The following is a 461,373-nucleotide window of genomic DNA, read 5'->3' as shown; positions in this document are numbered from 1 at the left end:
TTTCTGTGAAACAGGTGTGTTCTCTGTAGAAGAATCAAAAGAATTTTTATTAAAAGCGAAAGAGCTTGGCTTTGATGTGAAAATTCATGCAGATGAAATCGACCCTCTTGGTGGTGCGGAAGCAGCGGCTGAAATTGGTGCAGCATCAGCGGACCATTTAGTTGGCGCTTCTGATAAAGGAATTGAAATGCTTGCAAACTCTAATACAGTAGCGACTTTATTACCAGGAACAACTTTCTATTTAAATAAAGAAAGTTTCGCACGCGGCCGCAAAATGATTGATGAAGGTGTTGCAGTTGCTTTAGCTACAGACTTTAACCCAGGTAGCTGTCCAACTGAAAACATTCAGCTTATTATGAGCATTGCGATGCTGAAACTGAAAATGACACCAGAAGAAGTTTGGAATGCGGTAACAGTGAACTCATCTTATGCCATTAATCGAGGCGATGTAGCTGGGAAAATTAGAGTTGGTCGTAAGGCGGATTTAGTTTTATGGGATGCTTATAATTACGCTTACGTACCGTACCATTACGGCGTAAGTCATGTAAATACAGTATGGAAGAATGGGAATATCGCATATACAAGAGGTGAACAATCGTGGAGCACGGCCACTATTTAAAGAAAAATGCAAAGTTTATCGATCGGGAAGTGACGAAATGGAGCGAAATGATTAAAGATTGGGAGGAAGGCGTAGAAATATTCGGTGCTGCCTTAATTGGAGCACCCCTTTCTAAACCATCTATTAGTCATTCAGGAGCATGTTTTGCACCAAAAACAATTCGTTCAATGTTGGATGCATATAGCACGTACGCAATTACAGAAGAACACGATATGAAAGAAAGTGTTCTTCATGATTGTGGTGATATTACGATGCATGTGACAGATATAAAAGAGAGTCATAACCGAATTGCGAAAACAGTTGGTCACTTGACGAAAGTAAATCCGAAAATGATACCAATCGTTCTTGGTGGTGACCACTCGATTAGTTTTCCGAGTATAACTGGTTTTGCAAATAGTAAAGGGAAGGTCGGTATTATTCAATTTGATGCCCATCATGATTTACGTAATTTAGATGATGGTGGTCCATCAAATGGTACACCGTTCCGTAGTTTGCTAGAAAATGATGTGATTACAGGAAAACAACTCGTTCAAATTGGGATTCGTAATTTTTCAAATGCACGAGCGTACCATGAATATGCAAAAGAGCATGGCGTGACAGTGTATACAATGAAAGATGTAAGAGAGCGAAAAATAAAAGATCTTATTTCAGAAAGTATTGAAGTATTAAGAAAACAAGATGTGACTTCTATTTATATTTCTCTTGATATGGACGTACTAGACCAAGCGTTTGCGCCGGGCTGTCCAGCAATTGGCCCTGGTGGGATGGATAGTACAACTTTACTTGATGCAATTGAATTCCTTGGTAAAGAGCCACTCGTTCAAGGGATGGATATAGTAGAAATTGATCCAACTCTTGATTTTAGGGATATGACGAGTAGAGTAGCTGCGCAAGTGATTATGAGTTTTCTTTTAGCGCGAGAAACGATTAGTAAACAGGTTAGTATATAAGCGAAGGATCGTGTGTGAAGTTTTGAAGCAACCGTTTTTGTCATTATATAAAAATACATCGCTACTTATATGTAGTGATGTGTTTTTTTTGTTTTACAAGGTATATAAAATTAGAGAAAATGGGTGTAGAAATGTAACAAAATCGCGGGTTTTTTAGTGTTTCTGTACAGCTTGAATTTTTATGTGTAAATAAATTGACATAGAAAATAATTTTGTGATATTATAAAAATTTTGCTAAAAAAATAAATGTATGTTAAGATTGAGAAGGTTACCATATATGGAGGTGGATTATTTGTTTCAAATTGGCGATAACATCGTTTATCCAATGCACGGAGCAGGTATAATTAAAGCCATAGAAGAAAAGGAAATCTCAGGAGAAAAAAGACAGTATTATGTTATAAAAATGTCGGCTAGTAATATGGAAGTAATGATTCCTATGGGGAAAATATTGAGTTCAAATATACGACCAGTTACAGATATAAAGGCACTAACAAACATAATAGATATTTTTCAGCATGGGGAATCAGATAGATTACTTACGTGGAAACAAAGGTATAAATTGAACACTGATAAAATAAAAACGGGTAAAATACAAGAAGGTGCTGAAGTTGTACGTGATTTATTACGTATGCAGAAAGAAAAAGCACTTAATGCAAGCGAAAAGAAAATGTTAGATAACGCACATGAATTTTTGGTTAGTGAGCTGGGATTAATTGAAGGTATCACAGAAAATCAAATAAAAAGCTTTTGTTAAGATTCATTGTAGATAATGTATTACATCCCAAAAAAGATCTTGAATTTTTTGGGAATATAATTATAGAAAATCAATCATTTCAAAGACATTCAACTCTTTCAAACCACTTTTAGAGCATTAACCTCTTTTGTTATTACTACAATTTAATCCATTTTTATTTTTTAATTTCTTTTACGAATGTTCGAAGTTTAATTAAATAACTCGATAAAATAGTTACTTGATTTTTGCAATCCTGATTCACACTGGCACGGACGAGGAGCCGTAAGGATGAAAGAGAGGTAGGGCTTTCATTGTTTTAGGTATATAAGTTATTATTTTTAGAAGAATACTGAACCACTCCCACTTCTATTGTTAAGAGATTTTCCATATGTGAGGAGATAATAATTGTTTATTTTCTTTATTTAAAAGAGATAAACGAATTGTTAGCCTTATATGGTCAACTAAAAAAGGTTTCCTACTTAGGAAACCTTTTTAATTTTTGTTTTTATCATTCTATTTGTTTAATATTCGAATCTTTAATGGTAAAGACGTATAAATTGACGTTACTATCTAAAAGTAAGTATGATGCGATTATAGTTAGATTTTTTTAGGGGGAAGAAAAATGACAAGTTCAAATAATAAAGCGGCAAGTATTTATGAAGGAACAAATATAAACGCTTGGGGGTCTTTTGAAAATATTGAAGAAACGAAGTTATTTCATCCGATTCAAATTGGATCTTGGTCTCTTCGTAATCGCATAGCGATGGCACCGATGACGAGATGTTTTGCAAATAATGAGACTGGGGTAGTTGGTACTGATGTAGTAGAGTATTATCAAAAACGTGCTGCTGATGGGATTGGATTAATTATTACAGAAGGAATTGTCATTAGCCCGAGAGCAAAAGGGAATCCGGGAGTACCAGGTATTTATACACAAGTGCAAATTGATTCTTGGAAACCTGTTACAGAGGCAGTACATAAAGAAGGCGGAACGATTATTGCTCAAATATGGCATGTTGGACGTATGAGTCATCACGAAATAATTGGTGGTCAAATGCCGCAAGCACCGTCTGCTATTGCTGCGGAGGGTAATGTTCCGCGTTTTCGTAAACCATTTGATACACCAGAAGCAATGACAATAGAAGAAATAAAAGAAGTTGTCAATCAATATGCACAGGCTGCAAAAAACGCAATCGAAGCTGGATTTGATGGTGTAGAAATTCACGGTGCACACGGATATTTAATTGACCAATTTACTTATGAATTTGCGAATAAGCGTACTGATAAATACGGCGGGGACTTAAAACAAAGGTTAACGTTTATGAAAGAAGTTGTTCAGGCTGTAATTGAAGCAGTTGGAGCTGATAAAACGCTTCTTCGCTTCTCTGCCTTTAAAGGTGATAATCCTACTTATATGTGGGAACATCCTGAACTTGCAATTGAAACGTTTGTAAATATGTTTAAAGAAGTTGGATTAACGATGATTCACCCTTCAACGATGAATTATACGCAAGTTATTGCTGACGGTAAGAATTTTCATCAATTAGTAAGAAAGTATTGGGATAGTACTATCGTAGGAGTAGGTAATTTGAATCCGAAAGAGGCAGAAGAAGCACTGCAAGAAGGAACAATTGATGTAGCGGCGTTCGGAAGACCATTAATCGCTAATCCAGATTTTGTGCAGCGAATTAAAAATGCTGAAAGTTTGGTTGAATATGACGCGAAAGGGCATCTTGCTACATTAATTTGAATAAAGATAAAAGGAGAACACATCAGGTGTTCTCCTTTTATTATGGATTTTCATAGGAGGAAGCGGGATGAGTGAAACGCTACTCGTTATTATTAGTATATTGCTCTTATTGATGTTACTATTAATCATTTTTTTTATTATTACATTTTTTATTAAAAAACGGACGCATCATTCTATATTAAAGTTACATCCATACTTAGGAAGGATGCGTTATTTACTTGAAAAGATAGGACCGGAATTTAGGCAATATTGGTTTGATCATGATACGGATGGAAAGCCCTTTTCACGTTATGATTTTCAAAGTGTAATGTTTCTAGCAAAATACCGTTCAGAAATACTCGGTTTTGGATCAAAACGAGATTTTGATGCATCTGGATATTATATCGCTAATACATTATTTCCGAAATTAACAGATGAATTAAGTGTGAATGTAACGAAAGAACGTGAAGGGAAAAAGTATGTGATTCATAAAGAAGGGTTATTTTCACGAAGAGAAAAATTGACAGCGGATACAACGAATCTTTGGTTATATGAAGAAGACGATGCAATTATCGTCGGTGAAAACCGCAAATATCCGTGGAAACTGTATGGCATGTTTGGCGCATCAGCAACTTCTTACGGTGCGATTGGAGAAAATTATATTTTATCAGCTGGGTTTGGTGCAAAAATGGCAGGTGGTTCGTGGATTAATACTGGGGAAGGGGGCGTCATTCCAGAACATTTACATACGGGTGCAAATATCGTTGCCCAAATTGGTCCGGGATTATTTGGATACCGTGACGAGGACGGGAATTTTTCGATGAAGGAATTTATGGAGAAGGCGAAAGAAAGTAATATTAAAGCGTTTGAATTGAAATTTGGGCAAGGAGCAAAAATACGTGGTGGTCATTTAGAAGGACAGAAGGTAAATGAGAAAATCGCTTCCGTTCGGAAAGTACGAGAAGGAGAAACGATTAATTCGCCAAATCGTTTTTCATTTATTAGTAGTGCCGCAGAGGCTTTATATTTTATTCAAGATTTACAAGAAAACGGTGGTAAACCAGTGGGCATGAAAATTGTAATTGGTCAACAGAAGCCTTTGGAAGATTTATTAAAAGCAATGAAAGAATTAAACATCTATCCAGATTTTATTACAATCGACGGTTCAGAAGGTGGATCAGGGGCAACATATAAATCGATGGCAGATAGTATGGGGCTTCCGCTTATACCGGCATTACTTACATTTATTGATACAGCAAATCATTACGGTGTCAGGGATAAATTAAAGGTGTTTGCCTCCGGAAAATTAATCACGCCAGATAAAGTGGCGATTGCTTTAGCTATCGGTGCAGATGCCGTAAATTCAGCACGCGGATTTATGATGGCAAGCGGTTGTATTATGGCACTTCAATGTAATTCAGGGCAATGCCCATCTGGGGTTGCAACCACGAATCCACACTACCAAAAAGCATTAGATCCGTATGAGAAAAAATGGCGAGTAATGAACTATGTTATTAGTATGAGATATAGTTTGTTTTCATTAGCGGCAGCAGCGGGGGTAAAGAGCCCGCGTCATTTAACGAGAGAGCATATTGTGTTTAAAGATGAGATGGGGAAAGTAGTTCCACTTTCGGAATTGTTTCCTTCCGTAATTGGGAAGTAAATATGTAGCTGAACAAAAAATAATCAAAAAAGTCATACATTTGTATGGCTTTTTTGGTTATGGGAAAAGTAGAAATTTATTACATGAATGTTCCCGCTTTTCGGTTGCTCTTTTTCAAACAAATTATTTGATGGAGATGAGTTATCAGAATATTGTTTTTGATGAAAAAATGAAACGATATCTGCATTGACAATAAAAACTAATTAGACTATAATAAATCTCGAATTCAAGATATTTTTTGAAGGATAGTCAAAATCATAAAATCAATATTTAAAATATAATCATAAGAACTGTAGTTTTTTTGTCGATTATCTCGAATTCGAGATAATTTTTGAACTAAATGAAATGTGTTAGTTTTTTAGAGAGATACCTCAATTTTGTAAAAGATAGTATTGCGGATTGAACTTTATCATATGGACAAAATGAATAATGAATTTTAGCGTATAAACGTTTTTTGTAATGAAATAAAAAAAGGGGTGGAGAAAGTGGAAAAGAAAACGATGGGAATTCATCACATTACAGCAATCGTAGGTCACCCACAAGAAAATGTAGATTTTTATGCAGGTGTATTAGGATTGCGTTTAGTAAAACAAACAGTGAATTTTGATGATCCAGGTACGTATCATCTTTATTTTGGTAATACAGGAGGAAAGCCTGGAACAATTATTACGTTTTTTCCATGGGCAGGTGCTCGTCAAGGTATTATTGGGGACGGTCAAGTAGGCATTACGTCTTATGTCGTACCAAAAGGTACAATGGAGTTTTGGGAAAATAGATTAGAAAAATTCGACGTACCGTATACAAAAATGACTCGGTTTGGAGAACAGTATATAGAATTTGATGATCCACATGGTTTGCATATAGAATTAGTTGAAAGAGAAGAGGGCGAATTAAATAATTGGACTTTTGGGGAAGTTACGCCAGAAGTAGCAATTAAAGGATTTGGCGGTGCTGTTCTTTTATCTGCACAACCTCAAAAAACTGCTGAATTGTTAGAGCATGTTATGGGTCTTGAGAAAGTAGGAGAAGAGGGAGAGTTTATGCGGTTCCGTTCTTCTGCTGATATTGGAAATATTATCGATTTGAGATTATCAACAATTGGACGTGGGCAAATGGGTGTTGGTACAGTTCATCATATTGCTTGGAGAGCGAGTGATGATGCTGATCAATTAGACTGGAAAGAGCATGTGTCTCGCTTTGGATATGGTGTAACCCCTGTACAAGACCGAAACTATTTTAACGCAATTTATTTTAGAGAACACGGCGAAATCTTATTTGAAATTGCAACAGACCCTCCTGGTTTTGCCCATGACGAATCTTTAGAGACGATGGGTGAGGAGTTAAAATTACCGGACCGATACGAACAACATAGAAAACAAATTGAACAGACACTCTTACCATTTGAAGTGAGAAATCTAGATTAAAGTGATTGAAAGGGGAAAAGGAATATGATGAAACATGTTTTTCAAAAAGGAAAAGATACATCAAAACCAGTATTGTTATTGCTTCATGGTACAGGAGGAAATGAATTAGATTTATTACCGCTTGCAGAAAGAATTGATCGGGAAGCTTCTGTATTAAGTGTTCGTGGAAATGTATTAGAAAATGGGATGCCTCGTTTCTTCCGCCGATTAGCAGAAGGTATTTTTGATGAAGAGGATCTTGTTTTCCGTACGAAGGAATTAAATGAATTTTTAAATGAAGCAGCAAAAACATATGAATTTGATAGAGATAATATCGTAGCTGTTGGGTATTCAAATGGAGCAAATATTGCGGCGAGCTTATTATTCCATTACGAAAATGCATTAAAAGGTGCAGTCCTTCATCACCCAATGGTGCCTAGAAGAGGAATAGAGTTACCTAATTTAGCAGAGAAATTCGTATTTATCGCTGCTGGAACAAATGATCCAATTTGTTCACCTTCTGAGTCAGAGGAATTGAAGATGCTATTAGAAAATGTAGATGTTAATGTAACAATGCATTGGGAAAATAGAGGACATCAATTAACGATGAATGAAGTAGAGAAGGCAACAGAATGGTATGAAAAAATATTTTCACATGCATAAATAGTAGACTAAATCGAGTGTAAAATCATAAAGATTTTATACTCGATTTTTTTGTTGCAATTTAAGGGGTTAAAAGAGAATAGGAAAGTTATGTTAAAATATAAAGAAAATGTAGAATAATGGAGGGGAACTATTAGATGTCAAACTACGAAAATGAAGAAATGCTAACGGGAGGGAATGTCTCAAACGTATATCGTTCGGAAGATACTGTTCGACGAGAATTAAAGCAAGGCAGTACCAAAATTCATAAGCTATTAAATCATTTGGAAAACAAAGGTTTTAGTTATGCACCAAAGTTTTTAGGTATTGATGATAAAGATAGAGAGATATTATCATTTATTGAAGGAGAAGCTGGTAATTACCCTTTAAAAGAGTACATGTGGTCTAATGAGGTTTTAAAAGAAATAGCGAAGATGCTCCGTCTTTATCATGATGCTGTGAGTGATTTCCCGTTATCAGATGATTGGAAACCGATGGATAATACTCCAAATACAATAGAGGTTGTATGCCACAATGATTTTGCAATATACAACATTATTTTTAATAACGAAAAACCAGTAGGTATTATTGATTTTGATGTTGCTGGTCCTGGACCCAGACTTTGGGACATAGCCTATACTCTTTACACTTGTGTCCCATTAAGTAGAGTTTATTATAAGGAAACAGGTGCGGCGGTTTATTATAATTCATTACAGCATGCAGACCGCATAAAACAAAGAGTTAAATTGTTTTTTGAGTCCTATAAAAGTGATGGCATCGCCGAGGATTATTTGGAGATGGTACTTCTACGATTAGAAGGATTATGTAAATACATGAAAAGAAAAGCACTAGAAGGCGATATGAACTTCCAAAAGATGATAGATGAAGGGCATCTTGAACATTATGAAAATGATATTCAGTTTATTCGTAAACATGGAAAAGAGTGGATTTAATAAAATAAATCGTATACAAAAATAAAGCTCAGAGTCATATAGGGACTTTGAGCTTTTTAACGTATTAGTGTAGATGTTTTCCACAATAACTCGACTACTTATAACAGATGTCTTTTACTATATTAATGTAGCATAGTTAAGAGTTTGTTACAGGCTGAGCTGTAGCAATCGGTAATTGGATATCGACAGTTGTTCCTATGTTTAATTCACTGGAAATGAATAATTTTCCGTGGTGCTCTTGAATGATTTTATAGCACATCATTAAGCCGAGGCCAGTTCCTTTTTCTTTCAAGCTATAAAAAGGTTCGCCAAGACGAGCCATGCGCTCTTCAGGAATCCCACAACCTTCATCCATAATGCGTATTGAAACAAAATCATTTTCTAACGAAGTTGTTTGAATGAATATGTTACCACCATCAGGCATCGCCTCGATTGCATTTTTTAATATGTTAATCAAAACTTGTTTTAATTGATTACTATCACATTGAATGTCAGAAATATAATCGAAATGATCCATGATGATATGAACGCTATGCATAATTGCTGTTGGTAAAATAAAAGTTACAACTTCTTCAATTAATGTTTGTACGTTGCATGTATGAATAGATAACACTTGTGGTTTAGACATCGCCATAAATTGGCTTGTTATAGATTCCATTTGTGAAATTTCACTCAACATAACGTCCACATACCATTTATTTTCCTCATTTATTTCTGGATGTAATAACGTTAAAAATCCTTTTAATGAAGTGAGCGGGTTTCTAATTTCATGGGCAATTCCAGCTGTCAGTTGTCCTACTACTGCAAGTTTTTCGGATTTCCGTAATAACTTTTCAGTTTCTTTTAGTTCGGTAACGTCTCTTCCCATCACTATAAGACCTTTGCGTGAGCCATCAGGATGGAAGAGTGGGACTTTTGAAATGCTTAAAACTAGGTCGAAATCATTTCTATGTATAATAAATTCCTCTCCGTGAAGAATTTGTCCTTTTTGCCATGTTAGTTCATCGACTTCTTCACAATGCAAAAAAGATTCGCGGTATGCTTCGTTATATTGAATGAGTTCATTATCTCTTTTTCCATGATAAGGAACGTTATGGAAATTGAAACAAGAAAGCGCATAGTCATTCGCTTCAAGCCAGCGTCCTTCATGATCCTTAAAAATAACAAATGCAGGCATTGAATTCATTAATGTGCGTAATCGTTTCTCACTCTCTTGTAATACTTTCTCAATTCTTTCTGATTTTTCAAGGGGTTTCATAATGGCGTATACACCTGTTAAACGGTTTTTAACAAAAATAGGAACTAATTTTGTTACGGCATCTAGTAAATATCCGTCTTTATGATAAATAGAGACGATATACTCTTTTTGATTGTCAGCTGCAGCATTTTTTATGTATTGTAGCACTTGATCAGAAATATGTGCTTCTAAAATAGAAGTGATTGTTTTTCGCTCTAATTCGTTAGAAGTATAACCTAATATTCTTTCCGCAGAGGGGTTAATATGTAAAATAACTCCTTCTAAATTCAATGAAATAATACTATCAGGGTTATGTTCAAAAAGAGATGCATACATTTCTGCTAAAGAACGATTTTGTATATGGTTTCGCAAGCGCTCCGATACGTTTGGGTGACGCTTTTTTTGAGTAGATGAATGTTTTTTACGACTCATAATATTTCCTCCGTACAACTAGCATCTAAAAAAGATGAATCTAGTACTAACTATAATATAGGTGCAATGTGTATTTCTATAAAAAATGGAAATTATATAATAAATTTTCTTTTTTATTTTTAGTGGAAGGTAAAAAAGGGTAGTAATAAGAGAATCTTATATTGCTTTATTAATATTTTCTAAGTTACATGAATGTATTTTCGTTATAACATTAGAATAGAAGAGGGGGAAGGAATATGAAAAATTATATTCAAGGAATTGATCATGTACAAGTAGCGGCGCCAGTAGGATGTGAAGAAGAAGCACGAGAATTTTATGGTAATAAAATTGGTATGGTGGAAATCCCAAAGCCAGAGGAATTAAAGAAGCGTGGTGGGTGTTGGTTTAAGTGTGGAAATCAAGAGATTCATATCGGAGTTGAGCAAAATTTTAATCCAGCTAAAAAAGCGCATCCAGCTTTTTATGTTTTGAAAATTAATGAATTTAAACAAAGGTTAATAAAGCAAGGTATTGAAGTAATAGATGATCATGCGCGACCAGATGTAATCAGATTTTACGTGTCAGATCCGTTTGGAAATCGAATTGAATTTATGGAAAATAAAAACTAGGTGAAGGTCCACCTAGTTTTTTACACTTTTCTAAACAATCCTAATACTTCAACAGTCTCCGTAATATTAACGAATGCATGAGGATCAATTTCCGAAATCGTTAGTTTCATACTTGCTAATTCTTCACGTGAAACGACTGTCATAAGTACACGTTTTTTCTCGTTTGAATAAGCACCTTCACCATCAAGTAACGTAATTCCACGTACTACAGTTGAAAGAAGCTTTTTTTTCATTTCTTCTGCTTGATTTGTTACAATCATAAGTGTAACTTTACGATGTTTCGTATGAACGGCATCAATTACTTTACCAGTTACATAAATTGAAAGTAAGCTTGTAAGGGCAACATCCCAAGTGAAGAAAAATCCTGCAATGACAACAACAACAGTATTTAATGCGATAAGGAATCCACCAAGTTTAATATCTCGCTTACGAGATAACAACATACCGATAATATCAAATCCACCAGTTGAACCATGGCAGTTAAAGACAAGACCAATACCAGCTCCGGCGATGACACCGCCAAATACAGATGATAAAAGTGGATCTGTTGCTACGACTTTTACTGGAACATAGTATAATGCAACAGATAATACAATTACAGAAACAACCGTGTTAAAAATTACTTTTTTTCCAAGACCTATGTATCCTAAAATAAGGATAGGTAAGTTCAATACAAAGTTAATAATACCTGTGTTTACAGGGGTTACAATCCCTAAAATAATAGCAATTCCGCCAATTCCACTACTTAAAATTTTATGGGGGATAAGGAAAAGATTAAAGGCAATTGCGATAATAATAGAACCAAAAATAACACCAAGAAATCTGACCATCTCTTTCCCGTCCTTCACTAAATAATCATATTATTTCAAGATTATATATGAAATTGAAAGTTTTTGGGGAAAACAGTTTATTTTGGAAAATTAGATTAATCTAAATAGTTCGAGTGTTTGATAAATTGGGAGGGGATACAGATATGAAGATAACAACATATCAACAGAAAAGTCCTTTAAAACAAGAGTGTGAGGATTCATTTTTTTGTAATGAAGATAAAATGATTTACGGTGTATGTGATGGAGCAACTCCGCTCGTCCCGTTTTGTGATGAAGAAGGACATAATGGAGCATACATCGCTTCGCATTTATTTGCAAGTCATTTTACTTCGTTACGGGAGATTAATAGTTTACAAGGTGAAGTTGCAAAGGCGAATGAATTATTGCAAAACAAGATGCTAGAGTACAAGGTTGATACGAGAAAAAAAGACCATCTTTGGTGTACATGTATTGCAGCAGTTCAAATAGAAGGCGAAAAACTTGAATATGCACAGTTAGGTGATTGTATGATCGTTGCAATACTTCAAAATGGAGCGATGAGAGTATTAACGAAAGATACGGTTCAAGGAATTAGTAAACGTGCAAAAAAGAAGAGAGAGGAAGATAGAGAAAAGGGATTACCTATACCTGAGGAACACGTTTTTCAAGATGTTCGGGAGCAGTTAAAATACAATCGCTATCTTGCAAATATGCCAAACGGCTACTCAGTTGCAAATGGGATGAAAGAAGCTATGGATTATTTACAATATGGTGAATTACAGGTAGCTGAAGTAAGTGGGCTTTTTATTTGTTCAGACGGATTGTTTCACCCTGAGTGGTCGTTAGAACAAACTGTAGCATATATAAGAAAAAATAGTATAAAAGAATATGTAGCAATCATTGAAAGGTTAGAAGGAGAAAATAGAATAAGACCAGATGATAAAACAGTTATTATGATCGATTTGTAAGAGGAGGATGTTCATATGGAAATTAAATGTGCAAATTTAACATTTCAAAATGAGTTAGTTCCTTTAGAAAAAGTAAATAAACTGATCATCCACCATACGTCAGAAGATGGCTGGGATGTGTATAAAACTCACGAATTTCATCAAAAGGTAAGAGGATGGAGCGGGATTGGTTACAATTATTTTATTGAAGAAGATGGAACTGTAGTCGAAGGGCGAGGTTTACATATTGGAGCACATGCGAAAGATAATAATAGTGATACAATTGGAATATGTATGACGGGGAATTTTGATAAATATGATCCAACTACTGCACAAATGAATTCATTATATTCTTTATGTAAAATGTTTATGAAGCAGTTTGCCATAGAGAAAGGAAATATACTCGGCCATAGGGAGTTAGAAGGGGTTACAAAAACTTGTCCAGGAAATCGCTTTTCTATGGTAGAGTTAAGAAAAGTATTATCTTAAATATAGAGGAGTAACGAATGATGATGAACATAAAAATACCGACTGATAAAAAAGAAGAGCTTGTAGCACAAATTCAGCAATTTTTCGTTGAAGAAGATTTAGATGAGATTGGACGTTTCCAAGCAGAACGTTTAATAGAAGAAATGATAAAGTTAGTAGGACCATTTGCATACAATCAAGCAATTGGAGATGCAAGAAAACTTGTAAGTGAGAAATTAACGAATATTGAAGAAGATTTGTATGTGTTAGAGAAGAATGAGGGTAAATAAAAAGAGCTATTTTGGTCGTCTTCCGTCAATTATAAAATAAGTATATGCCACGGCTTTTTTCCGATGTTTTGTTTGGAAAAGGCCGTGAAATTGTTTTTGGACATATAAAATAAACCTCTTTTTTTCCAAAAGGGACCCTAGAATTAAAAAAACGTTATTCTTTCTTAACAAGCTACATGAGAAAGAATAACGTTTTTTTGATTGAGATTAAAAATATATTATCTTAATTTTATCTTTTTTTAATAATTTATTTATGGGCAATTTATAGTTGCTATTTATAATTTCTATATATAACAGCTATGGATACTACGAAAAAGAACTTTGGAGGTGTAACCAATTAGCTGTAATCAAAATTTAAAACATGAATTGCTCACATAGAATCTTCTTTTGGAAGATAAGGGGGTGTAATTCTTTGTTAAATGAAGGAAGGGATTGGGAAGCTATGAATAAAACAATTTTAAAAACATGTATCATATCAGCAGTTTTAGGTGGAAGCCTATTAAGTGAAAAAAATGGAGAGGTGAAAGCAGAGGAGGTTACACCACAAACGAATCATACTGTTGTATTCAAAGATGTTCCAAAGGGGCACTGGTCATATGAGGCGATTCATCAATTAACAGGTGAGAAAATTATTTTCGGCTATGATGATGGAAGATTTGGTTTTGGAGATAACGTAACACGCGAACAAGTTGCAGCTTTAATGTATCGTTATTTTAATATGGCAGAAAACAAAAATTATCAGAACCTATATGGGGACGTAAGCGAAGATTCGACAAGCTATATAAAGGAAATCTTGTCTTTAACAGAAATGGGTGTTTTTAAGGGTGATGAGTATGGGAACTTTAGACCGAAGGCATCCTTAACACGTGCAGAAATGGCACAGGTTCTTACAAATGCTTTTCATTTAAAGGCAAAGAGTGATCATACTTTTAATGACGTTTCAACGAACTCATGGGCAAGAAATGCAATTAGTGCTGTTCAAACAAATAATATTGCAAAAGGAGTAGGAGGAGGGGAATTCGCTCCAAGTATGGATGTGACGCGTGAACAGTATGCACAATTTTTATACAATGCAATACAAGAAACTCAACAAACGAAAGGGCAGCTACTAGCTAGTATACTTGGTGAAACAAACTGGAAAGGGACAAAAGTCTATGACAAAGATCATAATGATTTAACGAAAGAAAATCAAAATTTCATCGGGCTTGCAAAATATGATGCTAAAACTGCAAGGTATGAATTTTTTAATGCAAATACAGGAGAGAGTCGTAATGATAGCGGTACCTTTTTTATAACCAACGATGGAAAGAAAAGAGTGTTAATTTCTGAAACGCAAAATTATCAAGCAGTTGTTGAATTAACGCAATTAGACAAGGAGAAATTTACATATAAAAGAATGGGGAAAGATGCAAAAGGGAACGATGTAGAAGTATTTGTTGAGCATGTTCCTTATCAAGAAAAAGAGCTTTCTTTTACCCGACCTGATAAAAATTTAGAAAGCTCGACGGGGAAAATAGTTACAGACGTTGATGGAGATGAAATCTTATCTAGTACTCTATGGAACGGAACAGTGGTATTAGATGAACAGGGTAATAATGTAACAAACTACAACTCTAACTTAATCAGTCTAGCAAAATATGATAAAAATACAAATAAATATGAGTTTTTCAATATGAATACAGGGATAAGTCGTGGGGATTATGGTTTCTTCGATGTTGTACATGACAATAAAATAAGAGCTCACGTTTCGTTAGGAAATAATAAATATGGTGCGGTCCTTGAACTTACAGAGTTAAATAAAGATAAATTTACGTATACAAGAATAGGGAAAGATGCGAATGGAAAAGATATAAAAATCTTTGTTGAGCATGAACCGTATACAGGTGACCTAAAACCAAATTTCACAAAGTAAGATGTAAAAGTAATCTTATACTCTAGCAAAGGCATTATGTTAGAAAATGTTAGTAAGGAAAAACCTGAGTGATTAGGATTAGGTAATTATACAATAGAAGTAAAATAGTTCTTTATAGACAAATAGATGCCTTGAGGCATCTATTTGTCATTTTAAAATGATCTTATGGGTAAATGTAAAATACAAACTCTCTTACTTTCTCGGTTGTATTTTCATTTTTGAGTAGCTGACAATCTTCTCAGATCTAGTAACTTACTACTTGCACGACCATACATCGTGGCTCTTTTTTATTTGTTCTCTTTATATTCATGTATTTTCTCTTTTACATTACCGACAGTATCTTTAGCAGTGCCTTTCACCTTATCCCATTTTCCCTCGGCTTGTAATTTTTTATTGTCAGTTACTTTCCCGACAACTTCCTTTACTTCACCCTTTACCTTATCAATGACACCTTCTACTTTTTCTTTTAAACCATGATCATGTTTAGTCATACATTTCTCCTCCTTGTAGTTTGAGTAGAATTCTCTTTTCATATTGCAAGTTGAATGATGTATCTAGTAATAGCGTAACAAATTTAGTTTGAATATTCAAATGAGTAACAGGATAGAAAGGTAATTGTCATAAAATGTATACATTCGTAATGGAAAGAAAAAGAAAGTTAATTATATGTCTTTCGCAGTCCATATTGATTTTGTATAAGCAATTTTCATATGGGCACGTTCCATATTATTTTGACTGCCGCTACCGAATCTTGCTTGTCCAACTATTAAATTGCAATTGGATGCAACAGCGGTCTCGATTCGTTTTTGAATTAATGCGGTATGACAACCTTTACGTTGAAATTCTGGCAAAGTAGCAGAAGCAGCTAATGAAGCAACACCTTTATTTATATAAAGTACCCCTATACTAGCAGGTGTGTTTTGAACTTCGGCTATGAAAAAATGCCAGCCGGATTTATTGTAGAGAATTTCGTTATTTTGGTGCACACCATATTTTGTAAAGGATGGCATGTTAAATCCACGTACATATATGTCTGCAAAAATATCAAATTCATTTTCTTTTAGTTGGCGTACTGAAATGTTAGAAGGCAGCAGCGATGAGTCTTCTCTTGGTAAACTATATAAAGCGGTATGGAAGTTAGATTGATAAAAATCTTTTTGAGATAAGTATTGAAATAATTCAGTTGCACCTTGCGCTGGTGTAATTTCAAAACGGCAAGGGATTTGTAGTGATTGATAATAAGCGATGATTTCATCTATCTCATCTGTATTTGTAAAGGTAACGCCTTTTACTGTGTTAAAAGCAGGACCAGCAATTATTTTTGATGAAAAGGCAGTGGCACTCCCGAACTTTTTCGTTTGTACTTGCATTGGGTTGCCGCTTATTGTTTGTAGTGCCTCTAATCTAGAAGAAAGCATCTGTATTTCTGCGTTTTCAATTTCTTGTGCTGTATTGACTGTCATAATTGTACTCATACGATTCCTCCGTCAATTAATATAGTTCATAGTACATATACGATTTTTCTTCTGAAATTCCTGTTGAAATGTAAGAGAATAAGAGGTTTTTTGGAAGGGAAATGGAAGCGAACTGTCGAAGGGAGTGGAAACAGATTAAAGGTGGTGCTCTCATGAAACAGAAAGACGTGCAGACATGCTCTCATTGCGGTTCTCAAAACATAGGAGAAGGTGAGTTTATCGGTTATGCACAAATACGGAAAAAGGAAACGATGTTCACATCTTCACCAGTGGATGCTTATATTTGTACAGATTGCGGGAATATCCTTTCATTAAAGGTACGGAATTATGAAAGGTTTAAGCAGAAGCCGTTATGATTGTTAAGAAGTGGTAATATAAAACGTCGTATACGAAAGATCTTACATTAAGTTAATTTAATATAAGTGACATTTTACATATATATGAGTACGCCTTAAAAAAGAGATAAAAACATATACTGTATGAGATGCTCATCATTCATTACATGAAACAGAAAAATATATAGAAGAAAAAGTAGTCATCTTAGAATGGTTCATAACGAAAACTCCTTTAAATGAATATAGGAGTTTTTTTGGTTTTTTTATAACAATAATTCCCTTTAATTGTTATAATTGGTCATTGAGAGTAATTATTTTATTAACGCCATAATTATAGAAGAAAAACAGCTAAATCGTATACAAAACCGCTATATAACACAATCGCAACCGTAAGTTGACAAAGTGCAACCGTAGGAAGATAGAGATAGGAGCAATGTTTTACGTATAATTTAGTTAAGAAAACAAAGGGGGACACACATATGGGATTTGGTGAGAAACTTTTTAAATTAAGAAAAGAAAAAGGCCTTTCTCAAGAAGCGTTAGCTGAGAAATTAAACACAACAAGACAAGCGGTTAGTAAATGGGAAAATGGTCAAGGTTTTCCTGAAACCGAAAAACTAATAATGATTGGAAATGTATTTGAAGTATCTCTTGATTACTTATTAAAAGAAACTGCTGAGCAAAGTAATGAAAAGGAACATGGTTATTATGTAAGTAAGGAAATGGCAGAAGGGTATATAGTATATGGGCAAAAAATTTCTAAATATATCGCATTAGGGTTTAGTTTGCTTATTTTATCTACAATACCGTATTTATTATTTAAAGAAAATGCAACAATGTCTACATTCCTTGTCATTATCATTGCTGTCCTTGGAATTGGAGCGATGATGGTACCTGTAACGATAGAAGAGAGTCGATACAATGTATTAAAAAAAGAAGAATTACTATTTGATCAAAACTTTCTAAAAGAATTGACAAAAAGATATGAAGTAATTAAGAAGAAGTATGCTGCAGTAATGATCGTTGGATTTTGTTTTATAGCAGCAGGAGCCATACCATTTTTATTTGAGAAAAAGCATATCACTTCAGGAGAATTAGTGCAGTATTATCCGTACTGTGTTGTACTTATTGCTATTGGAGTCTATCTTTTTGTTCGTGTTGTAGGAGTGTGGGAGATGTATCGAATTTTAGTAGAAAATAAGGAATACAGTAATCGTTTTATTTTTAAAATGAAAAAGAAAGTAAGAAAAAAGGTAGATAGTTTATAAAAAATAAAAAACATGTTTCGAATCAATGTATTCAAAACATGTTTTTTATCGTTCTGAATTATTTCCAAAGAAATAATTCAGAAAATACAGAAAAATATCGTAATTATTTGTAGGAGTCTGTTATAATATACAGAAATGAAAACGCTTTAAAGGGAGGCTATAAACAATATGATGATGAATGTACCGCTAACAATTAGTTCTATGATGGAAAGAGCAGAGAAACTGTTTTCGAAGAAAGAAATTGTTTCACGGACACATGATACAGTTACGACGTTAACGTATAAGCAGTTAGGTGAAAGGACGAGAAGACTTTCAAGTGCGCTAAAAAAATTAGGAATTAAAGAAGGCGAGCGTATAGGAACGTTAGCGTGGAATCATCATCGACATGTGGAGGCGTATTTTGCTATTCCAGGTATTGCTTCCGTTTTACACACAATTAATATTCGTTTATCTCCTCAACATATTTCATACATTATTCAGCACGCAGAAGATCGAATTCTACTTATAGATGAAGATCTCGTACCACTTGTTGAAAATATTCAATCACAATTATCAACTGTACAAGCCTACATTATTATGACTGATAAAGATGAACTTCCCAATACTACGCTAGAACCTGTATATCATTATGAAAAGCTATTAGAAGAAGGCGATCCAACTTTCCAATTTGTAAAAGATATTGATGAAAATACACCTGCTGGTATGTGTTATACGTCAGCGACTACAGGAAACCCAAAAGGTGTTGTATATACGCATCGTAGTACTGTATTGCATTGTATGGCACTCGGTTTAGCGGATACAGCTGCTTTATCGGAAAGTGATGCGGCGATGGCAATTGTACCGATGTTCCATGTGAACGCTTGGGGGCTTCCTTTTGCAGCTACTTGGTTTGGAACTAAACAAGTTCTGCCAGGACCAATGTTTACTCCAAAAATTTTATTAGAGATGATTCAAGCTGAAAAAGTAACGATAGCAGCAGGTGTGCCGACAATTTGGCTCGGTGTATTACAAGAGTTAGAAAATAATAGTTACGATTTATCTAGTATAACGAGAATATTATGCGGTGGTGCAGCTGCACCGAAAAGCGTTATTAAAGCATTTGAGCAAAAATATAATGTTCCTTTCGTACATGCATATGGTATGACTGAAACAAGCCCACTCGTAACACTTGCACGTTTAAAAAGTTATGAAATAGAATTATCATATGAAGAGCAATTAGAAATCCGCTCAAAACAAGGATATCTTGTCCCTGGTGTAGAGATGAAAGTAGTCGGTACAAATGGTGAAGTGAAGTGGGATGGTACTGAGATGGGAGAGTTATGTTTACGAGCACCTTGGATCGCTGAAAGCTATTATAACGATGATCGTACTGTCGAAGGATTCCGAGACGGTTGGTTATATACTGGTGATGTTGTTACAGTTGATGAGGAAGGCTGCGTGAAAATTGTTGATCGTACGAAAGATGTTATTAAAAGCGGGGGAGAATGGATTTCTTCAGTGGATCTTGAAAATGCTTTAATGGCACATGATGCTATATTTGAAGCGGCTGTCGTTGCAATTCCTCATCCGCAGTGGCAAGAACGCCCAGTTGCCTGCGTTGTTCAAAAGAAAAATAGTACGGTTACAAAAGAAGAAATATATGAGTTTTTAAAACCGCAGTTTGCGAAGTGGTGGTTACCAGATGATATTGTATTTATGGAAGAAATACCGAAAACATCTGTTGGGAAGTTTTTAAAACAGGCACTTCGAAAAGAACTTGAGCATTTGCATAAAGAGAAATAATTGAATTTATATTTGTAAACCAATGTTAAAAATAAGTTGACAAAAAGCTAGTGAAAAGATAATATAACTCCTATAATATGTTACCTAAAAATCATTTTAAGTTTACAAATAGGAGAAGCAAATATGAATACAAAAAACTTAGTTTTCGTCGCTTTATTTAGTTCTATTATGGGAGTGTTAGGGTTAATACCTCCAATTGCTCTTGCTATTACACCAGTTCCGATTACATTACAATCACTTGGTGTTATGCTTGCTGGCGGGTTGTTAGGCTCACGCCTTGGCGCATTAAGTCAGCTTATTTTCTTACTAATAGTTGGAGTTGGAGCACCATTACTTGCTGGTGGACGCGGTGGTCCAGGCGTATTTGTTGGACCGAGTGCAGGATATTTACTTGGTTATATCGTTGGAGCGTTTGTCATTGGTTATTTAATTGAGCGTTTACGTGAAGTTTCTATTATAAAGGTATTATGTATTAATATAATTGGTGGTATTTTCGTAGTTTATGTATTTGGTATTATTGTACAAGCTTTCTTTATGGATGTTTCTATATGGCAGACGATGAAAGTAAGTGTTGTATTTTTACCAGGTGATTGCATAAAGGCGATTATAGCAGCATTTCTTGTAACGAAATTACATCGTTCATTGAAACATATTATTACGCCTGCTTTGAAGAATAAAAAAATTACAAATGCAGGGTAAGAAAAAGGAGAAACACGTTACTTGCGTGTTTCTTTTTATTATTTTGTAAAGAAAGGACGTCTCATATGGGGATTACAAAAGAATATAAAAAGTATGCCTCTTTACAACCAAATAAAATAGCGATTAAAGAAAATGATAGAGTATTAACATATAAAGGTTGGTTTGAGTCAGTATGTAAAGTAGAAAACTGGTTGAATGAAAAAGAATCGCAGAATAAAACGATAGCAATTGTATTAGAAAATAGTATGGAGTTTTTACAACTATTTGCGGGTTCCGCGATGGCTGGATGGGTTTGTGTGCCGTTAGATATAAAGTGGAAAGAGGATGAGCTCAAAGAAAGAATTGCAATTAGTAATCCGGATGTGATTGTGACAGAGCGATATAAGGTAAATGATCTACCGGATGAAGAAGGAAGAGTAATTGAAATTGATGAGTGGAAAAGAATGATAGAGAACTATCTTCCTACATATAATCCTGTAGAAAGTGTACAAAACGCTCCTTTTTATATGGGATTCACATCAGGATCGACTGGAAAAGCAAAAGCGTTTTTACGTGCTCAACAGTCGTGGGTACATAGTTTTGATTGTAATGTACATGACTTTCATATGAAAAAGGAAAATTCTATTTTAATAGCTGGGACGCTCGTTCATTCTCTTTTCTTATACGGGGCAGTAAGTGCATTGTTTTTAGGGCAAACGGTACACATAATGAGAAAGTTTGTACCAGTTCAAGTGCTATCTAGTATAAGGATAGAGAATATTTCTGTAATGTATACAGTTCCTACAATGCTTGAGTCTTTGTATAAAGAAAATAAAGTAATTGAAAGTGAAATGAAAATTATTTCGTCAGGAGCCAAATGGGAAGCTGAAGCAAAAGAGAAGATGAAGAATGTGTTTCCTTATGCAAAAAGATATGAGTTTTATGGTGCGTCTGAGCTAAGCTTTGTAACGGCATTGGTTGATGAAGAGAGTGAAAGAAAACCGAATTCAGTAGGGAAACCTTGTCATAATGTACAAGTTCGAATATGTAATGAAGCAGGAGAAGAAGTACAGACAGGTGAGATAGGAACTGTGTATGTGAAAAGTGATCAATTTTTTATGGGCTATGTATCGGATGGAGCTATAATCCCGCAATTGTCCGAAGGTGGCTGGATGACAGTGCAGGATGTGGGCTACCAAGATGAAGAAGGCTTTATATATATAGTGGGTAGAGAGAAGAATATGATTTTATTTGGAGGAATTAATATTTTCCCAGAAGAAATAGAAAGTGTATTACATGAACATACAGCTGTTGATGAAATAGTTGTAGTTGGTGTGAAAGATAGTTATTGGGGTGAAAAACCTGTCGCCATCGTAAAAGGAAGTGCTACGAAGCAACAATTAAAAAGTTTTTGCTTACAACGATTATCCTCGTTTAAAATACCGAAAGAATGGCATTTTGTAAATGAAATACCGTATACAAATAGCGGGAAAATCGCTCGTATTGCAGCAAAAAATATGATTGAAAACCTGGAGGGAATATATGAATAGAGCGGTTATTGTAGAAGCGAAAAGGACACCTATTGGTAAGAAGAATGGGATGTTGAAAGATTATGAAGTTCAGCAATTAGTAACGCCGCTTCTTACGTTTTTAAGTAAAGGAATTGAGAGAGAAATAGACGATGTTATATTAGGGAATGTTGTTGGACCGGGAGGTAATGTTGCAAGATTATCTGCTTTAGAAGCTGGGCTTGGTTATCATATACCTGGTGTAACGATTGAACGGCAATGCGGAGCTGGATTGGAAGCAATTCGTACTGCGTGTCATTTTATTCAAGGGGATGCAGGTAATTGTTATATTGCTGGGGGCGTAGAGAGTACAAGTACGTCACCTTTTCAAAATAGAGCGCGGTTTTCACCTGAAACAATTGGGGATCCAGATATGGGATTGGCGGCTGAGTATGTTGCAGAGCAATATAACATAACAAAAGAGATGCAAGATGAATATGCTTGTCTTAGCTATAAAAGAACGCTGCAAGCATTAGAAAAAGGATATATACAAGAAGAGATATTACCTCATTATTTTAATGGATTATTAGATGAATCTATAAAACGAGAAATGAATTATGAAAGAATGATTAAAAGAACAAAGCCCGCATTTTTGAAAAATGGTACAGTAACGGCAGGTAATTCGTGCGGTGTAAATGATGGAGCATGTGCTGTTCTTGTAATGGAAGAGGGGCAAGCCCGAAAATTAGGATACAAGCCTGTACTTCGTTTCGTTCGTAGTGCTGTAGTTGGCGTGGATCCCAATCTTCCAGGGACTGGTCCGATATTTGCGGTGAACAAATTATTAAACGAAATGAATATGAAAGTAGAGGACATCGATTATTTTGAAATAAATGAAGCATTTGCTTCAAAAATTGTTGCTTGTGCAAAGGAGTTACAAATTCCTTTTGGAAAATTAAATGTAAATGGTGGAGCAATTGCGCTCGGTCATCCGTACGGTGCATCTGGAGCTATGCTTGTGACACGTTTGTTTTATCAAGCACAAAGAGAGCATATGAAATATGGAATTACGACGTTAGGAATTGGTGGTGGAATAGGGCTTGCGCTATTATTTGAGAAAGTAGAAAACTAGAAAGGGACTAGTTTTCTACTTTTTGAGGAATATAAGCATTACTACCAGGTTTTGCTTTTATTTCATTCCAAGCAGCGATAGCATCAGCTTTTGATTTCCCTTTGTTATTTGGATCTTCGAAAAAGTCGCGAGTGAAACGATTGTATTCAAACTGCGCGCTGATAGTTGTTTTGTATGTAGGATCTTTTTTTCGTTCGTTTTCTTCATACCAAAACGTTATCGCGTCTTCATATGTTTTTCCAACATTCTCTTTAAAAAATTTTTGAAGAGCTACTGTAAAGCGGAAGTTTGCTCCGATTTTTTCTTTGAAAAAAGAACGAACATCTTCGCTACAGCGGTGATTGTTAGTAATAATCGTTTGAAGAGAAAGTTCTTTATAAGAGAGGGAAGCTTTACTCACCTTTTGACTAGAGCTGTTTTTTAATATTTTACCAGTATGTAAATAATGTGAGATACGCTCGGTTATTTCAATCTTAGAGCCACTAGCTGACAAACCATGCTCACGACAAAATGTTTGGAGTTCTGCTTTTAACCAATAAAAGTTTTGGAAATCTTCAAGTGATATAGACTTTGTTAAAGGTGGACGCATAGATGTAACAACTTCTTTCTTCCATAATTTTCTTTAATTATAAAACATATGTTCTTTTTGTGGAAGGATTAATTTGTAAATATAACGGGAAGAGGAGATTACATATGGAAAGTGTAATGCAAGTTCGTGTTACGGGAATTTTAATTGAAGATGAAAAAGTATTGCTAGTAAAGCAAAAAGTTGCTAATCGCAATTGGTCTTTACCTGGGGGAAGGGTAGAGAATGGTGAAACGTTAGAAGCAGCGATGATTCGAGAAATGAGAGAAGAAACCGGATTAGAAGTTAAAATTAAGAGACTACTCTATGTTTGTGATAAACCAGATGCTAGTCCATCTTTATTACATATTACGTAAAGAATTGAGTAGATATGGTTTTTCTGAGAAGTTCATTAAACTTGCATCTGAAAAGTTCTTGAACGCAGGAAGTTATCAAGGGTTAAAACAAAATATTGGTTTGTAAACATAAGAGGAGGCTGTTATTTTAGAACAGCCTCCTCTTACTCTATAAGTTGTGTTTATTGTCGTATTTTGTTGGGAAATCGATATTTTTTATAGAATCGTTCATATAATTTCATTTACTGTACTACTGTACTACTGTACTACTGTACTACTGTGCACGAAGCAGAAAAGAGAAGTGGATGTCACACAGTTCAATGACATCCACTTTATAAAATAATCTACACTTCTGACTGTAAAGAAGAAACAAGTTGATTTAAAAATTCGTTCCCACTCATAATTGCTTTCCCACCACCACGAGCACTCTTTTTATTGCCTCCGCCTTTGCCTTCAATTGTAGGAAGGGAATCTTTTAAAAGTGTATTCATATCGAGTGTCACTGCTTTACCACAAGCGAGAATACATTGTAATTTCTCCTCATTTTCAATAACGAAATATGTAATTGCGTGTTCTTGTTGTTCCGTAATAATAGCAGCTAGTTTTGCGACTTCTTGCATAGAGCGATTTGTAAATGCTCGAGAGATAAGTGTTCCAGCATATATTTCTGCAGGTTGTTGTAATAGTTCATTTGCTTCTACAAATAATAGTTTTTCATTCATTGCTTGTACTGCCTTTTCGTTTTCTTTTTGAGAGGTAAGAAGTTGTGCTACTTTTGCTGGAATATCAGTGTCGCTACTGTTCAATTGTTTAGAAACATCTTTCATAATTTGTTGATGTTGTCCCATTAATTTAAGAGAGCGCCAACCAGCGATAAATGTTAAGCGTATACCACCTTTATTGCGCTCCCATCCTAGTACTTGAATAGGGCCTACTTCACCTGTATGTTTCGGGTGTGTTCCACCACAACCGTTGTAGTCATAGTTTTCGATGATAACAACCCGTATATTTTCTGTCATAGTTGGCTCTTTGCGAAGGGGTAATGCTTTGGCCTCTTCTAAGTTCATCCATTTAATACGAATAGGGTGGTTTTCAAAAACAATTTGATTAGCAATTTGTGCGGCCTTCTCAACAGTTTCTGTAGAAAGATTGGCAGTTTCTAAATCAATGGTTATAGTTTCTTTTCCAAGATGGAACCCGATTGTCGGTATGTTAAAGTGATCCCAAAAAGCAGCGGATAAAATGTGCTGAGCTGTATGTTGTTGCATATGGTCAAAACGGCGCTCCCAATCTATTTTACCTTCTACTTCTTCTGTATGTAATTGTTCTATTATGAAATGACGAATTTCTCCATTTACTTCTTCAACGTTAATTACCGGAATACCATTTAAAGTTCCAGTGTCATGTGGTTGTCCGCCGCCTGTTGGATAAAATGCAGTTTCATTTAAGACAACATATAAGTTTCCTTCTGTATCATGCTCTTGTTTTATAACTTTAGTAGTAAAGTCTTTCTTATAAGCGTCGATGTAATATAATTTTTTCTCCAATTTTCTTTCCCCTTTCGTGTTAGCTAGTTTCATTGTAAAGCAATTGAAATTAGTTTCCTAATATTTCAGAAGAAAGAAACTTTTTTTAGAATTTTCTTGCTATAATAAGAAGAAAATGCGGGGGGAATGAAAATGCCATATGAAAACGGCGTAGATAAGTTGCTTAGTTTAAGCAGAAATATTTCCGAATTATATCGAGAATTAAATGAGATGACCCGGATTTTAACGGATTGTAATCGAGAAAGTGTGAAATTTGATCGGTTATATGTAAAGGAGTTACTTTGGAAAAAAGAAGATGTCATAGAGAAGTATGAACAATTACTCGTCCAGCTTTGTATTAATGAATGCTTTGATTTAAAAAGTGTAATTACTGGCGAATATAAGTATACATATGAAGAAGTAGAAAGCATTGTTTTAGAATTTAATGAAAAGTATAATGTAGCTATTTTAATTAAAGATGTTTGTAAAGAACTACAGTTTACATACGGAATTGATATGGAAATAACGAGAACAGCTCGGGTATAAACATCTCAAGTGTAGAAAAAGGAAAAAGAAAGCAGATCCTTTGCTTTCTTTTTTTATGTAAGAAAAGGGAGAGTAGGTTTAAAGATGAAGGGGAAGTTACAAAATATTCATCCACTTGGAATGAGTATCATTATAGGGACATTATTTGCTAGGTTTGCAACTTCAATGAGCATTCCTTTTTTAGCGATTTATTTAACGACTGTTAAAGACGTATCGGCTGGAATGACCGGTGCTATCATTGGAACGAGTGCGCTTGTTGGAGTGTTTGCTAGTTTTATTGGAGGCAATTTATCGGATCGATTTGGTCGAAAGATGATTATAATATGGTCCATGATTGTTTGGGTGTTTGTATTTATAGGATTTTCAGTTGCAGATCATGTTTTGAGTTTCTTTCTATTAAACGCTTTGAATGGATTATGTCGTTCTTTTTTTGAACCGACATCAAGAGCTTTATTATCAGATTTAACGAAACCAGAGTATCGTTTACTCGTATATAATTTGCGTTACGGTGCAATAAATGTTGGAGTAGCGATGGGTCCACTTGTTGGATTACAGATTGGAAGTGCAAAATCAACGATTCCTTTTTTAGTAGCCGCTGGAGTGTACATTTTATATACAGTTATATTAGCGTTTCAATTTAAGAAATATCCACTTGATAAAAAGAAAGTAACTACAGAAAATCCGGTCACAATGTTAAGTGCGGTTCGGATTTTGCGAAAAGACATAGTATTTTTAGTTGCTTTAGTCGGAATCATTTTGAGTAATAGTGGTTTTTCACATTTAACGACGACACTATCTCAATATTTTGCAAACGCACATATATTTCAAGATGGAGTAAAGTTGTTCTCATATATGCTAACTTTAAATGCGGTTACAGTAGTAGTTATTCAATACCCTGTTATTCAAATGTGTAAAAAGTATACGCCGTTAGCATCTATTATGGTTGGAACGTTATTTGTGAGCGGGGGATTGTTTGGATTTGGACTAGTAGAATCTATGTTAGGGGCTGCTATATGTACAATTATTTTTACATTCGGAGAAGTATTAATGTTTTCAATGACAGATGTATTTATTGATGAGATAGCTGTTTCACATTTGAAAGGGACATATTTTGGAGCTATGGGCTTTTCAGGAATTGGAGTAGTAATTGGTCCTTGGTTTGGCGGGATACTTCTCGATCATTATGGATATCAAAATGGCTTTATAGTATTTTTAACATTAGCTATATTTTCAAGCATAGCGTTCCCAGTTCTTTTAGTGACAAAAGGTTTAATGAAAAAAAGATATATTAGAAATTCTAAAATAGAAATACATGCGAAATAACATGAGCCCGAGCAAACTAAAATGTTGCTCGGGCTTATATTTATATCAATCGTTAATTCGAAAAAAGACTTTCTCTTCATGCTTATTGGCAACTTCGTTTTTGGAAATATGAATGGCTAAATATCCATTCTCTAAACAGGCTAGCATCTTGTTATAAATGATATTAGTAGGTAAAGGAACAATCCGCTGTAAAGAAGTGTTTTTATAAAGTATACAAATGTTTAGGCCTGTCTCCATCTTTTTAATGAGTACATTTTGTGCAGTTGCATTTGGTACATCTGTTTCCAAAATGTATTCTTGCTCTGTTTCACAAAGGTCAATATGAATTTGATTTGGAAAACTAAAGTTACTACAAGAATCAGAACAAAATTGATCCATCCATTCTTCGAAACCATCAACATGAAAAAGACAATCCTTCTTTTTCTTGCCCATGAAAGACACCCTCCGTAAAATCTCAATTCATACTATGTTATGCATGAATGAAATGGAGGTGAAGAACAAATAGAAAAATATAAACATTTTATGTGAAAGATACAGTGTGTGTGAATACTTTTGCTTTACATATCATGATGTGCATGATTTTTTTGACGTGAATGATTACGATTTTTAACTTTGTGAGATCCACTTAAAGGTTCGGGCTGTCCAGAAGATTGCCCTTTTTTCTCGTTTTGACGATTAGATTGATTATTGTTTTTACCCATTGTATTTTACACCTCCTCTCCCTATTTAGAATGAGAGAAGTTTGCGAATTTATACGAGAATGTTTTTTGAGAAACGGGTAAAGATAAGTAGGACTAACTCATATAGGAAGGGGAAAGTGTTATGCCATATCATAAAGATAAGCAACAGGCTTTTCAGGCTGCGCAGCAAGGGGTTGTTCAAGCGGAAAATATATTCAATAATATTGTGAAAAATGACCCGAATTACGGCCATGATTTAAAAGAGTTACGCCAAGAAGTGCAAGAGGCGTACGAACAGATTCAAAATGCACTTGAAGTAGCATCAGAAACGCAGCGTCCACAACTTGAGCAATATGAAAGTAATCTCCAAAATATTATGCGAAATGTAGATCAAATAGAAAAGTGAAAAAGGTTGTTGTGAATTCAACAACCTCATTACTTTTAGTGCTACTATGCTGAAACGAAAAATTATTCTATCAATTTTTTCTTTAATTTGTGCAGTACATATATTTCAAGTGGACAAAGTGGAAGCTAAAATGTTGTTAAGAAAAGAGCTAGAGCCAACTGGCTATGTAACATGGGAAGTGCCAAATAATGAAAAAATTATCGCAATTACATTTGATGATGGACCGGACCCAACTTATACACCGCAAGTATTAGAGTTATTACGTCAATATAAAGCGGAAGCGACTTTTTTTATGATTGGCTTTCGAGTTCAGCGTAATCCGTACTTAGTAAAGCAAGTGTTGAAAGAAGGGCATGAAATCGGAAATCATACGATGAATCATTTGTATGCGAGTAATTCATCAGATGAAAAGTTAGAACATGATATTTTAAATGGAAAGCAATATTTTGAAAAATGGGTGAAAGAACCTTTATTGTTCCGTCCACCAGGTGGATATATTAATGATGCTGTATTTACTACGGCAAAAAGAGCTGGGTATCAAATTGTTCTATGGTCATGGCATCAAGACCCTCGTGATTGGGCGAATCCAGGTACAGAATCCATAGTCAATCATGTTGTGAAAAATGCTAAAAGTGGAGATATTGTACTGTTGCACGATGGAGGAAGTGATCGTAGTCAAACAGTGGCGGCATTAGCAAAAATTTTACCTGAGCTGAAAAAGCAGGGTTATCGATTTGTAACAGTTTCGGATTTGTTACGTTATAAACATTAGAGAAAATCCCAAAAGGTATACCTTTTGGGATTTTTCGTTACTGATTCTTTTTTCGTTTTTTATTATTTTGTCGCTCTGCCGGAGTTAAAGGTTCATTTGCGAACTCTTCATTATAGCCAGTTCCTTGCCCTTGGGCGGATGCAGCATTCATTCCTGAAATAATATGATTGGCTTTTCTTTTACCCATTTTTCTCACCTCTATAATGTTTTTTATAGACGAACCATGAGTCGTTCATAGCATATATGAACGTAAAGTAAAACGCTGAAAGAGTGCTTTACTTTATAGTAATAGTATTAATAAAGAGCATGGACACTATTCAAATTTAGAAAGATAAAGAAAACTTATGATAATCCATAAGTTTCTTATTATTTACTTATTTAGAAAGTTGTAATAAGATATTATCGTAAGGTATTGAAAAGTTTGTCTACATTTTATATTCAGACAAATTAGTCACGTTTAACAGGGGGGAAACATAATGGTCAAACATAATCCATTTCAATCACGTGCAACTTTTGAACTAGATGGAAAGACGTATCATTATTATCAATTGAAAGCGCTTGAAAACGCAGGGGTTGGCAACGTATCTCAATTACCATATTCCGTGAAAGTTTTACTTGAATCTGTACTTCGTCAAGTAGACGGACGCGTAATTACAGAAGAACATGTTACAAATTTAGCGAAATGGGGAACGAAAGATGTTCAAGATATCGATGTTCCGTTTAAACCATCTCGCGTAATCTTACAAGACTTCACAGGTGTTCCAGCTGTTGTAGATTTGGCTTCGCTTCGTAAAGCAATGGCAGATATGGGCGGAGATCCTGATAAAATTAATCCAGAAATTACTGTAGACCTTGTAATTGACCACTCTGTACAGGTTGATAGAGCGGGTACAGCGGACTCGCTTGCATTCAACATGGACTTAGAGTTTAAACGTAATGAAGAACGTTATAAATTTTTAAGCTGGGCACAGAAATCATTTGATAACTACCGTGCAGTTCCACCAGCAACAGGTATTGTACACCAAGTAAATCTTGAATATTTAGCACCGGTTGTTCATGCGGTGAAAAATGCTGAAGGTGACTTAGTTGCATACCCAGATTCATTAGTTGGAACTGATTCACATACAACAATGATTAATGGTATTGGTGTTCTTGGATGGGGCGTTGGTGGTATTGAAGCAGAAGCAGGAATGCTTGGACAGCCTTCATATTTCCCAGTACCTGAAGTAATCGGTGTGAAATTAACTGGTACACTTCCAAGTGGTACAACAGCAACCGATGTTGCATTAAAAGTAACACAAGTGTTACGTCAAAAAGGTGTAGTTGGTAAATTTGTTGAGTTCTTCGGTAGTGGACTAAAGAGCATGCCTTTAGCTGACCGTGCAACAATTTCAAATATGGCACCAGAATACGGTGCAACTTGTGGATTCTTCCCAATCGACGATATTTCATTAGAATACTTACGTTTAACAGGTAGAGATGAAGAGCAAATTCGCATTGTTGAAGAATATTGTAAAGCAAACGGTTTATTCTATACAGCAGATAGTAAAGATCCAATCTATACTGATCTTGTTGAAATTGATTTAAATACAATCGAATCTAACCTTTCTGGACCGAAACGTCCGCAAGATTTAATCCCGCTTTCAAATATGAAAGAGGAGTTCCATAAAGCTGTTGTAGCACCAGTTGGAACACAAGGACTTGGATTCAATGAGCAAGAGTTTGATAAAGAAGTGAAAGTTACATTGAAAGATCAAGAAGTAACGATGAAAACAGGTGGAATTGCAATCGCTGCAATTACAAGCTGTACAAATACGTCAAATCCGTACGTGTTAATTGGAGCAGGGTTAGTTGCGAAGAAAGCAATTGAAAAAGGACTTAAAGTACCTGGTTACGTAAAAACATCGTTAGCACCAGGATCTAAAGTTGTTACAGAGTACTTAGATAAGTCTGGTTTAACAACGTATTTAGATCAATTAGGTTTCCAAACAGTTGGTTACGGCTGTACGACTTGTATCGGTAACTCTGGTCCATTAGCAGAGGAATTAGAAGAAGCAATCGCAGCAAATGATTTATTAGTAACATCTGTTTTATCTGGTAACCGTAACTTTGAAGGTCGTATTCATCCACTTGTAAAAGCAAACTACTTAGCATCACCACCACTTGTTGTGGCATATGCACTTGCAGGTACTGTTGATATTGACCTGAAAAATGATGAAATCGGTAAAGATGTAAATGGTAATGCTGTTTACTTTAATGATATTTGGCCAGCAGCTAAAGAAATTGAAGATGTAGTTCAAAGTGTTGTTACATCTGAATTGTTCAAAAAAGAATATGCGCAAGTATTTAACAGCAATGAGCGCTGGAATGAAATCCAAACTTCAAATGAAGCTTTATATACTTGGGATAATGATTCAACATACATTCAAAACCCACCGTTCTTCGAAGGATTATCTAAAGAGCCGGGTGAAGTTGAAACGTTATCAGGTTTACGCATAGTTGGTAAATTTGGTGATTCTGTAACGACAGACCACATTTCACCAGCAGGTTCAATTGGTAAGCACACGCCAGCTGGACGTTATTTACTAGAAAACGGCGTACAACCAGTCGACTTTAACTCTTACGGTTCTCGTCGTGGTAACCATGAAGTTATGATGCGTGGTACATTTGCAAACATCCGTATTAAAAACCAAATCGCACCAGGAACAGAAGGCGGATATACAACATATTGGCCAACTGGTGAAGTAACATCTATCTATGATGCTGCTATGAAGTATAAAGAAGATGGCACAGGCCTTCTAGTTATTGCTGGTAAAGACTACGGTATGGGAAGTTCTCGTGACTGGGCTGCGAAAGGTACAAACTTATTAGGTATTAAAGCAGTAATCGCAGAAAGCTTCGAGCGTATTCACCGCAGTAACTTAGTATTAATGGGCGTATTACCATTACAATTTAAAGATGGCGACAGTGCTGAAACATTAGGTCTTGTTGGTGACGAGTCATTTGAAATTCAAATTGACAAAACGGTTAGACCACGCGATCTTGTAAAAGTAGTTGCAATCGATGCAGAAGGAAAAGAGAAGCAATTTGAAGTAGTAGCTCGTTTCGATAGTGAAGTTGAAATTGACTACTACCGTCACGGTGGTATCTTGCAAATGGTTCTTCGTTCGAAAATCGAAGAGTCTAAAGTGTCAAACTAAAAGGATTCAACAATATTTGTTGAATGTATATTTTAAAGAGGGATGAGATTTTCTCATCCCTCTTTAGTATGAAAAAACATCGGCATATTTAAAGACCTCTAAGTGGAAAACTTATTGTCAGTTAATGTGGGATGGATTAAAGTGTTTTGTAAAATTAAGGGAGAATTAAAGTTGCATATCCTATGTTAATGGTAAAATTAAATGAAAGAAATATTCAGATGATAAAAAAATTAAAATGCTAGTTACTGTAAAAGAGGTGGAATATGCCAAAAAGATATTGGGGAGTCATAATTACTTACATACTGTTTTACTTGTCCATTTATTTATTCGAACCGATTTTTATAACTTTATTTAATTTAACAACGGAAGCGGCCAATGCCTATGGTAGAATCTTAGGTTATTTTTTAGCTTTCATAGTAATTTTAATATTAATGAAACCAGATATTGAAAGAGGTTCTTCTGATGCTTATCCGCCAAAAAAACTGTATTATGGTGTATCTATGGTGTTCTTATTTATTTTTTAGTTCAAGCTATTTATGGATTAATAGCTATTGTTGTATTTAATATGGATCCTAACTCAGAACACTCAGAAATGATAAAAAATAATGTTATATCTTTCCCATTTAGAATAGTGAATATTGCAATTTTGGGACCTATAATGGAAGAGATTCTAACAAAAAAATCATTCTTGATACGTTACGTAAACGAACAAATATCTACATTGCTTGCTTAATTACGTCTCTTGTATTTGCATTACTTCATATGGAGTTAGCAAGTGTTATTCCTTATACTTTAGCGGGATTGGTGTATGCTTTTTTATATGTAAAAACGAATAGATTAATTGTTCCTATCGTTGTTCATATGACAATAAATACACTTGCTATTTTAATGAAACTTATATAGTAATACATATCGGCATTTAATAGGTCGTTGGCAGAAGAATATCCCTAGATAAAGTAGTGATTTTTATTTTATGTTTTGGAACTTAGGTTTTTAAAAGAACATGAGTAAACAAAGAGGAAAGGGATGAAACCATTTGGTTTCATCCCTTTCAGAGTGTTGGGAAACCCTTTAGGGTTCCCAACACTCTGGAATCTTTTTTGATTTTAGCGAAAGAAAACAACAAAAAATAGTAGAATTTAGAAAAATAGCCCTCCACCAACCCCTTTTTGGTTAGATGGAGGGCTATTTTTTTCATGTTTTGACAAGCGGCGGTGAGGTAAGCCTGCATTTGGACAGATTTCAGCCCTCGAAACCGAGCATATCGATAGCCATGTAGTTCTTTTGCATCCGCAAAGCTTCGCTCTATAGTTGAACATCGTACTTTATACAACTTTTTCCCTGTAGCTGTTAGTTTGTTTTTTCTAGCGATATCTTTATATTTCTCCCATATATGATGGGTGATAACTTTTTGTTTTTGTTTCTTTGAAAAGCATACCTCACGTAGCGGACAAACAGCGCAGTCTTCTGGATTCGATTTATATTGACGATATCCTTCGCGATCCGTTGTCGCATATTCTAAAATACATCCCATCGGACAAGCAAATGCATTCATTTCTTCTACATATTTAAATTGGCTTTTCGGTACTTCTTTATTTCTCTTTCCAAATCGGCGATACCCCATCACCATAAATATATTTCTTTCTGATAACTTCTTACAGATATATCCTGTAAAATAGCCTGCATCAAGAGCTACAGCTTCCACTTCAAATCCGAATTTATCAACTTGAGCTTGTAGACGTGCTAAATACGGCTCGGAATCTGCCATATTTCCAGCCGTTATATAGGTATCTGTAATAATATTGTACTTCGCATCAGTCGTACGATGATCTAAAAAATGAAAACCGTTCGGTTTTCCATCTCTCATTAAAAATCCACTATCTGGATCCGTTGTACTTATCCGAGTTTTTTTAGTAGGGGTATCACTTTCCTTTCTAGGTTTTAATTCTTTTTTCCGTGCGCCTCACGATCTTCGATTACCGCAGCTTCTAGTTCATCTATATAGAACTTTGCCTTTTCTTTTTTATATTTATGTACAAATTTATTTTTATTGGCATTGGCCTTAATGTGTGTGGAATCTGTCATCAACGCACGTCCTCCTACCATACGGCGCTCCGTCGCTTGTCTCACAATCTCATCAAAAATTTCTTCGAAAATATTTGTATGAACGAAACGAGTACGGCGATTCCAACTGATTGTAGAATGATCTGGAATTGTATCTGATAGAGAGAACCCTAAAAACCAACGGTAGGCAATGTTCGTTTTAATCTCCTTTTCCAATTGACGCTCAGAACGAATACCATAAAAATATCCAATAAACATCATCTTAAATAAAACGATAGGATGGATTGACGGACGGCCATTGTTTTCACAATAATAAGGGCGTAACTTCTCCTCAATAAAATCAAAACTAATTGTCGCTTCAATCGCACGAAGGAAATGATCTTGTGGAACCAATTCTTCTACAGAAACAGATACACGCTCGTCGCGATGATTTTTTAAAGCACCCATCATAAGAAATCTCTCCTTTTCCTCTTTTTTATCAGTGTTGACACATAAAAAGAGGTTCAGACACAAAAATAGGCTGTGGAGAAGGCTTTCTCCACAGCCTGAAAGGGATGAAACCATTTGGTTTCATCCCTTTCCTTTTATTATGCAAAATTGGGGGAATGACAATGAATGAGTATAGAAGAATAATGTTGCCGCTGTTGCAAGAAAAGCTATTGCTAATTAGTGCGATTTGTAGCGGAATAGTAGCTGCCATTTTAAATTTATCCCGTCCGCTATTTATGGGGCTAATTGTAGATAACCTTATTCAGCGGGAGTTAAAAGGTACGTATGTATATATTGCTTTGTTTGCGCCATGGCTTTGCTTGGCATATTGGTACAACTCTGGATTGAACTTACCGTTCCTCGCCACCGTTGTACGTGCTGCGGCTTTACATTTACATATGATTATGGACTTGGGTTAATTCGTTCTTCCACGGCTTCATTTCGCCGTGAAATTGTGTGTCGTTGTCATTGGCGCACCTTGTCAGATGTGGCACGAGAATATGGTGTTCCTTATACGACATTAGAACGCTGGTTTTATTTCTATGCGCCCGAACAACTTGTTGAAGAAGAGGCGCAACACATTTGTGTAGATGAGTTTGCGATACGTAAAGGGCATTCTTATGCGACAAGCGTGTTAAATGCAGAAACTGGACGTATTTTGGCGATTGCCTCGGTCTTATCGAAGGTAACAGGAAACATCAAAGCGGTGGTTAGTGATTTTGCACCAGCCGTGGCGAATGCAATTCAATCCGTTTTTCAAAAAGCGGTTCACGTACTGGATCGCTTGCATTTAATCCAGTTTTTCACTGAAGCATTACGTAGACGCAGACGTTATTTAAATGAAGCGAAAAAGCATCACAAAGTACGTTTTATCGATCGTTGCCTTGCACGTCGTCCGCGTAATTTAACCGAGGAAGAAAGAGGATTTATCGTGCAATGTGGTGTTGTTTCAAAAATCGTTAAAACCTTGATTGCACGTGAAAAAGCATTACTTGATACGATTCTTTCACCACTTTCAAATGGCATTATGGAAGGCACAAATAATGAAATTAAACTAATCAAAAGACGTGGTTTTGGTTATAGAAATGATAGTCATTTCTTCCTACGTCTTCGCTTGGAAACGGGCGTTGATTTTGTCACCCACAACTTTCGGTGATGAACTAATTATGTGATAAAAAGGGAAATATTTCATCTGCACTATAAATATTCTAACTATTTCGACTGTGAATATTTCCAAGCTTGTCCGTATAAGCTAAAATAAGGTATATAGCATTTTGGTGATTATGTAATAAAAAGATAAACACGTAAGGGTGATATAATATGTGGCGGAAGCTTACCATTATTGTAGTGTTACTTTGTTTAGCGGGATATGCAGCTTATGAACAGTTTGGTAAAGAGGATCAAGTAATGCAAGAAAAGCCTGCCAAAAGTGAAGCTGCTATGAAAGAGATTTTCGCAAGGAACGGTATTGAAATTGGAAAGAGCGCACCAGATTTTGAATTAGCAAAGATAGATGGAACGAATGTAAAGTTATCCGATTTAAAAGGAAAGAAAGTTATTTTAAACTTTTGGGCAACGTGGTGTGGGCCTTGTCAGCAAGAAATGCCTGATATGGAGGCCTTTTATAAAGAACATAAAGAAAACGTAGAAATTTTAGCTATAAACTATACTCCTTCAGAAAAAGGAGGGGGAGAAGAAAAGGTAAGGAACTTCGCTAAAGAAAAAGGAATTACTTTTCCTATTTTATTGGACAAGAACATTGATGTGACAACAGCGTATAAAGTAATTACCATTCCAACTTCTTATTTTATTGATACAGAAGGCGTTATTCAAGATAAGTTTATTGGACCGATGACGCAAAAAGAGATGGAGAAACGGATTGCTAAATTAAAATAACGGTGAAAAGGTGGAGATGGAATATAATCATTTCTGCCTTTTCTTTTTCAAGTAGTGAAAGCTTCGTGATATGATAAAAGAAATATAAATGTTTAGAGATAAAGGAGTGTCTGGAGTGGGGAATGTATCCTTACCGTTAGATTATGTTGTAATTGATTTTGAAACAACAGGATTTAACCCTTATAATGATAAAATTATTCAAGTTGCAGCAGTGAAATATCATAATCATGAACTAGTAGATCAATTTGTTTCCTATGTGAATCCGGAGCGTTCAATTCCGGACCGAATTACGAGTTTAACAGGTATTACGAATTATCGTGTTTCAGACGCACCAACAATTGCAGAAGTATTGCCTTTGTTTTTGGCATTTCTAGATACAAATATTATCGTGGCACATAATGCTTCTTTTGATATGCGTTTTTTAAAGAGTAATGTAAATATGCTTGGACTACCTGAGCCTAAAAATAACGTTATTGATACTGTGTTTTTAGCGAAAAAATATATGAAGCATGCGCCTAATCACAAACTTGAAACGTTAAAACGAATGCTTGGAATTCGCTTAAGTTCTCATAATGCATTTGACGACTGTATTACGTGTGCGGCTGTTTATCAAAAATGTGCAGCCGTTGAAGAAGAAGGAAAAAGAAAAGCGAATAAGGAAGTACTTGATGAAACAGCGGTATTTGAAGCGGTAAAAGAAATGCTTGTACGAAATAAACGTGATATTGAGTGGATTCGTTGTATGAATGTTGGGAGTTATTTAGATATAAAAGCTTTTTACCCAATTATAAGGTTAAAGGTCAAAGGGCGAAAGAAATATGTGTTAACAGAAAAAATGGAAGACGATGTAAGAGAAATTTGTACGAGCTTAACATACGAGGCAGCATTGAAAAGTGAGATTGGCAACACGAGAATTATGATTGACAGTGTAGAAGACATTTTGAAGCTAGAGAGCTACATTGTAGCAGAATACGATTCTGTATTACGAACGTTGGATGAATATAGAGCAAATAAAGTAAATGCGGATGAAGAAATTAAAAAATATTTAAATACGATGGTGTAAAAAATCCCATGTGCAATATATGCGCATGGGATTTTTTATCAAAACATAAAATTTTCTTGCAAATCTGATTAAAGAGTTTTTCATTTGCTCATACTATGTAATAAGAAAGCGTAGAAGAAAGGGTGAGCAACATGAGAAGAAGTCGCCGTAGATCGTTTGAAGAACTTGTAAATGAAAATAAACAACAATTATTAAGCGATCGTGATGCAATGGATCGAATTGAAAAACGAATTGAAAAACGTTATGAAATGAAACTTTTTAAGCAGGCTGAATAATTCTTAACACTAGTACGATACTAGTGTTAAGGAGGCGATAGTAATGGGTAATCCGAAAAAGAATTCAAAAGACTTTGCACCAAATCAAATTGGAACACAATCGAAAAAAGCTGGTGGCAATAAAGGGAAGCAAATGCAAGACCAAACTGGCAAACAACCAATTGTTGATAACGGTTAAAAAAAGGAGAATGTCATCATTCTCCTTTTTGTGTGTTTGGATAATATTATAAAAATATTTAAAAAGCTGACTTTCGTCAGCCTTTTTTCGTAATTGTAAAGTTTTCAACGAGTAAACGCCAATTTTGTGGGAATGGTAGACCAATCTTCCAGTAACTAATACCACCAATGCCTTGTTCTTTCATTAAATTGAATTTACTTTGAATAGACCTCGAATCTTCAAACCAAACCTCGTGTTGTACGCCGTTTTCATCAAAGTAATTAAAATGTGGAGCTTGGGCTGTGAAATCATAGCGGATAGGAACATTGTATTTACGAGCAAGTGCAACAGCTGCGACAGAGCTAACTGCTTTTGCGGGTGGATTCCCTTGTTTGAAAGGAAGTTTCCAATCAAATCCATATAAATTTTGCCCCATCATAATTTTTTGTGGGGGCATTTGAGATTTTGCATATTGAAGTACTTCTTTTACAGGACCAATAGGGGAAATCGCCATCGGTGGTCCACCTTGCCAACCCCAGTCGTATGTCATAATGACGACGAAATCAACAATTTGTCCTTGTGCTTTATAATCGTGAGCCTCAAAAAATTTCCCTTTTTGATTTGAGCTCGTTTTCGGTACAAGTGTTGTACTTAATGTGTACCCGCTAGGTAAGCGTGTTTTCACATTTCGTAAAAACCGATTATACGCTTCGCGATCTTCAGGTGCCACACTCTCGAAATCGAAATGAATGTCTCGCATGCCATATTTTTCAGCTGTTTGCAAAATGTTAGTAATAAACTTGTTTTGAATTGTTGCATCGCGTAAAATAGCCGAGGTCAGATCGGCACTGAAATTTCCATTTTCAATATTTGTAATAACGAGCATAGGGATGGTGTTACCTTGCGTTGCAATATTAGCGATTTTCGCTGTTTCCGTCGGTTCTTTTAAAGTGCCGTCTCTTTTTGCTTCAAAGCTGAAGTAGGCTAAATATGTTAAAAATGGATTAATAGCACGTGTAGCATTTACTAAACTTTCTTTTATCGGTATTGTTGAAGGCTGTAAATAAGCAATGGATTCTACTGCTCGTTTTGTTCCTTTCGGTATATATAATTGCTGTCCGACATGGAGAATAGATTTTAATGAAAGGTTATTAACTTTAGCTAAACTGGCGAGAGGGACGTTATACGTTTGAGAAATTCGATAAAGGCTGTCACCTGGCTGTACATAATAATTATTGCCTTTTGTATTAACGATAAGTGCCTGACCAACAACGAGTGTTTCAGCTGGATTTAGTCCATTGTCTTTTACAATTTCTTCAGGTGTAGATCCGTACTTTGATGCTAAACCATAAACACTATCACCGCTACGAACAGTTACAATTTGGATCATGTGCTTGCCCCTTTCGGTAAAAGATTCACTGTTTTTATTTTATTTTTGATTCCACTGTATTATGATTAAATGTATGCAAGGTAGCAGAAGTGAAAGAAGGCGAATAGAAATGTTTGTAGCAGAACATGAAGTTGAAATCCGCTATGCGGAAACAGACCAGATGGGTGTTGTTTACCATTCAAACTATTTAGTGTGGCTGGAACTTGGGCGCACTAAACTTATACAAGAATTAGGATTTTCATATGTTGAAATGGAGAAAGAGGGAATTATTTCTCCTGTATTAGACTTGCAAATTTCATATCGTAAAGCGATGCGTTACGGAGAAAAAGCTATTGTGAAAACGTGGGTTGATACTGTGAGCCCGCTCCGCGTTGTATATGGATATGAAATTTATAATGGTGATGGCGAACTTTGTATTACTGCAAGCACGACGAATATTTGTGCGAAAAAAGAAGGGTTCCGCCCTGTATCATTTAAAAAATTATATCCTGAGTGGTATGCGAAATATGAGGAAATTAAAAAGAAATAAAGTGAAACTTTAATCAGTGGGGGTCTTACTACCCGCAAATAGCGGGATAAAAAAAGCGTGGCAGAAGCCACGCTTTTTTATTTTTCATAATTAAATTGAGGGAAATCATCACCGTCGTTAAGTGTAACTAATAAATTATGTCCATCGAAGAACCACTCATCATCGCCTTCAATAAAGAAGTTAATACCTTCTTCTTGAGTTTGAACAGCAGGGTGCGCAGGGTCATCTTTACGAATACCTAAAGAAAGTCCTTTTTGCACAGTACTGCAACCGCCGTATTGTACGAAAAGACGTATTGTTTCACCCGATTGTAAGTTTAATTCGTTTTTATACCATTGTGCTGCTTCTTTTGTTACGGAAAGATTCATGTATAGTTCCTCCAAGTTATGTTGCTTTTTCTTTTAGTATAAAAAATAACGCAAAAAGACGCTATTAATATGCTTCACGTTTTCTTTTTGCGTTATGTGGGTTACGATCTTATTTTTGCTTTTTTGAAAAGTTTGCTTTTGGTTCAGTTTTATTTATAATTCGTCCGATATTTGCACGGTGTTTATAAATAACCATACCTGCTAATAAACACATCGCAATAATGAAGATTTTATCCCCGCTAACAATGGATGCAATAACAGCAACGACAGCTGTTATCATAGAAGAAAGTGATACGTATCTTGTTGTAAATAAAAGGCTGAAAAAGACAACAGCTAATATTGCAAAAACAACTGGTGAATAGCATAATAGCACCCCAGCAGAAGTTGCAACTGCTTTCCCCCCGCGGAATTTTGCGAAGATCGGATAGACATGTCCAAGAACAGCGGCTAATCCAAACCATAGTGGGTGAATATCTGACCCGAAAATAATCGGTAGACCTGTTGCTAATGTACCTTTTAAAATGTCAGCAATTGTTACGATAAAACCTGCTTTTTTCCCTAATGTACGGAATGTATTTGTTCCGCCTAGATTACCGCTTCCATGCTCACGAATGTCGATTCCATAACCAATTTTTCCAACGACTAATGCAAATGGAATCGAACCGAGTAGATAGGCAACGATAAATAAAAGATATGTAATAACCATGAGTTCAGTCTCCTTTATACAAATGTGTTGATAAAGGGTAAAAAGAGTTTTTCCCATTTATTGTACCATACATTTGTAAAGAGCACATTTCTTTTTTATAAATGAAAAAGTCATTAATTTTTAAAAAAACTTTCACAGGAATGTTACATTTTTCACAGGAACAGAAGAACTATATGTTGTATGATTTTAATCAAAAGACAACAACATGTTGGTGGAGGGTTATGAATGTTGAAACAAAATGTACGTGGAGAAGAATTAATGAAAGTATTTGAGACAATTATCCACGGTAATGAACAAGATTTAATGCAGGAAAATGCAAATGTAGATGGTCGATCTCCAATGGGAGTAATGGGAACGTTCGCATCTGAGAGCGCAAAGTATTATGCAGTAGAAAAATTATTATCAGATCAAGTGAAAAAAGCGATAGATCAAAATATATTATATCCACATGATTTAGATTTTTATGCAACAGGAACGACGACTTGTTCGCAAATTCCGTTAGCGCAAATGCTAGCTAACGGTTTTCATACTGGACATGGACATATGAGACAACCGCAAGACATTAAAAGTGCGTTGGCGCTTTCTTCAATTATTTTTCAGGCGAATCAAAATATGCAGCACGGTGGTCAATCGTTTGCACTCTTTGATATTGATTTAGCTCCATATGTGAGAAAAACAGTAAAGAGACATAAAAAACGACTACAGTCATATCCGCTTACGAAAGAACAAATAGAGGAATTTGCATGGAAAGAGACAGAAAATGATACGTATCAGGCGTGTGAGGCTTTCGTTCATAATTCAAATAGTATGCATAGTAGGGGCGGGGGACAAGTACCATTTATTTCTATTAACTACGGAACAGACACATCGAAAGAGGGAAGACTTTTAATTAAGCAACTTTTAAAAGCGACGCAAGCTGGACTTGGTAAAGGGGAAACACCGATTTTTCCTATTCAAATTTTCAAAATGAAAAAAGGCGTGAACTTTGAAGAGTGTGATCCGAACTATGATTTATTTGAATTAGCGTTAGAAACGACCGCTGAGCGATTATTCCCTAACTTTTCGTTTTTAGATGCTCCGTTTAATGCTGTGCATTATGATGGTCGACCGGAAAGTGAAGTATGTTATATGGGGTGCCGTACTCGTGTTATGTCTAATATACATGGGGAAGAAACAGCAATTGGAAGAGGGAATTTATCGTTTACTTCTATTAATTTAGTGAAATTAGCGCTAATTAGTGGTTCAAAAGAAGCGTTTTTTGAAGCGCTAAGTTATTATTTAGATTTAGGCGTTAAGCAATTATTAGAGAGATTTGCTTATCAATGTACAAAGAGAGCAAGAGATTTTCAGTTCTTATATTCACAAGGTGTATGGCGTGGTGGAGAGACGTTACAACCTGAAGATGCTGTGGAACCGATTTTAAAACAAGGGACGTTAAGTCTTGGTTTTATCGGTCTTGCAGAATGTTTAGTAGCGTTAACTGGAAAGCATCATGGAGAAAATGAAGAATCGTGGAAGCTTGGATATGAAATTATTTCCTTTATGAGAGAGAGCATGGATAAGGCGATGGAAGAACATCAACTCAATTTCTCTGTAATTGCAACGCCTGCAGAAGGTTTATCAGGTAAGTTTGTGAAAAAAGATAGAGAAAAATTTGGTGAGATTAGCGGTATAACGAACCATAATTACTATACGAATTCATTCCATATTCCAGTTTATTATAACATTCAAGCGATAAATAAAATTCGTTTAGAAGGACCTTTCCATGCCCTATGTAACGGGGGACATATTACGTATATTGAACTAGACGGAGCAGCTATGCATAACAAAAAGGCATTAAAGCAAATTGTGCAAGCGATGGCAGAGAATGGCGTTGGGTACGGTTCAATAAATCATCCTGTTGATCGTTGTAAGTGCTGTAGTTATCACGGAGTTATTGGGAATGAATGTCCAAGCTGTGGAAATGAAGATGAGACTAATATAGAAAGAATTCGCCGTATAACGGGCTATCTTGTAGGAGATATGTCGAAGTGGAATAGTGCGAAACGTAGTGAAGAGATGGATCGGGTGAAGCATAAATGAAAGTTATGAATATCATTCATGATAGTGTAGTGGATGGAGAAGGGTTGCGGACAGTCGTGTTTTTTGCGGGCTGTCCGCATCGTTGTTTCGGGTGCCATAACCCGAAATCTTGGAATGTTTGCAATGGAACTGAAATGACGGTAGAAGAAATTGTGAAAGAGATTGAAAGTAATTCATTAACAGATGTAACATTTTCAGGTGGAGATCCATTCTTCCAAGCTGCTGAAGTGAAAAAAGTAGCAAAAGCTGTGAAAGATTTGAAAAAAAATCTATGGATGTATACAGGTTATACGTTAGAAGAGATACAGAGTTCTCGAAATAATGATATGATAGAGTTGTTACAGTATGGGGATGTTTTAGTCGATGGAAGATTTGAAATCGAGAAAAAAGATTTAACACTTCCATTTCGCGGAAGCTCCAATCAACGTATTATTCGATTGAAAGAGTAAAAAGGCGGGATAGATTATATGAATAAAACAGTATTACTTGTTGAAGATGAAAGAAGATTACGTGAAATTGTTAGTGATTATTTTCGTAATGAAGGCTTTGAAGTAATCGAAGCAGAAGACGGGAAAAAAGCGTTAGAATTATTTGCAGAGCATGAAATTGATTTAATTATGTTAGATATTATGTTACCAGAAATAGATGGATGGTCTGTTTGTAGACGAATTAGAAAAGAATCAGCAGTACCAATTATTATGCTGACAGCACGTTCGGATGAGGATGATACATTACTAGGTTTTGAATTAGGTGCAGATGAGTATGTAACGAAACCATTTAGCCCGAAAGTGTTAGTAGCTCGCGCGAAGACGTTATTGAAACGTGCGGATGGAGCGGTAGGAGTATCAGAAGAAAATACTATGTCTTTAGCTGGAATAGAAGTGAATCGACTATCTAGAACAGTTTTAGTAGATGGTGAAGAAATTATATTGACACATAAGGAGTTTGAACTTCTTGTTTATTTAATGGAGAACAAAGGAATTGTGTTGTCACGTCAACATTTATTAGATCAGTTATGGGGATATGATTACTACGGTGATGACCGAACGGTTGATACACATATTAAAAAACTGCGAAATAAGCTAGGAGATAAGGCGAAGCATATCGGCACTGTTATTCGAGTAGGTTACAAATTCGAAGAATAACCTTTAAGTTACTATGCATCTCGGCTTTGGGATATAGCAAATTTACACTCTCCTTTGTAGGTGGAATGTACAAAAAATACTTTTCTTGTCTACAATGGTAGATAGGAGTATTTTTTTAATTGGATTTCACGATGAGTTCACAAGAAGGACACAAAATGTGACTATACTGAAAGTACGAATTCACCAGGGAGGGGAAATAAAACATGGGATATTACGACGGACCGAATTTGAATGAAGAGCATAGTGAAACGAGAGAAGTGAAAAAATCAGGTAGTAAAAAAGGATATTTTTTCACAGGTTTAGTTGGAGCTGTAGTCGGGGCGGTTTCGATTAGTTTTGCAGCACCGTACATGCCATGGGTGCAAAATAATGATGCAGCTGTTTCGTCATTCAATTCTAATAAACAAGTAGAAGGAACTGTAGTTCCAGTTGTAAATAAAGCGAAAAATGAAACTGATTTACCGGGAATGATCGAAGGCGCGAAGGATGTTGTTGTAGGTGTTATTAATATGCAACAAAGTGTTGATCCATTTGCGATGCAACCGACAGGCCAAGAGCAACAAGCTGGCTCAGGATCAGGTGTTATTTATAAAAAAGCAGGAAATAAAGCGTATATTGTAACGAACAACCATGTAGTAGATGGAGCAAATAAACTTGCTGTAAAACTAAGTGATGGTAAAAAGGTAGATGCAAAGCTTGTAGGGAAAGACCCTTGGTTAGATTTAGCGGTTGTAGAAATTGATGGATCTAATGTAAATAAAGTTGCCACTTTAGGTGATTCAAGTAAACTTCGTGCGGGTGAAAAAGCGATTGCAATCGGTAACCCACTAGGGTTTGATGGAAGTGTAACAGAAGGTATTATTAGTAGCAAAGAACGTGAAATTCCAGTAGATATTGATGGCGATAAGCGTGCAGATTGGAATGCTCAAGTTATTCAAACAGATGCAGCGATTAACCCAGGTAATAGTGGTGGTGCGTTATTTAATCAAAACGGTGAAATAATTGGGATTAATTCAAGTAAAATTGCACAACAAGAAGTTGAAGGAATTGGATTTGCTATTCCAATTAATATTGCAAAGCCAGTTATTGAATCCCTTGAAAAAGAAGGAGTGGTGAAACGTCCAGCACTAGGAGTAGGTGTCGTTTCATTAGAAGATGTGCAAGCTTATGCAGTAAATCAATTGAAAGTACCGAAAGAAGTAACAAACGGCGTTGTATTAGGTAAAATTTATCCAATATCACCTGCAGAAAAAGCTGGTTTAGAGCAATATGATATAGTAGTAGCGTTAGATGATCAAAAAGTAGAGAATTCACTTCAATTCCGTAAATATTTATATGAAAAGAAAAAAGTAGGCGAGAAAGTAGAAGTTACATTCTATCGCAATGGCCAAAAAATGACGAAAACAGCTACATTAGCAGATAATTCAGCTACAAAGAATCAATAATCGGAATAAAAGAAAGTCTCTTTCATGTTGAAAGAGACTTTCTTTATCGGATATACTAAAGGAATAGGAGGGATAAATTATGATAATTGAAAACCCAACTCGTACGGAAATTGGTGAAGTATTAAAGAAAAGTAAAACGATTGCAGTTGTTGGATTATCAGATAAGCCAGAACGCACATCGTATATGGTTTCAAAAGCAATGCAAGATGCTGGGTACCGCATTATTCCAGTAAATCCAACAGTAGATGAAGTACTCGGGGAAAAGGCGGTTTCTTCACTGACGGATATTAAAGAACATGTTGATATTGTAAATGTGTTTCGTCGCTCAGAATTTTTAAAGGATGTTGCGAAAGAGTTTGTAGAGATTGATGCAGATGTTTTCTGGGCACAATTAGGAGTACAAGATGAAGATACATATAAACTTTTACAAGAAAAAGGGTACACAGTAATAATGGATCGTTGCATTAAAGTAGAGCATGTAATGACAAAATAGTATAGATTTTAAAGATAGAAAGATTGATTCAGCCCTCGCTTTTTACATAAGTAGGGCGGATGAACGAGGTGTTCATCATGAGATTTTTTAAAGGCTGTTTTTGGGGATTGTTACTTGTTATCCCATTTTGGATATTGATCATTTGGATCATGATAAAGGTTTGGAATGTATAATGTTGGAATACATATCCATTTCTCGTTGACAAACGATTATTTTTCTGAAATAGTAGCCTAGAGGAATCCTTGTGAAAAAAACAAGGATTTTTCTATTGAAAATAGTATATAAAAGAGATAAGATAACTTGCCAAAACTATAGTCGAGGCGTTATTCTATAATAGAAACATATGTTCTGATTTGATTAGGAAAGGGGCAAGGAGTTTGGCGAAGCATCAGTTCCAATATAATGAAGATGCAATTCAAGTGTTAGAAGGACTTGAAGCCGTTCGAAAACGCCCGGGTATGTATATCGGGAGTACGGATAGCCGTGGATTGCATCATTTAGTATATGAAATAGTAGATAACTCCGTTGATGAAGCATTAGCGGGATTTGGCGACGAAATTTCTGTCGTAATACATAAAGATAATAGTATTAGCGTAATTGATAAAGGGCGAGGAATGCCTACGGGAATGCATAAGCTTGGAAAGCCGACACCTGAAGTTATTTTAACAGTACTTCATGCTGGTGGTAAGTTTGGCCAAGGAGGCTATAAAACGAGTGGTGGTTTACACGGTGTTGGGGCATCAGTTGTAAACGCCTTATCAGAATGGCTAGTAGTAACGATTAAGCGAGATGGTAGCATTTATGAACAACGCTTTGAAAATGGTGGTACTCCTGCAACGACGTTAGAGAAAATCGGGAAAACGAAAGAGTCTGGTACAACGATGCACTTCAAACCAGATACAACTATTTTCAGCACAACAAATTATAATTATGAAACATTATGTGAGAGATTACGTGAATCTGCATTCTTATTAAAAGGAATGAAAATCTCGATAAAAGATGAACGTAATGATTTAGAAGATGTGTTTCATTATGAAACAGGAATTGAGGCTTTCGTTTCATACTTAAACGAAGAGAAAGATTCGATTCATCCAGTTGTATATTTCTCGGGTGAGCAAAATGGAATTGAAGCAGAGTTAGCCTTTCAGTTTAATGATGGTTACTCAGAAAACATTCTTTCGTTTGTAAATAATGTACGTACAAAAGACGGTGGTACACACGAAGCTGGATTTAAAACAGCAATGACACGTGTGTTCAATGAGTATGCTCGTAAAGTTTCTTTATTAAAAGAAAAAGACAAAAATTTAGAGGGTACAGATATTCGAGAAGGATTAGCTTCGATTGTTTCTGTACGTGTACCAGAAGATGTACTCCAGTTTGAAGGGCAAACGAAAGGGAAACTAGGTACAAGTGAAGCTCGTTCTTCAATTGATGCAATTGTATCTGAGCATTTAGCTTACTTTTTAGAAGAAAACCCGGATGTAGCTACACTTCTTGTGAGAAAGGCAATTAAAGCAGCACAAGCACGTGAGGCTGCTCGTAAAGCGAGAGAAGAAGCACGTACTGGTAAGAAGAAGAAAAAATCAGAAGGTACTTTAAGCGGGAAGTTAACACCTGCACAATCACGTAATCCTCAGAAAAACGAATTGTATTTAGTAGAGGGTGACTCGGCTGGTGGTTCAGCAAAGCAAGGGCGAGATCGTCGTTTCCAAGCGGTGCTACCATTACGTGGTAAAGTAATTAACACAGAAAAAGCAAAGCTTGCTGATATTTTTAAGAACGAAGAGATCAATACGATTATTTACGCAATTGGCGGCGGCGTAGGGAATGAGTTCGCTGTTGAAGATATTAACTACGATAAAGTTGTTATTATGACCGATGCAGATACGGATGGAGCACATATTCAAGTGTTACTACTGACGTTCTTCTACCGTTATATGAAACCACTTATTGAAGCTGGTAAAGTATTTATCGCACTTCCACCTTTATATAAAGTAAGTAAAGGAAAAGGGAAAAGTGAAGTAATTGAATATGCATGGTCTGATGAAGAATTAGGTGGTGTAACGAAAAAGGTCGGTAAAGGCTACATGCTGCAGCGCTATAAAGGACTTGGCGAAATGAATGCCGATCAATTATGGGAAACAACGATGAACCCTGAAACACGTACGTTAATCCGTGTGAAAATTGACGATGCATCAAGAGCTGAGCGCCGAGTTACGACATTGATGGGGGATAAAGTAGAACCTCGCCGTAAATGGATTGAGCGTAATGTACAATTTGGTATGCAAGAAGAAGGAAATATTTTAGAAAATGAAATGATTATGGAGACGGAGGTGGAATAACATGCAGGCAGAGAAGTTTCATGACCTCCCGCTTGAAGACGTGTTAGGTGACCGCTTTGCACGTTATAGTAAATATATTATTCAAGACCGCGCGCTTCCAGATGCGCGTGACGGTTTAAAACCGGTACAAAGACGTATTTTATATTCTATGTATGTAGAAGGAAACGTGCATGATAAAGCGTTTCGTAAATCAGCTAAAACAGTAGGTAATGTTATCGGTAATTATCATCCACATGGTGATTCCTCTGTATATGAGGCGATGGTCCGTTTAAGTCAAACTTGGAAAGTACGTAATGTTTTAGTTGAAATGCACGGAAATAACGGTAGTGTTGATGGGGATCCAGCAGCGGCAATGCGTTATACGGAAGCACGTTTATCACCAATCGCATCTGAGTTATTACGTGATCTTGATAAAGAAACAGTAGAATTCGTGTCAAACTTTGATGATACGAGTGAAGAACCTATTGTATTACCGGCAATGTTCCCGAACTTATTAGTGAACGGATCTACAGGGATTTCCGCTGGTTATGCAACAGAAATTCCACCGCATCATCTTGGAGAAGTAATTGATGCTACAATTATGCGTATCGATCAACCGAATAGTTCTGTGGAGGACTTGTTAACAGTTATTAAAGGACCAGATTTCCCTACAGGTGGTATTATACAAGGGATAGATGGCATTAAAAAAGCGTATGAAACAGGTAAAGGTAAAATTATTATTCGCGGAAAAGCAGAGGTTGAAACGATTCGTGGCGGGAAGCAACAAATCGTTATTACAGAAATTCCGTACGAAGTAAATAAAGCGAATCTTGTTAAGAAAATGGATGAATTACGTATAGATAAAAAGCTAGATGGAATTGCTGAAGTACGTGATGAGACAGATCGTACAGGTCTTCGTATCGTTGTAGAATTAAAAAAGAAGCGAATGCTGAAGGTATTTTAAATTATTTATATAAAAATACAGATTTACAAATTCCATACAACTTTAATATGGTAGCGATAAATAATCGTCGTCCGACACTTATGACATTACCTAAGATTTTGGATGCATATATTGGACATCAGAAAGAAGTTGTTACAAGACGCTCACAATATGAATTAAGAAAAGCAGAAAATCGTCAGCATATTGTAGAAGGTTTAAAGAAAGCATTATCAATTTTAGATGAAGTGATTGAAACGATCCGTGGGTCTAAAGATAAGCGTAATGCGAAAGATAATTTAAGTGCGAAATTTGGATTTACAGAGGCGCAGTCAGAAGCAATTGTTTCACTGCAATTATATCGTTTAACAAATACAGATATTACAGCGCTAGAGCAAGAAGCAGCGGAACTTAGTAAGAAAATTATAGAGTTACAGTCAATTTTACAAAGTGAAAAAAGACTTTTTCAAGTTATTAAAACAGATTTGAAGAGAGTAAAGAAAACATATAGTGATAATCGCCGTGCGATAATTGAAGAGGAAATTGAAGAAATTAAAATCGATGTGGAAGTTATGATTCCGCAAGAAGATGTCATCGTTACTGTAACGAAAGAAGGCTATGTGAAACGAACAGGTTGGCGTTCGCATAATGCATCGAACGGGAAATACTTCGGTATGAAAGAGGGTGACATCTTACTTGAGCGTTTCGATACAAACACGACAGAAACCGTTCTTTTATTTACGAACAAAGGAAATTATATTTATCTTCCTGTGTATGAAATGCCAGAAATTCGTTGGAAAGATTTAGGTCAACACGTTGCGAATCTTGTTTCACTCGAGCGAGATGAATCGTTAATTTGGGCAACAGTCGTACCGAATTTTGAAGAAGAAAAACGATTTATCGTATTTGTTACACGAAACGGTATGATTAAGAAAACAGAATTAAACCAATATAAAGTGCAGCGTTATTCACGGGCATTCGTTGCTGTAAACTTGAAAAAAGATGATGAAGTTGTTGATATATTTGCGACAGATGGGACAAGTGATATTGTTCTTGCAACACATGGTGCATATGCACTTGTATTCAATGAAGAAGAAGTAAGTCCAGTTGGTGTCAGAGCAGCTGGTGTGAAAGCAATTAATTTAAAAGAAGATGACTATGTTGCTTCTGGTAAACCGTTAAATGGTGAAAAAGATCAACTTATTCTCGTTACGCAGCGAGGTGCTGTGAAACGTATAAAGGCATCGGAAATTGAGAAATCAACGAGGGCGAAGCGAGGCCTTGTAATTTTTAAAGAGTTAAAACGTAATCCGTACCGCATTGTCGGTATTGAAATTGTTCGAGATGATGAATTAGTTTACATGAAGACAGAGAAACACATTGTAGAAGAAATTGATCCGAAAGCGTTTCGAAATAAAGACCGGTATAGTAATGGTAGTTTAGTACTAGATGTTAATGATACTGGTGAAGTAATTGAAACGTGGACAAAGAAAAGAACGGAATAAAGTGAAACTTTAATCAGTGGTTTTTTTCCATCTCCCACTGATTATTAGCCTTCACCAATCGGGCTTTTACGGGCAGTTGGTCTCCCGCCTAACTTCCCTCGCATTCGCCGTATTTTGAGGTGGGAGTCTTACTGCGCGTTAATGCGGGATAAAGGGAGCATCTTGCTATGAATGATAGCAAGATGCTTTTTTCTAAGCAAATCATTATGTATATAAAAATAATCTTGTTATAATAATGAAATGAAATCGTTCTCACAAAGTGAAACTTTAATCAGTGGGAATTTTCTTTATCCCCACTGATTATTAGTTGAATCAATCGGGCTTTTACGAGCAGTTGATTCCTCACCTAATTTCTTTGCTTTCGCTGAATTTTGAGTTAGGAATCTTACTGCCCGTTAAAGCGGGACAAATGGAGGGGCAACATGAAAAAAATAGGTGTAGGGATTGTAGGATTTGGATTTTCTAGTACAACATTTCACATCCCGTTATTACAAACGATAGAAGAATACGATATTCGTGCTATTTTATCATCAAAAGAAGAAGTAGTGAAACAAGCATTACCAAATGCTGAAGTTGTTGGTACAATTGATGAATTAGTAAATCGAGCTGATATTGACTTAGTGGTCATTACTTCGCCGAATACAACCCATTTTCCATATGTAAAAGAAGCAATTGTACACGGTAAGCATGTTGTTGTGGAAAAACCATTCGTTGTTTCAATTGAAGAAGGAGAAGAACTTATTTCATTAGCGAACCGACATAATGTCGTTTTAAGTGTGTATCATAATCGCCGTTTGGATAATGATTTCTTAACGATAAAGAAATTATTACAAGAAAAAAGAATAGGGAATGTATACGCATATGAAGCGCATTTCGATCGTTTCCGCCCACATGTACGCGATCGCTGGAGAGAAAAGAACTTACCAGGATCAGGTATATTATATGATTTAGGATCGCATTTAATTGACCAAGCATTATCATTATTTGGGAAACCAGATGCGATAAGCGCAGATGTAATAAAACAACGACCAGGTGCAGAAGTGGATGATTACTTCCATGTTGTACTTCACTATGGAGTGAAGCGCGTTATTTTACATAGTAGCAGTTACGTAAAGCAAGCTGGACCACATTTTACACTGCATGGAGATAAAGGTTCTATCGTGAAGTATGGTATGGATTCACAGGAAGAACAATTAAAGACTGGAATGAAGCCAGGGGATAATGGTTATGGATCAGACTCTGAAGAGAATTTTGCTACTTTAGAAACAGAAGAAAGCTTAGAGCGTATTCCAACAGAAGTCGGCTGCTATGACATGTATTATAAAGGCGTGCGAGATAGCATATTAAATGGTGAAAAACTACCTGTAACTGCTCAAGAAGGTTTAGACGTTATTAAATTGATTCAATTGGCGACTGAGAGTAGTGAAACGGGTAGAGTCATTGCGGTAAAATAAAAAAGACACGAATTTTGTGTCTTTTTTTATTAGGAATATGCGAATATGACTCATTATTTATTTTAGTCGTTTGTCATACATTAATTGGATTTGTATGCCGTAAGGATCTTCAATAATACCATATGCTTCACTAAATATATTTTTTTCTAGTGGAGAGATTATTTTCACATGCTTATCGGAAATTAAATTATTATAAAATCTTTGTATTTCTTCTAAATTAGCACTTTGAATGCAAAGTGACATGTTATTTCCAACGCTATAACGTTCAGTAGGGTTCATTGTATCTTCGGCTATCATTAGCTTTGTATTCCCAATTTGTAAAACAGAGTGGGCAATATGATCTTTATTTTCACTTGTAATTTCAAAAGAACTATCTCTTTTGGCCAGTTCTTCATACGTAACAATCATTAACTTCTTGGCCTCTAAATTACGTGTATAAAAATTAATTGCCTCCTTTGCTTGCCCATTCATTGAAAGAAAAATAGCTATTTCTAATGTCATAAATATATAACTCCTTTATTAGTTAATAATTATAATATAGACTAAAAAGGTTTCAATACATGACACCTTTTATGGAGGGAAATATGAAAAAAACTGAACGAATAAATGATATGCTTATTTTCTTAAATAATAAAAGATATTTTAATTTAAAAGATTTAATGGTTAGATATGATATTTCTAAAAGTACCGCGTTGCGAGATATTCAATCATTAGAAGAAATAGGTGTACCAATATATTCTGAACTAGGTAGAAATGGGAGTTATAAAATTATAGAAAATAGTGTGTTATCACCAATATATTTTAGTGTGGATGAAATGTATGCGTTATACTTTTCGATGCTTACATTAAATGGATACAAAACAAAGCCATTTAATATAGAAAGTATTGCGCTTGAAAATAAATTTAAACATGTATTACCTGATAATGTGAGTAAAAATATTTCAATCATGGAACGAACGCTTTCCTTTGAAGTAACAAATCATAGTAACTTTAGTCCGTTCTTAAAAGAACTTTTACAGGGGATTTTTGCTGAGCGAGTTTATCATTTAACATATTTTAAAAAAGATGAGGAGAAAGTATTGGTCGCCCAATTTATTCGAATAGAATCTAAATTTGGCCAGTGGTATGCTAAAATCTTTAATTTTGAGACAAATCATGTTCAAATAATTAGATGTGATAAAATTCTTTCTATTGTGGAAACAAGCAATACTAATTCAAAAAATCTTGAAGAATTGTTAAGTTATCTTACTAATTTTCATAGAAGGCCTGATGCAACTGATTTTATTGTCGTTGTTAATCAAAAAGGAAAAGACATTTTTGATAAAGAGAATTATCCTTCCATGAAGATACAAAAAGAAAACGAAAATTACATTATAACAGGCTATTTTAATAAACAAGAAGTTGATTTTATCTCGAACTATTTTCTGAATTTCGGAGAAACGATTATCTCAATTCAGCCTGTTATGCTAAAAGAGTTAATCTATAATAAGGTATTATCTATAAAGCAGCATTTAACTTCGTTAAGAGAAAACTAGTATTAATAATTTTTTTAGCACCAAAAAGCCCTTGAGATTTAAATATCCAAAGGGCTTTTTTTGTGATGGTATTTGTTCTTTAGAAACATTATTTTTCTGGGACGGACAGTCCATAAAAGAACATCGTAACGATATCTTGTATATGTTTTTCGCGATCTCCTTCAAGAAGCTGAGCCCCGAAATCATCACCTAGTTTAGTGAACATTTGAATGTATAGTAACATCATTTCTTTAGTAAGGTGAGGGTTAATTTCATTTTTTTGCTGTGCTTGTTCTAGTATTTCTAAATACCAAGGCAAGATTTTTTCGTTTTGATAACTATAAATAAACTTTCGGAGCTCTTCATCTCTTTGCATCATTTGTAGTAACATATCCGGCTGAAATAACCCACCAGTATTCATTTTTCTTACAATCATTTTTTGCATTATCTCATGAAAAGGTAATTTTTCCTCTGCAAGTTTTTTATAATATTGAAATTCAGATGTTATAAATTCTTGTATAAGCTCTCTAAATAATGCTTCTTTACTTCCGAAATGATTATAAATTGTCACTTGAGAAACGTTTGCTTTTTTTGCAATATGTTCTATTTTCACTTCATTAAATCCACGTTCTGAAAATAATGTAAAGGCCGCATCTTTAATGGCACGTTTTTTCTTTTCTTTCACTTTTTCAAAGCCGTTCAATACAATCACCTCATTTAAAATATACAAGAAAAAATAATTGAAAACAATATTTTTGAAATATGGACATATAAATATTTCAAAAAGTTGTTGCGAATATGAAAGATGAGGAGTACAATAATTTTGAAATATCACATGTTAAATATTTCAAAAAATGAGGTGGGTTTATGATTTCAGTTCAAAATGTTACAAAACAGTTTTCAAATGGAAAAGGCTTGTTTGATATTACATTTGAAGTGAAAGAAGGAGAAGTTTTTGGCTACTTAGGACCAAATGGTGCTGGGAAATCAACAACGATTCGTAATTTAATGGGATTTATAAAACCGACGGCTGGTAAAGCGACAATTTTCGGATTAAATTGTTGGGAAGATGCTGCGAAAATTCAAAGAGAAGTTGGCTATTTACCAGGAGAAATTTCTTTTATTGAAGGAATGAATGGATTAGAATTTTTAAATTTGATGCAAGGAATGCGTGGGTTAAAAAATATAAAAAGACGAGATGAATTGATAGAACGTTTGCAGTTCGATGTGAAAACACCAATTCGAAAAATGTCTAAAGGAATGAAACAAAAAGTAGGTATAGTTGCGGCATTTATGCATGATCCAGAAGTGTTAATTTTAGATGAACCGACATCAGGACTCGATCCACTTATGCAACAAGTATTTATAGATTTAATATTAGAGGAAAAGCAAAGAGGAAAAACAATCCTTATGTCATCACATATTTTCACTGAAATTGAGAGAACTTGTGACAGAGTAGCTATTATTAAAGATGGTTGTCTTGTAACCGTTGAAAACATTCATGATTTACAAGGCATGAGAAGACAGGTGATAGATGTAACAGTATCATCTCAAGAAGAAATCGAATCTCTTAAACAATGTGATTTGCAATTTGAAGGAATGAAAGGTAGAGAGGCGTCAATTATTGTGCAAGGAAACTATCAAACTGTTTTACAAATACTTTCAAACTATAATGTAACTGCACTTCAAACGAGAGCGACGGATTTAGAACATTTATTTATGCATTATTACGAGAAGAAAGAAGGGGTAAAGCATGAATAAACAACTATTTTTAGCTAGTTTGAAAGAAACGAAAAAAAGTATATTGAGCTATGCTACTGGTGCAGCTCTTTATTTATGGTTATTAATTTGGATATTCCCATCGATGGTTTCAGCGAAAGGGTTAAATGAATTAATAAGTGCCATGCCTGATAGTGTAAAAAAAATCGTTGGAATGGAAAGCCCAATTCAAAATGTAATGGATTTTTTAGCTGGTGAATATTATAGTCTGTTGTTTATTATCATTTTAACAATTTTTTGCGTCACGGTTGCAACGCATTTAATTGCTCGTCATGTAGATAAAGGGGCGATGGCATATTTATTAGCAACACCTGTATCCAGGGTGCAAATTGCAATTACACAAGCTGCTGTTCTCATATTGGGGCTACTAATAATTGTAATTGTTACTTATGTAGCTGGTATATTAGGTGCAGAATGGTTTTTAAAAGATAATAACTTAAATAAAGAATTATTTTTGAAAATAAATGTAGTTGGAGGGCTTATATTTTTAGTAGTTAGTGCCTATTCATTTTTCTTTTCTTGTATATGTAATGATGAAAGAAAAGCACTTAGCTACTCAGCCAGTTTAACAATCTTATTTTTCGTATTAGATATGGTAGGGAAATTAAGTGATAAGTTAGAGTGGATGAGAAATATATCTTTATTTACATTGTTTCGTCCGAAAGAAATTGCTGAAGGAACATATAATATATGGCCAGTAAGTATAGGGTTAACTGCTGGAGCGCTTTGTATCTTCATAGTAGCAATTGTAGTGTTTAGGAAGAGGGATTTACCGTTGTAAATTAGAAAGTCCACTGAGAAAGTGGGCTTTTTTTGTTTTTGTAGGAAAGAAGTTTCTGAAAATATACATTATTTATTAACAATAATCTACAGTCTATTTATTGGGAAGTATCATTAACACTATTAAATTAGTGTATATGTAACGATAAAAAACGATGTTAAAAAAACTATATGGAATTTTTATGAATATTACTGTAAGAAAATAATTTTTTAATAATTTTCAATAATAACACTTTACAAATTTAAAAAAATTAGTAGAATAAGAAGTAGTAAGAATCGTCTGATAAATATATAAAGAAAAACAGAATTATCAGAAAATTCTTAAATAGCTATCGTTTAGAATTAGGGAGGGTACAAAAATGAAAAAGAAAAAAATGAAAAAACTAACAGCAGTTGTAGTACCGGTTTTAGCAATGAGCATGGCATTAACAGCATGTTCTACATCAGGCGGAGATAAGAAGACAAGTACAAACTCAAGTGGAGATAGCAAGTCAGAGGGGAAATTAGCGGCAAAACAAGTGTTAAATAGAACAGAAACAAATGAAATTCCAACGATGGATACTTCGAAAAATACGGATACACTTGGTTCGCAAATTTTAGGAAATACAATGGAAGGTTTATATCGCCTAGATAAAGATAATAAGCCAACTCCAGCTGCCGCGGAATCTAGTACGAAAAGTGAAGATGGTAAAAAATATACATTTAAACTACGTAAAGATGCAAAATGGTCAAATGGTGACCCAGTAACTGCGAAAGATTTCGTATATGCATGGCAACGTCTATTAGATCCGAAAACAACTGCTGAGTATGCGTTTATCGCATTCCCACTAAAAAATGCAGAAGCGGTTAATAAAGGAGAAAAACCTGTAACTGAATTAGGAGCGAAAGCGGTAGATGATTATACGCTTGAAGTTGAATTAGAGCAAGCAGTGCCGTACTTCTTAAACTTAGTAGCATTTCCATCGTATTATCCACTAAATGAAAAATTCGTAAAAGAAAAAGGGGATAAATACGGTTTAGAATCTGATACAGTAGTTTATAATGGACCGTTCGTTCTTACTGACTGGAAACATGAGCAAGGTTGGAAGTTGAAGAAAAATGATCAATATTGGGATAAAAAGACTGTAAAATTAGATGAAATTAACTATAGCGTTGTAAAAGAGCAAGCAACTCGTGTGAATTTATATGATAGCGGTCAAGTTGACTTTGCTTTACTAAATGGTGAGTTTGTTGATAAATATAGAAATAAGAAAGATGAGTTTGGAACATATTCACAAGTGAGTACGTATTTCATCCGTCTGAACCAAAAACGTGGTGGACAAGATACACCATTAAAGAGCAAAAAATTACGTGAAGCAATTGCGTTATCAATTGATAAAAAGAATTTATCAACTGTTATTTTAAATGATGGCTCACAGCCAGCTGATTTCTTAGTACCAAAAGGTTTAGCGACTGGACCGGATGGAAAAGACTTTCAGGAAACATTTAAAAATGGTTTGAAACAAGACCCTAAAAAGGCAGCGGCAGCATGGGAAGAAGCGAAAAAAGAGCTTGGCAAAGATCAAGTTACGATTGAATTTTTAAACTATGATACTGGTAATGCGAAAAAAGTTGGAGAATATATAAAAGATCAAATTGAGAAAAATTTAAAAGGTGTAACAGTAAATATTAAACTTCAGCCATTCAAGCAAAAACTAAAATTAGAAACTGAGCAAGATTATGATATTTCGTTTGCTGGCTGGGGACCTGACTATGCAGATCCAATGACATTCTTAGATATGTTTGATTCTAAGCATTCTCATAACCAAATGAGCTTCTCTGATCCGAAATATGATGAAATGATCAAAAAAGCGGGCGGTGAATTAACGAATGATGCGAAAAAACGTTGGGAAGAACTAGGAAAAGCAGAGAAATTATTACTTGAAGAGGATGTAGCGCTTGTACCTATATACCAACGTGGAGATGCTTACGTTTTACAACCGAATATAAAAGGCATTGTTCACCATAATATTAGTCCAGAGTATAGCTTTAAATGGGCTTATGTAACTGAGAAAGACGGAAAATAATAGCTTTTAAAAAAGCATTACAAAAGTAGCTAATCTACTTTTGTAATGCTTTTTTTATTGTAATTAAATAGAGAAGAATAAGGCGTATAGTACGTACATATAGTAGATGGGGGATAAATCATACTAAATTATGAAGATTAAAATCAGAATATTTAAAATAAAACTATTTACAAATGCGAAAAAAAGAGTAGAATAATATTAGTTGTAATTTTCAGAAAATTAATTGTTAGCAAGGGGTCTCTCAAGGGTTGGTAATGTACATATAATTAGGGAGGGTACAAAAATGAAGAGAAAAAAGATGAAAAAGTTAACAGCGGTTGTAGTACCAGTTTTAGCGATGAGTGTTGCATTGACAGGGTGCTCTGGATCAGGTGGGGAGAAGAAAACGACTACTACATCTAATAGTGGGGAAGAAAAAAAATCTGATATTAAATATGCAGCGAAGCAAGTATTAAATCGTACAGAAAATCAAGAAATTCCGACGATGGACACTTCTAAATCTACTGATACGTTAGGCGCACAAATTTTAGGGAACACGATGGAAGGATTATATCGTCTTGATAAAGATAATAAGCCTATTCCAGCTGCTGCAGAATCAAGTAAGAAAAGCGAAGATGGTAAAAAATATACGTTTAAACTGCGTAAAGATGCGAAATGGTCAAATGGAGAGCCTGTAACAGCGAAAGATTTCGTATATGGATGGCAGCGCTTACTTGATAAAAACACAGCGGCAGAATATGCGTTTATTGCCTACTATATTAAAAATGCAGAGGCAATTAATAAAGGTGAAAAACCTGCAACGGAATTAGGTGCAAAAGCGGTAGATGATTATACACTTGAAGTAGAATTAGACAAACCAGTACCATATTTCTTAAACTTATTAGCATTCCCGTCATACTATCCATTAAATGAAAAGTTTGTAAAAGAAAAAGGAGAGAAATTCGGTTTAGAAGCAGATACAACATTGTATAACGGGCCATTTGTAATGGCATCGTGGAAACATGAACAAGGTTGGCAGCTGAAGAAAAATGATAAATATTGGGATAATAAGACTGTGAAATTAGAAGAAATTAATTATAGTGTAGTAAAAGAAGTTGCTACGAAAGTAAATTTATATGATACAGGATCAATTGATTTCACACTACTATCAGGAGAATTCGTAGATAAATATAAATCGAACAAAGATGAATATGGTGAGTATTCAGAAGCAAGTACGTACTTCTTACGTTTAAATCAAAAGCGTAACGGACAAGATACACCGTTAAAGAGTAAAAAGCTTCGTGAAGCAATCGCATTATCCATTGATAAAAAAGGTTTAGCAAACGTTATATTAAATAATGGATCAAAAGCAACGGATCAATTGGTTCCAAAAGGGCTTGCGACGGGACCGGATGGTAAAGATTATCAAGATACATTTAAAAATGGTCTGAAATATGATGTGAAAAAAGGCGCAGCAGCTTGGGAAGAGGCGAAAAAGGAACTCGGAAAAGATCAAGTTACAATTGAATTACTAAGCTATGATGATGGAACTGCGAAAAAGATTGCCGATTATTTTAAAGATCAAATTGAGAAAAACTTAAAAGGTGTAACAGTTAACACGAAAATTCAGCCATTTAAACAAAAATTAAAATTAGAGTCAGCGCAAGATTATGAAGTTTCGTTTGCAGGTTGGAGCCCGGATTATTCGGATCCAATGACATTTATTGATATGTTTGAATCGAAGAGTCCATATAACCAAATGAGTTATTCAAATCCGAAATACGATGAAATGGTACAAAAAGCAGGTAATGAATTATTGTCTGATCCGAAGAAGCGCTGGGAAACATTAGGGAAAGCAGAAAAAATATTCCTTGAAGAAGATGCAGGATTAGTTCCTTTATATCAAACAGGAAGATCATATGTAATGAAACCGAATGTAAAAGGAATTGTGAAACACAACATTAGTCCAGAATATAGCTTTAAGTGGGCGTATGTAACTGAGGATGGCGGAAAGAAATAATATGAAAGCATTTCAAAAGCGGCTAATCTGCTTTTGAAATGCTTTTTTGTATGGATAGGAGAATAAGGAGCATGGAAATTTTGAGTTCACTTTTAAAATTTTACTGTAGGAATAGTAGAAGGGATTCAATAAGATAGTTAGAGATTTCATTTTTATAAGAAAAATATAGAACTTAGCAATAGAGAAGAATAAGAGGGGATATGTTTACATATAGTAGACGGGGGATAATTCATATAGTAATTAAAACAACAAGTTACTATAATAAAAAAATAAATATTTAGAAAATTTACAAAAATACTTTACAAAACTCGAAAAGATAGTAGAATATTAATTAATAAGAATTTTCTGATAACGAAAGTTAATAGAGAATCTCTAAATGTTAATATCGTACATATAATTGGGGAGGGTACAAAAAAATGAAGAGAAAAAAGATGACAAAATTAACAGCGGTTGTAGCACCAGTTCTAGTAATGAGTATGGCATTAACAGCTTGCTCTGGATCAGGGGAAAAAGATAAGGCAAGCACAACACCAAAAAGCGGTGAAAAAGAAGGTGGAAAATTAGCAGCGAAGCAAGTGTTGAATTTAACAGAGAGCCAAGAGATTCCATCTATGGATTCTGCTAAAGCGACAGACCAAGTATCGTTTCTTGCTTTAAACAACGTAATGGAAGGTTTATATCGACTGGATAAAGATAATAAAGCAACACCAGGGGTTGCTGAATCATATAAAAAGAGTGATGATGGTAAAAAATATACATTTACATTAAATAAAAATGCAAAATGGTCAAATGGAGAGCCTGTAACAGCGAAAGATTTCGTATTCTCTTGGAAACGTGCGGTAGATAAAAATACAGCAGCGGAATATGCATACATTATGTTTGATGTGAAAAATGCAAAAGCAATTAATGAAGGAAAAGCAGAGCTTGATACGCTAGGCGTAAAAGCTGTAGATGACTACACATTAGAAGTAGAATTAGAAAATCCAGTTCCTTACTTTGTTGAATTAACTTCATTCGGAACATTCTATCCGTTAAATGAAAAATTCGTAAAAGAAAAAGGGGAAAAGTATGGTTTGGAATCAGATACAACGTTATACAACGGACCATTTACATTAACAGACTGGAAACATGAAGAAGGTTGGAAATTAAAGAAAAATGCACAATACTGGGATAATAAAACAGTTAAGTTAGAAGAAATCAACTTTAACGTAGTAAAAGATAGCGGTACACGTGTAAACTTATATGAAAGTGGACAAATTGATCGTTCAGGACTTACATCTGAATTTGTTGACAAATATAAATCAAATCCTGATTTCTTTACACAAAAAACACCGTCAACTTACTTCTTACGTTTAAACCAAAAACGTGGTGGGCAAGATACAGTGTTAAAGAGTAAAGATTTACGTTTAGCGATTGCAAAGGCGTATGATAAAAAAGGTTTAACGAATGTTATTTTAAATGACGGGTCTACACCGGCAGATTACTTAGTACCAAAAGAATTTGCGAAGAGTCCAGATGGAAAAGACTTCCGTAAAGAAAATGGAGATATTTTAAAAACAGATTTGAAAAAGGCCAAAGAGCATTGGGAAAAAGCGAAAAAAGAGCTTGGAAAAGATCAAGTAACAGTAGAATTATTAAATTATGATGGTGATGGTGCGAAAAAAGTAGGAGAATTCTTAAAAGGAGAACTTGAGAAGAATTTACCAGGATTAACAGTGAATTTGAAAAATCAGCCGTTTAAACAAAAATTAAAATTAGAATCAGATCTAGATTATGATTTATCTTACGCTGGTTGGGGGCCTGACTACTTAGATCCAATGACATTCATTGATATGTTCGTTACAAACGGACCTCATAACCAAACTGGATATTCAAATCCGAAATATGATGAAATTGTAGAAAAAGGTAAAGGCGAGCTATTAACGAAAACGAAAGAGCGTTGGGATAGCTTACTGAAAGCTGAGAAAATGTTACTTGAAGATGCAGCAATTGCACCATTATATCAACGTGGTGATGCTATCGTTCAAAGAGCAAAAGTAAAAGGTATTGTTCACCACCCAGTTGGTGGAGATTATAGCTACAAATGGGCATATATTGGTGAAGATAAGTAAGAGAGAGGGCGCGCGATGCGCCCTTTTTTTATGCACTTTTCTTCCTTCCTGGAATATATAAAATAAAAAAGGGAGAATCGTATGAAACGGAATACTTACATCGACTTCTTAGCTTATTACGGAATAGGGAGTGCTCATCCTGGGGGTTTTACGTTAACGAAGCAATTGCTATCTCAATTGCCACTTAGACACGGAGCGAATGTTCTTGAGATAGGTTGCGGCACTGGGAAAACAGCGGCGTATATGACAAGAGAATTGGGTTATAAAGTGACAGCGGTTGAAAAGAATGAAATTATGATTCAAAAAGCGAAAGATAGATGGTTGTTTGATGGCTTAAATATACAATTGATTCAAGGCGATGTAGAAGGGTTACCGTGTTTAAATGATTCTTTTGAGCTTGTACTTGGAGAATCTATACTCGCTTTTACAAATAAAGAAAAGGTTATTTCGGAATGTTATCGTGTATTACAAAAGGATGGAAAGCTTGTTGTCATTGAAATGATTACCGAAAAACATATTGAGAAGAAAGAGGAGGAAAAGATTGGACAGTTATACGGTATGAAAGAATTATTAACTGAGAATGAGTGGATTCATTTATTTCAAGCAGCAAATTTTAAAAGAATTACAATTGCGGGTGGCGGAACTATTGCAGAAACAGTTGCAGGACATGTGGAAGAGCCAGAGTGGAATGTATCACCGTTTATTCCAGAAGAATTGTATGAGGCGTGGGTGAAACACGAACAAGTACTGCTTATGTATCAACATATTTTAGGGCATCGGATTTTTATATGTGAAAAATAGAAAAAGAGTTGGCTAAAGATAGTCAACTCTTTACCATGTTAGATGAAAAATAATGCAGCCAAAGTAATTCCAAAAATAAAGCCAAATCCGAGTTCAAGGCCCCAGCCACCGCCAAAGCCACAACCGCCGCAACCACGACGGCCACATCCGCAGCCACCGAATCCACCACCGAATCCACCACCACATCCAAATCCACAGTTATCACATCTGCTAAGACCGCCGCAAATATCACATCCGCCGTTTGAATATGCGCCATGGTATCCAAATCCTGTATCAAAAGATGAGCGCTGTTGCATTGGTTCAATCCAAACAGAATCGTTTGTTACATCGATTATTTTGCCTAAGTGAATGCGACCATCCCGATCTTCAATTCGAACAACTTTACCGAAATAACGTTGGCATGTATCATAACATCTTTTTCTATGCATGTTCTTTCCTCCTTCCGTATTACCGTAATACGATATGTAAGCAGGACAAGTGCGGCTTGTACGAATGACCTATCTCTCATAATTGTTATACGAAAGGGGAAATATACGAACAGGATACATAACGAGGAGGAAGAGAAATGAAATTTACAGACCAATTTCAGACGTATGAAGTCCCTTGGGAAGAATTTATTGAAGCATTGCGAGGGGAAATGAAGAAACAAGTAGGGGCGGATATTATTGATACGGTCGTATGTAATTTGAAAGATGGTTTTGAAGTGTATACATATGTGCAGGGTGATTTGGATTTCGAGTATACAGAAGCTCTTGAACGAAAATATGGGAGTGACGGAAAAATCCCTAATTTGTTAACAGTTATGCTGGTAGCTAGCATTTATAATACGGGTGAAGAGAATATACGTTTACATGCAGATCAAAAGGAAAATCCGATTGTCGAAGTGTATGTGAAGAAGTAAAGAGTGCGCTAATTATAGCGTGCTCTTTATTTTTTGTATTGAAAAGAAAATCAAACTTTAATGGTGGAATTTATAGCGGGAAAAGTATGAAAGCTATGCGTTATTTCAGATATATAATAAGGAAAAAACTCGAAATAAAATATGAGAGTAGTTCATTTTTGTTTACATAATGTAATTGTTGTGAACTGTTGTCCTAAAATACAAGTCATATATCTTGTTTCCCCTCATAAATTTAAACATAGGAATTTGTCTACAAAGGTGGCGAAGCCTCATCATGAAAATTCGAATTTGTGCCACGTTCATGTTGTTTCTATTTATATGTTTACCTTTTTCAGTTTTTGCAAAAGGAGAGGAGGCAAAGGAAAGGGTCGTTTCACTTGTATATGATGATTCGGGCAGCATGAGAAATAACGATCGCTGGAAGTATGCCAATTACGCCTTGCAAAGTTTAGTTGCGCTATTAGATGAGAAAGATAAATTTTCTTACGTTCCAATGAGTAAGCCGAATGCTCCATTAAACATTTCGTTAACAAAGGATCAAAGGCAAACAGAAATTAATGGAATCGGCGCGTGGAAAACATATTTAAATACTCCATTTAGCGCAGTAGAAACGGCGATGCAATCTATAAAGAAGGAAGCAGATATAGATGGGAAACGTGAATTTTGGCTTATTGTATTAACTGACGGGGCATTTAATGATTTGGAGAAAGATAAGGTTGGCGGAAAAGAACAAATTACACAGAAGTTAGCACAGTTTAAGAAAGAGATGGATTCTAAAAAGATCTCTTTGCACCCAGTCTTAATCACGATGGAAGAGGATTTAGGGCAGCAAGAAAAAGAGCAGTTAAATACGTTTAAAGAGATTTGGAAAACAGAAATGAATGGAGTTGTCATGCCGTCTAGCGGTGAGGATGGTATTGTACAAAGTGTGAATCAAGTGGCAGCATTAGTTGCAAATCGTGATCCATTTTCTTCTGTTGAATCGATTGTCAAAACGAAAATAGTAGGGAAAAAAGTAGAGATTACAACACCGTTTCCATTAAAGCGTATGACGCTTGTACGACAATCACCTTCTTTGTCTAATTATAAAGTTATGCAACTTTCCAAACCGTTACAATTGCAGTCTTCTTTTTCCATACATGCACCAGGAGAAGCTAAATTATTCGGAAATATAGTGCATGTAAGTACAGCGAATCAGGAAGTGATTAAGCCAGGGACATATACGATAGAAGTGGATCAGGACATTGAGAAAGAGGGATTGCAAGTACTTGTTGAACCAGCGCTTAACTATACTGTTTCTACGTATGACAAAGATGATAAAGATAGAAAAAATGTTGAGAAAATGTATGAAGGTGTGACAGCTGTTATTGAAGCGAAACCTACTGAATTACCAATTCAAACTTCTTATTTTGAAGCAGAAGTAGAAATAGACGGAAAGCAGTATCCGATGAAGTGGGATGATAAAAGACATGTGTTTTATTACGAGACAAAAGTTGGTAAAGAGTTAGTACGCGGGAAAGTCCATATGAATATAAAGGGATTTTATAGACAGACGAAAGAATTCAAGATTGAAGCAGCTGAAAAACCAAAATTAACACTTCAAGCTGTTACGAAAGATTATGAAGAAAAGGTAACAAATTTAGAAAATAGTAAACCATTTATTTTACAGCCACAGTTAAATGGTAAACCGATGACAGAAGAGGCTGTAAAGAAACTATTAAAATCTACTGGTGTCACATCGAATCAATCGATCAACTATGAATTAAAACAGCATGGTAGTCAAGTTTATGTTTATCCTCGACCTTATTACTCCGACACATTCAATTTTACAGATACCGGCACCGTAGAGGCTACCATCACGATCAATGATTCAACATTACAAGAAGTAAAGGAAAAGATCGTACTGCACATTGAAAATGCGCCTTTTTTTGAGAAGTATGCGCTCGTTTTTAAATTTGTAATTCCTATCACTTTATTACTTTTAATAGTAGGAATTATTATTTTAGGATGGATTGTTCGTCCGAGATTTCATAGGAAAGCATTACTATATTACGAATGGGATCAAGAAGTAGCGAAAGATTGGCTTTATCAATCTGAACCAGAGTTACTTAAAAATAAATGGTGGAAGCACTATTTTGGCATTCCATTCCGAGCAGAAAGAAAGACTGTGCAATCTGTAACATTAATAGCGAAAAAGGGATCGAAATCTATATTTGTAGCAAAAGAATCGCAAGTGGTTGGGATGATTATTGATGGGATGTTTATAACAGAGGAAGAGGTAGGAATGGAGCATAAGACGTTGTATCCAAATGAACTTTTAGTAATTGATAGAGGATATGGTAAGGAGATTTACCGGTACGAATGTGAATAGTAGATAGGGTGTAAGAGGGGCGGAGGAGGCCCGGCTCTCTTTATTCTTCTTTTCAAACAAGCAAGAATAGGAAGGTGGTTCACATGACATTACAAGTTCCAACAATTTTAATTGGCTTAGGTGGAATCGGTAGTACTGTCACACATCAAATATATGAAAGATTACCTGAGGAGCGTCGTAAAAAGGTAGCGATGCATGTATTTGATACAGATGTGAATACATTGAGTAAATTTGATCATATTCGGAAGTTTAAGACGCAAACGAGCTCGAGTAAAACACCGAGAGAGTATATTGCGGGAGATCCAACGATTCCAGAGTGGTTTCCGATGGACCCGACTATACTTGATAAACCGTTAACAGAAGGGGCCGGACAGTTACGCGTCATTTCACGGTTAGCGTTACGTGCTGCGATGAAAGAAGATAAACTCACATCGTTTTGGCAAGAAATCGAGAAGATTTTTCCAGTTACAAGTGATCAGACCGAATATGGTGTACGTGTCATTATTGTAACATCACTAGCTGGCGGAACAGGCTCAGGGATGTTTTTACAAATCGCATTATATTTGCGTGAAATGCTCCGGAAAAAATTGCAGCATCATAACATTTTAATTCGCGGTGCGTTTTTAATGCCAGATGTTTTAGTTAAGACGAGAACGGTTAGTGCGAAAGAGTTTGAAACTGTGCAAGCGAATGGTTATGCATCGTTAAAAGAGTTGCACGCTATTACGCTTGGGTCGACTGGGGAATTATCAAAACGAGGCGGCGTAACGATTGAATTAGAATATCGTCCTGATCAAGTGGATGAAGATGGAAGAACAAATCATACGATAAAGCAGCATCATTTACCGTACAATTATTGTTTCTTATATGATTATGAAAATTTACATGGGCACCATTTGCACAATTTATCGGATTATATGGAGCAAATGGCAAATACGATTTATTTACAGTTATTTAGTCCAATGTCTGCAAATCATTTTGCCCAAGAAGATAATCAAATTCAGCAATTGGCAGAATCGAGTGGGAAAGGGAGATATTGCGGAGCAGGGACGGCAAAACTTATTTATCCGTATGAGCACGTTTTGAAATACTGTGCTTTAAAATGGGCGGTGCAAGGTTTAGATGAATCTTGGCTTCATTTAGATCAACTGTTTCAAGAAAAAAAGCAAAGATACGACCAAGATGTCAAACGTGGTATGCAGCGTGAAAAGCCAGAGCGCGGGAAAAGTTATTTAGAAGACTTAGAGCATCTTGCTACTCGGCCAGAACAAGCTCATATTTTTTATAGACAAATGTACCATGAAACACGTGAAGGGGCAGAGGGTGGTAAGCTCGGTGTTGCAAAATCAAAATTGTTTTTAGATGCTGTAGAGAGTTACGTACACCGTACAGTGCAAAAAGATGAGGAATTAAACCGCCTGCAGCATGAGTGCAAAATATCGGCTGCGAAGCTTAAAATGATGGAACAAATGAAGGGGGAAGTAGCGAGAGTTGATCATGCGGTTCGTTTATATGCTTATGCCATTCCGAGCCGTGTACATGAGCATGTTACTACCCTTTTATATGACATGATCGAATCAGACCGCTTTACACCGAGTGGCTCAGAAGGACAGTCTTACCAATTAAATACATGGTTTTTAAAGAAAACGGATCCAGTTCATCCAGTTGCAGCACGTTTTATGCTGTATGAAATTCGTAAGCAGTTAGTAGAGAAGATGAATCGACTACATGAAAATAATGAACAAAAGCGTAATTTAATTCAAAACTATGATAAGAAATTTAATGTGAGTAATATTGATGGAACTGTAACGGCTGTTCGCCGCGTTGAAATTGCGCAGCAACAAGGCTGGTTTGGAAAAATGATTAATAATCAGCAGCGTTTGTTTAAAAAAGAATTTGAAGATATTGTAACGCAGTACGTACACAAATTAAGTGAGTATCGTAAAGAAATGTTGTTAGAACTCGTGTATCAATCGCTATACCAAGCAGTTGATAAAATGATTCAATATTGGGAAAGATTCTTTGATAATTTATACGAAACACGTGAAAATTTATTGTTTGAAATCCAAAAGCGAAGCAAGGAATTTGAGGGGAAAACGAACCCGACGAATGTATACGTATTAGCTGAAGAGAAATTGCAAGAAAAGATTTGGCAAGATATGCAGCAACATTTAAATTTAGGTGTATTACCGAAAGATATATCGTCCGAAATTTATATGAGCTTGTACGGGGAATATTGTCGTGATGCGAAAGCCGAAGAAATTCAGTCGAAAAAGGTGGAAGACTTCTATCGTGAACATATATTGAGTTATTGTTATGACGAACTTCAAGTGCGCTATCGTGACAAATTAGAGCTTAATATCGTTGAAGCATTGCGAAAAGAAGCAGATTTCAAGAAGCGTGATCGTGATGAATACGTTCGTGAAAAAATTGAAGATCTTTTCCATTTAGCAAGTCCGTTCGTTCCGAAAGTTTCTCATCATAGAGAATTACAATATTGGGGCGTACATCCTTCTTTAAAACAAGAATTGCAAGAAGAGTTATTGCAAGAAATGTTTAAAGAAAAAGATACGGTAAACGAGGCGTTTTCACCATTTGAAGTGATTTGTTATCGTGCTCATTACGGATTATCGCTACAAGATTTTCCTAAGCTTTCATCTGGACATATTGCGAATGGTTTTATGAACGATAAAGGTGATTATTTTCAATCGTATTATCGCCGCGTGAACAAATTAAATAGTAAAAAATCTAGTTTGACGCCGCATTTAGATAAATATTGGCACTTACCAGCCTTTATGCCAGACTTGAATGCAACGCAAACGAAGTTAGATTACGACAAATGTAATCGTGCTCTTCTATACGCGTATATGTATCGCTGGATTAGCTTAGTTGCTGTTGATGGACAATTCGTGTATCAATATAATGGTGTTGGCCGTAGCTTTTTAATTCAGTCGATGGGGAAAAATATTTCAAGTGAAAGTTATAAGTTGCACAGAGCATTGCTTCATAATCCGTTTATTTATGAAAACATCTTGTCACGATTTGAAGAAGAACAAGAAAAGGCAATGATACAAGGTGGACATTTATATACACATGCATTTGTATTAGGCGCTCAAGATATAAGATGGCTCCGTAAAGAGCATGTTCATAATATTTTAGATATGATTTTAATGTATGACCGTGAGGCAAAATATGACCCGACGTTAGAAGAAACATCTGACGATTTGTTAAGGCTATTCCTTGATGAAATTGAGCTGTATTTCCAAAACTATTACGGAACAGGTGCAGATATGGTTGCGAAGAAAGAGAAAGAGATGTTTATGAAACAATTGTGGGATCGTTCATATGCGAAAGGGTATGTGGATCCAAATAGTGCGCCTTATAAAAAATGGCAAAATATATTACATGTTCCCGATGAAGAAGAAGTGCCAAAAACGAATGTATAATGAGTGAAAAGGGAATCCTTAAGAATGACAATACAACTTTAGAAATGAGGGATTCCGATGCCATTTTTAGGAAGTGTATATCAAATATTTGGATTATATCCAGAAATTTATTATGGAATGATTTCAGCGGAAATCGCTGAACAACAAATGGAAGAACAGAAAGAACAAGAAAATCAAGAGACTGAATTATAAAACCATGCAGGCTACTCGCCTGCGTGGTTTTTTCGTGTTACAATAAAGCGAATTTTTTAAGGGAGAAAATAAGATGAAATGGATATACTTTATTATTATTAACGTTATAGCATTTAGTATGATGGGGCTTGATAAGCGAAAAGCAAAGAAAAAGCAGTGGAGAACGCCAGAAAGTACGTTGTTTTTATCAGCTGCAGCTGGAGGAGCGGTTGGCGCTTGGATTGGTATGTATATGTTTCATCATAAGACACATAAAAGTAAATTTGTCTTCGGTATTCCAGTGCTCGTTATTATAACAGTAGGAGTGTTTTTATACATATAAAGGATTTGCAAGAGGAATGTCGAAAGAAATGCAGATTGAATATTGGTAAAGTAAGCATGTGAGACTTTATAATGAAGAAAAAAAGAGAAGAGGAGAAAAAGGAAGATGGGGAGTCAAACAGCAGAGCAAAAGCAGGGGATTATATATGCAGCAGGTGCGTATACGATGTGGGGAGTCCTTCCGATTTATTGGAAATGGGTGGAGGAAGTACCGGCAGATGAAATATTAGCGCATCGCATCGTTTGGGCATTTGTTTTTATGTTGTTAGTTTTAGGAGTAACGAAGAGGTTTCGTCAGTTTGGTGGGGAGTTAGTGGCCCTTTTTAAACGACCTAAATTATTAATGTCATTAACAATCGCTTCGGTACTTATTAGTGGAAACTGGTTTGTATACATATGGGCCGTAAATCATAACCATGTAATCGAAGCAAGTCTTGGGTATTATATTAATCCACTTATAAGTATTTTACTTGGTACAGTTGTTTTAAAAGAGAAGCTTAATTTTTGGCAATATATTGCGGTTGGTTTAGCTGGATTGGGCGTTGTTATTTTAACGATACGTTTCGGATCAATTCCATGGGTTTCTCTTTCACTTGCTTTTTCATTTGGATTATATGGATTAACGAAAAAATTATTAAATTATGATGCAACAATTGGGCTTACGATGGAAACGATGTTAGTGACGCCATTTGCACTTATATATTTGTTTATGACAGGAGTTCATGGCTTTGGTTCGTTCGGTTCTATTTCGGCAATATCAACGTTTCTTTTAATAGGGGCAGGTATTGTTACAGCGTTACCACTCTTTTATTTTGCTAAAGGGGCACAACTTATTCCGCTTTATATGATAGGATTTTTACAATACATCGCGCCGACTATTAGTTTAATTTTAGGTGTGTTCGTTTTTGGTGAACATTTCACATCTACTCATATGATTGCGTTTTTCTGTATATGGATTGCTTTATTTGTCTTTTCAATGGCGAAAACAAAGTTTCTACTACAGAAGCAACCAAAATTTATTAAAAATAAATCAGCAAAAGTATCATAATGCGTAGTATTTTCTACGCATTTTTCTTTATACTTATATTATATAGAAATTCCATTATAGTCAGTGAGGAGCTGAAAAACATGGAAACAATTTTACATAATGATCCACTTATAGCAGCTATAATTTCTTGGTTTTTAGCACAGTTAACGAAAGTCGTTTTTAAATTAATAAAAACAGGCGAGTTTGATTTTGCTAAGTTCTTTGCTTCAGGTGGAATGCCAAGTTCGCATGCTTCGACTGTTACTGCACTTGCTACAGGTGTCGGAGTGGTGGAAGGTGTCGAGAGTCCAATATTTGCGGTTGCCGCTATTTTTGCCATTATTGTTATGTACGATGCTTCAGGAGTAAGGCTTGCGGTAAGTAAGCAAGCGAAAATATTGAATGATTTTTTTCATGGTAGACAAACAGAATATAAAAAGTTAAATGAGCTCGTTGGACATACACCGTATCAAGTTGTTGTTGGTGCACTATTAGGAATTGTTGTCGGGGTTGGGTATTGTTTGTAAGCAGAATGTGTGTAATACACGTTCTGCTTTTCTTTGTTTTCATACATATTTAGATGAGTTTTCGAATATCGTATACGGACTTAGAAAGGGTGGGTGAGCGGTGTGCTACTATATGACAAAGTGCATGAGGAGATAGAGCGGAGAACGACTGCACTTCAAACGATGCAAAGGCAAGACGGAACGTGGCAATTTTGTTTTGAAGGAGCTTTGCTAACGGATTGTCACATGATTTTTTTACTCAAATTATTAGGGCGAAATGACGAAATAGAACCGTTTGTGAAAAGGTTAGTATCTCTTCAAACAAATGAAGGGACTTGGAAATTATACGAAGATGAAAAGGGAGGGAATTTATCCGCGACGATTCAAGCATATGCTGCTTTACTTGCTTCGGAAAGATATTCGAAAGAAGCTATGAATATGAGGCGAGCTGAAATGTTTATTAAGGAACACGGGGGAGTTTCTCGTGCCCATTTTATGACGAAATTTTTACTAGCAATTCATGGAGAATATGAATTTCCTGCGCTTTTTCACTTTCCAACACCAATATTATTTTTACAAGATGACTCCCCCCTCAGTATATTTGGGCTAAGCAGCTCAGCGCGTATACATTTAATTCCGATGATGATTTGTATGAATAAGAGATTCCGTGTAGAGAAAAAGTTATTGCCAAATTTAAATCATATTGCAGGCAGGGGTGGGCAATGGTTTCGAGAGGAGCGGTCTCCGCTGTTTCAATCGTTTTTAGGTGATGTGAAAAAGGTAATATCTTATCCATTATCGTTACATCATAAAGGATACGAAGAAGTAGAGCGCTTTATGAAGGAGCGTATAGATGAAAATGGAACATTATATAGTTACGCGAGTGCTACGTTTTATATGATTTATGCTTTGCTTGCATTAGGGCACTCTATTCAGTCTCCAATTATTGAGAAAGCTGTGACAGGATTAAAATCTTATATATGGAAGATGGACAGAGGAAGTCATTTGCAAAATTCTCCTTCTACCGTATGGGATACCGCTTTACTTAGCTATTCATTGCAAGAAGCTAAAGTTACAAATGAAAATAAGATGATTCAAAGGGCGACGGAGTATTTATTGCAAAAACAACAAACTAAAAAGGTAGATTGGAGCGTACATGCATCATCACTTGTAGCTGGCGGTTGGGGATTTTCAGATGTTAATACGACGATCCCTGATATAGACGATACTACAGCTGCCCTTAGAGCGTTAGCGCGAAGTAGAGGGAATGATAGAGTAGATGATGCGTGGGGAAGAGGCGTGGAATGGGTGAAAGGATTGCAAAACAATGATGGAGGCTGGGGAGCTTTTGAACGAGGGGTAACGAGCAAGTTACTATCGAATTTGCCGATTGAAAATGCGAGTGATATGATAACCGATCCGTCCACACCAGATATTACAGGTAGGGTGTTAGAATTATTTGGAACGTATGCACCGAATGAATTGCTTGAAGAGCAAAAAAAGAAAGCTATCAAATGGTTAATGGATGTACAGGAACAGAATGGATCATGGTATGGAAAATGGGGGATATGTTATATATATGGGACATGGGCAACGATGACAGGCTTACGTGCATTAGGAGTGCCTTCTACTCATCCATCGTTGAAAAAAGCAGCTTCATGGCTCGAACATTTGCAGCATGAAGACGGAGGGTGGGGAGAATCCTGTCAAAGTAGTGTAGAGAAAAAATTTATTTCTTTACCTTTTAGTACGCCGTCACAAACAGCGTGGGCACTTGATGCACTCATTTCTTACTACGATCAAGAAACACCGATTATTCGAAAAGGAATTTCATATTTGCTCGCGCAGTCTACTATGAATGAAAAATATCCTACTGGTACAGGGTTACCGGGGGGCTTTTATATTCGCTATCATAGTTATGGGCATATATATCCGTTACTTGCTTTAGCGCACTACGTAAAGAAATATAGAAAATAAACCGAGAGATACTCTCGGTTTATTTTGATGGGTAGTAGGTCCCTGTTGAAAAGAATAAGGAACGTTGTAGTTCCTTATTTTTCTGTTGATTGGCGTTTTTGACGTGCATCAGCGGCATTTGCACGTGCGTTTGCTTCTAAGTCATTGTGGTCAGCGAGTTCGCGAGCGAACTCAACATCAATGCCATCGGCAGCTTTGTTTCGATTTACATTCTTTTTTTTCATTCGACACAATCTCCTTGTGTTTTATGCGGCGTTGCAAAGTTAGTTTGACACAAATAGACTTTTTTATACAAAGAGGATTTGGAAAGCATAGAGCCGAAATATACAATATAACTAATAGAAATGGGGGATAGAGATGGAGTTGTTGAATGGGAAAACAGCTGTTGTAACGGGTGCTGCGCAGGGGATTGGAAAAGAAATCGCACGAGTTTTTGCAAAACTAGGGGCTAAAGTATTAATTAGTGATGTAAATGAAGAGAAGCTACAAGAAACGACACGTGAATTATCAGATGAAGGGTATGATGTGAGTTTATATCGATGTGATGTGAGTAATCAAAATGAAGCGAAGTCGTTAATTGAATATGCGGTGCAAAAATTTGGTACATTACATATTTTAGTGAATAACGCTGGGATTACAAAAGATGCAATGTTACATAAGATGGAGAAATCAGCTTGGGAACAAGTATTACAAGTGAACTTAACTGGCGTTTTTTACTGTATGCAGCCAGCGCTTCTTTATATGAGGCAACAAGGGTATGGGCGGATTATTAATATTTCTTCTATTAGTAGGGAAGGAAATATTGGACAAGCAAATTATGCGGCTACAAAAGCAGGGGTTGTAGGCTTAACAAAAACAGCAGCGAAAGAGGTTGGAAGTTTTGGTATTACGTGTAATGCGATTTGTCCAGGATTTATGGATACTGATATGACAAAAACAATACCGGATAAAGTAAAAGAGAAAATGGTTGGAGCGATTCCAGTTGGAAGAATCGGAACGCCGGAAGATATTGCAAACGCAGCTGCCTTTTTAGCATCAGAGTATGCGTCTTACATTACAGGAGAGGTATTAAATGTGAGCGGTGGGTTGCAAGTGTAAATGAATACATAATGAAAAGAACCTGACCGAGTAGGTCAGGTTCTTTCTCGTTAATTTAAGTTAATCCAAACGCTCTTCACTTCTGTATAGTTGTTCAGCGCGTAAGATCCCATTTCGCGGCCAAGACCGGATTGTTTAAATCCTCCAAATGGAGATGCTGCATCAAAGACGTTATAACAGTTTACCCATACAGTACCAGCACGTACTTTACTTGCAACATAGTGTGCTGTTTTAACATTTTCTGTCCACACACCAGCCGCTAAGCCGAATTGTGATTTATTTGCACGTTCAATCACTTCATCAATATCGTTAAAAGGTATTGCAGAAATAACTGGACCGAAAATTTCTTCTTTTGCGATCGTCATTTCGTCATTTACGTCAGCGAATACTGTAGGAGAAACGAAGTAGCCTTGATCGAATGGATTACTTCCTCCGCAAAGTACTTCAGCGCCTTCTTCAATCCCTTTTTCAATGTAGCTCATTACACGTTTTTGTTGTTCTTCGGAAACGAGAGGACCGATTGTTGTTTCAGGGTTAAGACCGGCACCTTGATTTAGTTTTTTAGAATAGAGGACGAGATCAGCCATGACATTATCATACATTTTCTTTGGGATAAATAGGCGTGATCCAGCAGAGCATACTTGTCCTTGGTTAAACATAACACCAGAAAGTGCACCAGGAATCGCGCGAGATAAGTCGGCGTCTGGTAAAATAATGTTCGGTGATTTACCGCCAAGCTCTAAAGTAACACGTTTCAATGATTCAGATGCTTGTCGCATAATTTGTTTACCGACTGGAGTAGAACCAGTAAATGCAATTTTATCAACGAGTGGATGATTAACAAGTGCTTGTCCAGCTGATTCACCGAATCCAGGAACGATATTAATAACACCTTTCGGGAATCCAGCTTCTTCAATTAATTCAGCTAAATATAGAGCGGATAGTGGAGTTTGTTCTGCAGGTTTTAAAACGATTGTACATCCTGTAGCAAGCGCAGCTCCCATTTTCCACATTGCCATAAGAAGTGGGAAGTTCCAAGGGATAATTTGACCGACGACACCAACAGCCTCATGGCGTGTATAGTTAAAGTAATCACCGGAAACAGGAATTGTTTGACCAACAATTTTCGTCGCCCAGCCAGCATAATAGCGCATATGCTCAATTGCAAGTGGTATGTCTGCCGCCATTGTTTCACGGATTGGCTTTCCATTATCTAACGTTTCGAGCTGTGCGAGCTCTTCTTTATGCTCTTCCATTAAATCAGCGAGCTTGTACATAAGACGGCTGCGTTCAGCGGTGCTCATGCGTGACCAAGGACCTTCATCGAAAGCCATTCGAGCAGCTACCACAGCTTTATGAATGTCTTCGCGACCAGCTTCAGCAACGATAGCGAGTGTTTCACCAGTTGCTGGGTTAGGCGTTTTAAATGTTTTTCCGGAAGCGCTTTCAATGAACGCTCCGTTCACATATAGTTTCTTTGTTCCTTGAAGAAATTTCTCTACCTTTTCATGAAGATTTACAGCTAGTTGACTCATTGTATAACCCCCTTGAAAATATAATTTAAACGCAGTACGAGACGGCGTTTATTCTGAAATCAAGGATGTGGGAACTAGATGAAAAGCCTCTACTTAAAATCATAAATAAAAAACGCTGAAAATTCAAATTTCATTTTTGTTACAATTGTAAAAAATATGTAATGAAACATTGTATTCTATATAATTACAAAAAATCCTGCGCGTTTTTATTTTCTAGTAGGAAAAACTAGAAAAACAGTGGTACAATTATACATCGTGAGAGGAGGGGGAAAATGAAGAATTATCATGATGATCCGCGCTTTCGAGTTGCCCATAGAGAAGCGTTAATTGGTCTTGGATTAGCTATTATTAATTTTATAATATGGTATGGATTTGCCTATGGGCTTGGAAGTAAGGATCCGAGTGAATATACATATGTATTAGGTTTTCCAGCATGGTTTTTTTATAGCTGTATTGTTGGATTTATCGTAATGGTTATTTTGCTTATTTTAGTTGTTCGTTTTTTATTTCAAGATATTTCACTCGATGAGGAAGAAAAAAGTGAGGAATGATAGATGAATTGGTATGTAATAATCCCAATGATAATTTCTTTTATCGTTGTGTTTTTAATTGGTGTATATGCATCAAGACGTGTACAAGCAACCGCTAATAATAAATTTTTACAAGAATATTTTCTTGGTGGGCGTGAACTTGGTGGCTTATTATTAGCTATGACGATGATTGCTACGTACGGTAGTGCAAGTAGCTTTATCGGCGGGCCTGGTATTGCTTACAATATGGGTCTTGGATGGGTGCTGTTATCAGCGATTCAAGTTGTAACAGGATATATCGTTTTAACGGTTATTGGTAAAAAGTTTGCTATTATCGCTAGAAAGATGGAAGCAATTACGCTTATTGATTATTTAAAGGGCAGATACAATAATAAAGCGGTAGTTGTTCTTTCTGCGTTATGTATTATAATCTTTTTGTTCTCAGCAACAGTAGCCCAGTGGGTTGGCGGTGGACGATTAATTGAGTCGCTAACAGGACTTTCCTACACAACGGCACTATTTTTATTTACATTTTCTGTACTTGTGTATGTGTTAATTGGTGGATTTCGTGCAGTCGCTTTATCAGATACGTTATTAGGAATCATTATGTTAGTCGGAACAACAATCATTTTAATTGCTACTGTCATTGCTGGTGGCGGAGTTGAAAAGATTATGCAGGAACTTATTCAAATTAATCCGAATCTAATAACACCGTTCGGAGCGGATGGAAGTTTAACGAAATCATATGTCACATCATTTTGGATTTTAATTGGGATTGGTGTCGTTGGATTACCGCAAATTAGTGTGCGTGCTATGTCTTATAAAAATTCAAAAGCTATGCACCAAGCATTAATCATTGGAACGGTTGTCGTCGGTACAATTATGATTGGTATGCATTTAACAGGTGTGTTTGCAAGAGTAGTCCTTCCAGGCATAACGGTACCAGATAAAGTAATGCCGCTACTCGCGATGGAAGTGTTGCCACCTTGGTTAGCTGGAGTTTTCTTAGCTGCACCAATGGCAGCGATAATGTCTACTGTGAACTCATTATTATTACTTGTAAGTTCGTCAATTATTAAAGATATATATGTGAACTACATAAATAAAGATGCCGCGGATAGTACGATAAAGAAAGGTAGCCTATTGATTACTGGTATCGTAGGATTACTCGTATATGCTGCCGCTATTAAGCCACCAGACTTTTTAATTTGGTTAAATTTATTTTCTTTCGGTGGTTTAGAAGCAGCGTTCATTTGGCCGATTGTGTTAGGTTTATATTGGAAAAAAGGAAATGCAACTGGAGCTCTCGCATCTATTTTAGTTGGAGTAGGTTCCTATATGTTTATTCACCTTTGCTACCCTAATCCATTCGGTATACATACAGTTGTTTTCCCGATTTGCTTTGCATTTATCTCTTATATAATTGGTAGTATGGTTACGATGAAAAAGGTAGCATAAAAATATAGAAAAACGTAGGAACTTCTAATATGAAGTTCCTACGTTTTTTGTTTATACAAAATTTATCTTTTTCATTCTGTATTCCGTCATGTATTCATAAAGTAATAACAATTGATGGGATGGAGTTGAGGTCTATGAAAAAAATATTATTTTTAGGAGACCCAGGAATTGATGACTCTTTAGCAATTATGTATGGATTATTGCATCCTGATATTGATATTGTTGGAGTAGTAACAGGATATGGGAATGTAACGCAGGAAAAGGCGACGAGTAATGCGGCGTATTTATTGCAAATGGCGGGCCGGGAAGATATACCTGTTATTAATGGAGCGAAAATTCCTTTATCTGGGGAGTTTGTAACATATTATCCGGAAATTCATGGGGTAGACGGTTTGGGACCTATTAAGCCTCCTAAAACTTTTTCTCCCAATATTAAACCTTTTTGTGCATTTTTCGATATCATTGAAAAATATAAAGGAGAACTAATCATTGTTGATGCCGGCAGATCAACAACATTAGCGACGGCATTTATTTTAGAAAAACCAATGATGAAGTATGTGAAAGAATATTATATAATGGGCGGAGCTTTTTTAATGCCCGGAAATGTTACACCAGTCGCGGAAGCCAATTTTCATGGTGACCCAATTGCATCACAATTAGTTATGCAAAATGCAAAAAATGTGACATTAATACCGCTTAACGTTACATCAGAAGCGATTATTACAACGGAGATGGTGAAATACATTACGAAAAACTCTAAAACAAGTTTTAATAAGTTAATCGAACCGATATTTACGTATTATTATAAAGCTTATAAAAAGTTAAATCCCAAAATAACAGGTAGTCCAGTACATGACGTTGTTACAATGATGGTAGCGGCAAATCCATCTCTTTTAGATTACGTGTATCGTCGTGTTGATGTAGATACGGTTGGAGTTGCGAAAGGGGAAAGTATCGCTGATTTTCGCCCGCAACCTGAAGCAAAAGCGTTGAAAAATTGGGTTAAAATTGGCTGGTCTTTACATTATAAAAAGTTTCTAGAGGATTTTGTGAAAATTATGACGTAGACATAATAGTAGCATACAAGTTAAAATAATGGAGATGATTATTTAAACAATCATCTCCATTATTTTGTTTTTAAGAGATAAATAGAGAAGAGTTACACAATAGGAGAGGAATTTTACTTGAAAAAAACTATAGTATGCGCAGTGATTGTGGGTATTTTTGTTTTGCTGATATCAGGTAACTTTTTAGTGAAAAAAGTGTGGAGTTCAAATAATGATGATGCGCAGTACATAGCATCCTTTATTGAAGAACATAAAGATGAAAAGAATAGTGCACTTTTAATAAAAAGAAATGATAAAGTCGTGTATTCTGTAAATCCGGATGTTGTATTGCCAGTTGCTAGTACGATGAAGTTAATTGTGGCGCTTGAATATACGAAACAAGTTACAGAGGGGAAAATCGATCGGTCTAGTTTCGTTTCAATTAATGATGTGAATCGTTATTATGTGCCGGGTACAGATGGTGGTGCACAAGATAGATGGCAAAATTATTTGCAAAAAAAAGAAAAGATAACTGAAGGAGCGGTTTCTTTAGAAGAAGTTGCAAAAGGAATGGTTAAGTTTAGTTCTAATGCAAATACTGAATATTTAATGGGGGTATTAGGATTAGACAATATTAATCGGAATTTACAAAGTTTAGCACTTCCTGCACATCAACCGCTATTTCCGATTGTTTCATCTTTATACATTCCGGGATATTTGCATAAAGAATTACATGTTCCAAAATATAAAATAGAGAAAAAGTTAAAAGAAATGTCTCAAGAGCAATATCGTGAATATGCTATGATTATTCATGAACGCTTAAAAAAGAAGGGACCATTATTACAGAAGGAAATTCCTCTGTATTTAGAGGAACGTTACGACAAAATTTGGTCGGATAGATTGCCGGCTGCTTCCGCTAACGATTATATGGTACTGCTTCAAAAGGCAAATCATCAAGGTGGTCTTACAGAAGCGGAAGAAAAAGTGTGGGCGAATATCGTTGAAACAGATATGAGCGCAAAGAAATATCGTAAAACATTCAGGCATGCTGGACAAAAGAATGGTTATACACCATGGACGGTAACAAAAGCAGTTTATGCAATGGATAAACGCGGAAACTGTACAGAAATTGTTTTCTTGGCAAATAATTTAAATGAAGATGACAGTGCTGAAATACGTAAACATTTAGCAAATCTACACTTTCAAGTGTTGCAAAGTGATAAGTATGATGCGACTTTTATTAAATAAACTCGGTGCTATGAGCGCCGAGTTTATTTTTATGTACAAGCACTTTTTCACCATCCTTGGGTATGATGGGTAGTAACACTTAGGCGAAAGGGGAAAAGGTGATGAAACAGAGTAAAGAAGAGTTTATTAAGAATGAAGGCGCTGATTTCCCTGGGAAAACATATGTAGATTGTGTATTACAGCACGTATTTAATTTTCAGCGTAATTATTTATTAAAAGATATGTTTCAAGTGCATAGGGCACATATTGCTATGTTAACTGAAGAGAAGTTAATGAAAAGAGAAGAAGCGAAAGTTATATTAATCGCACTTAAAAAAGTAGAGGGGATTCCAAAGGAGAAGTTGCTATATACAGAGCAACATGAAGATCTTTTTTTCTTAGTTGAACATTTGCTTTCTCAAGAAGCAAAGTGTGAATTTGTAAGTAATATGCATATCGGTAGAAGTAGAAATGATATGGGTGTAACGATGTATCGCATGAGTTTACGGCAATTTGTATTGCGGTTAATGGAACATCATTTATTGCTGCAAGAAAGTATGCTGGAGCTCGCCGGTGAACATATGGAAACAATTATGCCCGCGTATACACATACACAACCGGCGCAGCCGACAACATTTGGTCATTATATTTTGGCAATTTATGATACGATGCAACGAGATTTAGAAAGAATGAAAAAAGCGTATCATCTTTTAAATCATTCTCCAATGGGGGCAGCTGCCCTTTCTACAACAAGCTTCCCAATTAAGAGAAAACGAGTGGCACAGTTACTTGGGTTTACAAATGTAATTGAGAACTCATATGATGCTGTTGCTGGAGCAGATTATTTATTAGAAGTTAGCTCGTTACTAATGGTTATTATGACGAATACGAGTAGATGGATTCATGATTTTTTACTATTAGCGACGAAAGAATATGATGGGATTACTGTAGCGAAGCCATATGTGCAAATAAGTAGTATTATGCCGCAAAAACGAAATCCTGTTTCAATAGAACATGCCCGTGCTATTACGAGTAGTGCTTTAGGGGAAGCATTTACTGTATTTCAAATGATTCATAATACACCATTTGGCGATATTGTCGATACGGAGGATGACTTGCAGCCGTATTTATATAAAGGAATCGAAAAGGCGATTCGTGTTTTTTGTATGATGAACGCAGTTATTCGAACGATGAAAGTAGAAGAGGAAACGTTAAAAAGTCGTTCATATAAACACGCGATTACGATTACAGATTTCGCAGATGTTTTAACAAAAAACTATGAAATACCATTTCGGCATGCACATCATGCAGCAAGTGCGATTGCAAATATGTCATTGGAGCAGAAAAAGGAGTTACATGAATTAAATTTCAAAGACATAAATGTATACTTACAAGAAAATTTGAAAGTAAATTTATTAGAAGAAGAGTGGAAAGAAATTATATCACCAGAAGCTTTTATTCAAAAAAGAAATGTATATGGTGGACCGAGTAAAAAAGAGATGGAGCGTATGATTAAAAATCGAAAAGAGTCATTTCAAAAAGAAGAAGAGGTATTTGAAAAGGAAAAACAAAGAATTTTACAAGCTGAAAATGATTTGAATACGTTAGCTTCGAACATTATTGAATCGTAAAAGAAGGATTTAATGAATTAATCGCCAATACTTAATTTAAATATAAATCGAGGGAAGAGATTGTCGATGATTCAATTACATGTATATGAAGAGATTCTTAATTTTACAGAAGAGGTTACACCATTTTTAGAGAAGAATGAGCAGGAAAATAATCTCATATTAGGTGTATTACAAATGGTCCAAGAACCGATATTTATAGGAGTAGCAAAACAAGAGGAAGAAATTGCAGCTGTATTTCTTCAAACAGAAGAAAAGAAACAAATAATTGTTGCTACGTTTGAGATTTCGGCAGTAGCTATTAAGGAACTTGCAAAAGAGTTAACGAAAGTATATCCAAATATTCCTGGATTGATTGGTAATAAAAAAATCGTACAGAAATTAGCGGAAGAGATTGCAGTGTTAGAGAATAAGAAAACTAATGTTGCAATGGAGCAAGGTATATATGAATTAAAACAAGTAAAGAAAAAATGGAACGGAGATGGAATCTTTCGAGAAGTAAGTAGTGATGAGCTAACATTAATAGAGCAGTGGATATATCAATTTTGCGAAGATGTGAAGCTTCCTACTACGAAAGAAGAAGCGAAACAAACTGCTCATACATTAATTACTAATCATCGTCTATTTGGTTTAGAAGTAGACGGGAAGATTGTTTCTGTAGCTGCAAAAACGAGACCGACTACAAACAATATAACAGTTAATTTCGTATATACACCGAAAGAAGCTCGGAAAAAAGGGTACGCATCTAGTTGTGTCGCTGCACTTAGTCAACGTATGTTAGATGAAGGCTACAAAACAACGACATTATATACGGACCTGGCAAATCCAACATCAAATAAAATTTATCAAGAGATTGGTTATGAGAAGATGATGGAGTCTGTACTCATATTTTTAGAGAAATAGAATGAAAAGGCACGCTATTATAGCGTGCCTCTTTGTTATTCATCAATTCGAATTACTTCACCCTGCGGGAAGTCCTCCGTTTCTAGTAAGTTACGAATAGCTTTCGCAACATATTCAGGTGATAATAGCTTTCCTTCTTCTTTTAATGAGATGAAGCGGTCTAAATTTGTGAAGTCTTCTTTATTTGTTTCACGAATTTGTGTTTGCATATTTGTATCAACAACACCTGGTGCAAAAGAAACGATTTTTACAGGGTATTCTTTTTCTACTTCTTCAGTAGCTACGCACTGCGTAAACATATTTACACCGGCTTTCGTTGTACAATAAGCGCCCCATCCAAAATAAGGGTTTTTCCCTGCTCCAGACGAAATATTTATAACTCGTTTATCTATTTTCCAGTTTTTCGTATGTTTCATGAAAGTAGATGTAAGAATTATAGGTGCAAGTAAATTAATGTGAACGTTCGTAATGAATTGTTCGCTTTCTGCTTTTTCAATTGGCATCATTGGTGCGACTGTGCCTGCATTATTAATTAAATGAATAGATGAAACTTTGTCTTCTTCTATAGATGAAACGACTTCGCTAAAACGAGTTTCTAAATTATGTACATCTTGAAGATCTACGGAATGGAAAATACAAGTACTGTTTTTTTGCTCTGCGAGTTTAGTAAGCTCTTTATTTTCTCTTCTAGAAATAGAGATGATGGTTGTGTTTTCTTCTAACAATTGTGCGGCGATTGCCTCACCTAAACCTTGTGAAGTTCCTGTTACGATAACGTAGCGCATAGTTTTATAAACTCCTCTCGTATGTGCGGAATTTTTTTGGACAACGTACACTCTATAGTTTGTCTACATTTTATAGTATAGAGCACTTTTTACTATAAATGAAATGAGATGATTACGTGCCTTTTTTGAATCGCTTTACAACAACAGTAACTGGTGCCGTCACGTTCACTGGGAATACGTTGGGACTTAGTCCTACATCGCCTGCGCCAGGTAATATTTTTGGTACACTTGCTGTATTTACGACAGTAAATACGTCGTTACAAGTACCAGGATTCCCAGCAGGAACAACGGATGACTGGCAATTGAATTCTTCAAGTGCAATTTTAAACCTTCCGGCAGGGAGTAGTATTTTGTATGCAGAGTTGGTTTGGGCTGGTACTTTCCGGACTGATACGGAAGATGTATTACCATTTTTAAATGATAATATTACATTTACAACACCAGCAGGAACATTTTCAGTTACGCCAGACCCTGCTACCGCGCAGCAAGGTTCGGTAGGAAACCAGTTTTATTATGCTCGCTCTGCTAATGTAACGAATCTTGTAAGTGCAGGTGGGGCAGGCACATATACAACAGGTGCCGTGCCAGCTGCAAGAACTTCAGCTGATCCAACAATCAGTCGTTCAGCTGGCTGGACGCTTGAGGTAGTTTATCAAAATGCAAGTTTACCACTTCGGAATTTGTCAGTATATGCAGGTCAAGAAATTATCGATGCTTCATCCCCGCCAGTTGATGCTACTATTTCAGGATTTGCTACTCCAGCAACAGGAGCTGTTACAGGAAGAGTGCTCGTAACTGCTCAAGAAGGTGATTCTAACATTGTTGGAGATCAGCTTCGCTTTGGACCGAATGCAAATGCTACAGTCGCATTATTCGGACCGAGAAACCCCGCGAATAATTTCTTTCAATCACAAATTTGTAATGATAGTGGCAATCTAGATACGAGCGGCACATTTGGAGATTTGAATCAGCCGTTAGGAATCGCTTTAGCAGTCCGAAGACAAGGGTGGGATATTACGAATGTAGACGCCTCATCTTCTTTAGTAAACAATCAGACGTCAGCAACTGTTCGCTTTGTCACAAATGGAGATGGATACGCTGCAGCTGGTTTTGGTGTTCAAATTGATGCGACAGGTCCAATCATTAATCCTGTTAAATCGGTTAATAGAACAGTTGCAGGGGTAGGGGATACTCTCACCTATACGATTACGTTCCCGAACACAGGAACAGGAAGTGCAGAAAACGTTGTATTACAAGATAGTATTCCGAACGGAACGACATTTGTAGTAGGTAGTGTAACGGTAGGTGGAGTAACACAACCGAGTGCGAATCCAGCGAATGGAATTAATTTAGGTACAATCCCAAATAACACGCAAAGAATTGTTACATTTCAAGTTCGAATAACATCGTTCCCGAACCCAAACCCTATTCCAAATCGTGCAATGGTGTCATATCAATTCCGTCCTTTTGTCGGTAGTCCCCCTATTACAAGTACGTCTTCTTCAAATACAGTACAAACGACAGTGAATCAAGCAACTATAAGTATGCAAAAATCTGTAGACCTACAGACGGCAACGCTTAATGACGTATTAACGTACACAGTTAATGTCACGAATAATGGGAATGTTGCTGCAAACAATGTTATTTTTGTTGATAGTATCCCTGCAGGAACAACATTTGTCGCAAATAGTGTTACGGTAAATGGAGTAGCACGTCCAGGAGCGAATCCATCAAGTAGTATTAATCTTGGAAGTATTAATGCTTCACAAACGACTGTAGTGCGCTTTCAAGTTCGAGTAACATCTAATCCTCTTGTAAATCCAATTCCGAACCGTGCAAGTGTAACATTTAACTTTACTCCAGTGCCTGGCCAACAACCAATTTCAGGTCAAGCGACAAGTAATACTGTATTTACTACTATTAATATAGCTGATATAAGAACGAGAAAAACAGTGGATAGAGCTTTTGCGACAGTTAATGACGTTCTTACGTACACCGTTACAATTGAAAATACAGGAAATGTACTTGCGACAAATGTTATTTTTCAAGATCCGATTCCAACTGGAACGACTTTTATTCCAAATAGTGTGACTGTAGATGGGGTTTCACAGCCTGGAGCAAATCCTGCGACTGGGTTTACGGTAGCGAATATATCTCCAGGTGGAAGTAGGACAGTGACTTTTCAAGTACAAGTCACATCTACGCCATCAGGAGGGACGATTGCGAATCGTGGAAATGTATCGGCTAATTTCGTCGTTATTCCGAATCAGCCGCCAGTAACGATTAATAGACAAACGAATACAGTTGTAACACAAGTTAATACAGGTGGTTTAAATGTAATAAAGGAAGTGAATACAACGCAAGCGGCAGTAGGGGACACTTTAACATACACGATTGCCGTCCAAAATACAGGAAACGTTCCGTTAACAAATGTGTTTTTCCAAGACACTATTTCTTCCGCTGTTTCATTTGTTGCGAATACTGTAACGATTAATGGAGTACCGCAAAGTGGATTGAATCCGAATACAGGATTTTCTCTTCCAAATATTCCTGCGGCTCAAACCGTTGTAGTCACATTTGACGTATTAATTGTACAGGATCCAGAAAATGAAGATATTTTAAATCAAGCAAATGTAACAGCAAGTTTTCAAGTGAATCCGAGCGAACCGCCAGTAACAATTAATGTTCCTAGTAACATTGTGAATACAACTGTACAATCAGGGAATTTTGAAGTTGTGAAAGCAGTGAATACGGATGTTGCAACGGTAGGGGATGTTTTAGTATATACAATCGAAGTCATAAATGCAGGTAGTGTACCAGCTACAAATGTATTTTTCCAAGATTCAATTCCACAAGGGACATTATTTATTGAAAACAGTGTATTTGTTAATGGTGTTTTACAAGAAGGGGCAGATCCAGAACTTGGATTCCCATTAAATAATTTGCCTACTGGCGCGAGTGTAATTGTTACGTTTGAAGTATTAATTGATGAAATTCCCCAAGGAAATAATGTCGTAAATAATGCGAATGTAACTGGAGATTTCCTTGTAAATCCAACAGAGCCACCGATTACTGTAACAGTACCAAGTAATACTGTTATGACAGTCGTGAATTCTTCAGGGTTAAATGTAATGAAGAGCGTAAGCGCTACTGAAGCAGGAGTAGGAGATACGTTAACGTATACAGTTCGTATACAAAATAGTGGAACAGTAGCAGCGACAAATGTATCATTCCTTGATCCAATTCCATCTGGAACAACGTTTGTAGCAAATAGTGTAACAATAAACGGGATATCTCAACCCGGTTTAAACCCAACAACTGGATTTCCACTTGCTAATATTCCAGTAGGAGGGATGGTAACAGTTACTTTTCAAGTGACGATCACGAGTGTACCACCAAATAGAGTTCTTCCGAATAATGCGAATGTAACTGCGGATTTCCAAGTAAGTCCTCTCCAGCCACCAATTACAATTGTAACGATTAGTAATATTGTTGTGACGCGAGTGAATGTAGGATCAATTAATGTAATAAAGAGTGTAAACACACCGCAAGCAGGTGTAGGAGATACGTTAACGTATACGATTCTTATTCAAAATACAGGAACTGTTCCTGCAACAAATATTATTTTTCAAGATCCGATTCCTGTTGGAACTGCGTTTGTAGCGAATAGTGTCACGATAAATGGAGTTGTTCAGCAAGGTGCAGACCCTGTGGTAGGTTTTCCAGTTCCGAATATTCCAGTTGGGCAAACCGTTACAGTTACGTTTCAAGTTATAGTGACGAGTGTCCCGAGTGGTGGAAATATTAGAAACCAATCAAACGTTACTGCAAGTTTTCTTATAAATCCAGCTAATCCTCCAATAACGACTGTTACGAATAGCAATTTCGTCGTGACGCAAGTAAACACAGCACAGTTAAATATACAAAAATCTTCATCTGTACAACAAGCGGCACTTGGAGAAATTTACACGTATTCTGTTGTCATTAGAAATAATGGAACGGTAACAGCAACGAATGTCTCTTTCATTGATCCAATTGCTCCAGAAACAACATTTGTAGCAAATAGTGTAACGATAAATGGAACTCCTCAACCTGGATTTGATCCAAATATAGGTTTTACGCTTCCTAATATAGCTGCTGGCACATCATTGACTGTAGCGTTCCAAGTAACAGTAGTTGCGCCATCCACGCGTGGAGCCGTACTAAACACGGCAGCTGCTACGGCCACTTTTTTATTAAATCCTTTACAGCCCCCTGTAACAACGACAAATTCAAGTAATACGACAGTAGTTACGATACCGTTACCTCCTCCTGGTGAAGTAACAGCAACCAAAACAGTTGACGTTGCAACTGGAGCGGTTGGGGATGTATTAACGTATACCGTGCTAATTTCAAACGTAGGAATTATACCTGTTACAGATGTGTTCTTCCAAGATGTCATACCAGAAGGAACGACATTTGTAGAAGATAGTGTAACGATAGGTGGGGTGCAGCAACTTGGTTTAAATCCAGAAATAGGATTTACAGTTACTCCATTATTAATTAATGGTGGAAGTATTGAGGTAACGTTCCGAGTGACGATTACAGAAATTCCAGATAATGAAGTCATATTAAATGATGCAGACGTTACATTTACTTCACAACCAAATCCGCAGGAACCACCGATTACGGAAACGATATTAACAAATTTAGTCGTTACGACAATTAATATAGCGTTTATTTTTCCGTTAAAACTAGTAGATAAAGAAGTAGCGACTGTAGGAGAAATTTTAACGTATGATGTATTGATTTTTAATTTTGGAACAGTGGCAGCGACGAATGTTCAATTTATAGATACTACTTCCGCGGGTGTAGCATTTGTACCAGGAAGTGTGAGCATAAACGGGGTACCAGCACCAGGATTAGATCCTTTTATCGGTTTTACAGTTCCAGATATACCTGTAGATGATTTTGTACTTGTCACATATCAAGAGATGGTAACGAGCATACCAGAAGGTGGAACAGTTGTTAACTTTGTAGATGTTACGGCTACATTTGCTGTAAGTGAAACAGAGCCGCCTATTACTGAAACAACGACAAGTAACACGACATTAACCGAAATAAATGAACCTGGTTTGAATGTTTTAAAATCAGTAAGTGAGCCAATTGTTGCAGTAGGCGATACAATCACATATACGACAGTAGTTCAAAATACAGGGACAGTGACAGCGACGAATATTCAATATAGTGATGTATTACCTTCCTCTATAGCATTCGTGCCGAATAGTGTAACGATAGGTGGTGTGATACAACCTGGGTTCAATCCTAATAATGGATTCCCACTTCCAGATATAAATTCAGGGGGAAGTGTAGAAGTCACGTTCCAAGTAACCGTTGTTAGTGTTCCATCAAACGGAACAATTGCCAATACGGCAAATGTTACTGGAAGCTTTATATTAGTACCAGGAGAACCACCAGTTATAGTAAATCAGCCAAGTAACACAACGCTCACAACTGTAAATAGAGGACGCTTTAATGTTATTAAACAAGTCAATAGAGCTGCTACCTTAGTTGGAGATGTATTAACGTATACAGTGCAAATAACGAATACAGGAACAGTAACAGCTAACGATGTTCAGTTTATTGATACGATTTCAGCAGGAGCGTCATTTGTACCAAATAGTGTAACGGTAAATGGAACTCCGCAACCTGGTTTGAATCCGATTACTGGGTTTGGAATTGGCGATATACTTGTTGGCAATACGACTATAGTGACGTTCCAAGCGATAGTGACAAATATTCCATCTTCAGGAACGATAACGAATGTTGCAAATATAACAGGAAGTTTTACTTTAGTACCAGGAGAACCACCAGTTGTAGTAACAGAGCCGAGTAATACGACAATAACAAGGGTAAATAGAGGGCGATTCAATGTTATAAAAACTGTCAACAAACAGGCGACACGATTAGGAGATACGTTAACGTATAGTGTGCAAGTTACAAATACAGGAACGGTAACAGCGACAAATGTGCAATTTATTGACGTTCCATCACCTAGTTTAGAATTCGTTCCAGGGAGTGTACAGATAAATGGGATTCCACAAGTAGGTTTAGATCCTTTTGTAGGCTTTTCATTACCGGATCTTGCAGTAGGAGATAGCATACTAATCACATTTGAAGTAAATGTAATCGTAATTCCGCCTTCTAGTAGCATTATGAATACAGCGAGAGTAACTGGTGATTTCGAATTGATTCCAGGAGAACCACCGTTTACAATTACGAATTCCAGTAATACGACAGTCACACCAGTAAATAGAGGCAGTTTAGATATGCTGAAAGAAGTAGATCATTCAATTGTTGGAGTAGGAGAAACGGTAACGTACCGTGTTCGCATATTAAATACTGGTACGGCTGATGCAATGAATGTTCAATTTATTGATGTGTTATCTCCGGAAGCGGCTTTTGTACCAAATAGTGTAACGGTAAATGGAGTAGCACGTCCAGGAGTAAATCCGCAGGTTGGATTTACGATTTTAGACATTCCAGTCGGTGAGACGGCGATTGTAACATATGAAGCTACAATTACAAGTTTTCCAGATGGTGGTACAGTGGTGAACGTTGCTGGGGCATCGGCAGAATATATTTTAGTACCAGGGGAACCGCCAGTTACAGTGATGGACACGAGTAATACAGTTATTGTAACGGTAAATACTGCAATCTTATTTGTTGCAAAAGGAGCAAACTTTGAAGTAGCAATGGTAGGAGATGTTGTCACTTACGGAATTGCTGTTATAAATGATAGTACAGTTCCTGTGACGAATATTATTTTAACAGACATCATTGACCCAAATACGTTATTTATAAATGGCACGGTAACGGTAAATGATGTACCTTTTCCATTTGCCAATCCGAATACCGGTATCCTTTTAGGTGATTTTCAGCCGAATGATGCAGCAATTATTAATTTCCAAGTTGTAATAACAGGAGGGCAAATAAATAACTTAGTAACAAATACAGCTATAGCGAATGGGCTTGCAACTGTAAATCCTAATGAGCCGCCAGTAGTAGTTGAAGGCGATAGTAATACAGTTGTTATCCCGTTTATTCCTCAAAATGTTTCAACAACAGTCGTAAAAACGGCAGATCTTCAATCAGCAACGATAGGCGATGTTATTACGTTTACGACAGTTATTACGAATACGGGGGATACAGCGATACAAAATATTCGTTTTCAAGATATGTTAGATAGTAGTTTTCGATTTGTTCCTGGAAGTGTAACTGTTGATAATACGCCAGTGCCAAATGTAAGCCCAGTATCAGGGTTTCTTATAGGAAGTTTAAATCCAGGTGAAGCACGGACAGTTTCGTTCCAAGTAACAGTTCAGAGTGCACCAAGTGGTTCAGGAAATTATATTAATCAAGCGAGTATTCGCTTCGAACATCAAGTAGGCACAGTATTGCCACCTGTTACACAAATAATAGATAGTAACATAGTTGTCATTCCATTTGTTCCAACGATAGAACAAATTTGTGAAACAAACTTTAATTGTTTAGACAAAATTCCATTTCACTGTTCTCCGTGTAATCAGTTGCGAATAAATAAAAAATAAACACAAAAAGAGCATCCTGAAAGAGTAGGATGCTCTTTTTGTTTAGATCAAGTAGCTTCTTCTTCGGGAGAAGTGAAAAATTCGTTGACTTTGTTGGAGAGTAGAAATGGAATAGCTCCTTTTATAACGGAAATGTCCCAGTCCCACCATGCAAGGTTTTCTAGTTTTTCAATGATTTCTTGCGGGAAACGATATCGAACTAGTTTGGCAGGATTACCAGCGACGATTGCATATGGAGGTACGTCTTTTGTAACAACACTCTTGGCCCCGATAATGGCCCCGTTACCAATTGTAACACCAGATAAAATGCAGGATTGATAACCAATCCATACATCATTGCCGACTACGATATCACCTTTTGAAGAAGGATGACCAGTAATGTGTGCTCCTTCTTCGAAGAGGACATTAAATGGATAAGTTGTTATCCAATCAGCACGATGTTCACCGCCAAGTACGAAAACGACTTCTTCTCCTAATGAACAAAACTTACCTATTTTTAATTTTGTTTCATCATTCCAAGAAAAAATAATAGGGCCTACTTTACTGTAAGTATAATCACCGATATCATATTTATTATATTCAGGTTTTTGATTTAAATATAACATACGAATTTTAGCATCCTCTCTAAAGAAAGTAATGGATATGGAACATTATATGCAAGGTGAAGTAAGGCGAACTATGTTGTATGAAATGGTAATGTGCAAAAATGTTAGTAGGTAAGATGAATAAAAGGGAGTGAAATGTATGAGATACGAAATGGGATTATATAATAAACCTTTTCAGTCGATTCAATTAGGAAAAAAAGTATATGAAGTACGCTTATACGATAGAAAACGTCAACTTATAAAACAAGACGATGAAATTGTATTTACGAACCTTACGACAGCAGAAACGATGGTTGTAAAAGTAACGGAGATAAAACGATACGAAAGCTTTAAAGCAATGTACGAACAAATTGATAAAAAATTATTTGATTGTGAAGAACTTAGTATAAAAGAAATGTTAGAAAGTACATACGGAATATATACGAAAGAACAAGAAAAAGAATGGGGAACAGTTGCGATTGGTGTTGAGGTAATAAAGTGAGAAGAAATCGCGGTGCAGCTATAATTATACAAGGTGGTAAAATCGCTCTTATAAAACGTATTCGAGAAGGTGAGCTGTATTTTGTTTTTCCAGGCGGGGGAATTGAAGAAGGAGAAACGCCTGAAGAAGCAACGAAGCGAGAGGTTTATGAAGAATTAGGGGTACATATACAAGTGGAGCATCGGATTGCAAAGGTGGAGTATAAAGGTACGGAGTATTATTATAATGCCCATATTATAGGTGGAGTTTTCGGAAGTGGTAAAGGCGAGGAGTTCGAGCTGAAAGATAGAGGGAGTTATATTCCTTTATGGATGCCGGTAAATGAGTTGCCAAATTTAAATGTAAAACCTTATGATGTGGCCAAATGTGTATTTGATTATTATGGAATATAAGGTCTGACAACATACAAAAAAAACCATTGACATAGCCTTCTGATTTAAGTATTGTATTCGAGTATGTTTATAATCAGGAGGTTTATATGAGCAATCAAACTACTACACATCATGTGAAAATGACAACAGCAGATCCATCTGGAATCGGTCTATTTGGATTAGCGATGGTAACACTTGTAGCATCATCTCAAAAGTTAGGCTTAACAGATGGCGTTTCACTTGTATTACCATGGGCAATCTTTTTAGGAGGATTTGCACAAATCTTTGCATGCATTCACGATGCAAAGCACAACAATACGTTCGGTACAACAGCATTTGGTGCGTACGGCCTATTTTGGTTAGGTGTTGGAATGACTTGGTTAATTCAACTTGGAGTATTTGGTGAAAAATTAGCCCAAACTGCAGATTCAAAACAGCTCGGTGTAGCCTTTATCGGATACTTGATTTTCACGATCTTTATGACAATTGGTGCAATGGAAACACATAAAGTATTATTTATGATTTTCGTCCTTATTGATTTCTTATTTATCGGTCTTTCATTAAGTACTTTAGGTGTTATGCCGCACGCAATGCATAATTTAGCAGCGTATTCTGAACTATGTATTTCATTATTATCTTTCTATGGTTCAGCAGCAGCTGTGTTAAATACACACTTCGGAAAAGTTGTATTACCAGTTGGAAACCCCTTTGGTATTTTTAAAAAGTAATAAAAAAGAACAGATGATTGTATAGTCATCTGTTCTTTTTTTATGGAATAAAATAAAATAGCAAAAAATATAATTGAAATTGATTCTCATTATTAATATAATGAGAATGAGAATCAATTATTGTAAGAGGGGGATGCCGAAGTGGCGAAAATTTTAATAGCGTATGCAAGTATGTCAGGGAATACAGAGAGTATTGCTGATTTAATTAAAGTAAGTTTAGATGCCTTTGATCATGAAGTAGTATTACAAGAGATGGAAGGTATGGATGCTGAAGAATTATTAGCTTATGATGGAATCATTTTAGGATCTTATACGTGGGGTGATGGTGAATTACCATTTGAAGCGGAAGATTTCCATGATGAGTTAGAAAATATAGATTTGACGGGTAAAAAAGTGGCTGTTTTTGGATCAGGTGATACGGCGTATGAACTGTTTTGTGAAGCGGTAACGATATTTGAAGAACGTCTTGTAAAATGTGGGGCAGAACTTGTACAAGAAGGATTGAAAATTGAATTAGCTCCAGAAGATAAAGAAGACGTTGAAAAATGCAGTGATTTTGCAATTGCTTTTGCCGAGAAGTTCTAGGAACGGGAGTGTCAACGTGGAAACAATGTTAAGTGCAACTGCTATTACAAAGTTAAGAGATGGAAAGCTTTTGTTAGCTACTACATATAATGGTTTATTCATTGAAAAAGATGGAGAATGGAAACAGGCTTTAACTGGTTTCCAAAAACGAATTCGAGATTTACATAGTGAAGGTAACGTAGTTTACGGAGTAGGAGACGAAGGAGTTTTTATTCGTAGTATGAATGGTGGAGAAACGTGGACGATCCAGCGCTTTCCAACGAAAGCAACGAGCTGGAATGTATGTAGTAATGAGAATGGAACAGTAATTGCTCATGGAGATAAAACACTGTATCATTCTAATAATTTTGGTTCCACATGGGAGACTATTCAGCCATTTCTTAATTACGGTAGTGAGGCACCATCTATTCGATCATTATTTTTATATAAACATTACTTATTTATCGGTACGAAAATACATACTAAATATGGTGGTGTTTGGCTTTTTGATTTAGAGACACGTAAATTAAAAAGGATTAAAATAGCGATGAATCAGATGATTTCTGCGTTGACTATACATAATTCCTATTTAGTAGCGGCAAGTGGATCGTGTAAGGGGATTAGCGGAAATATTTCTTTTTGCAGAATAAATGAGAGTATCGAAAGTGATAAAATAGGTTGGCATACATGTCAAAGTGAACAAAAAGCGAGTAGTTATTTAGATTTAAGTGTGGATCAACATGTGTTATATACAACGTCAACGCAAAATAAGGCGGGAATTAGCACTGTTTGCCGTGTGCTTCTTGAAGAAGGAATTGTTACAGTATGTGATTCGGTTAAAGGGCATGGTTGGCGCATTGTTAATGAAAAAGAAGGCTATGTTGTAGCTGGATCAGGTGAATTAAAAACGATGCAGTGGAAAAAAAAAGCTGTATAACTTTAAAAAAACTTTACTTTTATTATATTGGTATGATATAGTTACTTTAAACCATTTTACTTTTAATAATATAGAGATTTAAATGAGCTGTAACTTCCGAGGAGGATAGCAATGTTAAATCTCCTCTGGGGTTGCAGTTTTTTAATATATGATGTATTATTGTAAAGTGGTTGAAAATGAATATGTACATATAGGTACATTGTAGGAGGATTTTTTAAATGCAAAACGGTAAAGTAAAATGGTTTAACGCAGAAAAAGGTTTCGGTTTCATCGAGGTTGAAGGCGGAGAAGACGTATTCGTTCATTTCTCAGCTATCCAAGGCGACGGCTTCAAATCTTTAGAAGAAGGTCAAGAAGTTACTTTCGAAGTAGAACAAGGTAACCGTGGACCTCAAGCTACAAACGTAAACAAGAAGTAATTATGAAAAAAAGAAGGGCTTGCCCTTCTTTTTTTTTGCGTTTTTATTGAATATCCTCCTATGTACATGTAATAATAAGACTGAATTTTTGATTTTTATGCGAAGTTTTTCATGCATAAAGTGCATTAATAAATAAATACTGAAAATAAAGTATGTGTGTGAAAAGGAATTTAGAAAGAGGTAAATAAATTGAAAAACGCTACACACTTCATTGTGTTTGATATTGAAAGGAATTTTAGGCCGTATAAATCAGAAGATCCGTCAGAAATAGTTGATATTGGAGCTGCAAAAATAGATGTGAGTACAATGAAAGTTATTGGAGAATTTTCAGAGTTAGTAAAACCAAGTGCCCCATTAACTCGTCATACAACAAAATTAACTGGAATTACAAAGAAAGATTTAATAGGTGTAGGGAATTTCCCTCAAATTATAGAGAAATTTATTCAGTTCATCGGAGAAGATTCAATATTTGTTTCATGGGGAAAAGAAGATTACCGTTTTCTATCTCAAGATTGTACATTATACGGTGTAGAATGCCCATGTATGGAAAAAGAGAGTAGATTTGATGTGCAAAAATTTGTTTTTCAGGCGTATGAAGAATTATTTGAGCATACACCAAGTTTACAATTAGCAGTGGATCAGCTCGGCTTAACGTGGGAAGGGAAGCAGCACCGGGCTTTAGCAGATGCTGAGAATACAGCAAATATCTTTCTGAAAGTATATGGCGAGAGAGATATTAACAAGCGATACAAGAGACATGGTGAGCTTGAACTTGTAAAGAACGGAAAACTAACAGAAAAAGCGAAAAAAAGGATGCGGAAATGGGTATTTAAAGAACTGAGAAAAAATATAGAGCGTCCTTTTGTATGGAGTGCATTTGAAAGTAGTGACACGTGGGAAAGTATAACGGAAAGATATTATATAAGTGAATCAGCAGTAGAACTTCTGAAAAAACACTTTCCTACTGCGGTGAGAAAAGCGGAGCGGCAGCTTAGGTATTTGGCTGAGATGGAGAAAGTAGTAGAAGAAAGTTAGTAATAAAATTTATTTTATTCATATGTACAACTAGACTTCAGGATTAAGTTGCTGAAGTTTAGTTGGAAAATTCACGGCTTGTCCTGTATTGTTAATGGAATATTTTGTTGTTTTTAGTACGGATATACATAGAAAAGAGTGTAGTTTAATGGAAGCAATCTTTAACATTTTAACCGTTTTAGTTTTTTTGATAATATTTACCACACTATTTGCACTAATTACACTTCCTTTCATAGCAAAGAAGAAGAATTGGAAAAAGCTTAATATATCTTTAGCTCGTGGTGTATTAAAGATTAAAATCGAAGAGTAAGGTAAGAGTCTTATACAAGGGAGGTGTGATAGTGATAGACTTGGAAATCAAAGATGTCACCGTACAGATGGAATTAAATGGTATCTTTTGGAATGAGGATGGAATTGCTGAAATGATGGTGACTACAAAAGCGGAGCATTCTCTTATTCTTCGTCTAGTAGTTGACTTAGAAAGTAAAACGATTCGTGCGATGAATGCCGAGATAGTGGGTGGGTTCTGTCCTCTATGTAAACAGAAAAGGAACGAATGTAGTGAACTTAATGACGTGCAAAATAAAATGGGTATTTTAGAAGGAGCCTACGATTGGGTGAGAGAGCATCCGGAATATCGTTTTCAATTATCTTTTTACGAGTACAATAAATTTGAGGTAGTAAAGTGAAATTTTCATTTTAACAACATACATAATGACTAAAAGGAAAAACACCAAAAACTTATAGAAGGACTTGGTCAACTAGGAATATTGAAGTAGATGTCTCTCATGGAAATACGCTTGTACAACAAGGAAGGAATCTGCTTGATGCTACAAGAAATGTCATCTTGGAGCAAAAATATTTTTAAAAATAAGCATATTTGTTATAAAGAAGAAAAACCGATTCTTAGTAGAATCGGTTTTTAGTATAAATGTCAACTATGTCCCAAATAAAAGAGCGCTTGTTAATAGAGCTCAGTAAAAATAGGTATATGGAAGCATTTATTCGATCCCATTCGAATCATAAGAATACTGCTGTTTATTCTCAATCCGCTCAATTACGTCCTGTAATTCATCCGGCTTCAAAAACTCAATGGGAGAGAAGCCTTTCTCAAACGTAAGTGTATCAGCCTCAATCATTAATACATATCGGTCGTTTACCTTTGCAATATGTATTAGGTCTCCGAAATCAGCAAGCAAAGCCTTCACAGAGATATGATCTGCTTTTAGCTTTAATTCCACTTCAGGGGCGTGCTCGACGATTTGAGCGGTAGCTTCCATTACTTCTTCTGTTGAAAATTGTTCCATAATTTCGCGTTTCGGACTGGCAGCCCATACTTCCATCGCTTGGTCGAACTGTTCACGTTCTTCAGTACCTTCTTCAAATACATCTTCAATTTGGTCGTATACCATGTCCATTACTTGTGTTTTCATAATTTCAGGCATAGAGCGTTCGTATTCGACGAATTTTAAGAAGTCTTCAAAGTAGCGGGCGTGTGATGCTTGGTGTATTTTTAGTTCGCCAGGCTCCACCATACCTTCTTCAGGCATGTATGGGTACTGGATAGATTTCATATTCTTTGTTGTGATGGCCATTTCAACGTTACGAATAAGTGTTGATTCATCAGAAATGGAAGCAACCTTTGGTTCGAAGTCACATTTCATTACGAATACGAATGGATCATCAAAGTATTTGCGTAGTTTTGCTTGAGCGATTAAAAACACACCACCACGTACAGCGCTTGTGTCAAGGTATGTATAAACGAGAGGTTCGCTCATATCTTTGAAGTTTTCTTTTGTTTCTGCAAAGCGAATACGATTAAATAAGTTGTAATGAGGGTTTGAATCGAGTTCATGCCCTTCTTCTACAATAAAGCGACCGATCTTCGTTGGGGCTTGTTCTGTTTTTGCGTGACGTTCTACTTTTCGCTTTGAAATTTTTAATAATTCACCATTCAAAAATTCTTTTAAAGAGCTATCTTCATACTCTTCAGCGTCTAATGTTTGAAAATGTTTATAGCGCTTATCAACTGCTTCACCTTTTCCTTCTACTTGTACTACATAAAAAGAAAGAAAATTTATTTCAAAATCCATATTTATCACCTTGTTTCATTTCATTAACTCTTATCAGTATAGAGATGGAAAAAACTTTCGTCAATTTATATAAGGAAGGGGGAGCCCCTTCCTTATATATTTGTTATTTTCGAAATTAAAATCCGTCTTCTAATGCTGAAAATGGAATATTTAGCCTATTTTCTACTGTACGTAAACGCTGATTTAAGCGGTTTAATCTACGCGTATGACGCTCAACTGTGTTTTCTAGTTGACGTACTCTTTGCTCAAGCTCATTTACTCGTCTTTCTAATTGACGGTTTCCAGTACCAGGGAAAGAGATTGGAAGTTGAAATTGTCGATTTTGATCATATGGATTAACTTGTTCTGTTTGATCTATATATTGTTGGTATTGTGCCTGTAAATCATACTGAGGTTGGTAACCATATTGGTTATATGGATCATAAGGATTGTAGGGATACATAAAAACATCCTCCATTTCTTTATAATAGGTTAAATTCATCATAATGTATGTGCAAAAGCGGAGTAGTGGCACGGCAAATACCTATATACCTGAAGTGAATGATTGTTTTTACCGATAAAAGCTCAGTTTAAGTTGTTAATAATGATCACATATGAGAAAGCGGTATTGCGGTTTCTGAAGCATGCAGGTGAATAGAGAGGTGAAATGAAAGGGTGTTACATTTGTATTTCATCTGTTGGATGGTATATACTGGATGGAGATAGGTTGCATAAAAGTTACAATTTTATCAAACTCGAAAATTTATATAAATATGTATAGACATTTACAAAAGAAAAGAGTAATTTTAATAGAGTAAAAAACAAATTGTAACATTTTCTAAATATATTGTAAAATGATTGTAACAAAAGATACATAAAAATGAAATAATACATAAGAAATAATGTTGGGGAAAAGGAGAGAGTATATTGTTCCGAAAAATAAAGGGTATATTAGTAGGGGTGCTATGCGTAGCTGTAGTAAGTGGTTGTGGTACAAAAGTAAGTGATGTGGCATTAGTAAGTGATTTTGGTGGGAATGTTGTAGAGGCTAAGGCTGATGTACAGGATTCAATTAGCTTAGTGGATGGGCGTACTGGTACTGAAGTGAAAAAAATAGACTTATCGAGTTTAGGTTATTTTGAAGATGAGGCGAAATTCAAAAAATCTGTAACGAAGGTTGCAGGTGAAGTCGGGAAAAGTGTTGACAAAAAGATGGTCCCTTCACGTATAGCATCTGATGGATCATGGCAAGAAGGAAAGCCTTCTTATGAATTAATGGAAAAAGAATTAGTAGACAAATTATTAAATGTAGGTATGTGGGATTCTTCTTATCAGTTACCTATCGTTGAGAAAAAGCCTACCGCAACATTAAGTGATGCGCAAGGAAGTGGCACGGTAATTGGTAGATATGAAACGAATTTAGGTGGATCAGCAGGTGGCCGTATTGAGAATATTCGTTTGTCGGCAGCGAGTATAAATGGAGTTGTATTAGCAAAAGGAGACAGTTTCTCTTTCAATGCATTAATCGGTGATACAACGCCAGATAAAGGATATCAATTAGGTAAAGAAATTGTAGATGGTAAATTAGTAGATGGTTATGGTGGTGGCGTTTGTCAAACATCATCAACGCTATACAATGCAGCAGATCAAGCTGGTTTGAAAATGGTAGAGAGAACTACACATTCTAAAACAGTAGGTTATGTCCCTCAGGGAAGAGATGCTACAATTGCTTATCCATATTTAGACTTAGTATTTGAAAATACGAATGATGCTCCTGTTAAGCTTTATATGGGCATTCAAGGCGGAAAGTTAGTTGCTGAAGTACATAAGATGAAATAAATATGTAGTTAAAGGATAAGAAAGTAAAATATTTATAGTTTCTATAATTGAAGCCATCTCTTCTGAATTTCAGAGGAGATGGCTTTTTGTGTACAGTTTATTAAGAATAGTAAATTGATGTATTACTAGTATGTTCGAAAAAGGGTTGAGTTTAATTCTCAGTTTTCCTATTGACATTGTTTAATTTTAACTGTATTCTTCATAATAACAACTAAATAAATGGAAAAATTTATTAGTTTTCTTATCAAGAGAGATGGAGGGACTGGCCCGGTGAAATCTCAGCAACAGGCTAAAAAAGCACTGTGCTAATTCCAGCAAACGTAAAAGGCGTTTGGAAGATGAAGGGAAATGGATTAACATTCAACTCTTCTTATATGTGTAAGAAGAGTTTTTTGTTTAGAGAGGGGGGATAGAGTGAAATTTGATGTAGCGTATTTTTTAGAAAGTTTTCCGCAATTATTTAAGTATGTATACATAACTTTAGGGATTACTGTAGTTTCAATGATTATTTCTTTCTTTATAGGGATTGGCTTGGCGATCATTACAAAAAACAAAACGAAATTTTTATATCCAATTGCAAGGGTGTATATCTCTTTCTTTAGAGGGACACCGTTATTAGTTCAATTGTTTGTGTTGTATTTCGGATTGCCACAAATATCTCCGGCTTTTACAGTACTTACAGCTATGCAAGCAACTTTAATTGGTCTCAGTTTAAATAATGCTGCTTATTTGTCAGAGATAATTCGAGGTTCATTAAATGCTGTGGAATCAGGGCAAATGGATGCTTGTTTATCAGTTGGAATGACAAAAGCACAAGCGATGCGACAAATTATCTTTCCGCAGGCTATTCGTGTAGCGGTGCCGTCACTTGGAAATAATTTTGTTGGATTGTTAAAAGAATCTTCGTTATCTTTTGCACTTGGAGTGGCTGAAATATTGGCACAAGCGAAAATGCTGGCGGCACAATCGTATCGTTATATGGAAAGCTATTTAGCGGTAGCGATTGTGTATTGGATTATTACAATCGTAATCAGCTGGGGACAGAAAAGGTTGGAGAAGAAACTTGATGCACCGTATTTATAAGAGAAATGAGGTGATATATGTGATTGAGTTGAAAAATTTGTATAAATCTTACAAACATAATGAAGTGCTGAAAGGAATCTCACTTACTGTCAAAAAAGGGGAAGTGGTAGTAATTATTGGACCTTCTGGTTCAGGGAAATCGACATTACTACGATGTTTAAATTTATTAGAACAACCGGATGATGGCAGTATTAGAATTGAAGATTTAGAGATTCATACGAAGAAACTTTATCAAAAAGAAATCATAAAATTACGTCAAAAAACAGCTATGGTTTTTCAAAACTATAATTTATTTAAAAATAAAACAGCATTGCAAAATATTACAATAGCATTAACGGTTGTACAGAAAAAAAGTGAAGAAGAGGCAAATGGAATAGCGAGAGAAATATTAAAACAAGTAGGCTTAGCTGATAAAGAAGATTTTTATCCGACGATGTTATCAGGTGGACAACAGCAAAGGGTAGGGATTGCTAGGGCAATGGCTTTAAATCCAGCTGTATTATTGTTTGATGAACCCACTTCAGCACTTGATCCAGAATTAGTTAATGAGGTATTACAAGTTATTAAAGACTTGGCAAGACAACATATAACGATGGTTATTGTTACACATGAAATGAATTTTGCAAAAGAGGTGGCTGATCGCGTTATTTTTATGGCTGATGGAATTATCGTAGAGCAGGGAACGCCAGAAGAGATTTTTCGAAACCCACAAAATGAACGTACGAAAAAGTTTTTACGGCAATTAAATGCATCTGAAGAAGGAAATCATTTCGTTATTTAGGAGGAAGAGTTATGAGAAAATCGTCATTATTACTAACATTAGCATTAACACTATCAGTTGGAGCTTTGTCTGCATGCGGTTCTAATGCAGCAAGTAAAAAGACAGATGAAAAAGTAGTGAAAGTTGGGACTTCTGCAGGTCGTAGCCCATTTATATTTAAAGAAGGTGAGAAAGTAAAAGGTTTTGATGCTGAAATTATTGAAGCGGCTGCTAAAAAAGCTGGATATAAAGTAGAATGGAATGTTTCTGATTTTGAAGGATTATTCGGTTTATTAGATTCAGGCCGTATTGATACGATTGCAAATGAATTATCCGTTTCTCCGGAAAGAAAAAAGAAATATGACTTTTCGATACCGTATGTGTATTCAGGTTCTGTTTTTGCGGTGAAGAAAAATAATAATACAATTAAATCGCTAGAGGATTTAAAAGGAAAGACTGTAGGTGTTGGACTTGGTACAGCAGGAGAGCAAGAGTTAAAAGCTTTAAATAAAAATAATGCTTTTACGATTAAAACGTACTCAGAGGACCCAACGGCGGAATTGAACGAAGTAGGGTTTGGACGCGTCGATGCTTATTATAATGATAAAGTTCAAGTGGAAACAACAATAACAAAGGCGAAACTAGACAATGTCAAAGTTGGATTTGGTCCACTTGAATGGGGAGAGATTGCATTTCCATTTGCAAAAAAGAGTGAAAAGTTAGAAGATATAAACAAGGCGTTAAAAGAATTAGAGCAAGATGGAACATTAAGTGACATATCGAAAAAATGGCTGAAAGTTGATGCTACAAAAAAATAAAATTAAGGTGTATTCGTTGAATGGGCCTATTGCCTATCAACTTACATAAAAAAACTAAAGGGAACTGGAGAGGACGTTATTCATGGTACAAATTCATCCGAAAACACGTATTGGTCATGTTGCATTTAAAGTAAAAGATCTAGAGCGTCAAATTGCTTTTTATGAGAATGTAGTAGGGTTAGAGGTAAGTAAGCAAGAGGGGAATAAAGCATATTTAACAGGAAAAGGTGGTAAGAATACGTTACTTGTTCTTGAGCAGTTGGAAGATGCAGCGCTACAAGAACCGCGTACGACGGGTATATATCACGTAGCCTTTTTAGTTCCGACTCGTGAAGCTTTTGCTTCGGCACTATTTGGTGTTATTCGCAATAAAAAGGTAATTGATAGTCCGGCTGAGCAAGAAGGGCGTTATACATATTCAAATGAAATTTTGCCAATTTCAAGATTTAATAGTGCAAGTGATCATACGTATAGTGAGGCGTTTTATTTACAAGATTTAGAGGGGAATGGTATCGAGATTTATGCAGATCGCCCTCGAGGTCAATGGGGAGAAGGGCCAGGGGGAAGTACGCCACTAGATTTAAAAGAACTGGCAACGCTCGTTAATTATGAGCTTGATGGATTACCTGCTGACACTGTCGTTGGGCACGTCCATTTACGAATAGCTGATGTAGAAAAGTCACATGAGTTTTATGTAGAAACAGTAGGCTTTGAAGTGCAGCAGCGTGAAGATGATTGCTTATTTATTTCGGCAGGAGGGTATCATCACCATATCGGTGCAAATACGTGGAACGGAGTAAATAATCCGTATCCACCAGCACATGCAACTGGACTAAAAGTGTATACGATAGTACTACCGCATAAAGAAGCGTTAGATGAAGTAAAAGAAAGATTAATAGAAAAACAACATGAAATAAATGAAACTAAAAATGGATTTACTGTAGTAGATCCAAGTGGTATTACAGTGCAGTTTGAAATAGAAGCAGTATAAAGTGAAACTTTAATCAGTGGGGGCTTTGTTCATCCCCCACTGATTATTAGCCTTCACCAATCGGGCGTTTATGGGCAGTTAATCTCCCACCTAACTTCTTTGTTCCAGCTGAATTTTGAGGTGGGAGTTGTACTGCCCGTTAACGCGGGATAAAAGGAGCCAGAAAGCGTCTAATCACTTTCTGGCTTGTTTTTGATTATTTAGAGCTCAATCCAATACCTTCTCACAACATTCCCATCTTCTTCAGTGAAATCATCATCACGGAGACCGCCGTTATGTAAAATCGTTTTTTCTGAAGCAGTATTCACTTCGTCGCAAACGACAAGTGCTTTCGTGATGTTTAATTCTTTCGTTTTTTCTAATGATAACTCTAGTAACTTTGTAGCATAACCTTTTCTTCTTTCAGAAGGGCGAATACCATAACCGATATGGCCTCCAGCATTAAATAAATGCTCCGTCAAACTATGACGAATATTAACAACTCCTACAACTCTATTTTCATCTGTCACGAGCCAATAAGTAGAATCTGGTACCCAAGTTTCAGGAATATTTATTCCGTTATGTGCGTCGTGTAATTCTTGAATCATTGCCGTGAAATTAGAAGGATTTTTTGAAATAACCCATGGAATCATCGTTTCACCGCTATCTTTCCATTCGTTATAAAAATCTAAGTATTCTTCTTGTAAATCAGTAGTAGGTGTAAGTAAAGAGACGTTCATTGTTAGTAAGCTCCTTTTATTTATGTTTTATTTCACAAAAATTATGATATAAAATGAAAGCGTTCCCTGACTTTCTCAACCTCATTTCATGCAACTCATATGCCATTTTTAACTGAAAATAAGTTAGACGTTGAACTTTAAAGTTTTTTTGTATGAGAAGTAGGTTGTTTTATTTATGTTAATATTTAAAATATTAACATAAAATCACTGGGATATTAAATGTATTTTAATAAAATGCTTTTATATCGATGGGTAGATGCATGTGATAATTTTTGTTTTATCTCTCTATAATGAATAAAAGGGGGAAGTGCTCGTGAGCTTACATATTGATTTTATTATACGAATCGGTGTTGCTGGTTTGTTAGGGGCGATAATCGGTATTGAAAGGGAAATTCGCTCAAAAGAAGCTGGATTAAAAACACATTTCCTAGTAGCCGTAGGGAGTGCTTTAATAATGGTCGTTTCGAAATATGCTTTTTCGGATATTGTGTTTGAAGAACATATGGCTCTTGATCCGAGCCGGATTGCAGCGCAAGTTGTTAGTGGAGTTGGATTTTTAGGTGCAGGTACAATCATTATTCAAAAGCAGGCAGTGAAAGGATTAACGACAGCGGCTGGTTTATGGGCTACAGCAGGAATAGGGCTAGCAATTGGAGCAGGTATGTATGTTGTAGGGATTGGAGCGATGATTCTCGTTTTGATTGGTTTAGAGATTGTAAGTCGTATTTTTAAGGTGCAATTTTTATTTCCGCAAAATATAACGGTGCAAATGTGTATAAATAAACATGAGGCGGTACAGCAAATATTAGAAATGCTTCAAGTGAAAGGCATTCCAATACTTTCATATGAAGTGGAAACTTCACAGCAAGAAACAGAAATAGTTTATAAGGTAGGGATGCAATTGAAAAATATATCGTCAGAAGAAAAGAATGCATTTATTCAGCATATGCAAACATTGCCGGAAATTACGTTTATAAAGTTAAAATCATAGTGTTGAAATAGAGGATAGATGTAGCAGGAATTTCGCTATTATCTATCCTTTTTTGACATAAATCACATGTGAAGTCAAGTGTTAACTTCATTTTGAATGGATACATGTGTGAACGTTCCCTTCTTTTTTCTCAATACAGAATAAATAGTCAGAATAGTAAAATAATGGAGCGGGACACTAAAAAATGTAAGGTAGGGGAGAGCATGAAAGGCTATTCAAAAAAAGTTTTAGTAGGGGTAAGTTTTGCTAGTTTAATGTTAGGGAGTTTTCAAGGAAGCATATTGGCGGAAGATACTAAGGGAGAGCAAGTTTCATATCGAAATGTGCTAAAAATGGAGCCGGTTGGTGTACAACTGCCCGTGGAAGAATTAGCTCATTCATCGAAAGTATTAGAAAGCAAGTCTTTTGAGAAAAGGCTACAATTTGCTGATTTATCGCAAAGACCGCCTGAAGTAAAAAAGGAAAGTAAGCAATTGGCTGTAGCGAAAACTTATACAATTGCTGAATTAAATCAATTAAGCAATCAACAATTAGTAGATTTACTTGTAACAATCGATTGGGAGCAAATTACGGGGCTATTTCAGTTTAATAAGGACAGCCTTGCATTCTATCAAAATGATAGTAGGATGCAGGCAATTATTGATAAATTGAAGCAGCAAGGACAAGCTTATACGAAGGATGATTCAAAAGGGATTGAGACATTAGTAGAGGTATTGCGCTCTGGATTTTATTTAGGTTTTTATAATGCAGAATTAAGTAAACTTAATGAGCGGAGCTATCATGACAAGTGCTTGCCGGCGTTAAAAACGATTGCGAACAATCCAAATTTCAAACTCGGTACGTTAGAACAAAATAAAGTTGTATCATCATACGGAAAATTAATAGGAAATGCTTCGAGTGATGTGGAAACGATAACATCGGCTGCAAAGATTTTTAAGCAATATAATGATAATTTTTCTACATTGGTAGATAATCTTTCAGCTGGAAATGCGATTTACGATATTATGCAAGGTGTTGATTACGATATTCAATCGTATTTGTACGATACGAGAAAAGCACCGAAAGATACAGTATGGTATCAGAGAATAGATAGTTATATTAATGAGTTAAGTAGATTTGCGTTAATGGGAACGATTACAGAGAAAAACGGATGGCTTATTAATAATGGCATTTATTATACAGGTAGACTCGGCACATTCCATAGTACAGGGACAAAAGGATTACAAGTTGTAACAGATGCGATGAAAATCTATCCTTATTTAGGTGAGCAATATTTCGTAGCAGCTGAGCAAATTACGACGAATTATGGCGGGAAAGATGCAAACGGTAACGTTGTTAATTTAGATCAAATACGAGAAGATGGGAAGAAAAAGTATTTGCCGAAAACGTATACGTTTGATGATGGTGCAATTGTTTTAAAAGCGGGAGATAAAGTGACTGAGGAGAAAGTTAAACGTTTATATTGGGCAGCAAAAGAAGTAAAGGCACAATTCCATCGTACGGTTGAAAGTGACCAACCGTTAGAAAAAGGAAATCCAGATGATGTATTAACGATGGTTATTTATAATAGCCCGGCTGAATATCAATTTAATCGTCAATTGTACGGGTATGAAACGAATAACGGCGGTCTTTATATAGAAGGAACAGGTACGTTCTTTACTTATGAACGTACGCCAGAAGAAAGTATTTATAGTTTAGAAGAATTGTTCCGACATGAGTTCACGCATTATTTACAAGGTAGATATGAAGTGCCAGGACTTTGGGGGCAAGGTAAGATGTATGAGAATGAGAGATTATCTTGGTTTGAAGAAGGGAATGCTGAGTTTTTTGCAGGTGCAACGAGAACGGACAACGTCGTTCCAAGAAAGAGTATTATAGGAGGACTATCTTCGAATCCAGCAGAACGTTATACGGCAGAGCGAACGTTAAATGCAAAGTATGGAACGTGGGATTTCTACAATTATTCCTTTGCTTTACAATCGTATATGTACAATAAGAGATACGATATGTTTGATAAAGTTCATGATCTTATTAGGAAAAATGATGTAACAGCATATAATGCATACCGCTCTGCTTTAAGTAAAGATGCGAATTTAAATAAAGAGTATCAAGACTATATGCAAATGTTAGTAGACAACCGTGAGAAATATAATGTTCCGTTAGTGTCAGATGATTATTTAGCAACTCATGCACCGAAACCAGTTTCAGATATTGCCGCAGAAATTACAGCGGAAGCAAAATTAAGTAATGTATCAGTAAAGAAAAATAAATCACAATTCTTTAATACATTTACACTGCAAGGAACATATACAGGAACTTCTGCAAAAGGAGAATATGAAGACTGGAAAACAATTACGCAAAATGTAAATGATACGTTAAAACGTTTAAGTGCAAAAGAATGGACAGGCTATAAAACAGTAACAGCTTACTTCGTGAATTACCGTGTAAATGCATCAGGGCAATTTGAATATGATGTTGTGTTCCACGGTATTAATACAGAAGAAGGTGCTGTGAATAAAGCGCCGGTCGCGGTTATAAATGGTCCGTATAGCGGACATACGAATGAAGCAATCTCGTTTAAAAGCGATGGATCAAAAGATGAAGATGGGAAAATTGCTTCTTATAACTGGGAGTTCGGTGATGGTGCGGTAAGTAATGAGCAAAATCCAACTCACGTATATACAAAAGAAGGAACGTATACGGCGAAATTAACAGTATCAGACGATAAAGGATTAACTAATACTGCTACAACGAGCGTAACGGTTCAAAAGAAAGAAGATAACAGTGTAGAAAAAGAGCTAAATAATTCATTCCAAACGGCAAATAAACTGCAGTTAAATCAAGTTTTACGTGCTAGTTTAGGAAACGGTGATACGAGTGATTACTTTGAAATAAATATAGAAACTGCGAAAAACCTTCAAATTAATGTAACGAAGGAAAATAATATCGGAGTAAACTGGGTTCTTTATTCAGAAGCAGATTTAAATAATTATGTTACGTATGCACAGCAACAAGGAAATAAATTAGTAGGTAGTTACTATACGTATCCAGGGAAGTACTATTTACATGTATACCAGTATGGTGGTGGAACAGGGAATTATACGGTAGAAGTGAAGTGAAAAAAAGGGTCGCCATGAATGGCGACCCTTTTTTGTTATGCGTTATACCCGAATAATTTTAGATCTTCTCCTGAGTCTGAAATTATTTTTTCGAATCGCAATCCTACTTTTTCTAACAGCGTGCCTGAAGCAACATTATCTATAGAAGTAATTGCTACAATTCGTTTGAGTCCGAGCTTTTGTACACCGTATTCGATTACTGCAGCAGCTGATTCATAGCCGTACCCTTTTGAACGGAATTTTTCTAAAAAAGCAAAGCCGATATCAACATCTTCTAATGAATCTCTTTTAATAAGGCCGCACATACCAAGTGGAGTGAGATCTTCTTTTCGTTCAACTAAGTAAAGACCAAAGCCCATTTTATTGTACATATCGACGGGTCCGTTTAAGATGTATTTTTTTGCATCTTCTAAGTTTTTAATGCCTTTATCACCAATAAATTGAATCCATGCAGGATCATTTACTAATTCAAGAATAAACGGAGCATCTTTTACATCGAGCCAGCGAAGAGTGAGTCTTTCAGTTTCAAGAACTATCAATCTATTGCACCACCTTTAAAAGTTATAACAATTAGTATGGATTGTGCGAAATAAAAGTGCAAGTTATTTTAATTGAGAGTTACTGTTCACATAAAGTTCGATTGTTTTGTATAAAAGGATATTTTATAATTAGGATTGATTGTAAAGAGTGAGATACTTATACAATGACTCCTAGGAAACTAGGAGTTTTTACTATATAACTATCATTATTACTAAATATGACACACTACACATTCTACTTAAGGAGGTACATAATGAAGAAATTATATAATGCATCGTTTACTTATTTGATTATCGGTTTATTGTCAGGAATATTTGCTAGGGAGTATGGGAAATATAAAGGGATTTTAGGCTCTACTTTATTAAATCTTTTGCATACGCATACGTTAGTACTTGGCTTTTTCTTCTTTTTAATTGCTTTAGGATTAGCGAAAGTATTCGCGTTTCATGAAGTGAAAGGATTTAATAACTGGTTTATTTTACATAATATCGCATTAACTTTAATGTTAGGATCGCTAGCAGCGAGAGGACTTCTTCAACTAAATGGAGCGGACTTTAAAGGGTTAACTTATATTGTAGGGTTCTCTCATTCTATGATGGCATTTACTTTAGTTTGGTTTATGATTTTATTGAAAAAATCGTCTAAAATATAGTTTTAAAAAAGAACTTGTAGGGAATACTGCAAGTTCTTTTTTTATATAAAACCTCAGGAATCTAACTATTCTGATTATTATGTATAAAAATGGTATAATTAATGCAGAGTAAATAATATAAAAGGAGAGTGCGTAATGGAAATAACAATTGAGCGATTAGTAAATGAATTAAAGGATGTACTTCCTGAAGATCAAGTAGTGATTAATAAGACAGTAAGAGAGTTACATAGTAAAGATGAATCTTACCATAATAGTAGTTTACCTGATGTAGTTGTTTTTCCAAAAACGATGGAAGAGGTTAGAGCAATAATGAAAGTAGCGAGTGAGCATAAAAAACCTGTCATTCCATTTGGAGTAGGTTCTAGTTTAGAAGGTCATATAATTCCTTATGAAAAGGGGATTACAGTTGATTTTTCATTAATGAACAAAATACTTGAAATAAGAGAGAAAGATTTTCTTGTGAAAGTACAACCAGGAGTGACTCGTTCTCAGCTCAATAAAGAATTGAAAAAGTACGGTTTGTTTTTTAGTGTAGATCCAGGTGCAGATGCAACGTTAGGAGGCATGGCTGCTACGAATGCGAGCGGAACGACAGCGGTTAAGTATGGCGTAATGCGTGATCAAGTTCGTGATTTAGAAGTGGTGCTTGCTGATGGGCAAGTGATACATACTGGCAATTTAGCGGCGAAGTCATCATCAGGTTATCATTTAAATGGTATTTTCGTAGGATCAGAGGGTACGCTTGGATGCTTTACAGAGCTAACATTAAAAGTATACGGCATACCAGAACATGTTATGGCTGCGAGAGCATCGTTTCCAACTATAAATGATGCAGTAGAAGCTGTTATTAACATACTACAAGCTGGTATTCCAATTGCGAGAATAGAACTTGTTGATGAATTATCTATGAAACAAGTAAATCATTACAATGAAACAAATTACAGAGAAGAACCAACACTGTTTTTAGAGTTTCACGGAAATGAAGCAGGGCTAACGCAAGATATCGAGTTTACGAAGGAAATTGTTTTTGATCATAAATGTAAAGAAGTTGCTTTTGAAACTGAAACTGCGGCAAGAAATAAATTATGGGATGCAAGACATAACTTAGCTTATTCTTACGTTCATAGTTATCCTGGTAAAAAGCTAATGAGTACAGATGTTTGTGTGCCAATTTCAGAGTTAACTGGCGCGATTCAAAATGCGAAAGAGACGTTAGATAAGGTGGGCCTTGTTGGTGGTATTCTTGGCCATGTAGGAGACGGGAATTTTCACGTGCTCTTAATGATTGATCCAAATGATAAAGATGAAGTGAAAAAAGCGGACGGAATAAATGAAAGTATTGTACTGTATGCTCTTAAGCGTGGCGGAACTTGTACAGGAGAGCATGGCGTTGGAATAGGAAAGCAGAAGTATCAAGAAGAAGAACATGGTGCGGCATTATTGGTAATGGAGAAAATAAAGAAAGCTCTTGATCCGCAAAATATTTTAAATCCGAATAAAATTTTCAAGCTAACAGATAAGGAATGATGAATTTTGGAGAAACGAATTATACACTTTGAAGGATTGGTCGTCTTATTAGCTGCGATTTATATATATGCATTATGTGGATTTAGTTGGTTATTATTTATCGTATTACTTTTTGTACCTGATTTAGCAATGGTGGCGTACGCTATTAACAAACGTGTTGGTGCACAAATTTATAATCTATTTCACACATATATCATATCAATATTACTTGTTTTAATAGGGGTCTATTTAAAGATGGATACGATTTTAATGATTGGTTTAATATGGACAGCATATATTGGAATGGATCGAATGCTTGGGTATGGATTGAAGTATGAAACTGATTTTAAGGATACGCATATTCAGAGGTTATAGCTTAGGTAAAACGGAATTTATTGAATATGTATTAGAAAAAGCTATGAAGGATAGTTGAATAGAAGAGTTTGTATCAATACGAAAATAGACTAAGGTGGCAGAAATCATATAATGCCACCTATTGTTTTTGAAGAAGAGGTTTTACTATATGAACTGACCTTATAAAACAATTACAATCTGCCCCTGCCAAATAATAAATCTCGTAAATATAATGGGAAATAAGAAGATAAGAAAAGAAAAGAGGGAGCTTATGTACATACCAAAACATTTCACTATACAAGATGAAGAGACGAAGTACGAAATGATTGAACAAAATAGCTTTGCAACTTTATTTTCTCAACATAACGGAGCACCGTACGCAACACATTTGCCTTTATTGTTAAATAAGGCAACACTTACTTTATATGGTCATTTTGCACGTCCAAATGAGCAATGGAAAGATAGTGGAAATCAACAAGTGTTAGCTGTTTTTCAAGGACCACATAGTTACATCTCTCCGTCATGGTATGAAACAAATAAAGCAGTACCAACATGGAACTATGTTGCGGTCCATGTATATGGAGAGTTAGAAATTGTTGAAGATGAACAGGAATTAATAGATTCTCTTCAAGATTTAGTACATAAATATGAAAACTCAAAGAGCACCTACTCACTGAAGGATGTAGATCCGAATTATATGGAAGGATTAAGTAGGGGAATAGTTGGGTTCAAAATAAAGATAAATAATATAGAAGGAAAAGCGAAGTTAAGTCAAAATCATTCTGGGCAAAGACGGAAATTAGTTGTGGAGGAACTTGAGAAAGTTGGTAGTGAGGGGAGTAGGGGGATTGCTGATTTGATGAAAGAAATAGAGTGATTTCATATGAAGTAAAGGGATATTTCTATTTTTGTAGAAATATCTTTTACTTGAAAGAAAAACTGCCTCCGTAGCTCTAGAAGGGAAGAGCGCCGGAAAACAGTGTAGAACCGGGTCGCAAGGCGAAGGTTTCAGAAGCACCGAAAAGCAAATAAGCTGAGACAGGTGAAACTCCTGTCGGTGAAATTCCGTAGGGAAGCGTGTTCCCCTTAGCCTATGCTTACGAAAGGAGTACGGGTTCGAATCCCGTCGGAGGCATATAGAAAACCGTATATTAAGAAATAGTTTGTCTTTGTTATACTCATTTAATGGTAAAATTAAAGTTAGGATATTTTATAGTGGGAAACAAAATGGAAGTGTTTTTAGTAGCCATCTTTTCAGCGACTATCATAATGATGACTGTTTTTGTTATAACAAAGGCTTGTTTTACGGGGTATAAGAGGAATGATATATCATTTCGGAAATTTATTCTTTTATCAAGTGTTTCAATTGTGATAGGCCGTTTATTGTCATTTGTACTACCATTTGGCTATGAAAAAATATTCGATTACATTAACTAAATAAACGTATTTAAAAAGACCTTCTTAATTGAAGGCCTTTCATTTTTTAAAGTGCTTTTTCAGCTGTTGTTGTGTTGTAGTCTTTGCTTACGTCAACGGATTGAACAAAGTCAGGTTTTTGTGGAGCAGGGAAATGCTCATGTCCAGCTTGGTTTGTCAGATTTGCATTTAACCCAAAAGCAGCGATTCCAGCAAAAGCAATACCTAAAGCGATTTTACCAATTGTTTTCCTCATTTTCATAACCTTCTTTCATTCTTTTTGTTTGCTTCAATACTCTTGAGGAAATACTCACTAGCCTTTTCAAACTGTAGCTTCTTGTGATATGTAGTTGCTATTTTCTCACAATACTCTGAAGTGTAACTGAATAAAGATTCTGCATTAAAATAGTGAATTCCTGCTTGTACAATTTTATCTAACTGTTCTAATTCAAATTCATTAATATTAGCTTCTAAAATAGAAAAATGATGTTTATACTCCTCGTTGTCCAGTTGTAAAACAATCTCTTTTCCGGTCTGGATATACTTATTTGCTAATTCTATATTGCCTAATTTTCCATTTTCTTGTGCAAGTAAAAATAATGCTTTGTAGTGCTTTGGCATTTTTTCTATCACTTCTGATAATTGGCGAATGGCTTGTTCTGATAAATCTTGATTTGCGTACAGTGTACCTAGATTATTTCGTACATGAAGAAGTAAAGGTTCTTCGTTTAATTTTTGTAAGATATCAATTGCTTTATAGTATAATTCTTCAGCTTTTTCATAGTGTCCAACTGCTACATAGGCTCCACCAAGCACGCTTAAACATGATGTTACGTTTCGTTCGCAATCGTTTATTGTTTGGAAAATGTCTAATGCTTTAGTTGCATTTACTATAGCTTGGCTTGGTTGTTGCATTTGAAAATGATAAACTGCATATCGATAATAAAAATCAGCTTGCTCCACATTAGTAAGACTAGTTAATGATGATTTTGCTTTCTCAAAATAATCATCAGCTTTATCGAATTTGTTTAATGCAGTGTAGTAAATTGCATTGTAATAGTGATATAAGTAGGATAGTTGTAAATCAGATGGTATAGCATAAGCGTTAATTGATTCAAAACTATCTTTTGTAATTGATAGCCCTTCAGTGAATACTGCATAGCGGAATTTTAATAAATCAAAAAATAATTGGTAGGATGCATTTTCTGTATTTCCTTGTAAAAGCATTTCTTTTTTTTCTTTTGCTGCTGCATGATAGCAGTCGTGGGATACTACGACATTTTGAGTTAAAATTGCGTGATACCACGCTTCTAGATGTTTGGTTGCGTATGTACTACCGGTTAATAAAGTGTTCATAAGGTCCCCCCTCATAATATTCTATTGAGTTGTATCTATAATGGTAACACGAATTATCGGAATATTATGTAAAAATAACTTGATAAATAAAATTCTTGTAAATAAGAAAATTAGATCGTTTTTAGTTGTATATTTGTATATTTTATTCAATATTTGTTATTTTTTAGATGGTAAATGCTATGGGGGGTTCAAAATATGAATATTTTATTTCAAACCAAGAAAAAGTTGAGAAAGTAAATAAAAATAATAAATTTAAAAAATCCCCTTCATAATTGAAGGGGGATTTTTAAATGTGCTCACCATGATTTTCTAATTTAGGAGCAGGGAAATCAGCATGACCTTCTTGCTTAGGGGCAGGGAAATCAGCATGACCTTCTTGCTTAGGAGCAGGGAGATCAGCATGACTGTCTTGCTTAGGAGCAGGGAGATCAGCATGACTGTCTTGCTTAGGAGCAGGGAAATCAGCATGGCTATCCTGTTTAGAAACTGGAGGTCTTCCATGATCATAAGTGGGAGCCAAAGTATCACCTTTATTGAAAGCAGGAGCCCCTCCGTAGTCACCATGATTTTCTAATTTAGGCGCTGGAACATCTCCATGTTCAGCTTTTACAACTCCGCCATCCCCGATGCTTACACCAAAAATACCAAAACCAAGTACTGATAATCCTACAACAACTGTACCAATTTTTCTTTTCAAATCTTATCTCTCCTTATAGTTATTTATTTGTGTTATTCGTTTGTGAAATTAGACAGAATAACACAAATCGTAATAGGGGAATTCCCCCCCTAATTTACGATACTACATAATTCTGTGTAATATTTTGTAAAACCTTCTTGTATTTTGAAAATCAAGAAAAATAAATTCGACAAAAACACCACTCTCTCAAGTGGTGTAAGGAAATAAGTGTATGAATAATAAATTTAAAGGTTAAAGATAAACAATCACGTCCCGCAAAAAGTCCTATAAGGACGATTCGACGGCGCTGGAGGCGTGCAGTAATCCGCTTGTTCTTGAGAATATTCATAAGGATTTGCTAAAGCTTGAAGAAGTTTCTCCATTACGCTATAGTCTCCATTTTTAACAGCTGCTTCTAGTGCTTCTTCTACTCTGTGGTTCCTGGGGATGATTACTGGGTTGTTATTTTTCATTAATTTGTATGCATCATCTTTCGATTCTTTTTGTCTTTCTAACCGAGATTGCCATAGCTCGTACCATTCTTTAAATTCAGGACTTTCAAATAAAGGTGCATTTTCTAATATATTGTCAGTTAATGCACGGAATGTATTTGTATAATCTGCTTTATATTTTTCCATTGCTTTTAAAAGTTTCTCAATAAGTGATTGATCTTGCTCTTCATTGCTAAATAGTCCTAATTTCTTCTTCGTTCCGAGGAACCAATTGTTTTCGTACTGCACACTGAACTTTGAAATTTCATCTTGTGCAATTTTTAGTGCTTCTTTTTCATCTTCATGTAGTATCGGTATTAAAGATTCAGCTAAACGTGCGAGGTCCCATGCAGCCATATATGGTTGATTTCCGTATGCATAACGGCCTTGTGTGTCAATAGAGCTAAATACTGTTCCTTGATTATAACTATCCATAAAGGCACATGGACCGTAATCAATCGTTTCACCGCTAATCGTTATATTGTCAGTGTTCATTACGCCGTGAATGAAGCCAACGAGTTGCCATTTTGCGATAAGGCTTGCTTGTCTCTTAATGACTTCTTGTAGTAGTGCGACATATGGATTTTCAGTAGATTCAACCTCTGGATAATGTCTTTTTATCGTATAATCAGCTAAAGCTTTGAGATCTTCGATTGAGCCTCGAGCTGCGGCGTATTGGAATGTTCCAACGCGTATATGACTGCTTGCAACTCTAGTTAAAATAGCTCCAGGTAACTTCGTTTCGCGATAGATTGGTTCGCCAGTTGAGACTACTGCTAAACTGCGAGTAGTTGGAATATCAAGCGCGTACATCGCTTCACTAATAATATACTCACGTAGCATTGGACCGAGTGCAGCGCGACCATCACCACGGCGCGAATATGGAGTTGGACCGGAACCTTTCAATTGAATATCAAACCGTTCGCCTGAAGGAGTAATTTGTTCTCCAATTAAAAGGGCACGACCATCTCCTAACATGTTGAAATGACCAAATTGGTGCCCAGCATACGCTTGAGCTAGTGGATGAGCTCCTTCTGGAATAGTATTACCAGCTAAAATGGCGATTTCAGCGTCCTTTTTTAGTTCCTCAGGATTAAAGCCAAGAGATATTGCTAAAGAATTATTTAGTTTAATTAACTCCTGTGAGTGTACAGGAGTTGGGGGGATTTCTGTATAAAATGATTGTGGTAAAGTCGTATAACTATTATCTAAATTCCAACCTGCTTCATTATTTTTAGTCATTTTATCTCCTCCTTGTTTATTTTTTTATTATGTATTTGTACGTATGTATTCTTTGTAAAATTAGCTAAAAGTATAATATGATATTTCCCCTTGAAATCTATTGTAAGGACTTCATTACACTATGTCTATTTAACAGCAAATAATAAAACTCCATTTTAAAAAAATGGAGTTTTATTATTATTTGATTTTTACAATTATCTTTCCTTTTGCTCTTCCAGACTCTGAATATTCCATTGCTTTTTGAGTATCTTCAAAAGGGAAAATGCGATCGATTATAGGTTTGATTTGTCCAGATTCAATATACTTTGTAATTATACGTAATTGATCTCCGCTTGGTTTCATAAACAAAAACGAATATTGAGCATTATGCTTTTTTTCAAGTGCAGTAAGTTTTTTGCTTGCTAATGAAAATAAGAGTGTTTTGAAAAATCCTGAACCAAATTCTTTACCGAAGCGAGCATTCGGCATTCCTGAAACGGAAACAATGTTCCCTTCGCTTTTTATAATATCGAATGATTTTTCAAGTGCTGTACCGCCAAGTGTATCAAATACCGCATCATAATTTTTCAGTATATCTTCAAACTTTTCTTTTTTGTAATTAATAATTTCATCTGCGCCAAGAGACTTTACTAAATTTTCACCAGCTTCACTAGCAGTTGTTGCAACAGTGGCACCCATTATTTTTGCTAACTGAATTGCGAAAGTACCAACACCGCCGGATCCAGCGTGAATCAAAATCTTTTGTCCTTTTTGTAATTGCATGATGTCATTTAATGCTTGATATGATGTTAAGCCAACGAGTGGAATCGACGCCGCTTCCTCAAAAGTTAAATTTTTCGGTTTTAAGGCTATATCATCTTCATGAATGGCTATATATTCCGCAAAAGTACCGATCTTATCTTTTCTTGGACGTGCATATATTTCATCACCAACTTTAAATCGAGTCACCTTTGTTCCGACTTTTACAATGACACCAGAAAAGTCATTACCAAGAATAAGGGGCATTTTATATTTAAGTAACAACTTCACTTTTCCATCGCGTATTTTAAAATCAATTGGGTTAATGCTAGCTGCATGAATTTCTGCGAGCACCTCATACTCATTTATTTCAGGGGTGGGCATCTCAGTCATACGCATTGGAACTTTCCCGTACTTATCAATCACCATTGCTCTCATTTCTTATACCTCCAAAGTTCAATAAAAGTTTTGCAGTAGCTTCTCAATATCTAATACAAGATTTTTTAATAATCCTAATTTTGTACGTATGTCAATATAATAAAAGTTCTTTGTACCTTCTTTACGCATCAAAATAATACCAGCTTCTCGTAAAATCTTAAGGTGATGTGATACTGCTGGTCGAGAAAGGTGTGTTTGTTTAGTGATTTCGCCAACACGTAATCCAGTTTGACATTCTGTTTTCATTAGAACTAACAAAATAGCTTGACGTGTTTCGTCACCAATTGCCACTAATACTTTTTGACAATTAATAAAATCTTCTTTAATAACATTTAATTGTTCTTGTTTATTCATTTCAATCACTATACCTCCAATAATTAGTCGAAAGGTTTAAGATGATGAACCATTACATTGATACGGTAATGCTACATGAATGTTGTATGAGCTGCAATATTGAGAAAGAAAATCGAGACGAATCAATTTGTACGTATAGAAAATAATGGAGTTGAACGGTAGGAAATGATTTAACAATGCGTTGTCTGCCGAGGATAAAGGGTAGCCATTTAACAATAAAATAAGCGGTCGTAACCTTGTATAATTTACAAGGTTACGACCGCTTATAATGTTTTTATTATTTTTGATGTCTATATCAGAGAATAGTTCAAAGTAAAGTAGGGCCTTCTTTTTTATTCTTTCATACACACACAAATTAAGTGACTTGTAGATGTATGAAAGGATAAAAGTAATTTGGGTCGTAATCTATCTATATGATAATTCAAAATGAAATATAAGTCTATATTTTTGTTGGTTTTTTGATTATATTTATGTCACTGAGCTCAGAAGAATATATGTGGAGGGAAAATGTATGGAATCGAAACATGTACCAGTTTTAATTGTTGGAGGGGGATTATCAGGATTATCGTCTGCATTATTTCTTGCGAAACATAACATTGATTATGTACTTATTGAAAGGCATCCGTCTACTGCGATTCATCCGAAAGCGGGTGGAATTACATTTCGCACAATGGAATTATTCCGAGAATTGGGTCTAGAAAAAGGAATTAGATTAGCTGGTAAAGCATTAGAGAATTGTCACGGGAGAATTGCAGTTCAAACAATAGCTGAGGTAAAGCATGAAGAGTTGGAACAAATAAGGGCGGCGCAGTATGAAAATAACGAAAATTTATTTCGTAAAGTGGAAGAGATTAGCCCATCAAAACAAACTGCTTGTTATCAAATTACTTTAGAGGAGATGATGTTACAAGAAGCACAGAGATTAGGCGGGAAGCTATCTTTTTATCATGAACTAGTTTCTTATGAGCAAAATGGAAACGGAGTAATAGCAACGATTCGAAATCGTAAAACGAAAGAAGAGAGCATGATTCATTGTGATTATGTAATTGCAGCAGATGGAGCGAAAAGTAAAATACGTGAACAGTTAGGTATTTTAACCGAGGGCCGTGGTACAATCGGTGGTTATTATATGAACATATATTTTGAAGCGGATTTGAGTGAATTTATTAAAGGAGACGCATTCGGTTTTACTATGATACTTCATCCAGAAGTAATTGGTGCGCTTATTCCAGTCGATAACGAAAGTAAATGGATTTATCATGTAGCTTATGATCCAGTAAAAGGGGAGCGACCAGAGGATTTCTCTATAGAACGCTGTAAACAAATTATTCAAACTGCAATTGGAAGTACGGATATTAAGCCAGAAATAGTAAGTGTTTTGCCGTGGGAAGCGAGTGAAAGTACAGCGGTAAAATTTCAGGACAATCGCATCTTTTTAGTTGGTGACTCGGCGCATATTATGCCGCCAACAGGAGGATTCGGTTCAAATACAGGAATACAAGATGCACATAATTTAGCTTGGAAATTAGCGGCTGTTATAAAAGGGAAAGCAAATCCAAAATTGTTAGAAACCTATCATGACGAGAGATATCCTGTTGCAAAATTAACGACGGACTATGCGAGTAGTATATTATTTCGTGCTGCGAATCGAGAGGAAGGTAATTTGAGTAATATGGATAGTTTAGCTGTCACTGCTGGTTATCAGTATTGCTCAGAAGCAATTATAGACGAATGTAACACACCGCATAGAATGAATATAGTTGATTTGAACGGACGCCCGGGAACGCGTGCGCCACATTTTTTGGGAACTTATGAAGGAAAAGAAGTTTCTATACTTGATCTATTTGGTAGCAACTTTGTGTTACTTACTGGAGCAGAGCCTAGTACTTGGACTGAAGCTGCAAATGTTGTTTCATCTGGATTAGGAGTAAAGATAAAAGTGTATCAGGTAGGTTTAACTGGTGATTTTATCCATCAAGGTAACTTTTTTAGAAAACTATACGGGATAGAAAATGGAGGAGCGGTAGTAATAAGACCAGATGGATTTATTGGATGGCGTACGGAAAATGAGGTAGTAAAGCCGGGTATATTACTTGAAGAGATAATGAATCGTTTATTATGTAATTAAATATAAAAACAACGCTTGTATTTCAAAAGCAGAAGAACCACTGAATTATGGTGGCTTTCATATAACAACTATTACTTCTCAAAAGAGTAAGCATCTTTTAAGTTACACGAATATGATGCCAGTATACGCTAATAAACTACCTCATAAGGATGAGGCAGAGAAAATAGCGATGGATGTAATGGAAAAGGTTGATCGACAATATGCAAAGGGCCTAACTTTACTTCGTATAGAAAAACAAACTAGACATTATGTTGACGGGGGACAAACTGTGGAGTTTCCTGTTCTATGGATAAAGATGATGCATAATAACGGAAGTTTTAACTGGGTGACAATTGGTGGTGACGGACAAATCATTGAATTTGAGCGAGAAGTACGCTGGGATTATATGATGAGTCGTCGCCAAACAGAAATGTGGTATTACGATGATTGGGTATTGGCACGCACCGGGGAAGGACCACAATTATTGCCGCCAGCTGCGTTGGCTTAATATGTTAAACAATATGTGTACAATGGTAGGCGTCTATGTGGGGGAATGAAAAAGGAAAAGTAATTTTAGTGTTATTTATGCATCATTAGAATATTCGGGAAGCCTTTATATTGGCTTCCCGATATTTTTTTATGTTGAAAAAATATTATGCAAGATGTTGGTAATATACTACGTATTTTTCTAATCCTTCAATCTCTTTCTCAGGAGGTTCAATTCCACCTTTTCGGCCGTAGCAAACATTTCTCAAGTATTCGCCGAAAATCATAGAGCGACTTTTCTCATTTTCCATCCAATTATATCTATTAATTATAAAATCACCATCAAAACTTGTATCAAATGTATATGGAATACAAGTTATATGTTTTGGTAAATGTTTTTTTAATACTCTATATTGCCGGCCTGCTCCTAAGCTTTTACATACAAATAGTAAACTGTTAATTGTTGTAAAATCAAAGATCTTCTTAGCTTCAATTACATTTGCGATAGAATGGAGAGAGTTTTTCTCGAAAATGATAGCATCTTCCGGTACACCGTGTTCAATTAACTTGTTAACAATTACTTCTGATTCTGATAAATCTCCATAATTCCAGTTTGGATGTTTCATTCCATGTAAACTAGTACCACCTGTGACGATAATTTGTGCACCTAAACCTTGTTGATAAGCATGTAAAGGAGCTTGCCAATTACCAGGATGGGAACCACCGAAAACGAAAATTGCATCACACTGTTGTGGTGTTGATACTTTTAGGAAAGCGATTTCGGTTATTTCTTCAATTTGTTTTTTCATAAGATGTGGGACTTCAGGGTATTTAGGGATTACCATATGAAAACCTCCTATATAGTGAAATGTTAAATTCATTATATAGCGATGTTGTTTAGTGGAAAAAGGGAAGTTTTTCATTTGACAGTTCCCCTTTTATGATAACTCTCCTATAAACAAAAGTTCTCCTTCATCATTAAATCCATCTTCATCCTTGATTATCTCTTGGAAATGCAATGTTTGGACACTGTTAGAAATTGATATTTTCCATTCATGCCCGAAGTCGGAAGCATTGGAGAGGGGAATCCATTTTTGAAATTCGTTATCTCTATTGAAAAAATTTTGAAAGTAGTCATCGTTTTTAAATATGATGATTTGTGAGTTCCATAAGCTTGCTATTTTAATCATAACAACGACTCGATATGTATTTGTATCGTTCGGTTTCATTGTCATTAATTGATTCGCTTGATTTAACAGGGTTTGAATGCACAATCGCTTTACTTTCCTAGGTGTTGTACTAGAATCGATAAAAGCTTGAGAGCCTGGTAAAGGCATATGCCAGTATTCATCGTTATAGAAAGTAGATGGAAATGCTTTAGTGGCGTCTTCAATTCTTTTTATAAGAGTTTTTGTTTTTCGTTTCATTCCGCGTATTTTCTGTTCACGCATTGTTGATCATCTCCATAAATTTTTGCAAGGCAGCTGAGTGAAAAATGTCTTTTCGAGTAATAAAGGTAGTAGGAACCTTTTTAAAGTGATTTGGTAATGTATTTAAAGATACACCATGTTCATAATCTGGAATAATGGATTTCATCATAATAGCCGCGCCCATACCTGATTTTACACATGCAAGTATTGCTTCAATTGTTCCGAACTCTAGTATTCTTTTAGGTGAAATCCCTTCTTCTTGAAGCCAGTTTTCTAATAGTTTTCTGTAATAACAACCTTGACTAAAAGCGAGTAAATTCAGTTCTTCTATTGTTTTAAAGGAAGCTAGAGGAGTCTTGCTAATGAGAACGAGTTCTTCTTCTCGAAATGAAAGTGTATGAAGTTCAGTATGCTGAATATTTCCAGCGATAAGAGCCCCGTCTAGTTTTCGCTCTAAAACGAGCTGAGTTAATTGGTCTGTCGTGTTTGTTTCTAGAATCAATTCAACTTCTGGATACTTTTCATAATAGGTCGTTAATATGGGCGGGAGACGAACGGCTGTTGTCGATTCTGTACATCCGATTTTTAACGTGCCTTTTGGCTCGGTTCCGTTACTTTGGACAGCTTGAATGGATTGATCGATTAAGTGGATGATTTGTTTTGCATATGTTAATAAAATTTCTCCGTTAGAAGTTAAAGTAACGCCTTTTCCATTTCGATAAAATAAAGGCACACCTAACTCAATTTCTAGTTGTTTTATACGCATCGTTACACCTGATTGTACATAGTTTAAGTTTTTAGCAGCATGAGATATATTTCCTACTGTCGCAACTTCGTAAAAAACCGTTAAATCTTTTATATCCATTTATTATCACCCCGAAAAAGGTATCAATTTTTTTGATGGATTCTATTATTAACACTTATTTTACATGATATCAGAACCTTCATACAATGAAAGGGATATGGGGGAGATAACGTTGATAAGTGAAGAAAAAATTGAAAAGTACAGTAGTTCTAATAAATGGATCATGTTAACTTTGGCAACGGTAGCACAGGCAAGTGCAACACTTATAACATATGGAGTAGGGGTACTCGCTTTATTTTGGAAACAGAAATATGTACTTTCGAATATGCAGGTTGGGTTGTTAATAAGTGCTGTAAATATTGGTCCGCTGTTTTGTATGCTTTTTGCCGGAAGGTTACTTGATCGATATAACGAAAGAATATTAATTGGATCGAGCACTGTATTACTTGGCGGGGCACTTTTACTTGCTCATATGGCAAGGGGATTTATTGGGCTATTATTTGTCCTTCTTTTAATAGGAACTTTTTATAGCGTATCCCAGCCAGGGGGAAGTAAAGTAATCTTGAAATGGTTTCCGAAAGAAATGCGCGGATTAGCTATGGGAATACGGCAAGCTGGTATACCTATTGGCGGGGCGTTAGCAGGAGTAACGATCCCTTTGCTTACACTTAAATTTAGTTTATCTTATACGATAAATGTTATTGCAACTATATGTATAGTAGGTGGGTTATTGTTTTTCATATTTTATAAGGAATCGAACGCCCGAGAACACACTAGCCGAGAAGATGTAAGGCTTTCTTTTTGGATGCAATTAAAAGAGGTGATATGTAAAAAAGAGCTGTATCCAATTTTTATTACAGGTATTTGTATGATTTCTTTACAAATGATATTAGTCGGACATTTTATGAAATTTTTAGCTGTTGAAAAATCGATAACACCTATTGTAGCAGGGAAAGTATTTTCAGTTATGCTAGTTGCAGGAATGATTGGGCGAATTATATTAACTACAATAAGTGATACATATTACAAAGGTGATCGTCGTAAACCTTTATTAATAACTGTATGTATATCTTTTTGCTTAATTTTAGTTGTTGTAATGAGTATAAACACAATGACACTTGAGGCATTGTTTGTGATGAGCGGACTGCTAGGGTTCTTTGCGATCGGTTGGTTTAGTCTTTTTATGGTTGAAGTTGCTGAGTCTGCAAGTGAGGAATTGGTAGGCCTAACAGTGAGTTTTGCGCTTACACTTAATCAAATTGCTATTATCTTTGCACCTGCTTTGTTTGGTTATATAGTAGATGGAAAAGGCTACACATATGCATGGATAGGTATAGCTGCATTACTAAGCGTTTCAGCGGTGAATTTATGTAACAGTAAAAGAATATTAAAAATGTAAATCTTTTATGAAGAAAATCTAAAGAAATGTCGTGAGAGTGACATTTCTTTTTTTATATGCTGTATAATCAATTTAGAAATGAGATTCGTTTTCATTAACGCTCATTTCCTCTTTTGAAATTACCTGTAATTTTAGCCATAATAAGCTGTTTTTCTTTTTCGTTACTTGCCCGATTTATTTTGTTTAAAAATTTTTCAGCATCATTTCCTTTTAAAATTATAATCCGTTTTCCGTAATATTCAATTGAAACTATATTGTTTTTTGTTACTCGATAATGAAACATCATATCATCTAAACGATTGCGCTTATCGGTCTTTTTCAAATTAACGCCTCCATTCTTGTTAATGTGTAACGAATGTTACATAAAAAATTTAAATTAAAGTTGGATGTATCCGATTGTAAGGTGGAAATTTTGTAAAAAAGAACTACAATAGAGAGTAGTTAAAATTTGAACGTTAGAAAAAGGAATCTAGTTTGCTATGAGAAATAATAGAGTAGATAGATTATAAGATATTTAAAAACTAAAAGATATAGAATAGAATGGAAAAGTATAAAGTGAAACTAGATAAAAGAGGGTTCCCATATGTTTAAGAAATGGTTAATTGCTTTCTTTGTTTTTGCTATTTTTTGTGGGAGTGTCGCTGCACTCATACATGCAAATAAAGAAAAGAAATACAGTTTGAAGGCATTTTCAAAATTTGAGGATAAAGTTGGAAATGTTCAATCGAAAGTTGATGCGAATCAGCAAAAACGTTATGATATTGCAGCAACGAAACTCGATCAATATTTAAAAGATAAAGGATTTAACGGAACGGTTCTCGTAATGGATAAAAATAATGTGGTTTTACGAAAAGGCTACGGGTATGCGAATATAAAAGATAAAGTTTTAACAACGCCAAGAACAAAATATCGCATCGGTTCCATAACGAAAACAGTAGTTGCAATATCTATATTACAGCTAAGAGAAAAAGGGAAATTGAATATTGAAGACAATGTAAATAAGTATATTCCATCGTTTCCAGCAGATAAAAAAATTACGTTACGAAATTTGTTAACACATACGTCTGGGTTACCAGATCAGGGACAAGGTAGTGTTGATGCGGCATCACGTTTAAAGTTAGTAACGTGGATTGGAGCGCAAAAGTTGCAATTTCCTGCAGGGACAGGATGGAAATATACAGATTATAATTATATGGTACTTGCGTATATTGTAGAAAAGATATCGAATAAACCGCTTGCTGAATATGTGAAAGAAAACATTTTTACTCCTGTTGAAATGAATGAATCTGGTATGGGTGCAACTCTCCCTGAAGATATTTTCTTAGCAGAAGGTTACACGAAAAAAGATAATGAGTTAATAGCTACACCCCGCTTAAAAATGAACTGGCTGTATGGTTGTGGTGAAATGTATACGACCGTTGAAGATATGAAAAGATTAGATGAGGCTATTATGGATGGAAAGCTGATTTCTAAACAAAGCTTATCAGATATGTTTACAGTATCACCTGCGAGAAAATATGGATTTAGCTTCTATATTTACCCAGATTATTATCATAACCACGGTGTATTAGCTGGCTGGAACACTTTTAATAATTTTAACTGGGATAAAAGAACGTTTGTAATATTATTCTCTAACGTACAAAATGGTATGAATGATACATTTAATCAAGAGTTTAGGAAATTAGCGAATGATTTAATAGAAGGAAAATAATTATTTAAAAATCGGTATTGATATAAAATTATCAATACCGATTTTTTTATTTAGTGAACAAGCATGTATGAGAGGGGATTAGTATTAGAATAAATTTATGAAGGAAGTTAAATGATATGGATGTTAAATATAGGAAGTGTATTTTGTGAATGTCATCTATTTGTATTGAAATTATGTGATTATCATGCGGAAGAATAATTGGTAATTTTTACATTGATGAAAAAGCTTGAGCTTCACACTATGTTAAGCCTTACAGTATTGTAGACATGAACAGGAGGTTGAAAAATGAAAAAAATAGTCAAGTTTTGTTTAATAGCTACATTATCTACAACGATTATTAGTGGATGTTCTTTTGAAGGGAATAATGAAAATGCCAAAGGGAAAGAGGATAAAAAAGTAGAGGTACAGAAAAACGCTGGAAAATATACGATGCCGGATGAAAAAGATAAACATGAAGGTACATGGCTACAATGGCCTCATGAATACACATATGGTCAAGAGTATAAACACGAAGTTGAACCTATTTGGATTAAGATGGCAAGTGCTTTAACTGAGGGTGAAAAAGTCCACATTGTTGCATATGATGAGGAAGAGAAAGAGCGAATCAATAAGCTTTTAATAGATAAAGGGCTGAATATGGATAAAGTTGATTTCTTTATCGCTCCTACTGATGATGTGTGGGCAAGAGATAGTGGACCGATTTTTGTTTATGACAATAATAAAAATCTAAAAATATTAGATCCAGCATTTAATGGTTGGGGAAAGAAAACTCCATATAAAAATGATGCCCGTATACGTGAGAATGTTAGTAAACAATTAGGGATTGAAAGAATTGATTGGGGGAAATTTGTCCTTGAAGGTGGCGCAATTGAATTAGACAGCAATGGGACTGCTTTATTAACTCGAAGCGCAGTAACGAATAAAAATAGAAATCCTGATTTATCAGAAGCGGAAATTGAAAAATATATAAGTGACCTTGGGGTGACAAACTTTATTTGGTTAGATGGAGTGCCTAATTTAGATATTACTGATTTTCATATTGATGGATTTGCTAAATTCCATGATAAATCTACAATCGTAACGATGGCAGAAGATGACTTGGCTGAATGGGGCTTGTCAAACAAAGATATGGATAAATTGTTAGATGCAAAAAATGCTTCAGGACAGAAATATAAGTACGAATACTTACCGCTTAGTAAAGATAAAGTTACTTTAGAAGGTGGAAAAACTCTAGATTATAAGGGGTCGTATATCAATTATTATGTTGGGAATACAGTTATATTGGTGCCTAACTATAATGATCCAAATGACAAAATCGCAAACGATACGATTCAGAAATTATACCCGGATCGTAAAGTAGTGGGAATTGATGTGAGAGAGCTTTATAAAAATGGCGGAATGATCCATTGTGTGACACAGCAACAACCGATTCAATTGAAGTAATTGATTATAGTTTTGTTATGCTGCTTTATAGACAAAATAGGTGAAATGCTATCCTTACTTATTTTGTCTTGTTTTAACATCTGTAACAAGAGTGGAATGTATAATTTTAATATAACTATAATCAAATTAAATTATATTGTCATTATTGTTTTATATGGAAAAAGAGAAAAATGTTTGTGTTAAAGAATTTAAAAAGAGTATTTTCGTTTTTCCCTATCGTTCTACAGTACATTATAAATGTAGCTTTGATCTGTTTGGGAATTGTTTTAAGTGTGTTTCTTATGAAAGAAGTTATTCAATTTATACAAGAACTTAAATTAAATAGTGAGGAATCTAGTTATCATTTAATTGATAGCATTGTCGTATTCTTTTTATATTTTGAATTCATCGTAATGATTATAAAGTATTTTCAAATGAACTTTCATTTTCCATTGCGTTATTTTATATATATAGGTATTACGGCTATTGTTCGTCTAATTATTATAGACCATGATAGTCCAATGGATTCATTGATATATGCTTGCGCGATTCTTGTATTAATTAGTGCTTTATTCATTGCAAATTCTAAAATAATGCGTCGTGATTTAGAAGAGTGAACGTTTGTTGTTTAAATCAAAAAAGATGTTTTATCTTTTGGTAAAAAGGAGTAACAGTATTGAAAGAAATAATCTTAACCAGTTTTATAATAATAGGGTTTATGATTCTACTATTTAATTGTATACTTTCATAATTTAAAAGAATAAAAGGTTAATAAGGAAAGAGGTTTTTGTAAATATGGTTCATTACAATAATCAAAATAGTTTACATCAAATATTTACATTAAAGGGAACAGTTATAAGAGATATTTTCCCGCAAATTTTATTATATATATGTATTTCAACGATAGTTACTGTGATTAATTATTATTATGTAGAAATAAAAATTAATCAAACTCCTTGGGTAATTGTTGGAGGAGCTTTAGGTCTACTGTTAGTTTTTCGTACTAACACTGCCTATATAGGTATTGGGAAGGTAGAAAGTTATTTGGCACGGTTGGTGCTTGTACTAGAAATTTGGCAGTTAGTTTTTTATGTTATTGGGAGTCTAAGGGGAAAAAGAAGGATCAGGAAAAATTAAAATTTTTACATTTGTTAATTGCTTTTCCAAAGATAGCGAAAGGACATTTGAGAGACGAAAAAGATTTATCCGAAATAAAAGCATTGTTTGATATTTGTTCTGAGAAGGAAAAAGAAATGTTGGCTGAGTCTATTCATTTACCGATTAGTATAGTGTTTATGTTAAAAACTATACTATCAAAAGGTTTGAAAACGGGTCAAATTCACCCAAATGCAATAATTAATATGGAAGCTGATTTGAATACTCTGCTTACGGCTGTGGGTGGATGTGATCGGATCAAAACAACGCCTATTCCTTTTGCTTATTTTGCTCATATTAAAATTTTACTGCTCATATTTTGCGGGACTTTATCGATTGGTCTTGTTGATAGTCTTGGATGGTTTACAGTACTTGCAACTACGTTTATAAGTTTTGCATTTATAGGGATTGAAGCAATAGGGGTTGAAATTGAGGATCCATTTGGTCAGGATCCAAACGATCTTCCGCTAGAAGGGATTTGCATAGGGGTAGAAACACATTTAGTGAATTTATATAATCAAAACGCCCTGTTAGAAGTAGTGGATTTGAATCTTGATAAAAAAATCATCTAATCCTTCATTGTGTACGACGATTAAAATTTAAAAATCTTGTCAAGAGTCAGTTTACGGCTTAACGACGTCTTTATATTTTTTATATAAATATATAATATTTCTCCGTGCTATAATCCATTCATGAAATGTGCACGTTTCAAAAATTGTAATGAAAAGAGAAATGAATTGGGGAATAGTTGGCTTATTGAAAACAGTTATTCAATCATTATTAAAAAGCGAGGTAAGTAATATGGAACAAAAACATAGTGGCATTATTTTTACTGCAATACCAGATGAATCGAATGAATATTATCGACCATTTTATGAAGACATTATTTATTTTAATGAATACTTAAATGAAAATAAAGCATTTACCGATCAACTTATATCTTTATCTGTTGAAGAGCAAGACTTTCATACAAACTTTTTTGAGTATGATGATATTTGGCTAAGAGATGTTGCACCAGTTGTAACAAATCATCTAGTTAAATTCAAATATCAACCGAATTATTTACCGAAAGATCAAGGACGATATTTAGATCAACAATTTAATAAATGGTTGAAAAAAAACGACTTTGAATATGTGACATCTCCATTGATATTAGACGGTGGAAATCTTATTTGGAATAAAAAAGATACCGTTATATTAACGGAACGCATATTTGATGATAATTATGATTGGACGGAAGAAGAAATTATAGAGCAACTGGAATGGGATTTAGATGTGAGTCGGGTTATTATTATTCCTGCTGAAGAGGGAGATGTACTTGCACACGCAGACGGGATGGTTAAATTTATTGATGAACATACAATGTTTATTAGTGATTTTTTAGGGGATCATGAATTTAGATATAAGGTTCAAGAGATTATTCAAGAGCAAATGCCAGAGGCTGAATTTATAGTTGTTCCCTCGTCATATACAGAGAAGGGTCAATACGATGAAGAGATAGCGTCAGCAAAAGGTTTATATATAAATATGTTAGAAACATGTGATACGCTTTACGTTCCTAAGTTTGGATTAGCTAAAGATGAGGAAGTTTTACGATATATTCAACAGCATACTGAGAAACAAGTTATTCAAAGTCATGTAGGAGAAATATCGACAATGGGAGGCGCGATGAATTGTTTAACGTGGTATTGTCCTAGTCATTTGTTACCTTCAAAAATGAAAAGGGTGAACGATCAGAATGAAGGTTCTTCAATCAGAAAAATATTTGATTGGTTTTAATAAATAAGCTTATATATAAGAAAATGTATTCAAGGGGTATTTATATGTATACAATTACTGAGTTTTCGCGGATTTGTAAAATGAGTACACGGATGCTAAGGCATTATGACAAAGAGGATATATTAAAACCAGCATATGTGAATCCGGTAAATGGATATAGATATTATGAGCAAGGGCAGCTTGAAATAGCGCTGAAAATTAAAAAGCTAAGGGAGTATAAGTTTCCTTTACCGAAAATTAAAATAATTCTTCAATCATCAGATCAAGATTCATTTATTAAACATATGCAAGCACAAATTATAGAGTTGTCTCATGAGGTGAAACAAAATTTACAGGTTATTTCAGAAATGAATGAAATGGTAAATATGAATCATGCTTTAAATACTGCTTGTCATAGAAATTACGATATATTTATTGGAATGAGAAATGAAATAACAGTAATTGCTCAAAGACTGCAAATAAATATAGATGATATGGATGATTATTTTTATGACTTATATGAAAAAGTACAAAAGCATAACTTACAAATGGTCGGTTCGCCCTCTACGGTCTTTTATGATGAAGAGTATATTCCAAATGAAAGTGATGTTGAATTAAGGATTCCGGTCATGCATGGGAACAATAAAGATGTAGTACAAGAATATGAAATAAAAAAATTAAATCCACATCAAATCGTTACTACTATGCATTATGGAAGTTATGACTATATAGGCTACGCTTATATTGCGTTAGAAAAATGGATTGAAAGAAATGGTTATGTAATAGATGGTTCACCATATGAGGTCTACATAAAGGGACCTGAATGTGATTGTTTAGTAGAGGAGTATGTGACACAAATTTGTTTTTTAGTTATGAAAATAGACTGAGAATAAGGATTGACATTAACATTATGTCAATCCTTATTCTATTTATGTAAGTAATTCATCATAATAAAAAGGAGAAAGAATATGAAAAGAACAATCATGATTATTTTTCTGATTCTAAGTATGACATGGTTTTCAGCGTGTACTCCTGGAGTAGGAGAAGGTGAGAATGGTAGCTTCGTTCTACCAAATCAGTTGCCAAAAAATGTAGTGTTTAAAAATGGTACAATCTATACTTCAAATGACAAGCAAGACATTGTAGAGGCTGTAGCCGTTAAAGAAGGGAAAATTACATTTGTTGGTTCAAACAAAGATGTAGAAGGATTTATAAATGAAGATACGAAAGTGGTGGATTTACAAGGGCGTTTTATTCTTCCTGGTTTTGTGGACAATCACAATCATATATTTGAGGCGAAATCACCAGCAGCAGGGAATTGTAGTGTTTCACCGGATGCTGCGCTGCAAGAACAACGCTCGTATTTAAAGGCTTGTAAAAAAGATGTGAAAGATGGCGAATGGATAAGCGGAACAGGATTTAGTTTGGAAGAGCTGTTAAAAGATATGGACGAAAAATCAGAACAACAAACTCCTTTACAAGTTCTTGATGAGTTATTTCCTAGTAATCCAGTGTTAATTATGGAAAGAACCTCTCATTCTGTATGGGTTAATTCGAAAGCATTGGAGTTAGCAGGAATAAATAAAGAGACGAAAGATCCGCAAGGCGGAAGAATAATTCGGGATCCAGAGACAGGAGAACCTTTTGGGCTTCTGTATGATACAGCAGGGGATATCGTGATGGAAAAAGCATGGAATTCCCAGTCAAACCTCTTTGAAAAAAACTATGAAGGTTTGTTAGACGGTTTAGATGAGGTTGCGAAGAATGGTATTACTACAGTCGGCGATGGACGTCTCTATTGGAAACGAGGCTGGTTAGATGTTTGGAATAAAGTAAATGATGAGAAAAAGTTAACATCGCGAGTAGTACTTCGTCCGTGGGTATATCCGAACTTAAATGAAGCAGAACAAATGGAGTATTTCAAAAAAATTAAGCGTGATGATGTATCATCTCGAATGCTTATTAATCAAGTGAAAATGTATAGTGATGGAATTAGTATTAATAGTACAGCTAAAATACTAGAAAAATATAAATTTGAGTGGTTTAAAGGAACCCCGTACGGTTTGAACTATATTCCAGAAGAAAAAATGAAATGGTGGTTAACGGAACTTAATAAACTTGGTTACGGTGCACTCATTCATACAATTGGGGATGGCGGGGTAAGAGAGAGTTTAAATGCAATTGAAGCAGCGAAAAAAGAAGGTGCAAATCAGCCTTATACGCTCACACATGTTGAGATGGTAGAAGATAGTGATATAAATCGTTTTGCTAAGTTAGGTATTAGCGCTGATTTCCAAGTAGGCCATGATTTTGCGGAAGATCCTAAACAAAGCTGGGCAAGTACGTATTTTACAGATCAACAGATGAAACGAATTATGCCGTTAGGGCGAATTTGGAAAACAGGAGCAAATGTATCGCTTAGTAGTGATTGGGATGTAAATGAACTAAATCCACTTGTGACGATTTCGAATGCATTAAGTATTGATGAGAAAGGCTTATCCGATGTACATGCAGCTATTGATGCTTATACAATTAAGCCAGCCAAAGCATTAGGTCTTGATAAAATTACTGGATCGATTGAAGTAGGTAAATCAGCCGATATAGTAGTATTAAACGAAGATATTACTAAAATGAGTGCCGATAAGATTCCGAATGCGAAAGTTTTAATGACAGTTTTACAAGGAGAAGTAGTGTATCACAAGGGAGAATAAAGAATCCGCGTATGAAGTAGTTACAAGTAAATGAAGATATTTCTGTTGACCTTAACACGATGTCAAAGTTTAGACTGAACTTACATTCGACGAAGGGGTGAACATGTATGAGAAATATGGGAAATAGTTTATATTATATGCCTGCTGAGTGGGAAAAACATGAGGGAACATGGCTCCAATGGCCTCATGATAAGGCTCATAGAGGCGAAGGTTACAGATCTAAGCTAGATGATATTTGGGTAACGATGGCAAAGGAGCTTCATTACGGAGAGAATGTTCATATTGTTGTATTTGATGAGGAAGAAAAAGTACATGTACAATCGAAGTTAATTGAAGCGAATGTAGATATGGATAAAATTGATTTTTTAATTGAAGAAACGGATGATGTTTGGATAAGAGATAATGGACCGATCTTTGTAAAAGATAAGGAAGGCAATCTCTGTTTAACACACTGGGTATTTAATGGTTGGGGGGATAAATATCCGTATGAAAATGATGCTGTTATTCCGGAAAAAATAAGTGAAATGTATAGCATTCCAAAAGTTAAATCTAGTGTCTGTATAGAAGGTGGAGGAATAGAGATAAATGGAAATGGCACCTTAATGGCGGCAAAAACTTCTATTATAAATGAAAATCGAAATCCTACACTAAATCAGGAAGAGATTGAAATAGAGTTAACGAAGTATTTGGGAGTAACGAATTTTATATGGATAACTGGTATTCGCGGAGAGGATAATTATGATGAAGATACAGATTACCATATTGATGGGGCAGCGCGTTTTGTAACTGAAAATACAATTCTTTATGAATATGATCCTTTCGGGGAAGGAGAGTCGTACCTTTTGGAGGCGTACGAAAAGCATTATCAAGAATTGAGACAAGCAAGAAATATAGATGGAAAGCCATTTCAGCTCATCCCAGTACCTGTAACAAGAAAAGTGGTAAAAGAGGCAGACTGTAAGGGCTCGTATTTGAACTTTTATATTGGAAATGAAGTTGTATTGGTTCCTATATACGGTGATGAACATGATAAGTTAGGACTTCAAATCATTGAAGGACAGTTTCCAGGAAGAAGAATTGTCGGTGTTTATGTAAATGAACTGTATGCGTATGGTGGTATGATTCACTGTGTGACGCAGCAACAAGTGAATAAATAAAATGTATATTTTATATGAAAAAGCATGCAGATTCTATAATCTGCATGCTTTTTTCTATAATGCTGAAAACTCTTCAACAAGTTGGGTGAATCGATTTAATGCACTTTCAATCGGTTCTGGTGTAGTTAAATCGACGCCAGCTTTTTTCAGTAGGTTTAATGGATAGTCAGAACTTCCGCCTTTAAGGAATTCAATATAGTTTTTCTGAGCATTTGGATCACCGCTTAATAATTTATCGGCGATTTGAATGGCAGAAGCGAATCCAGTTGCGTATTTGTATACGTAAAATGGACGGTAGAAATGAGGGATTCTAGACCAGCCATATTTTACTTCTTCGTCAAATACGATGGAGTCGCCATTATATTCTCTAAATAAGTTTTCGTAAATTTCACTAAAGACTTTGGCATTTAATGGTTTACCTTGTTCGGCCATTTCATGTGTGATTTTTTCAAATTCTGCAAACATGATTTGTGTAAAGAAAGTACCTTTAAAGCTATCGATAAAGTAGTTAATTAAATGATTACGTACGTTCGTTTCTTTTGCTTCTTTTAATAAATAATGAATTAATAACACTTCATTTACTGTAGAAGCGACTTCTGCAACAAAGATAGTATAGTGTGCAGAAATTCTTGGTTGGTATCCGTGTGAGTAATGCGTATGCATACCGTGCCCGCATTCATGAGTAAGGGTGAAAAGGCTATTTAAATCATCATGATGATTTAAAAGAATGAAAGGATGAACACCGTATACACCAAAGTTATAAGCGCCAGAACGTTTTCCTGGTGTTTCTCTCACGTCTATATAGCGTTTATCTTTAAAGTTTTTTAATGTTTCGATATATTCTTTACCTAAAGGAGCTAGTGAAGCGATCATTATATCAAACGCTTCGTCGTATGGAATGTCTTGTTTTACACCTTTTACTAAATCAACACTCAAGTCGTATTGTCGTAGTTCATCTACATTTAATTTTTCTTTTCTAAGTTCATTATACGTATGTAATGATTGAATGTTTTTTTTCGTTGTCTCAATTAAATTTTCATATACTTCTTTCGGAACCATGTCGCCAAATAATGATTTTTCTAAAGCTGATGGATATTTTCGTAGCTTTGAGACAGTAACATTGTTTTTAATAGCTGCGGACAAAGTAGAAGCGATAGAGTTTTTTAACTGAACATATGGCTTGTAATAAGCTTTATAGGCTTCTTCACGATTCTCACGATTCTCATCTTCTATTAGCTTTGAATACATTCCACGTGTTAAGTTTACTTTTTCTCCATCATCAGTAGTCACTTCACCAAAAATTATATCTGCATTATTTAACATGCCAAATGTATGCTGTGGGGAGGAGAGTGCTTCACCCATTTGTGATAAAATCTCTTCTTGGTCTTTATTCAAAACGTGTTTTTTATAACGGTATAACTCAAATAAGTCTTCTTTATAATAGTGTAAGCCTTCGGTTTCTTCTATGTAAGAATGTAATGTGTTTTCATCTACGCTAAGTAAGAATGGAGAAAAGAAAGATTTAGCCGCACTTACTTTCACGTGTAATTGTGATACTTTATCGACAAGGGATTGAGCGTCAGTATCGCGTGTATCAAGATCAGATTGTAATCGTGCATAAGCGAACATTAAAGATATTATGCTAGATATTTCTTCGCTCTTTGTTAAATAAGCTAATAAACTATTGCCATCGTGAATATTTCCATTAAACTTGTGTAATTCATTCGTTAATACTTCAATTTTATGAAAATCGCTTTCCCAATCTTCAATTGTATGATAAATATCCGTTAAATCCCATTTTTCTTTATCAGCTACTTGTAGTCGATCTTTAAGTTCAGTCATAATCATTTCCTTTCTAAATATGTAGTTATATTCCTATATAACTATGAAATACAACAAATTGCAAAAAATCCCTGCTGGAAAATAAAAAGCCTTGCCGAGAATGGCGAGGCTTTAAAAGTTATAATGTAATGCCGAACGTTGAATGAAGGAGGTTTGTATATTGCTCTTTTGTAATGGTTTCTTTTGTTTTATTTCTATTTTTCGTTACTGTAAGGCTATCTTTTGTTAATGATGCGTGCCCGTCATGAGTAAGTTTTACAACAAGAGGTACTTTGTTAAATGGTGAGCCTTCATGTTCAACAATAATTTTTTGTGCTGCATTTGCTTTCGTTTCATCCACTTCTTCCAAGTAAAATGCATAACCTACTGTCCAATCATCAGTAGAAGATTAATCTAGAAACTCATTGCTTTTACGCATTTCTAAAATATAATTACCTTTTTCAGTCGTTTCTTTACGAATACGATAGTCGCCTGTTACAGAATGAACGATCTCACCTGAGAAAGGAACAGGGGAAAGGGGTAAATATGATCCGAAACCTACTTCAATTAAGTAAAGTTCATTATGATGTTGTAAAACAGTTGCGATATGCCCTGAATCTACAGCCCATATAGAATTTGCAGCGTTATAAACTGTTCCTGAAACGAGATGGACATCGAATTTAGAGTCTTTAAGGAAGTAATACATAGCCGGATTCAATTCATAACAAAGGCCGCCACGGTTGTTTATTAAAATTTTTTCTTTTAGATTTTCTTTTGATATTTCTTTAAAGTTGTTTTCGAGAATATTTAAGTTTTCAAAAGGGACAGTTTGTGCCATTGCGTACATAATGTTAGGTAAATCTTCAAATGAAACTTTGTGTTTTTCTTCTATATTTAATCTTGCAAAAAATTGTTTTTGAAAGTCGGTCATAGAAATCCCTCCGTTATGCTTTTATAGATAAATTGTAAACAATTTTGAATCCGATGTGAATTTTAAACTATATGGGGTACTTGTGGAATAGTTGAATTCATATTTTGAAAAATAATGTGAGAGATTAAAAGATTGTTACTTTACTAACTGTAGAACGAATATTATAATAAATTTAACAAATTATGCAAACGTTTTCTTGAAGGGGATGGTGTAAATATGTTGAAAAGGATTACGGTAGTCTGTTTATTGTTTATTTTGCTTTTTCCTAATATATATGAGGGAAATAAGGCAGAAGCAGAAACAGTGAACAATGGAACATTAATGCAGTATTTTGAGTGGTACGCTCCGAATGATGGGAATCATTGGAATCGTTTGCGTTCCGATGCTGAAAGTTTAGCTCATAAAGGAATCACATCTGTATGGATACCACCTGCATATAAAGGGACTTCGCAAAATGATGTAGGGTATGGGGCCTATGATTTATATGATTTAGGGGAGTTCAATCAAAAAGGAACGGTGCGGACGAAATATGGGACAAAAGCACAGTTGAAATCTGCAATTGACGCTTTACATAAGCAAAACATCGACGTATACGGTGATGTAGTTATGAATCATAAAGGTGGGGCTGATTATACTGAAACCGTAACAGCTGTTGAGGTAGACCGTAACAATCGAAATATTGAAGTATCAGGTGATTATCAAATTAGTGCATGGACGGGGTTTAATTTTCCAGGGCGCGGAGATGCTTATTCTAATTTCAAATGGAAATGGTATCATTTTGACGGAACGGATTGGGATGAGGGAAGGAAATTAAGTCGAATTTATAAATTTAGGGGTGTAGATAAAGCGTGGGATTGGGAAGTGTCTAGCGAAAATGGAAATTATGATTATTTGATGTATGCAGATCTTGATTTTGATCATCCTGATGTTGCGAATGAGATGAAAAATTGGGGAACATGGTATGCGAATGAATTAAATTTAGATGGCTTTCGTTTGGACGCTGTTAAACATATTGATCATGAATATTTACGCGATTGGGTAAATCATGCCAGACAGCAAACGGGGAAAGAAATGTTTACAGTAGCTGAATATTGGCAAAATGATGTTCAGGCTTTAAACAATTATTTAGCGAAAGTCAATTATAATCAATCTGTGTTTGATGCACCGCTTCATTACAATTTTCATTATGCTTCAACAGGAAATGGGAATTATGATATGAGAAATATTTTAAATGGAACAGTAATGAAAAATCACCCTGCACTCGCAGTTACTCTCGTTGAGAATCATGATTCTCAGCCTGGGCAGTCATTGGAATCTGTAGTAAGTCCGTGGTTTAAGCCGCTGGCATATGCATTTATTTTAACTCGTGCAGAGGGCTATCCTTCAGTTTTCTATGGTGATTACTATGGGACAAGCGGAAATAGTAGTTATGAAATTCCAGCGTTAAAAGATAAAATTGATCCAATTTTGACGGTACGAAAAAACTTTGCATATGGTACGCAGCGTGATTATTTAGACCATCCAGATGTGATTGGCTGGACAAGAGAAGGCGATGGTGTACATGCTAATTCTGGTTTAGCGACATTACTCTCGGACGGACCAGGAGGATCAAAGTGGATGGATGTTGGAAAGAATAACGCTGGGGAAGTATGGTACGATATTACGGGTAATCAAACAAATACTGTAACAATTAATAAGGACGGGTGGGGGCAGTTCCATGTAAATGGAGGCTCAGTTTCCATATATGTTCAGCAGTAAATTTGTGATGAAAAGAAGAGGTAGACTGAAATATAAGTTTCCTCTTCTTTTTACATTGTTATCATTCCTAAATCTTTATTTTAATAAATGAACTAGTCGACTTTTGAAACAACAAGAGATGCATTGGAATAAATAATGTCACCCGTGGCTTCTCTTATTCGTACTCGAAGGACATCTCCTTGGTTTAAAGGTAATAGATCAATTCTAGCGGATGTAGTTCTTACCCCAGAACCACCACCAACTCGTGTTTCAATGGCGAATTGAATGGAATCATTTATTGTAAGGTTTAATATACTAGACGAAATAGCTTGTATCACAAATACAATTGAAAAGGATACAGAGTACACACCAGTGGTATCAATTGTAATGGAGTTGTCTACTGGGGTTAGAGTAGTTCCACTAACAGGTCCTGGAATTGTCAAATTAACATTTGTATTAACTACTGCTGAAAAACCGATACCTACTTCAGAAGTTATTGTTCCAAATACCGGGAGAATTCCTAAACCGGTCGCTCCAGTGGGACCGGTTATTCCGATTCCTGTCGCGCCGGTAGGTCCAGTTATTCCGATTCCAGTAATTCCTGTAACACCAGTAGGACCAGTTATCCCAATTCCAGTAGGTCCTGTAATCCCAGTGGGACCAGTTATTCCAATTCCAGTAAAACCTGTCGCACCGGTAGGTCCTGTGATTCCAGTAGGTCCAGTTGGGAATGTAAATGGTGGAATTGGTGGGAGTGTGGGGCCAATTAAATTTGGTTCAAGAGCAGGTCCATGTAAAATAATATTTTCTTTGCTCATATAGTAACCTCCTATGATTGCTTGTCATAATTATTAAATGTATTAGGGTAAGTAAATGACATTCGCAATAGCGGAGGCGCTTATTTAATTATTCTACAACGAAATTAAAGTTGCTACTTTAAAATTGGATACGATAAAAACCGTACTGTGATTGCTATAGAACTAAATATTAGTATGTTTTTAACGTGATTTTAATAGATGTTATATTTGCTTTACGATAAAATGATTATAGTGTAAAAATACACTATAAGTGTAAAGTAATAACAAATGGGTGTTTTTACACTTTTGGTTATTAGTTCTTTCTAAAGCAAGATGATGAGTTTTTATTATTCAAGTCAGCGAAGACAATTTGATGTAGCAGTTATTAGAGGAAGTTCTTTATATAAATCGTAATTTAAAATTTTTAAGGGTATTTCTGTATAGGAAGTAGTAGCAAAAGGAGAGGCGATATGAAAAAAACAAAAATGAAATATAGCATATTTTTTAGTTTATTACTATTAACATCATGTGATATATCGGATGAAGAAATTGAACAAAAAGCACAAAATTATACAAAAGCGGAGTATGGTATTTCGGTCAAACTAAACCAAGTTGAAACACTGGATAACGGAAAGGATTTTCTTGGTCCAAAGTGGCGGATAGTTTCTGTGCAGCAAGTCGATGAACCGTATTTGCAATTTCAACTTTCTTTAGATGGACAAATCTCTCCAGAAGTAAATAATGATAACTATAAAATAAAAAAAGAAGCGAATGATTTACAAGAAAAATTTAATACATATTATGGAGAGAAAGGGAATAACACTATACTTACTTTTGATCAAATGCAGACTGGGGATAATGTTTCCGATAAGAATGCTGAGAAAGAAATAGTGAAGAGAAATTTGAAGCAGTATTATACGGCAGTTTTTAGAAGTAATACTGTTTTAGATGTAAACAATCCTGTACATATGGAAACATTAGCGGAGGCTGCTAGAAGTATTCAGGAATTTAATAAAATTATTGAAAATAGTAAGGGTAACGTGGAAGATATAACGATTCAGCTGCCAAATACTAATAAAGATGTATTACAAAATATTGCTGTAGATTATATAGTAACGGCTGAAGATGCGAAAAAGACCCTTGAGAAAAAGGCTAATTATATGAAAGTTTTACAGTCTACAAAATGAAAAAAGCATTATCCGAAAAAATTGACCTTCCTCAGGTGTGAAAGGCAATAGTCTGACACCTTTACTTATTACAAAACATATAGTATGATGATTTCAATAAATTAGATTTCAATGAACATAAAATATAAATTAATGAGAGGTGCTTTTTGTGAGTGCGGTAGGTACTAAATAGGAAAAATTTAATGAAATAAATCGGATAAGACCAGGGGATTTTTATGTATATCATACCCCTAATTTTGTCATGCATTTATTTCGAAACCTATGAAGATACCTACAATACTTTATAAAGCGTGTAATAAGGGGAGTGCCATCTGTTTTTATGGCTTATTTTCTCATATGTTATTACACATGCCTTGTAAATGTAAAAGCTGCGGTATCCCCGCAGCTTTTTTGTATATATTTATGATGTATAAAAATGGTAATTGAATAATGTAGAACTCATTGGAATCTAATGAGTAGGTATCTTCATTTATGATATAAATCAATCATAGTGAGGAGAAACAAAATGAATATGATGACTTTTGAAAAGTTACAATATAACGAATTAAAGGATATAGTGAAATCTTATTGTGTAAGTGGATTAGGTAAGGAATTATTAAATAAATTAGAGCCGAGTACGAGTATAAAAGTAGTGAGAAATCGCTTAAATGAAACGACAGAAGCACGAGCTATAGTAGATGCAGAAGGGCATGTGCCTTTCTTCGGAATTTCTAATATCGCTAGTACAATTCAAAAATTAGAAAAAGGGATGATTTTAGATCCAGCAGAGTTAGTGAGTGTTTCAGACTTTTTACGTGGATGTAGAAAGATTAAAAAATTTATGTTAGATAAAGAATTTTTTGCACCAGTATTAGCTTCTTATGCGAATTCGATGACTGAATTTAAAAGTATTGAAGAGGAAATTAACTTTTCAATTAAAGGAAATAGCATTGATGCAGCGGCTAGTAAAGAGTTAAAACGAATTCGAAATAACATTGATTCTGTAGACGGAAAAATAAAAGAACGTTTAACGAAGTTTTTAAATAGTAGTGCAAATAAGAAATATATTCAGGAATTCTTTATTAGTAAGAAGGACGATAGGTATACGATTCCAATTAAATCTTCTTATAAAAATCAAGTTGCGGGAAGTATAGTTGAAGCTTCCGCTAAAGGTTCAACTGTATTTATAGAACCGCATACGGTTACAAAGTTAAATGCGGAACTCGCAAGTTGGAAAGCAGAAGAAGCGATGGAAGAGTATCAAATTTTAGCGACTTTATCAGGAATGGTATTAGAAAATATTTATCATATAAAAATTAATATGGAACTAATTAGCCAATATGATATGGTATTTGCGAAAGCGAAGTTTAGTAAATCAATCGATGGAATAGAGCCGAAATTAAACGATCATGGCTACATTCATTTAGTAAATTGTAAGCATCCGCTTTTAAGTGGAAAAGTAGTACCATTAAACTTTGAAATCGGTCAAGAATACCGTAGTTTAATTATTACTGGGCCGAATGCAGGCGGGAAAACAATTGTGCTAAAAACAATTGGATTGTTAACATTAGCGACAATGTCAGGCCTTCACATCGCTGGAGATAAAGAAACGGAAATTGCTATTTTCGAAAATATATTTGTAGACATTGGTGATAACCAAAGTATCGAAAATGCACTAAGTACATTTTCATCTCATATGAAAAATCTTTCTGAAATTATGAGGATGTCAAATAATAATACGTTACTGTTATTTGACGAAATAGGAAGCGGTACAGAACCGAATGAAGGTGCGGCGCTTGCGCTATCTATTTTAGAAGAATTTTACCTTGCGGGATGTATTACAATTGCGAGTACGCATTACGGTGAAATTAAACGCTTTTCAGAAATGCACGATGATTTTATGAACGCAGCAATGCAATTTAATAGTGAAACACTAGAGCCACTTTATAAATTAGTGATCGGTAAATCTGGTGAAAGCAATGCACTTTGGATTGCAAATAAAATGAATGTAAAAGAACATGTACTGCAAAGAGCGAAAGAGTATATGGGAAATAAAGAATACGCTATAGAAAAAGTGAATGAAAGTAAAATTAGAAAACCGAAATTCGTGCAAGAAAAAAGAGAAAATGACTATGAATATAAAATTGGCGACCGTGTGAATTTGTTAGATCATAACGATTTCGGGATTGTATATAAGGAAAAAGATAATTTCTATAATGTTGTTGTATATTATAACGGTGAATTCGTTGAAGTGAATGTAAAACGTATTACTTTAGAGGTAGCGGCGAAAGAATTATACCCAGAAGGATATGATTTAAATACACTATTTGTCGATTATAAAGAAAGAAAAATGCAGCATGATATTGAGCGCGGATCGAAAAAAGCGCTTCGTAAAATTGAAAAAGAAATAAGAAAGAATAGAGGATAATATAGAATGGTAACGATTAGACAAGAACAAAAAAATGATTATAGTAAGACAGAAGAAGTTGTACAACAAGCATTTTTAAATGAAGAATTTAGCGATAAAAAGGAACATGAACTTGTAAAACGTATTAGAGAATGTGACGCATTTATTCCAGAGTTATCAATTGTTGCGGTAGATGAGGAAATCGTTGGTCACATTATGTTATCGAAAATTACAATAGAAAAAGATGGGGCTTCTGTAGATTCATTAGCGCTTGCTCCAGTATCAGTTTCTCCAAGCTATCAGAAAAAAGGAATCGGCGGAAAACTAATCGCTTCTGCTTTAGAAAAGGCGGAAGAACTTGGATACGGATCAGTTGTTGTGTTAGGGCATCAAGAGTATTATCCAAAGTTTGGATTTAAGAAAGCAAGTGAGTGGAATATAAAAGCACCATTTGAAGTACCTGAAGAAGTGTTTATGGTAATGGAATTAACAGAAAATGCTCTTGAAGGTGTAGAAGGAATTGTACAATATTCGAGTGCTTTTACTGAGTAGGAGTATCGGTTAAGAAATGTAATCATAAAAGATGCTATCTTTTTGTAGGGATATACAGAAAGATAGCTTTTTTTATTAAGCAGATCTACTTACGTATATTTTGCTCAATGAATAATTGAGATGGTAAAATTGATATAGAAATGTAAAGGGAGAGAATAGAATGAAGAAGCGAGAAACAGATAGCAATGAGAATGTAGTTACGTTATATGTTACAAGACATGGAAAAACAATATTAAATACGAATCAGCGCGCGCAAGGTTGGGCAGATTCTCCGTTAGTAGAAAAAGGTGTGGAAGTTGCCTCTAATTTAGGAACAGGATTAAAAGATGTTCATTTTGCGAATGCGTATAGTAGTGATAGCGGTCGAGCAATTGAAACTGCTAATTTAGTATTAAAATATAGTGAGCAATCAAAATTGAAACTTGAGAAAAGAAAAGATTTACGAGAATTAAATTTTGGTATTTTTGAAGGTGAAAAACTTGAAAATATGTGGGATGTGGTTGGAAAAGCTGCGGGCGTTGCATCACCAGAAGAACTCATGAAGTTTTCTATTCAAGAGGTGATTAATCTTATTAGAGCAGCAGATCCTACGAAACAGGCGGAAGATTGGGAATTATTTTCTACTCGTATAAAAGCAGAGATTGATAAAATTAGTGAAGAAGCTGCTAAAAATGGTGGAGGTAACGTTTTAGTTGTAGTTCATGGGCTTTTGATTACTGCCTTAATAGAAATGTTAGACAGTAGTAAAACAAAACTGGGAGTGGAAAATGCTAGTGTGACGAAAATTGCATATCAAGATGGGAAGTACACAGTCGAATCAGTTGGGGATATGAGTTATGTTGCAAAAGGGAAAGAAAGTGTGGAAATTTAACAGGGTGTATTACGATTCCTTTTAGATTTTCAAAATGGGGGGAATAATGGATTTTCAAGATTTGATGGAATTTAAAGGATATATATATTTAAACAAATTGTTTGAACCTGAAGAAAATTCACTGAGGGTACTTATTGATAGGTGTAAAGTTAACAAAACTAAGGGACCCGCGAAAATTACAGATGAGGTTGAAATAGAAGCATCATCCATTGATGTTGATGACAATCTGCCAATTGTACAATTGGATTTTGAATCGTATGTTGCTTACTCCGTTACTAATGAATCGTTTACTGTAATGGATGACTACGAAATTTCAGAAGGTAGAATTTTTAGAGTTTACTCAAAATCAAGATATTTGGATTTCGTTAAAACAGGAACAATTGCTGAATTTATATTTCCTGAAGAGCAGTTCGTTCACTATCAAATTCCTTGTTTGAACCATATCATCGACATTATTTCATATGATGAGCCGAAAATTACTGGAATAAAAAGAAACTAATAAAATTCCATACTAAAAGAGCATCGGAATCGATGCTCTTTTAGTATGCTTATCTTTCCTTTTTAAAGTGGAACGATTACGGAATTAATAAAATCTTCCCAGTACTTTTATGGCTCTCTAATAATTCATGTGCAAGAGCACCATCTTGTAAAGCGAATGTAGTTGGACTCGCGATATTTAATTCTCCTGCAGTGATCCAATCAAATAATTGAGTAGAGCGTTGCTTGCGTTCTTCATACGTAGTAAGAACGTTCCAAAGGTCTCCACCTGTTAAAGTCTTTGAAGTATCCATAAGCATACGTGGATCTACAGGTATAGGATTACCGCCGGCCATTCCGTAAAATACGACAGTACCGCCAATTTTAGTAGCGTTAAAACTTTCCACGAGTGTAGAACCTACTGATTCATACACAACATTTACTCCGGCACCATTAGTCACCTCAAGTACTTTCGTATGCCACGCTTCAGTATATAAAAATACGTGATCAGCACCAGCTAACGTAGCTACTTGTGCTTTTTCTTTTGATGATGTAAGACCGATTACTGTTCCGCCCAGTAGTTTAATCATTTGAACGAGAAGTTGACCAACGCCACCAGCTGCGGCATGTACTAAAGCCATATCACCCTGTTTTATTTGATAGCTATCTTTCGTTAAATAATGTGCTGTTAATCCTTGTAATAAGACAGAAGCGGCTGTTTCAAAAGAAATAGAATCTGGAAGCGTAATTGCTTTTTCAGATGGAACGGCAACTAATTCTGCATTTGAGAATGGAACGTCAGCAAATGCAATGTGGTCTCCGGGATTGATAGTAGTAACGTTAGCTCCTACTTTTTCAACAATACCAGCGCCTTCATAACCTAATATATAAGGCGGATTGCCAGCGAGATGATAATCACCGCGGCGTCTATAAATATCAGCGAAATTTAAACCGATTGCTTGCATGCGAACAAGAACTTCATTTGGATTTATGATTGGATCATGTATTTCTTTATATTGTAGTACATCTGGACTTCCAAACTGTTCGAAACAAAGTGCTTTCATATGGAATACCTCCATTTTATTGTTTGTCGATGCTATTTATCATACAATACAAATATCAATAGACAAAGAGGATTATTTCGATGAAATCAATCGGAAATACCGATTGGAAAGGGGGATGATAAATGGAGATAAAACAATTAATTACATTTAAAGTAGCAGCGGACACTTTGAACTTTACGCAAACTGCGAAGAAACTGAACTTTGCTCAATCGAGTGTAACGGCGCAAATTAAAACGTTAGAGGCTGAGCTAGGCACGCCATTATTTGAAAGGTTAGGAAAACGTCTTTTCTTAACTGAAGCAGGCAGGAAGTTTCAACTATATGCTGATAAGATGATTGCACTCAGTAACGAAGCGAAAATGGCTGTGAAAGATGATGAGGAAATAGCGGGTACGTTAATAATCGGTGCACAAGAAAGTCAATGTACATATAGGCTTCCATCTATATTAAAGAAATTTAAAGCACAATTTCCCCAAATAAAGCTTATATTTAAACCTGCACATTCCAATAAAGATGCGAAGGAACAATTGATGGAGGGGAAAGTAGATCTTGTATTTATTTTGGACGAATGTAAAACAGAGGATGTTTTACATGTGGAGCCACTTATGAAAGAAGAATTAAAAGTAGTAGCTGCTCCTACGCATCGTTTACTTGAACAACCTTCCGTTTCTACAAAAGATTTAGAAAGCGAAACACTTTTACTAACAGAACTCGGTTGCTCGTATCGAACTTTATTTGAAGAGCTATTTCGTACAGAAGATGTGTATCCAGCAAATAAGATTGAGTTCGTTAGTGTCGAGGCAATTAAACAATGTGTTATTGCAGATTTAGGTATAGCCGTTTTACCCGCGATAGTAGTAGAAAAAGATATACGAGAGGGAACGATAAAAGAGTTACATTTAGAAAATGCAATTTCACCGATTTATACACAAATTGCTTGGCATAAAGATAAATGGATGACTGTACCACTGCAGCAATTTATTGATGTGACGAGGGAGTCATTTAATTAACAGTTGTTATAGGTGAACCAGTAATATAGTAAACGATTAAGTTATTTAAATAGATAAAGAGCATATTTTGAAAAAGATTAATCAAAACGTGCTCTTTATTTTTGTGTGCATTAAGTTCAGTTGTAGTAATTAACTAAGATCTGTATCAGGAGGCGTGTATCCGAGGTGACGAGCCATTGATACAAGTTGACCTTTATGATGAAATTCATGTGTTTCCGCATGAGTTAAAAGCCATAGCGGAGTTGTGCTCCAAGGTTCTTTTTGCCATTTCACTTCATTTGCTATATTTTCGAGCCAACGGTCATTGTATTCATCTAAAAAACGCATTACAACCTCATCGACTAACTTAAATCTAGCACGAACTTTCTCGACATCTGCATGCTCAATTTCATAATCACTAGCGAATGAAAAATCTGCTCGTTTTTGCTTGAATGCGAATGATCCAAGCCAGTATCGGTAGCAATCAGCTACATGAATATGGGTTTTTAAAATGCTGCCACTTCCGAAATTAGGAACTGTGCTGTGCAATTTTTCTAGTGGGATTTCTTCTAAAAACGAAAATAGAGTTTCTCTTGTAGAGCTAATAAGATTATATTGCTGTTTTAAAACATGTAACATGCAACTACACTCCTCTTTTATTTACTAAACTATTTGTGTAGTAAGTAATTCTATATTTACGAGGGGTGAACCTTTTTATTATTTTTACTAAGCATATTAGATGTTTTTCTTAATTGTTTCTGATAGATTAAACAAGGTGAAACTTTAATAAGTTTAACATCCTTAGTTCATAATAAATTGTACATAAAAAAGGAGACGATAAAATGAATAGAATAATTGGTTTAAAACAATTTGAAATAACGCGTGGGGCATTACTTCAATTTATGGAAACGTTAGATGATAAAACTGCGGATACGCAGCCGGAGGGCTTTAACAATACAATTCGCTGGCATATTGGTCACGTGTTAACGGCAGCAGAAGTTTTCATGTTTGGAAAAGAATTTAAACAATTACCAACTGAATATCCAGGTATGTTTGGATATGGTTCAAGACCATCTAAATGGAAAACAGAAGGGCCATCATTAGAAGTGTTAACGGTTCAATTAAAAGAACAAGCGAAGCGCATTCAAGAAATTCCAGCAGAAGCATTTGAAAATAAACTTCCAGAGCCATTTTTAGGGTTGGAAACAGTTGGAGAGCTTTACGGTATGATGCTTTATCATGAAGCAGACCATATTGGGCAAATGAAGGCGATGGAACGTATTATTAAGGCTCTTTAGTTTTGGGTAAAGTTAAATAATATATAGACAAAAAAAGGGTAGATAATTTATTATCTATCCTTTTTTGTTGTTGAACTTCTTGAAGGATTAAGGATTATGAACGCTAATCATCGTGATGCTGATGAAGAAGGAAAGAAAACCAACCAATTAGGATAAAGAAACACCCTAAATTTTATGGTAGTTATTATTTTTTTGTATTACTTAATAGAAAAATATTGAAAATAATACAGAAGAAAGTATAAGGTTGCAAAATCTGTATGAAATAGGGTATTCCTAAATATGGAATATACGTATAATAAAAGAGAGGAACTAGAAAATGGGGGAATACTATGATTACATTGGAACAAAAGTTGGAGCAATACACACATACATATGCACAGTTAAAGGGAGAACTAAAATGGAAAACGAGTGATTCTCGAACAGGTATGATGATTGCTGCTATGTATGCAGGTAGTGATAAACTGTTTGATCTCGGACGTTTTTTAGAAATTAGTAGTTATATTAAGAATCAGGTAGGGATGTTTTCATACTTAAAGTCTTATCATCGCTTTGTGGTGTCCGCAACATTAGATATTCACTTTACAGATTACAAGGAAGCTTTTCAGAGGTTTTTAGATTTATATGAGCAATTGGTCGCTGGTGGCTTTAGCCGGAGTATATTTACTTATCTCGCAGCAGCTGTGCTTTTAACAGAAGAAAATGAACAGCATGGCACGCACATTCAGCGTTCGATACAAGTATATAAACGCATGAAAAAGGATCATCTCTTTCTTACAGGTACAAATGATTATCCACTCGCGGTTTTACTAGCAGGACAATCAGAGAATGTAGAAACACTTATGGACCGAGTAGAACGTCTTTATCAGAAACTAGCGAAAGCTGGTTTGCGTAAAGGGAATGATCTTCAGTTTTTAAGTCATATCCTCTCACTAAAGAAGGATGTCCGTGAAGAAATGTTAGTTGCAAAATGCACAAACATATGGAAGTTGTTAAAACAAGAAAAGGTAAAAGTGAAACAGATGCATTATCCAGCTATCGGGCTACTAGCGTTACTTGAGGATGGAGAAAAAGAGATTCATTCTATTAAAGCGTTGATTGAAAAATTGCAGGGGGAGAAATTTTTCCGTTGGCATACAGATACGAATATTCTTATTGCTATTCAACTGTTTGTAAGTCAGAAAGGTGAGGAGAGTAAAGCTACCAACACAGGTTTACAAACTATGATAGAAGTCCTCATACAAGCACAACAGGCAGCTATGATGGCAACGATTGCCGCTTCATCTGCAGCAACCTCTTCTGCTAGTACTAGTTCATAATGTGCAACTGCTTATGCTCTCGTAAATTATGATGAACCTATAATGCCTTTGATGAGGATGGTTTAAAAAAGGCCCATCACTCTCTAATGAGTGATGGGCTAACTGTTTTTACATAATCAGCATTATCTTTTCGACTGCTTCAAATGTTTGAGTTGTGTAACAATCATAATGCTAATAACAACGAGTAAAAACCATGAGCTAATTTTGCTTAAGTGAACGAGGCTCCATGTTTCCCGTTGATTTGGATATTGCCATGCTCCGAAGAAGGTAGCGATGTTTTCTGCAATCCAAATAAAGAATCCGATAAGGAAAAATGAGAGTACGAGCGGCATTTTATATGTAACGCCTCGTAATGAAAATTCCACAAATGTGCGAAAGAAAACAATGAATAAAATTAAAGTTAATACCCATCTAAAGTCATATAGAAAATGATGTGTAAAAAAATTAAAGTAAATCATTGCTCCTAGAGGTATTGCAAAAATAGCTTTCGGCCAATGATGCATTTGTAAATGCAATCTTCTCCACGCTTGGCATATGTAACTTGCGACACTCGCATACATAAAACCGCTGTAAAGCGGAACTCCGAAAACTTTTGAATACGCCTCTTCAGGATAACTCCATGAACCGAAATGTACTTTATATATTTCTAGTAAAAGGCCGATGAGGTGGAAGACAGTAATTACTTTTAGTTCATCTTTTGTTTCAAGACCTGTTTTGTACATAATCCACTGCATAAGAAGACATACGATGAGTATGAAATCATATCGGTACAGCCCTGGAATCGAAATGATTTTTGAAAGAGCAAGTGTTAAAAAAATAATGACAGGGAACAAACAGGATAATGCTTGTTCATAAGTAAAATAGAGTAGTTGTTTTACATAAAACATGTTTTCACCTTCAGGATTATTATTTGAAAAATCAAAATAATAACTTAGTATACTACAAATTTGAAAATAAAACAGTACGTCATTTTGCATGTATTTGGAAGTTTTAGAAGGGAGTTGTAATAAGTATTTTGATAGTTTAACAAAGTAAAAAAAAGTTTGCTATTTAAAAAAAGTGGGGATATAATATCTAATTGAAAATGATAATTATTATCAATAATGATTATAAATACAAAATAATTATAAAAAAGAACTGAATATAAAGGATGAAATGAAACATGTTACATAAGTCTACTGTACATGCTGGCAATAATCGCTGGATACATATTAAGTTCATATGTTTCATGAGCTTAACAATTATATGTTTAATTGGAGCTATATTTTTAGCCGTTGCATTTGGTGCAAAGGATATCCATTTGCAAACTGTGTGGGCAGCGGTTTTTGATTATAATCCGAAATTAACACAGCATCAAATTATTTATGAATTAAGGCTCCCAAGGGTAATTGGCGCAGCAGTTGTAGGAGCTGCTTTTGCAGTCGCTGGAGCTGTTATGCAAGGGGTAACACGAAATCCTTTAGCTGATGCAGGTGTACTTGGAATAAATACAGGTGCGATGTTTGTAGTAGCACTTAGCTTTGCTTTTTTCCCGCATATGCCGTATTCCTATTTAATGATTGTCTCCTTTATTGGAGCAGTTTTAAGTACAGTACTCATTTTTATTATTGGATCAGCAACATCAGGCGGGCTAACGCCGATGAGGTTAACGATTGCAGGGGCAGTTATGGCCGCGCTTTTACATTCGTTAAGTTCAGGTGTCGCGATTTATTATGACTTAAGCCAAGATTTAGCGTTTTGGTATGCTGGTGGTGTTGCGGGGGTTAAGTGGGAACACTTGAAATTTTTAGTGCCTATTATTCTCATAACAATTGTTTTTGCGACAGCGCTAGGGCGATCTATTTCACTCATATCCATGGGGGATGATGTCGCTACAAATTTAGGTGTAAAAACGAACCGAACGAGAATACTCGGGATGATTACGGTAGTGATTCTAGCAGGTGTTTCTGTTTCAGCTGTTGGTTCCATTGGATTTGTAGGATTGGTCATCCCGCACATTGCTAGAAAATTAGTAGGTGTTAATTATCAACTTATTATTCCTATGTCAGCATTATTAGGAGCTATTTTATTAGTTTTAGCTGATTTAGGAGCAAGAACAGTAAATCCTCCTAAAGAACTTGCGATAGGAATTATGGTAGCTCTTGTTGGAGTTCCGTTCTTCCTTTATATAGCACGTAAAGTTGGGAGGGAGTTATAAGTGAAGGATCTTTTTAGCACGGATAAAAAGAGAGCTATTACTGTAACTACAATTTTCGGATGTATAAGTATCGCTGTAATTTTGATTAGCTTAAATACGGGAACGCTGAGCATCGCACCGCTCAAAGTAATTCAAACGCTTTTTGGCTATGGTGATTTTGAGAGTGCAACCGTGCTATACGATTATCGTATGCCAAGAATTATAATCACAATGTTAGCAGGTATTGGCCTTGGGGTTTCCGGTGCGATTTTGCAAGGATTATCTCGTAATGCACTCGCAGATCCCGGGATTCTTGGATTGCATTCAGGTGCATCTTTCGGGATTATTATATTCGTTACTCTCTTTCATTCTATTAACGAGAGTGCATCGATTTTAATACCGTTATTTACATTTGGCGGAGGAGTGTTAGCTGCATTTCTTATTGTTTTGCTTGCGAGTGATCGGTCAAAAGGTTTACTTCCCATTAGACTTATTCTTGTTGGTATTGCAGTTTCAGCTGGTTTTAGTGCACTTTCGTTATTTTTCTCGCTCAAGTTAAATGATGAGACGTATACATTCGCTTCTAGGTGGTTAGTTGGTAACGTGTGGGGAAGAGATTGGATTCATGTCCTAGCATTATTACCTTGGATTTTGATACTAACTCCGTACGCATGGCTGAAATCCAAAACGTTAAATGCACTGTCACTAGGTGATAGTGTAGCAGCAGGACTTGGTGTATCTGTTCAAAAAGAACGGTTACTGCTTTTAGCTACAGCGGTAGGATTGTCTTGTGCAAGTGTATCAATGGCAGGGGGAATTGGCTTTATCGGCTTAGTTTCTCCGCATATCGCAAGAAAGTTAGTAGGTAGTACATATCAACATTTCCTTCCGTTAGCTGGCATAATTGGAATGATTATTTTAGTACTCGCGGATAGGATAGGGCGATCTTTATTTGAGCCAAACTCTATTCCAGCTGGCGTAGTAGTAGCGGCTTTAGGTGCGCCATATTTTCTTTATTTACTTACAAAAACAAAATAAATACTTCAAAGAGGAGAACATATGAAAAAGAAACTTACTATTTTATTTAGCATTATGTTTATTTTAGTATTATCAGCATGTGGTCAAACGAAATCTAGTGAAGAGGCAACTAAAAAAACTGAAAAAAGTAATGATCCAAAAATTGCTTCTATGTCTATTCATTTAACGAATAACTTACTTGCATTAGGAATTACACCGGTAGGTTCTGTAATTGGTGGAGATTTAAAAGATTTCTTACCTCACGTGAAAGAACAGTTGAAAGATACGAAGAAACTGGGCGTTGTAACAGATCCGAATATGGAAGCATTACTACAATTAAAGCCATCTGAAATTTATGTGGATGAAAAATATGCTGGCAAAGATTTAGCGAAATACGAAAAAATTGCAAAAACACATACTTTTAATTTAGATGAAGGTACGTGGAGAGATCATTTAAAAGAAGTAGGTAAACTTGTAAACCGTGAGAAAGAAGCAGATAAATATATTCAAGACTATGAAGAACAATCAAAACGAGTAAAAAGTTTAATAGATAAAGAGTTAGGTAATAACGAAAAAGTAATGGCAATTCGCGTTACCGCAAAAGAATTACGTGTATTTAGTACGAAAAGACCGATGGGACCAATTCTATTCCAAGACTTAGGATTACAACCTGCAAATGGTGTAGAGAAAATTGATGGAAACCGTCCTTTCGAAGTAATTTCACAAGAAGTATTACCTGACTTTGATGCGGATGCTATTTTCGTTGTCGTAAACAGAGACGATAAAGCAAAAGCAGCATTTAAACAACTGCAAGAAACACCAATTTGGAAAGACTTAAAAGCTGTTAAGGGTAAGCACGTATACATTATTAATGATCAACCATGGCTTGACTATTCTGCTTTAGGTAACAAAATGGCAATGGATGAAGCAGAGAAAATGTTTACGAAATAATACAGTTTTGCTATTAGGAAAGGCCCTCTAAATTTGGAGGGTCTTTTTATTGTTGTTATTGTTAGAATAAATGAAAAATTATACAATGAAGTTAATTCAATGCAAGGGAGATGTGCCAATGTCAGCACTTATTGTAAGTATCCCGTTAAAAAAACAGTTTATGGAACAAGGGGATAAAGTGAAACTTTAATCAGTGGGGGTTTTGTTCATCCCCCACTGATTATTAGCCTTCACCAATCGGGCGTTTACGGGCAGCCCGACTCCCACCTAACTTCTTCGCTCCAGCTGAATTTTGAGGTGGGAGTCTTACTGCCCGTTAATGCGGGATAAATAGGCTAGAATTATTGTCCCCGCTATTTAAAAAAGGGGGAGTTTTAGATGACGATGAATCTTTTTCAAAATAAAACTATTAAATTATCAGCTATTAGAGAAGCGGATGCTGAAGTAATGGCTATGTGGCAAGAGGATAGTGAGTACTTAAGAAATGTAGATACAGACTTGGCATTCCCGCAATCGTTACATGAAATAGCGAGTGATGGGCTATTAAAGGGACGGAGATCGAATAGTGTTTCTTTCATGTTAAGAACAGTTCAAGATGATCGCTTAATTGGTTTTGTTGCAATTCACGGCATAGAGTGGAATAACAGAACAGGTCTATTAGCAATTGGTATAGGAGAGGCAAATGATAGAGGAAAAGGGTTTGGGAGAGAAGCAGTGCATCTTATTTTAAAGTATGCGTTCTATGAAATGAATCTACACCGCGTCGGTCTCGATGTTATTTCTTATAATAAAGCAGCCATTGTACTGTATAAAAAGATGGGATTTCAGATGGAAGGATGTATGAGGGAAGCAGTTCAAAGAGATGGAAAGTGTTTTGATCGTATGATTATGGGGATATTGCGTGATGAATGGATAGAGCTGCAGAACTAGCAAAAACATACAGAATAATTGTGTAGTGTAGAGTGAAAAGTTGTAATATTTGGGTAATGATGAGCGGAGGAGTGTACTAATGGAAGGTTTATCTTCATTAAGAGAGTGTTTATATCAGCTAGAGGAACGATTACTTAAACCAGGGGTTCGCACATCTCAAAAGGAGCTTAAAAAGATACTTGCCGCTGATTTTTTTGAGTTTGGGAGTTCTGGTAAAGTTTTATATAAAAATGAGGATATCGATAAAAATGGAATTGGTGTGGTAAAAATGACTTTGAGTGATTTTGAAGTACATCCATTATCCAAAGATGTAGCATTAACTACTTATCAAATATTCAATGAAATGAATAATCAACACTCTTTACGTAGTTCGATATGGAAATTTAGAGAAGGAAGATGGCAAATGTATTTTCATCAAGGTACACCTGCTAAATTTTAGTGAAGCTTTTTGTATGAAAAAGAAACTATAAAGAATAGAATTGTTGAATATATTAGTCCTTTATATATATAAAGAACTAATGAAAGTTGTCTTTCTAAAATATCTAAATTTATTCTTAAAAGGGTCTTGTTAATAAAGGTACATTCCATATTATATATGTAGTATGCAGGAGATATAACGATAATTGGCGAAATTTTACAGTGAACGGATTGAATTTATAAGGAGTTATGCGAGATGAACTTAGAAAAAAGTAAGCCAGTAAATGAAGAGGTCGCTGAATTAAAAGAACTAATTAAAGAACTACACGGAAGTGTACATCAACTTCAAAGTGAAGTGCAGCAACTAAGGCACGAAAGACCAGTTGTTGAAGTGAGAAAAGGTGTTCAACTATCACCAACAATCATCGGACAAATTGGTGGTATGATTTTAGGTGGATTGGCAATTATAGGTATATTTTGGTGATGAAAAAAGGTTTGTAGCATAGTGCTGCAAACCTTTTTTATTTGACGACATAATTTCATGCAATACAACTTCTACATTAAATAACGTAAATAAATGTAAGCATGTGATAACAATAGCGCAATGATCGTTAAGGGGAAACCGATTTTTAAGAAGTCCATATAAGAGAACCCATGTCCTTCACGTTTTGCAATACCAGCAACGACTACGTTTGCTGATGCTCCAATTAATGTTCCGTTGCCTCCTAGGCAAGCTCCAAGTGATAACGCCCACCATAGTACTTCAATTTGCGGAGAATCGACAGCTAGTCCGAGTCCTGTAGCTAAATCTTGAATAAGTGGAATCATCGTTGCGACAAATGGGATGTTATCAATTGTCGCAGATGCGATGCCAGATACCCATAAGATAAGTATAGCAGCGAAACCGATATCGCCATTTGTTACGTCGAGTACTTCTTTTGCGAGTGAAGAAATAAGTCCGATATCAATTAATCCGCCAACGAGAACGAATAGTCCAGCGAAGAAGAAAATTGTTACCCATTCAACGTGGGCAAATACATCTTCAATATCATGTTCTTTCACACCGATTAACATAAGAAGTGTAGCACCTGTCATCGCAATAAGGGCAGCGTCTACATGAATAATAGAATGAAGTATAAAGCCTAAAATAGTTAGTCCTAAAATCGTAATGGATTTTAAAAGGAGGCTCTGATCTTTAATATAATCTTTTTCATTTAATGCCATTAGCTTTTCGATTTGCTCAGGCGTTGTTTTTAGTTTGTTGCGATACATGAAGTAAATAATGCCAAGTGTAACGATAGAAATAATGATTACGATTGGAGCTAAGTTTAGTAAAAAGGCATTAAAGTCTAAATGCTTATTAGCTGATCCAATCATAATGTTAGGCGGGTCACCAATTAATGTTGCTGTTCCGCCTATATTTGAAAATAGTACTTCTGAAATTAAATAAGGAACAGGATTTACTTTTAAAATACGTGTAATGGATAGTGTAACAGGTACGATTAATAATACGGTTGTTACGTTGTCCAAAAATGCAGAACCGACAGCAGTTAATAGGGATAGTAATAATAAAATGCGGATTGGTTTTCCGCCAGCTGCTTTTGCTGCTTTTATGGCTACAAATTCAAATACGCCTGATTGACTCGTAATATGTACGAGAATCATCATCCCAATTAAAAGGGTAATCGTTTCCCATTGAATATGCGATGTGAAAGCAGTATGTAAATCTACAATTCCAAAAATAATCATAATAGCAGCACCGAATAGTGCGATTACAGCACGATTCAATTTCTCAGAAATAATAAAACCGTACGTGACTAAAAATACGGCAATTGTAAAATAATATTGCCAATTTGCTACTTCATGTGCTGATTGTTCCAATCATGTCACCTTCTTTAAAGTATGTATTCAATTGTCGAAATGTATCTCGCTGTATTAATACGGGATAAAATATATTGTAGCAAATTCAAAAAAGAAAGAAAACTATTTAACAAAGTGAAGGAAAAAATGTGATTTTTACATATCATATAAAGTGAAACTTTAATCAGTGGGGGTTTTTGTTCATCCCCCACTGATTATTAGCCCTCACCAATCGGGCATTTACGGATAGTTGATTTCCCACCTAGCTGACGTGTGTTCGCTGGATTTTGGGGTGGGAATCTTACTATCCGTTAATGCGGGATAAAAAATATAAAAAACACAGTGCAAATTATTAGGAAAAGTGGGCGTTGTCCTCTAATATAGAGATAGCAATTTACATTATTTTTGCGTAAAATGGTTTAAAGAGGTGAATTCCGATGGAAATAGTAAAAGATAGTTCTCTTATTCAAAATGAAATTGAACGTTTTGTAAATAAAGATGTATATATTCATTTAGAAACGACGAATGGAGCGTATGCGTCACACTTTAATGAAAAGATGATGACAGTAGGAGCATTCATTCGAAATGCAATTATTCGCTTTGAGCGTGGGAAAATAACTGGAACAAACCCATACCGAGTTGGTTTGAAAATGGATCATGGCTGGGTATATGCAGAAGGCATTACGCACTGGGAAGTAGACGATAAAGAGCGTTTATTACTAGCAGGGCATGATAACCAAGGCCGCTTAGCGGTAGCGCTTGAGCTAAGCTTAACGCCATTTAAGTAAGAAGGAGGGAAACTTATGGAGAGACATGTACTTGTTGTATTTCCGCATCCAGATGATGAAGCATTTGCTGCGGGAGGAACAATTCGCTTATTAACAGATCAAGGAGTACCTGTAACGTACGCATGTGGTACTCTTGGACAAATGGGACGTAACATGGGGAAAAACGTATTCGCTAACCGTGAAACGATTCCAAATATACGTGAAAAAGAATTAAAAGATGCATGTGAAGCGATGGGGATTCAAGATTTAAGAATGCTCGGTTTCCATGATAAAACGTTAGAATTTGAAGATGTTGATTTTGTTGCCGATAAAATCGAAGCGATTATTCAAGAAGTAAATCCATCTCGAATTATTACATTTTATCCAGAACACGGCGTACATCCGGATCATGATGCATTTGGTCGCGCTGTAGTTCGCGCTGTATCACGTATGCCTAAAGAAGAACGTCCAGCCATTCATGCGGTTGCGATTACGAGAAATCGCGAAGCAGTACTCGGTGAACCGGATGTTGTAAATAATATTAGTGAAGTATTTGAACATAAATTAGCTGCACTAGGCGCGCATCGTTCACAAACGGAAGCGATGCTAGAAGAAACGCATGCAAAAATAAAAAACAAAGACGCAGCAACATTAAAATGGCTGCAACTTGAACAGTTTTGGACTTATAAATGGGAGTAGGCTAGAAGGGTACCTTCTAGTAGCTCTTACATAGAAAAAGCGCCGTCACTTGTGATGGCGCTTTTTGTATTAAAGACTATATATTTCTTAGAGCCGTACTTCAAATTTTAAAATTAGCGTGCAGTATAGCCTCCATCAACAAGAAGTGTTGTACCATTAACAAAGCTAGCATCATCACTTGCTAAAAATAAGACAGCTTTGGCTATTTCTTTTGGTGTTCCAAGTCTGCCTTGTGGATGAAGTGAAGCTAAATATTCTTTCTGTTGAGGATTAACACTACCAAGTAAAGGGGTGTCAATATAGCCAGGGCACACCGCATTAATACGTATTCCATATTTAGCGTAGGCAGTACATAAATTTTGAGTTAATAGTTTCACACCACCTTTTGCAGAGGAGTATGCTGTTGGGGTAGGTAATGAAACAAAACTATGAATCGAACCAGCGTTAACGATGACACCGCCTGTACCTTGTTTAAGAAATTGTTCAATCGAATATTTATCAGAAAGGAATACCCCAGACAAGTTAATATCAATGGTTCTTTTCCATTTTTCATAGGACAGTTCGTTTGCCGGTGCATCATCAGCAACGCCGGCATTGGCATACATAATATCTAATTTACCGTATTTACTTACTGTCTCATGGATTAGCTGTTTAATATCTGCTTCTTTTGTTACATCAGTTTTAATAAATAATGTATTATATCCATGTGCATTCAATTCATCTGATAGGCCTTTTCCACGTTCAGAAAAGTCAGCAATAACTACTTTTGCACCTTCTTCAATAAAAAGGCGAACAGTGGATTCACCAATTCCACTTGCACCACCAGTTATGATTGCTACTTTGTCTTTTAATTTCATATAAACCTCTCCATTCATCAATGAATTTAAGTCAAATTTTTTAGTCTGGTTATATCACTATTAACCTTAAATAATAAGTAGATAGAAGAAAAAATTAGAGTTTACTTAATTGTGAGAGTACTAATTTTTTTCTTTATTTTCTTTATTTACTTTCTTTCTTTCTTTCTTTCTTTTTTGCACTTAATCCTTTTAGAAATGATATTTAGTAATAGTGTATAAGAAGCGTATATTTTGAATTACTTAATAGATTGATATATATTTATATTGATTAAATGATTTTAGTTTGTTAAAAATGGGGAAATCGATATGAAGATTAAATTTGCTGTAATAAAAGATGAAAATTTTGATTTTAGTCTATTAGAAACAAAATTATTGAAAACCTTTAAGGAAGTGGATAGTAAAGCTGATATTGTAAAAGTTGAGGATGAAATTTTTGAAAACAATGCTATTCAAACACATTTAGTGGCAATCAGCATTAATGTTCATGGGAAAAATATCGGATATAGATCTGCTTCAGCTAGTATATTTCTTGTACTAGAGAGTTTATCAATACAGCTAGTTCATATTAATATTAGTATACATTAAGTAGCTAAAAAAGCTGATTTTTAAGAAGAGAATACTGACTATATTGAGTTTTAAATGTGAGAATGGTGATTTAAATAATAGTAATTATCGTAGGTGCTACCGCATGTTGGATTGCATCTTGTTTGTTGTTAAAAAATAAAAAAGGCTTTAAATATGCTACAGGTCTTTATGAAACGGCATATAAAGAGTACTTAGAATACATTATTAAAGTGGAATAATGAGATTTCTTTTTATAGCACATATTATCTAAACGAAGACTTATATATAGGAGAATGGAAACGTGTAAGTAATTCAATTAGATTGTACAAATAATTTGGTGTGCGGATATACGGAATGTATTCACAGGTAAGAGGGTTGTCTCATAATATATATATAGTTTTTTCTATTGAGATGAACAGATGGTGTGAATATATGGAAGATGTTTACGCTAAAATTGACAGTCTCAAGGCGGAGCAAAAAGAAATTATGAGAGACATTCGTAATTTAGAAACGCGTACCACTATTAATGAGAAAGACATAGCAACAATCAATAAGCAATTGGAAAAAATAAGTACAAACATAACTTGGATTTTGCGAATTATTATAAGTGCAATAGTAATGTCAGTTTTGGGGTTGATATTAAAAGGGATGATTTAATCTTGTGAAATAGGACGATATAAAAGAAAGAGGGGAGCGTCCCCTTTCTTTTATGTAAATGAGAAGCTATAAATTTTCCGTTTCTTTTTTATCTGCATATTTTTCCTCTAAGGAAATTAATAGAGGAATTGATATAGTTACAAGAATGATTAAAGTGGTTATAAAAGATTTAGAAAGAGAAAAAGAACCTTCGATTAAAGGTGATAAAAACTTGAATGAAAGTATACTTGTTATTAAGGAAACTACTAAAAAGCTAAAAAGAGACACATTTTTATTTTTGATATATGTTTCTATAAAATCTTTAAGACAGCTTATGACGACAAATATAGTTAATATAATAAGAGAAATAAAATAATGTGTTAAATTTGTCATACTAATAGTAGAGTCGTCTATTATGTAAGCAAGTAACTTAGATACTAACATACCTCCAAACAATAAAATAATAAAAGCAAGTAATCCTTCTGATATATAAGTGCTGAAATTATCTTTCTTGTTAAATAGTTTATAGTTTAGAGTAGATTGGATTATTTGAATTAGGAATAGGGTAATAATCCACACATAATATACAATTGTTAATTCTCCTGAGAATAGAGAAATTAGGAAGTTTACTATGGTCCTTAAAATTTCAATCATTACAAAAGTCCTCCTGTTTGTAAGCTTTGCGACATTAAAAAATGCTAGTCTATCGTTTGATAATTAAATCCATTAATTCAAACCATTCCTAATTATTCCGTAAAAAGGTGATGGTATCAAGTTATCCTTCTAACAAATCCTCCAAGGCTCAACACTAGAAAAAGAAATGTAATATGTAATATAATTGAAAAAGCATATATTAAAATCAATGTTAATATTACCCTCCTATATGTATTAACATGCGTAATTGAGGTGTTTTCTTTGTTGTTTTATGATCGAATTTCTATAATGGCCCCTCCTGTTCCGTAGCTAAGGAAAGTCTATTCATTTCTGAGATTTTCAAAGTTATAGGAGGGTATTAAAAATGAAAAAAGTCTCAGTACCATCACTTTGGTTAATGATTATTCTTGTGGCATTTCCGCAAATTAGTGAAACGATTTACACACCGTCTTTACCGGATATTTCAAAGGCGTTGCACGTAAGTAATAATGAGGTACTGTTAACGCTTAGTGTTTATTTTGCTGGATTTGCTTTAGGTGTATTTTTTATTGGATGGTTATCAGATATAATTGGTCGTCGCCCAGCAATGTTATTTGGAATTGTAGTATATGGCGCTGGAAGTTTCTTATGCTATATTGCAAATTCTATTGAATTTTTATTGTTTAGTCGTTTTATTCAAGCATTTGGAGCAAGTGCTGGTTCAGTTGTGACACAAACGATTCTTCGTGAAAGTGTAGAGGGGCATAAACGTCATGTTATGTTTGCTCAAATTTCGGCAGTCATTGCTTTTACACCAGCGATAGGTCCACTAATTGGGGGCTTTCTTGATCAAATGTTTGGATTTAAAATAGTATTTTTAAGTTTAGTTGTTATGAGTGTTGGGATTTTGTTATATACGTTTGTTTCGCTTCCGGAAACAAAAACGGACGCAATAACGGGTAAAATAAATGTATTTTCTGTATTAAAACGGTTGATTACAAATCCGAAAGTAGTAACGTATGGATTATTAATTGGAGGAGCGAATGGTGTTTTATTTAGCTACTATGCAGAAGCGCCGTTTATCTTTATTGAATACTTTCAGTTATCGCCTAGTATGTACGGATTTCTAGGAATTGTTGTTGCTTCCGCTTCTATTATTGGAGCGAAAGTTTCAAAGCGGTTACTGCCTATTTATAAACCGGAGAAAATCATATATATAGGTTGTATTGTAATGACAGTGGGAGCAGTCATTTTATCTGTTATTACGTTTGTTGGATCAAATCCAAACGTAATATATATGATTGGATTTTTAGTAGCGATGTTTATATTGCTATTAGGAATGGGGGTAGCGTTACCGAATTGTCTTAGCTTAGCATTAGTAAATTTTCAAGATGTCATTGGTACAGCAGGTGCATTGTTTAGCTTAGGCTACTATGTAATTGTAACGATGACAATTTGGGGAATGAGTCAGCTTCATACGGGCTCGTTAATGGTGATGCCGCTTTATTTTCTGGCTATAGTAGTTATCATGTCAGTGTTTACTAGGGTGTTTATTTTTAGTAAGAAAGTTGAAAAAGCAGTTTAATTATGTAATAGGAAAAGAGTCTCATTGGAAAATGAGACTCTTTTGTATTATTTGTTAACTGATTGTTCGGATAATGATAAAATTTAACTAACTCAAAAAAGGAGGTAAGTACAATATGAACGGTCTAAATGTTAAAGTAACTACACAAGAATATTTACAACAAATTTTAAAACTATGTACAATTTATGATCAAGCTATGTACGGTGAAATTGATACAACGGTAGAGGACATTACTAACTCATGGAAAGGTATTGATATTAGTAAAAGTTCTTATGTTGTTATGAATGAAGATGAAATAATCGCTTATGGAATTTTGACAGGGAATGAAGGGCAGTTTCCATCTGCCGTATTTGTAAACCCTGATTATTTGAATCAAGAAATTGAACATGTAATCTGGTCAAAACTTGAAGAGCGTGCTACGGAGCTTGTTAGTAATTCGTCTTGTTTGAATTGCACGATTGTAACACAAGCAAATAATTTCTATGAGGAAAAAGTGTTAGGAGAAGCTGGTTTTATTCCAACTCGTATTTGGTGGGGGATGGGGATTGAATTGCATGGAAATGTTTCATCACCAATATGGCCAAATGGTGTTACGGTGCGCCATTACATACAGGATTTGGATGATGAGAGGTTACATAAAGCTTTTAATGAAGCCTTTGCAGACCACTGGAATTCGCAACCTTCAACTTTAGAAGAGTTTTTGCAGCGTACTGAAAGAGAGGGATTTCATCCTACATTATGGTCACTAGCAATGGTTGAAGATGAAGTAGTGGGTTTTATCTTTAGTAAAAAAGGTACTGATAATAAAGCTGAAATTACTCACCTAGGTGTAAGGTGTTCTAATCGGAAACAAGGCTTGGCATTAGCGCTATTACATCATGCATTTGGCCTACTTTACGAAGAAGGGATTTCAAAAGTGCAATTAAATGTAGACTCCGAGAATATTACAGGTGCACCTCGCGTATATGAAGCAGCTGGAATGGAAGTAAAGAGTAAATTCGTTCGCTTTGATAAGGAAATCCGTGCGAAGGATGTATATGATATGTAATTTTACTGATATATTATATTTCCAGGTGAGATGTTAATAGAGCGTTTAGAAAGCATGAAAATATATTTTTAAAATGGTAGTAGAAATGGAAATGAAATTCTTTTAAAGTACGTTATCAACTATAAATATTGAGGTATATGATATATGAAACCGAGGTAGATAGGATCTCCTCGGTTATTTATATTGTAATAATATTTATACCGGAATCATATTGAATAGATGTATTTTATTGTTAATTTAGTTAAAGATTAATCAAACTAATATATAATAATTTACTGAAAAAATAATTGAACTTTTCAGATAAATGAATTAATATGAAGTGAGCAATTTTAAATTTTATAGAAAATAGGAAGATGAGGGGTTTTGGAAATTTTATAAGAGGCAAAATGAGATTTTAGGATAGCTTTAAAGTTAGTCTAAAATGACGTTTGTTTCATCATTTTCAGGGCCAAACAGGAATTAGGGTACACCATCTTACTTTAAATGCGGCTATGAATCATCTAAGAGGGGGAAATGAAGTGGCAAACAAAGAATTGAAACGAGGTTTAGAAGCACGTCATATTCAAATGATTGCTTTAGGCGGAACAATTGGTGTTGGTTTGTTTATGGGGTCAGCCAGCACGATTAAATGGACAGGTCCGTCAGTAATGCTTGCATATGCAATCGCAGGTGTTTTCATCTTCTTCATTATGCGTGCCATGGGAGAAATGTTGTATATGGAGCCAAGCACAGGTTCATTTGCGACATTTGGTCACAAATATATTCATCCGTTAGCTGGTTATATGACAGCGTGGAGTAACTGGTTCCAGTGGGTTATTGTTGGGATGTCAGAGATTATCGCAGTTGGAGCGTATATGAAATATTGGTTCCCGGATTTACCGGCTTGGATACCTGGTATTATCGCGATGGTTATTCTTGGTGCGGCTAACTTAATTTCGGTTAAGTCATTTGGTGAATTTGAATTTTGGTTTGCGATGATTAAAATCGTTACGATTTTATTAATGATTATTGCCGGATTCGGCCTCATTTTCTTCGGAATTGGGAATGGAGGAGAAGCAATCGGCATATCTAACCTCTGGGTAAATGGCGGTTTCTTTACAGGTGGTTTTTCAGGATTCTTCTTTGCATTATCACTTGTAGTTGGAGCGTATCAAGGTGTGGAATTAATTGGGATTACTGCTGGTGAAGCGAAAAATCCGAAGAAGACACTTACTAGAGCAATTCAAAGTACAATTTGGCGTATTTTAATTTTCTATATTGGTGCTATTTTCGTTATTGTAACTGTTTATCCTTGGGATCAATTAAGTTCAATTGGTAGTCCGTTCGTAGCAACTTTTGCGAAAGTTGGTATTACGGCAGCTGCGGGACTTATTAACTTCGTTGTTATTACAGCCGCAATGTCTGGTTGTAACAGTGGTATTTATAGTGCTGGACGTATGCTTTATACACTAGGTGTAAATGGACAAGCACCGAAATACTTTACGAAGATCTCTAATAACGGTGTACCTTTATTCGGTACAGTTGGTGTAATTATCGGTTTAGCGGTTGGTGTTGTTTTAAGTTATATTGCACCGAAAAACTTATTCGTATATGTATATAGTGCGAGTGTACTTCCTGGTATGGTGCCATGGTTTGTTATTTTAATTAGTCAAATTAATTTTAGAAAAGAAAAAGGAGCAGAGATGAAAGATCATCCATTCAAAATGCCATTTGCTCCTGTTACAAACTATTTAACAATTGCCTTTTTAATTATGGTATTAATCGGAATGTGGTTTAACGATGATACGCGTATTTCATTAGTTGTAGGTATTGTTTTCTTAGCTATCGTCACAATTAGTTTCTATGCTTTCGGAATAGGGAAACGACCTCCGTTAGACGTTCAAAATGATCAAGAGATTTCAAGTAAATAAAGATAGTAAAAAGTCCGATTTCTCGTTTAGAAATCGGACTTTTTATTATTAAAATTTCTCTACAACGATCTTTCCAATTGTACGCCCACTTTCAAGTTGTGCATGTGCTTTCTTTATGTTTTCAGCGTTAATTGGTGTGAATGTTTCATTTAATGTAGTCTTTAAAATGCCTTCATCTAATAGCTCGCTTACTTTATTTAATAGTTCGTGCTGCGTACTCATATCACCAGTTTCATACATCGCTTTTGTAAACATAAACTCCCAAACGAATGTGGCACTTTTATTTTTTAAAATCCCCATCTCAAGAGGGTGCTCATTTTCTACGATAGAGCAAATTTTCCCTTGTGGTTTAATGATGTCACCCATCGCATGCCAATGCTGATCAGTATTGTTTAAGCAGAAGATATAATCTACATCTTTTAGCCCAAATTCTAATATTTGATCTTTTAAAGGTTGGTGATGATTAACTATATAATCGGCACCGAATTTTTCCACCCAGTGTATAGTTTCGTTGCGGGATGCGGTTGTGATTACGTTTAGTCCAGCCCATTTAGCTAACTGAATAGCAATCGAGCCAACGCCACCAGCTCCGCCGATAATTAAAATGTTTTTAAATGAATTTTCATCTTTCTTATTATAATCAATCCCTAAACGTTCAAACAAACCTTCCCATGCGGTAATGGCTGTTAAAGGAAGTGCTGCAGATTCAGCATCACTTAACGTTTTTGGTTTTTTACCAACAATTCTTTCATCAACTAAATGGTATTCACTGTATGTACCTTGCCTTGTAATGCTTCCAGCGTAAAACACTTCATCGCCTTCTTTAAATAACGTACAACCATCGCCAGTTTGCACGACAACACCACTAGCATCCCAGCCAAGTATTTTTGCTATATCTTCTTTTTTATCTTTCGGAGATCGAACTTTTGTATCAACTGGATTAACGGAAATAGCGTTAATCTTTACAAGTATATCTCTTCCTGTGGCAACCGGTCTTTCAACTTCAATATCAATTAAACTGTTTTCTTCTTCAATAGGTAAGTATTCATGTAAACCAATTGCTTTCATTTTTATTCCCTCCATTAAAGTAAGAGTCTTTTTCTCTTTTATTATAGTAGGTAAAGTGTCATTATGTAAAAAAGTTGAGTCCTTTCCATTTTGTTAAAGGCTTGTTTCAGCCTCATTTAGAACTTTGTAAATGGAGAGGAGCCATCGTTTTGATTTTATAAGCGTCGGATGAAAGGTATACTTATTTTTCCAGTGTACCTTGCAATGAACAATACCAAGTGTTATATTATACTTGTAATTACTTATTATAAAACAGTACTAAACAATAAACAATAGTAGATGCCAATTAGAATAGGGTGAATGAATATTGAATGTACAATTTAAAAAAGGAGTTTTAGAACTTTGTGTTCTTGTCTTACTTGATAAGCAAGACCGTTATGGGTATGAATTAGTTCGGAGTATTTCCAATCAAATTGAAATATCAGAAGGGTCTGTTTATCCTCTACTTCGTAGATTAACTAAAGAAGAATATTTTACAACGTATTTACAGGAGTCTTCAGAAGGGCCTTCAAGGAAGTATTATAAACTGACGGATAAAGGTAGAACGTATTTGTATCAACTTTTGGAGGAATGGAATGAGTTTTCACAAGGTGTCAATCAATTAATAAAAGAAGGTGTACGTAATGACGAAAAATAAATTTTTACAACAATTAAATGCATCTCTAAAAAGATTATCTGAAAAAGAGCGTGCAGATATTTTAAAAGATTATGAAGAACATTTTACTTTCGGATTAGAGGAAGGGAAAAGTGAAGAAGAAATTGTAGCTTCATTAGGTTCTCCAGCTCAAATCGCCAAAGAGTTATTAGCAGATTATCATATTGAGAAAGTAACAGCAAGTGCAACAACAGGAAATGTTTTTCGGGCAATTTGGGCAGTAATTGGATTAGGTTTTTTCAATTTGTTAATCGTGCTTGGACCTGCAATTACATTAGCGGCATTGATTTTTTCAGGATGGGTTCTAGGAATCTCATTTTTAGGTTCACCATTACTTGTTCTAGTTGATACTATTATACATCCAAATACATTCTTGCTATTTAATCTTTTCGTTTCTTTAGCACTTTGTGGACTTGGATATTTCATTGTAATTGCTATGTTATTTTTAACGAAGTTAGCAAAGAATGGATTTGTTCGTTATTTAAAGTTCAATATAGCACTAGTAAAAGGTGGTTTTAAGCATGATAAATAAAAAGAAACTTTCAATCATTGCAGGTATTATTTTCATTATTGGGATTGTGGGAAGTCTATTCACTTATCGTTCAATTGCCACAGTACCAATTTCAGAAGAAAAGGTCATTAACAATAATGATGTGTCAAGCGTCATTATCGATACGAATAACGTGCGTGTTAACATCAATCCTACAACAGAAAGTAACATGAAAGTAACATTAGATGGGGAAGTTAATCCTAACATAAAAAGAACATTAGCTACGGATGAAAAAGGTTCAACGCTTCTCATTTCTTACAAAGAAAAACAACAGAGTTGGTTCAACTTCAACATTTCTGAAGTATTGGTCCCATTAACATTAAATGTCTATCTGCCTGAAAAACAATATGATTCATTAAAAATTTCCAATAACAATGGTTACGTTTCTGCAAAACAACAAAATACAACGCATTTTGATATCAATACAAGCAATGGGCGTGTTGAATTAAGAGAGATCAATTCGCAAAAAATTAATGCGGAAACAAATAATGGAAGTATGGACTTTAAAGATATAACGGCGCAAAATATTCATGTGAAATCGAATAATGGACGAATAATGCTAGATCATGTTGAAGGTGAACTAGAAGGGCAATCTAAAAACGGAAGTCTTTCTCTTAAAACAAATGAACTTGATCGAAATCTCAATTTTACGACTCACAATGGCAAGATTAATATTGAAACTGAAAAAGAACCAACTAATGTTCAATTTAATGTCTCTGTCGACAATGGAAAAGCGAATATCCTGAATAAATATAATGGAAATGCCGTTATTGGGAAGGGAGAAAATCAAATTAAATTAAACACACATAACGGAAGTATTTCAGTGAAAAAGCATGGAAACTAAAGTAGCATATTACTCTTGAAAATTTTCGCTCATCACATATAAAGAGCATGCAAATCAATAATAAATAAGCAAAATAGCCGACTCCTTTTTTAAAACATGTAGGTAGTCGGTTATTTTATGTCCAAAATTCGTTTTAACGTCTTGGTTTCGACGACTCGATCAATTCTCTGAAAATATAAAATATATTCTGTTTTCAGGGAATTGTAGTGTTATTATAAGAAAAAGTGATACTTTTATCTTATATACTTAAAGGAGGATTGGATTTCTGCATAGGCTTTCCAGTATCACTGGATTTGGAATGAAAAGTTGTGAACAATTGAAAAGATAATAGTTGAAATAATGAAAGGTGAGAAGGAGTTTATTTCTCATAAGCGAAATATAGTATTGTTTTATCCTAAATTATTTGTAAAGGTGGATACATAATGACAGTAAAGAAGCTTTATTTCGTCCCAGCAGGTCGTTGTATGTTGGATCATTCGTCTGTTAACAGTACATTAACACCAGGGAAATTATTAGACTTACCGGTTTGGTGTTATCTTTTGGAGACTGAAGAAGGACCTATTTTAGTAGATACAGGTATGCCAGAAAGTGCGGTTAATAATGAAGGCCTTTTTAACGGTACATTTGTTGAAGGACAGATTTTACCGAAAATGACTGAAGAAGATAGAATCGTAAATATTTTAAAGCGTGCAGGGTATGAGCCAGAAGACCTTCTGTATATTATTAGTTCTCACTTACATTTTGATCATGCAGGAGGAAATGGTGCTTTTACAAATACACCGATTATTGTGCAGCGTACTGAATATGAGGCGGCACAACATAGTGAAGAATATATGAAAGAATGTATCTTGCTAAATTTAAACTACAAAATCATTGAAGGGGATTATGAAGTCGTACCAGGAGTTCAATTATTGTATACACCAGGACATACTCCGGGGCATCAGTCACTATTCATTGAGACAGAGAACTCTGGCCCAGTGTTATTAACGATAGATGCATCGTATAGGAAAGAAAATTTTGAAGATGAAGTGCCGTTCGCTGGATTTGATTCGGAATTAGCTTTATCTTCAATTAAGCGTTTAAAAGAAGTTGTTAGGAAAGAGAACCCAATTGTTTTCTTTGGACATGATATAGAGCAGGAAAAGAGTTGTAAAGTGTTCCCTGAATATATATAAATAGAAAAAGTCATGGGCCTAGTAGCTCATGACTTTTTCTATTAAATAACCTTTTTAAATAAGTTATATACTTTTTTTGAATTACCTTCATTTAATTGATAATAAGTAAGGTCTACGTCATCAGGAGTGTTTTGATGGGCAATCATAACTTCACTACTGTTGTTATCTACTATCCAAATTAAATATTGTTTATAAGTTCCATCTTGGAAAGTAATCCACATGTTACAATCTACTAAATCAGAACCTTCTTCATCTAGCGTTAAATCGCCTTTTTTTGCTGTATCCATACTGTTAATGAATGTTTTTAATTCATCTGTTTTTGTAAGGAAGATAGATTTTTTTGTCTTAAGCGACTCTACATGTATATCTTTTATTTCCTGCTTTCCTAAAAAAACAGGAGGTGCATTTGGGTCTCTTTGAGTTGAAATAATAGTAGCTTTCTTCTTTGGTTTACTTGCTGTATAGAGATCTTGAATAGATTTTCCAGAGTTTAAAAACCATACGGTTCCAAAAACAATCAATGCGCTACCTATCAATAAAATGATTTTCTTAATAGGGTATTCTCCTCTCTATGGCTTCATGTGAAGAGCTTTTCTATTAATATATGATAGGTAAGCGTAAAGTATTATAGTTGAACGTGGTTATGCTTCACGGTTTTTATAGGGCGATCAACGAGTAAATTGTAAGTGAGCCCTATTAATACGAGAATTCCACCGATAATTTTTCCGGTTGATAGTTCGTGTGACAGGAAGAAATCGATGATAGTCCCCGTAAACAATTGTCCGATAAAGATGAGTAATGTTAAATAAAATGCTGATATTTTAGGAGTAATATAGTTTGATAATGAGATGACGATAACGCCTACTAATCCGCCTAAGTATACAGCGATAGGTATGGATTGTAACGTATGACTAGAAATATACAACGAATCTGAACTGAAAATTAAAAATAACATGGAGAAAAATAATCCAGTAATATAATTGAAAAATGTGCCTTCCCAATTTCCAATTTCCTTTGCTAAATTCGCGTTAATAATTCTAGCAACAACGATAGAAACACCAGCTAAAATAGCGATACAAATATATAACATTTTCTTACCTCCATTAATAAATTGTCATGACTATAATTCCAGAAGAGATGAATACTAATCCAATTAATTTTTTCTTATCAAACTTCGAAACTTTCATTCCTAATAAACCGAAATGATCAATAACTATGGAAGCGATGGATTGACCAAGTAAGCTTAATGCAATCGTAATAGAGGCACCAAGAGCAGAGAAACTTATATTATTAAAAAGAACAGTGAATACTCCAATTGCCCCAGCGCTATATAAAAAAAGTGGAATACCTTTATCAAAATGGATTTTATTTTTGTTAAGGATTAAAACGAAAATAACTGCTATTAAACCGACAAGATGAATGACAACACTCGCTGTATAATTACCGATTATTTCAGATAAAATCCCATTCAATGGGAGCATAATGGCAATAAGCACACCAATAAAGACAGAAAGAAAGTTATACAATGTAATATCCCCTTTTTATATTTCATATTTGTAATGACTGTATCATGCTGAAATTGTGTATTACTATGACATATGTCATAGTGAAAGAAGAAAATTTTGTTTACAATTGGGATGAGTTGTAAAGGTGGGGGACTATGAAGAAAGTATGTAATTCTAATAAATTAGCAGAGTATATGAAACAAAATAATATTGATTCATTTTTTAGTAGTGATATGAAACCATATATGGAACTTATATTTTTTAAAAAGAATGAGTTCATTTGCAGAGAAAACGAAGAGATAGATTATTTATATTTCTTTGTTGAAGGAAAAGCGAAAGCGTTTAACACATTAAGTAACGGGAAATCTGTATTATTATGTTTTTATGACAGTTTGCAGTTGCTAGGAGATGTAGAGTTAATTCACTCTCAAAGAATCACCTCAAACGTACAAGTTATGGCAGACTCATATTGTGTTGGCCTGCCTTTAGGGAAAGTGAGAAACCAATTATTTCATGATGCGAAATTTTTAAGATGTATTTGCGGTTCTTTAGCCCATAAATTAAATCGACTTTCAAAAAATAGTACAATTAATTTACTGTATCCACTTGAAAATCGACTTGCGAGTTACATGTTAGCAGCAGGGGAACGGGCGGTTCAGCACGGAAATAGAATTGTGTTTAGTGGGAATTTAACGGAAATAGCTGAATTGTTAGGGACGAGTTATCGGCATTTATTACGTACATTAAATGTTTTTTGTGATAAAGAAATTATAAAGAAAAATAATGGTTGCTTTGAAGTGATGAATGTAGATGTTTTGCGGGAATTGGCGGCGGATGTTTATAAATAGGAGGGTATTATAAATGATTACACCTATATTTAGAATTTTTGATATTGAAAAGGCTCAGTTATTTTACTTGAATTTTTTAGGGTTTAAACTGGATTGGGAACATCGGTATGAGGAAAATATGCCATTATATATGCAAATTTCGTTAAATGATACTGTAATACATCTATCTGAACATCATGGGGATGCTTCACCAGGCGGTGCAATTCGTGTGAAAATAGAGGATTTAAAAAGTTATTATGCTGTTTTATCAAGTAAAGATTATGCGTATTCGAAACCTGATATAGAGAGAACACCTTGGGATACAATTGAATTAACTGTGATTGATCCGTTCTCAAATAGAATTACATTTTATGAGGAAAGGGTTTAAAAATTGAGGTGTTATAAATAATTTATCAAAGTAGGGGTTACAATGAAGAGAAAAATAGCGATGATTTCAGATATTAATGGGAATAGTCACGCTTTAAAGGCGGTATTAAAAGATATTCGAAATGATAATAAATTTAGGTGATAGTGTGTATGGGCCGTTAGATCCTTTGGGGACAATTGAAATATTAATGAGTAACGAGATGATACATATTAAGGGGAGTTTACTTTATAGTGAACTGCTCTTTTTTATTTTGGATAGATATTGAATTATAAAAAAATAAAATGTTATGATTATGGAAACGTATGAACATATGAACATGTATTCATGTGTTTGTGAGAAGGAGGAATTGGAATGAAAGATATAATTATCGTTGGAGCTGGTCAAGCTGGATTAACAATGGGATACTACTTGAAGCAGGAAGGATATAGTTTCTTATTACTTGAGGCGGGAAACCGAATTGGCGATTCTTGGAGAGACCGCTATGATTCTTTGCAGCTCTTCACACCAAGGGAATATAGTAGTTTACCAGGTATGATATTAAAAGGAGAAGGGAGTGGATTTCCATGTAAAGATGAAATTGCAATTTATTTAGAAGAATATGCAAGGTATTTTCAATTGCCGGTACAATTACAGACTCAAGTTTTAAAAATAAGAAAAGAGAAAGAAATATTTGAATTACACACTCCTACAGAAATTTTACAATCGAAAAAAGTTATTATCGCATCAGGTGGTTTTCAGCAACCATTCATCCCCTCATTTTCACAACATCTTTCATCACATATTTTTCAAATACATTCATCACAATATAAATCACCATTACAAATTCCAAAGGGAAAAGTACTTGTAGTAGGTGGTGGGAATTCAAGCATGCAAATAGCAGTAGAACTTGCAAAAACTCATGAAGTTACAATGGCTATAAGTCATCCGTTAACCTTTTTACCGTTATATCTTTTTAGAAAAAGCATTTTTAATTGGTTAGAAAAAATGGGTTTATTGTATGCCGAAATACATACAAAGAGAGGAAGGTGGTTTCAGAAGCGAAAGGATCCCATTTTTGGTTTTGAAGGTAAGGAACTTATTCGTAGTGGAGCAATAAAACTACAGGGAAAAGTGGTAAGTGCATCAGGAAATAATATTATGTTTCAGAATGGTGGCACGTATAGTGCACAAAGTATTATATGGTCAACTGGTTTTGTTCAAGATTATAAATGGATTGAAATAGAAAAGGCAGTGAGTATGAATGGATTTCCTAATCATACAAAGGGAATGAGTCCAGTAAGAGGATTGTATTATATTGGACTGCCGTGGCAATCTCAAAGGGGTTCTGCGCTTATTTGTGGTGTAGGAAAGGATGCGGTGTATTTGCTTTCTGAAATCAAAAAATAGATCAGTAGCAACAGCTACTGATCATCCATATGTACATGAATTAGGAGAGGTCAAACATTTCAAACGTTTATTAGCTTTAGTATAATAGATTTTCATGAAATAAAAAACTGAAAATTATAATTTTTTTGTTGAGAAAGTTTTTTGTATCGAAATATATAAAAAAACGGGGATTTCTATTGAAAGAAAATATGATATTTATATTTTAGTAAATTATGATATAGTCTATATAAGATTCTTTTCCTTAAATTAGGTTTTTTGTATAGTAATTACATTCGCAGTTGGAAAGGGGAAAAAATTGTGAAGTTTGATGATCAACGTCTACTAGGAATACGATTAGGTTCTGTACTCATAACAGAAGAAAATCAATATTTAGTAATTAAGAAGAAAGATCATTATGCACTATTAAACATACATAATTTAGAATGCACACATGTCGAAGTGCAGTTAGAGCATATTGAAGAACTGCTGCATGAAGATTTCCAAGAAAGTATAACTGAAATTATCGCACCAGAACATATTAAAATTGTGGTGAAAAATGTTATATAAAGAAAGAAGCTGGGAGAATCAGCTTCTTTCTTTGTTTTACTTCGTTAATTATAAGGATAACATTTTTAAAATCTCACCAATAATCCCATCCTTTTGATGAACACCTAAATCCGAGTTCGTCATAATAACAGCGCCATTACCTCGGTATGGATTACATACCATCATACATTGAAATCCAACACCCCAGCCAAGTGAATGAATTTGTAAGTCTTCATTAGAATACTCTAGAAAAACACCTAACCCAGTCCATTTGGTGCATCCTTGAGGAGAAATCATATCTTGTACTGTTTTTTGAGAAAGTTCCAGTTTGCTATTTCCCTGTAAGGACTGAATGATTTCAATAATTAAAGTTGATAAGTCAGTTGGTGTTGTCCAAATGCCTGAAGCTGCTGCGAATGGATAAAATGGATACTTCTCATTTGTAACGGTGCCATCTTTATTATGTCCACAAGCAAATGTATCTAATTTATTTATATCTTCAGTAGGGAATACCGTACTATTCTTCAGTTGAAGTGGCTGAAAAATAAATTCTTCAAGTAAAAGGTTGAACGATTTTCCAGTAATATCTTCAAGTAGTTGTTCGATAATACAAAAATTTGCGTCAGAGTAGTGGAATTGGCTTTCTGGTGCATAAGTTACTTCTATAGGTACTGGGCAATATAATGTTTTACCAGCAAGGAGCTTAGGGATTTTAGGTATTCCTTGCACTAGCTTATAATGTTCAAAACTATTGGGAGGATCAATAATTCCAGATTGGTGACTTAATAAGTTTCGCAGCGTGACTTTTTTCTGTGAAGTAAATAGATTGGTAGGGATGTTCCAAGATGTGAGTCTATCATTTGCGTCTTCATCTAAATGTACGATTCCTTGATCTGATAACGTTAGTACAAGCATTGAAGTGATGAATTTGCTAATAGAACAAGAATTGAATATGGAATCCGTAGTGACAGTTCTAGTTGTTCCAGATTCAAGTGTTCCGAAAGCAGTAGCTTCATCAAGTTTACCGTCACGTATAATGGCAAAGCTTAACCCTGAAACAGAATATTGGTTCATTTTCTCATATATATTGTTACTTTTTAAGTTCATAGTGACTCCTTTCTTTTGAAAATAGAATATTAAATTTATTATACAGTAGTAAATAGAGAGAAAAGGAAAACACTTCATCTTTTATCGATGAAGTGTTTTCATAGTTTAAGTTAATTCGAAGTAAATGCTTTAAAAAATTTATCTCTGTACATGTACATAAGCCATGAGGTTGTTAGTAAGGGAATAATGATTTGTTTGTTTTTAATTGGTGCATTGAAAACAAGCCAGCCAACGATATCAAATAATAAATGTAGTGCAATTGAAAGAACTACAAATTGTAGTAACGTATTTAAAAATCTTTTCATAAAGTATCCCCCTAAAATAAAAGGTTTTATCCCGTATTAACGGGCAGTAAAACTCCCACTGATTAAAGTTTCACTTTTTCAACAGTGTTGTATATTACTATTATACATTAAATGTTTCCTGTGGTAAAATTTACATAAGTTACTTAAATAAAACATATGAAAGCTAGTGAGGAGGAATAGTCATGGAATTTTGGATGATCATACCGATAGCGGTCTTTGGGTTTATTTATATCGTTGAAAAATTAAATAAAATCGAAAAGAAAACGGATGCGCGTTTAAAGCGGATGGAAGATAGATTACAGCTAATTACGAAAGAAATGGGAATTATAGATAGAGAACCCGAAATTAATAAAGAGTTGCGGCAGCTTATGGAAGAAGGAAAAACAGTTACGGCAGTTAAGAGAGTAAGAGAGGCTTTTGGGTTTTCCTTACTAGAAGCGAAGCAATATGTTGATAAATTATAAAAAAGATCATCCATTTGGGTGATCTTTTTTCACTGCACCATACGTGTATTTACATAAGCAGCTATTATAACGTGGCCAATTATAATGATAGGAAATACGATTTTTGCATTAGGGGTAGTGAAGACACTACCAATTGTGGCGATAACACCAGCGGTTAAATTATAAAGACCAACTATCTTCGATAACTTAAATTTATCTGACACACGGCGTTCATTGAAACCTGATAAGAGCCAAGTGTATTGTTTTACTCCGATGAAATAAGCTAGTGCAAATGAAATGATGGCTAGTATGAATAATGATGGCGAAGCGAAGAGAGTCATTGAGAACACCTCCGTTAAAGGGCTATAAATAAATTATAGTATGAATGTTATAATTTAACAAAATACATTTTTGATTTTAAGTTTATTAAAAATGAGATATTTACGATGAAGGGAGATTACATATGAATATTTCGGAATTCCAGCAATATGTATCGAGTTTCAGTAAAGAAAAAGGATTTCAAGATACAACAATTGAAGAACGTACGATGTATGCGATGGCGGAATTAGGTGAATTAGCGGAAGTTATATTAAAGCGTGATAAAATACAAGATTCGAAAAGAGAGATTGGTTTAGAAATGTTTGATGCAATTTGGAATGTATGTGATTTAGCAAACAAGTTAGAAATTGATTTAGAGAAGGCGTTTGAAGAAAAAATGATAATTAATAAAAAACGTGAATGGTAAAAGGAAGGTTAAAAAGCGCACAAAATTTTGTGCGCTTTTTATTAATGGTATGAAAAATATGTAAAAAAAGAGGGAACAAACATTTGAGACGAATTGTCTAATATAGGTAATAACTATTTAGTTTGAAAGAAAGGGTGGAGAAAATGAAAAAGAATACATTATTAAAAGTAGGGGTATGTGTTAGTTTACTAGGAACGATTCAATTTGTTAGCACAATTTCTTCTGTGAAAGCGGAACAAAAGCTAGAGCAAAAAGTAATAAAGAATGAGACAGGAACTATTTCAATTTCTCAGTTAAACAAAAATGTATGGGTTCATACTGAGTTAGGTTATTTTAATGGAGTAGCAGTTCCTTCGAACGGTCTAGTTCTTAACACTTCTAAAGGGTTAGTGCTTGTCGATTCTTCTTGGGATGATAAGTTAACGAAGGAATTAATAGAGATGGTAGAAAAGAAATTTAAGAAGCGCGTAACGGATGTTATTATTACACATGCGCATGCTGATCGAATTGGCGGGATAAAAACGTTGAAAGAAAGAGGCATTAAAGCGCATAGTACAGCATTAACTGCGGAACTAGCAAAGAAAAATGGATATGAAGAGCCACTTGGAGACTTACAAACAATTACGAATATGAAGTTTGGAAATATAAAAGTAGAAACGCTCTATCCAGGGAAAGGGCATACAGAAGATAATATTGTCGTATGGTTACCGCAATACAACATTTTAGCTGGAGGCTGTTTAGTGAAATCTGCGGAAGCTAAAGATTTAGGGAATGTTGCTGATGCATATGTAAATGAATGGTCGATATCGATTGAGAATGTGTTGAACCGATATGGAAATATGAACTTAGTAGTGCCTGGTCATGGAGAAGTAGGGGACAGAGGATTACTTTTACATACATTGGATTTGTTGAAATAAGAAACTGTGGGAATATAAAAGCGAGGAGAAACAATTTTCTCCTCGCTTTCTTCTAACTATATTTAAATGCGAAGCTATCAATTATGCCTGCATACGTTACTGAGATTTTAATTCCAAGTATACAAATACCAGTACCGTCATAATTGCTATAACAACGTAAGTAACATCAAGCATTATAAGTGTCTTTAATGTTTCAGTCATCCTAATTCACCCCTGTTATAAAAATATAACATGACCTCTTATCAATTAAATAAGAGATCATAAAGATAACAATGTACATGAAATTTCTTAAGTAGTTTCTATATAAATATATCATATAAATAATGTAAAAAATGTTAAGATGGTGTAAATGTATTGTAAATAAAGAGGTTTCCTATAAAATCTTTAATCAAAAAATTGATAGTTCTTCAAAATGAAAAAACGCTATTCTTTCTGTTGAATGATAGAAAGAATAGTGTTGTTGTATGCTTATTAGTTGCTAATAGTTCTCTAAATCAATTATCTAGCTATTTGAAGGCATCAACAAAGGTGTCCATTTTTCTGTATGTTTTTTAGTGTCAGTAAAAATATTATGTCAACAATATGAACTGTCACAAATTTATATATATTATTGTGATTGATATCACATCCTTTTTTCCTAATGGGTATTATGCTTAATTTGTAATGAATGATTGGGAGAGGGTGGGATGATATGTTTTGTTATCAATGTGAACAAACGCCAACAGGCGGATGTAAAGTGATGGGTGTTTGTGGTAAGAATGAAACAATTGCAAGTTTACAAGATACGATTGTGTTTGGATTAAAAGGAATAGCGGCTTATCGTACGCATGCTGCGCAGCTAGGGTATACAGATGCATTTGTAGATGCTACAACTCAAGAAGCGCTATATATGACGTTAACAAATTCTAACTTTAATGAACAAGAACATATTGATATGGCTATGAAAGTAGGGAAATCGGCTTTACGAGTAATGGAGTTATTAGATGAGGCACATACGAATCACTTTGGTGTTCCGGAGCCTGTTCAAATTACGCAGAACCATGTAGAAGGTAAGGCAATTGTAGTTACTGGTCATAATTTATTTGCATTAGAAGAGTTATTAAAGCAAACAGAAGGAAAAGAAATTAATATTTATACGCATTCTGAAATGCTACCAGCACACGGATATCCACAACTGAAAAAATATAAACATTTAAAAGGAAACATCGGTAAGGCATGGTATGATCAACGACGCCTTTTCGAAAAATTTACAGGTGCCATATTAGCTACAACGAACTGTGTTATGCCAATTAAAGGATCATACTCTGATCGATTCTTTTCATATGATATTGCAGGTTTAGAGGGTGTACAAAAAATTGAAAATGATGATTTTGCACCATTGATTCAAAAAGCGCTTGAACTTCCAGAAGTACATATGGAGTCGGATGAGCAGTTAGTAACAGGGTTTCATCATAATACAGTATTATCATTAGCTCCGGAAATTATTAATGCAGTAAAAGAAGGAAAGATTAAGCGTTTCTTTGTCATCGCAGGTTGTGATGCTCCGGGAAAAGGCGGAGAATATTATCGTGAATTAGCAACGTCGCTTCCGCCAGAAACGGTTATTTTAACAACTTCTTGCGGGAAATTCCGTTTTAATGATGTGAGTTATGGTGTTGTACCTGGTACGGAGATTCCGCGTTACATTGATTTAGGACAATGCAATAATTCAATTTCTACAGTGAAAATAGCGGCCGCTTTAGCAGATGCTTTCCAATGTGAAGTGAATGAATTGCCAGTAAGTATTGTCTTATCATGGTTTGAACAAAAAGCGGTTGCTATTTTACTTGGGCTATTTAGTCTTGGAATTCAAGATATTCGCATTGGTCCAAAGGCGCCTGAATTTATTTCACCTGGTGTGCTTGATGTATTACAAGAGACATTCGGTTTAAAACTAATTACAACCGCAGCAGAAGATATGAATATGATGTTATCGTAACAAAAAGGATGTCCTATATGTAGAGTTGACTTTATAAAGAGTTTGTATGTATTCGCAAGCTCATGTATTAGATGCACAGGTGCATTAGTAGAAGAACAAAAAAAATGATCCGTCTTTTTAATAAGGAGAGCTATCTACATTCATTAACTTCGGAATATTATAACGCCCAAAATAAAAATGCGGAATTTTTGTTTTGGGTATTTCCTTTTCTTAGCTGGATAGGTATGTGGTGAGGTTTCTTAAGAAAAAAATAGGCAGTATCCAATAGATAATAGCGGATTTAAGAAAAAATTTAAAAATCGAGTTGACATTCCATCTACTTAGTCATACAATGTAGTTGTAATAAGTAATACTGAATAGTGAGGTTTCTCAAAAGCTATTCAGTAAAAATTAGCCTTAGTACTCTGTGATACTGAATATAAGTCAGACAGAATAGGGGGTAAAGGAGGATCAGAATATGGAAAATTTAACTGAAATGCTGAAAGGTTCGCTGGAAGGATGTGTTCTGGAAATCATTAGCCGCCGTGAAACTTATGGCTATGAGATTACCCGCCACCTTAATGAGCTTGGGTTTACTGAAGTCGTGGAAGGAACGGTCTATACCATCCTTGTGCGATTAGAGAAGAAAAAACTTGTGAATATTGAAAAGAAACCGTCAGACATGGGGCCGCCTCGCAAGTTTTATTCACTAAATGAGGATGGCCGTCAGGAGCTTGAATTGTTTTGGAGAAAATGGGATTTTGTATCATCAAAAATTAACGTCTTGAAGTCAAACTAGCCTCATAAGATTAAATATTCGGCCGATATTTTGGGAGTTTCTTGTTCTGCTTTATAAAAAAGGAGGAAAAATAATATGTTGGAAATGTTCAAAAAATTAATTGGTGATAAAAAAGAGTACAAAATGATGATGGCACGGGTTGGAGCTCTGCCAGAGGACTATCAGTTTGTGTTTAAGAAAATTCAAAACTACATGTGGAATTTCTCAGCTGGTAACGGGATGGATATGCTACACATACAGTATGAATTAATCGATTTGTTTGAAGCCGGTGCGGCGGAAGGCAGACAAGTGCTTGAAATCACTGGGGAGGACGTGGCATCCTTTGCTGACGAACTAGTGGCAAATGCTAAAACTTATGTTTCCAAGTATCGTGAAGATTTGAATGAAAGTATCATGAAACAATTGAGAAAAAAATAAATGCAACAGGTAATACCGACTGATTAGCTGGTTACAAATGTGAATTGACGCCATTGCTATTCAGTTATATTTTTAAATCAGTACTAAGTAATACAGATTATCAGTAATACTAAATAGAGGGTGTAGGCAGTCTATCTTTACAAAACATTTTTTAAGGAGGAAAAAAGTATGACCAATACAGCGATTTCTGTAAAAGGATTAAAAAAATCCTTTAAAGATAAGGAAGTGTTAAAAGGGGTAGATTTTGAAGTGCAGCGTGGCGAAATTTTCGCACTGCTGGGCTCAAATGGAGCGGGCAAGACGACGATAGTCAATATCCTCTCGACGCTGATGAAGCAAGATGGCGGCGAAGTAGGTATTTGTGGTTTTGACGTTCAGCGTCAACCGGATCATGTTCGTCAAAGTATCAGTCTGACAGGGCAGTTTGCAGCTTTAGACGGTATGCTCACGGGGAGAGAAAACTTGATAATGATTGCCAATTTGCGTGGAGTTTCTAGTCCTGCTCAAGTCGCTGATAATTTGCTTGCAAGATTCAGCCTGACTGATGCAGCCAACCAGAGGACAGACCAGTACTCAGGTGGGATGAAGCGCCGGCTTGATATCGCCATGAGCTTGATTGGGACGCCGGCAGTCATTTTTCTCGATGAACCGACGACAGGGCTTGACCCCGAAGCGCGGATTGAAGTGTGGGATACCGTCAAGGAACTTGCCGGCGGCGGCACAACCATCTTGCTCACGACCCAGTACCTCGAGGAAGCCGAACAACTGGCGGACCGTATCGCTATCTTGCATGGCGGAAAAATTATTAAGACTGGTACTCTTACAGAACTTAAAGAGATGTTCCCGCCAACAAAAGTGGAGTATATCGAAAAGCAGCCGACATTGGAAGAAATTTTCCTTGCGATCATTGGCAAAAAGGAGGAGATGTAAATGAAGAGCAAAACAGGGGTATTATTAGGGCGCTTAATGCGCAACATCATGCGCAGTCCAGATACAATTATTACGGTAGCGATTACGCCGATTATGATGATGCTGTTGTTTGTCTACGTATTTGGCGGCGCCATAAAGACAGGAACGGATAACTACGTCAATTATTTATTGCCGGGAATCTTGCTGATGGCTATCGCATCCGGTGTCGCTTACACTTCCGTACGGTTGTTTACGGATGTAAAGAGCGGGCTGATGGCACGTTTCATTACTATGCCTATCAAGCGTTCGTCGGTATTATGGGCTCACGTATTAACATCACTTGTTGCTAATGTGCTTACTATCGTGGTAGTTATTCTTGTTGCGCTCTTAATGGGCTTCCGTTCCAGTGCTAATATTCTGGATTGGCTCGCGGTAGCTGGAATACTCGGGATGTTTACGCTGGCGCTGACATGGTTGGCTATCATTCCTGGGTTGACAGCGAAGTCTATGGAAGGGGCGACAGCCTACTCGTACCCACTAATTTTTCTGCCCTTTATTAGTTCGGCCTTTGTTCCTACCGAAACTATGCCAAAAATTGTTCGTGCGTTCGCTGAAAACCAGCCTGTGACTTCAATCGTGAATGCGATTCGTGCCCTCTTATATGAAGGGGCTGTTGGCAACGATATTTGGATTGCACTTGCTTGGTGTGTGGGCATTATGGTTATCGCTTACTTCTTCGCCGGCAAAGCATTTAAACGTCAGTTAGGGTAACACCACCAGTTAATGGCAACTAAATCTTCTGGAATAATATATATATGGGAAAATGGATTTAAATCACATTAATCTTAGTTATTGCTATAATTGTTAGTATTCTTACTGGTTATGTAGTTGGTACGTAAGTAGGCTCAGACGTTGAGAAAAAGCAGACTGAGAGAGTTAAAAGGGAAGAGGTAATATTTTGATCTCAATTCTAATTGCCATATAATAAATGCAATTTTTATACATGAAAAGCCCACCTGTTTCCGTAGGTGGGCTATATCTTTATTACACAATTCGAAAGTATACTCTCTTTTTCTAAATATGTAATTATGCATATTTAGAAAAAACTACACTTAATAAATATTACATATAGTAAATGGAAACTTATGGTGTAATTCTTTTAACAGGCTTAACATGATAACCATTATATAAGGTGCGTAGGCTCCTTTGGAAAAGTTCTTCTTTTCTGAAAAGTGAATGTTAATTCGTTATATGTAATAAAAATTCATGAGAATAATTTTATGTTTTCTAAATTTATTCCTTTACATCAATGTGTATTATTTATTACAACAGCTTCATGTCAAAGATAAGATGTGAAAGCAAAGGTAAATATAAGTATCTTTATAACGAGTTCCTAATATAATCAATGTGTTAATGAAAGGAACTCTGTATTATGTTTACTTTTCTATTAACTAATACAGCTTCAAAAAATAGACACAATTGCTACATACCAATTGTAATTTATTATCTATTCATAATTCTGTTTATTCTGTCTTTCTAAAAATAAAAAAATATTAGACTCGCAAATATAAACGTTATAATGAGGGCGTCGAGAGGTAACCGATTACCTACGAAGAAAATATCAAACATTTTAAAATTGGACAGACTGAAACGATTACTTACAGAAAGGTGTGTGACCAGAAGGGGAATTTCTTCAAAATAGTTTAGCAGCAGCGGACATCGTATTAGCTGGTGTAAACAATATCATCAATGGTAAGTATAGGGTTGGAGGATAAATGCCTCGCACATTAAGAGAGACAGCTTTAGGTGGAATCGTTTACAATATGGCGCATCTAGTAAGCGGTTCATTTTTTAAGAATGGTCTATATTCTTAAGCCTAAAAAGAGACGTAAGAATAGGATACAAGGGGGATTTATTATATGAATGGGAATACTGCAAAAAAAATAGAATTTCAAGCTGAAAACACTGCAGTGAAAAATGAGAAATATCTAGATCCTAAAAAGTGGCATAAACAAGATACTACCTGGGCATTGAGCCTTTTTGGAACAGCAATTGGAGCAGGAGTACTCTTTTTACCTATTAATGCCGGTTCAGGTGGTTTATTATCATTACTGTTAATTACGATACTTGCATTTCCTGTTATGTATTACTCACATAGGGCACTTGCTAAAATGATATACGCTTCCAATTCTGCTGATGAGGGGATTACAGGCACAATAAGAGAGTATTTTGGCAATAAGGCAAGTATAATTTTTAACATAGTATATTTCGTCTCAATTTATACGATCGTACTGATGTATTCGGTTGCACTTACAAATACTGCAAGTAGTTTTATCGTGCATCAATTGCACATGCCGGAGCCTCCAAGGGCCATTTTATCACTTGTATTAGTACTCGGTCTTATCGCTATACTAAATTTCGGTCAAGATATCACTGTAAAGATAATGAGCATGCTAGTATATCCTTTCATAGCTTCTTTACTGTTTATCTCAATATCTTTAATTCCACAGTGGAATACGTCAATGCTTAGTTTCTCAAGTGCGTCTACTGCTTCAACAGGAACAGGGTATTTTGGAGTGATATTGATGATACTACCAATCATCGTATTCTCGTTCAATCATTCTCCTATGATTTCGTCATTCGTTATGAAACAGAGAGCTACGTATGGAATAGAAGCTACTGATGCCAAGTGTGCTCAAATACAAAAAGTTTGCTATATCATGACATTCGCTGTTGTTATGTTCTTTGTTTGGAGCAGTACTTTAAGTTTGACTCCAGATGATCTTAAGATGGCAAAAGAACAGAACTTGTCAATCCTATCATATCTTGCTAATGAGCTTAATTCACCTGTAATCACTATTGCAGCTCCTATCATTGCTTTTGTGGCTATTACAAAGTCTTTCCTTGGCCATTATGTAGGAGCGTATGAGGTAATGCGTGACATGATTATGAAGTCCGGTAAAAAACGCGGGAAAGATATAGGAGAAAAAACAGTTCAGACAATGATTCTTACTTTTGTCGTATTAACATGCTGGTATGTTGCTTATGCAAATCCAAGTATTCTTGGAATCATTGATGCTCTTAGCGGTCCATTAGTTGCTGCGATCTTATGTCTATTACCAATGTATGCGATTCGTAAAGTACCAGTACTGGCTAAATACAGAGGGAAAATGAGCAATGTGTTTGTCATTGTTGTAGGTATACTTACTGTCCTAGCAAGTATTAAGTCATTATTCTAATTCGCTATTGTTAGTTCAAGTGCTAAAATAGTGGGATATGAAAAAAGAATGAAAGAGATTATGGATAAGATACGTCCATATTCGAATTTTAAACAAGCTGTTTTATGAGGGTTAAACTCTAATATAAAAAGACATGAACAAAGATTAGTTCATGTCTTTTTTTTGTGTTGGCGTTATTCTTAGAAGAGCGTTTCAAGTAGCGGTAGCGAATAAAATGTTTTTACTAGGTATTTAAATAGAGGTAACTGGCATCTAGTCAAACTCAATATTATTTTGGGTTTAACTGGCCACTGCTTATGGGCAGTATAAACATAATCTCTCTTTTAAACCTTCTAACACTTCTTCAGGAACTTCCCTGATTTTGATATCTTTACCTAGGAAAAGTAGCCAATTTGTTATTTCTATCAATTCATCGAGATTGTTAACATTGATAAAAGTTTTTAGAATGGCTGTGGATTGGTAAGGATTTGTATAGGAAATAGAAATTTTTATAGGATGATATTTTTTGAACTGGGTAATCGCTTTTGGACCAAGTTCAAGTACAAGGTTGATTGCTTCGTCCCTCTTACTTAGTTTTTCTGAAATTTTTTTCTTACTTAATCTGTTTTTCGGCGTATAGGTTTCGACATTAATGAGATGATCAACGAGAAACATCTTCTTTTTTTCTTCTTTTATGTCAAAGCCTTCAATTATCCAATGGCTTTTTTCTTGATAAAGGTGCAGTAGATAAATTGGATAAAACTTGGTTTCCTCCTCTTCATTTATTGTAATCAATAAATGGCTATCTAAAAGAAGGGTTTGGATGAGTTTTTCTAACATAGGATGGGGGAGGTCAGAAAGCTCAAGTAGGTCAGGATTATGAGGGTTAGTCCCTTCAAAAAGCAAGATTTGATTTAAAAGAACAAGGTCATCCTGCTGGATTTCTGAGATGAGTCCTAGTAGTTTTTCGGCTAAAGACTGACGACTCTTTAGATAGGGAAGTTGTTGATTTCTTGTGGCCATAAAGGCAATAAAAAGAGCTTTGACCTCATTATCAGTAAAGCGAACAACGGGCAAGATAGAGTTATGCATGACAAAATATCCTCCATCCCTGCCAACTTCAGCGACGAGCGGCATCCCCATGGCTTCAATTTCTCTAATGTCTCTAATAGCTGTCGATCGTGAGATGTTAAATTCTCGTATGATTTCAGAAATTGTAAAGTGGGAGCGGTTGTTAATATAGCGCATGATCGTATTAATCCGTTCAACTTTTTTCATGGTGGTCTCCTAAACAGTATCATTTTTTGACATGATTTAAAGATATTATAAACTCATCAAGTGAAAAGATAAATCGTTTGATTAATTTAAAAGTGAGGAAGGTTTTAAATATGAAAAATTATACAATAGAAGAAAAAGATAGCTTTATCGTGTTAGGTATTGGAACTGAACTTAAGAGCCACTATACAGACTTTGCGGGCATAAACAAGGAAAAGGCAGACTTTTGGCTGGCCGTCGAACAAGATGGAAGGTTGGACACTTTAAAAGCTTTAGCTACAAATGATTACATTTTTTCTGTGAGTGAAGCGGTGAATAACAAGATGATGTATTACGCTGGTGTCATGACAGAGGCAACGATACAAGAAGAATCTAGAGTTATCCAGTTTCCGAGGGGAGAATACCTAGTAGTTAAAGGGGAAGGCAATACAGCTGAGGAGCTAAGTAATAAGCTTACTGGTATTGCATTTGGTCAAGCATTAGCAGAAGTAAAAGATTTTGCCTATGTTGGTGGGCCAAATACAACAGTTGAGATGGGGCAGCGAAACGGCTTAGTATTTGGTGAAATATGGATTCCAGTTGTTAGGAAGTAAAGTGTTAAAAGGAGAGATGGAATTGTCCAATATAGTTGATTTTAAAAACGTAACTACAGCTGGCATGGAGTCTTCACCTGTAGCGGAAGCACTTGCTGGTTTACGTGCCCATGAAGCACGTTACTTTATGAATAAATACAAGCATGAATTTACGGTTGTACCAGCTAGTGAAAGCGGGGAGACTCTTGATTATGTGAACAGCATCTTGAAAGAAGAACGTGATATTGAGTTTGCGGCAAAACCTTTAGAAACATCGTGTTTTCAAGTGGAAAATATTAAATTTGCCTATGTCTTCTATGAGGATGGTCTTGCAGTCAACGTCATGTATACGTTGGATAACCCAAAGAAGCGGGCCGTTGGATTTAAGCTTTCTGAGGGAATGGAGATACCAACGGAGTTAGTAGAGAAGTTTAAGTTTGCTAGACAGAAGTCTAAACTTGCTGGAACAATTCGAGGTTCGTTTTTTGTAATTAAAGGAGAATATATTGCAAGTTGAAGAATCAGTCATTTGTTGTATTGAGTTATTCTTTTAAAAGGCGCGATTAAGGCTAACAATCTTGAATTGTTAGCCTTTTTTTACATAAGTATAATATTCATAGTCTGCTACACACTACGTTCAGATAAAATAAAACGAAAGGAAATTACTGTAGAGTGGTGGTGGCGTGAGCAAAAATAGGCTAATTGAGTTATTCTTAGTAACTTTTGCTTCACTATTCCTTCATGTAAGCACATTTACTAATGAAAAATTGAATGATAAATTTGGTAACTTTACCTTCTTTGTTGTATTTCTCATGTTTTATATCAACGTTGCATTTATAAAGCGGTATTTTGATGATATACAAAAGTGGATTCGAAATATCATATTTCTTCTTGCCCTGTTAGTAGTAACTTTAATATCACTATGGATAGGTTACTTTTAAAGCTTTGTGATTAAGGAAATTTTGTTTTGTTATCTTTCCTTAACAACAAACAGGACGCCAACCGGATCATGGTAGCGCCTACTATAATTACTATTGGTTTAATCATTAACAAGTATATCTGGACCTTTTTTCAACATATACGAGAAACCCGAAATAAATACGATACTAAATATAATAATAGAAGACCACATATTAAAATGAAATTCTTTACCTACAACTAAATAGTAGATGTTATGGACCAAGAAATTAGCACCTATGATAATCCCACCTAACATTGAACTAATTACAAGACTGAGTAAATAAAATTTGAGCTTCTGAAACATTTCCTCTCTACTCCTTTTCTAAAATCAACTTTATTCAGGATGTTTTAGGAAATTATCCCATTTATTTTTCTAATATTCTTAAATCTATAATATATTTAAGGTTATTTTAAGAGAAGAAGAATTGCCTACCAAAATGTCCATTTCGAGGTTTCACCAATATGCCCATCAAGCTAATGAAACTAGTACCCCAAAAACAAAAAATGTATATTTTTATCTGGAGATGCCAATTTTCTCGTTTTAGGGATACTATAAAATTTTAGGTTGATAGCCATGTGGTCCCGCCACATTGCCATCAAGTTAAGAAACTCATTGTTCCCCCAAAATGAAAAAATGAACTACAATTGTTTACTGAGAAATTCCCCCGACATATGTCATCACATATCTTGGATAAATTAGCTAGAGAAATAGGATTTGTTCAACAGGAAAATAAATATTAGCATCTTTCTTCCAAGAACAAATAAAAGAAAGCGTTGATTCTTATCTTCATTATCCAGGAATATACTCAGGCGGCCAAGAAAATATTTAGTGCAATAGTTACTCGAAAGAATAACTGAAAAATAACATACGAGGAGATGGAAGAAATGAAAAACGAAAGAATTCAACAATTACAAGAAAATTGGGAGTTAGATAAACGTTGGAAAGGGGTAAAACGCCCGTATTGTGCCGAAGATGTTATTCGTCTTCGAGGATCTATCGATATTGAACATACACTAGCACGCCACGGTGCAGAGAAACTTTGGCAATCGCTTCATATAGAAGACTACATCAATGCGCTTGGTGCATTAACAGGAAATCAAGCAATGCAGCAAGTGAAAGCAGGCTTAAAAGCAATTTGTGTAAGTGGTTGGCAAGTAGCTGCTGATGCCAATTTATCTGGACATATGTATCCAGACCAAAGTTTATATCCAGTGAATAGTGTGCCCTCTGTTGTAAAAAGAATCAATCAAACGTTGCAACGTGCTGATCAAATTCAGCATATGGAAGGTGGCAGTGATATAGATTATTTCGTACCAATTGTTGCAGATGCAGAAGCTGGTTTTGGTGGGCAATTAAACGTATTTGAATTAATGAAAGGAATGATTGAAGCAGGTGCAGCAGGTGTACATTTTGAAGATCAGTTGTCTTCAGAAAAGAAATGCGGACATTTAGGTGGAAAAGTATTATTACCGACACAAACGGCGGTACGTAATTTAATTTCTGCTCGTTTAGCTGCGGATGTTATGGGCGTGCCGACAGTAATCGTGGCAAGAACAGATGCAGATGCAGCAGATTTAATTACGAGCGACATTGATCCAATTGATCAAGAATTTATTACAGGAGAAAGAACAACGGAAGGTTTTTATCGTACAAAAGCGGGGCTCAATCAAGCAATTGCACGTGGCCTAGCATATGCACCGTACGCAGATCTTATTTGGTGTGAAACGTCTGAACCAAATTTAGAAGATGCGAAGCTTTTTGCAGAAGCAATTCATGAGAGATACCCAGGAAAGTTACTCGCATATAACTGTTCACCGTCGTTTAATTGGAAACAAAAATTAGATCAAAAAACAATTGAAAACTTTCAAAAAGAAATGGCATCATATGGTTACAAACTCCAATTTGTAACACTTGCAGGATTCCATTCGTTAAACCACAGTATGTTCGAATTAGCACGCGGCTATAAAGAACGTGGTATGGCAGCGTATTCTGAATTACAACAGGCCGAATTTGCAGCAGAAGAGCATGGTTATTCTGCTATGCGTCATCAACGAGAAGTCGGAACAGGTTACTTTGACGAAGTAGCACAAGTGATTACGGGTGGAACTTCATCTACGACAGCGCTGAAAGGTTCTACGGAAGAATTGCAGTTTAAAGATAATTAATTCAGTTATTGTGGAGAAAGTCCTAAATAACATTGGCATTTTGAACAAAAATTGCATGAGAAACACATATATATAATATTCAATTTATTTCGAATTTTATCAATATGGTTGTTGCATTTTTAAATTATAATATAAGTAACTCTTTTTATTGCTATATATCTGTCATTTCTTGTTACAGAATCCTTATACTATTATCAAGACCTAATATTAAAAAAACATGAAAATAAGCTGTTTAACATATTAGTCATGTACAATATGTTGAACAGCTTATTTTAAACGCAATTCAATAACTTAGTTATCTATTCTTTTTTTAATATGCTTTTTACAAAATTCTCCTTGTGTTCGGTATATTTATTTATCCCTGTAGAATGCCTCTTTAAATAATCCAATTTTATGTTTATATATTCTTTACGTGCATTTTCATTTGTATTTAAATAATCTCTAAAAAAAATTAAGTTTTTCCATTGCTCTTTTTCAAATTCTACAAGGTGAATATAATGCGTTTTTTTTTCATAAGTGTTATCTGTAAATTTCGCAAATATAATTTCATTAGGTCTTTCTACTCTTAAACGAAGGAATCCAATACTCTTTAGCCCCTTTATAATGGACGGATTTAATGTACATAAATCATCTACTGCTACTAATATGTCCAAAATGGGTTTTGCTAGCATATCTTTGATTGCTGTACTACCGATATGTTCAATACGATTTTTACTAATATTTGTACATTGGTGTATTTCCTTTTTTACTTTTAAAAATTCTGTACCCCAATCAGCAGTGTATGGAACTACTTTTACTTCATCTTTTTGTAATCCTAATTCCATTCTTTTCTCCTTCCAACATTAGAGATTATTAAATTAATTCTATGATTCACGGTTTAATCCTCCTCAAACTAACTAGCACCCTTTAGTTGAATAAATCTGGATATGACGTTCTCTTATAAAATAGTTTATATTTTTTTATAAACTTCTGAGTAGACCACTTTTAACTGTTCTCGTAATTCCTTTTTTTCCCCTTCCAACTTCTTAATGCGACGTTTTAAAGAAGCGATGATTGCATCTTTGTTATTGTCGTCTATCTCACGCTTAATTTGTTTTGGTGTACGAGCGTGCACCTGTTGTTGCCGCAGAGTTTCAATTCGTTCGCGCAACTCTTGATTGTTGTACAACGTCGTTTTCGCCACGCCAGCCTCACTCGCCACGCTGTTGAAATTGATGTTCTCATTGGCTCGCACGAGCCTTTGGATAGCTTCATCAACTTTTTGAGAAGTGATTGCCTTCCTGAATGCGTGGATTGATTTCAATTGTTCTTTGCGATCATAATTAGTCATCTCCCACACCTTACTTTCGTTTTATTCGCTCATGTCTACCAAAAATAATATTATCCTCGCGAATATTGTTTAAAATACTATGATAACGTTTTAGATTTCTTTCTTGTTTTTCCACCACATCATGTCGACCATGCTGTTTTGCAATCTCAATGGATTTCGATGTTGTTTTTACGTGGAGTTCATACTTCTGTATATCATATTCTGAAAATCCGATTGCTAAGTCCCTACATGGACTTCCGCTGTTACACGTAAGACAAGGAGGGGCTTCCATGTAAGGGCAATCTCCTTTTAATCGCGCATGGCACGTCCCGTACGGGTTATCCATCGCATTTAATTTATGGTCTTGCCAAAGAACTTGTAGGATGTCCCCTGGGATGTCTTCGCCAGCCTTAATTTCTTGCACCTCACCATTCAAATCGAAGCTAAATACGCCTTGGTTGATGACAGATTCAAATGCCTTCCGCTTTGTATCGTCCAACAGTTTGGCATACCGCAAGGTCATTTCTGGGGTAGCGTGGGCTAACAGTTCCTGTACAGTCAAAATATCTGCACCACCATTCAACATTTTTACCGCATAGGTGTGACGGAATTGATGAGTTTTAAAATGAAAAATATCCCCGTTTTCATCTGTGATATTTTTTTGTATTGCTAATGTGTTTAATCGTTCTTGAATCCATTTTTGGCTAAAAGGTCTTCCTTTACGAGAACCACGATAGCGAATAAAAATAAACCCTTCGGGATTATTATCTTCATTGCTATTTTCCTTAGATTCCTGAATGAGAACCGCCAGGATGTTTGCCAATTCGTCGTCAATCGGAATACGATGTCCTTGAACGTAAGTTTTCTCAATATCCGTGACAATGGAGTATTTCCCGTTCACCTGTTTTCAGTTTCGCGCCGGTCTCTAATTCACCACGATCCGTCAGGCGAATGCGATGCCCGTTTCTATGATCAAAATTGAAATCCTCTAAAAATAAAGAAAGAGCTTCTCCAATCCGTAAACCTGTCTCGAACAGGAGTTGGATGAGGAAGGTATCTCGTATATTAGTTGTTGCTGCCAAGACTAGGTGTACCTGTTCCTTTGTGAGCGTTTGTATCCTCTTACGACGTTCTTTTACCTTCAGCACATTTCGCACAGAAGGCTTATCCTTGTTGATGTGATAAAGGAAGCTCTTGTACCGTTTTCTGCCTTTTGTGAATACCTGGCGCATAAGTTTTTCATTCATATCAAGTAACAACTCTTCATTACGGTATAAGTAGTCATAGAAATTAGTGACGGCAGTGACCGTCAGGTTCACTGTTTTCTCTGATTTCTTTGCCTGTACAGGCTGAAGGGATGCCACTTTTGTACTTTCATACGGATTCTGTAACCATCCCATAAACTCCACTAAGTCCTCTAACCTTATACGTTTATAATCTTTCCCAGTCTTCTGTAAATACAGGAAATAGTGTTTTAACCCATAACAGTACGTTTTCTGAGTGTTGCTGCTTTTCCCTGTAACATCTAAATGCTTGAGGTACTTCATCACAGGAGTCACAGGAATGCCTTCTGAATCTACTAATATGTATCTCTTACCTTCCTCTAGTATCACCTCTTGTACACGCATAACTTCCCACCTCCAAAACTTTTTTACGCTCGGTCTATCGACCTCAATACGCCTCCAGCTACGAGCTTTGTTAATAACATTATGTACATAATAGACAATATTTTGAATGTCTGATTATTCCTTCTGTTTTGTATAAAAAAAGAAGATTTATGCTCTATATTGAACATAATATCCTCTTTTAATTATAGTATGTTTAATATTACAAGGATTCTGTTTTTTTACATTAAATTTCTACAAACAAAAAAGATAAGGTCGGAGAATTCAATCTTATCTTTAGTACAAGGAGTAAACATAAGGGATAATCATCATATTTTTATCACGCTTTATAGTTTGAATTTTGAATATTTAAACTATAAATAACAAGTATATCTATATTGAGAAATTTATTGCAAATTTAGTTGTAAATGTTTCAAATTAGAAAAGGTTAGCTCCTCACTTCACCCCAGCCAAAAACCTTACACCCAAAAACGAAGGGTAACTCAATTATCAAACTCATATTAAGTTTCAATCTTGCCTAAGCACCCATTAGGATATACAACTGATCATCTATTTTTCTTTACATAATCTCCAGATACAGTCCATATCAACTATAGATTCTTGTCTTATGCTAAATGTAGTTCCAAACAAAACAAGGAGGTAATGAAAAATGATTAAAACATTATTAGCAGGAGCACTTTTAAGTACAGGATTGGTAGCGGGGGGTGCAGTAGGTGCAGATGATGCGAAAATGGACAATTTAAAATCAAATGAAGATAGTTCAAATCAAGTAATTACACGGAGTGCAGATGGAACAACGTCTTTCTCACAAAACTTTGATGTACCTAAAGATGCAGTGCCAGCAACTCCTAAAGGAGATGCAAAAACTGTTGAAAGAACAGAAGGTACAGGTTCTCAAGAAGGAAAAATGGTACCAACAAAAGAAGGAAATTAAATACTATATAGTTATAACGAAGAGCATCCAAAAAGTGGTGCTCTTTTTATATTATAGGGATCAACTGGTTTTATTCAATATAGAACTGTAGGAGGAATTGAGGCTAGAATATGGGTTACTGTCTCTTCAAATCAGGGTGTTTGAAGCACTAGTTTTGATGGTAACATTACAACATAAACATTTTATTAGAGATTTTTTAAATTTACATACACTCTAGATAAACTACATATCAACTTCAGATACTTGTTTTATGATACAAGTAATCAAACAAAAGGAGGGCAATACAAAATGATTAAACAGTATTAACAGGGCACTCTTTTAAGTACAGGAGATTATTAACAGGTGGAGAAAATGTTGAAGATGTACAGACAGATAAACATATTCCATATGAACAAAATGAATTGTAACAAACTCTAGAAAAGTACGATTCGAAGAAATTTGAGTTATAAAAAGAAAATAGATAAATATAGTGAAAATAGATAAATTGACAAGAGAAAAGCACTTTGTGTATATCACAGGTGCTTTTTATTTTCATTTTAATATAGGGCTTGCATTAAATTTTTACACTAAAATATATACGGCAAAAAGGGGGAGTTCATTGCACAAAGTTATTTATGGAATATTAATTTTAATTTATACTTTGTATTCATTTTTTGTAAGTGATGGAAGTGAAGTAGGGTTTATTATGGTGTTAACTATAGTACTTATCTTTTCTGTGGTTTTAGAAAAAGGAAATGCAAACAAAACGACTGATTAAAGGTCTTTTTGTTTGCATTTTTTTAATTGGCTATTACAGTCCAGATGTTTTAGGGATAGCACCAAATCGCCATCAAGCTTAAAGAACGATTTATCCCCCAACAATAAATACGAGCAACATGCATAAAATTTTCGTTCTGGAGGTGGTATGAGATTTTGAGTTGATGGGCATGTGGTGCTCCCCCATACCCATCAACTTAAAAATTCAGAATTACCCCGAAATGAAAAAATGAGCATTTTTGTCACAAGTTAGCACAAAATTTCGTTCTGGGGGTACTATAAAATTGTAGCTTGATGGAGATTTGACGTTACCCCTATAAAGGTATGGTTTTCGTACTTTTAAATACAATTATGTCACTTAAGTAATGTGAGCGTCGCTGCTATTACATTGTCGACAAATGAACGTTGGGGGCGAGATTTCATCATAACTGTTAGACCGATTAACGATACAATCAGTGCCTGTGCCAAAGACTTTGCATCTGTGTTGGCTTCCAGCTCACCTGATTGGATTCCTCGTTCGATCGTCTCCTGAAAAATGACGGCGAGGTACATTTGATGTTCTCTGGTCAAAATTTCAAATCTCTCATCATGAGGTGCTAGTTCAACCATTGTATTGATACAAAAACAACCTTTACTAAGATCCCCTGCGTATTCTTCATTGACGACATCGGCAATGAAAATAGAAAATGCCTCTTTTACAGAGGAGTGACTTTGAAGCCTATTTCGTATATCAGAGGCCCGAGACATTGTATACCTGCGAAGTGCGGCTTCAAACAATTCTTTCTTATCTCCAAAAGTCGAATAAATACTAGGGCGTTGAATGCCCATTCTAGAAGTAAGATCACTTAATGAGGTAGCCTCATATCCCTTCTCCCAAAATAACTGCATTGCTGCATCTAAAACTTGATCCTCATCAAATTCACGGGTTCTTGCCATTAAGAATTCTCCTCCTCAAACTTTGATTTTATTAATTGTTTTAGGATAGGTGTGTAGGTAATTACAATTGTTGTTTTTATTACCAAACAGTATGTAATTATTATATAATTAGCCATTCTTCCTGTCAAATCAAGCTCCATTCATTTAATGGAATATTAACTTTAGTGCAAAAAAACGTTGACATCATGAATAAGGCTAAGTTATATTTACCAGTAATCATATTGTACTGAACGGTATGTTATGATTAAAAATCTAATGTGATTGGAGGTTAAGGTATGTGCAAAACAGAGACAAATATAGAAGATGATCCACTCTACACTAAGATAAGTCATAAATCTTCCATAACAAAACCTAATTTGAATCAACAGCCATCCATGTCTCACGCTTTGGCATTATTGTTTGCGACTGCCTGTGGAATGTCTGTTGCCAATATTTACTTTGCACAGCCGTTGCTTGATCAACTATCTAATGAGTTTGGTATTAACCATTCCATTATTGGTGTTGTTATTACCATTACACAAATTTTTTATGGATTGGGCTTACTGCTACTCGTACCGCTTGGAGATTTGCTAAACCAGCGACGTCTAATTGTCGGTCAGATGCTATTATCTACAACAGCTCTGGTTATAGTTGGTACTGCTTCCTCCAGCATGGTACTTTTCGCAGGTATGGCTTTGGTGGGTCTGCTTGCAGTTGTGACACAGACTCTCGTGGCGTTTGCAGCGACCATCGCTTCCCCTACAGAAAGAGGACGTGTCGTTGGCATTGTAACAAGTGGGATAGTTATTGGCATACTTCTCGCACGTACTTTTGCTGGTATATTAACAGATGTTGCGGGATGGCGTTCTGTATATCTATTTTCTGCAGCGCTCATGCTTTTGATGGTTTTTATGTTTATAAAGATGTTGCCCAATGTTGAACGCGAGGTAAAATCGCTATCTTACCCTCAGTTGATTAGATCGGTGCTTGCTTTGTTTATTCAAGAACGAACGTTACGCGTTCGCTCCGTTCTAGCCATGCTGATTTTTGCTGATTTCAGCATTTTGTGGACTTCACTAGTACTGCCACTTAGTACACCGCCAATTGCTCTATCTCATAGTGCAATTGGCGCATTCGGTCTTGTAGGTGTGGCTGGAGCCTTGGCTGCGGCACGGGCAGGGAAATTGGCCGATCAAGGTTACGGACAACGAACGACAGGCATTGCTTTAGCTCTATTATTGATTTCATGGTTGTTCATCAGCTATATAGAGCAGTCATTAATCGCATTAGTGATAGGGATAGTTTTACTTGATTTGGCCGTACAAGCAATACATGTCACGAATCAAACCATGATCCTTCCATTGCATACAGAAGCACGGAGTCGACTTACTGCTGGATATATGGTGTTTTATTCTATCGGCAGTGCTGGTGGTTCAATTGCGTCGACTCAAATATACGTACACTTTGGCTGGGGAGGGGTTTCCTTACTCGGAGCCTCTGTCAGTGTTTTAGCTCTTCTTTTTTGGGCTATGACCAGACGAGTTAAGATTTTATGAAATAAACGTGTGTTAGCCAATATGAGAAACACGTTACTACCATAAAGGAAATGATTAATTTTTTTGACTTAAATCTAATTGGACTAGGAGAGATAACAAATGGAAATAGGTATTACGTCTTTTGTAGAAACGAAACCAGATGTTCATAGTGGTGAAGTGATAAGTCACGCACAGCGATTACGTGAAGTTGTTGAAGAAATCGTTCTTGCTGATCAAGTAGGACTTGATGTGTTTGGTGTTGGTGAGCATCATAGGAAGGATTATGCAGCATCCTCTCCAGCGATGGTTCTATCAGCGGCGGCACCACAAACGAAAAAGATACGGCTCGCGAGTGCAGTAACCGTGCTTTCTTCAGCTGATCCTGTGCGCGTTTTTCAGGATTTTTCTACACTGGATGGCATTTCAAATGGACGCGCAGAGATTATGGCGGGTCGTGGCTCCTTTATCGAATCTTTTCCATTGTTTGGCTATAACTTGAAAGACTATGAAGAACTGTTTGAAGAACATTTGGACCTACTGCTCAAAATACGTCAGTCCGAAAAAGTGACTTGGGAAGGCGGACATAGACCAGCAATCAATAATTTAGGTGTATATCCAAGACCTGTTCAAGATCCTTTACCGATATGGGTTGGTAGCGGTGGGAATCAGGAATCTGCTATCCGTGCTGGTTTTCTGGGATTACCACTTATGCTGGCGATTATTGGTGGTAGCCCAATGCACTTTGCACGAATTGTACAGCTATATAAGAAAGCAGCGGCTCACGCTGGTCATGATGTATCAAAGCTTCAGGTGGGATCTCATTCAATTGGATTTGTTGGAGAGAATACGGAATCGGCAGCAGATACATTTTTCCCTTCCACTCAGGCAGGCATGAATAAACTTGGTAAAGAGCGGGGGTGGCCTTATTATGATCGTTCCAGCTTTGATGCTGCACGAAGTTTTGAAGGGGCGTTGTATGTTGGTGATCCAGATACAGTCGCCGAAAAAATCATTCATCTTCGTAAGCATGTAGGGATTACACGCTTTATGATGTATGTACCATTAAGTACCATGCCACATGATCAAGTCATGCGTGCCATAGAATTGCTTGGAACAGAAGTTGCCCCTCGTGTAAGAGAGGAAATTGCCAAATGGGAAGCTGAAGGAGAACAGGAGACACATCTATTCCGTTAATTATTCCATAAGGATTGCATCAAGTTTCATTATTTAATTGGAGGAATTTATATGAAAATTGACAGTCGAGTATTACCAGAATTAAAACAGGCTTTCTCACAATTTCCAGGCTTTCAATTAGAGGAGGATTTAGAGGCGAGTCGAAGTCTCTTGTCGAATCCACATTTGGAAAAATCAGAGCTTGTAAACATGACCAAGCGAATGATTCCTGGCGCAGCCGGCGATATGTTAGTTAAAATTTACGAACCCGTTGAGAAAAATCTTGATAAACTTCCAGCTATGCTGTGGATTCACGGTGGTGGATACGTAATGGGCCACCCTGATATGGACGATGTTTTGTGTGAACGATTTGTTCAGACTGCTGAATGCGTTGTTGTGTCTGTCGATTATCGACTTGCACCCGAACATCCTTATCCAGCGGCTATTGAAGATTGTTATGCATGCTTGGTTTGGATGACAAATGAGGCAGACTCGCTTGGAATTGATGTGAATCGAGTTGCGATCGCCGGTGCAAGTGGAGGTGGTGGACTAACAGCAGCGCTTGCGTTAATGGCTCGTGATAAAGGAGGTCCATCTATTATTTTTCAGATGCCGCTGTATCCGATGCTTGATAGCCACAACATAACACCATCAAGCTATGAGATTATAGAAGACAATGCAACATGGAATAGATCAAACAATTTAACGGCTTGGAATATGTACTTGGGAAAGAAGAACGATACTAACGAACCATCTCCCTATGCCGTACCTTCGAGAGCAGACAACTTAGCGGGACTACCGCCAACTTATACATGTGTAGGTCAACTCGATTTATTCCGAGATGAAATTATTGAATATGTAACACGACTTGCACAAGCAGGAGTAGATGTTGAATTTCATCTCTACCCCGGCTGCTTCCATTGCTTTGAAGTGCTTGTGCCTGAAGCCGAAGTGAGTCAGCGTGCCAGTCAGAATTATTTTGATGCGATGGCACGGGCGCTTCATCCATAACTTATCTTAGTTCAGTCATCGGGGTGTTCAACTGAAGGCATGAGTGATAGCTCTAAATTTATTCGATGAGTAGAGATTACAGAAAGAAGTACAAATAGTGTCACCATATACTTTAAATTTTGGCCCTTACTCATTGATTAAAAACAGGAAATACTTCAAAGTTGGAATAGTTAACCGAGTTTTCGAAATAGTGTGCTAGAAATTCAACTTTTTTACTGCGGTTACGATGATAAGCGCAATCAACACTTTGGAGCGTTTTTTTCGTAAGTCGAGTTACTTTTTTAATCGCATTCATACTAAACAGCAGCAGGAAAGGGCGCCAATTGAACATTGGCACCGTTTATAAGAAGCGATAGACTGCATCCTTAGCTGGATCTTCATTTCAAGCTCGGAAAAAATAGAATTAAGTTCTTTTGGTAGTTGATGATATTGGTTATTTTGAGCTATTGTAGTTAAGCACCTCTTCTGTGGTAGTGATTTCTAGGTAATCTCACTATACCAAGGATCGAGGTGTTTTTCATTTTACTCAAGTTGTACAGTACACAATTGATAGACTCTAAATTCAATATAGCTAAATCGCCCCGCTTATTTTATAGGTGCGAAAGTTGAGTTATTTGATTCCCATCTTATTGAAGGTCTTTTAAATGAAAATAACCTAAATCTCGGATACATAAATCATTCGCTGTCACAGTTGGGGCACACAGAGAGCCGTAAGTGCGATCATGTTGTTTACCTGGACCTGTATGAATATGAAGGAACTGTCCACTTAACAAATCATACTCAAGTTGAATTTTCATCCCAGCTGTATGGATGCAGCCTCCTGCACCTGGATAAACCGATGAAAATACATCCGGGAGTTGAAATGCAGTTGAATCTAAAATACGAATACGCTTGAAAACAGAAGTGTATGGAGAAGAAATCGGCATAGATGCGGCCAATTTTTTGCTTAGTAGTTCGGCTAGTAGGTGTTGTAAAAGTTGGACGGCCGCCTTATTAAATCGTTGATTCAGTCCCTCAGGACTGATGAGCACTGCTGTTGATGCTTCTAAACAGCTAGATAACTGAGTTAAAGAAGTCATAGCTACATTTTGGCTCACCCATACACATAAAGTGACTAAATCTTTTGCTTGGTACTTACTGGTTCGTTGTACAAAACCAACATCTCTAGCAAGATCCCGTAAGGTATTTGGAGATAAAAAACTTTGAATCTCTTGAGCAAATAGTTGTAATTCGTCAGACACAGAAACAGACATAAAAAACGCCATCCTTTCCTATGATTCTACAGAAAGAATAGCGCATTTTTTCATTTTAGGGGCATTTCTTTTTATTAGCTTGATAGCGATGGGGTATCGCCACATTTCTATCAAGCTCCTTATAGAAGCAACGGGGGAACTTTAATATAATAAGAATTAAAGATAGTATAAAGGACCAAAAATTAAATATATTAAAGGTGGAAAATGACATGGAAAGAAAGTACCGATTATATCAAATTGATTCATTTACGAAGAAAAAATTATCAGGTAATCCGGCTGGTGTAATAACAAATGCAGATGGTTTATCCTCGGGTGAGATGCAGAGGATTGCTAGAGAGCTTAACAATTCGGAAACGGCATTTATCTTTAAATCAGACAATAACGAATCTGATGTACATATTCGTTTTTTTACGCCTACTCATGAGGTCCCTATCTGTGGACATGCGACGATTGCTGCCCACTATGCTCGTGCAGTTGAAAATAGTTTAAATACAGTTAAAGTTTATCATAAAACTGGTGCCGGCATTTTACCAGTCGATGTGATTAATGAAGATAATGATTACAAAATTATTATGACGCAGGGTAGTATAAGTTTTGAAACTGTGATTGAAGGTGTAGCTTTAGAGAATATATTTACAGCTTTCAATATTAGTGAAAATGATTTATTAGAAGATTGTCCAGTACAAATCGTTTCAACCGGGCATTCTAAGGTGATGATTGGAATTAAAAATTCGGAACTTCTTAAACAATTAAACCCTAATATGGATTTACTCACAAAAGTCAGTGGATTAATTAATTGCAATGGTTTCTATGTGTTTACGATGAATGCTCCCGACTCTGATATTTTAATTCATGGAAGAATGTTTGCTCCTGCAATCGGTATTAACGAAGACCCTGTTACAGGTAATGCGAACGGTCCTTTAGGCGCATACTTGATACATCATAGACTTGTCAAACATGATAATACTTTATTTAGTTTTAAAGCAGTGCAGGGCGAAGCTATAAAACGGGCGGGTATCATTGATGTTCAAGTGAAAATTTGTAATCAGGAGCCAGAGGAAGTAAGAATTGCAGGAAATGCTGTAATCGTATTTAAGTCCGATTTATTACTTGATTAGCAATTCATATGCAAAGTTCGAATCGTAAATGGAGGTCTTTATTAATATAAATTTCAGTCATTGTAAACTGTAAATCATAATAAAGTTATTTCTATGACGGGGAATTTGTGAAATAATACATTCAAACAAAAAGGTGCTTTTGTTAAATAGAATAAATAAGAAAAGTAAACACCCCCAAAACAAAAAAATGAGCTGACCTCTCAAAATAACTAACTGTAGAGAAAGAAAATTTTCATTTAGGGGGTACTTCAAAATCTTAGCTTGATGGCGATGTGGTGCTACCCCATTATGTTGAAAAGGAAAAGAACATCTGTGGAACTAGTGGTGACAATAGAGTTGTTCCACAAATGAGACAGAAGAATAGTGTGCCCTATCTGAGAAAATTGGAATATTTATGATTATAGAAACTGTAGCTATTGAAAATAGAACAAATAAAAGCTAAATAACAATAATATAATCTCTTTTCTAGATATGCCTTTATCAAGAATCAAAGAACTTAATACCACTTAGTACAAAAGCATCAGAACTTGGGCTATAACCAACTAACTTTCTTGTTCCTTCAATATCAATTCGTTTAAACCTGTTGTTAGATACACCATGTAAAATTGAAAATGGAGGTAAGTTCTTTGCCGTCATCGACTTTAAGAGAAGGTCCATAAAATCTTCTGGGCTTAAGTATGCACTCATATCTCTAGCTGTTAGTGGTTTACCATATGGATTATAATCATCATATGCACCTATACGAATAGCAAGACTTTGTAACCCTTCTTCATAAGCAAAGTAAGAAGCAACAGCCTCTGCGAAACACTTACTTACCCCGTACATATTTTTGGGTCTCGTGGGTGAATAAGCATGTGGTTGATAATCCAAAGGATAGCCTTCAATTGTTTGAGCACTGGAAGCAACTATCACTTTGGATACATTATTATCACTAGCAGCTCTAAAAATATTATAGGTTCCCTTTATATGATTTTCTAATAAGGAGCCATAAAAATCAGCATTTGGCGAAGGGTTACCTGCCAAGTGTATAACTATATCTATACCTTTCGTAAATTCTTGACAAGCAGCTAAATCAGAAACATCTAAATATACGATTTCATGATTTGTATCTTTAAAAGTTTCTAAAGCAGATAAGTTAATATCTGCTAGCCGTAACTGGTAATTCCCTTGCTTATCTAGGAATCTTGTAACATCTTGGCCAATCTTACCTGCGGCACCTGTAACTAAAATTTTTTGCATTTCACTTCATCCTTCCATAAAAAATACATCCCTTGTCAAGGGTCATATAATAGAGCATGCACTTATTGTATGTTGGTAATGGCATTAAATAAAACGAAGAAATATAATGGAGACATGAATAAAATTCATGAGGAGGACCATAGTGACTTTAACAAAATATGAAATATTTAACAAGGTGGCAGAACTCAATAGTTTTACAAAAGCTGCAGAAGTGTTAGGTTTCACCCAATCTGCTGTAAGTCATGCAATTAGCAGTTTGGAAAAAGAGTTTTCCTTTCCTTTATTTATTCGTAATCACTCTACTTTAACATTGACCAAAAATGCAGAGGAGCTTTTAATTACCGTTCGGAAAATTTTATACTATAACAACATGCTGAAGCAGGAAGTAGCCGCTATCAATGGGTTCCAAAAAGGAACAGTAAGAGTGGGGGTTTTTTCGAGTATTTCTAAAAACTGGATTCCTGGTATTCTTAAAAAAATGGAGGAAAAGTTTCCAAATATTGAAATCGAATTACTGGAAGGAAACTATGCTGAGGTTGAGAATTGGTTACAAAACGGGAGATTAGATTGTGGATTTATTAATAATGATACTTACTTTGAATCATTTGAAAAATCCTTTGAAATCGTACAATTGAAGAGGGATCGACTTTTATGTGTTGTATCTAACCAATCCCCATTATGTAAGGAAAACCAAGTATCAATGCAACAAATAGAAAATGTACCTTTTATTATGCCAACATATCAGTGTTATGATGATATTCAAAAAATATTTAGGGAGAATAAAGTTAGCCCCAATATTCGATTCGAAAATATGAATGAATACTCAGTGATCTCCATGGTGGAGAATAATCTAGGAATTAGTATATTGCCAGAAATGATTATACCGACATCAAAAATTTCTTTTGCAGCCATTCCACTTGAAAGTGATAGCTATCGAACTATTGGATTAGCTATAAGAAAACCAACCTCACTCGCGACTAAGAAATTTTCTGAGATTACTAAAAGGTGGGTATCATTTGAATCAATTTAATTTTGTCAAAATCTGAGTTATTTAAACTGATATGGTTCTTCTTGAACGGAGCAGATTAATTCAATAAGCAATGAGAAAAAGTTATATATTATGTGTCGATGTAGAACTATAATATACAAAAATCAGGAGGTGATTATATAGTAATATATAAATTGTACGACAGAACACCCTAATAACTTTGACTAATTACTAAACCTATATGAATCTTTATGATGGAATTCACTTAAATTAACAAGTAATGATTTGGAACGAATGTGCAATCAAAGTTGATACGCCATACACATTTGATGAAAAATAATTAGTGGGTATGGGACGTGTTATTTCAGATGGTGTAATTACTGGAGTAGTTTGGGGAATATGCGTTCTATCAATCTATCTGTCCGAAGGAATCGCCGCCATGTACAAATCGCGCTGGGCAATTGAATCATTTTTCCGCTGGATTTAGCTGAATTTGAACGTTCCCGTATTGTTTGGCACAACATCCAATGCGTTGTTCAATCAGTTATTCACAGCTATAATTGCCTATGCTTTGCTGAAATTTCTTCGTGCACAGGGCCAAAAGACAAAATAAACGCTTGTCATTTGCAGGTTTCACATGCCTGTTTCTTTGTGAAGCCTTGTCAATTGAGTGGCAAATTAGTTTGAAAGAAACACTTGAATTCTACAGGTCGATAAATCAAGAAACTGTATTACTTTGGTTAATCAACATACGTGTTAATTTATAGTATAATGATTGCTTAAAATAATGCGGTGGAAAACAGGGAAAAGAGGGAACCGATGCCTACTATACTAGTTGCTGACGACGATGCGAACATTCGCGAACTCGTCTGTTTATTTCTACGCAACGACGGATTCGCAACAGCTGAAGCAGCGGACGGCAAGGAAGCACTGGCCGTCTACATCTCAACGAATGTCGATCTTGTCGTACTTGACATTATGATGCCGATTATGGATGGTTGGACGTTAAGCAAGGAGCTCCGAAGAGCCAATCCTGATCTACCTTTACTTATGCTGACTGCGAGAGGAGAAACATGGGAGAAAGTGAAAGGTTTCGAACTTGGGACGGACGATTATTTAACCAAACCATTCGATCCGTTAGAGTTGACGGTTCGTGTTAGGGCACTACTCAAACGATACAAGATTGGCTCCACGCAGAAGATCCATTTCGGGAACGTCATCCTTGATCGACAGACCTATAAGGTGATGAACGGGACGGAGTCGCTTAAGTTGCCGCTAAAGGAGTTCGAATTGCTGTATAAGCTCGCTGGAACACCCGGACAAGTCTATACGCGCGTGCAGTTGATCGATCAGATTTGGGGTATCGATTACGCCGGAGATGATCGAACGGTAGACGTACATATTAAACGGCTGCGTGAACGGTTCGCGACAACACCCGATTTTCGGATCGAAACGGTGCGCGGGCTCGGGTATCGGCTTGAGGTTTATGAATGATCAGATCCTTATATATACGTGTTGTCCTGACATTTTTAGTCTCCATCATCGGGGGCACGATCATTTCTTTTTTTGTGTCAACTTGGATATTCGAAGATAAATTGAACGAAAACGCTCAAATCAACTCACGTAACTTTGGCCAAGACATCGTCCGGATTTACAAGACCTTTCCGTTACGTGAAGCGGACTTGTTCGTAAGTGAAATGAAGCAGCTCGATTCTTATTATATTCGAATTTACGAAGCAACGGGTCAGTTCAAGTCTTACGGTAAAATTCACGGACACAAACCTGCGCCTGTGACGATGGAGCAACTAAAGAAAGTATTAGATGGAGGTGTTGTTCAGGACACTCCTAATGGTATTGCCACGGTCCTCTTAGGGTTGCCATTGAAAACAGAAATGGGAACGAAAGCGATATTTTTGGAAGCGCTCGCCCCTCCTTCAGCCTCTTTTGTCACAAAGTGGGCATTGGTCTTTGCAACATGTTCGTTGATTGCAGGAAGCTTATTGATTCTAGTTGCCTCTGTATTCCTGGTAAGACCGATAAAAAAGCTGACAAAAGCGACCAGGCGGATAGCATCTGGAGATTTCAACGTCAAGTTGAATATTAAGCAAACGAGTGAGCTGGGTACTTTGGCTCGCAGCTTCGAAGAAATGATGCACGATCTGCAGCAACTTGAGCAGATGCGCAGGGAATTCGTAACGAACGTGTCGCACGAGGTTCAGTCTCCGCTCACTTCGATATCCGGTTATGCTCTAGTGCTTAAGCAAGTTGACCTTTCAGAATACGAACGAAGCCGTTATCTTGATATTATCATCGCTGAAGCGAAAAGGATGTCCAAAATGAGCGATAACCTGTTAAAGCTGAGTTTTCTTGAATCGCAGTCAAAGCAACTGCGGCTCGTCACGCTCAGCCTCGATGAACAAATCCGACGGATAATTGTGGCGCTCCAGCCACAATGGTCTGCTCGCGATATACATTTCGAGCTTGATTTACAGACAGTTAAAGTAACGGCTGATCATGACCTGTTAAATCAGGTATGGACGAATATCCTTAGAAATAGCATCAAATTTTCCGAGGATACCGGCGTGATTAACGTAAGCATCAAACAAGATATCAAAAACGTCACAATCCTAATATCCGACACTGGTATTGGTATTAACCTTGACGACCAGAAGCGTATATTCGAGCGTTTTTTTAAGGCCGATCGTTCCCACAGTCGTAAGTATGATGGAAGTGGTATGGGACTCGCTATCGTTAAACAGATCGTGTCGCTTCATCAAGGTGACATCCGAGTGAAAAGTGAACTTGGTCAAGGAACGACCTTCATTGTCACCTTGCCAATCACTACACCAACAGATTAGTTAGATTCATTCTCTATGCTACGACTCATATGCAAGCTTACTTGTATATAAGAGCCGTAGCATTTTTTTTGGCAGTTCATATTCAGTTCATATTGTCGTCATGGTGAGTACATCTTCATTGGTTAAGTTTTCATTACAGGCACATGAAGGAAGGCAAACAGATCAGGACAGGAGAAGATGACAGTGACACAACAAGAGGAAAAGAAAACGCTGAGCGGAATGAAAATAAAGAAAGTGCGAAACATCTTACTTAAAATCATAGGAGCAATCGTTCTAGCCATTGTACTTTTTTTAGGTATTGTTTATATCGTAAATGTGATGAGTAGTCATTCGGAGCAAAAACGAATAGTGCCCTACGGGCAGCACGTATCTGTAGACGGGAAAAACATGAATGTGTTAATTCAAGGCGAGGGCGAGGAAACGATCGTGCTCCTGCCTGGTTATGGAACAGCTACTCCAGGGCTTGATTTTAAGCTTCTTATCGATGAATTATCTCCATTTTACAAAGTTGTTGTGGTAGAGCCTTTCGGTTATGGATTAAGTGATGAAACTGTAAAAGAGCGAACCACGGAGAATATGGTAAGTGAAGTTCATGAAGCTCTACAGCAGCTTAATATTAACAGATACATCCTCATGGGCCACTCCATTACAGGTATTTATGGAATTGATTATGTGAACAAATATCCAAACGAGGTGACTGCATTTGTCGGAATCGATAGCAGTGTTGCAACACAACCGGGTATGGATATCAATTTCCCATTAAAAACGTTTGCATATCTCAAAAAATCAGGCCTCTTAAGATTGGCTATGAAAATCAGTGCTGACCCCTATGCTGGACTGGCATTTGATGAAAAAACCGTAGAGCAAATGAAAATGATTTCGAATAAAAACATGTATAATGACACAACCTTGAATGAGATGGACCATATTTCGTCTAATTTTAAAGGGGCTCAAGGTTTAATCTTCCCTAAATATCTTCCACTTCTTCTCTTTGTACAAGCGAATAGTGAAGATGTAGCAGGATGGATACCTCTGCATGAAGGGCAGATCAAAGACTCGGTACATGGAAAAGTAGTAACCATGGATGGATCACATTATTTACACCATACCAAATTCAAAGAAATCGCTGAAAACGTTAGACTATTTATGAAAGAAGTAAAGTAAGTGTTCAGAGAAATGTTCATCCGTTATTTTATGCATTTGTCTACAGTCTGCAAGACCATCATTTCGATGGTCTTTTTTATGTCCAAACAGTTGTATATTTCCAAACCAAGATTATACTTTCGCCTGAAAGACATTGGGTTTCATTTTCATATTAACTAACGAGGCAGGTGTGCGGCCAAGCCTAGGTCGTATCATATAACGGGTGGGATTCCCGTCGAGTAAGAACTAGCCATTCGCTCGTAGCGAGTCTTGGAGGGCTAAAGGTAACTTTAGTCTTTAAGCGTAGACAGTTAGGTGGCGGATTTGCTTTACTGATCGTTCTATTCATCCTGTTAATCATTATAGGATGTAGTTGTTGGGGCGGCGGTAGCGGCGGATTCGGTTACTAAAAAAAGGGGCACTCATAAGAGTGTCTTTTTTCTCAATATAAGAACTCTAAGAATATGATATTATTTTAATGCAAATTCCCTTTTGTGCAATGAGATAGTAATGCCCAACAAAAAACCCACCTATTTCCGTAGGTGGGCCTTATCTTTATTACACAATATCAAAGTATACTCTCTTTTTCTCGTAAATTTTATGTAATTATACATATTTGTAAAAATTACATAAAATAAATATTACATGTAGTAAAATATAAATTGTGGACACGTTCTATAAAGCTGATTCTCCGATTAGAAGGCGTAACACATCTCAACCATATAGGTGTGGTGTGGCGTTGCTTTAATCTAGCCAAACAAACGATCTCGATTCTCTTGTATTTGTACACTAACAATCTGTTGAAAATAAATGATTCTGTTTTATAGGACGTGTTTACTTAATGTCCAATACATATTATTAAATTAAAGTGGTTCAAGTCGGAGGAAGGCACCTTAGGGTGTCTTTTCTTTATGGGGTCTCACCACATCGGTATCTGACTTATTTTTTATGTTTATCATGCAATTTTTTGTTGTTGCATTTATTGAGGAAATCTTTTTTCGTGGATTTATGCTCAAAATGTTGTTTTCAAAGGGGATAAAAAAATCAGTTTTGATTTCAAGTTTTTTGTTTGGTATCACCCATTTATTACAACTAATTGGTGGGCAGTCTATTAAAGATACCATTTTACAAATCATATATGCATTTTTAGTTGGACTTGTTCTGTCCTTACTTATCGTAAATAAGCAATCAATTATTATCACCATTCCTTTCCACGCTTTTAATAATTTCTTTAATTTTATGGGGAATGTTCAAGTCTCGTCGCTTTTTGCATATGTTATTATTGCAATTTTATTCTTCTACACCATATATTTATGGAAACGTGCTAATAAAAAAGAGTGTATTCGATAGGAAATAAATATAGCAGTTTGAGTTGTGATATTACCTTTTCAGTATAGAGGGCAGCCTGGTACCACAATATTACCTTTAAAGGGGCTTGCTGCATGCTCATCAACTTAAGAGATTAATTATTCCCCTAAAATGAAAAAAATACGGTATTCTTTCTGTAGAATCATAGGAAAGGATGGCGTTTTTTTCATTCTAGGGGGCATTTCTTTTTTATTAGCTTGATAGCGATGTGGCGGTACCCCATTAATAGAAAACTACTGCAAGAGTTATAGTTTTATGTTTTCATTTCCCTTTTGGCATTTATCTTTTAATCAGATGAATGCTTTTTTTAGTACATAATAAAAAAATAACCAGAAAAACTGTCACAAAATCCGTTTTTCTGGTTTCTCTATAATACAGGCATCAAATTGAAAGGGAGGTTTAAACTAACATGTTAACCATAGAAAATGAAGAAAGTCATGCTTCTGATATACCTTTTGAAGATTTATTTAAGCAGTACTATGCTTATGCTGTGAAGCAGATTATATGGATTGTTAAAGATCAATCTATCGCTGAAGAGTTAGCACAAGAAGTGTTTTTACAATTATATCGTAGCGACTGGAAAGTAATTGAAAACATACCTGGATGGTTGATTAAATCTTCTACTTATGTAGCTTATAACCATTTGCGATCTGAAAAAAGGCAACAAGCGAAGATTGATAAAGAAATACAATACCATGAAGTACAAAATGTTTCATCATTAGACGATGATTGGATAAGAAAAGAAGAAATTACAAAGGTACAAACGATACTAAATAAAATGAATGATCGAGAACGAACCCTTTTACTAATGAAATTCTCTGGTTTTCAATATAAAGAAATTGCAGAAATACTTCAAATTGAAATATCTTCTATTGGAACATTATTGGTCCGAGCCAAAATGAAATTTCGCAAGATTTATAAACAAATGGAGGAGGCATAACAAATGAAATGTTATGATATCGGATTTATTCAAACATATATTGATGGAGAAATTTCTCATGATATAAGAAAGGAATTCACAAAGCACCTAGATACATGTGAAGCATGCCAAGATTTATTAGTAGAAATTAGTAAATTAAATCAATGGGAAAACGTAATGCTAGATGAAGAATCTGCAAGTTCACCACAAGAAATTAAAATTGATATAGAACAAGCATGGAAAACATTTGAAAGTCGTTCCAAGCTAGACAATGTTTCTAATATAAATCACAAAAAACAACAGAAGAAGGGACTCTTTACAAACATGAGTAAAAAATCAAAACGTTTCATGTATACAGCAGTAGCTGCAGCAGCACTGTTCACAACAGCAATGATTCCACAAGTACAAGTAGCGGCTACAAATGTTGCCTCATATTTTTCTGATGCAATTACAAATGATAAAGTTGTAAATGAAGGAATACAAGATGAAAATGGTGTCACACAAGATATGATGAAGAATGGTGAATATATTCCTATTGATGAAAAAATTACAGATCAAGGTATTACTGTACATTTCAAAGAATTATATATCGCAGATTCACGTATATCAGTTCATTATAGAATGGAAAAAGCTGACGGAAGTTTAGTACCATTTGAATTTGATACATCAGGATTAGAGCTCGAAAGTGATGGTAAAATTAATGGGCAACAAGAGGAAAACCCTGAGATTAAACATGAAGGGAGACTATCATTTATCCATGATTCAGATGACCGTCTTCCTTTTGAACTTATGGCAGCAGGTAAAAAATTAAATGATATAGGTATTCGTGATAATGATAAACCCGAAGGTGTTGCTACATTTGTTATAGTTTCTGAGGGAAAAGACGATTTTAAACAGCCCCTTACTTTAGATGTAAATATAAATAGAATTGGAAAAGTAATTGGATCTTGGAAAGGTGAAATTCAAATTGATACTTCACATCTGAAAAATAATACTAATTAAAATGAAAAAAAGAATAGAACAATATGTATCTAATGCTCAGTTTATATGTTTTCTTGTTTTCGTTACATTTATTTCTTATATAGTTTTTACTCTATCTTTTATTTATGATTTAAGTTTACAACCTTAAATCAATCATTTAAGACCATTACAAGTAAAAAGTAGGAAAATAAATAACCGGTCCCTTAACGTATAAGGGATCGGTTATTTTGTATCTGAAATGTGTCTAAACTTACAATTTTCTTTTTTGATATGGTGCCCCATGCCCATCAACTTAAGGGGGAAATAAACGAACCTTCATTCAGCCAGGTTAAAACATTCTTAAAATCTTCTACTTTAATAATTATTAATTCTTAATAACCTACATTCTAGCTCTATATTTACCTTTAACAGTGCAATTTTTTTGTTTGGGGGATACTTCAAAATGTTAAGTTGATGGGCATGTATGGTGATCCCTATTTGGTGATAACCGGCTTACTTCTGCATTGGTGGACCGTTTGGTCCATCATGCTCATATCATTGCATTCACAGGTGAAAATTATCGTTTGCGAAATGCTTTATCTTCTGGAAATACCAAAATTAACATTTAAAAAAATAGCTGCGCGCCTCTAGAATTTTTTCTGCATTTTTCAGGGATTGTTGCTTGCACAAAACAGCGGTACCCGATTACTATCAAGCTAAGATAAATTTTTATCCATATGATGGGTGTTTTTATCAAATGGAAAAAAAGTAAGAGTAGAAATGATGAGGAACCAGGATTATCCTACCATTATGCTAGAAATATATATGTTATATTTTCTTTTCCACTACCTTTGCACCAAAACCAAAAAATACGCTATTCTTTCTGTAGAATCATAGGAAAGGATGGCGTTTTTGTATGTATCTATCAATTTCTGACGAATTACAATTATTTGCTGAAGAATTATATGAACATCTTACCCCTTCATTTTTGGAAAATCTCGCTAGAGAGCTAGGTTTTGTAAAACGAAAACGTAAATTTTCAGGGTATGATTTAGCTACTATATGTGTCTGGATTAGTCAACGAGTAGCGAGTGATTCATTAGTCCGATTGTGTAGTCAGCTACATGCATCAACAGGAACTCTTATGAGTCCTGAAGGACTAAATAAGCGCTTTAATAAAAAGGCAGTGTTCTTTTTGAAACATATTTTCTCCACATTATTAAAAAATAAAGTTTGTGGAAAGTCAGCAATTCCAAGTGCTTCACTTACCTATTTTCAGCGAATTCGTATTTTAGATGCAACCATTTTTCACGTACCAAAACACTTGGCCAATGTATATCCTGGATCAGGTGGTTGTGCACAAACAGCGGGTATAAAAATCCAGTTAGAATATGATTTACATAGTGGTCAGTTTTTAAATTTCCAAGTGGAACCAGGGAAAAATAATGATAAAACCTTTGGAACAGAGTGTTTATCAACATTACGCCCTGGTGACCTATGTATTCGGGATTTAGGCTATTATTCACTGGATGATTTAGATCAAATGGATCAACGTGGTGTGTACTATATATCGCGACTCAAATTAAACAATAGGGTATATGTCAAAAATGAATTTCCTGAATACTTTCGAAACGGAACAATAAAAAAACAATCTCAGTACATCAAAGTTGATTTAGAGCACATCATGGATACCTTAAAACCAGGACAGTCCTATGAAATAAAAGAAGCTTATATTGGAAAGGATAAAAAACTATTTACTCGGGTGATTATGTATCGATTAACAGAAAAACAACTTCGTGAGCGTATGAAAAAACAAGTGTACACAGAAAGTAAAAAAGGGATTACATATTCGGAAAAAAGCAAACGATTAGCTGGCATGAACCTATATGTTACCAATACACCTTGGGAGATTGCTCCGATGGAACAAATCCATAATTTTTACTCTCTCCGCTGGCAAATTGAAATCATTTTTAAAACTTGGAAATCCTTATTTCAAATTCATCATTGGCAACATATTAAACAAGAGCGATTAGAATGCCATGTTTATGGAAAACTCATTGCCATTTTTCTATGTTCTTCTACTATGTTTAAGATGCGACAATTAATTTTACAAAAGAAGAAACAAGAATTAAGTGAATATAAAGCAATTGGAATGATTCAAGATCACTTATCGAGTTTGTATCAAGCCATACAACAAAACATCCAAGAAATAACAAAGATCCTAATCAGCCTGTTCCACCTCCTACAGAAGAACGGAAGAAAATCTCATCGATATGAGAAGAAGACTGTTTTTGATATTATGGGTGTTGTTTATGAGTATAATGGGTTGAAAAAACAAAAGAAAGTTGCATAATTTAAAAAAGGAAACCCGTTAGGGTTTATTTGGTATGCATATTATTAAGAGTATGCTTCTATTTTAGGAATGCTTTACCTCCACAAAATGAAAGTACACTTTGTTTTCATTTTTAAGTTGATGGGCATGATATGGTGCCCCTATAGAGAAAGAATTTTTTCATTTAGGGGCTACTTCAAAACCTTAACTTGATGGCGATGGGGTCCCGCCAACATAACGCGAATTTCGTACGCTAAGGAACTTTTTATTTAAAAAACTTGGTTTTCCGTACATTAAGAGTGTTCCATAAACGGTATCTGATGTTTGATATAAAACTTTGTTTTTGGTAATGAGTTTTTGAACTGAATTTTAAACATATTTCATTCAGTTTTGATAGATATAAATAAAGTTCCTTAAACGACCGTTTTAGGGACTATTTGGACTGGTTCGTCAACATGTGATACCGCCAGCATTTCGAAAAAAAACACGCTAAGCAAATTAAATAAGAAATAAGCAGGTTTTTATCACGTTAAGAGTAAACCTATTTATGAAAAATAAAATTCTTAAAAAATGGAGAGCCGATACCATAAACCTGCATTATTAATGTAGAATTTTGATGTTGGTTCTTTATTTACTAAAATAGCAAGTTAGTGAATAAATTGTTCATATTTTTTCGAGAGGAGGTTAAGCAATGAGAGCGCCGTATCAAGTATTGATATTTCCTTATATAAAAACTGATGATTCCATTCAATATGGCATTTTTAATCGAAGTGATTATGGTTATTGGCAAGGAATAGCTGGTGGTGGAGAAGCTAGTGAGACTCCTATTGAATCAGCAAAACGGGAAGCGTTTGAAGAGGCTGGTATTATAAGAGAATGTCCACATATAAAACTAGATTCTGTGTCTTCACTACCAGTAGAGGATGTAGTTGGTGAATTTCTTTGGGGAGAAGATGTTTATGTAATAAAAGAATTTTCTTTTGGAGTTAAAGTTCCTACAAAAAATATTAAATTATCTAAAGAACACTTCAAGTATAAATGGTTGTGCTTTGAGGAAGCCGTAACGCTTTTAAAATGGGATAGTAACAAAACAGCTTTGTGGGAATTAAACAAAAGGCTGTTAAAATAATTTAAGTGTTAGTTAACAAAGCCGATAATAGAAATCACACATTAAACATATATTTATACGCGTTGTTACTACACGCTAAGGAATAGTAATAAAAAGATGATGCCGATAAAACTATATAAAAACCAAAAGAATCCTAAGATGGGGAATGTTTTATGAAAATTAAGCATAGTAAACCTTCTTGGGTATATAAAGGATTATAATACATCGTTGGTCTATTTAGAATACTAACCATGAATTAGATGGCATTAGGCATGGTTAAACTAATAGAAATGATACATTAAACGTATTTAATGAGTCTGCTAGGTATAAAGATAATTGATAATCATATAATGATATGGAAGGGCCTTTTCTAACGTGTTAGTTACCTCAACGTATATGTATCTCTTGGCGCCTGGGCGAGGGTGCTTTTTTATTGCACATTTATAATATGGACAAGCATAATATTATGTAACAGGACGAGTTCTTCGTGTCCTATTCAATGCTCAGGATAAACCCCAATTCACATTGAGCGCACCAATAGCGAGGGTGCTCTCTTTTTATTGAATTTACATTTATTTTTATGCCTAATGAATTCGCTAAGTGGATACTATTTCATGTAAAATGGTGATTTTATTTATATTCTGGATAGATTTTTTGCGAAATATGTAACTAGAGCCGTATTTAAATTGAAATATGATACGATAGTTGTATATATACATTTAGATGGTAAGAGGGGATAAAAGTTGATGAAAAACCATATAAAAGTAAATGGAAAACTCCTTCAAACAAATATATACAATTTTAATTTTTTTGGAGGCGTTCTTCAATAAGTTTTGCTTTTTCATTCACTTTTGTTGTATATGTGAAATCACCGTAACAATATGGATATCTAAAATTTTGTTTATTTCCACCACAAGTGTATGTAGCTGGATTCTGATCAACTTTCAACTTAGAAAACTGTTTAGCTGTATCTTCCGAGTGTTGTTTAGCTTCTTGATTGGCAATAAAATCAATATAGCCTGGCCCCATATTATAGCTTTGAATAATTGTATCCATGCTAACACCTTTTTCTTCTCCATATCTATACATTTGAACAAAGTGTTTTACCCCTTGTTTAATGCTCAAGTTTATCTCTTGGATTTCATTTGGCTTTAATCCAAGTGATTCGGAAGATTGCATAGGGTCGTTGCCCTCACCCCTACTCTCGTGGTACATAATTCCTAGTAAAATTGCTGTTTTTTCTCCCAAATTATATTTTTCTAATTCTTTTTTCATGATGGGCTCATATTGCAATAAACGTTCCTCGGTAGCAAACGCTTTATTTTTTTGAGTATTGGTTTTGTCATTAAAATATAGTATCCCGATTATTGTTCCTAACCCTAAAATACTAATAAAGAATAATATAATAGTTTGTACTTTTCTCTTATTCTTCAAATATTACTCCTCCTTTTACAAGAAACCCTATTTTCAATGGTGACTGGTTATTAAAAAAATTCAATAATTCTCTATTTCCCAGCTTTTTTAGACTCGAAAATTTTTTTCTAAATGCTAAGTTTAATAGAAAAATTTAAAGATAAGGTAAAGATAAGATAAAGATAAAATAAAGTCCATTTTTTAGGGTATCCATTATGTGTTCTAAAGGCTCCAGATTCAAGAGATATATTATCTACATAACCCATAAGAGAGAAGGAGGTAAGCAAAATGTCACTTGAAACAGACATAATTCTTTCTTTATTAGATATAAAACTGTGGATGGCCCATCATTCGGAAATTAGTCGCTTAAAAATAAAAAAAATTAAAATCAGAACCGTACCTCAATAAGTCTTCAAGTGTTAATAAAAGAAAACTATATAAGGTGAGGGAATAAAGATTCAACACCAATGATTATCAATAATTGAAGTGCTAATGATTATAATAAAAAAGAACCTTCAATAGGTTCTTTTTTATAGTTGGTAAATATGTTATCAACAATAGATGGTAATAAAGATAGAAATTTAGACACTTTTTATTAATGGGCTAAGTTTTCTTAGGAAGAAATCTATTTCTCATGACTGATCGTTAGATATAACAGGATATATCATTTATTAATTTGGGTGGGTGATTTAGCTTTTTGAGTTTACCACACTAAAATTTAAATTTTGTTTAGGGACAAAATGTTAAAGTGTTACATTCTGAATTAACAGAAAATTAAAGTGGTAAAAATCCTATTAAATCTTTTATCAGGTAACTCATATTTCTTTGGCCTTATTTTCATGGTATTACCGAACGTTTATATGTCTCTAAGGGAAAGAAATACTTTAAGTTTTATTACCATCTAATGTTTGATTAAGATGGTAACATGAAAATAAAACGTTTACAACTAGAAAATAAAGAAAAAATATAAAAATTCGACTTTTTTCGACATTACGACTATGAGAGAAAGAATCTAAATTAAGTAAATCTTATATTTAGAGGGGATATTTACCTTATACATAACGGTTAAAACATTTGCAAATGTTTCACGAGTAATTAAAAACGTCGAATATAAAATTATATTGTGACAATTTTAAACGAACATACTTTATAATTCATACTTAGACTAATAAATTAATTACTAATAAATTAAATACGCTATATTTAATAGAGTATAATATGGAATATTTAACTTTAATATTCCATATTATATATAATTATGAATCATTTAACATATTTGTTGCGGGAAATTTTGACATAAGATATTTTAAATATTAAGCACAGAAACATTTCAAAGAAAAAGAGCTATTTTAAAATGTACCCTAAAAACGTTTTTCCTAAAAGTAGTAAGATTTTGCAAAACGTTTCTGTGCCTAATTAGATGAAAATAATATGATAAATTGTTTAAAAGAGATAAAAATAAGTTGCTTTTATGGAGAAATATACATCCCATACTATTAGAATTATGTCAAATTGTAGTTTGCAAATTACATTTCAAAGTATAAAAGGGGCATTTATTGCAGCTCGAATATCTATTACTGATTTATTGCATAAAAAAGTAGCTGTACAAAATAAAATGTACCCTATAGAATAGACACTGAAAAAAGTCTATTCTATAGGGTATTTCTTGTATAATGAGAGAAAATTGGGATCGGAGAAAGTTCAAAATGACAAAAAAGCTATTTACAGAAAGAGACATTCAAATTCTATCAAATAACCCCTACATAAAATCTGTAAGTCAGAAAGGTATCACTTATACAGATGAATTTAAGCGTATTTTTATTGAGGAAAATGAGAAAGGAAAACTACCTCGAAATATTTTTGAAGAATGTGGTTTTGATATAGATATGATTGGAATGAAACGAATTATGTCATCAGGAAGTAGATGGCGTGCTGCTTACAGAAAAAATGGTGTATTTGGTTTGCGAGATACACGCCAAAACGCGGGAAGAACTCTTGAGAGAGAGCTTACGTTAGAAGAGAAGTATGCTCGTTTAGAAGCCGAACGGAACTTACTAAAGGCAGAAAATGAATTGTTAAAAAAGATCAAACTTATGGAAGGGAGGATGAGAAGGAAATAACTTTATCACCTAGTCAGAAATATATCCTGATTCGTTCTGTCATCATAAAATATAACTTAAGAAATATGGTGAGTTATTTGTGTAAAGTAGCTGGTGTATCCCGTTCGGGATACTATAATTATTTTTCCATTTCATCTCAAGAACAACGGAAACAAAAGAACAATCAAGATGAAATCGTGAAAGAAATCATATTAAAAGCACTTCGATTTAGAAATCGAAAGAAAGGGGCTCGTCAAATAAAAATGACATTGGTGGGTCATTTTCAAGTTGTCTACAATTTAAAGCGTATCCGTAGAATCATGAAAAAATATGAGATTGTCTGTCCGATTCGGAAAGCAAATCCTTATAAAAGAATGCTGAAAGCTTCAAAAGAACATCGAGTAGTGCCGAATCAATTAAATCGAGAATTTAAACAAAACACCCCAGGAAAAACGCTTCTTACAGATATCACTTATTTAGTTTACGGTAAGAATAAAAGAGCTTATTTATCTACAATTTTAGACGGCTCAACCAATGAAATTTTAGCTTACCATGTTTCAGAACAGATGACATTAGACCTCGTAACAACAACTCTTCATAAACTAAAACGGAATAAGAGGATTCGATTGACTGAAGGTGCATATATTCATTCAAATCAAGGAGCCCACTACACAAGCCCTACCTACCAAAAATTAGTCAAAAAGCTAAAGCTCGGACAATCTATGTCAAGAAGAGGGAACTGTTGGGATAACGCTCCACAAGAATCATTTTTTGGTCATCTGAAAGATGAAGCACATATAAAACCTTGCGAGTCTTTTACTGAGTTGAAACAAGAGATTAAGAAATATATGACGTACTATAATCACTATAGATATCAATGGAATTTAAAAAAGATGACTCCTGTTGGATAATATGATCCCCTTATAGTAGACAGTTGAAAGAAAGTTACTTTACTGTTTATTATGGAGGGGATTTTTTATGGGGAAAATTAGAAGAACTTTTTCAATTGATTTTAAAATGAAAGCTATTGAATTGTACTTACATAGAGGAATTGGAAGCAAGCTAATCGGAAAGGAATTAGGAGTTACATATTCAGTTGTAGATAGATGGATTAAAAAATATAAAAATGAAGGTATTCTGGGCCTACAAGAAAAACGGGGAAGATCTAAACAAACAAATGAAATAAGTCAAGATGCTAGAATACAACGATTAGAAGCGGAAAATGCATACTTAAAAAAGCTATTAGATACGAAAAGGGGGATGAGATCAAAAAAAGTAAATCAGTAGAATATGAGGTCATTTATACCTTAAAACAGAATTTTTCAATTGTATTGCTTTGTGAAATTGCAGGTGTTTCAAGAAGTGGATATTATAAGTGGGAAAAAAGAATCAACAATCCCTCTGAAAAGATGAAAGAGGACCAATTTATCATGTCTAAAATAGGAGAATGCGAACGAGATCCAGATATAAATGGTAGCTATGGTTACCGAAGAATTTGTATATGGCTCAAAAAGTATTATGGTTTACAGGTAAATCACAAAAGAGTATATCGTTTAATGAGGAGAATGGGGGTACAAGCTAAGATTCGAAAGAAAAAGTGGCGGCATTTTGGTTTGAAAGAACAATGCATCGTGTCGGAAAATCTGTTAAACAGAGAGTTTTCAACTACAAGGCCAAATGAAAAATGGGTTACAGATATAACCTATCTTACCTTTAATAATAAGCGCATATATCTTTCAGTGATACTAGACCTTTACAATAACGAAGTTGTGGCCTACCGAATGAGCGAATACAACAATTTGAAATTAGTTACAGATACAGTCAATAAAGCCTTAAGAAAAAGAAAAGCCCACGAAACAGTATTACATAGCGACCGAGGTTATCAGTATACATCAAAAAAATATAACCAATTACTTAAAAAGCACAAAATAACTGTGAGTATGTCTAGGAAGGGAAATTGTTACGATAATGCATGTATAGAGAGCTTTTTTAGTCATTTTAAGGCAGAATGCTTTTATAGACATACCTTTTATGAAAAGACAGAAGTCTTTAAGGCTACTAAAAGATATATAAGCTATTACAATAACAAAAGATTCCAAAAAAGATTAAACAACCCTAGTCCTATTGAATTTGGAACTAAGGCTGCTTAATGAAAAGGCACCTAATCTATTACTGTCTACTTGACAGGGGTAAGACCAGGATACAGAAATCATCTTCTTGATGTTGCCTAACTTTTTTCAAGATGTCCTTTACAAAGGGTACAGATTAAAAGTACAGCTACTTTTTTCTTGAAAACATTATTATGCAAATAGCATACTTAACGTAAACTTGCGCTTAACGGTACTTGTGAATAAATTGTGAAATTGCTACCATAAGTACCGTGTCTAGAGAATGAAGAAGAAATTGAACTGTTCCAACTTTTGTAGGTAGATCCAGACATATCTGCTCTTAGTAGCACGTTTGAAAAGCTAGATTGGCTAAAAGAATTACGTCCAGTGTCCTCCACACCCTGAACCATTTTTACTGGTTCATATTGAGAAAATGTACCATATACAGGCTGATTTGCGTATCTAGGGCTTCCATTTACATACATAGTAACCGTACCATTTCCGTTATTAACTAATTTAAGATTTACTCGATCACCATCTTTAATTGATGTATCATACCGTGTATTCCAATACTTACTGTTTTGACCTGATTCATTATATCCTGAATTAAGAAATACTTTATATCCACTTGGTGTTTTTGAAATACCCCCTTCAACTTTAGATGATCCAATACCTAAATACCAATTTACATATCCATCCTTAACAACAACTGACTTTGGTAGATTTATATCTGCTGCAATCCCGGTATAATTACTATTTGTAACACTTTTTACAGCACCTTCTGTAGCTGCAAAGCTTGTAGTTGAAAACATTGATAGAGAAATTAGAAGTGAACCAACTAGATACATCATTTTTTTCTTACTTTTCTTTAATGCTTGATTCATTTTAGGTCCTCCTTACTTTTTATTGTTAAATTGCATTGAAAGTTGGCCAACTAACTATAACTTACAAAGCAAAGATACATCAGGTTTTATTGAATGTATATATTTTCCTGTTATAAGTCATTGAAATGTCAAATATATTAGGTGTTTCATATTTATCAATATAGATGGAGTTGACAGTTTAAAGTGGCATGTCTATTTAAATTCAAGAAGATTTTGTTAAAAATACTATTAAGAACTATAAATGTGTTGGATATAATATGTACTACGATTTATTTGCGAGAGATAAATATGGAATGAATACAGAGAGGATTTTTCAAAGAATATATCTGGAATTTTTAGATATAGAATAACGATAAATGAAATAAATAAACAGTTTTTGTTAAGGAGTTTATTGGTTCGTAGGTGGAAGGAAATATTTGATTTAAAAGGCGTGGATTTCCTATATGAAGAGAAGAAGGGAGGTCCAGCTATGGAAAATATAAATACAAAATCAAAGTTAAATATTGAAGTAGAGGCATTACAAGAAGAAAATGCACGTTTACGTATGAATATTGATTATTTAAAAAAGTTAAAGGCCTTAGTTCAAAAAGAGAAGAAATTACAGAACAAGACAAGGCGAATGTAAGTTATCTTAAAGAATTTGAAGTATGGAACATTATAAGATGGAATCAGATAACTATATAGATTTTTATAATCACAAAAGAATTAAAGCAAAGTTAAAAGGAATGAGTCCAGTACAATACCGGACTCACATTCAAATAGCCGCTTAATTTTTTGTCTAAATTTTGGAACCAGTTCATAATAGGTGGCCGGTTGTTTGTTACGCTTAGCGATTGTTAGTTTTTAACTCATTTCATATTGCGTTTAGTTTAAGTATTGAGAGTAAAAGAATAGGAATAGAAAAACTAATGTTTTGCCAAATAATCTGTTAAAGAAACTTAAAGGAATAACAAGTTCTCCTATTGTAAGGATTTTAAGTTTATTACTATTTGGTTTTTTTATTAATTCTTTAAATGTTTCGAAGTTTATTCTATTAATGAAAGACCAACTTGGCACAGCTTTTGTATCTGAACCTATTTTGAAAATGATATGAATACTATGTGCATGAAAACCGCTTTTATAATTAAAATAAGCAAAAATCCTAAGATAATAAACCAAGTCATTTTTCAGCACCTCCTTGCAGTATTTAATATTAAAACTGCCGAGAAAGTGTGCTATTGTCCATGGAAAATATGGAGAAATTGTTGAGGGAACGTTGAGAATGTTGCAATGCTATTGATTGTTGAGGATTTAATTATACTTTTTCATTTTATATTTAAAAAAAGAAAATAAAAAAGAGAACAGCTGCGTAGACTGTTCTCCTAAGGAGCGGAAGTGCTGAACATTTTCAATGACAATGATTCAAGCATTCCGTTAATAGCATGTGCATATATTTGCAGTTCATACAAGAAGGTAGCTAAAAAATAGCTACCTTGCCTCAGGGAAAATTCAAGAAAATCAGAGATTCATTATGGATACAGATTGGCTGTTACCAATCTATTCTTATTATCGGAAAGGATTCCATAAATTATTCATAAGTTAAAATCTTACTTCATTATAGGGTCAGTGGCTGGCAAAGTAAAAAGAGAACTTTTGTAAAGTGCTCTTTTTAAGATGTGCATTAGGACTTGAAAGAGGCACCAATGACAATTTAAAAGGAGATATTTCTATACAACATATGGAGGTGCAATGGAAAGGTGACGATAAAAAGAAAAAGAGCAGTTAGAATAAACTAACTGCTCAGCTCCAGGGGGATTTGAGACTTGGTTATTTATAGTTTTGCCAGAACTTTGGGGTAGTATTTAATAGTAGATGTAAATGATACATTTTTAGAAAAAATCAAAAGGTATACGTAAATTTTGAAGTGTACCAGAAATATTTTTTATACCTTTTGAAAAGGGGATTTTAGTAGCTTAGTTATACTCCCAAAAAGTGTACCTTTTGAAGTGTTAGAATACTCCGGAAGAAATAAATAATTCTAATCATAAAGGGTAGTTAATATTAATTTGTTTTTGGCAGAGGTTTTGATAATTATAAATTCAACTTTTCTATTTTTGGGACGTTTCATTTACAGAAGATAGATAATAACATAATTTTCTCAATAAGGAATTTTCTGCTTTTAATATAATTTTTTCACAATTCATGGTATATCTGTATTAAGGGGACCTTTTCGGTTGATTAGGGAGAAAGATTATAAAAATGATATGGGAGGAACAAAAAATGTCATTGAAAAAGAAATTAGGTGTTGGAGTGGTTTCAGCCGCTCTTGGCTTATCTTTAATTGGTGGGGGAACATATGCATATTTTAGCGATCAAGTGGTGACAAATAATTCATTTGCTACAGGTACGTTGGATTTAGCTATGCAACCAACTACTTCACTTAACTTAGAAAATTTAAAACCTGGGGACAAAATATTAAAGAAATTCAATTTAACAAATAGTGGTACATTAGATATTAAAGATATCATGATGAAAATAGACTATACTGTAAACGATTTAAAACAAAATAACACTACAGAAGATTTAGGTAAACATATTAAAGTACAATTTCTTTGGGATTGGGATCCTGCAAAAAGCCCTGTATACGAAACAACTCTTGCAGAACTAAAATCACAAAGCCCAGAGATTGCCTCCAAAAAAGTATTTCATTCTAAGTGGACTGAAACAGGAGGATTAAAACCTAGGAAAATGGATTGGTTTTGGATAAAGTTTATATTTGAAGACAACGGAACAGATCAAAACGTGTTCCAAGGGGATAGTATTGCGCTAAAAATGGAGTTCCAAGCCAATCAAACAGATGGACAAGAAAGATAAATTTAAGAGCATAATACTGGTAAAAAGTAAAACTGAGCTTATGCCTTTTAATAATTTAAAAGAATGATTACAACATATCTATACCAAAAGCCATTGATATCAGCATTTGCGCATGATATTAATGGCTTTTGTAAGTTTAACATTTTGAATGTTTTGTAAAACTAACATTTAATTTATAAATAGAAGAAAAAAATAGCCAAAAGTCGTAGAACGTTTAAGAGAGTAAATAACGACTCTCTTTTTTTGGTTTTGTATTTTTAAGGGTATCCATATACATCGAATAAGGAAATCCCCACGCTGCAATCAAGCTAAGAAAAGCATAAATCCCCAAATAGTAAAATTGAGATCCCAAGAGTAAAAATCATTGTTTCTCGGTAGCATAAAACCTTAGTATGTTAGCGATGTGATGCTAACCCAAATTTGAACCCTATTCCTCAATGAATCAAACAATTTAACATGGTAAAAGTATATTTGGATGAGAGTCCAATACTTACTATTGAAATTGTGAGGGTTCATGTTGGAAGAAGGCACTTTAGGGTGTCTTTTCTTTATGAAAAAAATCCCCGCACAATGTACAGGGATAAAAAATTATAAGTCATGGTGGGACAGTTCCTGTTTTAGTTAATCAGATAGTTTCTATTAAAAATAAAAACAAGATGTAATGCTTTGAAAAAAACTATGTACTAGAACTGGTACTCTGTCGGTAAGCCATGAAAGAGGTACTTATATTATTTGTTTTGTAAATTATCTTGAATTTGTTGTTCCATATTTACTAGTGATGTTTTTAGGGAATTACTAAGCTTTTTAACAAATTTAAGAACAAGAAGCCAGTTTTTAATAATAGAATTCTAAAAGCGTTAGGGTAGAAATTTATTGTTTTTGTTAAAAAAGAATTGACTTCTACTATAGTTGTAACTGATACGGTTACATAATGTTGTAGTTGAATTAGTTACAACTTATGACTATTTAAAATGAAAATAAGGTTTATATATTCAATTAAGGATGGTAGTCCACATGTTATCGCCCGGTGTAGAAAGTTACTAACATATTTAAATCAAGATATATTCCGAATTTTAGTATCTTCTATTTTGGAGCAATGATGTGCAGCGCTATCTTTCATTAGAAATCTTATCTAATCTTTTTGGGAAGGGTTAGTTTTGAAAAATATAGTAAGGTAACTCAAAAAAGAACAAGATATAAAAAAAGACGTACTTATATAAACCAGAAAGTTAGCTGAGAATTTTAAGTGGTAGCTGAGCTGGATACTAAAAATAAAGGTAGGAGATATAAATGGAGACGAAACAAGATAACCTTATTTATGTATGGGACGCTTATTGTGGATGGTGCTATGGCTTTTCAGAAAGTATTAAAGGATTTTACAAAAATCACACTGAAGTGCCGTTAACGGTTTTATGTGGAGGGTTATTTTTAAATAATTTACCAATGAAAAACTTCTCATATATAGAAGAGGGAAATAAAAGAATTAATCAACTTACAGGTGCAGAATTTGGTCCTTCATATCAAAAATTGGTGGAAGAAGGGACTTTTAAAATGAATTCGAAAGATGCTGCAATTGGCTTTTCAGCTTTACGCTCATTAGCACCAGACCGTTTGTTAGAATTCACTTCGGCTATGCAAAAAGCGTTTTATTATGAGGGCCAAAGTCTGAGTGATCCTGAAACATATCGTAAGATTGCAATCGAGCATGGTTTGGACCCTGAACAAGTATTAGAACGATTAAACGCTCAAGAAACAATAATAGATGTCCAAAACGATTTCAATAAAGTGCGACAGCTTGGTGTTAATAGTTATCCTTCATTACTTTTACAAAAGGATAATCAAATTATCCCTATTGGTGGTGGGGTAATGACGCCAGATAAAATTGAAGCGCGTTTTAAAAATTTATATTAATGGATTTTAAGTTACAGTATATAACATTTAACGTTTTAAAAAAGACTAGAATTGGATGGACTTAAACCTTTTTATAACAGTCGGTTTCAATTTGTTTTTAAAAAGAGTCCAATTTTAATTTTACTATCAGCTATAGTAGCAAACATGTTAGCTTAAGCCAACGGACATTCATCTTTCGCCTATTTGCTGGTGCTATCACACTTTCAGGTAAATTGAAAAGGGTGCTTCTGTCGGAACAAGATAAAAATATGTTAACTAGTTAATAACTTTAACAAAAGGAGAATAACATTCTATGTTTAAAACAATTGATACAAATCAAAAAGATGTAAAATTGACAGTGTTTAGTTCAGACGAAAAAAGTTTCATGGTCACTGCAACCTTAGTTGAGAAAGCGGGACATGCATTTTTAATAAACTCAAAATTTACTCAATCTGATTCGAAAGAAATTGTTGAGTATCTGAAAAAAACGACTTATCTTTAGATAAAATCTTTATTATTCATGGGGATCCTGATTACTACTTTGGATTAGAAAGTATTAAGGCTGCTTACCCAGAAGCTATAGCGTATGCTACAGAGTCTACTGTTGAACATATTGCTCATTCTATCTTAGGTAAATTAAAAGTTTGGAAAGGCGCCCTAGGAGAAAACGCACCAAGCAACGTAGTATTACCTCAAGTGTTTAAAGAAAAAACGATTGATTTTCAGGGATTAACATTTGAACTAGTAGGCTTAGATCATTACAGAACTAGCTTATTTAATAAAGAGCTAAAATTATTAATTGGTGGTATTGATGTATTTAACGAAATACATGTATTCTTAGCGGATACTAGCTCAAAAGCGGCTATGGAGGCATGGATTGAGAACTTGAAAGTATTACAAGCATTAAATGCTGACATAATTGTACCTAGCCATGGATCAATTGAAAAATCCTTAAATAATCAGGCACTTACTGCAACTATGGATTACCTAAGAACTGCGGTTCAAGCTTCTGAGGAAAGTAAGACTTCAAAAGATTTTGTAGCGAAACTTGAAGCAGCATATCCAGGCTATGCAAATAAAGGTGTATTAGAATTAAGTGCAAAAGTTGTAACAAAAGAAATGCCTTGGGGTTAATGCTATGAATAAATATCAGAAACTATTACATGAAACGTATGTGTTAACTGGCGAAGGAAAATTGGATGCTTTCAAAACGTATTTAAGTGAAAATGTATCATGGACAGAAGCTGCTGGGTTTCCATATGCAGGTACTTATATAGGCCCAGATGAAGTAGTGAAAAATGTACATGAACGTCTTGCCACGGAATGGGATAACTATTGCGCAAAAGATGAAATTTATGCGTTTAATAATAATACTGTTATCGTGTATGGAAAATATAGAGGAACATATAAAGCAACAGGGAAATCATTTGTAGCAGATTTCTGTCATCTGTATGAGTTTGATGAGAACGATAAGGTTAAGAAGTTTATTCAAATTGTGGATAGTGCAACTGTTAATGAGGTATTAAGTTAGAGTTAATAGCTTCTAACATACCCCAGACATTACATATTGGGGAAGGTTTCTACAAGCGTGTTATGGAATATAATTTATATGATTAGAAGAGGTAGGTATATATGAAATTAGAGAAAAATTTAACGAATTCCCCGGAAAAATTCTCTTTCCTCAAACGTGTGAAGGGCGTAGCCCAACGGTAGGTGGGAGATGAATTTCGGTTTGGCGAGCCAAAAGGTTTTCTTTGTTATTTTGTCTCAGATATAATCAGTCTTTTAAATTATAAAGGTTGGTATATTAATGAAATTAGATAGTAATAATCATTCAGTATTCTCGTTGTATTATCACCTTGTGTTGGTCGTGAAATACAGAAGAAATGTGTTTGATGATGATATGTCAGACTATGCAAAAGATATGTTTTGGTCAAGAAGTTTTTGTTTACTAACTACTGGTGGTTCACCAATAGACGCAGTAAAAAAATATATTGAAAATTAAGATGAAAAGTGAGGTGAAATGATATGACAAAGCATAATAAAGCATATAAATTCCGTTTGTATCCAACAGAAGACCAAGCACATCTTATGCGTAAAACCTTCGGCTGTGTACGTTTCGTGTATAACAGAATGTTAGCTGAACGGAAAGAAGCCTATGAAAAACACAAAGATGATAAGGAACAACTAAAGAAACAAAAGCTTCCCACTCCTGCGAAATACAAATCAGAATTTGAGTGGTTAAAAGAAGTTGATTCATTAGCTTTGGCAAATGCTCAACTAAACTTGCAAACTGCCTATAAGAATTTCTTTAGTGGTCAAAATGACTTCCCAACATTCAAAAGCAAAAAAGACAGAAAGTCTTATACAACGAATGTAGTGAACGGAAATATTATGTTGCTTAACGGTCATATCAAATTACCAAAACTGAAAATGGTACATATCAAACAGCATAGAGAAATACCACAAGACCATATAATCAAGTCATGTACGATTTCTATGACACCTACTGGTAAATACTATGTGTCCATTTTGACTGAATACGAAAAGAGATTGTACAAAAAGAAGTAGAAACAGTTGTTGGATTAGACTTTGCGATGGATGGATTATACGTCAGTTCTGAGGATAAGAAAGCCAATTATCCTAAGTTCTACCGTGAAATGTTAGACCGATTAGCAAAAGCACAACGAGTATTATCAAGAAGAACAAAAGGTTCTATTCGTTGGAATAAACAACGTATCCGTGTAGCTAAGTTACATGAAAAAGTAGCAAACCAACGTAAGAACTTCCTTCATCATAAGTCTAAAGAGTTAGCTACTCATTTTGATATTGTAGCTATTGAAGATCTAAATATGAAAGGAATGTCGCAAGCACTTCATTTTGGAAAAAATGTCGCTGATAATGGTTGGGGTATGTTCACTTCTTTCTTAGCTTATAAACTAAATGAACAAGGAAAACAGCTTGTGAAAATAGACAAGTGGTTTCCTTCCACAAAAGCATGTAGCAGTTGTGGAAATGTGAAAAAAATGTCATTGTCTGAGAGAGTATATTCTTGTATATGCGGTGTAAATCTCGATAGAGATTATAACGCAGCTATCAATATCAAAAATGAAGCAATACGCCTATTAGCGTTAGCATAGATAGCAATAAAATAACCCTTGGAACAAGGGAGTTAGCTCGGCTGTCTTAGGACGAATTCGTTAGCTATCAAAAGTAACGACTAACTGAGAAGCCCCCACTTCAAACAGTCCATTAGGAGGTAAAGTGGTGGGTAGTTCACCAAACATAATATCGATATTATCCCTAAATATGTAAGCGAAGATTATCAGCAACATAATCCTTTTGTTGCTGATGGATGAAAAGCCTTCATAGATTTCTTTAAGGAGGATTATGTTAAAAATCCTAATTCCTCTGCAGAGATCAAACGTGTAGTAGTAGTAGTAGTAGGAGATACAGTTGCTCTTCATGTATATTCTCGTACGAATTCCGAAGATAAGGGAGTTGCAATAGTGGATATATTTCGTATAAAAGATGGTAAGATTGTCGAACACTGGGATGTAATTCAAGAGATTCCAAATGAGGCAGCTAATGATAATACGATGTTTTAGGTAGAATAAATATTTAATTGTTAGAGATGTATAGAATCTAGATATTATAAAATGAAGGGGATGTCCTAGGTATACTACTAAGACATCTCTTTTTGTTTTAACAAGATTTAATTTATTATAATTTGTAGAGTGCTTACTTCATATGTCTTCTGATAACTTACCCCTGAAATTGCACCATGTTAATATTAGATTAACGTATTAATTTGTAAGAAAGGTATTTTATATTGAGCAAGAAAAAGTATTCAAGTATAGATTTTGAAGAAGTACCAAGTATGATTGAACCTTTAATAATTTTTTCTCTTCTTCAGCCGCCGCAAGTTGAGCCTCTTTTTTCGACTTAAATCCACGTCTTGATTTTTCTTTGTATTTTTGAGTATAAGGGTCTTTAAATCTTACCAGGAATTCCTAAAAATCTCCTAATTTCCTGAAACTAGCCAAGATGAATTCCTCCTATAAAAAAGAAGGGGAGAGAGCCCCCTTACTTTAAAATTTATTAAAAAATAACTTAATTCATTGATGAAATATTATTGAATTGGTGCACAACTCCAAATGTATTTTCCAACTACTTTTATTTCTGGACAATTTTCTATATCTGTACAATCAAACATTAATGGATGTATACTAGGATTAAAAGAATCTGGTTCAAGGATAATTCTATTATTGGTTTTGTAAATTCTTTTAAAGTGGCGTCATATCCGTTGATGAGTACAGCGGCTATGTCGCCATTATTTATATTTGTTGTCCTCTCAAGTACAGCTATATGTCCATCATGTACAATTCTATTCATGCTGTCTCCGTTTATACGAAGTGCTAATAGTTTTTCAAATCCATATTTATCTAAAATAATATCAGGTACCTGTATATCACCAATTACATTTTCTATAGCTTCAATTGGTTTACCAGCTGCGATTGTACCATAAATGGGAATATCCCGTTTGGTAATTGCGTGATCTTCAGGACAATAGGATTCATTTTCATCAATAAAGTAGGTTGCAGGGACATTTAACATCTTAGCGATTTGTGATATTTTTGACATTTTAGGGCTTCTTTCACCATTTCTCCACCGTAAAACAGTAGTTCTACTAACAGATAATAATTCAGCTAATCGTTCGTCTGTCATACTATTTTTCTTCATCAATTGAGATAATTTTAAACCGAATGATTTCATGACTTTTTGTCACCTCCGTCTTTGATTGATTATATAATTGGTGTGACAAAAATGCAACTTTCTTCGTTATTTGGTAAAAAAAATCTTGACTGTTTTGTCACGTAGTACTATATTTGAATTTGAAAAGAGGTGACAAAAATGCACAAGATGATATTTTTAGAAAGAAAATTAAAGAGAAAAACTATTGAAGAAGTTGCTGATTTTCTTAATGTTTCTCCACGTACATATTGGGCAAAAGAACATAATAAAAGTGAATTCACTCTGAAAGAGGCACATATGTTATCGTGCTATTTAGAGAAATCTATAGAAGAGTTATTCCCTGATCTTTTTTTAAATAATTTGTGACAAAAATGCACGTACTTATGTTTGGATTATAGGATGTTTTTGGGAGTTATTTTAAAATAAGTATCTAATAATCCTACTATTAAAGATGCTTTATATATTGATTTGCACTTAGAAAAGAAGGAAAGAGATTCATAAAATGAAACGCTAAAGTGTATTTGGAATATAAAAATTGAGGTGAAGTATAGAATGTTGAAATATTCAAATAGATGAAAGAGCGATCAGAAGATTATATTTAGAAAAATTTAAAGAAGTGGATGCAGAATTTGTATTTTGGGATACAAGCGAATTAAAAAAAAGAACGTGCATGTCGTGGACTACTATTCAAAAAGAATTCTTTTTTGATCAGCGTTTTCAAAAATTTAAAGTGGGCGGGAAATGGTATTTTCCGGCTAAAGAAAAGAAGGCATTTTTATTAAATTGGCTAACAGAGAATGAGATGTAAAAAAAGAAAGACTATCGTCTTAAAAAACAAACCTTATAGGAAAGTCTATTGTAGGGAGGCGGATTAATCATGGTTTTTAAAGTGACAAAAAAACAAGGATATGTCAGCAAGAGTATAAATGAAGAATTTAGTAATACTAGTTGTTTTGAATCAGAAAAACTTTCGAATAAACAGTTAAAAATGATCTATGCCAAAGTTCATATAATAGCATTGAAATATGATGGAGTAATATCAAAAGAGGAAATCAAAAATAAATTAAAAGAAAAACTTAAAATTCAATCACTGAGTGATCTTACAAGGAAGCAAGCTAATCAAGCTATAAAAGTATTAATAGGTTGGGAAATTTAAAGGTTTTGGAGAATAAAACCTTTAATACATAAGAAATTTAATATATAGATTTTAAAAAAGTTCTGGAGGAAGATCAAATGAGTAGTTTGCTAATACAGGATGAGCCACTATTAGTATTACCTCGATTAGCAAGTAAGATTGGGTTGAACGAGGCAATTTTTCTTCAACAAATACATTATTGGCTCAAGCGCTCGAAACATTATTATGATGATCGTTATTGGGTCTATAATAGCATTACAAATTGGCATAAACAATTCCCATTTTGGAATGAAAGAACGTTGAAACGTATTGTTAAAAATCTAGAAGAGTTTAATTTATTGATAAGTGGTAACTATAACAAATTAAAGTTTGATAAAACAAAATGGTATTCAATAAATTATAACAGACTAGTTGAATTAGAAATAGATAACGATTGTGACAAATTGTCTCAACGAAAAGAACATATTGTCATGATGGAAAATGATAATATGTCTCAACCAATACCAGAGACTACACAAAAGATTAACTCAGAGAATACCACTCAAAAAGATATAGTAGAGATAATTAATTATCTCAACAGTGTATGTAATACAAGTTATCGTATTTCAACTAAAAAGACACAAATGTTAATTAAATCTAGACTACAAGAGGGATTTAATATAAATGAATTTAAAGAAGTTATTGAGACGAAGGCGAAAGAATGGCTTTATACAGAACAGGCAAAATATTTAAGACCAGAAACCTTATTTGGAACTAAATTTGAGGGATATTTGCAGCAGAGAAAGATGGTGAAATCAAATGGCTTTAACAAAGGTAACAGATATAGTACAAAGTCTTTCGAAGAGAATGAACTTCCTTTCTGATACATGTCTGATATGTAAGCAGGAGAGGAAGCGAATGGTAAGATTGATGGAGATTCAGGGTGAAACGATTTGTCCAGTATGTCGTTTAGAAGAAGAAAATAGAAGGTTAGAAAAAGAAATGAATGTTTTTCGTTATGAAAAAGAGGAAAGAAAACGTAAAAGTATATTTTATGATCATAGTCTTATTAAAGATGAAACTGTTAAATTAGCTAGATTTTCGACATTTATATCAGAGTGTGAAGAGGATGAAAACAATTTAATTTTAGCTAAAAAGGCTCTTACAGACTATTTAAATGATATTCGATTTAATTTGATTCTCGTGGGTAAAGTTGGAGCTGGAAAAAGTCATATTGCATACTCTATAGCGCATGAAATGAATGAACAAAGTTCGGATAAAGTTATGTATGTTACAAGTTCAGAACTCTTTGATTTCATACGTTCGACATTTAATACGCAATCTTGTGAAACAGAGCATAGCATAACAAATATGCTAATTTCTATGGATTTATTAGTCATTGATGATCTAGGAGCAGAGCTAGGCGATATGGAAATTAATGATTTAAAAGCAACAGCATTTGTAAATCGTGTGTTATTTAAACTATTTGATGGACGACAAGGGAAAAAAACAATTATCACAACGAATTTAACAGGTGAGGCAATTATAAAAGCGTACGATGAAAGAGTTACATCTCGTATGTTTAATACATATCGACACATAGAATTTAAAAAAACAAGAGATAAGCGTAAGAGAAAATTACCTTTTTAAGAAAAGAATATATATTGTGTAGGAAATATAGATGTAGATGAAAACATATTGTTCAAGAAATTTGTACTGTATGAATTAGTTCTTTTAATTAGCGAGTAAGTGAAGTGATTCGGAAGTTAAGAAAGAATATGAGGAATGGAAACAGCATTTGATCAGAAATTCCACGTATGTACATTGAAAGCAGTTTTTAAGTTTATTTAATATGTTTTAAATAATTAAATGGAGGCATCTTGAAAATGAGAACATATAAAGGATTTGAAGTAATTAAACGAATGAAAACAAATTGGATTACAACAGTACAAGAGACACCGATGTGTTGGAAAATAGAAGGGGAAAGAGTGATTGCTGATTATTTAGGTAAAAAAGAAAGTTATCAACAAATTAATTTCTTTTTTGAGAATGAATTTATAGATTGTAGAGAAACTATTCGAAAAGGAGAACTATTGTATATTGAAAATGAAAAAAATGAAAAATTCATCGCTGAATATTGTAAAGAAAACGAAAAAGAAATAAAGCATGGTAGTTGGTTCTGGATTAATGGAGAGGAGTTCTCTAATAATTATGGTCATTTTGAAAGGCGTACGAAATTAAAAATTAGGAAAGCTGAAAAAAGTGAAAAATTATTATTTGAACGGGCAAAATTATTCGCTATCAAAGGGCGTAAAATAGATGAGTTTAGACTTGGTGATGTAGTTGAAAGAGATAATAAATTGTATAAAGTGGCTATTGTAAAAAGTGGAAGTGAATCTCAAATTGTAGTAGGATGTGTTCCGATTAATGGGGGAGAAATTTCTTATTATAATTCAAAAGATATTGAGATTCAATTTTTCGTTGAAGATATGGTGGTGTAGCAAGATGAAGTTATTTTTAATTAATCAACTTATTGAAAATGGAATTTACAAATATAAGGATAAACAATTGTACGAATTAAATAGTGATGAGTTAATAAAATTAATCAAAAATCATAATGATAAGAAAATAAATGTTAGCAATACAATGTATGAAATAATACATAAAGAATGTAAGCCTTAATAGCAAATTAATATATGAAATTTAAATTATGATTAAGGATAAATGATAAGAAAGGGGCTTAACATGTTAAATATAGAATTACCAGTATTAAATAAAGAAGCTACAAAAGAAAATGTACTGAAAGCTATAAAGAAATACAGATTATTTATGAAGTGTAATTATCTTAACGAAACAATACTCTCGAAAGAAAAAATATTAAAAGAAAATGCGAAAGAAGAGCGGATCAATTATATTATTGCGATGAACAAAGGGTTAGAAAAGCTAGATATTGAAAGTGATAGAATAATTATTCAAATATATTTGTTAAAAAATCGAGTTAATAGATATGAGATTATGAAAGAGTTGAATTTATCCGAGGGAGATTATTATAGAAAAAGGAATACTGCTTTTTACAACTATGCATATGCATTAGGGATTGAGGTTGAGGAGTGTAAAGATTACTAATAATGAATAAGTTTTTAATATGGATTATAACCACCTGTGTAAACAAGCAGGTGGTTATTTTTATGTAAAAAAATGATGAAAAAGAGATAAAAACGAATCGTTATATACGTATATCATATAAGTACAAAGTAGCAAAGATAAATAGTATTAAGCAAGAGTTTTTTAATAATTTTAGTTTTTTGGTGAGAAAAAATAAATGGAAATTAAATGTAGATTTAGATGGTCTCTATTTTTAACAATTTTGCTTTGTTATAAGGGTGGGAATAGTATATGCGAGATTTAATTATCCAATATAAGGAAACGTTATGTAAGTTAGAGCGTGCCAAAATAAGTGCAAAAGAAGAAGAAATTAAAATATTAACGAGTATGATTAGTGATGTCACATATGCTTTGGAGTGGATGAAGAATGCAAAGATGCCGGGTAATCGTCGGGGAATAGAACGTAGAGCTGCTTACCAACGAGAAAAATCATATGATTCCTTGTTAATGCAAAGGTATTTTCGTAGTACTGATACAACATATGAATGGGATGATGAAAACAAGGAAAGTATCATTTCAGAATGGGAAAGAATAAAACTAGAAGATGCGCTCTCTACTTTGACAAAATATGAAAGAGAAATATATATCATGTCTAGAGGAAGAGGCATTACACAAGAGAAAATTGCTAAATATTTAAATGTTTCAAGAAGTACAATTAAAACGATTCTATATAGATCTGAAATAAAAATTGCTAAACAAGTAAGAGAAAGTCTTTTCTGCGAAAGTAGTTAAGGCTTTTTCTTATTTACAAACACATTCTTGTCACCATAGTGCCACCTATAAATAGATAGTAATAAAATAAGTTCAAATGAAATATAAAAAATGAAGAATGGATACTAGCAAAAAGAATGAGTAACTCGCAGAATATCTATAAATTAATCATGTCAAGAGGAAGAGGCATTACACAAGAGAAAATTGCTAAATATTTAAATGTTTCAAGAAGTACAATTAAAACGATTCTATATAGATCTGAAATAAAAATTGCTAAACAAGTAAGAGAAAGTCTTTTCTGCGAAAGTAGTTAAGGCTTTTTTTATTTGCAAATACATTCTTGTCACCATAGTGCCACCTATAAATAGATAGTAATTAAATAAGTTTAAATGAAATATAAAAAATGAAGAATGGATACTAGCAAAAAGAATGAGTAATTCGAAGGGTATCTATAAATTAAATGAGAAATTTTAAAAATGACGGCATCTTTTTATTTACTACAAAATAGGCAGTAGTACATGAAAAACTAAAGAAGGATGCGATTAGATGTTAGAACAAGATATAGATACAATGCCAATATGTTCAATTTGCCTTGAAAAATGTTTATGGGTTTTGAAATTTCCAATCACAATTCAGTATTGTGAACAAATGTTAATTCGTGAGGTAGTTGACGACAATATAACAACAATATGTATTGAGTGTTTAGAAAAAGAAGTACAAATGATGAGTTAAAATGGGAGGGACTGCTAGTGGCGCGACCAATGAAATTGAATGATGAGCTGATAAATAGGTTGACTCAATATATTAAAGTAGGGAATTATATTGAAACCGCATGTGCGTTAGTTGGAATTAGTAGAAGTATAGTTTATGTTTGGTTAAAACAAGGGCGTAGAGCAATTGAAACAAGTGAAAAGACAGGTGAAGTAGTACCGAGAAAAGATAAGATTTATGTAAAGTTAGTCATGGAAATTGATCAGGCATTAGCATTTAGTGAAGCGAGAGACGTTGAAACAATTGGGGAGCATGCAAAATCTAATTGGAAAGCTGCAGCATGGAGATTAGAAAGAAAATTCCCAACTAAATGGGGAAGAAAAGATCAATTGCAAGCAAACGTAAATCATTCAGGAGAAATGAAAGTAGAGCATAATAAAATGGCTATGAAAATTGGGTGTGATGAGGAAATGCTTGATTTAGCTATGAAATTATTTGAGAAAGTTCAAGGAGGAGAATTACAATCATGACACGGATGAATGTGCACAAGTTAATAGATGAAAATACATTTAAGGAATTGGCAAAAGTGAACTACCCCTTTCTATGTTCAGTATACACATAAGGGATTCTATAAACATGCAAAGCACACAAAATTAATAACAAAGATTTGCCAAGATTTAATTGAAGAGAAATTATCGACTAATAGATTAATGGTGTTTATGCCACCTAGGCATTCAAAATCACAGTCTATAACAGAAACATTGCCAAGTTGGTATTTAGGAAATTACCCAAATAGGAGAGTTATAGAGGTATCTTATGCATCAAGTTTAGCTGAAAAGTTTGGTAGAAGAAATCGTACTAAAATTGAAGAGTTTGGTAAAGAAATATTTAACATTAGAATTGATGAGCGGCAAGGTTCCGTAACAGATTGGGCACTACATAACCACTCTGGTGGAATGTTGTCTGTAGGAGTTGGTGGTTCGATTACAGGGGAAGGAGCAGATTTATTAATTATTGATGACCCTATTAAAAATCGCCAAGAGGCCGAATCAATTACATACCGAAATAGACTATGGGATGAATGGGAAGATACTTTATCTACACGTTTACAAAAAGGTGCAAAGGTAATTCTAATTTTGACGCGATGGCATGAGGACGATTTAGCTGGTAGATTGTTAGAGAAAGAACAGGAGAAATGGACTGTGTTATCAATTCCTGCTATAGCAGAGTCAAGGGATGATCCATTGAACAGAGAAATAGGAAGAGGCTTATGGGTTGAACACTATGGCCAAAATTATTATGAAGATAAAAAGAAGTTTTCCTCTGCACGCTCATGGTTATCTTTATGGCAACAAAAACCATCAAGTGATATAGGGAATATTTTCAAAAGGCACTGGTTTCAATATTATGATGTATTACCAAATTGGGAACAATTTGATCAAATTATTACTTCCTGGGATATGGCTTTTGATAACACTACAAATAAAAGTTCCTTTGTGGTTGGGCAGATTTGGGGGAAAATAGATGGGGACAAATATTTAATTGATCAAGTGAGGGCGCAAATGAATTTCCTAGAAACAAAGAAAGCATTTGTTGTTTTTCATAATAAATATGAGTCAATTCTTCGGAATTCTGGGTTTAAAAAGTCCATTCCGAAATTAGTTGAAAAAAAAGCAAATGGTCCAGCTATTATTAGTTCATTGAAGAATGAAATAAGTGGAATTATTCCTATAAATCCACAGGGTTCAAAAGAAACACGTGCTGAGGCGATATCCCCTGAATTTCAATCTGGGAATGTATATATACCTAATCCTAAAATACAATCCTGGGTATATGATTATATAGATGAATTAGCTTCTTTCCCATCTGGTAAGCATAATGATCAAGTAGATACAACGTCACAAGCCTTAGAATACTTTTTTACTAAGCAAAAAAAAATAATGGGTGGAAAAATAAAAAGAGTTTAGCTGAACATGTATTGTTCAGCTTTTTTGTATTGGTAAAGTTTTTATGAAATACATTGAATAAATGATTTGTATATGAAAGGGGGCGTAGGTTTTATGGCTGAGAAGAAAGCAATTAAGAATGTGAAAGTACTTAAATTACAAAATCGTGAGATGAATTTACGGAATGAGGAACTGCAAAGTAAACAAATGACAATTGATCCATTTGCACAAGTGTACGGTGACAAAGAACTAGTAAAGCCTCCATATGATATGCAAGTATTATTAAATTTGAGAGAAAGTAACCCTATTCACTCGGCATGTATTAGTGCAAAAGTAAATGATATTGCTGGTATAGGATTTGACTTTGCACCGCTAGATGAAGTGACAGAGGCAAATCAAGAACAATATAAAGAATTAAAGCGTTTTATGAGATATTGCAACAATGAAATGACAAGTAGCGAAATACTTAGGGCAGTTTGGGAGGATTATGAAACTGTAGGTTGGGGAATTATAGAAGTTGTTCGTAATTTGAAAGGAGAACCAGCGCAGCTTCATCATATTCCAGCACATACGGTACGTGCGCACAAAGATAAGATTCGATTTGCACAGATTGTAAATAATGAGGAGAGATGGTTTAAAAGATTTAGTTATCCATATGATTTTAGGTTGATAGATGGAGAAATGATTAGTGATAGCTTAGATGAAAACTCGTTATTAGACACTGAAGAAAAAGCTGGTGAAGTTATTGTAATTCGTAAATTTGGTTCTAGATCATCATACTATGGTATTCCGGATTATGTGAGTTCAATTGGTTCCATTGTAGGATCACAAGCTGTAAGAGATTACAATATTAATTATTTTACTGGTAAAACAATTCCAGATGCTGTTTTGTTTGTTGAGGGTGTTGATGAAATAGATGATTCAGTTGAAAGAGAATTAAAAACTTTTTTCTCTGTCGAAACAAAAGGAGAACATCATAAGTTAGCAGTTGTTCCTGTTCCTGAAGGAGCAAAAGCTCGCTTAGAGAAATTAGGGCCAGATGTCAAAGAAGCGAGCTTTCGTTTATATCGTCAAGATAATGCCATGGAAATTTGTATAGCTCATCGGGTGCCACCATATAGGATTGGTTGGGCTATGACAGGATCACTTGGGCAGACGACAGCAAAAGAAATGAATGAAATGTATAAACGATCAATTATTGAACCAGGTCAACAAATTTTAGAACATCGATTAAATACACAATTATTTAAAGAGTTTACAGGAACATTAGGGGAATTGGACTGGCAGTTTCAATTAAATGAAATTGATACGGATGATCGAGCGAGTGATATGCAATATGCAATAGATGGATACGACAAGAGTATATTAACAAGAAATGAATGCCGAAAAGTCATTGGATACGAACCAGTTCTAGAAGGAGATAAATTTTTAAATGAAGATTCAAATTCGATTTAGTAGTCTTGCTAGAAAGTAGGAATATATTATGCCAAATGAATTGAAAAATGTAGAAATTAATTATGTTTCATTAGTAACAAAAGGGGCTAACGGTAGGCCATTTGCAATTATGAAGGGTATGAACATGAATGGCTCTAATGTTTTGAAAAATGTTCCTATTTTAAAGAGGGAAGATGAAAAACAACTTGTAACAGGGGTTGTTTATGAACCCAATATAGAAGATGCACATGGTGATATCATGACGGCTGAAGAAATTGAAAGAGCGGCTTATAATTTTTTAGAAAAATATAGATACATAGATAAAAACCATGACGAGTTGGCAGGAAAAGGAACAGTAGTAGAAAGCTGGATTACTAAAAATAATACGGTTGTTGGAAAACAAAATATTAAAAAAGGAACATGGCTTATGACTGTTCGAGTAGACGATAGTGAAACATGGAAAGAAATTAAAAAAGGGAAAATCACAGGCTTTTCGATGGGAGGGGTTGGAGAAAGAATGCAGATGCCACAAATGGATGAGTTTACACAAGATGAGAAAGGTGTAATTCGTAAGATGTTTAGTTTTTTTAAGTCACATTGTGACGAGGAACAAACTCAGGAGATGGATAATCAGTCATTAAATAATAAACATAACTCTAAGATGCAAAAGGTATTTAATTTGTTTGAAGATGTATTTTATGTTGGGATTTGGGAGGGAAATGTAGATATTAAGCGTATGGTTTCCACCTTAGATGAAATGAAGGACATTTTAAATACAATGAAGGGTGGTGATACAGATTTCTCACCGGAAGATATTACAATTAATTCCATAAATGAAGCGGGCACAATCTTATATAAGAAAAATGATAAAAAATTTGATGAAATGATTTCTTTGATGAACCAAATTAAAGAAAATAAGCTGCAAAAAAACATAGACCAAAATTTAGATGAAATTAAAGACATTGTAAAGAGAGAAATGGGTCCTTTTCTCGAGAGGTTACAGGAGTTGGAAGAACAGTTAAATAAAGAACTTGAGTCAACTCATGATACTAATGAATTAGGAAATGACAGAGAATCTAAAAAGACTAGTGAATTTATTCAGAAGGTAATAGATCCCATTTCAAAGAGACTTGAAGTAATTGAGCAATCAGCACAGGTTCGTAAAAGTCTTGGGGCCGATGCCAAACCAACAAATGAGATGAGAAAACCAGTAAATAAATGGGTAGGATTAGATCTATAAAGATAAGGAGAAATGAATCTATGAATAATAAAGAATTATTAGCACGTATTGAACGAATTGAAAAGAGTACAATGACAACGGGAGGAATGAAAGCGGGGCTATTATATCCGGAACAAAGTAAAGAATTTTTCCGAATGGTATTTGATGCAACTCCATTTTCTCAATTGCATCGCAAAGAGATTCGTAAAGCGAAAAAAGGTGAATTAGATAAAATTGCAATCGGTGGTCGAATTTTACGTAGGAAAATGGAAAATAGTGATGATGGCTATCGAGCAGGTGTAGAAACGTCGAAAGTTGAATATGATACAGTTTCTATTCGTTTACCATGGGAGATAACGGAGGAGCTACTTCGAGAAAATATCGAAGGTGAAGGATATGAAGATACTGTTATGACATTAATGTCAACTCAGTTAGGTATTGACCTTGAAGATCTGCATTGGAATGGGGATGTAACTTCAGAGGACCCATTTCTTCAAATTAATGATGGCTGGTTAAAACTAATTAAACAATCAAGTAAATCTCATATTGTCGATCATTTTAAATTAGTGACGGGAACGGGAGATGCTGAAGCTAGCGCCGGGTTTAGTAAAGACTCAATCTTTAATTTATCTAAGGCGATGCCTAATAAATATAAAAATGAAGGTTTAAAGTGGATTATGTCACCTGCTCGTAGAGAGAAGTGGATTGAATATTTAACAACTCGTTCAACTGGCTTAGGCGATGCTGCATTATTAGGTGCAGGGGATCAAGTTAATAAGCCGTTGGGGTATGAGATTGTCACAGTTCCTTCTCTTCAAGATGATGTAATTATTTTTGCAGATCCTAAAAACTTTATTGCGGTAAATACGTATGACACGCGAGTTCGTAAGACTGTAGAAGGTAAATCTGCTGTTATGGAAGATAAGCGATTCTATGTAATTCATTTGGATGATGATGCAGTTATTCAAGAAATGGACGCAGTAGCAATTCTTACTAATATACCTGATAAATTTGGGAATTAAGTAAGGTAATTTGCATATGAAGATTATAGAATTAAAATTAGGCGGTACATATACTGCATATGGCTATACTTTTTTTAACGGAGTAAAGGAAAAGGTTGCAAATGAAAAAGCAAACTATTTACTGAGTACAGGACATTTTAAGTTAATAGATAGTATAGAGGTTAAAAAGAAAGAGAAGTAAAAGAGGTGGAAGGATGGAAATTACTGTACAGGACATAAAGAACAGGGTGAATGTTCAACGAATGCCCGATACGGTAATCCAGGAGCTCATTAGTCAATATGAATTGATTACTAAAAACTATTTGAGGAGTAAGCCAAGTAACCCAATGAAAGAGAAAGTTAGAACAAGTAAATTGGCTTGGCTTTCTTTTCGAGCAGAAAATTTGAACAAGGTAATCCATATTGGTTCTGGAGAAGAAGTTACCAATTCAGTTTTTTCTGATGGTTGCACTGTATATGGTTTAAGTGAGAATCAATTATATGAATTTGAGTATACAATACAAGATTATGATGGGCTTTTGACTTTAATGAAAAAATGCATCATCGATATGACGTGCTATGCGGTAATTCGAACAAATCTACAATATGAAAATATGAAAAAATCAGCAAATATCGGAGATTATTCATATGAAATAAATATTGAATCGCTAGATGAGGAAACTGTTAATAAAAAGGTTTTAAAAGTATTAAAAAAATACCGAAGTAGAAACCCTTTAATAGCATTATGAATGAAAGAATAGGCTGTGAACATTAGATATGGAAGAATTATATATACATGAAGTAACTGTGAAAAGGAATCAAAAGGTAAAACAGCCGGCAGGAAATTTTAAAGAAGAGCCTGTCATTGTTTATGAAAGAATGAAGTGTCGTGTAACAACACACACAGCGGTAGATAATGAAAGGTTAAAAAGAAATAAACAAAATTTTGAGCCGAATTTTAAAATTTATACTTCTGCAGAACATAACATCCATACAAATGATGTAATCTATTTTCATGATTATGTATTTGAGGTAAGAGGAGAACCAAGAAATCCATCATTTTTAAATCACCATATTGAATTGTATTGTGAGTTGTTGGAGTAAAATGACGAATACATCGGAATTCATGGTTACACGTAATGTAGAACAGGTTAAAGAACAACTTGATAAAATAATGGTAGAAAGAATTATAAGTGCTTGTAATCAACTTCAACGAGAAATGAAACAAACAGTATCAGGTAGTCACAATGGTGTGAAGTATAAAATTCCACGATCGAGTCGCACATATATTGCTTCAAAACCAGGAGAGACATTTGCTTCTAGAACGGGAGAATTACAAGATTCCATTAAATATGGCTTACATATTACAGATACTGAAGTAGTAGGAACGATTGGAAGTCAATTAAAAAGAGCGGTGTATGTCGAAAATGGTACAAGTACTGTAGAAGCCCGACCTTTTTTCTTAAAAACGTTTGAAAAAGAGCGTGGGGAATTAAAAAGGACATTGGGAGGAGAACAATGACGACAAAAGCGATTGCAACAATCAGAAATATTATTGAAAAAGATACAATTGTGCAAAGTAACCTATCGAAATATGAAGGAGAGCCCGCTCTTACATTTCAAACTGCACAAAAAGATATGAAAATGCCTTATGCGGTAATGAGAATTGAATCTAATAATCCGGATGATATAGAGGTAATTGATCGGATGATCCTCACTTTTGATATATATTGTGGCCAAGGTGATTATGAAAAAGCGGATGTAATTTCAAGGCGAATAGAACATTTGTTAGACAGAGAAGCGGGATTGTTAAGAGATTCTGGTATTATTACAATTCATCGAGCAGGCAGTGTTGCAGTTCCGGATGAAGATCCATCAATTATTCATATTAGTATTAAGTTTCTTGTACGGGTAGGAAGAATGGAATTATATTAAGGAGGGGAAAAAAATGAGTTGGAAGCTTATTAATGGTGTACGTGAGGGTACAACTGATAATTTTGTTATTGGACCGGGTGTAATGTATAAAGGTTTTAAAAGTGTAAAAGACCTAGGTGAGATGTTAGGAGCTACTACAGGTGGCTGTAAAGTGGGGTTTACTAGAGAATACTATGATGCTGATATTGATGGTGTTTTAGGAAAACTAGTTCGCGGAAAATGGCTATTAAAAGATGAACCACATATGGAGGTTACACTTGTAGAATTTACGAAAGAAAATTTAGAGTTAGCTCTACCAGGCGTAGATGTAGATAGTACGACTGATAACGATTATAACATTGTAAAACCAACCAATGAAATTAAAGACACAAGTTATAGTGATATTGCAATAGTAGGTGTAGTTTCAGGAAGTGATATTCCGGTTATTTTTGTTATCCGAAATGCAATGGTTGTTTCTTCTGTAGAAATTGATTTAAAAGATGGTAAAGGAACTGTAGGACTTAAATGCAAATTTATTGGTCATTATAGCGAAAGTTCGCCTAATACACCCCCTTATGAAATTTATTTACCAAAGAAAAAAGCACCTAAATTACCTACAACAAGTAAATAAGTTGTAGGTTTTATTTTTAGGTCATAAAAGGAGATATTAAATATGACAACAATGCTAGAAAAAATGATGCATAATAGTACAGAAATTACAATTTCAGGTCAGAAGATGAAGATGAGACGTTTAAATGTAAAAGATGTTTGGCGTTTTACTAAGATTATTTCTAAAGTTGGTCGTCATGCAATGACTGATTTTATGGAGTTTGGGAAAGAAAAGAATGAAATCGATGAAAAAATCCAATTGGCCCAAATGAATGAAGAGCAACAAGAACAGTTAAATGAAATTGAAAAACAAAAAAAAGAAAAGGGTTTAGAGTTTGTCTTTCAATTATTGTCTATGATTCCGGAATGTGAAGATGAGTTTTCGGAATTTTTCTCTAGTCTATTACAGATTAAGCGTGAAGAATTCGATCAGTTACCACCAGAAGCCATGGTAGCAGTTATTGAAGGATTATTAGAAAGTGAAGATTTAATGTCTTTTTTCAATCAGGTCAAAGGTCTAATCAAATCTCAAAGTCTCAAATGGAACAAACAAGAAATGTAGAAAATGACTCTGATAAATACATAGAAGAAACAGAGCAAAATATGCTAAGGGCTTTTGATAAAGTCCAAAAACGGTATGGATGGACAGATGATTATGTCTTATCCATACCATATTCTCGTTTAATGGACTTATTTTCTTTTATTAGTCAGGAAGAGCAGCAAGAAGAATTAAATGAATGGAAAAAGATGGCCTTTATCGGATTTCAAACAAGGCAATTAGAAGAAGGAACAACTTTTCATGACTATTTGCAAGCTTTTGGACTTACGGAATCTACGTCGGATAGGGAAGAAAATGAGACTATGGAAGTTTGGTCCAAAGAGGAATGTATCGACCATGCAAATAAGCTGATTTCAGAGTTTCAGTTTGAAGACGATAAGGAATAAAAAACTTCCTAGTTAGAAAGGGGGGAGTGAATGTTTACAGAAGTATTCCAGTTGTTCGGTACAATTGGAATTAAAGCAGATGAAGCTTATAAGGATTTAGCAAAGTTTGAGGAAAGTTTACAAAAGGCTTCTAAGAACATACAAGAAAAATTTCAAAAACCAGCAGAAGTACTTAATCAAATAAATGGCCAAATTCAAAAATTTGGTAGCGGGGCGACCAATGTTTTTGGGAAGATTGGTAACAAAGCGGATCAGGCATATAAAGGTGTAGAAAAGTTTGAAGAGAGAGTGCAAAAAGCCTCTAATACAATGCAAGAAAAAATCCAAAAATCAGCAGATTCTCTTGGGAATATTAGCAAGCAAATGCAAACGTTTGGTGACACTATTTCAAATAAAGTCACAAAACCGATAGAACAAGTCAATAGCAAAGCTTTACAATTTGCTAACGATTTGGAAGGTTCTCAAAAAAAACTACAGGATATGCTTGGGTTAACTGAAAAAGATGCAAAGAGTTTGGCTGGAACTATTCAACCTATCGCTCAACAAGTCGTGAAGATTTCCAATATAGTAATACCATCGTTGAAGCAAACGGTTGAGTTAATCAAATCTGTTTCTAGTCTTATATCTAAGGCGAGTGAAATCATTGGTGGCCTTGTAAATATAGTTAAAACATTGATGCAAATACCGGGTGCAATTACGGCGATTATTAAAGATGCCTTAAAACTTATTAAAGTCTTTAGTGAGTTCGCACAGATATTGACTGGTCTTGGAAAATCAATGTTTTCATTAGTATTAAGCCCATGGGGCATTGCAATAATTGCAATGGTTGCTTTAGTATATGTGCTGTATAAAAATTGGGATTCAATTGTGAAATATACAAAGCAGGCAGTGCAATGGATCAGTGATATTTGTTCTAAAGCCTGGGATGCTATCGTTAAAGTTGCGAAGTCAGTATGGGATAGCTTGTCAAAGTTTTTCTCAAGTTTTTGGGAAGGAACAAAAAAAGTATTCCAATCTGCGGTATCGTTTATAGATAAAATACTTAGCGGGGCATGGAAAATAATTACTACTGTAATTACAATGTATATCAACATATGGAAAAAGACATTTGAAATTGGTTGGAATTTAATTAAAACGATATTTAATACAGTGCTAAATGTAATAAAAAGTGTTGTTAAGTTTGCTTTAGAATTTATTAAAAGCTATATTTCTACTGCTATTAAAATATGGCAAAGTATTTTTAAAACTGGCTGGGATATTATAAAAACAGTTTTTACGACGGTGCTAAACTTTTTGAAATCATTTATAAGTGGTGCATTTCAAGCAATTCGCAGCATAATTACGACTGTGATGAATGGAATAAAAACCGTCATTTCTACAGTGTGGAATGGAATAAAGGTAATTTTTACGACTGTATTAAACTTCTTAAAATCAGTTGTAAGTAGTGTGTTTCAAACAATTCATAGCATAATTACGACTGTAATGAATGGAATAAAAACGGTTGTTTCTACGATTTGGAATGTAATTAAAACAATTTTTATAACTGTATTAGAGTCCATAAAGAATTTTGTGGTTACAGCATTTCATTTTATAAAAAACACAATTACGACTGTAATGGATATCGTAAAGTCTATTATTGTAACCGCATGGAATTTTATTAAAGATACAATAATAGGTGCTGTTCGGACATTTGTTAACTTTGTGGTCGATAACTTTAATAAGATAAAAAACACAATATTTAGTGTTGTTGGTGCTATTAAAGATTTCATAGTAAGTAACTTTGCAGCAATTAAAAAAGCTATCTTCGGAGCGTTTGACGGCATTGTTGATACAGTAAAGGATGTATTTGGTAAAGTTGGTTCTATAGTTAAGGGGATAGCAAACGACGCTGTAAGCTGGGGGAAAGATATTATTGCTGGTATTGGTAAAGGTATGACATCTATGGCTGGCTGGGTTGTTGATAAAGCTAAAGGCGTTGTAGACGGAATACCAAAAGCAGTTAAAAGTTTCTTTGGTATAAAATCTCCTTCTCGTCTAATGATGGAGTACGGCGGATATATTACAGAAGGTCTTGGTGTAGGGATGGAAAAAATGATCCCGGCTGTGGACAAGGCTTCTGGATTGTTAAATAAAGCGGTTGTTCCACCGAAACCGATGCAACTAGTAACGGATGTATCTACCCGAATTGGACAAATGGGGGCATATTCTGCTGATATGATTGGAAAAGCTGCACATCCATTTGCTGGGCACTCTTCTGTTGAAAAGAAAACAGATAAAGGTGTTACAATTCAAAATGCTACATTCAAAGTTGCTGTTGAAAAATTGCAAACCGCAGAGGATTTTGTGAAAATGAGAAAATTACTACAAAACGTAGTTGCTGACGATCTAATGGGAATGGCGGTGCGTAATGTATGAGTATATTAAAAACATTGCATAGAAGAGCTGGTTCATATCATCTCTTTTGGGATGCTACAGAATTAAAAAGTACAATTAAATATACTATTAATTTTTCATGGCCTGGGACATATAATTTTTCTTTTATGTCCCAAGTTCCTATTGGTTCTGATGGTATGTTACCAGATAAATACTTTATTGTTCGAGTAAATGGTATTGAAAAATTTAGAGCAAGAGGTGCTTATGCCTGGGAAGCAAGAGAAATTTTCGTTGGTTCAGGGCCACAAACAATTGAGTTTACAACAAGTGGTTACAATTCCTCAGATGTTGCGTATATACGTGATGTTCATTATTATGCATTTGGCCATGTTCCTAACATTGCGATGATTGAGCAAACGAAAATGCCTAAATCCTTAGACGGATTAAAAACTCACAATGTTATGCATGGATATCCTCGTTACCAAAGTGCGGGGAATAAAGGATGTGAAGTAGAATTTACTGCTTTATTCAATGATATCAGTTATTGGCGTGAATTCATGAGGGAAATATATCGCCCTCATATTATTACAGGTGATTACGGTACCTACGGTGGTATAATACCGCCTAATGAAGTTGATGCAATACGTAAAGGAACGCTAGTAATAGCAAAGTGTAAATTAATATCTATGTCACAAGCAGGTATTGGAGTTGATGGAATGTGAGAGAAGGATCTATTTCTTTAATCAGAATGTTGGGGAGCTATTTCCAAGTGGGGAATAATGCTCCTAATTTAATTGTTTATATGAAAAAAAGAGAATCTTCTTCTTATGTACAAATACAACATCGTGTAATGAGCCTGGAAGTGCAAGAAAACGCAGATCAGTTCGCAAGTACATTTTCTATTACCTTTGCTAATGAATATGGACAAATGGCACCTGATAACTGGTATGGTAAGTTTTCTTCCATTCAAGAATGGTTTTACAACAGTGAAGTAACAAACACAAACCAACTATATCCGCAGACTGAGTTTAAGGTTTCTATCGGTTATGGTGAAGAAGCTTTACCGTATATACATGGTTTTGTATCTGACGTAAAGGTGAATGCCGAAAGCGGCACAATATCAGTTACCTGCACAACATCTTATAAAAAGGTTCTACAAAAATCAGTAATTCCAACGCCGGGATCAGATGAAATTGTTGCACCGACTGGAAATGTATATGATGTAGTGAAATTCTTCCTTGAAAAAGCAGGAGTTACATTACACGGAAGTAGGGTAAACATTCCTGGGACCAATGAAAGTTGGATTGTTGAAGGGGCAACTGGAAAGAGGTTTCAAAAGTGGGATGAAATTGTACGGGATATTATAGATACAACATTCCACTACATTAAACATGAACCAGATGGAAGTTGTACATTTATGAAAATGCCAGACTACGAAATTAACGAACTTGCCAAATTTAGTTTTAGAGAAGGGGAAAACCTTATCTCTTTAGATATGCAATTAACAGATCAGGACATTAGTAATAGTATTGTTATTAAATGTGGAGATTATGCTAATGGTTTTATTAATTCATTCTTACTTAAAAATGTCTCTTTAGGGGATTTGCGAGAGGAAATGATAGAAGTACCCTGGGCAACAACATTCTTTGCAAGAAGGGCAGTTGCTGCAGCTTATCATTTAAAAGCAATCCAGAAGTTCAGAACATTAACAGTAGCAGTCATTGGAGATCCAAGGATTCAATTATTCGATGTAATTTCTGTTTACAATAGAGATTCTGGGCAACAATGGAACTACTTTGTTAAAGGAATTAATACAATGATATCTGCAGATGATGGATTCTATCAAACTTTAGATTTATCTGTTAACTATGGGTATGAACCAGCTCCATATACAGATATAACTGGTATTACAGTAAATGTAGATACATTACGTTTAAAACTTTGGGATTGGGATGTAGAGGATGGCGATTTATTAAATATTTACTGTAATGATAAATTGATTGAAGAAAATTATTTCATCCGAAACAATCCGACGTATGTTGATATTCCGCTTGAATATGGCGTGAATATTATCGTATTTGAAGCAGTTCGGAACCCTAAAGGAATTCTTACAGGACGTTTGCAAGTACTAGATAAGCAAAATAATATCTTGTTTGATTATGGTTCGTTACCAGATTTATCATTTCCTCGGGTAAATCAAAACAAAGATCACTATTATATCCAACGACCAGCAAAAACTTGGTCTGTTACGAGGGTAAATTAGGGGTGATTCAATGATAATGCAAAAGAACTTATATGATCCTATTATGTATTTAATGAAAGGGTTAATTGATAGGGAATTTTACAGCGGTGGAAAACCGATGCCTGGTAACGATCCAAATGATGTTTTTAAAGAGGGTATGACCGAGGGGTATACACTGGTTCGTGATGGTGCTCGGTTATCGGCAGTTGATGGAGATAAATATCTGCACTACGATTTGGTTTTTAATGGACAAGCACTGCTTGAAAAGGTCCTTATATCCCATAAGATAACGGGTAAAAAGATGGAGATGCAACTAATTTATAACGCAAACAAACAATTAGATCGAGTACAACCAAGGCTTATTAATAAAGGTAGCGGTATGTTATCTGATTTACCAATTCCCGATGTGTCGTAATGATGCATGGGGATTTTTTAATACAATAAAAAGGGTGATTACCTTTGTTTGAAACAACTTATATAGCTGGTGGTCGATTAGATGCGCCATTTTATCCAACAAAAACCTTTCCGTATATGAAAGGTTTTATAATGGATTCTAAAGCATGGACAGAAGATAAGATGGAATACGTATTACCAATTGACATGGAGTTTTATGCCATTAGTGTGAGTAGTTCTATGTATGAAATCGATGATAAATGGTCGCTTATTGTAAATGACGGTATTGTCTGTGAGGATATTTATACAAAAAAAATACCAGAAGGTATAAGTCTTATGTCCTATATGCAATTAAAGGTTGGAGATAAAATTATTTTTAAATTTCATAACCAAGGAATTAATAATAAGCAAGTATGGATTGCTTTACAGTTTTTGAAGTAATTGGAGGGAGATTATGAGTTTTGCTGTAAATTATATGGCTGGTGGCCGATTAGATGCTCCATACTTTCCAACCAAAACGATTCCTTTTATAAAAGGAAGAAGGATAGGTGTTTATGAAAATATTCATCATAATGAATTTATAGCACCAGTTGATATGGAAATGATTGCATTTTCCATTGGTGCATCAAAATATAACGATAATGACTATTGGAATTTATATATTAATAATGAAAAAATAGCAGATGAAATTTATATGAAAGATGTTCCCGAAGGGTTTAATTTTTCTGTTGTTAAACAAATTCCTGCGAAAGCAATTATCCGTTTTGAATATATAAATAAATCTTTAGAGAAAAAAGCTATTTGGCTTAATTATCAATTTTTAAAAGATTAGGAGTGAAGTAAAGTGGCGTTTATTGAAAAGGTATTTCAAGAAGGAAGTTTTTTAGATGATCTTGTAAATCTAGCAACTAGTAACGGATGGACAAAGGTTAAAAAGTTTCAAAAGGCGGGGTATCCTTCAGAATTGTTAAGGAATTCGGGTAGTAGTGACGCATTATACCGATTTGGAATTGCGGAACATACAATTATTAAAAATGCAGAAGGGACTATGTATGGATTAGTCCAAATCGCATCTTGGGATATTGCTAAAAAGGATATTTCGTATAAATTTAATACGGAAGAGGATAAAGCGGAGTTTATTAAGGATGCAAAATTAAGATATAGTAGAAATCTTGATCGTTCCTGTTTTTATGTTTATATGATTGAAAAAGAACCTGTATTTAAAGATGGGACAGCGACAGTAGTAGCATTTGATTATTTCCTAAAAATGTTAATAGATGTAGAAGTGAGTAAAACAGATGTTGTTATAAAAAATGGCTCTACAATTATAGAATATACTGATGCTAATACGGATGTTATGATGTCACCGTTTGTAAAAATTACATTACGTAACCCGAATTTAGAAGGGGTTGATGTGAAAACAAATTGGTGGCCTGATTCATTAGTTAGAGTGACTGGCCAAGTAGATAAGGATCGTGTAGTTTTATTAATTCAAGCAGATAATACACCTGCATTTGAAAATAATGTAGTTCCGGTTACACCTTTATACATGGGCAAAATTGAAAGCTATGCGAAAGATGATCAAATTGGTGACGCACTTTGGGCTGGGACAGCATTTGATACAGGTACAGAAAATAGCTCACATGCATTTGATTTTAATGATAAGAAACCATATAGAAATGTGAATGATAGCTTGCCAATTTTAAAAACGTATCCTAAATCACCAGGTAATGGTATTGATAACGTTATTATTAAGCGTTCGCGATTAGGGGCTAGATATCAAGCTCATTATATTGCTTGGAATGTTGCTCCAAATGAGATGCCGCCTGATAGAAAAGGAGTAAATGGTGGTCAATATCCACTAGCTTGGCAGTCTCATGATAATGATGAATATAAGTATCAATTTAATCCTTCGGTATATAGTGGTCGTGTTCATACATCTCGTGCTTATATTGTTCATCCAGATGAAGGTGTGCGAGGTTTCTTACCTCATATGGTTTTACTATCTCCTTTAGGATTATTGAATGGGGATAAGTTAAAAGTGCGAAAGAATACTTGTCCAGATACATTTGATATTTATCGTTTTTATAATGTTGATGCGATTTCGCCAATTACAAAAAGACCAGCGACACCATATCGTCCAGCTGGATTAGGAATTTATGAGAAGTCAATGTAAAGGGGAGAGAAAAACATGTGGTTTGATAAAGTAGCTTATTTACAAACATTACCAGTTGAATTAGAGAAAATGATTACAGAGCGAGGATGGAGTCGAAAGTTATACTTTAAAATTAGAAGTGGTATCAATAAATTTATTGATGTGCGATTATTTGAATCGTTAGGTAGCGATGGAGAATGGCGCAGATTTGGAGTGGCAAATGCTTATGATACGAGCGATTCTGATTTCACAGATGGTAGATTTATTCCTGTGGATTCTCCATTAGGAAAGCTAGGTATGGGAGATGGAGTGAAAAAGGAATTTCAAATTCCGACATTTCCTGTAGTTGAAAGTTCTTTATTAGTGTATGTAAATAGCATTTTACTAGAAAAGGATAAATATAAAGTTGATGCTAAAGCGGGGAAAGTTATTTTTAATCAAGCGATTGCAAAAGGAGATAAAATCACCTGTGAGTATCGATTAACAAATGATGCATACGAACCGAATAATGATATGATTTTCTTTACGTTTAACCAGTATTTTATTGAGAAGGAAGTAAAGTTATCAGATGCTGAAAGTGATTTAGGAAACGGTACCGGTTCGAAAAAAACATTTAATTTGCCATTTTCAAATTTTGATGAAAATCGTTTTATGGTTTATAGAAATAATCAGATGGTTGATCCGGGGGAATATACAATTTCAGATACAGCAATTGAATTTCAAACTGCCCCAAAAAGTTCCGAGAACATTAAATTTTCTGGAGTGTATTTTCTAGCACCAAAGGCAGACGGAACGTTAGATACTTTAGTAGCGAAGACATCATTTGACGTGCAAAAAATGGAAAGTATTATGGCTGAAGTATATTCTACAGTTAATTTTGTAAACCCTTCGCCTTATACACCAATTAGTTTTACACCAGACGCTCGTTTTACAAAAGATTGGAAACGTGATTCTGTCGTTTATATGTATGGAAATGCAAACAAAGACCGTATTGTTATGTTTATGCGTGTAGATCCAACACCAAGTCCTGTTCGGGCATTATTTGTACCGTTATATATTGGAAGAATGTACGCATTTGATAATGCACCGCGTAAAAACACTGTAATTATTGGTGGTTGTCGTAACGGAGATCAATATAATTATGCGCCTAATAAAAAAATTGGAAATGCAAATTTAGACTACGGAGAAAATACAGGTAATGGAAATGATTCTGTATTATTAGCTCAATCATACACAGGTGCAATGTATCAAAAACATTATTTATCATTTATTACTCACGATATGGATATTGATAGTGGACAAGGTCGATTTAATCCATCTGTCTATAGTGGGAAATATCATTTATCACAGATTTATATTGTTCATCCTAATGATGGATATGTTGGGAAATTAGATGATGTCTATGCTGTTCACCCAAAAAATATTCAACAGGCCGATGAATTGGAAATTGAAAAGGAAGTTACAAGTGAATCTTTAGGAAAAGGAAATGGAATGAGAAAAGTTTTCCATTTAGAGCATAAACCGAAAGCAGGAACACTTAAGTTGTTCAATGCATGTACTCTAGTTCCTAATACTGACTTTATTTTAAATGAAGATGATAAAACAGTGACGTTTAAAGAAATCCCAATTAACGGGGTAGAGATTACAGCAAGTTATGAATTTGCACAATTATATCGTTATACGTTGCCGACTACCGCAGTCTCTCCGATGACACAAGCGAAAGCAACGCCATTTAATCCGATTGGTCTAGCTATTTATAAAGAAGATATTTAATCATTAATCATATAAGGGGGAATGCAGAGAGTGAGTGAGAAAATTTATTCTATTGCTTCCCCTTCTTTATGTACGAAAAAGAAGAGTCATGTTGTTTCGATTCCTTTGGGATCAACAATGAAGAAAACGTATAGTCTCTCGCTTTCTGTTTTAAATCCTTTTGTAAAAAATGCGAATAATTTTCCAGTCAGTTTGCCGCCATATTCAAGATTCAAAGCTGTTAAGGAAGAAGATGCTGGGGTATTTGCAACCAAAATAGTAAAGGGAAAAGGTATATTAACAGACCTTGTTGTAGAGGCAATAAGGCAAGTTGAGGTGACTGCTAATATTGCTAAAGTGGATATTGCAAACCTAATGCGGAGTATCAACATGGAACTGTTAAGCATACAGGATTCTAAACCGCTTAAAGAAATTCTTGCAGATGTTCATTATTATCAGAGAGCAATGCAACATGACCGAACTTTTGATATGGAACATATGGAAGGGAACAATGGAAGCAGATTAGATACAAAGTATGCAGATGTAACAGAAATGTCTAGTACAAATCGTAAGATATATAAAGCAGGTAATATGCTTCCAATTGAGCAAGAGAGAGTAAAACAGAAATTACGAGAATTTGCAACCAATGTAGATGAAATACCGCGATGGGTACAAGTTGCACGTATTTTATATGGCGAAGGATTTTATGAAACAATATTGACTGAAAGAAGAGAAAAAGAAATATGTAGTACTTTAGTTAGAAATGTGGATCATGTAGAGATTAGCCAAAAAGAATTACCTGTACAAGATATAAGTGATTTTGAGCTTTATAATAACATGCCAAGAGAAGTAACTACTTCATATGAGGAATTTGATTTATTTACTGATACAGGGATTCCGGTTTATATGCCAGATTATGATTTGTTTGCTCGTAAACAAAGAGAAATACAGACTCGTAATATAAATTACAATACAGCGAATAGAAATGCCATTCAGCGAAATGGTGAAATGAATTATTTTGAATTTGTAAATAGAAAAGCGCTGAAGATAGATGGAAGATTTATTAATATAGAAGATTTAGAACGTAAAAAGTTAGAACTTCAAACTAATGAATATGATGTGTCATTTGCGGACCGCATAATGGAAGACATATATACATATGGTGGCCATGTATATAATAACGCTCAAAAACTATTAATAGAATATGATACATCTCACATAGAAATGAATGACATGAATCATATAACGCATGAATATGAAAGTAAATTCATAAGTGGATATGAGCTATTGGAAAGACAGTACCATTCTAATGAGGTAAATTTAGTAGAAACATTGATGGTATCAAGTCAAGATAATTTGTACATGGATTATAATCTTCCAGAAATGATACACAGTGATGTGCTCACAAAAGAAGTAGAAGTAAAATTAGCTGAAGACGAACAAGTTAATAAGAAAACGAAACATGTATGGACTGAATATATACACCATGAGGAAATGGACCTAATACATAAACAATTATTTGGGACTATTCAAGATAACTATGAATTTGCTAGTAGACAAATCAAAAAATTGACCGGATTTTATGAGGAATTTGATCTGTTTAATAGTTTAGGAATCCCAGTTTATATGCCAGACTATGATTTATTTGCTCGTGTACAGAGAGAACTACAAGCGAAACAAATAACAGTTGATTCAGCTAAAAGAGACATACGTTCAGTATATGGTAATGTTCGTGATACGGATCTAGCAGATAGAAGAATGCAAGAGAAAGAGGGAGTCTTTTTTGATGTAGCTGCTATAGATAGAAAAGTATTACAAATGGAAGTGAATGTACCTTCTTATGAGTTTTCTAATCGAGTTATAGATGAGCAAGAAGCAATAGGTATATATGGATATGAACGTTTTAATCGAGTAAATGGACAGTATCATACTGCTCAAGCGGATATATCTTCCATGGATCGGATTCTAGATGAAATAGAAACTCCATGTACAATTGTCTATGAATTAGCAAAGCGCAACCTTCACGAGTTGTTAGTGGAGGATGATAGAGTAGCGGATTCTGTATTGTATGATCGATTGTTTATAAGTGAAGAAAGTAATGAACCAATAACAAGTGAAAGAGTTAAAGTCGATATTGTAACAGAATGTATTAGTCCTGTAGAGTTTACAAAGCAAGAACAATTGATAGCACATAATGAAGAAGGATATGACATTGTTAATAGACACGTAAAAGAACAGGATTCTCGTTACGAAGAATTTGATCTTTTTGATTTAATAGGAACTCCAGTTTACTTACCGGAGTATGATTTGTTCGCAAGGATTCAAAGGGAATTACTAACGAATATAGAGACAGCTGAAATAGCAAATAGAGAAAATAATATAGAAGCAGAAATTAATACGGTTGATTCGATTGGTAATCTAGTGAAAGAAGTAGCAACTAATATAATTGATAGTAATGATATAGGACATATTGAGAAAGAGTTACAAACTAGTATTGAACAATATGAAACCGCAACGAATGATAAGAATTGGTATGCAGAAAGTATTATATTTGATCCGATGGCAAAGCGTGTGCCAGAAATAGATACGCATATAATCGCTACTGATCAACTCGAGAGAATAATAAAAGAACGTAATACAAATGTAATCAAGGATGAAGAGCTAGAACGACTTACGAAACAACTCATAATGAAAATTAAGCATTTTGATGATATGCGACAAATTAATAATGAGTACGAGTCAAATATTTTTGAAACAGACGAATGGCAAAGAAAATTAGATAATAAAGCATCAATACACGAATATGATGTAAGTGAATTTGAAAGAGAACTAGCTAGTGAAGAAATCCGTACAACTTTAACGAATAAGTACAATACTTTTAATACTACTATTGGTCACATAGAACAATCCAGCCGAACAGTAGACAGCGAAAGTATACTAGTTGAAAGTGATACTTTTGTATTAGAAAACGAGCTAGAAGCATCGTATGAAGAGTTTGATCTATTCGAAGGATTAGGGATTACGGTTTATTTACCAGATTATGATTTGTTTGCAAGGATCCAAAGAGAATTACAAACAAATATAGATACGTATGAAATAATGAATAAAGAAAATGAAACAAGAGCAGAAATTAGTTCATTCTATCAGTTTGGTAATGTCATGCAAGAAGTTGATGCGACTGTTGCAACGATAGATAATGTAAAAGTCGTAAGAGAATTAGCTGCAAAAATGATTGATAAAGAGAATTTTAAAATCATTGACAGAGAGTTACAGATTAGTATTGAACAATATGAAACCGCAATGAATGATCGAAACTGGTATGTAAAGAATATTACATCTGCCCCAATGGAAAAGCTTATGAAAGAGGCAGAGGCAAATATAGTAGTCACGGAGCAATTTCATAAAGGTGTAAGAGAATTTAATACAGATGTAGTGAAGAATGAAGAATTAGATCGTACAGTACGAAATGTAATGATGAATATTGTGGAATTGAAGGATATGCATCGGAATTCAGTTGAAGAGGCTTCAAATATTCATGAGCTATATGAATGGGAAAGAAAATCAAATCATAAAGCATCCATAAATACATACGGTGTGTTTGAAAATGTAAGAGAATTATCTAGTATAGAGATCCAAACAACTCCAGTGAATAGAAGAGATCTCGTTCATACGAATATAGATGAAATAGAACAATTTAATCACATTTTAGACAACGAAAGTATACTTGTTGAAAACGATACGTTTAAATTAGAAAATATCTATCAGGCAGAAGAACCGGTTGAATTTGAGGAAAGCGATATATTAATCGAAGAAGAACCAAAAATATGGTTAAAACATAGCCGGGAATCTTGGTGGAATAATTGGAATTGGAAGAAAACGAGATAATAAAGTAGAGTGCTAGATTAGCTTTTATTTAATTATATTATATCGAATATTCGTATTTTAAATGTCTTTTAATAAGTAAATTAGTTCCTTTCTGTTATGCATGAAATATTTAAATTTATTGATCCATCAAGCTGTTAGTACAAATAGTTAGGGCATAGTAATTGCTACTGATGGAGCAATTGAAATTATTTTAAGATAAAAATGGAGAGGTGATATGATGGTGAGAGTATTAACTCAGCCCGAACCAGGGTGGCAGCGTATTGATGATAGTGATAGGAATATTATCTTTGAAGGAGAAAATTGGCTTAGTGGATACTCTAAATATTCTGATGATTATTCGAAAACATTCCACTATAAAGAGTCTAGTCACCCATCAAACCTAGTATATATTAAATTTTCTTTTGTAGGTACTAAACTTCGCATTATTGGGCTTGCCAATAATGGTGGTTATGATAGCTATGCAACAATCACTATTGATGGTAATCCTGAGAGATTAGATTACTATGCATGGGAGGGAAAAAGGCAAGCTGTTATATATGAGAAAATAAATCTTAATAAAGGGCCGCATACAGTAACGATTCGAGGTATATACTTAAATCTTGATGCAATTGATATCGATTCAGATGGTTATGTGTTTACACCAAAAAAAGTAGGGGAGATATTAGATAAACCTGATCCTGGTTGGAATCGTTTCGACGATGCTAATCCATTAATTAAGTATGGTGATGGTGCTTGGAATAGAGTAACTGATGATAGGTACTATAATAGTACAGTGGTATATTCCGTTACCAAATCAGTTGTAGAATTTTCATTTAAGGGTACAGGTGTCAGACTTGTTTCTAAAAGTGTTAATTTAGGTTATGGACCTGTAGATATAACAATCGATGGTGCCAAAGAATCGTATAATCCAGTACTAGGTTCAGATAACTGGAAAGTTCTACTTTACAATAAAGAAGGTCTAAAAAATGAATTTCATTCAGTTAAACTTGAGGGTCCTGAAGGAATTATAATGGATGCTATTGACGTTCTTGATGGAGAATTAGTGAAAACTGCTAAAGTAGGTGACGTTCTGCTTCAACCTGAAATTGGTTGGAAACGAATTGATGATACTGATGTTAATATTAAGTATTCAGGTAATTGGACGTTAATAGACAATCTTCCTGACTACCACAATTCTACCGCTCGATTTAAGCATGCAAAGCAAAGTTCGGTTGACAATAGTGCTATGTCTGCAACATTCAAGTTTAAAGGAACTAAACTTCGAGTTATCGGTGTTTCTAATAACACTTACGATAGAGATGCTCAAATAATAATTGATGGTAAACCTGAAACAATTAGCTTTTATGCTGATAGAGATGTTTCACCGACTAGAGTACTATTATTTGATAAGCAAGGTTTAACTGATGAAATTCATACTGTTGAGTTAAAGGGTGTATTCATGCACCTAGATGCTATTGATATTGATGAAAATGGGTCAATGGTACCACCTGCTAAAGTAGGGGATGTTTTACTTCAACCGGAAAGTAGATGGACTCGATTCGATGATAGACATTCATTGATTAAATATGGTTCAGGTACATGGGAGCTAGCAACGGATTCTAGGTACTACGATTCAACAAATACATTTTCTAGAGTTAGTTGTGACATAGAATTTAGCTTTAAAGGAACTGGTTTGCGAATTGTTTCTAAAATGATTACTACTACTTCCGGTTATGGTCCTGTAGATGTATTAATTGATGGGGTTACTGAGAAATACAGTATTACAGGTTCTTCAGACCAATGGCAAACACTTCTATATGAGAAACAAGGATTACCAGACGCAGTGCACTCAGTTAAGGTAGTAGCCCCTAACGGTATCATAATGGATGCTATTGACGTTCTAGGTGGAGAATTAGTGAAACCACCTGCTAAAGTAGGAGATCAGTTACCTGAACCTGAAAGTGGTTGGAAACGATATAAACACCAAGATGAAAATTTTGTATATACGGGTGTTTGGGGACTATCCGGTGGTTCTGCAGAAGAGCTATTCCATTATGCAAATCCAAATAAACCTGAATATTCAGTTGAGTTTGTGTTTGTAGGAGAATCATTAAGAATTATATGTCCTAACAGATCAATCGATAACGATTCTATGGTTATCTCAATTGATGGTAATGAGGAAACGTATTCATTAAGAGGAACAGACCGAAATTTCGTATTGGTTTATGAGAAGCAAAACTTAGAAGTTAAAACACATACAGTTGTTATTAAATCAGCTAAGCCTGAAATTGTTTCATTCTGGGGTATTGATATTGACAGCGAAGGATACTTAGTGAAAACTGCTAAAGTAGGTGACGTACTAAAACAACCAGAACCTGGTTGGAAACGCATTGACGATACGGACAATTCTTTTAAATATGTTGGTGATTGGTGGAAGGCAGGTATTACTACTCCTGAATGGTTTAACGATACATTCCACTATGTTGATGGAGGTTCAGGGGAAGTACAATACCAATTTTCAGGAACCAAACTTAGAGTTATCGGTTGTGTACATGAGGCTCAGCATCGAAGTAACGATATTAAGATTATAATCGATGGTAAAGAGGAAGTTTACAGTGAGCAAGCTAATAAAGTTGGTTATCAAACATTGGTTTATGAGAAACTCGGTTTAGCAGAAGGTGTTCACAATGTGGTTATTAAATCTGGAACTAATTCGCCTTTTCCGTTAACTTTTGATGCTATCGATATAGATGAAAAAGGTTCAATTAGTAAACCTACTGCTAAAGTAGGTGACATTCTGTTACAACCAGAATCCGGATGGAAACGAATAGATGATACTGATAGCAATATCAAGTACACTGGACCATGGCAAGGTGCAGGTTCAACAAGTAGCGGTTACTATAATAATACAATGAGATACAAAAATGCATCATCTGGTTCAGGACCTGTTTCGTGTGAGTTTACATTTACAGGAACTAGCATTCGAGTAATCGGTGCTATTATGAATAGTTCTCAATACTATAAAGGTCCAATAACTATCACTATTGATGGTATAGCTGAAACATACACAATGAATGACCCTAACCGAAATGACCGTCAAGTTCTATTATACGAAAAACTAAATTTATCACATGGAAACCATGTTGTTAAAATCGAAGCACAAGAAAATCTTATTGACGCTTTTGATATAGATGCGAATGGTTCAATTGGAAAACCACCAGTTACCGTAGGAGACGAACTGTTACAACCAGAAGAAGGCTGGAAACGAATTGACGACAATGATACAAATATTAAATATGCTGGTAACTGGCAACTCTTTTCTGATAGCTCTAATTATTATAATAGCACCATTCATTTCAAAAACAGTTCTCACGGTACTGAAGTTGCAACCGCTGAATTTGAGTTCATAGGTACTAAACTTAGACTAATCAGTTCAATTCAAGCAGCTTATGACAAAGAGGTAACCATTACAATTGATGGAGTTACTGAGAAATTTAGTTTGTATAAATCAACAACTCAATTACAGACATTGGTTTACGAGAAATTAAATTTACCTTCAGGTACACACAAAGTAAAAATTGAAGGTGTAACTGTCATGCTTGATGCTATTGACATTAATGCAAATGGTTCAATGGTGAAACCGACTATTAAAGTAGGCGACGAACTAAAACAACCCGAATCAGGCTGGAAACGAATTGACGATACCGACCCATCATTTAAATATCGAGGTAAGTGGGAAAATGGAGCACATACCAGTCATTATAATAATAGTTGGCATTATGTACCAGCCACAGAATCAAATGGTTTGATTGAATTCAATTTCTACGGAACTCGACTACGTATTATTTCACTATTAGATGTGGATGTTGCTAATGACATGTCAATTACAATTGATGGTGTCACTGAACAGTATAGTGGGGAATCGTCTGTTAGGATATATCAAGGTCTTGCTTACGAAAAGTTAGGTTTAACTAAAGAGTTGCATACAGTTAGAATTCAGTGTGGAACGAAGAGTGTGTTTTATCGACTTTTCTTAGATGCAATTGATATTGATAGTGACGGATATATTGAAAAACCGCCTGTTAAAGTAGGAGACCAATTGTCACAACCGGAAGCTGGTTGGAAGAGGCTTGACAATACCGAACCTAACTTTAAATACCGAGGTACATGGTACCAAGGTGCATCTGCTCAGTGGTATAATAGTACTTATCACTATGTGAAAGATAATGATTCTTTAGGTGCAGTTGAATTCGATTTCTACGGAACTCAACTTAGAATTATTTCTTGCTTTGATGTATCAGCATATCGTTCAGACGATGTTTCAATCACGATTGACGGAGTTACTGAAAAATATAGTGAAATAGCATCAGCTAATATAGGTCAAGTATTAGCTTATGAGAAGTTAGGCTTAACTAAAGGGAAGCATAGAGTTAGAATTCAATGTGGGTCAAAGGGTACTTATCGTCTTAACTTTGATGCAATTGATATCGACCTAGATGGTTATATTGAATGGCCACCTTATAAGATTGATGATATCGTAACATCTCCTGAACCTGGTTGGAAACGATTCGATGACAATACATCTGAAATCTTATATGATGCTAACTGGGACAAGAATGTTGCGTATCCAGGTGCTTACGGTGGGAAGAGTACACGTGCTCATAAAGGTAAAAATTCAAGTTTTCGATTTAAATTCAAGGGTACTAAATTTAGATTGATTGTTGGTTGTTCTACTACAGAATTTTATTCAGATAAAATATCGGTAAGAATTGACGACTTACCTCTTGAATTCTTTGATGCTAATGCACCTGCTGATACTAACCAAGTCTTGAAATATGAAAAGTTTGGTTTAGAAGATAAAGAGCATGAGGTTAAGGTTAAAGTTGAAACAAGCCGACCTGGTGCTTTATCTTATGACTATCGTTTTGATGCATTAGACATTGATGATACAGGAAGTCTTATCAAGATTAATACAATAGGAAATGTGTTAACTGAACCGGAAAAAGGTTGGAAACGAATTGATGATAATGACCCTTTAATTCGATATATCGGTAACTGGAAACTAACCACGGGTAATGATAAGCACTACAACAAGACAACTCATTACAATCTCGACAAGACACTTGACACGAGTTTCGAATTTGAGTTCGTAGGTACTAAACTTAGACTTCTAGCTTATGGCGACAGTGGTTACGATGCAACTTCTAAAGTACTTATTGATGGTAAAGAAGAAACTATGGTTTACAATAGTCCTTCAGGTAACCAGGTAATACGTTACGAGAAAATAGGTTTAGACCGTGGCAAGCATACTGTAAAAGTGATTGGTAAAGCTATGTCATTAGATTCCATTGACATTGACGCTGACGGATACTTACTTGCTAGATTAGGTGACAAGTTAGTTGAGCCTGAACCTGGTTGGGTACGTTTCGATGATACTCATAAGAATATTGAATACAACGGTTTCTGGAAAACAACTGAAGCTGATGTTAGTTGCTACAATAATACTCATCATTGGAAGAGTAAGGAAGACAATAACGATAGCACTATATCAGCTAGATTTTTATTCAAGGGTACTAAGTTCCGATTAATTAGTATGACAAGTCCATCTTATCCGGAAGACATTGAATTGAAAATTGATGGCCAAAAGGAAATCCTTAAACTTTCAGGAGAAGATATGCAATACCAAACACTTGCATATGAGAAGAAAAACCTTGAAGATATGATTCACGTTATTGAGTTATCAGGGAAATACATCAGTATCGATGCTATTGACTTAGAAGAAGGTGCAACACTATTAAAACTACCTGATGAGAAATTAAAACCATATCAAATAAGAAGTGGTTTAATCTTTAAGGATGATTTTGATACGTTCGATTCCAGATGGATTGCATCTCCTGTCGGTAGCTATTCTTTAATTGATCGAAAAGGATATTTTAGAATGCTACACAATGTTTCGCGTGACACATTATTACTTGCAGATCTTCCAAATGAGAAAGAATTTGCATTTGAAGTATCTGCTGATTATACGCCAACCCATGAAGATGACAAAGGCGGTATTATCGTTTGGAAAAACGGTGAGGAGAATATCGAGTTCTTAGAAACAGAAGATGGTACTCGAGAAACAACTGAATTGAAGTGGATGGCGTGCAAAGATAATGAAGATTGGACGTTTTTTTCTGATTATGGCGAAGGTTTTAATTTTTACGACTCAGATAGAATGAACTGTAGTAAGTTTGGTGTTGTATTAAAAAAAGGATCGAATTCAAAATTTGTAAATCTTGATATTGATTCCATTATTGCTACAAGAGGAAGAAAGTTAACCATTGCTAATATAGCGCCGAATATAAGTGTGCAGATGGAAGATGAATTTGGGGGAATTATTTTCAATGGAAATACAGGGTATAACACTGGTATTCAAATTACTCTCCCGTCACTAGAATTTACAGGTAAAGTTATTTTGACAAATGTAGAAGGTAAAGAATTAGGTGTTATTAAGACTACATTTTATGGTGGAGATGTATATGGATTCGGATCTAATTTAGAAATTAAATTTTCAGGTGAGGAGCTTTCAACATTAGCACAAACTCGATTGCCAGATATGATATCAGGGAAATCAGAAATTATGCTAGAACTTGTGAATCCTTCAGTTGCACGAGCGAATAATGTGAATTTAAGTATTGCTCAATATGAAGATAAATTTGGATGGTCATGGGCGGATCTTGCGTTAGACAGTAATGGTAAACCAGGTCAATATCAAGATAGTATCAAGATTCCTTATGTAGATCCGGAAAATACAATGAAGTTTTGGTTAAAAGTAACAAAGGGAACAGATTATGTTGGGCTTGCTCCATTACAATTTCAAATACATCTTGAACATGAGTAGTTGGAGGTGAAGAGATGGGAACATCAATGGTCGTAAATCGATATTATAAGCAAGAAGAACAAACAGAAAATATTTTTCCAAAGCTTATCGAAAAAAAAGTAAAGGTTGAGATTAATAGTAATGAAAAGAAGTATATACCTATTGAACTAGGTATATACAAGTATGAACTTAGGACAATCTTTATTGAAAATACAGCAAATAATGATTATGAGTGTACAATTTTTGATAAACAAAAAGATGGGCAAATTCAGTACAGCAGTATTAAAGAAAAAAGAACATACGATATAATCAATATTCCTTGTGATGATAAAGATCAAACAAAGTCTTGTCACCTATTTATTGAAAATTTTAGTAATGTTCCTTCTTTGTATACTGTGGTATTAAAAGTAACGACATTAATTTAGAGGTGAAATTAAATGACTAAGGCTATTTTTACTAAAGGTATGTGTAAACGGTTTGAATTATTTGATACGTTTATACAAGTAGCTTTAAATGCAGGTTGGAGACTACGTGAAGGAGCGGATTTAACAAATAGGTTAGTTGAAATATATACTGATGGCTATAATGGTGATAAACACTTGGCCGTACAGCTAAATGCTTTTGATGGTGATTGGGGTGAAGTTTCTGATTGTAGAAAAACAGATTACGCAGACGCAACTATGAGAATGGGAGTATTGAATTCTCCAACAACCTTTTATTCCGTAGATGGATTTGATACTTTTTGTTTTTTTCCCGGAAGACAATATGATAGCAATAATTATACTGGGGCTAGAAAATATAATAGATTATGGGAAATGGAATATTTTTACTATGCTGATAAAGAGGTTATTATTTTTTTAGTTAAACCTTTTAGATACACGGGTCTAGGTAATACCCTTATATATTTAGGTTTTCCAGAACAATCGTTTATTGAAGAAAGCAAGAGAAATGAGCGTAAACCATATTCAGGTGCTATTTATGCTAATAGTGGCCATTCTGGAAGATTTACAGGGCAGAATAAGTGTAAGGTGTCAGATAATCCCAAGAATTTACTAGAGGTGGAAAATGCGATAACTATTGCACAACCAACGATGAGCATAATTTCACCATTATCACCTAATGTTGATAATAAATTTGTACTAAGTGAAGTGTTTTATGGTGACAGCAATACTGGAACTAGGGGGAGATTAGGTAGAGTGTATTTTTTACAGCCAGGTGGTATGCTGGATGGTGATATAATTCACATTGAAGTAAATAATGAGATTCAAAAGTACAGATATACAACATTGGGAGGTTCTAGTAATAATTACACGTCTTTTCCTACTCAAGCAGTAGCATTAAGAATAGAATGAGGTGATATAAAGTGAGTATCATTTATAAAAGAGAAACATGTTTAAGGAAGGATTTATTTGATTCATTTATAAAAATGTTTGTAGAAGCTGGATGGGAAGTTCTTGAGGATAATGGTACAGAGAAAGACTATCGAATTGTAATACATTCTAAAGGAAGCAATGGAAGATCACCAATGTATTTAGCTTTTTATCCTTATTCAGGACAAGATGCACTTGGAAAACCGAGTTATGATATTAGAAAAAATAATTCAACGGATGGACTTTTTAAGTGGATTAGGGAATGGGATTATGAAAATAAAAAAGAAATAAGTATTTATGGGAATTGGAATAGGTTGAATTTCTTTTATCGAAGCCCCAAGCTAACTTATGGTGGTGAACTAACATTGAGCCAAGATCTGGAAATGGAATACTATTGTTATGCTGATTTAGATAGAGTTGTTTTTATAGCTATACCAAATGAGACGATTTTAAAGCAGCAAAAACCAGGTCAAGCTGTGCAACCAATAGTACACTTTTTTGGTATACCTGAAGAAACATATGTTGAAGAAAAAAATGAACCATCCTATTCCTGCGCGATACATGCAAGTAGTAGCACGTCGTATATTGGTATGGATTATGCTTTCCTTACATGTAATACACCTAAAAGGCTTTTAGATAATTTTGCATATCAAAATAGTTTTACGTATTTAACGTGTTATCCTGCACCTGCAGAAGGTGGGTCAAATAATGGGACAATTATGTTATGGGACTTATATATAGCAGAGGAGAATGTTGGTTTAAGGGCTAAATTGGGATTTTTACAATGCTTTAAACCTAATGGCAAGATTATAACTGATGGAAGAAGTGGAGATACAATTGAAATTGAAACTGAGAATGGTATTGAAGTTTATTTACCATTTTGGGCAAATTATTTTTCATACAGTAGTGAATCCAATTACAAAACTACTTCTTCATTTGGTAGGGATATAACATATCTGGCTATAAGAATAAGATGAGGGATATGAATGATGGCTACTTATAGAGGAATAAAATTAACTGTCAGTCACCAAGGTAATAAAACAGGAATTCGAATTAATGATAAAACAATGGGAAAGATAGTACCTGAAGTTAATATGAAGGAACAGGGCAAACGGATAATTACAAAAACAAGTGGTAAAGTGTTACCTCAGATTATAGTGAAAAATTATGGGGAACGTGAAGTTAGAAAGACTGCTGGACAAGAAATTTCGAATCCGATATACGTAATTAAAGGAAGTCGTGTAAAAACAAAAGTAATGAGTACTTTTCTTCCTATCCCATTTTTAACAGGGGGGGTTCGAGTTCCGAATGGGACATTTGAAGGTTTTTTTCAGCAAAATCAGTATATATCTGAGGAACAAATTCGTAATCAAGCACTACCAAGAAAAGAACCATTAGAATCACCATGGAAAAAGCGAACATATAGCAAAAATAATTACAAATTAAAACAATAGCGTGCCAAAGCAGGCTTTTTTATTTTGCTTTGAAATGTAAAAGGGGGGTGAAAGTTTGGAACGGATTCATGAACTTGTCAAAACGTTAAATGTACTGGATGTTATTAATACCACCCAATTTAAAGTTGCTTCTGTAATTAGTGGGGGATTGGGCACTATATTTAATTTTTTATATGGTAAATCTAATTTAATTTGGATTATTATTTTGGTATGGATAGTTGTATTAGATTGGATAACTGGTAGTAAGGCTTCAAAATTAGATGGTACGTATTCATCACAATATGGAATTGAGGGCATTGCACGAACTGTGGTGCTTTTTTTATTACCTTCTTTAGCGTATTTATTTGATATTGCATTTAAACTACCAGAGTTTTTCTTTTTTATGGTAATTGGTGGTTTAATTTATCATATTTTTAATAGCTTTACAGCCAATTGTGTACGGATTAGCTGGGATAAATGGATTCCTACTTGATTGTTAGAAAGTGTATCTTCTGAAATTGAGGCGAAAATTAGAAGATCAAAATCTAGAAAAGAAAAAAATTAAATAAATACAGATTGATTCAGTAGCTGCACAAAGTATGCGAGATTTTTGGGTAAAGGTTGTGAAGGATACAAATGTCCTAGCATTTGAACCAATTTATTTTAATGTTCATCTAAAACATAATTGAGATGAATACAATATGGGAACTGCAATGAAATTATATAGATATACATACGAAAGTGAGATTACACCATCAATCCTTATTGAGAGGAATGTACAAATTACAATTGAACCAGGGAAAGTTTTATATACGTCACTGGATGTAGGGTGTAACAAATACGATATTCGTACGATTCAAGTTACAAATGATTCAAACGTTGAAGCAATGTTATTTATGTACGATCAAAAAGAGAATGGAAATCAGATTTATAAAAGCTTATCAGAAAAAAGAATATATGATATTTTGGCTATTCCTTGTGAGGATAAAGATCATACAAACAAGGTAAATCTTTATATAGAAAATAGGGGCGTAGCAAACTCTACTTTTAATGTTTCTATGAAAGCAATACGTTTAAATTAGGGAGGAACATATAAAATGACAAATAAAATTTGTAAGTTACACAGACTAGAGCGCAGAGAAGTCTTTATGAAGATTATCGATGAAATGAAAAAGGCTGGATGGCAGCAATTAAATGCTGACAAACCGGATAAGAATAATATTTTTGTTATGTATTCTACAGGTAATGATGGAACCAAAAACAATTATATTGAGCTGCGTCCTTATGATAATCTTGCAAAAAATTCTTCATTATCAAGTCAGTATGACATAAGAGAACCGAATGTGAAATATACAGATGGTAGTTACAGACTAATCAGAGGTTACGATAAAGAGGGTGGGAGTGGAACTGGAGAAGAAGCTTGGTTCCCTTTAGTATTCCATCAGGGGAAAGCAAATTATTCTAGTGGGGCAATTGCTTTAAATTATGAAAAATATATGGTTGACCTATATCTATACGTCGATAAAGATACTGTTATTTATTGTGTATATGCAAATGATGATGAAATCCCATCTCACAAAGGAAAGACAGTGATTGGTTTTATAGGCCTTCCAGACGAATACTATCAACCGGAATTATTTTCACCGTATTCTTGCCCGTTCAGTGTTATGTTTAGCTGCGGTTCTCGCGGTCAAACAGCTACACATATAACTGATAGAAGTAAATTTTCAGGTTCCGTTCCATATTCTGATACAAACTCTACATTTTATTGGGATAAAGTCCTTCTAAAGGCACCCTCTAATGAAGGAAAGATAGTTTTCACTCCTTTATACATGGGAGATAGTCGTGAAGGATTTAGAGGGAAGTACGATGGCTTTTACATCTATAAAGGTAGCGGTTTTATTTATGGTGATATTACAGAGATTGTTGAAAATGGGGAAATTCATAAGTACAAATTATTTTACACGTCGGCCCCTATAGCTAATCAATTTAATTCATTTAGTGATTACTATGTAGCTTTACGGATTGAATAAGTAGGAGGTAAGTATATGGCAGTACTTCAAGGTATGATCATATCTCCAACAAATCTATACCGTACGGGAACACGCGAAATTAATACGCATCAGGGTATAATCATATCTCCAACAACGCTATATCATGATGGAATACGTGAAATCAATACACATCGTCAAGGGGTTATTGTTAATCCAATCGATTTTTCACATACAGGCGTTAGGCAACTCCTAACACATCAAGGGGGTATTTTAAATCCCGATGATTGGATACGAACAGGTATTAGGCAGATTTCCACCCGTCAAGGTGTTATGCACAATTTATCACAAGGTAAGAAAGGAACTACTGAAAAAGAAGTAATGAAGCCACCACGAACTGAACCACTAGAGTATGCGTGGAAGAAAATGAACATATAACTTTATCAAAATCGAGCGTGCCAAAGCAGGCTTTTTTATTTTGCTTTGAAATGTAAAAAAGGGGGTGAAAGTTTGGAACGGATTCATGAGCTTGTAAAAACATTAAATGTACTGGATGTTATTAATAACACCCAATTTAAAGTTGCTTCTGTAATTAGTGGGGGATTGGGCACCATATTTAATTTTTTATATGGTCAATCTAATTTAATTTGGATTATTATTTTGGTATGGGTAGTTGTATTAGATTGGATCACTGGTAGTAAAGCTTCAAAATTAGATGGTACGTATTCATCACAATATGGAATTGAGGGCATTGCACGAACTGTGGTGCTTTTTTTATTACCTTCTTTAGCGCATTTATTTGATATTGCATTTAAACTACCAGAGTTTTTCTTTTTTATGGTAACTGGTGGTTTAATTTATCATATTTTTAATAGCTTTACAGCCAATTGTGTACGGATTAGCTGGGATAAATGGATTCCTACTTGGTTGTTAGAAAGTGTATCTTCTGAAATTGAGGCGAAAATTAGAAGATCAAAATCTAGAAAAGAAAAAAATTAAATAAAGACAAATATAAAAAATGATAGCAAAAGGAGCAGTCTCAATTGAGGTGCTCTTTTTGTTTATGCAAATATTAAAGGGGAAAATACGAAATGAAAAAATTAATGAAACAATGTAGCGCGTTATTTATCATGTGTATTATTTTATTTTCTTCTTCTGCAAGTGCTTTTGCAGATAGAAAAATGATTATTCCAGATTTACCTAAGCAAGGATATAGATATGGTGTTGGTGCATATGAGGGAGTAGTAGCACATTCCACAGCGACACCAGAAGCACCTGCTATCAATATTAGAAATTATGAAGCTAGAACATGGAGAAATGCATTCGTTCATTATGCAACGGATTGGGATGAAATAATTCAAATCGCTTCTACTAAATATCGTGCATGGGGTGCAGGTCCAGCGGCAAATGCTAGATTTGTACATGTAGAACTTTCTGAGACTAGTGACCCAATTAAATTCAAAAAATCGTATGAAAGATATGTAAAGTTACTTGCGAAAATTTTAAAAGATAGAAATATCCATCCGAGTGTTGGACTATGGACTCATAAAGATATCACATACAAATTAGGCGGTACAGATCATGAGGATCCACAGGGGTATCTTGCTTCACATGGTGTATCAGAAGCTCAATTCCGTTCTGATGTTTTAAAAGCGTATAATGGTCATTCTGTCACTGTGGAAGTAAAACCACAACAACCATCTGAAAGTGTAACGGATGCAACAGGAGTAGCTTATATCGATGGTTTAAATGTAAACCTTCGATCTGGACCATCCACAAGCAATGATGTCATTCGTAAGTTACAAAAGGGTGAATCATATAAAGTCTGGGGTAAAGTAGGAAACTGGTTGAATCTTGGAGGGAATCAATGGGTTTATAACGATTCATCATACATTCGCTATAAAGAAGAATCTTCATCTGTGGAAGGTAAACGTGTAGTCTCTAAAGTGAATGACTTACGATACTATTCAAAAGCTTCCTGGGCAGATAGAGATGTTGTAGGAACTGTCGGTGAAGGTTTAGGGTTCACTATTGTTGATAAAGTATCTGTAAATGGTTCACCACAATATAAAGTGAAGAATAGTAGAGGTAATGTGTTCTATATTACAGCTAGTTCTTATTATGTATATGTGAAGTAGTGAGTAATGGAAAAGAAGGATTTAATAGGAGTATTGAATCCTTCTTTTTAAGATCTAGTTAAAAAGTTCCTGCAGTACGTTCTGTTAAATACTTAGTATCTAAATAACCTAGGTCTTGAACATGTTGATGTAACTTCTGAAGTAAATGCCCATCTTTACATAAAATACTAATATCAAAACCATCAACTATACTCAATAAAAATTCACAATCACTAGTATTAAAATCTGATGCTGTTCTTATCCATGTGGTCTTATCCCTGTCAAGTAGACAATATTAAAAAGACTAAGCAGCCATCGAGATTCGATATTCTATCGGAGCTCGGTGGTTGAGTCGTTTTTGGAACCGTTTATAGTTATAAAAATAAATATACTCTTCAATTGCTTGTATTAAATCTGCTTCTGTTTTAAAATGATTCAAATACAACATTTCCGATTTAAAATGGGAGAAAAATGACTCAATACAGGCATTATCATGGCAGTTTCCTTTGCGAGAGTGGCTGCCAATGATACCTAAACCTAAAAGTCGTTTGTTGTAGGCGTGAGATGTGTACTGGAATCCCTGATCTGAATGGAGAATGGTTCCACGCACATCTCTTTTTTGTGCCAACATTTCAATTGTATCTAATACAAGTTCATTATCGTTGCGCTTGGATATTTTCCAAGAAACAACTTCGTTATTATAAATATCTTGTACAACAGAAAGATACCGAAATCCCTCTTGGAATCGTAGGTAAGTAATATCTGTAACAAGCGCTTCATTTTGTTGGCGATCTTTGAATTCACGGTTTAAAACATTCGGAAAAACATTGGAATAGTTCCCTTTAAAGAAGCGACGCTTCTTTCGAATAATAGATTGAATGTTGAGCTCGCTCATTAAGCGATATACTTTTTTGTGATTTATAAAGTATCCCTCTTCCTGTAAAGCGATTTTCATACGTGGATAACCATATTCCTTGTGCCTTACATGAATAGATTGTATTACTTTTTTTAATCGTTTCTCGGATTCTAGTCGTATGTTTTTCATACTTTTTGTATGAATCCACTTATAGTAACTTGAACGATGTACACCCGCAAATTTCGTAAGCCATATAACTGGATATTTCCCCTTTAATGATTCAATGATATGATATCTCACCGTATATTTTAGTGCACCTCCATTTACAGATTCGGATACTGCTTTTTTAAATATTCAACCTGTGCCTTATAGTAGTCACGTTCCTCTTCAATCGTCTTAAAATGAACGCGTTTGCCTTTTAGAGGATTTGATATACCTTTCATTCCACCATTTTTTCCACGAGTATCTGTAATTTCACCAGATTCTTTATATTTTTTCACCCAATTTTTTAGTTGTGTAGAGCTTCTAATCTGATATTTTTCTTTTATCATATTATAACTTCCTTCTCCGTTTAAATAACTTTGAACAGCCGTTAACTTTAATTCTTCTGAATATGTAATAAATGTTGAACCTTTTTTAGTCATGAAAAATCCCCTCCAAGTAATAGTGTAACATCCATGTATGTATGTACATGGTCTTTTTACACCGTCTAATTAAAGGGGATAATATCATAGTTACGTCTTCTTTTTATATGGTTATATTAGCTACAAAATAATATCATTTAAATAAGTCTTCTATTATATTAGCAGGGGATAGTGATAGAAAAGTGTGTTCCTTTTCCTAGTTCACTTTCTATCTCTATATCTCCGTTTAATTCTTTAATAATACTGTACGCAATCATAGTACCAAGCCCAGTACCTTTTTCTGTTGTTGAATAAAATGGCAAGGCAATACGTTTTATTTGTTGGGAAGACATTCCTATTCCTGTATCAATAATATCAATTACAATATTATCTTTTATTTTTTGTATATTTATTTGTAATACGCCACCATTTTTCATAGCCTCAATTCCATTTTGTATGATGTTGGTTAGACATATTTTTAATTTTTCAGTATTAGCATTTATGTAAAGGGAATCTGTTGTAATATGCTGTTTTATTTCAACATTATATGAAAGAGCGAGTGGTGAAATATTATCTTTCACTTGATTTAATATGTAATTAATATCTAGTTCCTCTTTTATAATGTTTTGTGGTTTGGTTAAAGATAAATAGTTATTAATAGTAGATTGTATTTGCTGCATTTCAAGTAACATAATTTCTAAGTACTTATCTTGAGACATCTTAGCACTCTCATCTTCATTTAGTAATTGAGTGAATCCACTGTACCGTGGTCAGTGGATTATGAATTTCATGCGCGATAGATGCAGCTAGTTCGCTAGCTATATAAAATTTTTCTGCTCTTTGCATTCTTTCTTTTATTTTATATTTCTCGATCATTCCTTCTATTAAATAAACTGATAATAATAATGTGAAAATATTTATGACTATATAATTGAATGAAAATTCGATGAGAGTAGAGTCAATTTTACCACCTGTATTTATTTGCGTTACAATACCGCAGATAGAAAGGGAAGTTGTACATATCAAAATAAGTAGAATGCTTAATAATATCTTCTTTTCCTTGAAATAAGTAGGTGATAAGTAACGAAACATGATTGTAATAACAGAAATAATAGTAAAGATAATAAATGATGGGAAAACTCCGCTTCCACCTAAGTAAAATCTATAAGAAAGATATAAAACTCCAATACAAATAATGCTCTTTGTATTTCCATATAGAAAAACTAATATAATGGGAATAAAACGTAAATCATAAATGAACCCAGCGTGTAAATGAAAAGGAAAAGTCATACAAAAACTAATTGCAATGGAGGAAAGTACAGAAATTAATATATTATTACATGCCATTTTTTCTTTATGTTCTAGCCAAAATACTTGGTAACTAAGGATACAAATAATAATAATAAATGTATTTAATAATAGTGTAGGAATTCCCATAGTTTATACCTCTCTGAGAGTTTGTAAGTAGGATTATGTATGTGTTTAATCTAGGTGTTTGATTTTATTAGATTTTCTATCTTTAAAAAAGAAAAGGAAGGGCACTTGAAAAAGTGCTTTTTTACCATTTATATTAAAATCGATGAGGAAGATAGAAATAAAAAGTTACTTTTACTTATACAAAAAAATTGAAAGTAGCCCTTGTATAGGTAAAAGATGAAGCAAATTACTGAAATAGTTACGTTTCTCTGGAGTGAATATTCCGAAAAAACATTGTGTATGGCGAAATCCATTTTATAACCTTCGCCATATTAACATGCAACTTATTAAATTACAAAGAAAAAATTAAAAATTATTATTTTTTTGTTATTTTAATTTATTTAAAAACGTAAAAGTATTCAAGAGGTTACCATTGAGATGCTAGGGTACTTAGACCAATATTCGAACTTTGTAATAAAGTTGTTCCTTTTTTACTAATATTCTTAATACTAATTTTAGTATAATTTATTATCTGAAAGTTCTAATAATTATCTACGTAAACCTCCTTTTTTATATCATTTTATATTAAATACAATGATATTTATTGTCACATAATAATGTAAATTTTCAGTAAACTAATAGAAAAAATCCTATAAAAACATAATTTACTATCTTTTGATATAAACATTGCAGGTGTAAATGCAATAAAAATTCATTATTAATCCTTATATTCAAGCAAAAAATATCTGTTTACATATTAAATAACTAAATGTTTTTTCGGAATTTTTAGTTAGGATGCGATTGTTTTTATAGTATTATTCTTTAAAAAGTTCATTTGAAGAAAAGAGCTTTGAAGGGTACTTCATAGGTGGTCAGGAGCTAATTTTGTAGATTTAGAAGAAGAATGGTTACTAAACCATTAAGATTTTGGAAATGAAATTATTGAATTTATGTTTGGGAAAATGAGTGATGTTGTTTCATTTGTTGTTAAGTGTGTGTGAACTATATCCCTCTCTTAAAATATCTTTGTAGTAGTCTTTCATACCCAGAATCGTTTCCGTACTTCAACTACTGTTATTCTAGTATTTTACCCAGCTTCTAATTTTGTTAAGGTATCCCGAATATTGTTGCTTTTATTAAATTATATATTTTAATATCATAATTTATAATGGGTGTTGAGAAAATAAATAATTTGTAAAAATAATATAATATTTGTAACTTTATGTCTTATAATATGAAATATCTTCGTTGTGATTATTTTAAATATTTGAATAATACATCAGGTTCATTTTATCTAGGGAGGTTTTAAAATTGGGGAAAAGAGTTGTTAAAAGAATTTTTGCATTATTATCAGTACTAGCATTATTCTTTAATGTGTTTCTACCGAAGGCAAATGCGGAGGTTATGACGCATGAAAAGTATTCAATGAACTGGAGTTATAGCAACAGTTTAGGAAAGGATATCCGAACTGAAATTATCAAAAATTCAAGCGGTCAAATTGCTTATTGTTTAACTCTTGGCTTAAAATCACCAAATGGTGAAGATCTTCCTGAAATGGGGAAAACAGATAATGTAGTATATAGGGTTCTATTAAATGGTTTCCCACAAAAAAGTATAGAACAACTGGGAGTAGCTAATAAGAATGAAGCACATTATGCAACTCAGCTTGCGGTTTGGAATGCATTAGGTCAACTTGATGTAAATGAATTAAAGCATGAAAATAAAAATGTTGAAAAAGCGGCTAAGACAATTATTAATGCTGCAAATACAAGTGAAGATACTCAAGATATTTTTATGAATGTGATTCCTGCTGAAAAGCAAAAGGCAGAATTAAAGGGTGAGTTTTTTGAAACAAACCTATACACAGTACAAACAAATGCTAAGAGTGGTTCTTATAAAGTAGTAGCGAAAAATGCACCTAATGGAGTTAAAATTGTTAGTGAAAATGGAGAAGTGAAAGATCAGCTTTCACTTGGGGAAAAATTCCGTATCCAAATTCCTAAAGATACAAAAACAGGTGAATTTAATCTAAGTGTTGCTGCAAATTTAACTAAAGTTCAAGCAATTGCTTATCGCGGTACTGATACTGTTCAGAATGCTACAGTGCTACTAGAAAGAAATGAGGAAAAGCTTAGTAGTGACCTTGCAGTAAATTGGGAAGCTGCTGGTTCTTTAAAAATTAAAAAGGTTGGGGAAAATGGAGAAATATTAGCTGGTGCAGTATTTGAAGTCTTTAATGCAAATAATGAATCAGTTGGAAAAATCACGACGGGTGCTGATGGTACTGCAGAATTAAATAACCTACCAATTGGTACCTACACAGTAAAAGAAATTAAAGCACCAACAGGTTATGTTTCAGGTGATAAACCACAAACTATTGAAGTTAAGACAGGGGAAATAGGAGCTGTTCAAGTAGTAAACAACAAAGTAAAAGGTAACATCGAAATAAAAAAACTTAGTGATTCAGGTAAGATGTTGCCTAATGTTGAATTCACGGTCTTTACTGAAGATGGAAAAGAAGTGAAAAAAGTAGTAACAAAAGAAAATGGAATTGCAAATGTTGATGGTCTTACGTATGGTAAATATTATTTCTTAGAGACAAAAACACCTAATGGATATATTGGAAATAAAACAAAGTATCCTTTTGAAATTAAAGAGCACAATAAAACACTTACTTTTACAGTGGAAAATACAGAAGTGAAAGGTAGTGTGAAATTACTAAAAGTAGATAATGAAGATATCAGTAAAAAATTAGAAGGTGCAGTATTCGAGCTAAAAGATGCAAGCGGGAAAGTAATTGGGGAATATAAGACAGATAAAACTGGTGAAGTTAACGTCAAAGATTTAGCGTATGGTAAATATTCATTTGTAGAAAAGGCTTCTCCAAATGGTTACGTTCTTATTACAGAACCAATTGTGTTCGAAATAAAGGAACACGGGAAAATTATTGAGCTATTAGCAGTTAATCATCTTATCAAAGGTGATCTAGAAATTACAAAAGTTGATGTAGCTGATGGAAACAATAAGCTTCCGAATGCAGAGTTTACTATTTATAATGAAGCAGGAAAAGAAGTAGTTAAAGGGAAAACAGACGATAAAGGTATCGCGAAGTTTGAAAAGTTACCATTTGGAAAATACACATATAAAGAAACTGTTGCACCAAAAGGTTATGTATTGAATGAAGAAATATTCTCTTTTGAGATCAAAGAGAATGGTCAAATCATTAAACATATTGTCAAAGATGAAAAGATTCCATCAGTAAAAACAACAGCTACTGATAAAACCGATGGTACAAAAGAAATGCACACTTCTAAGTCTGTAACAATCCAAGATAAAGTGGAATACAAAGACCTACAAGTAGGTAAAGAGTACACTTTAAAAGGTAAATTAATGGATAAAGAGACTAATAAACCATTAGTTGTAAATGGTAAAGAAGTAACTGCTGAAACTAAGTTTACACCAAAAGAAGCAAACGGTTCTATTACACTAGATTTCACTTTTGATGCAACTGGTTTAGAAGAAAAAGAAGTAGTAGTATTCGAAGAGTTACTGAAAGACGGAAAAGTTGTTACTACACATGCTGATATCAATGATAAAGGTCAAACAGTTAAGTTCGTTAAGCCATCAGTAAAAACAACAGCTACAAACAAAGCTGATGGTGGAAAAGAGATTCATTCAAAGGATTCTATCACTATTCAAGATAAAGTAGAGTATACTAACTTAGTTGTTGGTAAAGAGTACACTGTAAAAGGTAAATTAATGAACAAAGCTATTAATGAACCATTATTAATTGATGGTAAAGAAGTAACAGCTGAGACTAAATTCACTGCAAAAGAAAAGAATGGTTTTGTAACATTAGACTTTACTTTCGTTGGTGCTGAACAGCAAGGAAGAGAAGTAGTTGTATTTGAAGATTTGTTACATGAAGGTCAAGTAATTGCAACACATGCTGATATTAACGACAAAGGTCAAACAGTTCGATTTGTAGAACCTTCCATTAAAACAACAGCTACAAATAAGGTTGATGGTTCTAAAGAGTTAGACACTTCTAAATCTGTAACAATCCAAGATAAAGTGGAATACAAAGACTTAATCGTGGGTAAAGAGTACGTTGTAAAAGGCAAACTAATGGATAAAGCAACAAAAAAACCATTATTAGTTGATGATAAAGAAGTAACAGTAGAATCTAAGTTTACTGCAAAAGAAAAAAATGGTTCTATCACACTAGATTTCACATTTAATGCTTCTGCATTACAAGGTAAAGAAGTAGTAGTATTTGAAGAACTGTATCAAGATAATATCTTAGTAGCTATTCACGCTGAATTTGAAGATAAGGGACAAACAGTGAAATTCAAAGAGGTAAAACCGGAACAACCTAAACCAGAACAGCCGAATCAAGATAAAAATACTCCAACATCAGAGCAACCTAAAGAGCAAGTAAAAGAGCAACCACAACCTAAGAAAGAAATTCAATCTAAAATTGGATGGTTACCGCAAACAGGCGCTGATCTTACAAGTTGGATCTCTATGGCTGCAGGCGCATTACTGTTAATTGTTGGTGGAGTTATTTTCTTAAAACGTAAAAACGCATAAAAATTAAAAAATAAGCACATCTGTTTTTACAGGATGTGCTTATTTTTATGTTAGTAATTTAGTTCTATTTACAGTATTTTAATCTATTTGATTATTTTTGAGTTGTTGTAATAATTCCAGGGCAGCAAAACAGTCAGCTGCTGCTCGGTGTTTAATCGTTAATTCCGTTGCATCACTTAATGAAATCCATCTTTTTGAATCTACATAATCGGCGTACATTTCCATGAAGGTACATCATTAAATGCAGAAATTGTAGGTAGGCATGTAGAGAAGGAATTCATGTTTACACACCCAACATTAGTAGTTGAGGTAGACGGCAAAAAGCATAATGTATGGGTAAGTGAAGAGACATATAACGGAGCAGAGTGGTTAGGTAGACTTAAAAGTCATCAAAACAAAAGATGGTAATGTCGAGAAAGATCCTAGATATGAGGGCGAAGACTTAATCACGAGTTATTAAGCAGTATATTTTTAATATTCGCTTCTCAACTTAAACAACATTATTATTTGCAAAGATCGAATCTATTAAAATCAATTTTAAATAACTTTAATAAGGGGTACCGTCACATCGCTATCAAGCTAAGCTTATGCAAAGTTAATTTTAGGCGAGATTGTTTCTTTTTCTAAAGGGCAAGTGTAGATGATTGAAATATTTGTATACGAAATAAACCCTAATGGGTTTCACTTTTTTGAATTAAGCGGCTTGATTATCAGACATGGTACAATTGTAAACGACACCTAATATATCAAAGACCGTTTTTTTCTCATATCGATGAGATTTCCGCCCGTTTTGCTGTAGGAGATTGAACAGGCGAAGTAACACCTTTGATAGCTCTTGGGTGTTTTTCTTACGATTAGTCAAATGTTTTTTAGAGTTATAATTGATTAAATGCCAGAGATTTTAAGCCAATTAGAATGCAAGCCAAATACCCCTAATATGTGTCCATTTTTTACTAGGGGGAAGATATGGTACGATGGATGAAACTATGGTTTTAGGCGGCTAGCCGATAATCATAGTGCATATTATGTGTAATGAGATAGAAGAGAAGCTTCAATAATTTATTTACACATGCAATGGACGCAACTTTATGACACTTGTTATAAGGTTGCGTTTTTAATTTATCGTAATACTCAACAATATGATTTTGTCCGTAACGTCGTTGTTTAATCATGTTCTGGATGATGAGGAAAAGGAGCTTCCGCAAATGTTTATTTCCACGTTTATTGATTTTATCTTTAAAAAAGGTTTTACCTGATTGAAAACGGCGTATATCAATACCAGCAAATGCATTGAGTTGCTTGTTATTGTTAAAACGAGTAATATCTCCTATTTCAGCCATCAAGCGTACGGCAGTATTCGGTCCAATCCCAGGGAGACTGCGAATGATATCGTATTCTGCGCGTTGCTCAGCTACATACACCATCTTGCTAATACAGATTTCTTTTTGGTGAAGAAGCTCTTGATAGCGCCTTGCGTATAATTTGAGCTGGTCACACAGAACATCGTTCTGAGAAACAGCAGGATAGCAAATTTTCGCTATTTCAAGTATCTGAATCGCTTTTTTCTCCGCCGTAATATTTGATATTTTTTTATTGGTATTGGCACGAATACGATTTTTTATAATGGTTTTAGAAAGACCTAAAACACAATCTGGGTGGGGAAATAGTTGAACAAAATTTAAAAACAAATCAGATTTACTAGTAAATATTCTTTCCAATTCTGGAAATGTTAATTGGATTACTTTATGCATACGGCCGCGAATTATTGATAATTCATCATCCAGTTCACTATATAATCTAGAAAGAGATTTTAACTGATAGAATAAATTATCAGTTCCGGTAGATACCCTTCGGGTAACTGTAAAATGAGTGAGAGCTAATCGGTGTGCGTCGCTTCGGTCTGTCTTATGAATCCGCAAGGAATCACATTGTATTTTGGCTTCTAATGGGTTTAATAAACAATATGTATACTGGTTATTTTGCATAAATCGTTCTAGCTGTCTGGAATAGATCCCTGTTGCTTCGAACACAATTTCAGGTGATTCGCCGGTTTCATCTGTAAGCTTATGTATCTTTTCTTGTAGCTTTTTAAAATCAGGCTTAGAATGCTTGATTTCACTTTCGAATACGCATTGTTTTTGTGCATTATAAATTACCATATAACTTTTACCCATACTGATATCAAATGCAATAACGTGTTTCATATAGCGCCTCCTCAGGTGGAATTGAAGTCTTCAACTTACACTTATCGATTCTCATTTCTTATACACGATCTCGAAGACCAACATACTAAAAACTGATTCAAATAAGGTAAGTGAAGAAGGTCAGTTTTGTATACGGATTCAGGATCCCAAAACACCCACGACCTCCTCTTCACTTCTACTATATAAAAAATAGTAGTGCGAACCAATGCCTTGGTCTGCACTACTAATCTTAGTATGTTTTGTATAGTTTGGAATAGAAGAAGAAAATAGTCTTTAATTATATATATGGCTTTATACTCACTAAGCTCTCGTTTTTTCTTTATGAGGAGTAATTGGCGCATTTGAAACATGATAGAAGAACAGAGTAGAATGGCAATCAATTGACCATATAAATGGCACTCCAATCGTTCTGGTTTTATCTTTTTACAATGATGAATGTGGAAGAATGACTTCCACGTTTTAAATAAAATTTCGATTTGCCAACGCAAAGAATACCAGTCATGTACCTGTCCCATCGGGACAATATCTGTAGGGGTGTTTGTCATATATACATTGATACCACTGAGTCGTTTACTACGAGGAGAATACTTCATTCCTTTCTTTTTTTCTCTTACAGCTTGATCTTGTAATCGTTTTTGTTGCTGTTGTTTTGTTAATCGATGAACAATTACACGAGCTGGCACTTTATCAATCATTCCTACATAAGCATCAGCTATTTCACATGTTTGTCCTGGTTGAAGGGAGTTCATTAACGTCTCCATATCTATCTGTATATACTCCGTACCTTTCTTAATTCTTCCATCTTGAAAATAATCAGGGTTAGGATTTTTTTGATAAATACGTGTATTCGACTTGATACGAGAGATATAGTAGGCCTCTTTATCTTGTATATATTGAAGGTCTTTTAAATGAAAATAGCCTAAATCTCGGATACATAAATCATTCGCTGTCACAGTTGGGGCACACAGAGAGCCGTAAGTGCGATCATGTTGTTTACCTGGACCTGTATGAATATGTAGGAACTGTCCACTTAACAAATCATACTCAAGTTGAATTTTTATCCCAGCTGTATGGCTGCATCCACCTGCACCTGGATAAACCGATGAAAATACATCCGGGAGTTGAAATGCGGTTGAATCTAAAATACGAATACGCTTGAAAACAGAAGTGTATGGAGAAGAAATCGGCATAGATGCGGCCAATTTTTTGTTTAGTAGTTCGGCTAGTAGGTGTTGTAAAAGTTGGACGGCCGCCTTATTAAACCGTTGATTCAGTCCCTCAGGACTGATGAGTACTTCTGTTGATGCTTCTAAACAGCTAGATAACTGAGTTAAAGAAGTCATAGCTACATTTTGGCTCACCCATACACATAAAGCTACTAAATCTTTTGCTTGATACTTACTGGTTCGTTGTACAAAACCAACATCTCTAGCAAGATCCCGTAAGGTATTTGGAGATAAAAAGCTTTGGATCTCTTGAGCAAATAGTTGTAATTCGTCAGACACAGAAACAGACATAAAAAACGCCATCCTTTCCTATGATTCTACAGAAAGAATAGCGTATTTTTTCATTTTAGGGTGACATTTCTTTTTATTAGCTTGATAGCGATAGGATAGCACCACATTGCTGTCAAGCTATGCTTTTAAAGTACTCCCAAAACGAAAAATTGTACATATGGGTTCAAAATAAAGTCACGATGTTTTAAATATGGATGCAATGTTTCTATTAATAACTGACTGAATCTGATTCAATAACGCTTGACTGAATTAAGTTCAGTCGTTTATCATTGAATCAGATTCAGTCGTGAAAATAATACGGTAGGAGATAAATTATGAAAAGAATATCAAAAGAACCTGATATAAGGCGTCAAGAGTTAATGGATATAGGTTTTGAACTTTATATGAAAAACGGTATGGGAGGATTTAGCATAAAGGATGTCGTTAATCATGCAGGTGTAGCGACAGGTTTATTTTATTATTACTTTAAATCTAAAGAAGATTTTGTTGATGAGATTTTAAATGATTTTATTGTGAAAAATATAGAAATAATTCAGCAAATACTTACTTCGAATGAATTGCTCGTTATGCAAAAAATGAAAAATTCTCTAGATATATTTTGGACATTTGTTGAAAAACTAGCACCATACAAAGATGCGAGTTCATTTCAGACAGAACAACATTACCTACTTGAGCAAAAATTATTCATGCAATTACGCCCACTAATTCAGCAGGTAATTGAAGACGGGGTGAAAGTGGGGATTTTCCACACCGACAACTCATTTTTAACTTCTGGATTTATTTTATATGGTCTTAGTAGTATTGCACATTCGGAGATAAATTTAAATCTTGATACGAAGAAAGAGATGATTAATCTAATATTAACAACATTAAAGTACGATCAAAAAGAAGATATCTAAAATAGCACCATGGAAATTCTATTCCTAGATATGTTTTAAAGAAATACTTTGGTTTTATTCAGTAAACTGACTAACAATAAGTTTGAAAAACGATTATTGGAAAAACAATTGATTAAGAATACAGGAGAATTAATATGAAAATTTATATTGAAGGAAAAAATATTTCCAATGAACAACTTACAAAATGGAAAAGAAAACGTATTAAAAAGACTTTTCGTATACTGGGGCATAAAGAGCCACAAATAAAAGATACGGACGAATTAGTAAAAAAACTAACTGAACTAAAGATGCATTATTCCTATAATGAAATGTACGATAAGTTAAAATCTAAACTTAGTCTAGGCGAAATGATTATGCGTCTCTGTGTTGCTTTTTCTGGAAAGAGACGAAAATTTTCCAAAACAGATTTCCACTTAGATGGAATTACAGCAGAGGACATTTTACGTGAATTTGATAATCTTATGCTAAAGCAATCACCAGAAAATGATCTAGTAAATTTATCTGCTTGCCCAGATCATTATGTATTAAGACCTATAGGAGAAAATGGACAAGAGGTCATTGAATTTACTGGTAATTCTCCATTTCCTGTTCAATTCTTCATTGTTTATGGTGACGAAACAGGATTAAAAACACCTAGAGACAACTCTTATCAGTACCAATCTGCAGGTGTTGCACTTACGAAAGACGGTACTGTTATTGGTGGAGTTCGACACCAATTCAAAAATACTAACAAGGGTGTTGAAGTAAGAGCTAGTGTTGAATTTCCAGCACTTTGTCCTAATAGCCTTATTAAATCTCATCAAATGCATTTAGCATGTGAGTTTTCTTATTGGCTACAATGGATAAAAGATCAAAAAAATTAATAATGACAGAGCCTTCTTGAAATAAAAAACATAAGTTTTTTAAATGTAATTAATCCTGAACGTATTGTATTCATTACATGTGACGACGACTGTGAAATAATTAATGTCGTCGTTTTAATTTTTTTTAAAGAGAATGTTTCAGTGGAAAAGACTGAATTTTAATTCGATAAAATAGGGGGGATTTCTATGTTTGCAATACTTCTAGCTATAAGTTTCGGAGCTATTTTTGCTGTGCAAACAGCCATTAATGCCCAATTAAGAAAATTCGTGATTTCTCCGTTTTTAGCTTCAATGATCTCATTTGGTGTAGGACTAATCTTCTTACTTATCACACTATTAATTAGTGGTTCACCATTAGTTATTCCATTAGACTTATTCCTGAGTCAACCAATCTTTATATGGCTGGGGGGAATTGGTGGTGCAGTTGCTTTAACGACCAATATACTTTTATTTCCTAAATTAGGTAGTGTACAAACAGCGATAATGCCCATATTGGGAATGACTTTAATGAGTATGTTAATAGATAATTACGGTTGGTTTAATTCAATACAGTATTCTTTTGGATTAAACCGAATCTTCGGTGTGGTATTAGTTTTAATAGGGGTCTTTTTAGCTGTAGCTATACAAGAGGCGAAAAATAAAAAACAACCTTCTCAAACAGACAGGGAAAGCATGTTAAATCAATGGATTTGGCGTATAGTAGGTATAATAGCTGGAATGTTACTGGCTATACAAATTGCTATCAATGGTCAATTAGGAAAGGTTCTTCATTCTTCTTCACAAGCAGCCTTTGTTTCATTCTTTGTAGGCACCATTACCTTAATTATAATTGCCGGGATAATGGATCGCTCTTACACAAATATTAAAGAACCTATTAAGCAGTCAGCTCCATGGTGGATATGGATTGGAGGGATATTAGGTGGGGCTTATGTTCTAATAAATGTATACCTCGTTAATCAAATTGGAAATGGACAAACTGTAATCCTTACTTTATTTGGTCAAATCACTGGTAGTTTGCTGGTAGAACAATTTGGCCTGCTTAATTCTTCGAAAAATCGAGTCAAACCAATACAAATTTTCGGTTTAATTGTTATGATAGCTGGTGTTTCTTTAATCCGGGTATTTTAAAGCATTCATCAATATCTTCTTTTGGGAGTAACGAATAAGTTCAGTAGTTTTTTATATTTTTATTAGTGCCCCACGGCAATCAAGCTAAATTTTAATGTACCCCCACAATGAAAATTTTCTTTCATTACAGTTAATTACTTTGAGAAATCAGCGTTTTTTCATTTTAGGGGTACTTTGTTTTGTTAGCTTGATAGCGATGGGGTACCGTCAGGAAAATGCGGATTTATAACGTTAAGAAAATTTAATGTGAAAAAGCCGGATTCCAATAACTATGGAATCCGGCTTTCATGACGGCTTTTAATAAAGCTCGTTATTCAACTATCGCGTGTTCGATAGCTTAAGGTACTTTTGCGATATGAGTAAACGAGGTCATTATTTACTTTTATTTAAAGGAACGACTAATTCTAATTCCTTTATTTCTTCACTAAATCCTTCACTATTTGTTCGACTTGGCTTGAGTGTAAATGATTTTGGTATCGTATCCATTGGAGGCAAAGTCAGTACCATATGATGACCATAGTTCCCAACAGCCATGCCTGCTTGTAGTTTCAGTTTATCATATACATGACCCTTATCATCGACTACAGAGAAATCAAACTTTTTTGCTTTTTTCACTAATTTTACAATATCCATTTTTGTTCTCCTCTCCGTTACACAATAAAGTCGAATGAGGAAGTAAATCGCTTGCAAAATAATTAAATGTATTAAAATTGTTATCCATTATCTTTTTCCATTTCCTTTAGCCTACGATAAAATGCCGCCTGACTGATTCCTGTAATCTACTATCGCAATTTTAGAGATGATGAATGAGGATTTTGGGGAAATCCATAAATTAATGCTACTAAAATATAGCATAATGGTTTTAGATAAAGCGAATCAGGATTCAGGTAATATTATTCAACAAATTCAAGAAGGCAAATATTTGGTATAGCAGGACAAAGCTAACCTTCAAAACTATGTGAATGGTTTAACGGATTATAAAAATAATATGACATCCTACAAAAAACAAATGGTGGAATGGTATGCAGATGCTTTGACTGCTGTAACTGAACTCACGATAGCGCTGATTGACCAAACGAATTTTTACTGGCTTACAATCAATGATACATTTGTTGAACCAGCAGAAAAATGGGTTGGCACATTACCAAAAGGTGAAATCAGTAAATTTGCAGATGGTGTTCGCGACTATGGACAGCAATTTACTGCCATGCAGGAAGGATTCAAAAACAGACTACCTGAATATAAACAAATGGCCAGTGATTTACGCGTAGTAAATCAAAGTTTCCATAAGTTTGGAGATTCCGTACAAAAAGCTGGGGCATCACTTCATAAACAAGCAGTAATGGCTGATGGACTAATTAATAGTGTCTCAACGCATGTTGCAGAAGCTCAACAAGCATTCCCAACCTTGCATACAGATATCATGTCTGGATTAGATGCTGCCAATAACATTATGGACTCTGCTAATAAGATTTCAGGCTATAAAATAGATACGTCTAATATAGCTAAAAATGTTGGAAACATGGATGGTTTATCTACTCGCCTCAAAGATTTTGGTGTACCACCTGAAAAAATGGAAGAGTTTTTGGCAGAACAGAAGCGTACAAATGAACTTGGATCGATGTCACTTGATTTCATGCCAGTTATTGGGCAAATCAAACAAGGGCTACAACTCATTAACGGCAAAGAATATTTCACTGATAGAGAGTATGACAAAAATGACTATGTATGGGGAACCGTTTCTACTGTTTTTGGTGGGGCTCCTAAAGTTATTGGACGTGTATTCGGTAAATATGGTGAGTTAGAACAAAAAGCGAAGGATTTAGGAAAAGTATCAAAGGTAACTGAAGAGATTGGATGGAGTATGCCAAGAGGCGGAGGGGTCATTGATGGGCGTAAGTATACTGAACATGCGCTTGAAAGAATGGCACCTGATACAATTCAGGTTCGGGCAGAACTTACGAAGCGTGCACGTGAGAGAGCTGAAAGAAAAGGATATCCATTCGGTTCAGAAGAGTATGTAAATGAATTAAAAGGAGTTGACCCGAGAGGAATGACTCCAAATGTGGTTGAAGATATTATAAAAACAGGTTCTCGTCAACCAGGAGACAAACCTGGTACTTGGAAGTATGTTAGAGAAGAGGGTTACGTAGTTTTAAATGACAAAGGTGATGTTGTCACAGTTGTACCTACAAAGAAAAAAGAATAAAATGAATAACGTAGTTAAATTATTCTAGAACAAAGAAGGTTAGGAATATTGGATATAAAATATGATAAATATGAGTTATTAGAAATATTCGAGGATGAACCAGAAGATTATTATATTTCAGGTGCAGGTGTATATAAATATAGCAAAACAGATAGTTTAGGTTTTAGACTGTTAATGTATATGTCAGTTTATGAAAATACTGTTGAATTAAACCTGTTATTAAAAGAGAAAAGTATTTTTGATACGAATATAGTATCTGTAGAAAGAGTCTATACCCGTGAGGACACTCTTTACATTCAATGTTCAGGAGAAAATAAAATTATCCAAATTAAATTCAAACCACATTTTACAGTTACAATAAATGAATTTTAAAAACTTGAAATATAAAAAAGGCACCCATGTGGGTGTCTTTTCTACTTCTTAAAATGACTTAAACTAGTTTAGAAAGCGTTAATAGAAGGAATTTAGTCATGAATGAATTAATAAAAAAAGCAATACAATATCAATTCTATGACTTTGCACCTTTTTATTTCACTTGAACTTTGTTTAAGCGCGTTTATCTACTCATTGTTACGCGTGAATTGCGTTTAAAATCGACACTTTATTCGTAGTAAATAATACATAATTTTGTTTTACAGTTCTAATTAATATACGATCAGTTGTCCCATATGCTGTTCCAATACGGATTGCACTTGGTTCTTCAACACCCGCATAGGTAGCATCTTCGGTAACCTCAATCACATCACGTAATGGAATCGTGACCTCCGCAAATTGCCATGAAATAATTAACTCTTCTTTTGTTTTTTTGACATCAATACCTAGCATTATAACAAGACCTTTCTATAATAGAATGCTACACTTCTTTTCTGATTATACAAATTTTTAGATTATTTTTCTGCATGTATGAATAGAGCTGATATTTTAAGGGTGCCAAAAGAAAGGGAAGATATACTATCAATCTATTAAGGAATACGTTATGAAGAAAAGTTCACAGGGAATTAATATGGATTTGATATGGTTGAAGTATGATGAATGAGTAACAGTAGGAGTTGCAGGAAGGAAATGAATGATGAGACTTAAATTAGTAGGAACCTTAACTTGTATAGTAGTAATGTTAGGTATCTTTATCATTTACACCAATATATCTATTGGTAAAGAACCATATAAGACAAACCATGAAACTAGTGAAAACTCCATAAATAAAGAAAAAAATAGTAAGCAAAATGGGGCCTCAAATAAGATAGCAAGTTCCTTTGCTAGTATACAGGCTGTAGTAAATAAGGAATATGGTTTACCCGAAGACTATATGCCAGAGGATTTAGTTGTACCAAATGTACCGTTCTCATTTAGTGGAACAGTAGAAAAGAGTCATCTTCGTAAAGAAGCAGCAGAAGCGTTAGAAAAACTATTCCTTTTAGCTAAGCAAGATGGGATCCAGTTGAATGCTGTTTCAGGATTTCGTTCCTATGAGTATCAAAAAGGCCTGTATGCCAACAATGTTAAAAAGAAAGGGCAAGAGCATACGGATCGCTTCTCTGCAAAGCCAGGGCATAGCGAACATCAAACAGGGTTAACGATGGATGTTTCTTCTAAAAGTGCGAACAATGAACTAGAGCTATCCTTTGCGAATACGAAGGAAGGAAAATGGCTGAAAGAAAACGCGCATCGTGCAGGGTTTATCATTCGTTATCCTAAGGGGAAGGAAAGTATTACGGGTTATGCATATGAACCTTGGCATATTCGCTATGTAGGAGATATTGCTGAAAATATATATAAGGAAAAACTGACTTTAGAAGAATATATGAATCTGTGAAAATAGAATTGAAGAGTTAAACTGTATTCATTGTTTATGAATGCTACTTTTTCTATTAAAAAGCCTAATTTCTCAATGTTTTGTAGAGAAATTAGGTATTTTTCATCACTTCATTAGAGTTTTTTAGGCTTCGTTCGTTGGTATACTTCACACAATATTATAAAGGAAATAGAACTTACTGAAGATAACATATGAATGTTTTATAAATGTATCAAAAAAGTGAACAAAATCGTTATTTTGCACAACAAGGTAGTCAGCGTAATGAAATAACTGCTTGTAAAAAAAGAAGCCCTATAGGAAATATTACAGGGATTCACCAAGTTGAGTTATGTCGTATTCACATGGGATTTTAACATGATATTTGTGTTGAATAAACTGGTAAATGTGTCCAAGTAATTTGGAGCTATTTTATAAAAAAAGAGAAGCGCTTAATCAGGACGCTCCTCTTAATGCCAATACACAATAACTATTCTATTATACTGTATAAGCGTAAAATATTTAACAATTACCTTCATGGTAAATATTTCATTTTGTCTTAGTACCTTTAAATCACGAAAAAAGGTTCTGCTGTTTCCAACAGAACCTTTCCTAAAATGGCAAAGAGTAACTCTTACCTTACTCTTTGTTCATATACTACAGGAGTTTTAATGAAAATCCAAGGCTCCTTATATTGAGAAATAAAGAAGAATCATTATAAAAATTTTTATCTTTTTTCATAAATAAAAGAGCAGCTAGCAAAAACTAACTGCTCAATACAAGGAGATACAGAGAAAACTAAATGGATTTTGGCATACAGCCTATCAACATTATGGACATAATATTGATTTTTATTCGAAGGAATTCATGTTTTACAAATCAGATTATGATAGTCGATATTCTCCATATTGACCAGAAAAGAACCAAGAATTCTAGTGAAATTCCAAGTGTTTTTTTCCTAGTTTTTTGAAATTCTTTTACTAAATAGCCAATAGCGCTAATTGCTAGAAGAATGAAAAGAATAAGTTCTAGTGTAACTGGCATTTGATCTACTCCTAATCTATTATTTTAATTTAGTATATAACGATTATAAGATATTTTTTTGTGGTTAGTGGTGAGAAATTAAACAAAACCATCTCTTTACGAAAAAAGGTCCTGTTGTTTCCAACAGAACCTTTCCTAAAATGGCAAAGAGTAACTCTTACCTTACTCTTTGTTCATATACTACAGGAGTTTTAATGAAAATCCAAGGCTCCTTATATTGAGAAATAAAGAAGAATCATTCTAAAGAATCTTATCTTTGTTATAAATATAAGAGCAGTTAGCAAAAACTAACTGCTCATCTCCAAGGGGGAACAAGGAGAAAAATCTAATGTCATCTATATTATTGACGGAATATTGAGTTTTACTCATAAAAAACTACGTTTAACTTAATGCATAACCCACAATCAAAGTTAGTGTTAAAAACACTGATAATAACAATGTTAGTAAGACTGTTGCTACACTCCTAAGCATCGCAATCCAATTATTCATCTTAGAAAATCCTATAATGCCAGCAAAAAAAGTTCCTATTGTTAAAACTAGTAATATAAATAAAGGGTGAATGTGTAATGAATCCGTGAAAAATTTGAATAATTCAAGTGGAATTTCAAAATATAAACGGAATAGTCCAACGCAAATCAAAGAGCATATAAAGGACCATAGATTGAGGTTATGCTTCATAGCTTTCTCCTATGTTTTCGAAATAGTTTTACTCAATTTTAATGGGAAATGAAGGAAAAAGATAGAGGTTATAAATTAGAATCAATTTTTTAACAAAATAATCCTTTTAATAGAAAGCGAGGAATAACAATGGGACTCGGAAACCGTGGGATGGCATTTGAAATGCTTATCAATCTAGCGAATGAAATGTATCATAGAAACAATTAAAGAAAAAGGCGCTTCTATTAAGTCGTTAAAAGACAATTGGCTTGATACTACAAGCGATAATCCATACAGCACTTTCCTACTCACTGTAATGGCTGGTGTTAATCAGTTAGAACGTGACCTAATTCGAATGCGGCAACGAGAAGGTATTGAACTAGCTAAAGAGCGTGGTGTTTATAAAGGGCGCCCTAAGAAGTACGATGATGATAGTCCTAATATGGAACATGCTTTAGATCTGCTTGCAAACCGAAAGGAAAACAAGTTTACAGTAAAGAAGATATGTGAAGTTACAGGTGTAAGCCGCACGGTTCTTTATGAGAGAGCAAAAGAAAAGGGAGTTATGTAGATTTTAAAGCAGCGAATCCGCTGCTTTTTTATTTTATCAAATAAATTGTTTTTGAGTAGAAATGAAAATAGGGGTTTGCCTTAAACATTTATTATTAATCAAGAATATGAGTATAGAAACAGGCTTGAATTTTGTAATGGTGGAGGGGATTGTTGTGGACATAACTCAAAGTGTGGTAAGAATAGTGGTTAATGGGAAAGACCTTCCGTTCAAACCTCTGCATGGAATCATGGACCTGTAAATGATTTAATCGTTTCGACGAATCAGAGAGTGAATGAGCTTTATCAATTCATGTGGTCACAAGTACCAGTTACGATCTCGGTGTATTTTCTTCAAGGGGCGGACTTAATGAGATTCGCTAGGATCGCTGGAATTAATGAACGTGTAACGGGAGAATATATATATATCATTTCATTTGGGGATAAGAAGAATTCAAAGTAGCTTAACAGCTGCTTTTTTATTTTGCATAGAAAAAGGAACCATAATAGGCTCCTTAATTTGATTCAGAAGTTGTGTAGTTTTCTTGATGATATCTTTTATGTTGATAATTAAGGATATAAGGAATCCAGCAGCTAGGATACCGTTTACCCAGTAATATGTATTCCCGGATGTAAATTTATTATAAAAGGAATCGATATTATAATACACTAAGCCTGCTGAAATGACGGTAGAGATTACTAACGTACCAAAACTTTTCATGACGCTGCCCTCTGATTCTGAAATTTTAGACTTTTAATACAATTATACATTTAAATAAAAAGGTTTACAAAGGAATTACCATAAGGAGGAGTTATAACGAGTTTCTTCCAATTGATGGTTTTTATTTTTGAAAAAATAACTATTTTATAAAAAATATTTTTTTGACCCCCATAAAATTATTTGTTCCTTCGAATATATATAAGTAGAAGAAAATAAATGAAAGAAAAAGCTAAAATTACCAAAAATATAGCGAAGAGTTATTCAAAGATTGCAGCTAAAATAGAAAAGAGCAAGAAGAACAAGTGGTATTGCAAAAGAAAACAAGAAAGTAGTAAAAGTGGAAAAAATAGTCATATAAAAAGTCGGCCTCGAAAAATATGAGCACCAGCAAGAAGACAAGCCCAAAGAAAAGTACTAAGAAAATGTGGTTAAATGGTCACTTGTTTAGTGGCCATTTTGCTATTTGAAGCAGAAGGAGGCAGGGAGATTACTAGTGTTGAGTTTAGTAATGAAAATCTTAAAAAAAACGAAAATAGAAGATATCGTATTTAACATACAAAACAACGGAGGAGATAAGGAAGCTTTTATCGTACAGTATCAGCCGTTTATTAGAAAATCAATCTCGTCTGTCTGCCGCAGGTACATTACAGAACAGGATGATGAATATAGTATTGGATTGTTTGCGTTTAACGAAGCAATTGAACAGTATTCATATAAAAAAGGAAAATCTTTTCTGGCGTTTGCTGATCTTCTTATAAAAAGAGATGTAATTGACTATATACGCAAGGAGTCTAAGCATAATCTTGTCTTTTTAAAAGAAGATAAGCAAGAGGAAATATTAGAAATACAAGTATCGCTTACGGAGTATATGAAAGAGATGGAAAATAGTAACCGTAAGGAGGAAATTCTTCATTTTCAAAGTGTGCTAGCTGAGTTTAAAATCACATTTTCAGAGCTTGCTAAGGAATCCCCTAAGCATCGTGATACGCGTGAGCACTTAATAGAAATTGTAAAGATTATTATAAAAGACGAGAAAATGATGGAAGAGCTGTTCCGAAAGAAAAAGTTACCCCTTAAACATATTGAACCACGTGTTAGGGTAAGTCGTAAAACGTTGGAGCGACATCGAAAATACATTATTGCGATGTGTATTATCTTTGCAAACAACTATACATATATTCTGGATTATATAAGAGGGGAGAAGCATGATGAATAAAGGAATTGTGATGGATATAAAGAAACATAACGTAGTTGTTTTAACTCCAAATGGAGAGTTTATTACGTTTAAAAGAAAAGTACACTCTTACATGATCGGAGAGGAAATCTCGTTTAACGAACAAGAGCAAAGAGCACCGCGTTTTTCAATGCCACCTTTCTTAAAGCCTACAACAGTAATTGTTGCTGGTTTTCTATGCGTATTGCTGTTTTTCTACAATCAACCGGAAGAAAAAGTGTTTGCTTATGTCTCAGTTGATATAAATCCAAGTTTAGAGGCGAGCGTAACGGAAGATCTTCGTGTTATAGATTTGCGGGCTTGTAATGATGATGGAAGGCGTATTTTAAAAGAAATGAAAGGGTGGGAAAATAAGCATCTGCAAGACGTAATACGTACTATTATAAAGCAGAGTCAAAAGGATAAGTACTTAACGAATGATAAGCAAGTTATGCTAACAGCTGTTACAAAGGACAATTCGCTAGAACCACAGTTGGAAAAGGTTATGCAGGAATTAAAGAAAGAGTATGAGATAAAACATATTACAGTTGAATATCAAAGCAGTACGATGCAAATGCGGGGGGATGCCAAGAAAGCAGGGGTTGGAACGGGCGTTTATATAAAGCAAGAGAATGAGAAGCAAAAATCGCTTACTCCACCTGCACCTCCGTCTAATCAAGAACAACAAAAGTCATCTTCTGATGCATCATCGGACGCATCTCCTGTAAAAGAAGAAAGCAACGAGAAGAAAGAGCATATAGAACAAAAGCAATCTAATGAACAACAACCGAAGCAAATAAAAGAAAATAATGGGAATCAGCAAGAGAACAACGGAAGAGGATCACAAGGAAATAATGGAAATGGGCAAGGAAACCACGGCAGAGGGTCACAAGGAAATAATGGAAATGGGCAAGGAAACCAGGGTAGAGGGTCACAGGGAAATAATGGAAATGGGCAAGGGAACAACGGAAGAGAGTCACAAGGAAATAATGGAAATGGGCAAGGAAACCACGGCAGAGGGTCACAAGGGAATAATGGAAACCAGCAAGGGAACAACAGAAGAGAATCGCAAGGGAATAATGGAAATGGTCAAGGGAATAACGGAAGAGAATCGCAAGGGAATAATGGGAATGGTCAAGGGAACAACGGAAGAGAATTGCAAGGGAATAATGGGAATGGGCAAGGGAACAACGGAAGAGAATCGCAAGGGAATAATGGGAATCAGCAAGGGAACAACGGAAGAGGATCACAAGGAAATAGTGGGAATCAGCAAGAGAACAACGGTAGAGGATCACAAGGAAATAATGGGAATCAGCAAGGGAACAATGGTAGAGGGTCTCAGTAAGGAAAGCTCCTACCACATAATATCGAGTGAAAGAAAAATCTATAGAATATTGAACAGAGGGATTCCTGCCATCTGAAGGAATTTCTTAATATTTTTTAAAATGACGGACATAAAATCGTATATCCTTTCGAATTATATATATGGATATCATTAATAGTTATATAAAAGGGGAGAAAAAATATGAAAGAAATGTATGAAGAAATCACTGAAGTATTAAAGGTATTGGCGCATCCTGTCCGCTTATCATTAGTAAAAATAATGCTTGCAAAAGGTCCTATTAACGTAACGACAATGTATGAAACATTACAAATGCCTCAAAGTACAATTAGTCAACATTTATCTAAACTAAAAGCTACAAAGGTCGTTACAGGTACTCGGAAAGGATTAGAAATTTATTATGAGGTAACAGATAATCGTACAAAAGCGATATTATTAAGCTTGGCTTAAAGGGTAACTGTTTAGATTTCAAAATTAAGTAAGCAATTCAGCGACTATAATTTTCTTATTAACATTAGTCGTATGTGTTGTTGTTTTTAATTTGTTTAATACATTTCTTTATTAGGGTCTTGCCGTATCACTATCAAGCTAAAGTTTAAATGGATTATAAAAATGAAAGTTTCTTATTAGGGTCTTTTTGTTAGCTTGATAGTGATGTGCCATTCCCACTAGTATGTAAAGAATTTGGTAGTTTTTTTAGTCATGTAATCTTTTGATCTGATGGTCTTTTCCCCATTCAAATAGTTCATCCATAATTTGCATTAAAGATTTTCCATGTTCGCTAATTGTGTACTCAACCTTTGGTGGTACTTCTTGATATACAGTACGATGGATAATCCCATCAGCCTCAAGTTGCCGAAGTTGCTGTGTGAGAACTTTTTGTGTAATGTTTGGAATTTCTCGTTTTATTTCATTTGTTCGCATTTTTCCATCCGCCAAAACACATAAAATATGAATTTTCCATTTTCCACCGATCACGTCGAGTGTCGTTGCGATTGGGTAATTATCATTTTGATTCATATAACACCTCCAAAGGTACTTTAAAGTTCCTATAGCACTTTAAAGTACGTACTTTTCAATTATATGTGACTCATTCATACTAATACTAAAGCGTTTGAATTATTTATAAGGGGGAAGAAAATATATGAAAACACTTGTAATTGTAGCACATCCTGATATTGAAAAGTCTCGAATTAATAAAAGATGGGTAGAAGAACTTGAGAAATATCCAGATGAAATAACGGTGCATGAATTATATAAAGTGGCACCAAATTGGGAATTTAATATTGAAGAAGAACAAAAGCTGTTAGTAGAGCACGACCGATATATATTCCAATTTCCACTCTACTGGTATAGCTCACCACCATTATTAAAAAAATGGTTCGATGATGTATTAACATATGGATTTGCGTACGGATCAAAAGGGGATAAAGTGAAGGGGAAAGAATTTGGTGTAGCTATTTCTATAGGTGGGTTAGAAAAAGACTATAAAAATAGCGGAATTACAATGGATGAATTAACGAAACCATTCCACGCTACGAGCTTATATACAGGAATGGAATTTATACCATCATTTTATTTATATGGTGCGGAATATGAAATCAGTGATGAAGAGATTGACAAAAGTGCACCTGAGTATGTGAAATATGTGATGAATAAGGAGTTTTCTAATATATAAGGAGAAATAGCCATTTACTTGTTAAGTAGATGGCTATTTTTGTTTATCCCGCATTAACCGCCTGTAAGGTGTGGACTAATAATCAGTGGAGATGAACACCCCACATCGACTAAAGATTCACTTCATTTAAATTCACTAAGTTTAATCTTTAGTAAATTAATAATTAATCTGATAAAATAAAAATCCTAACATATATAAAGGGGAGTTTTACTTGAGAACGATGCGACAATTATTACAAAAAAGAGCAATGCAGTCACCAAATTTGGAAGCGCTTATCGGTGGAGAGAAAAGGTATTCGTTTCAGCAGTATAATGAACGAGTAAACCAGCTTGCACATTATTTGTTACATACCGGTGTGAAAAGAGGGGATCGTATAGGAATTCTATGCAAAAATAATCATCCGTTTCCAAGCGTTATGATGGCAAGCTTAAAAATTGGAGCGGTATTTATTCCGCTTAATCATCAGCTTACTGCTTATGAATTAGAATCGATTGTAAAAGAAGCGAGATTAAAAGTATTAGTTATTGATGATGAATTTAGTGAAGTTGTATTAAAGATTAATGGAGTTAAAGAAATTCCTTATGTAATTGAGACGACAAAAGAAGGATTTGGCTTATTTGAATTAAAATTAAAGGAACAGCCAATAACAGAGCCGAATGTGGAAGTTCATGAAGATGATGATGCCATTTACTTATTTACTTCAGGAACGACTGGACAGGCAAAAGCATGTGTAATTGGTCATAAAAACTTACACCATTATTTTACTGAAATTGCGGGGCAAAGAGAAATTCCAGCAGGTGAACGCTTTTTATCAGTGCACCCATTGTTTCATATGAGTGGCGTGCTTTCTATTTTAAATTGTATTTATCATGGCGTTACGATGGTCTTTTTAGCTGATTCGAATCCTACTCTTATTTGGGATAAGATTGAAGAAGAGAAAATTACTACGATGCTTGCGTTCCCAGCTGTTTATAGTTACATGCTTGATGAATTAGATAAAAAAGAGCGCAACATTTCGGCCTTTAAAGTAGCGCAAAGTGGTGGTACAAAAGTGCCAGAAACACTCATTCAAAAATATATGGAAAAAGGCATTTATATGGTGCAAGGTTATGGGAGTACAGAAGGTTGGGTAGTAACTTCTTGGCATCCAAATATGGGAAAAGAAAAAATGTCTTCTGTAGGGAAAACTTTGAAACATGTAGAGCTGAAAATTGTTCATCCAGAAACAGGTGATGAGCTAACAACAAATAAAGTTGGAGAGATTCACGTGAAAAGCCCGTACATGTTTAAAGGATATTGGAATAATGAAGAGGCAACAAAGAAGGTAGTAAAAGATAATTGGTTTAACATGGGTGATGCCGGTATGATAGATGATGATGGATTTCTACATATTATGGGAAGATATAAAGACGTTATCGTACGCGGTGGTGACAACGTATATCCAGATCAAGTAGAAGATGTAATTCATGAAATAAATGGCGTTTTAGAAGTTGCAGTAGTTGGGATTCCAAATGACTTTTGGGGGGAGGTTCCAACAGCTTACATTGTAAAGGACATTCAAACGTCTTTAACAGAAGAAGAGATTATTCAGCATTGTAAAGAAAAACTAGCAAGCTATAAAATACCAGAAGTTGTATTTATGGACGAATTACCGAAAAACGCTTTAGGGAAAGTGTTGAAGAGGGAATTAAGGGATGTTTTTCTTGTAAAATAAAAGGTTATTAAATAATGAAGAATCCAGTTATGTATAAACCATAACTGGATTTTTGTTTATAAAAAACATAATAATTTACTAGATTTTGTATTTTGTGTAAGATGATAAAGAATATTCAATTAATAATTAAAGGAAGAGATATAAATGAAGCTGCCACTATTACAAGTAGAGACAGAGAGACTGAGTATCCGTCCATTTCAAAAAGAGGATTATGAAAGTTGGTTAGACGGATTCAATAAGAGGTTACCATCTCAATATAAATACGATGATGGCTATCATGACATGTCGTCTTCAACGAAAGAATGGTTTACGGAATGGATAAGAGGATTTGATGAGGCGGCAAGACGGGATGAAATGTACGTTCTAGGTATTTTTCAAAAAGAAGATGGCGCCAATATTGGAAAGCTAGAACTTATAAAAATTTTACGTATGGACTATCAATGGGCGATGATGGGTTACTCTATTCATAATCAACATTGGAAAAATGGATACGGAGCAGAAAGTGTAATAGCTGCGCTGCCGTTATTTTTTAATGGCCTTCAATTTCATAGAATCGAATTACATATACATATCGATAATGAGCCATCGTTCGTCTTGCAGAAAGAGCTGGTTTTTCATTTGAATGTACGAGAGAGGCATTTTCTATGGGGAATGATAAGTGGGTAGATTTTCTTATTTATTATAAAAATAAGGAGATGGATATATGAGGGTACTTATTACAGGTGGAAATCGTGGATTAGGGTTACAGCTAGTGAAAGTGTTTCATGAAAATGGACATATTGTTTATCCGCTAGTTAGAACTGAGGTTGCGGTAACGCAATTGAAGAAAATGTTTAGTTCTAGATGTTTTCCTATATTAGCAGACTTATCGATTGATGAGAGTACGGAGCAAATTAAGAACCAGCTGGAGGAATATACAAAGTATATTGATCTAGTTATAAATAACGCTGGAATTACTGGTAAGGAAACCGAGATTTTACGTACAAATTCTGAAGAGTTAATGGAACTATTTAATGTTCATTGCTTAGGAGTTATTCGAGCTGTAAAAGGTACATATGTGGCTTTAACTAAGTCGAATCAACCAAGAATAATAAATGTATCCTCTCGTTTAGGTTCATTGCATAAAATGGCCGGAAAAGAATTTCCACAAGGGCAGTTCTCATATTCATATCGGATCGCAAAAGCTGCACAGAATATGTTAACGCTCTGCTTACAACAGGAGTTTGAGAATGAAGGAATTGGTGTAACCGCAATTCATCCTGGGAAGTTAAAGACTGACATTGGTGCTTTTGATGCGAATATGACTCCTGCTGAAGGAGCACAAAATATATATGATTGGGTAATAGATTCAAATGAGGATGTGTCAGGGAAGTTTATTGAGCCGGGCGTAGGGGAGTTGAAGTGGTAATGTACGATCTTACAACCATTCAAAATATATTTGGACCTTCAAAAAAATTTAAAAAGAGGATTAGGGGATATGAGAATGAAAAAAGTAAGCGTAGTCCATTATGATGCATTTAGTAATAAACCGGATATGGGAAATCCAGCAGGTATTGTATTAGAAGGAGATGGATTAGCGGAAGAGGAAATGCAACTCATTGCTGAAAAGGTTGGATTTAACGAAACAGCTTTTGTTCTTTCTTCAGAAGTAGCAGATGTAAGAATTCGCTATTTTACGCCTGGTCATGAAAATGATTTATGTGGTCATGCGACAGTAGGGACTATATATGCACTTCATGAAAGAGGATTATTAGAAGGGAAACACAATTTAACAATTGAAACGAAGGCAGGGGTTTTGCCAATACATATAGGTGCGAATAAAAGCGGGGAAACTTTTATTAAAATGAGACAAGCAACACCGCGGTTTCAAAATTTTACAGGTCCCAAAGAGGCATTAGCTTACAGTATTGGTCTTGAAGTAAATGATTTAGATGAAAAATTACCGATTGTATATGGAAGTACTGGTATTTGGACTTTAATTGTACCTATTAAAAAACTTGAAGCATGTGAAAGGATGAAACCTAATAATAGTGAATTTCCATCTGTATTAAAAGAAATGCCAAAGGTTGCTATTCATCCACTTTGCTTGGAAACATATGATGCAGAAGCAAAAATGCACGGTCGTCATTTCTCATCACCTTATTCTGGAACAATAGAAGATGCTGTGACAGGAACAGCATCAGGTATAATGGGAGCGTATTATGCGACGTATTTGGAGAAAGATTTTGACCATGAACTGGAGTTAATCGTTGAGCAAGGACAGGAGATAAATAAAGATGGTCGTGTAACGGTTTATGTAACGAAAGATGTAGAAAATGAGAAGTTACAAATAGATATTGCGGGAACAGCGGTGTATGTGAAGGAGTTTGAAGTTTTAATTTAAAAGAGAAAAGCCGGTCGTATAGCCGGCTTCCTTATCTGTTCAACACTTCAATATACGAAGCATCCCCAGCTGTTCTAATAGTAGAACGGAAATTGTTATGTTCTAAAGTTTCAGCAACTTGTTGTAATTGCTGTGCATCATCGTGATGAATGAGTAAACTATCTGCACCACTTTCTTCTATATGAATATGCTCAACATTTCCGATCGCTTCATGTATAGCTTTTAAAAATTCAGGTTTCATATTGTCCTCCTATATGTATGTAACGTCGTTAAATAGTATTTCCTTATTTTTGAAATATAAAAGTAGAAGAAAGGATAAATGAAAATGAATATAACGCAGTTTAAAGAACATATTACATCTCTTTTTGAAGAGCATCTTAATAAATACGGTGATGACGAGTATGGCTTCACTCACATTAGTAAAGAGGAATTTCACAAAATAGGTTACACGACAAATTTGACGTTAGAGACAATTGAAGAAGCATATCAAAATGGGGTAGATATGATAGTTACACATCATGCACCGTGGAGTTTTTTATTCGGTATGGAAGAGGCTTGTATTGAGAAATTAAAAGAATATGAAATGAATCATTTTTGGATTCATTTGCCGTTAGATTTTGTAAAGTTTGGCACGTGTACGTCGTTATTTAACGAAATTGAGATACATAAAATACTGGAATATTCTACGTATGAGGAAGAAGAGCTACCGGGAATAGGAGAATATAAAGAAGCGATTCCCTTTTCAAACTTAGTTGAAAAACTTGAAGAGAGAATGGAAGAGAAAGTGAAGAGCTGGAAAAATCATGACAGACCAGTGAAACGGATTGCGATTTTAACAGGTGCAGGAAATAATACGAACCTTATTGAGCGTGCGCTAGAAAAGGGTTGTGATACGTACATAACAGGAGAAAAAACATTATATACAGTACAACATGCGGAATTTAAAGGCATCAATTTGATTGTAGGAAGCCACACATTTACAGAAGTATTTGGTGTAGAAAGTTTGGCTCGTAAGTTAAAAGAAAGAGATCGTGCAATAGAGATTACTAGATTAAATGAAGATCATTTGGAGTGAGGGAAATGGTAACTATATACGCAAATTATGGGGAATCAAAAGTGAGGTTAACGTGGAAAAAAGATTGTATATTGCCAGAATACGAAAGAATCACCAGTGTTCACGGTTTTTGTTTTCGTAATAATAAGGTTTTACTGATAGACCATGAGCAGCGTGGTTGGGACTTTCCTGGTGGGCATATAGAAGAAGGGGAACTACCAGAAGAATGTTTTAAAAGAGAAGCGTGGGAAGAAGGTTATGTAAAAGGAGAATGTACTTTATTTGGATATATTATCGTTGACCATAGTGATAATCCAAATTGGAATGAAAATAGTCCATATCCAAAAGTAGGGTATCAGCCGTTCTACCGGATGGAGATTAATGAAGTGCATAAGTTTGACGGTGAGTATGAATCCGATAAAAGGATGTTTGTTAGAGTAGAAGAGAGTGCAGCGTATCATTATAAATGGAATGAATTATATGATGAAATCTTGAAGGAAGCCGTTTTAATAAAATAAAAATTAATTTCTGTTATATTAAGATATTGGAAGGAATTTCTCATTGATTTGTCAAATAATAGTAAAGTTATCTTTTTAATTGAAGGAATCTTCAGATATAAGGGTGAGGGAATGGACATTTCAATAATTGCTGCACAACTAGTTAAGGAGAAAGTTATTTCAAATTATCCAAATAGCGTAAAAGCGTTGAACGGAGGAACGACAAGTACTGTATATTTGTTGGACGAAAAATATGTAGTAAAGTTGAATGAAGCGGAAGTAATACGTGAAGAAGCTAATTTTCTCTCATTTTATGAGGAGAATAGTTTATTTTCAAAGCTTTTGTATAAGGAACCTTTACATACATATTTCGTGTATTCTTTCCTTGAAGGTAATACTTCGTGTAAACAAGGATATAAACGAAGTACGCTTCGTACACTTGTAAAAGAAGTTATCAATAAGTATAAAATGGTTCCAGAGGCAGAAGGCTGGGGATGGAAAGAAAGTCCGGTTCAATGTTGGAATGAATTTTTAACGGCAAATGTGATGGAAGCTTATGAAAATGTAAGACGTTACATAAGTGAGGAAGATTATAGAATTGTTCTTAAACTAGCAAATAGGGATGCCGGAGTAAATCAGCCATTTTTATTACATGGTGATTTCGGATTTCATAATTTTATATTTCGGCAGAATAGGTTACATGGGGTAATTGATCCGTTACCTATTTTAGGAGATCCTTTATATGATTTAATTTATGCGTTCTGTTCAACTCCGGAAGATGTAACGAAAGAAACGATTGATTATGTGATGAAGCAATGTGTATTTCATAAAACAGAACGAGATTTATACGAAGAAATAGTAATAGGATTATATTTGCGTATAGATACATGTGTAAGACACCACCCGAAAGATTTAGAAGATTACTTAATAGCTTGGCGTTATTGGATGGGCGAAATTGAGCCGGCTTTATAGTACAAATAGTTTGGGGGAGATAGTGAAATGAACATAGCAGAAGCAAAACGAGATTTAGCACAAAGAACGAAAAAAGGATTTCCAGTTATAATAGCTGGTATTTTATTTTGGGTTGTAGCGAGTATAACGGGTGTTCTTCTTTCAGAAAAGCAAGTTGTGTGGGTGTATTTAATTGGTATGGGGTGTGTGTTTCCTTGCGGCCTAATGATAGCTGCCATATTAAAAATTGATATGTTTGCGAAAGGAAATCCGCTCGGGACTTTAGCAGGAGTAATTGGCGGGATAAATGTATTAAATATTCCGTTTGTGTTACTTGCCTATTTTCAATTTCCAGAGTGGTTACCTTTTGTAGTAGCGATGTTAATAGGTGTTCATTTTGTACCGTACGTATGGATTTATGAAAGTAAAAGTTATGGTTTACTGTCAGTAGGGACCGTATTCGTAACGTCAGTTTGCGGGATTCTTTTTGCTGACAATGGATTTACTGTAATTCCATTGTCAGTTACAGCTGTCTACTTACTAACTCTAATAGGTTTATTAATTGAAAATAAAAAAATAGATCATTATCAACAAAAATCAGCTTAATAAAAATATATGGATAGGGGGAATTATTATGAAAAATTTCGTTTGTACAACGTGCGGCGTACAGTATGCAGCGAGTGTGGAAGAACCGGTAAGTTGTGTTATTTGTGATGAGGAGAGACAATATGTGAATCCGAAAGGGCAGTCTTGGACGACTTTAGAAAACTTGCGAACGAGTGATACATATAAAAATGAAATAATAGAAGAAGAGCATAGACTTTATAGCATTACGACAAAACCTAAATTTGCGATCGGTCAAACAGCATTTGTCATAAAAACAGATTCCTATCGTTTATTATGGGATTGTATTACTTATTTAGATGAAACGACAATTGGGAAGATAAAAGAGTGGGGCGGGTTAGATGCGATTGCACTATCTCATCCTCATTATTATTCGATACAAGTAGAATGGGCAGAAACGTTTGATGTACCAATTTATATACATGAAGACGATAAAGAGTGGGTAGTACGCCCGAGTAGTCGTATTATTTATTGGTCTGGTGAGTCTTTACAATTAGCGGACGGAATTACTATTCATCGTCTCGGAGGACATTTTAGCGGCGGTTCTGTATTACATTGGGAAGAAGGAAATGATGGGAAAGGTATTTTATTAACAGGTGATATTATTCAAGTCGTAGCGGATCAGCAGTGGGTGAGTTTCATGTACAGCTATCCAAACTTAATTCCATTGCCAGCGAGAAAAGTGGAGGAAATGGCGAATCGAGTGAAGCCATTACAGTTTAATCGTTTATATAATGCTTTTCACGGAGTAGTGAAAGAGGATGCAAATGAGGCAGTGGAACGTTCTGCTGAAAGATATATTAAGGCGGTAGAAGGAAAGTTATTTCGTACGTGAAAGGAGAATTAGCTCTATGAAAACGTTAGTATGCTTCGGTGATAGTATTACAGCTGATGAAACGTTTTTTGATGGAACGCCAAGGTTAACACCGCGTCTGCAAGAGATGTTTCCAAATTGGAAGGTGGTAAATGCGGGGGGTCCGGGCGATAATACGTTCGATGCGTTACATAGGGTTGAAGATGATGTACTATCACATAAACCAGACTTTGTAACAGTTTTTCTTGGTACGAATGATTCGGTGTTATTTGATCCAGTGCCATTACAATCTTACAAAGAAAATTTAGAGAAAATTGTAAGTGCGATTTCATCAGAAAAAGTATTACTTATTAGTCCTGCACCAGTTGATGAAGCAAGGCAACATAATAGAACGAATGAAGTACTCGGTCAATATGCAAATGTGGTTGAGGAAGTGGCGAAAGAAACAGGAAGTCATTTTCTAAATTTGTACGCTGAAATGATTCAAGAAAAGGATTATAAGAGATTTGTAGAAGATGATGAAAAGGACGGTTTACACTTCGGACCACAAGGTTATGAATATTTAGCGAAGTTAATTTGTGAAAAGTTAAAAGGGATTTTGTAGGAAGCAAAGCGTGGGCGCTTTGCTTTTTTGTTCGCGTATTTCCTCCTACAATGCAGTAGCTTTTATTATGCTAATTATATTTCATAGTAGCACATGTAAGAATGAAATGAATAAAGTGAAATATAATTAGACCTTACCAATTGGGTTATTAAGGGGAGCCCGACTTCGACCTAACTTTTTTGCTCTTGCCAAATTTTGAGGCGGTGCACTCAAATAGCGGGATAAAATGTACTTTAAAGAGGTGGTTAGCCGTAACACTATGAGACATTCGTACAAAAGAAAATGATTTGTTCCGCTAATGGAATGTATCCAAGACTTAACAGTTGATTAATTGAACTGTAAAGTTTAAAATTACAGTATAGTTTTTAGAAGTGAGTTGCTATTTTTTGTGAAAAACAGATAAATTAAATATTCTCGAATGAATAATATAACGTGTATTTCATTCTGAACTGTAATTTTTTTAATACATTTCAATAATCTATATAATAATTTAAAAAGAAAAGGAGTGTGTAAAATATGGTGATTTTATATACGACAGCAAGCTGTAGTTCATGCCGAAAAGCAAAAGCATGGCTTGAAGAACATCAAATTGATTATACCGAAAAAAATATCGTATCAAATTCTCTTACAGTCGATGAACTTAAATCCATTCTTCGTTTAACTGAAGATGGTGCCACTGAAATTATTTCAACTAGATCTAAAACTTTTCAGGAATTAAATATAAATATTGAGGCGCTTTCGCTTAATGAGTTTTATAAATTAATAATTGAGTATCCTCAAATGTTACGTCGTCCAATTATGCTGGATGAAAAAAGATTACAGGTTGGTTTTAATGAGGAAGAAATTCGCAAATTTTTACCGCGTAGCGTTCGAACATTTTTGAATATAGAATTGCAAAAAATGGCTAATTAATAAGTAATATTTTGAAAGGAGGAAACAGAAGTGATTGAAGTATGTGTTACAGTTAATTATAAAGATAGAAACTATCACACAAATGTTATTGTGAGTAAAGATACGATTTGGACAAAAATTAAACAATTGGCAGAAGAACAAGTTAAGAAACAGTGGACTGTTTAAATTTATTTGCAACTTAAAAAGCTAAATGAAGTTAGGAGATATAGGGGAGTTCTGATAGAATATAAAGGAATTTATTTTTTCATGCTAAGCATGCTTCTTATATATTTTAACGTTTGACTAACCTATCTGTAATATTTATGACTACAGTATGTTACTAAACGAGAAATCATATTTTTTATCGTAGGAGGACAACAATGAACAGCGACTTTACCTTGGCCATTCACAGTTTAACTTATTTAGCTTTACAGCCAGATCGGATGTCAACAAGTAATGCTATTTCCGAAAGTGCAGGTGTTCATCCAGTACGCATTCGCAAAGTGCTAAGTTTGTTAAAAAAACATAAGTTTATACAATCAAAAGAGGGAACGGGTGGAGGTTTTATTTTTGCCCGTGATTTAAGTGAAATTAATCTTTGGAATATGTATCAAATAACCTCTGAAGGGGCATTGCAGCCGAAGTGTCCAGAATCAAATGATCAGTGTATTGTAGGTTCGAACATGCGGAAAGTTCTTTTTGCTATTTTCTTAGGTGCGGAAGAACATCTAGGTGAATATTTAAAGAATTATACAATGAAAGAAGTTGTTGATCTTATTAATCAAGAACGTTAAGCGGCTTAATTATTATGTAGCCGTGAGTTCTTAAAAAATAAATGTAATAAAAAACATTACAGTTTAAATTGGTTTTTATATATTTTTTATCGTTACAAAAAATATTTATAAGCAGGTGAAAAAGTATGATGTCAAATAATAATCATGTTTTAAAAGTGGGAGATTGGGTTCGTGGAATATCAAATGAGGGTGAATTCATAGTGGGTTACATTGTATCACTTGATGAAGTGGAAGGTGTAGTTACAGTTAGCATTGTGAAACGTGACGACAAGTACACAATGAACGAAGCGATTTTACTCTTTAGTAAACATGTTAACAAACTCCCTGAATCAAAGGTAATAAATAAGGAGCAAATCCTTTATCTTATAGACCTTGCATTATTAACAGGGGATGAAGAATGGTTTATTGAGCTCTCTGCAAAATTAAACTTGATAAAAGAGCTAGTTAATGAGGGGTTTTAAAGATTACATTATTCGTTTTTAATAGGTTGGATCGTGCAATAAGCAATAATATCATCTAAAAGGAAATGAAATAAAACCCATTCAATACAAACATAGAAATATCCCTGAAGAAGAGTTGAAAAAACTAAAATTAAGATGACATTGAAGTGATTCGTTTGCCCACTCCTAACAATGATAATGATGTAAATAAGCTGTCCATATGGGCAGCTTATTTTATTTTTTCGTTTAGCGAAGATTTTTGCAAAATGTTAGCGGTTCTCTTATTGTCATCAAGTTAAAATATGTATTTTCCTAAAAATGTATATGAATGCAATATTGATAATATATAACCTAAAAATTGGTTTATGTATTTAAAAAGAAATTTCTTTTTAACCACGTTAATTATTTATTAGAATATCTTTTTTAAGTCAAAATAAAATTTTTAGATAAAGAAGAATATAAATATTTTTAAAATGAGTAGCTTGAATAAACAATATTTTACTGTGTTTTTTGCTGATTAATTCCGTTATAAGCGATAGGAACAAGGGTTGCATGCTAACTGTAAATTATTATCCATGTAAAATTATATCCATTAGATATTTCTGGAAATATAAAAATATTAATTTTATAAATATACACGTTATAATGAGGGCGTCGAGAGAAATTTTATGATCTCTGGAGAAAATATAAAAAATGCGATTAATAGAAAGAAAGGCGTGTGATTAGAGGCGAAATGTATGTAAAGTGCTTCAGTGGCTTGTGTAATCAATACTATAAATGCTGCCGAAGTTATGAAAGTGATGTATAGAATTGAGAAAGAAATGCCTCATAAATGAAGAGAGGCCGGTTTATCTAAAATTACTGTTACAAGTAAGTAAGAGAAACCATTAAAGTAACACACTGTTATTAGAAATGTTGCAACGTATTTATGAAGTCTATTCAATATTGTTCTCTTAAGCGGTCTTTATATAAAGAGCGGATAGTACGAGTAAACTTTTTTGTGAACGCTAACATTTATGTTAGGACGCTAACTAGCGAATGTTTCAATTTGGATTCATTATGATGAAGGACATACAATGTGGGGCAACTTGTAAGGAATTTATTTTCCGAAAAAAGGGAATGTTCGTTAGCTATAAAGAGATACGCAAGAATAGGATACAAGGGGGAGTTATTATATGAACGGGAATACTGCAAAGAAAATAGAAGTTCAAGCTGAAAATATCGCACTAGAAAATGAGCAATATGCAGATCCGAAAAAGTGGCATAAGCAGGATACTACATGGGCATTGAGCCTATTTGGAAATGCAATTGGAGCAGGGGTGCTCTTTTTACCGATTAATGCAGGTTCAGGTGGTTTATTATCATTACTACTAATTACATTGCTTGCATATCCAGTTATGTATTACTCACATAGGGCACTTGCTAAAATGATATACGCTTCTAATTCTGCTGATGAGGGGATCACAGGTACAATTAGAGAGTATTTCGGAAATAAAGCAAGTATCATTTTTAACATCGTATATTTCGGTTCAATTTATACAATCGTGCTAATGTATTCGGTTGCGCTCAAATACTGCAAGTAGTTTTATCGTGCATCAATTGCACATGCCAGAGCCTCTAAGGGCTATTTTATCACTTGTATTAGTTCTTGGTCTTATCGCTATACTGAATTTTGGTCAAGATATTACTGTAAAGATCATGAGTATGCTAGTGTATCCTTTCATAGCTTCTCTACTTTTTATCGCAATATCTTTAATTCCACAGTGGAATACGTCAATGCTTAGCTTTTCAACTGTTTCTACTGCTTCAACAGGAACAGGATATTTTGGAACGATACTGTTGATTCTACCAATCATCGTATTCTCATTTAATCATTCACCTATGATTTCATCATTTGTTGTAAAACAGAGAGCTACGTATGGAATAGAAGCTACTGATGCTAAATGTGCGCAAATACAAAAAGTTTGTTATATCATGACATTCGTTGTAGTTATGTTCTTCGTTTGGAGTAGTACACTGAGTTTGACTCCAGAGGATTTAAAAATGGCAAAAGAGCAAAACTTATCAATCCTTTCATATCTTGCTAATGAGCTTAATTCACCTGTAATCACGATTGCAGCTCCAATCATTGCTTTTGTGGCTATTACAAAATCTTTCCTTGGCCATTATATCGGAGCATTTGAAGTAATGCGTGACATGATTGTTAAGTTCGGTAAATCACGTGGGAAAGTTATTGAAGAAAAAACAATTAAGACAATCGTCCTTACTTTTGTTGTATTGTCATGCTGGTTTGTGGCTTATACAAATCCAAGTATTCTTGGACTTATTGATTCTCTAAGCGGTCCATTAGTTGCTGCTATCTTATGTCTATTACCGATGTATGCAATCAATAAAGTACCAGTACTAGCTAAATACAAAGGGAAAATGAGTAACGTATTTGTTATTATTGTAGGTGTACTTACTGTTTTAGCAAGTATTAAATCATTATTCTAATTCACGATTGTTAGTTCTAATGCAAAATAAAATAGAACGATTTTGGGACAGACTTCTCCGTTTGGAGAGTTTGTCCTTTTTTAATGCGTAACAATTTTATCTTATTGATTTTATGAGATATTTCCGCATAATTGTAACTAAGGGAGATGATTCCAAGTTGAGTAAGCTGAATATAAGCACAACAGTTTCAGGAGATATAATTGTTACCCATCTTATTGGCAAGATTAAAACAGATGATGTTTATGAATGGTTTAATGGCTTCGAGCAGGTTTGTCAGCAATTCATTTCCGAGGGTCGGAAATACAAATTGCTGGTAGATAGAAAAGGGTACACGCCAGATCATTTTTCTGTTCAAAAAGCATGGAAAGATAAGTTTTTCAATGAAACGATTTTGAATCACAGTAAGGCAATTGCTTTTCTCCTTGAAGAAGGGGAGATACTGAATTATTTACAACAGTCCAATACAAAAGAATCTGTGAAATTTTTTGATGATTATGAACAAGCATTAGTTTGGTTGAATGGATATCCCATATGAAATTGTTAGCGAACCAGTTGCCTAAGTAACTGGTTTTTTTATGCTTGTAAGAAATATCCGGAAGAAAACTTCTATACGAGATGTTTAGTACGAAAGGACATACTTTTTTAAGGCGTTAAATATAATTCATAATAGCACCAAGAAGAAAAGAATACGCTTTACGGTATTAGTTATATGGAAAGGCCGTACGATAGAGTCACAGAAATTCAAAAATATCAATGTGGCATAAAGTGAGTAAGGGGGATAAACATATGAGCGCTTCAAATTTGAATGAAATAAGTAAGCAAATTTTAATAGAGGAGGAAACACTTCAATTTTCCTCTTTTACAAATGAAGATGCACTGCAAATAGGTTTATTTATCGTTGAAACGGCGAGGCAAGAAGGGAAATTGATTGCTGTTGATATAGCGAAAAATGGTGTGCAACTATTTCATTTCAAGATGACAGGGACAACTGCGGAAAATACGCAATGGATTGAGCGTAAAAAACGAGTTGTTTCTTTGCATAATCATAGCTCGTATTATATGCAGATACAAAGTGAAATAACGGGCGTTCCATATAATGAAAAGTATCTTTTAGATAGGTCGGATTATGCTGCGTTTGGTGGCTGTGTTCCTGTCCAAATAAAAGATGTAGGAGTTATTGGAATGATAACAGTTTCAGGATTACCACCAGAAGAGGATCATGAATTAGTTATAAGGGCAGTTAAAAATCATTTGAAACAATAGTAAAAAGGCAAAATCGAACAAGAATATGTTCGGTCTTGCCTTTTTATTATTCAGTTCATGAACATATTTCTAATAAGATGTTACGGAATTAAAATTTTTAATTCGAGACACTTTTCTTGACGATTATAATCTATGTAGTTAATATGATAGACGTAACGTAATTAAATTACTAAAAGTAATTAAGTTATTTTATATAAGTTAAAATAAGTAAGTAGCATGTGGTAAAAATGCTTTGAATTGCCACTATTAATATTGGGGACAATTAGAAAGCGACAAATATAAAAAATTAGAAGTTAAGAAGTAAGGTTGGATCAAAAATAATAGTAGCTTCTGTACAATGCATTTTTACTAAGGTGACAATGACTATACATCACGAGGGGGACTGAAATTGGAATCAATGACCTTTGTTTTATTTGGAGCAACAGGAGATTTAGCTAAAAGAAAAATTTACCCCGCGCTATATAACTTATATAGAGATCAAAAGATTCCAAAGCCAATATCCGTTATTGGGCTTGGAAGACGTGAAGTATCTCATTTAGATTTTCAAAAAAGAGTAAAAGAATCCATAGACACTTTTTCTCGTCGCAAAGATGAAGGTACTCCGAAAATAGAAGATTTTTTAGAGTATTTTCGTTATTGTCCCTTAGATGTGAATAAGCCAGAAGATTATAAAAGGTTATTACAAGTAGTTCGTGAAAGGGAAGAAGAACAAAATATACAAGGGAATAGAATGTTCTACCTTTCAGTTACTCCTGACTTCTTTGAGACCATTGCTTTAAATATTAAGGAAAGTGGACTCGATGGAACGGATGGATGGAAGCGCCTGATGATTGAGAAACCGTTTGGTCATGATCTTACATCTGCCCGAGAGCTGAATGATAAGCTTAGTCGAACGTTTGAAGAAGACGAAATATACCGTATTGATCATTATTTAGGTAAACCGATGATTCAAAACATTGAAGCACTTGAATTTGCAAATCCTGTTCTCCAATCGATTTGGAATAAAGAACATATAGCGAATGTACAAATAACAGCTAGTGAAACGGTTGGGGTAGAAGAAAGGGCAGCATATTATGATCATGCAGGAGCCATTCGCGATATGGTTCAAAATCATATGTTGCAAATATTAATGATGACTGCTATGAATCTGCCAGAAAAGATAAATGCATGTGAAATTCGTGAGGAAAAACGAAAGGTAATGGAAACTCTTCGTAAAGTGAAAAAAGAAGACGTTCAGAACCATATCATTCGCGGACAGTATGCTTCAGGAGAGATAAAAGGACAACAAGTTGTAGCGTATAGAGAGGAACCAGGAGTAAATCCTTCTTCTCAAACAGATACATATGTTGCGGCTCGCTTATGGATTGATAACCCATTTTGGACTGATGTTCCTTTTTACATACGAACAGGAAAAAGAATGAAAGAAAAGTCTACTCGTATTGTAATTGAGTTTAAAAATACATTAAAACAGCAATATCAAGATAGTAATCCAAATGCAGAGCCTAATTTGTTAATCATTGAAATTAGCCCAAATGAAAATGTTTCACTCCAATTAAATAGTAAAAATCCATTGAACAATGGAGAGCTAGAACCGATCCGTATTCATTTTACTTGTGAGCAAACAGGAGTGGGAATACCTGAAGCCTACGAAAGGCTTATCTATGATGTTGTATGTGGAGATTCTACATTCTTTGCACACTGGAGAGAGGTTGAATTGTCATGGGAATGGGTGCAGCCAATCCTTGAAGCGTTCGAAGAAAACTTGTTACCTTTTCATGAATATGAGTCTGGCTCGTATGGTCCGGATGCTGCTCATGCTCTATTACAAGAAAGTGAATTTAAATGGTGGTTAGATGAGGGATTGAAAAAATAAGTACATTCTTATAAGTAAAGCAATATGACAAAAGATATTCATCATTTTATTAACATGTATTTATGATGAAAGGTAATTCAAGGAGGAATTGTATTATGAGAGTAGGATTAATTGGTTTAGGTAAAATGGGATTAAATTTAGGGAAGAATTTAATTGATCATAAACATGAAGTAGCTGCATTCGATTTAAATACGAGTGCAGTGGAAGAAATGAAAGCGTATGGGGCTACAGGTACGTCTAGTTTAAACGAACTTGTTCAATCATTAGAATCACCAAGAATTCTATGGGTTATGGTTCCGCACGCTGTTGTTGATTCTGTTATTAATGAGGTTACACCGCTGTTATCAAAAGGAGATATTTTAATTGAAGCTGGGAATTCACACTATAAAGAGTCTATTCGCCGATATGAGCAACTAAAGACAGATGGCATTCACTTTATGGATGCAGGAACTTCTGGCGGAATGGAAGGTGCTCGTAATGGTGCTTGTTACATGATCGGAGGAGATCAAGAAGCTTGGGACATCGTTGAACCTATTTTCCGAGATACAGCTGTAGAAAATGGATTCTTATATGCAGGAAAAGCTGGTAGTGGTCACTTTTTAAAAATGATTCACAACGGAATTGAATACGGAATGATGGCTGCCATTGGTGAAGGATTTGAGGTTTTAGAGAAGAGTGAATTTGACTACGATTATGAAAAAGTATCAAGAGTATGGAACAACGGTTCAGTCATTCGTTCATGGTTAATGGAATTAACTGAAAATGCATTTTCTAAAGATGCAAAACTGGATGAAATTAAGGGCGTTATGCATTCTTCTGGTGAAGGAAAATGGACAGTAGAAACAGCATTAGACCTTCAAACAGCAACTCCTGTTATCGCAATGTCTCTATTAATGCGCTACCGCTCATTAGACAATGATACATTTACAGGAAAAGTTGTAGCAGCACTGCGCAATGAATTTGGCGGACATGCAGTAGAAAAGAAATAAAAATTTTAAAATTATAACTCGTTAGCGTTTAAAAAATGGAGGGAATGAATCATGAAGTTTTTTATTGATACTGCAAATCTTGAGGACATAAAAAAGGCATATAAACTAGGGGTTTTAGCTGGCGTTACAACGAATCCTTCTTTAGTAGCGAAAGAGGGCATTAAGTTTGAAGACCGTATTGCAGAAATTTGTCAGGCAGTACCTAACGTTGAATCTGTTTCGGCAGAAGTAACTCCAGATGTTGTTGCAGCTGAAGAAATGATTTCTCAAGCAGAAGAACTAATTAAAATTAACGGTGGTGATAAAAACATCACGATAAAACTTCCGATGACACTAGCAGGATTAGAAGCTTGCCGCTACCTTACTGAAAAAGGTGTGAAAACGAACGTTACACTTATTTTCACTGTGAACCAAGCTCTTTTAGCTGCTCGAGCAGGTGCAACGTACGTCTCTCCATTTTTAGGACGCTTAGATGATATTTCTGAAGATGGCGTATTATTAGTTGCTAAAATTGCTGAATTATTCGATGTTCATCAATTAGATACACAAATTATTGCGGCTTCTGTCAGACACCCAGACCATGTCACTCGTGTAGCGATGGCAGGTGCTCACATTGCAACAATTCCTTATAAAGTCATTGAACAACTTGCTATGCACCCATTAACAGATCAAGGTATTGAAAAGTTTGCTGCGGATTGGGCGAAAGCGCCTAAGTTATAATGAAATGAAGATTTCACTTTTCAAAATAGCACTATAGTTATGAAAAGGACCTCCTTATGAGAGAGAAGTTTATTAAAACGTAGCTCTCATAAGGGAGCGTCTTTTTTGTATACATCATGGTGCTCTTTTGTTATAGGAATAATTTGAAAGGGGTTACATAGTGAGCTCGAAATATATGATTGGTGTAGATATTGGGACAACTAGTACAAAATCAGTTTTGTTTTCGATTGATGGATCAGTTATTGCAAGTCATGGGATTGAATATCCTTTATATTCTCCCGCACCAGAAACAGCAGAACAAGATCCAGAAGAGATTTTTCAAGCGGTCATACATACGATTAAAGAAACTATACAATCAAGTAATGTGCAGCCAGTTGATATTCTTTGTGTTTCTTTTAGTTCGGCAATGCATAGTGTCATTGCTGTAGACGAAGCAGGGAAGCCGTTAACGAGATGTATCACTTGGGCAGATAATAGAAGCGCAAGCTGGGCAGAAAAAATAAAGAATGATATGAATGGTCATGAAATTTACCTTCGTACTGGAACACCAATCCATCCTATGTCACCACTTTCGAAATTAGTTTGGCTTAAGAATGAACATGATGAGTTGTTTGCAAAAAGCTATAAATTCATCTCTATTAAAGAGTATGTTTTATATAAGTTATTTAAGGAATATGTAATTGATTATTCTATTGCATCAGCAACAGGAATGTTCAATTTGAAATTTTTAAAATGGGATGAGGCAGCTCTTCGTGTCGCAGGAATTACCGATAAAAAGCTATCTACAGTTGTTCCAACGACGCACAGTTTAATAGGGATAAATGAAGAACTTGCAAGAGAGATGAATGTACTTGTTACTACTCCTTTTATAATCGGTGCGAGTGATGGGGTACTATCGAATTTAGGTGTAAATGCAATAGAACCTGGAGTAGTTGCTATTACAATTGGTACGAGCGGTGCAGTGCGAGTTGTCACAAATCATCCTGTAACGGATCCGAAAGGTAGGACTTTTTGTTATGCGTTAACTGAGGACCTTTGGGTAATTGGTGGACCGGTTAATAATGGTGGTATGATTTTTAGGTGGGTTCGCGACCAATTATGTACGTTAGAAGTTGAGCATGGGAAGCGTTTAGGAAAAGATCCATATGAAGTGCTTACGGAAATAGCGGCAAAAGTGAATCCTGGATCTGATGGTTTATTATTTCATCCGTATTTAGCAGGCGAAAGAGCTCCTTTATGGAATGCAAATGCGCGGGGATCTTTCTTTGGGCTTGGACTACATCATAAGAAAGAGCATCTTATACGTGCTGTTTTAGAGGGAATCATTTATAACTTGTATACAGTTCTTCTTGCGTTAAAAGAACTAATTGGCGAACCGAAAAAAATTCAAGCGACAGGTGGTTTTGCAAGGTCAGAACTTTGGAGACAGATGATGGCAGATATTTTTCATCAAGACGTATACGTTCCTGAAAGTTTCGAAAGCTCTTGCCTAGGAGCGGCAATCCTCGGTTTATATAGCTTAGGTGAAGTAGATACATTACATGTAGTTTCTAATATGGTAGGTGCCAATTTTTATCATGAGCCAAACATGAAAAGTGTGGAGAAATATAAAGATTTAACACCGATCTATATTCGTTTGGCCCGTCACTTGGAAGAAGAATATGAAAGTATAGCAGCTTTTCAGAAAAAGTGGGTTTAGGGGCTATTTGGCAGAAAAATATGGTAGCGTATAAAGAGGTACTCCGATTTTTTAGGATATTCTTTCAATGAATAATAGTTTTAGGTTGCTTAGTAAGAAGTGTGATGAACAAAAACTATAGGGAGAGGGTTATGAAAATGACGGATAACAAAGAGTTTATTGGATATGTTGGAACTTACACGAAAGAAAATAGTGAAGGAATATATACTTTTACTTTACATACGGAAGCGCAAAAAGTTAGTAATGTAACACTTGCGGCTAAGCTGGATAACCCTACATATGTAACGATTAGCAAAAATAATCAATATCTCTATTCTGTTGTAAAAGAAGGAGAAGCTGGTGGTGTAGCTGCTTATTTGATTAATAGTCATACTGGAGAGCTAGAGGAACAAAATAGACAAGTAGTAGAAGGGGCTTCTCCTTGTCATATTAGTGTGGATAGTGGAAATCAAACGGTAGTTACAGCGAATTACCATAAAGGAACGATTGAGTCTTTTGAAGTAGATGAAGAAAATGGAACTGTAAATCCTGCTTCATCTATTATGGCACATGAAGGTTCAGGTCCAAATAAAGAAAGACAAGAAAAACCACATGCACATTACGCGGGATATACTCCTGATGAAAAATATGTGGTAGGTGTTGATTTAGGGATTGATAAAATAATTACATATGGAATAAAAGATAGTACATTAAAAGAAGTGAATAGCTTGTCTGTGAACCCAGGAAGCGGTCCGAGACATATTGCTTTTCATCCAAATGGAAAGTACGCTTATGTGATGACTGAACTTAGTTCGGAAGTCATTGTGTTAACATATTATCCGGAAGAAGGATCCTTTACAGAGTTGCAGTATATTTCTACAGTTCCAAAAGAATTTGATGGAAATAGTCAAGGAAGTGCTATTCATATTTCTTCTGATGGCCGTTTTGTATATGCGGCGAATCGTGGGTATAATAGTATCGCTGTTTTCAGTGTAAATCAAAACTCAGGTGAACTTACATTTGTTGCACATACATCTACAGAAGGAAATTGGCCGAGGGACTTTGTGTTAGATCCTACTGGAAAATTTCTTATTGCTACAAATGAAAAGTCACATAATCTTGTGCTATTTTCAAGAAATGAAACGACAGGGAAGTTAACACTGTTACAATCTGATGTTGTTGTACCAGAGCCTGTTTGTGTTAAGTTTTTAAATGTTTAATTTGTGATTGGTAGAATTTCTATATACCCCAGAAACAGAAAAAAGCAAAGCGATATCGCTTTGCTTTTTTCTATTTCTTCTTCGGTCTACGTACTAACTCGCCGCCACAATTTGGGCAAACGTTTTGTCTTTCCTCTGTACATGGTGCACAAAATGTACATTCATACACGCATATGTATGCTTCAGAATCAGGCTGAAGGGAATGGTCGCAAATTTGACAGTTTGTTTTCATTTCTAATGCCATCGTAATCCTCCTCGTTATTTGAAAGTTCTTAATTTAATTATAATTAATATTGTAGTGGGTGTCCTTTTTAAATGAAAAGAAATAGACGGATTATGTTGTTGTTTGAAATGAAATAGGTCCATTTGTTTTAAAATTGATTATTTAGTGCAGTTGGAATATTATGAAATAGTCAAAAGACAACAGGGGGTATATATTTTGACTAATCATAACGACTATTTTCGTGTAGAAGAGGATGTAAATTACAATAGTTTAAAAGCGGATTGTGAAAAATGTTTTGGATTATGTTGTGTAGCATTACCGTTTGCAGCATCAATAGATTTTGCGGTGAATAAAGATGGTGGTAAACCTTGTACAAAATTACAATCAGATTATAAATGTAGTATACATAGAGATCTTAGAGGAAAAGGGTATAAAGGTTGTACAGTATTTGAATGTTTCGGCGCTGGACAAAAAATTTCTCAAGTTACGTTTAAAGGAATTGATTGGCGGAAAGATGCTGAGCATGCGAGAGAAATGTATAATGTTTTTCCAGTAATGCATCAACTTCATGAAATGCTGTGGTATTTGAATGAGGCTATTCTATTAAAGTCGACGCAGACAATTCATAAAGAGCTGAAGGAAGCAATTGAAGAGACAGAGCGTCTTTCTAATTTAAGTCCAGATGAGTTAATGGAAGTAAATGTGCCATTACACCGTGCAGAAGTGAACATTCTCCTTTTAGAGACGAGTGAATTAGTATGGAAGGAAATGAATGTTGCACGTAAAAAACGAATCAGTCACCGCGGAGCAGATCTTATGGGAGCAAATCTGAAAAAGAAAAATTTACAAGGGGCGAATTTAAGAGGAGCGTATTTAATTGCGGCTAACTTAAATGGAGCAGATTTAAGAGGAGCAGATCTCATCGGAGCAGATTTAAGAGATGCAGATATTCGCGGAGCAGACTTTACAAATAGTATTTTTCTTACGCAAGTTCAAATTAATGCGGCGAAAGGGGACAAACATACGAAATTACCGAAAGTGTTGTCTCGTCCAGCGCATTGGAGTGCGTAAAGTGTAGGGAGTTGTAATAGTGTGGATATTTTTCAGTATTTAGAGGAAATACAGGAAGATGTATTTTTGTTATCAGTATCTCAAATAGAATTGAAGTATTATGATATTTGTCGCACACTAGCGTCAAGTGAGGATGCGGAGCGCATTAAACTGATTCCATTAGATTCATACAAGGAAAGTATGAGGATAGGTTTGAAAGAAGCATTAAAAGTCGCTGAAAGTGAAGAAGCGAAGGCAATTTATTTTGAATATGATCTTGATAATGAGTGGGATAGTCAGTTCTATGTTTGTGACGATTACATGTTTCTTGAAGAAGAAGATGAGGATTGGGCAAGTGATTGGACGGATGAAATAGAAGGACCATCTTTAGGAGAGTTAGCTGATATTTATGGTGAAAATGGCTTTGATTCAGATAAAAAGGCTGTAGGTATTACTTTATATTTAATCGCAAGAACGGTGTGTAGTTTTATAAGTGCATGCAGTGGATTACAAAGTAGTATACCAATTTGCATCGGTTTTCACGACCAAGACCCAATTATGCGAACAGGCAGAGACTAAGTCTCTGCCTGTTTTTTTATACTATTTTTGCTTTTCAAAAGTAGTAATTATAACACTACATATAATAAGGATACCACCAATGAAAAAGTTACTACTTAACGTCTCATTTAATAGGAGCCAGCCAAGTATTGAACCGACGATAGGTTGGAAGAAGAAAAATAATGAACCGATGCTAGCATCCATTAATTCTAACCCTTTATTCCAAAGAAAAAATGCACCTGCGGTTGAGACGATTCCTAAATAGAGTACGCCTAATACTACATACATGTTCATATGTTCAATAGGATTTGTTTGGAATTCCCATACCATAAAAGGTGTAATGAAAAAGAGTGAAAAAAATATTGCGTACGTTGTAATAATTAAAGATGAAAATCGAGCGGAAGCGATTTTTACATAAATGGATAGTAAAGCCCACGTAATAGCGGCTCCAACTAAAATGATTGTACCGATAAAATAGGAGCCGATTTCAATATCCCATCCGATAACGATAATGACACCGATTGTCGCTATTATAGTTGATAAAAGTCTACGAGCAGTTAGTTTCTCTTTTAAAAGGAGCGCTGCAAATATAACCATAAATGCAGGTGTAGCTGATGTCACTAAGGAGCCTGTATGAGCATCGGATAATTTCGTTCCGATAAATTGACATGTGATCGAAATGAAATACCCGATGAATCCAATCCAAGCGAATAATAGCCAATCTTTTTTGTGTATGGTTACTTTTTTCTTTTGCTTTTTTTCAGTTGTTTTCAAAATCGCATATAAAACAACAAAAGCGATAATAAAGCGTAGCCAAACGAGTGTAAGTGGCGGAATAAAGTCGAGTACGTATTTACTAACGACGTACATACCGCCCCAAATACTTGCTGCTAGTGATAAACATATAGCTCCTAAAATGGTTTGTTTCATTTGAATGACCTCCGTCTATTTTTAGGGTTATGATTTATTCCCTAAGACGAGGCATGGTGCACTTGTTATATGAATGCCCGTCTTAGATTATAGACGGCCTACAGGTTGATCGTTTTCGAATGAAGTGTTGTAGTACATGAGCGCATTCCTCCTTCATAATTTTATAATGATATTATAACTTAATTTTCAGTTTATTGGGATGTTAATTGTACGGAGTTGATTCTTTAGAAAATGGTGGTTGTCGAAGAAAGCATAGTATATGGTAGAAAAACATATTTTAAAAATAAAAGAAACCAATTACATAACTGATAAGTATATTAAGAGTAGGATGAAAAAGTAGATTAATAGAGAAAGAGGAGGAGATTATTATAACTACAACCGTTATTTCTCATTTTTACAATGAAGAGTATTTATTACCGTGGTGGCTTATGCATCATACGAAACTGTTTGATCATGGTATTTTAATTAATAAAGGTTCTACAGATCGCTCTGTGGAAATTTGCAAAAAGTTCGCACCGCATTGGGAAGTGCGAGATTCTGAAAATCCAGAATTTGATGCACTAGCAACAGATCGTGAAGTAATGGGGGTTGAACAAGAGGTAGAAGGGTGGAAAATAATTTTAAATACGACTGAGTTTTTTTGTGTACAAGATAAAGAGCAGTTCTGGAAATCACTAAAAGACTTAGGAGGGAGGATGTACGGGTTAGAAGGCCTTATAATGGTAGAAAATCCAAACTATAATTATCCAAAACTTAGGTATAGTATTTCTCTAATGAAACAGCGATTTCACGGTTACTTGCCTGAAGATTGGGAGCTGTGGAGAAGAGGGAGGTTCATTCACAATCACGAATATGGAAGTTATACGGCTGGAAGACATTTAACTATGCATGAGTCTATGAATTACCCACCTCTTGCATGTATTGTATGGTTTGGATTTAGTCCGTGGAATGATGCGATCAAAAGGCGCAAATTACAAATCGGGCCAACTCTTTCTCAAGGTAGTATACATGCGGGAATGGGGACGCATCATATTATTACACCTGATAGATTAGAAGCATGGTATAGAGAACTAGCGGGAGGAACAAAGGATCTGCGTTTCAGTGATGCATATCGTTATGCTTTTTTATAAATGATTCCCACCATAAAATTGTATCTTCAATTCCAGTGTTCAAATCGTATTTTGGTTTCCAGTTCACTTCGCTTTTTAAACGTTCCACATTAACACCAACAAATAAAGGTTCATCTTTAGGGAAAGGGATAGCACCTAGTTTAATTAAGTTTTCCTTTCCTATCTTTTTAGCAATGATAGAAGCTAATTCTTTAATTTGTACAGATTGACCAGAGGCGATATTTATTGTGCCTGTAACGTTGCAACTTAATAATGTTACAAGAGCGTCAGCGACGTCACCCACATGGAGGAAATCTCTTGATTGTTTTCCATGTGTACATAGTGCTTCTTCGTTTTTTAATAAGGAAGTGATAATGTTAGAAACGAGTCGACTGCCATGTTCGTAAGGGCCATACATATGAAAAATTCGTCCCCAACAAATGCTAAGGTTGGTTTGTTGTGCGTACGATTGTAGCCAGGAGTGCAGTGCGTTTTTACATAATGAATACGGGGTTTTATAGGAAAGAAGCGGTGAACCTTCAAATAATACACCGTTAAACCACTCATACTCTGCGCCGGTACCTGCAACAACGACCCGCTTTCCACCACATGTTGTGAAGTGTTGAATCAATGAGATGCTAGACTGAAGCCAATAGTAATTATTAATAGATATATAACATGCTGGCGGCACTGCTTCCCAAGCTAAATGAATGAGATGACTAGGCTTCATGTCGTAAATGAGTTTTTTTACTTCTTCATCGCAAAGTAAGTTTACTTTATGCCAATGGCAGGAAAGGTGAGAAGGTTTATTTTTATTGTAGGTGGCGTGCACTTCATAGCCCTTTTGTATAAGGGAATGTAAAATATATTTACCGATCCATCCACTACCACCTGTTACAAGGATCTTCTTCATGGCTCAATCACCTCAACTTCCGGAATCGTCACTAAAAATTTCCCACCCCATTCACGAATGAAAGAGCATTCTTTCATAATTTCATCTTTCAAATTCCAAGGAAGTATGAGAATGTAATCAGGTTTTGTACGTTTAATTTCTTCTGGAGATTTTATTGGAATACGGGTTCCTGGTAGAAGGAGGTTTTGTTTATGAGGGTTTTTATCTACTGTATAAGCTAGAAATTCTTTTCCTATCCCGCAATAATTTAAAAGGGTGTTTCCTTTAGCCGGAGCACCGTAACCGATAATTTGTTTGTTTAAAGCTTTTGCTTCAACCAAAAACTTTAAAATATTTATTTTCAATTGTTCTACGCATTTAGAAAAAAGGAGGTAGCAATCTAATGTGTCTAGTCCGTGATCCACTTCTTTTTTTATTAAATTTGTAACATTGGAATGGATAGTTGATTGGGCGCTTAGATGATTTATAAAAATACGCAATGAACCACCGTGCGTTGAAAGTTCTTCCACATCGACAATTTGTAAATGATGCTGAGCTAAAATTTTTTGAAGACTTATAAGTGAGAAGTAAGAGAAGTGCTCATGATAGATTGTGTCAAACTGTTTAAAAGATATGAGATTTAATAGGTGCGGGAATTCAATTGTAATAGTGCCATCTCGTTTTAATAATGTTTTTAAGCCGGCGACAAAATCATGTAAGTTTGGAACGTGGGCTAATACGTTGTTTGCAATAATTAAATCAGCTTGTGGACTACTGCTTATTAATTCTTTTGCTAAGTCGTTACTGAAAAAATTTATATTAGTAGGAACGCCTTTTTGTATAGCGATTTCTGCTACATTTTTCGCTGGTTCAATTCCAGTAGTATTGATGTTTTCTTTTTGGAAGTATTGTAATAAGTAACCATCGTTACTTGCGATTTCAATAACCTTTGAATGTTTCGTTAGGTTGAAACGCTTAATTGCCATTTCTACGTATTGTTTAGCGTGCAATAGCCAACTCGAGGAGTAAGAGCTGAAGTATAAATAGTCATGAAAAATATTTTGTGGGGATTCAAATTCATCTAATTGTACAAGTAAACAAGAGTTACAAACAAATGTATGCAGTGGATAAAAAGGTTCCATTTTATATGAGTTTTCTGGAGCTACAAATGAGTTAGCGAGAGGGGAAACACCTAAATCTATAAAAGTATCTTTTAACAATGAGTGGCAAAAACGGCATTTTTTTTGTTCCATTTTATAGCCTCCTTATAAATTTTTGAATGCATCGATTTGTTGTCGTGTGAATGATTCTATATTTTCACCGGATGCATATTTTTCGTACCATTCAACGGTCCAAGCGATAGCATTTTCTGTGGATAGCTTAGGAGTCCAGTCCAGTTTATTTACTGCTTTTGTACTATCGAGTGTTAAAATAGGTGATTCATAAGGAGTATTTATAGTGGGAGAAAGTATTGTTAATGGTTTATTCCATAATTTTATTACAGATTGAATGACATCATGGACGGTTCTGTTAGCCTCGTTAATTGGTCCGAAATTCCATGCTTCTGCATACTCTTTATGCTTCCAAAGTTTCTCAGCTAAAAGGATATATCCATGTAAAGGATCCAAAACATGTTGCCACGATCGGATAGCATTTTTGTTTCGAATACTTAAAGGACGGTCTTGTAAATATGAACGAATGATATCTGGGAATAAGCGATTTTCTGCCCAATCACCACCACCGATGACATTGCCTGCTCTTACTGAGGCGAGTGAAAGGGTGTTCGTGTGAAAAAAAGATTTTTGATATGATGTTGCAACTAATTCAGCGCAAGCTTTACTAGCACTGTATGGATCGTAGCCCCCTAAACGGTCGGATTCTACAAATGCTCGATTACCGCTCCCATCATTCGCATAACATTTATCACTCGTAACATTAATAATGAGACGTACGCTTTCGACGTACTTTGCTGCTTCTAATACGTGAACAGTGCCTAAGACGTTTGTTTTAAATGTATCAATAGGATCTTTGTATGAAGTGGTGACGATTGGTTGAGCTGCTAAATGAAATATCATATCAGGTTTGTGCTGTTTTATGGCATGGAATAAAGAATCGTAATCTGTAATGTCTCCTTCAATTGTAATGCACTCTTTTGCTGCGTTACATTGTTCAAAAAGGTTAGGAGTTGAGGGAGGGTGAGAAGAGTAGCCGATTACTTCTACGCCTAAAGAAGTTAAAAAAAGGGTGAGCCATGAGCCTTTAAAGCCAGTATGTCCTGTAATAAATACTTTTTTCTTATTCCAAAAAGATGATGAAGTCATATTACCAGACCTTCCATGGAGCGTCATTATTTTCCCATAGCTCGACTAATTTATTTTTATCGCGCAATGTATCCATCGGATGCCAAAAACCAGTATGCTGAAATGCTGCCAGTTCATTTTTGTTTACTAACTGAACTAAAGTTTCGGTTTCAAAAACAGACTTATCTCCACTAATGTAATTGAAAATATCATGATTTAAAACAAAAAATCCACCGTTAACCCATCCACCATCACCTAGTGGTTTTTCTTGAAAGGATGTGACAGATTGTTTATCTAAAACGAGAGAACCAAATCTACCAGGAGGTTGTACGGCTGTAACAGTAGCCATTTTTCCGTGTTTTTTATGAAATGCAATAAGTTCTTTTATATTTACATTACTTAATCCATCACCATAAGTGAGACAGAAAGGTTCGTCTCCAACATGATTTTTTATCTTTTTAACTCGTCCACCTGTTTCGGTATTTAGACCAGTATCAATTAATGTAACTTTCCATGGTTCTATAGGATGAGAATGGCTAGTAATTGTGTTATCGCTTAAATGTATTGTGAAATCTGACATGTGTAAGTTGTAATTTAGAAAAAACTCTTTAATTGCATATCCTTTATAGCCTAAGCAAATAATAAACTCAGTGATCCTATAATGGCTAAACAAACTCATAATGTGCCATAGAATAGGTTTTGTTCCAATCTCAATCATAGGTTTTGGTTTTAAATGTGTTTCTTCCCCAATTCTTGTACCGTATCCACCAGCAAGAATAACAGCTTTCATTTTTTCCTCCTAAAATAAAAATTTATAATATATACAGTATTCATATTTTATGCAAATGAGATTGTTTTTGATTAAGCGGATGAAATGGTGTGAGGTGATGACCATGCAAAAAACACTATGGTTTAAACTTTGGAAATAATTCTTGATATTCAGGATTATTACGGAGGTCTTGAGTTACGTTACTAAGCTCTAAAAAACGTGTTTCCAGTTCTTCAGGAGATTGACCGTAATGTGTTTGGAGTCCCATTTGAACACCTATTTTTGAAAGGGTAGGTGTAATTTGTAATTTTCTTGCCTTTGACTGTTCATTCCAAGGGCTAAAATAAAATTTTAAAATAAATGAAGGATAGTCATAAACTATATTCCCGTGCCGCGAATAATGTCTACCAGGTAAATATGCACCATCTAGATGATTGTGAATAAATCTCCAGGCACATCCGGCTTTTGGGTTATAAGGGAAGACGCCGTGGTATCGTTGTTCTACTAATGGGATAGAGTATCTTGGCTTTGAATAATTGTACTTATGGCTATCTATCATTAAAATCATTCTAATCGCATACATATTTTGTCCTAGTGCATGAAGAGATGAGAAAAACTCTTCTGTATTATTACAACAAAAGAATTCAGTAGTATTTAAAACGATTTTCCAACCTGAAATTTCTCTTTCAATTCCCATCACTTCAATATCAGTATTTGTTGGATCAAACTCAAGAAATCTGGAATCTCGCACTTCCCAGTGGGGTGCGAATAATTTACAAATCTCTACGGAACGATCAGTAGAACCTCTATTAATTAATATGCCGTGATCAAATATTTTTGTATGATGCATAAGCCACCATGGAAGTAGGTATTCTTCATTATAAAAATGAGAAATGATAGTTTTTTTAATATTAATCTCCTCCTATACAAGCAATCGTTATTAGTAAGGTATGCTGTTAAATAAGAAAGGTTGAAAGGAAAAAGCTGTATAGTTATAGATTAATTGTTTTTATTAATAAAGGATGAAATTTAGAAATTTGTATAATTTGTAAATGATAACCATCACGTTTGACTGTACAGTTTATGTACTGTATGATAGTAGTAATATAAACAAGGGGGGAAGATCGTTGGGAAGGTGTATCGAATCGGACAGTTGGCTCTCATGGCTCACGTGTCGAAACGAACGATTGATTATTATACGAATCTAGGTATCTTAAAAGCGGAGCGATCTCAATCTAATTATCGCTATTACGACGAAACAGCATTTGAGACATTACAATTTATTGAGAAGTGCAAAGAAATGCATATGCCGCTTTGTGAGATTAAAGAGAAGATCGAGGAGAAGAAGAAGCTGCTCGGTATCAATGAACACGTTTCGAAACATGTGAATGAAGTGACAGACCATATTCATAGATTAGAAGCAGAACTAACAGAGTTAAAGCCTCTTTTAGATGAATTGACTGATTCACAACGTGAAAAAATATCGAAATCTTTATCTGGTCAAACGACAGCTTTAATACAGACACTTGCTCTATTATTATAGAATAAGTGAAATCCGACCTCTTTAATTTTTGTATCGGGCTATGTTTTCTAACGAACAAATAAGAAAACATTATAGTATACAGGAGGTGGACACCTTAGTTTTTTAACTAAGGGGATTCATTGGAAATATTTAATTTAGTCATGGTTGCGATTTTAATCGCATTTACTGGATTTTTCGTAGCAGCAGAGTTTGCGATTGTAAAAGTACGTTCAAGTCGTATTGATCAGCTTGTTGCGGAAGGGAAACGCGGTGCTTTAGCAGCGAAAAAGGTAACAACAAATTTAGATGAATATTTATCTGCTTGTCAATTAGGTATTACAGTTACAGCGATGGGATTAGGTTGGTTAGGTGAACCGACAATCGAAAAGTTATTACACCCGTTATTTGAGAAATGGAACATAAATCCTTCTATTTCATCAGTATTAACTTTTGGTCTTGCTTTTATGCTAATGACATATTTACACGTTGTAGTAGGGGAATTAGCTCCGAAAACGCTGGCAATTCAAAAGGCTGAAAAAGTAACGTTGTTATTGGCAACTCCGTTAATGATGTTCTATAAAATCATGTATCCATTTATTTGGGTATTGAACGGTTCAGCTCGTGTTATAACTGGTTTATTCGGTTTGAAACCAGCTTCTGAACATGAAGTAGCTCATACAGAAGAAGAATTACGTCTTATTCTTTCAGATAGCTATGAAAGTGGCGAAATTAATCAAGCTGAATACAAGTATGTAAATAATATCTTTGAATTTGATAATCGCATCGCGAAAGAGATAATGGTACCGCGTACAGAAATCGTTGGTTTCTATCTTGAAGATTCAGTAGAAGAACACATGAAAGTAATCCAAAATGAACGATACACACGTTATCCGATTTTTGGAGAAGATAAAGATGATATTATCGGTATGGTCAACGTAAAAGATTTCTTTATTCGATATATGAACAACGATCAAGAAGATTTATCATCGATTCGCACGTATATGCGTCCGATTATTGAAGTTATGGAAACGACTCCAATTCATGATTTATTACTGCAAATGCAGAAGAAGCGAATTCCAATGGCTGTTTTATATGATGAGTACGGAGGAACAGCTGGAATTGTAACGCTTGAAGATATATTGGAGGAAATCGTCGGCGAAATTCGTGATGAATATGATGAAGATGAAGCACCACCAATTCAACATGTGAACGAGTATCATAAAATTGTTGATGGAAAAGTGCTTATCTCAGAAGTAAAAGATTTGTTTGGATTACACATTGAAGAAGACGATGTGGATACAATCGGTGGATGGATTATGATGCAAAATCATGAAATCGAAGAAGGACAATACGTTGAAGCAGAAGGCTATGAATTTAAAGTGTTAGAAAAAGATGCTTATCAAATTAAACGTGTTGAAATTCAAAAAATGGAACAAGAACAAGAGAAAGCAGCAACTGTGTAAGTTGCTGCTTTTCTTCTGACACATAATAAAATGTGAAATTAGGAGCGGATATTTTGATTCAAGTAGCCTTACGTGTATATCGATTACAATTGTATACGATCTTTAGTGGTTTACTACTAATGTGGGCGGTTACTCCGTTTGGGAAACAAGTGACAGGGTTCGGTATCGGTTTAGCAGTTAGCGCATATTGTCTTTGGCTATTAGCTCGCAGAGTGGAGAAATTAGGAAGAAGTATCGTGATGAAAGAAAAGGCTCCTGGATTAGGAGTTCTAAACCGATTTGCAGCCGCAATATTAGGGGCTATCATTATGTTTGAAATTGAGCATGAAATGGAAATGTGGGCATTTGGTACTGGAATATTGGGTGGACACTTTTTAATGATTGCGAATTTAGCCTATGCAAATATGCAGCTAGTAAAAGAAGAAGAGAAGCAAAAGGAAAATGCTTCGAAAAACATAGAGCTCTGATGAAAGGGACCTAATCAGGTTCCTTTTTTGCGTTTAAAAATAAATGATATAATACGAATGATTTACTGGTACTTATCGAATTTACGCCAAACATAATACGCTTATTTTGGGGGCATTTCAATAGTATGAAAAAAAATTAAAAAAAATTAAAAAACCCATCGATTTCTAAAGCTTATGTATGTTATCATGACAAAAGAATTTGCGAAAGAGGTGGATACCAATGTTACAAGCTTTACTTATTTTTGTGCTTCAAATTATTTACGTTCCAACTTTAACAATCCGTACGATTTTGCTTGTAAAGAATCAAACAAGATCCGCTGCAGGTGTAGGATTGTTAGAAGGAGCAATTTATATTGTCAGTTTAGGTATTGTGTTTCAAGATTTATCAAATTGGATGAACATTGTTGCCTATGTCATCGGCTTTAGTGCGGGACTATTATTAGGCGGTTATATAGAAAATAAATTAGCAATTGGATATATTACGTATCAAGTTAGTTTACTAGACCGTTGTAATGAATTAGTAAATGAATTACGCCATTTTGGATTTGGCGTTACAGTATTTGAGGGTGAAGGAATAAATTCTATACGTTATCGCTTAGATATCGTTGCAAAGCGTTCTAGAGAAAAAGAACTGTTAGAAATTATTAATGAAATTGCACCGAAAGCGTTTATGTCTTCTTATGAAATCCGTTCGTTTAAAGGTGGATATTTAACGAAGGCGATGAAAAAGAGAGCATTGTTGAAGAAGAAGAAAGATGAACATGCATTGTAAAGAAAAGGGAGTAGTGCAGCTTTAAAAGCACGGCATAATCCCCATAGAAAAAAGAGAGGAATCTATATTGAAAAAGATTCCTCTCTTTTTTTGCGTTATTTTTTTCTGCTTTTTCTCAGATTAACAATTAACCATACAACTTGAATAATTAGTGGTGATATAAATGCAATTAATAAAACGATGAATGCCACTAATTTAAGCTCTGGTGTTTGAGTAACACCAGCACCATCAACCTCTCTTAGCCAAATGATAGCTGCCAATATCCCAAAAGTGGTAATCCAAAATATGTTACCAATCCCCCAAAAAATCCATCGTCTTTTCATATTAGCACCTCTTATATTTACCCTCTGTTAAAAGTATATTTTCGGTTGTTATATTTAAATGAAATAACTATAAAACTACTTTTTTTTAACTGTATATCTAACTTGTTTAAAGGTTGCCAAGTCTCCATCTTCGTTATCATCTTTCGTTTGCAAAAGTTGAACTTTTGGCTTGTAGTCTGTCCTATGAGCGTGCTCGATATCTTTAATGTTAAGTTTGTAGGATTCACCATTATTTATTTTTTGTTCCAATACTTTTTTATTGGCAACATAAATAAAAGTTACTTTATTTTCATCAATACCTTCAGTCTTAATTTCTAATTCATTATCTTTTGTTGTAATCGTTGGTGTTAATAATTCAATACTGCCGCCTCCGGTTTCTAAAGACTGTTCTACTATAGTTGAACATCCGGATGAAATGATTAGGATGAATAGAAGAAGGCTAAATCCTTTTATCTTTTTCACAAGATCCCCCCTGATTTAAAAACCTTTTGATTTGTCATTCCTAGACCGTTAGTGTGGAACATAGATAAATAGCTATTAATCTGACAATATTATACCATAATATGTAAAATGTAACAGGTGTATATTTACTTTAAGGGATAGCTTCAGGATTTTATGTTTTTTATCGTATTGAAAGATACGTTTATTATTGTAAATTCGCATTTCCTAATTTTTGAAAATTGTAATTTTTTTAAAGGTGTTTCGTATCTTTACATAGGGATTCATGTTCTTTAGAAATAAGTTTTTTAGTATATAAAATATGTAATGCAATAAAGCAGATAAGTCCAAATGTACCGAAAATAAGCCAAGGTGTATACATTCCGTTTAAGTTCGATGTAAACGATGTACCGGTATAATTACCAACGATAAAACCAAATGCGAGTGATAGTTGATAAAATCCTAAATAAGTAGCTGTATACGATTCGTTACTGTAATTTGCAATAGCGATATCAGCGTTAGGTAATACGAGCGTTTCACCGATTGTAAATAAAATTACACAAATAAATAGCCAATATGGATATTGGAATAAAGGAATGAGTAAAAAGGAAATACCCATTAATAAAACACCGTATTTAATAATAGAAAGTGTGTTGTATTTATGGAAGAGTTTCCGGAATAATACCATAAATATGACGCCTGTTATTGCATTTATCGTAATAACTAGTGTAGCGAGCTGGTTGCTATTACTAATGTTTTTCATATGAAGTGGAAGTGCGACAGTTAGCTGAGTAAACATAATATAGAAGAAAATCATAATAAATGAAAACAAAAGGAAAGATTTGTTTTGTAAGATAGACTGTATCCCTAATGTAATAGACGTGTTTTCAGTAGTGACTTGGAAGTGATTTTTAAGTAAGTAAAAGATAAAAGCGAATAACAGCATAAGAGATCCTGTTAGAGAAAAAGCATAGATTGGATCGAGTAAGAGTAAGAACCCTCCTGCAATTGGTCCGATTATTGCACCGCAATTAAAACTAAGGTTTAAATATGTAAATAAATTTTTTCTCATATGAGCTGGTTGTGAGCCGAATATGGCGCGCGCAGCAGGTTCGTAAAATGCAGTTCCGAAGCCAATAAGTGCAGAAGAAATAGAAATTGTATAGAAATCAGAGCATATTCCTAAAGCGATAAATCCGATTCCTCTTAAAAATAATCCGGCTATCATCATAATGATATAGCCTATTTTGTCAGCGATTAATCCTGAGAATAATGGGGTAACTCGTGATGTGATTGTCATAACCGTCAACACTGTTCCTACTTGAACAGCAGAAAAATGAAGAAAGCTTAATAGATAAATAGCTAAAAATGCGTATACTGCAAAATACCCAAAAGACATAAAAAATGAAGAAATAAGCATGAAACGTATCGGTATTGAGAAACTTTTCATAGAACTCCTCCTAATGTTGTAACCGGTAAAATTGTTTGATGGTTAACTATTTTATATTATAATTATACATAAAGTCAGAAAAAAGTAAATTTTAAGAAGAAGGTGGATGGAATTGAATCAAAACGCACCAAATGAATTAGAATATATTCGGGGATTTTTAAATACATGGAGAATACCAAATGATACGAGAGAGCCAATTGATTTGTTGCAAACAGAAGGTGATATAAAGCAATTTATGAAAAAACATTTTCATAAAGAGTTTCTTTTTCATACGATAGATGAATTGAAACGTTTTCGAGAAGACATTCGGCTAACAATTGAAGGGGAAGGATCGTTGCAAAAGTGGTTAGAAAAATACCCATTTCAAGTACATGTAAAGGAAGATATGAAAGGTATTACATATGAACCAATACACGAAGAGAATGTGTATACAAAAATATTAAGCGTTGTTTTAATAGCGATTCAAGAAAATTTGTGGGGAAGGTTAAAAGCATGTCCGGATTGCCACTGGGTCTTTTACGACCATTCGCGTAATGGAAGTAAAAGATGGTGTGGTATGTATGCTGGAGACGAAGGAGGAAGAGCGTGCGGTACAATTGCGAAAGTGAAAAATTACAGAGCGAAGAGAAAAGGGAAATCGGGTTATAATGTGTAATCCCTATTACGTTTGAAACATTTAAAGGAGAAAATGTACAAGCAACATTATATAAGAGAAAAATAAGTACATACATAAATGAGTTAAATAGAACTGGATTTACAGTTGAAAGAATAGAAGAACCTGAACCATCTCGTGTATTTGATCAAGAACTAACTGAGCCTTCTACGAAATATTATTCTTTATATAAAGCTAGAATGGTGCCGACAACTTTTATTATTAAGGCGAGGAAATAAAGTGTTTTATAAAAAGAAGCCTATCATTTCAAACAAATGAAATGATAGGCTTCTTTATTTTTTAAAAAATGAGGTCAAATATGTACTTTTAATGTAAAAATGCATTTTATATAAAAAGTGTAATTATTTTTGGGAAGGGGGATTGTTGTGCGTCATCATAGAAATTGCAAAAAATTCGGAGTGGCACTGCCTCTTCCGCTTATAGGAGCAACTGGCCCTGTTGGTAACAGTGGCTCAACTGGTCCAACTGAAGGGCATGAAGGTCCAGTCGGGCCACAAGGAATCACCGGACCTAGAGGAGCAACGGGTCCACAAGGTCCTCAAGGGATACAAGGAATCCAAGGAGAGAGAGGGACGATAGGAGCTCAAGGGTTACAAGGAGCTATTGGTGATACTGGAGAGTCAGGGGTTACTGGTCAAATTGGCTTACAAGGTCCTCAAGGATTAATTGGAAATCAAGGTCCAATTGGTGATATTGGAGTACAAGGATCCCAAGGAATACAAGGAGCTACAGGCCCTATTGGTAGTCAAGGTATACAAGGCCCACAAGGAATACAAGGAGAAATAGGGGAGCGAGGACAAACAGGAGCACAAGGAATGCAAGGAGAGGTGGGGGAAACCGGCATCTCAGGTGTAACGGGTCCCCAAGGTTCCCAAGGGGGGCAAGGAATACAAGGGGAGCAAGGAGGTACTGGTATACAGGGAGACGAAGGGACCCAAGGGATACAAGGAATTACTGGAGAGCAGGGTCCCCAAGGCTCACAAGGAATACAAGGTATAGCTGGAACAACAGGGTCTACAGGGATACAAGGCTCTCAAGGTATAAGTGGAACTCAGGGAATAACAGGTGTAATAGGTATACAAGGTCCACAAGGTGTGCAAGGAATACAAGGTATAGCTGGAACAACAGGTTTTCAAGGCATAAAGGGAATAAGCGGTATAACGGGAGCGACGGGTAGCGTTGGTATTCAAGGTTCAGAAGGACCACCGGGTGGTCCGACGGGAACAACAGGTCCAATTGGTCCATCTAGTGGAGTGACTGGTCCATCTGGTCCCCCTGGCCCACCAGGTGGACCAACCGGTGTAACGGGTGAAACTGGTGCACATGGAGGAACAGGGGGAACTGGTGTAATAGGCATGCAAGGGTTAGAAGGGATAACAGGTCCAACTGGACCTCAAGGTGTTAGAGGAGCACAAGGTTCCCAAGGTGTAGTTGGAGCAGTTGGAGTACAAGGGGCGCAAGGTTCTCAAGGTAACCGAGGTATAACAGGAGCAACTGGTGCAGAAGGTCCACAAGGAATACAAGGTCCGCAGGGAGAAATCGGTCCAACTGGTGCAGAAGGTCATAAAGGTATTCAAGGTATTCAAGGAATAATCGGTCCAACAGGTGCACAAGGATTGCAAGGGATACAAGGTATAGCCGGTCCAATAGGTGCAACAGGGGCGGCAGGAGTACAAGGTCCACAAGGAATTCGAGGAGTAACAGGTCAAGTTGGAGCACAAGGGATACAAGGAGTGCAAGGAATTCAAGGAGAAACAGGAGCAGCAGGAGTACAAGGAGCACAAGGAGTGCAAGGAATTCAAGGAGTAATTGGGTTGACTGGTGCTCAAGGTGCTCAAGGTCTTCAAGGAGTCCAAGGAATAACAGGCCCAACAGGAGCTATTGGTTTGCAAGGTTCTCAAGGGGTCCAAGGAATAACAGGCCCAGCAGGAGCTCAAGGTGTTCAAGGTCTTCAAGGAATACAAGGGATAACAGGTCCAACAGGTGCGCAAGGAATTAGGGGTCCTCAAGGAAATGTAGGGGAAGACGGTATAACAGGCCCGCAAGGAATACAAGGAGTGCAAGGTAGTCAGGGCCCCGAAGGACCTCAAGGAAGCGTTGGAATTACTGGTGAAACAGGAGAAATAGGCCAGGCGGGTGAAACAGGAGCGACTGGATTACAAGGGTTGCAAGGTGTTCAAGGGATTATGGGGATACAAGGAATTACGGGAATGACAGGTAATACAGGAGAAACGGGAGTAATCGGAATTCAAGGTATCCAAGGTATTCAAGGTATACAAGGCCCAACAGGAGTAAGTGGAATGACAGGGGTTAGTGGTAGTATTGGCCCAGTTGGAGCACAAGGAAGTCAGGGACCAATTGGAGCGGTGGGACTTACAGGAGCAACTGGTAGTATAGGATCTATAGGTTTCTCGGGAATAGTAGGAGCGACAGGAGCAACTGGTTTACCTAGTGGGGGCGGTTATTTCTTTTCTACTGCAACGAGTGCTATTGCAGCCAATGCGTTAATACCAATAAATTCTGGTTCTGCGATTTTTGGGGTAGGAGTTAGTTTAACAAATGCAACAACTATAACGTTAAGTGCGCCGGGGATATATTTAATAAGTTATTATTTTCAAGGGGATCCAAGTTTAGGAAATGAAACCATTTCGGTAAGGCTTGTGTTAAACGGAACGCAAGTCGCAGGGAGTTTTATTCTTTATGTTACAAAAGGTAATTTTATATTAGAACCATCGATTTCGAATACGATGGTTATTGAAGTTACTTCTCCAAATTCCACCTTGTCATTACAAAATGGTCCATTAAGTATAGGACATGTAACGACATTAGCAGGAGTAATAACAGCTAGTTTAAATATATTGAAATTAGTTTGATACACCATATATACATGGGAGGAGATGCTTGTGAAGAATCAAGATAAGTGTAGTAAGTTTCAAGCACCTATTCCTTTTCTTCCGTCAGGTATTACGGGGCCAACTGGGCCAACTGGTCCGTCAGGTCCCTTAGGCGGACCGACTGGACCGCAAGGAATACAAGGGGTACAAGGGCCGATTGGCCCGACAGGTCCGACAGGAATTCAAGGAATCCAAGGAGTGCAGGGGGCGATTGGTCCAACAGGTCCAACAGGTTTAACTGGACCAAGAGGCTCTCAAGGGAGTCAAGGACCAATGGGCTCTCAAGGTCCAATGGGAATTCAAGGTGTTCAAGGGATTCAAGGAGAAAGGGGCCCAACGGGTCCAACAGGAATACAAGGTATCCAAGGAATACCTGGTCCAATGGGAGGAACAGGTCCAACAGGAATACAAGGTATCCAAGGAATACAAGGTGAAATTGGTCCAACAGGTCCAGCAGGAATACAAGGTATACAAGGAGTACAAGGTGAAATTGGTCCGACTGGCCCAACCGGAAATACTGGCATACAAGGTATTCAAGGGAATTTAGGAAGTAGTGGTTTACAAGGTGTAACGGGTATACAAGGAATACAGGGGCCAATTGGTTCATCTGGCCCAATTGGTTCTCAAGGAATTCAAGGGACCCAGGGTTCGATGGGATTGCAGGGGGAAACCGGTGTTCAAGGTTTACAAGGTCCACAAGGTGATATGGGGTCAACAGGTCCTACTGGCTCTCAAGGAATCCAAGGAGTGCAAGGTGTAATAGGTCCGACGGGAGCAACAGGTTTGCAAGGGGATCCCGGTCCAACCGGCCCGACGGGCTCGACGGGAGTAACTGGCCCAACAGGTTCTTCAACCGGTCCGACGGGAGTGACGGGCCCAACAGGTCCACCAGGAGGTCCAACCGGAGCAACTGGACCAGCTGGATCTCCTGGTGGACCGACCGGAGCAACCGGAGCAACTGGTGCTACAGGAGCGACGGGAGCGACGGGAACAACTGGTTTACAAGGGGTGCAAGGTGTAATAGGTCCAACTGGAGCAACTGGTTTAACAGGTTTACAAGGAGTACAGGGACCGATGGGAGCAACAGGCCCAACGGGTGATCAAGGCATTCAAGGTCCCCAAGGACCGATGGGAGCAACAGGTCCAACTGGTTTACAGGGTTTACAAGGAGTACAGGGGCCGATAGGAGCAACAGGCCAGGCAGGTCCTCAAGGAGTGCAAGGGGCCCAGGGGCCAATCGGTCCAACAGGTCCTCAAGGAATACAAGGAATCCAAGGTGAGCAAGGAGTAAGAGGAGCAACCGGTCCAACAGGCCTACAGGGTCTACAAGGAATCCAAGGTCCAATTGGCCCAACAGGTCTTCAAGGAGTGCAAGGAGTGCAAGGGGCAAGTGGTATAACAGGTCCAACCGGTTCACAAGGAATTCAAGGAATACAGGGGCCACAAGGAGGTATAGGTCCAACCGGCGCGACTGGAATTCAAGGCGTGCAAGGTCCAGGGGGCCCAACAGGTCCAACTGGAGCAACGGGCCCGCAAGGAATTCAAGGAACGCAGGGTATTCAAGGCCCGACTGGCCCACAGGGAATTCAGGGAATACAAGGAATCCAAGGTCCAATTGGTCCAACCGGCCCAACTGGACCTCAAGGGATACAAGGAATAACCGGTTCAACAGGCCCGACTGGTCCAACCGGGGTAACTGGAACGACGGGAGAAACGGGTCCTCAAGGCCCTCAAGGAATCCAAGGCCCTCAAGGTGCCACTGGCCCAACGGGAGCAACAGGAGAAACAGGAGAAACGGGTCCCCAAGGTTCCCAAGGTATTCAAGGCCCCCAAGGAGAAACGGGTCCGACGGGAGCAACCGGCCCAATGGGAACAACCGGCCCTCAAGGCGCGCAAGGAATCCAAGGTCCCCAAGGTGTAACGGGTCCAACAGGAGCAACCGGCTCGACCGGAGTGACAGGTGCGACTGGTCCGACAGGAATACAAGGAATAGGAGGAGCAACCGGTGCAACGGGAGCAACAGGAGTAACTGGTGCGACGGGAGCAACGGGAGCAACCGGCTCAACTGGACCAACTGGATCATTCGCTATATCAACAGGTGGTGGATACTTCTTTTCTACATCAACAAGTACAATTGCAGCAAATGCCAATATTCCAATTAATTCGGGATCCACTTTATATGGAACTGGTGTATCTTTAACTAGTGCTACGACTGTCACAGTATCCACCCCAGGCATATATTTAGTAAGCTACTATTTCCAAGGAGACGCAAATGGTGGAAATGAAGTAGTATCTGTAAGATTACTATTGAATGGAACACAAGTAACAGGGAGCTTTATACAAAATGTAACGACAGTAACTGTAATACTGGAACCATCCATTTCAAATACGCTTCTTGTAAATGTAACGAGTGCGAATTCGACGTTAATATTACAAAACGGACCATTAAGTATCGGGCATGTGACTACTATAGCGGGTACAATAACAGCAAGTTTAAATGTAGTGAGAATATTATAAAGAAAGCACAGGAAATATAAAAAACACAAGGAATGTCTTTTTAGACATTCCTTGTGTTTTTAATTTTAAATAAACATTTTTTTATCTTTTCGGCTGAAAAATATGCTGAAAGAAGTATTTGTGATGTAAGTTATCTACAATTTTATTTGCTTGATATGTGCGGTGTTGTTCGAGTCGAAGTCTTTGCTCCATCATTTTTATTGCGTGATCTGATAAACGTAACATTGTACCAGTCTCCTTTTCTATAAATATAGTTTTCTGATTGATATCGATTCCATATTTATAACTAAGGAGGCAAAGTGTGTAACATAGGCAAAAAGCACCTTCCTCTCCCATTACGCTTACGAGGTTAGCTGTCGGACTCGGGAAGTGAGAGTTTCCCTACTTAACAAAGATTCGCCCCAAGTAGCATAGCTACAAAAATGGTTCCCCCGCTCCAAAAAATGGACTCAGCAAAAGGTTGTATAAAGTAAAAAATAACATAAATAAATAATTAAGTCAAATTATTTTGTGTTTTCTGTCTTTTGAGTTGCGTAAGGATCATGCCATCAGGTAGTGTTGTATCTGTTACTTCAATGAAGCTGTGTTTTTTATATAATGCGAGAGCTGGAGTATTCGCTTTACCTGTTTGTACAATGTATGTCATTGAAGACGAGAACATGTTAAATATATAAAGTAGCAGTTTCGTTGCGATTCCTTTTTGAAAAAAATCGGGCGATACAACTAATCTGTGGATATCGATTAGTTCTTCTTCTTGTATAAAAGAAATAAAGCCGACGAGTTTATTTTCAGAGAAATATCCATAGAATGTTTCATCACAATTTTGAATATCGTTTACAGTATCATATAAACGAGGTATTGCAGTACTGTTTAAAAAGTCTGCTTCAATTTTATAAGCTGGAATTTGAACATTTAGAATGGATAATGCTACTTCATAAGAAGTGGGAAGTAATTTATGAATCATAGATAATAACACCTCCTTTAAATATGATATATTAATATAATTGATTTGTGGGTAAGTTTGACAATTTTTTTCTTTTTTGCATATAATATATGTATCTCCATACATAAAATGTTCGTAGGTATATTTCTATAGTAGGATATGGTTAGCGTAGATAAATACGTAATCTTATATAAGAGTTTAGCTACTCTTGTATTTGATAATACAAACTATAATAGAAATGAGGGACTAAAAATGGGATGGATTATTACATTAATAGTTGGTGCTATTATAGGTATAATTGCTAGTTCTATAACGGGTAAAAATTTTCCAGCTGGTATGTTTGGAAATATAATTGCTGGTTTACTAGGAGCTTGGTTAGGTAGTAGATTATTTGGATCTTTTGGGCCATCATTTGGTGGGATTCATGTCGTGCCAGCATTATTAGGTGCAATTGTGTTAATTCTTATTGTATCATTTGTAGTAAAAGCTGCAAGAAAATAAAGGCTATTACTGATTGTTTTATAAAGCCCTTTTAGGGCTTTTCCTAATTAGAGAGGTGGTACACTTGGAGAAAGTAAATATAAGAAAAAGAGATAAGTTGAAAAAGTTTTTTAAAGAACAAAATTATTTAGCTGTACTACTTGGATTCGCGTTGCTGTTTGTAAATATATTATTACTTACAAAAATATCATTCGTTTTTACACCGTTCGTCGTATTTTTAAAAACAATCTTTTTCCCAGTATTATTAGCGGGAGTACTATTTTATATATTGCATCCATTCGTTTCTCTTTTAGAGAGAAAAGGTGTGTCGAGAATTGTGTCAATTGCCTCGATATATATAATTGTTCTTGGATTATTTGTTTTTCTTGCGGTCACGGTTATTCCAATTATTAAAGATCAAGTAAATGCTTTAATAGATAACTTGCCATATTTCGGGCATGAAATCGAAAGGGCAGCACGTAAATTTGGAGAAAGTAATGTAATTGGTAGAATGCAGGAAAGTTTAAATATTGATTTTGCTAATATCGTAAAAGATTCTACAATGAACTTTACAAAATCATTATCATCAGTAACAGGAAATGTAACTGGATTTTTAAGTACAATTACTGAAGTTGTTTTAACATTTGTAATGGTTCCATTTATTTTGTTCTATCTTTTAAAAGATGGTGAGCAATTACCGAATCATTTTTTAAAGTTTATATCTGAGCAAAGACAACCAGCTGCGAAGAGAATACTAGATGATATGCATTATGCGATTAGTTCGTATATTAGAGGACAAATTATTGTTAGTTTATTTATCGGTATTATGCTATTAATCGGTTATCTTATTATTGGTATTAAATATGCGGTACTACTCGCTATTTTAGCGATGATTGTAAATATCGTTCCGTACGTAGGACCAATCATTGCAATTACACCAGCTTTAATTATCGCATTTATCGACTCGCCATCAATGGTGTTAAAAGTAATTATCGTTATGATGATTGTACAATTAGCAGAAGGTAAATTTATTTCTCCGCAAGTCATGGGGAAAAAGTTAGATATTCACCCGATTACTATTATATTTATCATTTTAACTGCTGGAAATTTATTTGGAATTATGGGGATTATTTTAGCAATTCCAGGATATGCGATATTAAAAGTGTTAGTTACGCATAGTTATAGATTTGTTAAGTTGAATACGTAAAAAAGAGCTAAAACAGTTTTATCTGTTTTGAACTGCACCCCAATTGTTAGACACAGTCTAACAATTGGAGGTGCAGTTTTTCTATGGCTAAATTTACAGCTGATGAAAAAATACAAATCGTTCTACGTTATTTGAACGGAAATGAAAGTTATCGAGAAATGGGTAGAGCGATCGGTATAAGTGGCACAATCATTCTGAATTGGGTAAACCAATATAAGCAGAATGGTGTGGAAGCTTTTCTAAAACGATGTACAAATTACACACAACAATTTAAACTAGACGTACTAAACTTTATGATTGAAAACGGTATGTCCTTATTTGAGACGGCAGCTATCTTTAACATTCCTGCCCCTTCAACGATTTCTGTTTGGAAAAAACAACTCGAAACACAAGGAATTGATGCCCTTCAATCTAAAAAAAAGGGGCGTCCATCTATGAAAAAAGAGTCAAATAAACAAGTAAAACAAGCTTTAGCTGAAGGGTCAGTCGAAGCACTTGAAGCACGTATTAAACAGCTTGAAATGGAAAATGAGTACTTAAAAAAGTTGAATGCCTTAGTTCAAAACAAGGAAAAGTCACTAAACAAGACAAAGCGCAAGTAGTCTATGAATTAAGGCATAAATATTCGGTGAAGGCACTCGTGGAGTTAGCTACTATTCCACGAAGCACGTATTATGATTTAGTAAAGAAAATGAATCGCCCAGATGTAGATGCCGATTTGAAAGCTGAGATTAAAGTGATTTATGAGGAGAATGAAGGTCGTTATGGCTACCGTCGCATTCGTGATGAGTTAGCGAATCGTGGTCAGAAAGTGAATCACAAAAAGGTGCAACGTATTATGAAAGAGCTTGGATTAAAGTGTGTTGTGCGTATGAAGAAATATAAATCCTATAAAGGGAAAGTCGGTAAAATTGCACCCAATATTTTAGAGCGTAATTTTTATGCAGATGCACCGAATCAAAAATGGGTAACAGACATCACAGAGTTTAAATTATTTAGAGAAAAACTGTATGTATCACCTGTATTAGACTTGTATAATGGTGAGATTATTACCTATACAATTGGTTCTAGACCGGCGTATTCACTTGTTTCAGAGATGTTAGAGAAAGCATTAGAACGTTTACCTGAAAACCACCAGCTACTGATGCATTCGGATCAAGGATGGCATTATCAAATGAGACAGTACGTCCGTACACTTGAATCAAGAGCTATCGTACAGAGTATGTCTCGAAAAGGAAACTGTTACGACAACGCAGTAATAGAGAATTTCTTTGGGATTATGAAGTCGGAGTTCCTCTATATAAAAGAATTTGAATGCATAGAGCATTTTAAAATAGAATTAGAAAAATATATAGATTATTATAATAAGAAACGGATTAAGGCAAAATTAAAAATGAGCCCGGTACAATACCGGACTCATTTGGATCAAGTAGCCTAATGAAATAACCGTGTCTAACTTTTAGGGGTCACTTCATTTTAGCTCTTTTTTATTAATAATTGATTTGCGTATTGGCGTGCCCATTGATCAGCTTCTAATATATCATCGAGTGAAGGATCTTTTACGTTATGATGAGCTTCAACTGTATTGTAAATTGTTTTTTCGATATCGAAAAATGCAATTTCATTTTTAAGAAATAGTGCATTTGCAATTTCGTTCGCTGCATTTAATACGGCCGGAGTTGTACCGCCAATTTTTCCACATTCAAATGCATATTGTAGACAGGGGAACTTCTCTAAATTTGGTTTTTCAAAATGCAAACTACCAATTTCTAATAAATTTAATTTTTCATAGGATGAAGGTAGTCGAGTAGGGTAGTGAAACGCATATTGAATCGGCATTCTCATATCAGGAGCACCGAGCTGTGCCATGACTGATCCATCAATAAATTCCACTAAAGAGTGAATGATACTTTCTTTATGAATCATAACATCAATTTTTTCATAAGGAATATCGAATAGCCACTTAGCTTCCATCACTTCAAACCCTTTATTCATTAACGTGGCAGAATCTATCGTTAGTTTTGCGCCCATTAACCAGTTTGGGTGTTTTAAAGCATCCTTCGCTTGTAATATTTTCATTTCTTCACGTGTTTTATCACGAAAAGCGCCGCCAGAAGCTGTAACAATTAATTTTTCGATTTCCTTATTATTTTCCCCATTTAAACATTGGAAAATGGCTGAATGTTCACTATCAACTGGAATTAGGCGGCATCCGTTTTGTTTCGCTAGTTCGGTGACGATATGTCCAGCTGCAACTAAAGTTTCTTTGTTAGCGATAGCGATATCTTTCTTCGCCTTTAATGCTTCAATTGTTGGGAGTAAACCTGAAACACCGACAACTGAACTTAATACAAGATTTGTATCAGGATGGGTAGATACTTCAAGTAAACCATCAGTTCCATATGTAATTTTTGTATTTGTTGAAATACGAGAACGTAATGTATCCGCTAATTCTTTTGTCACTACGCTTACAATACGAGGCTGAAACGATTCGATTTGTTTTTCGAGAAGATCGATATTATAATTCGCGGTTAAACCGACGATTTTAAAATGTTCAGGATGAGCGGAAACGACATCTAATGCAGATGTGCCAATGGATCCTGTTGAACCTAAAATGGATATATATTTTACCATGAAAAAACCTCCAAAGTTGTTTCGAGTATTTCTGCAAACCTATATACTATTAGACAATTAAGGTGGAAATTCCTGCTATATAAAACGGAAAATTTAGGTTTATTTGAAAGGTAAATGTGATAAACTGTAAAAAATAACTAAAAAGCAATGAAAGAGAAGAGTACATATTCAAAACTTTTCAGAGAGCTGATATTTGGTGGGAATCAGTAAGTGATGAATATGGAATGGGCTCTGGAGCTTCTAGCTGAAATGAGTAGGCGAAGACGGTTACTTCACGTTAAGAAGTTGAAGTGAGCTATAATATAGCTAATTAAGGTGGTACCGCGGGAGTCTCTCGTCCTTTTTTTAGGATGAGGGGCTCTTTTTATTTTGAGAAAGGAGGAGTTAGGATGAGCGAGAAAATTATGTTAACAGGAATTAAGCCGACAGGTTATCCGCATTTAGGAAATTATATTGGTGCGATTAAACCTGCATTACAAATGTCAAAAAACAAAGAAGGAAAAGCATTGTACTTTATAGCTGATTATCATGCGTTAAATGCAGTGCATGATCCAGAGAAGTTCAGTAGTTATACGAAAGAGGTAGCTGCTACTTGGTTATCACTTGGACTTAGCGAAGATGTTATTTTTTATCGACAAACGGAAGTGCCGGAAATTCTAGAATTAGCTTGGATATTAGCTTGTCTAACTCCGAAAGGGCTTATGAACCGTGCCCATGCGTATAAGGCGAAGGTAGAGCAAAATAAAGAAGCGGGATTAGAAATTGATGCAGGTGTGAATATGGGATTATATACGTATCCGATTTTAATGGCAGCTGACATATTACTATTTCAAGCTACTCATGTACCAGTTGGAAAAGACCAAATTCAGCATATTGAAATTGCGCGTGATATTGCGACGTATTTTAATCATACATTCGGCACGACATTTACACTTCCGGAGTATGTCATACAAGAAGAAGGTGCAATATTACCTGGTCTTGATGGAAGAAAAATGAGTAAAAGTTACGGAAATGTGATCCCGTTATTTGCAGAGCAAGAAAAGCTACGAAAGTTAATATTTAAAATCAAAACCGATTCTTCACTTCCAAATGAACCGAAAGAACTAGAAACATTATTTATGATATATAAAGAATTTGCGGCAGAAGATGAAATGCAGTCGATGCGTGAAAAGTATGAGACTGGAATCGGATGGGGCGATGTGAAAAAAGAGCTATTCCGCGTTGTAGACCGCGAATTAGCTGGACCTCGTGAGAAATATGAGATGTATATGAATAAGCCGAATTTATTATATGAGGCGTTAGAAAAAGGTGCCGAGCGGGCAAGAGAAATCGCAAAGGTAAATTTAGCAGAAATTAAAAAACGAATTGGATTTGAGAGGGGACGTTAAGCGTTCCCTTATTTTTTTATAAAAAAATCGAACGAAATTTAAATTTGTTACCAATATAGATTGAGGGAGGGATAGAAATGGTCACAATTCTCGAATTAAAAATGTTGTTATTTCAAATAGGAACAGAAATTGTACCACCTAGTAATCTAAAAGAAAAAATTTTAATTCAAGTTAATCTGATGGAGGAAATAACATTTTGGTTGCATATATTAAAAAATATGCTAATATAGGGATACTTATTAAATATGTTTAATAAGTATAATTAAAGTCACTTATTAAAGTTGTTTAATAAGTGTAATTCATTCTATAACGAGGAGATGATTGGATGAAAACAGAGAAAGAAAAGATGTTAGCGGGAGAAATGTATATTGCGGATGACGAAGAATTAGTGGCTGATAGGGTGGAGGCAAAACGTTTAACACGCCTTTATAACGAGGCGATAGAGACAGGAGATGAACAACATTTTACGTTGTTAAATCAGATTTTAGGTTCTTCAGCTGACGGGAAATCTCACATTAATCCTGATTTTCGTTGTGATTACGGCTACAATATCCATGTTGGAAAGAGCTTTTTCGCAAATTTTAATTGTGTGATTTTGGATGTTTGTGAGGTGCGAATTGGTGATAATTGTATGTTTGCACCTGGTGTTCACATTTATACTGCTACGCATCCGTTGCATCCGGTAGAGCGGAACTCTGGCAAAGAATATGGAAAGCCGGTAAAGATAGGTAACAATGTTTGGGTTGGCGGGGGCGCTATTATTAACCCTGGTATTTCAATTGGTGATAATGCTGTAATTGCCTCAGGGGCAGTTGTGACAAAAGATGTACCTCATAATGTAGTAGTTGGTGGTAATCCAGCTAAAGTTATTAAAACGATAGACGAATAAAGGGCGTTTTCACTAGTTCGTAAATTATCGTATAGACAATGTGAAAGGTGTTTCATATGGAGAAATATAGTGCGGACAATCATACAAAGACATTACGTGCCTCTCGAAATGCTCTTTTTCTCTTATTTGCTTTGCCAGGTGTCGCGTTTGCTACATGGATTTCAAGAACAGCAGCTACTCGAGATATGTTAGCAGTGTCAAATGCAGAAATGGGCTGGATTTTATTCGGACTATCTGTCGGTTCAATAATTGGTTTACTGAGTGCAAGCCGCTTCATTGACTGTAAGGGAGCTAGAGACGTTATTATAGGCAGTATGTTTTTTATGATTGTTGGATTGATTTGTTTAGGTATAAATATTTATTTTGTTTCTAGTATGGGGGCTTTTAGTAGCTTACTAGTATTTGGAGTAGGCTACGGATTGGCGGAAGTCGCATTGAATGTAGAAGGTTCTTCCATTGAGCAGAAATTAGGAACAACTCTTCTTCCGAAATTCCATGGCTTTTTTAGTGTAGGAACTTTAGTAGGCGCGCTCAGTGGTACTGCCGCAGCGTCGCTTCACATCCCAATTCTGTATCAGTTTCTTACGATTTCGGTCGTGTTTGTATTACTTGTATGTATGTTGTATCGTTTTCTTCCGCATGGAACAGGAAAGAAGGAGAAATCGGGGAACAAAAGGAGAGAGAAGCATACGACCTTACGTATGGAAAAAAAGGTGCTTTTAATTGGTCTTTTTGTACTCGGAATGGCATTTGCAGAAGGTAGTGCAAATGATTGGCTACCTATCGTGATGGTAGATGGACACGAGCAAAGTATAGTGGCAGGTTCTATTATGTACACAATTTTTGTATTAACAATGACGTTAACTCGTATGTGTAGCAGCTATTTCCTTGATCGATTCGGTCGTGTCGCTGTCGTACGTGCTACTATTATAATGGCGGTCATAGGAATTTCAATCGTAATATTTGGGAGTAATTCGTATTTTTTAGCATTTGGTGTAGTACTGTGGGGGATTGGTGCAGCGCTAGGGTTCCCAATTGGTCTGTCAGCTGCTGGAGATGACCGTGAAAATGCGACTTCTAATGTTGCGGCAGTTTCTATCATTGGTTATACAGCCTTTTTAGTCGGACCACCATTTTTAGGGATACTTGGAGAAGCATTCGGAATACGCAATGCCTTGCTAGCGGTTTTATTATTTGTTCTTTTGTCTGGAATTGTATCATCTGTTACGAGAGAGAATACAGCGAGCTAAATAACAATTGCATGCATCCTAAATATATCATCTCTATTGCTTTAGAAAATGATGTATGATATATTGTCAACGCAACTTATTAAAAGAGTTTAATAAGTATGTTGAATAAGGTGGTGAGCGATTTGAGTGAACAATTTGTTACTCAAAAATCGATTAAAGAGACGATCCTTCGCGGCATTCGTACAGCTCTTCTAGAGCAAGGAAGTGCGACGAAAGTTGAGCTTAGTAATACATTAGAAATTAGTTTTCCAACGATAAGTAAATTTATAGAAAATATGAAACAAGATGGTGAAGTCACTTTAGTCGGTTTAGATGATTCAAGTGGCGGAAGAAGAGCGAAACGATATGCGTATAATCCGGAATATATGTTAGGTTTAGCGATATTTTTAGAAAAAAATGAGACAAACTATACAATTTTCAACTGTTTAGGGGAAGTAAAAGAACAAGGAAGTACTTCAAGTGTATTGATGGATACGGGCGTACATTTATTAACAGAACATATAGAAAGTCTTATAGCTACATTTCCGAAAATCAGCTCTATATCAATTGGTGTGCCTGGTTCGGTTGATAATGGTCGTATTTTCTATATTCCTGGTTATGAAAAGTTCCAAAACTTTAATTTAAAAAGTCACTTGGAGGATCTGTTTTCAATACCTGTAGTAATAGAAAACGATATGAATGCAGCAGTGCTTGGTTATTATAAAAGCACTGGAAATAACGACAATTCATCTCTTGTGTATTTGTATTCAGGTCAAAATGGCCCAGGGGCAGGGATTATGATAAATGGAGATGTAGTACGAGGAAGCACCTTTTTCTCAGGAGAGGTATCTTTCGTTCCGCAGTACGATAATAAAAATTTCTTACAAGCTTTAAGAAGTGGAGACGAAGTTAACGATGCAAATAATCCAGAGAAATATAATATAGATGCTATTACCCGTTTAATAGCTACATGTATAGCTATTATTAACCCTCATACCTTTATCTTCTGTGATGATGAAGTGAACCAATTTGTAATAGATCAAATTGTAAAAACTTGTCCGCAGTACATTCCGGTAGAACATATACCTCAAATAACAGTGAGCGATTGGAAAGAAGATTATTTATATGGACTAAAAAGTCTTGGACTTGATCTTATGATAACAAGAACAAGTAAAGAAAATTAAATATCAAAATGTTGGTTGAATACTGTAAAAGAAAAGGTGTCGATTATGAAAATTGAACATGTAGCAATTTGGGTGAATGATTTAGAAGGAATGCGTGATTTCTATAAACAGTACTTCGGTGGTGAAGAAAATAGCTTATATCACAATCCGAAAAAGCAGTTTGAATCTTATTTTATAACTTTTGAAGGTGGAGCACGTCTAGAACTTATGAGGCAAGTAGGGATAGACGATAATACACAAACACAAACAATAGGATATGCGCATATTGCTTTTTCTGTAGGTAGTAAAGAAAAAGTGAATGAATTAACTAATACATTAAGAGAAGCAGGATACCCTGTGTTAAACGGCCCACGTACTACAGGGGATGGTTACTATGAAAGTGTAGTAAGTGATCCTGAAGGAAACCAGATTGAGATAACAATCTAACATTATATTTATTAATAACTGATAAAAAATAAAACTTTGTTGTTCCCCAAAATGTTTACGAGAAACCTATTATTTCTTCAGAAAGGGGGACATAACAGTGAGTGAATTCATTTTTATTTTCTGTATATATCCATTGCTTATTTGTATTTTTTCAATAGCTGGGACATATAAATTAGGTGCATTTTATGTGATGCCAATGGTAATATTTCTTATTTTTCTTATGTTAAATGTTACATTGTATGATCCATCATTTTTCTTTTGGGTGGGCATGTATACTATTTTTTCATTCATTACTTCTTATATAACACTCTTATTTGTAAGGGGATATACAGCTGTAGAAAGTGAACGTTAATATCATTTGGTTATTTTTGGGGGAATAGGGATTTATGCTGAACGATAACAACCTCATTTCCCGTTATCATGACGGGAAATGAGGTTGTTTTATTTCTATATACAATATGTAATGTTTTTTAATTGGAGTGCTGAAACTCCCTAATAATACGTTCAATAACTGGATGAAGAGTAATAGGTAATTCATCAAGTGAAAAGAAGCGCAGTTCTTTCGATTCCGTTTGATCGCATACAAGCTCACCTTGAAATTCACGGCAAATATAAACAACGAGTACACCATGTACTTGATCACCGTTTGGATAGATTTGAAAGAAATCAGGTCCTGAGTATGTACGGAATAGTTCTGGATTTTTAATGATAAGTCCAGTTTCTTCATATACTTCTCGTTGTAAAGCGTCTTCTAACGTTTCGTTATATTCTAAGGCGCCACCAATAATACCCCAGCGGTTAAAATCTGTACGGAGCTGCAATAATATTTCATTTTTCTCATTTAATATAATGGCGTGTGATCCGATTAAAATGAGTGGATGATTTCCTACTAGATTTCTCATGTCTTCAATATAGCCCATAATTCTTCTCCTTATATTTAATAATAATTAGGCAGTTCTTTTAACATTTTTTCTGTTTTACGTGCTGTAAATGCTAAGTTATGATCATCTTTTGTTCTAAAAAATAATGTGCGTAAAAAGATTTTAATGTTTGCGCACAAAATACAATACTCATTAAGAGAAAGGCGTTTTCTAATTTGAGGAAGCCTTTTTTATTTTTTTATAAATAATTGAAATTAACTCATCTTGCGGAAAGTCATGATATAGCATAGATAGTAACGGTGTAACAATGCGTTCATCTTCATTATTATGAAAAAGATCCGATGGGATAAAAATTTTATTTAATAAACAATGAATTAATTCCTCGTACCACTCAAAAGTCGTATAGGAATTGTGAACAATTTCAGTAAAGGCATCAGATACGTGGGCAAGACAATGAGCCCATCCTTTATTTTCAATATAGCCTCGAAAATCCATTTCTAAGTTTGTGTATGTAATGAGTTTGTTTTTTATTTCTTCGATATCCTCCTCTGTAAAAAAATAGTGCGAGTTAGCGAATTGTAGTATTAACGCAAGTAACGAAACAGTGTAAGAACGTGTGAAAACCCCATCTGTAAGTGGGGAGTAAATGTCACAATATAAATACTCATCACTTAAACAAGTTTGTAGAAGTAATTTCAGTTGATCATCCATAAGGAATTCATGATGAATGAAATGTGCAAAACATTTATATATAAGTTGGTAACGAACGTAACTATCAGTTGTTCCGATATACTGAAGCATATTGAGCGTTAACTCATTAATATCTATATGTTGCAGTTGCGTATAGTCATTTTGTTGTATAAGCTCTAACTGTTGTTGCAGCGCTGTAATATTCAATGGAGAACCTCCTCCGCACTTTAAAGATGCAATGTTTTCTAGTATTCTATATATTCAAGGACAATCCTGCTCATGCAAGGAGAACGAGTAGAAATTCGAGTATGACATAGATGAGGGAAGTATATGATGACTATAGAACAGTTAGAAAAACATTTTAAAATAAGAAGAAATACTTCTTCTATAATGATAAAAGAAAATGATGCAGAGCATTTTACAGAAGAGCAATTAAAGGAAATGATGCAATATTGCGTTGCTGAGGCTGAAAAAGAGGGAATAGAAAACTTACATTTTGAGATTTCTTCAAAAAGCCCAAATTATGATGTGTATAAAAAATGCTTCGAAACGTATTCATTTGAATATGTTACTGAAAACATGATTGTATTTAAGGATATATATGAAGTAGAAGATCTAGAAAGTGAAATTGATTTTAAGCTTATTGAAGAGATAGGCGAAGCCGCTTTTTATTCACTGTGGAATGAAGTGACGGGAGAACAAGTTAATTACGATCAATTTGTACATATGATGCTACAAGAAATTGGTGAACAATGGAAGGAACATTGTTTAACAGCGAGTATCGATGAAGAGCCGATAGGAATTGTAATCCCGCATATTGAAAGAGGTACGTTAGAAGAAGGGAAACTAATGTATTTCGCAGTTGCTCCAAATATGCGAAAGAAAGGGTATGAAGCAGCGTTCTTTACAGGGGCAATGTTTGTCTTAAAAGAAATAGGCGCATCTTATTATATTGGCGAGACAAATGTACAAAATGAGTGGATGAAGGATGTTTTTGAAAAGAATGGATGTCAGTTGCTGAGTTCTACTGAGCGATATGTGAGGAAGTTTTAGGGGTACTCTCTTGAACTCATTTAGCGGGAATCCGTGTGCAAATTTTGAACAAGTAAAAGAACTTTTTGCATGTTTGTAAGATAAAAAGAAAAATCGAAACGACAAAGTATGCTTTCCTATAATACAATAGAGAAGGATTAGACTATATAAAGAAAGCGTTGGTGAAAGTATGAAGCAGCAAAGAAATTGGCTACAAGAAACTGTAGAACGAAATGAAGATAATACGTTACATATAAAGTGGGAAAATAATATAGAAGAAGTTCGTATTTATTGGAGTACTTCACCAGATCATATTGAGGAAAATGGAGAATTACTTGTAACAGTAAGTGGGGATTCAGCATGTACAATTGAAAACCCGAGTGAAAATGAGCGTCCATATTTTAGGTTAGTAGGAAGTAATGGACAAGCAGTCACAGTAGCTGAGCGTAGATTACCATTGCAAGGTGCGTTTAACTTCCGTGATATGGGAGGATATGAAACGACTGAAGGCCGTAAAGTAAAATGGGGTAAATTGTATCGTTCTGAAGAATTAGCAGGATTAACAGAATGGGATATCGAGTATTTACAGAAGTCGGGCTTAAAGTTAATTTGTGATTACCGTACAGATTTTGAAGTGAAACATAAGCCAAATCCAGATATTACAGGCGCTCGCCAAGTATGCTTACCAGTTATGCAAGACTTAGCGAAAGATTTAAATATAAATGAATTTTTCCAAGTTGGTGACCTTTCTATGTTAGGGAAACCAGGCGAGTATCTTGTGAAAATGAATCAAGATTTCGTAAGTGGTAATGAAGCATTCGTGAGCTTCTTAAACCTAGCGCAAAACCCGGAAAACTTACCGTTAGTAAACCACTGTACAGCTGGAAAAGACCGTACTGGATTTGGTTCCGCATTATTATTACTTCTATTAGGTGTATCAGAAGAAACGGTAATGCAAGACTATTTATTAAGTAACGGTTTCCGTGAGAAGTTAAACGAAAAAATGATGGCATTTTTAGGCGCAAAATTACAAAACGATGAAAGTAGAGCAATATTAGGTGCGATGTTTGAAGCTCGTGCTGAATATTTACAAGCTGCAATGAATGAAATCCAAAAGCAATACGGATCAGTGGAAGCATACGCTGAAAAAGCTCTTGGCTTTACGAAAGAATCGTTAGAGGAAATGAAAGTGTTATTGCTAGAAGATAAAGTGAAACTTTAATCAGTGAGGGGGCATCCCCACTGATTATTAGCCTTCACCAATCGGACTGCCCGTTAATGCGTGATAAATAATGAGGAGGGAGGCTGATTGGATTAGCCTCCTTTTATTATTGTTGCTATAATTAAGCTATGAGAATATAGGAATTGAGGCGAACATCATGAAATACAAAGTAATACTATTCGACGTAGACGATACATTATTAGATTTCCCTGAAACAGAAAGAAACGCATTACATAACGCATTTGTACAATTTGGCATGCCTACAGGGTATAATGATTATCTTGCAAGTTATAAAGAGATTAGTAATGGATTATGGAGAGATTTAGAGAATAAAATGATTACGCTAAGTGAATTAGCGGTAGATCGATTTAGACAATTATTTGCTCTTCATACTCTAGAAGTAGACGCGCAGCATTTTAGTGATGTATACCTTGAAAACTTAGGAAAAGAAGTACATCTTATAGATGGTGCAGTGCAATTATGTGAGAATCTTCAAGATTGCAAGTTAGGTATCATTACGAATGGATATACAAAAGTGCAACAATCTAGAATTGGAAATTCGCCTTTATGTAACTTCTTTGATCATATTATTATTTCTGAAGAAGTCGGCCATCAAAAACCAGCGCGTGAGATTTTTGATTATGCGTTTGAAAAGCTTGGGATTACTGATAAATCAAGTGTACTAATGGTTGGAGACTCGCTAACTTCTGATATGAAAGGTGGAGAAGATTACGGTATTGATACGTGTTGGTATAATCCGAGTCTGAAAGAAAACAAGACAAGTGTTAAGCCGACCTATGAAGTGGAGAACCTGCTACAAATTTTAGAAATTGCGGAAGTGGCGGAAGAAAAGGTAGCTTCATTTTAATAGAGTTAAGATTTTTCGATTAGTTGATATATATTAAGTTACGGTAGATATATTTGAAAAATCGTTCATATACTATGATATGGAACAAAAAAAGATGGTACCAAGTCAAAATAATTTTACTGAAAGAAAACAGAAATAACACTAAATAATATATTTAGCTGTTTGTAATTGGTCATTACAAACAGCTAAAAAAACGATTGCCTCTTAGGATCCAAGCAATCGTTTTTTTATTTTTTTCGGAGATGAAATTTGTATTTTTATACCCTATCTCCATCAAGTTTAAAAAATGTTTGTTCCCCAGTAATGAAAAAAATGAATTTAATTCTCATAAATAACTGTAAAGTGGTAAAAATTTCGTTTTGGGTGTAATTCAAAATCTTAAGTTAATGGGCATGAGGTGGAACCCTTTCCTTGTTTAGACCGGATATCCGCCTGTTGGCGGTGGCCAAGCACTAAATAATCTGCGAATCAGCACAATTTCTCCTAAATGGTAGGAGTTATGAGATGCAATATTCCGTAGAACACCGCCAGGGGTTTCATCAGGCCATTCCTCCAATGTTTTGTCCAATTGAACAGTTTGGGCGATCGTGCATGCCTGTTCAATCCCTTGAAGAAAATACTGAATAATCTGTTGCCACTCTTCCTCACTGCCAGGGCATTCTTCTTCAGGCCAGCTCTCTTTTACATGGGCAGGCAATGCAGGCTTCTTCCCCTGAGCGGATAATAAGAGAAAATCTTGCCAATAGGTCATGTGTTTCACTAATTGATAAATAGAATAAGGCAGTTCCTCTCTGCGTTTTCCCGCAAGCGCCACGTCTATATCCGACAAAGCATTCTTGATGGGAAGATGTCCTCGTTCCCCTCTTAACGATTTTACTAATGCCTGGCTAAACGCTTTATTTGATTGCTCCATAATAACTGACTCCCATCCTGTTTTATTTTCTAATTTGCTGATTTTATGATTCCGTCTTTTTTATATGTACTAAATAAATTATAGAAGCTTTACGACTATTAAGAGAAAGTAAAATAAGGCAAGAATCACTGACTTCTTAACGTACAGGAAATCGTAGGTTTTTATTTAATTAGTACCTTAATGTACAATTGTATTAACAGATAAATCAAAGGTTCGAATGACAACATTCAGGTCTGCGTTAATATCAGCCACTTTTGATTTTAGCTTTTCCGATCCCTCCTGAATTTTATCCAATTGATTTTATTGTGAATGAACTATGAGTTGATTATAATAATTAGAGTGAACTCTAAGTCAAGAAAAAAATAATAAAAGGATAGTTATTCTATTATGAGGGAGTTCGCGAAGCAAAAATAGCGCTACTATACTAAGGTCATTCACGTTTTATAATGCGATAATTAAATGTTTATATATACATAGTTTCTCAGAGTGATGCGATGTCATGTATGAGCTGTGTAACAACTAGAGGTGAGTGAAGGATGTTAATGTTTTTATTTGAGTTAGACAAGGCTATCCCGCAGAAGGATGAGCCACGGTATGCCGCTTATGCAAATGGCTTTATTGAAGGGGATTTAACGATTCGCGTGAGTGACAGCGTATTTTTTCAGAAGTCATGCATGAAGGTTGCAGAGCTTGGCATTTATTTAGGACAGTGGATGGAACAAGTGCAACATGGACAGAAAGAACAATTGAATTATGAAACGAGTGACCGTGAGGAAGTAATTCTCGGATTCGTATATGAAGAGGAAGATCAGTGGAGAGTTTTTTCCAGTTGGCAGCAATTTGAACTTCAAGAGCGTATATCAACTACAACATTAGTAGAGAGCGTTCAACGCTATTTATATGAGCTAAATAAGGAACTGCGCGCGATAGGATATCCTGTGACGTTTGATCAGTACTTAAGAGGAGAGCGAATGATGCAGCTTTCTTATAAACGACTGTGTGATAGTAAAGCGGATACGACTTCGATAGAGGTTTACAATGGAAGCGAAGGAGTAGGCGCAGTACGGGGCTATTATAAAAATACGTTGATGAAAGTGCTAGACTTCATTCCGAAAGTCGGTAGTAATATCATTTATGAAATAAAGGATAGTAAGAACAATATTCGCGTCATTGCAAAGGATGTAAGTAGGCAGCGTCAAAGAAGGATTTTAGTAACGTACATCGATAATAATGATGCAGAGCATGAAATACTTGTATGTGACGGAAAGTTATTAGATGCAAATTTCTTATTTACTTTTACATATAAGACAGAAGAATATGTTGTTCACAAAACTTCAATTGGGCTTGGAAAATTATTACGAAACGGCTATGTAATCGCAGATTGGAATATTCGTCTTGAGGAAGATATGTATTGTATCGAGATGGATGTATATGATGAGGATTATATAGAGGATCAATACTTACTGTTAGGTGTATTTCATGCGGTTTTGTATGGGTGATAAAGTGAAACTTTAATCAGTGGGGGTCTTATTGCCCGTAAATAGTGGGATAAATGAGAAGTACCGGTATTCTTCATGGAAAGAATACTGGTATTTTTTATGTTGTTCTGGAAAAAGTACGGTATTTTCGTTGCAACATACTGGTCGCTTTGATGAATGCAGTGATAAAAACCATAAAAAATAGGTGTATCAAGCAAAGTGTTGATACACCTTAAAACTACATTGTTAAACAACATGCGTCGTCTAGTATATATTTAATTACTTTAGATTCAGTATTATATATTAAACTTGGTGCCCTTTATTAATCCTCAAAAATAAAAACCTCATCAATCGTACTATGAAGTGCTCGCGCTATATCATGAGCAAGCTGTAAAGAAGGGTTATACTTTCCTTTTTCAAGGTGGCTAATCGTTTCACGACGTACACCAACGCTTTTCGCTAAATCTTCCTGCGTCATATGCACTTTGGCGCGGTATTCTTTTATCTTCGTTACGAACGCCATGGTGCATCTTCCATTTCATCAACTGGTTTATCGTAAAAGAAGGTAGAGAATCCGAATGTAAGAATGAGTGTACTGAAAATAAGAGCAATATCAATCTCTTGTAGTGTAGGATTCGGAAATAACATTTCAATAAAGATAATGATAGCGGTAGTTAATAACGTAATGATAAAGGCGTTGCGGCAAGATTTATTGACGATTTGTTCAAATAGTTCATCGTGTTGAACTTTTCTATACGTCGTGAAAAAGGAGAAGAAACAAAACATAGTAAATAATCCTTTTTCATAAAAAAATCCGAGAAACCCAAAAAAACCGAGAAATCCTAAATATTTTATCCAAGTCGTTTTCATGATAGATTCTCCTTCCGATGTTAGAAATAAAGTGAAACTTTAATCAGTGGGGGGTGTTCATCCCCCACTGATTATTAGCCTTCACCAATCGGGCGTTTACGGGCAGCAGGGCTCCCACCTAACTTCTTTGCTCCAGCCGAATTTTGAGGTGGGAGTCTTACTGCCAGTTAATGCGGGATAAATCACTATATGTTATAAATATATCACATATGGAAATTCATAGTAATAATAGTTTTGCGATTTATTTCATAATAATAGTAAAAAAGGTTAAATATTCTGTAAAATAAAAAGGGAAATATCGTAAAATGGATGTAAGGAGGGGGAGGACGAAATGTTAACTGGGATAATGATCGTTATATTACTTGTAGTTATTACTGTAATTGGAACGGTGTTAATTGGGCGAAATGGTGATGCGAATTATAGTAAAGCGACAAAAGGAAATATTAAACGACTTACGATGATTTATATAATACTAGCTGTTGTTTTAATTGTTGGATTAGGAGTTTATATTTATTTTAAAGGTTAAAAAAACTGAAAAATGTAAAAATCTATAAATATAAGTATGCTATAATGTTAATATAGTTAATTGGTAATTAAGGAAAGGATTGGATGTAATGATCGAAATTTTGAATGTGTCAAAAAGTTATAATGGATCTACCTATGCAGTAAAAGATTTAAGTTTATCTGTACCGAGCGGAGAAATCTTTGGGTTTTTAGGACCGAATGGTGCGGGTAAATCAACGACAATTAAGATGATTACTGGTATTCATGGGGTGGACAAAGGAACCATTACAATCAACGGTAAAGATATTATGAAAAATCCGATGGAAGCGAAGAAAACATTTGGCTATGTTCCAGATAGCCCGGATATGTTTTTACGATTAAAAGGGATTGAATATTTAAACTTTATGGCTGATATGTATGAAGTACCGAAGGAAGTAAGACAAGAACGAATAGAGTCATTAGCGAAGAAGTTTGATCTGTACAATGCTTTATCTGATCAAATTCAAAGTTATTCACACGGTATGAGACAAAAGATTGTTATTATCGGTGTGCTCGTACATGAACCAGATGTATGGATTTTAGATGAACCGTTAACAGGTCTTGATCCGAAATCTGCATATATTTTAAAAGAAATGATGAGAGAACATGCTGATAAAGGGAAGATTGTATTTTTCTCGACACACGTATTAGAAGTAGCTGAAAAAATATGTGACCGCGTCGCGATTATTAATAAGGGAAATCTTCAGTTTAAAGGGAATTTAAATGAAATGAGAGATCATTTTGAATCCAATGAATCACTTGAAAAAATGTTCTTGGAGATGACGGGAAATGAGTAAAATTTGGACGTTAACGAAAGTATTATTGAAATTAAATTATGCAGATTTCATAACAGATAAAAAGAAAAGGTGGGCGTATTTATTTTCATTTGCAGCCATTTTATTTGTAGGTTTTTTAATATTCGGTTCGATGACCCATGGAATATATGAAGGAATGATACACCTCGGACAGGATCCAGGAATTGTTATTGCGATGGGATTAGCAGTTGCTAGTATATGGGTATTTTTGATGAGTATTATGAACATTTTAACAGTGTTTTACTATAGTAATGATGTTGAAATGTTGCTACCGTTACCATTAAAACCAGCGCAAATTATTTCGGCAAAGTTCTTTACAGTGTTAATTACACAATACGTAATGAGCTCGTTTATTTTATTGCCTATCTTTATTACTTACGGTTTAAAGAGTGGTGCTTTCATTACATATTACATTTATATGATTGTCATTTACTTATTCTTCCCGATCATTCCGCTAGTTTTAGCTTCGTTAATTATGACAATTATTATGAGGTATACGAATATAGCGAAAAATAAAGATCGAGGAAGTATATTTATTGGAATCGTAAGTATACTATTTATCGTCGGAATCAATGTATTTATGCAATGGAGAAATAAAAGTGCAGTATCTGGAGCTGGAGATTCAGTTGCGAATTATCTTACAAATAATCAATCCTCCCTTTTCATACAAATGACAAATTATTTTCCGACTACATATTTTGGTGCAATGGGATTAGTAGAAAATGCATCGTGGAAGGGAATATTATACGTACTAATATACATTCTTATTTCTATCACATTTTTCGGTTTGTTTTATTACATTGCAGAGCGTACATATTTAAAAGGGGTTATTGGACTTTCAACGAGTACAGCAAAGAAAGAGGTAATTTCAGCAGAAGGTTTACAGAAATCAACAGTACAAAGTTCTCATTTAAAAGCATATGTGAAAAAAGAATTTAAAACGTTATTCCGTACACCACAATTTTTCTTAAATTGTATTGTGCAAACTTTCGTTATGCCAATTATGCTGTTCTTTGTTTTGTTTGTACAAGATGGAAATTTAAAATGGATTACAGGGTATATTGATAATCCAGAATCAGCAGGTTTCGCAATTGGTGTTGGCCTTTGTGCATCCTTATTTTTAATGGGGAGTAACGTTATTGCAACAACGTCATTCTCACGAGATGGAAGCTCTTGGTTTGTGAATCGTTACTTACCAGTAAAGGCTTCGGATATCTTTTTTGCGAAAGCGATAACGGCCTGGTTAATTAATGTAGTCATTTTAGCAGTATTCGGTATTACAATGGCAGTTGTAGCAGGTATTTCGCCAGTCTTCATGATACTTTGGTTCTTACTAAGTGCGAACGGTTTATTGTTAATTAATTTAATCGGTACACGCTGGGATGCACAAACTGCAGATATTCATTGGGATACAGAACAGAAATTATTTAAAAGTCGATATACAACTTTGTGGAATTTTTTAGCTAATATTTTAATAGCTTTAGTTATTGTAGCGGGTGTAAGTGTATTATACTTCTTCCTTCAAGTAGGACTTTGGATTATGTTTATCGTTTTATTTGTAATGTTTACGATTGTAAATTATATCTTTATTAAAATTTTAAAATTAGGCGCTGAGCGTATATTGTCAAATATTAATTAAAAAGGTAGATCCTCTGTATTCGTGCAGGGGATTTATCCATAGATGGAGGAGAAAAGGTGAAGAAAATAGCAATTGTAACAGGGGCAACTCGTCTGAATGGAATTGGTGCAGCTGTATGCAAGGTGCTTGCTCAAAATGGGATAGACATTTTTTTCACGTACTGGCCTCGGTACGATAAAGCGATGCCATGGGGAATGAATGATCAAGAGCCCTTTTTGTTGAAAAAGGAAATTGAAAGTTACGGCGTTCGATGTGAAATGGCAGAAATCAACTTATCGCAGTCTTATTCGCCTAATCGTGTATTGTATATGGTATCAGAACGTTTAGGGGATCCATCTATTCTTATTAATAATGCGGCGTATTCTACTCCTACGAAAATTGAAGAGTTAGATGTAGAACAGCTAGATAAACATTATACGGTCAATGTTCGTGCTCCTATGCTATTAAGTTCATTATTTATTAAACATTTTTCACTTAAAACGAGTGGAAGTATTATAAATCTTACTTCTGGGCAGTCATTAGGCCCGATGCCAGATGAACTAGCATACGTAGCAACGAAAGGAGCAATAGAAGCATTTACAAAGTCAGTTGCACCAGTAGCTATGGAGAAGGGGATTACAGTCAATGCTGTTAATCCAGGACCGACGAATACAGGATGGATTACAGAGGAATTACAGCATCATTTAGTATGGAAATTCCCGCAAGGTAGAGTTGGAGAATCGGTGGATGTGGCACGCTTAATTGCTTTTTTAGTAAGTGAAGAGGCGAAGTGGGTTACTGGGCAAGTCATTCATTCGAACGGTGGTTATTCATAAAAATATTATGTTAACAAGTGTTGAGAAATAAAAAAATTAGTAATTATTTTGTTTTTTGTATAAATAAAATGTCAAGAAAGATAAAAAATTGATAGGGGAGTATGTTGTCATTTGTAGATTGTAAATCTTCATGTGACAACATACTCTTTTTCTTTTGCTACAGAGGAGGAAAATGTAGTAGAAAAAACTCGAATATTAAAATAAATTTATCGTTTTTTGTACGTATTATTATGAAGATTACTGTCGGAAAGATGGTGATTCGTATGAAAAGGGATTTTTTAAGGGGAAATAGAATCGTAAAGAGAAGGATAAAATTGTAAACATAGGGGGATTTTTATGAAAATGAAAAAGGTCGCTATCGCATCAGTAGCAATTGGTACAATGCTTTCAATGGCAGCTTGTAGTACCTTCACAGATAAAGATGAAGCGAAGAAGGATCCAGCAACAGCGCAAAATGAAGAGCAATCAAAAACGACAAGTGCAGATGAAGCGTCAAAAACAACGAAAGATACTGAAAAAGACACAAATACTTCTTCGAATGAAAAAACAGATAAGGATGCAAAAAATACAAAGGAATCATCAGGAACAGAAAGTAACGGAAAAACAACAAAAGAAAAAGAAACAACAGGAAAAACGAATGATCAAACTACTAGCGGGAAAACAACAGATCAAAGTACAAGTACAAACAACAACGGAAAAACAACGAAAGATCCGAAGAAAAGCGTAGCTGTGAAAACAAATGTAAAAGAAGTCGTTACATTAATTGAAAGCTTAGACAAGCAATTAGCTGCAAATCCTAAATTAGAAACAGTTAATAAACTTGGAAAACAAATTAATGAGAAGTGGGATGTAATTGAAAAAGAGTTAGAAGCATCGCATCCGACTGAATATAAAACAATTGGCCAAAGTATGTATCCGCTAATTGTAGGAGCGGAGAAAGAAAAGATTGATGTTAATAAAATGAAGTCATTAACGACGAAAACGAAAAAAGATTTAAATCAATTATTAACGAAGCTTTCATAGTTTCAAAAGCCTACTCGTGTGAGTAGGCCTTTTTAGTTTGTTGTACATTCTCGTTGGGTGTTAAGAAATAAAGACTTCATTTGAAAGGAACATCACAATGATAAAAAAGAGTGATAACTATTAAAGATATTCTTTGATAGGAAGTCATATAAAATGCTCCCTTGTATTTGTATTTGCAATTTAGTAGTTTTTAAAGTTCATTATTTTCTACAAAAATTTTATTTTGTAGAAAAGGGGAATGGATTGATATGTACGATAAAGAGAAAATTTATGATGAGGAAATTGCACCGTTAATGCAGCAGATTCTTGAAATCTGTAAAAGAGAAGAACTTCCAATGGTAGCTCAGTTTTATCTCGCTGAAGAGTCGCCATATGATGAGGAGTCAGTTACACCATTATATTGCACATCAATTATTATTCCTGGTGATCGTAACGATGAGGAAGGTATCCAACAATTGCAGGATATTGACGAGGTAATGAAATATGGAAAGAATGGTCCTCCATACTTTATGGCAGCAACAATACGAAAAGAATAAAAGAGCAGCTAGCAAAAGCTAACTGCTCCAATCGGTAATATTATTCCAAAAGTACTATTTTTCAAACTCGTCTAGTGCTCTTGCAGCAATTTTGACTTTAGAAAATGCACCACTGTTATTTTTAAATACAATCTGGTATTTACCATTAGGAAGCCAATCAGACCACTCATTACTAAATTCATTAATAGTTTGTTGTCCAGGTGTTAACTTTCCGTTTGATAACCATCCACCTTTAGAATTATATAAATCATAACTGAAAGTTTCATTACCAATATTTTTAAGAAAAACTCTTAGATCCTTCCCGCCTTCATGGTGAAATTTGTAAATTCCTGAACCGTAAAAAGCGAACTCTTCATTAGCCTCTAAAGCATATTGAACTGGTGGAAGTTGCACTTGATTAGACTCAGTACTTGCAGGACTTACCTTTGTTTCTTCGGTTGCCGCGAATGTTGAATTTTGACCTAAGCCGATAAGAGATGCAGCAATTACAGGGATAGCTAAGAATTTTTTCAAGATAAACACTCCTTATGGTTTTTAATTGAGATTTGCTCTCAAATACATAATAACCAATTAAGATGAATAAATTAATAGATAAATATTGTGTTTTACAAAAGTAAGCAATAATTTACAAATAACGCAACATATTGACAAAAAGTTAAATAAAATAATCCTTTTACTCAAAAAAGATTGCCAGTATCCTAAGAGGCAATCTTTTTTGAGGTGTTTGTAATGGCTAATTACAGGTTTTAAAAACTATTTAGTGTTATTTCTACTTTCCAAAACCTGCTCCATATTATTAGTCGCCCATTCCATCATTAAAAGGATAATTGGACGTAATGACTCGCCAAGTTCAGTTAACGAATATTCTACTTTAGGGGGCACTTCACGATATACCTCCCGATGTACGATGCCATCTGCTTCAAGTTCTCTAAGTTGAAGTGTTAACATTCTTTGGGTGATATTAGGTTTTAATCTTTTTAATTCATTAAATCGTTTCTTACCATCTAATAAATGATAAAGAATAACACCTTTCCACTTTCCACCAATAACCTCGACGATAGCTTCTACTGGACAAGAATATTTATTTAAAAATGGATAATTTACATCATCTTCTTTTGAACTAATCATAAAAAGACTCTCCCTTAACAATAGTATCTTTTTTGATACTATAGCACATAAATGTGCGTACTTGTATCATTGTTACTTTAAAAATATAATTTGGTTAAATAATAATTTAATGAAAAGGGGATCTTTTATGACTAACACAAAACAAAATACAAAACAAAAAATTATTGAGGCTTTTAACTTTAGACATGCATGTAAAGAGTTTGACCCTATGAAGAAAATTTCAGAAGATGATTTTAAATTTATTTTAGAAACAGGAAGATTATCTCCTTCTTCTTTTGGATATGAGCCTTGGAAATTTATTGTGGTACAAAATAAAGAATTAAGAGAAAAACTATTACCATATTCATGGGGAGCAGGTGGGCAACTTTCAACAGCAAGTCATTTTGTCATTGTTCTTTCAAGAAACATTAAAGATATGCACTATGATGCAGAGTATATTCAGCACATGATGAAAGATATTATTGGATTGCCTGAAGAAGCTCAACAGATGAGATATGAATTCTTCAAAAAATTCCAAGAATCGGATTTTAAATTGTTAGACTCCGAACGAGCTGTATTTGATTGGTCATCAAAGCAATCTTATATTGCTTTAGCTAATATGATGACTAGTGCAGCTCAAATCGGTATTGATTCTTGTCCAATGGAAGGATTCGATAAAGAAAAAGTAGATTCTTTACTTCGTCAAGAAGGAATTTTAAAAGATGATAATCTTGAGGTATCAGTTATGGTTGCATTTGGATACCGTAAAGGAGAACCAAAATTTAATAAAACAAGACAAACTATGGATACTATTGTTGAATGGATTTAATAAGATAAATTTGTATCCATATAACGAAAAAAACGCTACCCTTTCTATAGAAAGGATAGCGTTTTTTTATGTTTGTTTTTAAATTTAGCGAGAATGCTTTGTGAATAGTTGAATTGCTTTTTCAGGGACATAGAATTTCCCGTGGCTTTCTACAACAACACTTCCTAATTCATAATCTTTTTCACCGATACAGATAATATTTTTATTAACAAACAATTTGGCCTCCGTATTATTGCGTTTTACTACAAGCACCGGGTTTCGTACATCTTTTTTGTCAATCGTTACAGTTGCACCAATTTGTTTAAAGGATGTTTCAGCATCTAAGAATAATTTCTTAGTTAATTCTTCTAATTGAAAGCCCATGGCTTTAGCCATTATTTTCGCAATGTCTGTATTTTGGACTAAACCGTATGGCTTTTGAGGACCGTAAGAGTATAAGAATACATCTTCACCCGTATGACCACCAGTTGTAAAACCGATGTTCGCACGGTTGGCCAATAATTTAGTAAAGATTGGACCTACATCAGTTTTCTTTTGTGCAGCTTTTAACAGCTCTTTTTCATTATCAGTTAGGTCGTCTAAACCGTAAAGTGCAGCGACCTCTTTTATATTAGATAAATCATCTTTTAGTTTATTTGTAGCACCTTCAAGTGTCATTTTCGCCTTTTTCAGTGGGGCAATGTAAGCTGATACTGGTGTGGTATCATATCCTTTTGTTGTATTACTGTTACCAATGGAAATACCGCTATTACCATGATCCGCTAAAGCAATGACCATAGTGTTACCGTCTTTCTTCGCAAATTCTAATGCTTCTGTAACTGCATCATCAAATGCCAATACATCGCTAATCATCCCGATTGGGTCATTTGCATGTGCTGCCCAATCTGCCTTACTACCTTCTACGAATAAGAAAAAACCATCTTTATCTTTTGATAATGCTTGAATTGCTTTTCTCGTCATCTGGGAAAGAGTTGGTTGCTTTAGATGGTTTGCTTTACGATCCATATCGAACGCAAGGGCAGTATTAGAGAAAGAACCCCAGATTTTATTTGATTTGGAGTTTAATAACGCATCTTTTGTTTCGACAAAGTCGTACCCTTTTCCTCGAATTACTTTTACTAAATCTTCGTTGTCTTTACGAATTCCGTTGCTTGTCGTAGGCTGAAGTGCTGCTTTTCCACCACCTAATACAACTTCTATATTTTGATACACTTGCTGTTCACCAAGTACTTCGAAATCTTTACGGTTAACGTGGTGGGCAGAGAAACTAGCCGGAGTAGCATGTTGAATTTCTGATGTAGCAATGATTCCTGTCGCGCGGCCGGAACGTTTTGCGCCTTCTAAGACGTTGGCAACTGGACGAAACTTGCATTCTTCTTTCACTGGTTCTAAGCCAGGTGAATTCACAACAGAAGGTAATACGCCCACGTAGCCTGAATTTGATTTATTTCCTGTCGCTAAAGCTGTGGCTGCTGGTGCAGAGTCCGTAATAGCCGATTCTGCTGAGTATGTACGAACACCTCCGGATACAATTTGATCTAGTGCAAGAGGTGAACCTTTATACCACCGGGCTAATGTTGTAGCAGAAGAACTTGTCCCATCTATAACCATAAAAATCACATTTTTAGGTTGCTTTCCTGCTTTTTTTACCTCAGCTTTTACCTCGTTATCGTTCATTATGATTCCTGTTGCTAATGTAAATAGTGCTACCGTTCCCGCTAATGTTAGTCCCATTATTTTTTTTCGAAGAGTAGTCATTGTGGTTCCTCCATAGGTCGTTTTCGATATCCCAATCTAACGTTCGTATGTAAACAAGATTTATTATTAGTAGTACCCCATTGCAACGAAACTAACAATAACGATTGAGTCAAAATGTTGGGCACAAAAAGTTAAATTCAAGCTATTTCTTCAGCAAAATATTCTCTTCACATAAAACCTCTTTGCACCCTTAGTTACACGGTCTTTCCTATAAAAAGAATCTTCTCTTTATTTTATGGGAAACATTTAAAAAAGGATGGTGGGGACATGACAATTGATCGAGTTTGTACAATTGGGCCAGCGAGTAATAATGAAGAAACGTTAGCTCAGTTAATAAACAATGGTATGAAAATTGTTCGGTTAAATTTATCACATGGTACGCATGAAAGTCATAAAGACATCATTCGTTTAGTAAAATCGTTAGACGATTCTATTAAAATTCTAGGGGATGTACAAGGTCCTAAAATAAGATTGGGTGAAATGAAAGAGGAACAAATTACACTTGAAGCAGGGGAGTTATTTACTTTACATACCAATCCAGTGCAAGGGAATAAAGAAGGAGCAAGTGTTGATTATGTAGGGATCGCGAATGACGTGAAAGTGGGAAGTAGAATTCTTATTAATGATGGAGAAGTTGAGTTAATCGTTGAAAAGATAAGTTCGGAAAAAATAGAAACGAGAATAAAAACAGGTGGCAATATTTCCTCTCATAAAGGGGTGAACTTACCAGGTGCAATTGTTAGTTTGCCAGCTATTACGGAGAAAGATAAAAAAGATATTCAATTTCTTCTAGAAGAGGAAGTTGATTTTATTGCGTGTTCTTTCGTTCGAAAACCTAGTCATATAAAGGAAATACGAAGTTTTATACATGAACATAAAGAAACTTCCCCAAATTTAATTGCAAAAATAGAAACGATGGAAGCAATCGAGAATTTTCAAGACATATGCAAAGAAGCGGATGGCATTATGATCGCAAGGGGAGATTTAGGTGTGGAATTGCCGTATCAATTTATTCCACTGTTACAAAAAATGATGATTCGTGAGTGCAATCGAACGAATACATATGTCATTACAGCGACACAAATGCTTCAATCTATGGTAGATCATTCTATTCCTACAAGAGCTGAGGTGACAGATGTATTTCAAGCTGTACTGGACGGAACGAATGCTGTTATGCTTTCTGCTGAAAGTGCGTCAGGAGAGCATCCAATCGAAAGTGTGAAAACGTTACGTCTCGTTTCGGAATTCGCTGAGCATGTAAAAAAAGACGGTCCTTTTGCGATGAAAGATGTATTGGAATTGCTGCATAAGTCTCTTTAGTTTATATAGAAGGATTTATCTCTCATCCTAAAAACGTACGGAAAGGAATCAGGATAGGAGGTGCTATTTTAGTATTTACTTACAGATTGAAAGGTGGCATTCCAGCTGCCTATATGAAAGAATCATTATGGAACATGGAGGTCTTTCGGAAATCTAAAGAAGGATTTTAAATTAATTAATCCAATTATCTCATTTAAAATATGTTCATTCCTATTCATAAATGATATCCTTATAGTTGAATACTTTTGCTGAATCAGCAAGAATTTGTTGTTCTTTCTGTATGAATTCAACTTTTTTATGGAAAGATATGTTAGTAAGTGTGCAATTTGAACGTTTTATTTTTTAGAGTATGATAGGAGGAGAATGAATATGGAAGCAATTGAAGTAGGCGAAATTTTTAGTCTTACCGATGAGAATAATGAAGAACAGGAAGTTGAAGTGCTTGGAGCGATGGATGTCGAAGGTGCAGAATACATTGCGGTTGCCTTTGTAGAAGACATTCAAACAGAAACTGAGGAAGACATTGATATCTTCTTTTTAAAAGTAGAAGAAGATAATGAATTCTCATACATAGAGAATGACGAGGAATTTGAAAAAGTATCTGCAGCGTTCGAGAAGATTATGGACGAGCAAGAACAAGAATAATAATAAAAAGAGTTAGACAAAAGAGGGAGATGCATATCTGCCCTCTTTTTTTGTATATGGTTGAAAAATATTTCCCTAATGTCTGTTTACAGTCCACAATCCACTATGAATCATAAACTTCGTTTGTGTTCGTGGAAGCCGCATCTAATAGAAGGAAAATCGACGCTATAATATGTATAGCGATTTGTATATAGGGAAAGAAAGCAACTAGAATAGCCAAGATTCCTATATAATTAGCATAGGCTTTCATGCCTTCCTTTTTAGCTAATAAAATTGTAATGATATGTAAAGTAATTACTATAAGTAGTGGTATCCCGTCTAAGTCAACTAGTCCTTGAAATAAATAACAAGGAATTAATAAAAGGTGGGAGATACCTGTAGTCCACTTTAGTGCTTTTATGGCTGCCTTCAAAGTTAATTCCTCCTAAATAATATGTACGTATGAATATGTTACCAAATATAGTGGGTGAATAGATATGTTTTTTGTGATTCAAATCAACAGTAATATATAATTTTGTTATGTAAACTAAATGTTATTTTATTTATTCACTAGAAAACCACCCAAATGAGGGTGGTTCTTTTTATAAATAATTACTTAAAGAAGAAAGGGGGATTTTTACTTCACTACCTTCCTTCATATTACGCAATACAACTGTTTCTGTAGATAGTTCCTCTTCACCAATTATTAGCACATACGGGATATTTTCTTTATTTGCATAATTAAGGGCACGTTTCAATTTACGTCCAGCTAGTTCAAGTTCGATTTTTAAGGAAGTAGTAGAACGCAATTGCTGGGCGATTTGTAAACATTGTAATTCTGTCCCGAGTGGAATGATAAAAAGATCTGCTGTAGATGTTGTTGCTTTCTGTGATAGAGCTGTATAAATGACATCTAATCCGAATGAAATACCGACTGTTGGATAGTTCATATTATCACCACGGAATGCTCCGATAATATTATCGTATCGACCACCGCTACCGATGCTAGATGTAATCGTGCCATCTTTTAGAAAGATTTCATACACAGTGCCTGTATACATCGTGAGTCCTCTTGCTAAAAACGGATTGAATATCGTATTTTCATTTATTCCGAGGGCGAGTAAGTATTGCTGTAGTTGTTGTAGTTCCTCTACTCCATCGTCAACAAGTGTATTATTGAAAGTATCTTTAAAGTCGGCAATAGTGAGCTTTAGGCAAGATAAAACAGTATTACATATTGTATCGGCCATTTCTACAGTAATCCCGCGCTCCAATACATCTTTTCGTACACCATCAATCCCAATCTTTTCGATTTTATCCAATGATAAAATTACGTCACTCGTTAATTCGGTAGGGTAACTAACTGTTACGATTTATTTAACCAATTATAACTAAAGTTAATTAAATATATCAGTAAGCCCTGCTAGTCAAGTGATTGGCTAGTAGTGAGGGTTAACTGCGGGCAATCCCTAAAGCTGATTGAACTACAACGTGGCTAGAAATAGCGAGCGTGAATGTTGCGAAAGCAGAAAAAATCAATCAGATCGTGCAAGGTTAAATCCTAAACACTAGAACAATGGGTCTTCCGCCTCGAATCATCTAAGTCAAAATGGATAAGATGAACGTTCAACGACTATCTCGTATAACTGACGAGAGTACATCACAAGCCTATGGTGATGGGAAAATCCTCTATCTCTAAAGAGATAAACATATAGTCTGCGCTCATGTGAAAACGTGAGAAGTTCATAAAAGAACTGGCCAAGGGATTGCGCCTTTAGTTGAACAAAATAAATTTAATCAAATCTCATTTAATCTATCGAACGTATGTGTTATTGTAAATCCAATGAGGTGAGAATAATGATGAAATTTTTACGAGTTAGTCAAGTGTCGGAATTAACAGGGTTGCACCCTAGTAGTCTTAGGAGAATGCACAAAAGCGGTGAATTAATACCTGAAAAGGTGACTGCTGGTGGAACACGCTACTATTCAGAAGAACAAATCTTTCATTATCTAAAAGGGGAGCGCCCAAATAATCGCATAGTAATTGGCTAAAGATCAAACAGATAAGTAAGGAGTTGACTTCTGATGATATTGGCGAAGAAAGTCAGACTGATTCCAACGCCTGAACAAGAAAAAGTGCTTAGAAATCATGCTGGAGCTTCAAGATTTGCTTATAACTATTGTAAAAGAATGAGTGATAGATACTATAAGCTATTCGGAAAATCTGTTTCACAGTTAGCTTTACAGAAACGATTTACAAAGATCAAGAAGCGAAAGCGATATGAGTGGTTAAAAGACATCAACGCACAAGTTCCCAAACAGGCTTCAAAAGATTTTGACAAGGCGAGAAAAAATTCGTTCGAAAAGTACAAAAATGGCTATCACACTTCTTATAAAACCAAAAAAGATTTAATCCAAGGATTTTATGCCAATTATGAAAGACTGATTATAGGAAAGAAAGTAGTTGATATTCAGTCCATTGGAGAAGTGAAAACAAGCCAACAACTACCAAGAAACAAAAAACCATCAAATCCAAGAGTTACATTTGATGGTCGTCACTGGTGGATTAGTGTAGGGTTCGAAGAATCCTTTGAAGCACAAGAATTAACCGATGAGTCGATTGGTGTGGATGTTGGTTTAAAAGAGCTGTTTGTGGCTTCTAATGGTATGAAAAAACGAAATATAAACAAAGATGCCAAGGTTAAAAAACTTTTGAAAAGGAAAAAGTCAGCGCAAAGAGATATGTCTAGGAGATTTACAAAAGGTGTAAAAATTCAATCTGCCGGATATGAAAAAGCTAAAACTGAGCACCTTCGGTTATCTAGGAAAATTACGAATATCAGAAATAACCATATCCATCAAGCAACAGCTAAATTGGTGAAAACCAAACCAATGAGGATTGTTGTGGAAGACTTATCTGTCTCAAACCTATTAAAAAACAAAAAACTATCGAAAGCATTTTCATTTCAAAAATTAAACTTCTTCTTTCAATGTTTATCATACAAGTGTGAGAAGTATGGCATTGAATATATAAAAGCTGATAAATGGTTTGCCTCAAGTAAGATTTGCTCATGTTGTGGCGTTAAATACGACCATTCAGTTCAACCAGAAGGACAGTGGAGTTTAAAGATTCGTGAATGGAACTGTGTTCCATGCAATAGCCATCACGATAGGGATTTAAATGCTTCGATAAATTTATCAAGATGGGTAAAATAAATGCTTGATAATAGGAGGTAACGATACTGCCTCGTGTGGAGTGTTATACCCCTCGTCCCTTCGGGGTTGCGAGAACACTTTGAAGCACTAACTTGTGTAAATTTGATTGAATTGTATAGATTTAGTTAAGTTTATCGTATCGGATGTTAATAGACTGGAGAATACCATTTAATAATTTTCGATTATTATATTGAATCGTTACTTCTAAGTTTAACGTTCGGAACAGCTCAAACGCCATGCTCATGAGTTCAGCTTCCGCCATGACTGTTCTACACCTACTATATCAACGTCACATTGAATGAACTCACGGAATCTTCCTTGTTTAATTGGCCCATCTCGAAATACTTTCCCAATTTCATAGCGTTTAAAGGGTAGGCGGATGTTCGGATTCATCGCCACGACTTTTGCGAATGGAATTGTTAAATCATAACGTAAGGCAAGATCGCGTTTTCCTTGATCCTTAAGTGTATATATTTCTTTTAAAATTTCATCGCCACCACCGTACTTGTAAGACATAAGCTCGTACATATTTAACGTTGGTGTCTCTAACGGTTTACAGCCATAACGTTCAAACGTATCTTCACAAGCTCTTTTAATTTTATTTCGTAGTACTTGTTCCTCTGGTAAATAGTCTTTTGTCCCTTTTACATTTTTCATTTCCACCATAATCACTCCTCTTTTAAATTAAAAAAAGCTATGCGGGTATAAAATACCCACATAGCTTTATGAACGCTTCGTGGGTCAACAGGAAAAGCCCTGTACCCACGAAGAAAAATTTTTCTTCGGATACACGGCGTTACGTATGATGATGAAGTTGGAAAGACGTATTAAAAGTTCGCATTAAAAATCTCTCCTTAACATAAGTTTTTCCAAATTATATCAGATGAATTTGGGAAAATCAATATTTTCAGTTTTGAAGAATACGTGAAGTTATGTAGGAGAAATTGAAAAGAGTGTATAATAAAAGAAAATTTAATAATATGAAATAACTTTTTAAGGAGAACACTATGAAAAAAGATAAAACAAATGCGATGCGAATATTAGATAAAGAAAAAATTGAATATTCGATGATGTCATATGATCCGGACGATGGGAAAATTGATGGCGTATCAGTTGCTGGGAAAATTGGTAGAGAAGTGAGAGAAGTATATAAAACACTTGTCGCTCAAGGGAATAGTAAGGATTATCATGTGTTCATTATCCCAGTAGATGAGGAACTAAATTTAAAAGCAGCCGCAAAGGCGGTCGGTGAAAAGAAGATAGAAATGATTCCTGTTAAAGATATTACGAAAGTTTCAGGGTATATTCGCGGTGGTTGTTCACCAGTAGGAATGAAGAAATTATTTTCTACATGTATTGATGAAAGTGCCCAATCACTTGAAACAATCATTGTAAGTGGCGGGAAAATTGGAGTACAAATTGAGCTTAAAGTTGATGACTTGGCGAAAGTGACGAGAGCGCAGTTTGGTGAAATAACGAAATAAGTATACATAGGAAAAGAAGTTCTAATTTTATTAAATTTAGATAAAGATTTATAGGATAATTAGTCCATTATGAGGGCGGATTATCCTTTTTTATTTACATAATGAATGAAATGAAAAGAGAATGAATTTTTAGTTTAATCAGTATAATATGGATGTGTAATTTTAATCATTTGTTTGGCTTTAGGAGGAGTACAATGCCTCGTTGCAAGGACTTTAAATAAACAAGCAGAGTTACTTTTAAAGATAGACAAAGGACGGGAAAGTGTTTTAATGAGGGTTCAAGAAATACCCATAAGAAAGCACATATTGGGGGATGCCAGTATTTTGGAAAACCCCCACGCTAAGAGTATGCAAGATTTTATACAGTTTTTTGGCTAATCCAGTAACAAACAAGAACCCTAAAACCGTGCCAGGATAGGAATGTATAAAAAAATGTATAGATTCATAGAACTAAAAAAGAAGGTTCCCTTGTGAGTGCAGTGACCCCTGTCAAGTAGACAGTATTTAAAAAGCGCAACTAAGCAACCTGAGTTCTATATTTATATGGACTCAGGTTATTTAATTTCTTTTGAAATCTTTGATGATTATAAAAGTGCATATATTTACGCACGGCAAGTTTGACCTCATTCGCTTTACGGAAGGAGTATAAATGAAAACACTCTGCCTTAAAGTGACTGAAGAAGTTTTCCATACAAGCATTATCCCAACAGTTGCCTCTTCGAGACATACTTGCCTTCATCTGATATTTTTTAAGTAATTGATTATATTGACGAGATGTATACTGGGATCCTTGATCACTATGTAAGAGGATTCCCTTCACATTTCGTTTTTTCTTTGCCTTTTTAAGCGTATCTAACACAAGCTTTAAGTCGTTTCTACGACTGGTTTCATAGGCAACAATTTCATTATTGTATAAATCCTTAATAGCGGATAAGTACAAGCGCTGTCCATTGAAAATCAAATAGGTAATATCGGTTACCCATTTCTCATTCGGTTTTGAAGCCTGAAACTCCCTATTTAGATGGTTCTCTGAAATCACATAAGCTTCTTTTTTTCCGTAATAAGGTCGTTTTTTCCTAATTACGGCTTTGATACCTAGTTCACTCATCAATCTTTGGATGTGCTTATGGTTCAAATGAAGGTTATATGTGGCTTTCAGCCACACTTGTATTCTTCTATATCCATAAATTCCTCTTAATTTTTTATGACACTCCAATATCTTTTTCTTAATTTCGATATCCTCTGATTGTTTTTTAGAAGGCGTCGTATGCCGTTTTAGCCATTTGTAGTATCCACTTCTGGTTACACCAGCAATATCGCATAGAATGGTCACTGTATAACCTGTTTTTGTCATTTCATGGATGACTTCGAATTTTTTTATTTTGGATACGACTTTCATTCCTCCTTTTACATCCCTAAGAGCTTTTTTAACATTTCATTTTCCGCTTCTAATCGTCTGATCTTAGCTTCAGGATCTTCGGGTCTAACCCTTGGTCTACCTAAACCTGGTCCTTTCGCTTTACCGCGTTTTTCTTCTAGTCCTTTGATTCCTTCAGCTTCAAAGTGTTTCACCCAACGACTTACAACCGAGTGATGAATACCTAATTCTTTCGCAATGGTTTTATAGCTCATGCCTTCTTTTAAGTATAAATCTATAGCTTGTTTCTTAAATTCTACATCGTAAGTGACTCTAATTTTTCCCATGAAAAAATCCCCTCCATAGTAAACAGGTTAATGTGCTTTCTTTTTCCTGTCTACTATAAGGGGATCATATCAGAGAGTAGGGTTCTTCTTTTTCCTTGCTACCGATAATGAGACGTTATGTTAACTATACTTGTATGGAATATACAATCCAAAAAACACCGCACATCACTTTTTTGAAATGGTACAATAAGGAAAAAAGGTGGGGATTTCATCATGAAAAGACAGGTCAATCATTTATGGATGAGTATTTCATTTTTCATGCTAGCCGTGGCTTCTGGATAAGTTGCGTATGGACAATATGTAGAAGGTATAAGAAAAGCAATTACATGGGTACTCATAGCATTAAGTCTAAGCAATTTATTGATGGGTTCGTTACATCTGCGTAAGCATCGGAAAAATGTAAAATCACAAAACCTCTTAGAAAATAATTAGAGGTAACTGTAATGAAAAGAAAGGAGAACAAGAAAAATGGAAATGCTCATTACGCTTCTTCTAATAGGAGGGATGGCTGCCTTACGAGTAATAGCAATAAGTAAGATAGAACTTCAAACAAGTGAAAGTCGAGTGGTAACTTGTCCAAAATGCGGTAGGAAAATTAGGAGAGGAAATTTTGCCCCCTATTGTAATCATTGTAACGTAACATTTTGACTTCCGCTAACGAAAATTATGTAAATAAGCTGTTCACTAGATTCTCATAGAAAACTGTGGTGAAATGAAAATTTTGATTTTGAAGCACTTCAAAATCTTAGCTAGATGGCTATGTATCGGTACCCCACAATAAAAAGGCAGGAACATATCAAATATGTTCCTGCCTTTGATTTTATTAAGTTTAATATTTATGACCTAAATATAATAAAATTTGGAGCTTCTTTTATTTTAGAGAGATGTTTCCTAACAGTTGATTTTGTTAACGAAAGTCGACTTTAAATCTATATTTTGTGTGAAATAAAGTACATATAATAAAAGTATGAGGTGATACAGTGAGAGAAATTCATATTCATAAAATCATTGCGGATAAGAGAAAAGAAAAAGGAATTACACAGGAAGAGTTAGCGGCGTATATCGGTATTACGAAAGCATCTGTTTCCAAATGGGAGACTGGGCAGAGTTATCCGGATATTACATTTTTACCACTGTTAGCATCGTACTTTAACATAAGTATAGATGAATTAATCTGTTATACACTGCAAATGGAACAGGAAGATATTAAAAATTTATATCATAGACTAGCGGAAGCTGTTAGTGAAGAACCGTTTGATGAAGTAATGATGGAGTGCAGGGAAGTGACAAAAAAATATTATTCTTGTTTTCCATTATTAATTCAAATGGGGCTACTTTTTATTAATCACCACATGTTAACAGAGGATATGGATAGAAGAATTGAAATTTTAGAAGAGGCAATGTATCTCTTTAGCCGAGTGCAGGGAGAAAGTGAAGATGTATCTCTTGTGAAAGAGGCGATATCGTTTAAAGCAACTTGCTATCTTATACTCAATAGACCAAATGAGGTGCTTCAATTACTTGGCGAAACGATACGTCCTAACTTTCCAGAGGAAGATCTAATTGCGCAGGCGTATCAAATGCTTGGAAATGCTGAAAAGGCGAATGAAATGATGCAAATTAGTATGTATCAACATTTGATACAACTCGTTGCGACAATACCGAATTATGTAGTAGTAAATACCTCAAATGCTGAAAAGGTAGAGTAATTGTCTGTAAAAGATCGGTTGTTGTAGGTTAATCTAGTTTAGTATATGGGTTATGAGTTTTTTAGCGTCGTTATCCATTTAGAAATGATAAATCCTAACCATTTAAGTTATAAAAACGAACATTTTTATTATTTTTATTAAAAATGTTCACTTTTAGATTGCGTATACACTAAAAGTTTGTTATATTACCAATATAATAATTTTAAATAACATCACTCGTATATACTCGGTAATATGGTCCGAGCGTTTCTACCTAGTTCCCAATGAAAGAACTGGACTACGGGTTAAAGTATTCGGTCGTTCGGTGTATTGAGCCGCTACTGATCTATAATTTAGCATTGGCCTCATCTTTTGCTTAATTAACTTTGACTACCGTAGTTCTAGAAAGTAGAGATTTTTCTACAATTTCTAGAGCTTTTTTCTTTGGACCAAAACCTCGAGTATAGAAAACAACAAGAGAAAGAGGAGAGATTATTTATGAAGAAAAATCTGTTGAAAAAATATGGTGCCCTAGCAACTACTATCGCATTATCATTCTCAATACTTGCAGGATGTAATGTGACTCCAAAACAAGTTGAGGCAAAAAGTAATCAACAACCTATTTTAATTCAAGGGCCAATGCCGATAGAAGCTGAAAAGTTTGCAAAAAGGTTAAAAAATGTGAAAGAAGAAAAGTCTGGAACTTTCGTATTTTATAAAGGAACTGTAGACAATTATCCTGTAATCGTTGCGAAAACAGGTAAAGGAATGGAAAATACAGCAGCCGCTACAGCAGTGGCTATTGAAAAATATAAGCCTATAGCGATTATTAACCAAGGAACATCAGGTGGACATGATCCTAATTTAAATGTATTTGATATTGTGTTAGGAAAACAAGTCGCGAATATAGGTTCACTAAAAACAACAAATATGAATGAGAACCAAGGAATTGAACCGGAAAAATGGATATCTATGGACCTGATGGCTTCTGAAGGGAGTGCAGGAGAAGATCCAAATGCTGAGAAAATCCGATACTACGAGGGAGATAAGGATTTACTTGCAGCAGCTAATGCAGTGAAAGATAAATATACAAAAGGTAAAGTGGTGGAAGGTACTATAGGTTCAGCAGACGTTTGGAATAATGAAGTTGATAGAATTAAATGGTTCCATACAAAATACGGTACATCTGTAGAAGAAATGGAAGGTGCAGCAGCAGCGCAAATCGCAAAAGCTTATGACGTACCATTCTTAGGGATTCGAGTATTATCTAACAATAAAACAAACGGCGGAAAATACAACCCAAATACAGCGGCGGCAAATCAAGAATATGTATATGAAGTAGTTAAAAAGTATATAGATTCAATGCAAAATAAAGAGTAGTAGTTCTGTCCCAATATAAAAATGTAATCATTACTGCACAATGTGTTGTGAACTCAGAATTAACAAAGTTTCTTTAATTAAAATAGATTGGTGCCTTACATGGTATCCCATCTATTTTTGTACGTATTCTACAGAGGAAGAAGGGTTTTACACAAAAAATAAAGACAGTTATAGAAAAAAGAAAAGTCGAACGATTTATCAAATATGCATAATTGCATAAAAAAATTGAAATTTATAAGTTAACATTAAACTACTTTTTAATTGTAAAGAATATTTTAATAATCTTTACTAGAGAAGGATATTCCTTGTGAAAAGTAGATAAACAAAAAGTGTGGAAATAATACAGACTCAATAGAGTTTTGTATTAAATAAAAAGAAAAGGATGGGTATGGCTTTCTAAAAGTTTTTGGGGGCTAGAAAGCATTTTTTAGTTAATAGCTTCAAATTATATTTTAAAGGGGAAATGGGTATATGAAGTTTAGAAATACAAGGCTTGCTATGGTTACACTATCTTCGTTTTTTATTTTAGGTTCTGCATCTCTATCATTCACAGATATCATACACGGTGAAGTAGCTTCTGCATCACCACAAGAGATTATTGTAAAAAGCTATGACGATACATATTATAATAATGCAATAGGAAAAATGGGTTTAGAATTAAAGAAGGAACTTCATAATATTATTGATGATCATACAAAGTTATCATACAGTGCGGTTTGGGAAGCACTAAGAGATACTGATGAAGATCCAAATAATAAAAACAATGTGCTACTCTTATATACTGGGCGTTCGCAAGGGAAACTTACGAATGGTTCAGGAGTTGATAATTGGAACCGAGAGCATGTTTGGGCAAAATCACACGGTGATTTTGGAACGACTGCAGGAGCTGGAACAGATTTGCATCATTTAAGAGCGACGGATGTATCTGTAAATAGCTCACGTGGAAATCTGGATTTTGATAATGGTGGTGTGAATCATTCAGAAGCGACAGAATGTAAGTACGATAGTGATTCTTGGGAACCTCGTGATAGTGTAAAAGGAGATATCGCTAGAATGCTATTTTACATGGCTGTTCGTTATGAAGGAGACAACGGCGAAATAGACTTAGAACTAAATGAAAAGGTGAATAACAATAAAGATCCATACATGGGTAAACTATCCGTTTTACTAAAATGGAATGAACAAGACCCGGTAGATGATTTAGAGCGAAAGCGTAATGAAGTGATTTTTACGAAATATCAACATAATCGTAATCCTTTTATTGATCATCCGGAATGGGTAAATAAAATTTGGAACTAAGATTTTTAAAGAATTTTTAGTGACATTATACTTTGACAGAAGGGATTGATCATTATGATCAATCCCTTCTTATGTTTATGCTAGAATAAATGGTTTTCATAGGAGTGGAATAGATTATAATAAAGCTTTTTACTTAAAGCAATAGTTTCAAGTGGTAAGCTTTATTTTCCTTCATTTGTATATGACTTTCACCGCACATACAAATTCTTGCAACGTTAGACAGGGAAACGAAAATAATCCAAGAATATGTTATATAGAAAGAATAAGGAAAAGAGGGGAAAAAGATGTGGAAAACTACGGATCTATGTGATGAATTTGAAAAGGAATTACAAATATGTCGCCAGTCTTTTCGGTCTTTCGGGAAGAAAAAACAATTCTATGGGAAAATCGCAACGGTAAAAGTGAAGGATGATAATGTACTAGTAAAAGAGGGGTTACAAACACTGCCGGAAGGTACAGTATTAGTTGTTGATGGCGGAGCTTCTAAAAATTGTGCGTTACTCGGTGATAATTTGGCAGCTATTGCGGAAGAAAGAAACTTAGCAGGAATTATTGTAAATGGGTATGTTCGTGATTCTAGTGAATTAAAAAATATTAATATTGGTATTGTAGCGTTAGGGACAATGCCAAATAGAAGTGTAAAAGAAGGAAAAGGAGAGCGAAATATTTCATTGCAATTTGGTGAAGTCGAATGGAAACCGAATGAATATGTTTATGTAGATGAAGATGGAATTATAGTTAGTGATAAAAGCTTACATAGTGAGGGTAACTAACTGTTACGATTTATTTAACCAATTATAACTAAAGTTAATTAAATATATCAGTAAGCCCTGCTAGTCAAGTGTCGGAATTAACAGGGTTGCATCCTAGTAGTCAATGCAATAGCCATCACGATAGAGATTTGAATGCTTCGATAAATTTATCAAGATGGGTAAAATAATCGCTTGATAATAGGAGGTAACGATACTGCCTCGTGTGGAGTGTTAAACCCCTCGTCCCTTCGGGGTTGCGAGAACACTTTGAAGCACTAACTTGTGTAAATTTGATTGAATTGTATAGATTTAGTTAAGTTTATCGTATCGGATGACTTCTATTAATGGAAGGCTAATAAGCTATTATTCTTAGAAAATAAATCCGATAAAGCATGGACAAAATTCTTTGTCAATAGTAAAATAATACAGAATTTAAAAATTACAGAATGTATAAGTTTATCGATTTACGATAAAGTGAAACTTTAATCAGTGGGGATTTTGTTCATCCCCACTGATTATTAGCCTTCACCAATCGGGCATTTACGGGCAGTTGATCCCCACATAACTTCTTTGCTTTCGCTGAATTTGAGGTGGGGGTCTTACTGCTCGGCGAATAGCGGGATAACTTGAAAAGGAAGTAAATTTTTCCTAGAAAAGTGAATGTTATCACAATGGTGCGTTCATAAACGAAATTATTTTTCCTATACAAATATAGCCGCGAATAATGCGGGTAGGAGGTGTTGTACATTTTTGTTCGACACTTACAAAAAGAGAGTGTCAACCGCATACCCTTAAAGGGTCTTTTTTTGTGTGAATGTTAGTAAAGGGAGGGAATTTTGGGATGGCAATGTTAAAGAAATGGCTGCTTACATCATTAATGGCAGTGGCACTTGTATTTGTTTCTTTTGCGAATACAGTACATATTACGTTTGCTGAAGGAAAGACAGCGAAACTTGCAATTATTGGTGAATCACAAAAAGGAATTATGTTATGTCCGAAAGAAGTTTCCATTGAAGATGGAGAAACAGCTTTTAGTTTGCTACAAAAAGTTATGGGTGACAAAGTAACATCTGAAAGTATGTCATTTGGAACGTATATAAAGGGCATCGATGGATTAATGGCCGGAGCAACGAGCGGTTGGTTGTATGATGTAAATGATAAATCTGCAGAAGTTGGGGCGGATAGTTATAAATTAGAGTCTGGGGATGTTGTTGCATTTCGTTACGTTGCAGACTGGAGCAATATGAGTCAACAAACGTTGCAACAAACGTTAGATAAATTTGGCACTTGTAAAACTGTAGAAGAGCCAAAACCAGAGGAACCGAAAACAGAAAAACCAGATGGTAAACCAGAAGATAAAGTAACAGAACAACCAAAGGAAGAGAAAGTTGAAATTCCAGCAGCACAATTAAACGAAGCGATTTCTAAAACGTCAGAAAAGATGTTACAAGATGGAATTGGTAGTGATTGGGTTGCGATTGGACTTGCTCGTTCAGGTGTAAATGTTCCGCTTGAAACGAAAATAAACTATGTTAAGCCAGTAGCTGAAAAGGTTAAGAAGCGTTTAAATCGTTTTTCAGCAACAGATTTAGCTAGAACGATTATTATGATGAATGCAATGAATGTTGATCCTACAAAGGTAGAGGGACAAAATTTAGTACAAAATTTATTTGAATCAGATAAAGTGAATTCCGTTACAGGATACGCATTTACATTACTTGCATTAGATACAAAGAAATATGAGATTCCGGCCGAAGCAAAATGGAATCGAGCTGCTTTAGTACAAGCACTTTTACAAGCGCAGCATATAGACGGTGGCTGGACATATGATAGTTCAAGTAGTAAAGAAAGTGCTAGTAACGTTGATGTAACAAGTATGGTATTAGCAGCATTAGCTCCTTATCAAGATCAAGCAGATGTAAAGCCAGCTATTCAAAAAGCTGTTGATTATTTATACAAGCAGCAGCTAGGTAATGGTGGTTTTACCGCTGATGGACAAGAGAATTCTAATAGTACTGCACAAGCAATTATTGGACTATCGCTAGTTAAAGATGTAGATCACGATCGTCTTAATAAAGCAGTACAAAATTTAATGTCATACCAGCTTCCAAATGGTGAGTTTAAATGGTTACCAAGTGATCAAAAAGGTAGCGGAATGGCTACAGAGCAAGCATTTTTAGCGTTACTTCAGTTTAAAGATCTTGGAAAATCGATTTATGATTGGTCAAATGTAATAGAGAATGAAATTGATACGAAACCAATTGTAGAGCCAGAGACAACTGTAGAAGAAAAAGAAGTTGTAGAACAGCCGAAACAACAAGAAGAGTTACAAAAACAACCAAAAGATGAAAATCTAAAAGTTGTTGTAGATAACGAACGAGTTAATAAAGAAACAAACAAGAATAAGAATCAATTACCACAAACAGGAGCATCTTCTCATAGTGCACCTACACAAGTAGGTATGGGTGTATTATGTATCGCTTCTGCATATGTATTATGGAGACGTAAAGCAGCTTAACAAAAATTAGGAGCAATCATTTGCTCCTAATTTTATTATAAAAGTGAGGGCTAATAATGAGTGGGGATGAACAAAATCTCCACTCATTAAAGTTTCACTTTAATATGAAAGGTGAGGGACAGCATGAGTAAGATGAAATGGTTCATTTCTTTAGTTCTTTCATTGGGATTATTAGCCGGATGTGAAGAAACGGCTGTAAAACCTGAGAAGAAGGCAGAACCGAAGCAAGAAGAGCAAAAAGAAGTAGCGAAACAGGAAGAACAAAAAGATGTACCGAAACCGGAAGAGAAGCAAGCTGAACCGGAACAAAAACCACAAGAAGAGCAGAAAGATAAACAAGAACAAAAAGTAGAAGAGAAACTGAAAGAAGAAAAAGCGCAGGAACAACCTGAAGTAAAGAAAGAAGAGAAACCAAAGGAACAGCCTGCTGCAAATAAACAACCAGAGCAACAAAAAGTACAAGAAGAGAAACCACAGCAGCCGAAAGCACCAGAAGTAAAAGAAGAAGCAAAGGTTGTTAATCAGCCAAAAGAAACACCGAAGCAGGAGCAAAAGAAAAATCCAGAAGAGAACAATAGTGTACCAACTCCGCCACCACCGGTACCACCACTAAACCCAGTACCACCACCAGTACCACCAGAACCTAAAGCGAAACAAGTAACAATCTCAGTAAAAGGAAATGAAGGATACTTATTAGGTGCGAAAAAGGTTGATGTACAAGAAGGCGACACAGTTTACAGTGTGCTAACGGGCACAGGACTAGAGGTTGATGCAATGGGCTCTAAAGGTGATATTTATGTAAAAGGTATTAATGATTTATACGAGAAAGATATTACTACTACTAGTGGCTGGAAATATCGTGTGAACGGTGCTTTTCCAAACTATAGTGCTGGTGTAGTTAAAGTAAAACCAGGCGATACAATCGAGTGGGTGTTTGTATTAAAATAGGAAAGGATCTTCGGTAAAGGACTATGAAAATAAGCTTTTCTTCTTTACATCCTTTTGTTAATTTTTTCTATTATATTGGGGTGATGATACTATGTATGATGTGTCTTCATCCTCTTTTTTTAATTGGAGCGATTATACTAATAGTAATCTTAAATATAGTACAAGGAAATGGCGAGAAAATAAGAAACATGCTGCCAAGTACTATCGTATTCTTTCTAATGGTAATTTTATTTAATTCTTTATTAACGCATAGAGGGGCGACTACGTTATTTTGGTTAGGAGATAGCCGGATTAAGCTTGAGGCAGTTATGTTTGGGCTTGTTATGGGGTTATTATTAGTTGCGATTATGTTTACGTTTGCTTCTTATAACGATATTATTTCGAGTCATAAATTTTTATATTTATTTTCAAGAATTTCACCGAAAGTAGCATTGTTAACGATGATTACAGTGAGGTTTGTTCCTTTGTTTATTAGGCGGTTAAAGAAAATTACACTCGTCCAAAAAACGAAAGGTGTGCAATTAGATTCAGGTTCACTCATTGAGCGTATAAAAAATGGAATGAAATTACTGCAAGTGTTATTAGTTTGTTCGTTAGAAGATGCACTTCAAACGGCAGATTCTATGCAAGCTCGTGGGTTTGGTGTAACGAAGCGTACGACATATATTCGATATAGAATGGAAAGACGTGATTTGTATACGCTAAGTTATTTAGTTTTTCTATTAATAACTTCATTTATATTTAGTTATTATGGCGGAGGGAAATTGATTATCTATCCGAAAGTGGAATCAATACTGTTCCAGCAATATGATGGAATGATGTTTTTCCTATTTATGATGTTTATTAGTTTACCAATTATGATGGAAGGAAGGGAATCGATATGGTGGCGCATGCAGAAATAAAGAATTTATCATTTATATATGCTTATGAAAATGAAGAAGCGTTACAGCATATTTCTCTTTCTGTTCAAAAAGGAGAATTTATAGTACTTGCTGGCGGTTCAGGTTCTGGGAAGACAACTTTATTAAAACATTTTAAAAAGGAATTACTGCCAATTGGCACGCGTTCAGGAGAGATATTTTATGATGACGTTTTATTAGAGGAAGTACCTGATTTATTATCTGCACAAGACATTGGTATGGTATTTCAAAACCCAGAAAATCAGCTCGTAATGGATACAGTGATTCAAGAATTAGCATTTTCTTTAGAAAATATCGGGTTACCATCACATATTATTCAAAAAAGAATAGCGGAACTTATTAGCTTTTTAGGATTTCAAGATTTGTTACATCAATCTGTTCATACTTTATCTGGTGGTCAAAAACAACTAGTAAATTTAGCAGCAGTATTAGTCATGCAGCCGAAGTTATTATTACTGGATGAACCGACAGCGCAGCTAGATCCGATTGCTGCAAAAGAGTTTTTAGGATTATTAAAACGTATTAATGAAGAACTTGGAATTACGATCGTTTTAAGTGAACATCGTCTGGATGAAGTGATACCACTTGCAACACGCGTTATTTGTATGAATAACGGCCGAATCGTTTATGATGGTAGTCCTAAAACGGTTATAGCTAACATGTGGGAAGTTGAAAAGTTCCGTCCATTTATCCCGCAAATTCCAAGATTGTTTTTAGAGTGGAATGTAGAAGATATTCCGTTTACAGTGCGAGAAGCGCAAATGAAAATGAATGATTTTTCAGCGATATCATATAGGGATGGGCAAGTAGAACAGTGTGAAAAGCAAGAAGTGATCTTAAGTGCAGAACATATATCTTTTCAATATGAGAAAAATAGTCCCCTTATTTTACGAGATTTAACAGTGAACATCGAAAAAGGAAAATGGACAGCTCTAGTTGGGAAAAACGGAACCGGGAAGTCTACACTGTTAACGATTTTAGCAGGATTACAAAAAGCTAGAAGAGGGAAAGTAAAGTGGAGTGGAAAAGTGATACATAAAATTGATTCGAAAGAACGATTTAAAAGTATAGGATATGTATCGCAGCACCCATACTATCATTTTACATTTGATACAGTGTGGGAAGAAGTGTATGAACGTGCAAGTGAATTATACGGAGAACAAGGAAAAGAAATAGCAGAAAATATGCTAAAACAGTTTTGGTTATATTCGCTTAAAGAACGTCATCCGCATGATTGTAGCGGCGGGGAACAACAATTACTCGCATTATGTACAACGTTATTATCAAAGCCGACTTTATTATTGCTTGATGAACCGACAAAGGGTAACTAACTGTTACGATTTATTTAACCAATTATAACCAAAGTTAATTAAATATATCAGTAAGCCCTGCTAGTCAAGTGATTGGCTAGTAGTGAGGGTTAACTGCGGGCAATCCCTAAAGCTGATTGAACTACAACGTGGCTAGAAATAGCGAGCGTGAATGTTGCGAAAGCAGAAAAAATCAATCAGATCGTGCAAGGTTAAATCCTAAACACTAGAACAATGGGTCTTCCGCCTCGAATCATCTAAGTCAAAATGGATAAGATGAACGTTCAACGACTATCTCGTATAACTGACGAGAGTACACCACAAGCCTATGGTGGTGGAAAAATCCTCTATCCCTAAAGAGATAAACATATAGTCTGCGCTCATGTGAAAACATGAGAAGTTCATAAGAGAACTGGCTAAGGAATTGCGCCCTTAGTTGAACAAGATAAATTTTATTGAATCTATCAAACTTCATTGAAAGTATCGAACGTATGTGCTATGTTTGGTTCAATGAGGTGAGAATAATAATGAAATTTTCACGAGTTAGTCAAGTATCAGAATTAACAGGTTTGCATCCGAGTAATCTAAGGAGAATGCTGGTGGAACACGCTACTATTCAGAAGAACAAATCTTTCATTAAAGGAGTTAAATTCTGATGATATTGGCGAAGAAAGTCAGACTAATTCCAACGCCTGAACAAGAAAAAGTGCTTAGAAACCATGCTGGTGCTGCAAGATTTGCTTATAACTATTGTAAAAGAATGAGTGATAGATACTATAAGCTATTTGGAAAATCTGTTTCACAGTTAGCTTTACAGAAACGATTTACAAAGATCAAGAAGCGAAAGAGATATGAGTGGTTAAAAGACATTAATGCACAAGTGCCCAAACAGGCTTCAAAAGATTTTGATACGGCGAGAAAACATTCGTTCAAAAAGTACAAAAATGGTTATCACACTTCTTATAAATCCAAAAAAGATTTAATCCAAGGATTTTATGCCAATTATGAAAGACTGATTATAGGAAAGAAAGTAGTTGATATTCAGTCCATTGGAGAAGTGAAAACAAGCCAACAACTACCAAGAAACAAAAAACCATCAAATCCAAGAGTTACCTTTGATGGTCGTCACTGGTGGATTAGTGTAGGATTCCAAGAAGACTTTGAATTACAAGCACTAACCAATGAGTCGATTGGTGTGGATGTTGGTTTAAAAGAGCTGTTTGTAGCTTCTAATGGTATGAAAGAACGAAATATAAACAAAGATGCCAAGGTTAAAAAACTTTTGAAAAGGAAAAAGTCAGCACAAAGAGATATGTCTAGGAGATTTAAAAAAGGTGTAAAAATTCAATCTGCCGGATATGAAAAAGCTAAAACTGAGCACCTTCGGTTATCTAGGAAAATTACGAATATCCGAAATAACCATATCCATCAAGCAACAGCTAAATTGGTGAAAACCAAACCAATGAGGATTGTTGTGGAAGACTTACTTATCTCAAACCTGTTAAAAAACAAAAAACTATCGAAAGCATTTTCATTTCAAAAATTAAACTTCTTCTTTCAATGTTTATCATACAAGTGCGAGAAGTATGGCATTGAGTATGTAAAAGCTGATAAATGGTTCGCCTCAAGCAAGATTTGCTCAAGTTGTGGAGTAAAATACGACCATTCAGTTCAACCAGAAGGACAGTGGAGTTTAAAGATTCGTGAATGGGACTATGTTGGGTGCAATAGCCATCACGATAGGGATTTAAATGCGTCGATAAATTTATCAAGATGGGTAAAATAAATGCTTGATAATAGGAGGTAACGATACTGCCTCGTGTGGAGTGTTATACCCCTCGTCCCTTCGGGGTTGCGAGAACACGATGAAGCACTAACTTGTGTAAATTTGATTGAATTGTATAGATTTAGTTAAGTTTATCGTATCGGACTAGATCCATGGAAAAAGGAAAGAGTAGGAGAGCTATTTAAGCAGTTGCAAAAAGAAGGTACAACAATTGTAATGGCAACGCATGATATTGAGTTTGCAGCGAAATACGTTGATCAGTGCATGATGTTATTTGACGGGAAAGTCATTATGAATGATGCACCGAAAGAGTTCTTTAGTGGTAACTTCTTTTATACAACATCTATTAATCGATTCATCCGTAGAGAGTTGCCATTTGCATTAACGTGGGAGGATGTGTACGAAGCGTGTCCAAACGATATGTTGCATTCATAATATTTATTTTTGCTGTTGTAATATGTACACTACTCTTTACGACTCTTATTATGGACGGGTATTACATGGTAAGTAGTTTGTTTTTATTAGCTGTCATTATGTTACCTTTCTATATTCGTTTTGAAAGGAAGGCGTTTGTTTCACGTGAAATTGTTATCGTTGCTGTGTTAGCGGCGATTGCAGCGGTTAGCCGGGTACCATTTTCTATTTTACCAAGTGTACAACCGACTTCTTTTGTCATTATCGTTTCTGCAATTGTTTTTGGGAGTGAAACTGGCTTTATGATTGGGGCAACGGCGGCTATTGTATCTAACATTTTTTTAGGACAAGGTCCGTGGACGCCGTGGCAAATGTTCTCTTGGGGCATGATAGGGTTTATAGCTGGATTACTTCGAAATACATTTTTGATGAAAAAACTATGGGGACGACTCATATATGGATTTATCGTTGGATTTTTATTTGGCTGGATTATGAATTTTTGGGGACTTCTTGGTTTTATACAGGAAGCAACGTGGGAAACAATTATTGCCTACTATATCGCAAGTTTTTACTTTGATCTGAGTCACGCAATATCGAATGTTATTTTCCTTCTGTTATTTAGCACGTCATGGATTACGATCCTCACAAGATTTAAAAAGAAATACGGTATATTAGATGAGCATAACGTGACATAGAAAAGCATACTCATATAAGGTAGGGTCGCGACTTACATATTCGTTTGCCTCTTTCATGCTTCTTACATATTGTAAGGAGCATTTTTTATTGTCAAAAAATAGATCTAATATATATCCGTTATTATATGAAATTATTTGTATAATAGTAGGTGAGAACTATTTTCAAGAGGGAGGTGTATAGTTAATGAAGTTAGTTATTCCGAAGCAACATGGAGCATGGGCGATGCTTGTCATACCATTTCTATTAAGTGTATTACTTGGTAAACCTACTTTTTATCATATCCCATTGTTTTTAGCCTGGTTCTTTATCTATCTAGCCACGTATCCATTTCTCATGTACATAAGGCAAAGACGAAAAAAAGAATTTCTACACGCTACAATTGTTTATTTTATCATTGCATTTGTATTTGGGATGATTTCTTTATTATATGAATGGCGAATTCTTTTATTCGCAGTATTAATGATTCCATTGTTTATTGTAAATATGTATTACGCTCATCAAAAAAATGAACGAGCATTACTAAATGACATTTGCGCGATTATAGTGTTTTGTATAGGCGGCTTAATAAGTTATTATTTCTCCATGAAATTTATTGATAGAACAGCATTATTCATTGCGCTTATTTCATTTCTATATTTTTTAGGAAGTACCTTTTATGTGAAAACGATGATTCGTGAAAAAAATAATCCGAAGTATCGTTTTATATCTTGGGGATACCATATTGTATTAACGGTAATTGTATTTGCTATAAATCCATGGTGTTCACTCATATTTGTACCAAGTGTAATTCGGGCCATTATGTTGTATGGCAAAAAGATTTCTATATTAAAAGTAGGGATTTTAGAAATCGTTAATTCTGTATATTTTTTAATAATAACGGTAATAATGATGAAGTATGCCATTTGAAAAAAACTTCCCATCTTTTGATGGGAAGTTTTCATTCTTGTTCTAAAATGTGAACGGTGTAATCGCAACGTTGAAGAGCTTGCTCTACAGCGTAAAGTGATTGTTCAATACGTGCACGATTAAAATCTTCTTCAACAGTTTGTAATGCATCTTCTAAACAATGTTTCGCTTCTTGTAAGGAATGAAAAGAATCTTGTACGTATCCACGAGCATTCTTTTTCAAAGTAGTAGCCTCCTTTTGTACATCTTTTTGTAGTATGAACAATAAAGAAGAAAATATAATTATTTATATTTATTTGACAATTATAATAAAATTACGTATAGTTAAATTTAAAGTGAATATTTTCTTATCCAGAGAGGTGGAGGGACTGGCCCGATGAAACCCAGCAACCGCGATGCAGGTGCTAATTCCAGCAGAACATATTTGTTCTGGGAGATAAGACGAAGATATACGTAACTTCTTCTTATCGGAGAGGTTTTTTTGTTGCAAAAAAACCGATTACGAAAACATATAATAAGAAGAAAGGGGTTGCGAAGTACTGTGACACTCGAAAAATACGTAAAACTGCGTAGTACAGTTTATGAATATATGATAGAGCAAGATAAGCCAATATCATTGTTAGATATTCAAGAACATATCGTTTCGCATCATGAAGGAAAATTCACTAAAAAAATGTTACATCAATTTTATTTATCAAGACTATTAGATGAACTCAAACTGGATGGGAAAATTACTTTAGCTGATGATGAATATCGCTATGCTGAAAAAGGGGTATTTTATAAGGCGGGAAAAGGGAGCTAAGCTCTCTTTTTGTCTTGAAATAACGAAGTATGTAGCGTAAAAGACTGCTAAAGCAGCCTGATACAAGGGAATGGGTGTTGAGTGTGTAGTGTCAAAGATTGAATGTGCCTGAAAGAGGCACTTCATATCGGCTGCAAATGAAAAGAGACACCTTCGCCGAATAGGTGTCAGTCGTTTTGTCACGTAGACTCGCTACTTGACAGTTATTAGAATAACATGAAGGATTTTGGAAGTCAAAAGGGAATTAAAGGAAGAGGTGTTGTTATGTACGCATATTTATTAAAAGAACTACATAGGTATATTCCGAAATACATTGTTGATAGAGGATATGAATATTATGAAGAGGGACATGTAGAAGATGTTGAAATACACGACAAGAAAGTATTTGCTTTCGTTACTGGAAATGCAGGGAATTATGAAGTGATTATTGATCTTGAAGATTTTGCAGAAAGCAGCTGCGAGTGTCCTTATGAAAATTATTGTAAACATATGGCGGCAGTTGTGTATGAAATTCAAGGTGCTGGTGAGGGTACAGTTAAAGAGCAATTGAAAGGTTTAGAAAAACAAGAGTTACTAACAGTATTAAATCGTTTGTTACAAAGTTCGAAAAATGTGCAAATTGTAGAGAAGATGTTAAAGAAGGAGAAACTTTAACTAAAGAGGGAGTTGTTTTGTAGTGAACGTACTAATTATATACGCTCATCCTAATCCTTCAAGCTTTAATGGGGCAATTTTAGAGCATGTGCAAAAAGGACTTGAGGAAACAAATCATTCTGTTACGCTACTTGATTTATATAAAGAACAATTTGATCCAGTGCTTGTATTTAATGAAGAGAAGAAAAGACGTGATTTACTAAATGAAGAAGAGACGAAGCGATATAGAGAATTAGTGCAGAAAGCGGATATTCTTCTTTTCATATATCCGATATGGTGGTGGGGCATGCCTGCTATTTTTAAAGGATTTATCGATCGTATTTTTGTAGCTGGATTTGCTTATAAATATGAGGGGTCATTACCGAAAGGCTTATTTAAAGGAAAGAAAGCGTGGGTTATTAATACGTTAGACTCACCGTTATGGTACGTGGCCCTATTATATCGATCAGCGGATTGGATTATGATGAAAAGAGGGGTTTTACGTTTTTGTGGTATTCGCGATATAAAACGTTCTACTTTTCAATCTGTGAAAACGAGTAAACTAGAGAAGCGTGAAAAGTGGCTATTACAAATAGAAGAAGCGGCTCGTACATTATGAATGAAATCGATCGTATTATAAAGTGTTGCAATTGTGATGACGAACTTTTGCGTACGTATATTAATTGTTTAGTCCAATTGAAGAAATACAGCGAAACGTTTCAACAAATTCAAATACAATTAAGAAATGATTATTTAATAAGAGGGATTTGTGAAAGAGAAGTTGATGAGGTAATAAAGGGAAGTGAAGAATGCGAAACGTATGTTCTCCCTAAAGTATTGCAGTGGAATTTCCTTAAGAACAATCCTCATATGATTGAAAAAGTATGTGAAGATTTGTTTACATATGAAGCATTAAATCATGCAGAGGTAGAGTGGAGAAAGGTAATAAGCTGTATAGATAATGAATGATTTATTATATAAAAAAGCTAGTATAAAACTAGCTTTTCGTTTAAATAAATAAGAAACATAGACTAATGATAAATCCTGCATATAGTAAGTTAACAACACAAAATCCCATAATATCACGCGCGCTTAAACCAGCTATCGCTAATGCCGGTAATGCCCAGAAAGGTTGAATTAAATTTGTCCAAGCATCGCCCCATGCAATTGCCATCGCTGTTTTCGCGGCAGGTACACCAAGTTCAGCGCCAGCTGGAATCATAATTGGTGCTTGCACTGCCCATTGACCGCCTCCAGATGGAACGAAAATATTTACAATGCCAGCACTTAAAAATGTAAAGAGCGGGAATGTGGTTTCATTTGAAATACTAATAAAGAAAGTAGAAATAGCTCCTCCAAGCGAAAGACCTTCACTATTTACTCCAATCATCATCCCCATAATTCCAGCATAGAACGGAAACTGAAGTAAAATACCTGAAGCACTCTTAGTTGAGTCAGAGAAAGCGCGAATATATTGAATCGGAGTACGGTGGAAAATAAGACCGGCAATTAATAACATAAAAATAACGATATCAAGTGTAAGGTTAAAGCCTTTCGTACTAAAATAGTTAAAAATATAAATAAGACCTAATAATCCGATGCAAAGTGTAATAATCATACTATTTTCCATTTTTTCAGCGAACGTATTGTTCCCTACTTCTTGAGCGGCAGCTTCTTCATGGAATACGCTAGGATCTACAGTTATCGTATGTTTTTCATCTGGGTGCATGGCCCGGTTAATGAGAGGCATCGTAACGAGAAAAATAATAACTGGCACGAGTGCGTATGGTGAGAATAACGTTTCTGTTATTGGAATCGCTTCTTTAATACTCCCAGCGGTCGTTTTGATTAACGTTTCGCCTCCTGTTGCTAACGTAAGAGGGATAGAAGCAGAAAGGCCTGCATGCCAAATGAGAAATCCAGAGTAGGAAGAAGCAATTGCTAACCTATAATCTAATCCTTCTAACTGTCTGGCCACTTCTTTTGCATATAAAACAGATACAACAATACCAAATCCCCAGTTTATGTATGCTCCTAGTAAACTTACAATTGAAATTGCGATAATACCTTGGCCATTCGTTTTCGGTAGTTTCGCTGCTTTCGTTAATCCTTTTTTAATAAGAGGAGCGTTTGCTAATGCAGATCCTGTCACGAGTACAAGAGCCATTTGCATAGAAAAAGCGAGAAGTCCCCAAATTCCATTGCCCCAGTGATTAATCATTTCTACAGGTGTTTGGCTCGTTGCAAACATACCGAAGAAGATAACGAAAACAGTTAATAAAAATGATAAAATAAACGGTTCTGGTAAGAAACGCTGCACAAGAGCAACACATCCATTTGTAAATGAACGAAACAAAATAGCTCAACCTCCTTATGTATGTTTATTACAATGTTCGAGGTTGTTTGGGGGATAACCTTTAATGTGTAGAAAATTCAGATATCTAAGGCCACTTAATCTTGTGTGTGGGACAATATTTTTATACAATTTTTAGAAATAATAGGATGACTTTTTATGGTTCTGGTGCGGAAAATTCAAGATCCTTGCAAGTAATCTCTTAAGCTTGGACATATTGAAAGTATGACTCTAAAACAGGTGCGTGATCAGTATGGAAAAGGAAAATTTGTTTAAATGGAAGAAAGAGGGTTATCAATAGCTAACACACAGGAAAATGCGAATTTACAACACTAAGAAGTTTTAATCCATAAAAAAGTGCACCTCCGATTGTTAGACTGTATCTAATAATCGGAGGTGCACTTCAAAGGAATCAACTTTTTTTATTGAACTAAAGCATCCGTTAGCTGAATAGCAAATGATTAAAATTCACTATTTCTCCCAAAGCTCAATCAGTCGTCCTTCAGGATCTTTAATCCAAATAAACTTTCCAAATTCACTAATCTCTTCTTTCTTTTCAAGGGGTACACCAATTTGTTCAAGATGCTGAATAGTCTCGTTTAGATTATGTACTTGGAAATTTAACATCACTTGTTGTTCTGTAGGAAAATAACTGTCATTCTCGGCAAAGAAAGAAAAGATAGTCTCAGTTCCTAATTCGGGTTTAATCACAGTCCCATTCCAATTTTCTATTTCAATCTTCAACACTTCACTGTACCATTTTTTTATAACATCAAGATTGTTAGTTCTCCAAAATATTCCTCCGAAACCTTTTATCATCGTATCTAACTCCTGTCTGACTTTTAATTTTTAATGTGACGTAGTATGTATTTAATATATCAAAACAAAAGAGTAATAGTAAGGAAAATCAGCAACTTATGAACAGTAAACATAATTGCGGGTAATGTAGCATTTACTACATTAACGATACCGACATCATCCTTCTAATAGTATGGGGAAAATAGGGGAACTGTTCCTGGGAAAATGAATGAAGGAATGATAAAAAGGTAATAGAACAAGCGTCAATGATAAAAGACCGCATATGAAGTAAAAGCAATGTGCGGTCTTTTAAATATCGTACAGTATTAAGAAGTTTCGCTAATTTTAGTTTCTGTATGAGTGTTAGTAGCAATTCTTTTCTTTATCTTAAAGTGATAGTAGGTGTAGCAAAAGATGATAAATGGTACAGTGCAATAGATTCCTAGTCTTTGACTTGGGATAAAGATAAGACTTATTAATATAATGCCATACAATCCAAAACCAAGAATTGGTACAAGTGGATAAAGTGGAGTTTTAAATTTTAAGTCTTCTAATTTTCCACCTTCGGCTAAATAATGTTTACGGAAAAAGAATTGAGAAACACAAATTGACATCCAAACAATAATTGTAATGACTCCAGAAATTGAAATGAGCCATAAGTAAACTGTTTCAGCAGCTACAACGCTTGTCAAAAGAGAAAAAGCAGAAATAGCTATCGTCAAGATTAAAGCGTTTAGAGGTATCCCTCGTGATGATAATTTCTTTAAAAAGGCTGGAGCCATATCATTTTTTGATAATGACCAAAGCATTCGAGTTGCGGCGTACAGTCCTGAGTTTGCGACAGAAAGAACAGCAGTAAGAATAACAAAGTTCATAATATCAGCTGCATATGGAATACCTATATTATCAAATACAGCAACAAACGGACTCTTTGTTAATCCTGCCTCTTCCCAAGGAATTAAAGCCACGAGAACAAAGATTGCTAAGACGAAGAAAAACATCGTGCGCCATATTATATTTCTAATAGAACGAGGTAAAGTCTTTGCTGGATCTTCACTTTCACCTGCTGCGATTCCAACAAGTTCTGTACCTTGGAAGGAATAATTGACTGTAACCATTGTTAATAAGATAGCGGCAAGTCCATTTGGGAATAAACCACCATGATTTACGAAATTTGAAAGAAGCGGAGCGGGTTCGTTTCCTTTTAAATCAATAAAACCGAACATAGCGGCGCCGCCAAGAATAATGAAAGCAATAATGGCAGATACTTTTATACTTGAGAACCAAAATTCTGTTTCTGCATAACTACGAGCGGATAATGCGTTAATAGTGAATATTGTAACACCAAATATTAAACACCAAACCCAGACAGGAATATCAGGAAACCATCGCTGCATTGTAATACCAGCAGTGGTAAATTCAAGACCAGTCGTATTCGCCCAGCTTAGCCAATACAACCATCCGATGGTAAACCCAGTTGCGGGATTGATGAACTTAGTGGCATATTCCTGGAAGGAACCTGAAACTGGCATTGCTACAGCAAGCTCACCAAGACATAGCATAACGAGATACATTAATAATCCACCGGCCATAAAGGCAAGTACGGATCCACCAGGTCCAGCTTGACTTATAATAAAACCAGATCCGTTAAATAACCCCGTTCCAATCACACCACCGAGTGCAATCATGAATAAATGTCTACCTTTCATCGTGCGCTTTAATTCATTGTTTGTATTGTTTACTTGCGTCATTGTTTTCCTCACTTTCATAATTGGTAGTATGAAAATTGATGTTTTTCCGTATTATGGAATGTATTCCGTGATGTGAAATCTTGTTCTAATTTTCAGATAATTAAAAAGAAAAGTCAATATTTTTTTGTTTGCGTTTTCATTTTTTGATAGTGTTATATCTCTATTTTTAGAAAATTAAATAAATTAATTGATTTCAGTTTGAATTTTTGATAAATTGATAGGTAATTAGGCTAAACATACTACAAGTAAAGTTGAGGCGAGTTATGGTACAGTCCATTGATCGAGCGATAGGTATTATTAAGTTACTGAATTCTACAAATGAAAAAGAGTATTGGGCTATTTCTGATATAGCTGATAGAACACATCTCCCGGTTAGTACAGTACATAGGTTACTGAACTCTTTAATGGAGCATGGATTAGTTACGCAAATTTCAGAAACAAAACAGTACAAGATTGGACCAATGTGGATGGAAATAGGATTACGTCAATTGGAGAAGGTAGACTACAGATCTGTTGCAAGAGAAGTGATGAAGCGTGTGGCCTCTGAAGTTGAAGAAAGTGTTTATTTGAACATTCCAAATGGAACACATTCTATTATCATTGAAAGAATTGATAGCCCTTTAAAAATTCGAGTTATCGATAACTTAGGGGAACAGATTCCACTTTCGATTGGAGCCGCAAATAAAACGATGCTTGCCAATATGAACACGAATGAAATGGAACACATTGTAGAACATTTACTTTCTTCTTTACCAGAACAAAAGCAAATTCTTTTCGATCAAATAAAGCAGATCAGAAATGAAGGATATGCTGTGAGTTATGGTGAAAAAACAGAGGGGACAGCTTCAGTAGCTGCACCTATTATAGGATTTAATCATAAAGTAGTAGGAGCATTAAGTGTTGGGTTAATTAGTCATCGAATTAATGATAATCGACTATCTTTTCTTATTAGTAAGGTAAAACAAGCAGCTCATGAAATATCAGTAAAAATCGGCAGTACATCAGAATTATAATTTTGATAGCTGTCGTCATTTTTTATTCATATATTGGAATTGATTTTCATAATGCGGAAAAATAGGGGGGATTTATATGTCAAAGTGGCAATCTAAAGACCAATTGGTTCAATTATTAAGCAATCTTGTTGAAATTCCTAGTATTACAGGTTCAGAAGCTGAAGTTATATTGCCAGACTTTGTTGTAGAACAATTATCTGACTTACAGTATTTCAAACAAAATCCGCATCATTTACAAAAAAATCCGACGGGGGATGGACGATATTTTGTTACAGCCCTAGTAAAGAAAAGTGATAGTACGAAAAATACTGTAATTCTTGTTAGTCACTTTGATGTTGTAGATGTACAGGATTATGGAGTGTGGAAAGAAGATGCATTTAACCCTAAAAAATTAACATCTATGTTTTATTCTCATAAAGATGAGCTACCAGATCATGTACGTGAAGATATAGAACAAGGAGATTGGCTCTTTGGTAGAGGAACAATGGATATGAAATGTGGTCTAACTTTACAAATGGCGATGGTTGAGCAAGCTTGTGAAGGAAGATTTGATGGGAATGTTCTTTTATTGGCTGTTCCAGATGAAGAAGTGAACTCTGTAGGGATGAGAGCTGCTGTTCCAAGATTATTAGACTTAGCAAAAGAACATGACTTAGAGTATAAAACGGTCCTAAATTCAGAGCCTATGTTTTCAAGACATCCTGGTGACCAAAATAAGTACATTTATACTGGTTCTATTGGTAAGGTGTTACCTGGTTTCCTTTGCTATGGAAAAGAGACACATGTAGGCGAACCTTTTGCAGGATTAAATGGGAGCTATATGGCTGCATTATTAACAGCGGAATTAGAGTTGAATACGGACCTTTGTGATATTGTAGAAGGGGAAGCGAGTCCACCACCAACTAACTTGCTTCAAAGAGATTTAAAGGAGGATTATTCTGTACAAATTCCTCATCGTGCTGTCACATTATTTAATTTGTTTTTACTAGAAAAAACGATGACAGATGTAGTTTCATTGTTACGCCAAAAAGTAACGAAAGTAGCAGAGAAAATCGAAGAATCGTATGAGGAGCGAGCGTATCATTTTTCTAAGTATAATCCGTTCATACCGCCGAATCTTAAAGTAAATGTATTAACGTATGAAGAGCTTATCGCTTATGCAATTGAACAACATGGAAGAGAAAAAATAGATGAAATTCAATCCGATATTATAAAAAATAGAGAAGATAAAGATGATCGTGCAGTAACTATTGATTTAGTAGACAAATTATCTATCTTATGTAAAGAAAAGGCTCCAATGATTGTACTTTTCTTTGCGCCGCCATACTATCCAGCTGTGAGTTCACGCAACAATCCTTTAATTAAAGAGGTAGTTGTAGAAATGGAAAAGTATGCCCACTATAATCATAGCATTACATTTGAAAACCAAAATTATTTTGGAGGAATTTCAGATTTAAGCTATGTGGGCTTACAAAACCCATTGGATTCAATGAGTTCTCTTGTAGACAATATGCCATTATGGGATAAAGGTTATTCGATTCCACTAGAGGAATTAGAAGAGTTTGACGTTCCAGTATTAAATATGGGACCAGTAGGAAAAGATGCACATCAATGGACGGAGCGTCTGGACGTAAATTACGCATTTGAAACGTTATTAGATATGTTACCTATATGTATTGAAAAACTACTTGTTTCTAATAAAGTTACACAGTCATAGTGTTTGCAATAAGAGCGAGAAAAGGACCGTAGTGATACGGTCTTTTTTTCGTAATGAATAGTTTGAAACCTTAGATTTATGAAATTGTGATGTGAGAATTCTCCTTAAAATAGATTCGCAATAAACTATTTAGAGAGAGTAGATATGGCTTGTACACTTTTTGTAACGGTATTTGCTGAGTTTTTGTATAATATAATTATGTGAAGTTAACATAACTTATTGTATCAATAATATATATTTGCGTAGAATATCCATTTTAAGATTTTGAAGTACCCCCCTAAATGAAAAATTTATTTCGCTACAGTTAGTTACTTAGTGAAGTCTGCTCATTTTTTTCGTATTAGGGAAGAATGTACTTTTTAACTTAATGGGTATGGGGTAGTACCCCTTGTAGCAAAACCGGAGTGGGAATGATGAGTATAAATAGTTTTGTGAGATTGATAAAGGACGAATTATTAAAAGAGGTAAGCATAAGAAGTGAGGATGAATTCGAGCCTATAGTAGTTAAAGATATTCCTAGACTTTGGAAGTGTTTAGGGACAGGTAATTATGCCGCAGTATTTATGCACAAAGAATACAAAGATTGGGTAGTGAAAGTTTACGCGCGAGAAGGAGAAGGAATTGAAAAAGAGTCAGAAGTATACCGAAGAATCGGAAATCATCCTTCTTATTCGAATCTTATATATAAAGGAGAAAATTTCATAGTATTGAAACGTTTAAAAGAAATTACCTTATACGATGCTATCCATAAGGGGATTAAAATTCCTAAGCAGGTAATCCTTGATATCAATGAAGCTATAGAGTATGCAAGGGAGCAAGGATTAACTCCTTGTGATGTTCACGGAAAAAATGTGATGATGGAAAATGGAAGGGGATATGTAGTCGATGTATCTGATTTCTTAAAAACAAAAGAAGATAGTAAGTGGAGAGACTTAGAAAAGGCATATTTCACCTTTTACTTGCCTTTCATTTATAAATTGCCTTTCCCTGTTAAAATACCGTATTTCATGTTAAACATTGTTAGACGTTCATATAGAAAATATAAGAAGCTTACAAAGAAATTCAAATTGTAAAAGGACCACATACTTATCTTTAGGTTAGATAAGTGAACCACTAGTAAACAAAAGGACCGTACATTTTAGATATGTCTAATATGTACGGTCCTAATTTTATAACTTCATGAAGTAATTTATTTATAAAACGATTGTAACGATAGAATATACCCATTTCAGTACATTTCATTTTAAACATATTGATGTACTATAGTTCTAAACAAATCACAATAATGGATTAGAAGGGGAATAAACTATGTACACAGACGCAATTGAGTATTAAAATTTCAATCTAATTTACCTTTGCATAGATGCAGGTATCAGTTAGTTTTTTACTGTCAGCTGAAAGATCTTCATTACTTGACACTCCCACCCCTAAAGGGGCCAGCTGACTAACGTCAGTGGGATTCTTGCTACCAAAGGCGAAGTCCATTTCTGGTATCGCTGACGTGCAAGATTGCGGTGTGCCATCACCACTCCCACAACAGACCATATAGGTTCGTGGGCTACGGTACTGTGACCATACCGTACAGATTGTTCGTTCTCAACTGTTTTTACGTCTTTTGCATGACGACTTAATACATTTTACGGAGTAGAAGAATTGGCTACCCCAACCTCATATGTATTCTATTTTCAGAGAACAGTCGTTTTAGAGTCTTTTGCATGACTATGAATAAAGTATACCATGTTTTGCTATGCAAAAACGATGCTTTCATCCCATGTCTAAAGACGGACTAAAGTCCTGCGTGGGCTTTCCCGTATCGTAAATTCTGTAATATCCCTTCAAGCTCAAAACCTAGTTTTTCAGGGATCGCACGACTTTTAGTGTTATTAGATTCACAGCGTATTTCAATCCTTCTAAATTTGAGTAACTGAAATCCAAGATTTGTTAACTCACTTACTACCTCTGTCATATATCCATTGCCACTAAATTGCGTGTTAATCCAGTATCCAATTTCACATTTAGAAATTTTCCAATTAATTCCGTGAAGGCTAGCAGTTCCAATAAAATCATTAGTATCCTTATGATAGATAAGATAGCGAAAGCTTTCTCTTTTCAAAAAATCTATATGGGCATTTCTCAGGAGAATTTCCGTTTCTTCAACAGTAGGAATTGACTGAAATAAAAGCAACCATTGTTTTAACTCATTAATCGAATCCTTAATAGCTTGGTGTACGACATTCCCATCACCAGCTTGAAGTGGTGCTCGAAGAATTAGTCTGTCTGTTTCTATTTGTAACGGAACATCTAATAAAATAGAATTCATATCATTTCTCCTCTCGAAAACTTTAAATTATGACAGAATGAAACTTATATAATAAAAAAACTTTCACCCAAAAGAAATAATTCTTGAGGACGAGAGTTGCAATTTCGTGGTACCACCTCAGTTGGTTGATATGTCACCATATCAATCTCTTCGGGTACGTTATTATGATAAATAAATTAAAAAACACCCTATCTCACTAACAGGAGATCCCGTCACAGCAGCACTATAAGTTATTATAGAACCGTGCGAAGCTCCTAGTCTTTCTTCATTAAAAACTTGATATGTAGCAATACAGCAAAGCTTATCCCCCATAAAGGGACCTCCCAAAAATTAGTAAACAATAAATGTATATTCAATTAATCACTTAAAAATTCCTTTTCACATATTGAAAACCAAACTGCCAGTTGGTACAAAAAATGGCTACCGAAGCAGCCTTAGGTTGTTTAACTCATGCATGCGTTAGTTGAATAAGGAATTATTATTTTTCATCTATCAAATTCCAACCTTTGTCTTTTGCATAATGGGGTAGCACCACATTCCTATCAACTTAAGAAAAGTTAACACCCCACAAACAAAAAATGAGCTGACTTCTCAAAAAAACTAACTGTAGAGAAAGAAAATTTTCATTTAGGGGGTACTTCAAAACCTTAGCTTGATGGGCTTTTTTCTTTTTTCTAACGATCCAGTGTAAGTTCTTTAAATATTTTCATACCAGATAAACCCTATTGGGTTTTAATTTTTTGGATTACGCTACATGCTTGTGAGGCATAGAAAGGTTATATACGACGCCTAAGATATCAAAGACGGTTTCTTCTCATACCTATGGGATTTTCGTCCGTTTTTCTGTAAGAGATCAAACAGACGAAACAATATCTTTGTTAATTCTTTGGTGTCTTTTTGTAGAGATTCATAAATAAGTAGAAAATAATCTTTTATGATATAAATCGCTTTATATTCGCTTAATTCTCGTTTCTTCTTGATGAGAATTAATTGGCACATTTGAGACACAGAAGCTATTTTGAACGTAAGGGATTTGTAAGGAATAGGTAAGGAAAAAGAGATTTTCATTGTGTATGATGAAAATATAAAGAAGCATGAAAGGAGGAACAGATATAACTTATATATGAAAAACAAACCAGTTAATAAGAGTGTTTCATGGAAAAGAAATAATTTCTGAGGTTAACATACATGCAAAAAGAGGGATTTACCGTTTATTAGGACAGAATGGAGCTTGTAAAAATAATCATTATGAAGATGATTACGAATTCAATGTTGACTTTTTGTCATCGGTAGAGATGATAGCTGTGTGGTGAGTATGAAATATCAAGCAACCACCTATACAATATGAATAGAGGAGAGGAATGCCTTATGAAAACACGTAGTCAAATTACATGTGCAAGTCTTGCCCTTTTAATAGCTGGAAGTTCCCTGTTATATACAACACCAGCCTCAATTGTAAAAGCAGAGCCCACTCAAAATGTATCTAGTTCGTTACAAACAAGCACCCAACGAGATCGTACTTCCGTCAAGCAAGCAATGCGGGATACATTGCAACTTGGATACCCGGGGATACTTGCTAAAACTTCTGAGGGTGGAAAAACGTGGAGTTATGCCGCTGGGATAGCGGATCTGAGAACCAAGAAACCAATGAAAACAGATTTTCGCTTTCGCATTGGGAGTGTGACGAAGACGTTCACCGCAACAGTTGTACTTCAATTAGCTGGAGAGAATCGCCTGAATCTAGACGACTACATCGAAAAATGGTTGCCTGGTGTCATTCAAGGAAACGGATATGATGGTAACCAGATTACTATCCGGCAGATATTGAACCATACAAGTGGTATCGCTGAATACTCAAGGTCAAAAGACGCTGACTTTACGGATACAAAAAAATCGTATACGGCTGAAGAGTTAGTGAAGATGGGGATTTCTCTGCCCCCAGACTTTGCCCCAGGAAAGGGCTGGTCTTATTCAAACACAGGATACGTATTACTAGGTATTCTTATTGAAAAAGTAACCGGAAACAGCTATGCGGAAGAGATTGAAAGTCGGATTATTGAACCGCTTGAATTGTCGAATACATTCCTACCAGGCAATTCAAGCGTTATTCCAGGCACTAAGCATGCCCGTGGATATGTCCAACCAGACGGAGTAAGTGAGCTAAAAGACGTTACTTATTATAACCCAAGTGCAGGTAGCTCAGCTGGAGATATGATTTCTACTGCTGACGACTTAAATAAATTCTTCTCTTACTTGCTCGGGGGTAAATTACTGAAAGAACAGCAACTAAAACAAATGCTTACTACAGTTCCTACAGGAAAAGAAGGAATCGATGGATATGGTCTTGGAATCTATGAAACTAAGCTTCCAAGCGGTGTCTCGATATGGGGACACACAGGTGGCATTCTAGGGTTTACTACTCTTGTTGGAGGTAAACTTGGAGGCAAGCATACGTTGGTCGCCAATTGGAATAGTTTGGGTAGAGCTGACAGTCCTAATCCTTTTAAAAATATTTTACTTGCTGAATTTGGTAAGTAGGTAAAAAGGAAAAATTTTTTTCATAGTTTTCATAGTTAAAAATATACTTTTCTAGTTCAAAAGCCCCAACTTATTTTCAAAAAAATTTGGGGCTTTTTTTGTTTTGGTGGCGTTTATTCTTCTTAAATAGATAGATATGTATGGTGACTCCTATATGTAATATTGCATATAAGAATGTGTCGATGAAAATGAAAGCGATTACTATAATAGGGACATAAAGATAAATCACATCTTAGCAACAACAAAAGAGGAGGAAATAATATGGAAATCGCAATGGCAGTTTTGAAATTTTTAGGTGGAGTAATTCCATTAGTTCAAGAACTTTTAAAAGTATTTATGTAAGTTTATTATTCGGCAATTATTTATAAATAATTATCATACCTTAATACGAAAAACAGAAGGGGATATTTTTTTGGAAATTAAGAAAAACAACAAAGGAATAAAATTTCTAACATGTTTATTAGTTAGTTTATGCACTATTAATTATTCATCTATTTCCTTCGCGGAAACACAAACAGGTAATGCAAATGATGCAACAAAAAATGCTAGTGGCATTGATACTGGCATAGCAAGTTTAAAGTATGATAGTAGAGATATTTTAGCAGTAAATGGTGATAGAGTAGAGAGTTTTGTTCCGAAAGAAAGTATCAATTCAAATGGTAAATTTGTAGTAGTTGAACGTGAGAAAAAATCACTTACAACTTCACCAGTCGATATTTCGATTATTGATTCTGTGGCTAATCGTACTTATCCAGGAGCCGTACAACTTGCAAATAAAGCTTTTGCAGATAATCAACCTAGTTTAAGTACCTAAGAGAAAACCTTTGAATATTAGTATAGACTTACCTGGCATGAGAAAAGAAAATACAATAACCGTTCCAAATCCAACATATGGTAATGTGTCTGGAGCAGTAGATGATTTAGTATCTACTTGGAATGAAAAGTATTCAACAACACATACGTTACCTGCAAGAATGCAGTATGCAAAATCTATGGTTTATAGTAAATCACAAATAGCAAGTGCTCTTAATGTTAACGCTAAATATCTTGATAATGGGCTGAACATTGACTTTAATGCGATTGCAAATGGAGAGAAAAAAGTGATGGTTGCGGCATATAAGCAAATATTTTATACAGTAAGTGCTGAACTACCTAACAATCCATCAGATCTTTTTGATAATAGTGTTACTTTTAGTGAGTTAACTCGTAAAGGGGTAAGTAATGCGGCTCCCCCTGTTATGGTGTCAAATGTAGCTTATGGCAGAACAATTTATGTGAAGTTAGAAACAACATCTAAGAGCAAAGATGTACAAGTTGCCTTTAAAGCCTTACTTAAGAATAACAGCGTGGAAACGAGTGGACAGTACAAAGATATTTTTGAAGAAAGTACTTTTACCGCTGTAGTAGTAGGTGGAGATTCAAAAGAGCATAACAAGGTTATTACAAAAGATTTTAATGAAATACGAAATATCATTAAAGATAATGCAGAATTAAGTCTTAAAAATCCAGCATACCCAATTTCATATACAAGCACTTTCTTAAAAGATAATTCAACTGCGGCTGTTCATAACAATACAGATTATATTGAGACTACAACTACAGAATATTCAAGTGCTAAAATGACGCTTGATCATTACGGTGCATATGTTGCTCAATTTGATGTATCTTGGGATGAATTCTCATATGATCAAAATGGGAAAGAAGTACTAACACATAAAACTTGGGAAGGAAGCGGTAGAGACAAAACTGCTCATTTCGCTACAGTCATACTACTTCCACCGAATTCAAAAAATGTAAAAGTCGTAGCGAGAGAATGTACAGGTCTTGCATGGGAATGGTGGAGAACAATTATTAATGAACAAAATGTTCCGTTAACAAATGAAATAAAGGTTTCAATTGGAGGAACAACATTATACCCAACTGCTAATATTAATCATAATTAAAGGCAACGTATACGTCCGAAACGCCCTGTTTACAGGGCGCTTTTTTACTTAGTTGAAAGTATATCGGCGTTTTTCAAATATATCATAATCAATTCGCGAATCTTATAATCATATTTTTAATGGCTGCATGAATGTTTTCAATGATTTCATTCCTTATTATTAAATCTCCATAAATTTAAATTAGCCTATCTTTATTAATTTATTATGTATCAGCATTTGGATTTTTTATAAAGAAAAGGCACTATCATCAGAGTGCCTCTTCTTACTTAATCTACAATGGGATAGCAACACATCGCCATCCTTTCTGTATATTTCTACAAAAAGAATAACGTTCTCTGTGAATTATGGATATAAATTTATCTTAGGTTGATAGTGATGTATGATGCCTCCATATACATAAATACATTTTGTCGAAATTATTAAAAAGGGGAACTTTTCTATTTGAAGAACTAATAATTGATTGTCAATATGTATTAGAAATCTCAATCTAAACTAAAGGAGAACAAAATGGGACAAAACAATAAAGGCTTTTCTGAAACAGGATTGCGCAAAATGCGCAATGTACTGGCGCAGCATGTCGATTCTGGAAAGATTCCTGGGCTCGTCGCCTTAGTCAGCCGAAACGGGGAGACGCACGTCGAAGCGCTTGGAACAATGAGGCATGATGGTGGCGCACCAATGCGTCGGGACACGATCTTTCGATTGGCGTCCACTAGCAAGCCGATCGCAGTTTCACCAGTAATGGTTCTGCTCGACGAGTGCAAACTGCATTTAGACGACCCAGTAGACAAATGGCTGCCCGAACTCGCTGACCGGCAGGTGTTGAAACAGCCCGATGGTCCACTGGAAGAGACCGTCCCAGCACGGCGTCCTATCACTGTACGAGACCTGTTGACCTCCACATTCGGTCTCGGATTGGATCTCACGTTGATGGGTTCTCCGATCATGAACGCGTTCTTCGAGAGTGGGATATTCGACACGCCAGGGCAGGATATGCCCGATCCAGATGAGTTTATGTGTCGCCTAGGTGCACTTCCGCTAAGCTACCAGCCCGGAGAGCGGTGGCAGTATCATATCAGTATTGAAGTGCTCGGCATTCTTGTTGCCAGGGTCACGGGTCAGACATTCGAGTCGTTCCTGCGCGAACGCATATTCGATCCACTGGGAATGAAGGACACTGGTTTCTACGTGCCTGAGCTCAAGATTGACCGGCTTCCACCTGCCTTCAACCCAGATCCGCAGACAGGTGAGTTCATCGTGTGGGATGAGGGTACAGGCGGACGTTACAGCAAACCTCCAGCATTTCAAGCAGGCGGTGGTGGGCTGCTCGCAACCATCGACGATTATCACGCATATTTGCAGATGCTGTTGAACAAAGGGATGCACGGAACCAAACGGATTCTGTCTAGGCCCGCAGTCCAGCTGATGACCACCAACCGTCTTACTCCTGAACAACAAGCATACCGAGACGATTTGGCCAAAAACAACGTCCATTTGTCGTTTGGACAAGGGATACAAGGTGGCTGGGGCTTTGGGATGGGGGTGCGTACCTATCTTGGAGACTACGCGTCTATCGGTCAATTCGGCTGGGATGGCGGAACTGGCACTACAGCTTACGCTGATCCAGACAAACAGTTTATTGGAATTCTGTTCACCCAGGTTGGGATGTCCACTCCGGCCCCATCGCATCTTATCCAAGACTTCTGGACCACGGTCTACCAAGCAATCGAAGACTGAAACCGAACTTAGGTATTGTTTAAAGGAAAACTCCAAGACAAATTATACGCATGATGGCCACCATCAATACCATGGTTAAAAGCTATGGCAGGACGGGAAGTGTTGGAAGTACTACGAGAACAGTTTGGCATTATTAATAAGAGCCAAATAAAAAATCCTCTTGGATGCAAGAGGATTTTTTTTATTGGGAATAGTAAGGATGAGGGGAGGTGCATTACATATGGGAAAAGGTAGAAGTAACAATGCTGGTAAAAAGCAACCGAATTTCGATGATTCATCTAATTTCGCTAAACAAAGCCAACCGACAGAAAAGAAGAAGAAATAAGAAATGATATGATCCCCTTATAGTAGACAGGAAAAAGAAAGCACATTAACCTGTTTACTATGGAGGGGATTTTTTTATGGGAAAAATTAGAGTCACTTACGATGTAGAATTTAAGAAAAAAGCTATAGATTTATACTTAAAAGAAGGCATGAGCTATAAAACCATTGCGAAAGAATTGGGTATTCATCACTCGGTTGTAAGTCGTTGGGTGAAATACTTTGAAGCTGAAGGAATCAAAGGACTAGAAGAAAAACGCGGTAAAGCGAAAGGACCAGGTTTAGGTAGACCAAGGGTTAGACCCGAAGATCCTGAAGCTAAGATCAGACGATTAGAAGCGGAAAATGAAATGTTAAAAAAGCTCTTAGGAATGTAAAAGGAGGAATGAAAGTCGTATCCAAAACGAAAAAATTCGAAGTCATCCATGAAATGACAAAAACAGGTTATACAGTGACCATTCTATGCGATATTGCTGGTGTAACCAGAAGTGGGTACTACAAATGGATAAAACGGCATACGACGCCTTCAAAAAAACAATCAGAGGATATCGAAATTAAGAAAAAGATATTGGAGTGTCATAAAAAATTAAGAGGAATTTATGGATATAGAAGAATACAAGTGTGGCTGAAAGCCACATATAACCTTCATTTGAATCATAAACGCATCCAAAGATTGATGAGTGAACTAGGTATCAAAGCCGTAATTAGGAAAAAACGACCTTATTACGGAAAAAAAGAAGCTTATGTGATTTCAGAGAACCATCTAAATAGGGAGTTTCAAGCTTCAAAACCGAATGAGAAATGGGTAACCGATATTACCTATTTGATTTTCAATGGACAGCGCTTGTACTTATCCGCTATTAAGGATTTATACAATAATGAGATTGTTGCCTATGAAACCAGTCGTAGAAACGACTTAAAACTTGTGTTAGATACACTTAAAAAGGCAAAGAAAAAACGAAATATGAAGGGAATCCTCTTACATAGTGATCAAGGGTCCCAGTATACATCTCGTCAATATAATCAATTACTTAAAAAATATCAGATGAAGGCAAGTATGTCTCGAAGAGGCAACTGTTGGGATAATGCTTGTATGGAAAACTTCTTCAGTCACTTTAAGGCAGAGTGTTTTCATTTACACTCCTTCCATAAAGCGAATGAGGTCAAACTTGCCGTGCGTAAATATATGCACTTTTATAATCATCAAAGATTTCAAAAGAAATTAAATAACCTGAGTCCATATAAATATAGAACTCAGGTTGCTTAGTTGCGCTTTTTTAATACTGTCTACTTGACAGGGGTCACTGCACCCTAGGAGGCCCTTTTATTTTATATAACTACAAGAACTTGCAACGATGGTGTTTTACAATAATGTCGCTAAGATTGCAAGTAAGCATGATCCAGATCTTGCTACATTATTACGCCGCCTTGCCAAAGATGAGACCCTTCATTATGCTTTTTATCGAGACGTCATTTGAACACATTTGGAATTGGAACTTAACTATTGCTATCATATTGCCAATATAATTAGAAATTTTAAAATGCCAGGTGCTGTCATGCCTGATTTTGAAAATAGAATGGCTGTGATTGCAAAAGAAGCGAATTATGGACCATTACATCAAGTACTTGATGTAGTGGTTGATTATTGGGGTTTAAAAGACTTACGACCAATTGCACCTCTAGCTGAAAAAGCAAGAATTGAGATTATGGAGTACCACACAAGATTGAAAAAAATACGGGAGCGATTTGGTCGTTTTCAAGGGAAAACTGATCTATGTTAATGAGTAGAGATTTCAGAATATAAGCGGGGAAATTCCCCTTCCCTTTATGGGGAATCTGACACACTCCCTATTGTTTTGGGGGTGTTTTTTACTTAATTTAATTTTCATCAAAAAAGTAGTTGACTACAAAAAAGATTTTATGATATTATAAAATATTTGATAAAAAACAACATATATGTTAAGGTTAAGAAGGTTACCATATATGGAGGTGGATTATATGTTTCAAATTGGCGATAACATTGTTTATCCAATGCACGGAGCAGGTATAATTGAAGCCATAGAAGAAAAAGAATTCTCAGGAAAAAAGCAACAGTATTATGTTATAAAAATGTCAATCAGTAATATGCAAGTCATGATTCCTATGGGGAAAATATTAAGTTCGAGTATACGCCCAGTTACTGATATAATTGCATTAAAACACATTATACACATTTTTCAGCATGGAGAATCAGATAGATTATTACCGTGGAAACAAAGGTATAAAGTGAACACGGACAAAATAAAAACGGGTGAAATACAAGAAGGTGCCGAAGTTGTACGTGATTTAATACGTATGAAGAAAGAAAAAGCACTGAATACAAGCGAAAAAAAAATGTTGGATAACGCACATGAATTTTTGATTAGTGAACTAGGATTAATTAAAGGGATCACTGAAAATCAAATAAAAAGTTTCTGTTAAGATTCATTATAGATAATGTATTACATACCCCGAAAATATCCTGAATTTTTCGGGAATATGATTATTATTAAAAGTAAATCATTTCAAAGACATTCAACTTCTTCAACTCACTTTTTGAGTAGAAACCTCTTTTGTTATTACTTCAATCTAATCCATTTTTATTTTTAAATTTCTTTTACGAGCGTTCGAAGTTTCATCAAATAACTCGATCAAATAGTCACTTGATTTTTGAAATCCTGATTCACACTGGCACGGACAAGGATCCGTAAGGATGAAAGAGAGGTAGGGCTTTCATTGTTTTAGGTAATATATTATCTAAGTCATTATTTCTAGAAGAAAATACAATCGATCTCACCGCTATCTCTTTAAGAGTTCCTTACATCTACTGAGACAGTGAATAGGTAATTGTTTATCTCTTCTTTACGTAAAATTGATAAACGAACTGGTAACACCATATGGTCAACTACAAAAAATGGTTTCCAGACCAGGAAACCATTTTTAATTTCATTTACATAACACTAATAAATTAAGCAGTAAGAAGGAGTGCACACATGAAAAAAATGTTAACAAAAGAATTAAGTAATGAATTAAAGAAGCGGGAAGGGGTCATTTCTATTACAGTTGAGCCTTATGAAAAAATCGAAGTTGGTGGAATTCGTGTAGATGGACCAGCTGTTATTCTAATTAATCAAGAATAGTTGAATGCATGAAGAAAAGGATCAGCCTTTAAAAGAAGGGAGGATCCTTTTTGTTTGCTACTTTTATCTGATGTGTTGGAGTTAAAACGGAAGGAGAGGGTCGGGATTATCATGGTGGAAAGCTTAATATTGGTAGGATTTCTTTTTACGTTATATAAATTAGTTGATAAAAAAACAAGCTAATTATTTAAAAAGATATATTGTTTCCCTTTTAAGGGCGAGATTTATTTGATAGTGAAATGGATAATGTAAAGGAGGAATTTAGATGGATGCAAGGAAAGAACGCATAAAATACGAGAAGATGTCAAAGAACTATGAACATATTTATTTAGTTTCGTTGCTCCTACTAATTGTACTTGTTTGTAGTAGTGTGGTTATCATAGGAGCTACAGGGGGAACATATGGAGTGTTTTTGTTGTTAGCAATTTTACTTAACGCACGTATTACGAAAGAATCTCAAAAAAAGTATGAGCACTATTCTAATAAAGGGCGTATTTAAAATGATACATAGCCTGAAAGGAACAACCTAGATGTACATGCAAAGTATCCCTATATCATTACCTATTAACTAGTAAAAAAGAATCGTATATAAATAATTATTTAGTAATTTAGGAATAGAAAACGTAACTTATTAAAATATTATTTTCGTTCATATAATGAATTATCCTTCTAGCATATTTATAGGATTTATATCATATAGTGAGAGAAAGAATGTAAGTTAGAAAGGAGTCTTATAGAATGAGTTGTTTGGAGGGAAATGACTTTAGTGAACAAAATATGGTAAGTGTACCTAATCCCTTAATTTGATTTATAATAGATTGGCGTCATAGACGACCAAATAAAAACACAGGGTTTTATCTCTGTGTTTCTTCAAATTTTCGTTTTTGAATATATGCTTGCGCATGAATAATTTCTTCCTGAAGCTCTTTTAATTCTTTCATAGATTCTGATTCAATAACCATGTAAGTAGTAACTAAACTGATCATCATATCCATCTTCTCTACTATATTTTGAATGACCTGTTCAGATTGCTCTTTTTTAGGGTGTTGTATTGCCTTTAATACATTTTCCATATAATTGTTTTTTCTTTGCTGGATATCATAAATAAACTGTTTTGTGTTTGAGTTCATTTGTTGTTCCTCCGTTTTGGATATACTTCTATTCTATCATATTTGAATAGAAAATATTGGATTCCCCTAAATTCACACCTGTCTCGTACATCTCCTCAAACAAACTTAGCTTGATGGCCATGGGGTACCGCCACATCGCTATCAAGCTAAGATTATACAACGTCAATTATAGTAGAGGTTGTTTCTTTTTTCTAAAGGCTACGTGTAGGGAACTTAAAGATTTGCATACGAAATAAACCCTAACGGGTTTCATTTTTTTGAATTAAGCCGCTTGATTATCAGACATGGCACAATTGTAAACGACACCTAATATATCAAAGACTGTTTTCTTCTCATATCGATGAGATTTTCGCCCGTTTTTCTGTAGGAGGATAAACAGGAAAAGCAGGATCACTTGAGTTGGAAGCTTTTGATACAATCCGATATAGGCTTCGTGAATTTCATGGGTTTGCCCTGGTTGTAGCTGGAATGGATTTGGAAATTTTTATAGAAAAAAGACCCGACATTCTTACAAATCTGGAAAATCGAAAATGGCTGTTTATGAAACTTTCTATATTTATACTTAAAGTTGGTGCTACTTCTTTATTGCATTAGATAGTAATGTAATTTATAATACGTTTAAATGATTAAATTCTTAAACGGAAGGTAATGTTAGCGAAATGAACTGTAATGATAAAGTAATGCATATTTTAGAAAATTTAAGACCATGTTTTCAGGGGTTGGGAGATCCAACTCGTCAGCAAATTGTATCACTTTTAATTGATAAAGATAGCTTGAATGTGACGCAAATTGCGGAGAATATTCCCATGTCAAGACCTACTGTATCTCATCATTTGAAAATATTGAAACAATCAGGGTTACTTCAAGTTCAGAAAAAAGGCACTGAAATGTATTATTGTCTTGAATTTAATGAAACAATAAATCTTTTAAAAGAACTTGTTTCTTTAGTTGAAGATGAATGTAAGAACTAGGTACTCATTTATAGTTTAGGGACACCTTTTGTCCCTTTTTTTAGCGATAATATGTTGAAAGGTTTAAGTTTTTAATCATTTAAACTTATAATCTCACACTAATTAAAATGGAGGTTTCAGATGAATAAAAAAACAGTATTAATTGTTGGTGGGTATGGAGTTGTTGGTAGTCAAATTGCTCGAATTTTACATGATCGACATCCTGATTTGGAAATTAGATTAGGAGGAAGAACCTTAGGGAAAGCGTTACCTTTTGAATCAGAGAGAGTAAAAATAGTCAAGGTAGACAACACAACAGATGATCCCTTAAGAAATTTGGATGATAATTTCACATTAGTTGTTAATGCGGTTAATGATCCTCAAGATAGACTACTCCTATCTGCAGTTCGAAAAAAAATTCCATTGGTTGACATTACTCGTTGGACTGAACGCTTTAAGAGTTCTATTGATGGATTAAAAAATGTTGAGGTGCAATCCCCTGTTGTATTAGCTTCAGGGTGGATGGGGGGGACAGCAGCCCTTTTTTCTAAAATTTATTCAAAAGATCTTCAAGAGGTTACGGTTGATATCAACGCACTATATTCTCTTCAAGACAAAGCAGGACCAAATTCAACAGCGTATATGGACCGGTTAACTATTCCGTTTGAAGTCAAAGCTCGAGAGGGAATGCGACAGGCTTATCCAATGACTAATCCAGTCAAAGTCCGCTTTCCCAACGGTTATATAACCAAATGTTATCGTTTGGATACTCCCGATCACGTAACCCTGCCAGAATCAATTCATGCTGTTTCGACTAACTTTCGTATTGCTTTTGATAGTAAAATTTCTACATATGGACTGGTTTCTCTGGTGAATACAGGGATTTGGAAAATGATTAGCGGAGAAAAATTTACCAATTTAAGGAAAAGTATTCTCTATAAACCCGGAAGGGGAAGTGCACATAACATAGTTATTCACCTTAAAGGTTATGATGCTACTGGTGTATTGCATAGACGATGTGTGAACATATCAGATCCGTTAGGACAGACACATCTTACTGCTTTAGGAGCAGCTGTCCAAGCAGAGAATATTCTACAAACATCTGATAGTGTGGTTCTGGATTCTAAAATTTACTTTCCAGAAAATCTATTAGATTTGGGTGTGAATGCATGTGCAATTTTAGACTTTTATAGAGAATATGGAGTTAATATTACGACAGAAAATATATAAAAGGTACCGTTCTATTCGTGTAACCCCTAGTACACATATGGCTATCAAGCTAAGAAATACAAATATATCCAAAAAGAGAGAATATGCATCTTCATGAGAAAATGTACATTCTCTCTTTTTGCGGTGTTATAAAATTCTTAAGTTGATGGGCATGGGGTAGCACCATCAAAACACAAATTTCATACGCTATGAAAATGTAACGGTTTTATGCTACCAGTAAAAAACTGATTAGTGAGAGCTCATAATCTGCGGGGGAGGGACACCCCCGCGAATTTAAGTTTCACTTTATAAAAAAGTAAGGGCCGGTACTGCTTGTTATTTGACTATTACTTTCCCATCCATTCCTTTCAAGTAGTGGAACCGACATATTAGTTCATATGTACCGGGAGTTTCAGGTTTTACGGTAATTGTTATTTCTTTTCCTGACGGGACTTCGGCGTCAATTCCGAGCTTTTTCACCGTAAAGGTGTGATCTCTATTTCCTTTGTTTTTCAATAGTAACGTCGTCGTTTTCCCAACCGGAACAGTGATGATACTCGGATTAAAGTAATCATCATTCAATTCAACCTCAATAGGCTGTCTCACAACGTCGGATTCGGCAAATACACGGAGCGAACCTAAAGTAGTCATAACTACAATCATCGCAAGTGAAATGATTAATCCAGTTAATAGCTTTTTCACAGACATTCACAATCCCTCCTTTCCTAAGCACTAGTGTTTTCAAATTACTAAAATATTATCAATATAAATGGGGTTTAGGTGTGGCTTAAATAGTAATTCTTTCGGCAACTCCTACTAACCAAGTACTAACTGGAATAGGATTTGGGTAAATAAAAAAAGCCTCCACTACTGTGGAAGCTTCTCCAAATGATGTGCAATATCAATATACATATCGGAATAAACCGAATGGATTTCATTACTAGGCGCAGCGTTAGAAGAGAAGTGGACGATTACCATACTTGCTTTCGGATCGATGTAAAGAGTTTGTCCGTAACTGCCTAACACTTCGAAAGCACCTTGTTCATTGTGCGGAATCCACCATTGATTATGATAAGAAATGGAAGCACCATGACCAATTGCGAGCGCACCTTCTTGTACATTTTTCACACTTTCTGTAATAGAAGAAGGGACGATTTGTTTTCCGCTATATTGACCATTATTTAATAGTAATTGTCCGAACCTCGCCATATCTCTAGCAGTTGCATTTAAGCCAGCGCTTGCTTGTTCTACTTTTGTTTCATCTGTAACGTAATAAGCGTCTTCTTCCATACCAATGTGAGACCAAATTCGTTCGCTTACATTTTCAGCTAACGATTTCCCTGTAATCCTTCGGATAATCCAAGCGAGTGTTTCAGTTGATCCGTTATTGTAAGAAAAAGCTGAACCAGGTGGTGCAGTTTCTTCTGCTTCTAGTAACATATCATAAATTTTCATAGGCCCCTCGTAATTTTTACCTCGGGGTAAAATATTACTAGCTAAATATAGTTGTGCATCTTGATTTTCTAGTCCTAGCTGCATATATCCGTGAGTAGGGTATTCAGCGGAAACTTGCATGTCCAGTAATTGCTGAAGTGTTGCTTTTCCAAACGGCGTATTTTTTAATTCTTTTATGTAAGTGTCAGCTGTTTTCTCTACATCAATAAGATTTTCTTCAGCGAGAGATTGTATGATTGCACCAGTAAACACCTTTGCTAATGATGCCATTCCATGAGGTTCACTCTCGTTATATCCATTGAAATATCGTTCATAAACAAGTTGACCATTATGTACAACGACAAAAGCATCTGTTTTGTTTTCGTCTAAAAGTTTTTTTAGAGGAGTCGTACTTCCAAATCTACGCTCCACAGCAAAATCGTCTAAGTTTTGTAACGCGGTAGGGAAGGGAGCAACTTGGTCAGGGATGTTTTTTACTTCATTTATTAAAGTGAATTCTTTCATATGTGTATACGACCAGCGTAAGTAAGGATCGTCCAACCAGTTTTCTTTTGTGACATTTGCTTTAGTGGGGGTCGCTTTATTATTTTTAAAAAAAGTAAACCCAAGCCCTGTAACTACGAATAGTAATACTAGTAACAGTAATAGCAGGGGAGATTTCTTTACATTCATATAGGTACCTCCTTTAGTTTCTATTATAAGTATACGCTCGTCTTAAAATAAATACAAAATAAGGAAAGTAAACGGGTAAGTTTACTTTCCTTATGAACGTTAAGCAGATATTTGTCCGTCTGTACTTTGTTTCTTGAATTTTTGTTTTCGTCCGTGTAATCCATAATATAGAAGTAAAGTGAACGCAACGATAATAGCTGCGATAAAATACATATTATGATAACTTGATTTGGCAGCGACTATACCTAAAATGAAAGAACCGAAGCCAATGCCACTATCAAAGAACGAGTAGTAAGTAGCTGTCGCAGAACCACGTCGATGGTTTGGAGCGGCAGAAATTGCAATCGTTTGGAAACTTGGAATTAATGTTCCGTATCCTAAACCGATTAACATACCTGCGCCAAGGAACCAAAATGAAGTTTGCGCTTGGCTTAAAATGAACATCCCAATTGTGAAAATAATAATAGCGGGATAGATAAGTACATTTTCACCGAAACGATCAAATATTTTCCCTGTAAATGGACGAGAAATGACCACAACAAGTGCGTATAAAATAAAGAAGTAACTTGCAATTTCGCTTAAACCGAGCTCTTTCGCATAAATAGGAATAAAGGATAAAATGCCACTATAAGAAAAGGCTAAAACAAATCCTGTCAGAGCGATTGGAATAGAAGATGGTTCAATTAAGTCTTTCCATTTCATTTTTTCTCGTTTTTGTTTGTTTACTGGTGCTTCATGCGGAATATTGACTAGTAATCCTAATAAAAATGCGAGTAATGAAAATACTGAACAAACGATAAATAGTACAGTAAATGAAAAATGAGAAATAATTGTTAAACCTAAAAAAGGACCAATTACCATCGGTAGACTCATAAATACGCCGTAATAAGCAAGTGCTTCGCCGCGTCTATGAGCTGGTGCTACATCAGTTACAATTGTTCCAGTTGCTGTTGTTGCCATTCCGAATCCAATACCATGTAAGAAGCGAAGGGCAAGTAATAAAAATAAACTTTGCGTACCGAAATACATAACGGTAGCGGCTAAAAATAGTGAAAGTGAAATAAATAATATTTTCTTTCTTCCTAAATCATCGAGCCATTTTCCTGTGAATGGTCTACATAAAACAGATGAAATAAGAAAAACAGTTGCAACTAAACCAATTTCCTCAGGTTTTCCTTTTAGGCTGTCTATAACATAGACAGGCAGAGTAGTCATAAGCATGTAAAATGTTAAAAAGAGAAACAGACTACTAAAACAAGTTCCGAGGAAATCCTTCGTCCAAAGTTTTTCACTTTGCATCGTCATCCCTCCATATTAATGATCTAAATTTTTGATAATTTGTTGTAACAATTGAAAAGCTTCATGTAAGTCTTCTTCTTTAATACCTTCTAGCGTCTTTTCTTCAAAGGAATCAACTTCTTCTTGCCATACTGGAATCATTTCTATTGCTGTTTCCGATAAGGAAATGAGCTTCTCACGGCGATCTTTTCCTTCCGTACGAATAATCCAGCCCATAGTTTCCATACGTGTTAACGTACGAGTCATCGTTGGTGATTCAACATTTAAATATTGACATAATTCTGTTTGGGTACAAGATCCAGTTTGATTAATGCGGAAAATAACAGCCCATTGCGCACTAAATAATCCTGTTGGAGATACACGTTCATTAAATTTCTTCGTAAACTTACGAGAAGTTTGACTGACAATGTGGAAAAAATGTTGTTTTTCGTCCATGTATTTTGATCCTTTCAAATTAGTTACCTAGCTAACTATATACTTTTTTATAATAATTGTCTAGTAATAGACATGTTGTTTTATGTGGAAATTTCGTATAGGCTTTATGTTGAGAACATACATTCTATATGTTATTCTTTAAGTAAGTAAAGAATTTTCTTTCTATTAAATAGAATGGGGGAACTTGTGATGATTAAGCCTGCAACAATGGAGTTTGTTTCACTATCGAACGGAGAAACGATTGCGTATCAGGAAGTTGGAAGGCAAAATACAGAAATTCTTGTACTCATTCACGGGAACATGACATCGTCACAACACTTTGATTTAGTTATTGAGAAACTACAAAAGCAATATCATATTTACGCAATTGATTTAAGAGGATTTGGACAATCAACGTATAATAAGGCGATAGATTCTTTACAAGACTTTGCAGAAGATGTGAAACTTTTTATAGATAAATTAAATTTGAAGAAATTTTCATTAATGGGCTGGTCAATGGGCGGTGGTGTTGCGATGCAATTTACAGCGAATCATCCAACATTTGTCGAAAAGTTGATTTTAGTAGAATCAGTGGGAATGAAGGGATATCCAATTTTTAAAAAAGATATTAACGGGCAACCGATCGTATCAAGTTTAGTAAAGACGAAAGAAGAAATCGCGCAAGATCCCGTACAAATTGCTCCAGTGCTAGATGCGATAAAAAATATGAATAAATTATATTACCGTACAGTATGGAATCTATTAATATATACACATAATCAACCTGAACCGGATCGTTATGAAAAGTATTTAGATGATATGTTAACGCAACGTAATTTCGTAGATGTGAATTATGCGCTCATTACATTTAATATTTCGGATGAACATAACGGGGTTGTAGAGGGAAATAAGCAAATTCATCATATTAAAGCTCCAACACTCGTCATACAAGGTGACAGAGATTACGTCGTACCGCAAGTAGTCGGTGAGGAATTAGCAAAACATTTGCCAAATGCAGAGTTGAAGATATTAGAAGATTGCGGACACTCACCGTTTATAGATTGTTTAGATGTATTTATAAAACATGTTGAGGATTGGTTAGACAATAAATAATTCCCGAAATATAAAACTTGCATATACTATAGCATTTGTATGTATAAGGGGAGAGAGTCAATGCATAATCCATTTTTAATGTATCATTCTCCATATAATGATCATCCATATATAAAAATGATTATAAATCCGATGTATATGCAAGTTTCACCAGCTGTAGTTCCTTTGCAAGTGCAGCAATCAATGGTCCATACACATCCGATTTTATTTGGGCCTTCATTTTATGAAAATCCATATTTTAAGCATTTTCATTACAATGTGAAAGCGCAAGTATGGGAAGGATAAGAAGCTAAAAGGTTCATTCTTTTAGCTTCTTTTTTATTATGAATATTCGTACACGCATTTGAAGAAACAGTTTATAATGAAAAGTGGAAAGCGTGAGAAGGAGAGGGAAAAGGATGTCGATGCGTTTTACTTTTTGGATTATGGTTGGAATTGTAGCAATCTCAGGTTTGTCACAAGGGATGCTCTTACCTGCCATTGCAATGATTTTTGAACAAGAAGGGGTTAGTTCAAGTATTAACGGTATTCATGCGACGGCATTATATATTGGGATATTAGTTATTTCACCGTTTCTTGAAAAACCGATGCAAAAGTTTGGAATGAAGCCAATTATCGTTATTGGTGGGTTTCTCGTTATTATTTCATTATTCTTTTTTACACAAACTTTTTCATTTTGGGTATGGTTCGTTCTTAGATTTCTAGTTGGAGTCGGAGATCATATGCTTCATGTCGGAACACAAACATGGATTACGACAACATCAGACCCGAGTAAAATAGGTAGACAAGTATCGATATACGGTGTATTCTTCGGAATTGGTTTCGCAGTTGGCCCGTATTTAGCAAGCACTGTTCAGTACGGTCTTGCAACACCATTTATCGTATCTACTATACTTTGCTTAATAGGATGGCTTTTACTACTACCAACGAAAAATGCATTTCCAGCACAAGATGAGGTAAAAACTGAAAGTGAATCATCCTTTTCTCGTTATAAACAAGTCGCTGGATTAGCTTGGATTGCGCTAATTGGTCCGCTCGCATACGGCGTACTTGAAGCGATGTTAAATAGTAACTTACCAGTATACGCACTTCGCAAAGGATGGTCTGTATCGGAAGTTTCCTTCTTATTACCAGCATTCGCAGTTGGGGGCATTATTACACAAATCCCGCTCGGTATATTAAGTGATAAATACGGAAGAGACCGTATTTTAACGTGGACGTTCAGCGTAAGTACGGGCATTTTCCTACTCGCAGCAGTATTTGATCAATATTACTGGATTGTCTTTGCATGTATGCTTATAGCAGGTATGGTCATTGGCTCGTGCTTCTCACTAGGTCTTGGATTTATGACAGATTTATTACCGAGACACTTACTACCAGCAGGTAATATATTATCCGGAATCGCCTTTAGTATAGGAAGTATTATGGGACCTGTATTAGGAGGCGTATTTATAGAAAAAATACAGTATACAAGCTTTTTTATTGCGGTTATGATTATAATGGGAATTCTCGCAATGGTATATATGGTCTACATGAAGAATCAATTCGCATCAAGAAAAATAGAAAGTAGGTTAGGGCATGACAAAACAACCTAATAAAAAGAAATTTGAAGTACTCGAAAACGAAACAATTACAGACTGCTTAGCGCGTATGGAACAAGAAGGATATGCACCGTCTCGTCGCATGGAAGAGCCAATCTTTCATGAAGTAAAGAAAGACGGAAAAACAGAAGTTGAACCGTGTGGTAGAAAAATTGTTTTTGAGGGGAAATTGAAGTAATCTCATAACAAATAGCCATCCAATTCATTTGAGTTGGATGGCTTGTTTTTTTACTGAACAATGAAAGGCTTAGCTAGAGATCTTTGTTAGTGAAGGTAGTATAGAGAGAAACTAACTACATGAAAATGTAAATTTAAGGATGCTTAATGTATTGAATTTTAGGATTGGGACATCAGTTATAGAGCTGGATACCTATACATTTGAAGGAAAGAACAATTATACAAAAGTAGGATGTTTAAAAATATATTAATTTGTATGATAAAAACAAAACATATTTTAAAAAAATTAGAAAGGAGGGAGAAATATATAATGATACAAAGCATATATGAAACTCATTTACATGTCAGAAATTTAGAAAAGGCAATAGATTTCTATCAAAATAAGTTAGGTTTAGCATTAGCAAAAAGACTATCGAAAAGACGAATTGCGTTCTTTTGGGTAGGAGAAAGTAAAGAGCAAATGCTCGGATTATGGGAAGTACATATAAATGAAGAATTTGAGACGAAACACTTCGCTTTTCGTGTAGATTTAGAGTTTTTAAATGCTTCAAAATTATGGTTAGAGAAGCGTGGAATAGAGGTAGTAGGGAGTCAAGGGAAAGGAAATCGAGAACCAATTGTCCAAAGGTGGATGCCAGCTGCAAGCGTATATTTTCTAGATTGTGATGGAAATAAATTAGAGTTTATTTCTATGTTATATGATGATCCAGATGAACTAGAATATGTAACGTATTTAAGTGAATGGAATGCGGAGCACTAAGAAAAATAAAGTGGAACTTTAATCAGTAGTAGTTTTACAGCTTTGTATTATGTTAAATAGATAGAAACAAAATAAAATCCCTCAAGAAAAGGCACGTTCTTGAAGGATTTTTTTATGCTTTATATATTTTATATTGCTTGTAACGTATTAATGATGTTCACTTTTAGATATTTCAGCGCGTTGAATATAACCATCAGAGAAGCTGAAATAAAGAGAATAGCTTCCCCGATTATATATAAAGCCTTCACTAGTCATATCCTCTCCAATTCCATCTGGCTCACCAAACCACTCTTTTAATTCATTGATAGTGATATCCATTTTTACCCATATATATCTAGCGTCCGAAGGGTACATATCAATATTATAATCTCCATATACCGCTGTAGTAGGTGCATCACATTCTGTACATGGTGCTTGCTTCCAAACATCAGGCACTCCAAATTCTTTTTTTACCTCAGATATATCTTTACCCAGTACATCTAATTTAAATGGACCAAACGTCCCATCCTGTAAAGCTGTTGTTAACATTTGTTTCATTTCTTCTTTTGTATTGATGTTGAAATTATAAGATCTGTTCTTTGCTATTGCATTATAGAAAAATTGTGCATACTGCTCACGTTTCACAAGCATGTTGCCATTAAAATTACCAGACTCGTCACCTTGGGATATCCGGTTACTACGCACTGCATTTACAGATTCATAGGCCCAATGACCTTTTGGTACATCTTTAAAGTTCTCTTGTCCTTTTGAGTTTAATTGAAATGCCTTTTGCAATACTACTGCCATCTCATACCGATTTAATGCGTCATCTGGACGAAATGCACCTGTTCCATCACCTGTCATAATTCCAGCTTGCGCAATGGCTTTGATATCCTTTTCAAACATATGATTTGTAATATCACTAAACATATTTCCCTGTTTATCATCTGCTATTAAACCTAAATGTCGATTGACTAAAGAAGCAACCTGTCCTCTAGTAATGTTGTCCCCAAAACCAAATTTTCCATTTCCATATCCCTTATAAATCCCTGCTGCTGCTAAGTAATCAATAGCAGTTTTTGACCAGTGGTCCTTTGGTACATCTGTAAATACAGTGTTCGCATTGCCAGCTACTTTATAGTTATTCGTAGTTGTTTGTGCGTTTGCTGTGCCTACCATCATTGTAGTTGCTAGTGCTGTGGTGATTACGAATCCCAAAAATTTTTTAGCTTTGCTTGTTTTCTTGCCCATTTGAGAAAGCCTCCCCAGTTTAATTTAACTTTATTAAATATACGTATTACACATATACATCTAATACAGCTAAATGTACACATCGTAATTATAACATGTAAATGATGATTATTTGTTATTAATTTACTTAATGTGGATTAAATTCCAATAATCTATATAAAACTATAATTTGTAGATGATAAATATTCATTGCTATTTAATTGAAGAAAAATGCGAAAGCTTTTTATAAAATATGGAAATGTTAAAATCCCTTTGATAAAATAGCGATATGCAAAAATAATTATTTATAAATTCTCAATGTAATGAATATTCATGTTTAAATATATGAATTTAACTACATAGTTATTGTAATAAAGGGGAGAAAGATGTTAGATGAATTGTACAATGCTTTTTTAAATGCATCGGGTTTTACAGAAAGCGCGAGGAAACGAGACCAGTATGATAAATTACATGATTATTTAAAAGATCAAGAAAGAGAATTAAAACGATTCATTCAAGATGCTGAATCAGCGAAGAGAGATTATGAGAGTAAAAGTAATGGCTTAGAAGCTAATAAAATTCCGGCAGTTGAATTTGAACAAAAACGTCATGAAAAGGATGAAGACTTAAATACAGTATTATCCTATTTTAAAAGTGCATTAAGCGATGTTGGATCTGCGATAGGTACAGCTTATGCAAAGTATTTGGAATATAAAGCGAAAGCAGAAGCGGAGAAAGCGTCAGCATACAATGCAGCGACCAAGGCTTTTGAAGAAAAGAAAAAAGAAATTGAAAATCTTATCCATTAAACATATAAAGAATGGGGGAACCCACATGAGTGGTAAAGAGGTTGAAATTATAGGAAGTAACACTGCAAGTGCCATTTCTTATGCGCAAAATATTGAAAATGGTATGAAGGATTCTTTAAACGAAGCGAAAAACTTAAAAGCATACGTTACATGTGCGAACTGGAATGGAAAAACGAGAGATGCCTTTTTAAGTTATCTAGATTTAATCATTCAATATAACTCAGAAATGGTAGAGGCATTTGAAGGACATACGAAAGCTTTGAAAGAGTTAGATAAAAGTATTCAAACGTACGGAGATAGACCGGAAGTAAGGGCGATAAAACAGTTGTGATGGAGAAATGAGGGATAAAAGAATGGGAAAAGAAATGAATTTTGCACCTGCTGAATTATATGTTCTCGCAGGTGCAGCTGGGGTTACGGATATATTTGGATTGCCAAACCGTGACGTAATTATTTTACTTGATGAAGAATGTGTCACGAAAGCAACTACGAGTTTAAAAGAAAAAGGCTTACTTACAAGCGAAAATGGAATTACCCCTGCAGCTTTTCAAATTATTGAGCTATTAAAGGAATATGAAAATTGTCATGAATACACGAGAATTAATAATGTATTAATTGGTTTTTTGAAACATGATAAAGATCGAGTGGCTGTATTAACAGAAGTAGAGCTAAATAAAAAATACGAGATCGACTACATACCAAAGCCAGACGTATATTTTTCATTATTAACACGCATTCCTTTCTTATTGAGAGAACCGAGGGAAATAGAAGATACATTTTTCTCAAAGAGAATGACAGAAACAGAACAACAAACATTTGAGGAAAAAGATTTATCAAATAAAGACGTTATAGCGATGGAAACGTATACGAGGCCTCGGAGTAATAGAGGAGGAAAATGGGAATGTTTCTTATATTTCACTGAAGGAGAAGATTTCGTTCAAATAGATGTAGAACGTAATCGATATGACTGGGTGAGCCTCTATGCGGTGAATAAGAAATTGTATGACGTGTTAAAAATGCCATATAAAAAGTTAATTGACCCGAGACAATTCTCGTTAGGAGGTATTCAATAATGCAAGTATCAATGGGAGATAGTGGTTCTGGTGGTGGAGAAGAAGTATTAGTTAATTTTCAAGAACTACTTGATATAGTAATGAAGTTAGAAAACATATATACAATCCATGTAGACGTCATTGGAACGAATATTGAGAGTTTACTAAGCTGTGATTTTTATCAAAAAGGTGAAGCGATGAGAGTAATTGAAAAATATCCTGATATATTACATAAAACACTTGAATTGGCTGAACACTATTCTAGATCGGCGAAAGTTGTAGGAAATGTATGTGTAGAAATGCTTGAAAAGGACGAACAATTACGTGAAAGATTAAGTAAGTTGTAGAAATCACCATACGGCTGGGGGATGAAAACGAAATGGATGTGAAATATAGACCTGAACCATGGCAAGACATGGGAGATGGTATGAATCGAATTACAAAAGATGCACTCATAAAATTACGGTACGCAAATGAATTATTAAAAAGAATTGATGGAAGAATACGAGATTTAGACTCAGATGGTAGTATACATTTTAACCCAAAAGATCAATCGCAAAAAATCGGGGAATTACTTGAAAGTTATACGACATTGCAAAAATATTGCGGAGAAGTAGGGCGAGTAGTCTCTGAACATATAGATAAACCTTTTTTAGTAGAAATGGATAAATTTGCTCAAAAAATGAGAGATACATCTATTCTCAGTTTTGAAACAAATAACCGAATTGGCTCTACAACAACGACAGTATTACCAGGTGCGCATGCAGGCTACGGAAGTGTACCACAAACAATACAGAAGAGGAAAGATAAAATAACAGTAGAAGATATTTTTAGAGATTCACCTGCATTTGATAACGTACTTAGGGCGGAATACAAAGAACTAAAAAAACAAAATCCAGATGCAAAACTAAATTATGAAGAATACAAGAAAGTAGTTCCATCCACACGAGGATTTGAATACAAATCGATAGAAGATGAACAGAAAAAACTAGAAATGATACGAGACATAGGAATAGGCGTAGGAATCATCATCACAACAATCCTTTGTCCACCACTCGGGGCCGCTGCCGCAGTAGTATACGGCGCTGTACAAATAAAAAGTGGTATTGACGGAGAAGACTGGGGAACACACAGGAAATTGAGTCAAGAAGAGCGGGTAGGAAACGTTATTTTTGGTGGATTAGATGCAATCCCAGTTGTTGGAGCTGTAGGAAAAGGAGTAAAAGCATTCAAGGGTACGAGTGAATTAGCTGATTTAGCGAAATTATTAAAATTCAAAGAAGGAATGCCTGGTTTCAATCCAAATTTGGGTAAAAATGTGGTACAATCGCTTAAGGAAAATAAGACTTTAAAGAATGCACTAGATGCTATGAAAAATACAAACATTCCAGTAGCAGTTAGGACGGTGGATACTGGAATAGGAATGAAGCTTCCTTATATAGAATATTCAACTGTTGGAGAAGTAGCTGGAAAGTTTTCAAAGGCAAGTACGGCAGCTAAGGATGACGCTTATCAACTTACTAAGGGTAGTGGTGACTCAGGAGTTAGTAAGGAAGGTAGTTTGGCTAAGGGTACGGGTAATCCTCCTAAGATAACGGAAATACAAGAGGGGGACCTTGGGAAGCACATTATTAAAGGGAAAAATGGAAGAAAAGAACTTGTACCAAACGTGCGTTATATTACTGAGGATGGTTATAAATATACAACAGATGAGTTTGGTAGAATAGTAGATGTTGAGGCAGGAGAATTAATACTTCAAAAAGGAAAACGAAACAAAGGAATGCAAGTGGCTGCAGGCCGTGAAGATAGGTTACCTGATGATGATGGTGGCCACTTGATAGGAACTCAATTCCATGGTTCTGGAGATATTGATAATTTGATTGCTCAAAATAGACAAATTAATCGCTCTGGTGGAGAGTGGTATAATATGGAGCAAGAGTGGGCTAATGCATTAGGTGGAAAGCCTCCTAAAAAAGTGTCAGTAAAGATTGAACCAGTATACTCAGGTTCATCGCTAAGACCAAACTTATTTAAAATAAAATACCAAATTGAAGGTCAACGTAAGGTAATACGTGAAATACTTAATAAAACAGGAGGTTGATGTAAAAGTGTTCGAATTAGAATTAAATAAAATCTATCAAAATATAGCTCAAAAAATAAATGATACAATTCCCGTAGAGTGGGATATCTTTTATTTTAATGCAGAGATTCATAACCAAGAGGGTGGGGTATTATTCTTTTTCAATACCCCAGATAGGTCGGATGAATATATATATTCCCATGATATACCAGATGTATTTAATGTGAGTGAAAAAGAATATGATAAGAAATATGATGAATTATTTCATTTAAGTGTAGAGTTACAAGAGATATTTACAAAAAATAATCAGGAACCTTGGTATTCTTTTGACATGATTGTGACATCTGAGGGTAAATTAAAAATCCATTATGGGTATACTAAATGGTATCAATCTACTTTTGGACCGAATGACCGAGTGGATTATTTTGAATATAAATATTTAGGGAAGAAACCTAGTAATGAAAATGAGCGAAGAAAATTCGAAGAGATGAAAGAATATGAAGAGCAAAATAAATCTTAAAATATTTTTTGTTAAATTAAGGAATGTATTATTAGCGAGTAAATATGTAAAATATTCAAATCAACTAGCTTTGGTTGGACTATTGGAAAAAGAATAGTGACGGATTAATGTTACTTATAAAATATATAAATTTAAAGCACTTGATTGTTATTTTTGACAACAAGTGCTTTTTTCATAGACATATTTAAACTTGATGAATAATGCGCGGTATATATTGATAAAAGAAAATAAATTGTTAATATTATATAATTGAAATTAAATTAGCAAAAGGTGTGGACTCCGTATCCCCAATCTTTAAAGGTGTAGAAATACTGCCAGATGGAAGTGTCGTTAGAACTGGAACGAACTATAGCGGAAAATTCCAAGAAGCCCATGATGCCTCAAAGGCGAGTATTCAGAGTAGGATCTCGAATTTGGAGAGTGGTGGGGTTAAGGGTACGGGTAATCCTGTTCATAGATCTGAAATTGACGAAGTAATTAAAAATAATTACGATAAAGACGGAAATTTGATTAATAGATCAATTGTGCCTAAGGGATATGATAGTGTTGAAGATTTCTTAAAACAAGTAGATGATACTACTATCAAAGAATTTGGGTATGATAGTGTTGAAGAGTTTAAAGAAGTCGTGGGACTAACAGAAACATATTTGAATACTAAAACGAAAAATAATATATTAAATAAGCCTTTAGCAGGAGGAACACATGTGAAAAAAGGAGTAGATTTTGATATTTTAGGATTCCCAATATTTAAAGGGGACGATGTTAAATTTACAATGAGACTAGATAAGAATTTACATATTAGTCCAGATGAGCCACAGTTTAAGGAATGTACAAGGAAATTAAAAGAAGCGATTGATTCAGGCAAGATTCCAAAAGAATTGTTTTCTCCAGATCAATTAGCTCAAATAAATGCTGGTAAGGCAAGAATAAAAGGATTAACTTGGCATCACCATCAAGTCCCTGGCAAGATGCAATTAGTTATTTCAAAAGTACATAAAGTAAATCACTTAGGTGGAAATAAATTATGGGGAGATGGAATTAGATGAGAAAAGTAGAGTGGCAATTTGCTGATGCAACTGTAAGTGAAGATTTTGTAGGGGAAATTGGTAATGAAATAGGTGTTAAATTTCCAAACGATTATATAAAATGTGTAGCTGTGAATAATGGTGCTAATGTGGAACCAGAAATATTTAATGTGAATAATCATGAGAGAGTTTTTGGGACTTTATTATCTTTTGATGAAAATAGTGACGAATATATAGTTGAAGTATATAATGACTTTAGTGATACATTACCTAAAGAATTAATTCCATTTGCATTTGACCCAGCAGGAAATTTAATTTGCTTTGATTATAAAAATCATGAAGAAAATCCAATTGTTGTTTTTTGGGAACATGAAGATGCATGGGAAAAGGAAGCGCTGATGGAAAGTGAAGGGATTACGGCAGAAGAAGCAGAGAAAATCGCAAGAGAAAATGTATTTTACATTGCAGATACATTTACTGATTTTTTAAGTAAATTACACGATTAAAAAATATAATGATGAATGAAAAATAAATTTTATGTGAAGTGGATAGAAAAAATAATAGGGTGTTTGAAAATAGATACTCCATGATGGTTGTACCATCATGGAGTACTGTGTGCAATGATAGAACAGAAAACGAAGTACGAGCTTAGGCGAAATGACATTTTACATGGCGGTGAATATAAACACATGGAATGGGCATGAAACTAACGAACTCGTACAAACTCGTAAGTTTTAACGTAGTAGTTGTCATGACATACAAAAGGTGTCATACTGTTACTACAAAACTTACAAATTTATGCTACTTAAAAACATATGAACTTAAAGCGCTTGATTGCCTATGAAAGGCAACAAGTGCTTTTTTTGCGTAGAAATTCAACAGAAAACTATAATTTTATTATGTAAACTTTTTCTGTTTTTTTTACATAGTGTATACAACTAACGAGGAGATAAATGTTCACTATTACCTTCATTCCTGTTATAAAAAATTCTACAATAGAAGACAGAACGTATATTTGGTATAATCAAAACATACTATATGAAATGATGTATATGAGTTTGAAATTCATGTAATAAGGTAAGTACTACATAACAATAACTAATATTTAAAGTTCTCGTACCTATAGGATTCAGTTCATGTTATACAAATCAGTTGTTAGAAAGGAAAAGATGTAATGAATCAAATTTCATTTGAAGATTTATTTGAAGAAGAAAAAGAGAAAGTGGAGGTAGCTGAGATCCCAGCACCTTTATCGCCCTTGCAAAAAGATATTTTGGGATTATTTAATTCTGAAGAAATAAGTGCACTTGAGCTATGCGAACAATTAATACGATCTGGTAAAATATCAGATGAAAGATTTACAACGAATAAGCCTAAAGCCTTTGGACAAGTATGCTTAATATTAGAAGGGTTTGTTACAGAAGGAAAGCTTACTTTTATCAAAAATGATGAGAAAAGAGATAGGGTTTATAAATTGAATGAAGAAATTTTTAACATATAAGCTGTCCAGAATTAAATGAATGTTTTCTACGGAGCTAGTTCAGTAACCAAAGTAAAAAGGGGTATCAATCAAGAAAGATTGATACCCCTTTTTGTTTTTTTACATCTTACATATTTACGTTTGAAACCGAGTCTTTCTCTATCAAGTTCTAAATGCATATTTTCGTAAGCATTTAGAAAACTGCTTTTTTCTTGTTACGTTTTACTTCAACTATACCAACTTCTTTTGCAGTCTCGACTGCCTTTTCATGTAGTGGCGCATATGAAATCCACACAGTGTTTAGAAGATTATTCATAGCGGATTTTGTTCGTTCTGGAGAATCCTGAATCGTATTTTTCACAATTTTATAGTTTTGTAAAAAAAGTATATTAAAAAATGCACTAATAAATTATTCTCCTTTTATTTAGGCGGTTTTCGTATAGATTGTTGCTCTCTATCAACGAGTAAAAAAGGGATATTCCACATACAACACGTTAATAACTTTCATCGCCGCTTGAAAAGATGGATGGAACGATTTCAAGGCGTTTGTACGTATTATTTGGATAGTCACCTCTACTGATATCGTTGGCTTGAGTTACATAAAAACTTAGCATTTGAAAATTGGATAGAGCAAATACTTATTTCAGCTTGCCAAAAATCTAAATATTTCACAGTTGAAGCATTAAGAAAAGATAAAAAGCATCATTAATCAGATGCTTTTTAGGTAGATTCAGTGGTTTATTGTTATTTAACTAATGGAGTAGTTTAGTTGAATAAGAAAAAAAGAGTAATGCGTATTTGACTTAAAATGCGATACAAAAATGAACTGTACAAGGATGACAATTCATTTAATAGGTAGGTATTATTTCACATTCTTTAGAGGAAAAATTACCTTGTTATAAAAAAATCTTTCCCATTTAGCTAACAAACCGTTCCCATTTTCACTACGTTGAATTTCAATTTCGTGTTTTTTATGAAATTCTGCTATTCGTTTATTATGCTCTTTGTGCAATTGATGGAGAGCTACTTGTTTCATTATTATCCCTCCTTTCGATTAACCATAATTATATATCCTGGGTTGATTATAGCAAAGTATTCTACACGTTTTGTAGATTAAATCTGCCTTTTAGTTTTAGCAGTAACAATCTTTGAGAAAACAGCCTTTATTTATGATGATCGTCGTAAGGTCATTGCCCAGAATAAAAGAGTGCAAGCACTAACGGATGCACCTAATATACAAACTCCGTTCCATCCGTAGCTTGCATAAATGTTTGTGGAAAGAATTGCACCTGTTGCACTGCCGATAGAATAAAAAATCATGTAACTAGCAGTGAGGCGACTTCTCGCTTCTGGACGCACTGTGAAAAGTATACTTTGATTGGTGACATGTACAGCTTGCATAGCTAAATCTAAAAGGATAACACCGATAACTAGTAGGAATAGAGAATGGTTCATTAATTTAATTAGGAGCCATGAAAGTAATAATAAGGATAAGGCTATGCCAGTAGTTCTCTCTCCGAATCCGCGATCAGCAAGTTGTCCGGCTTTAGTGGCAGCTAATGCACCAGCAACTCCAGCAAGACCAAATGCTCCGATAGCTGTATGTGATAGATTATATGGTGCAACACTTAGAGGTAAAACTAATGAAGTCCATAAAATACTGAATGAAGTAAAAATAAGCAATGCTAATATTCCGCGAATACGTAAGATCCTTTCTTCTACAAATAATAAGAGAACAGAACGTAATAATTTACGATAGGTCATAGCTGTTTTTTTATGTTCAAGACTAGGTAAATTACGATATAACAAACCAATTACGAAGAGCATAAGTACAGCAGAGGTGAGATAAACGGAACGCCATCCCGCTAGATCTGTTAATGTTCCGGCAAATGTACGTGCAAGTAGAATTCCTATTACGACACCACTCGTGACGAAACCTACTATTCGCCCACGGTCTTTTGGGTTAGCTAAAATGGATGCGTATGCGACGAGTGTCTGCGTAACAGTCGCAAGAATTCCGACTAAGGCCATACCTATAAAAAGTACGGTACTGGAAGGAGCGACTCCGACCACAATTAAAGCGAAAACGGATAAAAGCATTTGAACAATGATAAGTCTTTTTTGGTTTAACAAATCACCAAGTGGAACTAATAAAAGTAATCCGAGTGCATAACAAACTTGAGTAATCGTAATAACGACACCAATAGTTGAATGGTTGATCTTAAACGCATTTGATAAAGAATCAAGTAGAGGATGAGCGAAGTATATATTCGCCACAGCCATCCCGCAAGCTATTGAAAATAATAGAGTTATATAGCGGGGCATGATTGTATTGATAGGTGATTGGAACTGATCATTATTCTGTGTAAGAGCAGCTGTCATTTTTTCTTTAGTATCCATAATATCATCTCCTTTTGTTATTAAAATAATGTACCGAACGGTATGTTATTTCGTAAGTCAAATATAATCAGGGATAAGTTACTATGTCAAGTGAATTGTGAATTAAATTCAGTTTCTTTTGACATATCATTTATAATTTAATACGATATATAATATACTGATTAGTACATAAAAACGTGATTTATAATTTAGAAAACAGGTGAAAAAAGAGGAGGGGTTAAATGGCTCGACTACGTGAATTTGATAAAGAAAAAGCTTTGGATGCTGCTATGCAACTTTTTTGGGAGAAAGGATACGCTGCTACTTCATTAAGTGATCTAACTGCTAAAATGGAAATACAAAGACCGAGTTTATATGCAGCATTTGGTGATAAAGAAGGGCTATTTGAAGCTGCATTACGGAGATACACGAATATACACGCAGCTAGCATTCGAACAAAACTTCAAAAAGAACAATCTGTAAAAGAGGCCATTCGTATATTTTTTGAAAATATGGTGGAAGAGGAATATAAAAAAGAATCAAATAAAGGCTGTTTTTGTATTAATACAATGGCGGAACTTGCTCCTCATAATGAAAAATTTGAAGTGCTGACTAGAGAACATCAAATGTATCTTTCAGTTATATTTCAAGAATTAATTACTAAAGGAATTCAGTCTGGAGAACTGCAAAGTGATGTGAATGCTAAAGCATTGGCACAAACGCTAGTCACTTCATTAATTGGATTAACAGTGTTAATGAAATCTCGCCCAGAACGTTCAGTTGTAGATAATTCGGTATGTATCATATTATCGTTACTAAAATAAATGTAACAGAATTGTATTTCAATCAACTATGTCGATTATAGACACTTTTATTTATAAGCTTTTAACTTTAAGCACTGAATTGTCTACGAAGGCAACAAGTGCTTTTTATTTTCGTGTAAATATGAGCAGGTGAATCATAATGGTTGTCTGCAATATATGAAGATTGTTGGAGACATTTGTAATTAGGCATCGGATAAGAGAGAAATGAAAACACTATATAAGCCCCTTCAAAGCCCCTTATAAGCACCTACCAAGTAATAAATCACTAAGAAAAAACAAAACAAAAACAACTACAAGAACAAAACAAGCGCGAAAAAATAAAACCGGCGTTGTAGTAGTTAAAAAAATTTGGAATTCAAATGCAAAAATAAAGCCCTCATTCCTATATGTATATTGAAGGATTGAAATTTGCCTTTTTACGAATAAAAGGAGGTGGGAAACATATGGCGGTGTACCGTAATGTGCAGGTGAACTTTTGGCAAGATGAATTCATATTAGATTTAACGCCAGAGGAGCGTTATTTTTACATATATTTGTTAACTGGTACGAAAACGAAGCAATGTGGTATTTACATATTACCGAAGCGTTAGGCAGAGCTTGAAACTGGTTACAGTATGGAGACTGTTGAGAAGTTATTGAACCGGTTTGTGGAATACGGGAAGATTTTATATGATGCGGAAACGAAAGAGTTATTCATTATAAATTGGTTACACTATAATCCTATTTTTAATACGAACATAGAGAAATGTGTATTACGTGAGCTGAAAATGGTGAAAAGTAAAGAGTTCCTACATAAGTTTTTACGTAAATGTCTTGAAGAAGAATGCAAGATTCCGTTATTACTTCAGTATTTTGGTATGCCAGAGGAAGAGGTTGATAGTAATTCACAACAAGTAATTATTCAAGAGAAGGAAGAGGTAGAAAGAGTAGAGGATGTCACTCCGCATAGTGAAGTTTATAAATTTTACGAACAAAACATTAGTAGTCTATCTCCATATATCGCGAAGGAATTAAAGGAATGGATGCAAAGAGTTTCAGGAGATAAAGTACTAGAGGCACTTAAAATTGCGTTTGAAAATAATAAGGGGACACTTGCTTATGTAAAGGGGATTTTGAGGAATTGGTGTAAGAAAGGACGAGTAAGCTTTAATAAAGGAAAGGAAATAGTGCGTAAGAGAGAAGTATTCAGTTTGTATGATCCATAGCATGAGCAAGTAATGATTTCTTCTTTTCTAAAAGGTTCTTTCACAATAGAAGCGAATAGATTGAGAGAGGAGGGATTGTATGGAAGTCGTCATAAAAAAGAAACGAAATAGGGGAAAAAGAATTTTTATTTGGTCTAGTAGTATCGTTCTTTTTTTGTTTATTTGCGCTATGATTTTTTTGAACATATATACGCTGAGATCTATGCCAAAGATAGATGGAACGATAAAGCTAGAGGATATACAACATGCTGTTACGGTGAAGCGGGATGGTAAAGGTGTACCACATATTAAAGCGGAAAATGCGCATGATTTATATTTTTCGCAAGGGTATGTACAAGCGCAAGATCGTTTGTTTCAAATGGATTTAAGTAGAAGACAAGCTTCTGGTATGTTAAGTGAAGTTGTAGGGGAAGCAGCTGTTGATCGAGATAAATTGTTTCGAACGCTCGGTTTACGGCGAGCGGCAGAAGCATCTGTTAGTCAATATGATGGGGAAGCGAAATATGCCCTGCAGTCATTTGCTGATGGGGTGAATACTTTTATACGTGAAGCGAAGGCCGAAAAGAAATTGCCGGTTGAGTTTACTTTATTAGGCTATGAACCTGCTGAATGGTCAATTGTGGACTCTTTAACGATTGGAAAGTATATGGCGTTTGATTTAGGAGGACATTGGCATGGGCAGGCATTTCGATATTGGGCGTTGAAAAATCTTCCGGAAGAGCAAGCAAATAAGCTATTTCCTACATATCCGAAAGATGCACCTAGATTGCTAGCTGAATTGAAAAATACAAATGTGGACGTAGCACAAAGTTTTTCAAAGACAGTTATTCCACCAGAGTTTAACGGTAGTAATAACTGGGTTGTGAGTGGTGAAAAGAGTGTATCTGGTAAGCCAATTTTAGCGGATGATCCTCATTTATCTCTTGCGACACCTTCTATATGGCATCAAACTGCGTTAGAAACGAAAGATGTAAATGTGAGTGGAGTTATTTTTGCGGGTGTTCCTGGTGTTATGTTAGGGCATAATAAAGAGATTGCCTGGGGCGTTACGAATACAGGTCCTGATGTGCAAGATTTATATATTGAGAAGCGAAATCCTAATAATGAAAATGAATTTTTGTATAACGATAAGTGGGAAAAGGCTACGGTTGTTGATGAATCTATTAAAGTAAAAGGCGGGAAAACAATTCCGTATAACGTTACGGTTACGAGGCATGGTCCAGTCATTTCAGAGTTTGCGGATAAGGGGAAAGAGAAAACGAAAACAGTATTCGCTTTGAAATGGACTGCTTTAGAGCCTTCAGCTGAGTTAAAGGCTGTATTAAATATGAATAAGGCGAAAGATTGGAATGAGTTTGAGACAGCTCTTCAAGATTTTCACACACCGACTCAAAACTTTTTGTTTGCATCAAATGACGGCACAATTGCTTATAAAGCGAACGGAAATATACCAGTGCGTAAAAAAGGCGATGGTAGTTTGCCTGTACCTGGATGGACAGACGAATATGAATGGGAAGGGTATATTCCGTTTGATCAACTTCCAAAAGTAATAAATCCAAAACAAGGGTTTATTTCAACTGCAAATAATAAAATCGTTGATGATAATTATCCGTACCATATTAGTAATACGTGGGCGCAGCCATATAGGCAAATGCGTATTCAAGAGTTTTTACAAGAGAAGGAAAAGTATACGGTGAAAGATTTAGAAGATTTACAGATGGATCAAAAAAATTTATATGGGAAAGAGTTTACTCCTATATTGTTAAAAGAGTTAAATAAAGCATCTTTAAATGAAGTAGAGAAAGAGGGCGTAAAACAATTAACAAAGTGGAATTTTTACGATAGTAAAGATGAAGCGGCACCATTAATATTCCATTTGTTAATGAAAGAGATTTCGAATACGCTATTTTCAAAAGAAATACCGAAAGATGTGATGGAGTTATTTGAAGGGAAGTCACAAGTAGTTGATGAATTGATTCGAAAAGAAGTAGCAGGAGAAAATAGCGCTTGGTTTACGGAGTACGGAGGCTTCACAAAAGTTGTGCATACATCGTACGAGAATGTAATGAAAAAATTACAGAAGGAATATGGACCGAATGTTGCGGAGTGGAAGTGGGGCGATTACCATCAACTTGCTTTTACACATCCGATTTCGAGATCATCTAGTATGTTAGCATTACTTGCGTTTAATCGTGAGAAACCAGTTCCAATTGGCGGAAGCCAAGTTACCGTTCAAGCAGCGAGTTACGGAGATAACGGTATTGTAAATCATGGGGCTTCTTGGCGATTCGTTATTGATACGAAAGATATGTCAAACGGTTATCATATAGTGGGGCCGGGACAGTCAGGACATTTTAGAAGCGATTGGTATCATGATCAAATAGATGATTGGGTGAACGGTGAGTATCATACGACTACACTGAATACAGATGGGATAGAAGGGAAAGTGTTAAATTTAGTCCCTAAATAATGTGTAGATATTTTGAGATGGAATGGTTTGTAAAGGAGCGGGAGAACCGCTCTTTTTTTGAATTATTTTTCTTATGGAATATATGTGTAATGTTGTATAAAATAATCAAGAGAGCCAAAAAATACAGGGGGAAACTTGTGAAGAAAAGTAAGAGTTTAGTAAGTATTTTAGGAGTGTGTATCATGTTGTTTTCTTTTTGTTTCCAGGGAAATATACAGGCGGATGTAAATACTGTTCAATCTGGAAAAATAAAATCAGGAAACGTAACGGTATGGGAAGTAGGTAATGTAGCGAAAGTGTTAGCAGATGTAGAGCGCTTGAATTTAAATACGGTGAATGTACCTATTCAAGTAGATATTCCGGATGTGAATTCGGCTAATATGGTAATTAATCAGGCGCAAAAGAAACAAGCTATTATTTTAATTCAAGAATTATTAAAGCGTAATATACAAGTTATATTGGAGCCGTTTCCGTTTATTCAGCAAGGAAATATTGGAGAAACAGAGTGGAACCCTAGTAATATTAACGATTTCTTCTGGAATTGGAAAACGGTTGTTTTACAAGATATTTTTAATTCCATTACAAGTAAGTACAATATTTATGGGCTGAAAATCGCTTCTAATTTCGTGAATATGGAATATGCAGAAGGATATTGGAATGATACGATTAATTTTGTTCGCCGGCAGTATAAAGGAAATGTTTTGTATCAAATGAACTGGTGGTTAACTGCAAGCTTTGATCCTTCTTATGAGGCGAAATTTAAAGAGAAAATAAATCGCCCGTATTTAAAAAAGGTGGACATTGTAAGTATTGATAGTTGGTTTGAAGTTTCAGGAAAAAGAAATCCATCATACGAAGAAGTAAAACAAAGCTTATTTGCGACGACAGTATACAATCGGGGCCAAAATGTTGTTCAGCAACTTGAGACATTACATAAAACAACTGGAAAGCCAGTTTATTTTGGTGGATTTAATGTGCCAGCACGTGAACTTGGACTACAAAGCCCGTGGAACCCAGATGTTACGAATGTGTTTTCGAAAGATGTACAACTTAACGGGTGGCGTGCTTACCGAGATGTATTAGAAGCGAAGCCATATTTTAAAGGTTTTTCAATTTGGTTTATCGGATCTAATGATAGTAATCATTCATATCAAATACATAGTAAAGAAGCAGAGACAGTTATTAATGGCTGGTATCGAAAATAAATTTTATAAAATAGGTAAGTTTTAGAATCTATTACATATATTTTAGTGAAAGGCCTTTCACCATCTTATCACCTAGGGGGCAATCATAATGAAATTTTTGTCATACCTTACAGTAATTTTGGTGATTCTTGGCGGTTTGAATTGGTTGTTTGTGGCGTTAGATTATAATGTAGTTGAGAAATGGTTTGGTTCTATGCCGGCGCTTGTGGATACTATTTATTGGCTCTTTGGTCTTTCAGCTATTTATCAAATTTTCGATCGGTTCTTTACGAGTAAGTAGCTATTATACTTAATTACTAGAGTGTTAAGTACGATTATGTACTTAACACTTTTTTGTATGTTTATAAAAAGCAGGGTGCACATGCAAGCGATTCCATTGCGTCTTGCACCGTAATAACGGAAAACAAATTGACCGTGTATTGTATATAGGTTATAATTCAGAAAGTTTAAAAAATAATAAAAATGAGAAATAGGGAGGTTATCTGGGTGATGGAGAGAGTGTATAATTTTTCAGCAGGACCATCTATACTCCCTTTGCCAGTTTTAGAGAAAGTGCAAAAGGAGCTTGTAAATTATAACGGGACAGGCATGTCTGTTATGGAAATGAGCCATAGATCTTCTTATTTCCAAAGTATTATTGATGAAGCAAGTAGCTTACTTCGTGAATTAATGAACATTCCTGATGAGTATGAAGTTTTATTTTTACAGGGCGGTGCGTCATTACAATTTTCTATGATACCGTTAAATTTAATGAGTACGTATAAAAAAGCTGGGTACGTACTGACAGGTTCATGGTCTAAAAAGGCGCTGCAAGAAGCCGGAAAAGTAGGAGAAGTACAAGTGATTGCTTCTTCTGAAAAAGAGAAGTTTACTACAATTCCTAAAATGGATGATTTACCAAATGATGAAGAACTAGATTATGTACATATTACAACGAACAATACAATTGAGGGGACAAAATATGTGGATATTCCACAGTTAGAAAGAGTGCCGCTCGTTGCGGATATGTCCTCAAATATTTTATCAGAACAATATGATGTTACGAAGTTTGGTCTCATATATGCGGGTGCGCAAAAGAATTTAGGGCCAGCGGGTTTAACGATTGTAATTATAAAAAGAGATTTAGTTGGCAGTGCAAATAGTGCTTGTCCTACGATGTTAAACTATGAAACTTACAGTAAAAATAACTCCCTATATAATACACCGCCAACCTTTAGTATTTATGTAGCAAAACTTGTACTAGAGTGGTTGAAAGAACAAGGCGGGGTATCTGCGATTGAAGAACAAAATAGAATGAAATCTTCACTTCTTTACAATTTTTTAGATGAATCTAAATTGTTTACTTCACCAGTTGACCCTACGTATCGATCACTTATGAATATTCCGTTTACAACACCGTCAGAAGAGCTTAACAATCAGTTTTTACAAAAATCGAAAGAGCGCGGTTTCGTTACGCTAAAGGGACATCGTTCAGTCGGTGGTATGCGCGCTAGTATTTACAATGCGATGCCAACCCAAGGTGTACAAGAATTAGTAGACTATATGAAGGAATTTGAGCTTGAAAATAGATAGGGAGATGGGGATATGTTTCGTGTTCAGACGTTAAATCAAATTGCCGAAAAGGGTTTGCAAATTTTTGATGGGAATCGCTATGAAATTGGAGACAAAGTAGGTTATCCAGATGGTATTTTACTTCGCAGCTATTCTTTACATGAAGAAGAGTTTTCAGAAGATTTAAAGGCGATTGCAAGAGCTGGTGCCGGTGTAAATAATATTCCTGTTGAGCGTTGTACGGAAAAAGGGATTGTAGTATTTAATACGCCAGGGGCTAATGCGAATGCAGTGAAGGAACTTATTATCGCAAGCCTTATTATGTCTTCCCGTAATATTATAAATGGAGTGAGCTGGACGAAAGAGTTGGATGGAGAAGAAGTACCACAGCTTGTTGAAGCAGGGAAAAAGCAATTCGTTGGATCAGAAATTGCAGGGAAACGTTTAGGGGTTATCGGTCTTGGCGCAATCGGTGCTTTAGTTGCGAACGATGCGTTATCTTTAGGGATGGACGTTGTCGGATACGACCCGTATATATCAGTTGAAACAGCATGGCGTCTTTCTACGCAAGTACAAAGAGCGTTTAGCCTAGATGAAATCTTTGCAACGTGTGATTATATTACACTTCATATTCCTCTTACGAACCAAACGAAGGGGATTATTGGTGAACACGCTATAGAGACGATGAAAAAAGGAATGCGTCTATTCAATTTCTCAAGAGGAGAACTTGTAGATGAAACAGCTCTTCAAAAAGCGTTAGAAGAAGATATTATTACACATTACGTAACAGATTTCCCGAATGAAAATGTGATAAAGATGAAAAATGTAACAGCAACGCCTCATCTTGGTGCATCTACGTCTGAATCTGAAGAAAATTGTGCAATAATGGCTGCACGTCAATTACGTGAATATTTAGAGACAGGTAATATTCGTAATTCAGTAAACTATCCAAACGTAGAACTTCCGTACATCGGAAAAAAACGAATTACAATTATGCATCAAAACGTTCCGAACATGGTAGGACAAATTACAGGATGCTTAGCAGAACATCATATTAATATTGCGGATATGATTAATCGTAGTAAACATTCTTGGGCGTACACAATGATTGATATTGATAACGGAATTGATGATATAATGAAAGAGAATATTGTGGAAAATATAAGTAAAATCACAGGTGTTGTAGCTGTTCGAATGATTGTGTAAAGGAGAGAGAAACTTGGCAAAAATCCGACCGTTTCGTGCTATTCGTCCAGTAGAAGGAAAAGCAGCACAAGTAGCAGCTTTACCGTATGACGTATTAAATAGTGAAGAGGCAAGAGAAGTTGTAAAAGGGAATCCATATTCTTTCTTACACGTTGATAAAGCAGAAATTGATTTAGACCCGGCACTTTCACCGTACGATGATCGCGTATATGAAAAAGCGGGTGAAAATTTAAAGCAATTTATACAAGAAGAAGTGTTCGTTCAAGATGAGGAGCCAGCGCTTTACATTTATGAACTGACGATGCAAGGAAGAACGCAGTCAGGCCTTGTCGTTTGTACATCGATTGACGAGTATGAAGATGATACAATTAAAAAACATGAAAGAACGCGTCATGAAAAAGAACTTGATCGTATTCGCCACGTAGATGTGTGCGACGCAAATACGGGGCCAATCTTTTTAACGTATCGTACAAAAGAAGAAGTGAAACGTTTCATTGCAAGCTGGAAAGAAGAACATGCGCCAATCTTTACATTTACAGCAGAAGATGGTGTTAGGCATGTTGCGTGGAAGATTGCAGATGAAGAAGTAATTACGACTTTAGTAAATGCATTTGAAGACATTCCCAATCTTTACATTGCAGATGGACATCATCGCTCAGCATCAGCGGCAAAAGTTGGGCTAATGCGAAGAGAGCAATATCCGAATTACACAGGAGAAGAGGAATTCAATTTCTTCCTATCTGTTTTATTCCCTCATGATGAATTATCAATTTGGGACTATAACCGGGTTGTGAAAGATTTAAACGGTTTATCAGTCGAGCAGTTTTTAAAGCAAATTACGCAGTACTTTTATGTAGAAGAAGCAAATGGTTCTCCGTATAAACCAAATGAACCAAAATCATTTGGCATGTATGTAAACGAGAAGTGGTATAAGCTCACTGTGAAAGAGGAAACGTTTGATGCGAATGATCTCGTTAAAGGATTAGATGTATCTATTCTGCAAGATCATTTATTAAGCCAAGTACTTGAAATACATGATCCACGATCTGATTCACGCATTGATTTTGTCGGAGGAATCCGCGGATTAGAAGAATTAGAACGCCTTGTAAATAGCGGTGAATATAAAGCAGCGTTTTCATTATATCCGACATCAATGGAAGCTTTATTATCAATCGCAGACGCAGGGGAAGTTATGCCGCCAAAATCAACGTGGTTTGAACCGAAACTGCGCAGTGGGTTGTTTGTTCATTCGTTAAAATAAATATAGACTTCTTTAGATTGAAAAACCGAAATGATTATAGTTTCGGTTTTTCTTATGTTAAAAGTGTTTTTGAGGAGGGGTATCGATGAAATTACAAGTAGGCGAAAAAATCACCTTTGAGCGAACTTTTACAAAAGAAGATGTTGTTTTATTTACAGAAGTATCTAAAGATGAAGGTGTTCATCATGTTACACCAGATGAGCAGGGGAGATTTGTTGTACAAGGGCTGTTAACATCAACGCTGCCTACAAAAATTGGCGGTGACTATAACGTACTAGCTCGCAAGATGGATTTTGAATTTTTACGTCCTATTTTTAGCGGTGATACAATTCGTTGTGACGTAACTATTGAACAGTTTGAACCCGATGAAAAACATCGTACAAAAATTATTGCGATGTTTATATGTAGGAACCAACTTGAAAAAGAAGTTATGAAGGGGAGTTTTTCGGGAATTATTCTTTAGTAAGTAGGAAAAGTAATGAATAGGTGGGGGCCATGTCTCTCGGGCTTAGATTTTAATTCCCCCATAATTAAAATTTTACACATTGCTGAATACTGATAATAAGACGTTATGTAATATACTCTGTTCTTTTCTTAACTAATAGAAGAATAGTTGAATAAGCTCGTCAACAAAAAAAGGACATTCCTAGTATTACAAGAAATGTCCTTTCCACTAAATTATAGGGTATTTTGCTAAAATTCAAACTCTAAAATCAGTTTACTGGTTTGACCTGTAAACTGATAATTATAGGACCCTCTCAGATTTTTTAAGTTACCAGTAGCTTTAATAATTGTTCCTGGGGAATCTAGATTTCCTTTATCAAATATTCCTTGCTCTATAGCTGTAAATGTCCCTTGTTGCCCCTTATAAATTCCTTCAAAGTGTAAAAATCCAGAAATTTTAGCAGTAGCCAAGTGACCATCATTTATATTTGAGTCTAAATAATATAATAAGTATTCAACAAAAGCTTTTCCTTTTAATTCACCATCAATATCATATTCAACATGGGCAATATTAATAGGGAAATCTTTTCTAGTATCATCAATTAGTTTTTCATCCCATTTACTTACTGTAAATGTTACTTCCATAAACGTAATCTCCCTCCAATTATATACTTTTAAAAAGTATCAATTCACAGTCATATCTCATAGGAGTGATTTTATTTATTGGGGTCCTTTCATTTCGCTATCAAGCTAACCAAAATAAAATACTCTCTAAAATGAAAAAACACGCTATTTTTTCTGTAGGATCAGGAAAATTGCTATACTTATTTAAAGTTTTCCTTTATTCCACGCCACTCTCTAAAATAGAGAAAGACCCATTTTCACAATCAATTTCTGCCATCGCACCGTAAGGTAAAATAAACTTCGGCTCGGTATGGCCAAAATTTAAATTATAAAGAATCGGCAAATCTTCTAAGTTATGTTCTTTCATAACTTGCAGTATTTCATGTTTATATTCTTCATAATACATTTCGTCTTTTGGTTTACCAAAGATGATACCCTTTGCTTTTTGAAGAATGCCTTGCGCTGCGTAATTTCGTAACCAATACTTTATATAGCTTGGTTCTGGATGGTCTTCAGAAGTTTCAAAGAAAATGATGGTATTCTCCCAATGTTTTTTCTCAGGCCAAAGTTCCGTTCCTTTTGCAAATTCCAATACTTCTATACAGCCACCAATTAAGCGTCCTTGTACGGTAGTAGAGCCTTGAAGTAGTTCATAGCCATTGTTTTGTTGCATCGTACGCCTTGTATCTTTATTTACCTCTATCCATTCTAAACGCTCACTCGTCCATTCAGGAGCTGGTTGAATCTCGCCAATATTCTCATTTGAAAAGAGAGTCCGATTTACCATTTCAACTGTATATGGATCCATCTCTACATTTTCGGCAAAATCAGTTAAAATGGCTGGACCGTAAAAAGAGGAAACTCCTGCTTTATGACAAAACAAGTGTGAAACGGTAACGTCAGAGTACCCCATAAAAATTTTCGGATTTTCACGTATTACATTAAAATCTATATAAGGAAGTAAGCGGATGCTATCTTCACCGCCAATATTCGCAATAATTGCTTTCACGCGCGTATCTTTAAATGCTGTCATTAAATCTTCCGCACGAGCCTCTGGGTTGTTATAAATGAATTCGCTACCTTTTAAACTATTCGGCATTGGAACAACCGTAAGACCGAAAACTTCTTCTAATCTCTTTACTCCTTGTTCATAACGCCATCTTATCTCAGAATCGCCTGCGCCTCCCCATGAAGGACTTACTATTGCCACAATATCTCCTGCCTGTAATCTCTTTGGTTTCTTTAACATATTAACTCCGCTCCTACATAATGTAATGGACTACGATTATACAAACTGTAGCATTGAAAAAATATGATGCATCACATTAATTTCTTCGTTATCAATCCGTTTACCTGCTGGTATTCAAGAATTTAGCGCTCGTGTTGAATATAGGAATAATCGATTTATATTTGAAAATCACAGTATGCAACATTGCATAAGAAAGATGGTTGCTATTTTCTATAACCTGTAACTATAATAGTTACAGGTTGGTCGTATCCAATCAAAAAATAAGATTATCATGAATGGAGAGGTTACATATGGGTATGAAAAAAATAATTTTAGCAGGTGCTTTAGGGATCGCAGCATTATCAGGAACGAATTTACCAGGATTAGAACTATCAAAAGCGAGTGCCGCTTCTATTGAGTCGAATTTCTCGACGTTAGAAGGGCGAGTAATAGAAGTAGATAACGGTGTAATTGTCGTAAAATCTAAGCAATATGAGGAGCCTGTAAGTGTATATATAGATTCCCTTTCAAATGTGAAAGTAGGGGATGAGGTTAAAGCTACTGGATCTATGATGCGTAATTTTACGGAATATATGATTGCAAATACAGTTGAAAATACGTCAAATAAATTAGGTATGCACATGAAAGAAGACGGTTCTCCTGATTATGTAATTGGGGAAGTATCAAAAATAGGAACGATGGAATATGGGGGAGACGGTTCTACTAAATATGCCGTAGTTGAGTATCCATCGCTAAACGGAAAAAAAGATATTATTGATGTTTTCTTAACGAAGGGACAAGTATTTCATACAGGTGAGAAAGTAAAAATTGATATGAAGTATGTAGGATGGGGCGGAAGTTCTATTAACTGGAACACAACGGACAACATTGAAAAAGTTCATGAGGTAAAGAGCAACGCTGAAAATAATGATGATGATGTTTGGATTTGGTCTTAATTAGACGCTTGTAAATAACAAATGTATCATGCAGTACCCATCGAATCATCATATGTATGATAATTCGATGGGTACTTTTTTGTTTTATGTTTTTTTGAGAATAACGAATTTCCGATTAGAATATGATGTTAATACTGGAGCGAAGGTGAAAAAAACAATATGGAAAGAGGTGTTTAAGGGTGGAGCGAGATGAGGTTTATTTACGAGCTAAAAAAAGGGTAGAGAATTTACAAGCGTTTTATATTCATTTAACGGTTTATATACTAGTGAACTTAATGCTTTTTATTATAAATATAAGCTCTGATTCAAGTAAATTATGGTTTTTATATCCACTTGCAGGTTGGGGGATTGGTATCGTTATACACGGTTTGACAACTTTTCCATTTGGGATATTCGGAAAAGAGTGGGAAGAACGAAAGATTAAAGAATATATGGAGAAAGATAAGTAAATTTATTTCTGGAATGTATAAATATAAATCTCTGTGGTCAAATGTTTGATGCGAAGTCTATTATATAGCTTCGCCTATTTGCTTTGTATTCAAAGTTTGTGCGAGTGAGTGTTCCTATTCATTTTTTAGCGTGAATTGCATGTGAAATCAAAACTTTATTTGTAGCACATAATAAATACAGTTGTTTTACTTTTTAAATTACATGTGGGTATAGGATAAAGTTGTTTTATCATCCTATATTAAAATAAAAATAAACCACTGTTCGATTTGAATATTCCACGATATAATGGTGAGAGTTTATGACAGAATAAATATTTACATAAGAAGTGAGGTACTGTATGAAAAAAAGAACGACAGACATTATTTTTATTATTATTGGTGCATTTCTTTTTGCGTTAGGTGTCAATTTGTTTGTTATCCCGAACGAGTTTGGTGAGGGTGGAGTAACTGGTATCACGATTATTACGTATTATTTATTTGAATGGTCACCAGGCTTAGTTAACTTAATTTTAAATGCGATTTTGTTAATAGCTGGTTATAAATTTTTAAATAAGATTACAACAATTTATACGATTATCGCTGTAGTTACGAACTCGCTATTCCTTCATTTGACAGAAGGTTGGACGATTGCTTCGGATGAAATGCTCGTAAATGCCATTTTTGGAGGAATATTTATTGGGTGCGGGATTGGTCTTATTATTCGCGTTGGCGGAACAACAGCAGGTACTACCATCTTAGCAAGGATGACGCATAAATATTTAGGATGGAGCATTAGCTATGGTTTACTGTTCTTCGATTTAATTGTTGCGTTTTCATCTTATTTCATCATTGGTGCAGAAAAACTGATGATAACAATTATTATGCTATATGTAGCAACGAAAGTGATGGAGTTTGTAATTGAAGGTTTAAATCCGAAAAAGGCTATTACGATTATTTCTGATAACCCGAATGAAATTGCCGGGAAGGTGACTACCTTAATGGGCAGAGGGGTTACCGTGTACTCAGGTCATGGCTATTACACGAAAACGCCGAAGGAAATTCTTTATATTGTTATTAATAAGCAAGAAGTAGTGAAGCTAAAACGGATTGTTCAAACTACGGATCCGGTTGCGTTCATCGCTATACACGATGTTCGTGATGTGTTCGGAGAAGGATTTGTTGATATTTCTAAAGCTTAGTAAGAGTAGAAATTGTTTTTATTAAAATAATCTTAATACTAAAATAAAAGAATCTATTTTGAATAATTTTTTTCAAAATAGATTCTTTTTATTTATCTTAAAATGTTGGCTTGTAGCGTATTATGTATCAACTCTTATTCAAAAAAACTAATAGCAGTTTGTTTTTCTTTTTCTTGCAAAAAATCCAATTGTTTCTTAATGTAAGGATGTAGAAGGATGAACAAGAGAGGGTTTAATGAAGATGATACATATTTTATTAGCTGATGATGATAAACATATTAGAGAGTTATTGCATTACCATTTACAAAAAGAGGGGTTTAAAGTTTTTGAAGCGGAAGATGGAAAGGTAGCGCAAGGCGTTTTAGAGAAAGAAAATATTCATCTTGCGATAGTAGACATTATGATGCCGTTTGTTGATGGCTATACGTTATGCGAAGAAATCCGGAAGTATCATGATATACCTGTTATTTTATTAACTGCAAAAGATCAGCTAGTAGATAAAGAAAAAGGATTCATTTCTGGTACGGACGATTATATTGTAAAACCGTTTGAGCCAGCTGAAGTCATTTTCCGTATGAAAGCATTATTGCGTCGTTATCAAATGCTGAGTGCTGATATTATTACGCTGCACGGTACAACAATTGACCGAAAAGGGTTTGAAGTGAAGTGTAACGGTCAGACGATTTTGCTTCCATTAAAGGAATTTGAATTATTATCACAACTTGCTAGTTATCCTGGAAGAACATTCTCGAGAGAAGAATTAATTGAATTAGTATGGGGAATGGATTTTGAAGGAGATGAACGAACAGTTGACGTTCATGTGAAGAGGCTACGAGATCGTTTTTCAAAACGAACAGATGATTTTCAAATTACGACAGTACGCGGACTCGGTTATAAGTTGGAGTTGAAATAAAATGAAATCACTATATTCTAGATTTGTTTTTATGACAGTCGGTATTATGCTTCTTAGTAGTATTATCGGTTTTTTATTAACGAACGTATATTATCAAGTGAAGTTAAAACCGTACAATAGTGAAAAGATTTTAATGTATGCTAAAGAAGTAAAATCATTATACGAAAAGCAAAGTGAAGAGAATAAAGAGGCATACTTACAGTCTATTGCGAAGTTAGGGTATGAAATTTATATTGTAGATGACGAAAATCATGGAAAGCGTATTGGGAATGCGTTTCGTAAGATAACAATTAGTGATGATACCGTTCATAAAGTATTGCAAGGTGAGACGTTTAATGGCGTTTCCACATATCCAACGCGCCTCTTTATTACAGGATTTTTCGATAATGAATTAATTAATAGTGTCGGTGTACCGCTAAAACACGATGATAAACAGTACGCTTTATTCATTCGCCCTGATATTCAGCAACAATTTGGTGAAATGAGAATTTTTCTAGCGGTATTACTCGGTTTCATCGTTGTATTAAGTATCATTTTTATAGCGATCGCAGCAGGGTATATTGTTCGTCCTATTCGAACATTTACGAAAGCGACTCAAAAGATTGCAAGTGGTGAATATGATATCGAATTAGATGAAAATCGAAAAGATGAAATTGGTACACTAGCGACTAATTTTCAAAAGATGACAAAGAGCATTAAAGAATTAGACCAAATGAGACAAGAGTTCGTTTCTAACGTTTCTCATGAATTCCAATCTCCACTTTCTTCGATACAAGGTTTTTCGAAAACATTACAATCGGAGAATATGAGTGAAGAGGAAAGAAAACGTTACTTGAAAATTATTGAGGGTGAAAGTAAGCGGATGTCTAGTTTATGTAAACAGTTACTTACGCTTGCTTCTTTAGATAAAGAAGAGAAGGTTTTACAGATAAAAGAATTCAATCTGCAGAAGCAAATTAAAGACGTCATTTTTATGCTCGAATGGAAATGGCGTGAAAAAGATATAGCTGTTGAATTTGATGTACCGGACATATCTATAGAAGGTGATGAAAACCTACTACATCAAGTATGGAGTAATATTTTTACGAATAGCATTAAGTTTTCAAACGATGGCGGGACGATTGAATTTGTTGTAGAAGAATTAGAATCCGGTATTGTCATTTCTATATCAGATAACGGAATCGGTATGGAAAAAGAAGAAATGGATCGTATATTTGATCGTTTTTACAAAGTAGATACGGCAAGGGCAAGAAACATAGAAGGTAGTGGTTTAGGGTTATCGATTGTACAGAAAATTGTTGAACTTCATAATGGAAACGTTTCGGTATATAGCACGAAAGGGGAAGGGACTACTGTTCAGGTGGAGCTTCCGAAATAGATGGAAAGGAAGAGGCTGTTTTTAGAACAGCCTCTTCTTATTTTTGTCAATTGGTCAATATATTATCACTTACGTGTAAAGTGATAAAAAGTTGTTTGAAAAAATGCGAGTCATTCTATTTCACAATTGGGTCAGTTTGTGGAATAAGATTAGCAGGAAGTTTATTTAAAAATGTAGAATCTCTACAGAGTTATAAGGATTTTATTGAAACTTTAACTATTTAGGGAGGCGATTACTTTGAAACGAATTGACTTGTTATTAAACGTACTAGATTCCACATTCGATAAAGAGAGTTGGTATGCACCGTTTAAACATGCTATAGAAGGACTTACAGCCGAACAGGCTATCTGGAAACCATATGGAGAGGCAACTAAAACCATTTGGGAGAACGTTAATCATCTCATTTATTACAAAGAGAGACTTGCAGCAAACTTGGAAGGCCGTGAATGGATACATAATCTCGACGGTGATGAAACCTTTTATCTTACCAATCAATCTAATGATGATAAGGAATGGAAGAAAGTCGTTGAACGTTGTGAAAATGCCCAACGTAATTTAAGACAGGTATTGAGTGCAATTTCCGAAAAAGAGCTTGAGCAAAGTTCACTTGAGGGTAAATTACTAGACATCATGCTTCATGATGCTTATCATACAGGCCAAATTATGCAATTAAGAAAAATGCAGGGATCATGGCCATCAAATCGATAATTGAACGTTTTAGTTGGTGCTATTGTTATATTTTTAGTGAGGTATTTTACATTCAAAATTAAATAACTATAATTATAACCCCGTCTCAAATTTAGAACGGGGTTAAATTTGTTCCTGCTATAAAGCCGCACCTTTCCCGCGCTCTTCCTTAAACCGAAGCCCAAAAGTATCCGCTGTAATTTCATCAGCTTTCGGCAATGAACGTAATTTCGGATGAAGTAGCCATACGAGAGAAATGAATAAAATTCCGATGCTAGCGAGCGCGAAAATGAGTTGGCTACTAAATACATTTGCGGTGTATCCGCCAATTAAAGAGCCGAACGGCATAGCGATTGTACCCATGCTTCGTGTGACTGAATTGATGCGTCCAAGATATTGATTTGGAATTAAAGTTTGACTAATTGTCGCAAATAATATGTTGGTCGCACCAATTGGTATCCAAGCTAAGCCGAATAAAAAAATTGATAACCATTGAAACGGTACAAACGTAGAGAGAAACCAAAAGAAAGCGCTAGTCGCAAAGCTAATAATGGAGACATGGCTAATATTATGTTTACCAACCCATGAACTGAATAGTGCTCCAATTAAACTACCGGCGGATATAGCGGCTAAAAAGAAACCGTATAATTTAACCCCTCCTAAAGAATCGGCGAAAGAAGGGAGTATTGCCATCGTCATACCGATTGAAAAATTAGCGACAACTGAACCGATTAAGAAGATGCCCATTAATGAACGAAAGACGATTGAAAAGCCTTCTTTTAAATCAGAGAAATATTGCTTTGTTGAAAGTGATGTGCCTGTTTCGGTTTGTGTCGGCATTTTTAATGAAAGAAACAAAATCGCAGTAATTGCGAATGTGAAAGAGTCGATTATATATAAAGTGATTGCGCCAAGTAATGCTACTAATATTCCGGAAAGAGTTGTACAAACTAAATCAATGCCTTGATAAGCAAAGGAAAAGAGTGAGTTTCCCTTTAATAATTGTGTTTTATGCAGTAGAAGTGGTAAAGCTTTTGATTGTGCGGGATAGGCGAATTGTTCGATAAAGGCTACGATGGGCATAATGATGAGTAGTAGCTGAACTGTTAATAGATCGAAGTAGTGTGTAATAGGAATGATTAATATAAGAATGCATTGCAGGACTTGTGTGATTACAAGGGTGTTTTTGATTGACCATCTATCAACGAATGGACCGGTAAGAAATTGTAATGCAGAAGGTAATAATGTAAGGAAACCAGCCAATCCAGAATAAAAAGGATCACCACTCAGCTCATATACGAGCCACATCGCTGCTACATAATACAAACTATCTCCTATGTTTGTAAAAATTCTCCCTAAAAATAGTAAGAGGAAATTCTGGTTTTTTAATACGTCCACTTTATCTACTCCTTTATAAAAAAATTATTCGGTAAAATAAATTTGACCGTTTATGTAAAAAAATCGCATTACGATTTTTCTTCTTTTTTACAAATTGCTGCATTGTTCTCTCAGCGATTTGAAGTGCAGTAGTAGAAATATAATAAGGTTTACTATTCGGATCTTTATCTGCACCTTTTGTGATTTCGTTTAATTCAGCCATTAATTCATAAAACTTTTTTACCCACACTTGAAATTGTTCTGGCGTTGCATCAAATTCCCAGCAGGATGAAACGTAATTCCACTTAGCTGGATCTTCACTTGCATTTTGTAATGTAAAAGCTTCTTCTGGTGCAGAGAGAATTTGGCTTTTCGTTCTTTCTATCATTTTTAAAAAGATTTGGCGACCGGATTCGCTTAATATTTCTAAATGAGGTAATAGATCTGCGGCAGGGGTGAAGCCTTTAGCGACAGATTGATAAAACTTTTGAACAATCCCATTCTTTTCTTCTGTATAAACGATCTCTATAAGCCCATTCTTTTCTAATTCTTTTAAATGATAATGAATTTTCGCCCTTGAAATGCCGAATTTCTCAGATAGTAATTGTCCAGTATAAGGACGTTCGCATAGACGTATCATCATTTCGGCACGTAGTGGATCGCTTAATGCTTTTAGTTGGCTATAAGTAGTTAGTGTTAATACGGGCTTCAACATGATCAACTCCTTGAATTAAATTACTCGGTCAATATTATTTGACTGAATTGTATCAAGGATTCTATTTATTTTCAATACTTTCAGAAAATTTATTTTTTTGCTCTGTAATCTTCTGTTCATATTCCGTTCATATTTCTTTTTTATGATAAATGCATAGAAAGAAAGAGGAAGGAGCGAGCGAAATGTTTTTAGCTCTGCGGGAATTAAAACAATCAAAATTAAGATACGGATTAATCGGACTGATTATGGTGTTATTATCATTTTTAGTCCTTGTTATTTCAGGATTAGCAAATGGACTATCATATGATAATGCTTCATCGATTCAAAATATGGAGGCAAATAAGTTCGTTTTAGCAGATGATGCGGAAAATAAATTACTTCGTTCACAAATTAAGAAAGATGATGTAGATAACGTAGTAAATCAAGTAGGCGAGAAAGAGGCCGTTCCGTTTCGTGTGAAAGTTTCAACGTATGAAAAGAAAGATAGTTCGAAAAAAGTGGATGTTGCTATTTTCTCAAGTGAACGTGATTCATTTTTAGAACCGAACATTGTAAAAGGTGAGAAATTAGGTACAGCAAATAACGAAATGGTTGCTGATGAATCAATTAAAGAAAAAGGAATTGATATTGGGGATACAATTATTGATCCTGTTTCAAAGAAAGAATTTACAATCGTTGGATTTACGAAAGATCAAATGTTTAGCCATACACCAGTCGTTTATGTAAATGAAGACGTATGGGGTGCTATTTCACAACCAAACCAAAAAGATTATAGTGCAATTGCGCTTAATACAGATAAAGAAATTAAAAATGCACATGTTATCGACAAAAAAGAAGTACTGCAAAGTATTCCAGGATTTAAAGAAGAGCAAGGAACATTAACGATGATCATTGCATTCTTACTTGTTATCGCTGCGTTACTAATCGGTGTATTCTTCTACGTAATTACGTTGCAAAAAACACAGCAATTAGGTGTACTAAAAGCAATCGGTACGAAAAATTCTTATTTAGCAAATAGCTTAGTCGTGCAGGCGTTATTCTTATCAGTCGTTGCGATGATAATCAGTATAGTTCTTGTACAAGGATTAGAACAAATTTTACCAGCGGGTATGCCGTTCTTATTAACAACACCAATGATTGCACAATATGCAGCAATCTTTATCGTCATTAGTATTTTAGGAACACTTATTTCGTTATATCAAGTGTTAAAAGTTGATGCATTAGAAGCAATTGGAGGCGGGATGTAATGACTTCATTATTAAAATTAGACAAAGTAAGTAAAGTGTACGGAGAAGGGAATACGGAAGTAACAGCCCTTCATCCGATGTCGCTTGATGTGAAAGCTGGAGAATTTATCGGAATCGTCGGTCCTTCTGGATCAGGGAAAAGTACGTTATTATCAATTGCGGGTGCTTTATTATCACCGTCAAAAGGGGATATTTACATTCGTGAGCAAAATATTACGAAGTTATCAGAAAAGGAAATGACAGACATTCGTTTGAAAAAAATCGGCTTCATTTTCCAGTTCGCAAATCTTGTTCCATATTTAAATGTAAAAGAACAATTGCTTTACATTGCAAAGCTAAAAAAAGAAAACAAACAAGAATCTGAAAAGCGTGCGGATCACTTGCTAGCAGCATTTGGATTATCTGAAAGAAAAACTCATTATCCAAATCAACTATCGGGCGGGGAAAAACAAAGGGTAGCAATCACTCGTGCTTTCATGAACAACCCAGATTTAATATTAGCGGATGAACCAACTGCAAGCTTAGACTCAAAACGCGCACGTGAAGTCGTGGAAATGATGAAACGTGAAGTGAAAGAAAGTCAAAAAGCAGCAATTATGATTACACATGATGAAAGAATGCTTGATGTATGTGATCGTATATTGACGCTTAGAGACGGGCAGTTAATATAAAGAAAAAAGGCCAACCGTACATATATGTGCGGTTGGCCTTTGTATGATTATTTTAAAATAGTTATAATAGCTTTATTTTGAGAATAACGTTTTAATTTTATTTCGTGTTATTAATAAACCCCCGCCTAATACAGATAACATACCTAAAGCCATATTGTTTGATTGCTCACTACCAGCGTTAGGAAGTTCTCTAGCACTGTTTTTCGCTGGAACAGTAGTAGTTGTAGTGTTATTATTCAATGTCGTGTGTTTAGGTTGTGATACTTCATTAATTTTGTTATCTACATTTTGCTTTGTTGTATGTAACTCAGCTAATTTGTCATCAATTTTTTTCTCAGTATGTTTAAAATCGTTTATTTTAATATCTAAGTCTTGTTTTTTCTTTGTTAAATCGTCTGAAACAGTTTGTTTCGCTTGTTTCATTTCGTTTATTTTATTTAGTAAATCTTGTCTAGCTTCTTGTAACTCAGCTAATTTGTTTTTCACATCTTGTTTAGCTAGTTCTAAGTTAGATGAAAGACTATCTAAATTGCCTTTAATTTTCTTAAGTTCTTCTAATGTGTTACCTGTATTCGGTTTATTTTCTTTAATTTCAGCAAGTTTGTCCTCAGCAGTTTGTTTCGCTTTCTTTAACTCAGCTAATTTGTCATCTACCTGTTTTTTTACTTCCTTAAGCTCATTAACCTTTGCATCGATATTTTCTTTATGCTGCTTAATTTCATTCACTTTTTCATCAACAGTTTGTTTATGTTCTTTAATCTCATTAACCTTTTCATCAACAGTTTGCTTATGCTCTTTAATTTCAGCAACTTTTTCATCTACTTGCTTTTTATGCTCTTTAATTTCAGCGATTTTATCTTCGGCGATTTGTTTGTCTTGCTGAAGTTTTGCATCTAACTCTTGTTTATGTTGTTTCATCTCGCCAATTTTTTCATCTGCAACTTGTTTACGTTCATGTAGTTCATTCACCTTTGTATCAACATTTTCCTTAACTTGGTTAAGTTCATTTAATGTTTGATCCACATTTTCTTTGTGCTGCTGTAATTTCGCATCTAACTCTTGTCTATGTTGCTTAATTTCAGCTAAGCGATCTCCCGTACTTTGCTGGGGAGTAGCTTCGTTTACTTCTGCATGAGTAGGGGTAGATCCCGCAATCATTGCTAAAGCTAGTGTAGACGCAGCGATTGTTTGTTTTGTTTTCATATTTTTGTACCTCTTTTCTTTCATATGCATGAGCTGTTTTGTGTAAAATTGAGCATATAGAAGTAGATTATTTTATTATTATATACCATGTTCGGCGCCTAGAGGAAGTATTTGCATAATAATCTATGATTATGTGATTCTTATAGTCTCTTATTTTGGGATAGGGGACAAATCTTCAGCAAGATGAACAATTTCTTCTATAGTAGATTTTACATCTTTACTATCGCGAATAACAAACAAATAATCAGCCTCATTTTCTACAGGATCTACTACATCTTCATGTTGAGATTCAGCCTGTTGCCGAACGAGTACTTCTTTGAAACTGGAATAGTTACCTCTAAATATATTTATACTTCGCTTACTACGAGCTACTCTTTCATAAAGAATATCATCTGGAATGTCAAAACGAACGAGTATGCGTACATATTCCTCTTCCTTAAACAGCTCATTCAGCAAATAAATCCGGCCGTTTCGGCTTCTATTTGAGTTGCAAATGATAAGGTGTAAATTTGTATGTTCTTTTGCATAATCAACAATGAATTTCGAAAGAGCGTGCTTAAATGTATTAGGGCCTTCAGTTGGCTGTAATTTTTCATAATGCGTGTTAATAAATTCTGCTTGGTTATCTTGATCCATAACGAAAGAGTGGGGTAACTTTTTTTCTAGTTCTTTAGCAAATGTTGTTTTACCACTGTGGGTTTTTCCTACTGTAATAATGACTAATCGTTTCATAGTAGCCTCCATATGTATTGTTATAATCTGGAATGTTCGGTGTGAATCGACAATTTTCCTGCCGAAGAAAATACAAAGTGGCTGAGTAGTAATGGGCTGAAAATTTCACCAAAAAACTTATTTATCCAATAATTCCCTAATGTGAAAAGTGTGATGTTGTCCTAACTCAAATGAACTAAAAAATATTCTGTTTAGAAAGGGAGCGGCAATGCTATCGTTATTGAAATATATTATGAAAATGTTCCTGGTGAAAAGGAGGTTTAGAACAAATATTAATAATAAAAGGGTAGGAAACATATACCCTTTATAGTTAAGTACAGCCTTTCATAATCTATGTTGAATCAATTGGAAAATTCATGGAAAAGTGTTATGGTTTATTTGGGAGCTGCACATTATTTATGTTCAGTAAAAAAGGGGGATTAAAGTGGGGGCTAAAATTTTTAACGGCAGGCATATAGCCAATAGCAAGGATCAAGAATTTGTTGTTTTTATTATTGGTATGCGTATTAATAACCTATTAAAATTTTGGAAGTGGATACCAGTTTTTAATGCTATGGGACCTATGATTAAAGAATTGTATCAAAATCCACAATGGGGTTTCTTACATACAGAATTCTTATTTAGTTGGAGAAAAGTAATCCTAATTCAATACTGGAAGGGATTCGACGAATTAGTAAACTATGCTCACGGAAAAAATCATTCATATGCTTGGAAATCATACAATAATAAGATTAAAGATAATGGGAGTGTCGGTGTTTTTCACGAGACATATCAAATAGAAAAAGGTGCTTCTGAAGCAATCTATGTTAATATGCCAAAAACAGGTTTATCTAGAGCTACCGAACACATACCAGTATCTCAAGATACTAATACTGCTCAAAAAAGAATGGATAAATAATTCGGAAAGTTCCGTATATAGTTTCGGTTTTCCTGCCAGAGAATATACAAAGTGTCGGAGTGTTAGCAGGTTGGAAAATTGACAAAAAAACTTATTTATTCTATAATTTACCAATATAAAAATAAAGTGTATAATAGGGTTCTCCTGGCCAGGGGGACCCTATTTTTGTTGTGAAAATGAAGGAGAGTGTATGTGCGTGAAAAAAGGTGAAGCAAGTGTAACGTCGTTAGTATCAGCTTTCGGAAGGGCGTATCATAGTGAATTTGATAGTTCTAAAATCTTTGATGATTATGTAGCTAAAGATCTTATTTCACAAAAAGAACGTAATAATATTGAAAAGAACATGGTTCAAGGAATACATTTTTTCAATAAAGACATTGCACAGCAGTTTCAAGATAATCCAAAAGAAATATTAAATTGGATTACACAAGTTCAATTATCACCAACACCTTTGGCACGCGCGGCATATTGTGAAAGAGTATTACTACATGAAATTGCATTAGGCGCAAAACAATACGTCATACTCGGTGCCGGCTTAGACACATTTAGCTTTAGACACCGAGAGTTAGAGAATAAAATAGAAATATTTGAAGTGGATCATCCTTCTACGCAAGCGTTTAAAATACAAAGAGTGAAAGAAGTGGAGTTTGAAATTCCAAGCAATCTTCATTTTGTTTCAATGGATTTTACTAAAGATTTCTCGAAGCAAAAATTAGTAAATGCAGGATTTGAAAATAAAAAGACGTTCTTTAGCCTATTAGGTGTTACGTATTATTTAACGAAAGAGGAACTTTCCAGTTTAATAGAATATTTATTCGAGATAGTTCCAGAGGGAAGTTCTATCGTTTTCGATTATCCGGATGAAAACTTATTTACGGAAAAAGGATTATCCAATCGAGTTGAAAATATGATAAAGATGGCTGAGATAGGCGGAGAACCGATGAAATCGTGTTTTTCTTATACCGAAATGGAAGCACTGTTAGAGAAATCGGACTTACTCATTTATGAGCACTTATCACCAGAGGATATTCATACATTATATTTTGAAGGACGAAACGATTATTTAAAAGCTTTTGAGACGGTCCATTATGTGCATGCGGTGAAGAAGTAGCTGATTATTAGTGTGAATTTAAAATAAAGTCACGATGTTTTGAATAAAGTTTCGATTTTTCTGGAAGATATGAACCGAAATATCTTAATCATGAAGAGGTCTTGTTTTTTTGTACGCGCGGATCAGTTTACTTTAATAGTTAGATTAAAATAAACTGTGATATGATTAGTATTGGATTTATTAATAAGGGGGTTTTCAAATGACGCCAGAACAAATTGTTAGAAAATTTTTTGAAGAAGTACGTTCAGGGAAGAATCCTGACTATTCAAATCAATTGATGGCAGAAAAAGTATTGGCACATCAAATTGTATCTGAAGAAGAACAAACAGTTTGCAGAACACCTGAAGATTATGCTGAACATGTAAGAGAGATGATTGAAGTATATGGTGATTTTTCTTTAGAAATACAAGAGTTTTTAGTACAAGGAAGTAAAGTATATGTACGTTGGAAACAAGTAGGTATACACTTAGGAGAAATCGATGGATATCAACCTACAGGACTCCCAATAATTCAAATGGCAAGTGCTGTGTATAGAATAGAAGATGGAAAAATAGCAGAGTATTGGATTCAAATTGATAGGTCAGGAATTCAAAATCAATTTGAGTGCAATAAAAATATTCAGTAGTTAATTTTTAATAGTAGTAGAAAAATAAAAGCAAGAAACAACATCTTGTTAAGCGAAATGCTTCTGTTACATAAGGTGTACAAACCGATTAAACTTTTTTCGGAAGAATTATTAGAATTATCACAAAAATATCGTATTTTGATTGACCTTTTTTAATAATAGGCTCTTTTCTTTTATTTATTAAAGTTAATGGTATTATTTCAATTAAATTTTATTTTAAAGCTACAATTAGGCATGGGGAGAAATCTCTGTGTCTTTTTTTGTGGGAAAACAAGGGGGAATATTAATAGGAAGGGAAATTCGATAATTTAAAGAATATGAAGTATGAATGTAATAAATTAAGTAGCAATGATAAAGGAGAACGTAATGTACACAATTGGACAAGTCGCTAAATTTTTAGATGTATCTAGAGATACTTTGAAGTTTTATGAGGAAAAAGATTTGGTCAAGCCGAAGCAAAATATTGAGAATGGATATAGAAAATATAATCATTTTGATATATATGATATAACAACGGTCAATTTCTATAGGGAAATGGATATCGAAATAAAAAAAATTCAGGAATTAAGAAAAAGTAAGAGTATAGAGGGAATAAAATCATTGTTAGAAGAGAAAGAACAAGAAGTTTTAGAGGAGATAGAATATAAAAAACTTCTTTTAAAAAAGCTTCAAATTGTAAAAGAAGATTGCGAAAAAACAACGCAATTCTTAGGGAAATACGTAGTAAAAGAAATGAAGCCATTAGAAGTAAACGGAGAAATAGAGCATTTTACTGCGTATGATGAATATGAATCTTTGAAACAGAATACGGATAGTTTAAAGAAAGCAGTTACTTTAACATCTTTACGAAGAGTTATAAGTTTTAATAAAGAAGGTATTATAGAAGATAAATTTATAATCGTAAGAAAAGTAGAAGACTTTGATAAAGAATTAGAAGGGGAAATTCTATCGCATCCAAAATGTATTTATACAGTTATTGAAGATGGAAGATGGGCAACTGGTGGGAAAAGTATTGATCATAATGTGGAATCCAGTTTAAGAAAAGCAGCAATAGAACAAGGACATGAACTTTTGGGGCTAGTGTATATAAATATATTACTTACCACATATGAAGAGGAACTTGAGCGTATATTTTTAGAAATTTATGCACCTGTAAAATAATGCTGACATGTATTGACCTGTGAGTAACCCCCAGGTTTAAGCTGAAAGTATCTGTAAATATAACTACTATTATGTTTACGAAATACTTAGTTTGAAATGGGGATTGTGCATGAATAGGGAAAAGAAACTAAAAAAACCAGTAGCGAGTTTTATCGTACTAACCAATATCACTTTTCTACCACTTTTTTTGCTTGTAGGAGCTATAAGTATGCTAGGATTCCCAGCATGGGTTTTTGATGTAATGTTTTGTATATCGTCTTGGTCCTCA

The 461,373-nt window shown here is 34.9% G+C and carries 439 protein-coding genes, 48 pseudogenes, 4 riboswitches and 1 other annotated feature (2 of these 492 only partly in view); of the genes and pseudogenes, 360 read left to right on the top strand and 127 right to left on the bottom strand.

Going from position 1 to position 461,373, the window contains the following annotated elements:
- From hutI to JFU23_RS05975, 8 genes are all read left to right on the top strand, one after another.
- Nucleotides 1–619: the end of an imidazolonepropionase gene (gene hutI / locus JFU23_RS06010; RefSeq protein WP_016100824.1), read on the top strand. Its footprint begins 653 nt before the window's first position; 619 of the gene's 1,272 nt are visible here — the last part of the coding sequence; the start codon falls outside the window, past its left edge; its stop codon occupies nt 617–619.
- A complete protein-coding gene (gene hutG, locus JFU23_RS06005) occupies nt 598–1,569 on the top strand; it encodes a formimidoylglutamase (RefSeq protein ID WP_033709347.1) in 972 nt (323 codons plus the stop codon). The genes hutI and hutG overlap by 22 nt, the downstream gene beginning before the upstream one ends.
- A 292-nt stretch (nt 1,570–1,861) precedes the next feature.
- Nucleotides 1,862–2,323 carry a CarD family transcriptional regulator gene (locus JFU23_RS06000; RefSeq protein WP_201031598.1) on the top strand — a complete coding sequence of 154 codons (462 nt, stop codon included), beginning with the start codon at nt 1,862–1,864 and terminating at the stop codon, nt 2,321–2,323.
- Between the two features lie 601 nt (nt 2,324–2,924).
- Nucleotides 2,925–4,052, top strand: a complete 1,128-nt coding sequence (locus tag JFU23_RS05995; RefSeq protein WP_201031597.1) for an alkene reductase — start codon at nt 2,925–2,927, stop codon at nt 4,050–4,052.
- A 67-nt stretch (nt 4,053–4,119) separates the two neighbouring features.
- Nucleotides 4,120–5,694, top strand: a complete 1,575-nt coding sequence (locus JFU23_RS05990) for an FMN-binding glutamate synthase family protein (protein ID WP_201031596.1) — start codon at nt 4,120–4,122, stop codon at nt 5,692–5,694.
- A gap of 485 nt (nt 5,695–6,179) precedes the next feature.
- Complete coding sequence (locus tag JFU23_RS05985; protein WP_002167825.1) at nt 6,180–7,118, top strand: ring-cleaving dioxygenase; 939 nt, start codon at nt 6,180–6,182, stop codon at nt 7,116–7,118.
- A 27-nt stretch (nt 7,119–7,145) separates the two neighbouring features.
- Nucleotides 7,146–7,760 (top strand): alpha/beta hydrolase, encoded by a 615-nt coding sequence (locus tag JFU23_RS05980; protein WP_002142733.1) that lies wholly within the window; start codon nt 7,146–7,148, stop codon nt 7,758–7,760.
- A 137-nt stretch (nt 7,761–7,897) separates the two neighbouring features.
- The gene (locus JFU23_RS05975; protein ID WP_002142732.1) at nt 7,898–8,692 is read left to right on the top strand and encodes a phosphotransferase; all 795 of its coding nucleotides are present in this window, start codon (nt 7,898–7,900) and stop codon (nt 8,690–8,692) included.
- A 136-nt stretch (nt 8,693–8,828) separates the two neighbouring features.
- On the opposite strand, the gene JFU23_RS05970 is transcribed toward JFU23_RS05975, so the two are convergent.
- The gene (locus tag JFU23_RS05970; protein ID WP_016100832.1) at nt 8,829–10,361 is read right to left on the bottom strand and encodes a BA3702 family sensor histidine kinase; all 1,533 of its coding nucleotides are present in this window, start codon (nt 10,359–10,361) and stop codon (nt 8,829–8,831) included.
- A 236-nt stretch (nt 10,362–10,597) separates the two neighbouring features.
- Between JFU23_RS05970 and JFU23_RS05965 the strand changes: the two genes are divergently transcribed.
- Nucleotides 10,598–10,969 carry a VOC family protein gene (locus tag JFU23_RS05965; RefSeq protein ID WP_201031595.1) on the top strand — a complete coding sequence of 124 codons (372 nt, stop codon included), beginning with the start codon at nt 10,598–10,600 and terminating at the stop codon, nt 10,967–10,969.
- 20 nt (nt 10,970–10,989) lie between these two features.
- On the opposite strand, the gene JFU23_RS05960 is transcribed toward JFU23_RS05965, so the two are convergent.
- The gene (locus JFU23_RS05960) at nt 10,990–11,799 is read right to left on the bottom strand and encodes a YitT family protein (protein WP_000251329.1); all 810 of its coding nucleotides are present in this window, start codon (nt 11,797–11,799) and stop codon (nt 10,990–10,992) included.
- Nucleotides 11,800–11,942: 143 nt separating this feature from the next.
- Between JFU23_RS05960 and JFU23_RS05955 the strand changes: the two genes are divergently transcribed.
- The 4 genes from JFU23_RS05955 (at nt 11,943) to JFU23_RS05940 (ending at nt 15,395) form a co-directional block, all read left to right on the top strand.
- On the top strand, nt 11,943–12,746 hold the full coding sequence (locus JFU23_RS05955) for a protein phosphatase 2C domain-containing protein (RefSeq protein ID WP_201031594.1): 804 nt from the start codon (nt 11,943–11,945) through the stop codon (nt 12,744–12,746).
- Nucleotides 12,747–12,761: 15 nt separating this feature from the next.
- Nucleotides 12,762–13,214 (top strand): peptidoglycan recognition protein family protein, encoded by a 453-nt coding sequence (locus JFU23_RS05950; protein ID WP_012261413.1) that lies wholly within the window; start codon nt 12,762–12,764, stop codon nt 13,212–13,214.
- Between the two features lie 17 nt (nt 13,215–13,231).
- Nucleotides 13,232–13,483 carry a DUF2164 domain-containing protein gene (locus tag JFU23_RS05945; RefSeq protein ID WP_002087817.1) on the top strand — a complete coding sequence of 84 codons (252 nt, stop codon included), beginning with the start codon at nt 13,232–13,234 and terminating at the stop codon, nt 13,481–13,483.
- A 442-nt stretch (nt 13,484–13,925) separates the two neighbouring features.
- Entirely contained in the window at nt 13,926–15,395 is a 1,470-nt protein-coding gene (locus tag JFU23_RS05940; RefSeq protein ID WP_201032262.1) for a DUF4822 domain-containing protein, read from the top strand.
- Between the two features lie 287 nt (nt 15,396–15,682).
- Here the strand turns inward: JFU23_RS05940 and JFU23_RS05935 are convergent, their stop codons facing one another.
- A complete protein-coding gene (locus JFU23_RS05935; protein ID WP_201031593.1) occupies nt 15,683–15,886 on the bottom strand; it encodes a CsbD family protein in 204 nt (67 codons plus the stop codon).
- 171 nt (nt 15,887–16,057) lie between these two features.
- Complete coding sequence (locus JFU23_RS05930) at nt 16,058–16,870, bottom strand: GNAT family N-acetyltransferase (protein WP_201031592.1); 813 nt, start codon at nt 16,868–16,870, stop codon at nt 16,058–16,060.
- A gap of 152 nt (nt 16,871–17,022) precedes the next feature.
- On the opposite strand from JFU23_RS05930, the gene JFU23_RS05925 reads away from it, so the two are divergent.
- From JFU23_RS05925 to JFU23_RS05900, 6 genes are all read left to right on the top strand, one after another.
- On the top strand, nt 17,023–17,226 hold the full coding sequence (locus JFU23_RS05925; protein ID WP_033708017.1) for a hypothetical protein: 204 nt from the start codon (nt 17,023–17,025) through the stop codon (nt 17,224–17,226).
- Between the two features lie 458 nt (nt 17,227–17,684).
- Nucleotides 17,685–18,473: a helix-turn-helix domain-containing protein gene (locus JFU23_RS05920; RefSeq protein ID WP_201031591.1), complete on the top strand. Its 789-nt coding sequence runs from the start codon at nt 17,685–17,687 to the stop codon at nt 18,471–18,473.
- Between the two features lie 168 nt (nt 18,474–18,641).
- The gene (locus JFU23_RS05915) at nt 18,642–20,255 is read left to right on the top strand and encodes a long-chain fatty acid--CoA ligase (RefSeq protein ID WP_201031590.1); all 1,614 of its coding nucleotides are present in this window, start codon (nt 18,642–18,644) and stop codon (nt 20,253–20,255) included.
- Between the two features lie 123 nt (nt 20,256–20,378).
- Entirely contained in the window at nt 20,379–20,954 is a 576-nt protein-coding gene (locus JFU23_RS05910; protein ID WP_201031589.1) for a biotin transporter BioY, read from the top strand.
- Nucleotides 20,955–21,019: 65 nt separating this feature from the next.
- The gene (locus tag JFU23_RS05905) at nt 21,020–22,483 is read left to right on the top strand and encodes an acyl-CoA synthetase (protein WP_201031588.1); all 1,464 of its coding nucleotides are present in this window, start codon (nt 21,020–21,022) and stop codon (nt 22,481–22,483) included.
- Nucleotides 22,476–23,573, top strand: coding sequence for an acetyl-CoA C-acyltransferase (locus JFU23_RS05900; RefSeq protein WP_201031587.1), 1,098 nt, complete (start codon nt 22,476–22,478; stop codon nt 23,571–23,573). Before JFU23_RS05905 ends, JFU23_RS05900 begins: the two co-directional genes overlap by 8 nt.
- A 7-nt stretch (nt 23,574–23,580) precedes the next feature.
- Here the strand turns inward: JFU23_RS05900 and JFU23_RS05895 are convergent, their stop codons facing one another.
- Entirely contained in the window at nt 23,581–24,162 is a 582-nt protein-coding gene (locus JFU23_RS05895; RefSeq protein ID WP_002033539.1) for a DUF6434 domain-containing protein, read from the bottom strand.
- Between the two features lie 104 nt (nt 24,163–24,266).
- On the opposite strand from JFU23_RS05895, the pseudogene JFU23_RS05890 reads away from it, so the two are divergent.
- Nucleotides 24,267–24,621: pseudogene (locus tag JFU23_RS05890) on the top strand (NUDIX hydrolase).
- Between the two features lie 217 nt (nt 24,622–24,838).
- On the opposite strand, the gene JFU23_RS05885 reads toward JFU23_RS05890, so the two are convergent.
- Nucleotides 24,839–26,041 (bottom strand): alanyl-tRNA editing protein, encoded by a 1,203-nt coding sequence (locus tag JFU23_RS05885; RefSeq protein ID WP_201031586.1) that lies wholly within the window; start codon nt 26,039–26,041, stop codon nt 24,839–24,841.
- Nucleotides 26,042–26,173: 132 nt separating this feature from the next.
- Here JFU23_RS05885 and JFU23_RS05880 point away from each other — a divergent pair, with 132 nt between their 5' ends.
- Together JFU23_RS05880 and JFU23_RS05875 are read left to right on the top strand one after the other, a co-directional pair.
- Entirely contained in the window at nt 26,174–26,566 is a 393-nt protein-coding gene (locus JFU23_RS05880) for a hypothetical protein (RefSeq protein ID WP_002137716.1), read from the top strand.
- Between the two features lie 84 nt (nt 26,567–26,650).
- Nucleotides 26,651–27,889, top strand: a complete 1,239-nt coding sequence (locus JFU23_RS05875; protein WP_061676016.1) for an MDR family MFS transporter — start codon at nt 26,651–26,653, stop codon at nt 27,887–27,889.
- Nucleotides 27,890–27,934: 45 nt separating this feature from the next.
- On the opposite strand, the gene JFU23_RS05870 is transcribed toward JFU23_RS05875, so the two are convergent.
- Nucleotides 27,935–28,321 (bottom strand): Hsp20/alpha crystallin family protein, encoded by a 387-nt coding sequence (locus JFU23_RS05870; RefSeq protein ID WP_002033545.1) that lies wholly within the window; start codon nt 28,319–28,321, stop codon nt 27,935–27,937.
- Between the two features lie 125 nt (nt 28,322–28,446).
- The gene (locus tag JFU23_RS05865) at nt 28,447–28,590 is read right to left on the bottom strand and encodes a small acid-soluble spore protein P (RefSeq protein ID WP_002014281.1); all 144 of its coding nucleotides are present in this window, start codon (nt 28,588–28,590) and stop codon (nt 28,447–28,449) included.
- Nucleotides 28,591–28,711: 121 nt separating this feature from the next.
- On the opposite strand from JFU23_RS05865, the gene JFU23_RS05860 reads away from it, so the two are divergent.
- Both JFU23_RS05860 and pdaB read left to right on the top strand, forming a co-directional pair.
- The gene (locus JFU23_RS05860; RefSeq protein WP_002014282.1) at nt 28,712–28,975 is read left to right on the top strand and encodes a hypothetical protein; all 264 of its coding nucleotides are present in this window, start codon (nt 28,712–28,714) and stop codon (nt 28,973–28,975) included.
- A 46-nt stretch (nt 28,976–29,021) separates the two neighbouring features.
- On the top strand, nt 29,022–29,747 hold the full coding sequence (gene pdaB, locus JFU23_RS05855) for a polysaccharide deacetylase family sporulation protein PdaB (protein ID WP_080683322.1): 726 nt from the start codon (nt 29,022–29,024) through the stop codon (nt 29,745–29,747).
- A 37-nt stretch (nt 29,748–29,784) separates the two neighbouring features.
- On the opposite strand, the gene sspO is transcribed toward pdaB, so the two are convergent.
- On the bottom strand, nt 29,785–29,934 hold the full coding sequence (sspO, locus tag JFU23_RS05850; RefSeq protein WP_002033549.1) for a small acid-soluble spore protein O: 150 nt from the start codon (nt 29,932–29,934) through the stop codon (nt 29,785–29,787).
- Nucleotides 29,935–30,223: 289 nt separating this feature from the next.
- On the opposite strand from sspO, the gene acnA reads away from it, so the two are divergent.
- The 3 genes from acnA to JFU23_RS30520 all read left to right on the top strand — a co-directional run bounded on the left by acnA (nt 30,224) and on the right by JFU23_RS30520 (nt 33,850).
- Nucleotides 30,224–32,947 (top strand): aconitate hydratase AcnA, encoded by a 2,724-nt coding sequence (gene acnA, locus JFU23_RS05845; protein ID WP_061676017.1) that lies wholly within the window; start codon nt 30,224–30,226, stop codon nt 32,945–32,947.
- Nucleotides 32,948–33,210: 263 nt separating this feature from the next.
- Entirely contained in the window at nt 33,211–33,471 is a 261-nt protein-coding gene (locus tag JFU23_RS30525; protein WP_242483495.1) for a hypothetical protein, read from the top strand.
- A gap of 157 nt (nt 33,472–33,628) precedes the next feature.
- Nucleotides 33,629–33,850 carry a CPBP family intramembrane glutamic endopeptidase gene (locus JFU23_RS30520; RefSeq protein ID WP_307873342.1) on the top strand — a complete coding sequence of 74 codons (222 nt, stop codon included), beginning with the start codon at nt 33,629–33,631 and terminating at the stop codon, nt 33,848–33,850.
- Between the two features lie 148 nt (nt 33,851–33,998).
- Here JFU23_RS30520 and JFU23_RS05835 read toward each other — a convergent pair.
- Nucleotides 33,999–35,461, bottom strand: a protein-coding gene (locus JFU23_RS05835; protein WP_374191743.1) for an IS1182 family transposase whose coding sequence is annotated in 2 segments (ribosomal slippage) — nt 33,999–34,900 and nt 34,900–35,461 — 1,464 coding nt in all. Because the reading frame shifts where the segments join, the coding sequence is not laid out codon by codon here.
- 104 nt (nt 35,462–35,565) lie between these two features.
- Between JFU23_RS05835 and JFU23_RS05830 the strand changes: the two are divergent.
- The 6 genes and pseudogenes from JFU23_RS05830 to sspN form a co-directional block, all read left to right on the top strand.
- Nucleotides 35,566–35,808 (top strand): annotated as a pseudogene (locus JFU23_RS05830) (ABC transporter ATP-binding protein); the annotation flags it as partial.
- Between the two features lie 179 nt (nt 35,809–35,987).
- Nucleotides 35,988–36,656: a transposase gene (locus JFU23_RS05825; RefSeq protein WP_201031585.1), complete on the top strand. Its 669-nt coding sequence runs from the start codon at nt 35,988–35,990 to the stop codon at nt 36,654–36,656.
- A 164-nt stretch (nt 36,657–36,820) separates the two neighbouring features.
- Nucleotides 36,821–37,396 carry a TlpA family protein disulfide reductase gene (locus tag JFU23_RS05820; RefSeq protein WP_002190375.1) on the top strand — a complete coding sequence of 192 codons (576 nt, stop codon included), beginning with the start codon at nt 36,821–36,823 and terminating at the stop codon, nt 37,394–37,396.
- 115 nt (nt 37,397–37,511) lie between these two features.
- Complete coding sequence (locus JFU23_RS05815; protein ID WP_201031584.1) at nt 37,512–38,459, top strand: 3'-5' exonuclease; 948 nt, start codon at nt 37,512–37,514, stop codon at nt 38,457–38,459.
- Between the two features lie 131 nt (nt 38,460–38,590).
- Nucleotides 38,591–38,734, top strand: a complete 144-nt coding sequence (locus tag JFU23_RS05810; protein ID WP_002014298.1) for an FbpB family small basic protein — start codon at nt 38,591–38,593, stop codon at nt 38,732–38,734.
- A gap of 43 nt (nt 38,735–38,777) precedes the next feature.
- Complete coding sequence (sspN, locus tag JFU23_RS05805; protein ID WP_000527988.1) at nt 38,778–38,912, top strand: acid-soluble spore protein SspN; 135 nt, start codon at nt 38,778–38,780, stop codon at nt 38,910–38,912.
- Nucleotides 38,913–38,988: 76 nt separating this feature from the next.
- Here the strand turns inward: sspN and JFU23_RS05800 are convergent, their stop codons facing one another.
- A complete protein-coding gene (locus JFU23_RS05800) occupies nt 38,989–40,281 on the bottom strand; it encodes a glycoside hydrolase family 18 protein (protein WP_201031583.1) in 1,293 nt (430 codons plus the stop codon).
- 109 nt (nt 40,282–40,390) lie between these two features.
- On the opposite strand from JFU23_RS05800, the gene JFU23_RS05795 reads away from it, so the two are divergent.
- Nucleotides 40,391–40,810 (top strand): acyl-CoA thioesterase, encoded by a 420-nt coding sequence (locus JFU23_RS05795; protein ID WP_002128497.1) that lies wholly within the window; start codon nt 40,391–40,393, stop codon nt 40,808–40,810.
- Between the two features lie 77 nt (nt 40,811–40,887).
- Here the strand turns inward: JFU23_RS05795 and JFU23_RS05790 are convergent, their stop codons facing one another.
- Nucleotides 40,888–41,178 carry a HesB/YadR/YfhF family protein gene (locus tag JFU23_RS05790; protein WP_002033558.1) on the bottom strand — a complete coding sequence of 97 codons (291 nt, stop codon included), beginning with the start codon at nt 41,176–41,178 and terminating at the stop codon, nt 40,888–40,890.
- 109 nt (nt 41,179–41,287) lie between these two features.
- A complete protein-coding gene (plsY, locus tag JFU23_RS05785; protein ID WP_002014306.1) occupies nt 41,288–41,884 on the bottom strand; it encodes a glycerol-3-phosphate 1-O-acyltransferase PlsY in 597 nt (198 codons plus the stop codon).
- A gap of 225 nt (nt 41,885–42,109) precedes the next feature.
- Between plsY and JFU23_RS05780 the strand changes: the two genes are divergently transcribed.
- From JFU23_RS05780 to JFU23_RS05745, 8 genes and pseudogenes are all read left to right on the top strand, one after another.
- Entirely contained in the window at nt 42,110–43,966 is a 1,857-nt protein-coding gene (locus tag JFU23_RS05780; protein ID WP_201031582.1) for an anaerobic ribonucleoside triphosphate reductase, read from the top strand.
- The gene (gene nrdG, locus JFU23_RS05775) at nt 43,963–44,415 is read left to right on the top strand and encodes an anaerobic ribonucleoside-triphosphate reductase activating protein (protein WP_002137702.1); all 453 of its coding nucleotides are present in this window, start codon (nt 43,963–43,965) and stop codon (nt 44,413–44,415) included. The genes JFU23_RS05780 and nrdG overlap by 4 nt, the downstream gene beginning before the upstream one ends.
- Nucleotides 44,416–44,433: 18 nt before the next feature.
- A complete protein-coding gene (locus JFU23_RS05770; protein ID WP_002014310.1) occupies nt 44,434–45,111 on the top strand; it encodes a response regulator transcription factor in 678 nt (225 codons plus the stop codon).
- 203 nt (nt 45,112–45,314) lie between these two features.
- Nucleotides 45,315–46,556 (top strand): S1C family serine protease, encoded by a 1,242-nt coding sequence (locus tag JFU23_RS05765; RefSeq protein WP_012261395.1) that lies wholly within the window; start codon nt 45,315–45,317, stop codon nt 46,554–46,556.
- Between the two features lie 79 nt (nt 46,557–46,635).
- A complete protein-coding gene (locus JFU23_RS05760; protein WP_002014313.1) occupies nt 46,636–47,049 on the top strand; it encodes a CoA-binding protein in 414 nt (137 codons plus the stop codon).
- A gap of 377 nt (nt 47,050–47,426) precedes the next feature.
- The gene (gene parE / locus JFU23_RS05755; protein ID WP_002087772.1) at nt 47,427–49,391 is read left to right on the top strand and encodes a DNA topoisomerase IV subunit B; all 1,965 of its coding nucleotides are present in this window, start codon (nt 47,427–47,429) and stop codon (nt 49,389–49,391) included.
- 1 nt (nt 49,392) lies between these two features.
- Nucleotides 49,393–51,815, top strand: a pseudogene (parC, locus tag JFU23_RS05750) (DNA topoisomerase IV subunit A).
- A gap of 422 nt (nt 51,816–52,237) precedes the next feature.
- A complete protein-coding gene (locus JFU23_RS05745; protein WP_002014316.1) occupies nt 52,238–53,269 on the top strand; it encodes an oxidoreductase in 1,032 nt (343 codons plus the stop codon).
- A gap of 57 nt (nt 53,270–53,326) precedes the next feature.
- Here the strand turns inward: JFU23_RS05745 and JFU23_RS05740 are convergent, their stop codons facing one another.
- A complete protein-coding gene (locus JFU23_RS05740) occupies nt 53,327–53,770 on the bottom strand; it encodes a VOC family protein (protein WP_002014318.1) in 444 nt (147 codons plus the stop codon).
- Nucleotides 53,771–53,829: 59 nt separating this feature from the next.
- On the opposite strand from JFU23_RS05740, the gene JFU23_RS05735 reads away from it, so the two are divergent.
- Complete coding sequence (locus JFU23_RS05735) at nt 53,830–54,804, top strand: helix-turn-helix transcriptional regulator (protein WP_201031581.1); 975 nt, start codon at nt 53,830–53,832, stop codon at nt 54,802–54,804.
- An 88-nt stretch (nt 54,805–54,892) separates the two neighbouring features.
- Here the strand turns inward: JFU23_RS05735 and JFU23_RS05730 are convergent, their stop codons facing one another.
- Entirely contained in the window at nt 54,893–55,513 is a 621-nt protein-coding gene (locus JFU23_RS05730) for a TetR/AcrR family transcriptional regulator (RefSeq protein ID WP_201031580.1), read from the bottom strand.
- Between the two features lie 137 nt (nt 55,514–55,650).
- Between JFU23_RS05730 and JFU23_RS05725 the strand changes: the two genes are divergently transcribed.
- The 6 genes from JFU23_RS05725 (at nt 55,651) to JFU23_RS05700 (ending at nt 64,319) form a co-directional block, all read left to right on the top strand.
- Complete coding sequence (locus JFU23_RS05725) at nt 55,651–56,544, top strand: ABC transporter ATP-binding protein (protein ID WP_201031579.1); 894 nt, start codon at nt 55,651–55,653, stop codon at nt 56,542–56,544.
- The gene (locus JFU23_RS05720; protein ID WP_137058808.1) at nt 56,537–57,343 is read left to right on the top strand and encodes an ABC transporter permease subunit; all 807 of its coding nucleotides are present in this window, start codon (nt 56,537–56,539) and stop codon (nt 57,341–57,343) included. Before JFU23_RS05725 ends, JFU23_RS05720 begins: the two co-directional genes overlap by 8 nt.
- 358 nt (nt 57,344–57,701) lie before the next feature.
- Nucleotides 57,702–59,408: a peptide ABC transporter substrate-binding protein gene (locus tag JFU23_RS05715; RefSeq protein WP_002128478.1), complete on the top strand. Its 1,707-nt coding sequence runs from the start codon at nt 57,702–57,704 to the stop codon at nt 59,406–59,408.
- Between the two features lie 283 nt (nt 59,409–59,691).
- Nucleotides 59,692–61,407: a peptide ABC transporter substrate-binding protein gene (locus JFU23_RS05710; RefSeq protein ID WP_201031578.1), complete on the top strand. Its 1,716-nt coding sequence runs from the start codon at nt 59,692–59,694 to the stop codon at nt 61,405–61,407.
- A 416-nt stretch (nt 61,408–61,823) separates the two neighbouring features.
- On the top strand, nt 61,824–63,518 hold the full coding sequence (locus tag JFU23_RS05705; protein WP_201031577.1) for a peptide ABC transporter substrate-binding protein: 1,695 nt from the start codon (nt 61,824–61,826) through the stop codon (nt 63,516–63,518).
- A gap of 81 nt (nt 63,519–63,599) precedes the next feature.
- Nucleotides 63,600–64,319, top strand: coding sequence for a class I SAM-dependent methyltransferase (locus JFU23_RS05700; protein ID WP_201031576.1), 720 nt, complete (start codon nt 63,600–63,602; stop codon nt 64,317–64,319).
- A gap of 38 nt (nt 64,320–64,357) precedes the next feature.
- Here JFU23_RS05700 and JFU23_RS05695 read toward each other — a convergent pair whose 3' ends face one another.
- The gene (locus JFU23_RS05695; RefSeq protein WP_201031575.1) at nt 64,358–64,747 is read right to left on the bottom strand and encodes a hypothetical protein; all 390 of its coding nucleotides are present in this window, start codon (nt 64,745–64,747) and stop codon (nt 64,358–64,360) included.
- Between the two features lie 137 nt (nt 64,748–64,884).
- On the opposite strand from JFU23_RS05695, the gene JFU23_RS05690 reads away from it, so the two are divergent.
- From JFU23_RS05690 to JFU23_RS05655, 8 genes are all read left to right on the top strand, one after another.
- Complete coding sequence (locus JFU23_RS05690) at nt 64,885–65,220, top strand: hypothetical protein (RefSeq protein ID WP_201031574.1); 336 nt, start codon at nt 64,885–64,887, stop codon at nt 65,218–65,220.
- A gap of 274 nt (nt 65,221–65,494) precedes the next feature.
- On the top strand, nt 65,495–67,591 hold the full coding sequence (locus JFU23_RS05685; RefSeq protein WP_201031573.1) for a vWA domain-containing protein: 2,097 nt from the start codon (nt 65,495–65,497) through the stop codon (nt 67,589–67,591).
- A gap of 83 nt (nt 67,592–67,674) precedes the next feature.
- The gene (locus tag JFU23_RS05680; RefSeq protein ID WP_002087746.1) at nt 67,675–71,037 is read left to right on the top strand and encodes a tubulin-like doman-containing protein; all 3,363 of its coding nucleotides are present in this window, start codon (nt 67,675–67,677) and stop codon (nt 71,035–71,037) included.
- Between the two features lie 57 nt (nt 71,038–71,094).
- Complete coding sequence (locus JFU23_RS05675) at nt 71,095–71,229, top strand: hypothetical protein (protein ID WP_002014348.1); 135 nt, start codon at nt 71,095–71,097, stop codon at nt 71,227–71,229.
- Between the two features lie 73 nt (nt 71,230–71,302).
- Nucleotides 71,303–71,551: a DUF1294 domain-containing protein gene (locus JFU23_RS05670; protein ID WP_000871335.1), complete on the top strand. Its 249-nt coding sequence runs from the start codon at nt 71,303–71,305 to the stop codon at nt 71,549–71,551.
- Between the two features lie 105 nt (nt 71,552–71,656).
- Nucleotides 71,657–72,598 carry an EamA family transporter RarD gene (gene rarD / locus JFU23_RS05665; RefSeq protein WP_085312093.1) on the top strand — a complete coding sequence of 314 codons (942 nt, stop codon included), beginning with the start codon at nt 71,657–71,659 and terminating at the stop codon, nt 72,596–72,598.
- An 80-nt stretch (nt 72,599–72,678) separates the two neighbouring features.
- A complete protein-coding gene (locus JFU23_RS05660; protein ID WP_000447809.1) occupies nt 72,679–73,104 on the top strand; it encodes a divergent PAP2 family protein in 426 nt (141 codons plus the stop codon).
- 102 nt (nt 73,105–73,206) lie between these two features.
- Entirely contained in the window at nt 73,207–75,060 is a 1,854-nt protein-coding gene (locus JFU23_RS05655; protein WP_201031572.1) for a terpene cyclase/mutase family protein, read from the top strand.
- Between the two features lie 74 nt (nt 75,061–75,134).
- Here JFU23_RS05655 and JFU23_RS05650 read toward each other — a convergent pair whose 3' ends face one another.
- On the bottom strand, nt 75,135–75,284 hold the full coding sequence (locus JFU23_RS05650; RefSeq protein ID WP_002066466.1) for a YfhD family protein: 150 nt from the start codon (nt 75,282–75,284) through the stop codon (nt 75,135–75,137).
- A 133-nt stretch (nt 75,285–75,417) separates the two neighbouring features.
- On the opposite strand from JFU23_RS05650, the gene fabG reads away from it, so the two are divergent.
- The gene (gene fabG / locus JFU23_RS05645) at nt 75,418–76,158 is read left to right on the top strand and encodes a 3-oxoacyl-ACP reductase FabG (RefSeq protein ID WP_002137674.1); all 741 of its coding nucleotides are present in this window, start codon (nt 75,418–75,420) and stop codon (nt 76,156–76,158) included.
- 50 nt (nt 76,159–76,208) lie between these two features.
- Here fabG and dhaS read toward each other — a convergent pair whose 3' ends face one another.
- Entirely contained in the window at nt 76,209–77,693 is a 1,485-nt protein-coding gene (dhaS, locus tag JFU23_RS05640) for an aldehyde dehydrogenase DhaS (protein WP_002014355.1), read from the bottom strand.
- 272 nt (nt 77,694–77,965) lie between these two features.
- Here dhaS and JFU23_RS05635 point away from each other — a divergent pair, with 272 nt between their 5' ends.
- The 6 genes from JFU23_RS05635 to JFU23_RS05610 all read left to right on the top strand — a co-directional run bounded on the left by JFU23_RS05635 (nt 77,966) and on the right by JFU23_RS05610 (nt 84,485).
- On the top strand, nt 77,966–78,244 hold the full coding sequence (locus JFU23_RS05635; protein WP_002014357.1) for a YhdT family protein: 279 nt from the start codon (nt 77,966–77,968) through the stop codon (nt 78,242–78,244).
- Between the two features lie 3 nt (nt 78,245–78,247).
- Nucleotides 78,248–79,681 (top strand): sodium/pantothenate symporter, encoded by a 1,434-nt coding sequence (gene panF / locus JFU23_RS05630; protein WP_002087740.1) that lies wholly within the window; start codon nt 78,248–78,250, stop codon nt 79,679–79,681.
- Nucleotides 79,682–79,815: 134 nt separating this feature from the next.
- Nucleotides 79,816–80,748 carry a nucleoside hydrolase gene (locus JFU23_RS05625; protein ID WP_201031571.1) on the top strand — a complete coding sequence of 311 codons (933 nt, stop codon included), beginning with the start codon at nt 79,816–79,818 and terminating at the stop codon, nt 80,746–80,748.
- A 117-nt stretch (nt 80,749–80,865) separates the two neighbouring features.
- Complete coding sequence (locus tag JFU23_RS05620; protein ID WP_201031570.1) at nt 80,866–81,975, top strand: serine hydrolase; 1,110 nt, start codon at nt 80,866–80,868, stop codon at nt 81,973–81,975.
- Between the two features lie 101 nt (nt 81,976–82,076).
- Complete coding sequence (gene argH / locus JFU23_RS05615; protein WP_033709365.1) at nt 82,077–83,585, top strand: argininosuccinate lyase; 1,509 nt, start codon at nt 82,077–82,079, stop codon at nt 83,583–83,585.
- A gap of 66 nt (nt 83,586–83,651) precedes the next feature.
- The gene (locus JFU23_RS05610) at nt 83,652–84,485 is read left to right on the top strand and encodes a GNAT family N-acetyltransferase (RefSeq protein ID WP_201031569.1); all 834 of its coding nucleotides are present in this window, start codon (nt 83,652–83,654) and stop codon (nt 84,483–84,485) included.
- Between the two features lie 35 nt (nt 84,486–84,520).
- On the opposite strand, the gene JFU23_RS05605 is transcribed toward JFU23_RS05610, so the two are convergent.
- On the bottom strand, nt 84,521–85,270 hold the full coding sequence (locus tag JFU23_RS05605) for a (S)-benzoin forming benzil reductase (protein ID WP_201031568.1): 750 nt from the start codon (nt 85,268–85,270) through the stop codon (nt 84,521–84,523).
- A gap of 116 nt (nt 85,271–85,386) precedes the next feature.
- Here JFU23_RS05605 and JFU23_RS05600 point away from each other — a divergent pair, with 116 nt between their 5' ends.
- On the top strand, nt 85,387–92,859 hold the full coding sequence (locus JFU23_RS05600) for a DUF7507 domain-containing protein (protein ID WP_201031567.1): 7,473 nt from the start codon (nt 85,387–85,389) through the stop codon (nt 92,857–92,859).
- A gap of 47 nt (nt 92,860–92,906) precedes the next feature.
- Here JFU23_RS05600 and JFU23_RS05595 read toward each other — a convergent pair whose 3' ends face one another.
- Nucleotides 92,907–93,464: a CatB-related O-acetyltransferase gene (locus JFU23_RS05595; protein ID WP_002128459.1), complete on the bottom strand. Its 558-nt coding sequence runs from the start codon at nt 93,462–93,464 to the stop codon at nt 92,907–92,909.
- 139 nt (nt 93,465–93,603) lie between these two features.
- Between JFU23_RS05595 and JFU23_RS05590 the strand changes: the two genes are divergently transcribed.
- From JFU23_RS05590 to JFU23_RS05555, 8 genes are all read left to right on the top strand, one after another.
- Nucleotides 93,604–93,945, top strand: coding sequence for an ASCH domain-containing protein (locus JFU23_RS05590; protein ID WP_201031566.1), 342 nt, complete (start codon nt 93,604–93,606; stop codon nt 93,943–93,945).
- A complete protein-coding gene (locus JFU23_RS05585) occupies nt 93,942–94,337 on the top strand; it encodes an NUDIX hydrolase (RefSeq protein ID WP_201031565.1) in 396 nt (131 codons plus the stop codon). The genes JFU23_RS05590 and JFU23_RS05585 overlap by 4 nt, the downstream gene beginning before the upstream one ends.
- A gap of 86 nt (nt 94,338–94,423) precedes the next feature.
- Entirely contained in the window at nt 94,424–95,044 is a 621-nt protein-coding gene (locus JFU23_RS05580) for an acetate uptake transporter (protein WP_060749165.1), read from the top strand.
- A gap of 141 nt (nt 95,045–95,185) precedes the next feature.
- Nucleotides 95,186–95,629, top strand: a complete 444-nt coding sequence (locus JFU23_RS05575) for a flavodoxin (RefSeq protein ID WP_001062757.1) — start codon at nt 95,186–95,188, stop codon at nt 95,627–95,629.
- 16 nt (nt 95,630–95,645) lie between these two features.
- Entirely contained in the window at nt 95,646–96,545 is a 900-nt protein-coding gene (locus JFU23_RS05570; RefSeq protein ID WP_002087724.1) for a WD40/YVTN/BNR-like repeat-containing protein, read from the top strand.
- Between the two features lie 218 nt (nt 96,546–96,763).
- Entirely contained in the window at nt 96,764–96,964 is a 201-nt protein-coding gene (cspB, locus tag JFU23_RS05565; protein ID WP_001179147.1) for a cold shock-like protein CspB, read from the top strand.
- Between the two features lie 189 nt (nt 96,965–97,153).
- Entirely contained in the window at nt 97,154–97,999 is an 846-nt protein-coding gene (locus JFU23_RS05560; RefSeq protein WP_201031564.1) for an exonuclease, read from the top strand.
- A gap of 341 nt (nt 98,000–98,340) precedes the next feature.
- The gene (locus JFU23_RS05555) at nt 98,341–98,688 is read left to right on the top strand and encodes a hypothetical protein (RefSeq protein WP_201031563.1); all 348 of its coding nucleotides are present in this window, start codon (nt 98,341–98,343) and stop codon (nt 98,686–98,688) included.
- A 312-nt stretch (nt 98,689–99,000) separates the two neighbouring features.
- Here JFU23_RS05555 and JFU23_RS05550 read toward each other — a convergent pair whose 3' ends face one another.
- Both JFU23_RS05550 and JFU23_RS05545 read right to left on the bottom strand, forming a co-directional pair.
- Nucleotides 99,001–100,092: a DUF3900 domain-containing protein gene (locus JFU23_RS05550; protein WP_002128454.1), complete on the bottom strand. Its 1,092-nt coding sequence runs from the start codon at nt 100,090–100,092 to the stop codon at nt 99,001–99,003.
- Between the two features lie 115 nt (nt 100,093–100,207).
- Complete coding sequence (locus JFU23_RS05545; protein ID WP_002087720.1) at nt 100,208–100,534, bottom strand: hypothetical protein; 327 nt, start codon at nt 100,532–100,534, stop codon at nt 100,208–100,210.
- A 464-nt stretch (nt 100,535–100,998) separates the two neighbouring features.
- Between JFU23_RS05545 and JFU23_RS05540 the strand changes: the two genes are divergently transcribed.
- The 5 genes from JFU23_RS05540 (at nt 100,999) to JFU23_RS05520 (ending at nt 105,562) form a co-directional block, all read left to right on the top strand.
- A complete protein-coding gene (locus JFU23_RS05540) occupies nt 100,999–101,910 on the top strand; it encodes a VanW family protein (RefSeq protein ID WP_201031562.1) in 912 nt (303 codons plus the stop codon).
- A gap of 238 nt (nt 101,911–102,148) precedes the next feature.
- A riboswitch (SAM riboswitch) is annotated at nt 102,149–102,255 on the top strand.
- A gap of 69 nt (nt 102,256–102,324) precedes the next feature.
- Nucleotides 102,325–102,993: an amino acid ABC transporter permease gene (locus JFU23_RS05535; RefSeq protein WP_002066492.1), complete on the top strand. Its 669-nt coding sequence runs from the start codon at nt 102,325–102,327 to the stop codon at nt 102,991–102,993.
- A gap of 19 nt (nt 102,994–103,012) precedes the next feature.
- Nucleotides 103,013–103,774 carry an amino acid ABC transporter ATP-binding protein gene (locus JFU23_RS05530; RefSeq protein WP_201031561.1) on the top strand — a complete coding sequence of 254 codons (762 nt, stop codon included), beginning with the start codon at nt 103,013–103,015 and terminating at the stop codon, nt 103,772–103,774.
- Between the two features lie 11 nt (nt 103,775–103,785).
- A complete protein-coding gene (locus JFU23_RS05525; RefSeq protein WP_002033609.1) occupies nt 103,786–104,571 on the top strand; it encodes an amino acid ABC transporter substrate-binding protein in 786 nt (261 codons plus the stop codon).
- Between the two features lie 82 nt (nt 104,572–104,653).
- On the top strand, nt 104,654–105,562 hold the full coding sequence (locus JFU23_RS05520) for a VOC family protein (RefSeq protein ID WP_201031560.1): 909 nt from the start codon (nt 104,654–104,656) through the stop codon (nt 105,560–105,562).
- A gap of 200 nt (nt 105,563–105,762) precedes the next feature.
- Here the strand turns inward: JFU23_RS05520 and JFU23_RS05515 are convergent, their stop codons facing one another.
- Nucleotides 105,763–106,281, bottom strand: coding sequence for a GNAT family N-acetyltransferase (locus JFU23_RS05515; protein ID WP_201031559.1), 519 nt, complete (start codon nt 106,279–106,281; stop codon nt 105,763–105,765).
- Nucleotides 106,282–106,594: 313 nt separating this feature from the next.
- Between JFU23_RS05515 and JFU23_RS05510 the strand changes: the two genes are divergently transcribed.
- Together JFU23_RS05510 and colA are read left to right on the top strand one after the other, a co-directional pair.
- On the top strand, nt 106,595–107,272 hold the full coding sequence (locus tag JFU23_RS05510; protein WP_113735117.1) for an MgtC/SapB family protein: 678 nt from the start codon (nt 106,595–106,597) through the stop codon (nt 107,270–107,272).
- A gap of 203 nt (nt 107,273–107,475) precedes the next feature.
- Nucleotides 107,476–110,391, top strand: a complete 2,916-nt coding sequence (gene colA / locus JFU23_RS05505) for a collagenase ColA (protein WP_201031558.1) — start codon at nt 107,476–107,478, stop codon at nt 110,389–110,391.
- Between the two features lie 35 nt (nt 110,392–110,426).
- Here the strand turns inward: colA and JFU23_RS05500 are convergent, their stop codons facing one another.
- Complete coding sequence (locus JFU23_RS05500) at nt 110,427–110,930, bottom strand: GNAT family N-acetyltransferase (RefSeq protein WP_002137638.1); 504 nt, start codon at nt 110,928–110,930, stop codon at nt 110,427–110,429.
- Between the two features lie 254 nt (nt 110,931–111,184).
- Here JFU23_RS05500 and JFU23_RS05495 point away from each other — a divergent pair, with 254 nt between their 5' ends.
- The 5 genes from JFU23_RS05495 to JFU23_RS31040 all read left to right on the top strand — a co-directional run bounded on the left by JFU23_RS05495 (nt 111,185) and on the right by JFU23_RS31040 (nt 114,880).
- Nucleotides 111,185–111,583 (top strand): DUF2871 family protein, encoded by a 399-nt coding sequence (locus JFU23_RS05495; protein WP_002033617.1) that lies wholly within the window; start codon nt 111,185–111,187, stop codon nt 111,581–111,583.
- Between the two features lie 135 nt (nt 111,584–111,718).
- Complete coding sequence (locus JFU23_RS05490; protein ID WP_201031557.1) at nt 111,719–113,110, top strand: FAD-binding oxidoreductase; 1,392 nt, start codon at nt 111,719–111,721, stop codon at nt 113,108–113,110.
- 6 nt (nt 113,111–113,116) lie between these two features.
- Nucleotides 113,117–113,464 (top strand): DUF4260 domain-containing protein, encoded by a 348-nt coding sequence (locus JFU23_RS05485; protein WP_201031556.1) that lies wholly within the window; start codon nt 113,117–113,119, stop codon nt 113,462–113,464.
- A 250-nt stretch (nt 113,465–113,714) separates the two neighbouring features.
- Nucleotides 113,715–114,320, top strand: coding sequence for an FMN-binding negative transcriptional regulator (locus JFU23_RS05480; RefSeq protein ID WP_201031555.1), 606 nt, complete (start codon nt 113,715–113,717; stop codon nt 114,318–114,320).
- A 350-nt stretch (nt 114,321–114,670) separates the two neighbouring features.
- Nucleotides 114,671–114,880 carry a hypothetical protein gene (locus JFU23_RS31040; RefSeq protein WP_307838361.1) on the top strand — a complete coding sequence of 70 codons (210 nt, stop codon included), beginning with the start codon at nt 114,671–114,673 and terminating at the stop codon, nt 114,878–114,880.
- 46 nt (nt 114,881–114,926) lie between these two features.
- Here JFU23_RS31040 and JFU23_RS05475 read toward each other — a convergent pair whose 3' ends face one another.
- From JFU23_RS05475 to JFU23_RS05450, 6 genes are all read right to left on the bottom strand, one after another.
- The gene (locus JFU23_RS05475; RefSeq protein WP_002033627.1) at nt 114,927–115,115 is read right to left on the bottom strand and encodes a hypothetical protein; all 189 of its coding nucleotides are present in this window, start codon (nt 115,113–115,115) and stop codon (nt 114,927–114,929) included.
- A 2-nt stretch (nt 115,116–115,117) separates the two neighbouring features.
- On the bottom strand, nt 115,118–116,215 hold the full coding sequence (locus tag JFU23_RS05470; RefSeq protein WP_201031554.1) for a tetratricopeptide repeat protein: 1,098 nt from the start codon (nt 116,213–116,215) through the stop codon (nt 115,118–115,120).
- A gap of 286 nt (nt 116,216–116,501) precedes the next feature.
- A complete protein-coding gene (locus JFU23_RS05465; RefSeq protein WP_201031553.1) occupies nt 116,502–116,912 on the bottom strand; it encodes a hypothetical protein in 411 nt (136 codons plus the stop codon).
- A gap of 245 nt (nt 116,913–117,157) precedes the next feature.
- Nucleotides 117,158–118,624 carry a protein adenylyltransferase SelO gene (locus JFU23_RS05460; protein ID WP_201031552.1) on the bottom strand — a complete coding sequence of 489 codons (1,467 nt, stop codon included), beginning with the start codon at nt 118,622–118,624 and terminating at the stop codon, nt 117,158–117,160.
- Nucleotides 118,625–118,801: 177 nt separating this feature from the next.
- Nucleotides 118,802–119,800, bottom strand: a complete 999-nt coding sequence (locus JFU23_RS05455) for an NADP-dependent oxidoreductase (protein WP_201031551.1) — start codon at nt 119,798–119,800, stop codon at nt 118,802–118,804.
- A gap of 18 nt (nt 119,801–119,818) precedes the next feature.
- Entirely contained in the window at nt 119,819–120,163 is a 345-nt protein-coding gene (locus JFU23_RS05450) for an ArsR/SmtB family transcription factor (RefSeq protein ID WP_002033417.1), read from the bottom strand.
- A 502-nt stretch (nt 120,164–120,665) separates the two neighbouring features.
- On the opposite strand from JFU23_RS05450, the gene JFU23_RS05445 reads away from it, so the two are divergent.
- Together JFU23_RS05445 and JFU23_RS05440 are read left to right on the top strand one after the other, a co-directional pair.
- A complete protein-coding gene (locus tag JFU23_RS05445; RefSeq protein WP_201031550.1) occupies nt 120,666–122,282 on the top strand; it encodes an FAD-dependent oxidoreductase in 1,617 nt (538 codons plus the stop codon).
- Nucleotides 122,283–122,394: 112 nt separating this feature from the next.
- Nucleotides 122,395–122,769 (top strand): hypothetical protein, encoded by a 375-nt coding sequence (locus JFU23_RS05440; RefSeq protein WP_233147358.1) that lies wholly within the window; start codon nt 122,395–122,397, stop codon nt 122,767–122,769.
- A 145-nt stretch (nt 122,770–122,914) separates the two neighbouring features.
- Here the strand turns inward: JFU23_RS05440 and JFU23_RS05435 are convergent, their stop codons facing one another.
- The 3 genes from JFU23_RS05435 to JFU23_RS05425 all read right to left on the bottom strand — a co-directional run bounded on the left by JFU23_RS05435 (nt 122,915) and on the right by JFU23_RS05425 (nt 125,042).
- The gene (locus JFU23_RS05435) at nt 122,915–123,592 is read right to left on the bottom strand and encodes a YdcF family protein (RefSeq protein ID WP_201031549.1); all 678 of its coding nucleotides are present in this window, start codon (nt 123,590–123,592) and stop codon (nt 122,915–122,917) included.
- A 93-nt stretch (nt 123,593–123,685) separates the two neighbouring features.
- Nucleotides 123,686–124,198 carry a DUF3916 domain-containing protein gene (locus tag JFU23_RS05430; RefSeq protein ID WP_085312067.1) on the bottom strand — a complete coding sequence of 171 codons (513 nt, stop codon included), beginning with the start codon at nt 124,196–124,198 and terminating at the stop codon, nt 123,686–123,688.
- Nucleotides 124,191–125,042 carry a LysR family transcriptional regulator gene (locus tag JFU23_RS05425; RefSeq protein ID WP_201031548.1) on the bottom strand — a complete coding sequence of 284 codons (852 nt, stop codon included), beginning with the start codon at nt 125,040–125,042 and terminating at the stop codon, nt 124,191–124,193. The genes JFU23_RS05430 and JFU23_RS05425 overlap by 8 nt, the downstream gene beginning before the upstream one ends.
- 112 nt (nt 125,043–125,154) lie before the next feature.
- On the opposite strand from JFU23_RS05425, the gene JFU23_RS05420 reads away from it, so the two are divergent.
- Nucleotides 125,155–126,381, top strand: a complete 1,227-nt coding sequence (locus JFU23_RS05420; RefSeq protein ID WP_242483493.1) for an MFS transporter — start codon at nt 125,155–125,157, stop codon at nt 126,379–126,381.
- Between the two features lie 94 nt (nt 126,382–126,475).
- Here JFU23_RS05420 and JFU23_RS05415 read toward each other — a convergent pair whose 3' ends face one another.
- Complete coding sequence (locus JFU23_RS05415; RefSeq protein ID WP_201031546.1) at nt 126,476–126,703, bottom strand: hypothetical protein; 228 nt, start codon at nt 126,701–126,703, stop codon at nt 126,476–126,478.
- A gap of 261 nt (nt 126,704–126,964) precedes the next feature.
- Here JFU23_RS05415 and JFU23_RS05410 point away from each other — a divergent pair, with 261 nt between their 5' ends.
- From JFU23_RS05410 to JFU23_RS05375, 8 genes and pseudogenes are all read left to right on the top strand, one after another.
- Nucleotides 126,965–128,092: a serine hydrolase domain-containing protein gene (locus tag JFU23_RS05410; RefSeq protein WP_201031545.1), complete on the top strand. Its 1,128-nt coding sequence runs from the start codon at nt 126,965–126,967 to the stop codon at nt 128,090–128,092.
- 285 nt (nt 128,093–128,377) lie between these two features.
- Nucleotides 128,378–129,535, top strand: a complete 1,158-nt coding sequence (locus JFU23_RS05405) for an agmatine deiminase family protein (protein WP_201031544.1) — start codon at nt 128,378–128,380, stop codon at nt 129,533–129,535.
- Nucleotides 129,536–129,711: 176 nt separating this feature from the next.
- Nucleotides 129,712–130,131: a phosphate-starvation-inducible protein PsiE gene (gene psiE, locus JFU23_RS05400; protein WP_002165314.1), complete on the top strand. Its 420-nt coding sequence runs from the start codon at nt 129,712–129,714 to the stop codon at nt 130,129–130,131.
- Nucleotides 130,132–130,309: 178 nt separating this feature from the next.
- Nucleotides 130,310–131,241: pseudogene (locus JFU23_RS05395) on the top strand (bestrophin family protein).
- 229 nt (nt 131,242–131,470) lie between these two features.
- Nucleotides 131,471–132,448: an agmatine deiminase family protein gene (locus tag JFU23_RS05390; RefSeq protein ID WP_201031543.1), complete on the top strand. Its 978-nt coding sequence runs from the start codon at nt 131,471–131,473 to the stop codon at nt 132,446–132,448.
- Nucleotides 132,449–132,492: 44 nt separating this feature from the next.
- A complete protein-coding gene (locus JFU23_RS05385; protein ID WP_201031542.1) occupies nt 132,493–133,314 on the top strand; it encodes a MerR family transcriptional regulator in 822 nt (273 codons plus the stop codon).
- Nucleotides 133,315–133,395: 81 nt separating this feature from the next.
- The gene (locus JFU23_RS05380) at nt 133,396–135,138 is read left to right on the top strand and encodes an amidohydrolase (protein WP_201031541.1); all 1,743 of its coding nucleotides are present in this window, start codon (nt 133,396–133,398) and stop codon (nt 135,136–135,138) included.
- A 107-nt stretch (nt 135,139–135,245) separates the two neighbouring features.
- Nucleotides 135,246–136,295, top strand: coding sequence for an agmatine deiminase family protein (locus JFU23_RS05375; RefSeq protein WP_201031540.1), 1,050 nt, complete (start codon nt 135,246–135,248; stop codon nt 136,293–136,295).
- Between the two features lie 54 nt (nt 136,296–136,349).
- Here the strand turns inward: JFU23_RS05375 and pepF are convergent, their stop codons facing one another.
- Nucleotides 136,350–138,137, bottom strand: coding sequence for an oligoendopeptidase F (gene pepF / locus JFU23_RS05370; protein WP_201031539.1), 1,788 nt, complete (start codon nt 138,135–138,137; stop codon nt 136,350–136,352).
- 118 nt (nt 138,138–138,255) lie between these two features.
- A pseudogene (locus JFU23_RS05365) lies at nt 138,256–139,047 on the bottom strand (arylamine N-acetyltransferase family protein).
- 216 nt (nt 139,048–139,263) lie between these two features.
- On the opposite strand from JFU23_RS05365, the gene amyS reads away from it, so the two are divergent.
- Nucleotides 139,264–140,805 (top strand): alpha-amylase, encoded by a 1,542-nt coding sequence (gene amyS / locus JFU23_RS05360; RefSeq protein ID WP_201031538.1) that lies wholly within the window; start codon nt 139,264–139,266, stop codon nt 140,803–140,805.
- A 92-nt stretch (nt 140,806–140,897) separates the two neighbouring features.
- On the opposite strand, the gene JFU23_RS05355 is transcribed toward amyS, so the two are convergent.
- The gene (locus JFU23_RS05355) at nt 140,898–141,602 is read right to left on the bottom strand and encodes an exosporium leader peptide-containing protein (RefSeq protein WP_201031537.1); all 705 of its coding nucleotides are present in this window, start codon (nt 141,600–141,602) and stop codon (nt 140,898–140,900) included.
- Nucleotides 141,603–142,051: 449 nt separating this feature from the next.
- Here JFU23_RS05355 and JFU23_RS05350 point away from each other — a divergent pair, with 449 nt between their 5' ends.
- From JFU23_RS05350 to JFU23_RS05330, 5 genes are all read left to right on the top strand, one after another.
- Nucleotides 142,052–142,768, top strand: a complete 717-nt coding sequence (locus JFU23_RS05350) for a hypothetical protein (RefSeq protein WP_201031536.1) — start codon at nt 142,052–142,054, stop codon at nt 142,766–142,768.
- Between the two features lie 505 nt (nt 142,769–143,273).
- Nucleotides 143,274–145,175: an endonuclease MutS2 gene (locus tag JFU23_RS05345; protein ID WP_201031535.1), complete on the top strand. Its 1,902-nt coding sequence runs from the start codon at nt 143,274–143,276 to the stop codon at nt 145,173–145,175.
- A gap of 6 nt (nt 145,176–145,181) precedes the next feature.
- Nucleotides 145,182–145,706, top strand: coding sequence for a GNAT family N-acetyltransferase (locus tag JFU23_RS05340; protein WP_201031534.1), 525 nt, complete (start codon nt 145,182–145,184; stop codon nt 145,704–145,706).
- A gap of 160 nt (nt 145,707–145,866) precedes the next feature.
- A complete protein-coding gene (locus JFU23_RS05335; protein WP_201031533.1) occupies nt 145,867–146,577 on the top strand; it encodes a histidine phosphatase family protein in 711 nt (236 codons plus the stop codon).
- A 46-nt stretch (nt 146,578–146,623) separates the two neighbouring features.
- Nucleotides 146,624–147,076, top strand: coding sequence for a hypothetical protein (locus JFU23_RS05330; protein WP_201031532.1), 453 nt, complete (start codon nt 146,624–146,626; stop codon nt 147,074–147,076).
- Nucleotides 147,077–147,152: 76 nt separating this feature from the next.
- Here JFU23_RS05330 and JFU23_RS05325 read toward each other — a convergent pair whose 3' ends face one another.
- Nucleotides 147,153–148,118, bottom strand: a complete 966-nt coding sequence (locus tag JFU23_RS05325) for a quinone oxidoreductase family protein (protein WP_201031531.1) — start codon at nt 148,116–148,118, stop codon at nt 147,153–147,155.
- Between the two features lie 122 nt (nt 148,119–148,240).
- Here JFU23_RS05325 and JFU23_RS05320 point away from each other — a divergent pair, with 122 nt between their 5' ends.
- Nucleotides 148,241–149,128, top strand: a complete 888-nt coding sequence (locus JFU23_RS05320) for a LysR family transcriptional regulator (RefSeq protein ID WP_201031530.1) — start codon at nt 148,241–148,243, stop codon at nt 149,126–149,128.
- A gap of 129 nt (nt 149,129–149,257) precedes the next feature.
- Here the strand turns inward: JFU23_RS05320 and JFU23_RS05315 are convergent, their stop codons facing one another.
- A complete protein-coding gene (locus JFU23_RS05315) occupies nt 149,258–149,746 on the bottom strand; it encodes a DinB family protein (protein WP_201031529.1) in 489 nt (162 codons plus the stop codon).
- A 203-nt stretch (nt 149,747–149,949) separates the two neighbouring features.
- Between JFU23_RS05315 and JFU23_RS05310 the strand changes: the two genes are divergently transcribed.
- Nucleotides 149,950–150,405 carry a DinB family protein gene (locus JFU23_RS05310; RefSeq protein WP_002033453.1) on the top strand — a complete coding sequence of 152 codons (456 nt, stop codon included), beginning with the start codon at nt 149,950–149,952 and terminating at the stop codon, nt 150,403–150,405.
- 279 nt (nt 150,406–150,684) lie between these two features.
- Nucleotides 150,685–151,721, top strand: a pseudogene (locus tag JFU23_RS05305) (DUF4003 domain-containing protein).
- 122 nt (nt 151,722–151,843) lie between these two features.
- Here the strand turns inward: JFU23_RS05305 and JFU23_RS05300 are convergent.
- Nucleotides 151,844–152,608, bottom strand: coding sequence for a DUF817 domain-containing protein (locus JFU23_RS05300; RefSeq protein ID WP_063225733.1), 765 nt, complete (start codon nt 152,606–152,608; stop codon nt 151,844–151,846).
- A 275-nt stretch (nt 152,609–152,883) separates the two neighbouring features.
- On the opposite strand from JFU23_RS05300, the gene JFU23_RS05295 reads away from it, so the two are divergent.
- The 6 genes from JFU23_RS05295 to JFU23_RS05270 all read left to right on the top strand — a co-directional run bounded on the left by JFU23_RS05295 (nt 152,884) and on the right by JFU23_RS05270 (nt 157,696).
- The gene (locus JFU23_RS05295) at nt 152,884–153,918 is read left to right on the top strand and encodes a FecCD family ABC transporter permease (protein ID WP_201031527.1); all 1,035 of its coding nucleotides are present in this window, start codon (nt 152,884–152,886) and stop codon (nt 153,916–153,918) included.
- The gene (locus JFU23_RS05290; RefSeq protein WP_201031526.1) at nt 153,919–154,935 is read left to right on the top strand and encodes a FecCD family ABC transporter permease; all 1,017 of its coding nucleotides are present in this window, start codon (nt 153,919–153,921) and stop codon (nt 154,933–154,935) included.
- A 21-nt stretch (nt 154,936–154,956) separates the two neighbouring features.
- Nucleotides 154,957–155,865 carry an iron-hydroxamate ABC transporter substrate-binding protein gene (locus JFU23_RS05285; protein WP_002014213.1) on the top strand — a complete coding sequence of 303 codons (909 nt, stop codon included), beginning with the start codon at nt 154,957–154,959 and terminating at the stop codon, nt 155,863–155,865.
- A gap of 378 nt (nt 155,866–156,243) precedes the next feature.
- Nucleotides 156,244–156,795, top strand: a complete 552-nt coding sequence (locus JFU23_RS05280) for a GNAT family N-acetyltransferase (RefSeq protein WP_002128401.1) — start codon at nt 156,244–156,246, stop codon at nt 156,793–156,795.
- 79 nt (nt 156,796–156,874) lie between these two features.
- Nucleotides 156,875–157,234: a nuclear transport factor 2 family protein gene (locus JFU23_RS05275; RefSeq protein WP_002128400.1), complete on the top strand. Its 360-nt coding sequence runs from the start codon at nt 156,875–156,877 to the stop codon at nt 157,232–157,234.
- Nucleotides 157,235–157,468: 234 nt separating this feature from the next.
- Nucleotides 157,469–157,696: a coiled-coil domain-containing protein gene (locus tag JFU23_RS05270; RefSeq protein WP_002033458.1), complete on the top strand. Its 228-nt coding sequence runs from the start codon at nt 157,469–157,471 to the stop codon at nt 157,694–157,696.
- A 71-nt stretch (nt 157,697–157,767) separates the two neighbouring features.
- On the opposite strand, the gene JFU23_RS05265 is transcribed toward JFU23_RS05270, so the two are convergent.
- On the bottom strand, nt 157,768–159,093 hold the full coding sequence (locus JFU23_RS05265; protein ID WP_201031525.1) for an ArsB/NhaD family transporter: 1,326 nt from the start codon (nt 159,091–159,093) through the stop codon (nt 157,768–157,770).
- A gap of 416 nt (nt 159,094–159,509) precedes the next feature.
- Here JFU23_RS05265 and JFU23_RS05260 point away from each other — a divergent pair, with 416 nt between their 5' ends.
- Both JFU23_RS05260 and bshB2 read left to right on the top strand, forming a co-directional pair.
- Entirely contained in the window at nt 159,510–159,860 is a 351-nt protein-coding gene (locus tag JFU23_RS05260) for a YojF family protein (RefSeq protein ID WP_000407039.1), read from the top strand.
- A gap of 15 nt (nt 159,861–159,875) precedes the next feature.
- On the top strand, nt 159,876–160,538 hold the full coding sequence (bshB2, locus tag JFU23_RS05255; protein WP_000439465.1) for a bacillithiol biosynthesis deacetylase BshB2: 663 nt from the start codon (nt 159,876–159,878) through the stop codon (nt 160,536–160,538).
- 113 nt (nt 160,539–160,651) lie between these two features.
- Here the strand turns inward: bshB2 and JFU23_RS05250 are convergent, their stop codons facing one another.
- Nucleotides 160,652–161,395 carry an SDR family NAD(P)-dependent oxidoreductase gene (locus JFU23_RS05250; RefSeq protein WP_002087632.1) on the bottom strand — a complete coding sequence of 248 codons (744 nt, stop codon included), beginning with the start codon at nt 161,393–161,395 and terminating at the stop codon, nt 160,652–160,654.
- A 306-nt stretch (nt 161,396–161,701) separates the two neighbouring features.
- Here JFU23_RS05250 and JFU23_RS05245 point away from each other — a divergent pair, with 306 nt between their 5' ends.
- Together JFU23_RS05245 and JFU23_RS05240 are read left to right on the top strand one after the other, a co-directional pair.
- The gene (locus tag JFU23_RS05245) at nt 161,702–161,980 is read left to right on the top strand and encodes a hypothetical protein (protein WP_063218586.1); all 279 of its coding nucleotides are present in this window, start codon (nt 161,702–161,704) and stop codon (nt 161,978–161,980) included.
- 411 nt (nt 161,981–162,391) lie between these two features.
- Complete coding sequence (locus JFU23_RS05240; RefSeq protein WP_002066432.1) at nt 162,392–162,616, top strand: hemolysin XhlA family protein; 225 nt, start codon at nt 162,392–162,394, stop codon at nt 162,614–162,616.
- 66 nt (nt 162,617–162,682) lie between these two features.
- On the opposite strand, the gene JFU23_RS05235 is transcribed toward JFU23_RS05240, so the two are convergent.
- On the bottom strand, nt 162,683–163,249 hold the full coding sequence (locus JFU23_RS05235; RefSeq protein WP_201031524.1) for a DUF5823 family protein: 567 nt from the start codon (nt 163,247–163,249) through the stop codon (nt 162,683–162,685).
- 364 nt (nt 163,250–163,613) lie between these two features.
- Between JFU23_RS05235 and JFU23_RS05230 the strand changes: the two genes are divergently transcribed.
- The 3 genes from JFU23_RS05230 to JFU23_RS05220 all read left to right on the top strand — a co-directional run bounded on the left by JFU23_RS05230 (nt 163,614) and on the right by JFU23_RS05220 (nt 167,771).
- Nucleotides 163,614–164,813: a multidrug effflux MFS transporter gene (locus tag JFU23_RS05230; RefSeq protein WP_201031523.1), complete on the top strand. Its 1,200-nt coding sequence runs from the start codon at nt 163,614–163,616 to the stop codon at nt 164,811–164,813.
- Between the two features lie 115 nt (nt 164,814–164,928).
- A complete protein-coding gene (locus JFU23_RS05225) occupies nt 164,929–165,861 on the top strand; it encodes a GNAT family N-acetyltransferase (RefSeq protein ID WP_201031522.1) in 933 nt (310 codons plus the stop codon).
- Between the two features lie 518 nt (nt 165,862–166,379).
- Entirely contained in the window at nt 166,380–167,771 is a 1,392-nt protein-coding gene (locus tag JFU23_RS05220; protein WP_063218582.1) for an amino acid permease, read from the top strand.
- 48 nt (nt 167,772–167,819) lie between these two features.
- Here JFU23_RS05220 and JFU23_RS05215 read toward each other — a convergent pair whose 3' ends face one another.
- A complete protein-coding gene (locus JFU23_RS05215) occupies nt 167,820–168,839 on the bottom strand; it encodes a zinc-binding alcohol dehydrogenase family protein (protein WP_201031521.1) in 1,020 nt (339 codons plus the stop codon).
- A gap of 307 nt (nt 168,840–169,146) precedes the next feature.
- On the opposite strand from JFU23_RS05215, the gene JFU23_RS05210 reads away from it, so the two are divergent.
- The 4 genes from JFU23_RS05210 to aiiA all read left to right on the top strand — a co-directional run bounded on the left by JFU23_RS05210 (nt 169,147) and on the right by aiiA (nt 172,063).
- Nucleotides 169,147–169,476 carry a PadR family transcriptional regulator gene (locus JFU23_RS05210; protein ID WP_002137567.1) on the top strand — a complete coding sequence of 110 codons (330 nt, stop codon included), beginning with the start codon at nt 169,147–169,149 and terminating at the stop codon, nt 169,474–169,476.
- Nucleotides 169,463–170,026, top strand: coding sequence for an HAAS signaling domain-containing protein (locus JFU23_RS05205; protein ID WP_002137566.1), 564 nt, complete (start codon nt 169,463–169,465; stop codon nt 170,024–170,026). Before JFU23_RS05210 ends, JFU23_RS05205 begins: the two co-directional genes overlap by 14 nt.
- Nucleotides 170,016–170,888 carry a DUF4097 family beta strand repeat-containing protein gene (locus JFU23_RS05200; protein WP_201031520.1) on the top strand — a complete coding sequence of 291 codons (873 nt, stop codon included), beginning with the start codon at nt 170,016–170,018 and terminating at the stop codon, nt 170,886–170,888. The genes JFU23_RS05205 and JFU23_RS05200 overlap by 11 nt, the downstream gene beginning before the upstream one ends.
- Before the next feature lie 422 nt (nt 170,889–171,310).
- The gene (gene aiiA / locus JFU23_RS05195) at nt 171,311–172,063 is read left to right on the top strand and encodes a quorum-quenching N-acyl homoserine lactonase AiiA (RefSeq protein WP_201031519.1); all 753 of its coding nucleotides are present in this window, start codon (nt 171,311–171,313) and stop codon (nt 172,061–172,063) included.
- Nucleotides 172,064–172,104: 41 nt separating this feature from the next.
- On the opposite strand, the gene JFU23_RS05190 is transcribed toward aiiA, so the two are convergent.
- The 3 genes from JFU23_RS05190 to JFU23_RS05180 form a co-directional block, all read right to left on the bottom strand.
- Nucleotides 172,105–172,584 carry a hypothetical protein gene (locus tag JFU23_RS05190; RefSeq protein ID WP_002128384.1) on the bottom strand — a complete coding sequence of 160 codons (480 nt, stop codon included), beginning with the start codon at nt 172,582–172,584 and terminating at the stop codon, nt 172,105–172,107.
- Nucleotides 172,585–172,688: 104 nt separating this feature from the next.
- Nucleotides 172,689–173,153: a DMT family transporter gene (locus JFU23_RS05185; RefSeq protein ID WP_002014128.1), complete on the bottom strand. Its 465-nt coding sequence runs from the start codon at nt 173,151–173,153 to the stop codon at nt 172,689–172,691.
- 13 nt (nt 173,154–173,166) lie between these two features.
- The gene (locus JFU23_RS05180) at nt 173,167–173,589 is read right to left on the bottom strand and encodes a DMT family transporter (protein WP_002066391.1); all 423 of its coding nucleotides are present in this window, start codon (nt 173,587–173,589) and stop codon (nt 173,167–173,169) included.
- Between the two features lie 134 nt (nt 173,590–173,723).
- Here JFU23_RS05180 and yeiL point away from each other — a divergent pair, with 134 nt between their 5' ends.
- From yeiL to JFU23_RS05160, 5 genes and pseudogenes are all read left to right on the top strand, one after another.
- Nucleotides 173,724–174,416 (top strand): transcriptional regulator YeiL, encoded by a 693-nt coding sequence (yeiL, locus tag JFU23_RS05175; RefSeq protein WP_113709583.1) that lies wholly within the window; start codon nt 173,724–173,726, stop codon nt 174,414–174,416.
- A gap of 13 nt (nt 174,417–174,429) precedes the next feature.
- Complete coding sequence (locus JFU23_RS05170) at nt 174,430–174,783, top strand: glyoxalase superfamily protein (RefSeq protein ID WP_149190782.1); 354 nt, start codon at nt 174,430–174,432, stop codon at nt 174,781–174,783.
- A 42-nt stretch (nt 174,784–174,825) separates the two neighbouring features.
- Nucleotides 174,826–175,003: pseudogene (locus JFU23_RS31035) on the top strand (metallophosphoesterase family protein); the annotation flags it as partial.
- A 131-nt stretch (nt 175,004–175,134) separates the two neighbouring features.
- Nucleotides 175,135–176,169, top strand: a complete 1,035-nt coding sequence (locus JFU23_RS05165) for a flavin-containing monooxygenase (protein WP_201031518.1) — start codon at nt 175,135–175,137, stop codon at nt 176,167–176,169.
- Nucleotides 176,170–176,466: 297 nt separating this feature from the next.
- Nucleotides 176,467–176,715, top strand: coding sequence for a hypothetical protein (locus JFU23_RS05160; RefSeq protein WP_002087603.1), 249 nt, complete (start codon nt 176,467–176,469; stop codon nt 176,713–176,715).
- Between the two features lie 48 nt (nt 176,716–176,763).
- On the opposite strand, the gene JFU23_RS05155 is transcribed toward JFU23_RS05160, so the two are convergent.
- Both JFU23_RS05155 and JFU23_RS05150 read right to left on the bottom strand, forming a co-directional pair.
- Complete coding sequence (locus JFU23_RS05155) at nt 176,764–177,801, bottom strand: serine hydrolase domain-containing protein (RefSeq protein WP_149190780.1); 1,038 nt, start codon at nt 177,799–177,801, stop codon at nt 176,764–176,766.
- A gap of 110 nt (nt 177,802–177,911) precedes the next feature.
- Nucleotides 177,912–178,106 (bottom strand): hypothetical protein, encoded by a 195-nt coding sequence (locus JFU23_RS05150; RefSeq protein ID WP_012261332.1) that lies wholly within the window; start codon nt 178,104–178,106, stop codon nt 177,912–177,914.
- 182 nt (nt 178,107–178,288) lie between these two features.
- Here JFU23_RS05150 and JFU23_RS05145 point away from each other — a divergent pair, with 182 nt between their 5' ends.
- On the top strand, nt 178,289–178,570 hold the full coding sequence (locus JFU23_RS05145) for a hypothetical protein (RefSeq protein ID WP_000397708.1): 282 nt from the start codon (nt 178,289–178,291) through the stop codon (nt 178,568–178,570).
- Nucleotides 178,571–178,599: 29 nt separating this feature from the next.
- Here the strand turns inward: JFU23_RS05145 and JFU23_RS05140 are convergent, their stop codons facing one another.
- Entirely contained in the window at nt 178,600–178,890 is a 291-nt protein-coding gene (locus tag JFU23_RS05140) for a DUF3784 domain-containing protein (RefSeq protein ID WP_016100932.1), read from the bottom strand.
- A gap of 122 nt (nt 178,891–179,012) precedes the next feature.
- On the opposite strand from JFU23_RS05140, the gene JFU23_RS05135 reads away from it, so the two are divergent.
- The 8 genes from JFU23_RS05135 (at nt 179,013) to JFU23_RS05100 (ending at nt 187,532) form a co-directional block, all read left to right on the top strand.
- Nucleotides 179,013–179,294 carry a MazG nucleotide pyrophosphohydrolase domain-containing protein gene (locus JFU23_RS05135; protein WP_201031517.1) on the top strand — a complete coding sequence of 94 codons (282 nt, stop codon included), beginning with the start codon at nt 179,013–179,015 and terminating at the stop codon, nt 179,292–179,294.
- 143 nt (nt 179,295–179,437) lie between these two features.
- Nucleotides 179,438–180,211 carry a BcII family subclass B1 metallo-beta-lactamase gene (gene bla2 / locus JFU23_RS05130; protein ID WP_201031516.1) on the top strand — a complete coding sequence of 258 codons (774 nt, stop codon included), beginning with the start codon at nt 179,438–179,440 and terminating at the stop codon, nt 180,209–180,211.
- 691 nt (nt 180,212–180,902) lie between these two features.
- Nucleotides 180,903–182,189, top strand: coding sequence for a hydroxylamine reductase (hcp, locus tag JFU23_RS05125; RefSeq protein WP_002137545.1), 1,287 nt, complete (start codon nt 180,903–180,905; stop codon nt 182,187–182,189).
- A gap of 457 nt (nt 182,190–182,646) precedes the next feature.
- Complete coding sequence (locus JFU23_RS05120) at nt 182,647–182,967, top strand: PadR family transcriptional regulator (RefSeq protein ID WP_002128372.1); 321 nt, start codon at nt 182,647–182,649, stop codon at nt 182,965–182,967.
- A gap of 75 nt (nt 182,968–183,042) precedes the next feature.
- A complete protein-coding gene (locus tag JFU23_RS05115) occupies nt 183,043–183,384 on the top strand; it encodes a DUF1048 domain-containing protein (RefSeq protein ID WP_002014108.1) in 342 nt (113 codons plus the stop codon).
- 168 nt (nt 183,385–183,552) lie between these two features.
- Nucleotides 183,553–184,314: an ABC transporter ATP-binding protein gene (locus tag JFU23_RS05110; RefSeq protein WP_201031515.1), complete on the top strand. Its 762-nt coding sequence runs from the start codon at nt 183,553–183,555 to the stop codon at nt 184,312–184,314.
- A complete protein-coding gene (locus tag JFU23_RS05105; protein ID WP_002190260.1) occupies nt 184,315–185,064 on the top strand; it encodes an ABC transporter permease in 750 nt (249 codons plus the stop codon).
- A 1,148-nt stretch (nt 185,065–186,212) separates the two neighbouring features.
- Nucleotides 186,213–187,532, top strand: a complete 1,320-nt coding sequence (locus tag JFU23_RS05100; RefSeq protein ID WP_201031514.1) for an aromatic amino acid transport family protein — start codon at nt 186,213–186,215, stop codon at nt 187,530–187,532.
- A 294-nt stretch (nt 187,533–187,826) separates the two neighbouring features.
- Here JFU23_RS05100 and JFU23_RS05095 read toward each other — a convergent pair whose 3' ends face one another.
- Entirely contained in the window at nt 187,827–188,789 is a 963-nt protein-coding gene (locus JFU23_RS05095) for a helix-turn-helix transcriptional regulator (RefSeq protein WP_201031513.1), read from the bottom strand.
- Nucleotides 188,790–188,899: 110 nt separating this feature from the next.
- On the opposite strand from JFU23_RS05095, the gene JFU23_RS05090 reads away from it, so the two are divergent.
- The 3 genes from JFU23_RS05090 to JFU23_RS30510 all read left to right on the top strand — a co-directional run bounded on the left by JFU23_RS05090 (nt 188,900) and on the right by JFU23_RS30510 (nt 190,299).
- Entirely contained in the window at nt 188,900–189,379 is a 480-nt protein-coding gene (locus tag JFU23_RS05090) for a GyrI-like domain-containing protein (protein ID WP_016091906.1), read from the top strand.
- A complete protein-coding gene (locus JFU23_RS05085; protein ID WP_088039875.1) occupies nt 189,366–189,875 on the top strand; it encodes a phage tail protein in 510 nt (169 codons plus the stop codon). The genes JFU23_RS05090 and JFU23_RS05085 overlap by 14 nt, the downstream gene beginning before the upstream one ends.
- Nucleotides 189,876–190,041: 166 nt before the next feature.
- Nucleotides 190,042–190,299, top strand: a complete 258-nt coding sequence (locus JFU23_RS30510) for a DUF3963 domain-containing protein (RefSeq protein ID WP_201031512.1) — start codon at nt 190,042–190,044, stop codon at nt 190,297–190,299.
- A 98-nt stretch (nt 190,300–190,397) separates the two neighbouring features.
- Here JFU23_RS30510 and JFU23_RS05075 read toward each other — a convergent pair whose 3' ends face one another.
- Complete coding sequence (locus tag JFU23_RS05075; protein WP_002190252.1) at nt 190,398–190,622, bottom strand: hypothetical protein; 225 nt, start codon at nt 190,620–190,622, stop codon at nt 190,398–190,400.
- 581 nt (nt 190,623–191,203) lie between these two features.
- On the opposite strand from JFU23_RS05075, the gene aceA reads away from it, so the two are divergent.
- The gene (gene aceA / locus JFU23_RS05070) at nt 191,204–192,484 is read left to right on the top strand and encodes an isocitrate lyase (protein WP_002137523.1); all 1,281 of its coding nucleotides are present in this window, start codon (nt 191,204–191,206) and stop codon (nt 192,482–192,484) included.
- Between the two features lie 299 nt (nt 192,485–192,783).
- Here aceA and JFU23_RS05065 read toward each other — a convergent pair whose 3' ends face one another.
- The 4 genes and pseudogenes from JFU23_RS05065 to JFU23_RS30910 all read right to left on the bottom strand — a co-directional run bounded on the left by JFU23_RS05065 (nt 192,784) and on the right by JFU23_RS30910 (nt 195,340).
- Nucleotides 192,784–193,308 (bottom strand): GrpB family protein, encoded by a 525-nt coding sequence (locus JFU23_RS05065; protein WP_201031511.1) that lies wholly within the window; start codon nt 193,306–193,308, stop codon nt 192,784–192,786.
- A 125-nt stretch (nt 193,309–193,433) separates the two neighbouring features.
- Nucleotides 193,434–193,814: a DUF6262 family protein gene (locus tag JFU23_RS05060; RefSeq protein WP_090695639.1), complete on the bottom strand. Its 381-nt coding sequence runs from the start codon at nt 193,812–193,814 to the stop codon at nt 193,434–193,436.
- A gap of 10 nt (nt 193,815–193,824) precedes the next feature.
- Nucleotides 193,825–194,697, bottom strand: a pseudogene (locus JFU23_RS30915) (tyrosine-type recombinase/integrase); the annotation flags it as partial.
- The gene (locus tag JFU23_RS30910) at nt 194,660–195,340 is read right to left on the bottom strand and encodes a tyrosine-type recombinase/integrase (protein WP_374191750.1); all 681 of its coding nucleotides are present in this window, start codon (nt 195,338–195,340) and stop codon (nt 194,660–194,662) included. The pseudogene JFU23_RS30915 and the gene JFU23_RS30910, both read right to left, overlap by 38 nt.
- Nucleotides 195,341–196,067: 727 nt before the next feature.
- On the opposite strand from JFU23_RS30910, the pseudogene JFU23_RS05045 reads away from it, so the two are divergent.
- The 3 genes and pseudogenes from JFU23_RS05045 to JFU23_RS05035 all read left to right on the top strand — a co-directional run.
- A pseudogene (locus tag JFU23_RS05045) lies at nt 196,068–196,346 on the top strand (hypothetical protein); the annotation flags it as partial.
- A gap of 294 nt (nt 196,347–196,640) precedes the next feature.
- Nucleotides 196,641–196,835 (top strand): annotated as a pseudogene (locus JFU23_RS31030) (hypothetical protein).
- Nucleotides 196,822–197,109: a hypothetical protein gene (locus JFU23_RS05035; RefSeq protein WP_201032296.1), complete on the top strand. Its 288-nt coding sequence runs from the start codon at nt 196,822–196,824 to the stop codon at nt 197,107–197,109. Before JFU23_RS31030 ends, JFU23_RS05035 begins: the two are co-directional and overlap by 14 nt.
- 353 nt (nt 197,110–197,462) lie before the next feature.
- Here the strand turns inward: JFU23_RS05035 and JFU23_RS05030 are convergent, their stop codons facing one another.
- Nucleotides 197,463–198,044: a TetR/AcrR family transcriptional regulator gene (locus tag JFU23_RS05030; protein ID WP_201031510.1), complete on the bottom strand. Its 582-nt coding sequence runs from the start codon at nt 198,042–198,044 to the stop codon at nt 197,463–197,465.
- Nucleotides 198,045–198,319: 275 nt separating this feature from the next.
- Between JFU23_RS05030 and JFU23_RS05025 the strand changes: the two genes are divergently transcribed.
- From JFU23_RS05025 to JFU23_RS05015, 3 genes are all read left to right on the top strand, one after another.
- A complete protein-coding gene (locus JFU23_RS05025) occupies nt 198,320–199,579 on the top strand; it encodes an MFS transporter (RefSeq protein ID WP_061689661.1) in 1,260 nt (419 codons plus the stop codon).
- A gap of 99 nt (nt 199,580–199,678) precedes the next feature.
- Nucleotides 199,679–200,752, top strand: a complete 1,074-nt coding sequence (locus tag JFU23_RS05020; protein WP_061689660.1) for an LLM class flavin-dependent oxidoreductase — start codon at nt 199,679–199,681, stop codon at nt 200,750–200,752.
- Nucleotides 200,753–200,803: 51 nt separating this feature from the next.
- Entirely contained in the window at nt 200,804–201,742 is a 939-nt protein-coding gene (locus JFU23_RS05015) for an alpha/beta hydrolase (RefSeq protein WP_098636365.1), read from the top strand.
- Between the two features lie 629 nt (nt 201,743–202,371).
- Here the strand turns inward: JFU23_RS05015 and JFU23_RS05010 are convergent.
- A pseudogene (locus JFU23_RS05010) lies at nt 202,372–202,995 on the bottom strand (IS4 family transposase); the annotation flags it as partial.
- Nucleotides 202,996–203,204: 209 nt separating this feature from the next.
- On the opposite strand from JFU23_RS05010, the gene JFU23_RS05005 reads away from it, so the two are divergent.
- Nucleotides 203,205–204,113: a PhzF family isomerase gene (locus tag JFU23_RS05005; RefSeq protein WP_201031509.1), complete on the top strand. Its 909-nt coding sequence runs from the start codon at nt 203,205–203,207 to the stop codon at nt 204,111–204,113.
- A gap of 480 nt (nt 204,114–204,593) precedes the next feature.
- On the opposite strand, the gene JFU23_RS05000 is transcribed toward JFU23_RS05005, so the two are convergent.
- Nucleotides 204,594–205,352 carry an NAD-dependent epimerase/dehydratase family protein gene (locus JFU23_RS05000; RefSeq protein WP_061675664.1) on the bottom strand — a complete coding sequence of 253 codons (759 nt, stop codon included), beginning with the start codon at nt 205,350–205,352 and terminating at the stop codon, nt 204,594–204,596.
- Nucleotides 205,353–205,494: 142 nt separating this feature from the next.
- Here JFU23_RS05000 and JFU23_RS04995 point away from each other — a divergent pair, with 142 nt between their 5' ends.
- From JFU23_RS04995 to JFU23_RS04950, 12 genes and pseudogenes are all read left to right on the top strand, one after another.
- Nucleotides 205,495–206,382: a LysR substrate-binding domain-containing protein gene (locus JFU23_RS04995; protein ID WP_002142572.1), complete on the top strand. Its 888-nt coding sequence runs from the start codon at nt 205,495–205,497 to the stop codon at nt 206,380–206,382.
- A 147-nt stretch (nt 206,383–206,529) separates the two neighbouring features.
- Nucleotides 206,530–206,773: pseudogene (locus JFU23_RS30500) on the top strand (GNAT family N-acetyltransferase); the annotation flags it as partial.
- Between the two features lie 386 nt (nt 206,774–207,159).
- Nucleotides 207,160–207,834, top strand: a complete 675-nt coding sequence (locus JFU23_RS04990; RefSeq protein ID WP_002084315.1) for a response regulator transcription factor — start codon at nt 207,160–207,162, stop codon at nt 207,832–207,834.
- Nucleotides 207,831–209,198 (top strand): sensor histidine kinase, encoded by a 1,368-nt coding sequence (locus JFU23_RS04985; protein WP_149190773.1) that lies wholly within the window; start codon nt 207,831–207,833, stop codon nt 209,196–209,198. The genes JFU23_RS04990 and JFU23_RS04985 overlap by 4 nt, the downstream gene beginning before the upstream one ends.
- 183 nt (nt 209,199–209,381) lie before the next feature.
- Nucleotides 209,382–210,362, top strand: a complete 981-nt coding sequence (locus tag JFU23_RS04980) for an alpha/beta hydrolase (RefSeq protein WP_149190772.1) — start codon at nt 209,382–209,384, stop codon at nt 210,360–210,362.
- 293 nt (nt 210,363–210,655) lie between these two features.
- A pseudogene (locus tag JFU23_RS04975) lies at nt 210,656–210,751 on the top strand (YjcZ family sporulation protein); the annotation flags it as partial.
- A gap of 511 nt (nt 210,752–211,262) precedes the next feature.
- Nucleotides 211,263–211,691 (top strand): annotated as a pseudogene (locus JFU23_RS04970) (CPBP family intramembrane glutamic endopeptidase); the annotation flags it as partial.
- A gap of 427 nt (nt 211,692–212,118) precedes the next feature.
- Entirely contained in the window at nt 212,119–212,649 is a 531-nt protein-coding gene (locus JFU23_RS04965) for an RNA polymerase sigma factor SigX (RefSeq protein ID WP_002190245.1), read from the top strand.
- A 3-nt stretch (nt 212,650–212,652) separates the two neighbouring features.
- Nucleotides 212,653–213,630, top strand: coding sequence for a DUF4179 domain-containing protein (locus tag JFU23_RS04960; RefSeq protein ID WP_201031508.1), 978 nt, complete (start codon nt 212,653–212,655; stop codon nt 213,628–213,630).
- A gap of 452 nt (nt 213,631–214,082) precedes the next feature.
- Nucleotides 214,083–214,217, top strand: a pseudogene (locus JFU23_RS30495) (ATP-binding protein); the annotation flags it as partial.
- Nucleotides 214,218–214,504: 287 nt separating this feature from the next.
- A complete protein-coding gene (locus JFU23_RS04955; RefSeq protein ID WP_053446570.1) occupies nt 214,505–215,941 on the top strand; it encodes an IS4 family transposase in 1,437 nt (478 codons plus the stop codon).
- 670 nt (nt 215,942–216,611) lie between these two features.
- On the top strand, nt 216,612–217,049 hold the full coding sequence (locus JFU23_RS04950) for an NUDIX hydrolase (protein WP_201031507.1): 438 nt from the start codon (nt 216,612–216,614) through the stop codon (nt 217,047–217,049).
- A gap of 780 nt (nt 217,050–217,829) precedes the next feature.
- On the opposite strand, the gene JFU23_RS04945 is transcribed toward JFU23_RS04950, so the two are convergent.
- Entirely contained in the window at nt 217,830–218,462 is a 633-nt protein-coding gene (locus tag JFU23_RS04945) for a lysozyme family protein (protein WP_002035240.1), read from the bottom strand.
- 1,483 nt (nt 218,463–219,945) lie between these two features.
- Here JFU23_RS04945 and JFU23_RS30905 point away from each other — a divergent pair.
- From JFU23_RS30905 to JFU23_RS04930, 4 genes are all read left to right on the top strand, one after another.
- On the top strand, nt 219,946–220,074 hold the full coding sequence (locus tag JFU23_RS30905) for a hypothetical protein (RefSeq protein ID WP_265176855.1): 129 nt from the start codon (nt 219,946–219,948) through the stop codon (nt 220,072–220,074).
- Nucleotides 220,075–220,147: 73 nt separating this feature from the next.
- A protein-coding gene (locus JFU23_RS04940) for an IS3 family transposase (RefSeq protein ID WP_242483492.1) occupies nt 220,148–221,451 on the top strand; the annotation gives its coding sequence in 2 pieces (ribosomal slippage) (nt 220,148–220,526 and nt 220,526–221,451; 1,305 coding nt in all).
- Nucleotides 221,452–221,518: 67 nt separating this feature from the next.
- Nucleotides 221,519–221,827, top strand: a complete 309-nt coding sequence (locus JFU23_RS04935; RefSeq protein WP_078175295.1) for a helix-turn-helix domain-containing protein — start codon at nt 221,519–221,521, stop codon at nt 221,825–221,827.
- A complete protein-coding gene (locus tag JFU23_RS04930; RefSeq protein WP_201032261.1) occupies nt 221,749–222,690 on the top strand; it encodes an IS3 family transposase in 942 nt (313 codons plus the stop codon). The genes JFU23_RS04935 and JFU23_RS04930 overlap by 79 nt, the downstream gene beginning before the upstream one ends.
- 167 nt (nt 222,691–222,857) lie before the next feature.
- Here JFU23_RS04930 and JFU23_RS04925 read toward each other — a convergent pair whose 3' ends face one another.
- Nucleotides 222,858–223,532, bottom strand: coding sequence for a hypothetical protein (locus tag JFU23_RS04925; RefSeq protein WP_201031505.1), 675 nt, complete (start codon nt 223,530–223,532; stop codon nt 222,858–222,860).
- Nucleotides 223,533–224,001: 469 nt separating this feature from the next.
- Between JFU23_RS04925 and JFU23_RS04920 the strand changes: the two genes are divergently transcribed.
- Both JFU23_RS04920 and JFU23_RS04915 read left to right on the top strand, forming a co-directional pair.
- The gene (locus JFU23_RS04920; protein WP_201031504.1) at nt 224,002–224,157 is read left to right on the top strand and encodes a hypothetical protein; all 156 of its coding nucleotides are present in this window, start codon (nt 224,002–224,004) and stop codon (nt 224,155–224,157) included.
- Nucleotides 224,158–224,179: 22 nt separating this feature from the next.
- Nucleotides 224,180–224,302, top strand: a pseudogene (locus JFU23_RS04915) (IS3 family transposase); the annotation flags it as partial.
- Nucleotides 224,303–224,396: 94 nt separating this feature from the next.
- Here JFU23_RS04915 and JFU23_RS04910 read toward each other — a convergent pair.
- Nucleotides 224,397–224,695 (bottom strand): annotated as a pseudogene (locus JFU23_RS04910) (hypothetical protein).
- Nucleotides 224,696–225,791: 1,096 nt separating this feature from the next.
- Between JFU23_RS04910 and JFU23_RS04905 the strand changes: the two are divergent.
- The 7 genes and pseudogenes from JFU23_RS04905 to JFU23_RS04870 form a co-directional block, all read left to right on the top strand.
- Nucleotides 225,792–226,385, top strand: coding sequence for a TasA family protein (locus JFU23_RS04905; protein ID WP_201031017.1), 594 nt, complete (start codon nt 225,792–225,794; stop codon nt 226,383–226,385).
- Nucleotides 226,386–227,675: 1,290 nt separating this feature from the next.
- Entirely contained in the window at nt 227,676–228,296 is a 621-nt protein-coding gene (locus JFU23_RS04900; RefSeq protein ID WP_201031503.1) for a DsbA family protein, read from the top strand.
- Between the two features lie 292 nt (nt 228,297–228,588).
- Nucleotides 228,589–229,409: pseudogene (locus tag JFU23_RS30215) on the top strand (MBL fold metallo-hydrolase).
- Nucleotides 229,410–229,413: 4 nt separating this feature from the next.
- Nucleotides 229,414–229,806, top strand: coding sequence for a nuclear transport factor 2 family protein (locus JFU23_RS04885; RefSeq protein WP_201031501.1), 393 nt, complete (start codon nt 229,414–229,416; stop codon nt 229,804–229,806).
- Nucleotides 229,807–230,085: 279 nt separating this feature from the next.
- The gene (locus JFU23_RS04880) at nt 230,086–230,280 is read left to right on the top strand and encodes a transposase (protein ID WP_201031500.1); all 195 of its coding nucleotides are present in this window, start codon (nt 230,086–230,088) and stop codon (nt 230,278–230,280) included.
- A 23-nt stretch (nt 230,281–230,303) separates the two neighbouring features.
- Nucleotides 230,304–231,415: pseudogene (locus JFU23_RS04875) on the top strand (RNA-guided endonuclease TnpB family protein).
- Between the two features lie 135 nt (nt 231,416–231,550).
- A pseudogene (locus tag JFU23_RS04870) lies at nt 231,551–231,883 on the top strand (nuclear transport factor 2 family protein); the annotation flags it as partial.
- Nucleotides 231,884–232,168: 285 nt separating this feature from the next.
- On the opposite strand, the pseudogene JFU23_RS31325 reads toward JFU23_RS04870, so the two are convergent.
- A pseudogene (locus JFU23_RS31325) lies at nt 232,169–232,282 on the bottom strand (Arm DNA-binding domain-containing protein); the annotation flags it as partial.
- A gap of 208 nt (nt 232,283–232,490) precedes the next feature.
- Nucleotides 232,491–233,051 (bottom strand): LexA family protein, encoded by a 561-nt coding sequence (locus JFU23_RS04860; protein ID WP_242483491.1) that lies wholly within the window; start codon nt 233,049–233,051, stop codon nt 232,491–232,493.
- A gap of 138 nt (nt 233,052–233,189) precedes the next feature.
- On the opposite strand from JFU23_RS04860, the gene JFU23_RS04855 reads away from it, so the two are divergent.
- The 44 genes and pseudogenes from JFU23_RS04855 to JFU23_RS04640 all read left to right on the top strand — a co-directional run bounded on the left by JFU23_RS04855 (nt 233,190) and on the right by JFU23_RS04640 (nt 274,372).
- Complete coding sequence (locus tag JFU23_RS04855; protein ID WP_000549412.1) at nt 233,190–233,396, top strand: helix-turn-helix transcriptional regulator; 207 nt, start codon at nt 233,190–233,192, stop codon at nt 233,394–233,396.
- A gap of 196 nt (nt 233,397–233,592) precedes the next feature.
- Nucleotides 233,593–233,838, top strand: a complete 246-nt coding sequence (locus JFU23_RS30485; RefSeq protein ID WP_085312011.1) for a hypothetical protein — start codon at nt 233,593–233,595, stop codon at nt 233,836–233,838.
- A gap of 69 nt (nt 233,839–233,907) precedes the next feature.
- Nucleotides 233,908–234,186, top strand: coding sequence for a hypothetical protein (locus JFU23_RS04845; protein WP_085312010.1), 279 nt, complete (start codon nt 233,908–233,910; stop codon nt 234,184–234,186).
- 77 nt (nt 234,187–234,263) lie between these two features.
- Nucleotides 234,264–235,028 (top strand): conserved phage C-terminal domain-containing protein, encoded by a 765-nt coding sequence (locus tag JFU23_RS04840; RefSeq protein WP_000096620.1) that lies wholly within the window; start codon nt 234,264–234,266, stop codon nt 235,026–235,028.
- Nucleotides 234,964–235,794 (top strand): ATP-binding protein, encoded by an 831-nt coding sequence (locus JFU23_RS04835; protein WP_483862041.1) that lies wholly within the window; start codon nt 234,964–234,966, stop codon nt 235,792–235,794. Before JFU23_RS04840 ends, JFU23_RS04835 begins: the two co-directional genes overlap by 65 nt.
- A 236-nt stretch (nt 235,795–236,030) precedes the next feature.
- Nucleotides 236,031–236,645, top strand: a complete 615-nt coding sequence (locus tag JFU23_RS04830; RefSeq protein WP_201031499.1) for a hypothetical protein — start codon at nt 236,031–236,033, stop codon at nt 236,643–236,645.
- A gap of 4 nt (nt 236,646–236,649) precedes the next feature.
- A complete protein-coding gene (locus tag JFU23_RS04825) occupies nt 236,650–236,826 on the top strand; it encodes a Fur-regulated basic protein FbpA (protein ID WP_085312007.1) in 177 nt (58 codons plus the stop codon).
- Between the two features lie 63 nt (nt 236,827–236,889).
- Nucleotides 236,890–237,270, top strand: coding sequence for an ArpU family phage packaging/lysis transcriptional regulator (locus JFU23_RS04820; RefSeq protein WP_085312006.1), 381 nt, complete (start codon nt 236,890–236,892; stop codon nt 237,268–237,270).
- A 270-nt stretch (nt 237,271–237,540) separates the two neighbouring features.
- Nucleotides 237,541–238,041: a sigma-70 family RNA polymerase sigma factor gene (locus JFU23_RS04815; protein ID WP_085312005.1), complete on the top strand. Its 501-nt coding sequence runs from the start codon at nt 237,541–237,543 to the stop codon at nt 238,039–238,041.
- 116 nt (nt 238,042–238,157) lie between these two features.
- A complete protein-coding gene (locus JFU23_RS04810; protein ID WP_085312004.1) occupies nt 238,158–238,334 on the top strand; it encodes an HTH domain-containing protein in 177 nt (58 codons plus the stop codon).
- A 232-nt stretch (nt 238,335–238,566) separates the two neighbouring features.
- Entirely contained in the window at nt 238,567–238,752 is a 186-nt protein-coding gene (locus JFU23_RS04805; RefSeq protein WP_000892960.1) for a hypothetical protein, read from the top strand.
- A gap of 17 nt (nt 238,753–238,769) precedes the next feature.
- On the top strand, nt 238,770–239,261 hold the full coding sequence (locus tag JFU23_RS04800) for a hypothetical protein (protein ID WP_000113634.1): 492 nt from the start codon (nt 238,770–238,772) through the stop codon (nt 239,259–239,261).
- 189 nt (nt 239,262–239,450) lie between these two features.
- Complete coding sequence (terL, locus tag JFU23_RS04795) at nt 239,451–240,698, top strand: phage terminase large subunit (RefSeq protein ID WP_242483490.1); 1,248 nt, start codon at nt 239,451–239,453, stop codon at nt 240,696–240,698.
- Between the two features lie 93 nt (nt 240,699–240,791).
- Entirely contained in the window at nt 240,792–242,132 is a 1,341-nt protein-coding gene (locus tag JFU23_RS04790) for a phage portal protein (protein ID WP_085312002.1), read from the top strand.
- 28 nt (nt 242,133–242,160) lie between these two features.
- On the top strand, nt 242,161–243,351 hold the full coding sequence (locus tag JFU23_RS04785) for an XkdF-like putative serine protease domain-containing protein (RefSeq protein WP_085312001.1): 1,191 nt from the start codon (nt 242,161–242,163) through the stop codon (nt 243,349–243,351).
- Between the two features lie 20 nt (nt 243,352–243,371).
- The gene (locus JFU23_RS04780; protein WP_002169538.1) at nt 243,372–244,352 is read left to right on the top strand and encodes a phage major capsid family protein; all 981 of its coding nucleotides are present in this window, start codon (nt 243,372–243,374) and stop codon (nt 244,350–244,352) included.
- A gap of 16 nt (nt 244,353–244,368) precedes the next feature.
- A complete protein-coding gene (locus JFU23_RS04775) occupies nt 244,369–244,533 on the top strand; it encodes a YqbF domain-containing protein (protein ID WP_000691127.1) in 165 nt (54 codons plus the stop codon).
- A 13-nt stretch (nt 244,534–244,546) separates the two neighbouring features.
- Nucleotides 244,547–245,080: a hypothetical protein gene (locus JFU23_RS04770; RefSeq protein ID WP_002169537.1), complete on the top strand. Its 534-nt coding sequence runs from the start codon at nt 244,547–244,549 to the stop codon at nt 245,078–245,080.
- A 28-nt stretch (nt 245,081–245,108) separates the two neighbouring features.
- Entirely contained in the window at nt 245,109–245,435 is a 327-nt protein-coding gene (locus JFU23_RS04765; protein WP_002169536.1) for a hypothetical protein, read from the top strand.
- A 1-nt stretch (nt 245,436) separates the two neighbouring features.
- Nucleotides 245,437–245,853, top strand: a complete 417-nt coding sequence (locus JFU23_RS04760; RefSeq protein WP_002169535.1) for an HK97-gp10 family putative phage morphogenesis protein — start codon at nt 245,437–245,439, stop codon at nt 245,851–245,853.
- Nucleotides 245,850–246,266, top strand: a complete 417-nt coding sequence (locus JFU23_RS04755) for a hypothetical protein (RefSeq protein ID WP_000208341.1) — start codon at nt 245,850–245,852, stop codon at nt 246,264–246,266. Before JFU23_RS04760 ends, JFU23_RS04755 begins: the two co-directional genes overlap by 4 nt.
- Before the next feature lie 13 nt (nt 246,267–246,279).
- The gene (locus tag JFU23_RS04750) at nt 246,280–246,876 is read left to right on the top strand and encodes a hypothetical protein (RefSeq protein ID WP_000118567.1); all 597 of its coding nucleotides are present in this window, start codon (nt 246,280–246,282) and stop codon (nt 246,874–246,876) included.
- A gap of 42 nt (nt 246,877–246,918) precedes the next feature.
- Nucleotides 246,919–247,416 carry a hypothetical protein gene (locus JFU23_RS04745; RefSeq protein WP_000210326.1) on the top strand — a complete coding sequence of 166 codons (498 nt, stop codon included), beginning with the start codon at nt 246,919–246,921 and terminating at the stop codon, nt 247,414–247,416.
- Complete coding sequence (locus tag JFU23_RS04740; protein ID WP_002169534.1) at nt 247,395–247,799, top strand: hypothetical protein; 405 nt, start codon at nt 247,395–247,397, stop codon at nt 247,797–247,799. Before JFU23_RS04745 ends, JFU23_RS04740 begins: the two co-directional genes overlap by 22 nt.
- A 30-nt stretch (nt 247,800–247,829) precedes the next feature.
- Nucleotides 247,830–250,214, top strand: a complete 2,385-nt coding sequence (locus JFU23_RS04735) for a phage tail protein (RefSeq protein WP_201031498.1) — start codon at nt 247,830–247,832, stop codon at nt 250,212–250,214.
- The gene (locus JFU23_RS04730; RefSeq protein ID WP_085311999.1) at nt 250,211–250,894 is read left to right on the top strand and encodes a hypothetical protein; all 684 of its coding nucleotides are present in this window, start codon (nt 250,211–250,213) and stop codon (nt 250,892–250,894) included. The genes JFU23_RS04735 and JFU23_RS04730 overlap by 4 nt, the downstream gene beginning before the upstream one ends.
- Nucleotides 250,891–252,435, top strand: a complete 1,545-nt coding sequence (locus tag JFU23_RS04725) for a hypothetical protein (protein WP_201031497.1) — start codon at nt 250,891–250,893, stop codon at nt 252,433–252,435. The genes JFU23_RS04730 and JFU23_RS04725 overlap by 4 nt, the downstream gene beginning before the upstream one ends.
- Nucleotides 252,436–252,445: 10 nt before the next feature.
- The gene (locus tag JFU23_RS04720; protein WP_085311997.1) at nt 252,446–252,829 is read left to right on the top strand and encodes a hypothetical protein; all 384 of its coding nucleotides are present in this window, start codon (nt 252,446–252,448) and stop codon (nt 252,827–252,829) included.
- Nucleotides 252,830–252,873: 44 nt separating this feature from the next.
- Nucleotides 252,874–253,248 (top strand): Low copy number virion structural protein, encoded by a 375-nt coding sequence (locus JFU23_RS04715; RefSeq protein WP_201031496.1) that lies wholly within the window; start codon nt 252,874–252,876, stop codon nt 253,246–253,248.
- Between the two features lie 13 nt (nt 253,249–253,261).
- Nucleotides 253,262–253,639: a hypothetical protein gene (locus JFU23_RS04710; RefSeq protein ID WP_000006644.1), complete on the top strand. Its 378-nt coding sequence runs from the start codon at nt 253,262–253,264 to the stop codon at nt 253,637–253,639.
- Between the two features lie 12 nt (nt 253,640–253,651).
- Nucleotides 253,652–254,983: a hypothetical protein gene (locus JFU23_RS04705; protein WP_201031495.1), complete on the top strand. Its 1,332-nt coding sequence runs from the start codon at nt 253,652–253,654 to the stop codon at nt 254,981–254,983.
- 15 nt (nt 254,984–254,998) lie between these two features.
- The gene (locus JFU23_RS04700; protein ID WP_201031494.1) at nt 254,999–256,735 is read left to right on the top strand and encodes a hypothetical protein; all 1,737 of its coding nucleotides are present in this window, start codon (nt 254,999–255,001) and stop codon (nt 256,733–256,735) included.
- 21 nt (nt 256,736–256,756) lie between these two features.
- Nucleotides 256,757–260,599, top strand: a complete 3,843-nt coding sequence (locus tag JFU23_RS04695; protein WP_207193091.1) for a hypothetical protein — start codon at nt 256,757–256,759, stop codon at nt 260,597–260,599.
- A 1,438-nt stretch (nt 260,600–262,037) separates the two neighbouring features.
- Nucleotides 262,038–267,461: a hypothetical protein gene (locus tag JFU23_RS04690; protein WP_242483489.1), complete on the top strand. Its 5,424-nt coding sequence runs from the start codon at nt 262,038–262,040 to the stop codon at nt 267,459–267,461.
- A gap of 14 nt (nt 267,462–267,475) precedes the next feature.
- A complete protein-coding gene (locus JFU23_RS04685; protein WP_201031491.1) occupies nt 267,476–267,865 on the top strand; it encodes a hypothetical protein in 390 nt (129 codons plus the stop codon).
- Nucleotides 267,866–267,877: 12 nt separating this feature from the next.
- The gene (locus tag JFU23_RS04680) at nt 267,878–268,792 is read left to right on the top strand and encodes a hypothetical protein (protein ID WP_154131915.1); all 915 of its coding nucleotides are present in this window, start codon (nt 267,878–267,880) and stop codon (nt 268,790–268,792) included.
- Nucleotides 268,793–268,803: 11 nt separating this feature from the next.
- Nucleotides 268,804–269,787 carry a hypothetical protein gene (locus JFU23_RS04675; RefSeq protein ID WP_085311989.1) on the top strand — a complete coding sequence of 328 codons (984 nt, stop codon included), beginning with the start codon at nt 268,804–268,806 and terminating at the stop codon, nt 269,785–269,787.
- A 9-nt stretch (nt 269,788–269,796) separates the two neighbouring features.
- On the top strand, nt 269,797–270,264 hold the full coding sequence (locus tag JFU23_RS04670; RefSeq protein WP_201031490.1) for a hypothetical protein: 468 nt from the start codon (nt 269,797–269,799) through the stop codon (nt 270,262–270,264).
- 55 nt (nt 270,265–270,319) lie between these two features.
- A pseudogene (locus JFU23_RS04665) lies at nt 270,320–270,808 on the top strand (phage holin family protein).
- Nucleotides 270,809–270,944: 136 nt separating this feature from the next.
- A complete protein-coding gene (locus JFU23_RS04660) occupies nt 270,945–271,325 on the top strand; it encodes a hypothetical protein (RefSeq protein WP_201031489.1) in 381 nt (126 codons plus the stop codon).
- A gap of 15 nt (nt 271,326–271,340) precedes the next feature.
- Nucleotides 271,341–272,276: a hypothetical protein gene (locus tag JFU23_RS04655; RefSeq protein WP_201031488.1), complete on the top strand. Its 936-nt coding sequence runs from the start codon at nt 271,341–271,343 to the stop codon at nt 272,274–272,276.
- A gap of 15 nt (nt 272,277–272,291) precedes the next feature.
- A complete protein-coding gene (locus tag JFU23_RS04650) occupies nt 272,292–272,672 on the top strand; it encodes a hypothetical protein (RefSeq protein ID WP_236571845.1) in 381 nt (126 codons plus the stop codon).
- 72 nt (nt 272,673–272,744) lie between these two features.
- Nucleotides 272,745–273,233, top strand: coding sequence for a phage holin family protein (locus JFU23_RS04645; RefSeq protein ID WP_201031487.1), 489 nt, complete (start codon nt 272,745–272,747; stop codon nt 273,231–273,233).
- A gap of 92 nt (nt 273,234–273,325) precedes the next feature.
- Complete coding sequence (locus tag JFU23_RS04640; RefSeq protein WP_201031486.1) at nt 273,326–274,372, top strand: N-acetylmuramoyl-L-alanine amidase; 1,047 nt, start codon at nt 273,326–273,328, stop codon at nt 274,370–274,372.
- A gap of 58 nt (nt 274,373–274,430) precedes the next feature.
- Here the strand turns inward: JFU23_RS04640 and JFU23_RS04635 are convergent.
- The 4 genes and pseudogenes from JFU23_RS04635 to JFU23_RS04620 all read right to left on the bottom strand — a co-directional run.
- Nucleotides 274,431–274,619 (bottom strand): annotated as a pseudogene (locus tag JFU23_RS04635) (DUF2691 family protein); the annotation flags it as partial.
- Nucleotides 274,620–274,655: 36 nt separating this feature from the next.
- On the bottom strand, nt 274,656–275,507 hold the full coding sequence (locus JFU23_RS04630; RefSeq protein ID WP_172805416.1) for an IS3 family transposase: 852 nt from the start codon (nt 275,505–275,507) through the stop codon (nt 274,656–274,658).
- Nucleotides 275,508–275,530: 23 nt separating this feature from the next.
- The gene (locus JFU23_RS04625) at nt 275,531–275,851 is read right to left on the bottom strand and encodes a helix-turn-helix domain-containing protein (RefSeq protein WP_201031485.1); all 321 of its coding nucleotides are present in this window, start codon (nt 275,849–275,851) and stop codon (nt 275,531–275,533) included.
- Nucleotides 275,852–276,009: 158 nt separating this feature from the next.
- Nucleotides 276,010–277,267 (bottom strand): annotated as a pseudogene (locus JFU23_RS04620) (ATP-binding protein).
- Between the two features lie 1,290 nt (nt 277,268–278,557).
- On the opposite strand from JFU23_RS04620, the gene JFU23_RS04615 reads away from it, so the two are divergent.
- A complete protein-coding gene (locus JFU23_RS04615; RefSeq protein WP_201031484.1) occupies nt 278,558–281,839 on the top strand; it encodes a VaFE repeat-containing surface-anchored protein in 3,282 nt (1,093 codons plus the stop codon).
- Between the two features lie 78 nt (nt 281,840–281,917).
- On the opposite strand, the pseudogene JFU23_RS04610 reads toward JFU23_RS04615, so the two are convergent.
- Nucleotides 281,918–282,064: pseudogene (locus tag JFU23_RS04610) on the bottom strand (3'-5' exonuclease); the annotation flags it as partial.
- Here JFU23_RS04610 and JFU23_RS04605 point away from each other — a divergent pair.
- A pseudogene (locus tag JFU23_RS04605) lies at nt 282,065–282,299 on the top strand (hypothetical protein); the annotation flags it as partial.
- Between the two features lie 234 nt (nt 282,300–282,533).
- Here JFU23_RS04605 and JFU23_RS04600 read toward each other — a convergent pair.
- The 3 genes and pseudogenes from JFU23_RS04600 to JFU23_RS04590 form a co-directional block, all read right to left on the bottom strand.
- Nucleotides 282,534–282,689: pseudogene (locus JFU23_RS04600) on the bottom strand (IS4 family transposase); the annotation flags it as partial.
- Nucleotides 282,690–282,831: 142 nt separating this feature from the next.
- On the bottom strand, nt 282,832–284,043 hold the full coding sequence (locus tag JFU23_RS04595) for an IS110 family RNA-guided transposase (RefSeq protein ID WP_201031483.1): 1,212 nt from the start codon (nt 284,041–284,043) through the stop codon (nt 282,832–282,834).
- A 41-nt stretch (nt 284,044–284,084) separates the two neighbouring features.
- Nucleotides 284,085–285,560: an IS4 family transposase gene (locus tag JFU23_RS04590; RefSeq protein WP_201031482.1), complete on the bottom strand. Its 1,476-nt coding sequence runs from the start codon at nt 285,558–285,560 to the stop codon at nt 284,085–284,087.
- 314 nt (nt 285,561–285,874) lie between these two features.
- Here JFU23_RS04590 and JFU23_RS04585 point away from each other — a divergent pair, with 314 nt between their 5' ends.
- From JFU23_RS04585 to JFU23_RS04575, 3 genes are all read left to right on the top strand, one after another.
- Nucleotides 285,875–286,459 carry a TetR/AcrR family transcriptional regulator gene (locus tag JFU23_RS04585; protein WP_060487330.1) on the top strand — a complete coding sequence of 195 codons (585 nt, stop codon included), beginning with the start codon at nt 285,875–285,877 and terminating at the stop codon, nt 286,457–286,459.
- Nucleotides 286,460–286,593: 134 nt separating this feature from the next.
- Nucleotides 286,594–287,322, top strand: coding sequence for a hypothetical protein (locus JFU23_RS04580; protein WP_201031481.1), 729 nt, complete (start codon nt 286,594–286,596; stop codon nt 287,320–287,322).
- Nucleotides 287,323–287,508: 186 nt separating this feature from the next.
- The gene (locus tag JFU23_RS04575) at nt 287,509–288,450 is read left to right on the top strand and encodes a DMT family transporter (RefSeq protein ID WP_201031480.1); all 942 of its coding nucleotides are present in this window, start codon (nt 287,509–287,511) and stop codon (nt 288,448–288,450) included.
- Nucleotides 288,451–288,822: 372 nt separating this feature from the next.
- Here the strand turns inward: JFU23_RS04575 and JFU23_RS04570 are convergent, their stop codons facing one another.
- Nucleotides 288,823–289,083, bottom strand: a complete 261-nt coding sequence (locus tag JFU23_RS04570; protein ID WP_242483488.1) for a DUF5643 domain-containing protein — start codon at nt 289,081–289,083, stop codon at nt 288,823–288,825.
- 325 nt (nt 289,084–289,408) lie between these two features.
- On the opposite strand from JFU23_RS04570, the gene JFU23_RS30480 reads away from it, so the two are divergent.
- Nucleotides 289,409–290,659 carry a hypothetical protein gene (locus tag JFU23_RS30480; RefSeq protein WP_242483487.1) on the top strand — a complete coding sequence of 417 codons (1,251 nt, stop codon included), beginning with the start codon at nt 289,409–289,411 and terminating at the stop codon, nt 290,657–290,659.
- 48 nt (nt 290,660–290,707) lie between these two features.
- Nucleotides 290,708–291,031 carry a hypothetical protein gene (locus JFU23_RS04560; RefSeq protein WP_016091836.1) on the top strand — a complete coding sequence of 108 codons (324 nt, stop codon included), beginning with the start codon at nt 290,708–290,710 and terminating at the stop codon, nt 291,029–291,031.
- A gap of 198 nt (nt 291,032–291,229) precedes the next feature.
- Here the strand turns inward: JFU23_RS04560 and JFU23_RS04555 are convergent, their stop codons facing one another.
- Nucleotides 291,230–291,484, bottom strand: a complete 255-nt coding sequence (locus tag JFU23_RS04555) for a SunI/YnzG family protein (RefSeq protein ID WP_002035246.1) — start codon at nt 291,482–291,484, stop codon at nt 291,230–291,232.
- A gap of 244 nt (nt 291,485–291,728) precedes the next feature.
- On the opposite strand from JFU23_RS04555, the gene JFU23_RS04550 reads away from it, so the two are divergent.
- On the top strand, nt 291,729–292,472 hold the full coding sequence (locus JFU23_RS04550) for a M15 family metallopeptidase (RefSeq protein WP_201032258.1): 744 nt from the start codon (nt 291,729–291,731) through the stop codon (nt 292,470–292,472).
- 206 nt (nt 292,473–292,678) lie between these two features.
- Nucleotides 292,679–292,825: a hypothetical protein gene (locus JFU23_RS30205; protein ID WP_207200002.1), complete on the top strand. Its 147-nt coding sequence runs from the start codon at nt 292,679–292,681 to the stop codon at nt 292,823–292,825.
- 1,048 nt (nt 292,826–293,873) lie between these two features.
- Here the strand turns inward: JFU23_RS30205 and JFU23_RS30475 are convergent.
- Nucleotides 293,874–294,170, bottom strand: a complete 297-nt coding sequence (locus JFU23_RS30475) for a hypothetical protein (protein WP_002142559.1) — start codon at nt 294,168–294,170, stop codon at nt 293,874–293,876.
- Nucleotides 294,171–294,299: 129 nt separating this feature from the next.
- Here JFU23_RS30475 and JFU23_RS30470 point away from each other — a divergent pair.
- The 3 pseudogenes from JFU23_RS30470 to JFU23_RS04540 form a co-directional block, all read left to right on the top strand.
- A pseudogene (locus tag JFU23_RS30470) lies at nt 294,300–294,368 on the top strand (Holliday junction resolvase RecU); the annotation flags it as partial.
- Nucleotides 294,361–294,720: pseudogene (locus tag JFU23_RS04545) on the top strand (recombinase family protein); the annotation flags it as partial. The pseudogenes JFU23_RS30470 and JFU23_RS04545, both read left to right, overlap by 8 nt.
- Before the next feature lie 61 nt (nt 294,721–294,781).
- A pseudogene (locus JFU23_RS04540) lies at nt 294,782–295,145 on the top strand (hypothetical protein).
- A 68-nt stretch (nt 295,146–295,213) separates the two neighbouring features.
- Here JFU23_RS04540 and JFU23_RS04535 read toward each other — a convergent pair.
- Nucleotides 295,214–295,419 (bottom strand): annotated as a pseudogene (locus JFU23_RS04535) (hypothetical protein).
- A gap of 493 nt (nt 295,420–295,912) precedes the next feature.
- Here JFU23_RS04535 and sigI point away from each other — a divergent pair.
- From sigI to JFU23_RS04520, 3 genes are all read left to right on the top strand, one after another.
- Nucleotides 295,913–296,635 (top strand): RNA polymerase sigma factor SigI, encoded by a 723-nt coding sequence (gene sigI, locus JFU23_RS04530; RefSeq protein ID WP_002128341.1) that lies wholly within the window; start codon nt 295,913–295,915, stop codon nt 296,633–296,635.
- Nucleotides 296,628–297,977, top strand: a complete 1,350-nt coding sequence (locus tag JFU23_RS04525; protein WP_274606696.1) for an anti-sigma factor domain-containing protein — start codon at nt 296,628–296,630, stop codon at nt 297,975–297,977. The genes sigI and JFU23_RS04525 overlap by 8 nt, the downstream gene beginning before the upstream one ends.
- A gap of 180 nt (nt 297,978–298,157) precedes the next feature.
- Nucleotides 298,158–298,424, top strand: a complete 267-nt coding sequence (locus tag JFU23_RS04520) for an ArsR/SmtB family transcription factor (protein WP_000661861.1) — start codon at nt 298,158–298,160, stop codon at nt 298,422–298,424.
- 246 nt (nt 298,425–298,670) lie between these two features.
- On the opposite strand, the gene JFU23_RS04515 is transcribed toward JFU23_RS04520, so the two are convergent.
- A complete protein-coding gene (locus JFU23_RS04515) occupies nt 298,671–298,994 on the bottom strand; it encodes a winged helix-turn-helix transcriptional regulator (RefSeq protein WP_201031478.1) in 324 nt (107 codons plus the stop codon).
- Nucleotides 298,995–299,118: 124 nt separating this feature from the next.
- Between JFU23_RS04515 and JFU23_RS04510 the strand changes: the two genes are divergently transcribed.
- The 5 genes and pseudogenes from JFU23_RS04510 (at nt 299,119) to JFU23_RS04490 (ending at nt 303,749) form a co-directional block, all read left to right on the top strand.
- Nucleotides 299,119–299,652 (top strand): NAD(P)H-dependent oxidoreductase, encoded by a 534-nt coding sequence (locus tag JFU23_RS04510; protein WP_002014057.1) that lies wholly within the window; start codon nt 299,119–299,121, stop codon nt 299,650–299,652.
- A gap of 211 nt (nt 299,653–299,863) precedes the next feature.
- Nucleotides 299,864–301,366 (top strand): class I adenylate-forming enzyme family protein, encoded by a 1,503-nt coding sequence (locus JFU23_RS04505; protein WP_201031477.1) that lies wholly within the window; start codon nt 299,864–299,866, stop codon nt 301,364–301,366.
- 144 nt (nt 301,367–301,510) lie between these two features.
- A pseudogene (locus tag JFU23_RS04500) lies at nt 301,511–302,073 on the top strand (GNAT family N-acetyltransferase).
- Entirely contained in the window at nt 302,070–302,774 is a 705-nt protein-coding gene (locus JFU23_RS04495; protein WP_201031476.1) for an SDR family NAD(P)-dependent oxidoreductase, read from the top strand. Before JFU23_RS04500 ends, JFU23_RS04495 begins: the two are co-directional and overlap by 4 nt.
- 75 nt (nt 302,775–302,849) lie before the next feature.
- Nucleotides 302,850–303,749: a PhzF family phenazine biosynthesis isomerase gene (locus JFU23_RS04490; RefSeq protein ID WP_201031475.1), complete on the top strand. Its 900-nt coding sequence runs from the start codon at nt 302,850–302,852 to the stop codon at nt 303,747–303,749.
- Between the two features lie 31 nt (nt 303,750–303,780).
- Here the strand turns inward: JFU23_RS04490 and JFU23_RS04485 are convergent, their stop codons facing one another.
- Complete coding sequence (locus tag JFU23_RS04485) at nt 303,781–303,990, bottom strand: hypothetical protein (RefSeq protein ID WP_098778177.1); 210 nt, start codon at nt 303,988–303,990, stop codon at nt 303,781–303,783.
- A gap of 84 nt (nt 303,991–304,074) precedes the next feature.
- Between JFU23_RS04485 and JFU23_RS04480 the strand changes: the two genes are divergently transcribed.
- From JFU23_RS04480 to JFU23_RS04395, 18 genes and pseudogenes are all read left to right on the top strand, one after another.
- Nucleotides 304,075–304,824 (top strand): Nif3-like dinuclear metal center hexameric protein, encoded by a 750-nt coding sequence (locus JFU23_RS04480; protein ID WP_201032257.1) that lies wholly within the window; start codon nt 304,075–304,077, stop codon nt 304,822–304,824.
- Between the two features lie 5 nt (nt 304,825–304,829).
- The gene (locus JFU23_RS04475) at nt 304,830–305,321 is read left to right on the top strand and encodes an NUDIX hydrolase (protein WP_201031474.1); all 492 of its coding nucleotides are present in this window, start codon (nt 304,830–304,832) and stop codon (nt 305,319–305,321) included.
- Nucleotides 305,322–305,432: 111 nt separating this feature from the next.
- A complete protein-coding gene (locus tag JFU23_RS04470; protein ID WP_002128328.1) occupies nt 305,433–306,272 on the top strand; it encodes a phosphotransferase family protein in 840 nt (279 codons plus the stop codon).
- 27 nt (nt 306,273–306,299) lie between these two features.
- Complete coding sequence (locus JFU23_RS04465) at nt 306,300–306,857, top strand: DUF7010 family protein (RefSeq protein WP_002014046.1); 558 nt, start codon at nt 306,300–306,302, stop codon at nt 306,855–306,857.
- 28 nt (nt 306,858–306,885) lie between these two features.
- On the top strand, nt 306,886–307,710 hold the full coding sequence (locus JFU23_RS04460; RefSeq protein ID WP_201031473.1) for an MBL fold metallo-hydrolase: 825 nt from the start codon (nt 306,886–306,888) through the stop codon (nt 307,708–307,710).
- Between the two features lie 16 nt (nt 307,711–307,726).
- Complete coding sequence (locus tag JFU23_RS04455) at nt 307,727–308,293, top strand: SGNH/GDSL hydrolase family protein (protein WP_002128326.1); 567 nt, start codon at nt 307,727–307,729, stop codon at nt 308,291–308,293.
- Nucleotides 308,294–308,809: 516 nt separating this feature from the next.
- The gene (gene spxA / locus JFU23_RS04450; protein ID WP_000236196.1) at nt 308,810–309,205 is read left to right on the top strand and encodes a transcriptional regulator SpxA; all 396 of its coding nucleotides are present in this window, start codon (nt 308,810–308,812) and stop codon (nt 309,203–309,205) included.
- A gap of 30 nt (nt 309,206–309,235) precedes the next feature.
- Complete coding sequence (locus tag JFU23_RS04445; protein ID WP_000573513.1) at nt 309,236–309,370, top strand: BA3454 family stress response protein; 135 nt, start codon at nt 309,236–309,238, stop codon at nt 309,368–309,370.
- Nucleotides 309,371–309,564: 194 nt separating this feature from the next.
- Complete coding sequence (gene saiR, locus JFU23_RS04440) at nt 309,565–309,978, top strand: Rrf2-family transcriptional regulator SaiR (protein WP_001083471.1); 414 nt, start codon at nt 309,565–309,567, stop codon at nt 309,976–309,978.
- Between the two features lie 125 nt (nt 309,979–310,103).
- Nucleotides 310,104–310,439 (top strand): IDEAL domain-containing protein, encoded by a 336-nt coding sequence (locus tag JFU23_RS04435; protein WP_000987460.1) that lies wholly within the window; start codon nt 310,104–310,106, stop codon nt 310,437–310,439.
- A gap of 1,154 nt (nt 310,440–311,593) precedes the next feature.
- A pseudogene (locus tag JFU23_RS04430) lies at nt 311,594–312,911 on the top strand (aromatic amino acid transport family protein).
- Nucleotides 312,912–313,023: 112 nt separating this feature from the next.
- Complete coding sequence (locus JFU23_RS04425; RefSeq protein ID WP_078178710.1) at nt 313,024–313,446, top strand: SpoIIAA family protein; 423 nt, start codon at nt 313,024–313,026, stop codon at nt 313,444–313,446.
- A gap of 218 nt (nt 313,447–313,664) precedes the next feature.
- On the top strand, nt 313,665–314,174 hold the full coding sequence (locus JFU23_RS04420; protein WP_002014036.1) for a heme-degrading domain-containing protein: 510 nt from the start codon (nt 313,665–313,667) through the stop codon (nt 314,172–314,174).
- 388 nt (nt 314,175–314,562) lie between these two features.
- Nucleotides 314,563–316,047, top strand: coding sequence for a glucose-6-phosphate dehydrogenase (gene zwf / locus JFU23_RS04415; protein WP_201031472.1), 1,485 nt, complete (start codon nt 314,563–314,565; stop codon nt 316,045–316,047).
- A gap of 95 nt (nt 316,048–316,142) precedes the next feature.
- The gene (gene gnd, locus JFU23_RS04410; RefSeq protein WP_002014034.1) at nt 316,143–317,036 is read left to right on the top strand and encodes a phosphogluconate dehydrogenase (NAD(+)-dependent, decarboxylating); all 894 of its coding nucleotides are present in this window, start codon (nt 316,143–316,145) and stop codon (nt 317,034–317,036) included.
- 51 nt (nt 317,037–317,087) lie between these two features.
- A complete protein-coding gene (gene fsa / locus JFU23_RS04405) occupies nt 317,088–317,756 on the top strand; it encodes a fructose-6-phosphate aldolase (protein ID WP_000667685.1) in 669 nt (222 codons plus the stop codon).
- 157 nt (nt 317,757–317,913) lie between these two features.
- The gene (gene gntK / locus JFU23_RS04400) at nt 317,914–319,455 is read left to right on the top strand and encodes a gluconokinase (RefSeq protein WP_085311963.1); all 1,542 of its coding nucleotides are present in this window, start codon (nt 317,914–317,916) and stop codon (nt 319,453–319,455) included.
- A gap of 137 nt (nt 319,456–319,592) precedes the next feature.
- Nucleotides 319,593–320,654: a lactonase family protein gene (locus JFU23_RS04395; protein WP_002167935.1), complete on the top strand. Its 1,062-nt coding sequence runs from the start codon at nt 319,593–319,595 to the stop codon at nt 320,652–320,654.
- A 70-nt stretch (nt 320,655–320,724) separates the two neighbouring features.
- Here JFU23_RS04395 and JFU23_RS04390 read toward each other — a convergent pair whose 3' ends face one another.
- A complete protein-coding gene (locus tag JFU23_RS04390; RefSeq protein WP_001162783.1) occupies nt 320,725–320,898 on the bottom strand; it encodes a DUF1272 domain-containing protein in 174 nt (57 codons plus the stop codon).
- 195 nt (nt 320,899–321,093) lie between these two features.
- Between JFU23_RS04390 and JFU23_RS04385 the strand changes: the two genes are divergently transcribed.
- Nucleotides 321,094–321,948, top strand: a complete 855-nt coding sequence (locus JFU23_RS04385; RefSeq protein ID WP_085311962.1) for a pentapeptide repeat-containing protein — start codon at nt 321,094–321,096, stop codon at nt 321,946–321,948.
- A gap of 21 nt (nt 321,949–321,969) precedes the next feature.
- Nucleotides 321,970–322,506: a hypothetical protein gene (locus JFU23_RS04380; RefSeq protein WP_085311961.1), complete on the top strand. Its 537-nt coding sequence runs from the start codon at nt 321,970–321,972 to the stop codon at nt 322,504–322,506.
- Nucleotides 322,507–322,527: 21 nt separating this feature from the next.
- Here the strand turns inward: JFU23_RS04380 and JFU23_RS04375 are convergent, their stop codons facing one another.
- Complete coding sequence (locus tag JFU23_RS04375; protein ID WP_085311960.1) at nt 322,528–323,415, bottom strand: DMT family transporter; 888 nt, start codon at nt 323,413–323,415, stop codon at nt 322,528–322,530.
- Nucleotides 323,416–323,783: 368 nt separating this feature from the next.
- Here JFU23_RS04375 and JFU23_RS04370 point away from each other — a divergent pair, with 368 nt between their 5' ends.
- Nucleotides 323,784–324,545 carry a glycosyltransferase family 2 protein gene (locus JFU23_RS04370; protein ID WP_307838477.1) on the top strand — a complete coding sequence of 254 codons (762 nt, stop codon included), beginning with the start codon at nt 323,784–323,786 and terminating at the stop codon, nt 324,543–324,545.
- Here JFU23_RS04370 and JFU23_RS04365 read toward each other — a convergent pair.
- The 5 genes from JFU23_RS04365 to JFU23_RS04345 form a co-directional block, all read right to left on the bottom strand.
- Nucleotides 324,514–325,437, bottom strand: coding sequence for an NAD-dependent epimerase/dehydratase family protein (locus JFU23_RS04365; protein WP_201031471.1), 924 nt, complete (start codon nt 325,435–325,437; stop codon nt 324,514–324,516). The two genes, JFU23_RS04370 and JFU23_RS04365, sit on opposite strands and share 32 nt — an antisense overlap.
- A complete protein-coding gene (locus JFU23_RS04360) occupies nt 325,434–326,669 on the bottom strand; it encodes a class I SAM-dependent methyltransferase (RefSeq protein ID WP_201031470.1) in 1,236 nt (411 codons plus the stop codon). The genes JFU23_RS04365 and JFU23_RS04360 overlap by 4 nt, the downstream gene beginning before the upstream one ends.
- A 12-nt stretch (nt 326,670–326,681) precedes the next feature.
- Entirely contained in the window at nt 326,682–327,737 is a 1,056-nt protein-coding gene (gene rfbG, locus JFU23_RS04355) for a CDP-glucose 4,6-dehydratase (RefSeq protein WP_201031469.1), read from the bottom strand.
- Between the two features lies 1 nt (nt 327,738).
- Nucleotides 327,739–328,506 (bottom strand): glucose-1-phosphate cytidylyltransferase, encoded by a 768-nt coding sequence (rfbF, locus tag JFU23_RS04350; RefSeq protein ID WP_201031468.1) that lies wholly within the window; start codon nt 328,504–328,506, stop codon nt 327,739–327,741.
- A gap of 115 nt (nt 328,507–328,621) precedes the next feature.
- Nucleotides 328,622–329,395: a glycosyltransferase family 2 protein gene (locus JFU23_RS04345; RefSeq protein WP_137057847.1), complete on the bottom strand. Its 774-nt coding sequence runs from the start codon at nt 329,393–329,395 to the stop codon at nt 328,622–328,624.
- 225 nt (nt 329,396–329,620) lie between these two features.
- On the opposite strand from JFU23_RS04345, the gene JFU23_RS04340 reads away from it, so the two are divergent.
- The 4 genes from JFU23_RS04340 (at nt 329,621) to JFU23_RS04325 (ending at nt 332,709) form a co-directional block, all read left to right on the top strand.
- Nucleotides 329,621–330,028 (top strand): MerR family transcriptional regulator, encoded by a 408-nt coding sequence (locus JFU23_RS04340; RefSeq protein WP_071747471.1) that lies wholly within the window; start codon nt 329,621–329,623, stop codon nt 330,026–330,028.
- 119 nt (nt 330,029–330,147) lie between these two features.
- The gene (locus tag JFU23_RS04335; protein WP_002137356.1) at nt 330,148–331,470 is read left to right on the top strand and encodes a hemolysin family protein; all 1,323 of its coding nucleotides are present in this window, start codon (nt 330,148–330,150) and stop codon (nt 331,468–331,470) included.
- A 53-nt stretch (nt 331,471–331,523) separates the two neighbouring features.
- Entirely contained in the window at nt 331,524–331,937 is a 414-nt protein-coding gene (locus tag JFU23_RS04330) for an ATP synthase subunit I (RefSeq protein ID WP_002084378.1), read from the top strand.
- A 220-nt stretch (nt 331,938–332,157) separates the two neighbouring features.
- Nucleotides 332,158–332,709 (top strand): DUF2179 domain-containing protein, encoded by a 552-nt coding sequence (locus JFU23_RS04325; RefSeq protein ID WP_002033341.1) that lies wholly within the window; start codon nt 332,158–332,160, stop codon nt 332,707–332,709.
- A 95-nt stretch (nt 332,710–332,804) separates the two neighbouring features.
- Here the strand turns inward: JFU23_RS04325 and JFU23_RS04320 are convergent, their stop codons facing one another.
- From JFU23_RS04320 to JFU23_RS04310, 3 genes are all read right to left on the bottom strand, one after another.
- Nucleotides 332,805–333,032: a DUF3923 family protein gene (locus tag JFU23_RS04320; protein ID WP_201031467.1), complete on the bottom strand. Its 228-nt coding sequence runs from the start codon at nt 333,030–333,032 to the stop codon at nt 332,805–332,807.
- 75 nt (nt 333,033–333,107) lie between these two features.
- Entirely contained in the window at nt 333,108–333,494 is a 387-nt protein-coding gene (locus JFU23_RS04315) for a hypothetical protein (protein WP_201031466.1), read from the bottom strand.
- 229 nt (nt 333,495–333,723) lie between these two features.
- Nucleotides 333,724–334,920 (bottom strand): MDR family MFS transporter, encoded by a 1,197-nt coding sequence (locus JFU23_RS04310; protein WP_201031465.1) that lies wholly within the window; start codon nt 334,918–334,920, stop codon nt 333,724–333,726.
- A 112-nt stretch (nt 334,921–335,032) separates the two neighbouring features.
- Between JFU23_RS04310 and JFU23_RS04305 the strand changes: the two genes are divergently transcribed.
- From JFU23_RS04305 to JFU23_RS04290, 4 genes and pseudogenes are all read left to right on the top strand, one after another.
- On the top strand, nt 335,033–335,575 hold the full coding sequence (locus tag JFU23_RS04305; RefSeq protein WP_085311951.1) for a CGNR zinc finger domain-containing protein: 543 nt from the start codon (nt 335,033–335,035) through the stop codon (nt 335,573–335,575).
- A gap of 2 nt (nt 335,576–335,577) precedes the next feature.
- Nucleotides 335,578–335,811: pseudogene (locus JFU23_RS04300) on the top strand (SAM-dependent methyltransferase); the annotation flags it as partial.
- 147 nt (nt 335,812–335,958) lie between these two features.
- Complete coding sequence (locus tag JFU23_RS04295; RefSeq protein ID WP_201031464.1) at nt 335,959–338,466, top strand: collagen-like protein; 2,508 nt, start codon at nt 335,959–335,961, stop codon at nt 338,464–338,466.
- A gap of 24 nt (nt 338,467–338,490) precedes the next feature.
- On the top strand, nt 338,491–341,004 hold the full coding sequence (locus tag JFU23_RS04290) for a BC_3345 family exosporium-associated protein (RefSeq protein ID WP_201031463.1): 2,514 nt from the start codon (nt 338,491–338,493) through the stop codon (nt 341,002–341,004).
- Nucleotides 341,005–341,085: 81 nt separating this feature from the next.
- Here JFU23_RS04290 and JFU23_RS04285 read toward each other — a convergent pair whose 3' ends face one another.
- Nucleotides 341,086–341,229: a hypothetical protein gene (locus tag JFU23_RS04285; protein ID WP_000945244.1), complete on the bottom strand. Its 144-nt coding sequence runs from the start codon at nt 341,227–341,229 to the stop codon at nt 341,086–341,088.
- A 97-nt stretch (nt 341,230–341,326) separates the two neighbouring features.
- Nucleotides 341,327–341,469: riboswitch (cyclic di-AMP (ydaO/yuaA leader) on the bottom strand.
- A gap of 28 nt (nt 341,470–341,497) precedes the next feature.
- Complete coding sequence (locus JFU23_RS04280) at nt 341,498–341,968, bottom strand: GNAT family N-acetyltransferase (RefSeq protein WP_201031462.1); 471 nt, start codon at nt 341,966–341,968, stop codon at nt 341,498–341,500.
- 231 nt (nt 341,969–342,199) lie between these two features.
- Between JFU23_RS04280 and JFU23_RS04275 the strand changes: the two genes are divergently transcribed.
- The 3 genes from JFU23_RS04275 to JFU23_RS04265 all read left to right on the top strand — a co-directional run bounded on the left by JFU23_RS04275 (nt 342,200) and on the right by JFU23_RS04265 (nt 345,072).
- Nucleotides 342,200–342,448 carry a GlsB/YeaQ/YmgE family stress response membrane protein gene (locus tag JFU23_RS04275; RefSeq protein ID WP_002033357.1) on the top strand — a complete coding sequence of 83 codons (249 nt, stop codon included), beginning with the start codon at nt 342,200–342,202 and terminating at the stop codon, nt 342,446–342,448.
- Nucleotides 342,449–342,512: 64 nt separating this feature from the next.
- Nucleotides 342,513–343,634, top strand: coding sequence for an AI-2E family transporter (locus JFU23_RS04270; protein WP_133059517.1), 1,122 nt, complete (start codon nt 342,513–342,515; stop codon nt 343,632–343,634).
- Between the two features lie 83 nt (nt 343,635–343,717).
- A protein-coding gene (locus JFU23_RS04265) for an IS3 family transposase (protein ID WP_201031461.1) occupies nt 343,718–345,072 on the top strand; the annotation gives its coding sequence in 2 pieces (ribosomal slippage) (nt 343,718–344,171 and nt 344,171–345,072; 1,356 coding nt in all).
- 38 nt (nt 345,073–345,110) lie between these two features.
- Here the strand turns inward: JFU23_RS04265 and JFU23_RS04260 are convergent.
- Nucleotides 345,111–346,268 (bottom strand): 1-deoxy-D-xylulose-5-phosphate reductoisomerase, encoded by a 1,158-nt coding sequence (locus JFU23_RS04260; RefSeq protein WP_201031460.1) that lies wholly within the window; start codon nt 346,266–346,268, stop codon nt 345,111–345,113.
- Nucleotides 346,269–346,406: 138 nt separating this feature from the next.
- Nucleotides 346,407–346,613 (top strand) — a binding site (T-box leader).
- 44 nt (nt 346,614–346,657) lie between these two features.
- On the opposite strand from JFU23_RS04260, the gene JFU23_RS04255 reads away from it, so the two are divergent.
- The 7 genes from JFU23_RS04255 to JFU23_RS04225 all read left to right on the top strand — a co-directional run bounded on the left by JFU23_RS04255 (nt 346,658) and on the right by JFU23_RS04225 (nt 351,736).
- A complete protein-coding gene (locus tag JFU23_RS04255) occupies nt 346,658–347,656 on the top strand; it encodes a tryptophan--tRNA ligase (RefSeq protein ID WP_242483486.1) in 999 nt (332 codons plus the stop codon).
- Nucleotides 347,657–347,733: 77 nt separating this feature from the next.
- Nucleotides 347,734–347,886 carry a hypothetical protein gene (locus JFU23_RS04250; RefSeq protein ID WP_201031458.1) on the top strand — a complete coding sequence of 51 codons (153 nt, stop codon included), beginning with the start codon at nt 347,734–347,736 and terminating at the stop codon, nt 347,884–347,886.
- 95 nt (nt 347,887–347,981) lie between these two features.
- Complete coding sequence (locus JFU23_RS04245; protein WP_085311946.1) at nt 347,982–348,545, top strand: maltose O-acetyltransferase; 564 nt, start codon at nt 347,982–347,984, stop codon at nt 348,543–348,545.
- A gap of 56 nt (nt 348,546–348,601) precedes the next feature.
- Nucleotides 348,602–349,795, top strand: coding sequence for an MFS transporter (locus tag JFU23_RS04240; RefSeq protein ID WP_201031457.1), 1,194 nt, complete (start codon nt 348,602–348,604; stop codon nt 349,793–349,795).
- 122 nt (nt 349,796–349,917) lie between these two features.
- Entirely contained in the window at nt 349,918–350,958 is a 1,041-nt protein-coding gene (locus JFU23_RS04235; RefSeq protein ID WP_201031456.1) for an ROK family transcriptional regulator, read from the top strand.
- Nucleotides 350,959–351,003: 45 nt separating this feature from the next.
- Nucleotides 351,004–351,384: a VOC family protein gene (locus JFU23_RS04230; RefSeq protein ID WP_085311943.1), complete on the top strand. Its 381-nt coding sequence runs from the start codon at nt 351,004–351,006 to the stop codon at nt 351,382–351,384.
- A 97-nt stretch (nt 351,385–351,481) separates the two neighbouring features.
- Entirely contained in the window at nt 351,482–351,736 is a 255-nt protein-coding gene (locus tag JFU23_RS04225; RefSeq protein ID WP_001288566.1) for a YbeF family protein, read from the top strand.
- A gap of 118 nt (nt 351,737–351,854) precedes the next feature.
- On the opposite strand, the gene JFU23_RS04220 is transcribed toward JFU23_RS04225, so the two are convergent.
- Both JFU23_RS04220 and JFU23_RS04215 read right to left on the bottom strand, forming a co-directional pair.
- The gene (locus JFU23_RS04220; RefSeq protein ID WP_201031455.1) at nt 351,855–352,304 is read right to left on the bottom strand and encodes an NUDIX hydrolase; all 450 of its coding nucleotides are present in this window, start codon (nt 352,302–352,304) and stop codon (nt 351,855–351,857) included.
- A 17-nt stretch (nt 352,305–352,321) separates the two neighbouring features.
- A pseudogene (locus JFU23_RS04215) lies at nt 352,322–353,162 on the bottom strand (DUF2785 domain-containing protein).
- A 123-nt stretch (nt 353,163–353,285) separates the two neighbouring features.
- Here JFU23_RS04215 and JFU23_RS04210 point away from each other — a divergent pair.
- From JFU23_RS04210 to JFU23_RS04200, 3 genes are all read left to right on the top strand, one after another.
- Nucleotides 353,286–354,008 (top strand): GNAT family N-acetyltransferase, encoded by a 723-nt coding sequence (locus tag JFU23_RS04210; RefSeq protein WP_201031454.1) that lies wholly within the window; start codon nt 353,286–353,288, stop codon nt 354,006–354,008.
- A gap of 169 nt (nt 354,009–354,177) precedes the next feature.
- Complete coding sequence (locus JFU23_RS04205; protein ID WP_201031453.1) at nt 354,178–355,209, top strand: tyrosine-protein phosphatase; 1,032 nt, start codon at nt 354,178–354,180, stop codon at nt 355,207–355,209.
- A 157-nt stretch (nt 355,210–355,366) separates the two neighbouring features.
- Complete coding sequence (locus JFU23_RS04200; RefSeq protein ID WP_201031452.1) at nt 355,367–356,077, top strand: YjjG family noncanonical pyrimidine nucleotidase; 711 nt, start codon at nt 355,367–355,369, stop codon at nt 356,075–356,077.
- A gap of 415 nt (nt 356,078–356,492) precedes the next feature.
- Here the strand turns inward: JFU23_RS04200 and JFU23_RS04195 are convergent, their stop codons facing one another.
- Nucleotides 356,493–356,990 (bottom strand): DinB family protein, encoded by a 498-nt coding sequence (locus JFU23_RS04195; RefSeq protein WP_002142520.1) that lies wholly within the window; start codon nt 356,988–356,990, stop codon nt 356,493–356,495.
- A gap of 536 nt (nt 356,991–357,526) precedes the next feature.
- On the opposite strand from JFU23_RS04195, the gene JFU23_RS04190 reads away from it, so the two are divergent.
- Entirely contained in the window at nt 357,527–358,489 is a 963-nt protein-coding gene (locus JFU23_RS04190; protein ID WP_201031451.1) for a tubby C-terminal domain-like protein, read from the top strand.
- A gap of 301 nt (nt 358,490–358,790) precedes the next feature.
- Here JFU23_RS04190 and JFU23_RS04185 read toward each other — a convergent pair whose 3' ends face one another.
- Both JFU23_RS04185 and JFU23_RS04180 read right to left on the bottom strand, forming a co-directional pair.
- Nucleotides 358,791–358,991 (bottom strand): helix-turn-helix transcriptional regulator, encoded by a 201-nt coding sequence (locus JFU23_RS04185; protein ID WP_113734368.1) that lies wholly within the window; start codon nt 358,989–358,991, stop codon nt 358,791–358,793.
- Nucleotides 358,979–359,338 (bottom strand): DUF3796 domain-containing protein, encoded by a 360-nt coding sequence (locus JFU23_RS04180; RefSeq protein WP_002128288.1) that lies wholly within the window; start codon nt 359,336–359,338, stop codon nt 358,979–358,981. Before JFU23_RS04180 ends, JFU23_RS04185 begins: the two co-directional genes overlap by 13 nt.
- Nucleotides 359,339–359,669: 331 nt before the next feature.
- On the opposite strand from JFU23_RS04180, the gene JFU23_RS04175 reads away from it, so the two are divergent.
- The 6 genes from JFU23_RS04175 (at nt 359,670) to JFU23_RS04150 (ending at nt 364,709) form a co-directional block, all read left to right on the top strand.
- On the top strand, nt 359,670–359,864 hold the full coding sequence (locus JFU23_RS04175) for a hypothetical protein (protein WP_002142517.1): 195 nt from the start codon (nt 359,670–359,672) through the stop codon (nt 359,862–359,864).
- 88 nt (nt 359,865–359,952) lie between these two features.
- Nucleotides 359,953–360,678 (top strand): ABC transporter ATP-binding protein, encoded by a 726-nt coding sequence (locus JFU23_RS04170; protein ID WP_002033261.1) that lies wholly within the window; start codon nt 359,953–359,955, stop codon nt 360,676–360,678.
- Nucleotides 360,671–362,335: a putative ABC transporter permease subunit gene (locus JFU23_RS04165; RefSeq protein ID WP_201031450.1), complete on the top strand. Its 1,665-nt coding sequence runs from the start codon at nt 360,671–360,673 to the stop codon at nt 362,333–362,335. Before JFU23_RS04170 ends, JFU23_RS04165 begins: the two co-directional genes overlap by 8 nt.
- Before the next feature lie 56 nt (nt 362,336–362,391).
- Complete coding sequence (locus JFU23_RS04160) at nt 362,392–363,150, top strand: SDR family oxidoreductase (RefSeq protein ID WP_201031449.1); 759 nt, start codon at nt 362,392–362,394, stop codon at nt 363,148–363,150.
- A 336-nt stretch (nt 363,151–363,486) separates the two neighbouring features.
- On the top strand, nt 363,487–364,173 hold the full coding sequence (locus tag JFU23_RS04155) for a hypothetical protein (RefSeq protein WP_201031448.1): 687 nt from the start codon (nt 363,487–363,489) through the stop codon (nt 364,171–364,173).
- A 248-nt stretch (nt 364,174–364,421) separates the two neighbouring features.
- Nucleotides 364,422–364,709: a hypothetical protein gene (locus tag JFU23_RS04150; protein WP_201031447.1), complete on the top strand. Its 288-nt coding sequence runs from the start codon at nt 364,422–364,424 to the stop codon at nt 364,707–364,709.
- A 54-nt stretch (nt 364,710–364,763) separates the two neighbouring features.
- On the opposite strand, the gene JFU23_RS04145 is transcribed toward JFU23_RS04150, so the two are convergent.
- Nucleotides 364,764–365,222, bottom strand: a complete 459-nt coding sequence (locus JFU23_RS04145) for a hypothetical protein (protein WP_201031446.1) — start codon at nt 365,220–365,222, stop codon at nt 364,764–364,766.
- 240 nt (nt 365,223–365,462) lie between these two features.
- Nucleotides 365,463–365,837 (bottom strand): winged helix-turn-helix transcriptional regulator, encoded by a 375-nt coding sequence (locus JFU23_RS04140; protein WP_002128279.1) that lies wholly within the window; start codon nt 365,835–365,837, stop codon nt 365,463–365,465.
- A gap of 127 nt (nt 365,838–365,964) precedes the next feature.
- On the opposite strand from JFU23_RS04140, the gene JFU23_RS04135 reads away from it, so the two are divergent.
- Entirely contained in the window at nt 365,965–366,645 is a 681-nt protein-coding gene (locus JFU23_RS04135) for an NAD(P)H-dependent oxidoreductase (protein WP_002167961.1), read from the top strand.
- Nucleotides 366,646–366,729: 84 nt separating this feature from the next.
- Here the strand turns inward: JFU23_RS04135 and JFU23_RS04130 are convergent, their stop codons facing one another.
- On the bottom strand, nt 366,730–368,403 hold the full coding sequence (locus JFU23_RS04130) for an alkaline phosphatase (protein WP_201031445.1): 1,674 nt from the start codon (nt 368,401–368,403) through the stop codon (nt 366,730–366,732).
- Nucleotides 368,404–368,670: 267 nt separating this feature from the next.
- Here JFU23_RS04130 and JFU23_RS04125 point away from each other — a divergent pair, with 267 nt between their 5' ends.
- Nucleotides 368,671–369,723: a pyruvate kinase gene (locus tag JFU23_RS04125; RefSeq protein ID WP_201031444.1), complete on the top strand. Its 1,053-nt coding sequence runs from the start codon at nt 368,671–368,673 to the stop codon at nt 369,721–369,723.
- Nucleotides 369,724–370,086: 363 nt separating this feature from the next.
- A complete protein-coding gene (locus tag JFU23_RS04120) occupies nt 370,087–370,368 on the top strand; it encodes a DUF1292 domain-containing protein (protein WP_002013967.1) in 282 nt (93 codons plus the stop codon).
- Nucleotides 370,369–370,471: 103 nt separating this feature from the next.
- On the opposite strand, the gene JFU23_RS04115 is transcribed toward JFU23_RS04120, so the two are convergent.
- Both JFU23_RS04115 and JFU23_RS04110 read right to left on the bottom strand, forming a co-directional pair.
- Nucleotides 370,472–370,780 (bottom strand): hypothetical protein, encoded by a 309-nt coding sequence (locus JFU23_RS04115; RefSeq protein WP_085311932.1) that lies wholly within the window; start codon nt 370,778–370,780, stop codon nt 370,472–370,474.
- A gap of 169 nt (nt 370,781–370,949) precedes the next feature.
- Nucleotides 370,950–371,714 (bottom strand): annotated as a pseudogene (locus JFU23_RS04110) (His/Gly/Thr/Pro-type tRNA ligase C-terminal domain-containing protein); the annotation flags it as partial.
- Nucleotides 371,715–372,207: 493 nt separating this feature from the next.
- On the opposite strand from JFU23_RS04110, the pseudogene JFU23_RS31025 reads away from it, so the two are divergent.
- A pseudogene (locus tag JFU23_RS31025) lies at nt 372,208–372,396 on the top strand (helix-turn-helix domain-containing protein); the annotation flags it as partial.
- A 36-nt stretch (nt 372,397–372,432) separates the two neighbouring features.
- The gene (locus JFU23_RS04100; protein ID WP_201031443.1) at nt 372,433–373,563 is read left to right on the top strand and encodes an RNA-guided endonuclease InsQ/TnpB family protein; all 1,131 of its coding nucleotides are present in this window, start codon (nt 372,433–372,435) and stop codon (nt 373,561–373,563) included.
- 142 nt (nt 373,564–373,705) lie between these two features.
- Here JFU23_RS04100 and JFU23_RS04095 read toward each other — a convergent pair.
- A pseudogene (locus JFU23_RS04095) lies at nt 373,706–374,229 on the bottom strand (ATP phosphoribosyltransferase regulatory subunit); the annotation flags it as partial.
- Between the two features lie 341 nt (nt 374,230–374,570).
- Here JFU23_RS04095 and ybaK point away from each other — a divergent pair.
- Nucleotides 374,571–375,047, top strand: a complete 477-nt coding sequence (ybaK, locus tag JFU23_RS04090) for a Cys-tRNA(Pro) deacylase (RefSeq protein ID WP_098636537.1) — start codon at nt 374,571–374,573, stop codon at nt 375,045–375,047.
- A gap of 517 nt (nt 375,048–375,564) precedes the next feature.
- Here the strand turns inward: ybaK and JFU23_RS04085 are convergent.
- Nucleotides 375,565–376,446, bottom strand: a complete 882-nt coding sequence (locus JFU23_RS04085; protein WP_002140633.1) for an IS3 family transposase — start codon at nt 376,444–376,446, stop codon at nt 375,565–375,567.
- A gap of 8 nt (nt 376,447–376,454) precedes the next feature.
- Nucleotides 376,455–376,751 (bottom strand): transposase, encoded by a 297-nt coding sequence (locus JFU23_RS04080; protein ID WP_002135468.1) that lies wholly within the window; start codon nt 376,749–376,751, stop codon nt 376,455–376,457.
- A 134-nt stretch (nt 376,752–376,885) separates the two neighbouring features.
- Between JFU23_RS04080 and JFU23_RS30200 the strand changes: the two genes are divergently transcribed.
- The 13 genes and pseudogenes from JFU23_RS30200 to JFU23_RS04020 all read left to right on the top strand — a co-directional run bounded on the left by JFU23_RS30200 (nt 376,886) and on the right by JFU23_RS04020 (nt 391,368).
- A complete protein-coding gene (locus tag JFU23_RS30200) occupies nt 376,886–377,137 on the top strand; it encodes a hypothetical protein (RefSeq protein ID WP_207200001.1) in 252 nt (83 codons plus the stop codon).
- Nucleotides 377,138–377,731: 594 nt separating this feature from the next.
- A pseudogene (locus JFU23_RS04075) lies at nt 377,732–378,457 on the top strand (helix-turn-helix domain-containing protein); the annotation flags it as partial.
- Between the two features lie 199 nt (nt 378,458–378,656).
- Nucleotides 378,657–378,760: riboswitch (purine riboswitch) on the top strand.
- 177 nt (nt 378,761–378,937) lie between these two features.
- Nucleotides 378,938–379,819, top strand: a complete 882-nt coding sequence (locus JFU23_RS04070; protein WP_201031441.1) for a 5'-methylthioadenosine/S-adenosylhomocysteine nucleosidase — start codon at nt 378,938–378,940, stop codon at nt 379,817–379,819.
- Between the two features lie 471 nt (nt 379,820–380,290).
- Nucleotides 380,291–381,118 (top strand): endonuclease I family protein, encoded by an 828-nt coding sequence (locus JFU23_RS04065; RefSeq protein ID WP_201031440.1) that lies wholly within the window; start codon nt 380,291–380,293, stop codon nt 381,116–381,118.
- Nucleotides 381,119–381,402: 284 nt separating this feature from the next.
- Nucleotides 381,403–381,891 carry a ribonuclease E activity regulator RraA gene (gene rraA, locus JFU23_RS04060; protein WP_016091792.1) on the top strand — a complete coding sequence of 163 codons (489 nt, stop codon included), beginning with the start codon at nt 381,403–381,405 and terminating at the stop codon, nt 381,889–381,891.
- An 820-nt stretch (nt 381,892–382,711) separates the two neighbouring features.
- Nucleotides 382,712–384,388, top strand: coding sequence for a DUF4430 domain-containing protein (locus JFU23_RS04055; protein WP_201031439.1), 1,677 nt, complete (start codon nt 382,712–382,714; stop codon nt 384,386–384,388).
- A 123-nt stretch (nt 384,389–384,511) separates the two neighbouring features.
- Nucleotides 384,512–385,336, top strand: a complete 825-nt coding sequence (locus JFU23_RS04050) for a DUF4430 domain-containing protein (RefSeq protein ID WP_201031438.1) — start codon at nt 384,512–384,514, stop codon at nt 385,334–385,336.
- 23 nt (nt 385,337–385,359) lie between these two features.
- A complete protein-coding gene (locus tag JFU23_RS04045) occupies nt 385,360–386,238 on the top strand; it encodes an energy-coupling factor transporter transmembrane component T (protein WP_033710053.1) in 879 nt (292 codons plus the stop codon).
- Nucleotides 386,211–387,581 (top strand): annotated as a pseudogene (locus JFU23_RS04040) (ABC transporter ATP-binding protein); the annotation flags it as partial. The gene JFU23_RS04045 and the pseudogene JFU23_RS04040, both read left to right, overlap by 28 nt.
- A 640-nt stretch (nt 387,582–388,221) precedes the next feature.
- Nucleotides 388,222–389,352 carry an RNA-guided endonuclease InsQ/TnpB family protein gene (locus tag JFU23_RS04035; RefSeq protein ID WP_201031437.1) on the top strand — a complete coding sequence of 377 codons (1,131 nt, stop codon included), beginning with the start codon at nt 388,222–388,224 and terminating at the stop codon, nt 389,350–389,352.
- Nucleotides 389,353–389,493: 141 nt separating this feature from the next.
- Nucleotides 389,494–389,787: pseudogene (locus JFU23_RS04030) on the top strand (ABC transporter ATP-binding protein); the annotation flags it as partial.
- On the top strand, nt 389,760–390,461 hold the full coding sequence (locus JFU23_RS04025) for an ECF transporter S component (RefSeq protein ID WP_201031436.1): 702 nt from the start codon (nt 389,760–389,762) through the stop codon (nt 390,459–390,461). The pseudogene JFU23_RS04030 and the gene JFU23_RS04025, both read left to right, overlap by 28 nt.
- A gap of 184 nt (nt 390,462–390,645) precedes the next feature.
- Nucleotides 390,646–391,368 (top strand): YwiC-like family protein, encoded by a 723-nt coding sequence (locus tag JFU23_RS04020; protein ID WP_063219356.1) that lies wholly within the window; start codon nt 390,646–390,648, stop codon nt 391,366–391,368.
- Nucleotides 391,369–391,399: 31 nt separating this feature from the next.
- Here the strand turns inward: JFU23_RS04020 and JFU23_RS04015 are convergent, their stop codons facing one another.
- Complete coding sequence (locus JFU23_RS04015; RefSeq protein WP_002084448.1) at nt 391,400–391,591, bottom strand: hypothetical protein; 192 nt, start codon at nt 391,589–391,591, stop codon at nt 391,400–391,402.
- 121 nt (nt 391,592–391,712) lie between these two features.
- Nucleotides 391,713–391,811, top strand: a riboswitch (SAM riboswitch).
- A gap of 38 nt (nt 391,812–391,849) precedes the next feature.
- Between JFU23_RS04015 and JFU23_RS04010 the strand changes: the two genes are divergently transcribed.
- The 4 genes from JFU23_RS04010 (at nt 391,850) to JFU23_RS03995 (ending at nt 393,772) form a co-directional block, all read left to right on the top strand.
- Nucleotides 391,850–392,170, top strand: a complete 321-nt coding sequence (locus JFU23_RS04010; protein ID WP_002110869.1) for a hypothetical protein — start codon at nt 391,850–391,852, stop codon at nt 392,168–392,170.
- A 264-nt stretch (nt 392,171–392,434) separates the two neighbouring features.
- Nucleotides 392,435–392,824: an SWIM zinc finger family protein gene (locus JFU23_RS04005; RefSeq protein WP_201031435.1), complete on the top strand. Its 390-nt coding sequence runs from the start codon at nt 392,435–392,437 to the stop codon at nt 392,822–392,824.
- A gap of 22 nt (nt 392,825–392,846) precedes the next feature.
- On the top strand, nt 392,847–393,422 hold the full coding sequence (locus JFU23_RS04000; protein ID WP_201031434.1) for an NAD(P)H-dependent oxidoreductase: 576 nt from the start codon (nt 392,847–392,849) through the stop codon (nt 393,420–393,422).
- Nucleotides 393,419–393,772 carry a group-specific protein gene (locus JFU23_RS03995; protein ID WP_201031433.1) on the top strand — a complete coding sequence of 118 codons (354 nt, stop codon included), beginning with the start codon at nt 393,419–393,421 and terminating at the stop codon, nt 393,770–393,772. Before JFU23_RS04000 ends, JFU23_RS03995 begins: the two co-directional genes overlap by 4 nt.
- Nucleotides 393,773–393,812: 40 nt before the next feature.
- Here the strand turns inward: JFU23_RS03995 and JFU23_RS03990 are convergent, their stop codons facing one another.
- From JFU23_RS03990 to JFU23_RS03980, 3 genes are all read right to left on the bottom strand, one after another.
- A complete protein-coding gene (locus JFU23_RS03990; protein WP_201031432.1) occupies nt 393,813–395,159 on the bottom strand; it encodes a short-chain fatty acid transporter in 1,347 nt (448 codons plus the stop codon).
- Between the two features lie 468 nt (nt 395,160–395,627).
- Nucleotides 395,628–395,975 (bottom strand): VOC family protein, encoded by a 348-nt coding sequence (locus tag JFU23_RS03985; RefSeq protein WP_002128251.1) that lies wholly within the window; start codon nt 395,973–395,975, stop codon nt 395,628–395,630.
- A 305-nt stretch (nt 395,976–396,280) separates the two neighbouring features.
- Nucleotides 396,281–397,705 (bottom strand): amino acid permease, encoded by a 1,425-nt coding sequence (locus JFU23_RS03980; RefSeq protein ID WP_078182085.1) that lies wholly within the window; start codon nt 397,703–397,705, stop codon nt 396,281–396,283.
- A 263-nt stretch (nt 397,706–397,968) separates the two neighbouring features.
- Between JFU23_RS03980 and JFU23_RS03975 the strand changes: the two genes are divergently transcribed.
- The 3 genes from JFU23_RS03975 to JFU23_RS03965 all read left to right on the top strand — a co-directional run bounded on the left by JFU23_RS03975 (nt 397,969) and on the right by JFU23_RS03965 (nt 401,508).
- Nucleotides 397,969–398,718: an IclR family transcriptional regulator gene (locus JFU23_RS03975; protein WP_137058891.1), complete on the top strand. Its 750-nt coding sequence runs from the start codon at nt 397,969–397,971 to the stop codon at nt 398,716–398,718.
- Nucleotides 398,719–398,794: 76 nt separating this feature from the next.
- On the top strand, nt 398,795–400,435 hold the full coding sequence (locus tag JFU23_RS03970; protein ID WP_201031431.1) for a M20/M25/M40 family metallo-hydrolase: 1,641 nt from the start codon (nt 398,795–398,797) through the stop codon (nt 400,433–400,435).
- A gap of 404 nt (nt 400,436–400,839) precedes the next feature.
- A complete protein-coding gene (locus tag JFU23_RS03965; protein ID WP_080118267.1) occupies nt 400,840–401,508 on the top strand; it encodes a protein kinase family protein in 669 nt (222 codons plus the stop codon).
- A 271-nt stretch (nt 401,509–401,779) separates the two neighbouring features.
- Here the strand turns inward: JFU23_RS03965 and JFU23_RS31320 are convergent.
- The 4 genes and pseudogenes from JFU23_RS31320 to JFU23_RS03950 all read right to left on the bottom strand — a co-directional run.
- Nucleotides 401,780–401,857: pseudogene (locus tag JFU23_RS31320) on the bottom strand (GNAT family N-acetyltransferase); the annotation flags it as partial.
- 364 nt (nt 401,858–402,221) lie between these two features.
- Entirely contained in the window at nt 402,222–402,755 is a 534-nt protein-coding gene (locus JFU23_RS03960) for a GNAT family N-acetyltransferase (RefSeq protein ID WP_201031430.1), read from the bottom strand.
- Nucleotides 402,756–402,917: 162 nt separating this feature from the next.
- On the bottom strand, nt 402,918–403,067 hold the full coding sequence (locus tag JFU23_RS03955) for a hypothetical protein (protein ID WP_170972744.1): 150 nt from the start codon (nt 403,065–403,067) through the stop codon (nt 402,918–402,920).
- Between the two features lie 433 nt (nt 403,068–403,500).
- Nucleotides 403,501–403,757: pseudogene (locus JFU23_RS03950) on the bottom strand (IS4 family transposase); the annotation flags it as partial.
- A gap of 366 nt (nt 403,758–404,123) precedes the next feature.
- On the opposite strand from JFU23_RS03950, the gene JFU23_RS03945 reads away from it, so the two are divergent.
- The 9 genes and pseudogenes from JFU23_RS03945 to JFU23_RS03905 all read left to right on the top strand — a co-directional run bounded on the left by JFU23_RS03945 (nt 404,124) and on the right by JFU23_RS03905 (nt 412,951).
- Nucleotides 404,124–405,293: a serine hydrolase domain-containing protein gene (locus tag JFU23_RS03945; RefSeq protein WP_201031429.1), complete on the top strand. Its 1,170-nt coding sequence runs from the start codon at nt 404,124–404,126 to the stop codon at nt 405,291–405,293.
- Between the two features lie 412 nt (nt 405,294–405,705).
- A pseudogene (locus JFU23_RS03940) lies at nt 405,706–407,236 on the top strand (thiol-activated cytolysin family protein).
- 507 nt (nt 407,237–407,743) lie between these two features.
- Nucleotides 407,744–408,973 carry a serine hydrolase domain-containing protein gene (locus JFU23_RS03935; RefSeq protein WP_085311913.1) on the top strand — a complete coding sequence of 410 codons (1,230 nt, stop codon included), beginning with the start codon at nt 407,744–407,746 and terminating at the stop codon, nt 408,971–408,973.
- A 401-nt stretch (nt 408,974–409,374) separates the two neighbouring features.
- Complete coding sequence (locus JFU23_RS03930; RefSeq protein WP_002170592.1) at nt 409,375–409,671, top strand: transposase; 297 nt, start codon at nt 409,375–409,377, stop codon at nt 409,669–409,671.
- Nucleotides 409,672–409,679: 8 nt separating this feature from the next.
- The gene (locus tag JFU23_RS03925) at nt 409,680–410,561 is read left to right on the top strand and encodes an IS3 family transposase (RefSeq protein ID WP_201031428.1); all 882 of its coding nucleotides are present in this window, start codon (nt 409,680–409,682) and stop codon (nt 410,559–410,561) included.
- A gap of 70 nt (nt 410,562–410,631) precedes the next feature.
- Nucleotides 410,632–411,075 (top strand): annotated as a pseudogene (locus JFU23_RS03920) (acyl-ACP desaturase); the annotation flags it as partial.
- Nucleotides 411,076–411,292: 217 nt separating this feature from the next.
- Nucleotides 411,293–411,754, top strand: a complete 462-nt coding sequence (locus JFU23_RS03915; RefSeq protein WP_172805429.1) for a CarD family transcriptional regulator — start codon at nt 411,293–411,295, stop codon at nt 411,752–411,754.
- Between the two features lie 551 nt (nt 411,755–412,305).
- Complete coding sequence (locus JFU23_RS03910) at nt 412,306–412,452, top strand: BC1881 family protein (RefSeq protein ID WP_000738549.1); 147 nt, start codon at nt 412,306–412,308, stop codon at nt 412,450–412,452.
- 265 nt (nt 412,453–412,717) lie between these two features.
- Nucleotides 412,718–412,951: a hypothetical protein gene (locus JFU23_RS03905; RefSeq protein WP_002131164.1), complete on the top strand. Its 234-nt coding sequence runs from the start codon at nt 412,718–412,720 to the stop codon at nt 412,949–412,951.
- Between the two features lie 355 nt (nt 412,952–413,306).
- Here JFU23_RS03905 and JFU23_RS03900 read toward each other — a convergent pair whose 3' ends face one another.
- Complete coding sequence (locus JFU23_RS03900; RefSeq protein ID WP_002165394.1) at nt 413,307–413,582, bottom strand: hypothetical protein; 276 nt, start codon at nt 413,580–413,582, stop codon at nt 413,307–413,309.
- Between the two features lie 399 nt (nt 413,583–413,981).
- Between JFU23_RS03900 and JFU23_RS03895 the strand changes: the two genes are divergently transcribed.
- From JFU23_RS03895 to JFU23_RS03885, 3 genes are all read left to right on the top strand, one after another.
- Nucleotides 413,982–414,176, top strand: coding sequence for a hypothetical protein (locus tag JFU23_RS03895; RefSeq protein ID WP_085311908.1), 195 nt, complete (start codon nt 413,982–413,984; stop codon nt 414,174–414,176).
- Nucleotides 414,177–414,241: 65 nt separating this feature from the next.
- Complete coding sequence (locus tag JFU23_RS03890; protein ID WP_002013825.1) at nt 414,242–414,553, top strand: ArsR/SmtB family transcription factor; 312 nt, start codon at nt 414,242–414,244, stop codon at nt 414,551–414,553.
- 120 nt (nt 414,554–414,673) lie between these two features.
- Nucleotides 414,674–415,762, top strand: a complete 1,089-nt coding sequence (locus tag JFU23_RS03885) for a saccharopine dehydrogenase NADP-binding domain-containing protein (protein WP_085311907.1) — start codon at nt 414,674–414,676, stop codon at nt 415,760–415,762.
- A gap of 315 nt (nt 415,763–416,077) precedes the next feature.
- Here the strand turns inward: JFU23_RS03885 and JFU23_RS03880 are convergent, their stop codons facing one another.
- From JFU23_RS03880 to JFU23_RS03865, 4 genes are all read right to left on the bottom strand, one after another.
- Entirely contained in the window at nt 416,078–416,449 is a 372-nt protein-coding gene (locus JFU23_RS03880) for a cupredoxin domain-containing protein (RefSeq protein ID WP_002033053.1), read from the bottom strand.
- A 159-nt stretch (nt 416,450–416,608) separates the two neighbouring features.
- Nucleotides 416,609–417,868: a serine hydrolase domain-containing protein gene (locus JFU23_RS03875; RefSeq protein ID WP_201031427.1), complete on the bottom strand. Its 1,260-nt coding sequence runs from the start codon at nt 417,866–417,868 to the stop codon at nt 416,609–416,611.
- Between the two features lie 99 nt (nt 417,869–417,967).
- Nucleotides 417,968–419,167: an MFS transporter gene (locus JFU23_RS03870; protein WP_002128166.1), complete on the bottom strand. Its 1,200-nt coding sequence runs from the start codon at nt 419,165–419,167 to the stop codon at nt 417,968–417,970.
- 15 nt (nt 419,168–419,182) lie between these two features.
- Complete coding sequence (locus tag JFU23_RS03865; protein ID WP_002013810.1) at nt 419,183–419,602, bottom strand: MarR family winged helix-turn-helix transcriptional regulator; 420 nt, start codon at nt 419,600–419,602, stop codon at nt 419,183–419,185.
- A 174-nt stretch (nt 419,603–419,776) separates the two neighbouring features.
- Here JFU23_RS03865 and phaZ point away from each other — a divergent pair, with 174 nt between their 5' ends.
- The 5 genes from phaZ (at nt 419,777) to JFU23_RS03840 (ending at nt 423,232) form a co-directional block, all read left to right on the top strand.
- The gene (gene phaZ / locus JFU23_RS03860; RefSeq protein ID WP_201031426.1) at nt 419,777–420,694 is read left to right on the top strand and encodes an intracellular short-chain-length polyhydroxyalkanoate depolymerase; all 918 of its coding nucleotides are present in this window, start codon (nt 419,777–419,779) and stop codon (nt 420,692–420,694) included.
- A gap of 60 nt (nt 420,695–420,754) precedes the next feature.
- Nucleotides 420,755–420,979 (top strand): hypothetical protein, encoded by a 225-nt coding sequence (locus JFU23_RS03855; RefSeq protein ID WP_201031425.1) that lies wholly within the window; start codon nt 420,755–420,757, stop codon nt 420,977–420,979.
- Between the two features lie 113 nt (nt 420,980–421,092).
- Entirely contained in the window at nt 421,093–422,289 is a 1,197-nt protein-coding gene (locus JFU23_RS03850; RefSeq protein WP_201031424.1) for an MFS transporter, read from the top strand.
- Nucleotides 422,273–422,473 carry an NETI motif-containing protein gene (locus JFU23_RS03845; RefSeq protein WP_000166302.1) on the top strand — a complete coding sequence of 67 codons (201 nt, stop codon included), beginning with the start codon at nt 422,273–422,275 and terminating at the stop codon, nt 422,471–422,473. The genes JFU23_RS03850 and JFU23_RS03845 overlap by 17 nt, the downstream gene beginning before the upstream one ends.
- A gap of 309 nt (nt 422,474–422,782) precedes the next feature.
- Nucleotides 422,783–423,232 (top strand): VOC family protein, encoded by a 450-nt coding sequence (locus tag JFU23_RS03840; RefSeq protein ID WP_002137260.1) that lies wholly within the window; start codon nt 422,783–422,785, stop codon nt 423,230–423,232.
- A gap of 147 nt (nt 423,233–423,379) precedes the next feature.
- On the opposite strand, the gene JFU23_RS03835 is transcribed toward JFU23_RS03840, so the two are convergent.
- Entirely contained in the window at nt 423,380–424,462 is a 1,083-nt protein-coding gene (locus tag JFU23_RS03835) for an S-layer homology domain-containing protein (protein WP_016091773.1), read from the bottom strand.
- Between the two features lie 365 nt (nt 424,463–424,827).
- On the opposite strand from JFU23_RS03835, the gene JFU23_RS03830 reads away from it, so the two are divergent.
- The 9 genes from JFU23_RS03830 to JFU23_RS03790 all read left to right on the top strand — a co-directional run bounded on the left by JFU23_RS03830 (nt 424,828) and on the right by JFU23_RS03790 (nt 431,428).
- A complete protein-coding gene (locus JFU23_RS03830; RefSeq protein ID WP_002033061.1) occupies nt 424,828–425,250 on the top strand; it encodes a hypothetical protein in 423 nt (140 codons plus the stop codon).
- Between the two features lie 25 nt (nt 425,251–425,275).
- Nucleotides 425,276–425,581 carry a WXG100 family type VII secretion target gene (locus JFU23_RS03825; protein WP_016091772.1) on the top strand — a complete coding sequence of 102 codons (306 nt, stop codon included), beginning with the start codon at nt 425,276–425,278 and terminating at the stop codon, nt 425,579–425,581.
- Nucleotides 425,582–425,603: 22 nt separating this feature from the next.
- On the top strand, nt 425,604–426,323 hold the full coding sequence (locus tag JFU23_RS03820; protein ID WP_201031423.1) for a DUF5081 family protein: 720 nt from the start codon (nt 425,604–425,606) through the stop codon (nt 426,321–426,323).
- Entirely contained in the window at nt 426,323–426,649 is a 327-nt protein-coding gene (locus JFU23_RS03815) for an MFS transporter (protein WP_201031422.1), read from the top strand. Before JFU23_RS03820 ends, JFU23_RS03815 begins: the two co-directional genes overlap by 1 nt.
- A 32-nt stretch (nt 426,650–426,681) precedes the next feature.
- Complete coding sequence (locus JFU23_RS03810) at nt 426,682–428,403, top strand: DNA/RNA non-specific endonuclease (RefSeq protein ID WP_201031421.1); 1,722 nt, start codon at nt 426,682–426,684, stop codon at nt 428,401–428,403.
- 7 nt (nt 428,404–428,410) lie between these two features.
- Entirely contained in the window at nt 428,411–428,902 is a 492-nt protein-coding gene (locus JFU23_RS03805; protein WP_063261446.1) for an immunity protein YezG family protein, read from the top strand.
- Nucleotides 428,903–429,174: 272 nt separating this feature from the next.
- Nucleotides 429,175–429,948, top strand: coding sequence for an HNH endonuclease (locus tag JFU23_RS31015; protein ID WP_201031420.1), 774 nt, complete (start codon nt 429,175–429,177; stop codon nt 429,946–429,948).
- Entirely contained in the window at nt 429,945–430,433 is a 489-nt protein-coding gene (locus JFU23_RS03795; RefSeq protein WP_001233226.1) for an SMI1/KNR4 family protein, read from the top strand. The genes JFU23_RS31015 and JFU23_RS03795 overlap by 4 nt, the downstream gene beginning before the upstream one ends.
- A gap of 668 nt (nt 430,434–431,101) precedes the next feature.
- A complete protein-coding gene (locus JFU23_RS03790; RefSeq protein ID WP_002013774.1) occupies nt 431,102–431,428 on the top strand; it encodes a DUF3895 domain-containing protein in 327 nt (108 codons plus the stop codon).
- Nucleotides 431,429–431,496: 68 nt separating this feature from the next.
- Here JFU23_RS03790 and JFU23_RS03785 read toward each other — a convergent pair.
- Nucleotides 431,497–431,774, bottom strand: a pseudogene (locus tag JFU23_RS03785) (hypothetical protein); the annotation flags it as partial.
- Nucleotides 431,775–431,873: 99 nt separating this feature from the next.
- Here JFU23_RS03785 and JFU23_RS30455 point away from each other — a divergent pair.
- A pseudogene (locus JFU23_RS30455) lies at nt 431,874–432,116 on the top strand (IS1595 family transposase); the annotation flags it as partial.
- Nucleotides 432,117–432,269: 153 nt separating this feature from the next.
- Here JFU23_RS30455 and JFU23_RS03780 read toward each other — a convergent pair.
- Nucleotides 432,270–432,443, bottom strand: coding sequence for a hypothetical protein (locus JFU23_RS03780; RefSeq protein WP_165773182.1), 174 nt, complete (start codon nt 432,441–432,443; stop codon nt 432,270–432,272).
- 131 nt (nt 432,444–432,574) lie between these two features.
- Entirely contained in the window at nt 432,575–433,807 is a 1,233-nt protein-coding gene (locus JFU23_RS03775) for an MFS transporter (RefSeq protein WP_201031419.1), read from the bottom strand.
- 221 nt (nt 433,808–434,028) lie between these two features.
- On the opposite strand from JFU23_RS03775, the gene JFU23_RS03770 reads away from it, so the two are divergent.
- The 9 genes and pseudogenes from JFU23_RS03770 (at nt 434,029) to JFU23_RS03730 (ending at nt 443,971) form a co-directional block, all read left to right on the top strand.
- A complete protein-coding gene (locus JFU23_RS03770) occupies nt 434,029–434,610 on the top strand; it encodes a TetR/AcrR family transcriptional regulator (RefSeq protein ID WP_201031418.1) in 582 nt (193 codons plus the stop codon).
- Between the two features lie 443 nt (nt 434,611–435,053).
- Nucleotides 435,054–435,815, top strand: a pseudogene (locus JFU23_RS03765) (DnaD domain-containing protein).
- A 79-nt stretch (nt 435,816–435,894) separates the two neighbouring features.
- Complete coding sequence (locus JFU23_RS03760) at nt 435,895–438,285, top strand: penicillin acylase family protein (protein ID WP_201031417.1); 2,391 nt, start codon at nt 435,895–435,897, stop codon at nt 438,283–438,285.
- Between the two features lie 137 nt (nt 438,286–438,422).
- Complete coding sequence (locus JFU23_RS03755) at nt 438,423–439,490, top strand: glycoside hydrolase family 113 (RefSeq protein WP_201031416.1); 1,068 nt, start codon at nt 438,423–438,425, stop codon at nt 439,488–439,490.
- Nucleotides 439,491–439,578: 88 nt separating this feature from the next.
- The gene (locus tag JFU23_RS03750) at nt 439,579–439,770 is read left to right on the top strand and encodes a DUF378 domain-containing protein (protein WP_002084566.1); all 192 of its coding nucleotides are present in this window, start codon (nt 439,579–439,581) and stop codon (nt 439,768–439,770) included.
- Between the two features lie 209 nt (nt 439,771–439,979).
- The gene (serC, locus tag JFU23_RS03745; protein WP_201031415.1) at nt 439,980–441,062 is read left to right on the top strand and encodes a 3-phosphoserine/phosphohydroxythreonine transaminase; all 1,083 of its coding nucleotides are present in this window, start codon (nt 439,980–439,982) and stop codon (nt 441,060–441,062) included.
- 12 nt (nt 441,063–441,074) lie between these two features.
- The gene (locus JFU23_RS03740) at nt 441,075–442,247 is read left to right on the top strand and encodes a 3-phosphoglycerate dehydrogenase family protein (RefSeq protein WP_201031414.1); all 1,173 of its coding nucleotides are present in this window, start codon (nt 441,075–441,077) and stop codon (nt 442,245–442,247) included.
- Nucleotides 442,248–442,260: 13 nt separating this feature from the next.
- Nucleotides 442,261–443,508, top strand: a complete 1,248-nt coding sequence (locus JFU23_RS03735; protein WP_016101045.1) for a DUF1015 domain-containing protein — start codon at nt 442,261–442,263, stop codon at nt 443,506–443,508.
- Between the two features lie 85 nt (nt 443,509–443,593).
- A complete protein-coding gene (locus JFU23_RS03730; protein WP_201031413.1) occupies nt 443,594–443,971 on the top strand; it encodes a hotdog family protein in 378 nt (125 codons plus the stop codon).
- A gap of 230 nt (nt 443,972–444,201) precedes the next feature.
- Here JFU23_RS03730 and JFU23_RS03725 read toward each other — a convergent pair whose 3' ends face one another.
- Nucleotides 444,202–444,597, bottom strand: a complete 396-nt coding sequence (locus tag JFU23_RS03725; protein ID WP_201031412.1) for a DUF3224 domain-containing protein — start codon at nt 444,595–444,597, stop codon at nt 444,202–444,204.
- Nucleotides 444,598–444,793: 196 nt separating this feature from the next.
- Nucleotides 444,794–445,825, bottom strand: coding sequence for a S66 family peptidase (locus tag JFU23_RS03720; protein ID WP_201031411.1), 1,032 nt, complete (start codon nt 445,823–445,825; stop codon nt 444,794–444,796).
- Between the two features lie 290 nt (nt 445,826–446,115).
- Between JFU23_RS03720 and JFU23_RS03715 the strand changes: the two genes are divergently transcribed.
- The 6 genes from JFU23_RS03715 to JFU23_RS03690 all read left to right on the top strand — a co-directional run bounded on the left by JFU23_RS03715 (nt 446,116) and on the right by JFU23_RS03690 (nt 451,386).
- Complete coding sequence (locus tag JFU23_RS03715; protein WP_201031410.1) at nt 446,116–446,760, top strand: hypothetical protein; 645 nt, start codon at nt 446,116–446,118, stop codon at nt 446,758–446,760.
- A gap of 179 nt (nt 446,761–446,939) precedes the next feature.
- A complete protein-coding gene (locus tag JFU23_RS03710; protein ID WP_000438998.1) occupies nt 446,940–447,209 on the top strand; it encodes a 2TM domain-containing protein in 270 nt (89 codons plus the stop codon).
- Nucleotides 447,210–447,547: 338 nt separating this feature from the next.
- The gene (locus JFU23_RS03705) at nt 447,548–448,387 is read left to right on the top strand and encodes a YitT family protein (protein ID WP_201031409.1); all 840 of its coding nucleotides are present in this window, start codon (nt 447,548–447,550) and stop codon (nt 448,385–448,387) included.
- Between the two features lie 235 nt (nt 448,388–448,622).
- On the top strand, nt 448,623–449,300 hold the full coding sequence (locus tag JFU23_RS03700; RefSeq protein ID WP_000781971.1) for a response regulator transcription factor: 678 nt from the start codon (nt 448,623–448,625) through the stop codon (nt 449,298–449,300).
- 1 nt (nt 449,301) lies between these two features.
- Nucleotides 449,302–450,678 carry a sensor histidine kinase gene (locus JFU23_RS03695; protein WP_201031408.1) on the top strand — a complete coding sequence of 459 codons (1,377 nt, stop codon included), beginning with the start codon at nt 449,302–449,304 and terminating at the stop codon, nt 450,676–450,678.
- Between the two features lie 237 nt (nt 450,679–450,915).
- Nucleotides 450,916–451,386, top strand: coding sequence for a DinB family protein (locus tag JFU23_RS03690; protein WP_201031407.1), 471 nt, complete (start codon nt 450,916–450,918; stop codon nt 451,384–451,386).
- Between the two features lie 117 nt (nt 451,387–451,503).
- Here JFU23_RS03690 and JFU23_RS03685 read toward each other — a convergent pair whose 3' ends face one another.
- Both JFU23_RS03685 and JFU23_RS03680 read right to left on the bottom strand, forming a co-directional pair.
- Entirely contained in the window at nt 451,504–452,763 is a 1,260-nt protein-coding gene (locus tag JFU23_RS03685) for an MFS transporter (protein ID WP_201031406.1), read from the bottom strand.
- Nucleotides 452,764–452,776: 13 nt separating this feature from the next.
- Complete coding sequence (locus JFU23_RS03680) at nt 452,777–453,454, bottom strand: ArsR/SmtB family transcription factor (protein ID WP_201032254.1); 678 nt, start codon at nt 453,452–453,454, stop codon at nt 452,777–452,779.
- A gap of 185 nt (nt 453,455–453,639) precedes the next feature.
- On the opposite strand from JFU23_RS03680, the gene JFU23_RS03675 reads away from it, so the two are divergent.
- A complete protein-coding gene (locus JFU23_RS03675) occupies nt 453,640–454,704 on the top strand; it encodes an ABC transporter permease (RefSeq protein ID WP_002190134.1) in 1,065 nt (354 codons plus the stop codon).
- Nucleotides 454,704–455,375 (top strand): ABC transporter ATP-binding protein, encoded by a 672-nt coding sequence (locus tag JFU23_RS03670; protein ID WP_002084586.1) that lies wholly within the window; start codon nt 454,704–454,706, stop codon nt 455,373–455,375. Before JFU23_RS03675 ends, JFU23_RS03670 begins: the two co-directional genes overlap by 1 nt.
- Nucleotides 455,376–455,447: 72 nt before the next feature.
- Here the strand turns inward: JFU23_RS03670 and JFU23_RS03665 are convergent, their stop codons facing one another.
- Both JFU23_RS03665 and JFU23_RS03660 read right to left on the bottom strand, forming a co-directional pair.
- Entirely contained in the window at nt 455,448–456,578 is a 1,131-nt protein-coding gene (locus tag JFU23_RS03665; RefSeq protein ID WP_201031405.1) for an LPXTG cell wall anchor domain-containing protein, read from the bottom strand.
- A gap of 150 nt (nt 456,579–456,728) precedes the next feature.
- On the bottom strand, nt 456,729–457,310 hold the full coding sequence (locus tag JFU23_RS03660; protein ID WP_002190132.1) for an AAA family ATPase: 582 nt from the start codon (nt 457,308–457,310) through the stop codon (nt 456,729–456,731).
- 424 nt (nt 457,311–457,734) lie between these two features.
- Between JFU23_RS03660 and JFU23_RS03655 the strand changes: the two genes are divergently transcribed.
- The 5 genes from JFU23_RS03655 to JFU23_RS03635 form a co-directional block, all read left to right on the top strand.
- Nucleotides 457,735–458,208 carry a DUF4188 domain-containing protein gene (locus tag JFU23_RS03655; RefSeq protein ID WP_002013729.1) on the top strand — a complete coding sequence of 158 codons (474 nt, stop codon included), beginning with the start codon at nt 457,735–457,737 and terminating at the stop codon, nt 458,206–458,208.
- A gap of 190 nt (nt 458,209–458,398) precedes the next feature.
- Complete coding sequence (locus JFU23_RS03650; protein ID WP_201031404.1) at nt 458,399–459,319, top strand: class I SAM-dependent methyltransferase; 921 nt, start codon at nt 458,399–458,401, stop codon at nt 459,317–459,319.
- 199 nt (nt 459,320–459,518) lie between these two features.
- Nucleotides 459,519–459,944 (top strand): ester cyclase, encoded by a 426-nt coding sequence (locus JFU23_RS03645; RefSeq protein WP_078185540.1) that lies wholly within the window; start codon nt 459,519–459,521, stop codon nt 459,942–459,944.
- A 366-nt stretch (nt 459,945–460,310) separates the two neighbouring features.
- Nucleotides 460,311–461,105 carry a MerR family transcriptional regulator gene (locus JFU23_RS03640; protein WP_016101058.1) on the top strand — a complete coding sequence of 265 codons (795 nt, stop codon included), beginning with the start codon at nt 460,311–460,313 and terminating at the stop codon, nt 461,103–461,105.
- Nucleotides 461,106–461,214: 109 nt separating this feature from the next.
- Nucleotides 461,215–461,373: the 5' portion of a CPBP family intramembrane glutamic endopeptidase gene (locus tag JFU23_RS03635; RefSeq protein ID WP_201031403.1), read on the top strand. The gene runs 666 nt beyond the window's last position; the window shows 159 of its 825 coding nt (coding positions 1–159); its start codon is at nt 461,215–461,217; the stop codon falls past the right edge of the window.

It is taken from the genome of Bacillus sp. TH50 (assembly GCF_016650565.1).
Taxonomy (GTDB): domain Bacteria; phylum Bacillota; class Bacilli; order Bacillales; family Bacillaceae_G; genus Bacillus_A; species Bacillus_A mycoides.
This window is presented reverse-complemented; position numbering and strand designations above follow the sequence as displayed.

Bases quoted from the DNA above. Each gene is read 5' to 3' on its own strand.
- JFU23_RS05995 (WP_201031597.1), top strand. From the start codon at position 2,925: ATGACAAGTTCAAATAATAAAGCGGCAAGTATTTATGAAGGAACAAAT.
- JFU23_RS05990 (WP_201031596.1), top strand. From the start codon at position 4,120: ATGAGTGAAACGCTACTCGTTATTATTAGTATATTGCTCTTATTGATG.
- JFU23_RS05980 (WP_002142733.1), top strand. From the start codon at position 7,146: ATGAAACATGTTTTTCAAAAAGGAAAAGATACATCAAAACCAGTATTG.
- JFU23_RS05975 (WP_002142732.1), top strand. From the start codon at position 7,898: ATGTCAAACTACGAAAATGAAGAAATGCTAACGGGAGGGAATGTCTCA.
- JFU23_RS05970 (WP_016100832.1), bottom strand. From the start codon at position 10,361: ATGAGTCGTAAAAAACATTCATCTACTCAAAAAAAGCGTCACCCAAAC.
- JFU23_RS05965 (WP_201031595.1), top strand. From the start codon at position 10,598: ATGAAAAATTATATTCAAGGAATTGATCATGTACAAGTAGCGGCGCCA.
- JFU23_RS05960 (WP_000251329.1), bottom strand. From the start codon at position 11,799: ATGGTCAGATTTCTTGGTGTTATTTTTGGTTCTATTATTATCGCAATT.
- JFU23_RS05955 (WP_201031594.1), top strand. From the start codon at position 11,943: ATGAAGATAACAACATATCAACAGAAAAGTCCTTTAAAACAAGAGTGT.
- JFU23_RS05950 (WP_012261413.1), top strand. From the start codon at position 12,762: ATGGAAATTAAATGTGCAAATTTAACATTTCAAAATGAGTTAGTTCCT.
- JFU23_RS05945 (WP_002087817.1), top strand. From the start codon at position 13,232: ATGATGATGAACATAAAAATACCGACTGATAAAAAAGAAGAGCTTGTA.
- JFU23_RS05940 (WP_201032262.1), top strand. From the start codon at position 13,926: ATGAATAAAACAATTTTAAAAACATGTATCATATCAGCAGTTTTAGGT.
- JFU23_RS05935 (WP_201031593.1), bottom strand. From the start codon at position 15,886: ATGACTAAACATGATCATGGTTTAAAAGAAAAAGTAGAAGGTGTCATT.
- JFU23_RS05930 (WP_201031592.1), bottom strand. From the start codon at position 16,870: ATGAGTACAATTATGACAGTCAATACAGCACAAGAAATTGAAAACGCA.
- JFU23_RS05925 (WP_033708017.1), top strand. From the start codon at position 17,023: ATGAAACAGAAAGACGTGCAGACATGCTCTCATTGCGGTTCTCAAAAC.
- JFU23_RS05920 (WP_201031591.1), top strand. From the start codon at position 17,685: ATGGGATTTGGTGAGAAACTTTTTAAATTAAGAAAAGAAAAAGGCCTT.
- JFU23_RS05915 (WP_201031590.1), top strand. From the start codon at position 18,642: ATGATGATGAATGTACCGCTAACAATTAGTTCTATGATGGAAAGAGCA.
- JFU23_RS05910 (WP_201031589.1), top strand. From the start codon at position 20,379: ATGAATACAAAAAACTTAGTTTTCGTCGCTTTATTTAGTTCTATTATG.
- JFU23_RS05905 (WP_201031588.1), top strand. From the start codon at position 21,020: ATGGGGATTACAAAAGAATATAAAAAGTATGCCTCTTTACAACCAAAT.
- JFU23_RS05900 (WP_201031587.1), top strand. From the start codon at position 22,476: ATGAATAGAGCGGTTATTGTAGAAGCGAAAAGGACACCTATTGGTAAG.
- JFU23_RS05895 (WP_002033539.1), bottom strand. From the start codon at position 24,162: ATGCGTCCACCTTTAACAAAGTCTATATCACTTGAAGATTTCCAAAAC.
- JFU23_RS05880 (WP_002137716.1), top strand. From the start codon at position 26,174: ATGCCATATGAAAACGGCGTAGATAAGTTGCTTAGTTTAAGCAGAAAT.
- JFU23_RS05875 (WP_061676016.1), top strand. From the start codon at position 26,651: ATGAAGGGGAAGTTACAAAATATTCATCCACTTGGAATGAGTATCATT.
- JFU23_RS05870 (WP_002033545.1), bottom strand. From the start codon at position 28,321: ATGGGCAAGAAAAAGAAGGATTGTCTTTTTCATGTTGATGGTTTCGAA.
- JFU23_RS05865 (WP_002014281.1), bottom strand. From the start codon at position 28,590: ATGGGTAAAAACAATAATCAATCTAATCGTCAAAACGAGAAAAAAGGG.
- JFU23_RS05860 (WP_002014282.1), top strand. From the start codon at position 28,712: ATGCCATATCATAAAGATAAGCAACAGGCTTTTCAGGCTGCGCAGCAA.
- pdaB (WP_080683322.1), top strand. From the start codon at position 29,022: ATGCTGAAACGAAAAATTATTCTATCAATTTTTTCTTTAATTTGTGCA.
- sspO (WP_002033549.1), bottom strand. From the start codon at position 29,934: ATGGGTAAAAGAAAAGCCAATCATATTATTTCAGGAATGAATGCTGCA.
- acnA (WP_061676017.1), top strand. From the start codon at position 30,224: ATGGTCAAACATAATCCATTTCAATCACGTGCAACTTTTGAACTAGAT.
- JFU23_RS30525 (WP_242483495.1), top strand. From the start codon at position 33,211: ATGCCAAAAAGATATTGGGGAGTCATAATTACTTACATACTGTTTTAC.
- JFU23_RS05820 (WP_002190375.1), top strand. From the start codon at position 36,821: ATGTGGCGGAAGCTTACCATTATTGTAGTGTTACTTTGTTTAGCGGGA.
- JFU23_RS05810 (WP_002014298.1), top strand. From the start codon at position 38,591: ATGAGAAGAAGTCGCCGTAGATCGTTTGAAGAACTTGTAAATGAAAAT.
- sspN (WP_000527988.1), top strand. From the start codon at position 38,778: ATGGGTAATCCGAAAAAGAATTCAAAAGACTTTGCACCAAATCAAATT.
- JFU23_RS05800 (WP_201031583.1), bottom strand. From the start codon at position 40,281: ATGATCCAAATTGTAACTGTTCGTAGCGGTGATAGTGTTTATGGTTTA.
- JFU23_RS05795 (WP_002128497.1), top strand. From the start codon at position 40,391: ATGTTTGTAGCAGAACATGAAGTTGAAATCCGCTATGCGGAAACAGAC.
- JFU23_RS05790 (WP_002033558.1), bottom strand. From the start codon at position 41,178: ATGAATCTTTCCGTAACAAAAGAAGCAGCACAATGGTATAAAAACGAA.
- plsY (WP_002014306.1), bottom strand. From the start codon at position 41,884: ATGGTTATTACATATCTTTTATTTATCGTTGCCTATCTACTCGGTTCG.
- JFU23_RS05780 (WP_201031582.1), top strand. From the start codon at position 42,110: ATGTTGAAACAAAATGTACGTGGAGAAGAATTAATGAAAGTATTTGAG.
- nrdG (WP_002137702.1), top strand. From the start codon at position 43,963: ATGAAAGTTATGAATATCATTCATGATAGTGTAGTGGATGGAGAAGGG.
- JFU23_RS05770 (WP_002014310.1), top strand. From the start codon at position 44,434: ATGAATAAAACAGTATTACTTGTTGAAGATGAAAGAAGATTACGTGAA.
- JFU23_RS05765 (WP_012261395.1), top strand. From the start codon at position 45,315: ATGGGATATTACGACGGACCGAATTTGAATGAAGAGCATAGTGAAACG.
- JFU23_RS05760 (WP_002014313.1), top strand. From the start codon at position 46,636: ATGATAATTGAAAACCCAACTCGTACGGAAATTGGTGAAGTATTAAAG.
- JFU23_RS05745 (WP_002014316.1), top strand. From the start codon at position 52,238: ATGAAAAAAATAGGTGTAGGGATTGTAGGATTTGGATTTTCTAGTACA.
- JFU23_RS05740 (WP_002014318.1), bottom strand. From the start codon at position 53,770: ATGACATTAGAAATAGCTATTTTTCTTTCAATGAATGGGCAAGCAAAG.
- JFU23_RS05735 (WP_201031581.1), top strand. From the start codon at position 53,830: ATGACACCTTTTATGGAGGGAAATATGAAAAAAACTGAACGAATAAAT.
- JFU23_RS05725 (WP_201031579.1), top strand. From the start codon at position 55,651: ATGATTTCAGTTCAAAATGTTACAAAACAGTTTTCAAATGGAAAAGGC.
- JFU23_RS05720 (WP_137058808.1), top strand. From the start codon at position 56,537: ATGAATAAACAACTATTTTTAGCTAGTTTGAAAGAAACGAAAAAAAGT.
- JFU23_RS05715 (WP_002128478.1), top strand. From the start codon at position 57,702: ATGAAAAAGAAAAAAATGAAAAAACTAACAGCAGTTGTAGTACCGGTT.
- JFU23_RS05710 (WP_201031578.1), top strand. From the start codon at position 59,692: ATGAAGAGAAAAAAGATGAAAAAGTTAACAGCGGTTGTAGTACCAGTT.
- JFU23_RS05705 (WP_201031577.1), top strand. From the start codon at position 61,824: ATGAAGAGAAAAAAGATGACAAAATTAACAGCGGTTGTAGCACCAGTT.
- JFU23_RS05700 (WP_201031576.1), top strand. From the start codon at position 63,600: ATGAAACGGAATACTTACATCGACTTCTTAGCTTATTACGGAATAGGG.
- JFU23_RS05695 (WP_201031575.1), bottom strand. From the start codon at position 64,747: ATGCATAGAAAAAGATGTTATGATACATGCCAACGTTATTTCGGTAAA.
- JFU23_RS05690 (WP_201031574.1), top strand. From the start codon at position 64,885: ATGAAATTTACAGACCAATTTCAGACGTATGAAGTCCCTTGGGAAGAA.
- JFU23_RS05685 (WP_201031573.1), top strand. From the start codon at position 65,495: ATGAAAATTCGAATTTGTGCCACGTTCATGTTGTTTCTATTTATATGT.
- JFU23_RS05680 (WP_002087746.1), top strand. From the start codon at position 67,675: ATGACATTACAAGTTCCAACAATTTTAATTGGCTTAGGTGGAATCGGT.
- JFU23_RS05675 (WP_002014348.1), top strand. From the start codon at position 71,095: ATGCCATTTTTAGGAAGTGTATATCAAATATTTGGATTATATCCAGAA.
- JFU23_RS05670 (WP_000871335.1), top strand. From the start codon at position 71,303: ATGAAATGGATATACTTTATTATTATTAACGTTATAGCATTTAGTATG.
- rarD (WP_085312093.1), top strand. From the start codon at position 71,657: ATGGGGAGTCAAACAGCAGAGCAAAAGCAGGGGATTATATATGCAGCA.
- JFU23_RS05660 (WP_000447809.1), top strand. From the start codon at position 72,679: ATGGAAACAATTTTACATAATGATCCACTTATAGCAGCTATAATTTCT.
- JFU23_RS05650 (WP_002066466.1), bottom strand. From the start codon at position 75,284: ATGAAAAAAAAGAATGTAAATCGAAACAAAGCTGCCGATGGCATTGAT.
- fabG (WP_002137674.1), top strand. From the start codon at position 75,418: ATGGAGTTGTTGAATGGGAAAACAGCTGTTGTAACGGGTGCTGCGCAG.
- dhaS (WP_002014355.1), bottom strand. From the start codon at position 77,693: ATGAGTCAACTAGCTGTAAATCTTCATGAAAAGGTAGAGAAATTTCTT.
- JFU23_RS05635 (WP_002014357.1), top strand. From the start codon at position 77,966: ATGAAGAATTATCATGATGATCCGCGCTTTCGAGTTGCCCATAGAGAA.
- panF (WP_002087740.1), top strand. From the start codon at position 78,248: ATGAATTGGTATGTAATAATCCCAATGATAATTTCTTTTATCGTTGTG.
- JFU23_RS05625 (WP_201031571.1), top strand. From the start codon at position 79,816: ATGAAAAAAATATTATTTTTAGGAGACCCAGGAATTGATGACTCTTTA.
- argH (WP_033709365.1), top strand. From the start codon at position 82,077: ATGAAACAGAGTAAAGAAGAGTTTATTAAGAATGAAGGCGCTGATTTC.
- JFU23_RS05610 (WP_201031569.1), top strand. From the start codon at position 83,652: ATGATTCAATTACATGTATATGAAGAGATTCTTAATTTTACAGAAGAG.
- JFU23_RS05605 (WP_201031568.1), bottom strand. From the start codon at position 85,270: ATGCGCTACGTTATCGTAACAGGAACTTCACAAGGTTTAGGTGAGGCA.
- JFU23_RS05595 (WP_002128459.1), bottom strand. From the start codon at position 93,464: ATGTTATATTTAAATCAAAAACCTGAATATAATAAATATGATATCGGT.
- JFU23_RS05590 (WP_201031566.1), top strand. From the start codon at position 93,604: ATGAGATACGAAATGGGATTATATAATAAACCTTTTCAGTCGATTCAA.
- JFU23_RS05580 (WP_060749165.1), top strand. From the start codon at position 94,424: ATGAGCAATCAAACTACTACACATCATGTGAAAATGACAACAGCAGAT.
- cspB (WP_001179147.1), top strand. From the start codon at position 96,764: ATGCAAAACGGTAAAGTAAAATGGTTTAACGCAGAAAAAGGTTTCGGT.
- JFU23_RS05550 (WP_002128454.1), bottom strand. From the start codon at position 100,092: ATGGATTTTGAAATAAATTTTCTTTCTTTTTATGTAGTACAAGTAGAA.
- JFU23_RS05545 (WP_002087720.1), bottom strand. From the start codon at position 100,534: ATGTATCCCTACAATCCTTATGATCCATATAACCAATATGGTTACCAA.
- JFU23_RS05525 (WP_002033609.1), top strand. From the start codon at position 103,786: ATGAGAAAATCGTCATTATTACTAACATTAGCATTAACACTATCAGTT.
- JFU23_RS05520 (WP_201031560.1), top strand. From the start codon at position 104,654: ATGGTACAAATTCATCCGAAAACACGTATTGGTCATGTTGCATTTAAA.
- JFU23_RS05515 (WP_201031559.1), bottom strand. From the start codon at position 106,281: ATGAACGTCTCTTTACTTACACCTACTACTGATTTACAAGAAGAATAC.
- colA (WP_201031558.1), top strand. From the start codon at position 107,476: ATGAAAGGCTATTCAAAAAAAGTTTTAGTAGGGGTAAGTTTTGCTAGT.
- JFU23_RS05495 (WP_002033617.1), top strand. From the start codon at position 111,185: ATGAAGAAATTATATAATGCATCGTTTACTTATTTGATTATCGGTTTA.
- JFU23_RS05490 (WP_201031557.1), top strand. From the start codon at position 111,719: ATGGAAATAACAATTGAGCGATTAGTAAATGAATTAAAGGATGTACTT.
- JFU23_RS05480 (WP_201031555.1), top strand. From the start codon at position 113,715: ATGTACATACCAAAACATTTCACTATACAAGATGAAGAGACGAAGTAC.
- JFU23_RS31040 (WP_307838361.1), top strand. From the start codon at position 114,671: ATGGAAGTGTTTTTAGTAGCCATCTTTTCAGCGACTATCATAATGATG.
- JFU23_RS05475 (WP_002033627.1), bottom strand. From the start codon at position 115,115: ATGAGGAAAACAATTGGTAAAATCGCTTTAGGTATTGCTTTTGCTGGA.
- JFU23_RS05470 (WP_201031554.1), bottom strand. From the start codon at position 116,215: ATGAACACTTTATTAACCGGTAGTACATACGCAACCAAACATCTAGAA.
- JFU23_RS05460 (WP_201031552.1), bottom strand. From the start codon at position 118,624: ATGACTAAAAATAATGAAGCAGGTTGGAATTTAGATAATAGTTATACG.
- JFU23_RS05455 (WP_201031551.1), bottom strand. From the start codon at position 119,800: ATGAGAGCAATGGTGATTGATAAGTACGGGAAAGTTCCAATGCGTATG.
- JFU23_RS05445 (WP_201031550.1), top strand. From the start codon at position 120,666: ATGGAATCGAAACATGTACCAGTTTTAATTGTTGGAGGGGGATTATCA.
- JFU23_RS05440 (WP_233147358.1), top strand. From the start codon at position 122,395: ATGATGCCAGTATACGCTAATAAACTACCTCATAAGGATGAGGCAGAG.
- JFU23_RS05435 (WP_201031549.1), bottom strand. From the start codon at position 123,592: ATGGTAATCCCTAAATACCCTGAAGTCCCACATCTTATGAAAAAACAA.
- JFU23_RS05430 (WP_085312067.1), bottom strand. From the start codon at position 124,198: ATGCGTGAACAGAAAATACGCGGAATGAAACGAAAAACAAAAACTCTT.
- JFU23_RS05425 (WP_201031548.1), bottom strand. From the start codon at position 125,042: ATGGATATAAAAGATTTAACGGTTTTTTACGAAGTTGCGACAGTAGGA.
- JFU23_RS05410 (WP_201031545.1), top strand. From the start codon at position 126,965: ATGTTTAAGAAATGGTTAATTGCTTTCTTTGTTTTTGCTATTTTTTGT.
- JFU23_RS05405 (WP_201031544.1), top strand. From the start codon at position 128,378: ATGAAAAAAATAGTCAAGTTTTGTTTAATAGCTACATTATCTACAACG.
- JFU23_RS05390 (WP_201031543.1), top strand. From the start codon at position 131,471: ATGGAACAAAAACATAGTGGCATTATTTTTACTGCAATACCAGATGAA.
- JFU23_RS05385 (WP_201031542.1), top strand. From the start codon at position 132,493: ATGTATACAATTACTGAGTTTTCGCGGATTTGTAAAATGAGTACACGG.
- JFU23_RS05380 (WP_201031541.1), top strand. From the start codon at position 133,396: ATGAAAAGAACAATCATGATTATTTTTCTGATTCTAAGTATGACATGG.
- JFU23_RS05375 (WP_201031540.1), top strand. From the start codon at position 135,246: ATGAGAAATATGGGAAATAGTTTATATTATATGCCTGCTGAGTGGGAA.
- pepF (WP_201031539.1), bottom strand. From the start codon at position 138,137: ATGACTGAACTTAAAGATCGACTACAAGTAGCTGATAAAGAAAAATGG.
- amyS (WP_201031538.1), top strand. From the start codon at position 139,264: ATGTTGAAAAGGATTACGGTAGTCTGTTTATTGTTTATTTTGCTTTTT.
- JFU23_RS05355 (WP_201031537.1), bottom strand. From the start codon at position 141,602: ATGAGCAAAGAAAATATTATTTTACATGGACCTGCTCTTGAACCAAAT.
- JFU23_RS05350 (WP_201031536.1), top strand. From the start codon at position 142,052: ATGAAAAAAACAAAAATGAAATATAGCATATTTTTTAGTTTATTACTA.
- JFU23_RS05345 (WP_201031535.1), top strand. From the start codon at position 143,274: ATGAATATGATGACTTTTGAAAAGTTACAATATAACGAATTAAAGGAT.
- JFU23_RS05340 (WP_201031534.1), top strand. From the start codon at position 145,182: ATGGTAACGATTAGACAAGAACAAAAAAATGATTATAGTAAGACAGAA.
- JFU23_RS05335 (WP_201031533.1), top strand. From the start codon at position 145,867: ATGAAGAAGCGAGAAACAGATAGCAATGAGAATGTAGTTACGTTATAT.
- JFU23_RS05330 (WP_201031532.1), top strand. From the start codon at position 146,624: ATGGATTTTCAAGATTTGATGGAATTTAAAGGATATATATATTTAAAC.
- JFU23_RS05325 (WP_201031531.1), bottom strand. From the start codon at position 148,118: ATGAAAGCACTTTGTTTCGAACAGTTTGGAAGTCCAGATGTACTACAA.
- JFU23_RS05320 (WP_201031530.1), top strand. From the start codon at position 148,241: ATGGAGATAAAACAATTAATTACATTTAAAGTAGCAGCGGACACTTTG.
- JFU23_RS05315 (WP_201031529.1), bottom strand. From the start codon at position 149,746: ATGTTACATGTTTTAAAACAGCAATATAATCTTATTAGCTCTACAAGA.
- JFU23_RS05310 (WP_002033453.1), top strand. From the start codon at position 149,950: ATGAATAGAATAATTGGTTTAAAACAATTTGAAATAACGCGTGGGGCA.
- JFU23_RS05300 (WP_063225733.1), bottom strand. From the start codon at position 152,608: ATGTTTTATGTAAAACAACTACTCTATTTTACTTATGAACAAGCATTA.
- JFU23_RS05295 (WP_201031527.1), top strand. From the start codon at position 152,884: ATGTTACATAAGTCTACTGTACATGCTGGCAATAATCGCTGGATACAT.
- JFU23_RS05285 (WP_002014213.1), top strand. From the start codon at position 154,957: ATGAAAAAGAAACTTACTATTTTATTTAGCATTATGTTTATTTTAGTA.
- JFU23_RS05280 (WP_002128401.1), top strand. From the start codon at position 156,244: ATGACGATGAATCTTTTTCAAAATAAAACTATTAAATTATCAGCTATT.
- JFU23_RS05275 (WP_002128400.1), top strand. From the start codon at position 156,875: ATGGAAGGTTTATCTTCATTAAGAGAGTGTTTATATCAGCTAGAGGAA.
- JFU23_RS05270 (WP_002033458.1), top strand. From the start codon at position 157,469: ATGAACTTAGAAAAAAGTAAGCCAGTAAATGAAGAGGTCGCTGAATTA.
- JFU23_RS05260 (WP_000407039.1), top strand. From the start codon at position 159,510: ATGGAAATAGTAAAAGATAGTTCTCTTATTCAAAATGAAATTGAACGT.
- bshB2 (WP_000439465.1), top strand. From the start codon at position 159,876: ATGGAGAGACATGTACTTGTTGTATTTCCGCATCCAGATGATGAAGCA.
- JFU23_RS05250 (WP_002087632.1), bottom strand. From the start codon at position 161,395: ATGAAATTAAAAGACAAAGTAGCAATCATAACTGGTGGTGCAAGTGGA.
- JFU23_RS05245 (WP_063218586.1), top strand. From the start codon at position 161,702: ATGAAGATTAAATTTGCTGTAATAAAAGATGAAAATTTTGATTTTAGT.
- JFU23_RS05240 (WP_002066432.1), top strand. From the start codon at position 162,392: ATGGAAGATGTTTACGCTAAAATTGACAGTCTCAAGGCGGAGCAAAAA.
- JFU23_RS05235 (WP_201031524.1), bottom strand. From the start codon at position 163,249: ATGATTGAAATTTTAAGGACCATAGTAAACTTCCTAATTTCTCTATTC.
- JFU23_RS05230 (WP_201031523.1), top strand. From the start codon at position 163,614: ATGAAAAAAGTCTCAGTACCATCACTTTGGTTAATGATTATTCTTGTG.
- JFU23_RS05225 (WP_201031522.1), top strand. From the start codon at position 164,929: ATGAACGGTCTAAATGTTAAAGTAACTACACAAGAATATTTACAACAA.
- JFU23_RS05215 (WP_201031521.1), bottom strand. From the start codon at position 168,839: ATGAAAGCAATTGGTTTACATGAATACTTACCTATTGAAGAAGAAAAC.
- JFU23_RS05205 (WP_002137566.1), top strand. From the start codon at position 169,463: ATGACGAAAAATAAATTTTTACAACAATTAAATGCATCTCTAAAAAGA.
- JFU23_RS05200 (WP_201031520.1), top strand. From the start codon at position 170,016: ATGATAAATAAAAAGAAACTTTCAATCATTGCAGGTATTATTTTCATT.
- aiiA (WP_201031519.1), top strand. From the start codon at position 171,311: ATGACAGTAAAGAAGCTTTATTTCGTCCCAGCAGGTCGTTGTATGTTG.
- JFU23_RS05185 (WP_002014128.1), bottom strand. From the start codon at position 173,153: ATGTTATATATTTGTATCGCTATTTTAGCTGGTGTTTCTATCGTTGTT.
- yeiL (WP_113709583.1), top strand. From the start codon at position 173,724: ATGAAGAAAGTATGTAATTCTAATAAATTAGCAGAGTATATGAAACAA.
- JFU23_RS05170 (WP_149190782.1), top strand. From the start codon at position 174,430: ATGATTACACCTATATTTAGAATTTTTGATATTGAAAAGGCTCAGTTA.
- JFU23_RS05165 (WP_201031518.1), top strand. From the start codon at position 175,135: ATGAAAGATATAATTATCGTTGGAGCTGGTCAAGCTGGATTAACAATG.
- JFU23_RS05155 (WP_149190780.1), bottom strand. From the start codon at position 177,801: ATGAACTTAAAAAGTAACAATATATATGAGAAAATGAACCAATATTCT.
- JFU23_RS05150 (WP_012261332.1), bottom strand. From the start codon at position 178,106: ATGAAAAGATTTTTAAATACGTTACTACAATTTGTAGTTCTTTCAATT.
- JFU23_RS05145 (WP_000397708.1), top strand. From the start codon at position 178,289: ATGGAATTTTGGATGATCATACCGATAGCGGTCTTTGGGTTTATTTAT.
- JFU23_RS05140 (WP_016100932.1), bottom strand. From the start codon at position 178,890: ATGACTCTCTTCGCTTCGCCATCATTATTCATACTAGCCATCATTTCA.
- JFU23_RS05135 (WP_201031517.1), top strand. From the start codon at position 179,013: ATGAATATTTCGGAATTCCAGCAATATGTATCGAGTTTCAGTAAAGAA.
- bla2 (WP_201031516.1), top strand. From the start codon at position 179,438: ATGAAAAAGAATACATTATTAAAAGTAGGGGTATGTGTTAGTTTACTA.
- hcp (WP_002137545.1), top strand. From the start codon at position 180,903: ATGTTTTGTTATCAATGTGAACAAACGCCAACAGGCGGATGTAAAGTG.
- JFU23_RS05120 (WP_002128372.1), top strand. From the start codon at position 182,647: ATGGAAAATTTAACTGAAATGCTGAAAGGTTCGCTGGAAGGATGTGTT.
- JFU23_RS05115 (WP_002014108.1), top strand. From the start codon at position 183,043: ATGTTGGAAATGTTCAAAAAATTAATTGGTGATAAAAAAGAGTACAAA.
- JFU23_RS05110 (WP_201031515.1), top strand. From the start codon at position 183,553: ATGACCAATACAGCGATTTCTGTAAAAGGATTAAAAAAATCCTTTAAA.
- JFU23_RS05105 (WP_002190260.1), top strand. From the start codon at position 184,315: ATGAAGAGCAAAACAGGGGTATTATTAGGGCGCTTAATGCGCAACATC.
- JFU23_RS05100 (WP_201031514.1), top strand. From the start codon at position 186,213: ATGAATGGGAATACTGCAAAAAAAATAGAATTTCAAGCTGAAAACACT.
- JFU23_RS05095 (WP_201031513.1), bottom strand. From the start codon at position 188,789: ATGAAAAAAGTTGAACGGATTAATACGATCATGCGCTATATTAACAAC.
- JFU23_RS05090 (WP_016091906.1), top strand. From the start codon at position 188,900: ATGAAAAATTATACAATAGAAGAAAAAGATAGCTTTATCGTGTTAGGT.
- JFU23_RS05075 (WP_002190252.1), bottom strand. From the start codon at position 190,622: ATGTTTCAGAAGCTCAAATTTTATTTACTCAGTCTTGTAATTAGTTCA.
- aceA (WP_002137523.1), top strand. From the start codon at position 191,204: ATGAAAAACGAAAGAATTCAACAATTACAAGAAAATTGGGAGTTAGAT.
- JFU23_RS05065 (WP_201031511.1), bottom strand. From the start codon at position 193,308: ATGGAATTAGGATTACAAAAAGATGAAGTAAAAGTAGTTCCATACACT.
- JFU23_RS05060 (WP_090695639.1), bottom strand. From the start codon at position 193,814: ATGACTAATTATGATCGCAAAGAACAATTGAAATCAATCCACGCATTC.
- JFU23_RS30910 (WP_374191750.1), bottom strand. From the start codon at position 195,340: ATGAAGTACCTCAAGCATTTAGATGTTACAGGGAAAAGCAGCAACACT.
- JFU23_RS05030 (WP_201031510.1), bottom strand. From the start codon at position 198,044: ATGGCAAGAACCCGTGAATTTGATGAGGATCAAGTTTTAGATGCAGCA.
- JFU23_RS05025 (WP_061689661.1), top strand. From the start codon at position 198,320: ATGTGCAAAACAGAGACAAATATAGAAGATGATCCACTCTACACTAAG.
- JFU23_RS05020 (WP_061689660.1), top strand. From the start codon at position 199,679: ATGGAAATAGGTATTACGTCTTTTGTAGAAACGAAACCAGATGTTCAT.
- JFU23_RS05015 (WP_098636365.1), top strand. From the start codon at position 200,804: ATGAAAATTGACAGTCGAGTATTACCAGAATTAAAACAGGCTTTCTCA.
- JFU23_RS05005 (WP_201031509.1), top strand. From the start codon at position 203,205: ATGGAAAGAAAGTACCGATTATATCAAATTGATTCATTTACGAAGAAA.
- JFU23_RS05000 (WP_061675664.1), bottom strand. From the start codon at position 205,352: ATGCAAAAAATTTTAGTTACAGGTGCCGCAGGTAAGATTGGCCAAGAT.
- JFU23_RS04990 (WP_002084315.1), top strand. From the start codon at position 207,160: ATGCCTACTATACTAGTTGCTGACGACGATGCGAACATTCGCGAACTC.
- JFU23_RS04985 (WP_149190773.1), top strand. From the start codon at position 207,831: ATGATCAGATCCTTATATATACGTGTTGTCCTGACATTTTTAGTCTCC.
- JFU23_RS04965 (WP_002190245.1), top strand. From the start codon at position 212,119: ATGTTAACCATAGAAAATGAAGAAAGTCATGCTTCTGATATACCTTTT.
- JFU23_RS04960 (WP_201031508.1), top strand. From the start codon at position 212,653: ATGAAATGTTATGATATCGGATTTATTCAAACATATATTGATGGAGAA.
- JFU23_RS04955 (WP_053446570.1), top strand. From the start codon at position 214,505: ATGTATCTATCAATTTCTGACGAATTACAATTATTTGCTGAAGAATTA.
- JFU23_RS04950 (WP_201031507.1), top strand. From the start codon at position 216,612: ATGAGAGCGCCGTATCAAGTATTGATATTTCCTTATATAAAAACTGAT.
- JFU23_RS30905 (WP_265176855.1), top strand. From the start codon at position 219,946: ATGTCAAATTGTAGTTTGCAAATTACATTTCAAAGTATAAAAGGGGCA.
- JFU23_RS04935 (WP_078175295.1), top strand. From the start codon at position 221,519: ATGGGGAAAATTAGAAGAACTTTTTCAATTGATTTTAAAATGAAAGCT.
- JFU23_RS04925 (WP_201031505.1), bottom strand. From the start codon at position 223,532: ATGAATCAAGCATTAAAGAAAAGTAAGAAAAAAATGATGTATCTAGTT.
- JFU23_RS04920 (WP_201031504.1), top strand. From the start codon at position 224,002: ATGGAAAATATAAATACAAAATCAAAGTTAAATATTGAAGTAGAGGCA.
- JFU23_RS04905 (WP_201031017.1), top strand. From the start codon at position 225,792: ATGTCATTGAAAAAGAAATTAGGTGTTGGAGTGGTTTCAGCCGCTCTT.
- JFU23_RS04900 (WP_201031503.1), top strand. From the start codon at position 227,676: ATGGAGACGAAACAAGATAACCTTATTTATGTATGGGACGCTTATTGT.
- JFU23_RS04885 (WP_201031501.1), top strand. From the start codon at position 229,414: ATGAATAAATATCAGAAACTATTACATGAAACGTATGTGTTAACTGGC.
- JFU23_RS04880 (WP_201031500.1), top strand. From the start codon at position 230,086: ATGAAATTAGATAGTAATAATCATTCAGTATTCTCGTTGTATTATCAC.
- JFU23_RS04860 (WP_242483491.1), bottom strand. From the start codon at position 233,051: ATGAAATCATTCGGTTTAAAATTATCTCAATTGATGAAGAAAAATAGT.
- JFU23_RS04855 (WP_000549412.1), top strand. From the start codon at position 233,190: ATGCACAAGATGATATTTTTAGAAAGAAAATTAAAGAGAAAAACTATT.
- JFU23_RS04845 (WP_085312010.1), top strand. From the start codon at position 233,908: ATGGTTTTTAAAGTGACAAAAAAACAAGGATATGTCAGCAAGAGTATA.
- JFU23_RS04840 (WP_000096620.1), top strand. From the start codon at position 234,264: ATGAGTAGTTTGCTAATACAGGATGAGCCACTATTAGTATTACCTCGA.
- JFU23_RS04835 (WP_483862041.1), top strand. From the start codon at position 234,964: ATGGCTTTAACAAAGGTAACAGATATAGTACAAAGTCTTTCGAAGAGA.
- JFU23_RS04830 (WP_201031499.1), top strand. From the start codon at position 236,031: ATGAGAACATATAAAGGATTTGAAGTAATTAAACGAATGAAAACAAAT.
- JFU23_RS04825 (WP_085312007.1), top strand. From the start codon at position 236,650: ATGAAGTTATTTTTAATTAATCAACTTATTGAAAATGGAATTTACAAA.
- JFU23_RS04820 (WP_085312006.1), top strand. From the start codon at position 236,890: ATGTTAAATATAGAATTACCAGTATTAAATAAAGAAGCTACAAAAGAA.
- JFU23_RS04815 (WP_085312005.1), top strand. From the start codon at position 237,541: ATGCGAGATTTAATTATCCAATATAAGGAAACGTTATGTAAGTTAGAG.
- JFU23_RS04810 (WP_085312004.1), top strand. From the start codon at position 238,158: ATGAGTAACTCGCAGAATATCTATAAATTAATCATGTCAAGAGGAAGA.
- JFU23_RS04805 (WP_000892960.1), top strand. From the start codon at position 238,567: ATGTTAGAACAAGATATAGATACAATGCCAATATGTTCAATTTGCCTT.
- terL (WP_242483490.1), top strand. From the start codon at position 239,451: ATGCCACCTAGGCATTCAAAATCACAGTCTATAACAGAAACATTGCCA.
- JFU23_RS04790 (WP_085312002.1), top strand. From the start codon at position 240,792: ATGGCTGAGAAGAAAGCAATTAAGAATGTGAAAGTACTTAAATTACAA.
- JFU23_RS04785 (WP_085312001.1), top strand. From the start codon at position 242,161: ATGCCAAATGAATTGAAAAATGTAGAAATTAATTATGTTTCATTAGTA.
- JFU23_RS04780 (WP_002169538.1), top strand. From the start codon at position 243,372: ATGAATAATAAAGAATTATTAGCACGTATTGAACGAATTGAAAAGAGT.
- JFU23_RS04775 (WP_000691127.1), top strand. From the start codon at position 244,369: ATGAAGATTATAGAATTAAAATTAGGCGGTACATATACTGCATATGGC.
- JFU23_RS04770 (WP_002169537.1), top strand. From the start codon at position 244,547: ATGGAAATTACTGTACAGGACATAAAGAACAGGGTGAATGTTCAACGA.
- JFU23_RS04765 (WP_002169536.1), top strand. From the start codon at position 245,109: ATGGAAGAATTATATATACATGAAGTAACTGTGAAAAGGAATCAAAAG.
- JFU23_RS04760 (WP_002169535.1), top strand. From the start codon at position 245,437: ATGACGAATACATCGGAATTCATGGTTACACGTAATGTAGAACAGGTT.
- JFU23_RS04755 (WP_000208341.1), top strand. From the start codon at position 245,850: ATGACGACAAAAGCGATTGCAACAATCAGAAATATTATTGAAAAAGAT.
- JFU23_RS04750 (WP_000118567.1), top strand. From the start codon at position 246,280: ATGAGTTGGAAGCTTATTAATGGTGTACGTGAGGGTACAACTGATAAT.
- JFU23_RS04745 (WP_000210326.1), top strand. From the start codon at position 246,919: ATGACAACAATGCTAGAAAAAATGATGCATAATAGTACAGAAATTACA.
- JFU23_RS04740 (WP_002169534.1), top strand. From the start codon at position 247,395: ATGGAACAAACAAGAAATGTAGAAAATGACTCTGATAAATACATAGAA.
- JFU23_RS04735 (WP_201031498.1), top strand. From the start codon at position 247,830: ATGTTTACAGAAGTATTCCAGTTGTTCGGTACAATTGGAATTAAAGCA.
- JFU23_RS04730 (WP_085311999.1), top strand. From the start codon at position 250,211: ATGAGTATATTAAAAACATTGCATAGAAGAGCTGGTTCATATCATCTC.
- JFU23_RS04720 (WP_085311997.1), top strand. From the start codon at position 252,446: ATGATAATGCAAAAGAACTTATATGATCCTATTATGTATTTAATGAAA.
- JFU23_RS04710 (WP_000006644.1), top strand. From the start codon at position 253,262: ATGAGTTTTGCTGTAAATTATATGGCTGGTGGCCGATTAGATGCTCCA.
- JFU23_RS04700 (WP_201031494.1), top strand. From the start codon at position 254,999: ATGTGGTTTGATAAAGTAGCTTATTTACAAACATTACCAGTTGAATTA.
- JFU23_RS04695 (WP_207193091.1), top strand. From the start codon at position 256,757: ATGCAGAGAGTGAGTGAGAAAATTTATTCTATTGCTTCCCCTTCTTTA.
- JFU23_RS04690 (WP_242483489.1), top strand. From the start codon at position 262,038: ATGCACCTAGATGCTATTGATATTGATGAAAATGGGTCAATGGTACCA.
- JFU23_RS04685 (WP_201031491.1), top strand. From the start codon at position 267,476: ATGGGAACATCAATGGTCGTAAATCGATATTATAAGCAAGAAGAACAA.
- JFU23_RS04680 (WP_154131915.1), top strand. From the start codon at position 267,878: ATGACTAAGGCTATTTTTACTAAAGGTATGTGTAAACGGTTTGAATTA.
- JFU23_RS04670 (WP_201031490.1), top strand. From the start codon at position 269,797: ATGATGGCTACTTATAGAGGAATAAAATTAACTGTCAGTCACCAAGGT.
- JFU23_RS04660 (WP_201031489.1), top strand. From the start codon at position 270,945: ATGGGAACTGCAATGAAATTATATAGATATACATACGAAAGTGAGATT.
- JFU23_RS04655 (WP_201031488.1), top strand. From the start codon at position 271,341: ATGACAAATAAAATTTGTAAGTTACACAGACTAGAGCGCAGAGAAGTC.
- JFU23_RS04650 (WP_236571845.1), top strand. From the start codon at position 272,292: ATGGCAGTACTTCAAGGTATGATCATATCTCCAACAAATCTATACCGT.
- JFU23_RS04640 (WP_201031486.1), top strand. From the start codon at position 273,326: ATGAAAAAATTAATGAAACAATGTAGCGCGTTATTTATCATGTGTATT.
- JFU23_RS04625 (WP_201031485.1), bottom strand. From the start codon at position 275,851: ATGACTAAAAAAGGTTCAACATTTATTACATATTCAGAAGAATTAAAG.
- JFU23_RS04595 (WP_201031483.1), bottom strand. From the start codon at position 284,043: ATGAAACACGTTATTGCATTTGATATCAGTATGGGTAAAAGTTATATG.
- JFU23_RS04590 (WP_201031482.1), bottom strand. From the start codon at position 285,560: ATGTCTGTTTCTGTGTCTGACGAATTACAACTATTTGCTCAAGAGATC.
- JFU23_RS04585 (WP_060487330.1), top strand. From the start codon at position 285,875: ATGAAAAGAATATCAAAAGAACCTGATATAAGGCGTCAAGAGTTAATG.
- JFU23_RS04580 (WP_201031481.1), top strand. From the start codon at position 286,594: ATGAAAATTTATATTGAAGGAAAAAATATTTCCAATGAACAACTTACA.
- JFU23_RS04575 (WP_201031480.1), top strand. From the start codon at position 287,509: ATGTTTGCAATACTTCTAGCTATAAGTTTCGGAGCTATTTTTGCTGTG.
- JFU23_RS04570 (WP_242483488.1), bottom strand. From the start codon at position 289,083: ATGGATATTGTAAAATTAGTGAAAAAAGCAAAAAAGTTTGATTTCTCT.
- JFU23_RS04555 (WP_002035246.1), bottom strand. From the start codon at position 291,484: ATGCTAGGTATTGATGTCAAAAAAACAAAAGAAGAGTTAATTATTTCA.
- JFU23_RS04550 (WP_201032258.1), top strand. From the start codon at position 291,729: ATGAGACTTAAATTAGTAGGAACCTTAACTTGTATAGTAGTAATGTTA.
- JFU23_RS30205 (WP_207200002.1), top strand. From the start codon at position 292,679: ATGTATCAAAAAAGTGAACAAAATCGTTATTTTGCACAACAAGGTAGT.
- JFU23_RS30475 (WP_002142559.1), bottom strand. From the start codon at position 294,170: ATGAAGCATAACCTCAATCTATGGTCCTTTATATGCTCTTTGATTTGC.
- JFU23_RS04525 (WP_274606696.1), top strand. From the start codon at position 296,628: ATGAATAAAGGAATTGTGATGGATATAAAGAAACATAACGTAGTTGTT.
- JFU23_RS04520 (WP_000661861.1), top strand. From the start codon at position 298,158: ATGAAAGAAATGTATGAAGAAATCACTGAAGTATTAAAGGTATTGGCG.
- JFU23_RS04515 (WP_201031478.1), bottom strand. From the start codon at position 298,994: ATGAATCAAAATGATAATTACCCAATCGCAACGACACTCGACGTGATC.
- JFU23_RS04510 (WP_002014057.1), top strand. From the start codon at position 299,119: ATGAAAACACTTGTAATTGTAGCACATCCTGATATTGAAAAGTCTCGA.
- JFU23_RS04495 (WP_201031476.1), top strand. From the start codon at position 302,070: ATGAGGGTACTTATTACAGGTGGAAATCGTGGATTAGGGTTACAGCTA.
- JFU23_RS04490 (WP_201031475.1), top strand. From the start codon at position 302,850: ATGAAAAAAGTAAGCGTAGTCCATTATGATGCATTTAGTAATAAACCG.
- JFU23_RS04485 (WP_098778177.1), bottom strand. From the start codon at position 303,990: ATGAAACCTGAATTTTTAAAAGCTATACATGAAGCGATCGGAAATGTT.
- JFU23_RS04480 (WP_201032257.1), top strand. From the start codon at position 304,075: ATGAATATAACGCAGTTTAAAGAACATATTACATCTCTTTTTGAAGAG.
- JFU23_RS04475 (WP_201031474.1), top strand. From the start codon at position 304,830: ATGGTAACTATATACGCAAATTATGGGGAATCAAAAGTGAGGTTAACG.
- JFU23_RS04470 (WP_002128328.1), top strand. From the start codon at position 305,433: ATGGACATTTCAATAATTGCTGCACAACTAGTTAAGGAGAAAGTTATT.
- JFU23_RS04465 (WP_002014046.1), top strand. From the start codon at position 306,300: ATGAACATAGCAGAAGCAAAACGAGATTTAGCACAAAGAACGAAAAAA.
- JFU23_RS04460 (WP_201031473.1), top strand. From the start codon at position 306,886: ATGAAAAATTTCGTTTGTACAACGTGCGGCGTACAGTATGCAGCGAGT.
- JFU23_RS04455 (WP_002128326.1), top strand. From the start codon at position 307,727: ATGAAAACGTTAGTATGCTTCGGTGATAGTATTACAGCTGATGAAACG.
- spxA (WP_000236196.1), top strand. From the start codon at position 308,810: ATGGTGATTTTATATACGACAGCAAGCTGTAGTTCATGCCGAAAAGCA.
- saiR (WP_001083471.1), top strand. From the start codon at position 309,565: ATGAACAGCGACTTTACCTTGGCCATTCACAGTTTAACTTATTTAGCT.
- JFU23_RS04435 (WP_000987460.1), top strand. From the start codon at position 310,104: ATGATGTCAAATAATAATCATGTTTTAAAAGTGGGAGATTGGGTTCGT.
- JFU23_RS04425 (WP_078178710.1), top strand. From the start codon at position 313,024: ATGAGATATTTCCGCATAATTGTAACTAAGGGAGATGATTCCAAGTTG.
- JFU23_RS04420 (WP_002014036.1), top strand. From the start codon at position 313,665: ATGTGGCATAAAGTGAGTAAGGGGGATAAACATATGAGCGCTTCAAAT.
- gnd (WP_002014034.1), top strand. From the start codon at position 316,143: ATGAGAGTAGGATTAATTGGTTTAGGTAAAATGGGATTAAATTTAGGG.
- fsa (WP_000667685.1), top strand. From the start codon at position 317,088: ATGAAGTTTTTTATTGATACTGCAAATCTTGAGGACATAAAAAAGGCA.
- JFU23_RS04395 (WP_002167935.1), top strand. From the start codon at position 319,593: ATGACGGATAACAAAGAGTTTATTGGATATGTTGGAACTTACACGAAA.
- JFU23_RS04390 (WP_001162783.1), bottom strand. From the start codon at position 320,898: ATGGCATTAGAAATGAAAACAAACTGTCAAATTTGCGACCATTCCCTT.
- JFU23_RS04375 (WP_085311960.1), bottom strand. From the start codon at position 323,415: ATGAAACAAACCATTTTAGGAGCTATATGTTTATCACTAGCAGCAAGT.
- JFU23_RS04365 (WP_201031471.1), bottom strand. From the start codon at position 325,437: ATGAAGAAGATCCTTGTAACAGGTGGTAGTGGATGGATCGGTAAATAT.
- JFU23_RS04360 (WP_201031470.1), bottom strand. From the start codon at position 326,669: ATGGAACAAAAAAAATGCCGTTTTTGCCACTCATTGTTAAAAGATACT.
- rfbG (WP_201031469.1), bottom strand. From the start codon at position 327,737: ATGACTTCATCATCTTTTTGGAATAAGAAAAAAGTATTTATTACAGGA.
- rfbF (WP_201031468.1), bottom strand. From the start codon at position 328,506: ATGAAAGCTGTTATTCTTGCTGGTGGATACGGTACAAGAATTGGGGAA.
- JFU23_RS04325 (WP_002033341.1), top strand. From the start codon at position 332,158: ATGTTACAAGCTTTACTTATTTTTGTGCTTCAAATTATTTACGTTCCA.
- JFU23_RS04320 (WP_201031467.1), bottom strand. From the start codon at position 333,032: ATGAAAAGACGATGGATTTTTTGGGGGATTGGTAACATATTTTGGATT.
- JFU23_RS04310 (WP_201031465.1), bottom strand. From the start codon at position 334,920: ATGAAAAGTTTCTCAATACCGATACGTTTCATGCTTATTTCTTCATTT.
- JFU23_RS04290 (WP_201031463.1), top strand. From the start codon at position 338,491: ATGCTTGTGAAGAATCAAGATAAGTGTAGTAAGTTTCAAGCACCTATT.
- JFU23_RS04285 (WP_000945244.1), bottom strand. From the start codon at position 341,229: ATGTTACGTTTATCAGATCACGCAATAAAAATGATGGAGCAAAGACTT.
- JFU23_RS04280 (WP_201031462.1), bottom strand. From the start codon at position 341,968: ATGATTCATAAATTACTTCCCACTTCTTATGAAGTAGCATTATCCATT.
- JFU23_RS04275 (WP_002033357.1), top strand. From the start codon at position 342,200: ATGGGATGGATTATTACATTAATAGTTGGTGCTATTATAGGTATAATT.
- JFU23_RS04260 (WP_201031460.1), bottom strand. From the start codon at position 346,268: ATGGTAAAATATATATCCATTTTAGGTTCAACAGGATCCATTGGCACA.
- JFU23_RS04255 (WP_242483486.1), top strand. From the start codon at position 346,658: ATGAGCGAGAAAATTATGTTAACAGGAATTAAGCCGACAGGTTATCCG.
- JFU23_RS04250 (WP_201031458.1), top strand. From the start codon at position 347,734: ATGGTCACAATTCTCGAATTAAAAATGTTGTTATTTCAAATAGGAACA.
- JFU23_RS04245 (WP_085311946.1), top strand. From the start codon at position 347,982: ATGAAAACAGAGAAAGAAAAGATGTTAGCGGGAGAAATGTATATTGCG.
- JFU23_RS04240 (WP_201031457.1), top strand. From the start codon at position 348,602: ATGGAGAAATATAGTGCGGACAATCATACAAAGACATTACGTGCCTCT.
- JFU23_RS04230 (WP_085311943.1), top strand. From the start codon at position 351,004: ATGAAAATTGAACATGTAGCAATTTGGGTGAATGATTTAGAAGGAATG.
- JFU23_RS04220 (WP_201031455.1), bottom strand. From the start codon at position 352,304: ATGGGCTATATTGAAGACATGAGAAATCTAGTAGGAAATCATCCACTC.
- JFU23_RS04210 (WP_201031454.1), top strand. From the start codon at position 353,286: ATGATGACTATAGAACAGTTAGAAAAACATTTTAAAATAAGAAGAAAT.
- JFU23_RS04205 (WP_201031453.1), top strand. From the start codon at position 354,178: ATGAAGCAGCAAAGAAATTGGCTACAAGAAACTGTAGAACGAAATGAA.
- JFU23_RS04200 (WP_201031452.1), top strand. From the start codon at position 355,367: ATGAAATACAAAGTAATACTATTCGACGTAGACGATACATTATTAGAT.
- JFU23_RS04195 (WP_002142520.1), bottom strand. From the start codon at position 356,990: ATGGAGCAATCAAATAAAGCGTTTAGCCAGGCATTAGTAAAATCGTTA.
- JFU23_RS04190 (WP_201031451.1), top strand. From the start codon at position 357,527: ATGTTAATGTTTTTATTTGAGTTAGACAAGGCTATCCCGCAGAAGGAT.
- JFU23_RS04185 (WP_113734368.1), bottom strand. From the start codon at position 358,991: ATGGCGTTCGTAACGAAGATAAAAGAATACCGCGCCAAAGTGCATATG.
- JFU23_RS04180 (WP_002128288.1), bottom strand. From the start codon at position 359,338: ATGAAAACGACTTGGATAAAATATTTAGGATTTCTCGGTTTTTTTGGG.
- JFU23_RS04175 (WP_002142517.1), top strand. From the start codon at position 359,670: ATGTTAACTGGGATAATGATCGTTATATTACTTGTAGTTATTACTGTA.
- JFU23_RS04170 (WP_002033261.1), top strand. From the start codon at position 359,953: ATGATCGAAATTTTGAATGTGTCAAAAAGTTATAATGGATCTACCTAT.
- JFU23_RS04165 (WP_201031450.1), top strand. From the start codon at position 360,671: ATGAGTAAAATTTGGACGTTAACGAAAGTATTATTGAAATTAAATTAT.
- JFU23_RS04155 (WP_201031448.1), top strand. From the start codon at position 363,487: ATGAAAATGAAAAAGGTCGCTATCGCATCAGTAGCAATTGGTACAATG.
- JFU23_RS04150 (WP_201031447.1), top strand. From the start codon at position 364,422: ATGTACGATAAAGAGAAAATTTATGATGAGGAAATTGCACCGTTAATG.
- JFU23_RS04140 (WP_002128279.1), bottom strand. From the start codon at position 365,837: ATGATTAGTTCAAAAGAAGATGATGTAAATTATCCATTTTTAAATAAA.
- JFU23_RS04135 (WP_002167961.1), top strand. From the start codon at position 365,965: ATGACTAACACAAAACAAAATACAAAACAAAAAATTATTGAGGCTTTT.
- JFU23_RS04130 (WP_201031445.1), bottom strand. From the start codon at position 368,403: ATGACTACTCTTCGAAAAAAAATAATGGGACTAACATTAGCGGGAACG.
- JFU23_RS04125 (WP_201031444.1), top strand. From the start codon at position 368,671: ATGACAATTGATCGAGTTTGTACAATTGGGCCAGCGAGTAATAATGAA.
- JFU23_RS04120 (WP_002013967.1), top strand. From the start codon at position 370,087: ATGAATATGGAAGCAATTGAAGTAGGCGAAATTTTTAGTCTTACCGAT.
- JFU23_RS04100 (WP_201031443.1), top strand. From the start codon at position 372,433: ATGATATTGGCGAAGAAAGTCAGACTGATTCCAACGCCTGAACAAGAA.
- ybaK (WP_098636537.1), top strand. From the start codon at position 374,571: ATGAAAAAAGATAAAACAAATGCGATGCGAATATTAGATAAAGAAAAA.
- JFU23_RS04085 (WP_002140633.1), bottom strand. From the start codon at position 376,446: ATGAAAGTCGTATCCAAAATAAAAAAATTCGAAGTCATCCATGAAATG.
- JFU23_RS04080 (WP_002135468.1), bottom strand. From the start codon at position 376,751: ATGGGAAAAATTAGAGTCACTTACGATGTAGAATTTAAGAAACAAGCT.
- JFU23_RS30200 (WP_207200001.1), top strand. From the start codon at position 376,886: ATGGAATATACAATCCAAAAAACACCGCACATCACTTTTTTGAAATGG.
- JFU23_RS04070 (WP_201031441.1), top strand. From the start codon at position 378,938: ATGAAGAAAAATCTGTTGAAAAAATATGGTGCCCTAGCAACTACTATC.
- JFU23_RS04065 (WP_201031440.1), top strand. From the start codon at position 380,291: ATGAAGTTTAGAAATACAAGGCTTGCTATGGTTACACTATCTTCGTTT.
- rraA (WP_016091792.1), top strand. From the start codon at position 381,403: ATGTGGAAAACTACGGATCTATGTGATGAATTTGAAAAGGAATTACAA.
- JFU23_RS04055 (WP_201031439.1), top strand. From the start codon at position 382,712: ATGGCAATGTTAAAGAAATGGCTGCTTACATCATTAATGGCAGTGGCA.
- JFU23_RS04050 (WP_201031438.1), top strand. From the start codon at position 384,512: ATGAGTAAGATGAAATGGTTCATTTCTTTAGTTCTTTCATTGGGATTA.
- JFU23_RS04045 (WP_033710053.1), top strand. From the start codon at position 385,360: ATGAAAATAAGCTTTTCTTCTTTACATCCTTTTGTTAATTTTTTCTAT.
- JFU23_RS04035 (WP_201031437.1), top strand. From the start codon at position 388,222: ATGATATTGGCGAAGAAAGTCAGACTAATTCCAACGCCTGAACAAGAA.
- JFU23_RS04020 (WP_063219356.1), top strand. From the start codon at position 390,646: ATGAAGTTAGTTATTCCGAAGCAACATGGAGCATGGGCGATGCTTGTC.
- JFU23_RS04005 (WP_201031435.1), top strand. From the start codon at position 392,435: ATGTACGCATATTTATTAAAAGAACTACATAGGTATATTCCGAAATAC.
- JFU23_RS03995 (WP_201031433.1), top strand. From the start codon at position 393,419: ATGAATGAAATCGATCGTATTATAAAGTGTTGCAATTGTGATGACGAA.
- JFU23_RS03985 (WP_002128251.1), bottom strand. From the start codon at position 395,975: ATGATAAAAGGTTTCGGAGGAATATTTTGGAGAACTAACAATCTTGAT.
- JFU23_RS03980 (WP_078182085.1), bottom strand. From the start codon at position 397,705: ATGACGCAAGTAAACAATACAAACAATGAATTAAAGCGCACGATGAAA.
- JFU23_RS03975 (WP_137058891.1), top strand. From the start codon at position 397,969: ATGGTACAGTCCATTGATCGAGCGATAGGTATTATTAAGTTACTGAAT.
- JFU23_RS03970 (WP_201031431.1), top strand. From the start codon at position 398,795: ATGTCAAAGTGGCAATCTAAAGACCAATTGGTTCAATTATTAAGCAAT.
- JFU23_RS03960 (WP_201031430.1), bottom strand. From the start codon at position 402,755: ATGAATTCTATTTTATTAGATGTTCCGTTACAAATAGAAACAGACAGA.
- JFU23_RS03955 (WP_170972744.1), bottom strand. From the start codon at position 403,067: ATGGGGGATAAGCTTTGCTGTATTGCTACATATCAAGTTTTTAATGAA.
- JFU23_RS03945 (WP_201031429.1), top strand. From the start codon at position 404,124: ATGAAAACACGTAGTCAAATTACATGTGCAAGTCTTGCCCTTTTAATA.
- JFU23_RS03935 (WP_085311913.1), top strand. From the start codon at position 407,744: ATGGGACAAAACAATAAAGGCTTTTCTGAAACAGGATTGCGCAAAATG.
- JFU23_RS03930 (WP_002170592.1), top strand. From the start codon at position 409,375: ATGGGAAAAATTAGAGTCACTTACGATGTAGAATTTAAGAAAAAAGCT.
- JFU23_RS03925 (WP_201031428.1), top strand. From the start codon at position 409,680: ATGAAAGTCGTATCCAAAACGAAAAAATTCGAAGTCATCCATGAAATG.
- JFU23_RS03915 (WP_172805429.1), top strand. From the start codon at position 411,293: ATGTTTCAAATTGGCGATAACATTGTTTATCCAATGCACGGAGCAGGT.
- JFU23_RS03910 (WP_000738549.1), top strand. From the start codon at position 412,306: ATGAAAAAAATGTTAACAAAAGAATTAAGTAATGAATTAAAGAAGCGG.
- JFU23_RS03905 (WP_002131164.1), top strand. From the start codon at position 412,718: ATGGATGCAAGGAAAGAACGCATAAAATACGAGAAGATGTCAAAGAAC.
- JFU23_RS03900 (WP_002165394.1), bottom strand. From the start codon at position 413,582: ATGAACTCAAACACAAAACAGTTTATTTATGATATCCAGCAAAGAAAA.
- JFU23_RS03890 (WP_002013825.1), top strand. From the start codon at position 414,242: ATGAACTGTAATGATAAAGTAATGCATATTTTAGAAAATTTAAGACCA.
- JFU23_RS03885 (WP_085311907.1), top strand. From the start codon at position 414,674: ATGAATAAAAAAACAGTATTAATTGTTGGTGGGTATGGAGTTGTTGGT.
- JFU23_RS03880 (WP_002033053.1), bottom strand. From the start codon at position 416,449: ATGTCTGTGAAAAAGCTATTAACTGGATTAATCATTTCACTTGCGATG.
- JFU23_RS03875 (WP_201031427.1), bottom strand. From the start codon at position 417,868: ATGAATGTAAAGAAATCTCCCCTGCTATTACTGTTACTAGTATTACTA.
- JFU23_RS03870 (WP_002128166.1), bottom strand. From the start codon at position 419,167: ATGCAAAGTGAAAAACTTTGGACGAAGGATTTCCTCGGAACTTGTTTT.
- JFU23_RS03865 (WP_002013810.1), bottom strand. From the start codon at position 419,602: ATGGACGAAAAACAACATTTTTTCCACATTGTCAGTCAAACTTCTCGT.
- phaZ (WP_201031426.1), top strand. From the start codon at position 419,777: ATGGGGGAACTTGTGATGATTAAGCCTGCAACAATGGAGTTTGTTTCA.
- JFU23_RS03855 (WP_201031425.1), top strand. From the start codon at position 420,755: ATGCATAATCCATTTTTAATGTATCATTCTCCATATAATGATCATCCA.
- JFU23_RS03850 (WP_201031424.1), top strand. From the start codon at position 421,093: ATGTCGATGCGTTTTACTTTTTGGATTATGGTTGGAATTGTAGCAATC.
- JFU23_RS03845 (WP_000166302.1), top strand. From the start codon at position 422,273: ATGACAAAACAACCTAATAAAAAGAAATTTGAAGTACTCGAAAACGAA.
- JFU23_RS03840 (WP_002137260.1), top strand. From the start codon at position 422,783: ATGATACAAAGCATATATGAAACTCATTTACATGTCAGAAATTTAGAA.
- JFU23_RS03835 (WP_016091773.1), bottom strand. From the start codon at position 424,462: ATGGGCAAGAAAACAAGCAAAGCTAAAAAATTTTTGGGATTCGTAATC.
- JFU23_RS03830 (WP_002033061.1), top strand. From the start codon at position 424,828: ATGTTAGATGAATTGTACAATGCTTTTTTAAATGCATCGGGTTTTACA.
- JFU23_RS03825 (WP_016091772.1), top strand. From the start codon at position 425,276: ATGAGTGGTAAAGAGGTTGAAATTATAGGAAGTAACACTGCAAGTGCC.
- JFU23_RS03820 (WP_201031423.1), top strand. From the start codon at position 425,604: ATGGGAAAAGAAATGAATTTTGCACCTGCTGAATTATATGTTCTCGCA.
- JFU23_RS03815 (WP_201031422.1), top strand. From the start codon at position 426,323: ATGCAAGTATCAATGGGAGATAGTGGTTCTGGTGGTGGAGAAGAAGTA.
- JFU23_RS03810 (WP_201031421.1), top strand. From the start codon at position 426,682: ATGGATGTGAAATATAGACCTGAACCATGGCAAGACATGGGAGATGGT.
- JFU23_RS03795 (WP_001233226.1), top strand. From the start codon at position 429,945: ATGAGAAAAGTAGAGTGGCAATTTGCTGATGCAACTGTAAGTGAAGAT.
- JFU23_RS03790 (WP_002013774.1), top strand. From the start codon at position 431,102: ATGAATCAAATTTCATTTGAAGATTTATTTGAAGAAGAAAAAGAGAAA.
- JFU23_RS03780 (WP_165773182.1), bottom strand. From the start codon at position 432,443: ATGAAACAAGTAGCTCTCCATCAATTGCACAAAGAGCATAATAAACGA.
- JFU23_RS03775 (WP_201031419.1), bottom strand. From the start codon at position 433,807: ATGGATACTAAAGAAAAAATGACAGCTGCTCTTACACAGAATAATGAT.
- JFU23_RS03770 (WP_201031418.1), top strand. From the start codon at position 434,029: ATGGCTCGACTACGTGAATTTGATAAAGAAAAAGCTTTGGATGCTGCT.
- JFU23_RS03760 (WP_201031417.1), top strand. From the start codon at position 435,895: ATGGAAGTCGTCATAAAAAAGAAACGAAATAGGGGAAAAAGAATTTTT.
- JFU23_RS03750 (WP_002084566.1), top strand. From the start codon at position 439,579: ATGAAATTTTTGTCATACCTTACAGTAATTTTGGTGATTCTTGGCGGT.
- serC (WP_201031415.1), top strand. From the start codon at position 439,980: ATGGAGAGAGTGTATAATTTTTCAGCAGGACCATCTATACTCCCTTTG.
- JFU23_RS03740 (WP_201031414.1), top strand. From the start codon at position 441,075: ATGTTTCGTGTTCAGACGTTAAATCAAATTGCCGAAAAGGGTTTGCAA.
- JFU23_RS03730 (WP_201031413.1), top strand. From the start codon at position 443,594: ATGAAATTACAAGTAGGCGAAAAAATCACCTTTGAGCGAACTTTTACA.
- JFU23_RS03725 (WP_201031412.1), bottom strand. From the start codon at position 444,597: ATGGAAGTAACATTTACAGTAAGTAAATGGGATGAAAAACTAATTGAT.
- JFU23_RS03720 (WP_201031411.1), bottom strand. From the start codon at position 445,825: ATGTTAAAGAAACCAAAGAGATTACAGGCAGGAGATATTGTGGCAATA.
- JFU23_RS03715 (WP_201031410.1), top strand. From the start codon at position 446,116: ATGGGTATGAAAAAAATAATTTTAGCAGGTGCTTTAGGGATCGCAGCA.
- JFU23_RS03705 (WP_201031409.1), top strand. From the start codon at position 447,548: ATGAAAAAAAGAACGACAGACATTATTTTTATTATTATTGGTGCATTT.
- JFU23_RS03700 (WP_000781971.1), top strand. From the start codon at position 448,623: ATGAAGATGATACATATTTTATTAGCTGATGATGATAAACATATTAGA.
- JFU23_RS03695 (WP_201031408.1), top strand. From the start codon at position 449,302: ATGAAATCACTATATTCTAGATTTGTTTTTATGACAGTCGGTATTATG.
- JFU23_RS03675 (WP_002190134.1), top strand. From the start codon at position 453,640: ATGTTTTTAGCTCTGCGGGAATTAAAACAATCAAAATTAAGATACGGA.
- JFU23_RS03670 (WP_002084586.1), top strand. From the start codon at position 454,704: ATGACTTCATTATTAAAATTAGACAAAGTAAGTAAAGTGTACGGAGAA.
- JFU23_RS03665 (WP_201031405.1), bottom strand. From the start codon at position 456,578: ATGAAAACAAAACAAACAATCGCTGCGTCTACACTAGCTTTAGCAATG.
- JFU23_RS03660 (WP_002190132.1), bottom strand. From the start codon at position 457,310: ATGAAACGATTAGTCATTATTACAGTAGGAAAAACCCACAGTGGTAAA.
- JFU23_RS03650 (WP_201031404.1), top strand. From the start codon at position 458,399: ATGTGCGTGAAAAAAGGTGAAGCAAGTGTAACGTCGTTAGTATCAGCT.
- JFU23_RS03645 (WP_078185540.1), top strand. From the start codon at position 459,519: ATGACGCCAGAACAAATTGTTAGAAAATTTTTTGAAGAAGTACGTTCA.
- JFU23_RS03640 (WP_016101058.1), top strand. From the start codon at position 460,311: ATGTACACAATTGGACAAGTCGCTAAATTTTTAGATGTATCTAGAGAT.